Source organism: Paenibacillus sp. PCH8, assembly GCF_002968835.1.
In the GTDB taxonomy this organism is placed as follows: domain Bacteria; phylum Bacillota; class Bacilli; order Paenibacillales; family Paenibacillaceae; genus Paenibacillus.
The window spans coordinates 288,358-749,730 of sequence record NZ_PKQK01000003.1 but is presented as its reverse complement, the minus strand read 5'-3'; the positions used below and the strand labels follow the sequence as shown (position 1 = coordinate 749,730).

The 461,373-nt window shown below is 45.6% G+C and carries 410 protein-coding genes, 16 pseudogenes, 3 riboswitches and 2 other annotated features (2 of these 431 cut by a window edge); of the genes and pseudogenes, 339 read left to right on the top strand and 87 right to left on the bottom strand.

All coding sequences use genetic code 11. The features are described from left to right. Positions 1 to 216, top strand: partial view of a collagen-like repeat preface domain-containing protein gene (locus C0Q44_RS30335; RefSeq protein ID WP_105409115.1) — the final stretch only. The gene continues 1,158 nt to the left of window position 1, outside the view; only the last 216 of its 1,374 coding nucleotides appear in the window; the start codon falls outside the window, past its left edge; its stop codon occupies positions 214 to 216. Beyond that, entirely contained in the window at positions 165 to 2,972 is a 2,808-nt protein-coding gene (locus C0Q44_RS31570; RefSeq protein ID WP_374955121.1) for a beta strand repeat-containing protein, read from the top strand. The genes C0Q44_RS30335 and C0Q44_RS31570 overlap by 52 nt, the downstream gene beginning before the upstream one ends. A 66-nt stretch (positions 2,973 to 3,038) precedes the next feature. On the opposite strand, the gene serA is transcribed toward C0Q44_RS31570, so the two are convergent. Further along, entirely contained in the window at positions 3,039 to 4,631 is a 1,593-nt protein-coding gene (gene serA, locus C0Q44_RS20670; protein WP_105409113.1) for a phosphoglycerate dehydrogenase, read from the bottom strand. A 199-nt stretch (positions 4,632 to 4,830) separates the two neighbouring features. After that, positions 4,831 to 5,061 (bottom strand) — a binding site (T-box leader). 335 nt (positions 5,062 to 5,396) lie between these two features. On the opposite strand from serA, the gene C0Q44_RS20665 reads away from it, so the two are divergent. The 4 genes from C0Q44_RS20665 (at position 5,397) to C0Q44_RS20645 (ending at position 8,940) form a co-directional block, all read left to right on the top strand. Continuing rightward, a complete protein-coding gene (locus tag C0Q44_RS20665; RefSeq protein WP_105409112.1) occupies positions 5,397 to 5,990 on the top strand; it encodes a CPBP family intramembrane glutamic endopeptidase in 594 nt (197 codons plus the stop codon). Continuing rightward, the gene (locus C0Q44_RS20660) at positions 5,987 to 6,394 is read left to right on the top strand and encodes a hypothetical protein (RefSeq protein WP_105409111.1); all 408 of its coding nucleotides are present in this window, start codon (positions 5,987 to 5,989) and stop codon (positions 6,392 to 6,394) included. The genes C0Q44_RS20665 and C0Q44_RS20660 overlap by 4 nt, the downstream gene beginning before the upstream one ends. 255 nt (positions 6,395 to 6,649) lie before the next feature. Next, positions 6,650 to 7,288 carry a metallophosphoesterase gene (locus tag C0Q44_RS20650; RefSeq protein ID WP_374955120.1) on the top strand — a complete coding sequence of 213 codons (639 nt, stop codon included), beginning with the start codon at positions 6,650 to 6,652 and terminating at the stop codon, positions 7,286 to 7,288. A gap of 92 nt (positions 7,289 to 7,380) precedes the next feature. Further along, entirely contained in the window at positions 7,381 to 8,940 is a 1,560-nt protein-coding gene (locus C0Q44_RS20645) for an IS1182 family transposase (protein WP_105407801.1), read from the top strand. Positions 8,941 to 9,050: 110 nt separating this feature from the next. On the opposite strand, the gene C0Q44_RS20640 is transcribed toward C0Q44_RS20645, so the two are convergent. Further along, the gene (locus C0Q44_RS20640) at positions 9,051 to 9,947 is read right to left on the bottom strand and encodes a polysaccharide deacetylase family protein (protein ID WP_105409323.1); all 897 of its coding nucleotides are present in this window, start codon (positions 9,945 to 9,947) and stop codon (positions 9,051 to 9,053) included. 94 nt (positions 9,948 to 10,041) lie between these two features. Here C0Q44_RS20640 and C0Q44_RS20635 point away from each other — a divergent pair, with 94 nt between their 5' ends. The 23 genes from C0Q44_RS20635 (at position 10,042) to C0Q44_RS20530 (ending at position 29,687) form a co-directional block, all read left to right on the top strand. Then, positions 10,042 to 10,395, top strand: a complete 354-nt coding sequence (locus tag C0Q44_RS20635; protein WP_105409108.1) for a hypothetical protein — start codon at positions 10,042 to 10,044, stop codon at positions 10,393 to 10,395. Between the two features lie 187 nt (positions 10,396 to 10,582). Further along, complete coding sequence (locus C0Q44_RS20630; protein WP_105409107.1) at positions 10,583 to 11,197, top strand: genetic competence negative regulator; 615 nt, start codon at positions 10,583 to 10,585, stop codon at positions 11,195 to 11,197. 43 nt (positions 11,198 to 11,240) lie between these two features. Beyond that, entirely contained in the window at positions 11,241 to 11,936 is a 696-nt protein-coding gene (gene prsW, locus C0Q44_RS20625; protein WP_105409106.1) for a glutamic-type intramembrane protease PrsW, read from the top strand. Positions 11,937 to 12,053: 117 nt separating this feature from the next. Beyond that, positions 12,054 to 12,224: a hypothetical protein gene (locus C0Q44_RS30330; RefSeq protein WP_181151099.1), complete on the top strand. Its 171-nt coding sequence runs from the start codon at positions 12,054 to 12,056 to the stop codon at positions 12,222 to 12,224. A 120-nt stretch (positions 12,225 to 12,344) separates the two neighbouring features. Next, entirely contained in the window at positions 12,345 to 13,691 is a 1,347-nt protein-coding gene (gene ypeB / locus C0Q44_RS20620) for a germination protein YpeB (protein ID WP_105409105.1), read from the top strand. Positions 13,692 to 13,838: 147 nt separating this feature from the next. Then, a complete protein-coding gene (locus tag C0Q44_RS20615) occupies positions 13,839 to 14,492 on the top strand; it encodes a flagellar brake protein (protein ID WP_105409104.1) in 654 nt (217 codons plus the stop codon). A 63-nt stretch (positions 14,493 to 14,555) separates the two neighbouring features. After that, the gene (locus tag C0Q44_RS20610) at positions 14,556 to 14,780 is read left to right on the top strand and encodes a hypothetical protein (RefSeq protein WP_105409103.1); all 225 of its coding nucleotides are present in this window, start codon (positions 14,556 to 14,558) and stop codon (positions 14,778 to 14,780) included. Positions 14,781 to 14,883: 103 nt separating this feature from the next. Then, positions 14,884 to 15,588, top strand: coding sequence for a (d)CMP kinase (gene cmk, locus C0Q44_RS20605; protein ID WP_105409102.1), 705 nt, complete (start codon positions 14,884 to 14,886; stop codon positions 15,586 to 15,588). Then, entirely contained in the window at positions 15,585 to 16,172 is a 588-nt protein-coding gene (locus C0Q44_RS20600; protein WP_105409101.1) for a lysophospholipid acyltransferase family protein, read from the top strand. Before cmk ends, C0Q44_RS20600 begins: the two co-directional genes overlap by 4 nt. 141 nt (positions 16,173 to 16,313) lie before the next feature. Next, positions 16,314 to 17,528 (top strand): 30S ribosomal protein S1, encoded by a 1,215-nt coding sequence (rpsA, locus tag C0Q44_RS20595; protein WP_105409100.1) that lies wholly within the window; start codon positions 16,314 to 16,316, stop codon positions 17,526 to 17,528. A 185-nt stretch (positions 17,529 to 17,713) separates the two neighbouring features. Next, positions 17,714 to 19,036: a ribosome biogenesis GTPase Der gene (gene der / locus C0Q44_RS20590; protein WP_105409099.1), complete on the top strand. Its 1,323-nt coding sequence runs from the start codon at positions 17,714 to 17,716 to the stop codon at positions 19,034 to 19,036. Positions 19,037 to 19,047: 11 nt separating this feature from the next. Next, complete coding sequence (gene plsY, locus C0Q44_RS20585; RefSeq protein ID WP_105409098.1) at positions 19,048 to 19,671, top strand: glycerol-3-phosphate 1-O-acyltransferase PlsY; 624 nt, start codon at positions 19,048 to 19,050, stop codon at positions 19,669 to 19,671. Further along, on the top strand, positions 19,664 to 20,704 hold the full coding sequence (locus tag C0Q44_RS20580) for an NAD(P)H-dependent glycerol-3-phosphate dehydrogenase (protein ID WP_105409097.1): 1,041 nt from the start codon (positions 19,664 to 19,666) through the stop codon (positions 20,702 to 20,704). The genes plsY and C0Q44_RS20580 overlap by 8 nt, the downstream gene beginning before the upstream one ends. Positions 20,705 to 20,808: 104 nt before the next feature. After that, positions 20,809 to 21,084, top strand: coding sequence for a stage VI sporulation protein F (locus C0Q44_RS20575; protein ID WP_105409096.1), 276 nt, complete (start codon positions 20,809 to 20,811; stop codon positions 21,082 to 21,084). Positions 21,085 to 21,257: 173 nt separating this feature from the next. Continuing rightward, entirely contained in the window at positions 21,258 to 21,437 is a 180-nt protein-coding gene (locus C0Q44_RS20570) for a DUF2768 family protein (protein WP_024630679.1), read from the top strand. Positions 21,438 to 21,520: 83 nt separating this feature from the next. Further along, positions 21,521 to 22,138 carry a hypothetical protein gene (locus tag C0Q44_RS20565; protein ID WP_105409095.1) on the top strand — a complete coding sequence of 206 codons (618 nt, stop codon included), beginning with the start codon at positions 21,521 to 21,523 and terminating at the stop codon, positions 22,136 to 22,138. A 17-nt stretch (positions 22,139 to 22,155) separates the two neighbouring features. Next, positions 22,156 to 22,506: a 2Fe-2S iron-sulfur cluster-binding protein gene (locus tag C0Q44_RS20560; protein ID WP_105409094.1), complete on the top strand. Its 351-nt coding sequence runs from the start codon at positions 22,156 to 22,158 to the stop codon at positions 22,504 to 22,506. 46 nt (positions 22,507 to 22,552) lie between these two features. After that, on the top strand, positions 22,553 to 23,332 hold the full coding sequence (locus C0Q44_RS20555; protein WP_105409093.1) for a hypothetical protein: 780 nt from the start codon (positions 22,553 to 22,555) through the stop codon (positions 23,330 to 23,332). 450 nt (positions 23,333 to 23,782) lie between these two features. Then, positions 23,783 to 25,261: a stage IV sporulation protein A gene (gene spoIVA, locus C0Q44_RS20550; RefSeq protein WP_105409092.1), complete on the top strand. Its 1,479-nt coding sequence runs from the start codon at positions 23,783 to 23,785 to the stop codon at positions 25,259 to 25,261. 220 nt (positions 25,262 to 25,481) lie between these two features. Then, a complete protein-coding gene (locus tag C0Q44_RS20545; protein WP_105409091.1) occupies positions 25,482 to 26,579 on the top strand; it encodes a sugar ABC transporter substrate-binding protein in 1,098 nt (365 codons plus the stop codon). Between the two features lie 116 nt (positions 26,580 to 26,695). Then, the gene (locus tag C0Q44_RS20540; protein WP_105409090.1) at positions 26,696 to 28,213 is read left to right on the top strand and encodes a sugar ABC transporter ATP-binding protein; all 1,518 of its coding nucleotides are present in this window, start codon (positions 26,696 to 26,698) and stop codon (positions 28,211 to 28,213) included. Continuing rightward, the gene (locus tag C0Q44_RS20535; RefSeq protein ID WP_105409089.1) at positions 28,210 to 29,196 is read left to right on the top strand and encodes an ABC transporter permease; all 987 of its coding nucleotides are present in this window, start codon (positions 28,210 to 28,212) and stop codon (positions 29,194 to 29,196) included. Before C0Q44_RS20540 ends, C0Q44_RS20535 begins: the two co-directional genes overlap by 4 nt. Positions 29,197 to 29,414: 218 nt before the next feature. Next, complete coding sequence (locus C0Q44_RS20530) at positions 29,415 to 29,687, top strand: HU family DNA-binding protein (protein ID WP_105409322.1); 273 nt, start codon at positions 29,415 to 29,417, stop codon at positions 29,685 to 29,687. A gap of 66 nt (positions 29,688 to 29,753) precedes the next feature. Here the strand turns inward: C0Q44_RS20530 and C0Q44_RS30325 are convergent, their stop codons facing one another. Further along, complete coding sequence (locus C0Q44_RS30325) at positions 29,754 to 29,915, bottom strand: hypothetical protein (RefSeq protein ID WP_181151098.1); 162 nt, start codon at positions 29,913 to 29,915, stop codon at positions 29,754 to 29,756. Positions 29,916 to 30,062: 147 nt separating this feature from the next. Between C0Q44_RS30325 and mtrB the strand changes: the two genes are divergently transcribed. The 32 genes and pseudogenes from mtrB (at position 30,063) to C0Q44_RS20370 (ending at position 58,043) form a co-directional block, all read left to right on the top strand. Beyond that, positions 30,063 to 30,284, top strand: coding sequence for a trp RNA-binding attenuation protein MtrB (mtrB, locus tag C0Q44_RS20525; protein ID WP_105409088.1), 222 nt, complete (start codon positions 30,063 to 30,065; stop codon positions 30,282 to 30,284). 121 nt (positions 30,285 to 30,405) lie between these two features. Continuing rightward, the gene (locus C0Q44_RS20520; protein WP_105409087.1) at positions 30,406 to 30,957 is read left to right on the top strand and encodes a hypothetical protein; all 552 of its coding nucleotides are present in this window, start codon (positions 30,406 to 30,408) and stop codon (positions 30,955 to 30,957) included. Between the two features lie 101 nt (positions 30,958 to 31,058). Next, on the top strand, positions 31,059 to 31,922 hold the full coding sequence (locus C0Q44_RS20515) for a heptaprenyl diphosphate synthase component 1 (RefSeq protein WP_105409086.1): 864 nt from the start codon (positions 31,059 to 31,061) through the stop codon (positions 31,920 to 31,922). A 15-nt stretch (positions 31,923 to 31,937) separates the two neighbouring features. Next, a complete protein-coding gene (locus tag C0Q44_RS20510; protein ID WP_105409085.1) occupies positions 31,938 to 32,666 on the top strand; it encodes a demethylmenaquinone methyltransferase in 729 nt (242 codons plus the stop codon). Beyond that, positions 32,659 to 33,525 (top strand): UbiA-like polyprenyltransferase, encoded by an 867-nt coding sequence (locus C0Q44_RS20505; RefSeq protein WP_105409084.1) that lies wholly within the window; start codon positions 32,659 to 32,661, stop codon positions 33,523 to 33,525. Before C0Q44_RS20510 ends, C0Q44_RS20505 begins: the two co-directional genes overlap by 8 nt. Then, complete coding sequence (locus C0Q44_RS20500; protein WP_105409083.1) at positions 33,525 to 34,145, top strand: UbiX family flavin prenyltransferase; 621 nt, start codon at positions 33,525 to 33,527, stop codon at positions 34,143 to 34,145. Before C0Q44_RS20505 ends, C0Q44_RS20500 begins: the two co-directional genes overlap by 1 nt. Positions 34,146 to 34,488: 343 nt before the next feature. Continuing rightward, complete coding sequence (locus tag C0Q44_RS20495; RefSeq protein ID WP_105409082.1) at positions 34,489 to 35,463, top strand: polyprenyl synthetase family protein; 975 nt, start codon at positions 34,489 to 34,491, stop codon at positions 35,461 to 35,463. Between the two features lie 189 nt (positions 35,464 to 35,652). Then, positions 35,653 to 36,096 (top strand): nucleoside-diphosphate kinase, encoded by a 444-nt coding sequence (gene ndk / locus C0Q44_RS20490; protein ID WP_105409081.1) that lies wholly within the window; start codon positions 35,653 to 35,655, stop codon positions 36,094 to 36,096. A gap of 24 nt (positions 36,097 to 36,120) precedes the next feature. Further along, positions 36,121 to 36,912 (top strand): CheR family methyltransferase, encoded by a 792-nt coding sequence (locus tag C0Q44_RS20485; RefSeq protein WP_105409080.1) that lies wholly within the window; start codon positions 36,121 to 36,123, stop codon positions 36,910 to 36,912. 188 nt (positions 36,913 to 37,100) lie between these two features. Further along, complete coding sequence (aroC, locus tag C0Q44_RS20480) at positions 37,101 to 38,270, top strand: chorismate synthase (protein WP_105409079.1); 1,170 nt, start codon at positions 37,101 to 37,103, stop codon at positions 38,268 to 38,270. Position 38,271: 1 nt separating this feature from the next. After that, the gene (gene aroB / locus C0Q44_RS20475; protein WP_105409078.1) at positions 38,272 to 39,366 is read left to right on the top strand and encodes a 3-dehydroquinate synthase; all 1,095 of its coding nucleotides are present in this window, start codon (positions 38,272 to 38,274) and stop codon (positions 39,364 to 39,366) included. Between the two features lie 5 nt (positions 39,367 to 39,371). Then, positions 39,372 to 39,749: a chorismate mutase gene (aroH, locus tag C0Q44_RS20470; RefSeq protein WP_105409077.1), complete on the top strand. Its 378-nt coding sequence runs from the start codon at positions 39,372 to 39,374 to the stop codon at positions 39,747 to 39,749. A gap of 494 nt (positions 39,750 to 40,243) precedes the next feature. After that, positions 40,244 to 41,812 (top strand): anthranilate synthase component I, encoded by a 1,569-nt coding sequence (trpE, locus tag C0Q44_RS20465; RefSeq protein ID WP_105409076.1) that lies wholly within the window; start codon positions 40,244 to 40,246, stop codon positions 41,810 to 41,812. A 35-nt stretch (positions 41,813 to 41,847) separates the two neighbouring features. Further along, a complete protein-coding gene (trpD, locus tag C0Q44_RS20460) occupies positions 41,848 to 42,921 on the top strand; it encodes an anthranilate phosphoribosyltransferase (RefSeq protein ID WP_374955132.1) in 1,074 nt (357 codons plus the stop codon). After that, positions 42,911 to 43,701 (top strand): annotated as a pseudogene (trpC, locus tag C0Q44_RS20455) (indole-3-glycerol phosphate synthase TrpC). The gene trpD and the pseudogene trpC overlap by 11 nt, the downstream one beginning before the upstream one ends. An 8-nt stretch (positions 43,702 to 43,709) precedes the next feature. Beyond that, positions 43,710 to 44,435 carry a phosphoribosylanthranilate isomerase gene (locus C0Q44_RS20450; RefSeq protein WP_258166482.1) on the top strand — a complete coding sequence of 242 codons (726 nt, stop codon included), beginning with the start codon at positions 43,710 to 43,712 and terminating at the stop codon, positions 44,433 to 44,435. Further along, positions 44,432 to 45,631, top strand: a complete 1,200-nt coding sequence (gene trpB, locus C0Q44_RS20445) for a tryptophan synthase subunit beta (RefSeq protein ID WP_105409074.1) — start codon at positions 44,432 to 44,434, stop codon at positions 45,629 to 45,631. Before C0Q44_RS20450 ends, trpB begins: the two co-directional genes overlap by 4 nt. Beyond that, positions 45,628 to 46,434: a tryptophan synthase subunit alpha gene (gene trpA, locus C0Q44_RS20440; protein ID WP_105409073.1), complete on the top strand. Its 807-nt coding sequence runs from the start codon at positions 45,628 to 45,630 to the stop codon at positions 46,432 to 46,434. The genes trpB and trpA overlap by 4 nt, the downstream gene beginning before the upstream one ends. A gap of 83 nt (positions 46,435 to 46,517) precedes the next feature. Next, entirely contained in the window at positions 46,518 to 47,618 is a 1,101-nt protein-coding gene (hisC, locus tag C0Q44_RS20435) for a histidinol-phosphate transaminase (protein ID WP_105409072.1), read from the top strand. Positions 47,619 to 47,644: 26 nt separating this feature from the next. Then, a pseudogene (locus tag C0Q44_RS20430) lies at positions 47,645 to 48,738 on the top strand (prephenate dehydrogenase). 711 nt (positions 48,739 to 49,449) lie between these two features. Next, a complete protein-coding gene (locus tag C0Q44_RS20425) occupies positions 49,450 to 50,043 on the top strand; it encodes an RNA polymerase sigma factor (protein WP_105409071.1) in 594 nt (197 codons plus the stop codon). Then, positions 50,040 to 50,675 carry an anti-sigma factor family protein gene (locus tag C0Q44_RS20420; RefSeq protein WP_105409070.1) on the top strand — a complete coding sequence of 212 codons (636 nt, stop codon included), beginning with the start codon at positions 50,040 to 50,042 and terminating at the stop codon, positions 50,673 to 50,675. Before C0Q44_RS20425 ends, C0Q44_RS20420 begins: the two co-directional genes overlap by 4 nt. 44 nt (positions 50,676 to 50,719) lie before the next feature. Beyond that, a pseudogene (locus tag C0Q44_RS20415) lies at positions 50,720 to 51,318 on the top strand (histidine phosphatase family protein). Positions 51,319 to 51,593: 275 nt separating this feature from the next. Continuing rightward, positions 51,594 to 52,712, top strand: a complete 1,119-nt coding sequence (locus C0Q44_RS20410; protein ID WP_105409069.1) for a hypothetical protein — start codon at positions 51,594 to 51,596, stop codon at positions 52,710 to 52,712. Positions 52,713 to 52,756: 44 nt separating this feature from the next. Then, positions 52,757 to 53,263: a gamma carbonic anhydrase family protein gene (locus C0Q44_RS20405; protein WP_105409068.1), complete on the top strand. Its 507-nt coding sequence runs from the start codon at positions 52,757 to 52,759 to the stop codon at positions 53,261 to 53,263. 24 nt (positions 53,264 to 53,287) lie between these two features. Beyond that, positions 53,288 to 53,467 (top strand): IDEAL domain-containing protein, encoded by a 180-nt coding sequence (locus C0Q44_RS20400; RefSeq protein ID WP_017687723.1) that lies wholly within the window; start codon positions 53,288 to 53,290, stop codon positions 53,465 to 53,467. A 151-nt stretch (positions 53,468 to 53,618) separates the two neighbouring features. After that, positions 53,619 to 54,041 carry a DUF2487 family protein gene (locus tag C0Q44_RS20395; RefSeq protein ID WP_105409067.1) on the top strand — a complete coding sequence of 141 codons (423 nt, stop codon included), beginning with the start codon at positions 53,619 to 53,621 and terminating at the stop codon, positions 54,039 to 54,041. A gap of 193 nt (positions 54,042 to 54,234) precedes the next feature. Then, the gene (locus C0Q44_RS20390) at positions 54,235 to 54,777 is read left to right on the top strand and encodes a QcrA and Rieske domain-containing protein (protein ID WP_105409066.1); all 543 of its coding nucleotides are present in this window, start codon (positions 54,235 to 54,237) and stop codon (positions 54,775 to 54,777) included. Positions 54,778 to 54,792: 15 nt separating this feature from the next. After that, entirely contained in the window at positions 54,793 to 55,464 is a 672-nt protein-coding gene (qcrB, locus tag C0Q44_RS20385; RefSeq protein ID WP_105409065.1) for a menaquinol-cytochrome c reductase cytochrome b subunit, read from the top strand. A gap of 21 nt (positions 55,465 to 55,485) precedes the next feature. Further along, positions 55,486 to 56,370 carry a menaquinol-cytochrome c reductase cytochrome b/c subunit gene (locus tag C0Q44_RS20380; RefSeq protein WP_105409064.1) on the top strand — a complete coding sequence of 295 codons (885 nt, stop codon included), beginning with the start codon at positions 55,486 to 55,488 and terminating at the stop codon, positions 56,368 to 56,370. Between the two features lie 110 nt (positions 56,371 to 56,480). Beyond that, entirely contained in the window at positions 56,481 to 57,107 is a 627-nt protein-coding gene (locus tag C0Q44_RS20375; RefSeq protein WP_105409320.1) for a DUF1405 domain-containing protein, read from the top strand. 66 nt (positions 57,108 to 57,173) lie between these two features. Then, positions 57,174 to 58,043, top strand: a complete 870-nt coding sequence (locus tag C0Q44_RS20370; protein WP_181151097.1) for a sporulation protein YpjB — start codon at positions 57,174 to 57,176, stop codon at positions 58,041 to 58,043. A gap of 113 nt (positions 58,044 to 58,156) precedes the next feature. On the opposite strand, the gene C0Q44_RS20365 is transcribed toward C0Q44_RS20370, so the two are convergent. Beyond that, complete coding sequence (locus C0Q44_RS20365) at positions 58,157 to 59,026, bottom strand: YitT family protein (protein ID WP_105409062.1); 870 nt, start codon at positions 59,024 to 59,026, stop codon at positions 58,157 to 58,159. A gap of 171 nt (positions 59,027 to 59,197) precedes the next feature. On the opposite strand from C0Q44_RS20365, the gene C0Q44_RS20360 reads away from it, so the two are divergent. From C0Q44_RS20360 to C0Q44_RS20235, 26 genes and pseudogenes are all read left to right on the top strand, one after another. Continuing rightward, positions 59,198 to 59,527 carry a nucleotide pyrophosphohydrolase gene (locus C0Q44_RS20360; protein ID WP_105409061.1) on the top strand — a complete coding sequence of 110 codons (330 nt, stop codon included), beginning with the start codon at positions 59,198 to 59,200 and terminating at the stop codon, positions 59,525 to 59,527. A gap of 50 nt (positions 59,528 to 59,577) precedes the next feature. After that, positions 59,578 to 60,102: a tetratricopeptide repeat protein gene (locus tag C0Q44_RS20355; RefSeq protein WP_105409060.1), complete on the top strand. Its 525-nt coding sequence runs from the start codon at positions 59,578 to 59,580 to the stop codon at positions 60,100 to 60,102. An 80-nt stretch (positions 60,103 to 60,182) separates the two neighbouring features. Continuing rightward, positions 60,183 to 60,986 (top strand): 4-hydroxy-tetrahydrodipicolinate reductase, encoded by an 804-nt coding sequence (dapB, locus tag C0Q44_RS20350; protein ID WP_105409059.1) that lies wholly within the window; start codon positions 60,183 to 60,185, stop codon positions 60,984 to 60,986. 11 nt (positions 60,987 to 60,997) lie between these two features. Then, positions 60,998 to 61,438 (top strand): methylglyoxal synthase, encoded by a 441-nt coding sequence (gene mgsA / locus C0Q44_RS20345; protein ID WP_105409058.1) that lies wholly within the window; start codon positions 60,998 to 61,000, stop codon positions 61,436 to 61,438. Further along, the gene (gene bshB1, locus C0Q44_RS20340; RefSeq protein ID WP_105409057.1) at positions 61,435 to 62,133 is read left to right on the top strand and encodes a bacillithiol biosynthesis deacetylase BshB1; all 699 of its coding nucleotides are present in this window, start codon (positions 61,435 to 61,437) and stop codon (positions 62,131 to 62,133) included. Before mgsA ends, bshB1 begins: the two co-directional genes overlap by 4 nt. A gap of 104 nt (positions 62,134 to 62,237) precedes the next feature. Further along, positions 62,238 to 63,398 carry an N-acetyl-alpha-D-glucosaminyl L-malate synthase BshA gene (bshA, locus tag C0Q44_RS20335; RefSeq protein ID WP_105409056.1) on the top strand — a complete coding sequence of 387 codons (1,161 nt, stop codon included), beginning with the start codon at positions 62,238 to 62,240 and terminating at the stop codon, positions 63,396 to 63,398. A gap of 78 nt (positions 63,399 to 63,476) precedes the next feature. Continuing rightward, positions 63,477 to 64,781 carry a CCA tRNA nucleotidyltransferase gene (locus C0Q44_RS20330; RefSeq protein ID WP_258166459.1) on the top strand — a complete coding sequence of 435 codons (1,305 nt, stop codon included), beginning with the start codon at positions 63,477 to 63,479 and terminating at the stop codon, positions 64,779 to 64,781. After that, positions 64,768 to 65,745, top strand: a complete 978-nt coding sequence (locus C0Q44_RS20325) for a biotin--[acetyl-CoA-carboxylase] ligase (protein WP_105409055.1) — start codon at positions 64,768 to 64,770, stop codon at positions 65,743 to 65,745. The genes C0Q44_RS20330 and C0Q44_RS20325 overlap by 14 nt, the downstream gene beginning before the upstream one ends. Before the next feature lie 344 nt (positions 65,746 to 66,089). Then, positions 66,090 to 66,965: a 3-methyl-2-oxobutanoate hydroxymethyltransferase gene (gene panB, locus C0Q44_RS20320; protein ID WP_105409054.1), complete on the top strand. Its 876-nt coding sequence runs from the start codon at positions 66,090 to 66,092 to the stop codon at positions 66,963 to 66,965. After that, positions 66,962 to 67,858, top strand: a complete 897-nt coding sequence (gene panC / locus C0Q44_RS20315) for a pantoate--beta-alanine ligase (protein ID WP_105409053.1) — start codon at positions 66,962 to 66,964, stop codon at positions 67,856 to 67,858. The genes panB and panC overlap by 4 nt, the downstream gene beginning before the upstream one ends. Further along, the gene (panD, locus tag C0Q44_RS20310; RefSeq protein ID WP_024630626.1) at positions 67,851 to 68,234 is read left to right on the top strand and encodes an aspartate 1-decarboxylase; all 384 of its coding nucleotides are present in this window, start codon (positions 67,851 to 67,853) and stop codon (positions 68,232 to 68,234) included. The genes panC and panD overlap by 8 nt, the downstream gene beginning before the upstream one ends. Before the next feature lie 117 nt (positions 68,235 to 68,351). Continuing rightward, positions 68,352 to 68,975 (top strand): tetratricopeptide repeat protein, encoded by a 624-nt coding sequence (locus C0Q44_RS20305; RefSeq protein WP_308737446.1) that lies wholly within the window; start codon positions 68,352 to 68,354, stop codon positions 68,973 to 68,975. A 142-nt stretch (positions 68,976 to 69,117) separates the two neighbouring features. Further along, positions 69,118 to 71,972, top strand: a pseudogene (gene dinG / locus C0Q44_RS20300) (ATP-dependent DNA helicase DinG). Between the two features lie 216 nt (positions 71,973 to 72,188). Beyond that, entirely contained in the window at positions 72,189 to 72,842 is a 654-nt protein-coding gene (locus C0Q44_RS20295; RefSeq protein ID WP_105409051.1) for a redox-sensing transcriptional repressor Rex, read from the top strand. Then, positions 72,829 to 74,133, top strand: coding sequence for an amidohydrolase (locus tag C0Q44_RS20290; protein WP_105409050.1), 1,305 nt, complete (start codon positions 72,829 to 72,831; stop codon positions 74,131 to 74,133). The genes C0Q44_RS20295 and C0Q44_RS20290 overlap by 14 nt, the downstream gene beginning before the upstream one ends. A 38-nt stretch (positions 74,134 to 74,171) precedes the next feature. Beyond that, positions 74,172 to 74,393, top strand: coding sequence for a hypothetical protein (locus C0Q44_RS20285; RefSeq protein WP_105409049.1), 222 nt, complete (start codon positions 74,172 to 74,174; stop codon positions 74,391 to 74,393). A gap of 26 nt (positions 74,394 to 74,419) precedes the next feature. Continuing rightward, on the top strand, positions 74,420 to 74,701 hold the full coding sequence (locus tag C0Q44_RS20280; RefSeq protein WP_146113487.1) for a hypothetical protein: 282 nt from the start codon (positions 74,420 to 74,422) through the stop codon (positions 74,699 to 74,701). Between the two features lie 303 nt (positions 74,702 to 75,004). Continuing rightward, positions 75,005 to 75,531 (top strand): annotated as a pseudogene (locus tag C0Q44_RS20275) (hypothetical protein). Further along, entirely contained in the window at positions 75,524 to 77,026 is a 1,503-nt protein-coding gene (locus C0Q44_RS20270; RefSeq protein WP_105409047.1) for an AAA family ATPase, read from the top strand. Before C0Q44_RS20275 ends, C0Q44_RS20270 begins: the two are co-directional and overlap by 8 nt. Before the next feature lie 133 nt (positions 77,027 to 77,159). Beyond that, the gene (locus C0Q44_RS20265) at positions 77,160 to 78,032 is read left to right on the top strand and encodes a 3-hydroxyacyl-CoA dehydrogenase family protein (protein ID WP_105409046.1); all 873 of its coding nucleotides are present in this window, start codon (positions 77,160 to 77,162) and stop codon (positions 78,030 to 78,032) included. Beyond that, entirely contained in the window at positions 78,029 to 79,234 is a 1,206-nt protein-coding gene (locus C0Q44_RS20260; protein WP_105409045.1) for an acetate kinase, read from the top strand. The genes C0Q44_RS20265 and C0Q44_RS20260 overlap by 4 nt, the downstream gene beginning before the upstream one ends. A 100-nt stretch (positions 79,235 to 79,334) precedes the next feature. Then, positions 79,335 to 80,630: an asparagine--tRNA ligase gene (gene asnS, locus C0Q44_RS20255; RefSeq protein ID WP_105409044.1), complete on the top strand. Its 1,296-nt coding sequence runs from the start codon at positions 79,335 to 79,337 to the stop codon at positions 80,628 to 80,630. 20 nt (positions 80,631 to 80,650) lie between these two features. Beyond that, the gene (locus tag C0Q44_RS20250) at positions 80,651 to 81,355 is read left to right on the top strand and encodes a DnaD domain-containing protein (protein ID WP_105409043.1); all 705 of its coding nucleotides are present in this window, start codon (positions 80,651 to 80,653) and stop codon (positions 81,353 to 81,355) included. 112 nt (positions 81,356 to 81,467) lie between these two features. Further along, positions 81,468 to 82,082: an RNA polymerase sigma factor gene (locus tag C0Q44_RS20245; protein WP_105409042.1), complete on the top strand. Its 615-nt coding sequence runs from the start codon at positions 81,468 to 81,470 to the stop codon at positions 82,080 to 82,082. Further along, positions 82,075 to 82,527: a hypothetical protein gene (locus C0Q44_RS20240; protein WP_105409041.1), complete on the top strand. Its 453-nt coding sequence runs from the start codon at positions 82,075 to 82,077 to the stop codon at positions 82,525 to 82,527. The genes C0Q44_RS20245 and C0Q44_RS20240 overlap by 8 nt, the downstream gene beginning before the upstream one ends. A 37-nt stretch (positions 82,528 to 82,564) precedes the next feature. Next, positions 82,565 to 83,860, top strand: coding sequence for a multi-tm2 domain protein (locus C0Q44_RS20235; RefSeq protein ID WP_258166458.1), 1,296 nt, complete (start codon positions 82,565 to 82,567; stop codon positions 83,858 to 83,860). A gap of 195 nt (positions 83,861 to 84,055) precedes the next feature. On the opposite strand, the gene C0Q44_RS20230 is transcribed toward C0Q44_RS20235, so the two are convergent. From C0Q44_RS20230 to C0Q44_RS20200, 7 genes are all read right to left on the bottom strand, one after another. Beyond that, the gene (locus C0Q44_RS20230) at positions 84,056 to 84,709 is read right to left on the bottom strand and encodes a methylthioribulose 1-phosphate dehydratase (protein ID WP_105409039.1); all 654 of its coding nucleotides are present in this window, start codon (positions 84,707 to 84,709) and stop codon (positions 84,056 to 84,058) included. Between the two features lie 3 nt (positions 84,710 to 84,712). After that, positions 84,713 to 85,390 carry a 2-hydroxy-3-keto-5-methylthiopentenyl-1-phosphate phosphatase gene (locus C0Q44_RS20225; protein ID WP_105409038.1) on the bottom strand — a complete coding sequence of 226 codons (678 nt, stop codon included), beginning with the start codon at positions 85,388 to 85,390 and terminating at the stop codon, positions 84,713 to 84,715. Then, the gene (locus tag C0Q44_RS20220) at positions 85,387 to 86,616 is read right to left on the bottom strand and encodes a 2,3-diketo-5-methylthiopentyl-1-phosphate enolase (RefSeq protein WP_181151096.1); all 1,230 of its coding nucleotides are present in this window, start codon (positions 86,614 to 86,616) and stop codon (positions 85,387 to 85,389) included. Before C0Q44_RS20220 ends, C0Q44_RS20225 begins: the two co-directional genes overlap by 4 nt. Further along, positions 86,613 to 87,473 carry a pyrroline-5-carboxylate reductase gene (proC, locus tag C0Q44_RS20215; protein WP_181151095.1) on the bottom strand — a complete coding sequence of 287 codons (861 nt, stop codon included), beginning with the start codon at positions 87,471 to 87,473 and terminating at the stop codon, positions 86,613 to 86,615. The genes C0Q44_RS20220 and proC overlap by 4 nt, the downstream gene beginning before the upstream one ends. A 36-nt stretch (positions 87,474 to 87,509) precedes the next feature. Next, positions 87,510 to 88,757 (bottom strand): glutamate-5-semialdehyde dehydrogenase, encoded by a 1,248-nt coding sequence (locus C0Q44_RS20210; RefSeq protein ID WP_105409036.1) that lies wholly within the window; start codon positions 88,755 to 88,757, stop codon positions 87,510 to 87,512. 57 nt (positions 88,758 to 88,814) lie between these two features. Beyond that, positions 88,815 to 89,918, bottom strand: coding sequence for a glutamate 5-kinase (gene proB, locus C0Q44_RS20205; protein ID WP_105409035.1), 1,104 nt, complete (start codon positions 89,916 to 89,918; stop codon positions 88,815 to 88,817). 360 nt (positions 89,919 to 90,278) lie between these two features. After that, positions 90,279 to 91,487, bottom strand: coding sequence for a pyridoxal phosphate-dependent aminotransferase (locus C0Q44_RS20200; RefSeq protein ID WP_105409034.1), 1,209 nt, complete (start codon positions 91,485 to 91,487; stop codon positions 90,279 to 90,281). A gap of 258 nt (positions 91,488 to 91,745) precedes the next feature. Here C0Q44_RS20200 and C0Q44_RS20195 point away from each other — a divergent pair, with 258 nt between their 5' ends. The 4 genes from C0Q44_RS20195 (at position 91,746) to C0Q44_RS20180 (ending at position 95,705) form a co-directional block, all read left to right on the top strand. Further along, the gene (locus C0Q44_RS20195) at positions 91,746 to 92,762 is read left to right on the top strand and encodes an ABC transporter substrate-binding protein (protein WP_105409033.1); all 1,017 of its coding nucleotides are present in this window, start codon (positions 91,746 to 91,748) and stop codon (positions 92,760 to 92,762) included. 159 nt (positions 92,763 to 92,921) lie between these two features. After that, the gene (locus tag C0Q44_RS20190; protein ID WP_105409032.1) at positions 92,922 to 94,544 is read left to right on the top strand and encodes an AraC family transcriptional regulator; all 1,623 of its coding nucleotides are present in this window, start codon (positions 92,922 to 92,924) and stop codon (positions 94,542 to 94,544) included. A 72-nt stretch (positions 94,545 to 94,616) separates the two neighbouring features. Then, positions 94,617 to 95,435, top strand: a complete 819-nt coding sequence (locus tag C0Q44_RS20185; protein ID WP_105409031.1) for a carbon-nitrogen family hydrolase — start codon at positions 94,617 to 94,619, stop codon at positions 95,433 to 95,435. 84 nt (positions 95,436 to 95,519) lie between these two features. Then, a complete protein-coding gene (locus tag C0Q44_RS20180; RefSeq protein ID WP_105409030.1) occupies positions 95,520 to 95,705 on the top strand; it encodes a hypothetical protein in 186 nt (61 codons plus the stop codon). 256 nt (positions 95,706 to 95,961) lie between these two features. Here the strand turns inward: C0Q44_RS20180 and C0Q44_RS20175 are convergent, their stop codons facing one another. Next, positions 95,962 to 96,882: a LysR family transcriptional regulator gene (locus C0Q44_RS20175; RefSeq protein WP_105409029.1), complete on the bottom strand. Its 921-nt coding sequence runs from the start codon at positions 96,880 to 96,882 to the stop codon at positions 95,962 to 95,964. A gap of 367 nt (positions 96,883 to 97,249) precedes the next feature. On the opposite strand from C0Q44_RS20175, the gene C0Q44_RS20170 reads away from it, so the two are divergent. The 5 genes from C0Q44_RS20170 to leuD all read left to right on the top strand — a co-directional run bounded on the left by C0Q44_RS20170 (position 97,250) and on the right by leuD (position 103,948). Further along, complete coding sequence (locus C0Q44_RS20170) at positions 97,250 to 99,148, top strand: beta-glucoside-specific PTS transporter subunit IIABC (protein WP_105409028.1); 1,899 nt, start codon at positions 97,250 to 97,252, stop codon at positions 99,146 to 99,148. A 35-nt stretch (positions 99,149 to 99,183) separates the two neighbouring features. Next, positions 99,184 to 100,023, top strand: coding sequence for a BglG family transcription antiterminator LicT (gene licT, locus C0Q44_RS20165; RefSeq protein ID WP_105409027.1), 840 nt, complete (start codon positions 99,184 to 99,186; stop codon positions 100,021 to 100,023). A 45-nt stretch (positions 100,024 to 100,068) separates the two neighbouring features. Continuing rightward, a complete protein-coding gene (locus C0Q44_RS20160) occupies positions 100,069 to 101,526 on the top strand; it encodes a glycoside hydrolase family 1 protein (RefSeq protein WP_105409026.1) in 1,458 nt (485 codons plus the stop codon). Positions 101,527 to 101,893: 367 nt separating this feature from the next. Continuing rightward, positions 101,894 to 103,315, top strand: coding sequence for a 3-isopropylmalate dehydratase large subunit (leuC, locus tag C0Q44_RS20155; protein ID WP_105409025.1), 1,422 nt, complete (start codon positions 101,894 to 101,896; stop codon positions 103,313 to 103,315). Between the two features lie 30 nt (positions 103,316 to 103,345). Next, a complete protein-coding gene (leuD, locus tag C0Q44_RS20150) occupies positions 103,346 to 103,948 on the top strand; it encodes a 3-isopropylmalate dehydratase small subunit (protein WP_105409024.1) in 603 nt (200 codons plus the stop codon). Positions 103,949 to 104,060: 112 nt separating this feature from the next. Here the strand turns inward: leuD and C0Q44_RS20145 are convergent, their stop codons facing one another. After that, on the bottom strand, positions 104,061 to 104,630 hold the full coding sequence (locus tag C0Q44_RS20145; RefSeq protein WP_105409023.1) for a hypothetical protein: 570 nt from the start codon (positions 104,628 to 104,630) through the stop codon (positions 104,061 to 104,063). 345 nt (positions 104,631 to 104,975) lie between these two features. Here C0Q44_RS20145 and C0Q44_RS20140 point away from each other — a divergent pair, with 345 nt between their 5' ends. From C0Q44_RS20140 to C0Q44_RS20020, 24 genes are all read left to right on the top strand, one after another. Further along, positions 104,976 to 106,382: an N-acetylmuramoyl-L-alanine amidase family protein gene (locus C0Q44_RS20140; RefSeq protein WP_105409022.1), complete on the top strand. Its 1,407-nt coding sequence runs from the start codon at positions 104,976 to 104,978 to the stop codon at positions 106,380 to 106,382. A gap of 256 nt (positions 106,383 to 106,638) precedes the next feature. Then, positions 106,639 to 108,048 carry an N-acetylmuramoyl-L-alanine amidase family protein gene (locus C0Q44_RS20135; protein WP_105409021.1) on the top strand — a complete coding sequence of 470 codons (1,410 nt, stop codon included), beginning with the start codon at positions 106,639 to 106,641 and terminating at the stop codon, positions 108,046 to 108,048. Positions 108,049 to 108,083: 35 nt separating this feature from the next. Beyond that, positions 108,084 to 108,758 carry a GerMN domain-containing protein gene (locus C0Q44_RS20130; RefSeq protein WP_105409020.1) on the top strand — a complete coding sequence of 225 codons (675 nt, stop codon included), beginning with the start codon at positions 108,084 to 108,086 and terminating at the stop codon, positions 108,756 to 108,758. 70 nt (positions 108,759 to 108,828) lie between these two features. After that, positions 108,829 to 111,567, top strand: a complete 2,739-nt coding sequence (locus C0Q44_RS20125; protein ID WP_105409019.1) for an S-layer homology domain-containing protein — start codon at positions 108,829 to 108,831, stop codon at positions 111,565 to 111,567. 162 nt (positions 111,568 to 111,729) lie between these two features. Continuing rightward, the gene (gene nth, locus C0Q44_RS20120; RefSeq protein WP_105409018.1) at positions 111,730 to 112,425 is read left to right on the top strand and encodes an endonuclease III; all 696 of its coding nucleotides are present in this window, start codon (positions 111,730 to 111,732) and stop codon (positions 112,423 to 112,425) included. A gap of 23 nt (positions 112,426 to 112,448) precedes the next feature. Continuing rightward, positions 112,449 to 112,721, top strand: a complete 273-nt coding sequence (locus tag C0Q44_RS20115; RefSeq protein WP_105409017.1) for an NAD/NADP transhydrogenase alpha subunit — start codon at positions 112,449 to 112,451, stop codon at positions 112,719 to 112,721. Between the two features lie 387 nt (positions 112,722 to 113,108). Then, entirely contained in the window at positions 113,109 to 116,792 is a 3,684-nt protein-coding gene (locus tag C0Q44_RS20110; protein ID WP_181151094.1) for a dynamin family protein, read from the top strand. A 323-nt stretch (positions 116,793 to 117,115) separates the two neighbouring features. Next, positions 117,116 to 118,888 carry an ABC transporter ATP-binding protein gene (locus C0Q44_RS20105; RefSeq protein WP_105409015.1) on the top strand — a complete coding sequence of 591 codons (1,773 nt, stop codon included), beginning with the start codon at positions 117,116 to 117,118 and terminating at the stop codon, positions 118,886 to 118,888. After that, the gene (locus C0Q44_RS20100) at positions 118,885 to 120,735 is read left to right on the top strand and encodes an ABC transporter ATP-binding protein (RefSeq protein WP_105409014.1); all 1,851 of its coding nucleotides are present in this window, start codon (positions 118,885 to 118,887) and stop codon (positions 120,733 to 120,735) included. The genes C0Q44_RS20105 and C0Q44_RS20100 overlap by 4 nt, the downstream gene beginning before the upstream one ends. Positions 120,736 to 121,027: 292 nt before the next feature. Beyond that, complete coding sequence (locus C0Q44_RS20095) at positions 121,028 to 122,182, top strand: helix-turn-helix domain-containing protein (RefSeq protein ID WP_181151093.1); 1,155 nt, start codon at positions 121,028 to 121,030, stop codon at positions 122,180 to 122,182. Between the two features lie 17 nt (positions 122,183 to 122,199). Beyond that, positions 122,200 to 122,667 carry a substrate-binding domain-containing protein gene (locus C0Q44_RS20090; RefSeq protein WP_105409012.1) on the top strand — a complete coding sequence of 156 codons (468 nt, stop codon included), beginning with the start codon at positions 122,200 to 122,202 and terminating at the stop codon, positions 122,665 to 122,667. Positions 122,668 to 122,798: 131 nt separating this feature from the next. Next, on the top strand, positions 122,799 to 123,806 hold the full coding sequence (locus C0Q44_RS20085; RefSeq protein ID WP_105409011.1) for an ABC transporter substrate-binding protein: 1,008 nt from the start codon (positions 122,799 to 122,801) through the stop codon (positions 123,804 to 123,806). Between the two features lie 62 nt (positions 123,807 to 123,868). After that, a complete protein-coding gene (locus C0Q44_RS20080; RefSeq protein ID WP_105409010.1) occupies positions 123,869 to 124,891 on the top strand; it encodes an NAD(P)/FAD-dependent oxidoreductase in 1,023 nt (340 codons plus the stop codon). 251 nt (positions 124,892 to 125,142) lie between these two features. After that, entirely contained in the window at positions 125,143 to 126,330 is a 1,188-nt protein-coding gene (gene purT, locus C0Q44_RS20070; RefSeq protein WP_105409008.1) for a formate-dependent phosphoribosylglycinamide formyltransferase, read from the top strand. Further along, complete coding sequence (locus tag C0Q44_RS20065; RefSeq protein WP_105409007.1) at positions 126,320 to 126,778, top strand: GNAT family N-acetyltransferase; 459 nt, start codon at positions 126,320 to 126,322, stop codon at positions 126,776 to 126,778. The genes purT and C0Q44_RS20065 overlap by 11 nt, the downstream gene beginning before the upstream one ends. A 213-nt stretch (positions 126,779 to 126,991) precedes the next feature. Beyond that, positions 126,992 to 127,762, top strand: a complete 771-nt coding sequence (locus tag C0Q44_RS20060; protein ID WP_105409317.1) for a CAP domain-containing protein — start codon at positions 126,992 to 126,994, stop codon at positions 127,760 to 127,762. Positions 127,763 to 128,011: 249 nt separating this feature from the next. Then, the gene (locus tag C0Q44_RS20055; RefSeq protein ID WP_105409006.1) at positions 128,012 to 128,881 is read left to right on the top strand and encodes a GDSL-type esterase/lipase family protein; all 870 of its coding nucleotides are present in this window, start codon (positions 128,012 to 128,014) and stop codon (positions 128,879 to 128,881) included. A 1-nt stretch (position 128,882) separates the two neighbouring features. Next, positions 128,883 to 129,848: an ABC transporter ATP-binding protein gene (locus tag C0Q44_RS20050; RefSeq protein WP_105409005.1), complete on the top strand. Its 966-nt coding sequence runs from the start codon at positions 128,883 to 128,885 to the stop codon at positions 129,846 to 129,848. Beyond that, entirely contained in the window at positions 129,841 to 130,830 is a 990-nt protein-coding gene (locus C0Q44_RS20045; protein WP_105409004.1) for an ABC transporter permease, read from the top strand. Before C0Q44_RS20050 ends, C0Q44_RS20045 begins: the two co-directional genes overlap by 8 nt. Before the next feature lie 76 nt (positions 130,831 to 130,906). Further along, positions 130,907 to 132,886 carry a DNA topoisomerase IV subunit B gene (parE, locus tag C0Q44_RS20040; RefSeq protein ID WP_105409003.1) on the top strand — a complete coding sequence of 660 codons (1,980 nt, stop codon included), beginning with the start codon at positions 130,907 to 130,909 and terminating at the stop codon, positions 132,884 to 132,886. Between the two features lie 12 nt (positions 132,887 to 132,898). Further along, complete coding sequence (gene gyrA / locus C0Q44_RS20035) at positions 132,899 to 135,361, top strand: DNA gyrase subunit A (RefSeq protein ID WP_105409002.1); 2,463 nt, start codon at positions 132,899 to 132,901, stop codon at positions 135,359 to 135,361. A 230-nt stretch (positions 135,362 to 135,591) separates the two neighbouring features. After that, entirely contained in the window at positions 135,592 to 136,032 is a 441-nt protein-coding gene (locus C0Q44_RS20030; RefSeq protein ID WP_105409001.1) for a MarR family winged helix-turn-helix transcriptional regulator, read from the top strand. A gap of 271 nt (positions 136,033 to 136,303) precedes the next feature. Further along, positions 136,304 to 136,750 carry a MarR family winged helix-turn-helix transcriptional regulator gene (locus C0Q44_RS20025; protein ID WP_105409000.1) on the top strand — a complete coding sequence of 149 codons (447 nt, stop codon included), beginning with the start codon at positions 136,304 to 136,306 and terminating at the stop codon, positions 136,748 to 136,750. Beyond that, entirely contained in the window at positions 136,747 to 138,258 is a 1,512-nt protein-coding gene (locus C0Q44_RS20020; RefSeq protein ID WP_105408999.1) for a DHA2 family efflux MFS transporter permease subunit, read from the top strand. Before C0Q44_RS20025 ends, C0Q44_RS20020 begins: the two co-directional genes overlap by 4 nt. Before the next feature lie 112 nt (positions 138,259 to 138,370). Here C0Q44_RS20020 and C0Q44_RS20015 read toward each other — a convergent pair whose 3' ends face one another. The 3 genes from C0Q44_RS20015 to C0Q44_RS20005 form a co-directional block, all read right to left on the bottom strand. Then, positions 138,371 to 138,715: an MGMT family protein gene (locus C0Q44_RS20015; RefSeq protein WP_105408998.1), complete on the bottom strand. Its 345-nt coding sequence runs from the start codon at positions 138,713 to 138,715 to the stop codon at positions 138,371 to 138,373. Between the two features lie 105 nt (positions 138,716 to 138,820). Beyond that, on the bottom strand, positions 138,821 to 139,564 hold the full coding sequence (locus C0Q44_RS20010; RefSeq protein ID WP_105408997.1) for an RluA family pseudouridine synthase: 744 nt from the start codon (positions 139,562 to 139,564) through the stop codon (positions 138,821 to 138,823). Positions 139,565 to 139,566: 2 nt separating this feature from the next. Beyond that, positions 139,567 to 140,430, bottom strand: a complete 864-nt coding sequence (locus C0Q44_RS20005) for a class I SAM-dependent methyltransferase (protein ID WP_105408996.1) — start codon at positions 140,428 to 140,430, stop codon at positions 139,567 to 139,569. 292 nt (positions 140,431 to 140,722) lie between these two features. Here C0Q44_RS20005 and C0Q44_RS20000 point away from each other — a divergent pair, with 292 nt between their 5' ends. The 3 genes from C0Q44_RS20000 to C0Q44_RS19990 are packed head-to-tail and all read left to right on the top strand — an operon-like array spanning position 140,723 to position 142,608. Beyond that, positions 140,723 to 141,175 (top strand): flavodoxin, encoded by a 453-nt coding sequence (locus C0Q44_RS20000; protein WP_105408995.1) that lies wholly within the window; start codon positions 140,723 to 140,725, stop codon positions 141,173 to 141,175. 5 nt (positions 141,176 to 141,180) lie between these two features. Beyond that, complete coding sequence (locus tag C0Q44_RS19995) at positions 141,181 to 141,990, top strand: hypothetical protein (protein WP_105408994.1); 810 nt, start codon at positions 141,181 to 141,183, stop codon at positions 141,988 to 141,990. A gap of 51 nt (positions 141,991 to 142,041) precedes the next feature. Next, entirely contained in the window at positions 142,042 to 142,608 is a 567-nt protein-coding gene (locus C0Q44_RS19990; RefSeq protein WP_105408993.1) for a nitroreductase family protein, read from the top strand. Positions 142,609 to 142,636: 28 nt separating this feature from the next. On the opposite strand, the gene C0Q44_RS19985 is transcribed toward C0Q44_RS19990, so the two are convergent. From C0Q44_RS19985 to C0Q44_RS19970, 5 genes are all read right to left on the bottom strand, one after another. After that, positions 142,637 to 144,094: a 4-hydroxyphenylacetate 3-hydroxylase family protein gene (locus C0Q44_RS19985; RefSeq protein WP_105408992.1), complete on the bottom strand. Its 1,458-nt coding sequence runs from the start codon at positions 144,092 to 144,094 to the stop codon at positions 142,637 to 142,639. Between the two features lie 203 nt (positions 144,095 to 144,297). After that, complete coding sequence (locus C0Q44_RS19980; protein ID WP_105408991.1) at positions 144,298 to 144,453, bottom strand: DUF1540 domain-containing protein; 156 nt, start codon at positions 144,451 to 144,453, stop codon at positions 144,298 to 144,300. Positions 144,454 to 144,940: 487 nt separating this feature from the next. After that, positions 144,941 to 145,789, bottom strand: a complete 849-nt coding sequence (locus tag C0Q44_RS31140) for a sensor histidine kinase (RefSeq protein WP_258166481.1) — start codon at positions 145,787 to 145,789, stop codon at positions 144,941 to 144,943. Next, complete coding sequence (locus C0Q44_RS31135; RefSeq protein ID WP_258166457.1) at positions 145,765 to 146,406, bottom strand: hypothetical protein; 642 nt, start codon at positions 146,404 to 146,406, stop codon at positions 145,765 to 145,767. Before C0Q44_RS31135 ends, C0Q44_RS31140 begins: the two co-directional genes overlap by 25 nt. After that, positions 146,391 to 147,077, bottom strand: a complete 687-nt coding sequence (locus C0Q44_RS19970) for a response regulator transcription factor (protein ID WP_105408990.1) — start codon at positions 147,075 to 147,077, stop codon at positions 146,391 to 146,393. Before C0Q44_RS19970 ends, C0Q44_RS31135 begins: the two co-directional genes overlap by 16 nt. 194 nt (positions 147,078 to 147,271) lie before the next feature. Here C0Q44_RS19970 and C0Q44_RS19965 point away from each other — a divergent pair, with 194 nt between their 5' ends. The 6 genes from C0Q44_RS19965 (at position 147,272) to C0Q44_RS19940 (ending at position 155,746) form a co-directional block, all read left to right on the top strand. Continuing rightward, positions 147,272 to 147,988, top strand: a complete 717-nt coding sequence (locus C0Q44_RS19965) for a YceI family protein (RefSeq protein ID WP_105408989.1) — start codon at positions 147,272 to 147,274, stop codon at positions 147,986 to 147,988. Positions 147,989 to 148,246: 258 nt separating this feature from the next. After that, a complete protein-coding gene (locus C0Q44_RS19960) occupies positions 148,247 to 152,617 on the top strand; it encodes a glycosyl hydrolase 53 family protein (protein WP_146113485.1) in 4,371 nt (1,456 codons plus the stop codon). Between the two features lie 259 nt (positions 152,618 to 152,876). Continuing rightward, positions 152,877 to 153,920, top strand: a complete 1,044-nt coding sequence (locus C0Q44_RS19955; protein WP_105408987.1) for an SPFH domain-containing protein — start codon at positions 152,877 to 152,879, stop codon at positions 153,918 to 153,920. Positions 153,921 to 153,991: 71 nt separating this feature from the next. Next, the gene (locus C0Q44_RS19950) at positions 153,992 to 154,966 is read left to right on the top strand and encodes a diacylglycerol kinase catalytic domain-containing protein (protein WP_374955131.1); all 975 of its coding nucleotides are present in this window, start codon (positions 153,992 to 153,994) and stop codon (positions 154,964 to 154,966) included. Between the two features lie 83 nt (positions 154,967 to 155,049). Next, positions 155,050 to 155,217 (top strand): response regulator, encoded by a 168-nt coding sequence (locus tag C0Q44_RS30320; RefSeq protein WP_181151092.1) that lies wholly within the window; start codon positions 155,050 to 155,052, stop codon positions 155,215 to 155,217. Positions 155,218 to 155,404: 187 nt separating this feature from the next. Continuing rightward, complete coding sequence (locus C0Q44_RS19940) at positions 155,405 to 155,746, top strand: cupin domain-containing protein (RefSeq protein ID WP_105408986.1); 342 nt, start codon at positions 155,405 to 155,407, stop codon at positions 155,744 to 155,746. 296 nt (positions 155,747 to 156,042) lie between these two features. On the opposite strand, the gene C0Q44_RS19935 is transcribed toward C0Q44_RS19940, so the two are convergent. Genes C0Q44_RS19935 through C0Q44_RS19915 form a run of 5 tightly spaced genes read right to left on the bottom strand, consistent with a single transcriptional unit; the run spans position 156,043 to position 158,837 of the window. Then, the gene (locus C0Q44_RS19935) at positions 156,043 to 156,342 is read right to left on the bottom strand and encodes a metal-sulfur cluster assembly factor (protein WP_105408985.1); all 300 of its coding nucleotides are present in this window, start codon (positions 156,340 to 156,342) and stop codon (positions 156,043 to 156,045) included. Between the two features lie 25 nt (positions 156,343 to 156,367). Further along, positions 156,368 to 157,600 (bottom strand): hypothetical protein, encoded by a 1,233-nt coding sequence (locus tag C0Q44_RS19930; RefSeq protein WP_105408984.1) that lies wholly within the window; start codon positions 157,598 to 157,600, stop codon positions 156,368 to 156,370. A 13-nt stretch (positions 157,601 to 157,613) separates the two neighbouring features. Next, a complete protein-coding gene (locus C0Q44_RS19925; protein WP_105408983.1) occupies positions 157,614 to 158,225 on the bottom strand; it encodes a DUF2249 domain-containing protein in 612 nt (203 codons plus the stop codon). After that, positions 158,212 to 158,586: a hypothetical protein gene (locus C0Q44_RS19920; RefSeq protein ID WP_105408982.1), complete on the bottom strand. Its 375-nt coding sequence runs from the start codon at positions 158,584 to 158,586 to the stop codon at positions 158,212 to 158,214. The genes C0Q44_RS19925 and C0Q44_RS19920 overlap by 14 nt, the downstream gene beginning before the upstream one ends. A gap of 17 nt (positions 158,587 to 158,603) precedes the next feature. Next, a complete protein-coding gene (locus C0Q44_RS19915) occupies positions 158,604 to 158,837 on the bottom strand; it encodes a DUF2249 domain-containing protein (protein WP_105408981.1) in 234 nt (77 codons plus the stop codon). A gap of 140 nt (positions 158,838 to 158,977) precedes the next feature. On the opposite strand from C0Q44_RS19915, the pseudogene C0Q44_RS31130 reads away from it, so the two are divergent. Then, positions 158,978 to 159,122: pseudogene (locus tag C0Q44_RS31130) on the top strand (NarK/NasA family nitrate transporter); the annotation flags it as partial. Between the two features lie 103 nt (positions 159,123 to 159,225). On the opposite strand, the gene C0Q44_RS19905 reads toward C0Q44_RS31130, so the two are convergent. Further along, positions 159,226 to 159,927: a Crp/Fnr family transcriptional regulator gene (locus C0Q44_RS19905; protein WP_105408980.1), complete on the bottom strand. Its 702-nt coding sequence runs from the start codon at positions 159,925 to 159,927 to the stop codon at positions 159,226 to 159,228. A gap of 233 nt (positions 159,928 to 160,160) precedes the next feature. On the opposite strand from C0Q44_RS19905, the gene C0Q44_RS19900 reads away from it, so the two are divergent. Continuing rightward, positions 160,161 to 160,886, top strand: coding sequence for a ZIP family metal transporter (locus tag C0Q44_RS19900; RefSeq protein WP_105408979.1), 726 nt, complete (start codon positions 160,161 to 160,163; stop codon positions 160,884 to 160,886). Between the two features lie 119 nt (positions 160,887 to 161,005). Here the strand turns inward: C0Q44_RS19900 and C0Q44_RS19895 are convergent, their stop codons facing one another. The 3 genes from C0Q44_RS19895 to C0Q44_RS19885 are packed head-to-tail and all read right to left on the bottom strand — an operon-like array spanning position 161,006 to position 163,041. Further along, on the bottom strand, positions 161,006 to 161,335 hold the full coding sequence (locus tag C0Q44_RS19895; RefSeq protein ID WP_181151091.1) for a YlbF/YmcA family competence regulator: 330 nt from the start codon (positions 161,333 to 161,335) through the stop codon (positions 161,006 to 161,008). Further along, a complete protein-coding gene (locus tag C0Q44_RS19890) occupies positions 161,329 to 162,015 on the bottom strand; it encodes a Crp/Fnr family transcriptional regulator (RefSeq protein WP_105408977.1) in 687 nt (228 codons plus the stop codon). Before C0Q44_RS19890 ends, C0Q44_RS19895 begins: the two co-directional genes overlap by 7 nt. Positions 162,016 to 162,063: 48 nt before the next feature. Continuing rightward, complete coding sequence (locus C0Q44_RS19885; protein ID WP_258166456.1) at positions 162,064 to 163,041, bottom strand: multicopper oxidase domain-containing protein; 978 nt, start codon at positions 163,039 to 163,041, stop codon at positions 162,064 to 162,066. A gap of 326 nt (positions 163,042 to 163,367) precedes the next feature. Between C0Q44_RS19885 and C0Q44_RS19880 the strand changes: the two genes are divergently transcribed. The 4 genes from C0Q44_RS19880 to C0Q44_RS19865 all read left to right on the top strand — a co-directional run bounded on the left by C0Q44_RS19880 (position 163,368) and on the right by C0Q44_RS19865 (position 165,843). After that, on the top strand, positions 163,368 to 163,925 hold the full coding sequence (locus tag C0Q44_RS19880; protein WP_105408975.1) for a hypothetical protein: 558 nt from the start codon (positions 163,368 to 163,370) through the stop codon (positions 163,923 to 163,925). Between the two features lie 85 nt (positions 163,926 to 164,010). After that, the gene (locus C0Q44_RS19875) at positions 164,011 to 164,751 is read left to right on the top strand and encodes an SMI1/KNR4 family protein (RefSeq protein ID WP_105408974.1); all 741 of its coding nucleotides are present in this window, start codon (positions 164,011 to 164,013) and stop codon (positions 164,749 to 164,751) included. Then, positions 164,744 to 165,235: a hypothetical protein gene (locus C0Q44_RS19870; RefSeq protein ID WP_181151090.1), complete on the top strand. Its 492-nt coding sequence runs from the start codon at positions 164,744 to 164,746 to the stop codon at positions 165,233 to 165,235. Before C0Q44_RS19875 ends, C0Q44_RS19870 begins: the two co-directional genes overlap by 8 nt. Then, positions 165,232 to 165,843, top strand: coding sequence for an SMI1/KNR4 family protein (locus C0Q44_RS19865; RefSeq protein WP_105408973.1), 612 nt, complete (start codon positions 165,232 to 165,234; stop codon positions 165,841 to 165,843). Before C0Q44_RS19870 ends, C0Q44_RS19865 begins: the two co-directional genes overlap by 4 nt. Before the next feature lie 8 nt (positions 165,844 to 165,851). Here C0Q44_RS19865 and C0Q44_RS30315 read toward each other — a convergent pair whose 3' ends face one another. After that, the gene (locus tag C0Q44_RS30315) at positions 165,852 to 166,055 is read right to left on the bottom strand and encodes a hypothetical protein (RefSeq protein WP_181151089.1); all 204 of its coding nucleotides are present in this window, start codon (positions 166,053 to 166,055) and stop codon (positions 165,852 to 165,854) included. 63 nt (positions 166,056 to 166,118) lie between these two features. Here C0Q44_RS30315 and C0Q44_RS30310 point away from each other — a divergent pair, with 63 nt between their 5' ends. Together C0Q44_RS30310 and C0Q44_RS19855 are read left to right on the top strand one after the other, a co-directional pair. Further along, on the top strand, positions 166,119 to 166,307 hold the full coding sequence (locus C0Q44_RS30310) for a hypothetical protein (RefSeq protein ID WP_181151088.1): 189 nt from the start codon (positions 166,119 to 166,121) through the stop codon (positions 166,305 to 166,307). A 225-nt stretch (positions 166,308 to 166,532) separates the two neighbouring features. Continuing rightward, positions 166,533 to 167,300 carry a cupin domain-containing protein gene (locus C0Q44_RS19855; protein ID WP_105408971.1) on the top strand — a complete coding sequence of 256 codons (768 nt, stop codon included), beginning with the start codon at positions 166,533 to 166,535 and terminating at the stop codon, positions 167,298 to 167,300. A 167-nt stretch (positions 167,301 to 167,467) separates the two neighbouring features. Here the strand turns inward: C0Q44_RS19855 and C0Q44_RS19850 are convergent, their stop codons facing one another. Continuing rightward, positions 167,468 to 168,514, bottom strand: coding sequence for an aromatic ring-hydroxylating oxygenase subunit alpha (locus tag C0Q44_RS19850; protein ID WP_105408970.1), 1,047 nt, complete (start codon positions 168,512 to 168,514; stop codon positions 167,468 to 167,470). Positions 168,515 to 168,781: 267 nt separating this feature from the next. Between C0Q44_RS19850 and C0Q44_RS19845 the strand changes: the two genes are divergently transcribed. Both C0Q44_RS19845 and C0Q44_RS19840 read left to right on the top strand, forming a co-directional pair. After that, on the top strand, positions 168,782 to 169,228 hold the full coding sequence (locus tag C0Q44_RS19845) for a carboxymuconolactone decarboxylase family protein (protein WP_105408969.1): 447 nt from the start codon (positions 168,782 to 168,784) through the stop codon (positions 169,226 to 169,228). Between the two features lie 36 nt (positions 169,229 to 169,264). After that, the gene (locus C0Q44_RS19840) at positions 169,265 to 170,200 is read left to right on the top strand and encodes a sigma-70 family RNA polymerase sigma factor (protein ID WP_105408968.1); all 936 of its coding nucleotides are present in this window, start codon (positions 169,265 to 169,267) and stop codon (positions 170,198 to 170,200) included. A gap of 93 nt (positions 170,201 to 170,293) precedes the next feature. Here the strand turns inward: C0Q44_RS19840 and C0Q44_RS19835 are convergent, their stop codons facing one another. Both C0Q44_RS19835 and C0Q44_RS19830 read right to left on the bottom strand, forming a co-directional pair. Further along, the gene (locus C0Q44_RS19835; protein WP_105408967.1) at positions 170,294 to 171,247 is read right to left on the bottom strand and encodes a hypothetical protein; all 954 of its coding nucleotides are present in this window, start codon (positions 171,245 to 171,247) and stop codon (positions 170,294 to 170,296) included. Between the two features lie 244 nt (positions 171,248 to 171,491). After that, entirely contained in the window at positions 171,492 to 172,142 is a 651-nt protein-coding gene (locus C0Q44_RS19830; protein ID WP_105408966.1) for a spore coat protein, read from the bottom strand. 182 nt (positions 172,143 to 172,324) lie between these two features. On the opposite strand from C0Q44_RS19830, the gene C0Q44_RS19825 reads away from it, so the two are divergent. Then, entirely contained in the window at positions 172,325 to 172,795 is a 471-nt protein-coding gene (locus tag C0Q44_RS19825) for a hypothetical protein (protein ID WP_146113484.1), read from the top strand. A 73-nt stretch (positions 172,796 to 172,868) separates the two neighbouring features. Next, complete coding sequence (locus C0Q44_RS19820; protein WP_258166455.1) at positions 172,869 to 173,555, top strand: DUF1361 domain-containing protein; 687 nt, start codon at positions 172,869 to 172,871, stop codon at positions 173,553 to 173,555. Between the two features lie 141 nt (positions 173,556 to 173,696). Here C0Q44_RS19820 and C0Q44_RS19815 read toward each other — a convergent pair whose 3' ends face one another. Next, a complete protein-coding gene (locus tag C0Q44_RS19815) occupies positions 173,697 to 174,710 on the bottom strand; it encodes an alpha/beta fold hydrolase (RefSeq protein WP_374955119.1) in 1,014 nt (337 codons plus the stop codon). Positions 174,711 to 174,817: 107 nt separating this feature from the next. Between C0Q44_RS19815 and C0Q44_RS19810 the strand changes: the two genes are divergently transcribed. Further along, entirely contained in the window at positions 174,818 to 175,411 is a 594-nt protein-coding gene (locus tag C0Q44_RS19810) for a TetR/AcrR family transcriptional regulator (protein ID WP_181151087.1), read from the top strand. Between the two features lie 143 nt (positions 175,412 to 175,554). After that, positions 175,555 to 176,577, top strand: coding sequence for a serine hydrolase domain-containing protein (locus C0Q44_RS19805; RefSeq protein WP_105408962.1), 1,023 nt, complete (start codon positions 175,555 to 175,557; stop codon positions 176,575 to 176,577). Here the strand turns inward: C0Q44_RS19805 and C0Q44_RS19800 are convergent. Continuing rightward, positions 176,523 to 177,641 (bottom strand): serine hydrolase domain-containing protein, encoded by a 1,119-nt coding sequence (locus C0Q44_RS19800; RefSeq protein ID WP_258166454.1) that lies wholly within the window; start codon positions 177,639 to 177,641, stop codon positions 176,523 to 176,525. The genes C0Q44_RS19805 and C0Q44_RS19800 overlap by 55 nt on opposite strands. Positions 177,642 to 177,895: 254 nt before the next feature. On the opposite strand from C0Q44_RS19800, the gene C0Q44_RS19795 reads away from it, so the two are divergent. From C0Q44_RS19795 to C0Q44_RS19785, 3 genes are read left to right on the top strand one after another with little or no spacing between them, the layout of a single operon-like run. Then, positions 177,896 to 178,168 carry a DUF6809 family protein gene (locus C0Q44_RS19795; RefSeq protein WP_105408961.1) on the top strand — a complete coding sequence of 91 codons (273 nt, stop codon included), beginning with the start codon at positions 177,896 to 177,898 and terminating at the stop codon, positions 178,166 to 178,168. A 29-nt stretch (positions 178,169 to 178,197) separates the two neighbouring features. Beyond that, complete coding sequence (locus tag C0Q44_RS19790; RefSeq protein ID WP_105408960.1) at positions 178,198 to 178,983, top strand: hypothetical protein; 786 nt, start codon at positions 178,198 to 178,200, stop codon at positions 178,981 to 178,983. 32 nt (positions 178,984 to 179,015) lie between these two features. Next, a complete protein-coding gene (locus C0Q44_RS19785; RefSeq protein ID WP_105408959.1) occupies positions 179,016 to 179,267 on the top strand; it encodes an ankyrin repeat domain-containing protein in 252 nt (83 codons plus the stop codon). Positions 179,268 to 179,642: 375 nt separating this feature from the next. On the opposite strand, the gene C0Q44_RS19780 is transcribed toward C0Q44_RS19785, so the two are convergent. Next, positions 179,643 to 181,181, bottom strand: coding sequence for a hypothetical protein (locus C0Q44_RS19780; protein ID WP_105408958.1), 1,539 nt, complete (start codon positions 181,179 to 181,181; stop codon positions 179,643 to 179,645). A 162-nt stretch (positions 181,182 to 181,343) separates the two neighbouring features. Here C0Q44_RS19780 and C0Q44_RS19775 point away from each other — a divergent pair, with 162 nt between their 5' ends. From C0Q44_RS19775 to C0Q44_RS19745, 7 genes are all read left to right on the top strand, one after another. Beyond that, entirely contained in the window at positions 181,344 to 182,150 is an 807-nt protein-coding gene (locus C0Q44_RS19775) for a helix-turn-helix transcriptional regulator (protein WP_105408957.1), read from the top strand. A 138-nt stretch (positions 182,151 to 182,288) separates the two neighbouring features. Beyond that, entirely contained in the window at positions 182,289 to 183,242 is a 954-nt protein-coding gene (locus C0Q44_RS19770; RefSeq protein ID WP_105409314.1) for an aldo/keto reductase, read from the top strand. A 138-nt stretch (positions 183,243 to 183,380) separates the two neighbouring features. After that, the gene (locus C0Q44_RS19765) at positions 183,381 to 183,974 is read left to right on the top strand and encodes a cupin domain-containing protein (RefSeq protein ID WP_105408956.1); all 594 of its coding nucleotides are present in this window, start codon (positions 183,381 to 183,383) and stop codon (positions 183,972 to 183,974) included. 142 nt (positions 183,975 to 184,116) lie between these two features. After that, a complete protein-coding gene (locus C0Q44_RS19760; RefSeq protein WP_105408955.1) occupies positions 184,117 to 184,797 on the top strand; it encodes a hypothetical protein in 681 nt (226 codons plus the stop codon). A gap of 541 nt (positions 184,798 to 185,338) precedes the next feature. Then, on the top strand, positions 185,339 to 186,928 hold the full coding sequence (locus C0Q44_RS19755) for a methyl-accepting chemotaxis protein (protein WP_105408954.1): 1,590 nt from the start codon (positions 185,339 to 185,341) through the stop codon (positions 186,926 to 186,928). Positions 186,929 to 186,952: 24 nt separating this feature from the next. Next, on the top strand, positions 186,953 to 187,378 hold the full coding sequence (locus C0Q44_RS19750; RefSeq protein WP_105408953.1) for a chemotaxis protein CheW: 426 nt from the start codon (positions 186,953 to 186,955) through the stop codon (positions 187,376 to 187,378). 14 nt (positions 187,379 to 187,392) lie between these two features. Further along, a complete protein-coding gene (locus tag C0Q44_RS19745; RefSeq protein WP_105408952.1) occupies positions 187,393 to 189,399 on the top strand; it encodes a chemotaxis protein CheA in 2,007 nt (668 codons plus the stop codon). A 91-nt stretch (positions 189,400 to 189,490) separates the two neighbouring features. Here C0Q44_RS19745 and C0Q44_RS19740 read toward each other — a convergent pair whose 3' ends face one another. After that, a complete protein-coding gene (locus C0Q44_RS19740) occupies positions 189,491 to 190,375 on the bottom strand; it encodes a LysR family transcriptional regulator (protein WP_105408951.1) in 885 nt (294 codons plus the stop codon). A 112-nt stretch (positions 190,376 to 190,487) separates the two neighbouring features. Here C0Q44_RS19740 and zwf point away from each other — a divergent pair, with 112 nt between their 5' ends. The 4 genes from zwf (at position 190,488) to C0Q44_RS19720 (ending at position 195,552) form a co-directional block, all read left to right on the top strand. Continuing rightward, on the top strand, positions 190,488 to 192,011 hold the full coding sequence (gene zwf, locus C0Q44_RS19735; RefSeq protein ID WP_105408950.1) for a glucose-6-phosphate dehydrogenase: 1,524 nt from the start codon (positions 190,488 to 190,490) through the stop codon (positions 192,009 to 192,011). A 33-nt stretch (positions 192,012 to 192,044) separates the two neighbouring features. Continuing rightward, positions 192,045 to 192,710: a fructose-6-phosphate aldolase gene (gene fsa / locus C0Q44_RS19730; protein WP_105408949.1), complete on the top strand. Its 666-nt coding sequence runs from the start codon at positions 192,045 to 192,047 to the stop codon at positions 192,708 to 192,710. Positions 192,711 to 192,775: 65 nt separating this feature from the next. After that, a complete protein-coding gene (gndA, locus tag C0Q44_RS19725; protein ID WP_105408948.1) occupies positions 192,776 to 194,194 on the top strand; it encodes an NADP-dependent phosphogluconate dehydrogenase in 1,419 nt (472 codons plus the stop codon). 257 nt (positions 194,195 to 194,451) lie between these two features. Continuing rightward, positions 194,452 to 195,552, top strand: coding sequence for a metallophosphoesterase (locus tag C0Q44_RS19720; RefSeq protein ID WP_105408947.1), 1,101 nt, complete (start codon positions 194,452 to 194,454; stop codon positions 195,550 to 195,552). Positions 195,553 to 195,589: 37 nt separating this feature from the next. Here the strand turns inward: C0Q44_RS19720 and C0Q44_RS19715 are convergent, their stop codons facing one another. Next, complete coding sequence (locus tag C0Q44_RS19715; RefSeq protein ID WP_105408946.1) at positions 195,590 to 196,087, bottom strand: stalk domain-containing protein; 498 nt, start codon at positions 196,085 to 196,087, stop codon at positions 195,590 to 195,592. Between the two features lie 392 nt (positions 196,088 to 196,479). On the opposite strand from C0Q44_RS19715, the gene licT (C0Q44_RS19710) reads away from it, so the two are divergent. The 4 genes from licT (C0Q44_RS19710) (at position 196,480) to C0Q44_RS19695 (ending at position 201,651) form a co-directional block, all read left to right on the top strand. Further along, the gene (gene licT, locus C0Q44_RS19710) at positions 196,480 to 197,322 is read left to right on the top strand and encodes a BglG family transcription antiterminator LicT (RefSeq protein ID WP_105408945.1); all 843 of its coding nucleotides are present in this window, start codon (positions 196,480 to 196,482) and stop codon (positions 197,320 to 197,322) included. Positions 197,323 to 197,475: 153 nt separating this feature from the next. Further along, positions 197,476 to 199,404, top strand: coding sequence for a beta-glucoside-specific PTS transporter subunit IIABC (locus C0Q44_RS19705; protein ID WP_105408944.1), 1,929 nt, complete (start codon positions 197,476 to 197,478; stop codon positions 199,402 to 199,404). A 47-nt stretch (positions 199,405 to 199,451) separates the two neighbouring features. Continuing rightward, positions 199,452 to 200,915 (top strand): glycoside hydrolase family 1 protein, encoded by a 1,464-nt coding sequence (locus tag C0Q44_RS19700; protein WP_105408943.1) that lies wholly within the window; start codon positions 199,452 to 199,454, stop codon positions 200,913 to 200,915. Positions 200,916 to 201,084: 169 nt separating this feature from the next. Continuing rightward, the gene (locus C0Q44_RS19695; RefSeq protein ID WP_105408942.1) at positions 201,085 to 201,651 is read left to right on the top strand and encodes a 5' nucleotidase, NT5C type; all 567 of its coding nucleotides are present in this window, start codon (positions 201,085 to 201,087) and stop codon (positions 201,649 to 201,651) included. Between the two features lie 51 nt (positions 201,652 to 201,702). Here C0Q44_RS19695 and C0Q44_RS19690 read toward each other — a convergent pair whose 3' ends face one another. Further along, positions 201,703 to 202,587, bottom strand: coding sequence for an AraC family transcriptional regulator (locus C0Q44_RS19690; RefSeq protein WP_105408941.1), 885 nt, complete (start codon positions 202,585 to 202,587; stop codon positions 201,703 to 201,705). A gap of 19 nt (positions 202,588 to 202,606) precedes the next feature. Here C0Q44_RS19690 and C0Q44_RS19685 point away from each other — a divergent pair. The 8 genes and pseudogenes from C0Q44_RS19685 to C0Q44_RS19660 all read left to right on the top strand — a co-directional run. Further along, positions 202,607 to 204,987 (top strand): annotated as a pseudogene (locus C0Q44_RS19685) (family 78 glycoside hydrolase catalytic domain); the annotation flags it as partial. Further along, positions 204,988 to 205,443 (top strand): alpha-L-rhamnosidase C-terminal domain-containing protein, encoded by a 456-nt coding sequence (locus C0Q44_RS31565; protein WP_308737451.1) that lies wholly within the window; start codon positions 204,988 to 204,990, stop codon positions 205,441 to 205,443. It begins immediately after the preceding pseudogene. A 377-nt stretch (positions 205,444 to 205,820) separates the two neighbouring features. Then, positions 205,821 to 206,909, top strand: coding sequence for an acyltransferase (locus tag C0Q44_RS19680; protein ID WP_181151086.1), 1,089 nt, complete (start codon positions 205,821 to 205,823; stop codon positions 206,907 to 206,909). Positions 206,910 to 207,076: 167 nt separating this feature from the next. Further along, positions 207,077 to 207,637, top strand: coding sequence for a DEAD/DEAH box helicase family protein (locus C0Q44_RS19675; RefSeq protein ID WP_105408939.1), 561 nt, complete (start codon positions 207,077 to 207,079; stop codon positions 207,635 to 207,637). Between the two features lie 259 nt (positions 207,638 to 207,896). Beyond that, positions 207,897 to 208,037 (top strand): hypothetical protein, encoded by a 141-nt coding sequence (locus tag C0Q44_RS30305; RefSeq protein WP_181151085.1) that lies wholly within the window; start codon positions 207,897 to 207,899, stop codon positions 208,035 to 208,037. 157 nt (positions 208,038 to 208,194) lie between these two features. Beyond that, positions 208,195 to 209,034: a BglG family transcription antiterminator LicT gene (gene licT, locus C0Q44_RS19670; protein WP_105408938.1), complete on the top strand. Its 840-nt coding sequence runs from the start codon at positions 208,195 to 208,197 to the stop codon at positions 209,032 to 209,034. A 476-nt stretch (positions 209,035 to 209,510) separates the two neighbouring features. Next, positions 209,511 to 211,424, top strand: coding sequence for a beta-glucoside-specific PTS transporter subunit IIABC (locus tag C0Q44_RS19665; protein ID WP_105408937.1), 1,914 nt, complete (start codon positions 209,511 to 209,513; stop codon positions 211,422 to 211,424). Positions 211,425 to 211,457: 33 nt separating this feature from the next. Continuing rightward, on the top strand, positions 211,458 to 212,900 hold the full coding sequence (locus tag C0Q44_RS19660; RefSeq protein WP_105408936.1) for a 6-phospho-beta-glucosidase: 1,443 nt from the start codon (positions 211,458 to 211,460) through the stop codon (positions 212,898 to 212,900). A 319-nt stretch (positions 212,901 to 213,219) separates the two neighbouring features. On the opposite strand, the gene C0Q44_RS19655 is transcribed toward C0Q44_RS19660, so the two are convergent. Beyond that, complete coding sequence (locus tag C0Q44_RS19655; RefSeq protein WP_105408935.1) at positions 213,220 to 214,377, bottom strand: S8 family peptidase; 1,158 nt, start codon at positions 214,375 to 214,377, stop codon at positions 213,220 to 213,222. Between the two features lie 221 nt (positions 214,378 to 214,598). Here C0Q44_RS19655 and C0Q44_RS19650 point away from each other — a divergent pair, with 221 nt between their 5' ends. The 9 genes and pseudogenes from C0Q44_RS19650 (at position 214,599) to C0Q44_RS19610 (ending at position 240,046) form a co-directional block, all read left to right on the top strand. Next, positions 214,599 to 215,120, top strand: coding sequence for a GNAT family N-acetyltransferase (locus tag C0Q44_RS19650; protein WP_258166453.1), 522 nt, complete (start codon positions 214,599 to 214,601; stop codon positions 215,118 to 215,120). Between the two features lie 144 nt (positions 215,121 to 215,264). Then, positions 215,265 to 216,125: a Cof-type HAD-IIB family hydrolase gene (locus tag C0Q44_RS19645; RefSeq protein WP_105408934.1), complete on the top strand. Its 861-nt coding sequence runs from the start codon at positions 215,265 to 215,267 to the stop codon at positions 216,123 to 216,125. A gap of 343 nt (positions 216,126 to 216,468) precedes the next feature. Then, the gene (fabD, locus tag C0Q44_RS19640; protein ID WP_105408933.1) at positions 216,469 to 217,659 is read left to right on the top strand and encodes an ACP S-malonyltransferase; all 1,191 of its coding nucleotides are present in this window, start codon (positions 216,469 to 216,471) and stop codon (positions 217,657 to 217,659) included. A gap of 231 nt (positions 217,660 to 217,890) precedes the next feature. Next, positions 217,891 to 229,773: a non-ribosomal peptide synthetase gene (locus C0Q44_RS19635; RefSeq protein ID WP_105408932.1), complete on the top strand. Its 11,883-nt coding sequence runs from the start codon at positions 217,891 to 217,893 to the stop codon at positions 229,771 to 229,773. 36 nt (positions 229,774 to 229,809) lie between these two features. Beyond that, positions 229,810 to 232,293, top strand: a pseudogene (locus C0Q44_RS31885) (condensation domain-containing protein). A gap of 26 nt (positions 232,294 to 232,319) precedes the next feature. After that, a complete protein-coding gene (locus C0Q44_RS19625; protein ID WP_374955130.1) occupies positions 232,320 to 237,968 on the top strand; it encodes an amino acid adenylation domain-containing protein in 5,649 nt (1,882 codons plus the stop codon). Next, positions 237,965 to 239,455 carry a condensation domain-containing protein gene (locus C0Q44_RS19620; RefSeq protein WP_181151084.1) on the top strand — a complete coding sequence of 497 codons (1,491 nt, stop codon included), beginning with the start codon at positions 237,965 to 237,967 and terminating at the stop codon, positions 239,453 to 239,455. The genes C0Q44_RS19625 and C0Q44_RS19620 overlap by 4 nt, the downstream gene beginning before the upstream one ends. Before the next feature lie 20 nt (positions 239,456 to 239,475). Beyond that, on the top strand, positions 239,476 to 239,628 hold the full coding sequence (locus tag C0Q44_RS19615; RefSeq protein ID WP_258166452.1) for a condensation domain-containing protein: 153 nt from the start codon (positions 239,476 to 239,478) through the stop codon (positions 239,626 to 239,628). Positions 239,629 to 239,863: 235 nt separating this feature from the next. Continuing rightward, complete coding sequence (locus C0Q44_RS19610; RefSeq protein WP_105408927.1) at positions 239,864 to 240,046, top strand: YjfB family protein; 183 nt, start codon at positions 239,864 to 239,866, stop codon at positions 240,044 to 240,046. Positions 240,047 to 240,163: 117 nt separating this feature from the next. On the opposite strand, the gene C0Q44_RS19605 is transcribed toward C0Q44_RS19610, so the two are convergent. From C0Q44_RS19605 to C0Q44_RS19590, 4 genes are all read right to left on the bottom strand, one after another. After that, positions 240,164 to 240,904 (bottom strand): HAD family hydrolase, encoded by a 741-nt coding sequence (locus C0Q44_RS19605; protein ID WP_105408926.1) that lies wholly within the window; start codon positions 240,902 to 240,904, stop codon positions 240,164 to 240,166. Between the two features lie 91 nt (positions 240,905 to 240,995). Next, positions 240,996 to 242,045, bottom strand: a complete 1,050-nt coding sequence (locus C0Q44_RS19600) for a zinc-dependent alcohol dehydrogenase (RefSeq protein ID WP_105408925.1) — start codon at positions 242,043 to 242,045, stop codon at positions 240,996 to 240,998. A gap of 127 nt (positions 242,046 to 242,172) precedes the next feature. Further along, positions 242,173 to 243,411 (bottom strand): aspartate aminotransferase family protein, encoded by a 1,239-nt coding sequence (locus tag C0Q44_RS19595; protein ID WP_105408924.1) that lies wholly within the window; start codon positions 243,409 to 243,411, stop codon positions 242,173 to 242,175. Between the two features lie 96 nt (positions 243,412 to 243,507). Beyond that, positions 243,508 to 244,716: an MFS transporter gene (locus C0Q44_RS19590; protein ID WP_105408923.1), complete on the bottom strand. Its 1,209-nt coding sequence runs from the start codon at positions 244,714 to 244,716 to the stop codon at positions 243,508 to 243,510. A gap of 316 nt (positions 244,717 to 245,032) precedes the next feature. Here C0Q44_RS19590 and C0Q44_RS19585 point away from each other — a divergent pair, with 316 nt between their 5' ends. Next, positions 245,033 to 245,725: a pseudouridine synthase gene (locus tag C0Q44_RS19585; RefSeq protein ID WP_105408922.1), complete on the top strand. Its 693-nt coding sequence runs from the start codon at positions 245,033 to 245,035 to the stop codon at positions 245,723 to 245,725. A gap of 61 nt (positions 245,726 to 245,786) precedes the next feature. Here C0Q44_RS19585 and C0Q44_RS19580 read toward each other — a convergent pair whose 3' ends face one another. The 3 genes from C0Q44_RS19580 to C0Q44_RS19570 all read right to left on the bottom strand — a co-directional run bounded on the left by C0Q44_RS19580 (position 245,787) and on the right by C0Q44_RS19570 (position 248,864). Then, positions 245,787 to 246,680, bottom strand: a complete 894-nt coding sequence (locus C0Q44_RS19580) for a DMT family transporter (protein WP_105408921.1) — start codon at positions 246,678 to 246,680, stop codon at positions 245,787 to 245,789. Beyond that, on the bottom strand, positions 246,677 to 247,528 hold the full coding sequence (locus tag C0Q44_RS19575; protein WP_105408920.1) for an AraC family ligand binding domain-containing protein: 852 nt from the start codon (positions 247,526 to 247,528) through the stop codon (positions 246,677 to 246,679). The genes C0Q44_RS19580 and C0Q44_RS19575 overlap by 4 nt, the downstream gene beginning before the upstream one ends. 226 nt (positions 247,529 to 247,754) lie before the next feature. Continuing rightward, the gene (locus tag C0Q44_RS19570; protein WP_105409312.1) at positions 247,755 to 248,864 is read right to left on the bottom strand and encodes an NADH:flavin oxidoreductase; all 1,110 of its coding nucleotides are present in this window, start codon (positions 248,862 to 248,864) and stop codon (positions 247,755 to 247,757) included. Between the two features lie 223 nt (positions 248,865 to 249,087). Between C0Q44_RS19570 and C0Q44_RS19565 the strand changes: the two genes are divergently transcribed. The 4 genes from C0Q44_RS19565 (at position 249,088) to tyrS (ending at position 253,410) form a co-directional block, all read left to right on the top strand. After that, complete coding sequence (locus tag C0Q44_RS19565) at positions 249,088 to 249,669, top strand: TetR/AcrR family transcriptional regulator (RefSeq protein WP_105408919.1); 582 nt, start codon at positions 249,088 to 249,090, stop codon at positions 249,667 to 249,669. A 69-nt stretch (positions 249,670 to 249,738) separates the two neighbouring features. Continuing rightward, entirely contained in the window at positions 249,739 to 250,044 is a 306-nt protein-coding gene (locus tag C0Q44_RS19560; RefSeq protein ID WP_105408918.1) for a Dabb family protein, read from the top strand. A gap of 99 nt (positions 250,045 to 250,143) precedes the next feature. Then, the gene (locus C0Q44_RS19555) at positions 250,144 to 251,613 is read left to right on the top strand and encodes a protein adenylyltransferase SelO (protein ID WP_105408917.1); all 1,470 of its coding nucleotides are present in this window, start codon (positions 250,144 to 250,146) and stop codon (positions 251,611 to 251,613) included. 178 nt (positions 251,614 to 251,791) lie between these two features. Then, positions 251,792 to 252,034, top strand: a binding site (T-box leader). 113 nt (positions 252,035 to 252,147) lie between these two features. Next, the gene (gene tyrS, locus C0Q44_RS19550; protein ID WP_105408916.1) at positions 252,148 to 253,410 is read left to right on the top strand and encodes a tyrosine--tRNA ligase; all 1,263 of its coding nucleotides are present in this window, start codon (positions 252,148 to 252,150) and stop codon (positions 253,408 to 253,410) included. 129 nt (positions 253,411 to 253,539) lie between these two features. On the opposite strand, the gene C0Q44_RS19545 is transcribed toward tyrS, so the two are convergent. The 4 genes from C0Q44_RS19545 to C0Q44_RS19530 form a co-directional block, all read right to left on the bottom strand. After that, positions 253,540 to 253,818 (bottom strand): YxcD family protein, encoded by a 279-nt coding sequence (locus C0Q44_RS19545; RefSeq protein WP_105408915.1) that lies wholly within the window; start codon positions 253,816 to 253,818, stop codon positions 253,540 to 253,542. Between the two features lie 5 nt (positions 253,819 to 253,823). Next, positions 253,824 to 254,321, bottom strand: a complete 498-nt coding sequence (locus tag C0Q44_RS19540; RefSeq protein ID WP_105408914.1) for a hypothetical protein — start codon at positions 254,319 to 254,321, stop codon at positions 253,824 to 253,826. A gap of 98 nt (positions 254,322 to 254,419) precedes the next feature. Beyond that, complete coding sequence (locus C0Q44_RS19535) at positions 254,420 to 254,986, bottom strand: PadR family transcriptional regulator (RefSeq protein ID WP_105408913.1); 567 nt, start codon at positions 254,984 to 254,986, stop codon at positions 254,420 to 254,422. A gap of 183 nt (positions 254,987 to 255,169) precedes the next feature. Then, positions 255,170 to 255,745 (bottom strand): beta-class carbonic anhydrase, encoded by a 576-nt coding sequence (locus tag C0Q44_RS19530; RefSeq protein WP_105408912.1) that lies wholly within the window; start codon positions 255,743 to 255,745, stop codon positions 255,170 to 255,172. Between the two features lie 225 nt (positions 255,746 to 255,970). Here C0Q44_RS19530 and C0Q44_RS19525 point away from each other — a divergent pair, with 225 nt between their 5' ends. The 19 genes and pseudogenes from C0Q44_RS19525 (at position 255,971) to glnA (ending at position 280,855) form a co-directional block, all read left to right on the top strand. After that, a complete protein-coding gene (locus C0Q44_RS19525) occupies positions 255,971 to 257,485 on the top strand; it encodes a carboxypeptidase M32 (protein WP_105408911.1) in 1,515 nt (504 codons plus the stop codon). A gap of 159 nt (positions 257,486 to 257,644) precedes the next feature. Beyond that, positions 257,645 to 258,649, top strand: coding sequence for an ABC transporter substrate-binding protein (locus tag C0Q44_RS19520; RefSeq protein ID WP_105408910.1), 1,005 nt, complete (start codon positions 257,645 to 257,647; stop codon positions 258,647 to 258,649). A gap of 30 nt (positions 258,650 to 258,679) precedes the next feature. After that, positions 258,680 to 259,474 carry an ABC transporter ATP-binding protein gene (locus C0Q44_RS19515; RefSeq protein ID WP_105408909.1) on the top strand — a complete coding sequence of 265 codons (795 nt, stop codon included), beginning with the start codon at positions 258,680 to 258,682 and terminating at the stop codon, positions 259,472 to 259,474. A 38-nt stretch (positions 259,475 to 259,512) separates the two neighbouring features. Further along, positions 259,513 to 260,304 (top strand): ABC transporter permease, encoded by a 792-nt coding sequence (locus C0Q44_RS19510; RefSeq protein ID WP_105409311.1) that lies wholly within the window; start codon positions 259,513 to 259,515, stop codon positions 260,302 to 260,304. Positions 260,305 to 260,631: 327 nt separating this feature from the next. After that, positions 260,632 to 261,609, top strand: coding sequence for an aromatic acid exporter family protein (locus C0Q44_RS19505; RefSeq protein WP_105408908.1), 978 nt, complete (start codon positions 260,632 to 260,634; stop codon positions 261,607 to 261,609). Between the two features lie 75 nt (positions 261,610 to 261,684). Further along, positions 261,685 to 262,245, top strand: coding sequence for an outer spore coat protein CotE (locus C0Q44_RS19500; protein ID WP_062835006.1), 561 nt, complete (start codon positions 261,685 to 261,687; stop codon positions 262,243 to 262,245). Positions 262,246 to 262,446: 201 nt separating this feature from the next. Then, positions 262,447 to 263,697 (top strand): putative amidoligase domain-containing protein, encoded by a 1,251-nt coding sequence (locus tag C0Q44_RS19495; protein ID WP_258166451.1) that lies wholly within the window; start codon positions 262,447 to 262,449, stop codon positions 263,695 to 263,697. Between the two features lie 204 nt (positions 263,698 to 263,901). Next, the gene (mutS, locus tag C0Q44_RS19490; RefSeq protein WP_105408907.1) at positions 263,902 to 266,703 is read left to right on the top strand and encodes a DNA mismatch repair protein MutS; all 2,802 of its coding nucleotides are present in this window, start codon (positions 263,902 to 263,904) and stop codon (positions 266,701 to 266,703) included. Positions 266,704 to 266,723: 20 nt separating this feature from the next. Continuing rightward, a complete protein-coding gene (gene mutL / locus C0Q44_RS19485; protein ID WP_105408906.1) occupies positions 266,724 to 268,952 on the top strand; it encodes a DNA mismatch repair endonuclease MutL in 2,229 nt (742 codons plus the stop codon). Positions 268,953 to 268,969: 17 nt separating this feature from the next. Continuing rightward, entirely contained in the window at positions 268,970 to 269,755 is a 786-nt protein-coding gene (locus tag C0Q44_RS19480; protein WP_105408905.1) for a class I SAM-dependent methyltransferase, read from the top strand. Then, complete coding sequence (gene miaA / locus C0Q44_RS19475; protein ID WP_105408904.1) at positions 269,736 to 270,692, top strand: tRNA (adenosine(37)-N6)-dimethylallyltransferase MiaA; 957 nt, start codon at positions 269,736 to 269,738, stop codon at positions 270,690 to 270,692. Before C0Q44_RS19480 ends, miaA begins: the two co-directional genes overlap by 20 nt. A 461-nt stretch (positions 270,693 to 271,153) precedes the next feature. Then, positions 271,154 to 271,396, top strand: a complete 243-nt coding sequence (gene hfq / locus C0Q44_RS19470) for an RNA chaperone Hfq (RefSeq protein ID WP_105408903.1) — start codon at positions 271,154 to 271,156, stop codon at positions 271,394 to 271,396. Positions 271,397 to 271,566: 170 nt separating this feature from the next. Then, positions 271,567 to 274,226, top strand: a pseudogene (locus C0Q44_RS19465) (PBP1A family penicillin-binding protein). A gap of 286 nt (positions 274,227 to 274,512) precedes the next feature. Further along, positions 274,513 to 275,076 (top strand): ribonuclease FAU-1 family protein, encoded by a 564-nt coding sequence (locus C0Q44_RS19460; RefSeq protein ID WP_105408902.1) that lies wholly within the window; start codon positions 274,513 to 274,515, stop codon positions 275,074 to 275,076. Positions 275,077 to 275,186: 110 nt separating this feature from the next. After that, a complete protein-coding gene (locus C0Q44_RS19455; RefSeq protein WP_105408901.1) occupies positions 275,187 to 276,158 on the top strand; it encodes an AAA family ATPase in 972 nt (323 codons plus the stop codon). Positions 276,159 to 276,277: 119 nt separating this feature from the next. Beyond that, positions 276,278 to 277,564 carry a GTPase HflX gene (gene hflX, locus C0Q44_RS19450; RefSeq protein ID WP_105408900.1) on the top strand — a complete coding sequence of 429 codons (1,287 nt, stop codon included), beginning with the start codon at positions 276,278 to 276,280 and terminating at the stop codon, positions 277,562 to 277,564. Between the two features lie 84 nt (positions 277,565 to 277,648). Further along, a pseudogene (locus tag C0Q44_RS19445) lies at positions 277,649 to 278,901 on the top strand (methionine gamma-lyase family protein). Positions 278,902 to 278,983: 82 nt separating this feature from the next. Further along, positions 278,984 to 279,397 carry a MerR family transcriptional regulator gene (locus C0Q44_RS19440; protein ID WP_056689944.1) on the top strand — a complete coding sequence of 138 codons (414 nt, stop codon included), beginning with the start codon at positions 278,984 to 278,986 and terminating at the stop codon, positions 279,395 to 279,397. A gap of 129 nt (positions 279,398 to 279,526) precedes the next feature. After that, positions 279,527 to 280,855, top strand: coding sequence for a type I glutamate--ammonia ligase (gene glnA, locus C0Q44_RS19435; protein WP_105408899.1), 1,329 nt, complete (start codon positions 279,527 to 279,529; stop codon positions 280,853 to 280,855). A 195-nt stretch (positions 280,856 to 281,050) separates the two neighbouring features. On the opposite strand, the gene C0Q44_RS31880 is transcribed toward glnA, so the two are convergent. The 6 genes from C0Q44_RS31880 to C0Q44_RS19405 all read right to left on the bottom strand — a co-directional run bounded on the left by C0Q44_RS31880 (position 281,051) and on the right by C0Q44_RS19405 (position 285,486). Beyond that, positions 281,051 to 281,230 (bottom strand): tyrosine-type recombinase/integrase, encoded by a 180-nt coding sequence (locus C0Q44_RS31880; RefSeq protein ID WP_374955118.1) that lies wholly within the window; start codon positions 281,228 to 281,230, stop codon positions 281,051 to 281,053. A 222-nt stretch (positions 281,231 to 281,452) separates the two neighbouring features. Beyond that, entirely contained in the window at positions 281,453 to 281,512 is a 60-nt protein-coding gene (locus tag C0Q44_RS31875; RefSeq protein WP_374955129.1) for a hypothetical protein, read from the bottom strand. Between the two features lie 381 nt (positions 281,513 to 281,893). Next, entirely contained in the window at positions 281,894 to 283,453 is a 1,560-nt protein-coding gene (locus tag C0Q44_RS19425) for an IS1182 family transposase (RefSeq protein ID WP_105408898.1), read from the bottom strand. Positions 283,454 to 283,586: 133 nt separating this feature from the next. Continuing rightward, positions 283,587 to 284,141 carry a hypothetical protein gene (locus C0Q44_RS19420; protein WP_105408897.1) on the bottom strand — a complete coding sequence of 185 codons (555 nt, stop codon included), beginning with the start codon at positions 284,139 to 284,141 and terminating at the stop codon, positions 283,587 to 283,589. Between the two features lie 25 nt (positions 284,142 to 284,166). Continuing rightward, positions 284,167 to 284,757, bottom strand: coding sequence for a hypothetical protein (locus tag C0Q44_RS19415; RefSeq protein ID WP_105408896.1), 591 nt, complete (start codon positions 284,755 to 284,757; stop codon positions 284,167 to 284,169). A gap of 384 nt (positions 284,758 to 285,141) precedes the next feature. Further along, positions 285,142 to 285,486 (bottom strand): zinc ribbon domain-containing protein, encoded by a 345-nt coding sequence (locus C0Q44_RS19405; RefSeq protein ID WP_105408894.1) that lies wholly within the window; start codon positions 285,484 to 285,486, stop codon positions 285,142 to 285,144. Between the two features lie 111 nt (positions 285,487 to 285,597). Here C0Q44_RS19405 and C0Q44_RS19400 point away from each other — a divergent pair. The 6 genes and pseudogenes from C0Q44_RS19400 to C0Q44_RS19360 form a co-directional block, all read left to right on the top strand. Further along, positions 285,598 to 285,768 (top strand): annotated as a pseudogene (locus tag C0Q44_RS19400) (Kelch repeat-containing protein); the annotation flags it as partial. A gap of 1,072 nt (positions 285,769 to 286,840) precedes the next feature. Next, the gene (locus C0Q44_RS19385) at positions 286,841 to 287,080 is read left to right on the top strand and encodes an HNH endonuclease (RefSeq protein WP_105408891.1); all 240 of its coding nucleotides are present in this window, start codon (positions 286,841 to 286,843) and stop codon (positions 287,078 to 287,080) included. A 530-nt stretch (positions 287,081 to 287,610) separates the two neighbouring features. After that, entirely contained in the window at positions 287,611 to 288,108 is a 498-nt protein-coding gene (locus C0Q44_RS19380) for a hypothetical protein (protein ID WP_105408890.1), read from the top strand. Between the two features lie 73 nt (positions 288,109 to 288,181). Continuing rightward, a complete protein-coding gene (locus C0Q44_RS19375; RefSeq protein ID WP_105408889.1) occupies positions 288,182 to 288,877 on the top strand; it encodes a hypothetical protein in 696 nt (231 codons plus the stop codon). Between the two features lie 446 nt (positions 288,878 to 289,323). After that, the gene (locus C0Q44_RS19365) at positions 289,324 to 289,584 is read left to right on the top strand and encodes a YolD-like family protein (protein ID WP_181151083.1); all 261 of its coding nucleotides are present in this window, start codon (positions 289,324 to 289,326) and stop codon (positions 289,582 to 289,584) included. Between the two features lie 712 nt (positions 289,585 to 290,296). Then, positions 290,297 to 291,598, top strand: coding sequence for an aldehyde dehydrogenase (locus tag C0Q44_RS19360; protein WP_105408886.1), 1,302 nt, complete (start codon positions 290,297 to 290,299; stop codon positions 291,596 to 291,598). A gap of 109 nt (positions 291,599 to 291,707) precedes the next feature. Here C0Q44_RS19360 and lexA read toward each other — a convergent pair whose 3' ends face one another. Further along, complete coding sequence (gene lexA, locus C0Q44_RS19355) at positions 291,708 to 292,334, bottom strand: transcriptional repressor LexA (protein ID WP_105408885.1); 627 nt, start codon at positions 292,332 to 292,334, stop codon at positions 291,708 to 291,710. Positions 292,335 to 292,629: 295 nt separating this feature from the next. On the opposite strand from lexA, the gene C0Q44_RS19350 reads away from it, so the two are divergent. From C0Q44_RS19350 to C0Q44_RS19320, 8 genes are all read left to right on the top strand, one after another. Continuing rightward, positions 292,630 to 293,007 carry a LysM peptidoglycan-binding domain-containing protein gene (locus C0Q44_RS19350; RefSeq protein WP_105408884.1) on the top strand — a complete coding sequence of 126 codons (378 nt, stop codon included), beginning with the start codon at positions 292,630 to 292,632 and terminating at the stop codon, positions 293,005 to 293,007. Positions 293,008 to 293,102: 95 nt separating this feature from the next. Continuing rightward, positions 293,103 to 293,312: a DUF896 domain-containing protein gene (locus tag C0Q44_RS19345; protein ID WP_105408883.1), complete on the top strand. Its 210-nt coding sequence runs from the start codon at positions 293,103 to 293,105 to the stop codon at positions 293,310 to 293,312. A 123-nt stretch (positions 293,313 to 293,435) separates the two neighbouring features. Beyond that, positions 293,436 to 293,945: a hypothetical protein gene (locus C0Q44_RS19340; protein ID WP_105408882.1), complete on the top strand. Its 510-nt coding sequence runs from the start codon at positions 293,436 to 293,438 to the stop codon at positions 293,943 to 293,945. Positions 293,946 to 293,973: 28 nt separating this feature from the next. Then, positions 293,974 to 294,765 carry an HAD family hydrolase gene (locus C0Q44_RS19335; RefSeq protein WP_105408881.1) on the top strand — a complete coding sequence of 264 codons (792 nt, stop codon included), beginning with the start codon at positions 293,974 to 293,976 and terminating at the stop codon, positions 294,763 to 294,765. A gap of 508 nt (positions 294,766 to 295,273) precedes the next feature. After that, a complete protein-coding gene (locus tag C0Q44_RS19330) occupies positions 295,274 to 295,609 on the top strand; it encodes a hypothetical protein (RefSeq protein ID WP_374955117.1) in 336 nt (111 codons plus the stop codon). A gap of 5 nt (positions 295,610 to 295,614) precedes the next feature. Then, on the top strand, positions 295,615 to 295,818 hold the full coding sequence (locus tag C0Q44_RS31125; RefSeq protein WP_258166449.1) for a hypothetical protein: 204 nt from the start codon (positions 295,615 to 295,617) through the stop codon (positions 295,816 to 295,818). 27 nt (positions 295,819 to 295,845) lie between these two features. After that, entirely contained in the window at positions 295,846 to 297,246 is a 1,401-nt protein-coding gene (locus tag C0Q44_RS19325) for an ABC transporter substrate-binding protein (protein ID WP_258166448.1), read from the top strand. Positions 297,247 to 297,353: 107 nt separating this feature from the next. Next, positions 297,354 to 298,028, top strand: a complete 675-nt coding sequence (locus C0Q44_RS19320; RefSeq protein ID WP_105408880.1) for a GntR family transcriptional regulator — start codon at positions 297,354 to 297,356, stop codon at positions 298,026 to 298,028. A 90-nt stretch (positions 298,029 to 298,118) separates the two neighbouring features. Here the strand turns inward: C0Q44_RS19320 and C0Q44_RS19315 are convergent, their stop codons facing one another. Next, a complete protein-coding gene (locus C0Q44_RS19315; RefSeq protein WP_105408879.1) occupies positions 298,119 to 298,664 on the bottom strand; it encodes a cupin domain-containing protein in 546 nt (181 codons plus the stop codon). A gap of 180 nt (positions 298,665 to 298,844) precedes the next feature. On the opposite strand from C0Q44_RS19315, the gene metH reads away from it, so the two are divergent. From metH to C0Q44_RS19180, 27 genes are all read left to right on the top strand, one after another. Then, positions 298,845 to 302,285, top strand: coding sequence for a methionine synthase (metH, locus tag C0Q44_RS19310; protein ID WP_105408878.1), 3,441 nt, complete (start codon positions 298,845 to 298,847; stop codon positions 302,283 to 302,285). Positions 302,286 to 302,361: 76 nt separating this feature from the next. Beyond that, positions 302,362 to 303,300: a ribonuclease Z gene (gene rnz / locus C0Q44_RS19305; protein ID WP_105408877.1), complete on the top strand. Its 939-nt coding sequence runs from the start codon at positions 302,362 to 302,364 to the stop codon at positions 303,298 to 303,300. Positions 303,301 to 303,653: 353 nt separating this feature from the next. Then, positions 303,654 to 304,463, top strand: coding sequence for a TIGR01457 family HAD-type hydrolase (locus C0Q44_RS19300; RefSeq protein ID WP_105408876.1), 810 nt, complete (start codon positions 303,654 to 303,656; stop codon positions 304,461 to 304,463). 6 nt (positions 304,464 to 304,469) lie between these two features. Continuing rightward, the gene (locus tag C0Q44_RS19295; protein ID WP_105408875.1) at positions 304,470 to 305,291 is read left to right on the top strand and encodes an Fpg/Nei family DNA glycosylase; all 822 of its coding nucleotides are present in this window, start codon (positions 304,470 to 304,472) and stop codon (positions 305,289 to 305,291) included. After that, positions 305,281 to 306,129, top strand: a complete 849-nt coding sequence (locus C0Q44_RS19290) for a deoxyribonuclease IV (protein WP_105408874.1) — start codon at positions 305,281 to 305,283, stop codon at positions 306,127 to 306,129. Before C0Q44_RS19295 ends, C0Q44_RS19290 begins: the two co-directional genes overlap by 11 nt. A gap of 20 nt (positions 306,130 to 306,149) precedes the next feature. Then, positions 306,150 to 306,491 (top strand): cyclic-phosphate processing receiver domain-containing protein, encoded by a 342-nt coding sequence (locus tag C0Q44_RS19285; RefSeq protein WP_105408873.1) that lies wholly within the window; start codon positions 306,150 to 306,152, stop codon positions 306,489 to 306,491. Then, complete coding sequence (locus C0Q44_RS19280) at positions 306,488 to 306,805, top strand: thioredoxin family protein (protein WP_105408872.1); 318 nt, start codon at positions 306,488 to 306,490, stop codon at positions 306,803 to 306,805. Before C0Q44_RS19285 ends, C0Q44_RS19280 begins: the two co-directional genes overlap by 4 nt. A 2-nt stretch (positions 306,806 to 306,807) precedes the next feature. Next, positions 306,808 to 307,581: an ABC transporter ATP-binding protein gene (locus tag C0Q44_RS19275; RefSeq protein ID WP_105409309.1), complete on the top strand. Its 774-nt coding sequence runs from the start codon at positions 306,808 to 306,810 to the stop codon at positions 307,579 to 307,581. A 6-nt stretch (positions 307,582 to 307,587) separates the two neighbouring features. After that, positions 307,588 to 308,637, top strand: a complete 1,050-nt coding sequence (locus C0Q44_RS19270) for a 23S rRNA (cytidine(2498)-2'-O)-methyltransferase RlmM (protein ID WP_105408871.1) — start codon at positions 307,588 to 307,590, stop codon at positions 308,635 to 308,637. 180 nt (positions 308,638 to 308,817) lie between these two features. Beyond that, positions 308,818 to 310,296 (top strand): serine/threonine protein kinase, encoded by a 1,479-nt coding sequence (locus C0Q44_RS19265; protein ID WP_105408870.1) that lies wholly within the window; start codon positions 308,818 to 308,820, stop codon positions 310,294 to 310,296. Between the two features lie 26 nt (positions 310,297 to 310,322). Continuing rightward, on the top strand, positions 310,323 to 311,345 hold the full coding sequence (locus C0Q44_RS19260) for an SAF domain-containing protein (RefSeq protein WP_105408869.1): 1,023 nt from the start codon (positions 310,323 to 310,325) through the stop codon (positions 311,343 to 311,345). A gap of 67 nt (positions 311,346 to 311,412) precedes the next feature. Further along, positions 311,413 to 312,135 carry a hypothetical protein gene (locus tag C0Q44_RS19255; protein ID WP_146113481.1) on the top strand — a complete coding sequence of 241 codons (723 nt, stop codon included), beginning with the start codon at positions 311,413 to 311,415 and terminating at the stop codon, positions 312,133 to 312,135. Beyond that, positions 312,132 to 312,962 (top strand): CpaE/TadZ family protein, encoded by an 831-nt coding sequence (locus C0Q44_RS19250; protein WP_105408867.1) that lies wholly within the window; start codon positions 312,132 to 312,134, stop codon positions 312,960 to 312,962. The genes C0Q44_RS19255 and C0Q44_RS19250 overlap by 4 nt, the downstream gene beginning before the upstream one ends. Before the next feature lie 7 nt (positions 312,963 to 312,969). Beyond that, positions 312,970 to 314,796 carry a P-loop NTPase family protein gene (locus C0Q44_RS19245; protein WP_105408866.1) on the top strand — a complete coding sequence of 609 codons (1,827 nt, stop codon included), beginning with the start codon at positions 312,970 to 312,972 and terminating at the stop codon, positions 314,794 to 314,796. A 67-nt stretch (positions 314,797 to 314,863) separates the two neighbouring features. Beyond that, positions 314,864 to 316,852 carry a hypothetical protein gene (locus C0Q44_RS19240; RefSeq protein WP_258166446.1) on the top strand — a complete coding sequence of 663 codons (1,989 nt, stop codon included), beginning with the start codon at positions 314,864 to 314,866 and terminating at the stop codon, positions 316,850 to 316,852. A gap of 62 nt (positions 316,853 to 316,914) precedes the next feature. Then, positions 316,915 to 317,400 carry a hypothetical protein gene (locus tag C0Q44_RS19235; protein ID WP_017688056.1) on the top strand — a complete coding sequence of 162 codons (486 nt, stop codon included), beginning with the start codon at positions 316,915 to 316,917 and terminating at the stop codon, positions 317,398 to 317,400. Between the two features lie 16 nt (positions 317,401 to 317,416). Beyond that, complete coding sequence (locus C0Q44_RS19230) at positions 317,417 to 317,815, top strand: hypothetical protein (protein ID WP_105408864.1); 399 nt, start codon at positions 317,417 to 317,419, stop codon at positions 317,813 to 317,815. Next, positions 317,812 to 318,363, top strand: coding sequence for a hypothetical protein (locus C0Q44_RS19225; protein ID WP_105408863.1), 552 nt, complete (start codon positions 317,812 to 317,814; stop codon positions 318,361 to 318,363). Before C0Q44_RS19230 ends, C0Q44_RS19225 begins: the two co-directional genes overlap by 4 nt. Beyond that, positions 318,350 to 319,333 (top strand): hypothetical protein, encoded by a 984-nt coding sequence (locus tag C0Q44_RS19220; protein WP_105408862.1) that lies wholly within the window; start codon positions 318,350 to 318,352, stop codon positions 319,331 to 319,333. The genes C0Q44_RS19225 and C0Q44_RS19220 overlap by 14 nt, the downstream gene beginning before the upstream one ends. Positions 319,334 to 319,470: 137 nt before the next feature. Continuing rightward, the gene (locus C0Q44_RS19215) at positions 319,471 to 321,021 is read left to right on the top strand and encodes an ABC-F family ATP-binding cassette domain-containing protein (RefSeq protein ID WP_105408861.1); all 1,551 of its coding nucleotides are present in this window, start codon (positions 319,471 to 319,473) and stop codon (positions 321,019 to 321,021) included. 105 nt (positions 321,022 to 321,126) lie between these two features. Then, positions 321,127 to 321,236: riboswitch (TPP riboswitch) on the top strand. Between the two features lie 215 nt (positions 321,237 to 321,451). Beyond that, a complete protein-coding gene (locus C0Q44_RS19210) occupies positions 321,452 to 322,126 on the top strand; it encodes a thiamine phosphate synthase (RefSeq protein ID WP_105408860.1) in 675 nt (224 codons plus the stop codon). Positions 322,127 to 322,173: 47 nt separating this feature from the next. Further along, positions 322,174 to 322,377: an FAD-dependent oxidoreductase gene (locus C0Q44_RS19205; protein WP_105408859.1), complete on the top strand. Its 204-nt coding sequence runs from the start codon at positions 322,174 to 322,176 to the stop codon at positions 322,375 to 322,377. Next, positions 322,359 to 323,402 (top strand): NAD(P)/FAD-dependent oxidoreductase, encoded by a 1,044-nt coding sequence (locus C0Q44_RS19200; protein ID WP_181151082.1) that lies wholly within the window; start codon positions 322,359 to 322,361, stop codon positions 323,400 to 323,402. Before C0Q44_RS19205 ends, C0Q44_RS19200 begins: the two co-directional genes overlap by 19 nt. Continuing rightward, positions 323,399 to 323,602, top strand: coding sequence for a sulfur carrier protein ThiS (gene thiS / locus C0Q44_RS19195; protein ID WP_105408857.1), 204 nt, complete (start codon positions 323,399 to 323,401; stop codon positions 323,600 to 323,602). Before C0Q44_RS19200 ends, thiS begins: the two co-directional genes overlap by 4 nt. Before the next feature lie 2 nt (positions 323,603 to 323,604). Beyond that, on the top strand, positions 323,605 to 324,372 hold the full coding sequence (locus C0Q44_RS19190; RefSeq protein ID WP_105409308.1) for a thiazole synthase: 768 nt from the start codon (positions 323,605 to 323,607) through the stop codon (positions 324,370 to 324,372). Then, complete coding sequence (locus tag C0Q44_RS19185) at positions 324,369 to 325,421, top strand: ThiF family adenylyltransferase (RefSeq protein WP_105408856.1); 1,053 nt, start codon at positions 324,369 to 324,371, stop codon at positions 325,419 to 325,421. Before C0Q44_RS19190 ends, C0Q44_RS19185 begins: the two co-directional genes overlap by 4 nt. Before the next feature lie 118 nt (positions 325,422 to 325,539). Beyond that, positions 325,540 to 326,244: a winged helix-turn-helix domain-containing protein gene (locus C0Q44_RS19180; RefSeq protein ID WP_105408855.1), complete on the top strand. Its 705-nt coding sequence runs from the start codon at positions 325,540 to 325,542 to the stop codon at positions 326,242 to 326,244. A gap of 119 nt (positions 326,245 to 326,363) precedes the next feature. Here C0Q44_RS19180 and C0Q44_RS19175 read toward each other — a convergent pair whose 3' ends face one another. After that, the gene (locus C0Q44_RS19175) at positions 326,364 to 326,864 is read right to left on the bottom strand and encodes a C40 family peptidase (protein ID WP_105408854.1); all 501 of its coding nucleotides are present in this window, start codon (positions 326,862 to 326,864) and stop codon (positions 326,364 to 326,366) included. A 295-nt stretch (positions 326,865 to 327,159) separates the two neighbouring features. After that, the gene (locus C0Q44_RS19170; protein WP_105408853.1) at positions 327,160 to 327,801 is read right to left on the bottom strand and encodes a thiamine diphosphokinase; all 642 of its coding nucleotides are present in this window, start codon (positions 327,799 to 327,801) and stop codon (positions 327,160 to 327,162) included. A gap of 237 nt (positions 327,802 to 328,038) precedes the next feature. On the opposite strand from C0Q44_RS19170, the pseudogene C0Q44_RS19165 reads away from it, so the two are divergent. Further along, positions 328,039 to 328,679 (top strand): annotated as a pseudogene (locus tag C0Q44_RS19165) (trimeric intracellular cation channel family protein). A gap of 1 nt (position 328,680) precedes the next feature. Beyond that, the gene (locus C0Q44_RS19160) at positions 328,681 to 329,151 is read left to right on the top strand and encodes a low molecular weight protein-tyrosine-phosphatase (protein WP_105408852.1); all 471 of its coding nucleotides are present in this window, start codon (positions 328,681 to 328,683) and stop codon (positions 329,149 to 329,151) included. A gap of 166 nt (positions 329,152 to 329,317) precedes the next feature. On the opposite strand, the gene C0Q44_RS19155 is transcribed toward C0Q44_RS19160, so the two are convergent. Then, positions 329,318 to 330,052, bottom strand: a complete 735-nt coding sequence (locus C0Q44_RS19155; RefSeq protein ID WP_105408851.1) for an alpha/beta hydrolase — start codon at positions 330,050 to 330,052, stop codon at positions 329,318 to 329,320. 255 nt (positions 330,053 to 330,307) lie between these two features. Here C0Q44_RS19155 and pdhA point away from each other — a divergent pair, with 255 nt between their 5' ends. The 9 genes from pdhA (at position 330,308) to C0Q44_RS19110 (ending at position 342,333) form a co-directional block, all read left to right on the top strand. After that, a complete protein-coding gene (pdhA, locus tag C0Q44_RS19150; protein ID WP_105408850.1) occupies positions 330,308 to 331,375 on the top strand; it encodes a pyruvate dehydrogenase (acetyl-transferring) E1 component subunit alpha in 1,068 nt (355 codons plus the stop codon). A gap of 101 nt (positions 331,376 to 331,476) precedes the next feature. Continuing rightward, positions 331,477 to 332,454: an alpha-ketoacid dehydrogenase subunit beta gene (locus tag C0Q44_RS19145; RefSeq protein WP_105408849.1), complete on the top strand. Its 978-nt coding sequence runs from the start codon at positions 331,477 to 331,479 to the stop codon at positions 332,452 to 332,454. A 176-nt stretch (positions 332,455 to 332,630) separates the two neighbouring features. After that, the gene (locus C0Q44_RS19140; RefSeq protein ID WP_105408848.1) at positions 332,631 to 333,953 is read left to right on the top strand and encodes a dihydrolipoamide acetyltransferase family protein; all 1,323 of its coding nucleotides are present in this window, start codon (positions 332,631 to 332,633) and stop codon (positions 333,951 to 333,953) included. A 3-nt stretch (positions 333,954 to 333,956) separates the two neighbouring features. Then, a complete protein-coding gene (gene lpdA / locus C0Q44_RS19135; protein WP_105408847.1) occupies positions 333,957 to 335,372 on the top strand; it encodes a dihydrolipoyl dehydrogenase in 1,416 nt (471 codons plus the stop codon). 281 nt (positions 335,373 to 335,653) lie between these two features. Continuing rightward, complete coding sequence (gene thyA, locus C0Q44_RS19130) at positions 335,654 to 336,448, top strand: thymidylate synthase (RefSeq protein WP_105408846.1); 795 nt, start codon at positions 335,654 to 335,656, stop codon at positions 336,446 to 336,448. Positions 336,449 to 336,493: 45 nt separating this feature from the next. Beyond that, positions 336,494 to 336,982, top strand: a complete 489-nt coding sequence (locus C0Q44_RS19125; RefSeq protein WP_105408845.1) for a dihydrofolate reductase — start codon at positions 336,494 to 336,496, stop codon at positions 336,980 to 336,982. Positions 336,983 to 337,607: 625 nt separating this feature from the next. Next, positions 337,608 to 339,095, top strand: coding sequence for a glutamate synthase subunit beta (locus tag C0Q44_RS19120; RefSeq protein ID WP_105408844.1), 1,488 nt, complete (start codon positions 337,608 to 337,610; stop codon positions 339,093 to 339,095). Positions 339,096 to 339,367: 272 nt separating this feature from the next. Then, positions 339,368 to 339,859 carry a ferric iron uptake transcriptional regulator gene (gene fur / locus C0Q44_RS19115; RefSeq protein WP_308737444.1) on the top strand — a complete coding sequence of 164 codons (492 nt, stop codon included), beginning with the start codon at positions 339,368 to 339,370 and terminating at the stop codon, positions 339,857 to 339,859. 125 nt (positions 339,860 to 339,984) lie between these two features. Further along, positions 339,985 to 342,333, top strand: coding sequence for a type IA DNA topoisomerase (locus tag C0Q44_RS19110; protein WP_105408843.1), 2,349 nt, complete (start codon positions 339,985 to 339,987; stop codon positions 342,331 to 342,333). Between the two features lie 17 nt (positions 342,334 to 342,350). Here C0Q44_RS19110 and C0Q44_RS19105 read toward each other — a convergent pair. Then, positions 342,351 to 343,114 (bottom strand): annotated as a pseudogene (locus C0Q44_RS19105) (HAD family hydrolase). Between the two features lie 50 nt (positions 343,115 to 343,164). Next, positions 343,165 to 344,085, bottom strand: coding sequence for an ArsR/SmtB family transcription factor (locus C0Q44_RS19100; protein ID WP_105408842.1), 921 nt, complete (start codon positions 344,083 to 344,085; stop codon positions 343,165 to 343,167). A gap of 306 nt (positions 344,086 to 344,391) precedes the next feature. Between C0Q44_RS19100 and C0Q44_RS19095 the strand changes: the two genes are divergently transcribed. The 5 genes from C0Q44_RS19095 (at position 344,392) to C0Q44_RS19075 (ending at position 349,923) form a co-directional block, all read left to right on the top strand. After that, on the top strand, positions 344,392 to 345,585 hold the full coding sequence (locus tag C0Q44_RS19095) for an MFS transporter (RefSeq protein WP_258166445.1): 1,194 nt from the start codon (positions 344,392 to 344,394) through the stop codon (positions 345,583 to 345,585). A gap of 83 nt (positions 345,586 to 345,668) precedes the next feature. Next, positions 345,669 to 346,394, top strand: coding sequence for a phosphonate ABC transporter ATP-binding protein (locus C0Q44_RS19090; RefSeq protein ID WP_105408841.1), 726 nt, complete (start codon positions 345,669 to 345,671; stop codon positions 346,392 to 346,394). A 4-nt stretch (positions 346,395 to 346,398) separates the two neighbouring features. After that, entirely contained in the window at positions 346,399 to 347,736 is a 1,338-nt protein-coding gene (locus C0Q44_RS19085) for a hypothetical protein (RefSeq protein WP_181151081.1), read from the top strand. After that, positions 347,729 to 348,427: a response regulator transcription factor gene (locus C0Q44_RS19080; protein WP_017688086.1), complete on the top strand. Its 699-nt coding sequence runs from the start codon at positions 347,729 to 347,731 to the stop codon at positions 348,425 to 348,427. Before C0Q44_RS19085 ends, C0Q44_RS19080 begins: the two co-directional genes overlap by 8 nt. Then, the gene (locus tag C0Q44_RS19075; RefSeq protein WP_105408839.1) at positions 348,424 to 349,923 is read left to right on the top strand and encodes a sensor histidine kinase; all 1,500 of its coding nucleotides are present in this window, start codon (positions 348,424 to 348,426) and stop codon (positions 349,921 to 349,923) included. The genes C0Q44_RS19080 and C0Q44_RS19075 overlap by 4 nt, the downstream gene beginning before the upstream one ends. Before the next feature lie 110 nt (positions 349,924 to 350,033). Here the strand turns inward: C0Q44_RS19075 and C0Q44_RS19070 are convergent, their stop codons facing one another. Beyond that, positions 350,034 to 351,260, bottom strand: a complete 1,227-nt coding sequence (locus tag C0Q44_RS19070) for a glucose-1-phosphate adenylyltransferase (RefSeq protein ID WP_105408838.1) — start codon at positions 351,258 to 351,260, stop codon at positions 350,034 to 350,036. Between the two features lie 193 nt (positions 351,261 to 351,453). Between C0Q44_RS19070 and glgB the strand changes: the two genes are divergently transcribed. Both glgB and glgA read left to right on the top strand, forming a co-directional pair. After that, the gene (gene glgB / locus C0Q44_RS19065; protein ID WP_105408837.1) at positions 351,454 to 353,460 is read left to right on the top strand and encodes a 1,4-alpha-glucan branching protein GlgB; all 2,007 of its coding nucleotides are present in this window, start codon (positions 351,454 to 351,456) and stop codon (positions 353,458 to 353,460) included. Next, positions 353,457 to 354,899, top strand: a complete 1,443-nt coding sequence (glgA, locus tag C0Q44_RS19060; protein ID WP_105408836.1) for a glycogen synthase GlgA — start codon at positions 353,457 to 353,459, stop codon at positions 354,897 to 354,899. Before glgB ends, glgA begins: the two co-directional genes overlap by 4 nt. A gap of 64 nt (positions 354,900 to 354,963) precedes the next feature. Here the strand turns inward: glgA and C0Q44_RS19055 are convergent, their stop codons facing one another. Beyond that, a complete protein-coding gene (locus tag C0Q44_RS19055) occupies positions 354,964 to 356,139 on the bottom strand; it encodes a M20 family metallopeptidase (RefSeq protein ID WP_105408835.1) in 1,176 nt (391 codons plus the stop codon). Between the two features lie 182 nt (positions 356,140 to 356,321). On the opposite strand from C0Q44_RS19055, the gene C0Q44_RS19050 reads away from it, so the two are divergent. The 3 genes from C0Q44_RS19050 to C0Q44_RS19040 all read left to right on the top strand — a co-directional run bounded on the left by C0Q44_RS19050 (position 356,322) and on the right by C0Q44_RS19040 (position 359,582). Then, a complete protein-coding gene (locus C0Q44_RS19050; protein ID WP_105408834.1) occupies positions 356,322 to 357,785 on the top strand; it encodes an ABC transporter substrate-binding protein/permease in 1,464 nt (487 codons plus the stop codon). Further along, positions 357,772 to 358,494: an amino acid ABC transporter ATP-binding protein gene (locus C0Q44_RS19045; RefSeq protein WP_105408833.1), complete on the top strand. Its 723-nt coding sequence runs from the start codon at positions 357,772 to 357,774 to the stop codon at positions 358,492 to 358,494. Before C0Q44_RS19050 ends, C0Q44_RS19045 begins: the two co-directional genes overlap by 14 nt. Positions 358,495 to 358,712: 218 nt before the next feature. Continuing rightward, positions 358,713 to 358,908, top strand: a riboswitch (cyclic di-AMP (ydaO/yuaA leader). Between the two features lie 2 nt (positions 358,909 to 358,910). Further along, a complete protein-coding gene (locus C0Q44_RS19040; RefSeq protein ID WP_105408832.1) occupies positions 358,911 to 359,582 on the top strand; it encodes a 3D domain-containing protein in 672 nt (223 codons plus the stop codon). A gap of 122 nt (positions 359,583 to 359,704) precedes the next feature. On the opposite strand, the gene C0Q44_RS19035 is transcribed toward C0Q44_RS19040, so the two are convergent. Continuing rightward, positions 359,705 to 360,496 carry a polysaccharide deacetylase family protein gene (locus C0Q44_RS19035; protein ID WP_105408831.1) on the bottom strand — a complete coding sequence of 264 codons (792 nt, stop codon included), beginning with the start codon at positions 360,494 to 360,496 and terminating at the stop codon, positions 359,705 to 359,707. A gap of 154 nt (positions 360,497 to 360,650) precedes the next feature. On the opposite strand from C0Q44_RS19035, the gene lpdD reads away from it, so the two are divergent. From lpdD to C0Q44_RS19010, 5 genes are all read left to right on the top strand, one after another. Continuing rightward, positions 360,651 to 360,992: a prenylated flavin chaperone LpdD gene (gene lpdD, locus C0Q44_RS19030; RefSeq protein ID WP_105408830.1), complete on the top strand. Its 342-nt coding sequence runs from the start codon at positions 360,651 to 360,653 to the stop codon at positions 360,990 to 360,992. A 107-nt stretch (positions 360,993 to 361,099) separates the two neighbouring features. Beyond that, complete coding sequence (locus C0Q44_RS19025; protein ID WP_105408829.1) at positions 361,100 to 361,771, top strand: PspA/IM30 family protein; 672 nt, start codon at positions 361,100 to 361,102, stop codon at positions 361,769 to 361,771. 96 nt (positions 361,772 to 361,867) lie between these two features. Next, positions 361,868 to 362,269 carry a DUF350 domain-containing protein gene (locus C0Q44_RS19020; RefSeq protein ID WP_105408828.1) on the top strand — a complete coding sequence of 134 codons (402 nt, stop codon included), beginning with the start codon at positions 361,868 to 361,870 and terminating at the stop codon, positions 362,267 to 362,269. A 22-nt stretch (positions 362,270 to 362,291) separates the two neighbouring features. Next, on the top strand, positions 362,292 to 362,798 hold the full coding sequence (locus tag C0Q44_RS19015) for a DUF4178 domain-containing protein (protein WP_105408827.1): 507 nt from the start codon (positions 362,292 to 362,294) through the stop codon (positions 362,796 to 362,798). A gap of 11 nt (positions 362,799 to 362,809) precedes the next feature. Next, positions 362,810 to 363,556, top strand: a complete 747-nt coding sequence (locus C0Q44_RS19010; protein ID WP_105408826.1) for a DUF4247 domain-containing protein — start codon at positions 362,810 to 362,812, stop codon at positions 363,554 to 363,556. A 118-nt stretch (positions 363,557 to 363,674) separates the two neighbouring features. On the opposite strand, the gene C0Q44_RS19005 is transcribed toward C0Q44_RS19010, so the two are convergent. Then, positions 363,675 to 363,965, bottom strand: a complete 291-nt coding sequence (locus C0Q44_RS19005) for a restriction endonuclease (RefSeq protein ID WP_105408825.1) — start codon at positions 363,963 to 363,965, stop codon at positions 363,675 to 363,677. A 167-nt stretch (positions 363,966 to 364,132) separates the two neighbouring features. Between C0Q44_RS19005 and C0Q44_RS19000 the strand changes: the two genes are divergently transcribed. Together C0Q44_RS19000 and mobB are read left to right on the top strand one after the other, a co-directional pair. After that, positions 364,133 to 365,401 carry a molybdopterin molybdotransferase MoeA gene (locus C0Q44_RS19000; protein ID WP_105409305.1) on the top strand — a complete coding sequence of 423 codons (1,269 nt, stop codon included), beginning with the start codon at positions 364,133 to 364,135 and terminating at the stop codon, positions 365,399 to 365,401. A gap of 7 nt (positions 365,402 to 365,408) precedes the next feature. Further along, complete coding sequence (mobB, locus tag C0Q44_RS18995) at positions 365,409 to 365,948, top strand: molybdopterin-guanine dinucleotide biosynthesis protein B (RefSeq protein WP_105408824.1); 540 nt, start codon at positions 365,409 to 365,411, stop codon at positions 365,946 to 365,948. Positions 365,949 to 366,114: 166 nt separating this feature from the next. Here the strand turns inward: mobB and xerS are convergent, their stop codons facing one another. After that, positions 366,115 to 367,206 carry a tyrosine recombinase XerS gene (gene xerS / locus C0Q44_RS18990; RefSeq protein WP_105408823.1) on the bottom strand — a complete coding sequence of 364 codons (1,092 nt, stop codon included), beginning with the start codon at positions 367,204 to 367,206 and terminating at the stop codon, positions 366,115 to 366,117. A gap of 203 nt (positions 367,207 to 367,409) precedes the next feature. On the opposite strand from xerS, the gene C0Q44_RS18985 reads away from it, so the two are divergent. From C0Q44_RS18985 to C0Q44_RS18970, 4 genes are all read left to right on the top strand, one after another. Then, positions 367,410 to 367,898 (top strand): GNAT family N-acetyltransferase, encoded by a 489-nt coding sequence (locus tag C0Q44_RS18985; protein WP_105408822.1) that lies wholly within the window; start codon positions 367,410 to 367,412, stop codon positions 367,896 to 367,898. Positions 367,899 to 367,950: 52 nt separating this feature from the next. Further along, a complete protein-coding gene (locus tag C0Q44_RS18980) occupies positions 367,951 to 368,724 on the top strand; it encodes an SDR family NAD(P)-dependent oxidoreductase (RefSeq protein ID WP_105408821.1) in 774 nt (257 codons plus the stop codon). 122 nt (positions 368,725 to 368,846) lie between these two features. Beyond that, entirely contained in the window at positions 368,847 to 369,737 is an 891-nt protein-coding gene (locus C0Q44_RS18975; protein WP_105408820.1) for an aldo/keto reductase, read from the top strand. Positions 369,738 to 370,249: 512 nt separating this feature from the next. Beyond that, positions 370,250 to 371,593: an amino acid permease gene (locus C0Q44_RS18970; protein WP_105408819.1), complete on the top strand. Its 1,344-nt coding sequence runs from the start codon at positions 370,250 to 370,252 to the stop codon at positions 371,591 to 371,593. Positions 371,594 to 371,637: 44 nt separating this feature from the next. On the opposite strand, the gene C0Q44_RS18965 is transcribed toward C0Q44_RS18970, so the two are convergent. The 6 genes and pseudogenes from C0Q44_RS18965 to C0Q44_RS18940 all read right to left on the bottom strand — a co-directional run bounded on the left by C0Q44_RS18965 (position 371,638) and on the right by C0Q44_RS18940 (position 377,432). Continuing rightward, on the bottom strand, positions 371,638 to 372,402 hold the full coding sequence (locus C0Q44_RS18965; RefSeq protein WP_105408818.1) for a YqcI/YcgG family protein: 765 nt from the start codon (positions 372,400 to 372,402) through the stop codon (positions 371,638 to 371,640). 83 nt (positions 372,403 to 372,485) lie between these two features. Next, entirely contained in the window at positions 372,486 to 373,112 is a 627-nt protein-coding gene (locus C0Q44_RS18960) for a LysE family transporter (protein ID WP_105408817.1), read from the bottom strand. A 129-nt stretch (positions 373,113 to 373,241) separates the two neighbouring features. Continuing rightward, positions 373,242 to 373,859, bottom strand: coding sequence for a DUF1989 domain-containing protein (locus C0Q44_RS18955; protein ID WP_105408816.1), 618 nt, complete (start codon positions 373,857 to 373,859; stop codon positions 373,242 to 373,244). 81 nt (positions 373,860 to 373,940) lie between these two features. Then, positions 373,941 to 375,437, bottom strand: a complete 1,497-nt coding sequence (locus tag C0Q44_RS18950; RefSeq protein WP_105408815.1) for an amidase — start codon at positions 375,435 to 375,437, stop codon at positions 373,941 to 373,943. Positions 375,438 to 375,649: 212 nt separating this feature from the next. Then, positions 375,650 to 376,629, bottom strand: a pseudogene (locus tag C0Q44_RS18945) (DMT family transporter). A gap of 144 nt (positions 376,630 to 376,773) precedes the next feature. After that, positions 376,774 to 376,926, bottom strand: a riboswitch (FMN riboswitch). An 83-nt stretch (positions 376,927 to 377,009) separates the two neighbouring features. Continuing rightward, complete coding sequence (locus C0Q44_RS18940; protein WP_258166438.1) at positions 377,010 to 377,432, bottom strand: DinB family protein; 423 nt, start codon at positions 377,430 to 377,432, stop codon at positions 377,010 to 377,012. Between the two features lie 219 nt (positions 377,433 to 377,651). Between C0Q44_RS18940 and C0Q44_RS18935 the strand changes: the two genes are divergently transcribed. The 5 genes from C0Q44_RS18935 (at position 377,652) to C0Q44_RS18915 (ending at position 384,048) form a co-directional block, all read left to right on the top strand. Then, positions 377,652 to 378,209: a CGNR zinc finger domain-containing protein gene (locus C0Q44_RS18935; RefSeq protein ID WP_105408813.1), complete on the top strand. Its 558-nt coding sequence runs from the start codon at positions 377,652 to 377,654 to the stop codon at positions 378,207 to 378,209. A gap of 191 nt (positions 378,210 to 378,400) precedes the next feature. Further along, positions 378,401 to 379,768 carry an amidohydrolase family protein gene (locus C0Q44_RS18930; protein ID WP_105408812.1) on the top strand — a complete coding sequence of 456 codons (1,368 nt, stop codon included), beginning with the start codon at positions 378,401 to 378,403 and terminating at the stop codon, positions 379,766 to 379,768. A 505-nt stretch (positions 379,769 to 380,273) separates the two neighbouring features. Further along, positions 380,274 to 381,710, top strand: coding sequence for a branched-chain amino acid transporter BcaP (gene bcaP, locus C0Q44_RS18925; protein ID WP_105408811.1), 1,437 nt, complete (start codon positions 380,274 to 380,276; stop codon positions 381,708 to 381,710). Positions 381,711 to 381,968: 258 nt separating this feature from the next. Beyond that, the gene (locus C0Q44_RS18920; RefSeq protein ID WP_105408810.1) at positions 381,969 to 383,063 is read left to right on the top strand and encodes a hypothetical protein; all 1,095 of its coding nucleotides are present in this window, start codon (positions 381,969 to 381,971) and stop codon (positions 383,061 to 383,063) included. Positions 383,064 to 383,124: 61 nt separating this feature from the next. Next, complete coding sequence (locus tag C0Q44_RS18915; RefSeq protein WP_105409304.1) at positions 383,125 to 384,048, top strand: tyrosine-type recombinase/integrase; 924 nt, start codon at positions 383,125 to 383,127, stop codon at positions 384,046 to 384,048. Between the two features lie 304 nt (positions 384,049 to 384,352). Here the strand turns inward: C0Q44_RS18915 and C0Q44_RS18910 are convergent, their stop codons facing one another. Further along, positions 384,353 to 385,282: an L-lactate dehydrogenase gene (locus C0Q44_RS18910; RefSeq protein ID WP_105408809.1), complete on the bottom strand. Its 930-nt coding sequence runs from the start codon at positions 385,280 to 385,282 to the stop codon at positions 384,353 to 384,355. A 311-nt stretch (positions 385,283 to 385,593) separates the two neighbouring features. On the opposite strand from C0Q44_RS18910, the gene C0Q44_RS18905 reads away from it, so the two are divergent. The 19 genes from C0Q44_RS18905 (at position 385,594) to C0Q44_RS18815 (ending at position 402,254) form a co-directional block, all read left to right on the top strand. Next, positions 385,594 to 386,871, top strand: coding sequence for a WD40/YVTN/BNR-like repeat-containing protein (locus C0Q44_RS18905; protein ID WP_105408808.1), 1,278 nt, complete (start codon positions 385,594 to 385,596; stop codon positions 386,869 to 386,871). Positions 386,872 to 387,004: 133 nt separating this feature from the next. Further along, positions 387,005 to 387,214: a hypothetical protein gene (locus tag C0Q44_RS18900; protein ID WP_105408807.1), complete on the top strand. Its 210-nt coding sequence runs from the start codon at positions 387,005 to 387,007 to the stop codon at positions 387,212 to 387,214. Between the two features lie 326 nt (positions 387,215 to 387,540). Continuing rightward, on the top strand, positions 387,541 to 388,014 hold the full coding sequence (locus tag C0Q44_RS18895) for a hypothetical protein (RefSeq protein WP_105408806.1): 474 nt from the start codon (positions 387,541 to 387,543) through the stop codon (positions 388,012 to 388,014). Continuing rightward, on the top strand, positions 388,007 to 388,576 hold the full coding sequence (locus C0Q44_RS18890) for a hypothetical protein (protein ID WP_105408805.1): 570 nt from the start codon (positions 388,007 to 388,009) through the stop codon (positions 388,574 to 388,576). The genes C0Q44_RS18895 and C0Q44_RS18890 overlap by 8 nt, the downstream gene beginning before the upstream one ends. Positions 388,577 to 388,657: 81 nt before the next feature. Beyond that, positions 388,658 to 389,176, top strand: a complete 519-nt coding sequence (locus C0Q44_RS18885; RefSeq protein ID WP_105408804.1) for a phosphotransferase-like protein — start codon at positions 388,658 to 388,660, stop codon at positions 389,174 to 389,176. A 346-nt stretch (positions 389,177 to 389,522) separates the two neighbouring features. Beyond that, positions 389,523 to 390,404, top strand: a complete 882-nt coding sequence (locus C0Q44_RS18880; protein WP_105408803.1) for a GNAT family N-acetyltransferase — start codon at positions 389,523 to 389,525, stop codon at positions 390,402 to 390,404. A 128-nt stretch (positions 390,405 to 390,532) separates the two neighbouring features. Continuing rightward, positions 390,533 to 391,000 carry a GNAT family N-acetyltransferase gene (locus C0Q44_RS18875; protein WP_105408802.1) on the top strand — a complete coding sequence of 156 codons (468 nt, stop codon included), beginning with the start codon at positions 390,533 to 390,535 and terminating at the stop codon, positions 390,998 to 391,000. A 6-nt stretch (positions 391,001 to 391,006) separates the two neighbouring features. Further along, positions 391,007 to 392,008, top strand: coding sequence for a phosphotransferase enzyme family protein (locus tag C0Q44_RS18870; protein ID WP_258166436.1), 1,002 nt, complete (start codon positions 391,007 to 391,009; stop codon positions 392,006 to 392,008). A 150-nt stretch (positions 392,009 to 392,158) separates the two neighbouring features. Continuing rightward, positions 392,159 to 392,758 (top strand): hypothetical protein, encoded by a 600-nt coding sequence (locus tag C0Q44_RS30300; RefSeq protein ID WP_181151080.1) that lies wholly within the window; start codon positions 392,159 to 392,161, stop codon positions 392,756 to 392,758. A gap of 77 nt (positions 392,759 to 392,835) precedes the next feature. Beyond that, complete coding sequence (locus C0Q44_RS18860; RefSeq protein WP_105408800.1) at positions 392,836 to 393,429, top strand: C39 family peptidase; 594 nt, start codon at positions 392,836 to 392,838, stop codon at positions 393,427 to 393,429. Positions 393,430 to 393,678: 249 nt separating this feature from the next. Then, positions 393,679 to 393,984: a hypothetical protein gene (locus C0Q44_RS18855; protein ID WP_181151079.1), complete on the top strand. Its 306-nt coding sequence runs from the start codon at positions 393,679 to 393,681 to the stop codon at positions 393,982 to 393,984. 32 nt (positions 393,985 to 394,016) lie between these two features. Further along, positions 394,017 to 394,934, top strand: a complete 918-nt coding sequence (locus tag C0Q44_RS18850) for a collagen-like domain-containing protein (protein WP_258166435.1) — start codon at positions 394,017 to 394,019, stop codon at positions 394,932 to 394,934. 454 nt (positions 394,935 to 395,388) lie between these two features. Continuing rightward, positions 395,389 to 395,958, top strand: coding sequence for a hypothetical protein (locus C0Q44_RS18845; protein WP_105408799.1), 570 nt, complete (start codon positions 395,389 to 395,391; stop codon positions 395,956 to 395,958). Positions 395,959 to 396,169: 211 nt separating this feature from the next. Next, on the top strand, positions 396,170 to 396,562 hold the full coding sequence (locus tag C0Q44_RS18840) for a DUF2500 domain-containing protein (RefSeq protein WP_105408798.1): 393 nt from the start codon (positions 396,170 to 396,172) through the stop codon (positions 396,560 to 396,562). A gap of 148 nt (positions 396,563 to 396,710) precedes the next feature. Beyond that, positions 396,711 to 397,460, top strand: coding sequence for an SDR family NAD(P)-dependent oxidoreductase (locus C0Q44_RS18835; protein ID WP_105408797.1), 750 nt, complete (start codon positions 396,711 to 396,713; stop codon positions 397,458 to 397,460). A 204-nt stretch (positions 397,461 to 397,664) separates the two neighbouring features. Continuing rightward, positions 397,665 to 399,350, top strand: coding sequence for a hypothetical protein (locus C0Q44_RS18830; RefSeq protein ID WP_146113477.1), 1,686 nt, complete (start codon positions 397,665 to 397,667; stop codon positions 399,348 to 399,350). 160 nt (positions 399,351 to 399,510) lie between these two features. Next, positions 399,511 to 399,933 carry a cell wall hydrolase gene (locus C0Q44_RS18825; protein WP_105409303.1) on the top strand — a complete coding sequence of 141 codons (423 nt, stop codon included), beginning with the start codon at positions 399,511 to 399,513 and terminating at the stop codon, positions 399,931 to 399,933. 18 nt (positions 399,934 to 399,951) lie between these two features. Beyond that, positions 399,952 to 400,473: a spore coat protein GerQ gene (gerQ, locus tag C0Q44_RS18820; protein WP_105408795.1), complete on the top strand. Its 522-nt coding sequence runs from the start codon at positions 399,952 to 399,954 to the stop codon at positions 400,471 to 400,473. A gap of 200 nt (positions 400,474 to 400,673) precedes the next feature. After that, complete coding sequence (locus C0Q44_RS18815; protein ID WP_105408794.1) at positions 400,674 to 402,254, top strand: sigma-70 family RNA polymerase sigma factor; 1,581 nt, start codon at positions 400,674 to 400,676, stop codon at positions 402,252 to 402,254. 142 nt (positions 402,255 to 402,396) lie between these two features. Here C0Q44_RS18815 and C0Q44_RS18810 read toward each other — a convergent pair whose 3' ends face one another. Together C0Q44_RS18810 and C0Q44_RS18805 are read right to left on the bottom strand one after the other, a co-directional pair. Further along, positions 402,397 to 402,618: an alkaline phosphatase gene (locus C0Q44_RS18810; RefSeq protein ID WP_105408793.1), complete on the bottom strand. Its 222-nt coding sequence runs from the start codon at positions 402,616 to 402,618 to the stop codon at positions 402,397 to 402,399. A gap of 9 nt (positions 402,619 to 402,627) precedes the next feature. Further along, positions 402,628 to 403,167, bottom strand: coding sequence for an alkaline phosphatase (locus C0Q44_RS18805; RefSeq protein WP_181151078.1), 540 nt, complete (start codon positions 403,165 to 403,167; stop codon positions 402,628 to 402,630). A 297-nt stretch (positions 403,168 to 403,464) separates the two neighbouring features. Between C0Q44_RS18805 and C0Q44_RS18800 the strand changes: the two genes are divergently transcribed. Both C0Q44_RS18800 and C0Q44_RS18795 read left to right on the top strand, forming a co-directional pair. After that, a complete protein-coding gene (locus C0Q44_RS18800; RefSeq protein ID WP_105408791.1) occupies positions 403,465 to 404,781 on the top strand; it encodes a hemolysin family protein in 1,317 nt (438 codons plus the stop codon). A 355-nt stretch (positions 404,782 to 405,136) separates the two neighbouring features. Continuing rightward, positions 405,137 to 405,643, top strand: coding sequence for a hypothetical protein (locus tag C0Q44_RS18795; RefSeq protein ID WP_105408790.1), 507 nt, complete (start codon positions 405,137 to 405,139; stop codon positions 405,641 to 405,643). 2 nt (positions 405,644 to 405,645) lie between these two features. Here the strand turns inward: C0Q44_RS18795 and C0Q44_RS18790 are convergent, their stop codons facing one another. From C0Q44_RS18790 to C0Q44_RS18775, 4 genes are all read right to left on the bottom strand, one after another. Then, positions 405,646 to 406,593 carry a hypothetical protein gene (locus C0Q44_RS18790; RefSeq protein ID WP_105408789.1) on the bottom strand — a complete coding sequence of 316 codons (948 nt, stop codon included), beginning with the start codon at positions 406,591 to 406,593 and terminating at the stop codon, positions 405,646 to 405,648. After that, on the bottom strand, positions 406,571 to 407,161 hold the full coding sequence (locus tag C0Q44_RS18785; RefSeq protein WP_105408788.1) for an RNA polymerase sigma factor: 591 nt from the start codon (positions 407,159 to 407,161) through the stop codon (positions 406,571 to 406,573). The genes C0Q44_RS18790 and C0Q44_RS18785 overlap by 23 nt, the downstream gene beginning before the upstream one ends. Positions 407,162 to 407,409: 248 nt before the next feature. Continuing rightward, positions 407,410 to 408,642: an aminopeptidase gene (locus tag C0Q44_RS18780; RefSeq protein ID WP_105408787.1), complete on the bottom strand. Its 1,233-nt coding sequence runs from the start codon at positions 408,640 to 408,642 to the stop codon at positions 407,410 to 407,412. An 88-nt stretch (positions 408,643 to 408,730) separates the two neighbouring features. Next, positions 408,731 to 409,963: an aminopeptidase gene (locus tag C0Q44_RS18775; protein ID WP_105408786.1), complete on the bottom strand. Its 1,233-nt coding sequence runs from the start codon at positions 409,961 to 409,963 to the stop codon at positions 408,731 to 408,733. A gap of 430 nt (positions 409,964 to 410,393) precedes the next feature. Here C0Q44_RS18775 and C0Q44_RS18770 point away from each other — a divergent pair, with 430 nt between their 5' ends. The 26 genes and pseudogenes from C0Q44_RS18770 (at position 410,394) to C0Q44_RS18650 (ending at position 444,463) form a co-directional block, all read left to right on the top strand. Then, positions 410,394 to 410,666 (top strand): hypothetical protein, encoded by a 273-nt coding sequence (locus C0Q44_RS18770; RefSeq protein ID WP_374955116.1) that lies wholly within the window; start codon positions 410,394 to 410,396, stop codon positions 410,664 to 410,666. Positions 410,667 to 410,848: 182 nt separating this feature from the next. Continuing rightward, positions 410,849 to 411,658, top strand: a complete 810-nt coding sequence (locus tag C0Q44_RS18765; RefSeq protein WP_105408785.1) for an MBL fold metallo-hydrolase — start codon at positions 410,849 to 410,851, stop codon at positions 411,656 to 411,658. A gap of 168 nt (positions 411,659 to 411,826) precedes the next feature. Beyond that, positions 411,827 to 412,837, top strand: coding sequence for an aldose 1-epimerase (locus tag C0Q44_RS18760; RefSeq protein ID WP_105408784.1), 1,011 nt, complete (start codon positions 411,827 to 411,829; stop codon positions 412,835 to 412,837). Positions 412,838 to 412,970: 133 nt separating this feature from the next. After that, complete coding sequence (fumC, locus tag C0Q44_RS18755) at positions 412,971 to 414,359, top strand: class II fumarate hydratase (RefSeq protein ID WP_105408783.1); 1,389 nt, start codon at positions 412,971 to 412,973, stop codon at positions 414,357 to 414,359. 186 nt (positions 414,360 to 414,545) lie between these two features. After that, positions 414,546 to 417,290 carry a CHASE3 domain-containing protein gene (locus tag C0Q44_RS18750; RefSeq protein WP_258166434.1) on the top strand — a complete coding sequence of 915 codons (2,745 nt, stop codon included), beginning with the start codon at positions 414,546 to 414,548 and terminating at the stop codon, positions 417,288 to 417,290. A 224-nt stretch (positions 417,291 to 417,514) separates the two neighbouring features. Next, entirely contained in the window at positions 417,515 to 419,137 is a 1,623-nt protein-coding gene (locus tag C0Q44_RS18745; protein WP_105408781.1) for a PucR family transcriptional regulator, read from the top strand. Positions 419,138 to 419,370: 233 nt separating this feature from the next. After that, positions 419,371 to 420,876, top strand: a complete 1,506-nt coding sequence (pucL, locus tag C0Q44_RS18740) for a factor-independent urate hydroxylase (protein ID WP_105408780.1) — start codon at positions 419,371 to 419,373, stop codon at positions 420,874 to 420,876. Further along, entirely contained in the window at positions 420,876 to 421,253 is a 378-nt protein-coding gene (gene uraH / locus C0Q44_RS18735; RefSeq protein WP_105408779.1) for a hydroxyisourate hydrolase, read from the top strand. The genes pucL and uraH overlap by 1 nt, the downstream gene beginning before the upstream one ends. A 77-nt stretch (positions 421,254 to 421,330) precedes the next feature. Next, positions 421,331 to 422,704 carry an allantoinase AllB gene (allB, locus tag C0Q44_RS18730; RefSeq protein WP_258166433.1) on the top strand — a complete coding sequence of 458 codons (1,374 nt, stop codon included), beginning with the start codon at positions 421,331 to 421,333 and terminating at the stop codon, positions 422,702 to 422,704. Continuing rightward, the gene (locus C0Q44_RS18725) at positions 422,701 to 424,008 is read left to right on the top strand and encodes a Zn-dependent hydrolase (protein WP_105408778.1); all 1,308 of its coding nucleotides are present in this window, start codon (positions 422,701 to 422,703) and stop codon (positions 424,006 to 424,008) included. Before allB ends, C0Q44_RS18725 begins: the two co-directional genes overlap by 4 nt. 6 nt (positions 424,009 to 424,014) lie before the next feature. Next, a pseudogene (locus C0Q44_RS18720) lies at positions 424,015 to 425,255 on the top strand (pyridoxal-phosphate-dependent aminotransferase family protein). Then, entirely contained in the window at positions 425,249 to 426,844 is a 1,596-nt protein-coding gene (gene ggt / locus C0Q44_RS18715; protein ID WP_105408777.1) for a gamma-glutamyltransferase, read from the top strand. The pseudogene C0Q44_RS18720 and the gene ggt overlap by 7 nt, the downstream one beginning before the upstream one ends. A gap of 136 nt (positions 426,845 to 426,980) precedes the next feature. Then, positions 426,981 to 428,303: a 5'-deoxyadenosine deaminase gene (locus C0Q44_RS18710; RefSeq protein ID WP_105408776.1), complete on the top strand. Its 1,323-nt coding sequence runs from the start codon at positions 426,981 to 426,983 to the stop codon at positions 428,301 to 428,303. A gap of 45 nt (positions 428,304 to 428,348) precedes the next feature. After that, entirely contained in the window at positions 428,349 to 429,512 is a 1,164-nt protein-coding gene (locus tag C0Q44_RS18705) for an XdhC family protein (protein ID WP_181151077.1), read from the top strand. After that, a complete protein-coding gene (locus C0Q44_RS18700) occupies positions 429,478 to 430,125 on the top strand; it encodes a nucleotidyltransferase family protein (RefSeq protein ID WP_181151076.1) in 648 nt (215 codons plus the stop codon). Before C0Q44_RS18705 ends, C0Q44_RS18700 begins: the two co-directional genes overlap by 35 nt. Positions 430,126 to 430,255: 130 nt before the next feature. Continuing rightward, a complete protein-coding gene (locus C0Q44_RS31120) occupies positions 430,256 to 430,387 on the top strand; it encodes a hypothetical protein (protein WP_258166432.1) in 132 nt (43 codons plus the stop codon). 63 nt (positions 430,388 to 430,450) lie between these two features. After that, complete coding sequence (locus tag C0Q44_RS18695; RefSeq protein WP_105408773.1) at positions 430,451 to 431,365, top strand: FAD binding domain-containing protein; 915 nt, start codon at positions 430,451 to 430,453, stop codon at positions 431,363 to 431,365. Between the two features lie 31 nt (positions 431,366 to 431,396). Then, a complete protein-coding gene (locus C0Q44_RS18690; RefSeq protein WP_105408772.1) occupies positions 431,397 to 433,841 on the top strand; it encodes a molybdopterin cofactor-binding domain-containing protein in 2,445 nt (814 codons plus the stop codon). Beyond that, complete coding sequence (locus C0Q44_RS18685; RefSeq protein ID WP_105408771.1) at positions 433,838 to 434,356, top strand: (2Fe-2S)-binding protein; 519 nt, start codon at positions 433,838 to 433,840, stop codon at positions 434,354 to 434,356. Before C0Q44_RS18690 ends, C0Q44_RS18685 begins: the two co-directional genes overlap by 4 nt. Positions 434,357 to 434,760: 404 nt before the next feature. After that, entirely contained in the window at positions 434,761 to 437,340 is a 2,580-nt protein-coding gene (locus C0Q44_RS18680) for a glycosyl hydrolase (RefSeq protein ID WP_105408770.1), read from the top strand. A gap of 253 nt (positions 437,341 to 437,593) precedes the next feature. After that, entirely contained in the window at positions 437,594 to 438,118 is a 525-nt protein-coding gene (gene paiA, locus C0Q44_RS18675; protein ID WP_105408769.1) for a spermidine/spermine N(1)-acetyltransferase, read from the top strand. A 778-nt stretch (positions 438,119 to 438,896) separates the two neighbouring features. Continuing rightward, entirely contained in the window at positions 438,897 to 439,979 is a 1,083-nt protein-coding gene (gene glpX / locus C0Q44_RS18670) for a class II fructose-bisphosphatase (protein WP_105408768.1), read from the top strand. Positions 439,980 to 440,213: 234 nt separating this feature from the next. Next, positions 440,214 to 441,281 (top strand): LacI family DNA-binding transcriptional regulator, encoded by a 1,068-nt coding sequence (locus C0Q44_RS18665; protein ID WP_181151075.1) that lies wholly within the window; start codon positions 440,214 to 440,216, stop codon positions 441,279 to 441,281. Positions 441,282 to 441,334: 53 nt separating this feature from the next. Beyond that, the gene (locus tag C0Q44_RS18660; protein WP_105408766.1) at positions 441,335 to 442,507 is read left to right on the top strand and encodes a Gfo/Idh/MocA family protein; all 1,173 of its coding nucleotides are present in this window, start codon (positions 441,335 to 441,337) and stop codon (positions 442,505 to 442,507) included. Positions 442,508 to 442,540: 33 nt separating this feature from the next. After that, positions 442,541 to 443,266, top strand: coding sequence for a ThuA domain-containing protein (locus C0Q44_RS18655; protein ID WP_105408765.1), 726 nt, complete (start codon positions 442,541 to 442,543; stop codon positions 443,264 to 443,266). Between the two features lie 90 nt (positions 443,267 to 443,356). After that, a complete protein-coding gene (locus C0Q44_RS18650; RefSeq protein ID WP_105408764.1) occupies positions 443,357 to 444,463 on the top strand; it encodes a Gfo/Idh/MocA family protein in 1,107 nt (368 codons plus the stop codon). Positions 444,464 to 444,563: 100 nt separating this feature from the next. Here the strand turns inward: C0Q44_RS18650 and C0Q44_RS18645 are convergent, their stop codons facing one another. Both C0Q44_RS18645 and C0Q44_RS18640 read right to left on the bottom strand, forming a co-directional pair. Beyond that, positions 444,564 to 445,382, bottom strand: coding sequence for an SPL family radical SAM protein (locus tag C0Q44_RS18645; RefSeq protein ID WP_105408763.1), 819 nt, complete (start codon positions 445,380 to 445,382; stop codon positions 444,564 to 444,566). Further along, entirely contained in the window at positions 445,379 to 445,963 is a 585-nt protein-coding gene (locus tag C0Q44_RS18640) for a bifunctional transcriptional activator/DNA repair enzyme AdaA (protein WP_105408762.1), read from the bottom strand. Before C0Q44_RS18640 ends, C0Q44_RS18645 begins: the two co-directional genes overlap by 4 nt. Before the next feature lie 245 nt (positions 445,964 to 446,208). Here C0Q44_RS18640 and C0Q44_RS18635 point away from each other — a divergent pair, with 245 nt between their 5' ends. Further along, complete coding sequence (locus C0Q44_RS18635; RefSeq protein WP_105408761.1) at positions 446,209 to 447,189, top strand: Gfo/Idh/MocA family protein; 981 nt, start codon at positions 446,209 to 446,211, stop codon at positions 447,187 to 447,189. Positions 447,190 to 447,267: 78 nt separating this feature from the next. Then, positions 447,268 to 448,161 carry an NAD-dependent epimerase/dehydratase family protein gene (locus tag C0Q44_RS18630; protein ID WP_105408760.1) on the top strand — a complete coding sequence of 298 codons (894 nt, stop codon included), beginning with the start codon at positions 447,268 to 447,270 and terminating at the stop codon, positions 448,159 to 448,161. Positions 448,162 to 448,374: 213 nt separating this feature from the next. Here the strand turns inward: C0Q44_RS18630 and C0Q44_RS18625 are convergent, their stop codons facing one another. Then, entirely contained in the window at positions 448,375 to 449,397 is a 1,023-nt protein-coding gene (locus tag C0Q44_RS18625; RefSeq protein WP_105408759.1) for a LacI family DNA-binding transcriptional regulator, read from the bottom strand. A 386-nt stretch (positions 449,398 to 449,783) separates the two neighbouring features. Between C0Q44_RS18625 and C0Q44_RS18620 the strand changes: the two are divergent. The 4 genes and pseudogenes from C0Q44_RS18620 (at position 449,784) to C0Q44_RS18605 (ending at position 454,376) form a co-directional block, all read left to right on the top strand. Further along, positions 449,784 to 451,573, top strand: a pseudogene (locus C0Q44_RS18620) (L-fucose isomerase). 131 nt (positions 451,574 to 451,704) lie between these two features. Then, positions 451,705 to 453,198 carry a rhamnulokinase gene (locus C0Q44_RS18615; RefSeq protein ID WP_258166431.1) on the top strand — a complete coding sequence of 498 codons (1,494 nt, stop codon included), beginning with the start codon at positions 451,705 to 451,707 and terminating at the stop codon, positions 453,196 to 453,198. 41 nt (positions 453,199 to 453,239) lie between these two features. Then, the gene (locus C0Q44_RS18610) at positions 453,240 to 453,902 is read left to right on the top strand and encodes a class II aldolase/adducin family protein (protein WP_105408758.1); all 663 of its coding nucleotides are present in this window, start codon (positions 453,240 to 453,242) and stop codon (positions 453,900 to 453,902) included. Positions 453,903 to 454,028: 126 nt separating this feature from the next. Then, the gene (locus C0Q44_RS18605; RefSeq protein ID WP_105408757.1) at positions 454,029 to 454,376 is read left to right on the top strand and encodes a hypothetical protein; all 348 of its coding nucleotides are present in this window, start codon (positions 454,029 to 454,031) and stop codon (positions 454,374 to 454,376) included. Positions 454,377 to 454,559: 183 nt separating this feature from the next. Here C0Q44_RS18605 and C0Q44_RS18600 read toward each other — a convergent pair whose 3' ends face one another. Further along, positions 454,560 to 455,186 carry an FMN-dependent NADH-azoreductase gene (locus C0Q44_RS18600; protein WP_105408756.1) on the bottom strand — a complete coding sequence of 209 codons (627 nt, stop codon included), beginning with the start codon at positions 455,184 to 455,186 and terminating at the stop codon, positions 454,560 to 454,562. 269 nt (positions 455,187 to 455,455) lie between these two features. Between C0Q44_RS18600 and C0Q44_RS18595 the strand changes: the two genes are divergently transcribed. From C0Q44_RS18595 to C0Q44_RS18570, 6 genes are all read left to right on the top strand, one after another. Continuing rightward, positions 455,456 to 456,394: a DNA-binding transcriptional repressor DeoR gene (locus C0Q44_RS18595; RefSeq protein WP_105409301.1), complete on the top strand. Its 939-nt coding sequence runs from the start codon at positions 455,456 to 455,458 to the stop codon at positions 456,392 to 456,394. 230 nt (positions 456,395 to 456,624) lie between these two features. Beyond that, the gene (gene deoC / locus C0Q44_RS18590; RefSeq protein ID WP_105408755.1) at positions 456,625 to 457,299 is read left to right on the top strand and encodes a deoxyribose-phosphate aldolase; all 675 of its coding nucleotides are present in this window, start codon (positions 456,625 to 456,627) and stop codon (positions 457,297 to 457,299) included. A gap of 203 nt (positions 457,300 to 457,502) precedes the next feature. Beyond that, entirely contained in the window at positions 457,503 to 458,693 is a 1,191-nt protein-coding gene (locus C0Q44_RS18585; protein ID WP_105408754.1) for a NupC/NupG family nucleoside CNT transporter, read from the top strand. A 29-nt stretch (positions 458,694 to 458,722) separates the two neighbouring features. Beyond that, positions 458,723 to 459,901, top strand: a complete 1,179-nt coding sequence (gene deoB / locus C0Q44_RS18580) for a phosphopentomutase (protein ID WP_105408753.1) — start codon at positions 458,723 to 458,725, stop codon at positions 459,899 to 459,901. A gap of 134 nt (positions 459,902 to 460,035) precedes the next feature. Further along, positions 460,036 to 460,743 carry a purine-nucleoside phosphorylase gene (gene deoD / locus C0Q44_RS18575; protein ID WP_105408752.1) on the top strand — a complete coding sequence of 236 codons (708 nt, stop codon included), beginning with the start codon at positions 460,036 to 460,038 and terminating at the stop codon, positions 460,741 to 460,743. Between the two features lie 279 nt (positions 460,744 to 461,022). Continuing rightward, positions 461,023 to 461,373: the start of a pyrimidine-nucleoside phosphorylase gene (locus C0Q44_RS18570; RefSeq protein ID WP_105408751.1), read on the top strand. 951 nt of this gene lie beyond the right edge of the window; the window shows 351 of its 1,302 coding nt (coding positions 1-351); the start codon lies at positions 461,023 to 461,025; the stop codon falls past the right edge of the window.

Below are 461,373 nucleotides of genomic sequence, written 5' to 3'. Positions count from 1 at the left end.
TACACGCTAATTGCAGCAGCGGGTGCAACAGGTACGGGAACGACAGGGGCAACCGGAGCTACAGGCATAGGTTTGAGTGGCATTGTGCCGTTCGATCCGGCATTAGCACCAACATATCCCGTAGGTCAGATCGTCACATTCGGGGTAGTACCTATATTACGAATGTGGCATCACCAACAGGTACGCCAGGAAGTTCACCAGATTACACGTTGCTAGCAGGATCCGGAGTCACAGGTGCAACAGGAGCCACCGGCATCGGTCTTGATGGGGCAGTTCCGTTTGATCCGGCAGTAGCTCCAACGTATCCCGCAGGCCAGCTTGTCACCTTTAATGGCAGTACGTATATAACCAATGTAGCTTCACCTACAGGTACGCCGGGAACATCGCCAGACTATACATTGATTGCGGGAGCAGGACCTACGGGAGCAACGGGTGCGCCCGGAGCAACAGGAGCCACAGGAGCCACAGGCGTAGGTTTAAGTGGCATTGTGCCGTTTGATCCAGCTGTAGCGCCAACGTATCCGGCGGGTCAAGTCGTAACGTTTAACGGCAGTACGTATATTGCCAATGTAGCATCACCAACAGGAACACCTGGTACCTCACCGGACTACACCTTAATTGCGGGTGCAGGAGCTACGGGTGTGACAGGTGTAACCGGAGTTGGACTAACAGGTGCAACTGGAGGAACAGGAGCAACTGGTATCACTGGATTGGCCGGAGCGACGGGGATTACGGGAGCCACGGGAGTAAGCGTCACAGGAAGTACGGGGTTAACAGGTGCGACTGGAGGAACCGGAGCAACGGGTGTTACCGGGTTGACCGGGGCAACTGGAGTTACAGGAGCGACAGGCGCTAGCGTCACAGGAAGTACGGGATCAAACGGTGTAACTGGTGGAACAGGAGCGACTGGTGTAACGGGCTTGACTGGTGCGACTGGAGAAACCGGAGCAACGGGCGTCACCGGATTGGCTGGGGTAACAGGGATTACAGGAGCCACGGGAGTAAGCGTCACAGGAAGTACGGGATTAACAGGTGCGACTGGAGGAACCGGAGCAACGGGTGTTACCGGGTTGACCGGGGCAACTGGAGTTACGGGAGCTACTGGCGTCAGCGTAACCGGAAGTACGGGATCAACCGGTGCGACTGGAGGAACCGGAGCAACGGGTGTTACCGGGTTGACCGGGGCAACTGGAGTTGCAGGAGCGACAGGCGCTAGCGTCACAGGAAGTACGGGATCAAACGGTGTAACTGGTGGAACAGGAGCGACTGGTGTAACGGGCTTGACTGGTGCGACTGGAGAAACCGGAGCAACGGGTGTTACCGGGTTGACCGGGGCAACTGGAGTTACGGGAGCTACTGGCGTCAGCGTAACCGGAAGTACGGGATCAACCGGTGCGACTGGAGGAACCGGAGCAACGGGTGTTACCGGATTGGCCGGAACGACGGGGATTACGGGAGCCACGGGAATAGGCGTCACAGGAAGTACGGGATTAACAGGTGCGACTGGAGGAACCGGAGCAACGGGCGTCACCGGATTGGCTGGGGCAACAGGGATTACAGGAGCCACGGGAGTAGGCGTCACAGGAAATACGGGATTAACAGGTGCGACTGGAGGAACCGGAGCAACGGGTGTTACCGGGTTGACCGGGGCAACAGGTAGTACAGGAGCCACGGGAGTAAGCGTCACAGGAAGTACGGGATTAACAGGTGCGACTGGAGGAACCGGAGCAACGGGCGTCACCGGGTTGACTGGGGCAACTGGGAGTACAGGAGCCACAGGAGTAAGCGTCACAGGAAGTACAGGATCAACTGGTGTAACTGGTGAAACAGGAGCAACGGGTGTAACGGGCTTGACTGGTGCGACTGGAGTTACAGGAGCCACGGGTGTTAGCGTAACCGGAAGTACGGGATTAACAGGTGCGACTGGAGGAACCGGAGCAACGGGCGTCACCGGGTTGACTGGGGCAACTGGGAGTACAGGAGCCACAGGAGTAAGCGTAACCGGAAGTACGGGATTAACAGGTGCAACTGGTGGAACCGGAGCAACGGGCGTCACCGGATTGGCTGGGGCAACTGGAGTTACGGGAGCTACTGGCGTCAGCGTAACCGGAAGTACGGGGTTAACAGGTGCGACTGGAGGAACCGGAGCAACGGGTGTTACCGGGTTGACCGGGGCAACAGGGATTACAGGAGCCACGGGAGTAGGCGTCACAGGAAGTACGGGATCGACCGGTGTAACGGGCTTGACTGGTGCGACTGGAGTTACAGGAGCCACGGGAGTAAGCGTCACAGGAAGTACGGGATCGACCGGTGTAACGGGCTTGACTGGTGCGACTGGAGTTACAGGAGCCACGGGAGTAAGCGTCACAGGAAGTACGGGATCGACCGGTGTAACGGGCTTGACTGGGGCAACGGGAGTTACGGGAGCTACTGGCGTCAGCGTCACAGGAAGTACAGGATCAACCGGTGTAACTGGTGGAACAGGAGCGACAGGAGCAACAGGAGCAACAGGAATCACCGGGTTGACTGGGGCAACCGGTAGTACAGGAGCCACTGGTGTAACAGGAACTTCGGTTACAGCAGCTTCATCCTATGCAGAGAATACGAGTGGCACCATTATTATTGTGCTAGGTGGAACAGTCGTTTCTCTTCCTGATAACCAGAACATTGGAACTGGGATTACAGTGAATGGGTCTAATGATACCTTCACTTTGGCTACAGCAGGCAGATATTATATTAGCTACAAGTTTAGTGTGAGTGCAGCAGCATTGATACAGTCACGGATTTTACTTAACGGGGCTGTAGTCCCGCCGAGTGTAATCTCACCTGTTCTCACGGTAAGTCAATTGGCAACCGATTTTATTATCACTGCCACAGCGGGTTCGACCATTCAGCTTCAATTATTCGGCCTAATAGCAACAGCCGTGTTATCACCACCAGGGGCAACACTCAACATTATCCGCCTGAGCTAATTATGAAAAAAGAGACGGTCCCCAAAGGGATCGTCTCTTTTGACGCTTATATCTGATGAGTATCTACTAAAGAACAATTTCAACAGCTGTGTTAATTTCCGGCAGAGCAGCAAGTTGTACAAGCACATCTTTTGGTACAGCCTTATCCACAGTCAGGATCATGATTGCAGCACCACCAATAATTTTACGTCCCACTTGCATGGAGGCGATGTTGACATCATTTTGTCCAAGCAGTGTACCTACCCGTCCGATAATACCTGGCTTATCGTTATGGGAGATCAGGATTTGGTGACTTTCCGGTGCGATATCGACAGGGAATTTGTCCAGGCGAACAATACGTTCTCCATAACCTGCAAGCAATGTACCAGCTACACGGCGTTCCTCAGCATCCTGAGTTGTAACCAATGTTACAGTAATCAGATTAGTAAATCCTTTGGAAGTGGAAGTTTGGCTCACAACTACATTCAGATCACGGATTTTGGCCAAATGCATGGAATTGACAATGTTCGCTTCTCCACCCAGATGTCTTGCAAGAATACCTTTTACAATGTAACGAGTGAGGGGGGACGTATCTACTTCAGAAAGTTCCCCGGCGTAGTCGATCCGAATCTCTTGTACCGCATTTTGTGTAATCTGTGCCGCAAAGCTACCCAAAGTCTCACCAAGTTTAAAGTAAGGCTGCAATTTGTTCATAACCGTTGGAGCTACAGCCGGCATGTTAACTGCGTTCTTGAACGGTTCATTACGCAGAATATGAAGCACTTGCTCGGATACGTCAATCGCAACGTTCTCTTGTGCCTCTACAGTTGATGCACCAAGGTGAGGCGTAACAATAATGCTAGGATGATTCAGGAAAGGATGGTCCTGGGCAGGTGGCTCACTTTCAAATACATCAAATGCAGCCCCAGCAACGATACCTTGATCAATAGCTTCCACAAGAGCCATCTCATCGACTACACCACCACGGGCACAGTTGATAATACGCATCCCTTTTTTCATCACTTCAAATTGTGGACGTGAGATCATATGGCGTGTTTCCGGTGTCAATGGAGTGTGTACGGTCATGAAGTCTGCATTGCGAATAATATCATCCACACTGGCCAGCTTAACCTGCAGCTTCTCGGCACGCTCCTCCGTGAGGAACGGGTCGTATGCAAGAATGTCCATTCCAAAAGCTTTGGCGCGCTTGGCAACTTCACTACCGATCCGTCCCATTCCCAATACACCCAGCGTTTTATTTCTTAATTCCACACCCAGGAAGGTTTTGCGATCCCACGTACCTTGAATGGTCTTGGCATAAGCCTGAGGTATGTGCCGTGCCAGTGCCATCATCATGGCAAACGTATGCTCACAGGTAGTGATGGTGTTACCGTCAGGTGCGTTAATAACAATGATACCGCGCTGTGTAGCAGCTTCCAAATCAATGTTATCTACACCAACCCCTGCACGTCCGATCACTTTAAGGTTGGTACCAGCCGTCATAATACGATCTGTAACACGAGTCTGGCTGCGAACCAAGAGGGCGTCATAATCACCAATAATGGCAACAAGTTCATCTTCACTAAGACCGGTTTTCTTCTCAACAACAACATCATTTGCATCCACCAGTTGCTGGATCCCCAGATCACTGATTGGGTCCGACACTAACACTTTGTACATGGTTTCTTCCTCCTTAGGTATGTGTATCTATATCGTCAAGGTCTGACCTCAGCGAAGAGGTATTCCTTAAAACCAAGTTGATTCTTCCGTCCAACAACGCGGTGTCGCAGCAGAGGAGGAAGGTGAAGCAAATAGAGCGATCCCACAGATATCCTTTAAAATAAATTAAAAAACTCTCAATCCACATACTGCTTGCGCAATAAGGGACGAGAGTTGTCGTGGTACCACCCTAATTCACCGCCGTTTCGCAACGACAGTCTTAGCGGTCAATGAAGACCGAAGAGGATAACGGGTCTAAACCGATTGCACCTACTCCAATTTCAATGCAATAACTCAGGAGCGCTCAAGATCATCTGCCTGCCACCGATTTACACCCTCCACCGGCTCTCTGTAGGACGAAGCAACGTCTTTTTTCCATCATCGTGTTTAACGTAACTAATTTTTTCATAATGTATCATGGCTGACATGAGCATGTCAATAGGCTTAAATGTTTTAATATGAATTGAAGATCTCATTTGATTTAGATATAAACTAAGCCAATACGAGCTATACAATAGTTCCTGTACTTCGCGCGAAGGGCTCGAATACATATTGTTTGGTGAACTTGATTTTACTGCTTTAATGAGGTAATGGTGTTGACCTAAAATCGGGACTTCGGGCAGGTCTTGAACCTAATTCGTTTTTTGGCTATGATTTAGTATACTATCCGATTGGATAATGAAATTGTTATCCATCAAATATAACTCAAGAGGACAGACGCATCCGATGAAAAAATTCAAATTTCCCAAGTTTAAGATTCAGAAGGCTGAACCACAGCAGCTTACCGAGCGTTTGCTGTTAATCAATCTATACTTTACACAAGGTCTGACTCTGATTATTGGAGTTGTATGGATCTTACTACAGAAGAGAAATTTGTTAGATGTGCTTGCGTGGCCTGACAATTACCAATTTATATGGTGGGGTCTTGGTCTTGCAGGGGTCATGCTTGTTATGGACTTGGTTCTGTCATATGTCATACCTCAGGAAAGCATGGATGACGGGGGAATTAATGAGATGCTGTTCCGTCGGCGTCCGATCTGGCACATTATATGTATAGCGGCAATTGTCGCTGTGTGCGAAGAACTTTTATTCCGGGGAGCCATACAACACGCAATTGGTCCTTATTGGACGAGTATTTTATTTGCAGTGATCCACATTCGTTATTTGCGGCACTGGATTCCAACAGGATGGGTGTTTGTTTCAAGTTATGGATTGGGTTGGATTTATATGCAATCCGGCACATTATGGGCGCCTATACTGTGTCATTTTATTATTGATTTGGTGTCCGGATTAGCGATACGTTATCGGAGGGGATCATGAATCAGCCGTTAAGCAGAATGAAGACATATGGCAGTCAGCGCAATCGTCAATCGGATAAAAAAGAGACATCCGAGCGTCAGGTGGCTCCTCAAGTCAGCCTGGTTGCTGAGACGGTAGCAGCTGATGAGGTTGGCGGAATCACACCAATTACTTCCGTTTCTTTACCTAGATCACAGCGCAAGTCCTATAAAGAAAAACTGGAAAGTCCAGTACTTCCTCAAAGGGCACCATCACGCTCCAAAAAAACGCCGAATTCAACAGATGAATCGATCCCCGAAGCGGGTTCGCTTCCTACACGGACAGAATTACATCCTTCACGTCGGTTAAAATTGAGCAAGAGGTTTGTCAATTCACTCATATTTATTTTTGTCATGCTAACGATCAGCCTGGTTTGGTGGGGGTAAAAGGGGCACCCGCTCTGAGTACGTTCCTGCCCTTACCGTGGTAATGCTAATAATCGCAGGTTCAATCATTTTGATAGGAATCATATTAATTCTTCATATGTGGCGCGAAGCCCATACTCATCAAATAATTGAAGAAGAGGTTGAAGTTCCCCATCTGCCATCATCCTTTGACGGGACTGTGATTCTGTATATATCAGACACGCACAAGCGCAAGCTGAAGCAGACGGATCTGGAAAACTTTAAAAACAAGGTGGATTGGGTTCTTATTGGGGGGACGTTGCCGAAAAAGGGATCTCATGGTCTCTGGTTAGACATAATATGAAACTCTTATCGAACATTGCTCCTTCTTTTACAGTGTATGGCAACCATGACAAGCGGGCTGGTACCGCTCAACTTGCTCGAATCCTTCGGGAATCGGGCGTTCAGCTCCTGCAGGATAATGTGGAATATCTAAAAAGCGGCAACGACAGATTGAGCCTGATCGGTATGGATTATCGGTCCAAACAGGGAGATGTTTTGCTAGAACAGATCGGCGACAGTTTTTGCAAAATTGCTATCGTTCATGATCCTTTGCAGGCCCTTCGCTTGGAGCAAAATGCAGATCTTATTTTAAGCGGTCATACCCATGGCGGACAATTGGTATTACCATTTTTCGGACCTGTGTTCCTGAGCAAAGCATATCGTCCCATATCGAATGGATGGTACTCCCTGAAGCACAATCCGGAGGACATTGATCAAGAAGGCAAAATGCTTGTTAGCAGAGGATACGGTACGAATCATCTTCCTCTCCGACTAGGTTGTCCTGCGGAGATGCACATCATTACGTTAAGAGTGCCTACAGAAAAAGTGCTCACAGAGAAACGGGGCTGTCCCATAAGTCAGAAAAATGGCTAGGGACAGCCCTGTTTTCTAAATTGTAAAACAAAAAGAAACCGCTCCTTGGTAAAATGGAAGTACGACCCACCATTTGAAAGGAGACGGTTTCTTTGTACATTCAATATACCATGGATCAACTTTTCTTGCCAATGGATTTGGAGACAGATATCCCCGAAAATCACATCGTTCGTGTCGTGAATGACGCAGTCAACCGCCTGAGCGATTCCATTTTTAATGCGGCGTATCCTGGCGGGGGCCGCCATAGTTACCACCCCAAAATGCTCACTAAAATCATCATCTACGCCTACACCCAGCGAATCTATTCTTCCCGACAAATCGCCAAGGCGGCTCGGGAAAACATCATGTTTATGTGGCTCGCCGGGCGACAACAGCCGGATTTTCGGACCATTAATCGCTTCCGTTCCGAGCGGATGAAAGAAGTGCTGGAAACCGTGTTTACCCATATACTGGAGTTGCTTGTTCAGGAGCAATACGTATCCTTGGAACACTACTTTCTGGACGGAACCAAGCTTGAAGCGAATGCGAATCGGTACACCTTCGTCTGGAAAAAGGCTGTCGTCAAGTACCAGGCCAAGCTGCAAGAAAAAGTACATACCCTGTTCCAAGCCATCGAAGCGGCCGAAAGTGAAGAAGATGCGCTCCACGCGGGTACAGACCTCCCTGAGCTCGGGGAAGCTTCCGCACTCACGGCAGAAAAGGTGGAAAAAGCGGTTCAGCAACTGGAGGAATCTTTACAAGAAAAACCGAAAAACAAAATCGTAAAGAAAGCCGTGCGCCAGTTACGCAAAGACTTGCTACCGCGGCTGCAAAAGTATGAGCACCAGATCCAAACCGCAGGGGAGCGGAATAGCTATAGCAAAACCGATCCGGACGCAACGTTCATGCGAATGAAAGAAGATCATATGCGAAATGGTCAATTGAAGCCCGGGTACAATGTGCAGATTGGAACGGAAAACCAATTTATTTTGGGTTACACGGTGCACCAGCGACCGACAGACACGAAATGTCTGAAGCCCCATCTCGATCATTTAGAAGAAACGCTCGGCAAAAAACCGAAGACTGTCATTGCCGATGCAGGATATGGAAGCGAAGAAAATTACAGCTATTTCGAAGAGAACAACATCCAAGCGATCGTCAAATACGGGACGTACCATAAGGAGAAAACGAGGGCCTTTCAGCAAGCGATTGGCAAAGTGGATCACTGGAGCTACAACGAAACGGAAGATTCATGGAGCTGTGCGGCCGGGAAGACGTTACGTTTTCGGTACGAAAGCGAGACGGTCACGGAAAGTGGTTACACGATTCGTACCCGCCATTATCGAAGTGAAGATTGTAGTGCATGTCCTCTGAAAGCAACATGCACCAAAGCCAAAGGAAATCGGGAGATCGCGATCAGTCTGACCTATATGCGGCAAAAAAACGAGATGCGGGAACGACTGCGCAGCGAGGAAGGATACACCCTTTCCGTTCGGCGCATGACGGAGCCGGAGAGTGTGTTTGGACAAATCAAAAACAACCGGGGATTCCGAAGATTCCTGCTTCGCGGCTTGCAAAAAGTAAGCCTGGAGGTCGGGTGGCTTTGCCTTGCCCACAATCTGCTTAAAAAAGCCGCAATGACGGAAAAACACAAAAAGGACAAAGCAGGATAAACCTCTGCTTTGTCCTTTTTTGAACGTATGAGTGTTATTTCTTTTTGACATTACGCTTTTTAAGGGCTTTTGAGACAGCCCCGTTTCTCTGTGATGCGCAAAATTACAATTTAACGAGCTTCCAATTCAATTGCACGCGGATCGACAAAGGAATAGCCTTTCTTCTCAAGTTTGGTCAACAATTCATCCAGGGCTTCAATTGTCCATGGCAATTCGTGCATCAAAATATTGCTTCCGGGATTTAATTGATCCAGTACATTTTGAATTACTTTCTCTGGTTTGTCTTTGGTGCTTTTATCCCAATCGAGCGAACCATTGGACCATGTCATATACAACATGCCGTTCTTCTTCACAGTAGCCTTCAGTGCATCATTACCAGATCCAAAAGGTGGACGGAAGAACTGCGGTTCTTCACCGATGGTGTCTTTCACAATCTTCTGAACATCCGCAACTTGTTTGGCTGCTTCAGACGTGGTCATTTTTTTGAGATCCTCATGATCCCAGGCATGGTTGCCTACAATCTGACCTCGCTCATGTATGAACTTGAGCAGACCCGGATTGTTTTTCACCCGATATCCATTGACGAAAAATATCGCTTTTGCGTTGTGTTTATCTAAAGTGTCGATTAGTGAAGTAATCATTTTTTCTTCTTTGGGTCCATCATCAAAAGTTAACAAGACCACTTTGCTTGGGCTCTTCTCATCGTTCGGTTTAATATAATAATTTGCATTCATATGATACGTCTTTTGTAGTTCCTCTTCTGTCGCAACCTGCTCGGAGCTTGCATGCTCTGCCTCTGTCGCCGTTGTTTCGTTCGTTATAGGCTCGGATACAGCAGTCCCCGTTTCTCCTGTTTCACCTTGGTTAGAATTACTCGGCTCTTCTGGAGTTGTGGTACTGGGTTCGCCAACGGGGGTGGCACTTTCTGTCACTTTTTTGTCCTCTGCCCCACAAGCCGACAGCAGCAAACTTGCAACAATAATTAATGCAGCGGTATATCTGAACATCATTTCAACTCGCTTTCCTGTATTTATTCGGAATGAGATTGCTCGCTCCCGCAAACACTACATGTGATTTTAACACTTAAAGGAGGTTGGTGTAATGAAGGCGTCATCCTTTTTCTGGGGAATTGTAATTGGTGTTGCAGCCAGTTCGTGGCTGTCCAAAGGCAGATTGCCCATGCTGTCTTCGGGTTCATCGCGAAACATGATGGATCAGGCGAAACATAAAATGATGGAGATGACTTTTCCGGGTATGGATGGGTTCAGCAGCAAGCAAGATCAACATGGTGAAACCCACAAGAACCCAGCCGCAAAGAGCGTAAGAACAATCACTCCGCAGGAAAAAGAAGCGAATATGAGCATGCTCAAGGATTTTATTCGTACGAATCCGGATGTTAAGCACGAAGTTGAGCAGATTTTGACCCAAACAAACACAACAGTACCGGGTTTATAAACCAAAACCTCCAATTAGAATCATCCACAGTCTTGATTTGCTGTGGAATGATTCTTTTTTTGTCGATTTTACTTCGTGCATTTACAGGTATAAAATGATAACATAACTACATAGATTTATTTTCAGCACATATTGTTTTGTGCTTCATAATCTGTTATAAGACTTGCTTATAAAGGGGAGATCCTGTATGAAAATAGAACGACTAAGTCACGATAAGATACGGATTTTCCTGACCTTTGACGATCTGAGCGAGCGCGGAATACAAAAAGATGATATGTGGCAGGAAATACCTAAAGTTCATGAACTGTTCACTGAAATGATGGATCAGGCTTATTCCGAACTTGGATTTGATGCTACAGGTCCACTTGCTGTCGAAGTATTCGCCCTACCCGCTCAAGGGATGGTTGTCATTGTCACCCGTGGAAAATATGATCCGCAACAATATGGTTCAGGTCATGAAGATGATCTTCCTGAAGAAGTATACGAAATGGAAGTTACACTCGAGCAAAGCGATTCGATCGTTTATGCATTCAAGGACTTTGAAGTGCTTATTGAAGCTGCACATATGTTGCGTCAGCATGTTACGGGTGCTGGGAGACTTTATTCTTATAAAGACAAGTGGTTTTTGCATTTGGAACCAGATGAGGTGGATTCCACCAAACATGCGGCATTGATCGCATTGCTTGCTGAATTTGGTGAAGGTTCTTCTGTTACACCAGCGGTTATGGAAGAGTATGGTAAGATTGTTATTCCTGAACAAGCGATTGATGTTATCTGCACCCACTTCAAACGTCAGGATTAATCTCTAGTTGTAATCGCGTCTATAGTCAGAGGAGGGAATTTCGGTGCTTTTGTTTTCGGTCTTAGCGGCAGCAGTTGCTCCGGGTCTCGCCTTGTTAACATACTTTTACCTGAAAGACCGTTATGATTATGAGCCACTTCATATGGTACTGCGAGTTTTCCTCATGGGAATTCTGATTGTATTGCCTGTGATGATTATTCAGCGTGGCATGATGATGTGGCTCGGGGATAATCCTTATCTTGAGGCCATTCTGATCTCAGGTGGTGTGGAAGAATTCGTCAAATGGTTCGTGATTTATCATATCATCTATAATCACACTGAATTTGATGAGCCTTATGACGGAATCTTATATGCAGTTGCAGTTTCACTCGGATTTGCCACGGTCGAGAACGTGTTGTATGCCTTTGCGGGGAATGCATCCGTTTCAGCCATGTTTCTCCGGGCACTACTTCCTGTTTCGGGGCATGCTATGTTCGCAGTAATCATGGGGTATTACATGGGTAAGGCCAAGTTTATCGGTGGCAAGAAAAAGCGATGGTATCTGGCTCTTTCACTCGTGTTACCTTTTTTCTGGCACGCATTGTACGATGTCATCATGAACACGATGAATAATCATTGGTTGTGGTTTATAGCTCCCTTAATGGCCGGACTGTGGTATGGGGCGATGGGTAAGATTACACGAGCCAATAACCGTTCTCCTTTTCGTTTTGTGAAGCGGGAGGAAGAGATTAAATTATAAAAATACGGACACACTGGTGGACATGAAGCGCATATTGCGCCCGCGGCCCCGGTGTGTTTTTATTTTGCAGATAAACAACTCCCGGGCAATGACTAACAGAAACGGGGATCGACTGTGATGAGAATTAAAATCAAAATCAGATGCAAACAATGCGGCGAACGATTCACATTAAGAGGGAAGAAAGAACGGGGCCGGATTGAAACGGGATTCAAGCAGTGTCTCTGTGACAACAGAGATCAATTTGAGATCGAAGAAGAGGGCATGGTAAGCGGGATTCAGCTGAATTAAGTAGAGGATGCCGAGCAGTAAGTAGGGTCAGCCTGTGTAAGGACTGGAAATCGCATGCATAAGAGATCTTTCTTCGATCCACAATAGAGGTAGTGGTTTAGAAGAAAGGAGAGTCTACCGATGTATAAACGTTTAAGTTCAGTTATGTTTCCGATATTTGCGGTTCTGCTGGTCGGTGCGCTCGTATGGGGCTATCAGGAGAATCAAGAGAAGAATGCAATTCTGATCAAGGCAGAGAATCAATATCAGCGTGCCTTTCACGATTTATCTTTTCATATGGACAAATTGCACTCGGAGATTGGCAATACACTGGCAGTGCACTCCAGTTCACAGGGGATGCATCGCAAAGGTTTGATGAATGTATGGCGACTCACCAGTGAAGCTCAGAATGAGATTAATCAACTCCCACTCACTATGCTGCCATTTAATGAGACAGAGGATTTTCTCTCGCGTATTTCCAACTTTGCTTATCGCGCGTCGATGCGTGATCTGACGAACGAACCACTTAGTGAGAAGGAAATGGGTAACCTGAAAAAGCTTTATCAGAATTCATCGGAGATTACCAAAAATCTGCAGGATGTACAACAGAAAGTCATTTCGGATCGCTTGCGCTGGATGGATGCGGAGTTAGCCATGGCAACTGAAGAGCAAACGATGGACAATACAATTGTAGATGGCTTTCGTACCGTAAATAAAAAGGTGCAAGAGTACCCTGAGCTTGATTGGGGCCCTTCCGTATCGAATATCTATGCTAAACGCTCAGTTAAGAAACTGGACGGCTTACCGATGACCAAAGAGCAGATTCAGAGCAAGGCTGCGAAATTCTCAGATGCGGACAGTAGCAAAATTCAAGTGCAGGAAAACGGTAAAGGAACAGACTGGGAATCTTACACTGCAACGATTGATCATGCACACAGTGGTAAAATGATGATGGATTTCACCCGTAATGGCGGGATGCTCATCTCTTATAGCGATACGCGTCCAATCGGAACCAAAAAAGTTTCCCGTCAGGACGCCATGGCTAAAGCAGATCAATTCCTGGTTAACAAAGGTTATAAGGAAATGAAAGCCGTTAATTATGATGAGTATGGTAATCTGGGTAACCTTACTTATGTGCGTAAGCAAGGAGACACCTTGATCTATCCTGAAAAAATGTCAGTCCGAGTTGGATTGGATACAGGAGAAGTAACCGGTTTTCAGGCGAGTGACTTTGTCTATGAACATAATGACAAGCGCAAAATTCCGAAAGTGGGGCTTTCGGAGCAACAGGCGCGTCAGAAACTCAATTCCGAGTTTGAAGAAAATTATGTTCGCAAATCTCTGATTGAAAATGATTACAGCAAAGAGGTATTGTGTTATGAATTCGGGGGGAGAATTAACGGTTCTCGTTACCGGATATACATTAATGCGAATACTGGAATGGAAGAAGCAGTGGAGGAGATTAAGCCGGTCAATCAACCTTCTTGAACTGATGAGTATCAGAACTTTCATACGCATAAACAACCAAGGCAGACCACGATGTGGTCTGTTTTTTTCTTGTTCAATGTGAGAAAGGTCATGGTATAATACTCCTTGTACATACGAAGATAAATACATAAAGTGGCGGTGAACCAATTGTTTCCTAAAATAAATGAAATTTTATACATCCAGATTGCTTCTGTAGATGAAAAAGAGGAACACAAAGAATACAAATCACGCATTGCAGATATGGATGATACGAGTTTTTTGATTGAGGTTCCGATGCAACAAGGAAGCAGTCGGTTAAAAAGACTTTTTTTTGGCGAGGAATTGTCCATTTCATATATCACTGAGGAAGGAGTCCGGCATTATTTTAATACCTATGTTTCCGGATTTGAAGAAGATGTGGTCCGACTTGTGCGTATCCGGAAACCGCTCCCAGGTGATATATCCAAAATTCAACGTCGCAGCTTTCTTCGTGTTCAAGCCAACATTGAAATGGCCATTCAGGGTGAAGATCTGACCCGTGCCGTGGGTTTGACTGAAGATATCGGAGGAGGCGGACTGTCCATCTATGGAGAAATTGATTTTTCATTAAAAGAAGGACAGAAGTTGAAGTGCTGGTTGCTTGTCCCTTTTCGCAATTCGACGATTGAACACGTGAATTTCGAGGCAGAAGTGGTGCGAATCAAAACGTTGGAGACTGGCAGGTTGCTCTGCATGCTGAAATTCGTGCAGATTGCAGATTCGGAACGCCAAAAAATTATCAAGTTCTGTTTTGAACGGCAATTGGACTATCGAGTTAAATAGTCATATTGTGGTATAAAAAGATATAGCGGCGGGTACCGTAATGAAAAAAACGGAGGCTTTGTCGTGAATCAACGTCATGCAAACCGCAGATATGAACGACTATATTATGTTTTCTCCAAGCGAATGGAACGCAGGGGCATGATTCTGATCATATCCCTTCTGATTCTGCTTACGGTGTACCAAGTGCTGTTGTTGATACCTGGCTTCAAAAAAAATATAACCACCATTGATCGCTTGGAAGGTACGCCAATTCATGTGCAAATGATGAATGATTTTGAACATCGTTAATTTGTCTGTTTTTGCATCCATGTGTAGAGTGTGGTATAATTTTCACGATGCAGGCAATGCCTGTTTTTTTATTGAGGCTTATCGTTTGAGGAGGAATGCCCCGTTGGCAAGCCAGAACACATCAGAGAACGGGAAAATGAACGTTGCAATTGACGGACCTGCCGGTGCCGGGAAAAGCACAGTGGCCCGATTGGTTGCAGAGGCGCTCGCGTATGTATACGTCGATACAGGCGCTATGTACCGCGCGGTAACCTTGCATATGCTTCGGAAAGAGATTACACCGGAAGATGTGACACAGGTGCTTCAGGAAACCCAAGTGCTGGTCATTGATTTACAACCGGATCCCGACGGACAGAAAGTGTTCTGTAATGGGGAAGATGTAACCTCGGAAATCCGCTCCCGTGAAGTGACGGGAATCGTGTCCCGATATGCGCAAATCGAGGGGCTGCGTACGCAATTAGTGGATACTCAGCGGCAAATGGCTTTGCGCAAGGGCGTCGTCATGGATGGACGCGATATCGGAACGACAGTACTGCCCGATGCGGAAGTGAAAATCTTCATGACTGCCAGTGTGGAAGAGCGTGCGCTTCGCCGCTTCAAAGAACTGGACCCCTCTGAAGGACTGACGTTGCAACAACTGGAGCGAGACATTGCCACCCGCGACAAATTGGATGAGAACAGGGAAATATCCCCGCTTCGTTGTGCTGAGGATGCTATCGTTCTTGATACAACTGAGATGAACATCCATGAAGTGGTTGACAAAATCGTATCTTACTGCACAATGGTCAGAGGAGAGAGCGGTCTATGATTTACACATTTTGCAGCACATTACTGCGGATCATTTACACCATTCTTTTCCGCTTGGAGGCCGTTGGACGGGAGAATATTCCGAAAGATGGCGGCGTACTTTTATGTTCCAATCATATCAGTAACTTCGATCCTCCAACCGTTGGTATCAAACTTCGCCGTCAGGTACGTTTTATGGCCAAAAGTGAGTTGTTTGATATTCCGGTACTCGGCCGAATCATCAAAGCCGTGGGCGCTTACCCCGTTAAACGTGGTGGTGTCAGCAAGGAATCCATCAAGACTTCACTCCATATTTTGCGTGATGGTCAAGTGCTTGGGATCTTCCCCTCGGGAAGCCGTCACAATGATGGAGGCATCGGTAAAAAAGGAGCAGCGAGTTTTGCTCTCCGCAGTGGCGCTACAGTTATTCCTACTGCTATTATCGGTAACTACAAAGTTTTTCGTAAGATGAAAGTTGTATATGGAGCACCGGTAAGTTTGGACGAGTTCAAGGAAGACCCATCCGGAGAAGCTCTGGAGAAAGCGACTGAGAAGATTATGTCCAAGATTAATGAAATGGTGCAAACGGGCGTGCCAAGCAAGTAGTGGCATCGTCGAAAGCTGAGTGCATGTTTCCATATTTTTGAGGGAGACTATGCGTAAGTACTCAGTGATGAAAGTGTTTTGAACTCTGCTATAGGCAGGTTTGAATATAATGGGGTTTTTGAATTGAGGAGGGTATTTGACATGTCGGAAGAAATGAAAAATCAAGAAGCAACCCAAGATGAGTTGGATCAATTCGTTTCCTTGAAAAAAGGAGATACCGTAAAAGGAACCATCGTCAAATTGGAAGATAACCAAGCCTATGTGAGCATTGGATATAAATATGACGGTGTCATTCCAATTCGTGAATTGTCTTCTTTGCATGTAGACAGCGCGTCTGATGCAGTTGAAGTTGGACAAGAAGTTGAAGCTAAAGTTCTTAGCATCGACGACGAGAAAGAAAAACTCGTTCTGTCCAAACGTGCAATCGACAGCGAAAACGCTTGGGATCAATTGCAAAAGCATTTTGAAGACCAAGATGTATTCGAAGTTGTTGTAGGTGACGTTGTTAAAGGCGGTCTGGTTGCAGACGTGGGCGTACGTGGATTTATCCCGGCTTCCATGGTTGAGCGCCATTTCGTTGAAAACTTCAGCGACTACAAAGGACGCACATTGCGTGTTAAAGTGAAAGAGATCGACCGTGAGAACAACAAAGTGATCCTTTCCCAAAAAGACGTACTGGAGCAAGAATTCGAAGCAAACAAAGTTGAAGTTATGGCTGGTTTGCAAGAAGGTCAAGTCATTGAAGGTACAGTACAACGTTTGACTCAATTCGGCGCATTCGTTGATGTGGGCGGAGTTGACGGTTTGGTTCACGTATCCGAGCTGGCTTGGACACATGTTGAAAAACCATCCGATGTTCTGTCTGAGGGCGATAAAGTTAGTGTGAAAGTGCTGAAAGTTGACCCTGAAAAAGGCAAAATCAGCCTGAGCATGAAAGCTGTTCAACCAGGTCCTTGGGAAACAGCAAGCGAGAAATTCAATTCCAGCGATATCGTAACAGGTGTTGTAAAACGTCTGGTAGACTTCGGTGCATTTGTTGAAATCGCTCCTGGTGTTGAGGGACTTGTGCATATCTCGCAAATCTCCCACAAACACATCGGCACTCCTCATGAAGTGCTGAAAGAAGGACAGGAAGTTCAAGTTAAAATCTTGGACATGAATCCTTCTGAGCAACGTGTAAGCTTGAGCATCAAAGAAACTGAAGAAGCTCCTGCTCAACCACAAAGATCAGAGCGTCCAGCAAGAAACAACGCTCCACGTGAAGAAATCAACAATCCTAACGTTTCCTTGAACAATCAAGGGATGAGCACTACGCTTGGCGAACTGTTTGGTGACAAACTCAGCAAATTCAAATAAGTTAACAATGCATGGTTCTTAGTTATATACTGCATATTTTGCTGAATAATAAAAGCAAGATCGGCGAGCCCCAGGCGGGTTCGCCGATTGTTTTTATTACGACTATAATGGCATGAAACGTTAGCCAAGACATATCTTTTTTGCTATGATGAGTATCGTAAGTATGGACAGGAGGAGTGGAATGTATGGCAAGACCCGTTGTGGCAATTGTCGGACGACCGAACGTGGGGAAGTCAACCATCTTTAATCGGATTATCGGCGACAGACTGGCCATTGTGGAAGACAAGCCGGGCATTACCCGTGACCGGATCTACGGAATCGGCGAATGGAACGGTAAACCATTCAGTATTATTGATACAGGTGGTATCGAAATTGATGGTGAGGATGTCATCTTAAAATCCATCCGGATGCAGGCAGAGCTTGCCATTGAAGAAGCGGATGTTATTGTATTCATGTGTGATGCAAAAGCAGGCATTACGCAATCGGATGAAGAGGTTGCGGAGATGTTATACCGCTCAGGCAAACCTATTGTTGTAGCCGTTAACAAAGTGGATAATATCGGACGAAGTGAGCTCATTTATGAGTTCTATGGTTTTGGCTTCGGTGATCCAATTGGTGTATCAGGAAGTCATGGTACAGGCGTAGGTGATTTGCTTGATGCGATCGTGGAGAAACTGCCAGACCTTGAGGAAGAGATCTACGATGAAGATGTCATTCGTGTAGCTCTGATTGGACGTCCAAATGTTGGTAAATCTTCACTAGTTAACGCTATACTCGGCGAAGAGCGTGTCATTGTAAGTGATGTTGCTGGAACGACCCGGGATGCGATTGATACTCCTTTTGAAAAAGACGGCCAACGTTACGTGCTGATTGATACAGCAGGTATGCGTAAGCGTGGTAAAGTATATGAAACAACCGAGAAATACAGTGTTATGCGTGCCATGCGTGCTATTGAGCGTGCGGATGTCGTTCTGATTGTCATTAATGGTGAAGAAGGCATTATTGAACAGGACAAGCACATTGCAGGATATGCATTCGAAGCGGGCAAAGCGTCTTTGTTTGTCGTGAACAAATGGGATGTCGTGGAGAAGCATGACAAAACGATGAAAGAGTTTGAGAAGAACATTCGGGATCACTTCCTGTTTATGACTTATGCTCCGGTCGTATTTTTGTCAGCCCTGACAAAACAACGCTTACAAAAATTGTTACCTGTTGTGAAACGTGTAGCGGAGCAACACTCGTTACGTGTTCAGACGCATCTGCTTAACGATGTCGTATCGGATGCGGTTGCTATTAACCCTCCGCCAACGGATAAAGGACGTAGAATGAGAATTAACTATGTGACTCAGGTTGCAGTTAAACCGCCGACCATGGTTGTTTTTGTGAACGATCCGGAACTGATGCACTTCTCATACGAGCGCTATCTGGAGAACAAAATCCGTGCAGCGTTTGACTTTGAAGGTACACCAATTCGTATATTTACTCGGAGGAAGTCCGACGAAGGTTAGGGGAGAAGTGTGTGATTTTACAAATCGCAGCGATTGTACTGAGTTATTTACTCGGTTCGGTCAGCTTTAGTGTCCTCCTTGCAAAAGCGATTCGGGGGATCGATATTCGTCAGCACGGAAGTGGAAATGCAGGTGCTACCAATACGTTGCGTATTTTGGGTAAAGGGCCGGCAATTGCTGTTCTGTTGCTTGATGTACTCAAGGGTGTTGCAGCTGTGTGGATTGGGATTTGGCTGGGCGACGGTTCTGCCTGGGTTCCAGCACTCAGTGGTATAGCTGCCATTGCAGGACATAACTGGCCGCTTTACTTCCATTTTCGCGGAGGAAAAGGGGTTGCCACGGCCATTGGTGTGCTGGTGAGCCTTGCTCTCCTACCTGCGTTATGTGCTGGAGTGATCGCCATTTTATCCATTGTATTGACACGATACGTTTCATTGGGGTCCCTGATTTTTGTGGCATTGACACCGATCTTCATTCTGGTACTACCCGGATATTCCATGAGTCTCTTCTGGGGGAGTCTAATTATTTGTCTGTTTGCGTTCTGGAGACATCGTACCAATATTGCGAAGCTCGCCAAAGGACAGGAAAATAAATTGGGATCGAAAAACCCTGGAGGGGGTAAACGAGTTGTCTAAAAAAGTTGCTGTTCTGGTCGCTGGTAGCTGGGGAACAGCTCTGGCCAGTGTACTCGCCGCTAATCAGTTAGATGTGATGATGTGGACACGTGGTGAAAATCAGGCTATAGAAATCAATAGCAAGCATACCAATACTCGCTATCTTCCGGATGCGGAACTTTCACCTCAGATTCAGGCAACCAATGATATGGAAGCAGCGGTTGAAGGCGCTATAGCTGTATTAATTGTTGCGCCTTCTTCAGCCATGCGTTCAGTTACGAACCAGCTAAAGGCTTATTATAAGCCTGACATGTTAATCATTCATGCAACCAAAGGTTTTGAGACAGAAAGTCTAAAACGAATGTCCACAGTCATTTCAGAAGAACTTGAATGTGAAGAAGGACGTGTTGTTGTACTTTCTGGCCCAAGCCATGCGGAAGAAGTGGTGAAGCGTTGCCCAACGACAGTTGTTGTGGCTTCACTTGATAAGGGATCTGCCGAGGCGGCCCAAGCTTTGTTTATGAATGCCTATTTCCGTGTATACACGAATCGGGACATGCTCGGTGTTGAACTGGCAGGTGCTTTCAAAAATATTATTGCTCTTGGTGCAGGAATGTCCGATGGTCTTCAATTCGGTGATAATGCCAAAGCAGCATTGTTGACTCGCGGTCTTGCAGAAATTACACGTATTGGTGTGGAGATGGGCGCGAATCCGCTAACGTTTTCCGGACTTGCCGGAATCGGAGATCTCGTTGTAACGGCTACAAGTCAGCACAGTCGTAACTGGAGAGCAGGTTCCATGCTGGGCCAGGGACAGAAGCTGGATGATGTCCTGAAGTCCATGGGGATGGTCGTAGAAGGTATTCGAACCACGCAGGCGGCGTACTTCATCTCTAAGAAATACGGTGTGCAAATGCCGATTGCGGATCAGTTGTATCACGTTCTATTTCAGGAGAGACAGCCGCGCGATGCAGTTGAAGCCTTGATGGGACGTGACCCGAAGACTGAAATGGAAGTCATGAAGCTTGAAACTTGGGAACAGTGGCATTCCTGATTGTAAGCAGTCTTGAATGTGCTTTGTGAAATAAGAAGCTTATTCACCTTTTCTGTTGCAGACTCATACTATACACATGAGTATTGCCGGAGGAGGGGAGACGAATGGGTAACAACATTTCCAAAGATGCGCTGAATGCAATCAATAAAAAAACGGGTAAAACGATAACTGAAGGTGCCGTCAAGAAATTGGCAAGCACCGTGAAACCAACGACGATCCAGAATGAAGCTCAGTTGCGCCAATTGATCAAGCAAGTATCCGCTATGGCGAAAGTTCCGGTATCTGAGGATACGGTTCAGGATATTGTGAGTGCAGTCAAGAAGAGCGGATTGAATCCAAACAGTATGGAATCGTTAATGAAAATGATGATGAAAAAATAATAGATCACGCCTGTCTGTACAGGTGATCAAGTAAGACAAAAAGACGAGTCGGCTTCTGCCGGCTTGCTTTTTTGTCTTTTTTTTGGAAAGTTGCGCCGAATTTCGTGTTATAATGGTTGCAATTGTCACGGTGTCAGTGATGAATATCGGACTGAAGGGGAGACTGCTGGATTATGAACGCAATGGATAAGATGTGGCTGTCATTGGTCGCAATCCTCATTATGGGACTATCTGTATTCCTGATTACGTTTGCTCGTGCCAAAACCAAAGGCATTGTTCGGGGGATTCTTTCCTTAATTGCATTTTTGATTATGCTGATTGGCTTTTTCGGCGGGATTGCTTCTCTGACCTGATCACCTATGCCTGAAGGATAACATCCGCATACGCACATCATAAGAACTGACACAATGAACACGGATGAGGGGAGTGGGAGCCTGTGGGGTCGCATGATACGGTGGGTCAGACAGAGCGTTATCCGCAATTACACGCGGCTTTGCTGGAAACGGCAAAAACCTGGAACACACAGCCACATACATGGTTGCTTGGAGGAAGTTGCGGGTTGCTGCTTCAGGGGGTTGAGTTGCAACAGGCTCCCAGAGATATCGATATCTATGCGGATGTTGCTGCAGCTAAGGAACTTCACCGAACGGCTCCGGGAAGGATGCTTGACGAGCCTGTAGTCGATAAGACGGGACCGTATGCTTCTTTGCTAAGTCATTATCAGGTCGGGGAATGTGCGTTGGAACTGGTTGGTGGTTTCGAAGTATGGGCGCGCAAAAGTTGGTACCGCATTGATATTGAGCACGTACTTGCTCCGCATGCGCCAGTAGCTCAAGTGGGCATGTATACGCTGCAACTGATGCCACTTGCGCACGAGCTGTTGTTTAATCTGCTGAGAGGTCGTGAAGATCGTTACCAACCCATTGCGAGACGGATGCGTCAGCAACCACATATACATCAACCTCTGATGACACGGTTAAGTCAACAGAATGTATGGACAAGCCGCTTCAGAACAGAAGTGGAAGAACTTGTTGGCTTTGCATGGACCCAGTAGGTTGAGGGAGGAAAATGATGGATTACAAGATTACTTTTATACCCATGAACAAATCAATCCAACTTAAACCAGGGGCAACTCTTCTTCATGCGGCGCGCCGTGCCGGAGTCAAGATTACGACTCGATGTGATGGTAAAGCCGCTTGCCTGATGTGCAAGGTTAACGTGGACGAGGATTATCGAGCGGCTCTGTATCCACCAACGGATGCAGAAAAACGCAAACTGGGTTCACTGTTGGAAACCGGTACACGACTGTCTTGTCAGGCTAAGGTATGCGGAACTCTATCCGTTCACGTCCCTGAGGACCCGTTGAAGGCAGCCATTCGGAAACAATTGGAACGTCAGCAACAGGAAGATGACTGGTTCTAAGACCCATGAAATTGATTCTCGCATGAGTTATTCAAGGAGGATACGGATGATTAGGAACAAGCCCAAGTCTACAGATGGAAGTGGACGGCAGCACCTTTTGCAACAGACGGGCTGTCTGCTGTTATTTCTTTTGTTTGCTTTGACAACAAGTGGTTGCATGTATCCATCCCAGAGCAATACGGATCCCAAAATAGCATATAGGGAAAGTGTGAGCCGTATTCAAAATGCGGTAGAGACATTCCAGCAAGATGAGGGGATTTTGCCAATCATCAATGCCGATATGGAAACGCCCAAATATGAAAAGTTCAGAGCGGATCTGCCCAAGTTGAAGCAACTGGGGTATCTGGATGAAATACCGGCAACGGCTTTTGAGAGTGGTGGTGGCGCTTACTTTCTTATTCAGGATGAAGAAGTGAATCCCACTGTTAAAGTTATGGACCTTCTGACTGTACAGAAAGTAAACGATGTGCAGCGAATGGTTAATCAATATAAGTCCTTACATAACAACAAGCTGCCACGCGGGGAAGAACTGTATCCTGGGCTATACGCTGTGGATATGGAACTGGCTGCGCAGGCAGGTACGCCTTCCGTTACGTTAAATAGTGTATATTCGGGGCAGGAGCTGCCTTTTATGATGGATGACGAAGGCGAGGTCTATGTGGATTATGCTTTTGACATTATGCAGGCTATTGAAAAGTCTGATCATCCTTCAACGGAAGTACAAGACCTGCGTCAATTTCTGTTGGAGCATTCCTTCTTCGTACCTGTTAAATCAGTTCCCTACGTTTGGCAAAATAACATACCTGTAGCACAACCGATAAATTAAGCAGGCGCACAAGTCAGTGGTGCAAGAGTAAGTTTCCTTTGCTCCGATGGCTCATTAAGAGATATTCCGTATTACGGGATATCTCTTTTTTTCTGCAGCATGAGAGGAACAGTCATAAACGCTTCACGGTTCACATAAATTAGATTGAAATAAAGACGCGCAGTCCGAGATCGGGGGATTCTTTTCATGTCATCACCATGAGATAAAAAAAACAAAATTACGCGTCATATTGCTGCATACGGATACATAAGATGATACTAGTCCAATTGCATGTACGAGTTAACGCCGCTCTCGCCGGTTTCATCAGAATGCAACGTTCGGCGGCGGACGACTTCCGGGCACTCACAAAGGCGGCTCTACCGTTGCAGGGATTTCAGTCTTCTGATTGAAAAAACGAAGCGGATGCTCTTTAGCATTTTTCCTTCGGAGTAATTTAGGGAGGGGATTTCATTGGAGAAAGTGGACATTTTTAAGGACATAGCTGAGCGGACCGGAGGGGATATCTATCTCGGGGTTGTCGGCGCAGTCCGGACAGGAAAATCAACATTTATCAAACGATTCATGGAAACCATTGTGTTACCAAACATCACAAACGAGGCAGACCGTGCTCGGGCAGTGGATGAACTTCCACAGAGTGCTGCAGGTAAGACCATCATGACCACGGAACCCAAATTCGTACCGAATAACGCGGTTCAAATTAAGGTGGCCGAAGGACTCGATGTCAATGTGCGCCTTGTGGATTGTGTAGGTTACGCGGTGGAAGGAGCCAAGGGATACGAGGATGAGAATGGTCCACGCATGATCTCCACGCCTTGGTTCGAGGAGCCGATTCCGTTCCAGGAAGCTGCCGAGATTGGTACTCGTAAAGTCATTCAGGAGCACTCCACACTGGGTGTTGTGGTCACAACTGACGGTACAATTGCAGAGATTGCCCGCAGTTCCTATGTGGAATCAGAAGAACGGGTTATTGCGGAACTGAAAGAAGTGGGAAAACCATTCGTCCTGGTCATTAACTCTACTCGTCCTCGCAGTGAAGAAGCTCTACAATTGCGCAGTGAGCTTGCAGCCAAATATGACATTCCGGTCATGACACTCAGTGCAGCTACCATGACGGAAGATGATGTGACGGGTGTTCTTCGTGAAGTGCTGTATGAGTTCCCGGTACATGAAGTGAATGTGAACTTGCCGAGCTGGGTTATGGTACTGAACGAGACTCACTGGCTGCGCAGCAACTACGAGAATTCTGTACGGGATACCGTTAAGGATATTCGCAGACTTCGCGATGTGGATCGGGTTGTGGCTCAGTTCATGGAATATGAATTCATTGATCGAGCGGGTCTGAGTGGTATGAATATGGGGCAGGGTGTAGCTGAGATTGATCTGTATGCACCGGATGAACTCTATGACCAGATCCTGGTGGAAGTGGTCGGGATTGAAATTCGGGGCAAGGATCATCTGTTGCAATTGATGCAGGAATTCTCGCATGCGAAGAGAGAGTATGACCGCTTCGCAGAAGCGCTAGAGATGGTTAAAACGACTGGATACGGCATAGCTGCTCCATCTCTTGCCGAGATGGCTCTAGATGAACCTGAACTCATTCGTCAGGGCACCAAGTTCGGTGTGCGCTTGAAAGCAACAGCACCTTCCATTCACATGATCCGGGTTGATGTGGAATCGGAGTTTGCTCCAATTATTGGAACGGAGAAACAAAGTGAGGAACTGGTGAGGTACCTGATGCAGGACTTCGAGAACGATCCGATCAAGGTATGGGATTCAGACATGTTCGGTCGTTCCCTTCACTCCATCGTGCGAGAAGGAATTCAAGGCAAGATTGCCATGATGCCGGATAACGCAAGGTACAAATTGCAAGAGACGCTGGGAAGAATCATTAACGAAGGTTCGGGTGGCTTGATCGCCATTATTCTGTAAGACATCAAAAGACCGTCAGGGGGCAACCCCTCGCGGTCTTTTTTTAGTTTCTTTTCTTAATTCTGGATGAATTGGAATAGGAGATGATTTCTTTTGAGAAAACTTAGTGGTTTATAGCTTTAAATTACTAAAACCTATTTACATACTGGGGATTAGCCGTTATATTAATATTCAACTATTGTGATCGAGATCACAGAGAGTGCGACAGGGGGAAACAGAGATGAATAGAAAAGATACGAAATGGCTATGGTTGAGTGTGTTGTTAGTATTTACATTGGCACTGTCCGCTTGCGGAATCAAAAAAGAACCAGCAGCGACTCCGGCCTCGGGTGCAACAGGTGAAACTCCCAAAACGGAAGCAGTCACAGGTCCACTAAGCGGCAAACGAATTGCACTTATTATGGAATTTAATACGGGTACTTTCTCGCAGCAATATGTACAAGGTGTCAAAGAGGAAATTGAAAAATTCGGTGGTGAACTGACTACGTTTGTGGCCGATAATGATAAAGCAAAGATGGTATCCTTGCTGGACAGCGCAATCAACCAGAAGTTCGATGCGATACTTACGGATCATGGGGATTCTCTACTGGAGCCTGGTGTGAAAAAGGCAGTAGAACAGAACATACCCGTAGTTGTGTTTGATGCAGCTATCAGTGTTCCTGGAGCGACAGTCCTGTCACAGGATGATCAAAAGATGGCTGATCTTACGCTGGAGCAAATGAAAAAAGATATCAATGGACAAGGCAACATCGTCAAAGTATGGGTTGCAGGCTTCGCACCGATGGAACGCCGTCAGATTGCATACGGCGAGTTCATGAAAGAGAATCCTGACATTAAGGAAATCGCTACATTCGGTTCTGCACAGAATCCAGCGTTGGATACACAAGCGAAAATGGAAGCTATTCTCAAGCAATATCCAAAAGGTGAGATTACTGCCGTATGGACAGCATGGGATGAGTTTGCGAAAGGTGCAGCACGTGCCATTCAGCAAGCTGGACGTGATGAGATCAAAGTATATGGTATTGATATGAGCGACGAGGATCTGCAAATGATTCAGGACCCGAAAAATCCTTGGGTTGCTTCCGCTGCTGTTGATCCAACGGACATTGGCCGTGTTCAGGTACGCTATGCTTATCAGAAGTTGAACGGCGAAGAGACGGAAGATGCCGTTGTTCTTAACCCGGTGTATGTCCAACGTGAAGCTTTACCCGATAAACAAATCTCTACTTCGGAGCTATCGGAGTACGTCGAAGGTTGGGGAGGCAGCACACAAGGGATCAAGGACTGGATGAGTGAATACGGAATTACTGCGAAGTAAGCAGCGTAAGGGAAGCGCGCCGCAAGGCGCGCTTTTTCCAACGATGATGATGGCATGTGAGATATGAGTGTGAAAAGGGATACTCCCGGAAGGGAAGAATTTTGGAGGTTAACATCATGAGCACTGCACCGATTCTGCTTCAAATGCAACATATCCACAAGCAGTTTTCAGGCATTCCTGCACTGAAGGATGTGGGGTTCTCGGTAAAAGGCGGAGAGATTCATGCTTTGCTTGGTGCCAATGGTGCCGGCAAGAGTACACTAATGAAAATTCTGTCGGGTGCCTATCAGCTGGATCAGGGTACGATTCTGTTGAGCGGACAAGCGCTTCACTTGAGTTCTCCGGGGGACGCAAAGGCGAGTGGTATTCACTGTGTCTATCAGGAGGTGGATGCAGCACTGGTGCCACAGTTGACGGCTGCGGAGAACATCATGCTGGATCAGTTGGCCTCCTCTGCTGGAGGCTGGTGGAAAAGTCCGCGGAAGCTGCAACTGCGTGCTGTTGCAGCATTGAAGCAATTAGGAGCAGACATATCCGTTCACTCCAAAGTGGCCGATCTGACGCTCGCAGAGAAACAGATGATTTTGCTGGCACGGATTCTGATTCAGGATGCCAAAGTTATCATTTTTGATGAACCAACTGCACCCCTTAGCCAGGAAGAAACGGATGCATTTTTCCGTATTGTGCACCTGTTGAAAGAACGGGGAGTAGCCTGCATTTTCATCACCCATCGCCTTGCAGAAGTGACGGGTCACTGTGATCGAGTTACCGTCATGAGAGATGGACAACATGTATTTACCGGTGAAGCCAAGGGACTGACGATCAATGAATTGGTGACTCAGATGTTAGGCAAACCATTCGAAGAAGAATTTCCGAAGATCGAAGCACCCTTGGGGGACCTGCTGCTGGAGGCGCGGGGACTTCGTCGTGGCGTGAAGGTCAAAGGGGTGGACCTCTCTGTACATCGAGGCGAAGTCCTCGCTGTGGTGGGTCTGGTGGGCGCTGGCAAAACAGAATGCTCCCGTTTGCTGATCGGTGCAGATCGGCTGGAGGGAGGCGAGATTCGGCTTAACAAACGTAATCTTCGCCTGTCTCAGCCCGCGGATGCAGCGGCTCTGGGGATTGTGTCTGTACCGGAGGAGCGACGTAAGCAAGGAATACTGATCGAGGAGAACGTGGAACGGAATTTAAGTCTACCTTTGCTCGGTCGTCTCAGTACATTAGGTTTCGTAAGCCGGAAGCGGGAGCGGCAGAATGCGGAGTCTCTGGTGTGGCAGCTCGGAATCAAGACATCGTCCGTGAAACAGGAAGTAAAATACTTGAGCGGTGGTAATCAGCAGAAAGTAGCCATAGGTAAATGGCTGAATGCGGATGCGGATGTATTTATATTTGATGAGCCAACCAAGGGCGTCGACATCGGAGCCAAAAGTGATATTTTTCGTATCATCAATGAACTTGCTTTGGCGGGCAAGGCCGTAATCTATTTCACCTGTGAATTGGATGAAGGTATGGGGATTGGCGACCGGATTGCTGTCATGTGTGAAGGTGTTATCGTAAAAGAGTTCAAACGGGGCGAGACTAACCAAGAACAGCTGCTATACTATGCAAGCGGTGGACAAGAGGTGCAATTATGAAGGATAAATCACTGGATTTTGCGTTCCGTTACGGGGCGATTATTGTCATTATAGGTGTTATTGCATTTTTCGGCATTAAATTACCTTATTTCTTTACGTACAGTAATTTGACCGATATTTTGGGCTCTATTTCGATCGTTACTTTCGTAGCAATCGGTGTTACGTTATCTCTCATAGTCAATGGATTTGATCTCTCGGTAGGGGCGACCGTCTCGTTGACCACCGTCGTTACCGCTTCATTAATGATATGGTATCAACAACCGCTGGCCGTCGTGATTATCGTGCCCTTGGTCATTGGAGCTGTTATTGGTTTACTGAACGCTTTGCTGATCGTAAAACTGCGTATTCCGGATCTTTTAGCGACACTTGCAACGATGTACATCATTGGGGGAATTCACAAAACATATGCGCAGGGGTACACCATCTACAATCATATGCAGTTCCCGGATGGAAGCAAAGCAGCGGGAGAGATGGACCCAACATTCCTGCTGATCGGACAGGGGAAGTGGCTGGGAATGCCAATCTCGGTTATCTTGCTGCTTATTGCTGTCATCGGTGTGCATATCTTTTTGACGTATACGAAATACGGGCGCCAAATGTATATTACAGGTGGTAATGAGGAAGCAGCGCGTCTGTCCGGAATCAAGGTGAAAAAGGTTCGTACACTCGCGTATGTAGCCGCTGGAGTGTTTGCAGCAATCGGGGGTATCATCTATGCATCCAAAGTAGGGTCTGGGCAGATTGATGCAGGATCACCGTTGTTAATGGAATCCGTGGCGGCTGTGTTTGTCGGTTTCTCTGTGTTTGGCGCGGGTAAACCGAATGTCATCGGAACCTTCATCGGTTCGGTTCTAATTGGTGTACTTGTGAACGGTTTGACCATGATGAACGTACAGTATTTCACACATGATATTGTAAAAGGCGGGGTCCTTGTGCTCGCCCTGGCGGTTACATTTTACGTCTTAAACCGCAACCGGACTTGAAATTGTGTGCTGTCTGTATTAGTATGAAATTTGTTCGGCGTCTGGAACGCCCTTGGGTTTCAGGCGAGATTCTGCCAGAAATGACTGTTGACCGCAGGCGGAGATTGGTGTTCATCGCTCAAGATGTACGTAGATTTTTTGCGTATGAACGTATATTTCGCTATAAAACGGAAACACAGTATAACATTCAGGACATTGATTCAGGAGGTGAAAAACAAATGAACAAATCAGACTTGATTACAAACGTATCTGAAGCGACTGAATTGTCCAAGAAAGATGTAACGAAAGCGGTTGATGCCGTGTTCGAAGCAATCGCTGAGGCTCTTCAAAGCGGAGATAAAGTACAATTGGTTGGTTTTGGGAACTTCGAAGTTCGCGAGCGCTCTGCACGTAAAGGACGCAACCCGCAAACAGGTGAAGAAATCGAAATTCCTGCGAGCAAAATTCCTGCATTCAAACCAGGTAAAGCGCTCAAAGACGGAATTAAATAAGATTTCTACATATTCCATATGTCGACGAAAAGACCGTGACTTGTTCACGGCCTTTTCTTTTGCCCTTTAACGATGATTTTTCTGGTGCTCTGGCTGTTCAGGATCATCAGGTTGCTCGGCATAAGCAACGAGAATCAGTTCTTTGCCAGCAGTGACAGACAGATGCTGTTCAATTTCTTTTAACTGATGAATATGCTCGTCTGTAAGCAAGGCAGGGGTGTACTTCATGCAGATTCTCCTTTCTGTGGATATTCAACTGTAGTATGACCCGAGCGTAGATGATTCTTGCGGTTCATTTGGATAAGGCATTGGTTGACAAATGCAACAATCTTAATCATCATTAACGCTATCGAACTAGAGAAGGGGACGTGCGTGATGGATCAACCAACCGGCAATGATTATATCGTAATTAAGGCAGAGGAAAATGGTGTCCAGGTGATCGGATTAACCCGAGGTCAGGATACACGTTTTCACCACACCGAGAAATTGGATAAGGGTGAAGTCATGTTCGCCCAGTTTACCACCCATACTTCAGCTATCAAAATTCGGGGCAAAGCCACGCTGATTACCAAGCATGGACAGATTGAATCGGAGTAAATGATGGATTGAATACGTTCAAATGAAGATTGCAGGCATAGCCTGCTTTTTTTCATTGTACAATGAGGTATGAGCTTTTACCGGACAGACTACACTAACAGGTAAAGGCAGGGAGGCGTATATGAAACCGCGGATGATTGTGACTGTTTCAGTGCTGGCAACGGTAGCAGCGGTCTTTCTGCTTGTTGCGATACAAACTTTACATATGCGTACATGGGGTGGGGAAAACGTACAGCCTGTCACAGCATCACATCATCCCGTGCAGCTAACGAATGACAATCTGGTGGATGTGTTGAGTTCTATGCAACTATCCACACCCATTGCCAGAGTGGAATGGAAACAATCTATTTTGAAACTGGACCTCAAGGTTAAAGGTATGGGTACAAGTTACACTGAGATTTATGAGAACATGGCAGCTGTGGCGGATCTGGGCTTTCGGAGCCTGGACAACGTGGATCAAGTGCTGCTTCGTGTGATGGCAGAGGATGAATGGATGCATAAACGACATCTGTTGCTTGCTGCTGATATTCGTCGTGGAGAGTGGCCCCTGTATGCGATTGAAACATTACGGAACTGGAAAAGCGCCACCTTTTCAGACGAATTGAAGGACTGGTTTCATTTGATGGAGACCGAACTCTGGAAGAAGCAATTCGAAATGACAAGTCAAGGGTAATAGAATAGCAGGATTCAGTGCGTGCCCGATCAACATATGCTATAATATATAAGATTGTATTGCAGAAATGGTATAACAATGTTAAGGCTCGGAGGCTGAGAATGAATTCATATCGCGTACCCCAACTAGCAAAGAAATATACGGATTACGACATGATTCGACAACATACGGAAATCCCATCATTTCCGGATAGCCGGGCACGTCTGCTGCAGGTATTTGTGGGCCGCACAGACGAAAAGGTGCATCATGAGCTGTACGCTCTCGCAACTTCGCTCGTTCAGTTGGCCATGGATACGCATGATCGAATCGATACGATTTCCGGAGAGCGGAGAGAGCAGGAGATGCGTTCACGCCAGCTGAATGTGCTTGCCGGAGATTATTTAAGTAGCCGCTTCTATCAATTGCTTGCCCATGCGGGCAGAATTGAAATGATTGGCAAACTCAGTGGTGCTGTATCCGAAGTGAACGCACGCAAGATGACGCTGTATGAACGGATGAAGAAGCTTCTCGTTTCGGCTGACGAATACTTGCGTGAAACGGTACAGCTGAGGATGCAGCTGTTTCTTTCATTTACAGGCTTGATTCAGAATAACGAAGAGTCGTTATGGAACAGCTTGTTGACCGAGTTCAGCTCCTGCGAGACGATTGTGGAAGAACTGAAACGGATGAATGACAAACAACAATTTCTTCATAGCTATGCATTCTGGCATATATACGAGCATGGCAACGACGATGAGCGAAATGTGCTGCGTCAGTCTGAGCTGGATGCACGGGCATGTAACGCCATGGTGTTGAAACACAGGGTGGGCGAGGTCTTGCTGGACAAGCTTCGCAATTGCACACACCGCATTCAGATGTTGTTGCGAGACGAGGAAGGCCGGATGGACTTGCATGAGTTGAATGCAATCCTGGAGCCTTACCTGATATATTTGCAGCCTTCACATGCGGCAGTAAGGGAAGATTGAGGGGGAGACAGACGAATGGGGAGCGGAGAGACCAAACCGAAAGAAGAATTTGTCCATTCGGTTTTTCAGAGTATAGCCGGTAAATATGACGTCATGAATGATATTCTGAGTTTCCGCAGACACAAGGCTTGGCGCAAATTCACCATGAAAAAGATGAATATGTCTAAAGGTGATACTGGTCTTGACTTGTGTTGTGGCACATGCGACTGGACGCTAGCTATGGCAGAAGCAAGTGAAACGGGGCACATGCATGGACTTGATTTCAGCAGCAACATGCTGGAGGTCGGCCAGACGAAGATCGATGCAGTGCAGCGTCAGAAGCAGATTACCCTGACACAGGGAAATGCCATGTCGCTTCCTTTTGAAGACAACTCATTTGATTATGTGACCATTGGATTTGGGCTTCGTAATGTACCGGATCTTAGACAAGTGTTATCCGAAATGAAGCGTGTGGTGAAACCAGGCGGTATGGTGGTTTGTTTGGAATTGTCCAAGCCAACCTGGCAGCCATTCAAAGGCATTTATTATTTTTATTTTGAACAGGTGTTACCGAATATTGCCAAATTGTTCGCTAAAAGTTTTGAGCAATACAAATGGCTGCCAGACTCTCTGGCACTTTTTCCTGGGAGAAAGGAATTGGCAGACATTTTTGCGGAAACCGGATTGCAGCAAGTGCAGGCCTACCCTCTGACCGGAGGCATCGCGGCACTGCATATTGGAACCAAGGAGAATCAGCATGTTTAGGAAAATTCGCATCTTTTTAGAAATGATCAAGATTGAACATACGCTTTTTGCTTTACCGTTCGCATTTATGGGAGCCATCCTCGGTTCCATGGTAGTGAATGATACCTTCCCAAGCTGGATGCAGATCATGTGGGTATTGCTTGCAATGGTTGGTGCACGCAGTGCAGCATTCGGTTTGAATCGGATTATTGACCAGGCGATTGATAGCAAAAATCCGCGTACCGCGATGAGAGCGATCCCTGCGGGGTTGTTGAAGAATGGGGAAGTCGTTATTTTCGTGATTGTCTCATTTATATTGTTATTCTGGGCCTCTTCCAATCTTAATGTATTATCCATGCAGTTATTGCCTATTGCTGTGTTCATGTTGGTGCTGTATTCATACACCAAACGGTTCACATGGTTGTGCCACGTTGTTCTTGGAATGACGATTGGTTTAGCTCCACTTGGCGGTTGGGTAGCCGTAACAGGTACAATGGATTGGACAGCGATTGTGCTGTACGTTACGATTGTGTTCTGGACAGCAGGCTTTGATATTATCTATGCTTGTCAAGATCTCGAATTTGACCAGGGTGAGGGTCTACACTCCATACCTTCCCGTTTTGGCTTAGCCAAATCATTGCAGATCGCTAAGTTCTTCCATGTGGTTACTGCGGTTGGTTTTCTTGCGTTATTGTTGATGACAGATCTGAGCTGGTGGTATGGCGCAGGTATGATGGTTACGTATGGAATTCTTTTCTATCAACACTATATTGTATCGCCTAACAATATGAGCCGTGTTCAAACGGCATTCTTTACGATGAACAGTTTACTTAGTTTAATTGTATTTACGTTTACTTTGATTGATCTGGCGGTGAAGTAATGGTACAGCAGCCGGACAATAAACGACTAGTTGTCGGAATTACCGGAGCGAGTGGCAGTATATATGGCATTCGATTCATTGAAACGCTGCTTGATCTGGATTATACCGTTCATCTGGTCATATCCAATGCAGGGTGGCGTGTACTGAAAGAAGAAATGGACTGGGATGTGACGAATCGAGACGCGGTGCTGGAAGAAAAATTCGGCAACCGTGCCGGTTCTCTGATCTATCATCCTGTGAGTGATATAGGGGCCTCCATTGCAAGTGGTTCTTATTTGGCAGAAGGCATGATTATCATGCCTTGTTCCATGGGAACTCTCTCCTCCATCGCGCAAGGATCTTCGGATAATCTGATGTCCCGTGCAGCGGATGTCATGATGAAAGAGGGTAGAACATTGATCCTCGTACCACGTGAGACGCCTCTTCATGCGATCCATCTGGAAAACATGCTGAAGCTCTCGCGTCTTGGTGTACGAATGATTCCGGCCATGCCTGCTTTTTATTACAAGCCTCAGAGTATGGATGAGTTGATTATGTTTTTGGTGGGGAAAGTGCTGGATAGTTTGCGCATCCCGCATCAACTGTTCACAAGGTGGGGAGAACCGGATGAACGGGGATGATAACTGAGCCCGACAAACGGTCTTTTTGACAGGGTGTTGCTCGGTTTATTTGTCCCCCGAATCCCGGGTATTGGTGAGTGCTGATGGTGAGTCTTCATGAACCACAGTCTTGACCCATGCGCCGGCAACTTCTGTACTTTTGTTTCAGAACAAGTCGCAGAGTTTAATTCCCGGGTGTCGGCCTTGACATTCGAAGAAGAGAATACGTTAAGATTACCTTATAGAAGTTCAGAAGCAAGAACGGCAAGCCCCGGGTTTAATGTAATGCCTGCAGGCCCGACTTGCTGGAGGGGAAGGTAAATATGGATTTAGGGACTGACAATACGCTGATACGGGTGAACGAATGAAACTATTGGATATTTTCGGGTTGTTAAAAAAGGACATGGATTACATTGAGAAAGAATTGTATCGCAGTGTTCAAGGAGAACAGAAGCTGCTAAGTGAAACTTCACTTCATCTGCTCAAAGCAGGAGGAAAACGGTTGCGGCCCGTTTTTGTGTTACTAGGCGGGAAATTTGGTACATATGACATTGAACGTCTGAAGTTGGTTGCGGTTCCGCTGGAACTCATTCATTCCGCTTCTCTTGTTCATGATGATGTTATTGATAATGCGGAGACACGCCGAGGCAAACCCACGGTGAAGTCAAAATGGGATAATCGGATCGCCATGTACACTGGAGACTATATCTACGGTAAGGCACTTGAAATGACTGCGGGATTATCCGATCCAGCGATTCATCGTATACTTGCCAAAGCCATGGTACAGATGTCAATCGGTGAAATGGAGCAAATTCGAGACTTTTTCAATACGGGACAAAGTGTGCGTAACTATCTGCTGCGAATTCGTCGCAAAACAGCACTGCTGATTGCGGTTAGCTGTCAGTTAGGGGCTTTGGCCACACGTGCGCCTGAGCAGGAGTCTTCCCTGCTGTATACGTACGGATACAATGTGGGTATGGCTTTCCAGATTCAAGATGATGTACTTGATCTGGTAGGTACCGAGAAACAACTTGGCAAGCCACCTGGCAGTGACATGAAGCAGGGGAATATTACTCTTCCAGTGTTGTATGCGCTGCAAGAATCCGATCTGCGTGAACCTCTGTTGAAGGAAATTTCCCGTGTCCAGCATGAAGAAGGACGGGCAAGTGCATCGGATGCCATTGGAATGATTCGCCAAAGTCAAGGAATTGCTAAAGCAGAAGCCCTTGCTGACCGATATATGAAGAAAGCGCTCGATGCTCTGGATCAGCTACCTAACATCAAGACGACCAAGAACCTGCGTGATATCGCTCATTTTGTGGTTAAACGTACGCACTAAACTTCGTATGAACCACAACTCCTTAATAGACTGGACAACGTATAGTTGATTAGGTCTGATACAGGTACTCACACCCGAAGATAACAGACTGTGACATTCCTCATTGGGAGGATTTGGACATGTATGTTACAATCAGGGGGATTGCGTTTACATAGTGACTAACTTTGAACCGTGAGTAGGAGTGAGCTGATGGATCGTACATTTTTGATGGTGAAGCCGGATGGTGTGCAGCGTGGTTTGATCGGTCGTATTATTAGCCGTCTGGAAGACAAAGGATTTAAGTTGGTGGCAGGCAAATTGGTGCATATGTCTGAGGATCAGGCGAAACGCCATTATGCTGAACATGAGGGCAAACCGTTTTTCGATGATTTGGTTCGTTTTATCACATCTGGGCCTGTATTTGCCATGGTGTGGGAAGGGGACGATATTGTGACGCTTGCGCGCATTGTCATCGGAAAAACCAATGTGAAGGAAGCCGCGCCGGGAACGATTCGCGGAGACTTCGCCAGCCATACACCACATAATCTGATTCATGGGGCAGATTCACCAGAAAGTGCTTCCCGTGAAGCAGCCAATTTCTTTGCTTCGGATGAACTGGTGGTATACGACAAGAGCATCGCAGCCTGGTTGTAATTATTAGCCAAAGGGTGATAAACGATGCTGGAGCAAGAACAACTAGACCCGGATTATACCGGATTCATTCGTCATATCAAAGAGAGCACAGGCATTGATCTTGCTCAATACAAGGAAGGCCAGATGAAAAGAAGGCTGACCACACTTCGCAACAAAAACGGGTTTCATACATTCTCTATTTTTTTTGATGCCATGCAAAAAGACAAATCATTGTTCTACGAGTTCCTTGATCGTATGACGATTAACGTTTCGGAATTCTGGCGTAATCCCAATCGTTGGGAAGTGCTGCGCGATGAGATTCTGCCTGAGTTGCTGGGGTCCAAGCGTCGTGTTAAAGTCTGGAGTGCAGCCTGTTCAACAGGAGAGGAACCTTACACGCTCGCCATGATTCTGGACACAATGGGGATTCTGAAAGACAGCTCGATTACAGCAAGCGACCTGGATGAAGGGGCATTGGCCAAAGCCAAGGATGGGCGTTATATGGAACGCTCACTCAAGGATGTGCCAAAGGAAACGGCGAATCGCTACTTCAAGCAGGATGGTTTGGTCTATCGAATTGATGAGCAACTCAAAAGTTCGATCAAGTTCATGAAACAAAATTTGCTGGTTGACCGTTTTGACGATGGATATGATCTGATTGTATGCCGGAATGTCATGATCTATTTTACCGAGGAAGCCAAAAACCTGTTGTATCACAAATTTGCAGCAAGTTTGCGTCCGGGCGGTATTTTGTTTGTGGGCAGTACGGAACAGATCTTCTCCCCGGGTCAATATGGGTTGGAGACAGCTGAAACATTTTTCTACCGGAAAAAATAATGAACATGAACACCAACCGTCTGAAGCACATGTACATGTGTTCAGGCGGTTGTTTGCATATTCCATCAACGGGATGTTGAAGAAACGGCTGAGTTTCTTGTCAAAGCCGGTCAGCTATACTATAATAAGCAAAGAAATTATGGGATTTTAGCAATGTGAAGTTTAACAGTTTAAAGGGGGAACGTATTATGAGTTTACGTTATTTAACCGCAGGGGAAACGCACGGACCCCAATTGACCGCAATTATTGAAGGATTGCCAAGTAATCTGACGATTGACTTTGAAGAACTGAATTTCCAGCTTCACCGCCGCCAAAAGGGATATGGCCGTGGACGCCGGATGCAGATCGAGAAGGATCAGGCCAATTTTGTTGGTGGTATCCGTCACGGATATACAACAGGTGCTCCGGTAGCGCTGGTTGTTCAAAATAATGACTGGAAACATTGGCAGAATATTATGAATATTGAGCCGATTGAAGGTAGTGACGAAGAGAAACGTCGCGTTCATCGTCCGCGTCCCGGACACGCCGATCTGAACGGTGGACTCAAGTATAATCTCAAAGACTTGCGTAACGTACTGGAGCGCTCCAGTGCGCGTGAGACAACGGTACGTGTAGCATGTGGTGCCATTGCACGTCAGTTCTTGGCTGAATTCGGAATCAAGGTAGCTGGGCGTGTACTTCGCATTGGAGAGATTGAAGCTCCTTATCAGGACCTTCCGATTGATGAACTGATCGCAGTAACAGAAGCTTCCTCTGTACGTGTCACGGATGCTGAGACAGAGAAGAAGATGGAAGCCTACATCGACCAAATTAAACAAGAAGGCGATTCCATCGGAGGCATCGTGGAATGTATCGTTGAAGGCGTGCCTGTTGGCCTGGGAAGCTATGTTCAATACGATCGCAAACTGGATGCACGAATCGCTCAAGGCGTAATGTCCATTAATGCATTCAAAGGTGTAGAGATTGGAATCGGATTCGAAGCCGGAGTCATTCGTGGATCACAGGTACATGATGAAATCATGCATACGGATGAGCGCGGCTACCACCGGGCAACCAACCGTCTCGGTGGATTTGAAGGTGGGATGACGAACGGTATGCCAGTGGTTGTACGTGGTGTGATGAAGCCGATCCCAACGTTGTATAAGCCGCTGCAAAGTGTGGACATTGATACCAAAGAAGCATTTACGGCTCAGGTTGAGCGTTCAGACGCTTGTGCTGTACCCGCAGCGAGCGTGGTTATGGAGCATGTCGTCGCGTGGGAGATTGCCAAAGCGTTCCTGGAGAAATTCGGCGGGGATTCGATGGAAGAGATCCGTGCAAACGTTGCGAGCTATAATGCTCAAGTGGAGAATTATTAATATGCGTCAGCTGACAGTACAGTTGGAGGAACGCTCATATCCGATTCTGATTGGCAGTGGTCTGCTTGCTCAAGCCTCTCAATATTTTGAACAATATGGCTTGACCAAAAAAAGTCCGTTACTTATTATTACAGACGAAAATGTGGCTCCGAAATACTTGTCAGGTTTGGAACAAACGCTGCGTACGGCTGGTTATACAGTCGTATCGGCAATTGTCCCCTCTGGTGAAACATCGAAGTCTCTTTCGGTGTATCAGGATATGATGACAGTCGCCATCGAAGGAAAATTGGATCGGAGTTCGGCGATTCTGGCCCTAGGCGGTGGTGTCGTAGGTGATCTGGCTGGCTTTGTTGCCGCTACATATATGCGTGGAATCAAGTTTGTACAAGTACCCACGACAATTTTGGCGCATGACAGCAGTGTGGGCGGTAAAGTAGCTGTCAATCATCCATTGGCCAAAAACATGATTGGTGCGTTCCACCAGCCTGAGCTTGTGCTCTATGATGTGGATACACTTCAATCCTTGCCGCCACGAGATGTTTCAGCAGGTTTGTCAGAGATGCTGAAGCACGGACTGATCCGTGATGAGGCTTTTGCACATTGGTGTGAGGAGCATGCGGAAGAGTTGCTTGCGCTCAATTCGGAAGCGCTAGGATACGGCTTGGAGCGCGGGTGTGGTATTAAGGCAGAGATTGTATCCAGAGACGAACGTGAAAATGGAGAACGTGCGCTTCTGAATCTTGGACATACGATTGGTCATGCGATTGAAGCGATTGCCGGTTACGGAGAATTCCTGCATGGAGAAGCGATCTCGATTGGTATGGCTGGATCAGCACTACTTGGCGAGAAGCTTGGTGCGCCAGCAGGGCTCTACCAAGATACAGTTCGCATGTTGCGTTCACTACGCCTTCCTACAGTGATGCCTGCCCATCTGGATACGGATGCATTAATGGAAGCCATGATGCATGACAAAAAGTTCCGTGAAGGTCATATGGTCTTCATCATTCCTGATCGAATTGGAGCAGCAAGAATTGTGAAGGACGTACCTGTGTCGGCAGTACGGGAAGTCATTGAAATGCTCAGGAAGGGAGAATAACAGCAATGGTCACACGAGGAATTCGCGGGGCTACAACAGTCACGCACAACAACGAAGAACAGATTTTGAAGGAAACGGCTGTATTGTTGCAGGAGATCGTGGATCGTAATGAGATTAAACCGGATGATATCTGCAGTGTGTGGATTACGATGACTGGAGATCTGGATACTGCTTTTCCCGCCAAGGTCATTCGTCAACTGGACGGCTGGGAGTTAGTGCCACTGATGTGTGCACTGGAAGTTCCGGTCAAAGGTGCCTTGGCACAGTGCATCCGTTTCATGGTGCATGTCAATACAACCAAAGGTCAGAACGAAATCAACCATGTGTATCTGAACGGTGCACAGGCATTACGTCCGGATCTGGCAGCCCCTTCAGGATCTTAAATCAGTGGGTTGTCAAACGGATCATTATGATGTATAGTAAGACCCAGTTGAGTAGAGTAGAGATTGAGCTGAGAGCAGCTGAGCATAGTGGAGTATATAGCAGAGTCCAGTGGGTGGTAATCGGGGCAACAGAAACCGGTCAACTGATTCACGGTACGTCGTGCTAAGGAATGATACAGGAACAGGGGAATGAGCGTGTCTGAGGACATCGTTTATTTGGTATAACACGATTAGTATTCTTCCCATATTTCAGGATATACTGAAATGAACGGGCGAAGTGTTATCGGAGATATATTTCCTGATATGAATGGATGCGATAAGCATTGGTTCAATAACCTGTGATTCATCCGGCGGCGAAGTATAGGGACTTGTTATTTATGAATTATCACATTGCCTGGATACAGCTTATAACCAAACCTCTACCTGATGGTAGAGGTTTTTTCGTCGTAAAATAGAAACTTTTCTTCTACCTAAATCTGAAAGGACGTGATCTGATGATAACGCCAAACGTTAATCAAGTGTTGAAAATGTCAAATGAGTATAATCTGATTCCGGTCGTTAAACGGATATTGGCAGATATGGAGACGCCAATTCGAATCTTCCGCCGTTATGCGGACAATGATCGTGCATTTCTGTTGGAAAGTGTAGAAGGTGGTATTCAATGGGCGAGATACTCCTTCATTGGTACAGATCCGTTCCTGATGATTTCGGCGAAGAAAGGCCGGATCGTTGTGGAAGAAGCGGGGCGGACCCGCGAACTGCCAGGCAAACCGATTGAAGAACTCAAAGCATTATTACGCAAGTATCGTAGCCCCAAGGATGACGAACTGCCGCCATTTACAGGTGGAGCCATTGGTTTCTTTGGATACGATCTACTACAATATTATGAGAAACTTCCAGCACACACGCTGGATGATCTGAATATGGACGACATTCGCTTTATGTTTTGTGATCAGATTATCGTGTTTGACCATGTGAAGCAGCAAATGTTGCTTGTTGGTAATGTACACATCCAGGACGGAGCAACCGATGCGGAGATTCGTAAGGCGTATACAGAGACTTCGGAGAAGCTGGAGCAGGCCGCAGAACGGTTGCAGCAGCAAGGACCAGGGGAAAATCTGAATCCTCGCTCGATCCCGGGTGACGTGGATTTGGGAGACATTCGTTCCAATCTCACGAAAGAGCAGTTTATCGACAATGTGCATAAAGCCAAAGATTACATCAGCGCAGGTGATATTTTTCAAGTGGTTTTATCCCAGCGTTTTCACATCGATACGGAAGTTTCTCCACTGCATGTGTATCGCGTGCTTCGGACGCTGAATCCATCACCTTATATGTACTATCTCAAGATGGATGATGAGATTATTGTAGGCACCTCGCCGGAGGCATTGGTGAAAGTGGATGGAAATCGTGTAGGAACGCGTCCGATTGCGGGTACACGCCCAAGGGGAGCAACCGAAGCGGAAGACCGTGCACTTGCCGCGGATCTGTTACAGGATGAGAAAGAGCGTGCAGAACATCTGATGCTGGTTGATTTGGGCCGGAACGACTTGGGCCGGGTATCCAGTTTCGGCAGTGTAAAGTGTGACATGCTCATGGAGATTGAACGGTATTCCCACGTGATGCACATGGTATCGAATGTCACTGGCGAGCTTAGAGAAGACAAGGACTTCTTCGATGCATTTCTCTCCTGCCTGCCAGCAGGGACCGTATCTGGTGCGCCAAAACTGCGTGCGATGGAAATTATCGCAGAATTGGAGAATGAGGCACGAGGTGCCTATGCAGGAGCCATCGGCTATCTTGGTTTCTCTGGAAACATGGATTCCTGTATTACAATTCGTACGATTATTTTCAAAAAAGGAAAAGCATACGTACAGGCTGGAGCAGGGATTGTATGGGATTCCGTGCCTGAGAACGAATATGAAGAAACAGTTAACAAAGCCAAGGCACTGCTTAAGGCGATTCGAACAGCAGAAGCAATGTTTCCTGTAAAAGCGGCGGATAGCAACTTGAGACTTGCGAATGCAGACTATTTTGTCACCCCAGCGAACGCTACGAACTGAGAGAGGAGAGACCGGAGATGAACATGAACCCGATTATGAATGATAGCCCCGAAACACCTGTAGCTGAGATAGTCCGTGAGGAAGGCATGAAGATTGGTTTGGCGAAAGTTCTGGAGGGTAGTCACCTGGAACAATCCGAAGCACGAGAATTGATGTACACGATCATGAGAGGAGAGGCAACGCCGGCTCAAATCGGAGGTTTGCTGATGGCGCTGCGGATGAAGGGGGAAACCGTGGATGAGATCACCGGCTTTGCCGAAGCCATGCGCGGTCAGGGCGGACGAATTCTTACCGACGGAAGCGGATTGCTGGACACATGCGGAACAGGTGGTTCTGGTATTCATAAATTCAACATTTCCACAGCATCTGCTATTATTGCTTCGGCTGTATCGGTTCGGGTCGCCAAACATGGCAATCGTTCAGCTTCTGGCAAAGCGGGCAGTGCGGATGTATTAGAGGCACTTGGTGTCAATATTCATCTGAATGGAGAGCAGGCAAGACAGTGTCTGGATGACATCGGAATCTGCTTCTGTTTTGCCCAGGTCTATCACCCTTCCATGAGACATGCCGCAGGACCAAGAAAAGAGTTGGGTGTGCGTACCATCTTCAACATGCTTGGACCTTTAACGAATCCTGCTGGAGCGGATCGCCAATTGCTTGGTCTGTATGATCGCTCCCGGACACCGATGATTGCTGAAGTGCTGAACCGTCTTGGTCTCAAAAGAGCGCTGGTCGTTGCCAGTCATGATGGTCTGGATGAAATCAGCATCTCGGCACCAACGCAGGTATCTGAACTGCGGAGCGGTGAAGTGCACACCTATGATATTGATCCACGGGACATGGGCTTGTCTCTGCATCCCCTTGAAGCGGTACTTGGAGGAGATGCGGCACAGAATGCCGAAATTATTAAAAGGATCTTTCAGGGTGAACGCAGTGCATACCGTGACGTCGTTCTGCTGAATGCCGGAGCGTGCATCTATGTATCCGGTCTTGCGGATACCATTGCTGAAGGAGTAACCCTTGCGGCTGAAGCGGTAGATTCGGGCAAAGCTGCCGGGAAGCTTGAACAGTTAATTCATACAACGGAGGCGTACAGTCATGTATCTTGATCGAATCGTTGCAACCAAACATAAAGAAGTAGAAGTTCTGGCACAGACATTTCGCATGGAAGAGGCTATTCAAAAAATTGAACAGTTACCTGCAACCCGGGGGTTTGAAAAAGCATTGTCGAGCGAACGCAATCGCAAACTCGGTCTTATCGCTGAAGTGAAGAAGGCTTCCCCATCCAAAGGGTTGATTCGTCCGGATTTCCATCCGGTAGAGATTGCTTCTGCTTATGAACGGGCGGGTGCAGACTGCATCTCGGTATTAACGGATGTTTCGTATTTTCAGGGAGCAACGCGTATTTGCAGGCGATCCACCAGGCAGTGAACATTCCGCTGTTACGCAAGGATTTTATTATAGATGAACGACAAATTGTCGAGGCCAGATTGCTGGGTGCGGACGCGATTCTTCTGATTGCCAGCATTCTAACACCGGAACAGATTCGTCAATATCTGGAGTTTGCGAAAAGTATGGGACTCGATGCCTTAATCGAAGTTCACGATCGGACGGAGCTGGAACATGTATTAGAGATTCCGCAGGCCACACTTGTGGGCATCAACAATCGGAATTTGAAAACATTCGAAACCAGTCTGAACACGACGCTGGATCTGATGGAATTGATTCCTGCGGGTGTCACGTTGATCAGCGAAAGTGGAATTGATGGTCCAGAATCAACGGTACCGCTTATAGAAGCTGGTGTACACGGTATCCTCGTAGGAGAGCACCTCATGCGCAAGGATGATGTCGAAGCAGCCGTATACGATCTGATGGGACCCAAAGGATGAATACATCTATGCATGATGGCACAAGCGGCAGATCCTCGGAGCTGCCGAACTCGCTGCCAGTGACCGTAAAAATATGTGGACTTCAGGACGTTGAAGTGCTAAAATCGATGATAAACTTGCCTGTGGATTACATTGGTGTTGTCTTTGCCAAATCACGCCGCAGGATTGAACCGGAGCAGGCTGTTGCGTTAAGAACGGTGCTATTCGAATGGTCGACCTATGACCGGCCAAAGCTTGCAGGGGTATTTATGAATCCCACACTCGAAGAGTTGCAAGACATAATGCAAGTAGTACACCTGGATGTTATCCAGTTACATGGACAAGAGACAGCGGAGTTCTGCAAGCAGGTGAAGCAACGATGGGATGTCGAGGTATTCAAGGCGTTTTCTTTTCCCAAAGATGAAACGGGCCCGGAAGCGGACAATGCAGCATTAAAGACTCTAGATGCCTACGAAAATGTCGTGGATGCGATATTGCTTGATACCTATGATCCTCTATATGGAGGGGGCTCTGGGAAAACCTTTGCCTGGGAGCGCATTCCTGCCTATGCCGAATGGGCGAACAGCCACGGAATTGCGATGTTCGTTGCAGGAGGTTTGCAGCCGGAAAATGTACAACAACTGATACAGACCTATGCACCTTACGGTGTCGATGTTTCTAGCGGCGTGGAGACGGATGGTGTGAAAGATATGGACAAAATTACAGCATTTGTAGAAAGGGTGAAGCAGGCATGACATATCAATTGCCGGATCAATACGGGCGTTTCGGTCCCTTCGGAGGCCGCTTTGTACCCGAGACACTAATGAACGCACTTATAGAATTGGAGGAAGCGTACAGTCGCTTCTCGGAAGACGAGGAATTTAACAAGGAACTGAACTATCTGCTGAGCGAATATTCAGGACGTGAAACCCCGTTGTACCATGCAGAACATTTATCCCGACGGTTGGGTGGACCAAAAATCTATCTGAAACGTGAGGATTTGAACCATACCGGTGCACACAAAATCAATAACGCCATTGGACAAGGTTTGCTTGCCAAACGTATGGGCAAAAAGAAAGTCATTGCTGAAACAGGTGCGGGCCAGCATGGCGTTGCAACAGCAACGGTTGCTGCTTTGCTTGGGCTGGAATGCAAAGTGTTTATGGGTGAAGAAGATACACAGCGCCAACAGCTCAACGTATTTCGGATGAAACTGCTCGGAGCAGAAGTCATTCCGGTGACGTCTGGAACACGGACACTGAAGGATGCAGGTAATGAAGCACTTCGTAATTGGGTCAGCAATGTAGACGATACGTTCTATGTGCTCGGATCGGTCGTGGGTCCTCATCCATATCCGATGATGGTGCGGAATTTCCAGCGTGTAATCGGGGATGAGACTCGTCGTCAGATTCAGGAGATCGAAGGACGGTTGCCGGATGTGATTGTCGCGGCAGTTGGTGGCGGAAGTAATGCAATTGGTATGTTCTATCCGTTTATCGGTGACAAGGATGTGAAGCTTGTTGGCGTTGAAGCAGCAGGCAAAGGGGTGGACACCGAGTATCACGCGGCAACGATGAGCAAAGGAACACATGGAGTATTCCAGGGCTCCATGAGTTACTTGTTGCAGGATGAGTATGGACAGGTTCAGCCCGCACATTCCATCTCGGCCGGACTTGATTATCCAGGCGTTGGTCCCGAGCACTCCTATCTGAAGGATATTGAACGGGCAAAATATGTACCGATCACGGACCAGGAAGCATTGGATGCCCTGCAACTGTTAAGTCGCACGGAAGGCATCATTCCTGCGCTGGAGTCAGCTCATGCGGTTGCACAAGTCGTCAAGATTGCAACTGAACTCACAGCAGACGATATTGTGGTCATCTGTCTGTCTGGACGTGGAGACAAGGATGTTGAATCGATTATGAAATATACGGGAGGCGACTTGACATGAACTTGATGGACCAGACCTTTCGGCAGTTGAAGGAACAGAATCGAACGGCACTTATTCCGTTTCTAACCGTTGGAGACCCGGATTTAGACACAACAATCGACATTATCAAGGAGCTTGAACAGGCCGGAGCGGATATTCTGGAACTGGGTGTTCCCTATTCCGATCCGCTTGCGGATGGCCCAGTCATTCAGCGTGCTTCCGAACGTGCGCTGAAAAGCCAGATTACCATTCGTACCGTTATGGAAACAGCTGCAAAAGCTCGTGAGGCAGGTGTGAAACTGCCTTTCGTGCTGTTCACCTATTATAATCCGGTGTTGCAGACTGGATTGGATGTGTTCTTCGAAGAATTGGTTAAACACGATATTAGTGGCATGATTATTCCGGATCTGCCGATTGAGGAAGCAGAAGAGATGCGTAGCCGTGCAGGTCGTGCAGGTGTGCATTTGGTTCCACTCGTTGCACCTACGTCTAATGCTCGAATTGAGCGCATTGTAACGGGAGCAAGTGGCTTTATCTATTGTGTTTCATCTCTTGGAGTGACCGGTGAGAGAGCTTCATTTTTTGATGGCGTAGAAAGCTTCATTGAGACGGTGAAAAGTCTGACAGACCTCCCTGTAGCGGTAGGGTTTGGTATCTCCAGTCATGAGCAAGTGGCACATTTTTCCCGTATCTGTGACGGTGTAGTGGTTGGCAGTGCCATCGTTCGTCAGGTGGAAGAAGCAATTCCGTTGCTTGCAAATCCCGAAACTCGTGAGGCTGGACTGTTGCAAATTCGCAACTTTGTGGCACAATTAAAGGGATAGGGATGTCATGAAAGTGCATTCGGGACACGTAAGGTTACGCTGATTCGTGCCCAACATAATTTCATTAACAGGAGGCGGTCGGATTGAAACCGAAATCCCAGATTGTCAATCTGCCTGTGTATCAGCCGGGCAAACCGATTGAAGAAGTGAAACGTGAACTGGGGCTTGAACAAGTCATCAAGTTGGCCTCCAACGAAAATCCGTATGGCAGTTCTCCTGCCGCTCTGGAAGCCATTACAAGAGAAATGGCTAATGTAAGTATATACCCTGATGGTAGCTCAGCTGAGCTCACGGGGGTTCTTGCCAATCACCTTGGAGTGGAACGGAATAATCTGATATTCGGATGCGGATCTGATGAGATCATTGCTTTGATTACACGGGCTTTCTTCCTGCCGGGAGACGAAACCATCATGGCTGATCAGACATTCTCCGTATATAAAAGCAATGCAGATATCGAGGGTGCCGTCACCATCGAAGTACCATTGAAGGATGGGACGCATGATCTGACGGCCATGCTCGCTAAAATCAGCGATAAGACCAAAGCCGTATGGGTATGCAATCCGAATAACCCTACCGGAACGATTATCTCTGCACAGGAACTAACCGCATTTATGGATCGCGTACCTTCTCATGTGATGGTTGTGCTGGACGAGGCGTATTATGAATTCGTAACGGATGAGGCCTATCCGCAAAGTATCTCATTGATCGAGCGTTATCCGAATCTCGTGATTTTGCGGACTTTCTCCAAAATATATGGTTTGGCTTCACTCCGCATTGGATACGGTATTGCACGTCCGGAAGTCATTAATCTGATTAACCGTGTACGGGAGCCGTTTAATACTTCCCGTTTCGCACAGGTAGCGGCTATGGCTGCACTTCAAGATCAGACTTTCGTCCAAGAATGCTCAAAGCGGAATGCGACGGATCGGGATTTCCTGCAAAATGAATTTACACGGTTGGGGCTGTCCTATTTCCCTTCACAGGGTAACTTTATTATGGTTGATCTGAACATGCCTTCGGCGGTAGCATTCCAATCCTTGCTGAAACAAGGCATTATCGTTCGCCCAGGATTCCACGTATACCCAACCTACATTCGTGTGTCCGTAGGAACATCAGAACAGAACCGTACATTTGTCACGGCACTGGAGAACACGCTGGCTGAGAAGGCGGTAGTACGCCCTTAATTCTGGCGATGAAAGAGTGAGGACCCATGAAACTAAAAATTGCAATGATCGGAGTAGGGCTCATCGGCGGCTCACTTGCGCTTTGCTTCAAAGGCAAACCTGGTGTAACCGTGATGGGCTACGCCCACTTGGCTGAACTGAAAGACAAGTACATAGCGAGTGGTGTGGTGGATGATGCTACACTCTCTCTGGAGGAAGCGGTACAGGGTGCCGACTTTATTTTTTTGTGTGTGCCCGTAGGGCTGCTTGAATCTTATTTCGAACAGCTTTCCAAGCTTCCATTAAAAAAAGGGTGCATTATTACGGACGTGGGAAGTACCAAGGCTTCCATTGCCGCTTGTGCCGAGCATGTGCGGTTGACCGATGCTTACTTTATTGGCGGTCATCCCATGGCAGGATCGGAGCGTGCAGGCGTAGACGCGGCTTCAGCCGTGTTGTTTGAGAATGCATACTACGTCTTGACTCCTTCAGAACATGTGCCTGAGGAAGCGTACAGCAGGTTGTCTGAGCTGCTTGCGTATACCCGTGCCCAGATCGTTCGTGTAGAGCCACTGCTGCACGATGACATTGTGGGGCGATAAGTCATCTGCCACATGTTATTGCTGTAGCGCTGGTAAACCAGGTGCGTGAATATAATGAGTCGAATCCACTATACAAAATGCTGGCCGCAGGTGGGTTCCGAGATATTACCCGGATTGCGTCCAGTGACGCCATTGTGTGGAGAGACATCCTGCTTAGCAACCGTAATGTACTCCTTGGCTTGCTCAAGGACTGGAATAGCCAAATGACGGCCTTCACGGATATGCTGGAGCATAAGAATGGTGAGGGCATTGAGGAAGCATTCCGTCAGGCACGTGAGTTCCGCAGTATATTGCCAGAGCGACGAAAAGGTATGATCTCACCCTTGTTTGATCTGTATACCGATGTCCAGGATGCACCTGGTATGATCGGCAAGATCGCAACGGAGCTTGGAGCAAATGATATCAACCTGAGCAACCTGGAGATTATTGAGAACCGGGTGGATGTGCCGGGCATTATGCGCCTGTCCTTCCGCCAGGAAGAAGATATGGAACGGGCCAAGACGTTATTGGATTCCTTAGGCTATCAAGTGTGGATCTAGGAAGAAGAGGGCGAAAGCCCTCTTTTTTGAACATAATTTTAGTTAGTTAAAACGATTGAATAGGATGACGGAAAAAAGGATGAATTACCCTGGATTTCCGTTAGATCTAATTTTTTCAAATAAATTCACTTAAAGTGTTGACAAAATGAAAACGTATACATATAATAAGGGTACAGTATGGTTTCTCTCCACTCCTATCCAATAACTGTATTGCTCCACGTGAGCAATGGCCGCTTATGTAAGCGGTCTTTTTTTTGCGTTAAAATATAATTTTGTTATGATACTCACACCCCCACACCCCCATAACGATTCTTCTCATCTGTTTTAATAGCCCTTGATAGAAAGTAGATTAAAAAATCACATTTTTGTAACCTTTTTAGCTTCTCTTTCGTTTATTAAGAAAGGCGTTCCAAAAAGCTTCAAAACAAAGTCATGAAGGCGAAAATGACCGCATATGAATGACAGGTCGGGTTTCTCTGTATCGCAATGGATTTGCCAGGATGATGCAGACCGTTGTACAATAAATACTGTTAATGTAGAAACGTTGGGGAAATTGCCATTACATAGGGGAATTTGGCGGGAAGGCCAGTTATGGCACTGAACGCTGTTTTATGCGGTGAGAACCGCAACTTTTTTGCGCCTGTTCGGTAATACATGGGTAGAGTCGAACGGGGAGAAGCACATGGATGGGCGAGGAGGGGTCGCACTCAAATGACGGATTCCCAGTTGATTCGAGAGATCAAGGAAGGTAACTTGGAGTTATATTCCGAGCTGATGGGTCGTTATCAGCGTAAAATACTGGCTTTCGTATATCATATGTTGAAAAGTTCCAATATGGAGCTGCTTGCGGAAGATCTCTGTTCTGAGACTTTCTATAAAGCGTTCCGCAGTCTGCACTCTTTCCGTGAGGTGGATGCCTCATTCTCAACCTGGTTATATACCATTGCGAGAAATACGGTGCTGAGTGAGCTTCGCAAACAGCGTAGTGGAAATATTCCACTTGAAGAGAGCGGGATTGTCCCCGTTGCTCCTTCGGAGAATGGGCCGGAGTATGCTGTACTAAGAGGCGAGCGGGTCATGCTGGTTAGAGATGCGATTAACAATTTGCCGGAGAAGCAGCGTTCTGCGATTATACTCCGCGAGTATGATCAACTAGACTACCAAGAGATTGCGAATATTCTTGGGCAGAGCGTCAGTTCTGTGAAATCGCTATTATTCAGAGCAAGATCGAGCGTAAAAACTCAGCTGGAGCCTTATTTCTTCGAACCGGTGTACGAGCCATATGAAGGGATGAAGAACCAATGAATTGCAATGAAGCCCAGGAACTGTTTGCACTGGTCTGGGACTTGCCGGAAGCTCATTCTCAGCGGATTGCATTTCATGCTCATCTTGCTGGTTGTGAAGAGTGCTCGGAGCAGTTTGAGGTCTGGGAAGAAGCACAGATCTTACTGCACAGTATTCCGGTCCCAGTGACAGAACAACAGGCAGAGAGAGTGAACCGAAACGTTATGGACCGAATCTACGCGGAGTCTCCATGGCTATTGCCGGAAGAGGCAAAGGTTAATCGTTTCTCTGCTGCGATTCGCAAGCATATGTCTTTGTGGATTGCTGCGTTCCTGGCTATATTTTTATGCAGCTTTCTGTACATGGCGATGTTTAAGCCAAACGTATCAGAAGCTGAGAAATCCAGTGTTGTAACTACGGGTATACTGGAGACGGGTGTTGCAGGAAGCGCATCGTCGTCCTCTGGGTTGTATCAGTACAACATTTCGGAAGCGGACAGAGGAAGCATTATTGAACCATTCGTTGTGAGCGTGGGACCTGCTTATCCTCAGTATTGGATGGCACTGTCTTTACTCGCAATAGGAATGGCTTTATTTTCTCTTGGACGTATGCATCGAACAACGAATAAACGTAAACAAGGTGCACGTGCATAGGTAATTAACCTTTCGTTCACCGTGTGGAGAAATGAGGGATGAAGGTGCGAATTGGGCTTATTCGTCACGGTCTTACAGACTGGAATGCGGCGGGCCGTATTCAGGGCCAGACCGATATACCTCTAAATGGAGAGGGTCGTGAACAGGCAGAACGCCTGGGAAGACGTTTGTTGACCGAAGAATACCAATGGGATTATATCATCACAAGTGGATTATCGCGGGCACAGGAAACAGGGGAGATTATCTCCAAACTGTTGAATGTACCTATGCTTGAGCCGGACGCACGGTTGAAAGAAAGGGCTTTTGGTCAGATTGAAGGTCTGACTTCAGAAGAACGGGTTGCTCGCTGGGGGAATCCTGGGAGGCTCTGGATTTGGGTCAGGAACAGATTGCTGATATCCAGGTTCGTGCACTGACGTTTCTGGAAGATTTATGGTCTGCCTACCCGGACCAAAACGTGCTTATTATATCTCATGGAGCATTTCTGGCCAACCTGTTAACTGTTTTGTATAAAGATCGGTATACGGAACGAATTGGAAATCTGTCCCTGACGATCCTGGAAAAGGGACATGACGACTGGATTCCACTTTTATATAATTGCATACGACATTTGTCTCTGGATACAGCGAAACAACCTAAGTAATCCAACTTGGGTTGTTTTTTTGCGTTTTATGGGCAAGTAAGTTCTATATGATTACAAACCTCTCATTTTTCTTCTGATTGTCCAACATGGGGCATAGTATGGTTAACGAATCAACTTCATAATTCACTAAGGGTATTATGAAATTGATTCCAACATAAAAGATTTCCAAAAACAGGTTTAGATTATGGGGATTCCGTCAACGATATTTACAAAACCAAACTATTTCAGGCCCCGAATCAGCAGCCGAAGTAGTAAACGGGCGAGGCGATGGACCCATGAATCTAGCGGATATGCTAACTTTTGCCGATATTGGCCAGCTTAATCGAATAGCAGACTATTACCAATGTGAATGCAAGCCTAACTCCAAACACGAACTCATCCAGAGTATTCTCACTACATTGGGTAGCAGACCTTTTTTTGAGGAGCAGGTACGTCAACTGAATCAAGCAGATCAGCGCTTTTTGAACAATGTATTGTTTGATCCTCGGAAGTACTATGGTATGGAAGAACTCGTTGCCATAGCCCGTCAATCGATGGACAAAAAGGAGAGTGAGGCTGGCGTCAGTCCACGTGATCTCATCGTACGCTTTAATAAGAGTGGATGGTTGTTCAATGGGACCACGCAGCAGACCCGATATCTGTATCAGGTGCCACAGGATCTGAAATTGAGATTCAGGGATGTGTTATCCACACATTTGCGGGCAGGTATTACCAAAACGACGGAACCGCCTATGTATCGGGATGAGTACCATCTGTTAGCGGATGATCTCAAGTTGTTCCTGCAGTTTGTCCAGCAGTATGAAATTGCCCTTAACGCCGAAGGCATGATGTACCGTCGCTCTCAACAACAAATTATGGATCATCTGCATATTAGTGAAGAATTGGTAGGCAAAGCTGGATGGAGATTCGGATATGGACGTTCATTTAAGGATTACCCGGATCGTTTCGCTCTGGTATACGACTATGCGTTTCATCATCGTCTGGTCCGTGAGGAGCAAGGCATGCTGAAGTTATCATCATCTGGAGAAGAGAAGCTGGGGGCTGAGAAAACAGCCGAAATGATACAGCTATTCAGGTTTTGGTTAAGATTGTATAAAGGTGCTATTCCGAATCTGTCTTCTATTGTGTACTGGACAGGTGAATGTGCCTCTGAATGGTCAACCGTCGAGTCGCTGTTTCGTCAGATCGGCCCATTCATTCAGCCGTTTTATTATGATACGGCAGAAGCCATTTATGATAACCGAATCATTAAAATGATGTTGCACCTTGGTATGGTTCGCATAGGGGAGCATGAAGAAGGCCGGACAGTACAAATGACAGCTTGGGGTTCGCGTCTTGCTGCATCCTGTCGTTCGATCTCAGGAGAAATTAAACCTATTATGTTTGACAAGTAAAGGACAAGTTGCTAAAATCACTCCCAAATTAAGGAGTGATATGAATGATAATTCCGTACAAAGGTCTACAACCACAGCTACACCCTTCGGTATATATGGCTGAGGGAGCAAAATTGATTGGTGATCTGAGAATGGGAGAAGACTCTTCCGTCTGGTTCAATGCTGTATTACGAGGCGATTTGGCACCTATTATTATTGGACAACGCTGTAATATCCAAGACAATGCTGTTGGGCATGTCAATACAGACCAACCATTAATTATGGGAGACGATGTTTCAGTAGGGCATTCAGCGATCATTCATGGTTGTCGTATTGGAACAGGTTCATTAATCGGAATGGGAGCCATCCTGCTTAATGGAGCCGACATTGGCGAATATACGCTGATCGGGGCCGGTTCCGTAGTTACTGAAAATAGCAAAATTCCGCCCTATACTCTGGCTTTGGGGACACCTGCCAAAGTGATTCGTGAGCTGACAGATGCCGATCTGGATCGGATGTCCAGAACTTCACTGGGTTATGTTACCAAAGGAAAAGAATATAGGAGCTCTTAAATCCGTTTTTGGAGGTGCATCCTATTGGATAAAATGAAAGTTACGTATGAAGTCATGTTGGGGCTGGCAGCTGAGATGGTGTGGGACGAAGCGCTTCGCAAACAGCGCAGCGAGAAACTCTATTTGGAAATCGATAAAGCGTTAGCTACCGGAGACGAAGTAGCTTTCCGGAGTCTGACGGATGAACTGAGGACCATAAACTGATGGGTACTAAACTTCTTTTCTAAGATAAAAGGGAATGCGCTGATGCGTGTTTCCTTTTTGATATGCGTGATTTTGAAATGAATGTCTAGCTTTATAACATATGCTCATATATAATATGGGAATAAAATGGATAGAAAGGGGATATAGGGAATTGAAATTCAGTGAGATGAATCAAGACAGCTGGGCTGAACTGCAACTCTATCTGGATACATGCCTTATACCATATACGGCTCTTAGCGGTAATCAGTCGCCAGTTGAAGCTACCGAGGCACTGGAGCGGCTGAGAGATTTTCTGGATCTGGTCGAAATACCTTTCAAAGGAAGAATCATGACGTATCCAGCCTTTCATTATGCTCATTCAGAAATGTCAATGACATTAAATTCCTTGTCCGAACAGCTCAAATCCTCTGGTTTCAAATATGTGGTTATTATGTCATCTGATGGTGAATTCGGCGGAGCGAAAATTTCATCTGCTGATCTGGTGTTGAGTCGATCAGCGTTAACCCGTGAGATCGGAGAAGAAGGACTTGCGAGATATGTCGGGGAGAAAATACGAGAGTTGTGGAAAAAATGAGGTTTTTGATCTAAATGTGACAAAATTACAACACTTTTTTAATAACGCTTACAATTGAACCTTAAAAATGTGTGACAAATTCTTGACGGTGTTCTAGGGCTACTATATGATTATGTATGTTCTAGTAAGTCGTGGAATTTCTGATAATGAAAACGATTGAGAGAGTTGGCTGAAAAAGGGGGGTGGAGACAGTATGAGCAGTGAGCATGACCAGCACGAAGCCTCGATTAAATTGCCAAGCAGGATGGAAATGTCACGCAGGCAGTTTTTGACTTACACGCTTGGTGGAGCTACAGCCTATATGGCCGCCGGTGCGATTCTACCCATGGTCCGTTTTGCGGTGGACCCGATTTTGCAGCACAAGGGAGAAGGCACCTCTGTCAAAGTAGCTGAGATCAGTAAAATTACGAATGAACCTCAAGAATTCACCTTTGAACTTCAACAACAGGATGGTTGGTATCTGAGTAATGCATCGTTGGTAGCATGGATTCGCAAAGACGAGCAGGGGAAAATTTATGCGCTCTCACCTATCTGTAAGCATTTAGGGTGTACAGTAGGCTGGAATAGCGATAAACAATACCCTAACGAGTATCATTGTCCCTGCCACGGCGCGCACTATGACAAGGAAGGGAAAAATCTTGCCGTAGCCCCCAAACCGCTGGATGAGTACGTAGTTAAGGAAGAGCAGGGTTGGGTATATCTGGGCGACATTGTTCCGAACACCCGAGTGAATTAGGAGGCGTGAACGCAGATGTTTAAAAATGTCTATGACTGGATTGACGAGCGTCTCGATATCACGCCAATCTGGAGGGACGTTGCGGATCATGAAGTACCAGAGCATGTAAATCCGGCTCATCACTTTTCCGCATTCGTGTACTGCTTTGGTGGATTGACGTTCTTTATCACTGTTATTCAGATTCTGTCAGGCATGTTCCTGACCATGTATTATGTACCTGATATTATCAATGCATACGCGAGTGTGGAGTATCTGCAGACCAAAGTAGCTTTCGGTCAAATTGTGCGTGGTATGCACCACTGGGGAGCCAGTCTGGTTATCGTAATGATGTTCTTACATACGATGCGTGTGTTCTTTACAGGCTCTTACAAAGCACCGCGCGAAATGAACTGGGTTGTGGGCATGCTTATCTTTTTCGTTATGCTAGGTCTGGGGCTGACAGGGTACTTGCTGCCATGGGATAACAAAGCCTATTTTGCAACAAAAGTTACACTGGAAATCGCCAATACGGTCCCTTGGCTCGGACCCATTATCAAAGAATTCCTGCAAGGCGGTACCATCGTTGGTGCACAGACACTAACCCGATTCTTTGCCCTGCATGTATTCTTCCTCCCCGCGGTGCTTCTGGTGCTTCTGGTCGGACACTTCATCATGATCCGCAAACAGGGCATTTCGGGACCACTATAAACTGAGAAGGGAGGAATCGCAATGGCTCATGGACACAAGAAGGATGATGAGGAAAAGGTTATCTTTGTCGGTGATTCACGCGTTCGTAAAGGGGCGGGATTTATTACTCCGCCTGATTACACGGCGTATCCTGGCAAGTCAGAAGCTTTTATTCCCAACTTCCTGCTGAAAGAATGGATGGTTGGTGTCGTTGTATTGGTGGGGATCCTGGTGCTAACGATCTCAGAACCTGCACCCTTGGGTTATCCGGCCAATCCGAGCGCATCCGTTATTCCCATGCCGGACTGGTACTTCCTTTTTCTGTATCAGTATCTGAAGTATCCTTACGCATCAGGTGATTACGTCCTGCTGGGGGTGCTCGGGGTCAGCGGGATTGCCTTTGGCGCTTTGCTGTTGGCACCATTTCTGGACACGGGCAAGGAGAGGCGTTTCTACAAACGTCCGATTGCTTCATCCCTGATGCTTCTGTCGGTCATTTCTGTTATTTATCTGACAAATGTAGCTTGGACGCACTACGAGCATGAGTTGGAAGCAAGTGGTCAGAAGCCTGAACATATTCAACGTGAAGAAGAGGCGTTGGAGAGGCGTGAACAGGGGCTTCCACCAGTTTCCAATGCGCCAGGGCAAAAGCAAGAAGTTGCAATCGTGGAAAAGGATGACCCTGCAATGGAAACGTACAAGAAGGCCGGTTGTATTGGTTGCCATGCGGCTGATATGAAGGGAGCAAGTGGACCTTCACTTCGAGGCGTAGGTGACAAACACAGCCAGGAAGAGATTCTGACCATTATTAAAGAGGGTTACAACGTAATGCCTCCTCAGTACGATAATGCTATTGCCAAAGGCGTCACGGATGAAGAGATTAATCATCTGGCCGAATGGCTTGCGAAACAGAAGGTAGAACAGTAAAATCGAAATAGCCAATGAAACCTGATCGTTTATGCGGTCAGGTTTTTTGAAGTGTTTTTTGGACAACACAGTAATATGCATAACATGTGATGAAGGAAGGGGCGGGCATGGTGGCTTTATCGTTTTTCTGGAGTAGGGAATTTCTGACCAATCGGTATTTCCTGTGGCTTTTGTTTTGGTGTAATGCGGTAGGAACCGTATACGGTTACATCTGGTACGGAGATCAAATGAAGATGACGCTAGCTGAGCAGCCCGTTTGGCAGATCGTATTTGTGCCAGATAGTCCAACGGCAAGTTTGTTTTTTACGTTAGCATTGTTATGGGTGTTATACCCACCACGATCTATCATTATTAAACGGATTGGACATGTGATTCAGGCACTTGCAGTGGTCACATCTGTGAAATACGGTGTGTGGGCCGTATCCATTATTTTCGCTGGCTGGATGCAAGGCGGTGCACAGCACTGGCAAGACTGGATGTTGATTGCCTCGCATAGTGCGATGGCGATTGAAGCTCTAATCTATGTGCGGTTCTTCGGCTTCCGTTGGGCTAGTCTTGCAGTTGCAGGTCTTTGGACGCTGTTGAATGATACGATGGATTATACATATGGTATCTACCCCTGGTTACCCGGTTCCCTATATAGTCATATCAATGGTGTGCGTAATTTCACATTCGGGCTTACGCTGGTGAGTATTCTGTGTGCATGGCTTACATTGAGACAAGCAAAAAGGAACTAATATCATATCTTGAGCTTGTTCTAAGGGACTTCACTCTGCCATACATTGATGGTGGGAGGGATGTCCATGAAGAGAACGTTTAGGATCAAGACCAGATTATTAGTGGTATTGTTCATGGCTCTGCTGCTTTGGACGAACTTATCATATCGTGTATCCGCGCAAAGTGAAGGATTGAATTCGAATACAGACCAGCACGTGTCTACAAGCAATTCAATTGCACAATTGAATGAAGAAGCAGCCTTGCTGTATCGTCAGGCGCTTGAGAACGATATGGAGGAAGTGCGAGGAAGCATTCTGCGCATAAGTAAGAGTCTGGAGCACATCTCCTTTCAGGGACAAACGACAGTCGAGGGCATTCATGCCTTGTCCGAAACCGTAGTTGAAGTGAAAGAAGCAGTTGTTAAGGTGAAACATGACGATGACTCACTCCAGCAAGCTACTGCCAAACTCAGACTTGCAGCAGATAGTCTCGCGAATCCGACCAAGCCTTTATGGCTTCAGTATTATAAAATCGTAAAAAACGATCTGGATGCTTTATCCGCTGCTACAAATCAGGGGCAAACTGCAACCATACTGGTGAACCGCTACGCTGTTCTTGAAGAGCATTATGAGACGATTCGCCCTGCTGCAATGATTCGCCATGAGCCATATGTGATTGCGCAGGTGGACGCTTGGTTATCTCATACCAAGGGGCTTACAACGGCCAAGAAGCCTGATCTCGTTCAATTAAAGAGCATGGTGGGCCATGGGGAGGAATTGGTGAATCAGTTGTTTGGTCGCGAGAAGGACGAGAGTGCTTTTGTACCGTTTGTGCAGGGGCCTGATCGAAGGGCAGCCGGGTTGCTCATCAGTTCGGCCATTGTGGCCACACTGGGTTATGCCGGGTATCGTAAATATCGTGCGCAGCAGCATGGCGTTTTTCCTTTTCGACGGTAATGCATTATGAACCTGATCGTATATAAAAAGACCTCTACCCACACATAGAGCCTGTATACCGGCTATTTATGTGGAAAGAGGTTTTTTTATAATCTGTGTTCAGTGTACATGCGTTAACTCTCTTTGAAACCTTCTCCATGCACATCGTGAACATCACTTATGATGACAAAAGCCCTCGGATCAATGGAACGTACAATGGTTTGCAATCGCCTGAACTCTTGCCTGGAGATCACGCAGTAGGCCATATGCTTGGCCTGCTTGGAATAGGCTCCAATGGCTGGAATGAGGGTAACGCCGCGATCCATATCCCTTGTAATCTGCTCTGCAATCTCGGGTGCATGGTCACTGATAATCATGAATGCTCGTGCAGAATATGCACCTTCCTGAATAAAGTCGATGACTTTGGAGGCAATAAATACAGCCACCAGTGTATACAGGATTTTCTCTTTGGGGATGTAGATGAGAGAGAGACCAATAATAATGAAATCGATGCCCAGCAAAACTCGGCCCATACTCCAACCATACTTGCGATTGAGAATACGAGCAATAATGTCCGATCCGCCCGTCGTTCCACCCCAGCGAAATACGATACCAAGGCCAGCACCCAAGGTAACACCTGCATATAGTGCTGCAAGCAATAGATCATTCTCGGTATGTAAGGGTTTAATCCATCCCAGATGAATCCATTTTTCGAACAACCACAGAAACACGGTTAATGCTCCAATACCGATCCCGGTGTAGATCATCTGTCTGCTGCCCAAAATTTTGAGTCCAATCAGAAAAAGGGGAATGTTAAGAATCAGGGTGGTGAGTGAAGGTGAGATCCCGAATGCATAATTAATCAACAACGTAACCCCGGTGAGGCCACCTTCCATAAGCTGGTTGGGGATAATGAAATACAGGAGCCCGAAGGCATATAAGGCAGTACCCAACAAGATGGGCAGAACCAGTTTGACTTGAACCCAGGTTTTGGAAGTGCTCATAAGATCCCTCTCTGTACTTAATTTAGAATGAGGAAGCAATCATTCCATCCTAGTATACCTGTTTATCCATTCTTTAAAAATGATTTGTGGCTAATGATGGTGGAAGTGAATCTAAATAACTGATATATTAGGAACAAATACGACATCATTTCAAAAGGAGAATCCGTTCTCATGGAGAAAAGCATCGCAGAAATGCAGCGTGAGGTTGACCTTTATATTTCCCAGTTCAAGGAGGGATACTTCAGTCCTCTGGCCATGCTCGCCCGGATGTCAGAAGAGGTTGGAGAGCTTGCCAGGGAAGTGAATCACGAGTTCGGTGAGAAACCGAAGAAGTCTTCCGAAGCTGCCAATTCCATTGAACTTGAGCTCGGAGACATTTTATTTATCACGATTTGTTTTGCCAACTCGCTGGGAATTGATCTGGCTGAGGCGCATGACAAAGTCATGCATAAATTTAATACTCGCGATGCCAATCGGTGGACTCCAAAAAACACCGATTAGGCGTAGATTACATATGCTGTACCATCACCCAATCGGGGAGGTCAGCTTTGATGATGAAACCGGAAGATTATATGCAGCAGGCATACCACTGTATATTGAAAAATGATTTTGAGCAGGCCATTCGTTGGTTCGAGTCAGCCATTCATGCTCATCCAAAACATGCGGAGTTATATTATCGCTGTTCGATTACGCATGCCCGTAGCAAGCATCTGATTCCTGCGCTTGAATACGCACGCAAGGCGGTTGAATTGTCCAATGGAACAGAAGAGTATATTCTGCATCTGCAGACATTGGAAGCGAAACAATTGACCTTCAAAGCCAAACTGCTGCTGGAACAGGCTGGTATGGAAACACAAGAACGTTATGTGGAAGCGTCTACGCTTCTGAAGGAAGCGGTCAGACTTGATCCGCTTTTCGTCGAAGCACATGTTATGCTTGCACTGGCCTACAGTGACCTGAATGAATTTGAATGTGCCATGCAGGCGCTACGTGAGGCCATTTTACTGGACCCGCAGAACGGGCAATTGCATCAGATGTTACAGGAAATCAAGCAACGTATGAAATCCATTCAGTAAGATTTCATTTCACAGGGATATCCCTGTGAAGTTGAAATGGATTCAACGATATATTCCAACATAGCGAGGAGATGCAGCCAATGAGTGAAGTAATAAGAGTTGCCGTGATCGGAGCGGCTGGTCGAATGGGCCGTGAAGTCGTGAAATTGGTACTTCAGGACCCGGAACTGGAGCTTGCAGCTGCAGTCAACCGCTCCGGAGCAGGCACGGATGCCGGAACACTGGTTGGTTTGCCAGAGTGTGGAGTACTGGTAACCGATGACATTGAAATGGCTTTTGCCGAAACGAAGCCACAGGTTATGGTTGATTTTACAGTGCCGCAATATGCATTTGCTCATACCGAGATTGCGATCCGTCATGGAGTCAGACCTGTCATGGGTGTTACTGGCTTCACGCCGGAGCAGATTGAACAGTTGGACAAGCAGTGTCAGGACAAAGGGATTGGTGGGCTTATTGCCCCTAACTTCTCGATCGGTGCCATTCTAATGATGCGATTTGCAGCACAGGCTGCCAAACATATGCCTAATGTGGAAATCATTGAATATCACGGAGATCAGAAGCTGGATGCCCCTTCAGGGACAGCAATCAAAACAGCCGAGCTGATTGCTGCCAATCGTGAAGAACATCGTCAGGGTAATCCCAATGAAGAAGAAACGATTGAAGGATCACGAGGCGGTTATTACAATGGTTTCCGAATTCACAGTGTACGATTGCCCGGCGTTTTTGCGCAGCAGGAAGTTGTTTTTGGAGACTACGGACAGTCGCTTAAAATTCGGCATGACTCTTATGAACGTGCAGGTTATATGCCTGGTGTTAAGATCGGTGTACAGAAGGTTATGGAATATACAGGACTTATCTACGGATTTGATCACTTTATTGACTAAAGGAGATTGTCATGTTGAAAATAGCATTTATCGCCCATGATCGCAAAAAAGAAGAGATGGTTAACTTCGTAACAGCATATGAACCTGTTTTTACAGACCATCAATTGTACTCCACCGGAACAACAGGGCTTCGCATTATGGAAGGAACTTCTCTGCAGATTCATCGATTTGAATCGGGCCCATTGGGCGGAGATCAGCAGATTGGAGCCTTGGTTGCACAAAATGAGATGGATCTGATTATTTTTCTGCGTGACCCACTGATGGCACAACCACACGAGCCGGATATTAATGCGCTGCTGCGTCTCTGTGATGTACAGGGAATTCCACTTGCCACGAATATCGCAACAGCCGAAATTCTGGTAAAGGCTCTGGATCGTGGCGATTTTGCCTGGAGAGAGCTTGTACATAAATACAAGCCGGAGGCAGGATTGAATTCAGGTGATTCTGAATGAGTCTGGATATTCTCATCTTTGGAGCACATGCGGACGATGCGGAGATTGGTATGGGTGGCACCATTGCCAAACATACCGCTGCCGGCTTGAAAGTAGGCGTGTGTGATCTGACGCGGGCTGAGATGTCATCCAACGGAACAGTAGAGCGCAGAACCGAGGAAGCGGAGCAAGCCTCCAGCATCCTCGGTCTTTCGTGTCGAACCAATCTCGCTCTTCCTGATCGGGGATTATATATTACTCCCGAACATGTACAGGCTGTAACCGCTGAGATTCGGCGTCATGCCCCTCGCATGGTATTTGCCCCTTACTGGGAAGATCGTCATCCGGATCATGTCCATTGCAGCAAACTTGTGCAGGAAGCCGTATTTAATGCCAAGCTTCGGAACTACATGCCGGACATGCCTGCCGTACAAGTGAAGGAACTGTATTTTTACTTTATTAACGATATTGGACCTACGGATTTGATTGTGGATATTTCGGAACACTATGAGCAAAAAGAAAATTCATTGCTCAGTTATCGTTCCCAATTCGAACGGGGAGACGGAGTGGTCTCCACGCCACTCAACCAAGGGTATATTGAACGTGTAAAGGCTCGTGATTCCTTGCTTGGACAACGTAGCCTCATAGCGTTTGCAGAAGGTTTTGCTACAATTACACCTTACGTGGTGAATCAATTTGGCACAGCTGCTCAATAAACGATTTTACATTTTACGTGTTAATGAATGAATCGTTTCATTTCATTATTCCGTTGTATTATATCAACCCGCTGTATGCGGGAGATTAAAGGAGCGTCCACCGGATGGATCAAAAGCTAAAAATTGGAATCACCTGTTATCCGTCCCTCGGAGGGTCTGGCGTTGTCGCAACGGAGCTGGGCAAATTGCTTGCCGAACAGGGGCATCAGGTTCACTTTATCGCCAACAGTATCCCGTTCAGACTGGGCACGTTCCAGAAAAATATTTTTTATCATGAAGTAGAAGTAAACGACTATTACGTTTTCCGTTATCCTCCATATGACCTTTCACTCGCTACAAAGATGGCTCAAGTAGCCAAGTCCCAGCAGCTGGATCTGTTGCATGTTCATTATGCCGTGCCACACGCAGTATGTGCCTTTCTCGCGAAACAGATGGTAGGGGATGGTCTCAAAGTCGTTACCACTTTGCATGGAACGGATATTACCGTTCTGGCTCAGGATGAAACTCTAAAGGATTTGATTCGTCTTGCGATTAATGAAAGTGACGCGGTCACTGCAGTATCGAAAGATTTGATCCGAGAAACGGTGGATCTGCTGGATATTCAGCGTCCCATTGACCTGACCTACAATTTTATTGACAAACGAATATATTATCCGCGGGATGCTGCCAGTCTGCGAAGAGATTTCGCTGCGCCTGAGGAAAAAATATTAATGCATATTTCCAATTTCCGTCCTGTGAAGAGAACTCAAGATGTTGTAGAGGTCTTCCGTCAGGTGCAGGAGCAGGTTCCATCCAAACTGTTATTTGTTGGTGAGGGGCCTGATTTGCCTAAGATACAATCGAAGATTAATGAGCTCGGTTTGAGTGATAAGGTTCATTTCCTTGGCAAACAGGATGACATTGCTCAGGTGATTTCCATGGCTGACGTATTGATGCTTCCATCGGAGAAAGAAAGTTTTGGACTCGTGGCGCTTGAAGCGATGGCTTGTGGTGTACCAACTGTCGGTTCTCAGGCTGGAGGAATTCCGGAACTGGTTTTACATGGCAAGACAGGCTTCCTGTCCTCAATCGGAGATACGCAATCCATGGCCGAGAACACGATCCGTTTATTGACGGATGATCGTTTGGCTGCGGAGTTCAGGGATGCTTGTCTCCAGCGCGCACATCATGATTTTTGCAATGATGCAATTCGGCATGAATATGAACAGATTTACTACCGAGTGCTGGGTAGAGAAGTTCCGAATCTGAATCCGGTTTGCGGTTAAGGAATTTGCCGAGCGAAATGATACTGTGCAGACCACAACAGGGCAGACCACAACAGGTATGAGAAGAGGTGATATGTGGTGGTTCAATGGACACAGGTAGAACGTGAGATGGCAAAACAAAGTGAGAACGTACTCACGAAATTAAATGAACGAGGTTATCAAGCCTACTGGGTCGGCGGTTGTGTGCGCGACGAATTGCTGGGACGTGTTGTAGATGATATGGATATCACGACATCTGCTTCTCCACAGCAAGTCATGGAATTGTTCGATGACTGCATACCTACTGGCCTGCAACATGGAACGGTTACAGTTCGTTCAGGGGGTTATTACTTTGAAGTTACGACGTTTCGAACAGAATCGGAATATCAGGATAATCGAAGACCTGCTACGGTTCAATTTGTCCAGGATATCAAGGAAGATCTGGAGCGGCGTGACTTCACGATGAATGCTCTTGCCATGGACGTTACGGGGACAATGGTTGACCCATTTGGGGGACAGACCGATATTAAGGAAGAACGAGTCAGATGTGTTGGTTCTGCGATGGAGCGATTTGGTGAAGATGCACTGCGGATGCTCCGTTGTGTTCGGTTTGCTTCGGTGTTTAATTTCAAGATCGTCCATAATACGTGGAAGGGTCTTGTAAGGCAGGGAGACTTGCTTCAGCATATAGCGATGGAACGTGTGCGTACCGAGATGGTGAAAATGATGTCTGGCCCACATCCCCTAAGAGGATTGGGGTTGTTAGATCGAAGTAAAGCACTTGCACATATCAAAGCTCCGGTCAGCTCAGCCCGATTTAACAAGACTCTCTTATCCAATCTGGAGCAATTGTCTGGTGAGCATGTGTTGCTTCGCTGGTCACTCCTTCTAATTGCAGGTGGTTATAGTAAGGATGAGGCCGATGTTTTGTTGCGTCAGTGGACATTCTCCAATGAACATCGCTCACGTATAACAGGGGTTCTTCAGGTGGAGCAGCTGGTTCAGGCCTCCATTCAGGAACTGGAACAGAAGGATATAACCAGCCTGCGAACAGACTGGATTGTTACCGTACTGACTTGCGGAGTTCAGGCTGCGGACGATTGGCTTCGCCTACAGTCGCTGCTGCCAGCGGGTTGGCGTGATCAGCTCGATCAGGCAGAGTCGCAATTGGTTTTGGTTCAGGAGCATGCAGCCGAATGGAGCCAATCCATCCCGGTACATGACTTGAAAGAGCTGGATATCACAGGTGAACAAGTGTTGCAGATGGTGCAGCGCAAAGGCGGACCGTGGCTAGGACAACTGATGAAACATTTGCTAAAAGAAACGGCTATTGGAAATATTGCGAATCAACATGAGGCGCTGAGCGCAGAAGTGAAGCGGGTGGTTGCAGATGACCAAGCATGAAGAACTGTTACATATGTTATTGAATGCTGACGGCCAATTTGTATCGGGTGAAGAGATCAGCCGTAATCTGTCCATCAGTCGGACGGCCGTATGGAAACATGTGAATAAGTTACGCGAGATGGGTTATGAGTTCGAAGCTGTATCCCGCAAAGGGTATCGACTGGTGACGAAACCGGACAGTATTGACGCCACAGCTCTCCAATTGGCGTTGAATACAACCGTCTTTGGCCGTAAGGCTGTTCTGTTGGCATCCACCTCGTCTACGCAAGGAGATGTCCTGAAGCTCGCTGAGCAAGGTCAGGGAGAGGGTGCCGTGGTCATTGCGGAAGAGCAAACCGTAGGAAGAGGACGTTTTGGTCGGAAATGGTTCTCTCCTGCGGGTAAAGGGATCTGGATGAGCGTACTCTTGCGCCCTGATTTACCGCTGCAAAATACGCCTCAGTTAACCTTATTAACAGGAGTAGCTGTATGTCGTGCCGTTCGAGCCTGTACTGGAGCCGACGCGGGTATCAAATGGCCGAATGATCTATTGATTGATGGGCGCAAGGTGTGTGGCATACTGCTCGAATCAACGGTGGAAGACCATCAAGTCAGATACTGTATTGCAGGTATAGGCGTGGACGTGAACTTTGATCCGGGTGATTATCCGGAAGAGTTAAGCACCATTGCCACTTCGCTTAAAATGGAGACGGGACAGACCGTTGATCGGACCAAACTTGCCGCAGCCATTTTGACGGAGCTGGAGCAGTTGTATTATTTGTATCAAAATGAAGGATTCGGTGTCATCTCAGCACTCTGGGAGGCTCTGTCCGTATCGATAAATCGAGAGATCACAGTGACTAATCATCAAGGTACCATTGAAGGCTTGGCAATCGGTCTGGATCCTTCCGGAGCGCTTGTGGTGGAGAAGCATAGTGGAGAATATGTGCTAGTTATCTCTGGTGAGATTTCATGGAAATCGTAAACAATTTGTCGAATTTCCACGGGTAAAATGAACATAAGACGTGAAGTTTGAGCAGAACTTTGGTATACTGTGTTCGTGAGGTGATATCGGCTAATGGTTGCCGAATTGCACTCCGACAAGAGGTACCTTTGTTCTGCTTTGATGTGTTTCATAGTATCAGTCAGCAGTTCAAAAATGAAATATGTTCAAGTGAGTTGTTGGATTCTGCTCTGAGCCGAAGAGGACCGAGACAGAAGGGACGATCGCAAGTGACTCTTTTTTGACTTTTCGGGACTTTTTAGTGGAAAACTAAAAGGTTTTTTTGTTGCGTCTAATTGAAAAGGAGAAAGGAGCCATGAGAGAAAATGGCTAACAAACAAGCGTTGAATATTGTGAAAATGAAAAAATATAAGCAGGATGGCGTGCCGCTAAGCATGATAACGGCCTACGATTATCCAACAGCTCTCCTCGCAGAGGAAGCGGGAATCGATCTGATTCTGGTGGGTGATTCACTTGGTAATGTGGTACTCGGTTATAACTCCACCCTTCCGGTGACAATAGACGACATGGTGTACCACACACGTTCGGTGGTGCGCGGAGCCGAGAACACGTTTATAGTGGCTGATATGCCGTTTATGACGTACCATGGCAGCGTAGATGAGACGCTGAAAGGTGTGCGTCGCCTGATGCAGGAAGGTCATGCTCATGCTGTCAAAATGGAGGGCGGAGTTGAAATTGCGGATACTGTCAAGGCAATTGTGCAAGCAGGCGTACCTGTTCTTGGACATATTGGATTGACACCCCAATCGGTCAATCAGATTGGTGGGTACCGGATTCAGGGCAAGGATGCAGCGGACGCGAAACGTTTAATGGACGAAGCCAAAGCGCTTGAAGCGGCAGGTGCGTTCGGTATCGTGCTCGAACTGGTCACGGAAGAAGTTGCTCGGGCGATCTCGGAGGAATTGTCTATCCCAACCATCGGTATTGGTGCTGGACGAGGCTGTGATGGTCAGGTTCTGGTATTCCATGATGTAGTTCAGTATGCTTCCCCTTATATGCCCAAACGTTTTGTCAAAACGTTTGGTGATGTTGGTGCATTGATCAGAACCAGTATTGAAGCTTATGCGAAAGAAGTTAAAGATCGGTCATTCCCGGCGGAAGAGCATGTGTTCAATGCAGCGGATGGCGTTCTGGATCAATTGTATGGACAACGCAAAAAAAAGGTGGAGAGTAACTCATGATAGTACTTCGGACGATCGCAGAGTTAAGACAGGAACTAATTGTGAAGCGTCAAGCGATTCGATCCAGAGAGTCCATAGTAGGTCTGGTGCCGACAATGGGCTATCTTCATCCAGGTCATGCAAGCTTGATGCAAGCTGCCAAACAACAAAGTGATATTGTGGTATTGAGCATATTCGTTAATCCGATTCAATTTGGTCCCAATGAAGATTTTGACAGTTATCCGCGCGATGAAGACAGGGATGTGGAAACAGCACGCTCACAAGGTGTAGATATCGTATTTATTCCCTCTGTTGAAGAGATGTATCCACAGGCAACACAAACGACGGTATCTGTCTCACAACTTACAGAACGCTTATGTGGTGCTTCCCGTCCAGGACATTTTGACGGGGTAACGACGGTGGTCTCCAAGTTGTTTAACATCGTACAGCCACAGCGTGCATTTTTTGGGATGAAAGATGCCCAACAGGTAGCCGTCATTCAACAGATGGTTAATGATCTGAATATACCTGTAGAGATTGTAGCGTGTCCGATCGTCCGTGAAGAGGATGGTCTGGCTCTGAGTTCGCGAAATGTCTACCTTAGTGCTGAGCAGCGTAGTGAGGCGCTGGTTCTGTCCAGAGCGCTACGTGCGGCGCAAGAAGCAGCAGATTCAGGTAGCGTGACCACGGCGGCAGACATTCGTCTTATGCTACGTAAGCACATTGGAAGCTCGCCGCTGGCCGTCATTGATTATGCTGAGATTCAGGCTTTTCCAAGTCTGGAGCCGCTCGCAGATCAGGAAGAAGTTCAAGGACGTGACGATCTGCTCATTGCACTTGCCGTAAAATTCGGGAAAACCAGATTGATTGACAATATAAGGCTACAAAAATCGGAGGTGCTGTCCCATGTTTAGAACACTCATGAAATCCAAAATTCACCGGGCTACGGTTACGGAAGCCAACCTGAACTATGTGGGTAGCATTACCATAGATGAAGATCTGATGGAAACATCCGATCTGATGGAGAACGAGAAAGTTCAGATTGTAAACAATAACAATGGTGCGCGTTTGGAAACTTATGTGATTCCAGGCCCACGCGGGAGCGGCGTCATATGCCTTAACGGTGCGGCTGCACGTCTCGTACAGCCGGGAGATACCGTCATTATTATTTCTTACGCCATGATGTCTCAAGAAGAGGCAAATAATCACAAACCAACGGTCGTATTTGTAGATGGACAGAATAAACCTGTGCAAACGATGAAACACGAAGTCCACGCCACGATTATGTAATCGACTGGTAAGGAGAATGAAATCGGCCCTTCAAGCAAAAAATGAGTACAGGTTACTGCACTAATCCATTTTTTCAAGGGTGGGGATGCATCGATGTTCCAGCATGTTTTCGCAGAAATGAACGACATGTTAGATGAAATTATCAAGAGCTATCCTTCCGCTGAAGGTCTGAACAAACAGGAATTGCTGCAAAAATGGAACCTGCTCAAGCGAATGAGTGACGGAATGCTGGATGAATGGCTGATGTTTGAAGAAAAGATGAGTCAGGTACGGGAGCGGGAACTGGATAAGCCTGCTTCCCTTGAGCCGGAACAAGAAGCTGTCACCGCGCTGCCGGAACTCCATCTGGAATGTTTCAGTCGGGGTCAGGGATATTTCAAATTACAGATGTATCCACAAGCAATTATGCAGTTCTCCCGGGTTGTGACCGATCATCCGGAGAGTGCATTAACCCGTTTTTACTTGGCGCTCGCTCATCTGAATCTGGAACAAACTGCAGAGGCAGGAGCACATTTGCAACAGATCATGTTTCTTAACGGGTCACCGCGTCTAAAAGGGCTCGTATGTAACGCCCTGGGCTGTATTCAGGCCAAGCATGCAAATCCGGAAGCAGCATGTTCACTTTTTGCACAGGCACTTCAGCATGACCCAACAATGACCGAGCCACTGTACAACATGGAAGCTTGCAGGTTGAACAGGGGAAAATTGCAATATGCAAATCAGCTGACGGCCCTCCATTAAGCGGGAATTCAGCGACAAGAAAACGGTGTTCCCTCCTTTGGCATAGCGGCGGGGACACCGCTTTTTTGTCAGTTAATTTTCAAATCCCCTTTTTTTTGCTATGCTGTAACATAGACTGGAATGGAAGGGATCGTACATTGCAATGAAATTTGCCGTATTGGATTTCGAAACAACCGGCACGCAGTCCGACGGTGAGATTATACAGGCCGGACTTGCCATCATAGATCATGACTACAGCATAACTCAAATATATAGTTCTTATGTGAACCCGGGTGTACCGATTCCCCCGTTTATTTCGGGTTAACGGGTATTACCGATGCAGATGTGGCGGACGCTCCTTCACTCGAAGAGATGATGATGGAGATGGTTCCGCTGCTTAACGATGTGGTTCTTGTTGGACACAACGTTGCTTTTGATTTTCACTTTTTGCAGAATGCACTTGACCGTTGCGGTTATTTACCGTTCACCGGTCGCATTCTGGACACGATTGATTTTCTGAAAATTACGTTCCCATCACTTGGATCTTATCAACTCGGTTATGTATCTTCTGAATTTGGATTTCAGCATGATCGCCCTCATCAGGCAGACAGTGATGCACTGGCGACAGCTTACGTGCTGCTCAAGTGTCTGGATGAGTTGAAGGAATTACCGCTCATCACGATTCAGCGGCTCAGTGACCTGTTCGCACCAGAAGACAGTGACTTGGGTTGGTTCCTGGACGGGATGCGTAGTGAGAAGGAAGCAGAGCCGATTCAGGATCTGGACGGACATACCTATTATCGACAGCTTGCTCTTAATGTGAGTGATTGGACTGATATTGGTGCACCGCGTGACGAACGGGAGGGTAATCCTCTTCATGGTGTCGGCTTCGATCAGTTTATGGACCAGGTTCGGGAGATCTTGAAGGATACGCTGGATCATTATGAAGAGCGCGAAGCGCAGACTCAGATGTTCGGCAGTGTGAGGCAGGCTCTGGATGAAGAGAAGCACCTCTTGATCGAGGCTGGAACAGGCACGGGTAAATCTCTGGGTTACCTGTTGCCGGCTATTTACGAAAGTGTGAAGCAAGAACAGAAAGTCATGGTCAGCACGCATACGATCAACTTGCAGGAGCAATTGAGAGAGCGGGATATTCCGATGCTGACCAAAGTGATTCCATTTCCGTTTAAGGCTGCTGTGTTCAAAGGACGAGGACATTACCTGTGCCTGCGCAAATTCGAACACAAAATCAATAAACGCGAATTCTCCACCCCGAAAGAGGATTATTTCACGGCGGCTCAGATGATTGTCTGGCTTACGCAGACTGAAACCGGAGACGATGAGGAACTTAACCTTAGCGGACGCGGTGGAGACTTCTGGGAGACGGTACAGAGCGAATCAGAGTCCTGTCTGGGAAGATCTTGTCCATGGTTCCGCAAATGTTTCTATCATCGCGCCAAACATGAGGCTGGTTTGTCCGATATTATTATTACGAATCACTCCAAATTATTCACGGATGTAAAAGCGGCGCATCAGTTGCTGCCGGCATATGAGAGTCTTGTCATTGATGAGGCGCATCATCTGGAGGATGTGGCTGGTAAACATCTTGGCTTGCATATGAAATATTTCACCTTGGTTCATACACTGACCCGTCTGTTTAAAGACAGTCGCAATGGTCAGCTCCCCATGCTGCGTTCGCAGTTATCCGGACATGAAAAGTCGGTGCAATGGGGCTTCATGGTGGATCAGATGTTCCCGCTCGCAGTTGAGGTCAAGGAGTTGTGGGATCGATTGAGTGATGCTCTGTTCGGTCTGCTACCTGAACGAAGCGATGCTTCACCGGGAGAGACAGGGCAATTCACCTTACGACTGAAAGCATCCCAGAAACCGGCCAAATGGCAGGAGCTGCAAGACGTCGAGAACCAGATCTATGTGACGTTGGGCGATTTGATTCGTAAAGGGGATAAATTACTGCTTGAGGTGAAAGAGGATCAGGATGACTATCAATCGGATAGCCTGATTACGGACATTACAGGACTGCTGAAAGATCTGACAACATTGAAGGAGAATTTACGCTTCTTCATGCGAATGGATGATGCCAAAACGGTGTACTGGATGGAAGCTAGCGGCCAGTTCCGCAGCAAGTCATTGCAGCTGTATGCTGTACCTGTAGATGTTAGTGCACAGCTTAAAGATTTGTTTTTTGATAAAAAGAAAAGCGTTGTGCTTACCTCGGCCACGCTCTCTGTAGATAAGTCATTCCAGTTTATGATCGAGCAGCTTGGTTTGCAGGAAGCATCCGATAATAATCGGCTATTAACATCCATGTTGCCATCACCTTTTAATTATCGTGACCAGGCACTGCTTGTTATTCCGCGTGATTTTCCAAGTGTGAAGGGCAGTGTGGGTGATGCACACTTTGTCAATATGCTCGTGGAATCCCTTGCGGAAACCGCGATCGCAACGCGTGGACGTATGATGGTTTTGTTTACTTCATACAAGATGCTGCGTCAGGTCTATGATCCGCTGAAGGAGGCTCTGTCTGGTAATGACATCTCGTTGCTTGGGCAAGGTGTGGACAGTGGAAGCCGTTCCAAGCTCACTCGCAGGTTCCAAGAGGCCAAAGCAACAGTACTTTTGGGCACAAGCAGCTTCTGGGAGGGCGTAGATATCCCAGGTGAAGCGCTGACTTGTCTCGCTATTGTGCGATTGCCTTTCCAGCCGCCGAATCATCCTTTGGTAGAAGCCAAGAGTGAGTTGCTTCAGGAGCAGAAGAAAAATCCGTTCATGAAACTGTCCGTGCCTCAAGCGGTCATTCGTTTCAAGCAGGGATTTGGCCGATTAGTACGTACCTCGAAGGACAGAGGTATTGTGATTGTTTATGATACACGAGTCATTGAAGCGTATTACGGAAAATTCTTTTTATATTCATTACCCGGTCCCAAAATGGAGCATATGCTCACAGAACAGATGGTTCCACGGATTACCGAATGGTTGGAAAAACCCGCTAAAGATTAGTAGTAACTGTCAATTTAGTTGTTATATCATTGCATGATGCTACATTATGGCGTTAAACTTTATGAGTCTTTCAATTCAATGCAGTTGCACCTAAGAACTTATAACCTAATTAAAAAGAGCATTCTGTATATAAAGTCACATCTGTTCTTGAATATATACAGGATGCTTATCTTAATATCTATTCTTATATCGTGGCTTTGGTAAGGGGGAGCAAGAATGAAATCGGATAAAATTTCAGAAGCGGTAGTCCGGCGTCTGCCTGTATACTTGCGTTATTTGAGCGAGTTGCATCAACGTGAGGTGACTACAGTTTCTTCTCAAGAGCTTGGACAAAGGCTGGATCTGAATCCGGCACAAATTCGAAAAGACCTGGCTTACTTCGGTGATTTTGGTCGTAAAGGAATTGGATATGATGTATCCTATTTGATTGAGAAAATTCGCCACATCCTCAAGATTGATCAGCAAATTAATGTGGCTCTGGTAGGAGCCGGTAATCTAGGACAAGCGTTGTCCAACTACAATGCATATCTGAAAGATAACATGAAGATTGTTGCCATATTTGATGCATTCGGACCGAAGATTGGCACTCAAATCAACAGTTTGACCGTAAAACCGATGAACGAATTAACGGAAGTGGTTAAAACCGATAACATCCGCATTGGAATTATTACGGTTCCGGATACCGAAGCTCAGAATGTAGCCAATCAGCTTATTGAATCGGGAATTGAAGCGATCCTTAATTTTGCACCAACGATTCTGAAGACACCACCGCATATCCGTATTCATCATGCGGACTTTACAACGGATCTGCTGAGCTTGGCCTATTACTTGGAGAACGGAAAGGACGACGAGGAAGATGACAACAAATAGATGGGTGATTCACAACGGTAAATTTGCCGTGAACGAAGGCGCAACATGGAATGTGGTCCATGGATATATGGTTGTTGAGAATGACAAGATTGTGCATATTGGTGAGACATTGCCGGATGAAGACGAACATTGTACCAAAGTAGATGGAAAAGGGCTATTCTTCCTGCCGGGTCTGATCAATACGCATGGTCATGCAGCGATGTCACTGCTTAGAGGTCATGGAGATGATCTTGCGCTGCAAGTGTGGTTGCAGGAGAAAATGTGGCCAATGGAAGCCAAAATGACTTCGGAAGATGTATATTGGGGGACTTCGCTCTCCGTTCTTGAAATGTTGAAAGGCGGAACTACGGCTTTCCTGGACATGTATGATCACATGGATCAGGTTGCCAAAGTTGTGGAACAATCGGGCGTTCGAGCAGCACTCGCGCGCGGTGTAATTGGTCTGTGCTCGGAAGAAGAACAACTGCGTAAGCTGGAGGAGTCGGCTGCTTTCGCTAGGGAGTGGAATGGACAGGCGGATGGACGCATTACAACCGTCATCTCTCCACACGCACCGTATACATGCCCTCCTGACTACATAGAGAAGCTTGTACAGGTAGCTAACGACTTAAACCTCCCGCTGCATACACATATGTCGGAAACACTTCGTGAAGTGGAGCAGAACGTAACAGACTACGGACTGCGTCCTGTCGCACACTTGGAGAAATTGGGCTTTTTCTCCCGTCCATCTCTGGTTGCGCATGCGGTGCATCTAAATGACGAAGAGATTGAGATTCTGGCCCGTCATGATGTGGCTGTATCCCATAATCCAGGAAGTAACCTGAAACTCGCTTCCGGTGTTGCGCGTGTACCTGATCTACTCAAAGCAGGAGTCACCGTGTCTCTGGGAACAGATGGACCAGCAAGCAACAACAATCTGGATATGTTCGAAGAAATGAGACTGGCTGCATTAATCCATAAAGGCGTATCCGGTGATCCGACCGCAGTACCTGCTGGCGAAGCATTATTGCTAGGAACGTCATATGGTGCCAAATCCATATTTTTGAATAATACTGGAGCGCTTCAGGCAGGTATGAAGGCTGACTTTATCGCCCTGGACATTGAGCAGGCACACTTCTATCCACATACAGACCTGATCTCTCATACGATCTACTCGGCTTCTGCCAAAGATGTAGAACATGTATGGGTAGATGGGAAACAAGTGGTTAAACACGGCGAATGTCTGACGCTGGATGAAGAGCGTATTTTGCGTGAGTCTCAATTGGCATTTGATGGTTTGCTGGCTTGTTAATCGCGGACAGAGCATCATAGGGAAAGGAAGTTCGGCTTTTGAAGAAAAAAAAGAAGTGGATATGGATCTCGCTGCTTGCTCTGGTTCTGATCCTGTTTGGACTTCAACGTTATTATGTTTATGTCACTCAGGACCAGCGTAAGGAAGAAGCGTTTGCGATACAGGCAGCACAAGAACAGTTGGGCATTACATCCCCTGATGAGCTGCGAAAGTACGTCTGGGGGGGAAGGAAGGCTCTGACAACATCTACTGGACCCTGATCGGCAAAAACAAGGATAATCAGGATGTGATGGTCTGGGTTAAATTCGACGTAAACAATCAACCTGCTACGGGTGCAAATGTAATACACAGTGAACTGATGCAGAACGGCATGTCCGAAACACAGATACGCAATCGATTCAGTTCCGAAGTTCCCGCCGGGGAGATCAAGAGAATCATGCCGGGTGTGGTTAACGGTATATACGTATGGCAAGTGTATTATAACGATGATACGCATAACTACTATCGCTTCTATCGATTTAGCAATGGAGAACAGGTAGACCTGGTCTACACTGTCCCGAACAGCTAGAACAAATGGAATGATTTTCTTTAACTGCATATATACGCTGGAAGAACCGGCAGACGGATATCCGACTGAACCGGTTCTTTGTATTGTCTGCAAACCGTTTTGATTTAAATAGTTAAAATTATTAATTTATTCATATTTTCGCCTTCGAAATTGTATATACGATGTGATATACTCAGATATGTACTCAAAGTTACATCAAAAACAAATAATCCTGTACGAAATTGTCGCAGGAGTCCATGTTCACATATTCATATTTTGCCTATAAGCCATTGAATGGGCCAAACTCTGGGAGGGGTAATTCACTTGAAGCTAAAAGTATTGCCTATTGCTTTAACTGCCGTCATTTCAGCCGTTGTATTGTTTGGAGGTTGGTTTGTGTATCGTCAGGTGGCCGTGCAGAATCCGATTGAAAAGATGGTTACCCAGTACGATGGAGTCAATGACGTTCAATTAACTATTAACCGCAATGATGTGCAATTGAAACTGGATCTGCAACCGGATGTTGATCTGGGCAGGTTGGTACAATATATTCACAAAGAAGGACAGACCCTGATTGGTGCTCGCTCCCTAAAGCTGGACGTTGTGGATCATTCCAACGAGGAGCTTGAGAGTTGGTGGGGGATGCTATGTTTACCGTGGCTCAGGCAATGGAGAGCAAACAGTATACTGAGATTACACCTACGTTGTCGAAAATGGCGACGAATGGGATTAAAGTAAATACAGCTATGGATGATAACAATGTTTATGTCAGTCTCAGAGACGGAGATGCCAGCAAGTTTATTATTCTGCCGCGTGTACCCGGTCAGATAGGAGTGTGGCCTAATGCCTAAATGGACGAAAGAAGTTGCCATTGGATTTGTTCCCGTGTTCATTATCTTCCTTGCTTTTACTGGTGTTAATATTGTTCCGATTCTTATTGCTGCTGCAGTTGTCGGAGGTCTGCTGTTCATGATGCAAATGCGCGGTGGAATTACGGTGGGCGCTGCACAGGAACGTAAACGGAAGAAAAAAGGACCTTCCAAACTTACGTTTGAAGAAATTGGAGGTCAGGACAGTGCCAAGCAGGAGTTGCGTGAAGCACTTGACTTTCTTATCAAACATGAGGAAATTCAAAAATTCGGTATTCGCCCACTCAAAGGGATCTTGCTAACCGGTCCTCCGGGGACAGGTAAAACGTTAATGGCCAAGGCTGCTGCACATTACACCGATTCTATCTTTGTAGCCGCATCGGGTAGCGAGTTCGTGGAAATGTATGTTGGTGTGGGTGCCAGCAGAATTCGGGATCTGTTCAAGGATGCAAGAACGCGTGCCGCCAATGAAAATAAGGAAAATGCGATTATATTTATCGATGAGATTGATGTCATCGGTGGGAAACGTGAAGGTGGGCAGCAGCGGGAGTATGATCAGACATTAAACCAGCTTTTGACGGAGATGGATGGAATATATACATCGGACACACCGCGAATTTTGGTTATTGCAGCAACGAACCGCAAGGAAATGCTGGATAGTGCTTTGACACGTCCGGGTCGGTTTGACCGTCACATTCAAGTAGACTTGCCTGACAAGAAGGGCAGAAAGCATATACTGGAATTGCATGCGGTAAACAAACCTCTGATGGAGGAAGTTAACCTAGAGAAAACAGCGGAAGAATCTTATGGTTTCTCAGGTGCGCAACTGGAAAGTGTAATGAACGAAGCGGCAATCTACGCCATGCGTGATGGGTTGTTAAATATTGAACAACGACACTTGTCTCTCGCGATTGATAAAGTCATGATGGGTGAGAAGACAGACCGTGAGTCCAGTGTGGAAGAGAAGAAAAGGGTCGCAATTCATGAATTGGGACATGCCATTATGGCCGAACTGGTTCGTCCAGGCAGTGTAAGTCAGGTGGCTCTCAGCCCGCGTGGACAGGCACTGGGATATGTACGTCATAATCCGCAACAGGAACAGTTCCTCTATACGAAACGGTTTCTGGAAGAGCAGATCATGATTGCCCTCGCAGGAGCGGCTGCGGAGGAGATGTACTATGGCGGACGTTCCACAGGTTCGCGTAATGACTTTGATCAAGCGACCAATGTGGTACAGACCATGATGGCTTCCGGTTTAACTTCATTGGGCATTGTGAACATGGATATGGTCACTACCGAGGAATTGATGCGAGAGAATAAAGTGATTCTGCAAGAACTGATGGAACAGACCAAACGATTGCTTGAAGAACAACGGACAATTTTCGACAATTCACTCGACATCTTGATTCGAGAAGAAGTATTGTCTGGCGACCAATTTCGTTGTCAATTTCGTGACAGTGCCCTATTACCAGCATAATTTATGTATGCTGGTTATTTTTTTTTACATTTCACTCGTGCTAAGATATTATTATATGTTGGGTCGAAATTTGTAATTTTCGGCGAACAGGGTACAATAGAGAAATAGAGAACCGAAAGGATGGAGCAGAACCATGTTTTTCAAAAAAATAGGCGTTGTCGGCGGCGGTACGATGGGACAAGGTATTTCCCAAATGCTCGCAGCCAAAGGACTTGATGTGCTTCTGGTGGAACACACAACACAGAAGCTTGATCATGCATACGACATGATTGAAACAAACCTGGATAAACAACTGGAGAAATGGGCGATTACTAAAGCGGAGAAGAAATTGATTCTTTCCCGGATTACCAAAGTTGCTCATTTGGCTGAGCTCGGAACTTGCGACATGGTGATTGAGACGATCACCGAAGATCTGGACGCAAAAAAAGCGGTATTCAGTCAACTGGACCAGGTTTGCCCAAGCAATGTCATTCTGGCAAGTAATACATCCACGCTGAGTTTGACCGAGCTTGCAAGCTCGACCAAATATCCAGAGCGTGTTATTGGCATGCACTTTATTCACCCGGTATCCCGGGTTGATCTTGTAGAGATTATTCGTGGACTGAAAACTTCGGATTCGACATTCGAAGAGACCAGACGTTTTGTAGAAGAAGTAGCGGACAAAAAAGGGGTAATGATCTACGAATCACCTGGATTCGTAACTTCCCGACTGATCTGCCTGCTGATTAATGAAGCATTGCATGTATTGCAAGAAGGTGTTGCATCTGCCGAAGATATTGATGATGCGATGCGTATCGGATACAACTTCCAACATGGACCGCTTGAGATGGCTGACCGTTTCGGGCTGGATTCGGTTGAAGCTGCGCTGGAAAGAATGTTCCGTGAATTCGGAGAATTGAAATATCGTCCTTCCACAGTCCTGAAGAAAATGGTACGTGCAGGACACCTGGGTGTTAAAACAGGCGAAGGATTCTTCAAGTACGACAAGGATGGTGACCGGCTGTGAAAGTACTCGTAATTAATGCGGGGAGTTCCTCGCTCAAATATCAATTGTATAATATGACGGATGAATCTGTACTGGCGAAAGGTCTGGTGGAGCGGATCGGAATGGACTCCTCCATTCTGACACACAAACCAATGGGCCGTGAGGAAGTTACAGAAGTTAGCGAAATTCTGGAACATACCACAGCGATCCGTAAAGTCATCGATATTCTGACTGACAAAGAAAACGGTGTGCTTGGTTCCGTAAGTGAAATTCAGGCTGTTGGACATCGTGTGGTTCATGGCGGTGAAGCATTTAAAGAATCTGCACTTGTGGATGATGCAGCCAAAAAAGAAATTCGTCGTTTATTCGATCTGGCTCCACTTCATAACCCGGCTGCAATGATGGGTATTCGTGCGGCAGAATTAAATATGCCAGGTGTTCCGCAAGTCATGGTGTTCGACACTGCTTTCCATCAAACGATGCCTGAAAAAGCATATCTCTACGCGATTCCGCGTGTATTGTACAAAAAATATAAAGTACGTCGCTACGGTGCACACGGCACTTCTCATGACTATGTCAGCAAAGCCGCTGCGCAATACTTGGATCGTCCATTGGAAGATCTGAAGATCATCACTTGTCACGTCGGTAACGGCGGTAGTGTTACTGCTATTAAAGGTGGCGTCTCCGTGGATACATCCATGGGCATGACTCCACTTGAAGGTCTGATGATGGGAACACGTAGTGGTGACCTTGATCCGGCGATCGTACCTTATGTGATGAACAAGGAAGAACTGAGCGTAAGCGAAGTGAATTCCATGTTGAACAAACACAGTGGATTACTTGCTATTTCCGGAATCAGCAGCGACATGCGTGAGATTACGGAAGGTATGGAGAATGGAGATGCCAACTCCACGCTTGCTTTTGAAATGTACGAATATCGTCTGCGTAAGTACATCGGTTCCTATGCAGCTGCAATGAACGGTGTAGACGCAATCGTATTTACCGCAGGTGTGGGTGAGAACTCGGTTGTTCTTCGTCAAAAAGTATGTGAACAGCTCACATACCTAGGTGTTGAACTGGATGAAGCGCTGAATGCCATTCGTTCCGGGGAACCACGCCGGATTACAACAGCGAATTCCAAGGTGGAAGTTCTCGTTGTGCCAACAAACGAAGAATTGGTCATTGCACGTGATACACACCGAATCGTATTGAATTCTCAGTAATCTAACGGTAAAGTAAACATAGAATGACATGGAAGTGCAGAGGACAGGCATAAGCCTGCCCGCTGCATTTTCAAATTCAGGAACCAAGGGGAGATATGGCATGAATACGAATTGTGTAATTCGTAATGTGAACGAGCATGTGGGCGAAACCGTGACGATCGGTGCCTGGATTAACAACAAACGTTCCAGCGGCAAAATTCAGTTTTTGCAGTTGCGTGATGGAACCGGATATATTCAAGGGGTTGTTGTGAAAAGTGAAGTAAGTGAAGAGATCTGGAACAATGCCAAGAGCCTGACACAAGAAAGTTCTTTGTATGTTACAGGTATTATTCGTGAGGAACCTCGCAGTGCGTCCGGTTATGAGATGACTGTTACAGGAGTCGAAATCATTCATCTGACTGAAAACTATCCAATTACGCCTAAAGAGCACGGTGTTGATTTCTTGATGGATCATCGGCATCTATGGCTTCGTTCTACGAAGCAACGTGCTGTTATGGTGATTCGTGCAGAGATTATCCGCGCAGTTCAGCAGTTTTTTGATGGTAACGGATTCACACAAGTTGACCCACCGATTCTGACACCATCGTCTGCGGAAGGTACGACTAACCTGTTCCATATCAAATACTTTGACGAAGATGCTTATCTGACACAAAGTGGTCAATTGTATATGGAAGCAGCAGCCATGGCGCTGGGCAAAGTATATTCTTTCGGTCCAACTTTCCGTGCCGAGAAATCCAAAACACGTCGCCACTTGATTGAGTTCTGGATGATTGAGCCGGAAATGGCGTTTGTTGATCACGAGGAAAGTCTGCGCGTGCAAGAGAAATTTATTGCTCATGTCGTGCAATCTGTAGTGAAAAACTGCCGCGCTGAGTTGGAATCCATCGGTCGTGATGTATCCAAACTCGAAGGGATCGTCGCTCCGTTCCCTCGAATCACGTATGACGAAGCAATTGAGTTCCTCCATGGACAAGACTTCGACATTTCTTGGGGCGAAGACTTCGGTGCACCGCACGAGACAGCGATTGCTGAAAAGTATAATACACCCGTCTTTATCACACATTACCCTGCTGGAATTAAAGCTTTCTATATGAAACCAGATCCGAATCGTCCAGAGGTTGTTCTCTGTGCCGACATGATCGCACCAGAAGGCTACGGAGAGATTATTGGTGGTTCGCAGCGTATTGATGACCCGGAACTGATGCAACAGCGCTTTGAAGAGCACAACCTCTCGAATGAAGCGTACCAGTGGTACCTGGATCTTCGTAAATACGGATCGGTTCCTCATTCCGGTTTTGGTCTGGGATTGGAGCGGACGGTAGCATGGATCTGTGGATTGGATCATGTTCGTGAGACGATTGCATTCCCACGTATGCTCTATCGTCTGTACCCTTAATGCTTAATCGGGGAGAATCGATGGAAGACACCACCTCCAAAGCCTGGTTGAGTGGAGCGGCACATGGTATGGCTTCCGGTACAGCCCAATTACCTTATGCGTTGTTACGTTATTATCACCAGCTTGGTTTATCCGATGCAGAAGTACTTCTTCTGATTCAGTTGCTGGGGTTCCGTCAGGCAGAATTTAATGAGTTTCCAATGCTTGAAGAACTGGCTGGACGCATGGGACTTGCGCCTGAAGGCATTGCCAGAATGTTGCAACGTCTGATGAAGGACGGATATATCTCTATTGACGAACATCGGGATGAAGAACGTGACATCCAGTATGAGCGTTATGACTTGCATGGTTTATATACGAAACTTGCGACGTGCACTGCCGAAGAATTAGCTACCTCCCGTGCGGAGCAACGGAGCAACAATTCTACACGTTCAGATTCGAACAGTGTTCAAAAAGAAGAGGAAGAGCGTAATATGTTCTCCATTTTTGAAAAAGAATTTGGTCGCCCGCTCTCTCCCATGGAATGTGAGACGATATCCGGCTGGCTGGATCAGGACCGTTATCAGGAGGAACTGATTCTTATGGCTCTGAAAGAAGCGGTTTTTGCAGGTAAAGTACATTTCCGATATATCGATCGAATACTGCTTGAGTGGAGCCGAAATCGGGTCAAGAATGTGCAAGACGCGAAGGCGTACACCCAGCGGTTTCGTAGTGGAGGACGTTAATTCCAGCGTAAGCGGGAATCAGAAACAGGCCAGAAGTCATTCTGCGCCTGTTTTTTTTGGATTACAGATCGGATGAGCTGAAAACTTATAAATTCTATTATCTAAAAATTTGATGGATCACGCAGGGGTAAACACACAAGCTGTCGTCTATTGTAATGGAGAGGAGGGGAGAGTTATTGATGAAGCGCGCGTAATCGAACAAATCCGTCAAGGAGACACATCCAGAATGCGTGACCTGATTGATAAGTACAGCCAGCATGTATACCATGTGGCCTACTCCGTATTACGCAGCGATCAGGAAGCGCAGGATGCCGCTCAGGAGGCGTTCATTCAGATGTATAAATCTCTCCCCGACTACCGATCCGAAGGCTTCAAAACGTGGTTAACCCGAATTGCCTTTCACAAAGCGATTGATGCTAAACGCAGGCTGGGCAGACGAAGTGGCGAGGATCTGGGCGGAGAAGAAAAAATAATAAACTTGCCCGGACGGGATGAAGACGTTCTTGCCCGTCTCGTTCGTGAAGAACGTCAGAAGAAACTTCGCGAACGAATCGATCAGCTGCCTGCTCAGCACCGTGACATTATCACTGCGTATTATTTAAGCGAAAAAAATTACGAGCAGATCGCCGACGATGCACAGGTAGCTGTGAAAACCGTGGAATCCCGTTTGTACCGTGCCCGGCAGTGGATTCGAAATCATTGGAAGGAGGATGAGTGGCGTGAGTAAACAGGAGATATATACCGCTGCGCAATGGACTGATTATATTGAAGGCCATGTGAGTGAACATCAAGCGAGCAGAATGGAACAGCTTCTGATAGAAGACCCGGACGCAATGGAGATCTATCTGGACGCGCTGGACATCCAGCGTGAAATGCCTTCGTTACATGACCCGAAAGGATTTACAGATTCCGTCATGCACCGGATTGAGGGCATGCAAACATCCAAGACACAACGCAAATCCCGTTCTGGGCGAAACCGGCGTTGGCTCGAACACAAAGTGTTTCATTATGCGGTAGCGGCCTGTTTGACGGTGATCTTTCTCTCTTCAGGCCTCTTTGACAAGGTGGCTCCTTATCATAAGTTCCAGGATGGCGATCACAGGGGATCTTTCACGGAAAAATGGACGGAGACAGCCACTTCATGGCTGGATAACTTCAAGCCTAAACCATAAATGCTTTCGCATTGCCTGAAAAGAAAGGATGAAGACTGTGCAATCAGATCGTAACAAATTACTTGCATTTCTATTAAACCTGATACCGGGTCTTGGTTTTATGTATTGGGGTCGAGCCGCAAGGGCTGTGATTTATCCATTGCTCTTTTTTGGAACAGCTGTCGGCTCATTCATGCTAGCAATGGTCTTTAGTGAACAAAATCTAATGATTCTCGGTGCACTTTGCGCCGCTCTCTTCTGGGGGATCAGCATGCTGGACATCGTGATTGTGCTTCTCCGTGCGCCTTCTGCCCGAGAAGCTCATTACAGAGGATATGGTGCACATTATGGAGATCCTCATCAAGGAGCAGCGTACCAGGGAGCTTACATGGGTCAGCAAGGGCCTATGGATCAGATGAATGAAGATGAGCTGCATCAGCCTCAGCATCCCGGTAGTGAATATGCTCACCATGAAGGTGTCCATGGTCAACCCATGTATCGCAAAGGCAGCGAGGGCGAACGATTCTTCACCATTTTGCTCTCATTTGTTCCGGGATTGGGACATCTTCATCTGGGATTGTTACATCGCGGGTTGTCGTTCCTCATGGCGTTCTTTGGTTCATTTGCCATGATGGTTTTTGTGGCTTCCATTACAAATGAATCGGTATTTCTGATGTTCTTGCTCATTCTGCCCGTAATCTGGGTATATTGCATGTTTGATGCAGTTCAGCACGTCCATCGCAAGCAGGCTGGTGAGGTGTTGCAGGATCGGACATTATTCGAAGAATTGGAGATGGGCAGAGTAGCCGGACGACGTAGCAAAGTGCTTGCAACGCTGCTATCCGCTTTTCCAGGTGCAGGTCATCTATATCTGGGTATGCAAAAGAGGGGCATGCAACTGATGTTTCTGTTCCTTGGAAGCATCTATGTTCTGGACCTGCTTCGCTTATCGGTATTCCTGTTCATGATTCCGCTGATCTGGTTCTACAGTTTTTTTGACGGGTTACAGTGCTCCAGCCGTTATGGACGTGAGCCGTTGACGGATCAGCCGATCTTCAAGGATTGGGCCCGCCATCAGCGTTTGATTGGATTCGGTATTGCTGCGCTGGGTCTATATTATCTGACCATCCGACTCGTCATTCCACAACTGAATGAATGGTTCCCAGACGCATTTATGACCTACGAGATCCGTTCTTATGTGAACACGGTCATTGTATCGTTACTGCTCATTTTTGGTGGCTTGAAGCTGCTGTTTGGCAAGCAACGGGCAGCAGCCACGAATCATGCGGTTCATCGGAATGAGGAGGAAGCAGACAGCCTCTTTTTATTCAAGGATCGGGATGATCGACTGTAGTATGAAGACAGAACAACCTTCCAATCGCTGTTATCCCCAGATTTTATCGATTCCTTATATGTGTAGCTGGCTGGATCTTTATAAAAGCAATCTTGGGAATCTAGTATTCTCACAACCTAAAAACACGCCAAGGCTATGTATACCAGCCTTTGGCGTGTTTTCTGTTAAGCATCTCTCATTTTGAATAAATGAGTGCTATTTCGTAGCGCCCTTCAGGAGAAGTTGACGGTACATGACTTCGAACAAAAATTCGAAAGCTTCGAGATGACGTTTCGCTTCAAAAGCATCCTTGCCCCACGCATAGATACCGTGGTTACGAAGCAAGATCCCTGGCACTTTGGCATCCAGAGCATCCGGGACCAATTCAGCAATGGACGGAATGTCGGCATAGTTAGGCAGAACCGGTACCTTTATCTCCGCATTTTCTTCCCAGATGTTAAATGCTTTGATCAATTCAATGCCTTGGATTGGTACGTAACCCTCTGCTCCAAAGAACTCACTAATCAGGTTGTTAAACACGGTATGCACGTGGAATACAGCGCCACAACCCGTCAAGCGATAGATTTCACAATGAATTAACGTTTCGGCGCTTGGTTTCAGCGTTGTTGCTTCAATGGCTTTGCCATGCTTGTCCACAAAAAGAAAATCTTCCGGTGTGCGAAGAGACTTGTCTTTGCCTGAGGCAGTAACTGCAAAATAAAATTGTTCCGGGTCAAAGTCGCCTACACGCATCGACAGGTTGCCACTTGTACCGGGGAACCAGTTACGGCTGGCGAACAGTGCTTTAATATCAGCCAGTTCTTCAAGAACCTGGCGTTTATGTTCCAATGTGATCTTTTCAAAGCCCATCTTCTACAGCACCCCTTGTGTTTGCTTCTGTTTCATATCTTCCATGATATCGTAAAAGGTGGCGAACGGCACATGGTCTACACCGAGTTCAATGCATTTGTCCGTCAGAATGGAACGGGAGTAGACCAGATCTGCAATTTTGGCACCTTCAAAATCCGTCAGGCTGTCCCCGATGAGAATTCGATTATATTGTTCTTCCGGGAACGTACGGATCACGGTCGTTTTGCACATGCCGCAGCCGCTCTCACAAGGAGGCTGACAGGGATGCGACCATTCAATGCGAATGAATTCACCCGAGAAGTCAGCTCCGTTGCAATAGACATGATCCTGTGGAATATCAAATGGTGCCAGTAACGGTTCAATGAAAAAGTCCATGCCGCCACTGGTCACATTGAACTCGATGCCTTCACCGCGAACGTATTCAAGAAATTCACTGAACCCCTCACGGATGCCCGCTTGTCCAAGTACAAATTCCACAATTTCGTCTTTTTGCGAAGCAGGCAGGAGAGCGAACATCGCTCCAACACCCTCGCGTAGCGAAATTTTCTGGTCAATCGTATCTTGCATAATAGCTTCAATGCCTTCAGGTTTGAAATGTTTCATGATAGCCACAATGTTGTCCGAGAGCGTAATCGTTCCATCAAAGTCGCAGAAAATGGCTGTTTTCTTATCGCTTCTCATCGTTCGCCACCCCACAGGTCCAGTGCGCTTTGCAGCTCCGGATGTTCAACTGCATATTCAGCGAGTGGAATGGAACGCCCGGCTGCCTCAATGGCTTGCAGGAATGCACGTCCACCAGCTTCGGTTCCCATTGGATGTCCATGGATACCGCCACCGGCGTTCACAATCACATCGTTGCCAAAATCACGCAGGATCATCGGTACAAGCCCTGGATGGATACCCGCTGAAGGTACTGGCATGCTGGTTCTCATTGGCAGATCAGATGATAGCAATTGCTCTGTGATCGCCATATTTTCTTCCTTCGGCATCGTTACCGATCCATAAGGAGAGGGGAAGAGCACCAGATCTGCTCCAGCCAAACGCATCAACTGACCGAGCACCACTGAAGCGGAAATACCGTAATGTGGTGACGGATATAGCGCACCTGCAAGAGCAGGGTGAGCCATGATCGGTACATTAATATCGGGATCACTGCTAAGTTCATGCAGGACGTCATAGCCGTAGGACAGTACGTTGAACAACAAGGCATTGGCTCCTGCGCCGATGGCGTGTTCAGCCTGTTGCTTCAGACGAGATGTAGGGCCTGTCAGATTGGTTGCATACAGAAGTTTCTTACCTGTCTCCTGACGTGCCTGTTCAGCAGCTTTCATGCAGACCTCGACTCTTTTTTCGATGGGAGTCAGTTTATTCTCGAACAGAATTTCGTCGTCCTTGATCAGATCAACGCCCCCAAGGGCTTGACGGATAAACTGTTCACGCAGTTCATCTGCGTCCAGCCCAATCACGGATTTAAAGATACTCATTAACAATGGACGGTCATGAACTTCAAGCAGATCACGAACACCATTCAATCCAAACTTGGGACCCGGGAATGCACTGAGGAAGCCATCTGAGAAACCAAGCTTTGTCAATTTGATTCGGCCATCCATTGAGATTTTGCCAAAGACCGTCACGAGCAGGGCAGGGATATCACGGCTAAAGTTCACATCGGGATATCCGATGGTAATATCGGCGTAACGCTCACCCGCACCCACTCCCACTCCCTCAGCTTCATATACTTCTACGTTTATCACTTCACCCAGATGCTTCTGCATCGCTTCACGCTGGGCTTGTGGCAGTTCAGTCCAGCTGCCAACGGTCATGCCGATCGCGATAGATTGTGCCTTCTTACGAAAGTCTGCATGATCATCATGCAGACGATATGTGGCTGTGCACATGTTATTCATTTTAGATCCCCTTCCAAAGCAGCTCCCATCTCCCGTGAGCGCTCTGCACAGCGGTTAACGGCTGCGATTACATTTTCGAAGAAATCTCCTTCGTCTAGCGTTTTCAGTGCCGCTTGGGTTGCCCCTCCCGGGGATGTCACATCACTGCGAAGCTTCATCGGCTCCAAACCCGTTTGCTGCACCATTCGTGATGCACCCAGTACGGTCTGAACAGTCAGATCACGAGATTGCTGGCTGGATAAGCCACCACGAATACCTGCGGCAATCATAGCCTCCATTAAATAGTATACATAAGCCGGGCCGCTTCCGGAAATACCTGTGAGCACTTCGAGCTTATCTTCAGGCACGATAGTCACGATGCCAACTGCTTCAAACATGGTCATAACCGTACTACGCTGTTCATCCGTAATTTCCGCAGAGAAGGCAAGCCCGGTTGCACCGAGTCCGATAGTACTAGATGTATTAGGCATCGTTCTGGCAATGGGTTGTTTACGACCGAGTAGGGTCTGCATCGTGCGGATCGATAATCCGGCAATGACAGACACGATCAGTTGATCGTGTGATAGTAACGGACCCAGTTCGCGCAACGCAGCAGCAGCATCTTTGGGTTTCATACAGAGTACAATGACCGGAGATGAGGCAAGATGATCATGGGATTGTGAGGCAGTTCCGGTATGAACTGCATAACGGGTGCTGAGCTCTTCCTGACGTTTCTGGTTGCTGCGGTTCAGCATCGTAATATCCTGAGGACGAACGACTAGGCGGGAGATCAGTCCGCGCACGATGGCTTCTGCCATCGCGCCTGCTCCGTGGAATGTTATCTTCTGTTGTAGTAACGTCTGTTGCTCTTGACTCATAGTAATCGTTCCTCCTATATAACTGATGCTGGGATATTATTGACGAATCTGTCCGTTGCCTGTAATGCGATACTTGGTTGACGTTAGTGCTGGCAGTCCCATAGGTCCACGTGCATGCAATTTCTGGGTACTGATCCCGATTTCGGCTCCATAACCGAATTCGAACCCGTCGGTGAAACGAGTGGATGCATTGTGATATACAGCAGCTGCATCTACGTCGTGCATGAAGCGCTCCGCATGGGCCGCATCCCGGGTGACGATACACTCCGAATGTTTGGTACCATAACGTGCGATGTGTTGCATCGCTTCGTCCAGGTTCTCGACCACACGGATGTTCAAAATATAATCATTGTACTCGGTCGCGTAGTCTTCCTCGGTTGCCTCCAGTGCAGAGGGAACAAGTCGGCGCACGGTGTCACAGCCCTTCAAGACCACATTGGCTTCACGGAATTGTTCAGCGAGAGCAGGCAGATGTTTCTCCGCGTATGTTGCATGGAGTAACAAGGTTTCCATGGAGTTACATACGGATGGACGTTGTGCCTTCGCGTTGATGGCAATTTCCGCTGCCATGACCGGATCGGCAGATTCATCCACATAGGTATGACAGATGCCTGCTCCAGTTTCGATTACAGGTACCGTTGCATTGGCAACCACATTACGAATGAGTGAGGCTCCGCCACGTGGAATAATGACGTCCAGCAGTCCGTTCAACTTGAGCATTTCATCCACGGAAGCACGATCGGCATCTTCAACCAGTTGCAGTGCATCAGCAGGCATATCTGTCGTTGCGAGTGCCTGATGAAGTACCTCCACAATTTTGCGGTTGGAAGACAGGGCAGCGGAGCCGCCGCGCAGAAGCACTGCATTACTTGTTTTGAGACATAATCCGGCGGCGTCAACGGTCACATTAGGACGAGCTTCATAGATGATACCGATCAGACCAATAGGCACTCTCAATTTCTCAACATGTAACCCGTTCGGACGATTGAATGTCTCCAGCACTTCGCCCACAGGGTCAGGAAGAACTGCAATCTGGCGCAAACCTTCTGCTATACCAGTAATCCGTTCCTTATTAAGTGCAAGTCGGTCGAGCATGGATTCCGGCGTGCCTTGTTCTCTGCCACGTACCAGATCTTCCGCATTGGCTGTAATAATGGAATCGGCTTCGGCAATCAATGCATCTGCCATAACACGCAGGGCAGTATTCTTCTGATCCGTATTCAATCGATTCAACTGTGGAACGGCGGCCTGAGCCTTGATTGCTTTATCTCTCACTTCACTCATCATAATTCCTCCTCATATATGAAGTTCAGTATTCGTTCAATACTCGATATCATCTATTTATTTTAACGTAATCCATTCATCTCTATGAATAACCTCAAGTCTGTGGATGCTGCCAAGCTGCTTCATGACTTCGCCACTGGACAGTCCGGCGATATGTCGAAGCTGATCATCATCATAGTTGACGATACCGCGGCCGAGTAAGGTCTCATCCAGACCAATGACCTCTACGACGTCCCCGGCATGGAACGTTCCAAGTACCCGCTTGACTCCAACTGGCAGAAGACTGTGGCCCCCATGGACCAGTGCTTCTTCCGCACCATTATCCACAACGACGGTACCTAACGGAGTAGACATGAAGCCGAGCCACTGCTTTTTACGAGATAGGGAAGCGAGTCGTGTTTCAAAGTAAGTTCCTTTACCCGTTCCATCAACCGCCTTTTGCATATCTCCAGGTTCTTTCACACTGCCCACAAATACAGGTACACCTCCACGCGTAGCCACCTTGGCTGCATCGACTTTGGAGCGCATTCCACCTGTTCCAACCGATGAACCCGAACCACCAGCATAAGCGTAGATCTCGGCTGTAATTTCGGGGATGCGATCATAACGCATGGCAGAAGGATCTTTACGCGGATCTGCTGTGTACAGTCCATTGGTATCGGTAAGAATGATCAGATGCTGTGCCTTCACGAGGTTCGCAACCAGCGCGGACAACAGATCGTTATCACCGAACTTCAATTCGTCCACCGATACCGTATCATTCTCATTAAAAATCGGAATCACTCGCTGTTTGAGCAGTTCTTCCACGGTCATGCCTGCATTGCCCATGCGTTTACGACTGTGAAAGTCGGTACGGGTGAGCAGGATTTGCGCCGTAGTAACGCGGTGCGCTGCAAAAGCCTGTTGATATGCCTGCATCAATAATGCCTGCCCAACGGCCGCTGCGGCTTGTTTCTCATGCAGCTGTTTGGGGCGTTGGGGGTAGCCGATCTCCCGAAATCCGGCCGCTACCGCTCCAGAGGTGACCAGAAGAACTTCATGGCCCTGATCTGCCAATGCTGCAATTTCTCCCGCAAAAAAAGTGATTGAACTGCGATCCAGACCGCCTTCTTCCGTTGTAAGCGAGCTGCTTCCAATCTTAACTACAATACGTGAAGTCATGGTTTCACTTCCTTAAACATGATTAATAAGTGGTTCTGGAGCAGGCTTTTGCGGTACAAAAAAAACTCCCGCCCTTTAGTTAAAAAGGACGAAAGTTCGTTACTTCCGCGGTACCACCTTTATTGATGATTAGATCATCCGGCTTCATGCCCTGTAACAGAAGGCACTGTCCTGTACGTAACAGGCCGCTCAGGGGTAGGTTTCGGAGAAGAGCCGCGGTAAATTCTTTCAGCAGGGTGGAATTTACTCTCTGGGCGCGACTGATATTCTCTTACTGGTCCCGTCATCACGTTTCGTTCAATATTTCTTATAACATACCATGGAAACTTGGCATATGCAAAGGGGTTATGCTCCTGAACATTACTTAAATAAATTCAGATTGCCAATCCGCTCCACCGCTTCGCGTAATCGATTTTCGTCACTTAGTAGTCCAGCACGCACATAGCCTTCACCATGCGAACCAAAGCCAATACCTGGCGCGACTGCTACCTTGGCTTCACGCAGCAGCAAGTCTGCCAATGAAGCTGAGGTATAACCTGCAGGTACAGGTAACCAGCTGAAGAATGAACCTGCCGGTTTCGCAGCCTGCCAGCCAATTGAGGAAAGGGTATCATGAAACGCATTGCGGCGGGACTCATAACGAGCAACCAGCGCAGAGACACATTCCTGTGAGCCAGTAAGAGCCTCCGTCGCCGCAGCCTGGATACCACCGAAAAGACTGACATAGATATGATCCTGAAGAAGATTAATTTTGGAAACAATCTCTGCATTGCCAAGCGCGAAGCCAACACGCCACCCAGCCATATTGTACGTTTTGGATAAGGTATAGAACTCAATGCCCACTTCCTTGGCTCCAGGGGCCTGCAGAAAGCTTACTGGACGATGACCGTCGAATCCAATCGCCCCATATGCGAAGTCACTGGCGACCACAATTTGATTTTGAATGGCGAATTCAACCGTATCTTCGTAGAATGAAAGAGGAGCCGTTGCTGACGTTGGATTATTGGGATAGTTCAGGAACATCAGCTTGGCCTTCTCCCGATCTTCAGCTGTAATGGCTTCATAGTCAGGCAGGAATGAATTGCATTCCAACAAAGGCATGAATGACATGTTCGCTTTGGCGAGAGCAACACCAGACCAGTAATCGGGATAGCCTGGGTCAGGAACTAGACAGGTGTCCCCTGGGTTAAGCAATACCTGAGGTAACTGGACCAGTCCTGTTTTACCCCCAAATAGAATCGCAACTTCGGTCTCTGGATCAAGGTCCACATGATAGTCTTCCTTATAACGCTTCGCGACAGCTTCCTTCAGGAAGCCATATCCCCGAAACGGTGAATATTTGTGATAGAGCGGATTCTCGGCAGACTCTTGTAATGTTTTGACGATGTGAGGCGGTGTAGGTGTATCCGGGTTGCCCTGGCCCAGATTGATGACGTCATGTCCATTGGCAATTTCACGACCCACACTTTGAACAAGGGTAGCAAAAAACTGTGTGGGCAACTGTGTCATCATATTTGATGTCGGTATCGTAAACGCTGAACGAGCAGCTGTATTCTCTGAATTCGTCATTAGTTTCATCACTCCGGTTATTAAAAATGGCAAATAGTACTCATTAATTTATCACGTCAATCCCGAGCTGTATAGGGGGAAAAGGACTTTGTTACTTGTGGAAAGAAGCAACGAAGAGTTTTTGTACAAAACTGAAAAGGCGATTTCGTTTTGTCCATTGAGCTGGAAGGTAGCCTGATTTATGATAATATTCGATAATGATAATCAATATCATTAAATGACTGGAAATCATGTACATGATTCAGGGGAGAAATAGGAATGAAAAAGGGAATACGAAATACGGCAGTATTATTAACAGTGACATGGTTATCTATCCTTCTGCTGGCGTGTGGGAATCAAAGCTCAACACCAGCTGCGGGCACCGAAGACTCCAGTGCAACTGCGGAAACCCAAGCTAATGGAGCGACGACCGATCAGGAAAAGACTGCGTCGGATGACAGTCAAGATGGTGAAACCCGAATGTTCAAAGATTGGACGGGCCATGACGTTAAGGTCCCTGTAACACCGAAACGTGTCATCTATCATGGGGAAGTTACCGGAGATCTGCTCGCGCTTGGCGTAGTTCCCGTGGGCTTATTGCGTCAGGAAGGGACTGTATATGAAGATCAGGTGGCTCAGGCGGAAGATGTAGGATTCCCTTTAAATGTTGAAAAAGCACTTGCATTGAACCCAGATCTAATCATTTTCTCCAATAGTGACGAAGCACAATACGATCAGATCTCGAAGGTAGCGCCGACGGTGACGTTTGATTCATTTGCAACCGTGGAAGATCGTATGCGAATCCTTGGCGATTTGTTGAATAAAAAGCAAGAGGCTGAGACGTGGATCACAGCTTACACTAAAGCGACCCAAGAGATGTGGCAGCAGCTTCATGAGAACGGGTTGAGAGAAGGAGAAACGGCTTCGGTATTCACCATGTATCCGGGGAATCGCTTGTTTGTCATGGCGGGTGCAGGATTGCCACAGTTTTTGTATGGAAAAGACGGGCTGAAGCCAACCGCAGAAATCCAGAAAGTATTGGATGAAGGGATGGGTTTTGCCGAGATTGCAGCTGAAAAAATGACAGAAGTCGCAGGTGATCGGATATTCATCCTCGACCCTGAAACGGATGATGCCAAGCAGTCCACCAAGGACTTGCTGGATAGTACAATCTGGAAGAACCTTCCTGCAGTAAAAGAAGGAAAAGTGTATCATTTTGATATTGTAAAAGCTTCGGGTGATGCCCTCTCCAGGGAATGGTTGTTGCAGGAGTTGCCAAAACAGATGATGCAGTAAGAAATGCCGATCTTAACGAAGAAGAGCTTACAACTTGTTGTTGAAGCTCTTCTTTTTGCTGATTGCAAGTCGATCTGGATTATTAATCAAGGCTCACTTATAATCAGAGCATACCGAATAATGATAATTATTCTCAACATAGTTACGAGGTGAACCAATATGCATTCGTTAGATGCAGATCGGGGAGCGTTGTTCTTTTCAGCATTTATGTTTCGGCTGAATGATCTGGAACAACGAATGGAGCAACCAGATCAGGTCATGCTGGAGGTGGAATGTAAGAAGCACACGTTTTTGATCTGTGAGGAAGGGGAAGGTCACTTATATATTGGACATGAGCGGTTGGCGTTTAGTGCCGGTTGTGTATATCCGCTTTCTCCTGGTGAAGCGTACCAGATTGAACATGGACATTCGCCGGAATTGAGATACATGGTCATGACGTTTGATGTAATACATGTGCTCGTTGATGATCCAGAGCAATATACACGGTCTGTATTTGAAAAGAGAGATCAATTGTACGGCTACCCGTATGCTCCATTAAGTGGAGTGCTGGAACAGTTATACGCCATACGGATATATAAAACGGATGCCGAATACAGTCATCGAAATACACTGTTTCAGAAATGGATGGAGATCATCATCTCCCGGTACACTTCACCCCAAACGGAGCAAAGTATGGAAGATAGAATATTCAGTACGATCCAGTATGTAGATGAGCATTATGCTGAGGAAATCACAGTACAGAAACTGGCGCGGCTCGCCGATATTCGACCCGCACAATACACAACGTTGTTCAGACAACGAACCGGGCATAAACCTCTTGATTATGTCAATGATGTACGAATACAGCATGCCAAGGACTGGCTGCGCAAATCGGATGAACCGCTTCGAGATATAGCAAGCCGTGTGGGATTTAAGGATGAGTATTATTTCAGCAGACGATTTCGACAAATGACTGGATTGTCCCCTCGGCAGTATGATAGGTCCATCCAGCAGAAGACTTTAGTGCAGGATTGGTTGGGGCATGACGTCATTATTCCTGCGAGTCCAGAGCGAATTATGTATTATGGAGATTCCGCTGGAGACCTGCTTATGCTGGGGGTACGGTTACTTGGAGATCAAGTATACGATGCCGTTGCCCCGGTAAATGTGGAAGAGGCGGTCAAGATGAAGCCGGACCTGATTATTTTTGATAGTAGCAACGAACAACAATATGAACAATTCGCTCGCATAGCGCCAACGCTGGCTTATAACTCTCATGCAACGCTCGCAGACCGGATTCGCAGAGTAGGGAGTTGGTTTGGCAAATTACCTGAGGCTGAGCAATGGCTGGCTTCCTATGAGGAGCGCACGAAACAGATGTGGGAGAAGATCCGTATATCGGTCAAGCCTGGGGAAACGGCATCTGTATTTGCATACCACCGAGGTGCACGATTGTTTGTTATGGGCAATATCGGTCTGGCTCCGCTATTATACCACCCGATGGGATTCAAGCCTGTGGGCAAAGTGAAGGAGGCACTCGCAGCGGGCAGAGCTTACAAGGAAATCTCTGCTGATGCGGTCAGGCACTATGCGGGAGATCACATATTTGTCATGCTGCCTGAAGAAGTTGTTGCCAGACAAGCCACGGAGAGACTGATGCAGACTCATGCATGGACAGAACTACCCGCTGTGAAGGATGGACAGGTGTATCCAGTGGAGGAGATGGTCTGGAATTTGAGTGATGCGCTGACAAGCAACCAACTATTAACGCTTCTGCCTGAATTATTGTGCGGTACTTCGTAGCGAAAACAAGTTGCAGTCCTTCGGATGATCAAGCTATGATAGCAGATATTACGGTTCAGAGGAGTGCTTGGTATGACAGAACAACAAGGGGAAATGCGTGTAGCCCTGATTCAGGGCAATATTCAGCTCGGAGACCCTGAAGCTAACCATAATCATATGCAAATGTTGCTTGAACGAGCAGTAGAGCAATACCCGGATCTGAAGCTGGCGGTGCTTCCAGAGATGTGGAATACAGGCTATGCTTTGTCGCAAATTCATGAACTCGCTGATCCAGACGGTCAGAAATCAAGAGAGTGGTTGTCTGCTTTTGCCCGAAAACATCAAATTTCTATTGTTGGCGGCTCGATTGCTGAGAAGCGCGACGGACAAATTTTCAATACAATGTATGCGTATAATAGCGAAGGAAAACAAGTTACAAGATACGATAAATTACATCTGTTTCGACTGATGGATGAGGAAAAATATTTACAGCCTGGCGCGGAACCAGAAATTTTCGAATTGGAGAACGGGCTTACCGCGGGTGCATCCATCTGTTACGACATCCGATTTCCGGAACTCGCTCGTACTTTAGCTCTTAATGGAGCTAAGGCGTTAATTGTACCTGCGGAATGGCCCAATCCGCGTTTGCATCACTGGCGTACCTTGCTTACGGCACGAGCGATTGAGAATCAGATGTACGTGATCGCATGTAACCGTGTGGGTAAAGGGGGAGAGACCGAATTTTTCGGTCATTCGCTCATTATTGATCCATGGGGCGAGATTGTGGCCGAGGGCGGCGAAGAGGAAGAGATCGTGACCGGATTCATCCGACCTGCCCTTGTAGACGAGGTTCGTGGACGTATTCCGGTATTTGAAGACCGCAGACCCGGTGTTTATTTTGGCGGTAATTAAATAAGAGAATGGTTAGGGAAGTGTTTATTCTTCCAGGAGGCGGGTAATGATAACTATCCCGTCACCAAGGAGGATGATCAATCAATGGACAACCATGTGAAAGATACACTCAGGAGATTGGAACAGGATAATACAAGGGAAGATCACTTTAGAGCATTCTTAGAGAACGGGGCAGGAGGGCTATCACCCCCTGATTCAACCGTTCAGGACGAAGGCCGAGTAATGAATCAGCAAAACAGGCTGACGAGTGATCGTAATTTGCGAAAATAAATATTTGTGATTAGACATGAAGTTCTCTTATGTACGTTGTCTACGTTAACATATAAAATAAGCAAGCTCGTAAGAAAGTAAAGTATTCCAGCAACACTGTAATGGAACGAGTTACTGTGATTGCGTGAGGCATCATGTGAGACGTTGTCTTGCGTACGCAGGAGTAGAGTGCACAACAAAGGCTTGGCCCATAGGGGTCAAGCCTTTGTTGTGGTTCAGTAGTATAGCTGCACTCGTATAAAGGAGCCTTCTTCACTTAATCTCCCTGCGAGAGTTCAGCGACAGTCTGCTGGAACGTATGGATGAAGGCCTCGGCTGCTTTTGACAGCACTCTTCCTTGACGATAAGCGACGACCAGTGTCCGGCTTGGTGTTGGCTCGGCAAGCGGCACATAGACGGGCACGAATTCACTGCGAGGTGCGCGGGCAATAAAGCGTGGAACCAGCGTAATTCCCATACCTGTGGCAACCAGCGACTGAACGGTCTCAATGTTCGTACTCTCAAACACCACTTTAGGATCAAAACCGGCCTGCTCACAGAGGTCAAATGTAAGTTTGCGGAAGCCCTGCCCTTTCTTCAATACAACAAAGGGTTCGTCACGAAGCTCGTCGATTCGCACAGGCTGCAAATGTTCGGGATGTCCCCGATGTGCCAGAGGGTGATTCGGGGGAACGGCCAGATCAATCCGTTCTTCTCCAATCGTTACATAAGACAAGCTGGGCTCCTGTAAAGGGAGGGAGAGCAGGCTCAAGTCGGCTTTGCCGCTTGCCGTCAATTTTTCGAGTGTAAGCCCGGAGTCTTCCAGTAAGGTTACTTCAATCTCTGGATAGGCTTTTTGAAACGCAGGGAGAACGTGCGGAAGTAAATGCGAGCCAGTGATGGGCATGCTGCCAACGACGACTTTACCTTTGCGCAACTGAGAAATGTCTGACATTTCCTGTCTCAATAACTCCACCGCATCCACAATCTTCTGTGCCTGTTCTACAAAAGTTACTCCTGCATGTGTCAGCTCCACAGCACTGGTGTTCCGTTGGAATAGCAGTACGCCCAATTCCCTTTCAAGCTTCGATAGCTGTTGACTCAGGGAAGGCTGGGCAATGTGCAGCTTCTCTGCTGCTCGGGAGAAATTCCGTTCGGCTGCGATTTGCAGCGTATACTGAAGTTGTCTGAATTCCATATCAACATGTCATTCCTTTCGTTATGCGACCATTATATCATTACAGATGAAGAAATCATTATTTTGCTAAAGCGGTTGCACTGCTTGGTCAGAGCTGGTATACTATTCTTGAAAACGCTTAATGATATAATCTTACCCGGGTATAAGCAAATGATCGTTTTCAAAAAAACGCAGTTGTACAGTTTCTGTCTATGTTCCTATTTTAAATGCACTTATTCTTTTTCGTTTATATAATTGAATATCCATTCATCCAACGATGGCGTGTTACTGTTCGGCAGGCAAGACCTAGATTGGGTGGGAAAGATTTTTTTCCTACCCTTTTTAGGTCTTTTTTTGTTCCCAGTATATCAGAAGGCGGAGGTACACCATGAATCATAAACAATTAGCCCAGTCGATTACGGAGCTGGTTGGTGGCAATGATAATATCAACACGGCCATTCATTGCTCCACAAGGCTGAGACTTACACTGAAGAATTCGGATGTGGCAAAAACCGAAGAAATCAAAAAACTGGATGGTGTCATCGGTGCAGTAAACAGTGGCGGACAATACCAGGTGATTATCGGTAATGATGTCGGATACGTATACAATGAACTTATTAAGATTGTGGATACCAAGCAATCCGATGGAGTTCAGGAAAAGCAAAAAACGGATTACAGTCCCAAGGGTCTGTTTAACATCTTTGCCAGTGTGATCGCAGGCATATTCCAGCCGATTATCCCGGCTATCGCAGCTTCAGGAATGTTGAAGGCGCTGTTGCTGTTGGCAACGGTCACGGGAGTGATGTCCAAAGAGAGTCAGACCTACACTGTACTGAGTGTAATGGCGGATGCGGCGTTCTATTTCCTGCCCGTTCTGCTGGCCTATTCCAGTGCTAATAAATTTAAGACCAATCCTTTTGTAGCTGTCCTGTTCGCGGGGATTATGTTACACCCCAACATGATCGGATTACTTGGAGGGGAAGATCCGGTGTCCTTCATCGGACTACCTGTGGCTTCCGTTCAATATGCAACATCCGTTGTACCGATTATTTTAACGGTCTGGTTCATGTCTTATATTGAACGTTTCGCGGACAAGATCTCACCAGGGCCCGTTAAGATTTTTCTAAAGCCGTTAATCGTTATTCTTATCGTGGCTCCGATCGCCCTCATTGTACTTGGCCCTCTGGGTATGTATCTTGGAACAGGCATGTCCAACCTGATTTACTGGATTCAGGACAAGATCGGCTGGTTAACTGTCGTAATTATGGCGATATTGATGCCGCTTATTGTCATGTTCGGTATGCATAAAGTGTTCTATCCTATTATTTTCGCGGCACTGGCTTCACCTGGATACGAGACACTGGTACTGGTCGCCATGCTGGCGTCCAATATGGCACAGGGAGCCGGGGCACTGGCGGTATCGTTCAAAACCAAGGATGCCAAGCTCAAACAAGTTGCCTTGTCTGCCGGGATCTCTGGCGTGTTTGGTATCACCGAACCGGCGCTATACGGGGTGCATTTAAGACTCAAGAAAACGCTGTTTGCTTGTATGATCGGTGCCGGAATCGGGGGGTTGTTCGCAGGTATTGTGAGCCTCAAGGCTTATGCTGCTGTGGGGCCGGGGATTGCATCGATGCCGATGTTTATCAGTGAAGACAACATGAACATCGTCTATGCCATTATTACCATGCTAATCTCATCCATTGTCGCGTTTATCGCGGTATATATTATTGGATTTCAGGATGTTACCCCAGCGGCAGCTTCAGTAGCGGGCCCAACGGTTGACCAAGTGGAAGATAAATCTGTAATCAAGCCAGCAGTCCAGATCAAATCGAAAAAAGTGGTATTTGCTCCACTGGAAGGCACAGCAATCCCATTACGAGAAGTGAAGGATGAGGCTTTCTCACAGGAAGCTATGGGACAAGGTATGGCCATTCATCCAAGTGTTGGCAAGGTGTTTGCCCCGTTTGATGGGACCGTTGAGACGGTGTTCCGTACCAAACATTCCATCGGTCTGAGATCGGTGGAGGGGGTTGAACTTCTGATTCATGTAGGATTGGATACGGTGAAACTGAAAGGCCAGCATTTTGATGTGAAGGTTACCGAAGGAGAACAGATTTCCCATGGTCAACTCCTGATGGAGTTCGACCTTGCAGCAATACAGGCCGCAGGATATGACACCACGACCCCTGTCATCGTGACTAATTCATCAGATTATCTGGAGGTATTAGGCAACGAATCAACACAAGTGACGGGACCGGAGAAACCACTGATTACGGTGTTATAACCGCTGAAATATGAAGGAGAGGCAGGCAACCGGATATGGAAGTCATAAAAGTACTGAACTCAAGTGTTGTTCTCGCCAGACGTGGCGAGGATGACAAGGAAATTATTGTGATGGGAAAGGGCATCGGCTACAAGAGTAAACCGGGAGATGTCGTGAGTGAGGATGAGATCGAGAAGATCTATGTCCTCGAAAATGAAACGATCTCTTCAGATCTCACTGCCCTGATGAAGGAAACGCCAAAAGAATATCTGATTCTGGCTGATGAAATCATCTCTCATGCCAAGCATACATTGTCCCGACATTTGAGTGATCATCTTTATGTCTCATTAACGGATCACCTCTATATGGCAATGAAGCGATTCAAGGACAACATGACGATCCAGAACCGAATGCTGTGGGAAGTGAAAAAGTTCTATCCGCAGGAGTTCAGTATCGGGTTGCATGGGCTGTCTCTCATTCAAAAACAGCTTGGTCTCTCCCTGCCTGAAGAGGAAGCGGCCAATATCGCCTTTCATCTCGTTAATGCACAGCAGAATGATGACAATATGAATCAGGTCATGCTGATGACCAATACAGTCAAGGATGTACTCAATATTATAAAAATTCACTATCAAGTGGAGCTGGATACACACAGTATCAACTATTCACGCTTTTTGACCCATTTGCAGTTCTTCATTCAGCGGCTCTTTGAACATAAAACATTAAATACGCAGGATCATGAACTGTTTGAGCAGATTGCTAACAAATATCCGCTGGAAGAAGCGTGCGTACTGTTAATCAAGGATTATATCGAAGCCCGGTTTGAACATACGATCTCCAATGAGGAGATGATGTATTTGATTATTCATATCAATCGGGTCATGAGTCGCAATTAAGCAAGAATTCAAAAGTTAAAGAATTAATCCAAGGAGGAGTACACAATGACCAATACAACCAGGACGTTTCCAGAAGATTTTCTATGGGGAGGGGCAATCGCTGCCAATCAGGCCGAAGGAGCCTGGGATGTGGACGGCAAAGGTCTATCTACAGCCGACATTGCGATCTATCGAAAAGGTGTTGCAAAGAGTGAGTATAAGAAACACAATGCGATAACTGAAGAACAGATCAAGGCTGCGATGGAGTCAACCTCGGATAGAGAATATCCGAAACGCAGAGGCATTGATTTTTACCACCGTTATGAGGAGGATCTGGCCCTGTTCGGGGAAATGGGTCTCAAAACGTTACGCTTATCTATTGCATGGACCCGAATTTTCCCTAATGGCAATGAAACAGAGCCGAATGAAGCCGGTTTGCAGTTCTATGACCGAGTTATTGATGGCATGCTGAAACAAGGAATTGAACCATTGATTACGTTGTCCCATTATGAAATGCCGATGTATCTGGTGAATCATCACGGGGGATGGACGGATCGCAAAGTCGTAGATTATTTTGTTCACTTTTGCAAAACCGTGTTTACTCGCTATAAGGACAAAGTGAAGTATTGGATTACATTTAATGAAATTGACAGCATTGTTCGTCATCCGTTTACCAGTGGTGGTATTGTTCCGGAGCGTTTTGCGAATGTGGAGCAGGCTGTATATCAGGGGTTACATCATCAATTTGTAGCGAGTGCGCTCGCAGTGAAATACTGTCATGAGATCATTCCAGGCTCCCAGATCGGATGTATGCTTACCAAACTCACGACATATGCACATACATGTAATCCAGAGGATGTATTGGCGGCTTCACGGGACAACCAGTTCAATCTCATGTTCACGGATGTTCAGGTTCGTGGGGCATATCCCTACTTTATGAAAAGATTGTTCGCTGAAAAAGGAATCGTGCTGGATATGCACGAAGGGGATGAAGAGATTCTGAAAGTGCACACCGTGGACTTTATTTCTTTCAGTTATTATATGTCCCTGGTATCGAGTGTGGATGGTGACCGATTGGAGCAGGTGAGTGGTAATACTACTGGAGGGGTGAAGAATCCATACCTCCAAACCAATGATTGGGGCTGGCAGATTGATCCGGTAGGTCTGCGAATCTCACTGAATGAACTATATAGCCGGTATGAGGTACCCTTATTTATCGTCGAAAATGGGATTGGAGCGGTAGATACGATTGAAGCTGATGGTAGCATCCAGGATGATTACCGGATTGATTATTTCCATGCCCATCTGGAACAGATGCATGAAGCGATTCTTGACGGGGTCGAGTTGTTGGGTTATACGAGTTGGGGGGTTATTGATCTGATCAGTTATTCTTCTTCAGAGATGGAGAAAAGGTATGGTTTTATCTATGTAGATCAGGATAATGACGGCAATGGAACACTGGAGAGAAAACGCAAGAAGAGTTTCTATTGGTACAAAGATGTGATTGCGAATAACGGCTTGTAATACGTTAGTAGGACAAGTCCTCTCATAAGTCATCATTGAACGTGATGTTCATCTAATGAGAAAGTAGGAAAACAGCTCTGAATTCAGGGCTGTTTTTTGTGTTCTAGATAAAAGCATTGACAGAGAAGAAGCGGAAACGTAGTATAAGACTTATATGATAATGATAATTGTTATCAATTAAAACCTATGCATGCAGCAGTGGTTTATTTGTCTTTCCCTCATTATAGGTTAAACCTATTACATCTATAGATATTATATCTTGGAACAATGAAGGACAGGGTGATATATTTATGTCATTCAAGAGCTTCACTTTTAGAGGAAAACAAGAGGCTCTTCCAAGGAACGAACTTATAATGAGGTGAAAATGATGAGTAAAAAAACGATGTTTGAGAAAATTTGGGAAAATCACGTAATTCATCAAGAAGAAGGTAAACCAAGCATTCTGTATATCGATCTGCATCTGGTACACGAAGTCACTTCTCCGCAGGCATTTGAAGGACTTCGTCTGAGTGGACGTAAAGTTCGTCGCCCTGAGCTGACATTTGCGACAATGGATCACAACGTTCCAACGAAAGACCGTTTCAACATTACAGATCCAATCTCGAAACAACAAATCGATACACTTTCGCAAAACTGTCGTGATTTCGGCGTTAAATTGTACGATCTGGATACAATCGACCAAGGCGTTGTACACGTTATGGGACCTGAGCTTGGTCTCACTCACCCGGGCAAAACGATTGTATGTGGTGACAGCCATACATCCACACACGGTGCGTTTGGCGCATTGGCATTCGGGATTGGAACAAGTGAAGTAGAGCACGTTATGGCAACCCAATGTTTGCAGCAAGCGAAAGCCAAAACGATGGAAGTTCGTTTTGTGGGCAAACGTAATCGGGGAGTAACGGCGAAGGACATGATTCTTGCAGTAATTGCGAAATACGGTACAGACTTTGCAACAGGGTATGTTATCGAGTACACAGGCGAATCCATCCGTGAGTTGAGCATGGAAGAGCGTATGACGGTCTGCAACATGTCCATCGAAGGTGGAGCAAGAGCAGGCTTGATCGCTCCGGATGAGACGACATTCGAATATCTGCGTGGACGTGAGTACGTACCTACAGATGCCAAGTTTGATGAAGCTGTAGCAGGTTGGAAACAGCTTGTAACAGACGAAGGTGCTACATTCGACCATGTGGTTGAAATCGATGTAGAAACATTGATTCCGCAAGTCACTTGGGGAACAAGCCCTGGCATGGGAACCGACATTTCTTCGAAAGTTCCTGTTCCGGCTGAACTGCCTACAGAAAACGAACGTAAAGCGGCTGAAAAAGCGCTTGAATATATGGGTCTTGAACCGGGAACACCAATCGCCGAGATTCCAATTGATTATGTATTTATCGGTTCTTGCACCAATGGACGGATCGAAGATCTGCGTGCAGCAGCACAAGTAGCCAAAGGTCACACCGTATCCAGTCAGGTTACAGCGATTGTTGTACCGGGCTCGGGACGTGTTAAAATCCAGGCAGAACAAGAAGGTTTGGATAAAATCTTTACGGAAGCCGGATTTGAATGGCGCGATGCGGGATGCAGCATGTGTCTGGCGATGAACCCGGATGTATTGAAGCCAGGACAACGTTGTGCTTCGACTTCCAACCGTAACTTTGAAGGACGTCAAGGACGCGGAGGACGTACGCATCTGGTATCTCCAGCAATGGCAGCAGCAGCAGCGGTTAAAGGTCACTTTGTAGATGTACGGGACTGGAATTTCAAAACAGAAACAGCGATCTAATAAGTAACAACAGAAGGGAGAACGGATCATATGGAAGAATTCAAAACACTGCAAGGCATCGTTGCACCGGTAGACCGGGTCAATGTAGATACAGATGCAATCATTCCTAAACAATTTTTGAAACGCATCGAACGGACGGGATTTGGACAATTTTTGTTCTACGAATGGCGTTTCGACGAAGAGGGTAACAACATTCCTTCCTTCGAATTGAATAAACCCCGGTATGAAGGGGCATCCATCCTGATCTCTCGTGCCAACTTTGGTTGTGGGTCTTCTCGTGAGCATGCACCATGGGCAATTATGGACTATGGATTCCGCTGCGTGATTGCACCATCGTATGCAGACATCTTCTATAATAACTGCTTCAAGAACGGGATCTTGCCGATCAAGCTGTCAGAAGAGCAAGTTGAAGACTTGTTCCAGCGTACAGCGACACATGAAGGTTATGAGATGAATGTGAATCTGGAGAACAAAACGATCACGGATGCTTACGGTCTGCATATTGATTTTGATCTGGATGAACATCGTCGCCAATTCCTTTTGCAAGGATTGGACGATATCGGGCTTACCCTTCAACATAATGATGAAATTGATGCTTATGAACAACGCCACGCGGCAAAACTGTTTGGTTAGACGGTAAAGTATCGGACAGTAAAAAGCTTCTGCCTCCCCAATAGGAACAACGTTCCTATGGGGGGCAGAAGCTTTTTGTAATTTCAGAAGCTAAATTATATGAATGAGTCATCTATACATAGAACTCCTGATCCTTTTTGGCCGAATACTTCAACACATACTCCTTGTCATTGTTCAATTCTCTGGATGCAATTTTGATTCGGGTGTAGTCGAGTCGCGTCTCTTTAAGCACACGCTTAATCGCTTGAATTCCAAGTTTTTCATCCACAACATAGCAGTATATATTCAAAGCGAACTCCGTAATCGGATTAGCCGTCTTGCCCATATCGTGCCCATCTACAACGCCCAGCCCTTTCCAGCCAAGCTCACCTATCAGTGCTTCACTGGCCTTATCTTTGAGCCATAGATCACGTTTGCTTCCTGATATACTCTTCATGGGATATTGGACGAGCAATATGTAAGCGTACTGATTGGAAGCTTGTTCATAGCCCTGGTCTATGAAGCGCTTCAGAAAGTCACTTTTGAATTCGTCCTCATTGCAATACGCAACTGGAAAGTCTGATTTAGTTGTTGTCCCATAAGTTCCAACTGTACCGGTATGTTCCACAACCTGTCCTTCTTCCATCCAGTATTCCGCATAAAGTACCTTGCCATTGGGTTCGTTCTTATATAAGGTGAGCATTCATTTCCCTCCTGTAAGAATTTTTTATCTACTGATCTCTTTCTTATACCAGCACTTCCTGTGCCAGGATATGTATACTTTAAGTTACATTAGTAATTGTGAAAGCGTCAATCTATGACATCATTGAAACGATATACCGTCATAGAAAGAGGAGGTTATGCTCTTGAGTATGATCGCCTGTTACCATCTTATTTCCGACTAAATATGACAACGTTGTAACCGGATGAAGCGACAATATCTGATAGACTGGTTAGTAGATTATGGAAGGTTACATAGAGTCAGAAATGTTGCACTGAAGAGAATAGGGTCGGATTTTAAAATGACAAACAGAATGGTGGATGAGCTATGAAGAAATGGTCGGCAGCAGTCATTTTGTTTCTTTTCCTATGTATATTTCCTGTTATGGCATATGCTGACACGACTCCCTCGATTGTACTCGACGGTGTGACCATTAACCAGCAGACGGGAGCTCCTGCCGAAAATATCGGAAAGACGGTTATGGTTCCGATCCGGATCGTATCCGAAAATCTTGGTTATCAGGTGAAGTGGGAGAAGAGCACCAAGACAGTCAATGTTCAAAAAGGAAACAGCACGATTCTAATGACAGCGGGTAAAGATGCAGCTACAGTAAATGGAAACGTAGTGAATCTGGATTCGCCCCCACTGATCAAACAGGGAACTACGCTTGTTCCACTTCGCTTTGTCGGGGAAGGCATGGGGTTACGTGTTGGCTGGGACAATGGAACCAAGACAGTAAGCCTATTTAGTATTCCTCCTGTGGTTGGAACGGAAGGTGACAGTGACCCCGTCGAGGCGCCTGTACCGGATGGCCTGGCAGAACTTCAAGGCATCAGCTTCAGTGGAGATCGATTAATTGTAGCCACAAATGGTAATATTAGCCCCAAAGTTTCCAGTCTTGGTGGGCCAGACCGGATTATTGTTGATCTGCCTGCAGCGACTTTTTCTCAGGAATTCATTCAGGGACAAGCCTCTAATGCAGATGGAAGTGGGCAAATTCTAGTTACCGATTCATCCCTGGTTTCCAAAGTTCGGTATGCCATGTTCAGCAAGACACCTTCCACCGTTCGTGTCGTTCTGGATCTGACTCAGACGGCTACAGCCAAATGGTCTGTTGGAGATAACAACGTTTTGCTCGTTGACCTGACAGCCACAAGTGGAGAACCCACAAGCCAACCGGCAGTGCCTGCGAATGATGGCAAAACGATTGTGGTCATTGATCCGGGACATGGTGGTCGTCAATCTGGTGCAGTGAGTTTGTCAGGAGCTTATGAGAAGGATTTCAATCTGGCTGTAGGTCTGAAAGTTCAGGCAATCCTTCAACAATACAGAGATATTCAGACTGTGATTACACGTCAGGATGATACAGAGCTTTCACTCAAACAGCGCGTAGATATTGCAGAATTGAATCAGGCTGATATTTTTGTATCCATTCATGCAAACAAATTCACGACCCCCGTACCCAACGGCATTGAAACGCTCTATAGCCGAAAGGAAAGCAAGGTTCTCGCCGATACTCTTCACAAATATGTATTGCCGATTACAGGACTTAAAGACCGGGGAGTCAAAACGGCCAGTCTGCATGTGACCCGGGAAACAACGATGCCTGCCGTTTTAATTGAACTTGGATTTTTAAGTAATCCTGCAGATGAAGCAATCATGCTCACTGAAGCATATCAGGACCAATGTGCACAGGCTATTGTAGATGGAATCGTGGATTATTTGGGTCTGTAGGCCAGATGTTCGCAAATACGAAGATCAGGACAGTTCGTTGTTTAGAGATGCATACTTGATAATTCAGGGAAACTCAAGACATAAAAATGTAAAAAAAGCTTGATCTGACAACGTTTTTTTTCTGTTATGTTGGAATATATTCGCAACTTTTGGGATTGTGAGGCGTCTAATAGGTGTCTGGTAATGCCAAGTGGTCAGTCGGAGTTGAAGTATGACAACATGCGGCAAAAAAAAATGAGAATGGTAGGGGTGAAGGATGAAGAAGTTCGGTTTTTTGGTACTGTTATTTGTCTTTGGGCTCGTTTTCCCGGGCTATAGTCATGCAGCAACAGACACGAAAATTATTCTGGATGGAAAAGAGATCGTACAGCCATCGGATGCCAAAGCGGAGAATATCAACAGCACAGTGATGGTTCCGATCCGGGTGGTGTCCGAAAATCTTGGATATACCGTGGACTGGAAGCAGCAAACACAAACGGTGACTATTAGCAAAGACAACACTGCCATGCAGATGATTGTTGGACAGAAGACGGCAACGGTGAACGGCAGTAACGTAAACCTGGATGTCCCGCCACTCGTGAAAAACGGTACCACACTCGTTCCTCTCCGTTTCATTGGTGAGCAAATGGGTATTAAGGTGGGTTGGAACAATACCACGAAGACGGTAACATTAGTTACCCAGAATTCAGGTTCCGGAAACGGGACAACTACTCCTCCGAATGCTGGCAATAATGGTGGAGGATCGGACGAGGAAGGTCTTGTACTGGTGAACGGCATCAGCTTTAGTGACAACCGTCTTATGATCGCAACAAGCGGAAGTACGAAGCCGAACGTCTTCACGATGACAGGACCGGATCGAGTTGTTGTTGACTTGCCGAATACCGCATTTGCTGATTCGTTCAGTGAAGGACAGGCTTTAGACAGCAACCAGAATGGACAACTTGTCGTTAGCGGTTATCCGGATGTGTCAAAGATTCGTTACTCATTATACAGTAACAGTCCATCCACGCTTCGTTTTGTGATTGATCTATCCAGCTCCAAAGGATACAGTGTGCAAAATGATTCCGGACTGATTATGATTGACCTTAACAATCAAGGTGGCACTCCAGCTCCTCCTGTCGGTGACAATGGCAAAAAAGTTGTCGTTATTGACGCGGGTCACGGAGATCAAGATCCGGGAGCAATCGGTGTAACAGGCAAACGTGAAAAAGACTTCAATCTGGCGATGGCTCTGAAAGTGGATGCATTGCTGAAAAAAGAGTCCAAAATTGACGTTGTGCTCACGCGCAGCGATGATACATTCCTAGCATTGAAAGAACGTGTGAAGATTGCACAAGACATAAAAGCAGATATTTTCATCTCCATTCATGCGAATAGCGGCCCGGTTGCCGCGAACGGTGTAGAGACATTCTATACACGTTCCAACAGCAAAGCACTTGCTACGGTGATGCATAAGTATCTTTTACAGTCTTCCGGACTGAAGGACCGCGGAGTGAAAACGGCAAGTCTCCATGTAACCCGTGAAACGACAATGCCAGCAGTTCTGCTAGAAGGAGGGTTCCTTAGTAACAAGAGCGATGAAGCGGCACTGTTCACTGAAAGTTTCCAGAACGGCGTAGCCAAAGGGATTGTTGCAGGAATCAAGGAGTATCTGGGAATTAAATAAGGGACGAGCCCTTATGCCAAGGAGGCGGAGTTAGAATGAACAAGAAAATATGGATTGCAGCCTTGCTGGTGACGGTCATGGCAGTTGCTGCTGGATGTGGAAGTAAGCCAACAGCTGCTCCAAATCAGACTCAAGGCGCAGGAACCGAGAACAATGTGACTGAGGTTGAAGGCGAAACGGTAATCACTGAACCGGCAACTGCTGATCCTGATGAAACCACAACTCCTTCAGGTTCAACCGAAGGTAGCTCGGAGGGAACAACAGCTCCGTCTGGTGGTACTTCTACCGAGAAGCCTGCGACTACCGAAAGTAATGAAAAAAAATCAATCGATGTATTTTATACCGATCCGGAAGAACTGGAACTGCACAAAGCTACGGCTGAGATTTCATTTGCTTCGAATGATGCCAAATATAAAGCCGCCTTTGAGTCGCTGCAACAGAGTAAGGACGATAAGCTCGTTCCGCTTTGGGCGAAAGAAATTGAATTGAAGTCTGTTCAGTTCAAAGACGGCGCACTTACGCTGGATATTCATATGCCAGATACAGCACGACTTGGTGCAGGTGGAGAAGTATTTGCACTGGATGCGCTGAAACAAACGTTCTTCCAGTTCGATGAAGTTAAATCACTTGATTTACTGGTAGATGGTCAGCAGTCCGAGAGTTTAATGGGGCACGTGGATCTTGATCATCCAATGACTAGATCCGAATAATTTGGCAGCATGCTGTTGTACCGTGAATCCACGGATAATGGTCGTTTTACATGAGAGAGGGGAATCATAGGTGACTTTTAAATATAACCATTCATCACACTCTAAAAAAGTAGTATCAGCCGTTCTTGCAGGCATGATGGCCCTTAGCGCCGGCGGAGCTGCCATGGCAGCAGAATCAACAGAAACGGGGCAGGGCCAGACTGCGGCAGTAACGAACGCGGCTGCACCAACCGGTATGTTCAGTGATATCAAGGTCGGATACTGGGCTGAAAAACATGTGTATAAACTGGCATACCAAGGTATTCTTCTCGGTAATAACGGCCTGTTCCGTCCCGGAGACGCGGTAACGCAGCAAGAAGCAGTAACGATGGCAATCCGTTTTATGAATCAAGAAGACCAGTTGAATACCGACAAGGCTACGGCATTACCGACAAACATGGAAGTGGGAAACTATTTCAAGCCATATGTCGCGCTGGCACTTCAACTGGGACTGATTGACAAGACGGAAGAATCAACTGTGGATGTATCCAAGACATCCTGGGGCCAAAAGCCTGCATCGCGGGAATGGATTACGAAATTGTTAATCCGTTCACTGGACAAGGATGCTGAAGCCAAGGCGCAAAATAATCAATCTACCGGATTTGCTGATAATGCAAGCATCTCGGATGGTGCTAAAGGTTACGTCAATCTGGCTGTTAATCTGGATCTGGCCAAAGGTGTGGAAGGCAACAAATTCAATCCAACTGGTTCCGTAACCCGTGCTCAACTTGCGACATTCTTCAGCCGTGGCGAATCGTTGACAGATACGAAGTATCCAAACACTTCGACGGGTTATGTGACTGGATTGAAAGATGGGCAGATCACGCTGGTTGTGGACGGTAAAGCCGTTAACTTCGCAGTGAACAGCAGTACGCCATATTTTACAAAAGACAGTGAAACCCGTGTATCGGCTACTGATGTGAAACTGTATACAAAAGTCATGGTTGTCGGTTCTGTTGGCGGGGCTTCCTATGTGGAGGTTGTAGATGCTAGACCTCAGGTAGAGAGCGTCGAAGGTACTTTTGCGCGTTCACTATCAGGGAACAAAATTGGCATCTTTGTGGGCGAGAACTATGAAACATACAGTTATGATGAGGCAACTGCATTTGTCGACCAGAATGGAAATGCAATCAAACTTTCCGATATTACTGTAGATAGTATGATCGAAGTGCAGCGGGAAACATTCTCAACTGACAAAAAAACGGTCGTAATCCGGGTGAAGTCAGGCATTGTAAACAAGAGTGACAATGGTGTAGTTGCAGAAGTCTCAGCTTCTGGCAAAACGATCAAGCTTGTTAATACAGCTGGTAATACAGAGCAATTCACCTATAGTGATAATCTGATTATCACATATCAAAATCGTATTCTGTCCGTGGCTGATCTCAAAGCCGGCAGTACCGTGAAATACACCGTAAAAGACAGCGTACTGCAAACGATCGCATTGTCTCAAGGTGTGGAGCAGTCTGTGCGTGGCACACTGGTTGAGATCGGGGGTAACCAATCCACGTTGACATTCAAACGTGAAGGGGGTTCCCTTGAAGCGAAATTGTTGACTGAGAAACCGGAAGTCATTATTAATGGAATTCAGGATGCAACGCTGAATGACCTGATCACAGATGCAACCAATGGGGATAAGGTAGAACTGACGCTGAACTCCGAAGACCAAGTAACGCGTATTCAGGTCATTGGACGTCAGATGGAACCTATGAATGGGGTAACGGTAGTTTCTTACAATAGTAAAACAAAGGTGCTTACTGTGCTGGATAGCAACAAAAAGCCATTTGTATTTACATTGGATGAGAAAACCAAGCTGGACTACAATACATCCAAACCTACACTGGCAGGTCTGGAGTCACTGTTAAATGACGGGCGCAAATTGGATTTAACCTATGTCGGAACCCGTGCATTGTCTCTTAAAGTGATTTATAAGTACGAAGGCACAATCAGCAGCATTGATACTTCTGGTAGAAAGATCAGCCTATTGTCCGGGAATCAGACCATCACAGTACCTTACTCCACTGTTCCTACAGTTGAGATGTACAACAAGTCCGGAGCAAGTCTGGGAGATTTGAAGATTGGTGATAAGGTTACGGTTACGCTTGGAGCGAACCAGGATGTTGTACAGAAGGTTTCCCTGAACACGGTGGCCCAATTCGAAGTGGTTGCTGTGGAAACGAATGGTCGTATTCGTGTGAAATCGGATCTGCTGACAAGTCAGTTCTACGTGGATCAAGCGGTACTCACAGGAGAGAACGGTCAGACGATCACGCCTGCACAACTGACAATAGGGAACCTTATTAATGTAACATTTGAAGGTGCTACGCCAAAAGCGGTTCTAGTTGTTAAGCGTACACTTGCTGAAGTTACATCGGTTGATGCTTCATCAGTAACGCTTAAAATGTTTAACGGTCAGAGTGAGACGGTCCCGGTTAGTGGTTCTGTTAAAGTTGTAAAATCAGGATCTACGCTAACTTCACTGAACAGCCTTACCGTGGGAGACCGTGTGGAAATGACGAAGGATACGGATAATTCCACACGTTTCAGAGTGCTTACCGTCATGAGCAAACAATTCTGGTCTTATGATGGCGTGGGTAACCAAATTCTGGTTAAACGGGAATCAACATCAGATACCAACTATCGTTTTGCACTCGCTTCTGGTGTATTTGTTCACCAGGCTGACAACACTTTAAGCGTGCAATCTCTCAAAGATAATGATAATATTGTATTATATCTACTGAACAATGTGGTCATGGAGATTCAAAAACAGTAATCTTTTCTTTTCGAGGATCAAAAGAATGACCGTCTTGATACGGGATCTTTCCCGCATCAAGACGTTTTTTTTGCAAGATTTTTGAGATCCCCGCAAAGTACTTGGATCCAGCTTCGAAGTAAGGCTCCACGCGTGGAGTCATTTTGTGGGAGGTAGCTCTTCATGAATGCAGCGACGGTTAGGCATATACTCGATACAATGGAAGCCATGTTTCCTGACGCACATTGCGAATTAAATCACAGCAATGCGTTTGAATTGACGGTAGCTGTCCTTTTGTCTGCCCAGTGCACCGACGAAACAGTGAATAAGGTAACCGCGGATTTGTTCAAAAAGTACACCTGCCCTGCCGATTATCTGACCGTTCCTCTCGAAGAACTGGAACAGGATATCAGGCGGATCGGTTTATACCGGAACAAGGCCAAGCATATTCAGAACATGTGCCGAATTTTAATAGAGCAGTATGGCGGAGATGTACCGCAGGAACATGATCAGCTTGTGACGCTACCAGGTGTCGGGCGGAAGACCGCGAATGTAGTTGTATCCAATGCGTTTGGAGTACCGGCAATTGCGGTGGATACTCACGTTGAACGAGTATCCAAACGGCTGGCGCTTGCAGGTTGGGATGACTCCGTACTTGAAGTCGAGAAGAAACTGATGAAGCGCGTACCCCGGGAGGAGTGGACCCTAACTCACCACCGGATTATATTTTTTGGACGCTACCATTGCAAGGCACAGAACCCTCAATGTCATATCTGTCCGTTGCTGGACATATGCAGAGAAGGGAAAAAGCGTATGAAAACGTCCCAAATCAGGAAAGATAAGGAACGTGTCACCACCCGAAAGCGAAAAATAAATTAATGAGTAGAAAAGGATGAATAATCATGAAATGCATTTCCGTGTATACTGACAATTTTGAGGCCTTCTCCGATATTTTCGAACAAATCGTTGAACAGGAAATGGCTGAAAATGAAGAAAAAGAAATAGAAGGTATCACTGTGAGCCATTCTGGCGATGTGCCTGAACATTACCTGGAGCGTATGTCCACGAAGCTTGAAGTCGTTGTAATGAGAGACAAAGGCAGAGACATCACGATTCTGCAACATGGACAAGTATTCGAAATTTTGCTGCCTTCCATGGAGAATGCCGTTTCTTAAAGAAGTCATTACACAAGAGGCCATGTTGCATCCATATCATTCAAACCATCCTGATTAAGGTGACCTGACTGACATGAATTGCAACTGGCCCTTGCGTAAGCCTTTTTTTATAAATGCTAATTATAGAACGTATTGCAGATAAAACCGACTTGATCGGTTTTATTTTTTTATATCAGGATATAAGCATCCATTCAAAGAGTGTTTTTCAATCAAGAGACATCTAAATTAAATGGTGTAAAATAATTGTATTTATATGTTTAATGTAGTGTCATGTATATTCAGTTCGAACCGTTCAAATTCAAACTTGATAATGTTAATATAAATGATGTATAAGATATAGGCGCCGAGATGGATGCCAAATTAGAGGAGCCAGGGGGAAGGCCAGTCATGTCCAGAATAGATTACCCAAAAGAAATGGCCAAACCTCTGCTTCCGTTGCGTGAAGTGATGGAGCAGACAGGAGACCATACGGCTGTACAGGCTTTAACGGATTTAATCAGCAAGGCGGAAATGAAGCATCTGACGATTGCGTTCTGCGGTCACTTCTCTGCAGGCAAATCGAGTCTGATCAACAGTTTGTGCGGTAAGCGCGTGTTGCCTTCAAGCCCCGTACCAACAAGTGCAAATGTAGTATCTATACGAAATGGTGAACCGAAAGCAATTATTCATACAACTTCAAACGTAAGCGCTGACAATGGACCGGAAACACTTGAAGTTTCTCCTGAGGAATTGGAGGTGTATTGCAAAAATGGCGGAGCTTACAGCTCGATTGAAGTATGGGATGATATTCCGCTTCTGAAAGATGACGCTGTCCTGCTGGATACACCAGGTGTGGATTCAACAGATCGCGGGCATAGTCTCGCCACTCATTCAGCGCTCCATCTGGCGGATGTGGTGTTCTATGTCATGGACTATAATCATGTTCAGTCTGAGACGAACCTTTCATTTGCCAAGAGTTTATCGGATTGGGGGAAACCGTTGTTTCTGATCGTGAACCAGATCGACAAATATCGGGAGCGGGAGCTTTCTTTTGACCAGTATGTTGAAGGTGTAGAAGCTATCTTCACAGCATGGGAAGTTAGATATGACGGATTGCTCTTCACTTCATTGCGCGACAAGGAGCATCGATACAACCAGTGGGCACTACTTCCTGAACTTATTGGTCAGATGATGGAAGAGAAGGAGGGCTTGATTAAGCACAGTTTGGCAAGTTCAGCCAGTCATATAACGGAGCAACATCTGGCAAGACAAGCAGAGAAACGCGAAGAAGAAGAAAACTCTCTGCTGGAAGAGATCGGCGGTAAGGAAGGCATCGAACGTCTGGAACGGGAGCTTGCGCTTATCGATCAGCAAGCAGCAGATCTTCGATCCTTGCCTTCACGAGCACGTGAGAAATTCCGGGCTGAACTGGAACCGCTGCTGTCCAATGCAAACCTTACACCTGCGGATATTCGCACGTCAGCAGCTGCTTATTTGGAGAGCCGCAAACCGGGTTTCAGAGTTGGCTTACTATTCTCAGGAGGCAAAACCGAACAGGAGAAACAGCGACGTGTTTCAGAGTTGGCTAGGTTATTACAGGATCAGACTTCGGGACAGGTGGAAGTACATATTCGCACAATGCTCAGGCAACTGGGTGAATCTCATCAACTGTGGGGCACACAGTGGGAGCAGGCGCTCAATATGGAACTGCCTGCTGTAGATGAAGCATTATTGGAGATGAAGCGGAGTGCCAGTGCTGAGGTGTCACCCGAGTATGTTCTTCAATACAGCAAAGATCTCCGGGGCGAGATTGAGACCCGGTATCGCAGGTCGGCCATGATGCTGGCCGACCGCATCTTGGAAGCGCTGGGCTCGCAAGGCGAAGCCGCGCTTCAGGCGCTAGACGCCAGCCGCGCAGCGCTGCTGGCGCAATCCGCGGCGGCGGCGCGCTACACGGCGCTCCAGCGCAGCGCCGCCGCAGAGGCAGCAGGGCTGCGCAGCCTGCTGCCCCATGCGGGCCCCCTCCCCTCCGGGCTATTGCCGGAGGTGCAGGGCCCGCACGTGCCCGCGCATGGACCGGGCGAAGCTCCCGGTCCGCATGCGGGCACGTCCGCGTCTGTGGCGGCGCAGCCACAGACGCCAGAGGCACAGCCGCCGCAGCGCATAGCCGCGGCGGTAGTGCCTGGGCCATCGGCGGCAGCTGGCGCCGAGCGTCGCCGACGCCTGGACGCAGCAGCGGCACGGCTGGAAGCCGCTGCTGCGTTGGTGGAGCCGTACCCCGCCATGGGGTCGGCGGTACGTGATCTGCGTGCACGCGCGGCTTCGCTCGCGGGCGGCACGTTCACTCTGGCGCTGTTCGGAGCATTCAGCGCCGGCAAATCTTCCTTCGCCAACGCATTGCTGGGCGAAGATGTACTACCTGTCTCGCCGCATCCAACGACAGCGGCGATTAATCGGATCATGGCTCCTGCCGGTGGCGCGGAGCATGGAACAGCCCGGGTCCGCATGAAGACCCGGGACGCCTTCCAGGAAGACCTTGCCTATTCCTTCCGATTGCTCGGCTTGGGGGAACCTGAGACAGAGTGGCAGAAGCGAGTTCAATCTCTCTCGCCACAGGATGTACATCCGGCGGGGCGTCCGCATTACAGCTTTTTACAGGCAGCAGCGGCTGGCTGGGAAGAGACAGCGGACCAACTGGGTCAGGATGTGCTGGTAGATCTGAACGGATATCGCAATTTTGTAGCGAATGAGAAGAAGTCCTGTTTTGTAGATAGTATCGACCTGTACTATAGCTGTGATGTGACAGAACAGGGGATCGTGCTGGTGGACACGCCGGGTGCGGACTCCGTGAACGCCCGTCATACAGGCGTGACCTTCAATTATATGAAGAATGCAGATGCGCTCATTTTTGTAACCTATTACAACCATGCTTTCTCCCAAGGGGACCGACAGTTCCTGAATCAACTGGGACGAGTGAAGGACAGTTCTGCCATGGATCAGATGTTCTTTGTCGTTAACGCGAGTGATCTGTCATCCTCCGAGGAGGAGTTGGAGCAGGTTCTTGATCATGTTAGTACTCAACTGCGGAGTAATGGAATTCGGGCACCACGACTCTTCCCGGTATCCAGCTTACAGGCGATGGAAGGCAAGATGAGCGGAGATACGAATATGCTGGAACAATCCGGATTTATCCGTTTTGAGGAAGAATTCAATCGTTTTGCAGGCAAAGAGCTGGCCGATCTTGCCGTAGGTGGAGCATCCGAAGAGATGGCTCGTGTCATTCAGCGGCTGAAGAAGCGTGCGGAGGATGCAGCTCAGGGTGAAGAATCGTTGCAGCGTCGCCGGGATGAATTGGAAACCATTCAGGGTCAGTCACGCCAGCGAATTCAGCGACTCGCAGATCGATCCATGAAGGAAGAACTTTCACAGGAGACGGCAGAACTGCTCTTCCATGTAAGACAGCGACTTGCCTATCGACTGGGCCTGTTTATGGCAGAAGCGTTCCATCCGTCGGTACTTCGAGAGGATCGGGGCAACTTGAAGACGGTTTTTGCTGCCTGTGGACGTGAGTTGCTACGCATGATTGCCATTGAACTGGAGCAGGAACTGCTCGCAACAACCCTCAGACTCGAACAGGCAGGACAGACCTGGTTGATGAAACAAGTGACAGAATGTATAGACGAGGTAAGGCAGTTGTCCGGAGGCGTGGATGTCTCACTGCCACTGAACCAGCGCTGGAGCACACCTGTTCTGGAAGAAGTTCGTTTGGAAGAACCATCAGGATGGAAAAGCTATTGGAGTTACTTCCGTAATCCGAAACAGTTCTTCGAAGGAGATGGGCGTCAACGTCTACAGGAGGCACTTGATCCTGTACTCAAACAGATGATCATTGAAGTTCTTCCTGCTGCACAGAACAAGTTGATACAGTTTTATGACAACCAGCTTGAGCAGTCGCTACTGCATCAATCCCGTCAACTGGAAGAGCGACTGGACGAGGCAGTAAGTGGTCTGCATGACATGCTGACAAGTGGAATTCCTGTAGGAGAATGGGAGAGTTTGGCTGTGCAACTGGAACAGATTGAACGTGGTTAGCATTCTGCCGAGAGTAGCATACTCTGGAAAGCTTTGTAAAAATAAATGATCAATACAGCAATACATTGAAAATGTTGCGAAAATCATCTCAAAAAGGCTCCCGCCCAAAAGGCATATAGGGAGCCTTTTTTGGGTACGAACAACCTGAAATAAAGAGAATATTCAAACATTTGATTGAAAGGTGGGCATTAACCTCCGTTAATGCGTCAATAAGCTGAAAGCAGGCAGAATATGGTCTGTTATTCGCTTTGCCGCGAATGGGGGACGGTGATAAACTTCATAAATGTTCATACTATTTTGAACGACATAAGAGGAGGAGAAACATGGATGTTCTTAGGCAACTGCAAATCTTTTTTTGGGAAAAGCGAACATATTTATTTGTTTCAATCTTGTTCCTCGCCATAGCGACCGCGCTCGGATTGGTATATCCGTACCTGCTGAGGATATTGATTGACGATATTATTGTTCCGCGAACTTTTGAAGACGTTCCCATACTTGCTTTGACTGTGTTAGGTGTAGTTATTGTGAAAGCGGGAATGCAATTCTTACACGGTTTTTATGGAGGACGCCTTGGTAACTTCCTGGCGTACAAACTTCGTAACGCTTGTTACGAAAAGCTTCAATTTTTATCCTTCCGTTATTACGATACGGCCAAGACAGGTGATCTGATGTCCCGCCTCACGGGAGATTTGGAAGCCATCCGTAACTTTATCGGCTTTGGTTTCGCCCAGATTCTTAACATGGTTTTCATGGTCGTATTCGGCGCAATCATGATGATGACCATGAGTTGGCAGCTTACGCTGTTCACGCTCATATGCATCCCGCTGCTCGCCTACGTTGCGCTAAGGTTCGAATCCAAAATCCATCCCGCGTTTCAGGAGATGCGACTGGCGCTCAGTTCACTGACGACAGCGGTACAGGAGAATATCACGGGTGTACGTACGGTAAAGTCCTTTGCGCGTGAGCCTTATGAAGTGGAGAAATTCTCCACACGAAATGAGCGTTACAAGACCAATCAGATTCATGCTGCAACATTGTGGAGTCGCTATTTTCCGATTATGGAGATCCTTGCTTCGGTGAGCATCGTGTTGTTGCTGGTAATCGGAGGAAGAATGGTTATACAGAAAACGTTGACCCTCGGTGAACTCGTTGCCTTCTTCAGTTTGATCTGGTACATAATCGGTCCAATGTGGAACCTTGGTTTCCATATCAATAACTATACGCAATCTAAAGCTTCAGGTGAACGGGTGCTCGAACTGTTGAATACGCCAGTGGATGTGGAAGAGACGGAAGATCCGGTCATTGTGGAGGCAGATCAAGTGAACGGTCATGTGACGTTTGAATCCGTTACCTTTGCCTACGGCAACAAAATGCCAGCCGTAACGGATATTAATTTTGATGCTCCACCCGGTTCTGTAATCGGTTTCCTTGGGGGGACAGGGTCGGGTAAATCAACCATTATCCAGCTACTGATGCGTGCATATAACGTGAACTCGGGAACGATTAAGCTGGATGGCAAAAACATTAAGGATATAGGTATTCGTAGTCTACGGAGTCAGATCGCTTCTGTTTTCCAGGAAACGTTCCTGTTCTCATCCAGCATTCGCAACAATATTTCCTATGGACTCAAGAACGTCACCATGGATGAAATTATCCGCGCAGCCAAGCTGGCCAAGGCCCATGACTTCATTATGGAGTTTCCTGGCGGATATGACACAGTGGTTGGTGAACGCGGCATGGGATTATCGGGAGGACAGAAGCAACGGATTGCCATTGCAAGAGCTTTACTGAAAAATCCCAAAATTCTGGTGCTTGATGATGCAACCAGCGCCGTTGATATGGAGACGGAACATGAGATTCAATCCGGTTTCCAGGAAGTTATGCGGGGAAGAACTACATTTATTATTGCACACCGTATCTCTTCACTACGACATGCAGATGAGATTCTGGTACTTGATGAAGGTCGCGTGGTACAACGCGGTAAACATACAGAACTCATTGAAGTGCCTGGACCTTACCAGGATGTTTACAAAATTCAATATGCAGACTATATTGCCCGCGGTAAGCGGGAGGCTGGGGAGCAGGTGAATTCATGAGTGCCGAGACGATAGCTGACAGGCGCGAGGCCAAAGGGGCCTCGGAGAAGAAACTGAATGAACGATTTGTGTATCAGGACGATGAAATTATTGAAAAACCGTTTAACTGGAAAGAATTCGGACGTTTGTTTGCATATATGAAACCTTATGCAAGACAACTCTTACCACTCGTTATTCTGATGATGATTCTGGGTACCATTACGAAACTGTCCGTACCATTTCTGATCAGTCTCGCGATTGACAGAGCGATTGCACCGGAAACGGGATTGACAAGTATGACCATGCTATATATCATAGCGGGTTCGATACTCTTGCTGTATCTCATTCAATGGGCTGCCAATACGTACCGGATCAAACTGACGAATATTATTGGACAGCGTGTCATCTATGATCTTCGCTCGGATCTGTTCAAGCATATCCAGAAGCTGTCCTTTAACTTTTTTGACAAAAGACCGGCGGGCTCCGTACTGGTTCGTGTTACCAATGATATTAACTCCCTTCAGGATCTGTTCACGAACGGTGCCGTTAACGTCATGATTGACTGTGTGCAGCTGCTTGGGATCATTGTGATCTTGCTGCTCATTAACTGGAAGTTGGGTCTTGCCGTAATCATTACGGTGCCCATCATGTTTATCATCTCGACCAAACTGCGGGTTCATATCCGTCGTGCCTGGCAGGATGTACGCATGAAGAACTCTCGCATTAACTCCCACTTGAATGAATCCATTCAGGGGATTCGGGTGACTCAGGCTTATACACAGGAAAAAGAGAATATGAAATACTTTGACAACATGAATCTGTCCAGCAAAAAATCATGGGATAAAGCATCAGCCATGAACCAGGGCTTTGGCCCGCTGATTGAGATTACCGGTGGTTTCGGTACATTAATCCTCTTCTGGTTTGGTGCCTACCTCATTCAAGACGGTCAGTTAACTGTAGGATTGCTTGTGGCATTTGCCAACTATGTCGGCAACTTCTGGGACCCGATTAACCGTCTGGGACAGATGTACAATCAGCTACTGGTTGCCATGGCGTCATCGGAACGTATCTTCGAATTCATGGATGAAAAGCCAAGTATCGCAGATAAACCAGGTGCCAAGCCGCTTCCTTCTATTAAGGGAGATATCGCATTCGACAATGTTGTGTTTGAATACGAGAAAGGCAGACAGGCGCTGAAGGGAATCAGCTTCTCCGCGGTTGCAGGACAGTCGATTGCGCTTGTGGGTCATACGGGATCAGGTAAAAGTACGATCATCAATCTGATCAGTCGTTTCTATGATATATCTGGTGGGCGTCTTACGATTGACGGACAGGATGTTCGGGATGTAACGGTAGAAAGTCTGCGCAAACAGATCAGCATTGTATTGCAGGATACCTTCATTTTCTCCGGTACGATCCGTGACAATATTCGTTTTGGACGACTGGACGCAACGAATGAAGAGGTGGAAGACGCTGCCAAAGCAGTCAATGCGCATGAGTTCATCATGAAGCTGCCGGGTGGATACGATACCGAAGTTGAGGAACGTGGGAACGTATTATCTATGGGACAGCGGCAATTGTTATCCTTTGCCCGTGCGCTCCTGGCTGATCCGCGCATCTTGATTCTGGATGAGGCTACAGCCAGTATTGATACGGAAACCGAGCTTAAAATTCAGGAAGCGTTGAAGGTGCTGTTGCAGGGAAGAACGTCCTTTATGGTTGCTCACCGTCTCTCAACCATCCGGAATGCAGATCACATTATTGTCCTGGATCATGGCGAGATTAAGGAAGAAGGAAACCACGAACAGCTTATTCAAAAGCAAGGCGTTTATAATGGTCTCATCGAAGCCCAATACAGATTTTTGTAATGAAGCCTTTGGACGCCTGTGAAGCGTCTGATAGTATATGATATGAACGTATAACACTCTGGCGTTCTTTAGCCTGGTCCTTCAAGAATAAGTACGTATTATTCATTGAAGACAGGCATAAAGAATAGCCGGAGTTTTTACTTTACTATCAGCTTGATAAGCAAAACTTATTTTAGTACATACACATGCACTCTTTCTTTTCCCTCATCAGGTTCGGGAGATAGATATGTGGTATGTTATATTCTTAAACGTAAGCAAGATGATTACGATCACGACTGTTGGAGGAAGATCAATGCAGATGGACAATAACGAAATAAGATCAGAGCATTTCGATCACCTGGACCATATGAACTTTAGACTTAACGATGTGAACCATACGAGTAAACATGCAACGGAGTGGCTTTTAAGAAAACACTTCATTGAAACATACATGTTATTATTTGTGGCCAGTGGTCAAGGCTGGTTAAAGATTGATGGGAGTTTTATCGAATTGAAGGCGGGCGGACTGTATATATGCCTCCCGGGGCAGTTGGTTGAAGCGGCTGTTCATTCATTAGATGAGCGAGGCGTGTATCACATGAGTTTTGATGTAATGTATGCATTGGAACAGGAGGGACGAACAACCCTTGAGGTTATGAAGCAACTTCTGCGTAATGATGTTAATGGCGAGGTTATCTCAGCTTCACCCGTTGCTGTGGGCGTAATTTGTCAGATGATTTACCACCACATACACATGAAGGATGGCTTGCAACGGTACTATGGTCAGATTCGTTTTCAGGAACTGTTGTATACGATGTTTTATGATGGAGCCAGTGTAGAAGAGACAGAACTTGCCTCCCCGATTGAACATGTGAAAGTCTTTTTGGAGCAGAATTACGCGAAGAGATTAAACATAGAGCAATTGGCAAACGTTGCACAAATGAGCCCCAGACATTTCATGCGCTTATTCAAAAAAAGATATGGGTACAGTCCAGTGGACTATTTAACTTTTTATCGAATTAAACAAGCCCAGATCTTGATGAGAAATGATCACAGTCATCGACTCAAGGATGTTGCTTCGTACGTGGGTTACCAGGATGAAACGTATTTCCGGCGTAAATTCAGGCAGATCTCTGGCATTCCACCAGCAGCGTTCATACGTAATAGCAAACAAAAAATTGCTGCGGTTGACTCTTTGAGCATTGGTACACTGCTTGCATTACAGATCATTCCCTGTGCCGCGCGGGCAAGTCATCCGTGGACGTATTATTATAGACGCAAGTATGAAACTGACAAAGTAATTCCGCTAGCCGAGGTAGAGCCCATCTTGCTCGAAGAGCTTCGTCTGGTTAAACCGGATTATATTATTACCGTCGGCACGGAGTCTGAGGCTTTGCATAGTCAACTTGATTGCATCGCACCCGTATGTAACATCCCGTGGAGAAAAGGGATTGGAGGGAACATCTGAGATATGTTGCAAGCTTTTTGAACAGATCGGAGATTGCAGAGGTGTGGCTTCAAAGATATGAAGAGAAGGCAAAGATCGTGAAAAATCAGCTTGCGGATATCATCCGACAAGACAGGTTAATTGTACTGAAAGTTTATGGTGAAGAGTTACAGATGTTAGGGCCAAGGAGCATTGCTTCCGTTTTTTACGTTGATATGCAGATGGAGGGTCCAGAAGGAATTGAGACTTTTTGGGATAGCGGCACAGTGGCCATTAAGGAGCTTTCATCTCTGGATTTTGAAAGAATATTGCTCATCGTAGGTGAGGATGAGATATCGAAACAGACTTGGTCTGCTGTACGAAAGTCCGAAGACTGGAATGAGTTGTTAGCGGTACAAAATGGCCGAATGGATATTCTTATGTCAAGCGTCCTGCTCGACTATACGGCGTTTACACATGAGCTTATGCTGGATGAGATGTTAAAGTTATGGCAAGATCGTCCATAGCAAAAAGTCTGAATAGTCAATATCATACCTGAACATATTTTAATATACTTACTCCTATATCAAATGATAATGATAATTATTATTAATTAGACGTTGTCATAACTAAATGCCATATAGGGGGTACATAAAGAATGAGATTCAGATGGTTAACGGTACTATGCACCATGATGTTGGTGCTCATTATTTCGGCTTGTGGTGCAGGGGGGCAAGATGAGGCTACGAGCGAAGGTCAAAAGACTGGTTCTGCCAATACATCCACAACAGAAACAACAGAAACAACAGAAACAAGTCAGGTAAAAAAAGTGACTACCAAGATGGGAGACATTGAAATCCCGGTTGAACCACAAAGAGTAGTGGGTCTGTCCCTTGTATATCCGGAGTTTTTGTATGCACTTGGCATCGTACCTGTTGCTGTGCAGAACTATCACGAGGATCATCCTTCTTATTTGGAAGAGCCATTCGCGAATACCATGAAAATGGGCATCGCACGAACGCCGAATTTTGAAGCGGTTATGGAGACAATGCCTGATTTGATTATAGCTCCTGACTGGTGGTCCGAAAAGGATTATGATCAGCTTTCTCTGATTGCACCCACTGTACTTCTTCCACAACGTGATGATTGGCGGGACGAATTGCGTGATATTGCCAAAGTTCTGGACAGAGAAGAACAGGCAGAAAAGGTTATTGAAGATTTGGTAGCGAAGGAAAAAGTTGCAGCCGACAAATTAAACGAGATGATCGGAGAAGAAACAGTTCTCTATATTCGAGTCATGGAAAAAGAAATCGTCCTTCACGGGGAGAACCTTGACCGTGGAAACTTCGTGCACAAGCGTCTCGGTATGAATCCACTCCCGAATTTCCCGAAAGATCAAGTTGCCATGTCCGTATCCATGGAAGTATTGCCTGAATACGATGCAGATCACTTGATCGTTCAACTGGATGACGATAAGAATCCTGAAATTAAGAAGAAATTCGAAGAGATGTTGGCAACTTCACTATGGAAAAATCTGAAAGCAGTCAAAAATGATCATGTGTACATGGTTGGTGGTAAGGAATGGCTCAATCTGGGGATGTCTCCACTGGCTGACGAGTATGTTATTGATGACATTGTAGCTGTTTTTGAAGAGAAAAATAAATAAGGCAAACGGTGCATGTTACACATATCTCTAAATTCACTACTAAATAACAGGATGTGTCCAAAATGAATAAGGAAGATATCTATGACTTGACCATCATCGGAGGCGGACCGGCCGGATTATATGCGGCATTTTATGCCGGGATGCGTGATATGAGAGTTAAGATCATTGAAGGCAAAGACCAACTTGGTGGTTTTCTGCATACCTATTCCGAAAAAACCATTTGGGATGTGGGTGGCCTGCCACCAATGAAGTGTTCAAAGTTGATTGAGTATCTGGTTCAGCAGGCGAATACCTTTAATCCAACGGTTGAATTGAATTGCAAAGTAGATCGGTTCGCTCGACTGGACAACGAGATTTTGGCTCTGTATACTGCTGAAGGCGACATACACTATACGCGTACAATCATTGTCGCAGTAGGCCGTGGTATCGCAGAAATTCAGAAATTGGAGCTTCAGGAGCCGATTCAATATGAGCATGTGAATCTTCATTACACCGTGCAAAATCCAGAACATTTTTCCGGGAAGCGCGTACTCATTTCAGGTGGAGGCAACAGTGCTGTAGACTGGGCAATTGAACTTGCTAAACTTGCACGGAGCGTAGTGGTCGTCCACCGAAAAAATGAGTTTCGTGCAATGGAACGCAATGTTAGCGAGATGAACAATGTAACGGATGTCAGAACTCCATATAGCATCACACGGCTTCATAATCATGGTGAACGTATCCATCAGGTTGTAATTACGCATATGGAGAGTCAGGACAATGTATTGTTAGATGTGGATGAAGTCGTAGTTAGTCATGGGTATAAAAGCAATTTGAGTAACCTTGCCAGTTGTGGACTGACTATGGATGACGGAATGGTTCTAATGAGCCAACATGCGCAGACGAACCTCCAAGGTATTTTTGCTGCAGGGGATTGTGCAACTCACGATAGCAAAGTCAGACTTATTGCCGGAGCCTTCAACGATGCGATTTTAGCTGTAAATAGTGCGAAAAAATACTTGACTCCAAATGCTCCCATGATGGCGTACGTCTCCTCCCATAATGAAATTTTCAGAGAAAAAAACAAACAAATCCCAAGGTTCTAAACTTGGGGTTTGTTTGCTGATTCATGTTCACTGGAATATTAAAATCTGCTGTTTCAACATATCCTTATTTCTGGGAAGAATGGAAAGGTTGACGAATCTGTAAGCGATAATTGTAAAATTTGATCGAAAAAACACAAAAAATCTTGTAAAATTCACAAGAAAAATAGGGAGCACTCTTGCATTCTTTAACCAAAACCCCGAAAATAGAGAGATAGATATAGAAGATTTCTCTTTGGAGGATTGGAAAGAACATGTGGGGTGCTCCTTTTACGGCTCAAGCCAAAAAAATGCTGCTTCTGGGCAGCGGGGAATTGGGAAAAGAGGTCGTTATTGAGGCCCAACGACTCGGAGTTGAAACGATTGCTGTAGATCGTTACGACAATGCGCCTGCTATGCAGGTTGCTCATCGGTCATACTGCATCGACATGCTGGATGCGGAAGCTTTGAAACAATTGATCCGTAAAGAAAAACCTCATTACATCGTACCTGAGATTGAAGCTATTGCAACAGAAGCTTTACTGGAGCTAGAGGAAGAGGGATTTTGCGTAGTACCTACTGCCCGAGCTGCACGTCTAACGATGGATCGCGAAGGCATACGTCGTCTTGCAGCCGAACAATTGAAACTTCCGACAGCAGCCTACCTTTTTGCGGACAACCTGGAACAACTTCAGGAAGCCGTACGTGAGCTTGGCACACCTTGTGTCATTAAACCCTTGATGAGTTCTTCCGGTAAAGGGCAGAGTGTATGCCGAACACCGGGTGACGTGAAGGATTGCTGGAACATTGCTCTTTCGGGGGCTCGTGGCAAATCCGCTCGTGTCATTGTGGAGAGCTTTGTGCAATTTGACAGTGAGATTACATTACTCACCGTTAGATCTATATCAGGCACCATTTTTTGTCCTCCGATTGGCCATATTCAGAAGGATGGGGATTATGTCGAATCCTGGCAGCCTCATGCAATGACTCCTGAGCAATGGGAGCAGGCCTGTCATATCGCCAAATCCGTCACAGATGAACTTGGCGGTTATGGACTGTTCGGAGTGGAGTTGTTCCTGACCCCGGATGGTGTTGTGTTCAGCGAGGTATCTCCTCGTCCACATGATACAGGTATGGTTACAATGGTGACGCAAGACAGTTCCGAGTTTGCGCTGCATGTACGTGCAATTCTTGGTTTTCCGGTCACAGATGTACATCTGTTGACACCGGGAGCTTCAGCAACGCTGAAGGCTAATGATGAAACATCTGACTTTACTGTAGGCGGGATTGAAGAAGCACTGGCTCTTCCTCGTACTCAGGTTCGTGTATTTGGCAAACCTGAGACCAAAGTAGGACGCCGTATGGCTGTAGCGCTTAGTGCTGGCCAAGATGTGGAAGAAGCTCGTAAAACAGCGGTGCAAGCCGCTAATATGCTGAAAGTGGAGGTAAATCATGTCCAATAATGTTGAGGCCCCTGTACTGATGATCCGAGAGTGTGAACTGCGAGATGCTGAAGCGGTAACGGGACTGATGCGTGAGGTCAACTATCCGACAACAGCCAATGTCATGAAAGAACGCATTGAATGTTTGGAGACCAATCCAAACGCATGCATGCTTGTTGCCGAAGTGGATGAACAAATTATTGGTGTGATTGGCTTGCAATGTGTGCAAAATCATGCCTATCCGGAACCTGCCGCACAAATCACTTCCCTGATCGTAGGTCAGGAACATCGTGGTGGTGGGATTGGCCGACGTCTGATGGCTCGTGCCGAAGATTGGGGTAGACAGCAAGGTGGTAAACAACTGTTTGTCACCGGTGCAAACCGTGAAGTGACTTCAACAACCTACGCCTTCTATGAACACATTGGTTTCCAAAAGAGAGGCTATCGTTTCAGTAAAGTTCTTCTATAGTATAGATGAAGTGGCATTCGGCGAGTAATAATCGTCCGAGTGCCTTTTTTCTGTCTTTTGGTGAGTAGAGAAGACGTACTTGAAGTGTTTTTAAAATGACAAAAAAGTTACTTTTCCATATTTTACGGGTTCACAATCTCCTTTTGAATTGATATACTGCTAGAGTATTCATTACAAAGTTGTAATAATTAATCTTGAGGAGATGAAATGAATTTGAAGAAGAATTGGATGAAAATCGTCGTAACGAGCAGTTTGACAGCGGTACTGGCTGTAGGGGTTATGCTCCCTGCCTCTGCGTCTGCTGCAGATTCAACATATAAGTCTACAACGACGTACAAGATTACGAGTACAGATAGCCTGAAAGCTTATATTGAACAGTGGCTGAAGCAGAATGGATATACAGTAGCTGAGGAGCAAACTGCTGAGAAACCAGCAGTACAACCGACTCAACCAGTGAAACCTGCTCAACCAACAACAAAGCCTGTGCAACCAACCAAACCAGCGCAACCAACGCAAGAAGAGAAACCGGCAACAACACCAGCCAAAGATCCTTCGAATACTGGCAGCACGGGTAATAGTGGCAAACCAAGTAACACTGGAACTGAAAGCACGCAATCAGATTTCGCAGCTCAAGTTGTCAAACTGGTCAATGCAGAACGTGCAAAAGCAGGTCTGGGCGCACTGGCTTCCGATGCTCTTCTGGACAAAGTGGCTGTAGCCAAAGTAAAAGATATGAGCAACAACAATTATTTTGATCACCAGTCACCAACGTATGGTTCTCCATTTGATATGATGAAACAATTCGGAGTAACTTACAGCTATGCAGGTGAGAACATTGCCAAAGGACAAAAAACACCTCAGGAAGTCGTTACCGCCTGGATGAATAGTGAAGGTCACCGTGCTAATATCCTGGGCAAAAACTTCACCAAAATCGGTGTAGGCTACTACAACGGATATTGGGCACAAGAGTTCATCGGTCAATAAGCTTTTATAATGAAGAAGATTTGCATTTGTTTACCCAAAGGGTTATGCCAACACAGTTGAGAACTGTGTATGGTATAACCTTTTTTCCGTAAAATGACATATGGAAAATGAATTCCACGAATACAGCGGCAAAATTTGCAAATTAACGACAGAACACTTATGTTATTTAGGAAAACGTCATCTTAATGTAAAACGATTAGATTAAATTTGAAGCACCAGGATCGGTGTATACGAGCGGAGATGTGATGAATGAACAAGAAAAAGAACCTCGATTCAGCACCATGGATCTGGAGAACCGTCAGTACAGTATCCATTTTGGCAACACTTCTGCTCTTGTTTGGTTTCGGATACGCTATTAAAGACGTAATTTTCCCTAAGGGAGATTCCGCGTTAACTACAGGCCAGGAGACTACCGCAATACCTAAGGAAAACGAGGGGAAAACGGCTGTAGTAGAGGATGGCAAGATTCGGATGGCAGTCATCGGCGATTCCCTGGCAAGAGGTACGGGGGATGACGAAGGACTTGGCTTCGTGAGACGTGCAGGAAATCTGCTCAAAGAAGAAGGATATGACGTTCAGGTTCTTAATAATCTGGGGGTTAACGGTCTTAGAACAGATGCATTATTGGAAAAACTGGATGAGCAAGGTGTGCGTTACGTACTTCAGCAGTCCAATTTTATTTTGCTCTCGATTGGCGCCAATGATCTGTTCCAGGGAGGACAGGTTTTGCAAGGAGAAGATCCGCCAACAGCGGAGCAATTGGCAGCAGCTTTGCCGGAAACGTCAAAACGCCTTCAAGAGATCCTGAAGAAAGTGAAAGAGATCAATCCCGATGCACAGATTGCGTACATAGGGTTATATAATCCATTTGGTGATGTGAAGGAACTGGAGAAACCAGGCAACGCTGTTGTTGCTGCATGGAACGAAGCTGCCCTTGCTACTCTGAACAATGAGGACAAGATGACACTCGTGCCTACATTTGATTTATTTGAAAATCATCTGGGAGAATATCTGTCTTCCGATCATTTTCATCCCAACGGACTAGGTTATGAGCAAATTGCAGTTCGGATTGCACAGGAATTTCAGGCAGAGACACCGACAGGAAGGAGTGGAAAATAAAATGGCAGAGCAGCAGTATGATTCCGTCCTGTCCGTACAGAATCTGAAGAAGAGGATCGGGCGCAAATGGATTATTAAGGACGTTACCTTTGACGTTAAACCTGGTGAAATTTTCGGATTTCTTGGCCCGAACGGTGCCGGAAAAACAACAACGATTCGGATGCTTGTGGATCTAATCAAACCGACAGAGGGCAAAATTAAAGTCTGCGGATATGATGTGAATCGGGACCCTGAGCGTGCTTTAAAATATGTAGGGTCCATTGTTGAGAATCCGGAGGTATATACCTATCTGACCGGTTGGGAGAACTTGGAGCATTTTGCCCGTATGCAGCCCGGTGTGGATAACGATCGAATACAGGAAGTCGTGGATATTGTCCGTCTGGATCAACGCATTCACGATAAAGTCAGAACATATTCACTGGGTATGCGTCAACGGCTCGGTATTGCGCAAGCGTTGCTTGGACGTCCGCGTCTGCTCATTCTGGATGAACCGACGAATGGACTTGATCCGAAAGGCATTAAGGAACTGCGTGTCTTTATTAAGCAACTTGCCAGTGAAGGTATGGCCGTATTTGTCAGCAGTCATCTGTTAAGTGAGATACAGCTTCTCTGCAACAGGGTAGCCATTATCAGTGCAGGACGTGTGCTTGCTGTTGGGGGCGTTAGCGAACTGATTGAGGATCATTCCAAGTTGGCGATCTGGCATGTTTCACCACTGGAGCAAGGCAAAAAAATGTTGATGGATGCAGGTATTGCCTTGGTAGCCCGTCCTGCGGATGTTATGGATGATACCATTGTTGCAGGCCTTGGTCCAAACGCTGTTGTTGCCGAGATGCACGAAGATCGTATTTCTGATATGGTACAACAGATGGTTCAAGCTGGTGTGCATGTTGAAGGAGTACAGCGAATTCAGCCTACACTCGAACAACTATTCTTGAAAATGACAGAAGGTGAATCCATTGAATAATATCATGCCGCTGATCCGGAATGAAACGATTAAGATGGTGAAGAAAAAACGTCTTTATATTATTTTTATTGTTCTGGCAATTCTGGTACCGATGTTTACGTATGCTCAGATGAAATCTTCACAAAATAACCAGGACAAGTTTAACGGCGATTGGCGGCTTGAATTGCAGCAAGCTATCACAGACAATCAAAACTCGCTCGGTAGCGATCGGGTACCCGAAGAATATAAAAAGTATAGAACGGTATACATCCAGCAGATGCAGTATTATCTTGAGAATGACATCAATCCGAAAGAGCCGGGTGGTGTTACCTTTACGCGAGAGTTCATGAACAACGCGGTTGGGTTATTCATTCCACTGTTAATTATGGCGATTGCATCGGATCTGGTGTCAGGTGAACGCACGACGGGTACCATTAAGATGTTACTAACTCGTCCGGTCAAGCGCTGGAAAGTGCTTCTGAGTAAACTGATTACGCTGATTATGTTTGTTTCAATTATAGTGGTATCAGCCTACGTGATCTGTTATGTCATATCTGGTGCCGTCTTTGGTTACAAAGGGTTCAACATGCCGATCTTCACAGGGTTCAAGGTGGTGGGAACGGATGTCGATATGTCGGCAGTGCATGCTGTAGACCAGTGGCTGTATATGCTTATGCAGGCTGGACTGATTTGGTTTGTGAGTGTAATTGTGGCTATGCTTGCATTTATGGTATCTGTGCTTGTCCGCAGTACTGCTGCAAGTATCGTCATCATGATGGCCGCTCTGATTGCAGGAACGATCTTGACGAGTATGGCAGCATCTTGGCAGACAGCTAAATATCTCTTCATGGTTAACTTAGAACTTCCTGATTATTTGTCCGGGGGACTGCCACCAATTGAAGGAATGAATTTGGGTTTTTCCCTTATTGTGCTTAGTGTTTGGGGCATTGCTTCACTCATTGTGTCATTCCTTGTCTTTACGAAACGGGATATCTTGAATTAAAATGGACAAGGATAAGAAAACATCTGTTTGCATTTTAGGCATTTTTTTAGTTACGAGTTAAGAAGGGGGAGCATGAATGGTCGAGCAAATCGATATGTCGGCAGGTTCGACAGGCGGAGGACAGGGGTCTTCAGGCTACGACGCGGACGACATTCAAGTACTTGAAGGGTTGGTTGCAGTACGTAAACGGCCGGGGATGTACATCGGCAGTACCAGCACTTCGGGTCTACATCATTTGGTATGGGAAATTGTGGACAACGCTGTCGACGAACATCTCGCCAAATTCTGCTCCAAAATCGATATCACACTGCATAAGGACGGTTCTATTACGGTTCAGGATAACGGAAGGGGAATTCCGACAGCTATACATAAAACAGGGATTCCTACTCCCCAGGTCGTGTTTACGATTTTGCACGCAGGCGGAAAGTTCGGTGGATCAGGATATAAGAAATCAGGCGGTCTTCATGGCGTAGGTGCTTCGGTTACCAACGCTTTGTCGGAGTGGCTTGAAGTCGAGATCTTCCGTGATGGCAAGATTCATCGTCAACGTTTTGAATATTGGCAGGACAAAAAAGGTGTTGAACATGTCGGAGAATCGGTGTCTGGCCTCGAAGTGCTGGGCAATACCAATCGGACAGGTACGAAAGTTACATTTAAACCGGATATTCGGGTATTCCAGAGCGGCATTCAATTTAATTATGATACACTTGCAGAACGTCTACAGGAGATTGCTTTCCTGAACTCGGGTCTGAGAATTGTGCTCAAGGACGAACGTTCAGGCAATCAGGATGAATATATGTACGAAGGCGGAGCAAGCCAGTTTGTTGCTTTTCTGAACGAAAATAAAGATGTGCTGCATGATGTCATTCACTTCTATGCGGAGAAGGATGACACTGAGGTCGAAGTAGCAATCCAGTATAACGCGGGTTATACCGAAACGCTTGCTTCGTTCGTGAACTCGATCCCTACCCGGGGTGGAGGTACTCATGAGACCGGATTCAGGGCGGCGTATACACGTGTAATGAATGATTATGCGCGGCGTACCAGCATGATTAAGGAAAAAGATAAGAACCTTGAAGGTAACGATTTACGTGAAGGCATGATGGCTGTCATTAGTGTCAAGATGTCTGAGGTTGAATTCGTAGGGCAAACGAAGGATCAGCTCGGTAGCGCTTCCGCTCGAAGTGCGGTGGATTCGGTCGTGTCCGAAAATATTCAGCGGTTCCTGGAAGAAAACCCACAGGTCGCGCAAACGTTAATTCGCAAAGCGGTTCAAGCCTCCAGGGCTAGAGAAGCAGCGCGAAAAGCACGTGATGATATGCGTACAGGCAGAAAACGCAGTGAGAGTTCTAACCTGAACGGAAAGCTTACACCGGCGCAATCGAAGGATTTTACCCGTAATGAGTTATTTATTGTCGAAGGTGATTCCGCAGGTGGTTCTGCCAAACAGGGACGCGACTCGAAGATTCAGGCCATTCTGCCGCTCAAGGGGAAACCGCTCAATCCGGAAAAATCAAAGCTGGCCGATATTCTCAAAAATGAAGAATACCGTGCAATTACAGCGGCGATCGGGGCGGGTATCGGAACCGAATTTGCAGTTGAAGACAGCAATTATTCCAAAATCATAATTATGACCGATGCAGATACGGATGGTGCACATATTCAAGTGCTGTTGCTAACATTCTTTTATCGCTACATGAAGCCATTAATTGATGCAGGTAAAATATATATTGCTCAGCCGCCACTGTACAAACTTACTCGTAAGTCCGGAAAGCTTGCGAGCGTTCGATATGCGTGGACAGATGAAGAACTGGCGAATTATATGAAGGAATTCGGCAATAATGTCGAGCTTCAACGTTATAAAGGACTGGGCGAGATGAATCCGGATCAACTGTGGGAGACAACGATGAATCCGGAAACGCGTGCGATGCTTAGGGTCCAAATTGTTGATGCAGCGAAAGCAGAACGTCGTGTATCTACGCTCATGGGCGATAAAGTTGATCCGCGTAAACGCTGGATTGTAGAGAACGTCGACTTTACAGAGTACGAAGAATAGAAGGTGCTTGGAATGAGTCCATCAGAACAATTTTTGCCGGCCTTTCTCGAAGAGGTCGTAGGGGACCGTTTCGGTCGCTACTCCAAATACATTATTCAGGATCGAGCCATTCCCGACGTGCGGGATGGATTGAAGCCTGTACAGCGGCGTATTCTGTACGCCATGTACGATTCAGGTAATACGCCTGATAAGACGTACCGTAAATCTGCCAAAACCGTTGGGGACGTAATGGGTAATTATCATCCTCATGGTGACTCCTCTATCTATGAGGGGATGGTGCGGATGGCACAGCCATGGAAAATGGGCCATATGCTCGTGGACGGTCATGGTAACTGGGGATCACAGGATGATGACCCGGCAGCGGCGATGCGGTATACAGAGGCCCGTTTGTCGCCAATTGCGATGGAGATGCTTCGCGATATCGAGAAACGGACTGTTCTGTTTAAGGATAATTTTGATAATACAGCCAAAGAACCGGTTGTATTACCATCCCGTTATCCGAACTTGCTGGTTAATGGTGTAAGCGGAATTTCCTCGGGGTTTGCGACGGAGATTCCGCCACATAACTTGCGTGAAGTCATTGATGCTTCCATTGCGGTAATGGAGAAGCCGTCTATTGAACTGGACGAGATCATGATGTTCATGAAGGGTCCTGACTTTCCGACAGGCGGATTGATTATGGGCGGCGACGGTATTCTGGATGCCTACCGTACAGGTAAAGGACGGATCTATGTCCGGTCCAAAACCGAGATTGAAAACATGCGCGGTGGCAAACAGCAAATTGTCATTACCGAGATCCCTTATCAAGTAGTGAAGTCTCGTCTGGTTACAGCGATGGAGAACATTCGACTTGAGAAAAAGGTTGAGGGTATTGCCGAAGTGCGTGATGAGAGTGGACGCGAAGGTCTGCGAATCGTGGTTGAGCTGAAAAAAGAAGCGGACGCACAAGGTATTTTGGCTTATTTGCTGAAGAAAACCGACCTGCAAGTCACCTATAACTTCAATATGGTTGCGATTGTGAATAAAGCACCTCAGCAATTGGGATTGAAACCAATTCTGGAGGCTTATATTGCCCATCAGCGTGAAGTTGTGACATTCCGTACCCGGTTTGAGCTGGAGAAGGCGGAGGACCGTGCTCATGTGCTCGAGGGCCTGGTTAAAGCTCTTAACATCCTCGACGAGGTCATTGCAGCGATCAAAGCGTCGAAGAATCGTCAGGATGCTCAAAATAACCTGATGTGGATGTTTGGGTTCACGGAACGACAGGCGGATTCCATCCTAACATTGCAATTGTATCGTCTGACCAATCTGGAGATTAATTCTCTGGAGAAGGAACTTGGAGAGCTGAGAAAAAAGATTGCGCAATTGCAATCCATTCTGGACAGTGATCGCAAGCTGATTGGGGTTATCCGCAAGGAATTGATGGAGATTCGAGAGAAATACGGTATAGATCGTCGCTCTGCAATCCAGGGTGAGGTGGAAGAACTCAAGGTTAATCTGGAAGTGCTTGTCAATGCAGAGGATGTATTTGTCACGTTATCCAAAGAGGGATACGTAAAGCGTACGGGCATGCAGTCCTTCACACGTTCTGGTGGTGAACGGAGTGGAAGTGGTGTAAAAGATGGCGATTATATCACTCGGGTTCTGGAAGTGAATACGCTGGAGAACCTGCTTGTCTTTACGAAAAAAGGTCAGTATTTCCTGTTGCCTGTTCATCAGGTGCCTGAATTTAAGTGGAAAGACCCGGGAACAGCGATCGTGAATGTGATTCCTCTTGCCAAAGATGATCGTATTGCCAGTGTAATTCCGATCAAATCGTTTGAGGAACCGGATCGCAGTCTGGTCTTCGTTACACGTAAGGGACAGGTAAAACGAACGGAACTGAAGGACTATGTTACTAAACGTTCCGGGGCCGTTGCGGCATGCAAAGTGGGCCAGGACGATGAAGTGTTATCTGTACATCTGAGTACAGGTGGCAAAGATATTATGTTGATCACGAAAGAAGCTATGGCAATCCGGTTCCGGGAGGATGAAGTAAACCCGATGGGGCGTGTATCCGGGGGCGTTCGTGGTATTCAGTTAAGAGATACAGATGAAGTGGTATCAGCCCTGTGGGTTGACGATGACGAAGGTGAGGTTGCTGTATTGTCTGACCTCGGATATGGTAAACGGTCATTACTTCTGGACTACGCTTTGCAAAGTCGCGGAGGCAAGGGACTGGCTACATTCGAGTTCAAGGAAGGCAAGCGAGTGAAACCAAACGGTAGCCGCATTGCTGGAGCATTCTATTGCAGAGAGAAACGAAATTTAACTGTAATGACCAAAGAAGGCCAATCACATCCGATTTCTTCTGAAGGTATTCCGATGACCGAGCGCAAACATATAGGTAAACTGCTCATTCATGTGGACAAACAGGACGAAATCGTTGAACTTCTAAGGGATCTTAACGAGAATCAGCCAGGGTCATCTTCATAAAAACCAAGTAATCGAGACTCTTCGCAAAGCAGATAATCCTGTCATGCGAAGAGTCTTTTTTTGTTGTTCAAAGGCGGATTAGAAGAGAGCAATCATGCAAAGTTTAACAACCTTCGTCGATTACGGTCGATCGCTGGGAAATTGAAAAAATGCAGCAGGAATGCGGCTTTGGAGCGCGAAAACTTAAGCAGGTGAAGTGATAACCGGTTGCTGAGAGGAGCGATGCAAAGATGTATAATTCCGATTTTGCCAAGTGCTGGTCAAGACTAACCAAAGACTATAAGCTTCATATGGATCAGGAATTGTCACCCTCATTAACAGAGGCTCAGCTGGCTGTTCTGGAGGTGCTAGAGGATCATCCGAAGATGAAGCCTTCCGATCTGATCCCGTTTCTGTCAACCACGCCGGCAGCTGTAACCATGCTGCTGGACCGTATGGAGAAGAACGGTCTGATTCGCCGGGATCGAGATGATCAGGACCGACGAATTGTATGGATATCACTGTCAGAAAAAGGGAGAACGGAGACAGAACGGGGCATTACAATTCGTAATGAGTTCATGAATTCAGTTCTCAGTAACATTTCGATGCACAACCAGCAACTGCTCGTATATTTGTTAGGTAAAATGACAACCCCCAAGACCAAAGAGCACGCATTATCCACTTCCGGGTGATGGAAGGTCTATCTTATTAACCATAGGCGTTCCTGCTCGTTTCATGCAGGAATCCTGTGGTTATTTTATTTGAAAAATACATATGCTACTCACTGTATCCAGGTTGATTGGACCCGGGTCATGATGTAATGAGAATTAGTATGGTTGAATATTAATTTGCGAAATTTATATGTAAAGAGTTGACTATGTAAATATTTTTGCTATAATAAGTAATTGTTCCCCTGATATTTCGTGTACGAAATATTATATTCCAAAGTAAAAGGGTGAATCAATGACTGATACGCATGAAGTATTCTATATTATCAATTCGTTCCGGCAAGTGAATCAAATGCTTTTTCGAGCATTCTGGAATGAGAACAAGGAGATCGAGCTGACTTCGATCCAGTTTATGGTGTTATCCATTCTAAGGGAGCGTCCTTCCATTGGTATTAACGAGGTTGCTGAATTATCCCATATGGGCAGTAGTTCCATGAGCGCTGTTGTGGAACGTCTGGTTAAAGGAGAGTACATCATTCGTACGCGTTCCGATGCTGATCGCCGATCCGTCAAGCTTCAGATTACGGATAAAGGGGAAAAGGCCCAGCAGGAAACACATCAACTCTGGATGGAAAGAGTATCACCCATTCTGGATATTTCGAAGGAAGATCTTGAACACCTACTTAGAATTCATAGCCTTATGATTAAAAAGTTAGAAGGAAGAGAGATGAACAACGTATGAGTACGACTACTGCTGGAGCTCCATCCTCCGCGATGGACAACATCAAGAAAGGGCCGATTGTAGCGGCATTACTGATTGGCGCCTTTGTAGCATTCCTGAACCAAACCCTGATGAACGTAGCTCTTCCTAAAATTATGGAAGACCTCGCTATTAATGCAAACAAAGCTCAGTGGCTAACTACGGGGTATATGCTCGTCAACGGTGTACTGATTCCGGTTACGGCATATCTGATTGCGAAATTTTCTACACGTCAAATTTTCATTACAGCCATGACCCTCTTTACGATAGGGACGTTGGTCTGTGGACTTAGTCCGAACTTCACCATTCTGATGGTGGGTCGTGTCATTCAGGCGGCTGGTGCAGGTATCCTGATGCCTCTGATGACCGTTGTGTTCCTGACCATCTTCCCGATAGAGAAACGCGGTCAGGCGATGGGTACGATGGGGATCGCGATGATCCTGGCTCCTGCGATTGGGCCTACATTATCAGGTTATGTCGTAGAACACTATTCATGGAGATTGTTGTTCTACATCATTTTGCCATTTTCCATTATTGCAACATCAATCGGTATTGCTTTTGTCAAAAATGTAACACGTCAGTCCAAACCTAAACTGGATTATCCAGGCGTTATTTTATCTACACTCGGTTTTGGTAGCTTGTTATATGGATTCAGTGATGCAGGTACGGATGGATGGGGTAGTGCAATTGTTATCGGATGCCTGGTCGTAGGCGCGCTATCACTGATTCTGTTCGTTATTCGTCAACTGACAACAGATCATCCACTTCTTGAGTTCCGTATTTTCAAATACAATATGTTTACATTAACAACAATCATCAATATGTTGGTGACCATGGCGATGTTTGCAGGTATGATTTTACTTCCGATTTTCCTGCAAACCATTCGTGGATTCTCACCAATAGAATCGGGACTACTGATGATGCCTGGTGCGATATTAATGGGGATCATGTCTCCGATCACAGGCCGTATATTTGATAAAGTAGGTGCCCGCTGGCTTTCAGTTGCAGGACTTGCGATTACGGCAATTACGACTTGGGGACTAAGTCGTTTATCTATTGATACGACTTATGGCTACATGATGTTTATCTATACGGCTCGTATGTTCGGTATGTCGATGTTAATGATGCCAATTCAGACAGCGGGTCTGAATCAATTGCCACAACGTCTCAATGCTCATGGTACAGCGATGTCCAATACGCTCCGTACCGTTGCGGGAGCAATTGGTACAGCGATTCTCGTGACTATCATGAGTAGCAAGCTCAAAACTCATCTGGCCGAGACCTTGGCTGCGGGTCAGGTTAATCCGGATGATCAGGCGGCGATGGTGCGTGCTACGGCAGATGCAACGATCTATGGTGTAAACTATGCGTTCATCGTGGCTACTGGAATGACTGTGGTTGCGTTGATCATGGCGTTCTTTATCCGTAAAACAAAACCAGCTATTGAACCAGTAACCGTGGAACAGGAAAAAGTGAACGCTACAGCCTAAACGGGAAAAAATATAAAAAGAGAACTTCGACAGTTGGAAAGGAATCATCCCTTAAACTGTCGGAGTTCTCTTTTTGTGTCTGGAATAGGAGGGGTGACCATTTAATCATACATTAGTCAGACTGGACCGAGGGATCGAGGAGAAATTCAGGCTCGGGATCATGTCCGAACAGCTTGAGGTTAATGGTTCCATTCATCTGAAACTCCACACCCTCGCTAACAAGTTCCGTTTCCTGCATCATGCGTGAATGTTCGTCCGGTATGGAGATTTCTCCTTTGGCATTGACAACACGGTGCCAGGGAAGGCGTTCCTTGCGACTCATGGAGTGAAGAATGCGAACAACCTGTCTCGCAGCTCTTGGACTTCCGGCGTGGGCTGCAATCTGGCCATATGTCATCACTTTACCTTCGGGTATAGCTGCGATAATTGCAATGACTTTTTTGGTGAACGGGGTCATATCAGGGCTCCTCTCTTTGGTATATAAAACACAAAAAAACGTGTCGTTACAGATACAGAATCTGAACGACACGTGATATGGACAGATGTGACCTGATCTGTGCATTTATTCAAATGACGAATGACTCGCTGAGAAAGCTTTTTGGTAGACATCAGCTGGCCATTCTGCCCAAGGGAATTCTCTTGCGGGCAAAGATTGCAGAATAACTTCTTCCTTGGTAACCGGATGGGGAAAAGCTGCAATGACAGACCAAAGAGCAATTTGTTGCCCGGGCTTATTCACACTTGCACCGTATTTCTGATCTCCATACAGAGGGCAACCCATCTCTTTCATTTGCACCCGTATCTGATGAGATCTCCCTGTGTGTAATTCAATATGAACCAGGCTGTAGCGGTCTGTCTCACCAATGACCCGGTAATCCAGAACGGCATCCTTACCACCGGTTGTACCCTTGGGTACAGCCGTTACGGTATTCGTGCGCGCATCTTTCAGCAACGTGTGCTGTAAGGTTCCCTGCTGTGCAGGCAACCTGCCATGTACAACAGCCGCATATATTTTACGGAAATCCCGTCCCCGCACAGTCTCGGACAATCTCGAAGCTGCTTTGGATGTTTTGGCAAAAATCATGGCCCCACCAACAGGTCGATCAAGCCGGTGCACTAACCCGAGATAGACATTCCCCGGTTTGTTATACCGTTCTTTGAGGTCCTGCTTTAACAAGGTAAGCAGGTCCGGATCACCTGATGCATCTTCCTGAGTAGGCACATTGACAGGCTTGGTTATACCTAACAAATGATTATCTTCGAACAGGATCGGAATTACTCCGGTTTCACGCTGATGCTCAGACATGATCAGGACTCCCAACGGCCCAGAATACCACATGGCAGATCAAGACCACTGCGTGTAATCGGCAGACCGATTTCACCAGCTGTAATTTCACCACCGTACTCGGCAGACATCGTCATGGTCAACATATTGCGCAGAACCGTGGACGAGATGCCCGTGGTGTAGGAATTAACCAGCATGAATAGTGGATTATCCGACAGAATCGTCATACATGACTTCAAGAAAGGATAGAGGTTCTCTTCCAGCTTCCATGTCTCTCCATTAGGACCTCGACCATACGAAGGGGGGTCCATGATAATGGCGTCATACCGATTGCCACGGCGCTGTTCACGCTGTACGAATTTGAATACATCATCTGTGATGAAACGAACAGGGCGATCAGCGAGTCCAGATAATTGTACATTCTCCTTGGCCCATTGAACCATGCCTTTGGCCGCATCCACATGAACAACAGAAGCACCTGCATAAGCAGCAGCTACCGTTGCACCACCTGTGTATGCAAAGAGGTTCAGAACGGAGATCGGGCGACCTGCGCCAGCAATTTTATCCATCATCCAACTCCAGTTGGCTGCTTGTTCCGGGAACAGGCCGGTATGCTTGAAACTGGTTGGTTTAATGTGAAATTTCAGGTTTTCGTACCCGATGGTCCAACGTTCCGGAATGGGTTTTTTCATGTCCCAGCTACCGCCGCCAGCAGAGCTGCGATGATAGTGGCCATGCACTTGGCGCCATTCATTGGTTTCTTGTTCAAGGGGCCAGATAATCTGTGGATCGGGTCTGCGCAAAATAACATCACCCCAACGCTCCAGCTTCTCGCCACCTCCCGTATCGATTACTTCATAGTCCTTCCAATTCTTAGCTAAGTACATAGTGATTTATCCATCCTTCAAAATTCATTTGGATACTATTGTACAACAAAAAAGGGCTTGTACGCCAGTTGGGGTGCGGGAACAGGGAAGACAACAAGCACATTTCGACGGAAAGTGCAGCGTATTTTTGGTGGTGTTGGATTTTGACGTTCACCATATACTTAAAAACAAAGATAATCAAAAATTTAATTTGACAATGATAATCATTATCACATATGATTTTGATAATTCAAATACACTCTTTCTCCTGAAAGAGAATTAATGTGATCAAACTAAAGTGAGGGAAACATAGATGGCTAAATTGTTAGTGGCTTATGCGAGTATGACGGGAAATACAGAAGAAATAGCGGAACTGATTGTGGAAGGAATTTTGCAGGGAGCACATGAGGTGGACCTGAAATCCGTAATGGATTGTAATGCGTCTGATGTGTTGGACTATGACGGATTCATCATTGGTGTCTATACTTGGGGAGACGGAGAGTTGCCGGATGAGTTCCTGGATTTCTATGAAGAGCTGGATGAACTTGACCTGACTGGAAAGCGGGCTGCGGTGTTTGGTAGTGGCGACACGTCGTATGAACAGTTCTGCGGGGCTGTTGATCTCGCGGCTGCCAAGCTGCAGGAGCGTGGGGCGGAGGTATCTCCAGAGATGTTAAAGATTGAATATAGTCCGCTTGAGCAGGAGAAGGAAACATGCCGTGACTTTGGCAAACGCTTCGCTGCTGCTGGACTACAGGTGTCCTAGCGATCATGTTAAGACATAATGTTCAGGCAGCGATGTCGCTTGGAGAGAATGGCCTTCCTGGCCGCCTGCTTGAAGATTACAGACTTGAAGAGATGCTACGCAGCCCGCATCGGTTCATCCGCCCTGAACCGGCGACTGAACAGCGCTCTCCGTTGCAATGGAGACACCGTGTACAATATGCGGTCAGCCACGCAGTGAATGCTTTTTACAGTCTCGACCCTAATGTTCGCAAAGAGATTCCATTACAATATTTACTTGAGAAGTGGTGGCCCAAGAAGACAACCGGTTTCGAATCGGTACTTCATTACTGGGATGTGAAGAGCAAGATTACGGATGAATTATCACTCGCCATTGCGATGAACGATGATCTGAAGCATCCTGCGATTCTGTTTGAACAGTGGAGAACGGAATTGCCTACATTGTCGATGCATATATCAATGATATTCCATGCAGCCTGGCAACCAGAGGGATGGGATTCATTGCTTATCCAGAAATATATGGTTGTCCATGATCCAAACGTTGTAGAGGCCTTTCAGCATATGGTCAGCGTATTTTGCTGGGAAGCCTTCGGCCAGTTACCGGGCATGATCGAAATCTACTGCCTGCTGGAAGGACGCAAGATCAGATACATTCCTGGGCGCCAATCCTTGGTTCGTTCCATGGATTATATCCGCTTGATACGTGATAGTATGCCGCAAGAAGAATCGGTGGTTGAGTCTGAGCAGTTTACAACGCGTGATAAAGCACGGATACACGAAGAGGTAGATCGCTGGAGAACGGATGCCGCGGAAACGAAGAAGACGTGGTTGATGTGAGTTCAGTCAGGAGATGATCATATTTCGCGCAGATAGAGGAGGGGAAGTTGTATGTCTACCGGTCTAAGACAAGACATCATTCGTGGCAAGAAACGTACAGGAGCTTGCGAATTCAGTCCATTGCCCGTACCACAGTCGGTCATAAGAAAGCTGCTTGATGAAGCTGATCCGTCCTTGTATGTCATGAGTTCGGAACCCTGGCGATTTATGTTGTTCTCAGGTGAAGGACGACAGTTGTATCTGCAAGCGGTTAGACAGAGTTATCCACCCCATCTGGCCGATCGCTACGGGGAGTGGGCTACCTATCAATACACTGAAGCGATCCCTGCACATCTGGTTGTTGTGGCACCCACGAATGCTCACGAAGATCATCTTCATCCTGCCAAAGCCTGGAGCAAACGCTTCTGCATTCTGGCCGCGGAACAGGGCTTGAATGCTGTCTGGAAAATCAACGATTATCAACAACATCCTGTGTTTATGAATTTGATGGGTTTGACTAGTGAAGAAAAGGTGCTGGGGGTATTTCATATTGGTTACGGAGACCAGCCTGCATTCCGGGATATGGATGCAAGCAGACCGGCCTCCGAACTGATGACGGTATATGACCATCTTGTGTGATTGGTAATCCTTTTATTCTGTAGTAGGCTTACTTGCTGGAGTTTCCAAGAAAATCCCGAACGAGTTGACGCTGTGTCTGATCCTTGTTGCAGGCTGAGAACAATCGGCTAGATACGGTAATTGTGTTTCCAAAAAAGAAACGTTCGAACTGGGTTTGTCTGCCTCCGAATGATCCTGCCCCAAGCTCCCAGATCAGGCGGAACAGAGCGTTGCGATCGCGCGAAGCCATTTCGTTACCTCTAAGATATATATTCAGAGAAGGAGCAATGTCGGAGTGAAACTCTTCTTCCTGAGGAATCATAATGACCCCGCTTGAACCCAAGAGCTGCAGAATCTCAATCATCTCAGGATAGAGTTTGGGAAAAAGCAGATTGGCTGCCATTAAAGGTTTGGGGGCAGGTAACACAAATCCCCGTCCGTCCGGTATAGCGCCTGACTCGGCGGCCAATGCCAATGCTTTTAACGATTCAAGACCCACGAGCACACGTGCGGTTTTCTCTACAACATGGGCTTCCGTATTCAAATCAAGGGTGTCCGTGAGCAGTTGGAGTGTACCGAGCACAAATTCCGTCTTGGCAATGTAACGACACAATACCTGATGACCTGCATGGATGTGAAAATTACTACCACTGAAGAGACGGGATGACATTTCCTCACTACCTACAAAAAATATCCGTTCATGCGGAACTAGCACCTGATCAAAGATGACGATGTTGTCCATTTCTTCATATCTGGAACTCAGGGGATAGTTGTAGTGGGACTCAGCTGCGTAAGTATCTCTGCACACCAGGCTGATCCCTGGCAGATCATTGGGCACAGCAAAGGAGAATGCAAATGGATTCTCATCATCGAAGGGTGCAGGAGAAGGTGAAGGATAGACAAAAATCTCATCCGAAGTAGCCGCTTGTGTAGCCATCATAAATGCTCCACTAATAATAAGACCTTCCTCGGTGCGATCAATGACCTTTGCGGCAATGGCATCCTCTGTAGCATCCATCTGCCCCGATATTTTGCTGGCATGTGGCTGAATGAAAGCATGTGACAATGTGATATCATGATCACGGCAGTAGGCATAATAATTCTTCAGATTCTCGGCGTATTGGGGAGATAAATCATTGAGAAGCTCCGCACCTGTGTAGAAGGCCATGATCGCCGTATTCATGTAATCGGGTGAGCGACCGAGAAAACCATGATGAGCATGAGCCCAGATGTTCATTCCTTCCCGTCGTTTACGGAGGTCTTCGGCACTGGTGGGGGGTAGAAAGGAAATGCCTACAGGCTTCCCGTCTGTGGGGGAGGCATATGTCATCGTGTTCGCCAATTGCGGATCTGATTGCAGATCGTACATCAATTTCTGGGTCTCCATCAGTCCGGCAAATGCCATATGTTCAGAGCGTTTTCCGGTAACAAGCTTACCTTTGTACCAGCAAGGGACGGTTTGGGCATTGATCTGTTCAATATACTGTGCGCCAGTTTTAACGGGCATTGTTATTCACCTCTTGGTTCTAATCGTTCATGGGCAGATTAACTTCCTCCGTAGTGTACGTAAGTGTTCTGTCCAATGTGCATCGAAGAGATGAGTTGGATTTTTTGAAGATTAGGGCTTGATAATAATTATCATTCTTGTTACAATAGACAAAGAAAAAAGGAACCGGTAAGGGCTCCTTTAACTAAAGAATATGAAATTCCTTATTTCACTTCAAACGTTTTGCAGTCTGTTTCAGCAGACTGGCGTACTTCATCTTTTGAAGTGTGACTTACAATGTAGATCGATGAAGCGCTACATTTGTTCTCTTGAGCCCAGTGACGACAGGAATTAACTTCACACAATACGTCTTTTGCCATGATTATTAACCTCACTTTGAATTGGATTACAGTCGTTGGTATAAAGAATCCGGAATCAGCAAGTTGCCGCTTGCGAATCTGGAAATTTTTGATGCTCTCAAGAAAGTAGAGGGCTTTTTTGCGTTATACACAACGATGCACTTTTAGAATAGCAAATTTTGATGAGCCTTGCAACCAAATGACCTCTTTCTATGGCAAAATAGTGGACGTGCAGTAGTCTTCTTTGCAAATAGTGGACAGTGTGTTATTATTTAATAGTAATAATTACGAATAAAATGCAATTCAAGACGTATGATTCTAGTTAGAATGAATCAACGATAGATACGTTAGAACGAAGGAGCACACAACACATATGAGCAAACTCACTCTGATGCATATGACGAATACAGGCCACGTGTAGTGGAAGCCTGATTTTCTACAGAAATAGCCCAGTCTCCTGAAAAGGAGTTCTGGGCTATTTCCGTGTGTTGTATGGGTTAAGGTCAAATTAAGCTTTGACGGCTACACCATAAGCCTTTTCGGATACAACAGTGTCCTGGGTTGCAACCCAGCGCGGGAGACTTAGGCTGAATTTGCTTCCCTGCGGACTACTGGAGACAAGACATAGCTCCCCGCCCTGTTCTTGGGCCAGTAGTCGACTGTAGGTCAATCCAAGACCGAGGCCGCGATTACGACGTTTCTTGATTTCTCCACGATAGAATCGTTCGAAGATCTTGGGCTGATCTTCTGCCGGGATGCCTGTACCGTAATCCTGAACATCAACGAACAGCATCTGACCTTCTGCACGCAGATAGATATCAAAGACTACTTTTTGCTCAGGAGCTGTAGCATGTAGTGCATTATTAAGCAGATTGACAATAATCTGTTGGATGCGAAGAGCGTCCCCCATGGTAAAGAACGAGCCTGGAGGTGAGTGGAGCTGAACCTCTGGCATCTTGTCCTCATAGGCAATCTCCCACTGATAGATAATCTCACCTACTAACAGTTTCAAATCCGTTCGTTCTCTGCAGACAGCAACGCTGCCTGCACACATCGCATTGTAATCGAGCAGATCCGCGACCATGCGCTCCATGCGTTCGGATTCCTTCAAAGCGATATCCAGAAACTCTTTGCCTTCCTCTGGACTGACCACATCGTCACGTACCGCCATGATGAGTCCCTTAATAGAAGTTACCGGCGTTTTGAGTTCATGGCTTACCCCTGCCAACGAAAGTGTACGCCATTCTTCGAGTTGTTGTAGACGAGTAGCCATATCGCGAAATGAATTCACAAGTTCGTTGATCTCACGCTCTCGTGTATTCAAATCAAGACTCACTTCGTAATTACCACCTCGAATCTGCTCTGCGGCATAGGCAACCTGACGAATAGGTCGGGATAACTTTTTGGACAGAAGATAGATCGTGAACCATCCACAGAGGATGAGCCCCCGAGAATGAGAGCAACGAGCCATAGGGTCTCCGGGCCAAAGGTAATGGATTGTTTGGACTGCATGACCCACACTTTGCCCAGGGTCTGATCCCCATCCGATATATTGACAGTTACGCCGGCATACTTGTTGTTTCGTGGTTCTAGAAAATCGTCGGATAGCCGGTAATACACATCTTCCTGTGCCATTTTAGGCTGGGAAAAGAGTAATTGATTGTTGTTATCCAGTACCATGACACAAAAGTAATGATCTGTATTGAACAGCTTTTCCCGTTTGCTTACCAGCTTGTCAAGGTTCTGTGGAACTTGAAGCATATGATTTTCACTGGTTACTCTGTCTGCAATTTCGAGTCCAAGCAGTTCTGCCGTTTTGAGGCTTTTCTCAATAGAAGTTGTTCGAATCCAGTAGAGCGCACCTGCCGCAATAATGGTGAATCCGATACATAGAATCAGGAAATATCGCAGTGTCCAGTGTGACAGAATGGATATCGTTCGTTTGGGCTTTTTATGTTTCAGTTGGCGATCCAAAATTGATACCCCATTCCTCGTAACGTCCGAATTTCGCCTGTCTCCGGCAACCAGTGGGAGAGCGCCTGACGCAGTCGTTTAATCGATAAATCCACAGCGCGATCACTTCCGTCATAATCGATGCCCCATACCTGTTCAATGAGATGATCTCTGGTAAATGTGCGGTTCGGATAATCGGACAGGAACAGGAGCAGCGACAGGTCTCGTGGCGTGAGTGCAACCTCGGCCCCATTTAATAACACCTGCTTGGCAGCAAGATCGATGACGAGATTACCAAAGGAACGCTTATCTTCGCCCCCTGAGGTTAAGTGTGGATTCCGGCGTAACACGGCATTAACTCTAGCGACCACTTCTTCGGGTACAAAAGGTTTGCTCATATAATCGTCAGCACCGGCATTCAAGCCGTTCAGACGATCTCGAATTTCATCCAGTGCGGTTAGCATAATCACGGGACAAGCACTTTTTTCACGAATAATTCGCAGCAGATCCCATCCATCCATTCCTGGCAACATCACATCAAGTAATACGAGGGAAGGTATTATGGAATTAAAGAGGGTAAGTGCAGTCGGTCCATCTGCTGCATGATGAACTTCAAATTCTGCTTTTCTCAGATAAGCAGCCAATACGCGTGCAATGGCTTGCTCATCCTCGACGATGAGTATGGATTTCAAAAAAAGTGGTCTCCTTTCGCTTCATAAGCTTGTGTTCTGATTCTACATGAGCAAGAGCATAAAGCCAATCCTGTATTACGGATTTTAGAAAAATATGAAACTTGTCTTATCTTGACTTCTTCCTGACACATTCGACTGATAAGATCCATATCAACAAGCAATTTAAACAAACATGTACTGGAGGAAAAATAGAGATGAACAAGAAAGCAAAAGCATGGCTTATTACAGGTGTGGCGGCGGTTGCCGTAATCGGTGGCGGTGGTTATTATCTGGCGAATAGTTTCTTGGGGAACAATGTTGAAATTGAGCAGGTGCTTCCTGCTAGTACGGCGACTTCCACAACAGCGGTAGATAGTACAGGAACGGCTGTAGCCAATAAAACGGCAGGAGCAGAGCAACTGAATGGAGACTGGAACATCAGCAAAGGTTCCAAAGTATACTTCTCGGTAACGACATCGCAAGAGACGGTTAATTTTGTGGATGAGCAGGTTACTGGAACATGGTCGATTAATGTGGATGATGCTTCCCAGATGAAAGCCAAGGGACAGATCGAATTGAATGGCATTGATTCGGGTAATGGTCAACGGGATGATCACGTGAAAGGAGCCGATTTCTTCGATATTGCTACATACCCACAAGCAACATTTACAGCGACTTCGGTTGAAGGAATGCCAGCGGAATTGCCTGTTGGACAGACGGCTGATCTGAAGTTGAACGGTACTCTTACGGTAAGAGGTGTTGAGAAAGAAGTGACATTTGATGCGAAAGCCGCTTATGAGAATAACCAAGTGTTGTTGTCCGCGACATCCATGGTAACGTTCGAAGATTTTGGAATGAAGAATCCGCACTCGGTAGTACTCTCGACAGAAAATGATATTAAAGTGCAACTTGAATTGAAGCTTGCTAAGTAAGTAAAAAATAAACGCGTACCAGCTGGAAATCTGTTCTGTTCTGCCTGAAGGCAAGACGGACAGTTTTTTTGCTTTGTTCGGAGAAAAGTGTGGAAACAAGCCCAACTTGTAACTGTCACAAGATCATGTTGTTAAAATAACTGCTGTTTCCTTTGGATAATACCGTGTCTTGCATTGGCATGAAGCGCTTACAATGAGAAGGATTCATGACATTCATTGATCCATGCACAATCAAACACAAAAAGGGGGAGATCAAGGGTGAACAAAAGGTACATAAGTGGGTGTCTCGTTTTGCTGATGCTGTTCTGTGATCTGGGCTTGATGGTTCGTCCGGCGGCTGCAGAAGATGCGAAAGTGAATGTGGCCCTTAATAAGGTAGTAAAGGTAAGCTCGGAGGATCTGCTGTATAAAGGAGAGAAAGAAAATGCGGTGGATGGCAAAATAGACACGCATTGGAGTGCAAATACACCTGCAACTGACAGTCAGCCCCACTGGTTGATGGTGGACCTTAATGGACAATACCAGTTATCCGGTACGGAATTGACGTGGAAAGATGAAAATCAGGTTGTAAAATATCAGGTTGAAGTGTCAGCTGATGGTGACAATTGGACAACTGTCGTGGACAAAACTAACAATGATAAATCTGCGACCACGGACAGTCAGGAATTTCAAAAAAGTATACCTGTTCAGTATGTGAAAATTACAATTCCATTTTATGCTGGCAGTGATTGGTGGCCGGGTATATCCGAGATCAAGATCTGGGGAGAAGAGGAAGCTACTGATCCAGCAACGATCACAGGGTACGACGCAGTACAGGTCAAAACAGTGACGGGGAGTGCTCCTGTTTTGCCGACGGAAGTTAAGGCGAAATATGGGAACGAAAAATCTCGTTCGGTTCCAGTGGAATGGGAGAGTATCGCTCCTTCACAATATGACGCTGCGGGCAGTTTTACGGTGAAGGGTACAGTAGATGGTGCGCCTATTCAACCAGAGGCAAGTGTGACGGTTGAGGGATATCGGGCTGATTACGTCAGAGGGGTGGATATTTCCACGTTAACCGCCATTGAAGATAATGGAGGAAAATATCTGGACAGTAATGGCACAGAAAGGGACTTGCTCGATATTCTCAAGGATCGCGGTGTCAATTATGTACGTCTGCGCCTGTGGAATGATCCGCAGAAATCCGGTGGCTATAATGACAAAGAGGATGTCATTCGTTTAGCCAAACGGGTGAAGGAAAAAGGCATGAAGATTTTGCTTGATTTCCATTATTCGGATGAGTGGGCACATCCTGGTCAACAACTTCGACCGAAGGCATGGGAAGGTCTCTCCTTTGAAGAGCTGAAGCAGGCTGTATACAATTATACCGTTGAAGTCGTGGGCGAGATGAAGGATGCTGGCGCCATGCCGGATATGGTTCAGATCGGTAACGAGATTAACAGTGGAGTTCTGAATGGCTTGAACAGCAATGTGAATTTTGACGAGAATGTAGCCTTGCTGAAGAGTGGGGTCGATGGTGTTCGTAAAGTTCAAGGTGACAGCGCCGAGAAGGTTCAGATCATGATTCATCTGGCTGAAGGTGGCAAAGCAGATACATTCAAATGGTACTTCGGTGAATTGGAAAAACAAGAACTGGAGTACGACATAATCGGACTGTCGTATTATCCATTCTGGCATGGGACCTTTGCCGATGTGAAGAAGACCATGAATGAAGTGTCAGCGAAGTTTGGCAAAGATGTCATTATTGCCGAAACATCCTATCCGTTTTCCTATAAAAACGGGGATGCCCACGGTAATATCATTGGATCGGATGAAGCACTTCATGTAGGTGGAGCAACATTCCCTGCAACGGTTCAAGGTCAATATGATGCTATCGCGGGCATCATGGACATGATTGCTGACGTGCCGGATAATCACGGAGCAGGATTCTTCTACTGGGAGCCGGCATGGATTGCAGCTAATGTAGGCTGGATTGCTTCGGAAGGCGATGCGTGGGAGAATCATGCCATGTTCGATTATGATGAGTATCCAAGCAACGGAGGATATTCCTACGAAGGACGAGCTTTACCATCCCTTGATGTGTACAAACGCGGACTGGGGCTTCTGCCAGCGAATCGACAGCATTTGGATGCGGCTCTTACACGAGCCAAATCGCTAGTTTCCACTGATTTTACGCCGGGTAGCTGGGAGAGTCTTGCTCCTGCACTAACCGCAGCAGAGAACGTATACCGTCAAGCTTACACAACGGATGGGGTAACCCAACAGGATACAGATGCTGCAACAACAGCATTGCAAGATGTCATGCAGCAGCTCGGGGTTATTGCTCCGCAGCTTGACGAGCTCAGATCAACAATAGAGAAAGCGCGCACGTACCAGCAGGCGGATTGGTCTGCGGCAACATGGGCTGTGTTGACCAAAGCCCTGGAACGTGCCGAACAGGTCTTGACTGATCCAAGAGCGACTCAGACCGATGCGAACACGGCTGTCGAACGTTTGAATGATGCTATTCAGGGGCTGTCGAATGTAGACAAAACGGAATTGCACCAGTCCATTCAGGAAATGCAGCAGCAGAAGGAGTCATCCTACACGCGTAGAAGCTGGTCCGTACTCAAGGATGCATTGCAGACGGCCATTCTGGTCAGAGATCATGCGGGTGCTGTACAGTCTGAAGTCAATGCAGCACTCAGTGGTTTGAAGCAAGCCTTCAACGATCTGGTATCGCTGGAAGCGTTAACGACAGGCAAAACCGCAACAGCCTCGACCAGTGCAGGTACAGGCGGTGGGGAAGCCAATTCTCCAGGTGGAGCCATTGACAGTAATCCCAATACATCATGGGGTACCGATCAGAGAGACGGCAGCTGGTGGCAGGTAGATCTGGGACAAGTCGCCAACTTGCGTAAGATTGAGATGTCTATGTGGAGCGGCGGAATCAAATATAAGATTGAAGTGTCCAATGATAACGAACATTTTGAAAAAGTCGTAGACACCACAAGTGACGTTGTCGTTTCGACAGCACCAAGTCATGTTCTGCCTGAAGGTACAGAGGGGCGTTATATTCGTGTAAAAATCACAGCAGGTTCGACGTGGGTCGGATTCATGGATTTTGAAGCATATGGTACATTCCCTGCGGAGAAATCAGAATTGCAATCCACCGTAGAGAATGCTGAGAAATTAAAACAATCCGACTACACTGTTCCAAGCTGGAATGTGTTTAGCATAGCACTTGCTCAAGCGAAGGCATACGTCCAGGATGCAGAATCTTCAGCACAAGATATCAACAAGGTGAATCGTATATTGAAAGATGCAGTTAGCCAGCTTGTACGTCAGGATTCATCACCTGGCACAGGCCAGCCGTCACAACCGAATGGGCCTTCGCAACCGTCCAACCCGGTGCCGACTCCATCACCGGAGAGCCCGAATGTGACACCACCGGTTGGATCGGGTAATACACCAGCGAAAGGAACGATCACATTAAAAGGAACGACAAACGGGGATGACCAGTATTCCATTCGTCCGAGTGTATCCGAACTTGCGCGTGCCTTGCAATCCATGGACGCGGGCAACCGGACGTTGAAGCTGATTGCAGATGTGCCTGATCGTTCCAAGGCGGTCACGTTCCAGCTTGCGGCAAGCCAGCTCTCGGCATGGGTTCGTTCAGACGAAGTGAAATTTCTGGATGTCGTGGCAGGCGAGACAACGGTCCGTGTATCTCTGAACTCGCTCCCTCTAACTATTGCGGAGACTGCCGGAACATTCGACATTGTGGTGGCAAAAGGAGCAACGGACATGTTGTCAGCATCACAACAAGCATCCATAGGTGACCACTCGGTTATTCAAGTGGATCTGTTATTGAACAATAAGCCACTCCAATGGGTGGACAGAGCGGTTGAAGTTGTTTTGTCCAAAATAGATCCAGTGAAAAGTAATAAATTGGTTATGGTTGTGAACTCCATTGCGTCAAGTGGAGAGATGACGCCAGTAACGTATTCCCAATACGATGAATCTGCGGCAACGATGGCTTTCAAGCCACTTCAATCCGGCAGTTATGTCATTACGGAAATTGAAGTACCGTTAACAGATATGCAAAATCATAACTGGGCGATCCAAGAGGTGCAGAATCTCTATGGCAAAGGCGTTATCTCAGGAATGAGTGCAACCCGTTTTGTTCCCCAGGGTGAACTGACACGGGCGCAATTTTTGCAAATGATCATTAAAGGCATGGGTGAGGTGCGCCAGCCTGATCCGTCTATTGCTTCTCCGTCAGATGTGGAGGAAGGGCAGTGGTATGCCGATTCGGTACGCATTGGCCTCGCAATGAATATTGTCCATGGTCGGGCAGATGGGACGTTTGGAGCGAATGAGAGTATCTCGCGGGAAGATATGGCTGTCATGCTGAATCGAGCTTTGCAGGCGGCAACTCGGCAGAAGAACACGATTCCTTCTACAGCAGGTCATCTTGCGTTTAAAGATCAATCCGATATTGCTGAATATGCGAAAGAGGCCGTAGCCTCCATGATGCAGCTCGACGTGCTGAATGGTATGCCTGACGGCACGTTTGCTCCAAAACAAACAGCGAATCGTGCACAAGGGGCGGTAGCGGTAGCAAGACTGCTGAAACAGCTTTATTAAGAATCGTAACAAAGCAACACCACACCGTAACAAAGTTGCTTCAATAAGCAAGAGATCGAAAAGAGATCGAATCCTGGATTCGATCTCTTTTTTTGCGTAGGAGAAGATTTACTTGAATGGGTTGCTCCTCGTGTAAATGACCCAATAACCAAACTCAACCTGCAAAATAAATCGTTAATGTCGTATTGACAATATCAATTTCATTTGTTATCATTTCGATAATATCATAACGACATTATTAAGAAATGGGGAATGAACCATGTTTGGATTCCGATTCGTGAAGTTTCAACCCAGTGAATATGTGATGAAAGTGAAGAATGGTGAAGTGCAGCGTCAAGGTGTGGGTTTGTCATTTTATTACTATGAGCCGACTACATCGGTAGTCGTTCTGCCCGTATCATCGGTCGATGTACCGTTTATGTTCGAAGAGATCACGGCGGACTATCAGACCGTTACTGTGCAGGGCCAGTTAAGCTATCGGATTGTGGATTATATGAAAATAACGCAGAGTCTGAATTACACGTATAATTTACGCAAAAACAGATATATCTCCGACGACCCCGGCAAGCTGGATCAACGTGTAATCACGACAGCCAAAGTGCTCACCAAGAAACATCTGGAGCAAATGCCGCTAAGAGAAGCCATTCAATCCAGTGAACGGTTAGCCAGCAGCATGAAGCGTGAAGTCGTGCAAAGTGAAGAGTTGGAGAAATGGGGTGTTGAGCTGATGAGTATATCGATCCTCGCCATTTTGCCTAACAAGGAGACCATGCGTGCCTTGGAAGCTCAAGCTCGGGAAGAAATTTTGCGTCAGGCAGACGAAGCGTTGTATGTCCGTCGTAATGCATCCATTGAACATGAGCGAGGGGTGAAAGAAAATGAACTGAATACCGAAATTGCCGTGGAGACCAAAAAGCAGCAGATTCGCGAGACTCAATTACAGACGGAACGTTCGGTGAAACAGAAGCAGAACGAAATGGAGCAGGAGCAACTTCAGTTCAACACAACAATGGAGGAACGCAAGCAGCAACTCATCGAATGGACCATTGCCAACCACAATGCAGAAGCGGATGCAAAAGCTTATGAGATTGCTGCTGTAATGAATGCATTGCAGAACGTACAACCGAATGTACTGCAAGCGATGGCCAATATGGGCATGAATTCGGATAAACTGATTGCACTCGCATTCCAGGAATTGGCCGAGAATGCAGGCAAGATCGGACAGCTTAACATCTCGCCGGATCTGTTGCAGGGACTGATGACTCCCCCACCGGGCAGAGAGCAGGGAGGTCGAGCAAGATGAGATTAGGGAAAAGAGATCAGACGGAGCGAACAAGAAAGTCAGCTCGTCAGCAGGTTACTGTGGACGATGGAATGAGTGAGCACAAGCTGATTCTGGTTAAACGTCGCACAAGACTGGAAGAGTTGGTGGTTCGATATAACACGGTGCAACAGGCTCAGTTCTATATTGAACGTCTCGGCTCAGACTTCAGTGATTATCTGGAAGAAGACCGACGTTACAGGCAATCCGTGCAGCTGGCACAGCAGCAATTGAGTCAACTGGGCCGGGTTCAGACAATTGATCGGGAACATGTACCCAACTTTATTTTTGGAAAGCAGGATATTGTAGTCGTCGTCGGTCAGGATGGACTAGTAGCGAATACTCTCAAATACGTAACTGAGCAGCCGCTCATTGGGGTTAACCCGGACCCACTGCGTTGGGATGGGGTGCTGTTACCTTTTACCGTGGAAGACCTGAGCTTCATTATTCCGGATGTGATTCGCAAGCAGCGGACGCTCAAGGAAGTCACTCTCGCCAAGGTGGAACTGAATGATGGACAATATTTATATGGTGTCAACGATCTGTTCATTGGTCGCAAGACGCATGTCTCAGCCCGATATGAAGTACGTTTGGGCTCATCTACAGAGCAGCAATCCTCCAGTGGCGTGATCGTATCAACGGGCATGGGATCGACAGGCTGGTTCAAAAGCGTGCTGGCCGGAGCCGCCGGCATTGTGGGGTCGGCTGCATGGCAGAACATGAATTCTGAAGGTGAGGCTGCTGCTTCATCAGCTTTGAATCATGGAAATAGGGAGAATACTGACCAGTTTGGGTGGGATTCGCCTTACTTATATTTCACAGTACGTGAGCCTTTTCCGAGCCGAACCACAGCGACCAATCTGGTGTTTGGACAGATCCATTCGCAGCAACCCTTACACATCGTATCCCAGATGCCGGAAGACGGTGTTATTTTCAGCGATGGTGTAGAACAGGACTTTCTGGAGTTTAACTCAGGGGTGGAAGCTGTTATTGGATTGGCCGAGAAAAGAGGACGCCTAGTCGTCTAAATCTTTATTTCCTAACCGTTTCCGACTAGAATGGGTAACTAGATGTCATACAGTGATGTCAGGAAACGGAAAGAGGGTAAACGATGCAATCGATATTGTTGGTTGAAGATGACGCCAAGCTGGCTGGATTGCTGGCGGAATATCGAAGCGGCAATCAGCAAACGGATCTGGAATATTTCGGGTCCGATGCGGATCAGAGTGCTGTCTCGGTCATGCCGCTTAGTCATTATAACCAATACAATGCTATATAAGGGAGAAAGACGTTCGAATTGGATACTGGATCAGATAGATTAATCATCCAGGTAATGAATGATTACGAGTGATGGAACATGATTCGCTCACGGTCCGCATTTTCTTGATTCAGATCAAGGAAATGCGGGCTATTCTGCGTTAAGATGAATGTATTCACAAGATATATTATGGAGGAGGACGATGAACATGAGTATCACTTCATTGCAGGAAGTCAAAACATTCAGCGCAGATCGCTTTACCAAACGGGTTATATTTCAACAGGGGGGCGGTGTTACCTTTGCTCTTCATTTTCTGCCAGGACAGCAGCTTCCGGTTCACAAACATCCAGGGGCAGAGGTCATCCTGCTGGTCGTTGAAGGTACGGGCACACTGATTCTGGATGGTCAAGAACATATAGTAAAAGAAGAGGATGTGATCTCTTGCGGCGGTGAGACGGAATTTGCATTCCATAACACAGGAGATCAGGAGGTTCGTTTGTTCGTGGTATTGAATAAAGTGCCTGAAGCTTCGTATGCGAAGGACATCTAATCGCAAGGAATTCACAACATGCACCATCGATTGGAAGATTAACATAAGGGAAACTCTTTATTGGAGTTTCCTTTTTCGTTTGTTCTTTTGAAAATGGAATGTTCTTCTCGGACAAGTGTCCCAATAGCAATCTATAGGGTTTAGAAGTGAGTGTATAGGAGTGAGAAGTGAGTCATGTGTGTATTACCATCTCATAACAAAAAAGCGTACCTGGGTCTGAGAACATCAGAGTTTAAGTACACTTCTTCGTATTCTGCCGACAACGGGTTCATTCATCCGGTCTATAATCATTTTGTTTAGAAATATCCCAGCAATTCTTTGGCTTCATTTGACATCAACTGTGGGGACCACTGCGGCTCCCATACCACTTGGACATCAATATCGGTCTTCTTCGTATGCTCTTGCAGAACCCACTTCACCGCACCTACGATGGTATCGTGTAAGGGACAACCCGGCGTAGTCAACGTCATATGTACATGTATCCGTTCGGGCTCCTCTTTGACTTCATAGACCAGACCCAAATCAACGATATTCACACCCAGTTCAGGGTCATATACTTCTTTCAGACACTCCAGCAAATCCGTTGTTTGTTCCATCCTCATCATCCTCCAGTCAATCTTGTTAACGTCTGAACACCAAAGCGATATTTGCGATATAAGCAATTGAAACAAGAGACAACAACGTACCTCCAACCATCATGACCTCTGCCAGATTAATGATCATGCCACTTACAAGCAGCAGACTGGCGGCAATCATGGCAAGTAATCCCCCATTTACTTTCTTTTCGCTCAGCATGCCGGCCATCAGCGGTGTTCCGGGTCGGCCGGCTAACTTACCATATTTGTGTGTCCACCATAGAAAAGGCACGATTTTGGAAGCATAGCCCAGTACGGTGAGGGACACCCATCCTCCGAGATATACCCAACCACTCAGAAGAACAACACGCGGATGAAGCAGCAATTCGGTACCTTGTGCAGCATAGATCAGCAGGGCAACGGCATACACGGCAAAGGCTCGGCTTATATAGACAGTCCAGCGAATACCCGGGCCTGGGTTACTTTTATGCCGTTTCTCCTGAATCTGCTCCAGATGGTACACATAGCAGATTAACGCTGTGGTCAGGAGCAAAAGCGCAAACCAGAGCAGTCCTCCCTTTATCCCTGTCAGAAAAGCGACAACACCTGTAATTACAGCCGCATTCCATAGAAGTAAAACAACTTTCTGCAACCGAATTGAAAAATCGTGAGACAAGTAGAACATGGGCAGCATTTTGTAACTGAATCCAGTAATTAACATCCCGAACCAGCCGAGAGTTCCCATCCAGATATGTGCTCCGAACAAGCGATCATGCAGACCATCCCAGTAACCAAAAGCAAAATTCAGCCCCATCAGCATGCCGGACAATCCGGTTAACACCAGATACAGACAGGCGCAGGCGGCACTAATCGTCACAGGGTTCCACTGGGAAGCACGGGAGAGGGTTACAGCCATATTCCACCCGAATGATAGTATACCTAACAGTGCAAATGTGGCGGAACCGGCAATCCAGCTGACATCTGCACGAATGAAGCCGTACAGCATGCCTGTAATTCCAATCGTGAACAAAAAGTAATGACAATATCCAAGAAACACACTATAGATATTGGACTGTAAAATGACATGTATCAACTGATAAACAGCACCCATGGCCAACATGGTTGCCCACCCAAGCACAAACAGATGGGCATGAAACCAGCCTTCGGGACCTCTTAATTCATCACCAAGCCAGCCTGTCAGCGAGAGCAGGGAGAAGGCGTGATACATTACAAATCCAAAGATGCCCGTGAGGATAAAAAGAAATGGCAACCTGGACATGGCTTTCGCCTCCCTACCCTTTTTCAATTCTCACTTTGGCCGTACCATCCGCCTGATCCTCAACCGTGTAGAGACATCCCAGATTGTTGAGTTCCTCAATCAAAAATACAGGCACACGGTCATTGTGAATCAGTACGACTTCCCCAGGCTTGCAACGCTCCAGCGCGGCAAGGGTGCGCATCATCGGCTGCGGCGGTTCCAATCCGCGATTATCCAGAACAACGGTTGGAGTCCGTGGTGATTCGTCTTGCCGAGCTTCGAGGGTAACTCCTACGGGGTGGCCCGCGCAGGAAGTGGATTCGTCACCCGAAACCGAATCACGTTCAGTTTCAGGTGTCGTACCGGATAAAACTGCTGCAGATATGGACTCTGTACTGGTTTTATTTTTTTTGTGTACAAAAGTGGTGACCCAGTGATCTGAACCCATTCGTTCAGATGTACTGGAGTACCCTTTCATCTTGAGAATGCCGAGCAGAGGCGTTGGTTTAAATGGTGCATGCAGTACGAACACATCGGAAGGCTGAAGTCCTTTGACCGTATCCATAATTAATTGGAAAGGCTCCAGCTTTTTATTCAGATGAGAACGCACATCCAGTTCAACAATGTGTACGTCAGTTGGAGACATGTGCGTTCACATCCGATCCTGTGCCAACTGCATCGGCTTGCTCTACCAACTTCAGGGATGATTCGTATAACGCGGCCATACCACCGTACAAGGCATAGAAGAATGACTCCGGTGCATCGAGGGAGAAGGACAGATAAGTTTTGGGGTCCATCCCGAGCACACGCTCAAAGAGTCTTGCACTGTCATAGGCATAAAAACAGAAATGAGAATATTCGAACACTGGCATTTTCTCGTAAATGGTGATGATTTCTTGCGCATATTCCACTTGCTCACGCTGTGCCATTTGAATCATAGTTGTTGCATCTTCCAGCCGTAGCGTGATGCGAAGTGTAGTGGCATCAATGAATTCAACGTGTGCCATAGCGGTTCAGCTCCAATCTATAATTTGCTGATTTTGACCTGGAAGGTTGTAGGACCCTGTTCAATATACTCCCAGTTGAAGCCATCCGGATGTGTGGACTGGAACTGGAATCGTAGCGGCTTGGGATCGTGATCATTAATAAGTAGCATGGATTCCTGAGGCTGTAACTGCTCAAAAGTTTCGAAAATTACTTTATGTTTCAAATGCGGTGGATACTCCGTGGCATTAATAGTTGCTGCATATGTGTTCATGTGTCATTCCTCCAAATTGGGATAGTGTGTGTTGCAATTTAATTATAGAAAACATGACGAGGGAGCCGTGTGAGCCTGCTCACACATTTACTTTTGTCATAATCTTGACTTATTTCATGCTGAATCCTGTTTGGAATAGGGTTGCATTGCCGAACTTCCTGGTCACGAACTTTCAGATGGACAAAGTCGAAGCAGGTATTCGTACAGCAGGCTTCATTCTCGTATGCTACCATCATGAGACCCATTGGAGGATGGCTCGTAGATCGCTTTAATCCGTATCAGGTAACAGGATAAGCGTTTCGATAACCAATTATGGCTGGAATTACGTGAAAAAGGGTATTGTCAGGGCGAGATCTGGAACCGGAAGAAAAACGGAGAAGGGCTGGGATCACATGTCCCTTTGTTGCTTCAATGCGTACAAGTCAAGAATGATAATCCGGCTGCGATCCACTTCAAGCAGATGTTCTTTGGTGAGCTGGTTCAGCAGTCGATTCGCTGTTTCCCTCGTTGTTCCAATGGAATTGGCGAACTCCTGATGTGTCATGGGCAGGTTGATGATGATTTGGTCTCCGTTCGTCTGTCCATGCTGCTCTGCGAGCATAAGGAGGAAAGAAAGCACACGGTTGCGTACATCCTGACCGGAGAGAACCTGTAATTTATCCTGTAATTCCCGTATTTTATCGCCAAGTACACGCATGATTTTGATCGCAATGGCGGGTGTGCTCAGCATTAATCGTTCGAACTGCCTTACGGGTATAGCCAGTAGTTCGGTAGGTGTTATTGCTTCGGCGGTAGCCGGGTATGGATGCGCGTTAAAAAAGCCGGTGTGTGGGAACATATCTCCTGTTTTGAGGAAAGAGACAATCTGTTCATGTCCGTTCTCATCGGTTTTGTAAGCTTTCACGATGCCGGTACGAATGAAGAAGACAGCTTCTTTTTCGCTACCTTCGCTGAAAATGACCGTTTTCTTGTGAATGCTTCTGGAAATGGCGATATCTTCGACCTGCTTCAATTCCTCCGGGCTAAGGTCCTGGAAGATGGGGAATTGTTGCAGAAATTCTGCTGCTGAATCTTTATTTTCCCTGTTCATGCGAATTCATCCTCCATTCTGCTGTAATTTGCATTATTTCATCATAGCGTGATTTATTAACACAACAGGTGATATAGGTCACAATGTTACAGGATTGCAGATGATTAAGTAGCTGTGGTCACAATATCACCGATGAAATAACATTTAACCAATTCAAAATAACTGTTTGTAATGTGTTAACCAGGGTTAATGGAATGATAGAATATCAATGATCATGAGAGGGGTCGGCCCGGATGTGGACTGCGTTCATGTGGGGCGGCATCTCTGCCTCAGCGGTTGTGATTGGTGCCCTTGCAGCACTGTTCCTCAAGATACCCAAACGAGTAATCGGCTGGATCATGGCTTTCGGAACAGGAACACTGATTGGTGCAGCTACGTTTGAACTCCTTGGAGATGCGCTGAATGATGGAGGGATTGTACCTACGGCTATTGGTTTTACGGCAGGAGCTGTTGTATATACCCTGTTTGATCTGCTCATTTCAGCAAAGGGAGGTGCAGGCCGCAAACGTTCGGGGAAGAAAGAGGGCTCGAACCAAAGTGGGCTGGGGATTTTTGCTGGTACGGTCATGGATGCTATTCCGGAATCCATTATGCTTGGTGCCAGCTTGCTGGCTGGTAACGGTGTTAGTGTCGTATTAGTCGTATCGATCTTTGTCAGCAACATTCCTGAAGGATTGTCGAGTACGGTTGGACTGCAGGGCAGCAAGTACAGCAAAGGGAAAATCCTGTTCATGTGGCTCGGTGTGCTGCTGATATCTGCGCTTGCGGCTCTGGGTGGCTATCTGTTTCTGGAGCAGCTTCCCGAAGAGATGGGCGCGGCAATTGGTGCGTTTGCCGGCGGTGGGATCATTGCTATGATCTGCTCAACGATGATGCCCGAGGCCTTTGAAGAAGGCGGGCCTGTTGTGGGATTGATTGCATCCATGGGATTGCTCGTTTCCCTGTTGCTGGATTTGTGAAGGTTATAGATGATATGAATATTAGATACCTGTTGCATTTCTTCAAAAAAAGAGTATCCGCTCAGATTAGTTCTGATGCATGGATACTCTTTTTGCTTGTTTAATTCTAACCATAGGGATTAATGATTGCCGGAACAGCTTCCTCCGCAACCACAGGCTTCCTTGCCGAGTTCAGTGGATTCGGGCAGGCGATTCAACTCCAAGGATTTCGTGAAATAGTGGCTGATCTGTTGACGCAATTGACTGAACTCCCGCTGTGCGTAGATGAATCGACGAATAAGGGGATGATCGTAAAGAGCACGTTCCTCTTCTTCATATACCTGGATCTCAGATGCCAGCAATTCGATAGTTTGCCGTTCCTTCTCTTCAATGGCCTGATGTTTCTCCATAAAACGCTCATACTGGGTAGTCGCTTCTTCATCTGCGGCAACCTCATTTCGCTTTAGCACGCAATTATTTCTTTGAGTTCTTCCAATTGAAGAATGAGAATAGAGTTTCCCGTAACCTGCAGCAATCCTTGAGTTTGCAACATGGCAAGTTTGCGACTAAGCGTTTCGGGTGTAATGCCGAGTAATAGTGCCATATCTTTTTTGAAAACAGGTAAACGGAGCTCTTGTCCAGCATGATTTCGGGTGTGGAAATACAGTAACAGCTTGGCAATTTTCTGCTCTGTTGTCATTGCACTGAGCGAGCTATTCCATGCATCGGTCTCGCGGAGCAGGTCGGAAACGGCGAGCAGGAAATGATAAGCCAGCTTAGGATCATGTTCAAGTAACTGGTCAAAGTCATGCTTGCTAATCGAGCAGATGGCAGAAGACTCCAGCACCTCAGCGTTCGCGGCATGCGGTGTTTGATGTAACAACGAGTCTTGGCCGAAGAAATCTCCCGGAAACAGGAAGCGGGTGATATGTTCCTTGCCGTTCTCGGTATATTTGGATAACTTCACACATCCCTGATGAACGACATAGATCATATCAGAGCGTTCCCCCTCCTGAACGACATAGTCTCCTTTGTGATATTGACGGGTATGTAGAAGGGAGGTCAGTAATACAGATTCGGCCTGATCCAGATGCTGGAACAGAGATACTTTGGAGAAACAGGCATCGTTCGCTTCATGCGTACAAATCATCTTTCAATCACCTCGAATGGTTCAGGATAGGATGGACTTGGTCATCACTCAGTGGGACATCGCTGGCCCACCATGATCTGTACCATCCTTGGTCACACGTAGAACAGCTGAAGCTCCTTTGGCTACATGTTTAAATTGGTGGGTCACAATCGGATAATCACCTTCCTCGGTTACTGTGAACTCCACGACGGCTCCGCCACTTGCAGGAAGCATAACGGTCTGTATTCCATACTGGATGTTTCGTGGATTACCGTCGGTGTACACACGGTCCATCATCGTACCCACGATGTGGAAGGAGGAAACTTCGTTAGGTCCAGCATTGCTGACATAGATCCGCACCGTATCTCCAACTTTAGCCAGCAGAGGATGTTGGGTTAATCCATAATCATTGCCGTTAAAGACAACATAATCTGGCTCCCCATTCAAAAAGGCATCGTAGTCATGCTCTTTATACCACTCACTCTGAACCAGAGTATACTCACGATCAACGAGATGATCAGAAGGGTATCCTGCCTTGGGCTCAACAATGATCATGCCATACATACCGTTGGCGATATGTGCAAGGACCGGTTTGGTTCCACAATGATACATAAACACGCCGGGGGAGGAGGTTGGATAGGTGAACGTACCTTCTTCGCCAGGCATGACATCAATGAATTTGCTGCTGGGAGCAGCATGTACAGCGTGAAAATCCATGGAATGGTTCATTTTGGCATCTTTATTCTTCAACGTAAAAACCAGGGTATCCCCTTCGGTTACGCGCAGAACAGGTCCAGGAACCGTGCCATTAAACGTCCAGGCATTGTAGATCACACCTTTGGAGATTTCAATATCTGTTACCTGAGCCGTCATTTCAATATATACCGTAGTACCTTCTCTGCGGATGATCGGGTCAATGGGAGCCTGACTAACTGCGGAAGTCGAGACTTCATTGTGGTGAGGAGACTTCGCGGTATCGGAAGAACTGCAGTGCGAAAGAGTTGCCGTGAACACCGTGAAGATAAGGGACCATTTATATACGTTCATTAATGAAAACATAGGGACACAACCTTTGCTCAAGTGATATTTTTCACAATGTGACTGACATCATTTTTATTTACCTAGGTATAGATTACGTTATTGAACCAAGCTGGGGTGTGATGAGGCACACACTTGTTCAGGTCTTGTCGCAGCAGTTCACAATCGATCCATAGCAATTGTTGTGCTACGTAACAGAGTTTCATATAATTTTAGAAGGACACATTGGTAAATATTGAGTCAAGCACGTTGTCCGTACACTGGAGAAGCTTCAATAGAATACTGAATGAACATGAAGAGGTTACGATTCAAATGAACCAATCGGAGGCGAGATAATGAATGCGTATGGTGTACAACACGGACCTGCATATCTGGAAGGCTTAACCACGAAGGGATCAGATTCCGAGACCCATGAAGTGGAGTGGGCGGGCAAACTTCAAATAAGTGATGGTCATGATCAATTCCATATTTTTTATTATGGTGACTTAACGGAAGATGATCTGATTGCCTGGCATGATACGACACCGCTTCTCGTATATGCCGAGCATACAGTTACAGGTGAACGTTATCTCCTTATTGATGCAGCGAGACACGGGTATGATGCCCTGTTGTGTGAGACGTATCCTGAGGAAGAACTGAATAATAGGCCGCTTCGTCCTTATCTAGACATTGAGGGAGAGGACATTTTTGAAGTACAACTGACTGCATTCTACAATGTGCCATGGGATGAGGAATTTGGCGAGGATGTAGGTGAAGATGGAACATATGAATTGATCACGGGTCAGCGTATGGATTTCAATCAGGTCAAACGTAATGGCTATGATGCTTTTGCGATCAGCATCTTGAACCGCAAAGGGGTACGAACGGACATTGTACAGGAAGAACTGGCTTGAAGTGAGTCATAACGTAGTTAGCTTTTGTATCCAATGTTGAATGCCTTGCAACGAGGCAATATGCAGAAATAGGAGGTGTCGCCTAATGTATATGGTTACCCGTGCGTTAAAGCCAGTGTCTGGGCAAGAGTTGGATCATGTTGAACAAGAGCATCATATCAAACTGCCTTCATCATACCGAAGCTGGATGGAACGATACGGAGAAGGAACTTATTCGGGCTGGATGAATGTGCAGCGACCTGATCCGGAAGTGTTGAAACCTTTTGTCGAATATGATTTCTGGGTACATACAGACGCAACCTTGATTAGTCAGCGTCAATTGGAGGAGTGTATTACCATCGGAAGTTCGGTCGATGGGGATTTTCTGGCAGTTCATCCGGATGTCGAAGGATTGCTATGGCTTCCACGCCATGATGAGCAGATCACGCTGTGGCCGTGTAACGATAACGGTGCTTCTTTTGTTGAGATCCTGGACCGAATCTATTGCGGATATTACCACAGGGACAAGCCCGTTGCTCCAGCCTATTATGAACCATGGAATGAGCAGCGTCATCACGCCTTCTATAATTTTACGGGTAAGGAGAAAGGGCTCTCCATGAAAGCATTGGCCGATCTGTGCAAATCCCGTTTTTCATGGGGTGTTATCATTGAAAATGAGTATACATGCAAGCTGTTCAGTGTTTCCATGGGAGGTTATATGCGTTTTAATTATGCGTATGAGAGAGAAATTGCACTATTCTATGAAACCGAAGATGCTGCGGCAGGAACAGAGGTGGAGGAATTACGCCAGTTTTTGCAGGCACATCACTGCACGGTTCATGAATAGAAGAGAAATGAAGGCAAAGCACTACTTATTCATTCCCAATCTGGCAGAGATTGAAGAATATGAGTTAGAAGACACACAGCTGGACATGGGACATACTGCGGTCTCTTGGGATGGTCGTTGGATTGCCTATGGCAGTCTGCGCCCCTTTCGCGGACAACTTCATGAAGAGAATTTTCATGAGTTAATGGAGATATTGCGAGTCCTGGCTCCGGAACTTGCGCGTCCTTCACTGGATCGGGAAGTAATGGCTTGTATGTGGAGTATTACCCATCTTACAAGGGCTTGGGCGATTGAACCGGAGGGCATGCTTCGCAGTAATCATCTGATCTCGGATGAACAGGTGGTTATGATGGAAGAGTGGCTGAATCTTTTCTCGTACGCGGTAATGATCCTGATTGAGGGTGGTGGAGAGGAAGAGGCGTTCTGGGAATATCAGCAATATGTGCATGAGAGAAGATATAAGGAAGGAGGAGGGAAGGGATGAAGTCAAAGCCGGATGTCATAGTAGAAGCACTGAGAGAAGAGTTAGATCAGTTATTGGACGACAAAATACAGGATGAAGAGATTCGTTCATTGTATGATGAATATCTGCTAATGAAAGAGGCATCAGACGATGACCTGAACCAGTTCGAGAAGGTATATGGCATTCGCTTGCCGAGTGATTTTCGTACCTTTTACCGCAGCAAAGATGGCAGTGGCTATGGCCTTCATATTCTGTATCCAGGGGATGCGGAAAAGGGTCGCTGCACTCCCTTTTATCTGATGTCTTTGGAAGAGATTCGGGAGACCAAACTATATTTCTGTGAAGTGGATGAGAAGCTGGAAGAGCACTATTCTGCCGAAGACATTAGCCATTTGGACCCGGAGATAAAACCATTTCTGTTCCATACGTCATGGATTCCTTTTGCAACGATTGCTGGAGGTTCTCTGTATCTGATGCTCGATTTCGATCCAACTGAGAAAGGGACATATGGTCAGATTATCATGTACGTACACGATCCTGACTTTGTCCATTATCTAGCGGATACCTTCACGGACCTGCTTCAGATGTCGAACCGGAATTTGAAGATGATGGGTGAAATCACATATTAAGCGATGAATTAGTCGAAATAGTGTTGGATGGAATGATAAAGAAGCTGCCGAAGCAGCTTCTTTACCTGATCTGAACTTGGACTTGGATAAGTCCAGTGTTCACCACTGAAAGAAACGATGTCCGTGAAATCCTCCACCTGGATGACCGCCTGGACCACCTGGACCACCTCCATGAGGACCTCCGGGATAACCGCCTCCAGGAAATGGACCATGGTGGCCGCCTGGGTAACCACCTCCGGGATAACCACCATGCCACCAAGGACCGCCGATCGGAAATGGCAATGGAAGAGGAACGATGGGCGGGTATGGATAGGGATAAGGGTAAGGATAAGGTGGGGGTGGCGGTGGGTAATAAGGATAAGGATAACCCGCAGGTTGCGGGGATGACGCTGAACCAGGAACGTATGCCATATCACAAGCCTCCAATGACTGGATTGATGATATCAGCCTATGCCAGCGTATAATCAGATGATACAGCTGGATGAACATTCCCTTTGGCACCTCATGGGAAGAAGTCTGGGAGATGAAAAAGAATACATAACGAATGAGCCCTGCTCGTGATGCTCGTGTCAGGGTTATTTGTCATGTGATGAAAACCTTTCGGAAATGGGCTCACGCATCTGGGCGCGGGGCATAAGCTGGCGTATAGGTTATCACCTAAACCGAGAGCGAAGGGCAGGCGTTTTATTTTGGCAACTTCTTACATGGATTTTACCTTACCAAGCACCCAGTTCACTTACGATTTGAACAGAAATCCGTTATTCAAAAAGGATGAGAACAATTATATTAACTTCCTTTCCATCGAACAGTTAAATACATTGGGCAATGTCTCATTGCTGGATATTTTTTTAAGCACGGGTAATGTGGTCGAACCTCACATTCACCAGAATGCAACGGAACTGGTATACTGCATCAGTGGTGCAGCGGTTGTGTCTTTGATTAATCCGTTCACCAAGGAGTTGCTTCATTTCCCCATCACTCCAGGTCAGGTAGCTAATGTGCCTCAGGGCTGGTGGCACTATGAAGTTGCGACAGCTGATCAAACACACTTACTCGCGATCTTTGATGCGCCTGTTCCTGAAGCGGTTTTTGGCTCAGACATCTTGCGTCTCACACCTGCAAATGTACTGGCCCATACGTATTGTCTGGATGAGAGCAAAGTGGAGGAAGCACTGTCTCCTATTCAAAAAACGGTTATTATTGGCCCGCCGACAGATTGCGCGACTTCGGTGGCACCCGCCTCTAACAGCGCTCCAATTGTTAACATTCAGCCTAACGTCATGCCTAATGAACAACTCAATGTACAGCCAAACATGCAACCAAACATGCAACCAAATATACAGCCTTATGTGAATCGTCTTCCATATTGGGGCACTTGGGTAGACCCACGTATTATTCATGAACCGAGTTGTCCGTATTACAGGGAACTTCCCGTAAATACGATTAACCAAGGATAAATAAAAAAGTGAATGTGATCTAAACATAGGATTAACACGAAGTGAACCACTGTCTAATACATGTATTGGGTAACAGAAGAAAGAGATGTCCCAACGTCATTAACATGGCGGAGGACATCCTTTTTTTGTTCAAGTGCATTTCGATTGGTTTAAGCATGCATTTCGATTTATGACGTGTAATTTCGCCCCAGACCAAGCTCCGTTAATAATTGGCGATAAGCAATCGAAGTACGGTCAGCGGGAATATGGGCTTCTGCATGTAGATCTAACGGCAAATCTTCTGGTTTCTGCGATTCAACCATCTCACGATCTTCCTCAAACACCTGCAAGTTAAACTTGATTGTGTCTTCAATTGGAGCTTCCTTGTCAAAGTTGCGTGTAATTGGACAGAATAGTCGTGTATAACGTGCAGAGATGGGCGAAGCACAATTCAGAATATTTAACTTGTCGTCTCCAGGGAAATGTACCGTAAGTGATGCCGCAAAGGGTGGGAACACCCGGAACTCTCGCAACCACTGAAAACCTTCAGGCGCAACGATATCTTGTCCCTTGCCATAGTTGCTGACTGTACTCCAATACTCAGCTAGAAGTTCATTACCTTCGCGTTTAACTTTGTATTGGGGTACTTCGGTGTTGTTCCGGTCACCAAACGTTTCTGTATGCACATAGGCAAAATGGGAAACATCCAGGAATCCTTCCATTTGTCGTCCAGATGAACCTGCAATATCAAAGTGGGGTGGCAGTATATTAATGTAATCTGGATCGTCCCATTCAGGAAAGGAAGGAATCTGTTCTTCGGTTCCGGCAAGTGTTGTCCAGATTAAGCCATAGCGTTCGACTGCGGGGTATACGATGAGTTTGAGCTTTGGAGAGATTTTGGAGCTTGGGTGCGCAGGAACTGTGGTACATGTCCCTTCGCAGTTATAACGGAATCCGTGATAAGGGCACACGATCTCGCCATTTTCTACCCAACCTTTACTAAGAGGAGCCCCGCGGTGAAAACAAAGATCTTTGGCCACTACAACCCGATCATTACTGCGATAAAGAACTATTCTGACATCAAGCAATTGAGCAGCCAATGGCTGGTCGGTTACTTCGCTTGCTTGGGCTATCGGGTACCAATATTGAGATAATACATGCCAGTCTTCGGCTGAAAAAGTACAGCCACGAGGCAGTTCGGATGTTAGAGGACGGTTTGAGTTGAAAGTTATCATATTTAATCACTCCTTGCCGAGATGAGAAAACATATCTGTTGCATTATCGTGTGAGGAAAGTTAACTTATTAGCTATATTTTACTACTATTATGTTCGTGGTATCAATATACATAACAAAAATTTGGTTGAAATCACAAATAAATCGTAGGAATCCTGACATGAACACGGATTCTTCCAGTTACAAATATTATTTTAAGAATTATGTCACAGATCTCAGCCGTCATTTGTCTTCAGTATGTAAACCAAATAACGGAGGCGAATGAGAGATGAGTCTAAGAATGAACTACAGAGCAGCCAGTTCGGGTGCTTATAAAGCGATGATGGCAATGGAGCAATATGTATCCGGGCAATTTGAAGATAAAGTATTGTACGAACTGCTGAAAATCCGTGTGTCCCAGATCAATGGCTGTGCCTTCTGTCTCGATATGCATGCCAAAGACCTGATGAAATTGGGAGATTACGCGGATCATATCCTGTTGCTGAGTGTGTGGCGCGAGGTACCTTTCTTCACCGATGAAGAACGTGTTATGCTGGAACTGGCTGAAGCCGTAACCCACATCTCGGAACATGGCGTACCCCTTGAACTGTATAATAAGGTTCGTGAACATTTCAGTGAATCTGAACTGGTGGACCTGATTATGGCCATAAACACCATTAACAACTGGAACCGAATTGCGATTACAACAGGGATGTATCCGGGTTGCTTTAATTAAACACATATACGATCCATGCTAGAGGAGGCCATTCTCATGAAGTCCAATCCCCATGCCAAAGAGCCAGAATTGTCTTCTCTGGATGTTGGTGAACTGTATATTCGTTATAAAAATTATGCCTTCTCGATCGCTTACCGTATGCTGGGCAGTGTGATGGAAGCTGAAGATATCGTGCAAGAGTGTTTTGCGGGGCTGCAGAGCAAACCTGCTCAGGAAATTCGTCATCCCAAGCCCTATATAGCCAGGCTCGTTGTGAACCGTAGCTTGAATCTGCTGAATTCCGCCCGCAACCAAAGGGAAAGTTATGTTGGTGAATGGCTGCCAGAGCCGATCGGTGATCGTGAAATGGGAAATACACCTGAGGAAACGATACAGAAGAAAGAGATGATTTCCTACGCCTATCTGGTCATGTTGGAGCGTCTTTCGCCCATGGAACGTGCTGTCTTTGTACTCCGTGAAGCGTTCCAGTATGATTATTCCGAAATAGCGGATTGGTTGGGCAAAACGGAGAGTAATTGTCGTCAGATCTTTAGTCGTGCCAGACGTAATCTGCCTGATCGGCTTCCAGCCATTGAGCAGAGTGATGCTGATCTGAAGACCAAAGAGGAACTACTAAGTCGTTTTACAACGGCTTTCCTGCGTTATGATGTCTCTGCCATGCTGGAGTTACTAGCGGAGCAGCCTGTATTTACAGCGGATGGCGGAGGTGTCGTACACACCGTTATGAGAACGATGGGGGTGCACAAAGGGGTGCTTGCACTCCTGACCTCACGCCGAGTACTTATCCAATTGCGGACGAGAGAATGGGTACCCACGCTGATCAATGGTGAGCTTCAACTCGCGTTGATGAAAGAGGGGCAGTTATCCGAAGTGCTTTGTTTGGAGCTTGATCCTTCCGGTGAACGAATTGAAGGAGTGTATCTCGTTGTGAATCCGAACAAACTTACATCGGTTCAACCTTCGTTTCATTGATTCAACCATCTGGTAAGAAACGGATATACAAAAGTAAAGCGGCATTTCCTTTGATGAGGACGGCCGCTTTTTTTTGTATTTAGGCAGGATGAATCACTCCACGGCATAGTGTTGCTGAACAGGCTCAATGATTTTTCTGATTTCAGGTGTCAGCTCATTCTTGTTCTGATTAAGCACCTGCAATAATTGCTCCAGTGTATCCAGAATCAGACTTTTGGTGTCGGGCTCCCGTTTGGATAAAGCTTTCTCGTATGCCTGTTTCACATCAGGAACCAGTGTACGGGTCTCATCGTCTGTGTACCAATCGTAAGCAGGTGTGTTATCACTTCCATAAAAAACATATTCGACAAACAATAAATGCTTCACCATCGTGGTTCGATTCGAATTGGGAAATTTGTTCAAAAATGCTTCTTTATCCAGTGTACGCTGAATTAACTCGCTCCACGGGATGACAATGCCTGCATCTGAAGTGGTCATCTGATTGGACTCGGCAGCCATAATATCAATGTATGAGGCAATGTCTGCTTGTACGAAGGGCTTGAACTTTTTGTATATCTCATAGTTAATAATAGGGTAATATATTCCTTCACTGGTTTCCAGTTTGAACCCGAGATCAGAGGCTTCCTGCAAGAGCTTACGCACGGCCGGATCTTTAATCTCTTTAAGCAAATTACTGTAGGTAAGATTCTGTTCATACTCTATCTTCTCATGGGCATGAGACAGGGCTTGTTGAAAGTGCTCTGTGTACATTTTTTGATCCATATCAGCGAGTTTCACGTTCTGCATGTTCTCCAGTTGCAGAGTCATTAGTGTAGCCTGCCAAGGACCGACTTTATCGATATGATTCATCAGGTACTTACGTGCCTTTACCAGACTCTCTGTGGACTTCGCTGCTTCTGTTCGATAGGTTTGGAATTGATGATATACCGCTTTGGAAGCGGGAACAGGCGCAGCCAGTGTTGTCTGGGGTGCAAATGTTGTACCGATGACAGTAGCGATTACAGTTACTGCGCAAATACGAGTTATAGCCGTGTATTTCAATCGCATGTATAAACCTCCTAATAATAGTCCATAGACCATTTGTACTCACTTACAATTTGTTACACATATATCATAGTAGGATCAAGGGGTTACTCTGTACAGGTTTGTTTTGATTAAACCAGTTTTTGGCAAGCGAATCAAGGATCTTCCGCAGATAATGATTAAACGCAAAAAACAGCCTCTCACAACCTGATTGGGTTGAAGAGACTGTTCTTGGAAGATCAGGCCTATGTTTAATTTCTTTGGCTAATTAATGAAGAGATTTATTGTTCACCGGCATCTGAGGTGTTGAAGTTGCCGGAGTATATGCCTGAAGCATCTGTTGTGTATCCATTGGACTGAGTTGTGGAACTTGATAATAAGCATTTTTATTTTGGAACATGAAAATCTCATAAGCCATCTCAATAAAGTGTTGTATCTGTGAAGCGATGACTCGGCGCACAGTCCCATTTGTTATTTCATTAGCGGACATGGCTAGGAGAGCGGTATGTGATTTGATCAGTCCCAACATATGACTGCTGATCCCGGCATCTTTGACATCAGACAAGCTTTGGTTCGGCTTTTTTGGTGCTGCTGGCTTAAGACCATACATCGTTGGTACAATGTTAGGTATCATGTAGGTTGCAGTCTCCTGATGGGGCTTCAGTCCCGAGGCGAAACATTCTGCGGTCAGATTGTACTGGGACAATATGAAGTTGTACTGACGATCCAGAATATCAATTAGCTCTTGAGATTGTACGAATGTACGGAAAATCATGTACTGATCCAGTACATTAATGGTTCCTGCCAAAATCTCATGTACATCAAATACTTCATGACCGCCATGATTAGCGATGGGTGTGAAACCAGGGTTGGTATTTATTTGTGGCTGAACTCGGTTCTGGGGGTTTATCGGATTCATTGTGAATTTGATTCTCCTTTGGTAAATGGTATGATTCTAGTATGCTTGCTCATCAGTAAATTTATGTAATATGTTGTGGGGACAAGTACAAATAGAGACAGGGTATGGTGGTGGATGTGACAGATACCGAATGGGATGTACCAAAAAAATGGTTTGTCAAATATTATGGGAGCGCTATACAAATGCACCGAGAAGGTATATATGCTGACTACAAGCGCTGGGAAGTACCTCAGGAGTTAGAAGAACTATGGATGAAGGAAAGAATGGATCAATTATCTTCTGAACTGTCCATCATGAATTGGAATGCAGTGGATGAGCTTGCGCTGATCGCCAAACATCGGACAGAACCGACCATTATTACGGCGATTACAGCATTTGCTTCAAGACAACTCAAGAGTGCGGACAGTATGGTTCGACTTGTGTATGCTGAACGTCTCATTGAACTGATCAAACGGTATGAATCATTTATCTCGATGGACAAGTTACGGGAAGCCTACCAATTGACGATGGATTTGTTGGTCGATGTGGCAACCAAACCGTTGGTGCTTGATCCAGGCCATGAATTGCAGCAGTATGGGATAAAGGATAAACGAGGATTGAATCTGCGTGTCGAAAAGAATAAGGAAGAAATCATCCGATATTTTCGGAATTAATTAAGAATTTAATCAAGTGAGGTCAGAATCATTGAGAAAACTGAATTATATTCGCATATTTATTTTCCTTAGTGTGGTCACAATAGTAACGCTTGGCTTGTACTACGTAGCCGCAGATTGGCTGGATCAGCGTTATTTCCGCTTCTTGATCTGGAATCTGTTCTTGGGCTGGATTCCTTTTGTGTTCTCTTATGCAGCTTATCTTCTGAGTGATGTGAAGTGGAAAGGTGCTTCATGGCTTGCAGTGGCAAGTGGGCTGCTGTGGTTGTTATTTTACCCGAATTCTTCCTACATTGTTACGGATCTAATTCATCTGACGGCTAGAAGTTCCCGCTATTATGGTGGGAATGGGGTGGACTACACCTATTGGTATGATTTGAGCGTTGTATTAATGTTTGTCTGGACTGGACTCCTGCTTGGCTTCCTGTCAATGTATCAGCTTCAGGAAGTGATCTATCACCGAATTGGACGTTGGGCATCCTGGATTTTTGTACTGGCAGGCTGTGCTTTGGGGAGTTATGGAGTCTTGCTTGGACGTGTATATCGACTGAATAGCTGGGATGCACTGACGAATCGCGAGACCCTGATTGAGCTGATGCACGAAAGTGTGAGTCGACCTTCTCTGGCGTTTTGCCTGTTTTTTGGCACGTTTATCACTACAATCTATGCCGCATTGTATTATCTGATCAATACGAGGACTCCCCGTGAAATGAAGAAGAGTGCAGGAAGTCCCGAGTCGGACCTGCAAGCGTTACGCTAACATTTGTTTTCTTAAACCCGAACTTATTAGATCTAATCTTAATGTTCATTGCTTGAAGGGCTGTTCCAAGTCATACACATGGCTATCGGAACAGCCCTTTAACATTGGATCGAGCGCAGGATGTTCTGAAGAAAAATATCTCTACTTATCAGAGATTAGCTCAAGGATTGTTTTCACAACCAGTTCAGGTTCATCGTGAATAATCATATGCCCGCTGCGGGTGGCCACAATGAGCTGACTATCCTTCGATATATTCAACATGTTCCGTTGCCCCGATTGCCATATGGATTCGAGCTTCTGCCCAATGTCAACCGGAATCCCTGCACTAGCATAGTCTTGAGGACGTCCGCGTGCAATGATACGTACAGGGATTGATCCAAGACGTTGGCCACGAATGGCATCTTCTGTTGAATGGGCGTGGAGGGCTTCTTCTTCTTTGGCGTGAAAATAGGAAGGGGTAGCAATCACATTAACAAAAGTATCCCGATCTTGCTTGGCAACCAGACCATCAAGCATAAAGTCTGGGAATAATCTGAAAGCTCCAGATACCTTCAGTAAAGATAACAAGGAGGCAGGCGGGTTTCCCTGAAACTGAGCCTGTTCCAACAAAGCCTTTGTGTTCCGTTCATCATCCTCAGGTCGCGCATCAATGAGGACAAGGCTCTGAACCTCACTTGTATACGACTGTGCGAAGAGTCTGGCATACATACCACCAAGGGAATGCCCTACCAGAATGTAAGGGCCACGGATATTTTCCTTCTCCAGAGCTGTATGTAAGTCCTGAACGATATTCGCACCTGTACGTTCTGTGGATGCAGATTCACTCCAGGCGTATCCTGCGCGATCATACGTGACCACCGTTGCATGTTGGGCTAGTTCGGCAGGGATGTCTCTCCACGACAAACTGGTCTCACCACTTCCAGCCTCCATAAGGACGGTTGGCGAACCACTGCCTTGTTTATTGATGTGTAATTGGTAACCGCTGACTTGAACTAACTTTCCGGGAGGTGGGAAATCCTCTTTGGCTTGCGATGAGGCAAACCACTCATAAAGGAATGACGCTCCAATCAGTAATAAGATTGTGCATAATATCCTGATTATGAAGGTGAAAACTCCGAATTTTTTGCGTTTTGAGGTGGGGATGGTCGTATGCATGATCTTATGAATTCCTCTCCTACAGCTTTTTTTTATTTAATACAAAGTATTAAAAAGATTATAGCACAGTGTATTACAAAAAGAGAAGCTTGGTGTATAATGTTGTCATGCCAAAAATCGTAGATCATGAAGCTCAAAGGATAATCGTTGCTGATGCAGCAATCCGGGTCATACAAGAGCACGGACTGGAGCATGCTACAGTTCGGAATATAGCGAAGGAAGCGGGACTATCTGTAGGTTCCATGCGTCATTATTTTGCCACACAGGCCGAATTGTTCACCTTTTGTATGAACCTTTTTGCAGAACGGGTACAGAAAAGGGTGGAGGCGTTACAGATGAGTGAATCTGTACTGCAGGATATGAAGAATCTGCTCTTGCAATTTCTCCCGTTGGACGAAGATAGAATGATGGAAATGGAGGTCTGGTTTTCGTTTACAGCCAAATTATTGGTGTACCCCGAATTAAAAAAGTTAAGTGATCAGATGCATCAAGGGATGTATCGATCGGTTCAATGGGTGATACTGGAGTTGCAGAAGCAGGGGATGACACATCCTGAACTGGATGCCGAGATGGAAACAGAGAAGTTATATGCTCTTGTGGATGGACTCGCCATTCATATGTTAATGCAGCCAGATAGACTTACAGTAAAACGAGTGGAACAAGTGATTGAACAGCATTTGAGCATGCTTTGTCAAACTTAATCTTACGTTGTCTGAAGAAGGGTTATTTCCTTTTATAAGGGATTAATCCTTCTTTTTATGGAAATTTGGCAGGTATGCAGGATATGACGAAGAATTAAGAATGAGAATGTAATGAATACATAGACAAGTAGGTGAGCAACAAAATGTTGAATGCAGTAGAGTTGACAACAAAAGTAGAAGAAGTCATGGAACGTGTGAATTTTTCGGGTGTTGTATTACTCCAGCAAGCCGGGAAAACCCTTTTGAATATGAAACGAGGTTATGCGAATCGCAGTGAAGAACTTGCCAATCAGGTGGATACACGCTTCGGAATTGCATCAGGATGTAAGATCTTCACGGCAGTGAGTATATGCCATCTAATTGAAGCAGGCAAGTTGTCTGCTGATTCCAAGCTGAACGATGTGTTGGATGTGGAGTTTCCACTATGGGACGAAGGAATTACCATCCATCAGTTGTTAACACACACGTCAGGTATTCCAGATTATTTCGATGAAGAAGTGATGGAAGACTTTTCAGAATTGTGGAAAGACAGACCGGTTTACGTGATGCGGCAATTGAGTGACTTTCTGCCCATGTTTCAGCATCTGCCGATGAAGTCTGCTCCGGGGCAGCAATTCCACTATAACAATGCGGCTTTTATTGTGCTGGGGCTTATCGTGGAACAACATTCAGGACTGTCGTTTACAGATTATGTGGGAGAGCACATTTTCAAACGGTGTAGCATGAAGGACTCCGGTTATTTCTTAACAGATCAGCTCCCGCGTAACACAGCTTTAGGGTATATCGATCATGAAGATGGCTCCTGGAACACCAATATGTTCTCCATTCCTGTCAAAGGTGGATCAGATGGTGGGGCATATGGTACAGCACCGGATATGATCCGATTTTGGGATGCTTTGCTGGGACACCAATTGTTGAATGAAGAGACGACGCGGCAGTTATTAACTCCACATGCTCATCAAGAAGACGAAGAGTACTATGGGCAAGGGATCTGGATTGACCGCAAGGCGGAAGATATTTTCAAATTTCATGTCATGGGGTTCGATCCAGGTGTGTCGTTCATGTCTTCCGTGTATCCGGACTATGATCTACAACTGGTTGTGATCTCTAATCAAGAGTCTGGTCCGTATCCAATAACGATTGCAATCGAAGAAGCTTTGGCATGACGAAAACCCCAGCCTATGGGCTGGTTAATGCCTACATAAGGTTGGGGGTTCATTGGTCGGACAGGATAGAAGGACTGCCTGCGTTTATAACATTTTCCATAGCTCGGGGCGATTAATCGAGGGAAAACATCCAGCGGAGGTTTCTCTTTCTTTCGTTTATCATTGGTTAACACCGTAACGAGTTCCAGCTGAGGGACAATGTATACATACTGCCCACCAAACCCTCGCGCGTAATAATAATGGAGATTGGGTTTGTCGTCTTCAGCAGCAATATCTTCGGCGGAAGACCTTTCGTTCGGATAGACATCCACCCACCAATGCCAAGCATAACTGCCGTGATTTGGTGGACTGACTGTAATGAAAGGCTGCGTTGAACGGGAGACGAGATGATTTAAAATGAGAGACTGCCCCTCCCATATACCTTGCTGTAGAAACAGCTGACCGAATTTCAACAGATCTACGGGCAACAACTTTAGACCAAACCCACCTGTATGAACACCTTGAGGGTCGCTTTCCCATTCATAATGCTTAATTTCCAGAGGGTCAAAAAGATAACGTTCTGCGAACTCGGCTACGTTCATGCCTACATTTTGCATCAGGATGGCGGATAGAATCTGTGATACTCCTGAATTGTATTCCATGTATGTACCCGGTTCATGACTTAGGCGTTGTTCCAACGCAAAATCCACCCAATGATCGGTGCGGGTCATGCGAGGGAATGAATTCTGCCCGCCGAATTCGTCCCAGTTGAATCCGGCTGTCATGGTGAGCAGTTGTTCCAGCGTAATCGCTGGTTTGCGAGGATCAGGATCGGATGTCAACTGTGGAAAAAAGGTGGAGATTGGGGTAGATGCCTCTGGCAACAAGCCTTTATCCATCGCTATACAGATGAGCGCGGACAGCACACTCTTGGTACATGAATTGATTTTTGCAATATCTGTCGCAGCCTCGTGGTTGCGGTAGTGTTCGTACATGATCTCACCGCGTACGCTGACCAGACAGCTTCGCAGATCCAGCGGTGGAATGATATGTTGTAACTTGGATGACAGTGATGAAGGATTCATAGTGTCCTTTCTGTACTGTTGATTTGTAATAGGATCTTGTGGAAATAGGTGTCCATTATCTTAGCATATTCCCGAGGTAGGGCTCAACAAGCATTGCATTATTATGTCAAAGAAAGCATGTAAAATGCGATTTTCTATGAAGGCTATAAGAATTACATGCGAATATTGCATAAAACCCCATCATTTTCTCTGAATCTTATATAATTGTCATGAGATGAGTACTAGGCATTTATTAGAGAAAGGAGGGCTGTGATGTGGGAAATATAATAGAAGAATTATATTACGGTAATCTCAGACCAGAAGAGAATATTGTTCCTCAAGATGCGGAGTACCGAGAGTTGAATAAGAAAGTTACCATGTACATAGAGAGGTTCCAAAGCAAATTATCAAAACAGGATTTTCAAGACCTTGAACAAATGATGGATCTTATAGATCAAGTGCATTCATCGTACTCAGCTGCTTGTTTTGTCAAGGGTTTTAAGACAGGCGCTATGGTTATGGTAGAGGTAGGTACAAAAGTTGAATAAGTATTTTTAATATAAAGGTGTGGTGTATTGTGCTTCAAGAACTATTAAATTATTTCAAAATGAACCCTGAGATATCGCTGATTTCAACCATTGTGTGTACAGTCATCATATGGTTATACAAAGAATTCAAAGTAATGATCGAAACGGATAACAAGAATCAATTAGCTCAAATTCAAAAGAAGATGGAGTCATACACTAGAGTTGAGGCCGCAATAGCTAGTGTGTTGGCACAACATAATCATGCAGGAGCAGTTCAAAATTTATACGACAAATTTGGCGAGTGCAGTTCTTACTTTTCTGAAGATATGCGAGAATTAATAAGAGGTTTTTATTCCCAGCGGGATACATCCATCCTTTCAACGATAATGAGTTTCATAAAAGTTGAAATGAAGAAACTTGAGAAACAAAAAAATAAAATAGATTCGCAGGATAGCTCGGGAGAAGCTTCTGCTTCCATTCTTCGTTTGTATAAGCCGTTGAAACCTATTCTAATTATTTTCATTATGTTCTTTGTTACGGCATGGTTCGTTGTACTTGCATTGGTAGAAAGTAGTGCATGGAATAGATTTTATTTAGGTGCTTGTTTTGTTACAGTTTCACTGGGAGTTATGTTTTTGGCTACAGTTATTTCAGTCTGGGTCGAGGGTGAGTTATATATTAGAGGTAAATTAGATTCATTTCTTAAACTGAGTATGATTTTCTCGCCACTTTGGGTATTGATAGACTGGAAATTATCAATTTTATCATTACTTATCCAATTTGTAGTGGGTGCAATATTAGCAAAGAGTATGAAAAAAAGACTGGTAGTCGTGTAGCCAATAAGTGCAAACGCAAGGCGGTTATAAATTTGTTCAAAATCGGAAATCAAGGATCATTTGAAACGCTTCCTGATCACGCTAGGGCAATATATGAGGGAGACATGGGTGCTTTAGAAAAATCCATTAAACAGGGCATGGATCTCGAAGAAGAGATCGTACTCAGCAAATACATAGCATTGACGCCACTCGACCTTGCCTTAATCTGCAATCAACCGGAAGTAGTTAAGTTGTTGGTGGAGTATGGGGTTAACCTGAATGTCAAAATAATCCGGAAATCCTAAAGGTAGTTAGATATTGTGAAGAAGAGATTGTCCGATATCTATACCCGAGTTGAAAAATGATTGGATATGCAGACATTGAACATCAAGAACATGGAACGATAGCTACATTTGAAAATTTCATGGTAGATCCAGCGATATGAATTGCAGATTTTTTTGATGAAATGTAGCAAGTTCCGAGAACATATAATGGAGTCTGGGTGTTTCAATGAGCTTCATTTATAGATATATACTATTGTTAAATGTGAACCTGCTATATACGTAATTGTACTCACACAAAAGAGGGTCCCACCATGTTCACGACAGACCCTCTTTACATAAATAGTTTTCTGGCACAATATTGCCGTTCTAGCGAATAGACGAATCGTAACATGCAACCTAGAAATCCCTCAAACGATCAAATACCTCATATAATTCCTCGTGATTAACCTTAACCGAATCATCTTGCCGCAATTCCAACTCCTGTACCAACTGATCCATCAATCCCTCTAGTACAACGTAAATCTCCTCACGCTCTATCGTTTCAATAAAGCCGGTCTTGGCATCCATCTTGTTGAAGGTCTGGGTGTAGTTTTCAACCATGGAGACGAGCTGCTTGTGTATAGACTCCTGATCCATGGGACCTTGACTTAATTGACGGATTTCCTTCAAGCACTGCTTGTACAATTGAGCTGCTTTTTTCGCGTGTGCTGCCTTGATGTGGTCCCGTCCATCCCAATCCCGAAACGGATTGTTCAGGTTCTCGGCAAGCCATTCCGGTTTGCGTGCTTTGGTGATCTCCACATCAAGTCCGGCAGTAGCAAATTTTTTATATTTTGTTTTGATCGACTTGGCTGCATCGGCAGGCAGGCTCGTTAGCCACAGCGTAGTCAATTCGGGAAGCAGCTCTGGATCAGGGAATTGATCACCGTCGAAGCCGAACACGTCATATGTAGTGAAGGTTTGCAAAGTCACCAAATGCTGAATCGTTTCTATATGGGATACATTGCCGGGTTTACCCCACAATCGTAATTCTGAAAGCTCAGGATAGTACTGCACAATTGGCTCCAGATTGAGTTCTGTGATATCTCTGATATACAGACCTTCAAGTCGCGAAATACCAGTAACCTGTGACAAGTCCACTGGGACATTCAGAGTGATGCGTTTACCATCTTCATGAGCTACGATACAAAGACTAGGGGACAGCTCTCCTGTGAAGTTCAGACTCGTCATCTTCGTGTTCAAAATCAACCGCTCCAACCCGCTGACATCCACAATGAGTTTGGTCAGGTGACTCTTGCTGATATCCAGCATCGTTTGACCATGATGTATGATATGAAGCTCTTTGATGAACGGATTGTCCTCTATAAATGGAAAGATGGATTCCATATATCCATCCATTTCAATATGTGTCAGACAAGGTAGCTTGGCAAGTTCGGTTACATCTTCCGCAGATGTAGGGCTGAAATCTCGGAGGGTACTCGTACTGCGCCGTATTACACGATCGCCAATCATGACTTCTTCGTCATCATCCGCAGCTTGTTTGAACTGTGCTCTTCGGATCGCATCAATACTTTCCCATTCACGCTGGAGGTGAAGTCTTTCTCCGATCGGCCAGCCTCCGCCATACGAATTCGTTTCCTCGGTGTAGAGAGGAGGGAGGTTACCTGCAAGCACATACTGTGAAGGAACATTAGCACTCACGTAACTATGGTCAACTCGATTGTTCCAGAAATAGAAATTACAGATTAGAGGTTGCATCTGATGAAGCTGCATTTCATCAGGTAGTTGATCACCAGTCCAATCTAACTGAAGAACTGAGGCAAGCGTGTCGGAAGGTTTACCTTCCGTTTCTTTCAGCCCGATTACCTGGCAGGCGGTATATTGTTGTAATTTTTCGACGTACACGCAGTACACATCTCCAACCTTAGGGATCATGCTCTGCTCCTTTCGTTCTACACCAGTCAATGCTAAGCTAATTGATATCTAGCATTCTGTAGAAATATGAATAAATGAATTATATCAAAGCCATTCAGAGACTTCCATTTCTGGATAGAGTCTGACTCGCTTCAATTCACTTTATATAAAAGGAACGATGTTATGGACACAGGAACGAGTCGTAATAAAATACTGGGTGAGTTTTTGAAATCACGGAGAAGCCGCATTCAGCCGGAACAAGTCGGATTGTCGGGATCTTATGGACAGCGAAGAACGCCGGGTCTAAGAAGGGAAGAAGTAGCCGTATTGGCTGGTGTCAGTGCAACGTACTACACGTGGCTGGAACAGGGTAGGGAATTGGCGGCTTCACGAGAAGTGATGGAGAGCATAGCGAACGCGCTCCAGTTAACGCTGGAAGAGAAGAGCCATCTGTTTGACATATGGGACCCCAATACGGAACATGAATTCCTTGCTTCGTATTCTCAGCTGGAGCCAGGGTGGCAGAGCATTATTGGGCAGTTGACTCACCCCGCCTTCATTACCAATGAACGTTCTGAGGTACTTGCCTGGAATGAAGCTGCAGACACGAACCTCTTCCACTTTTCCTCGATGCATGTGAATGAGCGTTTAATGATGCGGATTTTATTTCTGGATATAACGCTCAGGGAGCGTATGCACAACTGGGATGAATTCGCACGGCATTCAGTAGCTGTTTTCCGTACGTACTATGACAAGTATCCGAGTGACCCCGAGTTTGCAAGGATAGTGAGTCGGTTGAGTGAAGAAAATGTGGATTTCCAAACGATCTGGAACCTGCACCAAGTCGAAATGAAACAAGTCAATCGCGTCCTGCTTGAAACGACGGATCGGGCAGATGGTGTTGTGCATGCGTACGATATCTTTTCCATGAATAATCTGAACAGTCAATCAGGTATTCATTGTTGTATTTACGTCCCTGTTGCCGTATAGAAAGTCGATCACCCTGGTAGTTTCATTACTAGCATAAACAGAGTGTGGTTGGGATCTCTGGAGTGAAATAGAATGAACTCAAGTTCAAACGTATCTATTTCACGTTTCTATTTTAACAAGAAAAGAGGGAACCACATGATCAAGACAAGAACGCTGGGAAATGATCAATTACGAATATCCGGGCTCGGCCTGGGTGTGATGATGATGCCGGATAATGACGAATCGGTACTTACCATTCAGGGTGCGTTGGATGCAGGAGTCACTATGTTTGATACGGCGGATCTGTACGGAGAGTATGAAAAACAGCGATTTGGAGGGAATGAAAAGCTGCTTGGACGTGCGCTTCAAGGTCGAAGATCCGAGGTTATCGTTGCCACCAAATTCGGTATAACACACACGCAGGGCCCCAAAGGAGACCCAGCTTACATCAAAAAGTCAGTAGATGCGAGTCTCTACAACCTGGGGATGGATTATATCGATCTGTATTATCAACATCGTCCTGATCCCAATACACCCATTGAAGAGACGGTGGGCACGCTTGCCGATCTGGTTCAACAGGGGAAGATTCGATATATTGGGTTGTCTGAAGCGCCAGTAGAGATCATTCGGCATGCGCATGCTGTTCACCCGATTACGGCGCTACAGACCGAATACTCATTGTGGAGTCGTGAGCTTGAGGATGAAATTATGCCGGTCCTGCATGAGCTAAACATTGGTTTGGTTCCATACAGCCCATTGGGACGTGGTTTCCTGACAGGTCAGATCCGATCTTTGGAGGATTTGCCGAAAGATGATTATCGTCGTCACTATCCACGTTTTCAAGGTGAGAACTTTCAGAAAAATCTGGAGGTTGTTGGATTAATTCAAGAAATCTCTATGCAAAAAGAATGCACGGTCTCACAACTTGCCTTGGCTTGGTTGCTTGCAAAGGGAGAACATATCGTTCCGATCCCGGGGACTCGCAACCTGGAAAGAGTTCACGAGAATTTAGGAGCGCTACAGGTTTCGCTTACAGATGATGAGATGAACCAGATTGATCGTATATCACCCCAAGGCATTGCAGCCGGAGCAAGATTCCCTGGTCAAGTCTAGTTCCTAAGAAATGATGCAAGAAACTTGTAGTTTCGGATTAAAAAGAGTTCATAACATGTGTCAAAATGGTATTATCTTTCTATTCTCCGGCATACAGTACAACAATGAGATGTATGCCCAAGGAGGAGAAATAATCGCATGATTAATCCGATTCTGCAATCCCCGAACGTGCAGTTGGCGGCTGATTCTAATGCTGTTGTTAATTATCAAAGAGACCCGCGTAATTATGTGACCCAGCTATTTGGAGCGCAACTGCCAACGATTGAAAATGGTTTCTTCAATGTATATCTGAGCAAAGGCATTATTGTACAGCCTCATTGGCACACCAATGTGACTGAGATGGTCATCGTCATCCGTGGTGAAGTTACAACATCAGTGTTCAACCCGTTCACACGTGAGCGAATAACGTATCATTTGAAACCGGGGCAGGTTTCCGTGTTCCCTAAAGGCTGGTTTCACTGGTTTGTAGCCGAAACAGATGATGTACACGTATTAACTATTTTTGATCAACCGACCCCTGATATTGTATTCGGAGCTGATTTTCTAGCGGCAACACCACCCGAAGTGGCACATCGAGCCTATTGTCTGGATGAGGAGGCTTATGCCAGAGCCGTTGCGTCTATACAAAATGATGCTATTTTGGGTCCACCTATAGGGTGTGATACTGCTGTTTCTGACCTGTCTACCCAACCATCCAATGCACCTAAACCAACTAAAGGATCTAGAGATTAGGGGCAATTCCTCTCTAATAAAATAGAATCATCTAAGCCTGCAACTGGAACTTATCTGGTTGCGGGCTTATTCTATACGTTAACACCTATAGAAATCTCTGCTAAAATGGTTGTAACATCGATGAAAATGGGGGATACCATCCATGACCATGTCAGAAATGGAAATGCTTCAAACCGCAATGAGTTATGCACCTGTATTGATGTTTGATCGGAACGAACCTTTCTATCCGGATTTGGTGGGCGTTTCTGTGTTGCATCGTTCAGGGCCTTCCCCTTCGTTCAGGAGGGATATTGAGTTTCCAGTCGAGGTAGTACAATATGTGATTGAATTTGCGATCTGGTGGGATTATGAGATTGGACATCTGTATGAAATGGAGCATGTGTGGATCTATGTGGGTCATGACGGAGAGGTTGTGGACTGTGAAGCCAGCTTTCATGGCAAAGTGCTGCGCGGATTGTTGAAAGATCGGGTCAATATGATAGGACGTCATGTATGTCTGTATTCACAGCCTGGCAAACATGCTTTTTCACCACTTCCAGTTGTATTCGAGTTATTGCCAAACTTGTACATCGCAGCAGGTGCTAAAGCGGGATGTGATGGGCTACTTGTGAATGAATTGTTCCACGGTTATTTTGAAACGAATGAACAGATCGATGCTCAGGTGATGCGATATCTACAGACCAAGGCATTCGTGCCAGCTATGGAGTTCCAAGAATATTTGTTGCAGCCGGAGATGTTCATGACTTGGGACAACTTGTTTGGTATTATTCCTCAGCGAATTGAGAATCGATTAATGGAACTGGAACAGCTGTACGGTGTGTAAATTTATCCATATGAATGGATAGAATTATATTATAATAATCAAACTCTCTTTAAGAGGGTTTGGTTATTTGTGTGTGACCATAGAATTAGTTAAAGTTTCTCCATAGTTAGACTTTAGTCATGGGGGGGGACGGTATTAAAGCTTAATTAAACAATTAATTTTGATAATTGACATCGGTTGTTAGACCCAAGAACTATATATTAATATCTTGAAAATGTAAAAAAGGAAGTTTACATATTTCGAAATTGTTATGTCTGATAACTCATGTATAAAAACAATAAAATAATATATGGTTTTCGTATATATGAATTATAATATTTTATTAATCAGGTACTTAGTATATTACATTCTATATTACTAGAATCTTAATATCTAAAATATAAATTCGTAATAGTGCAAATTAATAGAAATGAAAATACGCTATTCAGTTTTGATATAAATCTGTCGAAATAGATCGTATGCTGTCTGGAGTGCAACCTCGGAGAAGGGTTAGCAAGGTAAATTACATAACTGGACACGATAATGCATAGGGGGAGTTTAGATGGTATGGTTCAGTAATATGAAAACAGCAACAAAGATTATTTCAGCGTTTTTAGTTGTGTCAATGATTCTGGCAGCACTAGGAATTTATTCAGTAGTCACGTTGAGAAGCACCAATGAAAGAATGCAAGATATGTATAACAACAATCTGAATTCAGTGAAAGAATTATCTTCAGCTCAGGTTGATTATCAGAGAATGCGGGTTAACATACGTGATCTGAACTTTGAGGAAGTAGCAGCAGAGCAGACCAGAGTTACAGAAAGTATAGCCATAATTCGTCAATCCCTTGAGGATCGAATTGCTACATATCGTCCTCTGGCGACCACAACGGGAGAAGTGGAGTTACTTCGTAAATTAGATACCCAGTACGACAGCTATATGAAACTGTACGATGAAGGTGTCACGCTGGCATTAGCAGAAGATGATGCAGGTTTTATTAATTTCCTGAAAGCAACATTGAAACCTCCGGGTGACCAGGTAGTACAAACGTTGACGGATTTGGTGGACTTAAATGTATCTTTGGCTGAACAGGCCAATACGAAATCGGAAGAAGCCTACACATCTGCCTTTACAGTAACCATTGTTATGGTTGTTGTATCTGTACTCTTCAGTATTCTGATCGGTTACATCATTTCTCGTTCCATCTCGAAGCCACTCATGGCCATGCTGGGTCTGGCAACGGAAGTCGCGAACGGAAATCTGACCCTCAAGTCAGACATCTCCAGCAAAGATGAAGTGGGTCAATTGTCCGCGGCTTTGAATCGGATGGTAGACAATCTGAAAGAGTTAATCAACAATATTGTGATGAACTCCCAAAGTGTAGCTGCTTCTTCACAACAAATCTCAGCAAGTACACAAGAAATTGCAAGTACCAGCACAAGCCAATCCCATGAGGCAAGTAACATCTCTGAATTGTTCAAAGAGTTGTCACTGGCAATTAACTCTGTAGCTGCAAGTGCAGAAGAAGCAGCTGAATTGTCCAATGATACCGTGAAGACTGCTCGTGAAGGTGGACAAGTTGTACAGACTTCATTGGAAGGTATGCAAGCGGTAAATATGAAAATGTCCAAACTTGAAGATGATTCTCGTAAAATTGGTGACATCATCGAAGTGATTGACGATATCGCTGAGCAGACCAATCTGCTTGCACTTAATGCTGCAATCGAAGCAGCGCGTGCAGGTGAGCAAGGGCGAGGATTCGCTGTTGTGGCAGACGAAGTCCGGAAGCTTGCGGAGCGAAGCGGTGAGGCAACCAAAGAAATTACAGTCATCATCAAAGCCATGCAGGAAAATACAAGACAAAGCGTACAGGCTGTTGCCGCTAGTGTTGATCAGTCTTCCATGACTGGACAGGCTTTTGATCAGATCATTGATATGGTCAATAACTCTTCACAAAAAGTAAACGAAATTGCAGCTGCATGCGAAGAAGAGGCAGCTCAAGCGGCAGAGGTCATGAGTTCTGTTGAATCCATCTCGGCTTCCAGTGAGGAATCCGCTGCTGCGTCGGAAGAGACAGCAGCGACATGCCAGTCACTGGCTCATCTGGCGGAAGAACTATCTAATTCCGCAGCAGCCTTCAAAACCCAATAATTATATCGAATTGAGGGTGAATCGATGTCTTCACTTCAGAAGGAACAATATATAGAATTGTCTGTCGGTGCAGAGACTTGCGCCATTCGAATTGAAGAAATTCACGAAATTATTAAAGTGCTCAGCATTACGGATATTCCATTCAGCCGTCCGGAGATTAAAGGGGTAGTTAATCTGCGTGGCAAGGTTGTATGTGTCATGAGTTTGCGGAATCTGCTGGGGATGCCGGATGAACCGGATACCCGGGCAACTCGAATTATTGTGGTTCGATATCAGGATGAATTTATAGGATTGATCGTGGATCGAGTGAACAAAGTAACAACCTACTCGGAAATACATCCACCTGCCGGAGGTCACAGTCGTAACCGTGAAGCATTCTTTCAAGCCGTGGGCCAGCAGGGTGATGAACTGGTTGGTATTTTAAAACTGGACGAAATATTGGGCGGTTAGGGAGGAATACACGAATGATGGATTTATCTGCCTACCGTGACATCTTTATCGAAGAACTGAATGATCAACTGGAACGGATGGATCAATCTTTGCTGGCACTGGAGCTTTCGCCTTCGGTAGAACTGATTCAGACGTTGTTTCGGGCAGCTCATACCATCAAGGGATCCGCATCCACAATGGATTTCCGTGAATTAAGTGACCTTACTCATGAAGTGGAGTTCGCTCTGGAATGGGTCCGGGAGAAAAAACCTGAAATGACCTCGGAATTGATTGATACCTTATTTCGCTCTCTGGACGCCATGAAGGTACTTCGTGATCAGTATATCCGTGGGGAAGCTTATGCAGACTTTCGAGAGGTAGTACGTGAAATAAAGGCATTGATTCAGACGCCGGCAGTAGTCGGGAAAATAAAAGCACCTCAATTGCAATCAGCCGAATCGATCATGGCGCAGGTAGCCATCGTGTCAGGCAAGCAGCTACTGTCTATTCAGATCGTGCTGGAGCAGACCTGCATGATGAAAGCAGCCAGATATCATATTTTGCGACAACGCATTGAGGATATATGTGGCACGGTTGTTGCTACTTCTCTTATGGAGAGCCAGCCAGGCGCAGAGAATGAGGACCATCATTATGGTCAGTTTATCATCATCGTGGCTACTTCGAAGGACCAGCAACAACTCAAGGCAGAGTTGTCTGCCGACTCGGATATCCATATGCTGGAGATTGGTCCGTATATGCTGGAATCCAATGAGGTTGCAGCGACTTCTGCACCACTGGAATTAACCTCTGAAACAGAGCGGACGACTCCAAACGTGACCATGCCTGTCTCGGAAGAGAAAGTGAAGGCTGCTCAGCCTACGGTTCGCGTGAATGTTGAACGTCTGGATCACTTGATGAATCTGGTTGGAGAGTTGCTAATTGATCAGACATCCCTTGCAGATCTTAGTGGTTCGGGCGCACGTAAGGAGCCTTCTGCACTCATGCAGAATATTGGCGGGGTATCCGACCATATGGGCCGAGTGATCAAGGAGCTCCAGGAAGGTGTTATGAAGACACGTATGTTACCCATTGATCAACTATTCACCCGCTTTCCGCGACTGGTTCGCGACCTTTCGCAGAGACTGGGCAAAGATCTGGAACTGGTTATCCAGGGTGGAGAGACTGAACTTGACCGGATGATTATTGAGGAATTGAGTGACCCATTGATTCATCTGATCCGGAACAGTGCAGATCATGGCATTGAAAGCGCGGAGATTCGAGCGGAGCACGGGAAGCCGTCCAAAGGACGCATTACCTTGACTTCGTTTCATGAAGAGAACCATGTCGTGATTCGTTTTTCGGATGATGGCAAAGGTATTGATGGTGAAAAGATTAAGGCTTCTGCTTTGGATAAAGGCATAATAAGTGAAGAACAGGCAGCACGCTTGACTACACAGGAATCTGTACATCTCATATTTGAACCTGGATTTTCGACAGCTTCTTCTGTCAGTGATGTGTCAGGCCGGGGCGTGGGAATGGATATTGTACGCAGTCAGATTGGACGTCTCAACGGAATTATTGATATAGATACAGAGGTTGGAGTGGGGACCACATTTACCATTCGTCTTCCGCTTACATTGGCTATTATCAAAGGTCTGTTAGTCAAAGTATCAGGACGTGTCCTGATCTTGCCGATGTACAACGTTGCTGAGATTGTTCGGATATCCCCTGAGGATATTCAGATGATTCAAGGGCAACAGGCGATTCTGAATCATGGACGAATTGTACCCTTCCACAGACTGTGTGACAAACTCAACTATTCACGATCGGATCGCAATTCCAAAACCATTCCACTGGTTATTGTGCGTTCCGTTGACAAAATTGCAGCCTACGCAGTCGATGAGATCATCGGGAATCAGGAAGTCGTTATTAAGACGCTAGGTACTTATCTGGGTGCCATGAACCATCTGTCTGGCGCAACAATTCTGGGTAACGGAAGGGTGGCCCTCATTTTGGATGCTTCCTATCTGGTCAGTCATTAGTCGTTAACTAAACATTATTCAATCCAAAGAGCCTCACTTTCCATAAAGGATAGTGAAGCTCTTTGTCGTACCTGTTGTCATCTCTGACAACTCAGGCTTTGAAAATAAGATCCATAAAACGGTTGGCTGCCAGAGATATTGGCATATTGCGTTTGCTCATTATCCCTACATGTGAAGGAGGCAGCGGGACATCAAGTTGTATTTCAAACAGAGAACCTTCCTCCAACTCTTTGGAGATGAATTCACGTGTTACATAGGAAATACCCAATCCTCGACGTGCAAATTCAATCAGCAGATCCACACTGCCGACCTCGATCTCAGGCTTCAATGTGTAATTATAACTGTTAAACAATTCGGTTATCGCCATCCGAACCCGACTGTTCCGGGAGAAGAGGATCAGTTGATGCTCCAGGAGCATCTCAAGTGTCATCACTTTACCTTTGAGCTGGGAATAGCGTTCTCCCGCCACAAAACAGTCTTTCAGCTGAATGCTTTCCCTGACTTCAAGCTGTGGATCAACAATGGGCATCCGGACAACTCCAAGGTCAATCTTACCTTCCTTGAGGAACGTAATGACTTCAGGCGTAGTTCCATGACTCAGATGTAACTTGATATTAGGGTACAGCGTATGGAATTCCTCCAGATACGCCAGCATGTAATGCTTGAACAGGGAGTCACTGCCACCGATCCTCAATTCACCATTGTCAAGACTCTTCAATGCTGCCATTTTCTCTTCGGCAAGCGATATCAGAATTTGGGACTGCTCAATATAGGAATACAGACTGGTACCTTCCTGTGTCAACGATACACCTTTGGAATTTCGATAGAACAAGGTAAGACCAAAGCTCTCTTCCAACTGTTTGATGGCATGACTGACACTGGGTTGAGTGATATACAGTACTTTGGCTGCCTGGGTCAAACTTCCCGTTTTGGCGGCCCAGTAAAAGACTTTATATAGTTCATAATTTGTTGTCATAGATATTGTCTATAGCTCCTGTGAAATATATTAATTACTTGTATGGCTATGAAACGTATTATAGTGTAACTACAACAAAGAAACCAGAGTTACTTGGAAGGAGAACGGCGAGATGGAACCAACTACCATTGTTTTATTTGGAGCTACTGGCGATTTAGCCAAAAGAAAAATATATCCTGCCTTATATAACTTATATCTTGAGCAGAAGCTTCCGGAAACCTTCTCATTATTTGGTCTGGGACGCAGAGAGTGGTCTGATGAATTCTTTCAGGCACAAGTGGAAAAATCATTAAACGAATTTTCCAGACGCCAGGCTGATCCTGAAAAGGTGAAATCATTTGTGAAAGCTTTCCGCTACAGTGTATTGAATATAAGCCATAAGGAAGATTATATAAAGCTGTTGCAATTAGTTGAACAAAGAGAGGCCGAGCTTGGCATTCCGTCCAACCGCCTATTTTACCTATCCGTCGGACCGGAATTCTTCGAACCCATTGCGGAGAACATTCAGGAAAGTGGGTTGGGTTCCACGGAGGGCTGGAAGCGTCTCGTTATTGAGAAGCCATTCGGTCACGATCTGCAATCCGCCAGAGACCTTAACCGCAAGTTAAGCGAATCGTTCACGGAGGAAGAGATTTATCGGATTGATCATTACTTGGGCAAACCGATGGTACAGCGGCTTGAGACGTTACATCAGAGTAATCCGATCATGAAGGCACTATGGAACAACCGTTACATCTCCAACGTGCAAATTACGGCAAATGAGACTGTAGGTGTCGAAGAACGTGCATCCTATTATGATCATGTAGGCGCTGTGCGAGACATGTTCCAGAATCATATGTTGCAATTGCTCATGATGATGGCGATTCAGCTTCCATATAACAGCACATCGGAAAAAGTCGGCTTGAAGAAGAAACACATCATGGAATCTATCCAGCCATTGCAAAAGCAGACCGTTGGCGCAAGCATCATTCGCGGACAGTATGCTGAAGGAAACATTCAAGGCAAGTCGGTAAGCGCTTATGCTGCTGAACCCGGTGTAGCGGAGAACACGATGAATGACACATTCATTGCTGCCAAATTGCAAATTGATGATTTCTTCTGGCGGGGTGTTCCGTTTTACATTCGTACGGGTAAAAGAATGAAGGAGAAATCAACACGAATCGTGATTGAATTCAAAGAACCTTCAGGACAGGCGAATGTAACGAAAGACAATGGTTCCAAGCCGAACCTGCTCGTTATTGAGATGAGTCCTGACCAGAGTATGACTTTGCAGCTGAATGCGAGTGATCCTGAGAATAAAGGTGAATTCAAACCGGTTCATATTGACCTGTCTCCGGATAACGGCGATCTTGCAGAAGCTTATGAGAACCTGATTCGTGATGCTTTGCATGGAGATCCAACATTCTTTGCCCATTGGGATGAAGTAGAACTGTCCTGGGCTTGGGTGCAACCGATTCTGGATGCATTCCAGGAAAACCTGTTGCCACTTCACCTGTATCCTGCAGGAAGTTATGGTCCGGCTGAATCGGATGCTATGCTTGAAGAGGAAGGTCACCATTGGTGGTTTGATGAGCCAGCGAATCAGCAGTTGGAAGTTGAAAGTGACGTGCCCTTGGCAGTTAATGCCAATCTGTAAACCATACTAAAGTATATCTGGAGGTAATGAATCATGAAATTCTTTATCGATACAGCTAACGTGGATGATATTCAAAAAGCTTATAAAATCGGCGTATTGTCCGGTGTAACAACGAACCCTTCTTTGGTAGCCAAAGAAGGCGTGAAATTCGAAGATCGTATCGAAGAAATCCTGCGTTTGGTACCTGAAGTTGAGTCCGTATCTGCGGAAGTAACACCAGATGCTCTTACTGCTGAAGAGATGATTGCCCAAGCAGACGAATTGATCAAAATTAATAACAGCGACAAAAACATTACCATCAAACTGCCAATGACACTTGCAGGTCTTGAAGCTTGTCGTTACTTGACCAAAAAAGGTGTGAAAACCAACGTAACGTTGATCTTCACGGTCAATCAGGCGCTTCTGGCTGCACGTGCGGGTGCAACATATGTATCCCCATTCCTAGGACGTCTCGATGATATCTCCGAAGATGGCGTACAATTGGTTTCCAAAATTGCTGAATTGTTCCGTACACATAGCCTGGATGCTCAGATTATTGCGGCTTCCGTAAGACATCCGGATCACGTTACACGTGTAGCGATGGCTGGAGCGCATATTGCTACGGTTCCATTCTCCGTTATTGAACAGATCTCCAAACACCCGCTGACCGATCAGGGTATGGACAAATTTGCAGCTGACTGGAAAAAAACAGTACAGTAATATGTAATAATTCATCCGTTTTAACAACATAAAATATATAAATAATGGAGTATTGGGAGGACATAATGAGTAAACAGCAGATTGGTGTTATTGGATTGGCAGTAATGGGTAAAAACCTGGCTTTCAACATTGAAAGTAAAGGTTTCTCGGTAGCGGTATTTAACCGTTCCCCGGAGAAAACTCATGATCTTCTGAAAGAAGCAGAAGGTAAAAACCTGATAGGTGCATTCTCCATCGAAGAATTTGTGGCGTCCTTGGAGTCGCCGCGTAAGATTCTGATCATGGTACAAGCGGGTAAAGCGACGGATGCAACCATTGAGCAGCTGCTTCCTCATCTGGATCAAGGCGACATTATTATCGATGGAGGTAATGCTTACTTCCCCGACACGCAACGTCGTAGCAAAGAGCTGGAAGGCAAAGGTTTCCGCTTCATTGGTGCAGGTGTTTCCGGCGGGGAAGAAGGCGCTCTGAAAGGCCCTGCAATCATGCCGGGTGGACAAGAGAGTGCTTATCAGTTGGTTGAACCGATTCTGACGGCGATCTCGGCCAAAGTTGGCGATGATGCTTGCAGCACGTACATCGGACCTGACGGTGCCGGACACTATGTGAAAATGGTGCATAACGGTATCGAGTACGGAGACATGCAGTTGATTGGTGAGGCTTACCATTTGCTCAAATCCGTATTGAACGTTTCCGTAGAAGAGCTGCATGAGATCTTTACGGAATGGAATCAAGGAGAGCTGGACAGTTACCTGATCGAGATCACAGCAGATATCTTCTCCAAATACGATCCAGAAACCGGTAAACCTATGGTTGACGTGATTTTGGACGCTGCTGGACAAAAAGGAACAGGTAAATGGACAAGCCAAAGTGCGCTGGACCTCGGCATACCCTTGTCCATGATTACGGAATCCGTATTCTCCCGGTTCTTGTCTGCGATGAAGGATGAGCGTGTAGCAGCAAGCAAGATCTTGAATGGACCAGCGACGGAAGCATTCTCTGGCGACAAAAAAGCATTCATCGAGAATGTGCGTAAAGCACTGTTTGCAAGTAAAATCGTATCCTACGCACAAGGATTTGCACAGATGCGTGCAGCATCCGATGAGTACGGCTGGGATCTGAAATACGGCAACATTGCTATGATCTTCCGTGGCGGCTGTATCATCCGTTCGCAGTTCCTGCAAAACATCAAAGAAGCGTATGACAAAGACGCAGAACTCAAAAACCTGCTGCTTGATCCATACTTCCAAAATATCGTTGAGTCTTATCAAGGTGCTTGGCGTGAAGTTGTAGCGGCTGCTGTAAAACAAGGTGTTCCGGTACCTGGCTTCTCCAGCGCACTGTCTTACTACGACAGCTACCGTACGGAGCGTCTGCCAGCCAACTTGCTGCAAGCACAACGTGACTACTTCGGTGCTCACACATTCCAACGTGTGGATAAAGAAGGTTCATTCCACTTCCAGTGGATGGACACGAACGAGTAAGATTCTAGTACGAAGAAGGGCATTCCCGCGGTCGTTCATGACGACTGTGGGAATGTCTTTTTAGTTCTAGCAATGATATTGGGCTAGGTGAGTTAGATATCTAGAAATTAAGTATCACCAAATTGTAATAAAATGTACCTATCTAAAGATAGCAAACCGGTGTTTGAACTCCTGCTTTTACGTTATACTTGTTCAGACGGACTTGTTCGTTATCAGAGTTCAGCATACAACTTATTGACGTGGAGGTTAGGCCAGGCATGTTCGTATTAGTAGGTATATTATTTGTGGTAGTATATGGTTTATTAGTATTCTACATAGGCAGGAGCGGCTGGAGTTGGATGAAACCTGTCGTGTCAGCCAGATTTCGATGGTTGTATATTATAGCGCTTGTATTTCTTGCTTTTTCTTTCATTTTGGCACGATTGTTTGGCAGCATCTCTTTTCTCAGTATCATCGGTTCCTACTGGCTTGCGATTTTCTCGTTATTATTGCTAATTCTGCCTGTAGTTCATTTGACACTGTGGTTACTGAGATTAACCCGAATTCCTAGACATCATGCACACAAGTGGGCAGGTGTTGCTACCCTCGTATTGTTAATTTCAACACTGGGTTATGGCATTTTTAACGCCTACAGCCCGGTAGTGAGAACATATAACATTCAGATTGATAAAAAAGTAGAAGGTGTAGACAAGCTCAACATTGTCATGGCTGCCGATATGCACTTCGGGCTTCTATCTGGTCCTGCACATGCCAAACGCATGGTGGAGGAGATCAATGCACTGAAGCCAGATCTGGTGCTGTATCCTGGAGATATCATTGATGACAATCTGGAAGTGTATCTTAATAGCGGAATTGCTGACATTATCAGTGATATTCAGGCTCCGTACGGCGTCTATGCTTCGCTCGGGAATCACGACAAGTTCGATGGTCCGATTGAAGATCTGATTGCTGCGCTGGAGAAGAGCAACATGCAAGTTCTGTACGATGACAAGATCGTTCTGGATGACAAAATCACCCTGATTGGACGGAAAGACCGGACAGAGAAGGATCGGGCAGAAGTAGCTACATTAATACAAGATACGGACTTAACCCAACCGGTACTTATGATGGATCACCAGCCGTATGATCTGGATATTGCGGAGCAAAACAATGTAGATCTGGTCGTATCCGGTCATACCCATCGTGGTCAGATTGCGCCGGCTCAGTTCATCACACAGGCTATTTACGAGAATGATTGGGGTTATCTGCAAAAAGGTTCTATGCACTCCATCGTAACCTCCGGATTTGGCTTCTGGGGACCTCCGATTCGCACAAGCAGTCGTTCGGAGATTGTACAGATTAATGTAACGTTTCAGTAAGGACAAAAGGCCCTTCGAGAGAAGGGCCTTTTAATAACTATAGTTTTACCATTTTCTTGGATTTGAAGTTCCATTCGTAGACTTCTCCTGTGTACATGTGTATGTAATAAAGGCCATAAGTTACTTCATGTGTTTCTCTGTCAGAGTATGAACGCATTACATAATAATCTCCGTCTTTTGGTTCCTCACCAACAGTTAAACTATACATATCGATTTCTTTTTTTATTTTTTTATATAACAGTTCAAACGCTTGATTTCCTGTTAATTTAATTTGTGGTTGTTTGCCGATGTACAGATTGTTTGACTTTAAAGCTACGTTCTCACCGAGTGCAGCACTTATACTTCTAACGGGTACATATGTAGTGTTGTTAAAGGTTATTGCATTAGCTGTCGACTTCTTTGTTCCGTCTACATAAATATTTACTTTCTGTAGTAAAGCTTTTATTGGCGTTCCTGATGCTGCATAAGCTGTAACTCCTGTAAGCATTGATCCAATTGTGATACCAATGAGTAATCCTTTTACTTTGTCCCTCACGAATAAATCCCCTTTATTCTAAAATTATTTACTACAATGTAAATCATTTCTCTATTTAAGGTGAAAATTCCTTCAAAACATTTACTTTAGTTATAATCTCATTCGATTCAACCGATGAGTCGCTGGGAATATTTCGTTTGAATCTGTATCAATATGTGAATATTAAAACATATGTGCCCTTAAACACGGAACATAGGGAAATGACTCAAGTAAGGGAAGAAAGTTGAATATCAATGGCAGTATTTGTGGTTGACACCGTTTTCAGGTTATGATAGATTAGATCCGAGGCTTGTTACCGGTAATGCGGGCAAAACCACTATGGAAATGATTCTATTATTTCTGTTTTGGTTTTGCCCTTTTTTATTCCTCAAAAAAAACCAGGTGGGTCCATAATGATTATTAAACAGATATTTAATAACAATATTGTCAGTACCGTGGATGACAAAAATCAGGAACTGCTGATCCTCGGCCGGGGTATCGGATTTAAGTTCAAGGCAGGCGATGTAATTGATGAAGAGCGGATCGAGAAGGTCTTCCGTCTTCAGGATGCATCGATCTATGAAAAATTCAAATCCATCGTAGCTGAAGTGCCTATTGAAATTCTGCAGGCAACAGATGATATTGTGACACTGGCACGAACGCAACTGAACAAAACCATCAGTGACGGGATCTATGTCTCGTTGTCTGATCACATTCACTTTGCCGTTCAACGCTTGGAAAAAGGAATGATTACTCGAAATCCACTCTCCTGGGAAGTTCAGCATTTCTATAAGGCGGAGTATGATGTGGCCAGAGAAGCACTGACCTTGCTGAAGGAAAGACTGGATATTGAGTTCCCCAAAGATGAAATCTGCAATATTGCTTTGCATTTCATCAATGCGGAAGTGAATGATTCCATGAACGATGTCACCCATCTAATGCAGCTGTTGCAGGAGATTATGAATATCGTCAAATATCACTTTAACATCGAATTGGACGAAGATAGTGTCAACTATTTCCGCTTCATCACCCATTTGAAATATTTCTGCCAGCGTGTCATTACACATTCTTCACATGACGATGCCGAGGAGTATTTGTATGAAGTGGTTCGGAAAAACTATCCGGAGACTTTCAAATGTATTGGCAAGATCGAGACTTTTATCCATAAAAACTATCAGTATGACATGACCCACTCCGAGCAGTTATATCTTACGCTCCATCTGGAGCGTCTGATGAAACCTAAGCGGGACATCTAACATGTTGAACCTTAGTCAGTATGGAGAGTCATACACAACATCATATCTATGGGCTTGTTACTGTTCAATCAGGCAATACCCGAATGAAAAGGCGTGATGATCTGCGCTATTCGTTCGGGTATTTTTTATTGGAAAAATAAGGAGGGAATCAACATGAAACATCAGGAAACGGCACAGGAAATCATTAAAGCCGTTGGGGGAACCAACAATATTAACTCGGTGTATCACTGCGTCACTCGACTACGTTTTGATCTGAAAAGTAATGACAAGGTCGATAACGGCTCACTCAAGAAATTGGATATGGTCATGGGAACCAATATTTCCGGCGATCAATTCCAGGTCATTATCGGTAATGATGTGGCAAAAGTATTCGATGCTATGGTGAAGGAACATCCGGCAATCCAGCAAAGTACAGAAAATAAAGAGCCAAAGTCGGATAAAAAACAAAATGTAGTGCTGAATATTTTTGAAACAATCGCAGGCGTCTTTGCTCCGATGCTTCCAGCGATTACTGCGGCAGGTATGCTCAAGGGATTACTTGCCCTATTCGTGTCCGTAGGTTGGATGTCTGCTGGAACGGATACGTATCGTATTCTTTCAGCCATTGGTGACGGCGTATTCCACTATCTGCCTTTACTGATTGCAGTCAGCGCTGCTCGTAAATTCGGCAGTAACCCGTTTGTCGCGATTGCGCTAGGTACCGCACTGATGTACCCGGATATGGGTGCGCTACTGTCTAGCGGTGAATCAGTTGCGTTTCTCGGCATTCCGGTTACAGCAGTAAGTTACGCTTCATCGGTCATCCCGATTTTACTCGCGGTATGGTTGATGTCCTATGTTGAGAAGTGGGTTGACCGCGTTATTCCTGCTGCACTCAAGCTATTGCTTGTGCCACTGATTACATTGCTTGTTATGGTTCCAGTGACGCTGATCGCGATTGGTCCGTTGGGTACATTTGTAGGTAGCGGATTGTCTGGTGGTATCAACTGGCTCCTGAATGAAGGCGGATTGATTGCAGGTATTGTTCTTGGCGGCGCGATGGCGCTCATTATTATGACAGGAATGCACTATGCACTCGTGCCAATCATCCTGAGCAATATTGCTACACTGGGCTTCGATAAATTCTTGCCATTGACCTTTATCTCCAATATGGGTCAGGCTGGTGCAACACTCGGCGTATTCTTCCGGGCAAAAGATAAAAAACTTAAAACCGTCGCATTGTCCACGAGCTTTACAGCTCTGATGGGTGTGACAGAGCCTGCCATGTACGGGGTTAACATGAAGTATAAAAAACCGTTTGCCGCAGCCATGATCGGTAGTGCTGTAGGTGGCGGATTCGCTCTTGCCTTTGGAGCAAAAGCTTATGTACTTGCGGGTAACGGTGGTCTCCCAGGTCTGCCTTCTCTGATCGGGCAAACCTTCTGGTATTCCTTTGGTGGCATGATTTTGGCCTTTGTCGTGGGTACGATTATGTCTACGATATTCGGCATTAAGGAAGAGGAAGGCGACGCTGAGGCATTGGCTAAATTCTCGCCTGGAGCTTCTACAGCGCCAGCGGCAGTAGCTTCCAAGGGTACTACGACAACTATGAATGTAGATGTAGATAATATGGGTACTCCCACGCCGACGAGTAATGCGATTGCATCTGCGCCGATGACAGGACGAGCAATTCCGCTTCGTGAAGTAAATGACCCGACATTTGGCGATGAATTGATGGGCAAAGGGGTAGCTTTTGTACCCACGTTGGGCGAACTGGTATCTCCGGTCTCAGGGACGGTTATGAACGTGTTCAAAACCAAACATGCTATTGTTGTTCGCAGTGATAACGGTATGGAATTGTTGATTCATGTGGGAATTAACACGGTGAAGCTACGCGGACAGTATTTCGAGGCACATGTCACTTCAGGTACACGGGTACAAGCTGGTGACCTTTTGCTGACATTTGAACTCGATCAGATTGCCAAAGAATATGACATTACAACTGCAATGGTTGTAACCAACACAGCGGATTATCAAGAGATCGAACCTGTTCAATTGGGCGACATCAAGATGGGTCAAGATGTGCTGAAGGCTAATATGTAATAAATAAGACATCGTCAAACGAATGAACAAAAGAAGGAGAGATAGACATGATGAATCGACAAGGATTTCCCGAAGGATTTCTATGGGGCGGTGCTATTGCCGCCAATCAGGCTGAAGGTGGATTCGACGCTGGCGGCAAAGGATGGTCCACGGCGGACATGGTTCCTTATTTTGAGAAAAAGGATTACACCAACCTTAGAGAATTGATGCATGTCACCAGTGCAACCGTTGAGAAAGCCATGGCACATCATAGTGCGGAGGGTTATCCGAAGCGTTACGGAATTGATTTTTACCATCGTTTTAAAGAGGATATTGCGTTGTTTGCCGAGCTGGGCTTCAAGACTTTCCGTCTGTCCATCAACTGGCCGCGCATTTTCCCGAATGGTTATGATGCTGAGCCGAATGAAGAAGGGTTACGCTTCTATGACGAAGTGTTCGATGAACTCCGCAAATATGGTATCGAACCCCTCGTAACACTCTCGCATTATGAGATGCCGATGTCACTTGTGTTGAAATATAACGGCTGGGCAGGTCGCGAAGTCATTGGACATTTTGTGAGATATGCTGAGACGGTGATGACCCGCTACAAGGACAAGGTTAAATACTGGTTGACATTTAATGAGATTAACACAACCATTATTGAGCCGTTCACCGGCGGAGGTATCATTGAAGATCGGGTCGATAACACGATGCAGGCTTCTTATCAGGCACTTCATCATCAATTCGTAGCCAGCAGCCTAGTGACAGAGAAGGCGCGTCAGATTAACCCGAACTTCCAGATCGGATGTATGCTCGCCCGCATGATTCATTATCCGGCAACCTCGAAGCCAGAGGATGTGCTGCAAGCTCAAATCGACAATCAATTGAACCTGCTGCATACGGATGTACAAGTTCGCGGCAGTTACCCAACGTTCATGGCGCGGTATTGGGCAGAGAACGGGATTACCATTGCCATGGAACCGGGAGATGAGCAGATCCTGCGTGAGCATACGGTTGATTTCATCTCATTCAGTTATTACACATCCCTGGTATCCGCAGTTAATCCAGAGGAATATGGAGTAACTGGAGGCAACCTGTACAGTACGATTAAGAACCCGAACCTTGAGCGTACGGAATGGGGATGGCAGCTTGATCCGATCGGTCTGCGCATTGCATTGAAAGAGCTCTATGACCGTTATCAATTGCCATTGTTTGTAGTGGAGAACGGGCTTGGAGCGAAAGATACGGTTGAGGCAGACGGTTCCATCAACGATGATTACCGTATTGATTATCTCAGAAAACATATTACACAGATGAAAGAAGCCGTAATGGATGGTGTTGATCTGATGGGTTATACCAACTGGGGAGCCATTGATATCATTAGTGCATCCACCTCGGAAATGTCGAAACGTTATGGCGTCATCTACGTTGATCAGGACGACAACGGTGAGGGCACATTGAATCGGTATAAGAAAAAGAGCTTTGGCTGGTACCAAAAAGTCATTGCCTCGAATGGTGAGAATTTGGAATAGTCCATTTAATAAGGCGCACTCCGGTCGCAGCTATTGCGGCGCAGGGGCGTCTTTTGGTATAAAGGAACATGTTTGGACTCCTTCATTGCATGGGAACTCCAACGTAAAAATGATGACTTCATGACACTCAGGGTGATATACTGTGTTCGTATTGGGGGAGGGGATAACGATGAAAAAACCGATTATCGCTGTGGATATGGATGACACGATATGTCAACTGGTTAAGCGAGCCATTTATCACAACAACCTCAACTTCCCGACCCATCTGCTTCGCTATGAGGATATGATTCATTGGGATACATCCCACTTGCGTCATCCGGAAAGCACTCATGATGTATTTTACGGTCGGCCGGGTCTGTTCGAGGAATTGGAATTATACGATGAGTATGTTGTCGATGAGATGCGGAAGCTGAACGATGCTTATGATGTCATTGTTGTGACGGCAGCAGAACCAAGAACCGTTGTTGAGAAATGGAACTGGCTCCAGCACCATATGCCTTTTATAACAGCAGAACAGTTTATCACATGCAAAAGAAAAAATCTGCTTGGTTTCGATCTGCTGATCGATGATGGAGCACATAATCTGATTCCTGCGTATGAGGATGGCAAAAAAGTCATCTGTATTCCGCATCCGTGGAATATACAGGAGCGAGAGCAATACAACTTTCCGTTGATGACTTCATGGAAAGATGCCAAGGTATACATAGATGAAGTATTGCAGGTTGTGAATGTCTAATGGTTTAAAAGTACGAATGTTCTAATATCTTAATGTTTGAAAATTGCTTGTTCAAAATCCAGAGTGCTGTGCTCTGGATTTTTTGCGATATAGAAGCGGTGTCTCACCCGTTATTTTTTTGAACACAGCGTAAAATGAATCCATGTCCCGGTAACCGACAAGCTCTGCAATCAGACTTACTTTGTGCTGTGAGCTCTTGAGCAACTCACAACTTTTTTGGACGCGAAGATGTTGCAGATGATTGCTAAAGGTCTGTCCGGTATGACGTAGAAACATTCGTGCAATCTGTTTTTCACTCCAGCCCGATACCCGTACAAGATCAGACATCTGAACACGATTGCTTACGTGTTGCTTGAGATAGCGAAGGATAAACTCAAAATCCGTGGAATGACTTTGTTTATCTTGGACATCTTGATAAAGATGTCTATAGGTCGTCAATACCAACTGGGTTGCCAGCATGTATAACATGGTTGACGAACCGATCCCGGGAACGGAGAATTCACGGTACAGCTTCAGCATCAATTCTTCAATCTGGTTGTTGTGATCCACAACGGAGATGTAAGGAACCTGATTTTGCTCCAGATTCATCAGATGTTGTATAATTTCTTTTTCCTGAATGGTGGCTGTCAACCTGTTGATCAAAACAGTATCAAAAAGACAATTATATATAATTAACGGATTTTCATTCGTGTTAGTACTCGCAGGACGGAACACATGAGGAACACCGACAGGAATGACAAATAACATACCTTTAGTTACCGGAATCACATCTTCGGCTACGTGATGAAAGCCCTTACCTTCCGCTACATAACTGTACTCGACGAAATCATGTGTGTGAAACGGTAGCACAAAATCTTCAGAGCAACGATTGACGAAAAGCTGTAGATGATTATTCAGAAAGGTTTCACTCTTCATTCGTTGAACAGACGGATTCATAAGTAACCTCCTCCCACAGATGGCTGAATCACCGGATAAAACAGTCTGGATTACCGGGTATTTACTGCAACGGAATCGATATAATTATATCATAACCCGATGGGGAAGCCACCATGGAAAGGACGAGTTGCTGATGATGTTCAACGTTAATCACCTTCGCTGTGAGTACAGAATTAATCCGATTGGCCTGGATGTAGAATCACCGAGATTAAGCTGGCAATTGCAATCCGATCGTCGAAACTGCATACAATCCGCTTACAGAATCCAACTGTCCCTGACAGAAGAGTTCGATGAAACGGTATGGGATTCAGGCGTGCAAAACACGGATCAATCCATACATGTGGAATTAAACCATTTTCAACCTTTACCACGAACGCGATATTACTACCGGATTAGGGCTCTTGATGATGCCGGAAATGATACGGGCTGGTCCGAGATCGCTTACTTCGAGATGGGACGTATGGATAGACATAACAAGTGGGAAGCAGAATGGATCACAGCATGCCATAAGGAGGATGAGAATACTTCTTGCCCACGTATGCGCAAAACATTCGAAGTGAGGCAGCCAGTAGCATCCGCCAGAATATATGTGACCGCACTTGGTTTATATGAGCTGCATCTGAACAACACAAGAGTAGGAGAAGATTTTTTTACACCAGGCTGGACTTCATATCGTAAGCGGTTACAATATCAAACCTATGATGTTACACCCTTGCTTCAGGATGGACAGAATATATTAGGTTCGTATTTGGCTGATGGCTGGTATCGAGGCTATCTGGGTTGGAACAAAGAACGGGAGGTATTCGGATCAACATCCGCATTGCTGCTGGAACTTCATATGAAATATGCGGACGGATCAGAGGAATGTATTATATCCAATGGGGATTGGTCGGCTACTTCAAGTGCCATTCGTATGTCGGACATCTATATGGGCGAAATCTACGATGCGCGAATGGAGTCTGATTGGTCGGATTCATCTCAAGCGAGCTGGTCACCCGTGAAAGTGTTGGAGTATTCCAAAGATATGATCGTTGCACAGGAAAATGTACCTGTCACCAAGGTAGAACAGTTACAACCGATCGCCTTGCTGACAACACCCCAGGGAGAATGTGTAATCGATATGGGTCAGAATATGGTGGGGTGGGTGAGATTCAGCATTCAAGGTGAGGCAGGTCAGATGGTCGAGCTGCACCATGCTGAAATATTGGATCATGAGGGCAATTTCTACACCGATAATCTTCGCGACGCCAAGCAGTGCATCCGTTACACGCTAAAGGGAGGTGGAGTGGAAACATTTGAACCCCATTTTACGTTTCAGGGATTTCGCTATGTGAAGCTGATCGGTTTCCCCGAACAACTTCTTCTGGAGCAATTCACCGGAATCGTGCTGCACTCGAATATGGAGAGAACAGGTCATTTCTCATGCTCAAGTCCGCTCGTGAATCAATTGCATCACAATATATTATGGGGGCAAAAGGGTAATTTCCTTGATGTTCCGACAGACTGTCCGCAGAGGGATGAACGGCTCGGTTGGACCGGCGATGCACAGATGTTTGTCCGGACCTCTTCCTATCTGATGAACACGGCTCCTTTCTTCACCAAATGGTTGCGGGATTTGAAGGCAGATCAGGGAGAGGATGGGGCATCCCTTTTTTCGTTCCTGATCTGAGAAGTTCCACGTCAGAGGGGTGGGGAGACACGAATCATTCTTCCGCCGCTTGGGGTGATGCAGCAGTTATCTGTCCATGGACCATCTATGAGATGTATGGGGATGCCAGATTACTGGCCGAGCAATATGAGAGTATGAAACGGTGGATCGAGTACATTCATGTGCAGGGTGACGATCCGTATCTGTGGAACACGGGATTCCACTTTGGCGATTGGCTGGGGCTCGACTCCAAGCCCGATAGTTATGTTGGTGCAACGGACACGGATTATGTGGCGACTGCATTCTATGCCTATTCGGTTTCGTTAACTGCTAAAGCAGCCAAGGTACTTGGGAAGACAGACGACACAGAATATTACAATCAGTTGCATAGTCATATTTTGGATGCATTTCGAAATGAGTTCGTGACTCCAGCTGGCAAAATTGCAGTCCCAACGCAAACTGCGCATGTTCTTGCTCTTCAATTTGATCTGCTGGATGAAACTTCGCGGATGCGTGCAGTTGAACAATTGGGCAAACTTGTGAAAGAGGCGGAGAACCATCTTACTACGGGCTTTGTAGGCACGCCTTATCTAAATCCGGTGCTGAGTGACGCGGGTCTTCACGATCTGGCGTATACATTACTTTTTCAAGAGGACTATCCGTCCTGGCTATATCAGGTAACTCAAGGTGCAACAACAGTCTGGGAACACTGGGATGGGATCAAAGAGGATGGCAGTCTCTGGAGTTCGGACATGAATTCATTCAATCACTATGCCTACGGCGCGATTGGGGAATGGCTGTACCGCTATGTTGCTGGAATCCGCTCGGATGAACATCAGCCAGGATTCCATGTTGTGCATATTGAGCCACAACCAGGGCCAGGACTGGATTGGGTAGAAGCAAGCATGGAGACGATGTATGGTCAAGTCACTTCGAGCTGGCATCGGTTGGCGGACAACGAAATGGAGATACGGGTGCATTTTCCTGCTAATACGAAAGGTACCGTTCGTCTTCCTGGGGCAGGTACACAGATCGTTCTGGAGCATGGGGAACCTTTGGATCAGGTAAGTGAAGTTCAGGGTATTCGGAGCATTAAGAACGATGTCCAAATCACACTGGGATCTGGAAGTTACCAATTCACATACAAGTATTCTACTACGAAGAAAGAACGGAACGTGCAGGAGCCTACATTGACAGAGTCCGTATAATAATAGAATAAGCGGAAAGCTGCACTTAAAGAGGATCTGCCTACACGCAGGTCCTTTTTCGAACTTGTTTAAAAGTTGAACAACAAAAGGAGCATAACCATGGTAAAACTTACAATCATAGATGCACCTTGAGCCTTCCAAGAGAGTTATTCTTCGAAATGGTGGCATCCGTGATGAAGACTATGTGGATCAGATGGTAACGTTGTCGAACGATTTTGGGTTAATAATGTCGAATAATGCAGAAAAATGATGTAATATAGCAAAAATAATATAGATTATGATTGTAAAACCCTCGCGTGCTGATTAAAATGAAGCTTAGAATCTGGATTGCGGCCGGAAACTATCATCCCATATCAGTCACAAGTGAGGTTATCTTTATGAATCAACCGGTTAATCGGCCCCGGCGTATTGAGTATCTGGATCTCTATCGTGCTTTTGCCATTATGGCAGTGGTAGCCATTCATGCGACTTCAACAGCAGTTGCGCATTACCCCAAGCATACGCTCGATCATGATGTGTATTACTTCTGGAATACATTTCTGCAATTCGCTGTCCCAGCGTTTCTGTTCCTTTCTTCTCTGGTCTTGTTTTACAACTACAGTTCCAAGGTGAACGAGAAGGGTTGGATGCTTGCTTTTTATAAAAAGCGTCTACTCTATGTTTTTGTGCCCTATTTGGTATGGTCCCTCATCTATTTTGTCATTAAACAGCTGCTTGCGGGCAAGGAACCCTGGACACATGGAATTCAGTTTGCCAAACAACTAGTGATGGGAACGGCTCATACACACTTGTACTTTTTTCTGATTATCCTTCAGTTTTATGCCGTTTTTCCATTGCTTCTGTCGCTTACACGCCATCATCTGTTTCATAGGTACTTGCCATTATTCTTTATTGCTGCCCAGGCCATATTCTATGCATTGCATTTGCAGTTTCACTTCGAACGAACAGGTAGTTTGCTACCCAGTTATTTGATTGTGATCGGATTTGGCGCATGGATTGGGCTAAACTTTGAGTTGGCATTGAAGAAACTGTATACCTTCCGTTATGCGCTTATAGCTGCATTGTTGTGTGGAGGTGCCATTTTTATATATGGTAATGCGTATATCAAAACCGCTTTCGCTTCATACCCGGTGGTGACCTATACGGTGCTGTTCCTTTTCCGAAATCTGTTTACTCTCTCAGCCTGCTTGCTCCTGTTGATCTTATGTGAGCGAATGGGAACAAGAAAGCATACCGAGGTTCGTAAAGCGACTCGTGTTCTGGATTCTCTGGGTGCAGTTGCGTTCGGTGTATTTTTAATGCATCCACTCGTGTTGCTCTTCTGGAGACGTGAACTCACAGATGAACTGGCCAGGCATTTCAGTCTTGGTATTATTTTATCTTATGTTGTGGCGCTCCTGATCTCATGGATCTGCACGATTGGATTGCGACGGATGAAGTGGGGATGGGTACTGATTGGACGTTAAGTCAGGATAAATATATATAATTTAAGGTAAGAGGTTTCAAGTGTTCCATCTAACATGGAGGGGAACACTTGAGACCTCTTTTTTATTTGTTCTAAAGAAGGTATCCTAGTTAAATGTCCATAAAATTCAAATAATGGAATGAACACTACCCTGACAGGAGTGATGAAATGAAATTAGTTATTATTTTTGGTCCGCAGGCTGTGGGCAAAATGACGGTTGGGCAAGAACTGGAGAAGATAACGAATCTGAAATTATTTCATAATCATATGACGATTGAACTGGTGTCACCTTTTTTCAATTATGGTACGCCTCAAGGTAAAAGACTGGTGAGATTGTTTCGTGAAGAGATTTTTCAAGAGGTCGCCAAAAGTAACCTGCCGGGTCTGATTTTTACGTTTGTATGGGCCTTTGATCTGGAAGAGGACGGAGAGTATATTCGCCAGATCAGCGAAATGTTTGCATCAAACGGAGCTCAGGTCTGCTATGTGGAACTGGAAGCTGATTCATCGGAGAGACTGGAACGCAATAAGAGTCCGCATCGCTTGCTACATAAGCCAACGAAGCGTGACACGGAGTGGTCTGAACAAGATCTGCTCGATAGTATGAAGCAATATCGATTGAATTCCGAACCGGGAGAAGTTACGCATGAGCACTATATTCGGATTAATAACACACACAAGAGCCCGGAAGAAGTATCACATCTGATCCTGGAACGATTCGACTTATAGCCAAGCATTTGGAAGATCAATTAGCGGAATCTTTGAGAGATACCTATGAGAAAAGGTTGTAGTCAATCTGAGTTCAAAAGGGGGAGAATGATCGTTGTACTTTTTTTTACTGTTGATTGTAGGCGTTATACTATGTTTTTTGTTTCCGTTTGGCACGGTTTTGGTAGGGGGTATCATATTTGCACTCGTTGCGGACAATTACCGGCAGACGTTGAACATGCGTGAGGATATCTGAGCAATCAAGAATCATCTGAGACTAATGAATAAGGATGAGATGGAAAAGTACGAGATGGATAAAGAGTACACTCAAGTTAATCGTTTGAATTCAGAAAAGATGGATATCATTAACCGCAGAATTGAAGCGGAGCTGGAGAAAGACAGCAAAATCAATAAACCATGAGTTCCTGTAAAATGCTTTGTGTTGCACTATGTAGAATTATGTAATATTATGAAGGCAACACGTACAACATATCGGGTCGTAACTGTAGAATTAGGCAAAGCCGTTTACCTTGAGAAAAGGGATTGGTTTGTCTTTTTCTGTATATTGGAGTGATGAAGTGAAAATCGAGAAGGTCCTGAACAACAATGCTGTAGTTGCGATTAAGGATGAACGGGAAGTCATTGTCATCGGCCGGGGAATTGCTTATCAGAAGCGGGCGGGTGATACAGTTTCGGAACAGCTTATCGATAAAATATTTACTTTACAGAATGAAGATATTCAGGAAAATTTCAAGGCATTAATCTCAAGCATTCCGCTGGAATACATGAAAGTGTCCGAAGAAATTATTGCTTATGCTAAACTGAAACTTGGCAAAAATCTGAATGACAGCATATACTTGCATCTCACAGATCATATCCACTTTGCCATTGAGCGGTATCGCAACAATCTACCCATCCGCAATGGTTTAATCTGGGAGACGAAGCAGCTGTACAAAGAGGAGTACGAAGTTGGACTAGAAGCACTCAACATGATCTGTGATCAGTTTGGTGTCATCTTGCCTGAGGATGAAGCCGGTTTTATGGCGCTCCATTTTGTGAATGCAGCCCTGAACGAGGATATGCCCAGCATCAAGAGTATGACCCAGGTCATGCAGGAAATTCTGACGATCATTAAGTATCATTTCAAAATGGACTTTGATGAGAACTCCTTGACATTCTATCGCTTTGTGACACATTTGAAGTTTTTCGCTCAACGATTGGTCAAAGGAAAACATTACAAGAGCAATAACGACGATGAACTGTTCTTGATGATCCAGAAAAAGTATCCTGTAGCACATAAGTGCTCGGAGAAAATCAAGAAGTTCATTGAAAGTAACTACACATATCAACTAACTGACGAAGAAATGATGTACTTAACAATTCATATTGAAAGAGTAGTGAATGCAACTTCTGAATAATTCCATAGATCAGCTCGCAGAGTTCCAGTCACAAGGGCAAAACCTGGACGAATAAATGACAGAACATGACCAACAACCGGATGTTCCGTTATATTTGGTGTTCAGGTTTTTCTGTATTCAGGATCACTTCGATCATTTCCTTGTTTTTCATAAAAATAAGTGTTGCAAATGTAGTTCAGATGTACTATTATGAATTCAAGAAGTAAGCGCATACATCAATCGGGTTGTAACTGTTCAATCAGGCAATTCCGACCATCCTCAGTTCAGAGGATATGGAATGCAACTTACTTTCGTTATCAAAATAATTAAATACCAAGTGTACAGCCTTACAGGGTTGCAACCGTTAAGGGCAAAACCTGAATTGCTGAATAACACGACTGATTTCCGGATGATCCGGTATGTTGTGTATGTTCAGTAGTTCAGGTTTTATTTGTTTCAAAAGTCATGGGGAGTCTACTTAGAGAGGGAGAATTACAATGAGCAACTACGATCAATTAGCTAAGGACATTCTATCAGGTGTAGGTGGTCGCGAGAATGTGAACAGCGTATTCCATTGTGTAACAAGACTGCGGTTTAAACTGAAAAATGAAAGCGTGGCCAAAACGGAAGAACTTAAAAATCTGCCAGGTGTTATTACCGTCATGCAAAGTGGTGGACAATATCAAGTCGTGATCGGCAACGAAGTGCCGGATGTATATAAAGCAGTTGTTAAAGCGGGTAATTTCCCGAGTGAAGGTCAGTTTGAGGAGGAAGCAGACAACTCAGGCAAGAAAGTTGGATTGTTCAGTCGATTTATCGATATGATCTCTGGTGTTTTCACACCACTACTCGGTTTGCTGGCTGCAACAGGTATGATTAAAGGTTTCACAGCCATGTTTTTATCCTTTGGATGGATTACAGACACTTCCGGAACGTACCAACTATTGAATGCTACGGGTGACTGTCTGTTCTACTTCTTCCCAATCTTCCTTGGTTACACGGCAATCAAGAAATTTGGCGGTTCACCGTTCCTGGGTATGGCGATAGGTGCTTCGTTAGTTTATCCTACGCTGTCCGGTTTGACTGCTGGAGATCCATTGTACACCCTGTTTACAGGTACGTTAATTGAATCACCGATTCACATTACGTTCTTGGGAATTCCGGTTATTTTGATGAGCTATTCCACATCGGTTATTCCAATCATTATTGCTACATTCTTCGCTGTTAAGATCGAAAGATTCTTTAAAAATATTATTCCTAAAGTCGTTAGCACATTCCTTGTTCCATTCTTTACTTTGCTCGTTATCGTTCCAGCAACATTCATTCTGATTGGTCCAGTATCCACTTGGGCAGGCCAATTGATTGGTGCAGGAGCAACAGGCATCTACGAGTTAAGCCCAGTTGCAACAGGTTTGATTATCGGTGGTTTGTGGCAAGTGTTTGTACTCTTTGGGCTCCACTGGGGACTTGTGCCAGTCATGCTGCTTAACTTGAGTACTTCTGGAGCTGATCCGGTAATTGCAATGTCTTTCGCTGCATCCTTTGCTCAAATCGGTGCTGTACTTGCCGTCATCCTGAAAACCAAAAATACGAAATTGAAATCTTTAGGTATTCCGGCATTCATCTCTGGGATCTTCGGTGTAACTGAGCCAGCGATCTACGGTTTGACACTTCCACTGAAAAAACCATTTATCATGAGCTGTATTGCTGGTGGTATCGGTGGTGGTATCTTGGGATTGGCCGGTTCGAAATTATACATCTTTGGCGGACTGGGTGTGTTCGGTTTCCCAAGTTTCATCAATAAAGCAACAGGCGTTGATTCCGGGTTCTATATGGCCCTGGTAGCATGTGGTATTGCATTCATCCTTGGTTTCATTCTGACGTACGTAGTTGGATTCAAAGACAAAGTAGAAGCTACACCAGCTCCAGCACCTGTACTTGATCCAAATCCGAATCAAAAATACGAAATCGTAAGCCCAATGGCTGGTGAAGTCGTTGCACTGAAAGAAATCAATGACGTAACATTTGCAGGAGAGCACATGGGTAAAGGGATTGCGATTCGTCCAACCAGTGGTAGAGTGGTATCACCAATCACAGGTGTTGTTCAGACCGTATATCGTACCAAACATGCCATTGGTCTTGTAAGCGATGATGGGGTAGAGATGCTGATCCATATTGGACAGGATACAGTTAAACTGAAAGGTCAACATTTTACAACCCATGTGAAAGACGGAGACCGTGTTAATGCAGGTGACCTGATTGTTGAGTTTGATCTGCAAGCGATTAAGGATGCAGGGTATGAAACGGTTACACCGATCATTGTCACGAATACTTCAAAATATCTGGATGTTGTAGGTACCAAAGATGCATCCGTTCATGAGAAAGATAAGTTGATCACGGTATTAAGCTAATCGAAATTACTGATGGTTAGGAGGAACTCCTCAATGAATGAAAAGTTTACAGTCTTCCCAGAGAATTTTCTCTGGGGAGGAGCAACCGCAGCGAATCAATTGGAAGGCGCCTATCTGGAAGGTGGCAAAGGTTTAACGACCGTAGATCTGATTCCGATTGGTGCCAATCGATGGAATATAGCTCTGGGCAACCTGGATTCTTATCAACCCAAAGAAGGTGAATTCTATCCTTCCCATGAAGCTATTGACTTCTATCATCGGTATAAGGAAGATATTGCGTTATTTGCAGAAATGGGATTCAAGTGCCTCAGGCTTTCGATTGCCTGGGCACGGATTTTCCCTAATGGCGATGAAGCGGAGCCGAATGAAGCAGGTTTGCAATTTTATGATGATGTCTTCGATGAGTTATTGAAATATAATATTGAACCTGTCGTGACAATCTGTCATTTTGATGTACCTGTACATCTTGTCGAGACTTACGGCGGATGGAAGAATCGCAAGATGATCGGTTTCTTTGAGAAATATGCGACGACGCTATTCGATCGATATAAGGATAAAGTGAAGTACTGGATGACGTTTAATGAGATCAATATGTTGCTTCATCTTCCGTATATCGGAGCGGGCATTGTTCTACAGGATGGTGAAGATAAGGAACAAGTGTTGTATCAGGCAGCACACCATGAATTGGTAGCGAGTGCACTTGCTGTTAAGGCTTGTCATGAGATCATTCCTGGTGCACAGATCGGGTGTATGTTAGCAGCTGGAATGGTCTATCCATACAGCTCTAACCCGGATGACGTGTGGAAGGCTATGGAGAAAGATCGCGAGTCATTCTTCTTCATTGACGTGCAGTCGAAGGGAGCATATCCAGGATATACGAAAAGATTTTTCAGGGAAAATGACATTCGAATTGAAATGCAACCACAAGATGCAGATATCTTGATGCAGAACACGGTCGACTATATCGGTTTTAGCTACTATGCAAGCCGGTGTACAAGTACGGACCCTGAGATTTTGAAGGATTCGACAGAAGGCAATGTATTTGGTTCAGTGAAGAACCCGTATCTGCAAGCATCCGAGTGGGGATGGACCATTGATCCTAAGGGACTCCGAATTACATGTAATCAGCTACATGACCGTTATGGCAAACCTTTGTTTATTGTGGAAAATGGTCTCGGAGCAACGGATGTATTGCTGGACAATGATACCGTTGAAGATGACCATCGGATCGAGTATTTGAATAGTCATTTTACCGAGATGGCTGAAGCGATTCAAGACGGAGTAGAACTCCTTGGTTATACAAGCTGGGGACCGATAGATCTGGTCAGCGCAGGTACCGGAGAGATGAAGAAACGTTATGGCTATATCTATGTTGACAAAAACAATGATGGAACAGGAACACTACGTAGAGTGAAGAAGAAGAGTTTCCATTGGTACAAAGGTGTTATCGCAAGTAATGGTGCACAATACTTCTGATTGGGTGTCTCAAAAGGCTTCAGATCTTACACGCTTTATTTTAGTGATTTTGGAGAGGTGAGAAACGTAACGAATCTCAGCGACGCTATTTCATCCGAAAACGGCGATAAACGGCGAATACACGCATAAAACATGAAAATAGCGCGCCTCCGATTCGTTACATTTTCAAATGGACTGAAATGCACCCCATAGTGTCACCTCAGTTCGTTAGCCAAAGTGCTCTAAACATCTGATGGAGTTCATGTGGAGCTAGAATAAAAGGGACAAGGCAGAATGAATCTCTGCTTCGTCCCTTCTTCATGCGTTGATGTTGAGGGCATTAGGGTACTTGCAGACTCTGATAAGCATTCAGTCGCCCATACGTCCAGTAGACCCCAGATCCTGAAACGGGATCGGAAGCGAAGCACAATGCATCCCGAATCTGGGCATTTGTTTTGCCTTGTGCAGCAAGTAAAGCCGCCACTCCTGCCACATGTGGTGCAGCCATGGAAGTTCCGCTAAGATAAGCATAGGAACCACCCAGGTATGTGGAGAGAATGGTATCCCCTGGTGCAGCCATATCGACCCATGAACCGTAATTGGAGAAATTGGATTTGAGATCGGAAGGGTTAGTTGAAGCGACGGCAATGACGTTGGGATAAGATGCGGGTACAATCGGAAACGAAGTGTTGTCGTTACCCGCTGCAGCGACAATCACGGCACCTCGATCCCATGCATATTGAACGGCAGCCTGGAGGAAGGCATCACCTATCGGTCCTCCCAGACTCAGATTGACCACCTGAACACCGTTATTCGCAGCAAAGACAAGCCCGTTACCAACATTGCCTACCGTTCCCTGTCCGTTGTTATCCAGTACGCGGAGCGGAACAATAGAGGCCAGTGGAGCCACGCCTGCGATACCCACACCATTGTTCGTAACGGAGGCGGCGATTCCAGCGACATGGGTACCATGACCGTTTCCGTCTTCGGGGATATTATCATAATCAACATAATCGTATCCGGGCAGGAGTTTGGCAGCCAGCTCAGGGTGGTTTAGTTGAACCCCTGTATCGATGATTGCAATTTTGACAGAGCTGTTGCTCTGGGTAATATCCCACGCAGCAGGTGCATTGATTTTTGGCAGGTTATATTGGTAAGGGAAGAATGGATCATTAGGAATATAAGATGCTTCAACGAGGTAATTGGGCTCTGCATGTTCGATAAGCTCATGATTCTTGTAATGCTTCAGCATCCGGTGCATTTGTTTGCGGGATTCTATGCGGTACCAGCCCAAATCTTCGTAGGTCTCAGCGACATGGCACCTCCCTTTTTTGTGAAGAGTATGCATTTCATCAGGGGTTGTACCTTCCTTGAATTTAACCAGAAGCTGCTTGGGAGCGTGAGGATGGAACTTGCTCTTTACCTGATGGCCCAGATAGCGATACATGATCCCGATGAGTAGAAAAATGATAGTAAATATACCTATCCATAACCACATGAGCATTTCCCCCCTTTAAGCTGGATTGTGACACGCCTTATCGTATGCGAACTCTATCAGACTGTGCGGGCTTTCTTCCATTTTGGTTAGATATGTAGATAGATTGATAGGACAGGATAAATTCGGTAAGATGAGATGAGAGAGATGACCTGTCATGGGAATGAGGGTTCATATCAGGGCAGTAATCAGGCTCCAATTCAGAGGTGAGGAATGTGAATGCTTTGAGACATCTTCATGATGCACCAACAGTTATACCTGTCGAGGAACACCAGATTCATGATGCAATCGATTTTGCCATGCGTGTACGCAGAGAAGTATTTCCCATGTTGGACCATACCACATTGCCCGTGGACTTCCAGCAGTTCAGGGAATATTATCTGGATTCACCCGAAGCGATCTTTCTTGTCGCAGTCATGGGTGATGCGGGCATCGTTGGTTCAATCGGGATTGTGCCATACGATGGACGTATCGCTGTGGTACAAGGTCGATATCCTGACCAATCGGCTGCCGAAATAGTTAAATGTTATGTAGATCCTGCCTATCGCAGATACGGCATCGGGTCGATGTTGGTTAAGGAGCTGGAAAGTCTGGTTGGGGACATGCAGTATACAACGTTATATTTACATACACATCGTTTTTTGTCCGGCGCCGTAGATTTCTGGAAACGTCAGGGATATGAGGTTGTTGCGGAGCAGAATGATGAGTGGCAGACGGTTCATATGGACAAGTTGGCAAGAAAATGACTTTGGAATAATTAAAGCATGTAAAGCGGTAGTACTACTTTGATACGCGAACGGTGGATGACCTTGGGGAGTACAAGGTGATGCGCCTGAATTACCAATGGTATGATATAACATAAGCAAGCTACACGATGGGAGCAAACACAGATGAATACAACGAATAGAAAGATTATTTTTATTGATATTGATGGAACACTGGTAGATGATGATGGAAATATTCCATTGTCTGCTCAGAAGGCATGTATACAGGCCCGGGAGAATGGTCATCTGCTATATCTATGTACCGGACGCTCCAAGGCTGAGATCTACGATTCCATCTGGGATGTAGGGTTCGATGGTCTGATTGGTGCCGGTGGCGGTTATGTGGAATTCGGTAAGGATGTACTTTATCACAAAAGGGTAACCGCAGATGATGTACGCCATATGGTCGATTTCTTCAATGAACACCAGATTGACTTCTACCTCGAATCCAATTCGGCATTGTATGCAAGCAGCAATCTTCAAGCTCATCTGGAACGTCGAATCTATGGCGATGTGCATAATGATCCGGTAGCCCGGGAGAAGAAAGAATTGAAGCCGCATCCATTTATTGCCGGATTGACGTATGGAGAAGCTGATCTGTATAAGGATGACGTGAACAAGGTATGTTTTCTGGAGAGCGCTGTTGTTTCGTTTGAACGGATTAAGCAGGAGTTTGAAGGCAGGTTCGAAGTGATTCAGTGCACTGTGCCGATCTTTGGTGAGGGAAGTGGTGAGCTGATGATTCCGGGTATTCACAAAGCCATTGCGATTGCCGACCTGCTGGAACATCTGGGTATGTCGCGTGAAGACACGTTTGCTATCGGGGATGGCATGAATGATGCCGAAATGCTGGAGTTTTGTGCTGTAGGAATTGCCATGGGCAATGCCAAGCCAGGCCTGAAAGCCATTGCCGATGACATAACTGGTTCAGTGGAGGAAGATGGTTTGTACTACAGTTTTGTGAAATATGGGCTGATTGAAGGGTGAGGTACTCTGTATTAAAGCATATCGGATAATGAGTACAGATTGATCTTGTATAATTGAATATTAATAAAACAGGCATCTCCGCATGGGAGATGTCTATTTTGCATGTTTAGACTCCATCCAATATCCAGTAAATAACAACAGTAAATGCCCGACGCAGATGCCAACAAGTAATGCAAAAAGAGTCACGATTTTTTTCCATTCTTGCTAACCGATACTCTTTTCGATTTTATAATTGCATAACTGACCATACAGGTTTAATATAAATTTTGCAAAGAAGTCATTTATTGGTTTATACATGGTTTGAATATATGAAATTTAAAGTTGAATACATGGAGGATGCTGAATGAGTAATATAGCGCTGTTGTTTCCGGGACAAGGCTCTCAGATGATCGGGATGGGTAAGGGCTTTTGGAATCACTTCGATATGGCTAGGAAGATATTTGAAGAAGCGAGTGATGCTATTTCTTTCGATTTAAGAAAGTTATGTTTTGAAGGCAGCATGGATGATTTAACAATGACGATAAACGCTCAGCCTGCACTTTTAACCGTTAGTGTCATAGCTTATCAGGTGTATATGCAAGAAATGGGTGTGGAGCCTCGTTATTTAGCGGGTCATAGTTTAGGTGAATACTCGGCTCTTGTATGTGCAGGTGTTCTTTCTTTTCATGACGCCATTAAACTTGTAAGACAGAGAGGCATCATTATGCAGAATGCAGACCCCGATCAGCAAGGTACCATGGTGGCTTGTTCGAATATTAGATTAGAAACACTTCAAACCATATGCGAAGAAGTATCAACGTTAGAATATCCTGTCTGTGTTGCTTGTATAAACGCGGATCAGCAATTTGTCATCTCAGGACATCGTCGATCCATACAAAAAATGATAGCAAGGACAGAATTCAGGGGCATTAAACATTCTTTTTTAAATGTCAGTGGTCCCTATCATTCGCCTATGATGCAAATTGCAGCGAAACAATTCAAAGCAGAATTGGAGCAAATAAAATATAATCCAGCAATAATCCCTATTATTTCTAATGTTACGGCAGAACCCTATCAGCCTGATCGTTCCGTCATAGATTACTTAAATATGCAAATGACAATGCCTGTAAGATGGTTAGAATCCATGCACTATTTGATTGGAAATGGGATCACAGAAGTGATAGAGTTGGGGTCCAAACATGTTTTAGCAGGTCTAATGAGCAAAATAACAAAGAGCATTATGCCCTATTCTTTAAGTCAGCCTTCGGATTTACTCATACTAAAGAATATACATGGAAGAAAAAATAAGTTGATGACTATTCGTAAAAATATGTTATCTAAACTGGTGGTAACCGCACACATTACACGGAATTATAATCCTGATTCCATATCTTATGCTGACAGAGTTGAGCCCTTATTTCTAAAGTTGCAGCAGGTAAAAGAGCTGCTAGACAACCCTGGATATGAACTTAGTGAAGAAGAGATCAATAGCTATATACAGATGTGCCATTCAATCCTTTCAGCTAAGCGAATTCCGATGATGAGATCCTGTTAATTGATGCTTTTAGTGCCAAATTTTCTCCTTAACATTTCAGGCTACCTTATGCAGAGGGTGGCCTGTTTGTCATTGATATGTAAAAAGTTTGTTATTTTATTTACAAAAGTTTACTTATAATTACACAAATATACTTGAAATTACATAAATTACTATGGTAGAATTTTGCTTGGAATCAGATGGGATATATAAACAGAGCATGATAGAGATGATCCATTTGGAGGAGAGCTTATGTATACTAACCAATTTCGAACATTAGTGGATGTCATTCACGACCGAAGTAAAATAACTGACCGTGGTATTCGTTTTATTGATGCTGATAAAATCGAAACGTTTATATCATACAGTCAATTATTCAATGAAGCGTTAGGATATTTGGGTTATCTACAAGAAATCGGAATTAAACCGAAGCAAGAGATTATTTTTCAGATACAAGAAAACAAACGTTTTTTAGTCGCATTCTGGGCTTGTATACTTGGGGGAATGATCCCTGTACCTGTAAGTATTGGTGAAGATGAAGAACAAAACCTGAAAGTATGCCGTATTTGGGAATTGCTAAATAACCCTTTCATGATTGCATCTGAGAAGGTACTGGATAAACTAAAGAGATTTGCTTTGGAACATGACATGCTGGATTTCCATCGTCAATTGGAAGTTAGAACGGATACAATCCAAGACTCCATCTACAACTATAAATCTGTGAAAAATGATGAACCTCAGGCAGAAGACCTGGCATTTATTCAATTCTCTTCCGGATCAACCGGTGACCCCAAAGGCGTGATGCTCACACATCGAAACCTGATCTATAATACTTGTGCTGCGATTAATGGTACAACAATCAGTTCGAACGATAGTTTCCTCTCCTGGATGCCACTCACTCATGATATGGGTTTAATTGGATTTCATCTCGTTCCACTCGTGGCAGGTATCCACCAGTACTTGATCCCAACGGAATTATTTATTCGAAAACCGATTCTATGGATGAAAAAAGTAAATGAGCACAAAGCAACCATTCTGTCCTCTCCTAACTTTGGTTATAAGTATTTCTTGAACTTTTTTCGGGACGACAAAGCGGAGGGTTGGGATTTATCATGTGTCAGGGTTATCTATAATGGTGCCGAACCTATATTGCCCGAAGTGTGTCATGAGTTCTTGAATGTAATGTCCAAATATCACTTGAAGAATACGGCGATGTTTACCGTTTATGGATTAGCAGAGGCCTCGGTTGCCGTCTCCTTTCCTAAAGCAGAAGAAAAATTTACTGCCGTTTACGTTCACCGGGATCATCTGAACTTTGGAAAGCGCGTCATTGAAGTCGAGAAGGATGCCGACCATGTGGCATCGTTTGTTGCTGTTGGTCAGGCTGTTGATTATTGCCATATCCGAATATGCGATGAGGAAATGAACAGTGTTCCCGATTATGTTATCGGAAAAATTCAAATCAAGGGAGATAATGTCACCCAAGGTTACTATAATAATTTACTCGCAACGAAGAAGCTGTTAACACACGACGGATGGGTGAATACAGGGGATTTGGGTTTTATCATGAACGGCGCCCTTGTTGTAACAGGGCGAGAAAAAGACATTATTTTTATCAATGGTAAAAATGTATACCCCCATGACATTGAACGTGTCGCAACACAACTAGATGATATTGAACTCGGAAGAGTTGCCGCTTGTGGTGTGTACGATTCGAATAGTCAAAGTGAAGAAATTATGGTGTTTGTCGTTTACAAAAAAAAGATCGAACACTTTCTGCCGCTTGTTAAAGAAATTAAAAAACACCTATATGTGCATGGAGGATGGAGTGTCAAAGAGGTACTGCCCATCAAAAAATTACCAAAAACAACAAGTGGGAAAATCCAGCGATATCAGTTAGCCAAGCAGTATGAAGCAGGTAAATTCTCTACAGAGTCTGCATTTATCCAAGACTGGATCATGAATGACAATCATAAGGCGAAAGAAAAGGCTGTTGTTTCGGTTCGAGTTATAGAGCATGAATTAATTTCACTATTTTCTGAAGTGCTGGTCGGGAAGACGATTGAACTTGAGGATAGCTATTTTGATATGGGTGCAACTTCATTACAGCTGGCCCAAATCGCTGAACGTATCGAACAAAAGTATGGAGAAGAGCTTGCTGTTACAGATCTCTTTACCTATCCCTCGATAACTGAATTGGCAGGATATCTGGCTAGAGGCTCCAGCGAAACTCTGCAAGTTAACAAAACTCAAGAGGATCATACGCCATCCAAAGATATTGCTATTATCGGGTTGTCTTTGAAATTCCCTGGAGCTTCGAATGCGAGTGAGTTTTGGCATGTTCTGGAGAGTGGATCACATCACATTCAGGATTATCCTGAAAATCGGATAAAAGATGCAGCGGATTATTTACAATCCATCCGAAGTGAAATGGATGAAATTCAATGGATCAAGGGTGGCTATTTAGATCAAATTGATCAATTCGATTATTCTTTCTTTGGCATAACCCCAAAAACCGCACAGTTTATGGACCCGAATCAAAGAATGTTTTTGCAAACTGCATGGCATACGATTGAAGACGCAGGCTATGCAGGGGAAGGAATCAATGGAAGAAATGTGGGCGTGTACGTGGGGTATTCCAAAGTTGGCTATGATTACGAACGGCTCGTGACGGCGAATTACCCCGCAGAACTCAAAAATTATATCATTGGAAATTTACCATCTGTACTGGCGAGCAGAATTGCATATTTCTTGAATTTAAAAGGCCCAGCCTTAACGATGGATACCGCCTGTTCATCCTCACTTGTTGCTGTTCATATGGCATGTAAAGGATTGCTTGCTGGAGATTGTGAAATGGCAATCGCAGGCGGCATTCGAACGGCATTATTACCGATAAGTATTGGACTGGATATGGAATCTCCAGATGCATTGACAAGAACGTTTAGCGAAGATGCCAACGGTACGGGATTTGGCGAAGGTGTTGGAGCGGTAATGTTGAAGCCAATGCAGCAAGCGATGAAGGATGGGGATCATATCTATGGTGTAATTAAGGGAAGTGCGATTAATCAGGATGGCAAGACGGTAGGAATCACAGCACCGAACCCGGAGTCACAGACCAATGTGATCGAACAGGCATGGAAAGAAGCTGGCATTTCTCCTGATACGCTTAACTTTATTGAAGCACATGGAACAGGGACAAAATTAGGTGATCCTGTTGAGTTCAATGCTTTGCGTAAAGCTTTTGAGAAATATACGGATCGGAAACAATTTTGTGCAATTGGATCTGCAAAAGCAAACATTGGACATGGCTTTGAGGCAGCGGGTATCGCTGGATTAATTAAATCCATCCTTATGTTTCAACATAGAAAGATTCCACCATTGGTTCACTTTGATAAGCCTAATCCTATGCTTAAATTTGAAGCTTCACCTTTTTATGTGAATCAGGATGTAATGGCTTTTGGTCAAGAAGAGAGTCCATTACGATGTGGGGTTAGTTCTTTTGGTTTCAGTGGTACGAATGCGCATGTGGTTCTCGAAGAATATGTTCCTTCCAAAACAGTAGATAGAAGAATGTCCCAGGAGCCAAATCTATTTGTTCTATCTGCTGCTACGGAACGGGCGCTGGATGAACTGGTCAGAACGTATCATCAATATCTAACCGATCACACGGATGTTTCCATTCAACAAATCTGTTATACAGCCAGTACGGGAAGGGCTAATCTGGATTATCGACTTGCCATCGTAATCACGAGTACACAAGCATTACATGAAAAATTGCAACAAATTGCAAGCGGAGAGGGCAAGCTGCCAAATGTTTATTTTGGTTATGCCAAAAAAGACAAGACACTTGTTACCGATCATCTATATACACGGGGTAAGGCAGAAGCTATAAATGAACTCGGTCAGTTATTTACACTTGGGGCAGTGATTGATTGGGAGAGGTTTTATAACCATGATGTCATTCCCAAAATTCCATTACCTTTATACCCATTTGAACAGAAGCGATGCTGGATTGAAGTCAAACATCCGATATCAGCGGAACATAGGTCAGAGAGGAATGAGGTTCAAATGGAGATGAATACAAACGCTATTGAATTAAAGATTAAAACAAGCATCAGTCGTGCATCCGGGTTGAAGTTGGAAGAGCTAGATCATCAAGCACATTTTCTCCAGATGGGATTGGATTCTATTATTCTGGTGCAAATTCAGAAGGAGATATCAGAGCTGTTCCGTTTGCATATCCCGATGGAGATGTTCTTCGAAACCCTTACAAATATTAATTCCTTAGTTAAATATGTGTCAGAGAATACAAAGCATAATAATGTATCTGAACATATCAACAATCAAACGGATCATAAGCAGGCTGGAGATCAAAATCTTGCATCTGTGAACAATACGATTACGGCAAAATCAACAGGAAATGTTTCGGAGCAAATTGTGATGTCAGCCATTCAGCTCATGGAATCCCAATTAAAAAGTTTGAATCTGCTGTTAGGCGATCAGATGAATGCTGTTCAACCGCCTCATTTGGAAATGGAACAACATGAAATTAAAGAAGTCCGAGCAGCGCCGAAAATGAAAGAAACCAATGAAGTTAAACCCTTTATACCGTATCAATCGTTGAAGATTCATGAAGAGAGCGGATTATCACCGCTTCAGAACCAGTATGTTGAACAATTTATAACAAAGTATACTGCCAAAACCAAAGGCTCCAAGTTAAAAACAGGGGAAACTCGTTTGATTCATGCGAATAATCGCAATGTAGCCGGATTTCGTTCGTATTGGAAGGAAATGGTGTATCCGATTATTTCAACTCGTGCAGAGGGATCTAAGATATGGGATACGGATGGCAATGAGTATTTGGATCTGACGATGGGATTTGGTGTGAATTTATTTGGTCATAATCCAGCCTTTATTCAAAATGTAATGGTAGAAAGCATACAAGAACAAATGCCCCCACTAGGTCCGATGTCAGACTTGGCAGGAGATGTCGCAGCAAAAATTTCCGAGTTGACGGGTGTTGAACGTGTTACATTTTATAATTCAGGAACAGAAGCTGTCATGGTTGCGCTTCGTTTAGCGAGGGCAGCAACGGGGCGTTCTAAAGTTGTATTATTTTCAGGATCTTACCACGGTACACATGACGGAGTGTTGGGTGTAGCGAATCCAGGGGATGCGTTAGCCTCTGCACTGCCTATGGCTCCAGGTATTGTACAAAGCGCTATGGATGATTTGATTATTCTTAATTATAACCATCCACAATCATTGGATATCATTCAGAGCCTGGGTGATGAACTGGCTGCTGTACTTGTAGAACCGGTACAAAGTCGAAGACCTGATGTGCAGCCAACACAATTCTTACGGGAACTTAGAGAAATAACAAATCAATTTGGAATTGCACTTATTTTCGATGAGGTCATCACTGGATTTAGAATTGGTTTGGGTGGAGCGCAGGATTGGTTTGGCGTTCAAGCAGATTTGGTTACGTATGGGAAAGTGGTTGGTGGCGGTTTGCCTATTGGCATAGTCGCGGGTAAAGCTGAATTTATGAATGCGGTAGATGGAGGAACCTGGAACTTTGGTGACCATTCCTATCCTTCCGATGCAGATAAGAAAACGTTTGTTGGTGGAACCTTCTGTACACACCCTCTTACGATGAGAGTGACGTTAAAGGTATTACAGCATCTCCAATCCGAAGCAGGAACATTATATAAGGAATTAAATGAAAAAACAGATTATCTTGTGAATGAGTTAAATGCGTTTTTCAAAACATCGAATGTACCTATACAAATGGTGAACTATGGATCTTTATTTAGATTTATATCATTTGGGGATATGGAATTATTCTTCTACCATTTAATTCATAAAGGTTTATATATTTGGGAAGGCCGTAACTGTTTTATATCGACTGTGCATTCTATGGATGACATGGATACGATTATCAAAATTGTAAAAGAGACGATCCATGAACTCCGTGAGTTGGGGTTTATCCCTGGTGACTCGCCTGTTTCGGAATATTCTCTCTCTTTAGAGCAGAAACAATTGTTATTAACTTCATTACATGGGGAAGATGCAAATGCTGCATTAAATCAGAGTGTTATTTTAAAAATGACAGGCGACATAAAACCTTCCACACTGGACAAGGCCATAAATCAGATCGCACAACGTCATGAAGCCCTGAGAACAGTGATCCATGCCGATCGTGAAACACAACAAATTCGATCCGTAATGGAATTTCAGAGCACATGGTTGGATTTCTCAGCATATGTGGGTGAGGATCAGGAACAGGAAATTTCCAATTGGTTATCTGCCGATGCGAGTGAAGCCTTTGATTTACAGTCTGGGGAACCGCTATTTAGAATCACCTTGCTGAAACAGACGGCGAATCAATACCTTATGGTGCTGACATTTCATCATATTGTTGTAGATGGTTGGTCGATTGCTGTATTCATTCAAGAGTTGGAACATACCTATTCTGCTCTTGTCCGAGGGGTTCCGGTTCAATTACCTGAAGCCACGCCATTCCGTCAGTTTTTAAGCTGGCAACGACTGGAACATGAAAAAGGGTCATTTACCCAAGGGGTCCAGTTCTGGAAAGAGCAATTTTCCTTATCCTATCCCAACGTTACACTTCCAACGGCACAGTCCGATGATGTGCAAAAGGGGTATTCCGGTGAACGATATTCCATGAAGCTGGATCATCGATTAACAGAATCCTTGCGAACGTTAAGTATTAATAATAAGAGCAGTTTGTTTGTAACGATGTTTGCAGCGTTTCATTTATATTTGCATCAACTAACAGGGCAGTCTCAACTTGTCATTGGCGTGCCTACGGCGGGGCAGTCTCATATGCGAAAAAATGCGCTGATTGGCAACTGTGTCAACATTGTACCTGTTCATCATGCCGTGTTGACGGAGCAGTCCATTGTAGACCATGTCCTTCAGCTCAAGGAAACGCTGGCTCTTGTCATGAAGCATCAGCATGTTCCATTGGCCCTTGTATCCGAACAGCTTGCTCATATGACTGCACCGGATACCCGCATTTTATTTAATATGGACAGAACGATTCACCATCTTCAATTTGAAAATATAGAGACTGAATTCATGTCGTATCCCATCAAACATATTTCTTACGATTTATTTCTTAATATTACGGATGTTAGCCATGAATTGTATTTGGATTTTGATTACAATACCGATCTTATTGGACCTGAGATGATGAAACTGTGGTCCGAAGGATTTAAAGGTTTACTGCAAAATATGGTGAGTCATCCAGAGGTTGAAATTTCTTCTTTGACGTTGTTCTCATCCGAGCAACAGGACCAATTACAGGAAATGTACAATCGGTTTGTAACGGAGCGACTTCCTCACGTTCATCATGCAGCCATGTTTGAGCCTCCAGTCAATGATGTGGAGAAAAAGCTGGCTTTGATCTGGGAGGACGTATTATCCCTGCATCAAGTGGGGAGAAATGATCACTTTTTTGATCTCGGAGGAAACTCGCTCAAGGCGACAGTAATGCTCTCCAAGGTACATGAGCAGTTTCAACACAAAATTTCAATCGTTCAATTTTTCCAAAACCAACGTCTGAAGCAGCTTGCCAGTCTAATTACAGGCGAGAACGAGGAAACATTCATTCCGATTAAGGCATTGGACGTAAAGGAGTTCTATGAGACGTCATCTGCACAACAACGAATCTACTTTCTGGATCAATTTGAGCCGAATAGTGTGTTTCAGAACATGTGCGGGCATATCACGGTCACAGGAGATATCGATGAAGCTAAATTAATCTCGTCATTGGAACATATCGTGCACCGTCACGAAGCTTTTCGCACCAGTTTCCATATGGTTGATGGAGAGCTTTACCAGCGTATTGCCCGAGCGATTGATTTTGAAGTGAAACGATCTCAGGAAAGCCCTGATTCATTCGAACAACATGTTAAGGCGTTTGCCAAACCATTTGATTGTTCCAAGGCGCCATTAATACGTGCCGAATTCATTCGTGTAAACGATGATCATGCAGAGATTCTCATCGAGATGCATCATATTATATCGGACGGATATTCTGTTGGCATTCTTGCGAATGAACTGATCGATGCGTATGACGGAAGAAGCATGCCGGAGATTGAGGTTGAATACAAAGACTTTGCAGCTTGGCAGAAAGAATTTCTGGCGGGGGAGTCTTATAAGCAGCAAGAAAAATATTGGCTGGATCAATTCAGAGGGGAGATTCCTAACCTTAATCTGCCTACTGATTTTGTTCGGACACCTCATTTGACTTCGGCAGGTTCAAGACTGTCATTTGTGCTCGATCAACATTTGAAGCAGTCGCTGGAGAAGTTTGCGAAACAAACGGGAACCACGATGTTTATGGTGTTATTGGCAGCGTACAATGTGCTGCTTCATCAATATACGGCTCAAGAAGACATGATTGTAGGTACGCCAACATCAGGAAGAAACCATCCGGATGTCGAGAGTATGATAGGTGTCTTTATTCAGACGGTAGCAATTCGATCACAGCCAGCCGGGAATAAGTCGTTTCGATCCTATCTCGAAGAAATTAAAAAACAATCCCTGGATGCGTTGGATAACCAAGATTATCTTTTTGACAACCTTGTAGAGAAATTAAACACACATCGCGATACAACCGGGACAGTACTTTTCAATACCATGTATATCTTTTTGAATACCGCGCTGAACCAAAGGCAAGAAAAGGATTGCAGCTTTAAAGTCAAAGAATTAAATGTCGGTGTATCGTTGTATGATCTGATGTTCATTGTTGAGGATGATAACGAGTGCCTGGAAATGCACTTTAATTACAAGACGGAGCTGTTTAAACGGGAAACCATCGACAGGATGAAAACCCATCTGTTCAACATTCTCAGAGACATGGTGATTGAACCGAATGCTGCCTTGTCCGATATTCAAATGCTGTCTGAACATGAGCAGAACGTTCTTTTATATGACTTTAATGATACCAACATAGAATATTCCCGGGAGCAGACCATTCAGGAATGTTTCGAAGCACAGGTGGAACGGACACCCGATCAAGTTGCCATTGGTTTTGGAGATCAGCGATGGACGTATCGTCAATTGAATGAACGGGCGAATCAATTGGCACATACGCTTAGAGCTCAGGGAGTGCATCAGGATCAATTGGTAGGCATCATGACAGATCGTTCGATTGACATGATCGTTGGCATCTTTGGCATTCTAAAAGCAGGCGGGGCATATGTACCGATTGATCCGGATTCTCCTGGAGAGCGTATCTGCTATATCCTGCATGATTCGGGGGCAACGCTGTTAGTCACGCAAAGTCATCTCAAGCAGTTAGTATCGTTCAATGGCCAAATCATTGATATGAACGATGAAAAAGTCTATGCAGCTAATCTGTCAAATCTCGAACCAGTAGGGGACTCCGGGCAGTTGGCTTATGCGATCTATACTTCGGGTACAACAGGCATGCCAAAAGGTGTGATGATCGAACACCGTCAGGTTCATCATTTGGTTAAAGCGTTGTATAGCCAAGTTATAGACGATCAACATAAAAGTTTGCATGTCGCTTTACTTGCGCCTTATTATTTCGATGCATCTGTTAAGCAAATTTTTGGCGCACTGTTATCAGGTCATGCCTTGTTTATTGTAGACAAGGAAACGGTATTGGATGGACAAGATTTAATGAACTATTATCAGCAACACCAAATTGATTTGACAGACGGTACACCTGCGCACCTGAAATTACTTTCCAAAGCAAAAAACGTTCAAGGAATATCGTTGAAATATATGCTCATTGGCGGTGAGGCTCTTTCTCAGCAAAGTGTGGCTGAATTAACCTCCTTATTTTCTCTCAACCACATCACGCCGCCAACCATAATTAACGTCTACGGTCCGACCGAATGTTGTGTGGATGTTGCGACGTACAGGGTAACTCCAGAGCAACTGGATACTGCAAATAGACAAGCTTACCTACCGATTGGACGAACATTAGGAAATAACCGGCTGTATGTATTAAATAAACATGGAAAAGCTCAGCCTGTGGGCGTCGCGGGAGAATTATGTATTTCTGGCGATGGGGTAGGTAGGGGGTACTTGAATTTACCTGAGCTAACAGCCGAGAAATTTGTTCGTGATCCGTTTGTCCAGGGAGCAAAAATGTACAAAACAGGAGATTTGGTGAAATGGCTTCCAGATGGCAATATCGAGTACTTGGGACGAATGGATCACCAAGTTAAAATTCGTGGATATCGGATCGAAGTAGGGGAAGTCGAAGCAGCACTGTTAAAAATAGAGTGTGTGAATGAAGTCATCGTCATTGCACAAGAGGATGACAACGGGGACAAATCGTTATGTGCTTACTTTACAGCGAATTCCACGCTGACCGTTGGAGAGATGAAACAAAGCTTGTCAAATGTATTGCCGAATTACATGGTTCCGGCCTACTTTGTGCAGTTGGATCATATGCCTCTGACCTCAAACGGGAAAATCAATCGCAAATCACTTCCGAGTCCAGAAGAAAACATACAAACGGGAAGTGAATATATAGAACCCCGAACTGGGGTGGAAAAACAGTTACTTCCTATTTGGCAAGATGTGCTTGCCGTGAGAAAAATCAGTGTAAAAGATCGTTTTTTTGATGTAGGAGGCAACTCTTTACGTGCAACCAAGCTGGTGTCCAAAATCAATCAAAAGCTGAATATCCGTATTTCGGTAAGAAACGTCTTTGAATGGCAGACCATGGAACAGATGGCTCAAAGTATTGAACAAATGGAGCAGGATGTATTAGTGTCCATTCCTCAAGTGGAGGACAAAGAATATTATCCTATTTCTTCGGCGCAAATGAGAATGTACATCATGAGCATCAAAGCCGGCAAGGAACTCATGTACAACGTGTCTGGTATGTTTAGGCTGGAAGGAGCGCTCGATCAGGTTAGATTGGAAGAAGCATTCCAACAATTGATTCATCGTCATGAATCGCTTCGGACCGCGTTTAAAGTTATATACGGGGAACCCAAACAAATCGTATATGCTGAAGTGAATTTTGGGATTGAATCGATCAAGTCAACGGAAGAAGAGATCGAGGATCAAATTGAAGAGTTTGTTCGATCATTTGATCTCAGACAAGCACCTCTGATGAGAGTGAGGCTGATTGAACTTCAGCAGGAGCGTCATGTGTTGCTGGTAGATCTGCATCATATCATTGCAGACGGGTTATCCGTGCAAATTCTGATGACCGAACTTAGCCAGTTCTATAAGGGAGAGGAGCTGCCTCCTCTTCGAATTCAATACAAAGACTATGCTGAATGGCAGCAAATACAACTTCATAGTGAACGGATGAAAAAGCAGGAGAAGTATTGGCTCAGTGTGTTTGGTGAAAATATCCCGTTATTGGATTTGCCAACAGACTATGAAAGACCTGAAACCCTAAGCTATGAGGGAGATGTGTTGGACATTGTTTTGGAGGAAGACATCCTGCCAGGTTTAAGAAAAATGGAAGCTCTGACAGGAACAACGCTATACATGATTCTATTAGCCGCCTATACCATTCTGTTGTCTAAATACAGCGGACAAAAAGATGTCATCGTGGGTACACCGATTGCAGGAAGGACGCATGCTGAGCTGGAGCCGGTGATGGGGATGTTTGTGAATACACTGGCTATTCGAAATTATCCTGCGATGGATAAAACATTTACGGAGTATCTGCTGGAAGTGAAAGAAAATATGTTGAACGCATATGAGAATCAGGATTACCCGTTTGAGGAATTGATTGAGAAAGTCCATCTAACCAAAGATGCTCGGCGGAATCCGTTGTTTGACACCATGTTTGTATTGCAAAATACAGATGCCTCAGAGATTCAGATGGATGGAGTAACTAGTAAGCCTTATGCTCCAAATACTAGAGTATCCAAATTCGATTTAACGCTGTATGTTACCGAATTGCATCACAAGTTAGAAGCCGCTTTTGAATACAGTACGGTTTTATTTGAGAAAACAACGATTGAAGCAATGTCACAAAATTTATTGCTCATATTAACAACCATTGCCAACGACCCTCATATCGAAATCAACAAGATTCAATTGGTTGAAGAACTCATGAATGAGGATACGCTGACTGATCTAATTGAAATAGATTTCTAAACTAACCTTAAAAAATAAATGTGATCGGGGTGCCGTATGTCTATTTTTAAGAAACAGGAATCATATTGGGCAAGCCGATTTGAAGATGATGATGTTCTTGTTCATTTGCCTTATTGCAAGACAACTTCCAAGCACTCAGACGATACTCAGCACCAAAATTATATATATAAGCCCTTGTCAGCCGATGTTTCACATAAAATCAAAACCATGTCAAGAAACACTCCTATGGCGATTTATACGATACTATTAACCGGAGTTCAGTGTCTGTTATATAAATATACAAATGAAAACAAGATGATAATTGGCATACCGACGATGGAAGAAAGGAAGAATGATCTGTCGCTTTCGAATAAGGTACTCATCTTGAAAAATAATATCGATCATGCGATATCATTTAAATCCTTATTTAATCAAGTGAAGACCCGTTTAACCGAAGCCATTCAGCATCAACGAATACCTTTCCGAAAAATGGTTGAACATTTAAATGTCCAATATGATTCGAACCATTCACCTCTGATTCATACCTTGGTTTCGTTGAATGAAATTCATCCAATTCTTGATGAAAAGAGCGTTAAAGCAGCAACTGTTTTTCATTTTGATCTGGAGAACGACTTTGTTCATTTAAAATTACTTTATGATGAAGATCGTTATGATCGCGATTATATGGTTCAAGTGGCAGAACATTTGGACCAACTGTTATCCGTTGTTTTAAACCAACCTGATCTGGAATTAAGCCAAGTCGATATGTTATCAGAGTTGCATCGAAACAAGCTCTTATTTGACTTTAACGATACAACGGTGGGGTATCCACAAAACAAAACGTTGCATCAATTATTTGAAGAACAGGTGGAACAAACACCGGACCATCCAGCAGTAATATTTGAGAACAAACAACTAACGTACAGAGAGTTAAATCAACAATCCAACCAATTGGCCCGAACACTTCAAGCTCAGGGGGTTCAGGCGGGTCAATTTGTTGGTATTATGGCAGAGCGCTCACTTGAGATGATCGTAGGTTTATTCGGTATTTTAAAAGCAGGGGAGCTTATGTTCCAATCGATCCAGAATATCCGGCAGATCGTATTCACTATATCCTTGAGGATTCAAAAGTAGCTTGGTTGCTTCATCAAAGTCATATACAGAAGCCGGAACATTTTGCAGGGACATGTGTCATTCTGGATTCTGAAATAAATCACCATGATCATCATTTAAATTTGAAAGATGGAGCGATTTCCAGTGATATGGCATACATGATCTACACCTCTGGAACAACAGGAAATCCAAAAGGCGTGATGATTGAACATGCCAGCATTACGAATTCCCTGCAATGGAAATCCGATTTTTATAATTTTACCGGAGATGATCGGGTATTAATGCTGAATCCCTTCGTTTTTGATTCGTTTATTACCCACTTCTTTGGTCCGTTAATATCTGGATCAACGGTGTATTTGTTAAACCAGCAACAGTGTAAAGATGCTATAGCTATCAATACAATGATCAAAAAACAGGAAATCACGCACATCCAAAGTCCACCCAGTTTCTTGATGACTCTATTGGAACAGGTGAACGCTGAAGATTGGGCTTCCATGAAAAATGTGGTTGCTGCGGGCGAGAAGATTGTTCCTGCCTTAATTCACAAATTGCAACGCATCAATTCACGTATTGAAGTATGTAATGAGTACGGGCCAACCGAAAACAGTGTTGTATCCACAGTTCTGTCGATCAACTCCACTGATCAAAATATCTCAATCGGGAAGCCAATTGCGAACGTTCGAGTCTACATTTTAGGGGAACAGAATGAATTGCTGCCGATTGGAGTTCAGGGAGAATTATGTGTAGCCGGGGCAGGACTATCCAGAGGTTACTTGAACCGTCCAGATCTGACGGCGGAGAAATTCGTAGGTGATCCATTTGTTTCGGGAGCGAAAATGTACAAGACGGGTGACTTTGCAAGATGGCTGCCGGATGGGAATATTGAATATATTGGCAGGGTGGATCATCAAGAGAAAATTCGTGGATACCGGATTGAACTTGGCGAAGTGGAGACGGCCCTTTTGAACATTGCCCACATCCAGGAAGTCATCGTTCTAGCCAGAGAAGATGAAACGGGCACCAAGCAATTATGTGCATACCTGGTAGGAGAGGAAGCCATCACAATTGGGGAATTGCGGGAGGAGCTGTCCCAGCAACTACCAAACTACATGATTCCGTCCTATGTTGTACAACTGGATCAGATGCCGCTTACATCCAACGGGAAAATTGATCGCAAAGCGCTGCCTGCTCCCAAAGAACATATGTTGAAGGGGTCAGAGTATGAAGCACCGCAAACGATGGTGGAACAACACCTCGCATCCATCTGGGAAGAGGTACTTGGCGTAGAGAACATCGGGGTATTGGATAATTTCTTCGAGCTAGGTGGAGATTCGATTAAATCCATTCAAGTTTCTTCAAGGTTATATCAAGCAGGTTATCAGATACAGATGGATCATCTGTTTAAACACCCAACCATTGCAAGCTTGATTCCCTATGTTCAACCCATAAGTTCAATGTCAGAACAGGGAGTCATCACTGGAAAAGTGTTGCTGACTCCAATCCAGCATTGGTTTTTTGAGCAATACAAAGTGGACACCCATCATTATAACCAGTCCGTGATGTTGTATCGAAAAGAAGGCTTTCACGAAGCCACACTTCGTCGTGTATTCGATAAACTAAGTGAGCATCATGATGCACTTCGTATGATATATCGCCTTACGGAACAGGGTTATGAAGGGTGGAATGAAGGGCAGGATAAGGAACCCTTATATACACTTGAAATGATGGACTTTAAGTCATTAGCAGATCCGTCTCAACAGATCGAGAAAAAAACAAACGAAATTCAACGTGCGTTCACCTTGGAACGGGGACCCTTGATGAAGCTCGGCGTGTTTCAATGTGCAGACGGAGATCATCTATTAATCGTTATTCATCATCTAGTCATCGACGGGGTTTCATGGCGAATTTTGATCGAAGACCTTTCCATAGGCTATGAACAATTATGTCATGGAGAACCGATTCAATTACCGCAAAAAACGGCTTCATTCCAATTATGGGCAGAACAGCTCAAGTTGTATGCGGACAGTGAAGCGGTAACACAAGAGCTTGCATTCTGGAATGAAATTGAACAGACATCCTATAAGCCGTTACCTACTGATTTCCAAGCAGATCATGCATTGGAAAAAGACAGTGAAGAAATCACGGTGGAATGGACAGCAGCAGAAACGGAGCAGTTATTAAAACAAGCGAATCGTGCCTATAAAACGGAGATTACCGATTTGCTGCTCCATGCATTAGGTATGTCTATTCACCAATGGACGGGCATGGAACAGGTGTTGGTCAATCTGGAAGGACATGGAAGAGAATCGATTATACCGGATCTCGATATTACACGAACGATTGGATGGTTTACGAGCCAGTATCCGGTTGTACTTGATATGGAAGCAAGTTCAAATATGTCTCTTCTCATCAAGACAAACAAAGAAATGATTCGTCAAATCCCTAAAAAAGGGATTGGTTATGGTATTTTAAGATATTTAAGTGCACATCAACAAGAAACTCCATTTACCTTGAATCCTGAAATTAGTTTTAACTATTTGGGACAATTCGATCAGGATCTTCAGAATAGCGGGATGCAGATCTCCCCCTACCCAGGCGGAGCAACAGCAAGCGACAATCACAGAAGAAATGTTCTTATGGATATGAATGCCTTAATTGTAGAAGGCAAATTGACGTTGTCACTTCGGTATAGTCGCACACAATATCGAAAAGAAACGATGGAGCAAGTGGCGACATATTTTAGAGATTATCTGCAAGAAATAGTGATGCATTGTGTGACAAAAGAGAAGCCGGAATGTACACTAAGTGATTTAACGTTAAAAGGAATTACCATTAAAGAATTAGAAGGGTTTGTTCAAGAATCGGAACACATTGGTGAAATCGAAGATATATATGCGTTGTCACCGATGCAAAATGGGATGTTCTTCCATAACTTGCTTCATTCAAAATCTGAAGCGTATTTCCTTCAAACCGCACTGGATCTGCATGGTTCGTTAGACGTGGAAGCTTTTACGAAGAGTCTGGATCAGTTGATAGAGCGAAATTCAATTCTCAGAACCAATTTCCACAGCAAATGGAAGAATGGGCCCCTGCAAGTGGTATACCGTCATAAACGGAATGGGCTTATATACGAAGATTTGCGTGAGATGAATGAAGAAGATCGTGAAGCATACGTGGCAGACTATACGAGAGCAGATAAAATAAAAGGTTTTGATCTATCTCAGGATGTGTTAATGCGTATCTCGATCTTGCAAACTCAGGATCAAACCTATCGTTTCATTTGGAATTATCATCATATTTTGATGGATGGCTGGTGCCTATCTCTTGTAATCCAGGAACTGTTCGATGGATACTTTGCGATTCAGGAGCAACGAAAGCTGGAGGAAAAGGGTACGATTCCATACAAACACTATATCGAATGGCTGGAGAACCAAGATCATGAAGCATCCCTGAAATACTGGAGTGACTATTTGCAAGGTTATGATGAGCAAACCACTTTGCCCAAAGAACATACCATTACGAAAAGTGATGAATATCATTCAGAGCATATGATATGTACACTTAGTCAGGAATTAACCGGACAAATCGCACAAGTCGCCAGTCAGAATCAGGTGACGCTGAATACGTTCATGCAGACCGCATGGGGAATGTTACTACAGAAATATAATGGCAGTGAGGATGTTGTATTCGGAAGCGTGGTATCAGGCAGACCTGCGGCGATAGTCGGAGTTGAACGCATTATTGGCTTATTTATCAATACTATCCCTGTACGAATTCAGACTCAAGGAAACGAGACTTTTGCAGCGATCATGAAACGGAATCAGGAGCAAGCTGTTGCTTCGCATCCGCATGAGACGTATCCATTATATGAGATTCAAGCGGAAACTTCGCAAAAGCAAAATTTGATTGATCATATCCTGATATTCGAAAATTATCCCGTACAAGGCATTATGGAACAGTTTGGGGATCAGGAGGAGACAGCTCTTCGAATTACGAATGTAGAAGCAGATGAACAAACGAATTACGACTTTAACTTGATTATCAAACCAGGCCAATCCATGAAATGCATGTTCTATTACAATGCTAACGTCTATGATCGGGCAAGTGTAGAACGAATTCAAGGTCACTTGATTCAGATGTTAGAACAGGTGGTCAACAATCCGCATATTCCTATCCATGACATTGACTTGACCACAACACAGGAGAAAACACAAATTTTGGAACAGTTTAATGATTCCATGGCTGATTATCCAAAGGACAAAACGATTCATGGGCTCTTTGAGGAGCAAGCGGCAAGAACTCCTGAACACGTTGCGGTTGTATTTGAGACTCAACAGTTGAGCTATCGGGAGCTGAACGAAAAAGCTAATCAATTGGCAAGAACGCTCCACGCTAAAGGCATTCAGAATGATCAGTTAATCGGAATCATCGCTGATCGTTCGCTAGATATGGTCATAGGAATCCTGGCGATTTTGAAAGCGGGTGGCGCATACGTACCGATTGATCCCGAATATCCAGAGGATCGTGTAAGCTACATGCTTGAGGATTCGGGGGTACATGTATTATTAATGCAAAGTCATTTGCAAGAACGCATCTCTTATGCAGGAGAGGTCGTTTGCCTGGATCAAGCTGAGTCCTATCATGAAAATCATTCCAACTTGGGAGTTACTGCTGCACCAACAGGCCTGGCATATATTATTTATACTTCGGGAACGACAGGTAAACCAAAAGGGACGTGTATTGAACATAAAAATGTGGTTCGATTGTTGTTTAACAGTAAAAATTGTTTTGATTTTAATGCATCAGATACATGGACGTTATTCCATTCCTTTTGTTTTGATTTTTCGGTGTGGGAAATGTACGGGGCATTACTCTATGGCGGAAAACTGGTTATTGTACCCCCAATGACGGCCAAAAGTCCGGAGCAATTCTTACAATTGTTAAAAGACGAGCAAGTGACGATATTGAACCAAACACCGACGTACTTCTATCATCTTCTTCAGGAAGAACTGGCAGGTCATGCAGCAGATCTGAAATTAAGAAAAGTGATTTTTGGAGGAGAAGCCCTCAATCCAATATTATTGAAGGATTGGAAGCTGAAATATCCATTTATCCAGTTAATTAATATGTATGGGATAACTGAAACAACGGTTCATGTAACTTATAAGGAAATAACCGACATCGAAATACAGGCTGGAAAGAGCAATATTGGAAAACCAATCCCGACGTTGCAGACCTATATTTTGGATAAACATCAACGCATTCAACCGATCGGTGTTCAGGGAGAATTGTATGTAGCGGGTGAGGGTCTTGCCAGAGGTTACCTGAACCGGCCTGCTTTAACAGCGGAGAAATTTGTAGATCATCCCTGGATTGCAGCAGGAAAAATGTACCGAACAGGAGATGCCGCAAGATGGCTGCCGGATGGAAATATTGAATATTTGGGACGAATCGATCATCAAGTGAAAATTCGCGGTTACCGAATTGAGCTTGGCGAAGTAGAAACCGCGCTTTTGAAAATAGACTGTATTCAGGAAGCAGTCGTTATTGCCCGTGAGAATGAGGATGGTTCGAAGCAGTTGTGTGCGTATTGGAAAGGCGATAGCTCACTGACAACGAAGAAAATCAGAATGGCATTATCTCATGAAATTCCAGATTATATGATCCCGTCTTATTTTGTTCAATTAGAGCATATACCGTTAACATCTAATGGAAAGATTGACCGAAAGGCCTTGCCATCTCCACAAGAACGTATGCAAACAGGTGCCGCGTATATGGCGCCGCAAAACGCTGTAGAACAAACAATGGTCTCTGCTTGGGAAGCTGTGCTTGGCGTTCAAAAGGTTAGCATATCAGATCATTTCTTTGAACTTGGGGGCGATTCGATAAAATGTATTCAAGTTTCCTCACGACTGCTTCAAGCAGGGTATAAAGTGGAAATGAAACATTTCTTCACCTATCCGACAGTAGCAGAGTTGAGTGAGCACGTTACATCCGTAAGTACTATTTCTGACCAAGGGGAAGTTACGGGACAAGTGATGCTGACACCTGTTCAGCGCTGGTTCTTTGATCAAAATATGGTGGAGGCACATCATTACAATCAGGAAATGATGTTTTTTCGTGAAAAAGGGTTTGATGTCCGTTTTATTCACAGCATCATGAACAAGATCGTTAAGCAGCATGATGCTCTCCGCATCCTTTATCGTCAAACGCCTGAAGGCGGATATGAAGCGTGGAACCGTGGGGCAGACGAAGGTGGATTATACAGCCTTGAAATCGTTGACCTCAAAACAGAAGCAGATCCTGCACCGTGCATTGAAAACAAAGCGAAAGAAATTCAGAGTGGTATGGATCTGTCTAACGGGCCTTTGATTAAACTTGGGTTGTTCCAATGTGCTGAAGGGGATCACCTGCTTATTGTCATCCATCATCTGTTGGTAGACGGGGTTTCGTGGCGTATTTTATATGAAGATATTCAGACAGGGCAAGACCAGTTTTTAAGAGGTCAAGAAATCCAGCTTCCCCCAAAAACGACCTCGTTTAAACAATGGGCAGAACAATTGTCTGCGTTTGCAGACAGTGCGGCGATGAAGCAAGAGAATCCATACTGGAGTCGTGTTGAGCAGGCCAAGCTAAGCTCGCTGCCTAAAGATATGGATTGGGATGAGACGATTGGCAAAGATAGTGAAACAATCACCATCCAGTGGACGGCAGCGGAAACCGAGCAATTATTAAAGCAGACACATCATGCGTACAATACGGAAATTAATGATATATTGCTAACGGCATTGGGAATGGCTGTTCATGATTGGACGGGCATGGGAGAAATCCTCATCAATCTGGAAGGGCACGGTAGAGAAGACATCCTGCCAGAGCTGGATGTTACGCGTACAGTGGGGTGGTTTACGAGCATGTACCCCGTCATGATTACGATAGAGTCCGGGGCTGACATTTCAAGGAGAATGAAGTCCGTCAAAGAAGGGCTGCGCCAGATCCCAAACAAAGGCATTGGTTACGGGATTTCAAGGTATTTATCACATGGACATGAAGGATTCAAGTTAGAGAAAACCCCGAGATTAGTTTCAATTATATGGGACAGGTGAATCAGGATTCGGTCCAAGATGGCATTAAATTCTCGCCTTATTTCAGCGGACCATCCGTAAGTGAAAACAATAAGAGACCATTTGTACTTAATATCAATGGCATCGTTACAGAGGGGCGGTTGTCGCTGTCCATTAACTATAGTCCAAAACAATATCACCGGGAAACGATGGAGCAACTGGCGAGTCTCTATAAGGATTGTCTTAATAGAGTCGTTGAGCATTGTGTAACGAAGGAACAAACCGAACTTACACCGAGTGATATTTCATGCAAATCATTAACCATTGAGCAATTGGATCAAATCGTGGAACAAACGGGGCACATCGGTCGAATCGAGAATGTGTACCCACTAACACCTTTGCAGAAGGAAATGCTGTATGAAAGTGAACGAAACCCAATTTCGGGCGCTTACTTTGTACAAATCATGTTTGACATGCGTGGAGATTTTGATGTTGACTCTTTTGCGCAAAGCTTGGATCAATTAATGCAAAGGCATGCGATATTAAGAACTAATTTTTATAGTGATTTCGTGGACATCCCTCTTCAAATCGTGTATAAAGAGAAAAAATTTGAATTTAACTATGAAGATGTAACAGGCACAAGTGAACTGCAACGTGAAACGTATGTTGATGAGTATATGGAGCAGGACAAGGCAAGAGGATTTGACTTACAACGAGATTCGCTAATACGTATGTCTGTTTTACGAACAAAGCCTGAGGAATACCGCGTCATATGGAGTTTTCACCATATTTTGATGGATGGCTGGTGTATGTCTTTAGTAAGTAAGGAAATATTCGAGAATTACTTTGCGATTCGGGAGAATAGAAAACCTCAAGTGACTCTACTAACACCTTATAGTCAATTCATTGAATGGCTGGAACAGCAAGATCATCAAGGTGCAATAACCTATTGGAGTCATTACCTGGAAGGTTATGAAGGGCAAACGAAATTGCCTGGAGAAAAAATCAAACCGAAACATGAAAGACAGAATTCCAGAACGTTAAACTGTTATTTGGATGATGTACTGGTCGAGCAAATGAAACAGATTGCGGAACAGCAGCATGTAACGCTCCATACGTTAGTGCAGACTGCTTGGGGTGTATTGTTGCAGCAATACAATGATAGCAATGATGTTGTATTCGGAAGTGTTGTATCGGGCAGACCACCTGTCATTCCTGGGATCGAAAGCATGATTGGATTATTTATTAATGCAATTCCCGTTCGTATCCAGGCTCAGGGCGGTGAGTCATTCACATCCTTAATGAAAAGGAATCAGTCACAAGCTGTGGAGTCACATGCATATGATACGTATTCGTTATATGATATTCAAAATCTGACCAAGCAAAAACAATCTCTGATTAACCATGTGGTTGTATATCAGAACTTCCCGGTAGATCATCGAATGGAGAGTTTGGGTCAAAAAGGCGAAATACCACTTGAGATTATGAATGTTGGGGTACAGAACATAATAGTTTTGATTTTACGCTGATCGTCAAGCCACATGAGAACATGAAGATCATATTGATGTACAATGCTAATGTGTATGACCTGTCCACCGTTGAACAGATTCAAAAACACTTTATTTCCATGATCCAACAAGTGGCCACGAACCCGGAAGTTAACATAAACGAACTTGCATTGATTACATCAAGAAGTAAGTAGTTTAGTAGTAAGGATATTTCGGTATATTAAGCCAACAAACCCAAATAGCTTCAATTCTAATGGATTGAAGACGTTTGGGTTGTTTGTGCTCATTTTGATTTTTTTATAAGTTCCTCCTTCGCAGGAATGAGCAACATCATGCGGCTATTCCCGTCTATACGTTGTAACAATTGTTTTATTTTGACCGATATATAATAGGAACATCTAAGTGACAGACCGTGAAAGGAGTGCTTATATGGATATTGCAGCATTATCAATGGCAATGAGCCAAGCCTCAGTAAAGCAATCAGCCAGCTTGCAAGTAATGTCGGTAACCAAAGATATGGCTCAGCAGCAAGGTCAGCAGTTGGCAGAAATGTTAAAGTCAGCTTTTGCTCCTCACCCTAATCTGGGTGGTAGTCTGGATATCTCGGTGTAATTTAAGATTTGCAGTATGTTTCCTCGTATAAATGATGCAGCAAGCAAAACCGAAACCACTCCAATTCGGATGAATTGAAGTGGTTTCGGTTTTTTTAATTATATTCATTCAGATTGCTTATCTTCTCAGCTCCGACAAGATTGGCGATTTGTCTTCAAAAGGTAGTGTCTCCTTTAATGTCCATAATTCATCATAGCTGGAGATCTGGAGATCGGCTTTGGACAAGTCCTGATTGCCTGATCCCGGATTGCGATATCCGATACAGCGCATGCCTGCACTCTTAGCGGCTTGTACGCCGTTGCGAGAGTCTTCAATTACCAGGCAATTTGAAGGGGACGCGCCAATCATTTCAGCGGTGACCAGAAAAATATCGGGAGCCGGCTTCCCTAAGGCAACCTCTTCACCTGTCATTCGCAACTCAAAGTATCTTCCCAGCCCCGTCTTGTCCATGATCAGATCGATCAGCGCGCGCGGAGAGGAGGATGCAACGGCAATTGGAATGTGCTGCTCATGTAGCCAACTGAGCCAGCGTTCTACGTGAGGCATTGCCTTCAAGTTCGGATGGGCCAGCATCGTTTTCATGACGTTATGCTGATGATAAGCAAGGATATCTTCCATTGACGTTGTCAACTGATGTTTGTCCAACACTTGCTGCCACATGGATTCGAGCGTAACTCCAACATAGGAGTGATGTTCTTCATCGGTCATCATCGCACCAAAATGAGCAAAAGAACTGCGCTCGATCTCAAAATAAATCGGTTCACTGTCAATCAGTACGCCATCCATATCAAAAATGACCGCTTGAATGGGGTGATCGTGAGTTACTCCCAACCCGCCAAACTTTTGGTTTGCTGCCACGTTGTATTCCTCCTCGGGGTTTTGTATCTATCTTTAAGGTTGTTATGATTTATGGTTAATTGACCTTAATCTTCATGTCTAACATTCCAGATTAGACACGGGAACCGCTGGATTGTAACACGACTTTAATGGCATGTGAAGAGGCTTGAAGGGTTCGACCTTGAATATCACAACCTAGTGTACGAAAAGCCTCTTCGTAATCTTCCAACGGGAAGGAGTGAGTGATAATTTTTTTGGCGGGAATAATCTGCTGCTCAATCATGTAATGTGCTGTCGCAAATGTTCCCAGGGAATCGATAGAACCAATAATTTTCAGACTACGGTCCACGACTTCCTTGGGATTAAATGATGTACTCCCATCTCTCAGACCAACGAGCATCAGATAACCCCCGCTGGCAAGCTGAGAAAGCACTTGTGTGCCGACAACGCCTGTTGTATCTACGATCATATCGACCTGCTGAGTGGAAGGGGCCAACGCCTCTAAAGCATGTTCGAAGGAAGAATGAACTTGCCAACGATCCGGTGCAATTGATCCGGCAATGGCCAAACGTTCTTCGGAGATGTCGACCAGACACCCGGTGACGCCCTTGGCAGCGAGTGCGTAACTGTACAGAATGCCAATCGGTCCTGCGCCGAGGATAATTGTTCTGAAATTCGGCAGTAGCTGGATCTGATTAATACCCGTAAGCATACAGCTAAGTGGTTCGGTCAGGGTTGCTTCCTCATAGCTAACATGATCCTTTAATTTGTACAAAAAGCGATCCTCGGTTACATAATAATCCGTAAATGTCCCGTCTGCACTCACGCCTGTCTCCGTGACAGATTTATGAGTACAGTGATTCTGTCTACCTGTTCTGCACATGTCACATTGTCCACAATAATAGGTAGGATCAATAACCACACGGTCTCCCGGTTGAAGCGTCGTTACGGCAGAGCCTACAGCAATGACTTCGCCAGCCGATTCATGACCAAGGATGACGGAAGGAACTGCATGATATTTACCACTGACAATTCCGAGGTCGGTACCGCATACTCCAGTTGCCCGAATTCGAACCAGTACTTGAGTATCTCTTGTGATTTCCGGAACAGGCCGTTCTTCCAATGCGACATCCCAAGCGGATTTGTATACTAATGCAAGCATGATAAAATCCTCCTTATAATAATAAAATTATAAATATAGCGATTCATCTTAAAACAGTTTTTGACAAAATACGAACGTAGTGAAGGGGACGACGGATCGACCACTTTAAACAGTTACATTGAAATGTTTAATGAACGCTGGCAAGCACCGAATCAAGCCGTTCTACGATTTCAATCAGCTCGTCTTCCGTTGTGGTAAGGGAAGGTCGCACCTTAACGACATTGCCGAAGCCATATCTTGAACTTCTCAAGATCAGATGCTCATCTGTAAAAGCTCGATCAACAATGGCATTGGTTTTGAGCGTATCCGGTTCATTCTCATCTCCCACAATTTCAATGCCCCACATCAGTCCGACCCCGCGAGCTTCCCCGATACTTGGGTATTTCATAGCCAAATTATGCAGTAACTCGCCAAGTATTTCACCTTTGCGTTGTACGGCATCCAGAAATCCAGGTTCGGATACTACCTCCAGGGTAGATTTGGCAGCGGTGACCGATATCAGATTACTTCCGGATGTGAAGGAATGTTCATGTTTCTCCAGTACGTTCAATCGGGACTGCATTAAAACGGCAGCAACAGGTACACCAATTCCGCCAAGCCCCTTTGCCAGAGTAATCATGTCAGGCTGGATATCGAACAACTCGCTGGCGAACATCGCTCCGGTACGTCCGACTCCCGTCTGGACTTCGTCAGCAATAAGAATAATATGATACTCATCACATAGTTTACGAAGACGTTTGAAATATCCGGCAGGAGGAATGATATTGCCGCCATTACCAAGAATGGGTTCTATAATCATGCAGGCGATCGAACCTGAACTACCATATTCTATAGCATCAGATATAGCTTCAACGCACTGATAGTTGCAGTTTTCCTTTGATGAATTGAAGGGGCAGCGATAGCAGTATGGGGCAGGTACATGAACGGAGTTAGGTGCAACCGAATTGGGGAACCGTTTCCGCCTAAAGGCATTTCCCGAAATCCCAGTCGCAAATTGGGTCTGTCCATGATGAGAGAGGTACAGGCTGATAATATCTGTTGACTCGGTATACTTCTGTGCAATCTTGGTTGCACATTCGTTTGCAGTTGAACCTGTGATATCCCGCATCCATCCGGCATTGATGTCGTTTGGAGCATATTCGATCAGATGATCAAGTACTTCATTGACGTACGGTTCTGTGAAGGAGGAAGACATATGCGTCAGATTACCGATCTGTTCCTGAAGTTTGCTAACTACATGTGGATGATTATAACCCAGTGACAGATTGAACGTGCCCGAAACGCCGTCCAGATATTCAACGCCTGAATCGTCAATCAACTTAATCCCTTTTCCGACTGTAAAGCGGTTATTGGTTAAAGTTTGCATGCGCGATTTCCTCCAATATAATGGTGTACTAGCTCGACGAACAAAATGGTTCCAAACCGGATGATGCGGGGCATCACCTCCTTCAATAATTGCGGACTATACTTCTTTGGTCTGTTGTGCGATTGGAGCACTTACTGCATGATTTTTCATATTCCACAGGTGAGAGAGTATCAAGGTGAACAGCAGGATGAGACAGAAGCCGGCTAGAATCCAGATTGTGTTCACGATCGGTCCTGTACTCATGCTCCATCCGGTCACATATTGCAATATGGCACCACCAATGCCGCCTGATGCGATCAGGATGCTGGTTGTCCGTTCGGTCATGCCAGGAATGAGCACGTTGGCATAGACCAGTGCGATACAGAACAGACCTGACATGAACAGGCCAGTTCCGAAGATTAGTACATACGTTGCCAACTGTCCGGTTACGAACACCATTGCCACTGCAAACAAGAGTGTGCCGATGGTACTCCAGATCAGGAAAGGCATATAATTCACAGCTTCCGCTATTTTACCTGAAAACAAACGACCGATGATCATCGCAATCCACAGGATGGAGACACTTAGTGAAGCGACAGATTCCTGAAGCCCTAATCGTTCTACGAGGATGGATGGCAGGAAGTTCATCAGTCCAAGTTCCAGCCCCATGTAGATAAAGAAAAATATAACGAAGATCGTCAGTATTCCCAGTTGCTTTCTTGAATATCGTGATTTGCCTGCTGCATGTGTGACGGTATTCTCACCAGCCTGTTCCAGATAAAGTGCAGCAGGACGTGGCATGGTGATCCATAACAGCATGAGAATGAATGACAACACCGCCACCGTATAAAAAGTTAGATGCCACTGATTCATCCAGATGAACAGAGCTGCAATAGCCGGAATGAGAAGTGCACCTAGAGCGAAGAAGACATCAAGTTTGGACATGGCGACCGCTTTTTGATTTTCGGTGAATTCAATCGTGAATGCACCAACAGAGGGTTCGATGATCCCTGACCCAAAGCCTACAATGATTGTAAGTAGCAGAATGACGTTCCAGGACGGCAAGAATCCGAGCAGAATATAGGCAATCACAATACAGCTCAGGGCAATGGTCAACATGGCTTTTCGACCGATACGTGCGGTCATGGATGGGGAGATGAGAACACCGACAAGAAATCCGATGAACTGCAAAAACAATAAAAATCCACCATCACTGTAACCACGCCCATAATGCGGCAGTAAAACAGGGAGAAGTGCACCGAGTACAACGCTGGTTATGCCGATTAATAGATAAAAACCGCAGCTTAAAGCGAATATTCTTCTCAAATGGCCACCTCCTTGAATGGGTATAAATTTTATATTATGTAAATAATGTTTATTACTCATCTAACTTATACCAAAAATATGCAAATGTACATGCTTTTTATTGTAAAATAATGTTAAGTTTTGACGAATGAAGAAATTTTATTGCTTGAGAATTAACCTAAATCGATTTCGTGTCGAAATGGTAGATCGACTGAAATCGATTCACAATGAAAGTTTCGGCCTCTCGATCCATGCCGTTGCTTCGTCCCCATATACATGAGAAGATATGAAGTGACTAAGGGCAAGCAGCTATATTACAGATGAGAAGCGGTGAAACATGTTAATTAACAAATACATAAGTGTGACAGGATTCTGCTCCCGCAGGGAAACGAACCGATTCATTGCAGCTGGACGTATCACGATTAATGGCCAAGTATGTACAAAAGGGGCCAACGTTGAACCAGGGGATGTTGTGCTAATTGACAGGAAGGAGATTCCTCACCATGATCGCGAACCTGTCTACATTGCCCTGAATAAACCCATCGGTATTGTCTGCACAGCAGCAGAACAGGTAGAAGGTAACATCATTCAGTATATGAATTATCCTTCTCGAATCTTTGCCATAGGCAGGCTGGATAAGGCATCAGAGGGGTTGATTTTGCTTACGAATGACGGAGGGATTGTGAACCATATGATGCGTTCGGAGCATAATCATGATAAAGAATATGTAGTAACCGTGGACAAGCGAGTGACGGACGAATTCATACAGTCGATGTCAGAAGGCGTTGAAATTATGGACGTGGTGACCAAGCCGTGTGAAGTATACAGGCTAAGTGAGAATGTATTTCGTATTATTTTGACCCAGGGACTTAACCTGCAGATTCGCAGAATGTGCAAAGCCTTGGGATACAGAGTGCTCAAGCTGGAGCGCATTCGAATTATGAATATTACGCTGGATCAACTGGAACGGGGGCAATGGCGTCATCTGGAGAAAGAGGAACTTGAGATTCTTCTGTCTCAATTGAATTAGGTATAGGCAGACACGAATCCGCGGGGGACTCGTGTCTTTGGTGTTAAGCTTGTTTTCTTTTTTATTTTCTTTTTTGTTCTGAAATAATTGATCCGAATAAGGTTAAGAATGCTCCGAGGATGATTACCCAGGTTATCCGTTCATGAAGAATTAGTGCAGATGATATGACAGTAATAACAGGTACCAGATAAATGTACACACTCGTTTTGATCGCTCCGAGAAGACTTACGGCTCGGTTCCAGGTTACAAAACACAAGGCAGATGCTCCCAAACTGAGGTAGAGAAAATGGGAAAGGTTGATCATGTTCGTAAAGCGAGCGAGATCCCAATTAAATTCCAACAGGAACAGAGCTGGCAGCATGAAGATCAATCCATAGAAGAACACTTTGCGCGTAGCGCCAATAGTGTGATAGGCAAGCATGCCTATTTTGCGCATAAGAACAGAGTAAATCGCCCATATTGCCGGAGCTATGAAAGCAAGCAGATCACCTACCGGATTCAGTTTTAGAATGAAACTTCCATTCCATGCGATAAGCACGATGCCGCTCAAGGCAATCCCGAATCCAACGATAAAACGGCGAGTCAACTTCTCGCCATCGAGGAAGAAGTGTGCAAGTAGAGCTGTGAAAAAGGGCGCAATAGATACGATAACGCCTACGTTCGAAGCTGTTGTGTACACCAGTGCTATATTTTCAATGAGAAAATATAAAGTCACTCCGCATAGTCCGGCTCCGATAAATAATAATTCTTCTCTGAATGATACCATCCGCAGCGAACGTGGATAGATCAGTAAAAGTACGAAATACCCGATCAGGAAGCGGAAAAACAAAATTTCTACAGGGGTAAATTCAATCAGCAGAACCTTGGTCGAGACGAATGTGGTTCCCCAGATCAATATGGTGAATAAGGCAAGCGAATGGCCGGTAGAGACCTTGGTGCTAGGATGACTTGTCATAAGGTGCTATTGGTGGAGCGTTTCGACTCTGTGTCATGATTGAAGATACGTCTATATTGTTTGGGTGTCAGGCCGATCAATTTTTTGAAAAAGTTCGTAAAGTGGCTCTGATCACTGAATCCTGTCTGAGCGGCGACTTCAATCGGAAGGTGGCCTTGTTCCAATAGCCGTTTGGCTTGATTAATGCGAATCGTTTCCAGATAGCGGTAGGGTGATATGCCTTTTTGGCGGGTGAATAGACGCAGCAAGTGATATTTGCTCATCTCTGTTAAGTCGACTAATTGGTTCAGCGTGATGCTCTCCATGTAATGCGATTCTATGTAATCACATATGCGCCGAATCTCGATGGTCACATCCTGGTTGGAAACAGGCAATTCGGCGTCCGAATAATCTCTCATCAATTGATCCAGTAGTAAGAGTAACAATTCTTCCTTGTAGAAATCGGATTGCTCCTCCAGAATCATCTGATGCAGTTCACACAGGGAGCCAACAAGTTCGCTTTGATAGAGAACAGGTGTTGTGAATCGGGGCAAGTAGTCTTGTCCGGTAATATCCCGTGTATACATTCGCATGACCTCAGGTTGAACATTGATGCAGCGATAATCAAGGGTTCTTCCGTCAACCTGTTCGCACGCATGGGGATCCTGTGGATTAAAGAGAATCATGTCTCCACTATTCAGAATGTACTCTTCGTTATTACAGACGAGGTGTCGCTTGCCTTGCTCAATAAATCCAATGACGTAATAGTCATGAAAATGATTGGGAAACTTCTGCATAATGCCTTCGAATTGATAAGCTTCCAGCTGTAAATCGGTATCAAATACCACAGTCCGCACTTCCCGAGTCATGGTGCACCTTCTTTCTGGTATGTTAAAGTCATTATATAATGCAAAGAAGGAATTTTCTTGAACGATATTGCTATTGCTCGACGTGCTTTGACAGGTGTTTATACTAAACAAAATACCCGCAATCCCAGAGGAAGTGCGAGCCCTTTGCTTAGTATAGTTGATTCATGATATCAAACATACCTATATATATGGGACAAAATATGTTAGGAACATTAAGCAATTGTTGTTAGTGTAATGTAGCTAGTGCTTCAGGTGTAAATGCCTGGATCTCCGATAGACGTCCTTCGCGCATTTTGGCAACCCATGCCGGATCACCTAGAAGGGCACGTCCCACAGCCACCAGATCAAATTCTTGTTGATCATAACGCTTCATAAGTTCATCCATACCTGGATGCTGTGCTCCATCAGCTTCTGGCTCATTGGACATCCCCACAGAACCGACTGTAATTGTGGTTCGGCCACTCAGCTTTTTCACCCATCCGGCGAACCCTAGATCAGATCCTTCAAACTCAGGCTCCCAGAAGCGCCTTGTCGAGCAATGGAAGATGTCGACCCCTGCGTTAACAAGTGAGTGCAGGAAGGGTTCCAATTGTTCTGGTGTGTCAAACAGTCTGGCTTGATAATCATTCATCTTCCATTGGGAAATCCGCATAGCAATGGGGAAATCAGGACCTACCGCAGCACGAACTGCTTCAACAAGTTCAACCGCGAATTGAGTTCGTTTCTGAAGGTCACCACCGTAGCGGTCCGTTCTCATATTCGTTGTTTTCCAGAAAAACTGATCAATTAGAAAACCATGTGCACCGTGAAGTTCGATTCCATCAAAACCAATTCGTTGTGCATTCGCTGCTGCATCGGCATAAGCTTGAATAACTGTTGTTATCTCCGCCTCCGTCATAGGCACGCTTACCTGATTGCCTTCCATATCGAGTCCAGATGGACTAAGTGACTCTGCTTCCGGGTGAGGTTGAGATCCGGATGGACGGACAATTCCCATATGTAAAATTTGCGGAAAAATCTTGCCGCCAGCGTCATGCACTTGTTGAACCACCTCGGACCAGCCCTGGAGTGCTGCTTTCCCGTACAAATGTGGGATATTTGGCTCACTTGATGCAGCAGGGTGGTCAATCGTTGCACCTTCAGTAATAATTAATCCAACACCATGTTCGGCACGGCGCCGATAATATAAGGCTACATCAGCTCCTGGAACTCCATTCGGCGAAAAGGCACGAGCCATGGGTGACATAACAATTCGTGAGTTCAGAGCCAGCTTTTGGTCCATGTATGGTTGAAACAGACGCTCTGTGGATATAACGCTATGTTGTTGATTATTCAAAATGAACACCTCCATTATTCTGCACCTTCAAGCGGGTACGAGTGCAATCTTATCAAGCTCTATAGGCGTACTCAACCAACAATTTGAACGTTTTGTCGTTTAAGCGAAAGACTCCCAACAATGTACGGTGAATTAGGGAATTGCTTCACTTGTTGATCCAATAGCAATTATCTATAATGGAGGAACCTGTTCAAATACCTTGAGCACAAAGGAGGATGAGGGAATGGCCGATGCATTGTCTCCAAACTCAAACGATCCGCGTGTGATTCGCACTCGTCAATTAATATTGGATGCTTTTTTATATCAGCTACATCTTAAAAATTTCAGCAGTATTACGATTCAAAATATTACTGAACAAGCTACGATTAACAGGGCAACTTTTTATGCCCATTTTCAGGACAAATATGCGCTGCTTGAAGCATTATTATCTGACGCTTTTATGGAATATGTAACGAAGAGAGTAGACCCGGAAGCGCAATTGTCCAGCGAGATGATGCAACAGCTCATTTTTTCACTGTGTGATTATCACGTTTCGAGCAATGAATGCATCAAAAAATATGAGACGGTTGCACCGATTATCGAAGAAAATATAAAGACACAGTTAGAGTCGTTTCTTCTTCAAATCATGCTCAAGAGATCGGCAGATGCTGATCTCAAAACACTGAAAATGACGGCAATTATGTTGAGCTGGTCTATCTATGGAATAACGTATAGATGGAATATAGAAGGTAGACAAGAGTCTCCAGCTGACTTGGCTAAACGAGTAGTGCCATACATGATGGGCGGATTGGGGCTTTTGAGGTAATAGATCGTATTTGGAGAGTGCTTTGTGTAGGTAAGTTTCAAAATACTGAAATAAGGGAGATGTAATATCATGTTCGAACATTTGGTTATCTTTAAATTCAACGACAAAATTACACCTGACAAGCAGCAGGAATTTGTTGCTCAATTACTCGCCTTACAGGAACAGATTCCAGGAATCATCGATCTAACAGCAGGAGAGAATGTAACGGAAGAAACGGACCGGATTCAGGGTTATACAATTGGACTAAGAGTGACGTTTGAAGATCAGGAAGCATTGCGTGCCTATGGTCCTCACCCTGCTCACCAGGCCTTTGTTGCCTCCCTGGACGGATGGATCGAGAATGTCATTGTGGTGGATTACCCGATTCACTCATGATGAATTGAATTTCCATGCGGCTACATAAATGAGAATTGGTTCACAAGGTTAACATATCAACAAGGGAAGTCCCTTAGTCAAAAAGGAGTTGTGATCCGTATGCAACAAGCAAAGCTCGAAACCGGTTGGAATTTGGATAACAGTTATGCGCGTCTGCCGCAGATATTCTTCACCAGTCAAGGAGCTGTACCTGTCGAATCACCGAAACTGCTGATCTTTAACACTTTACTTGCAACAAGCCTTGGACTGAATGCTGAAGTGCTGAACAGTGAAAAAGGCGCAGCCGTATATGGAGGTAACTTGACTCCTGAAGGAGCAGAGCCCTTGGCGCAGGCGTATGCAGGTCATCAATTTGGCAATTTCAACATGCTTGGTGATGGGCGGGCCTTGCTGCTGGGTGAGCAGATTACCCCACAAGGTGAGCGCGTAGATATCCAGTTGAAAGGTTCGGGAAGAACACCTTATTCCCGGGGAGGTGATGGACGTGCCGCCGTTGGGCCAATGCTGCGTGAATATATCATAAGTGAAGCGATGCATGCATTGGGTATTCCCACTACACGGAGTTTGGCCGTGGTATCCACAGGGGAGAACATTGTCCGTGAAACCCAACGACCTGGGGCGATATTGACGCGAGTTGCTGCCAGCCACATCCGCGTTGCGACGTTCCAATATGCAGCCAGATGGGGTGCGATAGAGGATCTGCGGGCTTTAGCAGATTACACATTACAACGACACTTTCCACAGATTCAAGGAGATGAGGATCGTTACCTTCGCTTGCTTCAGGAAGTGATCAAGCTGCAGGCAGCGCTTATTGCCCAGTGGCAGCGTGTTGGCTTCATACATGGGGTTATGAATACAGACAATATGGCCATCAGTGGAGAAACCATAGATTATGGTCCATGCGCCTTTATGGATGCTTACAATCCAGGTACAGTGTTTAGCTCTATCGATACCCAAGGTCGGTATGCCTACGGCAATCAACCGTATATTGCTGGATGGAATCTGGCTCGTTTGGCTGAGACACTCCTGCCTCTGCTCCATGAAGATGAGGAACAGGCGGTGCAAATTGCCCAGGATGCCATTGCCCAATTTTCAGAGTTGTATCATTATCACTGGTTATCAGGTATGCGAGCCAAAATAGGATTATTCAATGAAGAAGCGGAAGATGATACTCTGATTAAGGAACTGTTAGAGCTTATGGAGAAGCATTCCGCAGACTATACGAATACGTTCGTTGCTCTGACTCTTGGCGCGCTGGAAGGTTCCGACCTGAACGGAGAGCCTGACTTCACGGAATGGCATGTACGTTGGCAAGCGAGATTAGGTAGACAGTCCGAATCGAAGGATGAAGTTATACAACATATGAAGAGAAACAACCCCGCAGTGATTCCCCGGAATGACAGGGTGGAAGAAGCACTGGAACGAGCAGAGAATCATGGGGACTATAGCGTGATGCATCAACTTCTTGCTATTCTTCAAGACCCTTATGCGTACACGCCTGAACAGGCTGAAAATGCGATATTACCCGTTTCATGTGATCCATCCTATCGTACATTCTGCGGAACCTGATCACTGATCGTAGATTGCAACGAGTCAGAAAATGTGGAAACAAATAGGTATTCTTAGGTTGTGAAGAAGCTGCCATAGGCGGCTTTTTCATTACCATGTCAAGTAGACTACACATCCGTTTATTACTACTTCTTGCATTGACTTGGTTGTTCCGCTATACTGGCTATAATTGAATACATGAAATACGTTGATGGAGCGCAGTAGCGGCTTTGTCCCTGTTACAGAAAGTCAGGGGTTGATGGAACCTGATACATACAAGGGCTGCGAATTACACTCTGGAGTACTTGGGTAATGCCAAGCGGAAAGGCAAACGATATATTGCCGAAAGTGGTATGGACCACTTTATTGGAGCATAAGAAACGTTCGAATGAGTTGTCCGTGCAATCTGGGTGGTACCACGGTTATGATAATCGTCCCTATGTCTAATGAAGACAAGGAGGCGATTTTTTTGTGTCCAAAAATGCCACTGCACTTATTATTCGCAATTGAACGTAATCATGAATGAATCTTAACGATAGAAAAGGGGTTATACGAATGAATATTATTGATGAACTACAGTGGCGTGACGCCATTAACCAGCAAACGGATGCAGAGGGACTGCGTGAGTTAACTGAAACGAAGTCGATTTCCTTGTACTGCGGCGTTGACCCTACGGGGGATAGTATGCATATCGGACATCTGATTCCCTTCATGATGCTGAAACGTTTTCAACAGGCAGGACACCGCCCAGTCATTCTGATTGGTGGAGCTACAGGCACGATTGGTGATCCAAGTGGGCGTCAGGCAGAGCGTTCTTTACAAACGATGGAGCAGGTGCAGGATAATGTGGATGCACTAACTGCACAGATGAAGAAGTTGTTTGTTACGGACGGGGATAATCAGGTTCGTATGGTGAACAACTATGATTGGACACACAAAATCAATATCATTGAATTTCTGCGTGACTACGGCAAAAACTTCAACCTCAACACTATGCTTGCGAAGGATGTAGTTGCGAGCAGACTGGAAGGCGGAATTTCGTTCACCGAATTTTCCTACCAGATTCTTCAGTCACTCGACTACCTGCACCTGTTCCAGCACGAAGATGTGCAGCTGCAAATCGGTGGTTCTGATCAATGGGGGAATATCACAAGCGGTCTCGATCTGATTCGTAAGAAAGAAGGATCTGAAGCGAAAGCGTATGGTCTGACCATTCCGCTGATGCTCAAGTCCGATGGAACCAAATTTGGCAAAACAGCTGGAGGTGCAATCTGGCTTGATCCGAACAAAACGACACCATTTGAGTTCTATCAGTTCTGGGCGAATACAGATGACCGAGATGTCATCAAATATCTCAAATACTTCACTTTCCTGAGCAAAGAAGAAGTTGAGGCCTTGGCTGAAAAGGTAGAGACCGAGCCGCACAAACGTGAAGCGCAGAAGGCACTCGCAGAAGAAATGACGAGATTCGTCCATAGTGAGGATATGTTGGAGCAGGCTAAGCGTATTACGGCCGCGTTATTTAGTGGAGATATCCGTTCCCTGACAGCGGATGAAATCGAGCAAGGCTTTAAGGAAATGCCAACATTTGAAACGGATGGCGAAGCCAAAAACATCGTGGATTGGCTGGTGGATCTTGGTCTGGAGCCATCCAAACGCCAGGCGCGTGAGGATATCACCAAAGGTGCCATTTCCATGAATGGTGAGAAAATCACAGAGCTTGAATTCACGGTTTCAGCAGAGCATGCGATTGGTGGTACATTCATCATTATCCGCAAAGGTAAAAAGAACTACAGTCTGGTTAAACTTCAATCCTAGGTTTTTAGCCAGCACTGTCATCGTCATGCATGTATAAACGAATCAAAAGGAACGTATTCCTATCTGTCGGATGGCAGAAGGGATACGTTCCTTTCATGTAAAAAAGCCCCCATATGGGGGCTTTATGCTTTATTGATTGACAATCGCAGTGATCTCTTCATCGAGATCCAGTCTTACATCTTCTCGATATGCTCGGACATTATATTCACTGTGCAGGTAGCGAAGAATGGCTTCAATCATATTGGATTCGACCAGGTATTGACTACGACCTTGAACCCAGACTTCTGCGGAATAACCTGTATCTTCTTCCCAGCTCAGTTCTACGTTTACATCGGTTGGACGTACACCTTTACGTTCTGCCGTGTGAATACAGATCGCATTCACAATTTCATCCATGCTCAGAACCATAGAGATTAGTACCGTCCGTTTCTGTTGTTATCATCATCCCGATTATCACGGCGGTTATAACGACCATCTGCTGCCGGTTTACGACGATTTGTAATGGCTCTGAAGAGTGCCATAGCCAACATAACGATCAACATAATAGCTGCAACGTTTACAAGCAATCCAAGAATGTTACCCAGAGCGCCCATGCCACCAAACAATCCGCCGAACATCATACCAGCAAGACCACCAAGCATCATGCCTTTCATGAATCCGCCGCCACCGCCGAAGAATCCACCACGATTCGTTGCAGCTGCACCGTTATTGGAATTGTTACGTGAATTGGATTGGCTCACATTATTGTCAGACTTCTTAGGTGTATTGTTATAACTTTTCGTACCGGATTTGAATCCGCCACCACGTCTTGCATCTGCAGAATCCGGATTGGTTACTCCGACTGTTGCGAACAATAATGTAAAGGCCATAAATACCATCATTAAATGTTTAACTCCAAATTTTTTCTTCATTGTAAAGATCGTACCCCCCGATTAATTTGTTTGAATCGCCCCAAAATGGGCCTTACTCATGTAATACGATCAACTTGCAGGAACGTTTCAAATTTTGGTTAAATTTCTGAAACGCTTGGACTCGGGTCTTGAATTGCAGCTTGGCCATCAAGAAGTTGGGTAACCCAGTTACACCATTCGAGGCCTGTTTGTGCATGCATTAACCCTTTTTGAACCAGGATGTAGCTTCCAAACTCTCGGTTGCCTACACGAAGATTATCCTGAGGTATTCGTGATTTCAAACCCTCGAAATAACGTATGCGTTCCATAAACCAGCTTTTACGCTCATTCAGAATGCGTCTCATGCTTCCGTCTTCCGCTATGCCAACACACAAAATACGTAAATTAAACTCATCACGTGTAACCGGTGCGGTAACGGGAGTGATCATCCATCCCAAGAGCTTTTCAATGCCTTTTTCCGTAACTGCGTACATTTTTTTGTCCGGTTTGTCAGACTGTTGTACCCAGCGGGAGGCCAATAACTCATCGTTTTCCATCTTGGACAGGAGTGGGTAGATCTGGCTGTGTTTGGCCTGCCAATGAGGCTGTATCTTCAGCATCAGATCATAGCCCGATGACTCCTCGCGGGTAAGCAGCCCGAGCAAACCATAGGAAAGTATGTTCATGCACATGTCTCCTTAATATTAGGGCTGGGCCAGAGAAAACAATCAGATAACAATCGATTTCGCTTTCTTTGACCGCTTTCATAAAAGTGTACACTGAAACTGTATGGTTTGACAACCTGATAGCATAACTGCCTTAATTTAGACAAAAAGAGTGCGAACCATAAGGTCCGCACTCCAAACGATTTAGAGAGATGCCTGTTGTCCATACCCCTCAGCAACAAGATCAAGCTCACCTGTGTGAGAATCAATGACCATGCCGTGGACGGGTACATTGGGCGGAAGTAATGGATGTTTCTTGATCACTTCCACAGTATGTTTTACCCCTTCTTCGACGCTGTCAAACCCGCGCAACCACTTTTGCAAACGGATGCCAGAGTTCTCTAGGGTTGTCATGACTTCTTCAGATACACCACGCTCGACCATATGTCCGATCATCGTCTCTGCATGAAGGGAAGCCATACCACATTCCGTGTGTCCCACAACCAGAACTTCATCTGCTCCCAGTTCATAGATGGCGACAAGCACACTACGCATTACACTGCCGAAAGGCTGAGAGATAATCGCGCCTGCGTTTTTGATGATTTTCACATCACCGTTCTTCAGATTCATGGCCTTGGGCAGCATTTCTACCAGACGGGTATCCATACAGGTGATGATGACCATCTTTCTGGTTGGAAACTTGCCTGCCGTATACTTTTCGTATTCTTTGGTCTCGACAAATGATTTGTTGTAAGCCAGAATCTCTTGAATGTTGTTCATGTCCATTGCCTCCTGTTATCCAATACGACGAGCACGGCCACTTGCATTTGATGCAGCTTGTCCTACGCGCCCTTGCTTGATTAGTATGTCACGGTCAGCATATGGCATTACTCCGATCTTTGAGAAGAATAATGCCAATTGCCTCTGTTAAAAGTTGATTATACGCAATGCAAAAAGTATCATCAATAGGGTGTCCAAACTTTTTTGAAGAGGTGAACGTTAACAATGGATAAACAAACACAGGAATATTTGGAATCCTTCCGCAATTTGGCTCGTAAAATTAAAAGTTATCATGAAGCTATTGGTTTGCTTCACTGGGATCTGCGCACAGGTGCGCCGAAAAAAGGTGTTCCGACCCGTTCGGAGACCCTAGGCATGTTATCGACCGAAGCTTTCAAACTGCAAACTTCAGCGGACATGAAACTCTACCTCGATACACTAACAACTCCGGTAGTACTGGAACAACTTGCGGATACAGACCGTCGTCTGATTGAAGATTGCAAGAAAGAATATGACCGAAGTCAGTCTGTACCGCCCGAAAAAGTACAAGCGTACACTATTCTCACGGCCAAGTCGGAGACCGCTTGGGAAGATGCAAAACATAACAGTGATTATGCCGGATTCTCCCCGTATCTGACAGAGATCGTTAAACTCAAACAGGAGTTTATCGACTATTGGGGTGTCAAAGACACACGTTATGATACGTTGCTTGATATGTATGAGCCGAATCTGACCGTTGAGAAAGTAGATGCAGTATTTGCACGCCTCAAGGCACGTCTAGTTCCTCTGCAAGAGAAGATTAATGCTTCGGACAATAAACCGAACACGGAGTTCCTGAATCAGCTGTTCGACAAGAAAGAACAGGAAAAGTTCAGCCTGTTCATCCTGGAACAGATGGGATATGACTTCGAGGCGGGGCGACTGGATGAGAGTGTTCATCCTTTTGCAACGGGCCTTAACCCGGGTGATGTGCGGATCACAACGAACTATTTACAGGATGATGTGACAAGCGCAGTCTTCAGTTCTCTGCATGAGGGTGGACATGCCCTGTATGAGCAGAATATCGATGAGAGTCTCGCGGGTACGCTTCTCGCTGAAGGAACGTCCATGGGTATTCACGAGTCACAGTCCCGTCTATGGGAAAATATGATTGGTCGCAGCCTGCCATTTTGGACACGTTATTATAAGGATTTGCAGCAGCATTTCCCGCAATTGAATGAGGTTGAACTGGAAGATTTCTATCGTGCAATCAATCGGGTGGAGAGTTCTTTAATTCGGATTGAAGCAGACGAACTGACGTACAATCTTCACATTATTATCCGATATGAGATTGAGAAAATGTTGTTCAATGATGGCCTTGAAGTGAAAGACCTGCCAGAGACCTGGAATGCAAAGTACAAGGAATACCTAGGTATTATGCCAACGAATGATGGCGAGGGTGTTCTTCAGGATGTCCACTGGTCCGGTGGCGACTTTGGTTATTTTGCTTCGTATTCACTGGGTAACATGTATGCAGCTCAAATTCTACATACATTGCGCAAGGAAATGCCGGAGTTTGATAGCCATATTACCGAAGGTAATCTTATTCCAATCAAGGAATGGCTTACAGAAAAGATCTATCGATATGGCAAAAGTCGCACGCCTTCCGAATTGATAGTTGCCGTAACGGGTGAAGAATTGAACCCGGACTATCTGGCTGACTATCTGGAAGCCAAATATGCCGAGATCTATAAGCTGTAGGTATCCTTGAAACGGGATATCAATACTACGAATGGAAGAGCTGAAGAGTGGGGCACATTGCCCGACTCTTTTTTGCATCCAAGTTCTTAACCTTTTGCTGGGCATCAGCATATCCATAATAGAGAGAAACTGCTGTAACCAGTGAAGGAGGGAAACAACATGAAATACACGCCATGGTTCGTCCGGGGCATCGTTATTCTGCTGATTATCATTGTGGCACTCACCAGTTGTAACAAGGAAGAGAATGAAGGCAAGATCACAATTGGCGAAGTGACACGTTCGGTATTTTATGCACCGGAATATGTGGCCGTGGCCCAGGGTTTTTTTGAGGAACAGGGACTTGAGGTGGACATTCAGACGACTGCTGGTGGGGACAAAACAATGGCGGCATTGCTCGCTGGTTCAGTGGATATTGCGCTGGTAGGAGCGGAGACGTCCATCTATGTCTACCAGCAGGGAGCGGAAGATCCGGTCATTAACTTTGCCCAGCTCACTCAGACGGATGGTACTTTTCTATTCGCTCGTAACCCGGAAGGCAGCTTCGATTGGGAGCAACTGAGGGATTCCACATTTCTTGGACAGCGTAAGGGCGGAATGCCGCAAATGTCAGGGGAGTTCACTTTGAACAAACATGACATTGATCCGCAAACTGATCTGGAGCTGATTCAGAATGTGGACTTTGCAAATATTGCGTCCGCTTTCGCGTCGGGCACGGGAGATTATGTACAGTTGTTTGAACCCCAGGCATCCATCTTCGAGCAAGAAGGTCGGGGCAAGGTGGTTGCATCCTTCGGAGCGGAAGGCGGTCATCTGCCTTATACCGTCTTTATGACGAAACAAAGCTATCTTAACGAAAATAAAGATATCGTTCAGAAGTTTACGAATGGTCTGCACAAAGCGCAAGTCTGGGTAGATTCTCATACGGCTGAAGAGATTGCCGAGGTCATTACTCCCTTTTTCAAAGACATCGATCCGGCCATTCTAATCAGCAGTGTGAACCGTTATAAGGAACAGGGCACGTATGCAACGGACCCCATCATTGATGAAGAAGAGTGGAACAATCTGCTTGATGTGATGAGTGCTGCCGGAGAATTGGAACAACGTGTGGATTTAAATGTAATTGTGGACAATACCTATGCGGAAGAAGCTGCGGTATCGAAGTAATGGGGTATTCAGGAAAGGAAGTGAGCAGGAATGCCTGAATCCGAAAGTGTGATCCGACTGGAAGGGATATCTCAAGTCTACGTTAGCGAGCGGGAAGCTACGTTGGTGATCGAAGACTTGAGTCTTGAGATCCAAAAAGGGGAGTTCGTCAGTCTCGTTGGTCCGAGCGGCTGTGGTAAAACGACATTGTTGTCCATTATCGCTGGACTGCTCACACCCACCCGAGGAGAGGTCAAGGTTAAAGGCAAGCTTGTTGACGGTCCCTCTGCACAGATTGGTTATATGCTTCAACAAGATTATCTGTTTCCTTGGCGGACCATTCTGGATAACGCACTGATTGGACTCGAACTGACAGGCAGACTGGATGCAAGAAGCCGTGAGCGTGCACGTGAACTGTTGGTAAGTATGGGGCTCGCAGGGACAGAAGAGCAGTATCCTTCGGAGCTTTCGGGAGGTATGCGACAACGGGTGGCGTTGGTGCGAACGCTGGCGACTGACCCAGGAATTCTCTTGCTGGATGAGCCTTTCTCAGCACTGGATTATCAGACCAAGCTGCAATTGGAAGATCTGGTCTCGGATACGTTAAAAGAGTTTGGCAAAACTTCTGTACTCGTTACACATGACTTGTCTGAAGCCATTGCGGTCAGTGATCGGGTCATTGTGCTTAATCGTAGTCCGGGCCGCATCCGGCGTGAGTTCATTATTCCTGATGGAATTCGAAATGCTCAGCCGTTCCACGCAAGGGAGCAAGCAGGATTTAATGATTTGTTTCAAGCGTTATGGAGTGAACTGGATCAGTCCGGGGGAGGTGAGAAAGACGCGTGAATCAGACGAATCCTAAGCAGGAACAGCGGGACGAATGGATGGGACAGCTGCATCGGAACCATATTCAGCAGGTGGCCAGATGGCGACATCAAGTGCTTGCTGTACAGTTATCTATGCTGGTATGTATGTTTTTGTTGTGGGAACTGGCAGGCAGACTTCGCTGGATTGATGTATTGTTGTTCAGTTATCCGAGCAAAATTTTTGCTCAGATTGGGAAGGATATCGCAAGTGGCGAGCTGTGGGCACATGTCGGGGTAACCGTAGGGGAGACGGCGGTTGGTTTTTTGCTGGGAACACTTGTCGGAACCCTGCTTGCCGTTCTGATTTGGTGGTCTCCTTTTCTATCCAAGGTGCTCGACCCCTATATGGTTGTGTTCAACAGCATGCCCAAGGTAGCACTCGGCCCCATCTTCATTGTCATGTTTGGTGCGGGTTTTACAGCCATTGTCATGACCACATTGTCCATCACGGTTATTATCACAACCCTTGTGGTGTATAACAGCTTCAATGAAGTCGACCCTAATTATATTAAAGTCATTCGTACGTTTGGTGGAGACCGTTCCGAGATTTTCACAAAAGTGGTATTACCAGCTTCTTTTCCGGCTATTGTATCTACCCTGAAAGTCAACGTGGGCATGGCTTGGGTCGGTGTCATTGTGGGTGAGTTTCTGGTTGCTAAACAGGGACTTGGGTATCTGATTATTTACGGGTTTCAGGTGTTTAACTTCACACTGGTATTATCGAGCTTGTTAATCATTGCTGCAGTTGCCACAGCCATGTATCAACTTGTCGTCTATGCAGAGCGCAAATTACTTGCAGGGCGCAGATAACTCGGCAGAGTTTACTCGTATGTTGATTGGATATCATATGTAACCAATTTCACAAGGGGTGTCACGTTGCCCGATACCGTAAAATCAAGTACCATAATTAGTATGAATATTCCGCGCAGATCCGGAATGAATGCGATGATTGGAGAAGAGGGCCTTGAGGTTCTGTCGCAACGATCTAACTTGCCAGCGTCCCTCATTCGGGGCGCGTTGCTGTGACCGGCATGCGTGCGCATGTCGGTTGATGTCGTCTAATTAGCAGTTGGATGAGTCATACTAGTCATTAGGGTTCCAAACACTTTTTACAGCTTAGAGGAGATGGAATGTTAAATGGGTTTTAGGGTAATTAAAACTGCAATCGCTGCGCTAATGGCCGTGCTGATTGCAGACTGGTGCGGCTTGCCAGGACCAACATCAGCGGGGTTGCTGGCTATTCTTGGCGTTGATGTGACGAGGAAAAGAAGTATTCGCACCATATCGGCGAGATTCTTCGCCTCGGTAGTCGGACTTTTATTTGCAAGTGTACTTTTTCACTTTCTGGGCTTCCACTATTGGGTGCTGGCCGTATACATATTAATTGCATTTCCGGTTATTGTCCGGGTCGGTTTCAAGGAAGGTATTGTAACAGGTTCGGTCGTCGTGTTTCGGGTATTCGGTGGTGGGGAGATGGACATCCATGTCATCCTCGTGCAAGTGGCTTTACTGCTGATTGGTCTCGGTTCGGCCATGGTGGTCAATCTGGCCTATATGCCTGCAGCAGATCCACAGATGTTACGTATTCGCAAACGAATCGATGAACTTTTCTCCAAGATTTTCAAAGAATTCTCGGCAACGCTACGCAATCCCAATGAAGTGTGGGCGGGGAGAGAACTGATTGAAGCAGATAAAGCGATTCTGGGCGGTATTGAAGCAGCCAAACGTTCGCTGGAGAATCAGGTGATCCATCCGAATGAGGAATGGAGTGTCTACTTCTATATGCGCAAAACACAGCTCGATTCCATTCAGCACATGATGCATCTGGTATCCCAGATCTATCAGAAGATGCCACATGCGGAGATGGTATCGGAGCTGTTCGATCAGCTTAGTCAGGATGTACTTACTGAATCCTACACTGGACGAACTGAAAAACTTCTAGCAGATGTGCAGGAAGAATTCAAACGAATGGAATTGCCAGATACAAGGGAAGAATTCGAGATTCGTTCCGCAATTCTCCAGTTGTGCCGGGAACTCGCGTTGTATCTGAAGATTGCAAAGAAGGACAAAGCGCCGTCCCCGATTTCAGAGCGATCCCAATCTACACAAGAATAATAGAAAATAGTTGTCACCCTAGACGGATGCCCTGCATACACTTGTAGTGAATGATTGTATGGAGGAGGTTTAAAGATGTCATTGAGTCATAAACATCAATGTAGAGAGATTATCACGAAGGCGATCTGCGGCAAAGGTCGTAAGTTCTCTACCGTAACACATACCGTGACTCCGCCGAATGGACCGACAAGTATTTTGGGGGCTTGGATTATCAACCACCAATATGAAGCCGTATCAGCGGGTGACGGAATTGAAGTTATTGGTACTTACGATATCAACATTTGGTATTCCTATGACAAAAATTCGCAGACGGATGTAGCGAAAGAAACGGTGTCGTATGTAGAACATGTACCTTTGTCCTATCTGGACCCGAAACACCGGACTTCCACAGTAGAAGTATCTGCGGATGCAACGCAGGAACCTAGCTGTGTGGAAGCCACTGTATCTGCAGGTGGAAGCAGCGTAATTATCCGGGTAGAACGGGAATTCGCTGTGGAACTCGTTGCCGAAACCAAAGTTTGTGTGAAGGTCTGCACAGATGGTTGCGGTGATTACGAAGACAAGGATTATGACTTTGGCAGTGGCGATGGAGATTATGACGATCTCGATCCCGATCTGCTCGACGATGAGCTGTAAGTTTGATGCCTGTGTTCAATAAGTTAAGGTATCATATGCGCCGGGAGGTGCGTTGAAGAGGGCGTAAGCCCTCTTTCTTCTTAATTAACTAAAAATGGGTGATAATGAGCCTCGCCAAGTGCCTGGAATACCTTTCATGAGAAGGCTCCGCATTGCGGGGTTATTTTTATTTGAGTGGCCTGAATAGGAAGGAGGGGTGAGATGAATGTACTGGAACAAACCGAGGAAGCGTTGCGGCGATATCAAAACATGACTTCTGGTGAACGAACAGAGCGATTAAAACAGGCGGGTATCGAAGTATTGGCACTTCGAGACCTGCGAAAGCGTGAACCGGGCCTTCGTGTACGTTACGATGTGGAGATCAGTTGTCTGCAGGCTATCCGAATTAAACGCAAGGATACAAGTGGTATGGGAGGGGCGCAGGAAAGTCTACTGGAGCGCGAAGCGGCATCGACCTTGTACAGGCGTGTTGAACGACTTGCGATCAAAACATTGTATACGCTGGGACTGGATCATGGAGCTGTTCGAATGGAAGCCTCCGGGAACGGTGGCTGTGCGGTGATTTCGATTGATCCCCGTCCCTGGAAAGGTGTGACCAACCTCGCTGTAGCCTACAGGGAAAGCTGGAAACGGCATCAGGAACTGCTTGATGAGGAGCGGAATCACAGTCCTGTTCCGGTACTTGGTATGGACCCGGAGTTCCTTCTGGTACAGATGCCGGAATCCAAAATTGTACCTGCCTCCAGATTTCTCGAACGCACTGGAATGGCAGGTTGTGATTCCGTGACCATTGGTGGTCGGCGCATATATCCGGTTGCCGAATTGAGACCCGCTCCCAGCTCCGAGCCACGCGAGCTACTGGCTCACCTGATGAAGGCATTCGCAGCAGCCTCTCGTAGCATCAGCGATCATTCGCTCATCTGGCAGGCGGGAGGCATGCCGCAACGCGGGCTACCTCTGGGCGGTCATATTCATTTTAGCGGCGTGAATATGACCGGAGAACTGCTTCGCTCACTGGACAATTATCTGGCATTGCCACTGGCATTTCTTCAGGATCCTCGTGGATCGGGCAGACGGCCCCGTTACGGAGCACTCGGTGATTTTCGACTGAAATCCTACGGTGGTTTTGAGTATCGCACATTACCGAGCTTTCTTGTGTCCCCTCTTGTAGCCAAAGGGGTTGTGGCCTTGTCAGGTCTGATTGCAGGCGGGTATACTCAATTACGGCAGCGCCCATTGGCTGAAGCTGCAATTCACACCGCGTTTTATGAAGGAAAGCGCGATGTAATGCAGAGATATATTCCAGCTTTGTTAGATGATCTGAAGAATGTGGACGGATACGCCCGTTATGAACGGTATGCATCTCCGTTCATTCGTCAATTAGAGCTGGGAAGAACCTGGGATGAAAGCCGGGATATTCGTAAACTCTGGAATATTCGGGCAGGTTCATGAAGTATGGACATTTTTTTGATATAATAAGAAACAAGTCTTTTATAAGTTTTAGCTACGGAAGAGTTGAAGCAGCAACCCGTGAAGGAAGTGGCTTACAGCCAAACACATAAGACGGAGGCGCGAACGGAGTGCCTGACCGTCTTATTGTCCTTCCACGACGCGTTTCTTCCTGACATTATAGGAACGGGATGGAGGATATTGATCATGGCTCAGTACACGCCAATGATTCAACAATATTTGCAAGTGAAGGCCGAAGCGCAGGATGCTTTTCTATTTTTTAGATTGGGTGACTTCTATGAACTGTTCTTCGAGGATGCGATTCATGCTTCCCGTGAACTTGAAATCACGCTGACCGCACGTAACGGGGGCACGGATGACAAAATTCCGATGTGCGGTGTACCTTATCATTCGGCTGACAATTACATACAGCGTCTGATTGAAAAAGGATATAAAGTGGCCATTTGCGAACAGATGGAAGATGCAAGTGTAACCAAAGGCATGGTACGACGTGAAATTGTACGTGTGGTCACACCTGGTACGGTAATGGAAGGCAAGAACCTGGGGGACAAGTCCAACAACTACATGGTCTGCCTCACGGGGAATCAGAATACGCTGGCGCTGGCAGCCTGTGATCTGTCAACGGGTGAGTTGTACGTGACATCGGTGCCCTATTCTAAGGAATGGCTCAAAGATGAGATCGGCATCTATGAACCATCGGAGCTGGTGGGGGATGCAGCGCTGCTTGAAACAGTGGAAGCCGAGGCCTCCCCAATCGGTCGCCCAGTGGTCTACACGACATGGACGAAGAGTAAGGAAGATCTGGTTCGTCAGCAGTTTGGTGAGGCCGTATGGGCCAGACTGGAACCTGAACGTCAAGCGTGTATTGCACGTCTTTTCTCCTATCTAAGTGAAACTCAGAAACGTTCTCTTGGGCAATTAACACAAATTTCAACGTATGAGCCGAATCATTATATGATCCTGGACCCGTTTACCCGCCGCAACCTGGAACTAGTGGAAACGGTACGTGAGCGCTCGAAGAAAGGTTCATTGCTCTGGTTGCTTGACCGGACAGAGACGTCCATGGGCGCGAGAATGTTACGCCGCTGGGTCGATAAGCCGTTGCTGCAAAAAGGGAAGATTAATGAGCGTCTGGAAGCAGTGGACACGCTATATAACCAGTTTATATTACGTGAGGATCTGCGGGCAGAACTCAAAGATATCTATGATCTGGAACGTCTGGTAGGCCGAATTGCTTTTGGTAATGCCAATGGTCGTGACCTGAATGCACTCAAGTCATCATTGGACAAAATTCCAGGGCTTCGTCAGCATTGCGCGGGATCATCTTCCATAACGCTGCAACATATTGCCGAAACAATGGATGATTGCCATGATCTGCGGGAGTCTATCGGGCAAGCCATTGTGGACGAGCCGCCTGTATCGGTGAAGGATGGAGGCTTGATTCGTGAAGGGTATCATGAACGTCTGGATGAACTTCGGGAGGCGTCGGTCAACGGAAAACAGTGGATCGCTGAGCTTGAAGCAAGAGAGCGTGAAGCGACGGGCATTCGATCTCTGAAAATTGGATATAACAAAGTGTTTGGTTATTATATTGAGATCACCAAATCCAATCTGTCTTCGTTGCCAGAGGGGCGTTATGAACGCAAACAGACACTTGCCAATGCAGAGCGTTACATTACGCCGGAGTTGAAGGAGAAAGAGACGCTGATCCTCGAAGCCCAGGATAAAATGGTTGATATTGAGTATGGCTTGTTCGCAGAACTGCGGGAGCGACTGAACAAAGAGATCGCAAGATTGCAGAAGCTGGCTGAACAGGTTGCAGAGATTGATGTGTATCAATCTTTTGCCGTGATAAGTGCGGAACGTAACTTTGTACGCCCTACGCTGACAGACGGTTATGATCTGGTTGTGCAACAAGGACGTCATCCGGTCGTAGAGGCAGTTATGCGTGATGGAGCATTTATTGCCAATCACACCGCAATGACGAAGGATGAGGCGCGTATTCTGCTGATTACCGGTCCGAATATGGCTGGTAAGAGTACGTATATGCGACAGGTCGCTTTAATCTCCATTCTGGCGCAAGTGGGTTGTTTTGTGCCTGCGGGTCAGGCGGAAGTGCCGATCATGGACCGTATTTTCACACGGATTGGTGCCGCGGATGATCTCATAGGTGGGCAAAGTACATTCATGGTGGAGATGGCGGACATCCAGGTCATGACAGACAAAGCGACGCCGCGCAGTCTGATTATTATCGATGAATTGGGCCGGGGAACATCCACCAGTGAAGGCATGGCGATTGCTCAATCTGTTATTGAATACGTCCATGATATTATTGGTTGCAAGGCTCTCGTATCTACTCATTTCCATGAGCTTGCTCATCTGGAGGAAAGTCTGGATAAGCTGGCGAACTACTCCATGGCGGTACAGGAGAGTGGTGATAAGGTTAACTTCTTGCGCAAATTGATAGCCGGAGCAGCCAGCAGCAGTTATGGTATCTATTGCGCACGCCTTGCAGGCCTGCCTGACAGCATTATTGAGCGGGCGAATGGACTTTTGCATGGGTTCGAACATGCGGCCGCGCAGGTAGCCGTTGGGAGCGAATATAACGGGAACGAGAAGCGGGAAACAGGTCTGAATGTACAAAGTGTAGAATTTGAACACACGGATTCCGTACCATTGATCCGGGAGCAGGAGACTGTGGAAAGTTTGGATCACACCTCTTCTACTGAAGATTTGGTTGTGGAGCAGTCTAGCAAGAAATCAAACAGAAAGGGACAGTCAGGTGCAAGTCAATCGGACGTGGTTCAACTGTCCATCTTTGGGGATGATGAGCCGAGAGTGGCAACGAAACCGGATGTAGTTGTGGTGGATAAACCAGCACGGGAATTCATCCGTTCGATGAAAGATATTGATGTCATGAATATGACGCCTTTACAGGCGATGCAGATATTGAATGATCTCAAATTAAAGGCACAGCAATTATCCTGAGGATATGGGAGGGAAAACCTGTGGCGAAAATACATGTACTGGATGAACATATTGCCAACCAGATCGCGGCGGGTGAGGTGGTCGAACGGCCAGCTTCAGTCGTCAAGGAGTTGCTCGAAAACGCAGTGGATGCAGGCGCCACCAAAATTGAGGTAACGGTGGAGGAAGGTGGCCTCCTGAGTATTCGTGTCAAAGACAATGGATCAGGTATCGAACCAGAGGATATGGAAACCGCCTTTTATCGTCATGCGACCAGCAAAATAGCTCATGGCCGAGATCTGTTCCAGATTACGAGTCTTGGATTCCGCGGAGAAGCCCTGGCGAGTATTGCCGCAGTATCCAAGGTAGAGGTGTTATCAGCAAGTGGAAATGACGGGCGAGGGCGTCGCATCGTGATTGAAGGCGGGAACCTTCGCTCACACGAAGATGCAACTTCACCCCAAGGTACCGATTTTGCAGTGAAAGAACTATTTTACAATACGCCAGCCAGACTCAAATATATGAAAACCATCCAGACCGAGCTGGGACATATATCAGATGTCCTCTATCGGATGGCGATGTCTCATCCAAATATTTCGTTCAGGCTGCGTCATAATGAGAATGTGTTGCTTCAGACGCTCGGAAATGGAGATCTGCTGCAAGTAGTTGCCGCGATCTATGGCACAAGTGCGGCGAAAGCGATGCTGCCCATTCAGGGAGAAAATCTGGATTACCGAGTAAGCGGGTTAATCAGCCTACCAGAATGGACACGTGCGAATCGGGGTGGCATGTCCACCATCGTAAATGGTAGATATATTCGTAATTATGGGCTGAATCAGGCCATTCTAAAGGCCTATCATACGCTACTGCCAATTAATCGCTTCCCGCTACTCGTTGTTCAACTGGAGATGCATCCATCCCTTGTCGATGTGAACGTGCATCCGGCCAAATTGGAAGTTCGGTTCAGTAAAGAAGCGGAGCTGTATGAATTTGTGGAGTCAACGATGCGAGGGATATTGCGGCAGGAGGTACTGATCCCGCAGGTCAAGAAGCAACAGATTCGGCGTGGGGACGATAGTTCCTTTATTCAGGAACAATTTCTCTTTCCCCGAGGCCCTCTGAAAGATGCGACAGAACCAGAAGGATATGGGCAACAAGGACCGCTGGGAAAACACGCACCTGCTACACCTGCCGTATCTGCGAAAATGACTGCGGAAGATGATGACCTGGATTTGGATGCTCCCGCAGATGTGCCAGCAGGACACACGGGGCCTGAGCAGGCTCAGACAATGCCGTTACCCGAAGCGCCACCCGAGATGAACCCACCTTCTGAAGCATTAGGAAATGGGAGCGGGGATATCCTTATTGGAGATACGCTCCATAGTAAAGATACTGATAACGAGAAGGGGAACTCTGTTCACCTTCCAGCTTCTTCAGAGGGCGGCAAAACCAGCTCCATAGAAAGTAATACACAGGTTGCCGTGTCTTCTCAAGAGCATGGAGCAGCCGCAGACCGGCAAGGTGACCCTGCTGCTTATCGCTCCAACTCGGTAAATTCTCCGGTGAGGGAAAGTCGTTCAACATATAATCCGTCTGCGGTTTCCAGAAATGAACGGACGTGGAAAACTTCAAGTTTACCTGATGCGACAAGACTTGCAGCTGCAATTAAATCGGATGTATCGATGCCCGCATTTCCCGAGCTGAGTCTGATCGGACAGCATCATGGCACGTATCTGATCGCGCAAAATGACGAAGGTTTGTATCTAATCGATCAGCATGCCGCCCATGAACGTGTGAATTACGAGTACTATTACGAGCAATTTGGTAACCCTGCTCAGGCTTCACAAGAGTTACTGCTGCCCATTACGTTGGAGTTCACACCCTCCGAGACGGAAAAGCTTAAAACAAGGCTGGCTTGGTTCGAGCAGGCAGGTGTATATCTGGAACATTTTGGTGGACAAACATTCCGTGTACGCTCCCATCCGTTCTGGTTTCCCCAAGGGGACGAGAAAGATATTATTGAAGAAATGTCAGAATGGGTGCTCAGCGAACGAAGCATTGATATTGCAAAAATGCGGGAAGCAGCTTCGATCATGTGCTCGTGCAAAGCATCAATCAAAGCCAATCAGAAGTTGACGGATCAGGAGGCAGAAGTGCTGATTCAGCGTCTGGGCTCGTGTCGACAACCTTACACTTGTCCGCATGGGCGACCGATTGTGATCTCATTTTCAACTTATGATCTGGAGAAATTATTTAAACGGGTCATGTAGCTATTTAGGAGGACAATATGTATATTACAACCGGTGAAAAGGAAGCAACTTCACTTGTGGAGCGTGCCCGAAACCTTGCTGAAACAACAGGGGGTACTTACGTACGGCGTAATAAAATGTCTCTGCCCATGATGATTGAACATTATGGGGCGGAGGAGGTTCTGGTTGTACTCCAGGGTAAAGTACGATTGTTTAGGAAGGATTCACCGTTGCTGGAGTTCCACCCCAGTATGGGATTTGTTCGTGCCAAACGTATATTAAGAGGAGAACCTGATCCGCTACTGGAGGCGGGGGCAGTGAATGAAGGGGATACCATCATCGATTGTACAGCCGGACTAGGCACGGATGCACTTGTATTCTCGGTTGCAGTGGGCAAAAGTGGACGGGTAATTGCATGTGAGAGCTCTCTTCCGCTATATACACTATTAGTGGAGGGCATGTCTCAATATGAGACGATCAAGCCGGCGGTAAATGAAGCTTTCCGGCGCATTGAGCTGCATCATGCGAATCATCTCGATTTGCTTCGATCCTTGCCCAATCAAAGCTGTGACACGGTATATTTTGACCCGATGTTCCGTGAACCAATGTTGGATTCAAGTTCCATACAGCCTTTGCGAGATTATGCGAATGCTCATGCATTGGATGAACAGAGCATTATAGAAGCGAGACGGGTTGCCCGTAAACGGGTAGTTATGAAAGAAAAGCGCGGCAGCATGGAGTTTGACAAGCTGGGATTTGAAATACTTGATCGGGCGAATGCAAAAACCCTGTACGGAGTGATTAATGTTGAAAGCGGAAGTTAAACCAAAGCCTAAACTGCTTGTGCTGGTTGGACCAACAGCAGTAGGCAAAACGAGAATGAGCATCGAGCTTGCCCAAGCCTTCAATTGTGAGATCATCTCAGGGGATTCGATGCAGGTATATCGTGAAATGGATATTGGCACAGCCAAAATTACAATTGAAGAAATGAAGGGTGTACCCCATCATCTCATAGACATCCATGAACCGGAGTACCCGTATTCCGTAGCTGAATTCCAGGAGAGCTGTACACGCCTGATTGGTCAAATCCATGAACGTGGCAATATGCCTTTTATTGTTGGTGGAACCGGTCTGTATGTGGAGTCGGTATGTTATGGCTTCCAGTTTTCAGATAGCGGTTCGGATGAAGCGTTCAGGGAAGAACAATTCAGCTATGCGGAGCTACATGGAGCACAAGCTCTTCATGATCGATTGAGGGATGTGGACCCGGTTAGCGCGGATCGTCTGCATCCCAATGATCAGCGGCGAATTGTACGGGCGCTTGAGATCAATCATCTCACAGGTGAGAAGTGGTCCGACCAGTTGGCAGCACAGAAGAAAGAGTCGCCTTATGATCTCCTTATTGTGGGCTTGACGATGGATCGCCAGAAGTTGTATGCCCGGGTGGAGGAACGGATAGATCTCATGATCGAACAAGGTCTGGTGGATGAAGTGAAATCCTTGATGGAGCGCGGGGTTGCCAGAGGTCATATATCCATGCAAGGGCTGGGGTATAAGGAAATTGCAGCGTTTTTGCAAGGAGAAGTGAGCTGGGAAGCTGCTGTTGAGTGGTTGAAAAGGGATACACGTCGTTTTGCGAAACGTCAATTGTCCTGGTTCCGTCATATGAAGGATATTGAATGGGTGGATATGACGGACACTGAAGATTTTGAAGGCAATTATAAGCAGGTATGTGAGTTGATTAAACGGAAGTTTCAGTGATTTTGAGCTGGATTAAAGCATTGGATCAGAAATGTTGAACCTCTATCTTTTGAAAATTTAAAAGGATAGAGGTTTTTTGTTATCATAGAAAGATGGGATTTATGTTAACAAAAGGTGATTTGAGTGATATTCGAACGGGTAAATGGGAAAATCATAGATCGAAAAAAACAGTAGTATAACCTCTAGAACAAGCTCAATATATTCCCATCACCGAGATGTGAATCTGCATGAATTACACCGAGAAATCGAAGGGTTTATCCCTCTTTTGCAAAACCAGTAAGCGGTGTATAATGGATAAGTCTTCTAGTTATTCAGCATGCCAAGACTGGGGTGTAAAATAGTAGACAAGGGGTTTTTGTGGATTATATGAAACTGTTCATGATATAATAGCACGAAAGCTACTCAGCGATATTGAATAGTACTTGAACACGAATTCAAATGAACCAATGGGGGTACGGCTAATGAACAAGTCCATCAACATCCAAGATACGTTCTTGAACCAACTGCGGAAAGAAAATATTCCGGCTACGGTCTATTTGACCAATGGCTTCCAGATCCGCGGGACGATCAAGGCATTTGACAATTTTACGATCGTCATTGACAGCGACGGACGCCAGCAAATGGTCTACAAGCATGCCATCTCCACGTTCACGCCGCAACGCAGCGTATCGCTGATGCAGCAAGATAACAACAGCGAAGCATAAAAATGTCGAAACCTTTTCACCAACCATTTCGTTTACAAGTATAGGCACTGAAACAGAGCAACCTGAATAAAAGGGTTGTTCTTTTCATTCCGGGCAAAATATGTTCAATATAAGCCTGCGCCAAATAAACGAATAGAAATTATGCAACCGAAAGGGAGTCAGGAGGTAACATGCCAAACGATCCGTTGTCGAGGTCTAACAATCGCAACAACAATAACAAGTCAACCAAAAAAGCGAAGCCAAAGACCTCTAAAAAGAAAAAAATTACGGGTAAACGCGTTGGATGGACACTATTTTTCACAATGGCAATCGCCATATTCTGTGCACTTGGCGGATATTTATTTATTATGGTGAGTGGTGAGAATCTGCTCAAAGCTAACATGGATAAAACAACAATAAATGAAACTTCAAAAGTATATGATCGCAATGGACAATTAATGGGTGAGTTATCCATTCAGAAACTCGAACCAGTAGTGGGCGATGATATTCCCAAACTGGTGAAGGAAGCATTCGTTGCAACCGAGGATAAACGGTTCTACGATCACCAGGGTGTGGATATCTGGTCCATCGGTCGTGCAGCAGTAAAGGACGTTATGGCACGTTCGATGGTGGAGGGTGGCAGTACGCTGACCCAGCAACTCGCCAAGAATATGTTCTTGTCTCGTGACAAGACGTTCTTCCGGAAAGCAACGGAAGTGTCGATCGCCATGGCCTTGGAGCGCAAGTACACAAAAGACGAGATCCTGACGATGTATCTAAACCGGATTTTCTTCGGACATCAGCGTTACGGAATCAAGGCTGCATCTGAATTTTATTTTGGCGAAAAAGATCTGAATAGACTTGAATTGTGGGAAATTGCGACACTGGCTGCGATGCCTAAAGGGCCTTCTGCGTATAACCCATTAAGTAATCCGAATGATTCCAAGGCACGCCGGGGTGTGGTTCTACAGTTAATGTACGAACAAGGCTATATCACCGAGGCTGAGATGGTTAAAGCTAAAGCAGTGGATTACAAACACACCCCGCCAGTGAAAGACAAGAAATATCAAGCTTTTATCGATTACGTGCTACGTGAAGCTGAGCGTGTAACTGGTAAGACGGAAGATGATCTGAATATCGGCGGATACAAAATCTATACGACGATGGATGCTCAGGCTCAAACAGCTATGGAAAGTGCCTTCACGGATGATAGTCTGTTCGAGGCAAGCAAAGATGATCAACAGGTTCAAGGCTCCATGGTGATCATGAACCATGAGAATGGTAGCCTCGTTGCCCTCCTTGGTGGACGGGATTATCAGACTAAAGGATATAGCCGTGTAACGCAGAGTCGAAGACAACCAGGTTCAGCTTTTAAACCGATTGTGTCTTATGCACCGGCTCTTGAATCAGGGAATTACAGTGCTAATTCGTCTCTTAGTAATGCGAAGCAATGTTTTGGTAACTACTGTCCTGGTAACTTGCATGGTTATTCTTCAACGATCAGTATGACGGAAGCCATTACGAAGTCGGAAAATATTCCGGCGGTGTGGCTACTCGATAAAATAGGGGTTAACACAGGCATTAATTTTGCCAAGAGTGTAGGTATACAGCTTACGGATGAAGACAAAAACCTGGCGATTGCCCTCGGTGGTTTGAGCAAAGGTACTAATACACTGGAAATGGCGCAAGCCTACAGTTCATTTGCCAACCTCGGGGAATATCGACAAGCCTATTCCATTAAGGAAATTAAGGATAGCGCAGGAAAATCAACGTTCAAACACGATAACTCGGACACTACGCGTGTCATGAGTGAGCAAAATGCGTATCAGCTTACACAGATGTTGCAAAACGTGGTGAATGACGGTACGGGACGTTCAGCACGTCTGGATCGTCCGGTTGCAGGTAAAACAGGTACGGTCCAAAGTGGTATCTCTGGCAATAGTTCCAACCGTGATGTATGGTTTGTTGGATATACGCCAGAATGGACTGCCGCAGTGTGGATGGGATATGACAAGCCAGATGCGAATCATATGCTCAAGAACAGCAGTAAGCTGTCGGCGTCCTTCTTTGCCAAAGTCATGGGAGATGCATTAAAAGGAGTTCCGGTGAAGGAGTTTAAAGCACCTGCTGGTGGGCAAACACCTCCGCCAAAACAGGAACCGCAGCAACCGACATTGTCTGTTGGCGGCCTAAGTGGGTCTTACGATCCGTCTGCACAGACCGTATCCCTGAGTTGGACTGGAACGGGTGACGCGAGCACGCAATATCGTGTGTATCGTAAGGAAACATCTGAAGCCCAGTTCACCCATCTCATTGATGCGATAGGAGCGACCAATGCACAGGATCTAAGCGCAATGCCTGGTCTGACTTATGAGTACTATGTCACGGCTTATGACCTGGCTTCTGGACTTGAAACGGATCCTTCCAATACCATATCATTGATGATTGAAGCACAGGAAATGGAACCGGAGCAGCCTGATCCGGGCATTGACCCAGGAACAGAGGGGGAACCGGAGCAGCCAGGAACAGAGAATCCGGATAATGGTTCGATCGACAATGGCAATTCGAACGGGAATAACGGCAATGGTAACGAAAATGGCAACAACGGAAATGGAAATGGTAACAACGGGAACAATGGTAACAACGGCGGAGCCGGTCAGGGAAGTGGCCAACCTGGGGAGGAAACACATCGCCTGGTCAGGGAACCACAGATCCAGGTGGCACAGGTGAGGGCCCCAATGATGGATCGGTAACGACGCCGGGCGAAGTTGTAACACCAGACAACGGAACGAGCGGCGATACTGGAGAAACAGAGGCACCAGCAGACCCTCAAGCTGGAGCCGGTGGTTAGAAAACTGATTCCTTGAATAGTTAGATTGAAATAAAACTGCTTCCCGGAATACCGGTGAAGCAGTTTTTTTGTGTTCTATAGATCATCTGAGATAGCAGCATATTGGACGAATAGTTGGGACAAAGCTTGATTTTGAGTGTATAACTTAAATATGGTAAGCTGTAACTATTCGTAATACGTTGTGCAAAACAGATCCAGAGCGCTGGAATCTGTCATGCGGACGTTATACATTGTTCACCAATATCAGAGCAGGTCACGGACCTGTAGTCGGCAAAGAGGGGTTCGTATGAAACGGAAATTCGGGGATCGCGCGAACTGGCGCCGGATTACGAACCGACAATTTACATGCCGGTTCGTTCAATCCAACATGTTCACAGGTTATATTACGCTGTACACCATACAAGATCTGAAAGAACCTCTGTGGAAAACGTATGGAGGCAGTACCTTCTGTATCGCAGATAAAGGTTATTCCTGGCTGCAATACTATCCGAAGGGAGAACACTTTGTGGTTACGGCGATGTTTGACGATCAGCAACGGATTGTGGAGTGGTATATTGATACATGCCGTAGTCAGGGCATAACGGATCAGGGTGTCCCTTGGTTTGATGATCTGTATCTGGATGTCGTTGTCCTGAAAGATGGAGAAGTATTTTTGCTGGATGAGGATGAACTCGAAGATGCACTGTCACGGAAACATATTACGGCGGGCGACTATGACCTCGCGAACAAGACAGCAAAGGAACTGCTGCATGCCATCGATGCACATGTATTTCCGTACTTCCAGTTATCACTGAAGCATAGACTGAGTTTGTTTGAGAACGGAGAGTTTCGAAAAAATATTCAGATTTGATACCAATAATTTGCTGTAGAAATCTTCATCATCCTTCTAATATTGGAGCACTTGATAGAATACATTAATAATCAGGAGAGTTCAGCCCGATAAAATAGAGGTGATGGCGTATGAACGGACGGGTCATGGCTGCAGGAGGGCAACCGGGAGGCAGACCATCCAGGCAAATTAATGTTGTGTTACGTAATCAGGAACCTCAGATGTTGGTCAAAGACGAAGCAGCAGCAGTACAGGCAGCTAAGAGTATAACCAAACATGCACACTTCCAAGAGATACAGAGTGAATTGGAGCAACTGGTTGGACTCGAAAATATCAAGGACTTGGTATTTGAAATCTATGCTTTCCTACAGATAGCTCAAATGCGTACTGAAGCAGGCTTACACAGTGGTGCGCACGTGTATCATATGGTTTTCAAAGGAAATCCAGGGACGGGTAAGACAACCGTGGCCAGGATCGTCGCCAAACTGTTTCAGAAGATGGGTGTGTTGAGTAAAGGGCATCTGATTGAAGTGGAGCGTGCAGATCTGGTAGGAGAGTACATTGGTCACACGGCGCAGAAAACAAGAGATCTGGTCAAGAAGGCGCTCGGTGGAATCTTGTTTATTGATGAGGCGTATAGTCTTGCTCGCGGTGGTGAAAAGGATTTTGGCAAGGAAGCTATTGATACGCTTGTAAAGTCCATGGAGGATAATAAAAATCAGTTTATTCTGATTCTAGCCGGATACTCGGAAGAGATTGATTTTTTCCTTCAGACGAACCCGGGTCTGCCTTCCCGTTTTCCGATCCAAGTGGAGTTTCCAGACTACAGCATTGATCAGTTGATTCAAATCTCCGAAATCATGGCCAAAGAGCGTGATTATATCTTGATGCCACAGACCATACTCAAATTAAAGCAGCAGCTGCTTCAAGAGAAAAATGATTCGCTCCATGCATTCAGTAACGCACGATATGTTCGTAATGCTATTGAGCGTTCGATTAGGCATCAAGCGGTTCGATTGTTGGAACAATATACAGAAGGCAGTCCAGGTAAACTGGAGCTGATGACAATCCGTACTGAGGATTTGAACTTTGAGCGAAAGTAAGCGATAATATAGTTTTTACACCAGCCGGCCGGGCCAACCGGTTCGGCTTAAGGCATGCCATGGCATATTCATGGCGATGAATATCAACGGATAAGCAATTAGAGGGAGTGAACATATACATGACAAATGGTACACATGATACAGATATGGTCAAAAAAGACCGCGCCGTCTTGGTGAGTCTGGTTACGGACGATGTAAAACGTACAGGCATTAATCCTGAGTACTCTCTGGAGGAACTGGTGAAACTTGCCGAGACAGCTGGAGTGGAAGTGCTGAGTGTACTCTCACAGAACAGGGAAAAACGTGATACCAAATGGTTCATTGGTAAAGGGAAGGTAGAAGAGCTTCGTGCGATTGCGGAGGAACTGGGAGCAACCACAGCTATTTTTGATCAGGAGTTGTCAGGAGCTCAGGTTCGTAATCTGGAAGAGACCTTGGATCTCAAGATTATTGATCGTACCCAATTAATTTTGGACATCTTCGCACAACGTGCTAATACAAGAGAAGGTATCATTCAAGTAGAATTGGCTCAACATAGCTACTTGCTGCCGCGCTTATCGGGTCATGGCAAGAACCTGTCCAGACTCGGTGGAGGAATCGGAACAAGAGGTCCGGGGGAAAGTAAGCTGGAGACGGACCGTCGTCATATCCGTGGTCGCATCGATGATCTGAAACGACATCTGGAAGAATTGACACGTCATCGTAAGTTACATCGTGAACGTCGCAAAAAGACCGGGATTGTTCAAGTGGCTCTTGTCGGTTATACGAACGCTGGTAAATCAACCCTGCTCAAGCAGTTGACTGCCGCGGATGTCTACATTCAAGATCAGCTTTTTGCTACACTTGATCCAACATCACGTACAATGGAACTTCCAAGTGGCAAAGAGATTGTGCTTACCGACACGGTTGGTTTTATTCAAAATCTACCTCATGATCTGATCGCAGCTTTCCGGGCAACGCTGGAGGAAGTAAATGAAGCAGATCTGATCCTGCATGTTGTGGATGCCTCATCTGCTATGCGGGAAGATCAGATGCGAACCGTTAACACGATTCTGCAACAGTTGGGTTCAGGAGATAAGGCACAGTTAGTGTTGTATAACAAAAAAGATGCATGCACACCAGAGCAACTTGAGATGCTTCCACTGGATAAGGACCATATCAAAGTAAGCGCATTGGATTCAGAAGATTTGCTTAAAATCCGTGAATTGATCCAGGCAGAGCTGACAGGTGACACGAAACGCTTCCGTATTCCGGCAGAACGTGGTGATCTTACATCTGTACTCTATAAGATTGGTGATGTAGTTGAGACGAACTTTGAAGAAAATGATGTAATCTATGAAGTGGAATTGCAAACAGGTGAATATGAGAAATATGGGTATTTACTTGAAGAATTTATTGAACTGTAATATTCGTGACATATTTGTGTGATAAGTTCACACGATGATGAATAATCAACGTCAGATTAGTGCTATGAAGGGGAATGAAGCAAGATGGCAAGCTTTGATTCAGAAATATCTGATCTACAACATCAAGTGGAGCGTCAGATTGAAGGGCAACTACAGCAGATTGATCGGATCACGGATCACAACCAATGGAAGGTTATAAATGCCTTCCAACAGCGAAAAGTAAGTGATTTCCACTTTGCAGGATCAACAGGTTATGCGTATAACGATCGTGGGCGAGAAGTGCTTGATGAAGTATATGCTGATGTTTTCGGCGCGGAAGCCGCACTGGTACGTCCTCATTTTGCTTCAGGTACACATACGATTAGTACAGCTCTATTCGGAGTATTACGTCCAGGTGACGAGTTGTTGTACATCACGGGTAAGCCTTATGACACATTGCATAAAGTTATTGGCAAACCCGGCGATGGTACTGGTTCGTTGTGTGACTTCGGCATCGGTTACCAGGAGACTGCCTTAACTGCCGATGGCGGAGTGGACTGGACCGCAGTAGAGAGAAGTATTACACCGGCTACGAAAGTAATCGGAATCCAACGTTCACGTGGTTATGACTGGCGCTCATCCTTCTGCATTGCTGAGATTGCTGAAATGGTTACGCGTGTTAAAGCGATGAAGGAAGATGTTATCGTGTTCGTGGATAATTGTTACGGTGAATTCACGGAGGAGCGTGAACCGACAGAAGTCGGGGTTGATCTAATGGCCGGATCGCTGATTAAGAATCCGGGTGGAGGGATTGCGGAAACCGGAGGATACATATGTGGGAAGGAAGAGTATGTCCAACTGGCAGCATATCGTCTGACAGCCCCTGGCATTGGGGGGAGGTTGGAGCCATGCTGGGAACAACACGTGGTATCTACCAAGGACTTTACATGGCTCCGACAATTGTTGGACAAGCTATCAAAGGAAGTACGTTCGCTGCCGCGGTGTTTGCGGAATCTGGATTTGTGACTAAACCCGCCTGGAACGAATCTCGTACAGATCTGATCCAAGCTGTTCAGTTTAGCTCTGCAGAGCATCTGATTGCCTTCGTACAAGGTATTCAACGTGCAGCGGCTGTAGATAGCCATGTGGTTCCTGAACCGTGGGACATGCCTGGTTATGAGCATCCTGTCATTATGGCGGCAGGTACGTTCATTCAGGGCGGAAGTCTGGAATTATCAGCTGATGCGCCTATTCGGGAGCCGTATATCGGGTATATGCAAGGTGGACTAACATACTCTCATGTTAAATATGGCGTTTTAATGGCATTACAGACCATGAAAGATCGCAAATTATTGTGAGTTTATCTAACATGTCATTGACACTTGGTAATAACTAAATGTACAATAGGGTCAAGAATAGATGACTGGAAGGTTGATGAACATGGGTGATGAAATCCGCAGAAATATGGCCTTATTCCCAATTGGTATTGTAATGAAACTTACAGATCTGTCCGCACGGCAGATTCGTTATTATGAACAGCACAGCTTGATTGTTCCTGCGAGAACGTCAGGTAATCAGCGTTTGTTTTCTTTTAATGACGTAGAGAGACTGCTGGAGATCAAGGCTTTGATTGAAAAAGGAGTAAACATTGCGGGTATCAAACAAGTGATGAATCCTGTTTCAAAAGAATCCGAGGAAGCTACAGTCATCACGCCGGATACTGAAGTCAAACGCAGAGAGTTGTCCGATACGCAGTTGCACCGCTTGCTGAAGCAACAGCTTGTGTCAGGTAAGAGACCTGGACAAGTATCTCTCATTCAGGGAGAGCTCTCTCGATTTTTTAATAAAAAGTAAGTTCATATAACTTGGCGAGTGAGCAAAAATCATGCACTTGTGATGTCAGACTCCTTGACCCGTGGAACTTTCTAATGTACAAATATAACAGGCAAGCCAAATACGCAGATAAGAAAGGGAGAGGGAATCATGAGTTATACAAAAGAAGATATTCTCCGCATCTCAAAAGAAGAAAACGTACGATTCATTCGATTGCAATTTACCGATTTGCTTGGAGCTATCAAAAACGTTGAGATTCCTGTAAGCCAGTTGACTAAAGCGCTGGATAACAAAATGATGTTTGATGGTTCTTCCATTGAAGGTTATGTTCGTATTGAAGAATCCGACATGTACCTCTATCCAGATCTCGATTCTTGGCTTATTTTCCCATGGGTCGCAGAGAATCGTGTTGCTCGTCTGATCTGTGATGTATATCTTCCAGATGGAAATCCATTCCCAGGAGATCCGCGCCGCGTGTTGAAACGTGTCCTGAAGGAAGCCGAAGAAATGGGATTCACTTCCTTCAACGTTGGTCCTGAACCCGAGTTCTTCTTGTTCAAAACAGACGAAAAAGGAAACCCGACTAACGAACTGAATGACCAAGGTGGTTATTTCGACCTTGCGCCTACGGATCTTGGTGAAAACTGTCGTCGTGACATCGTTATCACACTTGAAGAAATGGGATTTGAAATCGAAGCTTCCCATCATGAGGTAGCTCCAGGTCAGCATGAGATCGACTTTAAATATGCTGATGCTCTGAAAGCAGCAGACCAGATCCAAACGTTCAAACTCGTTGTTAAAACGATTGCACGTCAGCATGGTTTACATGCTACCTTTATGCCAAAACCACTGTTTGGGATGAACGGATCCGGTATGCACTGCAACCAATCCTTGTTCAAAGGCAATGTGAACGCATTCGTTGACGAGTCGGACGAGTTGGGTCTGAGCAAAACGGCACGTCACTTCATGGCTGGAACTCTGAAGCATGCGCGTGCGTTTGCAGCAATTACTAACCCAACTGTGAACTCATACAAACGTCTTGTACCAGGTTATGAAGCCCCTTGCTATGTAGCATGGTCTGCTAGTAACCGTAGCCCAATGATCCGTATTCCAGCTTCCCGTGGTCTCAGTACACGTGTTGAGGTTCGTAACCCGGATCCGGCTGCTAACCCTTACCTTGCTTTGGCTGTATTGCTGAAAGCAGGTCTGGATGGAATCAAACGTGAGCTTTCCTTACCAGCTCCAATTGACCGTAACATCTACATCATGTCAGAAGAAGAGCGTGTGGAAGAAGGCATTCCAAGCTTACCGGCTGACCTGAAAGAAGCGTTGAATGAATTGATACGCAGCGAAGTTATCTGTGACGCTCTCGGCGACCATGCCCTGGCTCACTTCTACGAGCTGAAAGAAATTGAGTGGGATATGTACCGCACACAAGTCCACCAATGGGAACGCGATCAATATATCACGTTGTACTAATTGAATAAACCTTATACCTACGGGGTTTTTTGAGGATCTGAATGGGGGACGTTTGAATAGGGATTTCACTTCTATTGAGGAGTGTCCCCCAAACGTCCCCCATTTTGATTTTTTGAACCAAGAATGTTGGCAGTATACTGTTCATACTTATCAATATTGTGTTGCTCTAACTTTTTGGAGATGTGAGCATATATATCAGGAGGTGATCTGCACACTTCCATGACCAAGCTGTTCTTGAACAAATTTTATGTCTGCACCGGCTTCAAGCATGAGTACAGCATATGTGTGTCTAAGAGAATGGATTCGAAGATCTTCACTTAACTCTGCACGCTTTATAATCCTCTGGAAAGCATTGAAGAGGGTAGACTTTGGCATGTGGTTTCCGTCGTTTCGACACAACACTAAATTTAGATCATGCCTGTACATGGATTCTCCCAGGTTAATTTTATTTTGGTTTTGCCAAGTGGCGTGATATCTCAAATCATTGATTAAGCTAGCGCTTACAGTAATTGTGCACGTAGATCTGAAGGTTTTTGTATCTCCAAATAGCTCATCATCATTTTCTGCCTGAAAGTCAAGCGTTTCATCAATGTGTATCTATTTTTCCTTGAAGTTAATATCAGACCATTTTAAAGCTGCTGCTTCACCTTTTCTCATACCTGTTTCAAGAAGAAGCTTAAAGAAAATCCAATAGATATATCCATATCCTCTTAGACTAGATGAGCCTCTTTTTATAAGTTTGAATACAATCTATAGAAAAACTCAAGTATTGCAATCTATGGATATCGAAGATATATCATCAGAAGTCTCAATTGAAAATATTCAAAGGTTAAAATATCAATTTGATGACTGTATCAGAAAATTAAACGCATTTGTGGAAGAGAATTCCTAATTGAGTCACTTTGCCTTGTTGGTATTTTAAGCGTAATGATGGACATTCATAAATATAGAACAAAGGGGCTGTCTCAAAAGCCCTTAAAAAGCGTAATGTCAAAAAGAAATAACACTCATACGTTAAAAAAAGGACAAAGCAGAGGTTTATCCTGCTTTGTCCTTTTTGCGTTTTTCCGTCATTGCGGCTTTTTTAAGCAGATTGTGGGCAAGGCAAAGCCACCCGACCTCCAGGCTTACTTTTTGCAAGCCGCGAAGCAGGAATCTTCGGAATCCCCGGTTGTTTTTGATTTGTCCAAACACACTCTCCGGCTCCGTCATGCGCCGAACGGAAAGGGTGTATCCTTCCTCGCTGCGCAGTCGTTCCCGCATCTCGTTTTTTTGCCGCATATAGGTCAGACTGATCGCGATCTCCCGATTTCCTTTGGCTTTGGTGCATGTTGCTTTCAGAGGACATGCACTACAATCTTCACTTCGATAATGTCGGGTACGAATCGTGTAACCACTTTCCGTGACCGTCTCGCTTTCGTACCGAAAACGTAACGTCTTCCCGGCCGCACAGCTCCATGAATCTTCCGTTTCGTTGTAGCTCCAGTGATCCACTTTTCCAATCGCTTGCTGAAAGGCCCTCGTTTTCTCCTTATGGTACGTCCCATATTTGACGATCGCTTGGATGTTGTTCTCTTCGAAATAGCTGTAATTTTCTTCGCTTCCATATCCTGCATCGGCAATGACAGTCTTCGGTTTTTTGCCGAGCGTTTCTTCTAAATGATCGAGATGGGGCTTCAGACATTTCGTGTCTGTCGGTCGCTGGTGCACCGTGTAACCCAAAATAAATTGGTTTTCCGTTCCAATCTGCACATTGTACCCGGGCTTCAATTGACCATTACGCATATGATCTTCTTTCATTCGCATGAACGTTGCGTCCGGATCGGTTTTGCTATAGCTATTCCGCTCCCCTGCGGTTTGGATCTGGTGCTCATACTTTTGCAGCCGCGGTAGCAAGTCTTTGCGTAACTGGCGCACGGCTTTCTTTACGATTTTGTTTTTCGGTTTTTCTTGTAAAGATTCCTCCAGTTGCTGAACCGCTTTTTCCACCTTTTCTGCCGTGAGTGCGGAAGCTTCCCCGAGCTCAGGGAGGTCTGTACCCGCGTGGAGCGCATCTTCTTCACTTTCGGCCGCTTCGATGGCTTGGAACAGGGTATGTACTTTTTCTTGCAGCTTGGCCTGGTACTTGACGACAGCCTTTTTCCAGACGAAGGTGTACCGATTCGCATTCGCTTCAAGCTTGGTTCCGTCCAGAAAGTAGTGTTCCAAGGATACGTATTGCTCCTGAACAAGCAACTCCAGTATATGGGTAAACACGGTTTCCAGCACTTCTTTCATCCGCTCGGAACGGAAGCGATTAATGGTCCGAAAATCCGGCTGTTGTCGCCCGGCGTGCCACATAAACATGATGTTTTCCCGAGCCGCCTTGGCGATTTGTCGGGAAGAATAGATTCGCTGGGTGTAGGCGTAGATGATGATTTTAGTGAGCATTTTGGGGTGGTAACTATGGCGGCCCCCGCCAGGATACGCCGCATTAAAAATGGAATCGCTCAGGCGGTTGACTGCGTCATTCACGACACGAACGATGTGATTTTCGGGGATATCTGTCTCCAAATCCATTGGCAAGAAAAGTTGATCCATGGTATATTGAATGTACAAAGAAACCGTCTCCTTCAAATGGTGGGTCGTACTTCCATTTTACCAAGGAGCGGTTTCTTTTTGTTTTACAATTTAGAAAACAGGGCTGTCCCTAGCCATTTTTATGACTTATGGGACAGCCCCTTATATGAGTTTAGCGTGATAATTCACCTGAACCTACATATTTATCTTTCTTACTATTCCACTTATGGTAAGCCACAGCAGTATCCCATCCTCCTTCAGGGAAAAAATTCTTCCACGCTTGTCTGATTTCGCCTGATTTTGATATTCTAATACTGACATCGCCAATAATAGAGAGTTTATTTTTAAGGGTTCCATCCTGGTACTTAAAAACAAACAGTTGAGTATTTGAAGGTGGATAGTCTAACGTTATAGCAACATGTTTCTCTTTTGAGGAAACATTAAGAAAATGGAAAGTAGGATCTTCTTCGTTGTAATAATTTGTATCTATAAGTACGATAACACCTTTAGAGTTGATGAGGTAAAAGTTGCCTGAGTCAGTGATCAATAAATGTTCCTTCTTATTGTCTCCGTTTAGGTCTACTGATTTACTGACTGTTACACGCTCCCTAGGGAATTTCTTCTCTAACAATGTCTTCGGATTTACGGTTGCAGCATCAACAGTGTTAGTTGGTAGTAATCCAAAAAAAATTGATAATGAACATATTAATAAGAAGACTTTCTTCATTTCGGTTCTCCTTTTTTCATCGATTTCATTTCACTTGTACAAATTCGTCAACAAACTTTTGTCGATCATTTTTATTAAAGTACTTACTACTTAATTCTGATTTCCAAGCTTCAGGATCTGCATTAAGAGCATTGAAATCTACATTGAAATAAGTTTCGGCCACGGATTTCTTCAAATCAACAGAGTGTGTCTTTCCTTCAAATGGAACGGTTATTACAATGTTATCTGCATCGATGAACTGTTTTAACAGACGTACTGACTCTTCCATAAGAATCTTATTGGTTTCGTCACCAGAAGCGAAATATTGGACATAATCTTCTTCTGAAACTCCAGATTCAGGATTAGCAGACTTATAGTTTTCGAATGTATCATGAAATACTACATTTATGTTATGATCACCGACTAGAACTTCTTTTACAAAGGCACGTCCTCTAATATTTGCTGTATAAGTTAGTACAGCTTCTTTATCCAAAACTTGAGCCTTTTCAGTTTCTTTTCTTATTTCTTTATCCCCTTTATCAACTTGTTCGTTAGCCGAAACTGCTTTACTATCTTGTGCTGGTTCTTCTGGTTCAGGCTTATTGTTCGTATTACCGAGGGCTATAACAACCAACACGATGATGAGCCAAAACCACCATTTTTAAAAAATAGGCTTTTTCAATCTTCTTCCTCCTGATATAGTAATAATTAACAACAAAACATAGTCTATCAGACCTAGGTATAATTTTCTATAAAAATGTATGGATGTGGGAGAATGAATACATATAGAGTACTATATACAGATATGGATTACCTCGTGGCAGCCTTAAAGCAGGTTTGGGTATCCGTCTGGCATGTTTTAGACGATCGAGAGCATATCATAGATTATGGCGGTCCGGTGGAGTCTTATAGCGCAGTATCCATTAAGATCATGGGGAAGAGATACTTTCGTGATACATTTGAGTTTGGGGTAGAAAAATAGGAGCCTTATTTTAGCGGCTCCATCATTTAATATGTATAGTTATCTCAAAAAGCTAAATCCTTCAAACATTTCAAGGAATTCTGACAAGCTATTGAATGCTAGACCTATCAAACCAAATCCCAGTAAAAAGCAAAAAAATATTGAATCTGCATACCCATTAATTTTTCCGAAATTTTCGCCGCAATTAGGACAAATGATTGCTGATCTAGAAATTGGATGTCCACATGACCTACATGACTCCATTTTTCTGATTCTTATACCAATTAATTTCCTATAGATATTAAGAAACATCCTGCCTATAAGCATAACACCTAAAACTAACATCACCAAGATGAAGACTGCAAAGAATAACATACCAAAGGTCTCACTGATATTATCAATCATAACATACCTCCAACTGTATAAGTAACCCTGAATAGTCTATCAGACCTATGTATAATTTTCTATAAAAATGTTTGGATGTTAGAAAATGAATACATATCGAGTAATAGATTTAGTATGCAAGAAGTTAACAGCTTTATCGATTGGTACGAAGCAAAACAAGCTGGAAGCGGAAAAGCATCTTATGCAATTAACAAGCACGATAATAACAAGGGACCATTCAAAAGTCGCAAGGATTACATCCTATTTGATCGTGTCTTGACGTTTGAAGTAAGCGAATACTAATAATTTGTTACAAAGGCTACCGCGATGGTATTGCGGCAGCCTTTGTTGGTTCTTTTATATTAAACTGAAATACCTTTTCATTTTTCTTTATCCTGGTATAGTAATAATAAACAACATGAAATAGTCCATCAGACCTAGGTGCAATTTTCTATAAAAATGTATGAATCTTAGAAAATGAATACATATAGAGTACTACAAACAGATATGGATTTCCTCGTGGCAGCCGTAACACAGGTTAGGGTATCCGTCTGGCATATTTTTGATAATTGTGAGCACATCATTGACTATGGCGGACCAGTAGAAGGATATAGCGAGTCATCTATTAAGATTATGGGTGGCAGATACTTCCGAAAGCAGTACGAATTTAGAGCACAAAAAAAGGAGCCCAATTCTGGCTCCTTTTTCTTAGTATTGCGATTAATTAAAGTATCTTTTGAAGAAATCCAAACTAATGATACCCTCTTCGAAGCAGAGTTCAAGTCCATACAACGAAGCAAGCAAGAATCCGCATCCGGCCAATAAACAGTAAAATATAGAATTCCCAGCTCTTGATCTCCCGTAATGATGTCCGCAATGTGGACACATGAAAGCATCTCCAGATATTGCACTTCTGCAAGATACACAGTTAATAAAGTTACTAGAAGGTGGTTTGAATCTTTTTATTATATTTCTAAACATTGCTTTAAAGGCTAGTACCGAAAGTACAAACATTGCGATAATGATCCCAATACCGAATAAATTACCCACGATATTGTTTATGTGCTCTAACATGACGTTCCTCCAGCTATGTAATCAATCCAGAACAGTCTATCAGACCGAGGTACAATTTTCTATAAAAAAATGTATGGATGTGGGAGAATGAATACATACCGAGTATTTGCATACAGACACAGAATTCCTAGTAGCAGCATTAACCCAGATACGTGTATCAGTCTGGTTCGTTCTACCTGATCGCGAACGAATTATGGACTATGGTGGAGTTTTGGAAGCGTACAGTGATGTATCAGTGAAAATAGCTGGGAATAGATTCTTTAGAGACGAGTTTGAATTTAGAGCGGAGAGAGGTAGGTAAATGGTTAACCTTAAAGGTATTATTGATGAGGAATTAAGAATGAGGTTTAGTGCAGCAAAAGCAGCCGGTAACGACTACCTGGATGTTATTTCAGGGGATATACATAAGCAACTTGGTTTTAAACACCGTATGCCTTCTTGTTGTCATGCTATGAGGGAGATAATGAGAACTGGAGATATAATCTTAGATGCGCCACCTAAAGGGAATGGCTCAAAACTGAGAATACGATACTTTTTATAAAAACTCAGCCACTATATTGGTTGAGCCCTAGTTTGTTTAATCTTCAAGCCTAAGTAATTCATTGAACTTTTTGTATCGCTACTTCATTAGTCCGTTCATACTCCACTCTGACTTGTGGACTGCCGGTTTGTTATTCGGAAGAATTAGGTTCAGCGTCCTGACTCTCAAGGTAAGCTTTCTTGCTGTTCCAAAACTCATGAGTGTGCTTGTACATCTGAGAAAAGCGAAAAATCTACTCTGACAAATACCTTACCTTCATCTTCCTTAATAATCGGTTTTATTGACCACGAATCATTAATGTGAATTTTTAGTTTATCAGACCTAAAATGTTGTTTAAATTCCTTTTTTTTGAAACAGAAAGATGATGATATTGAACCTTAGGTATAGACGAGAATAGGATAATTTAAATTTAAAAAGGTATACAACTGTAAGGCTAATTACTTATGTTAAAAATAGTACATCCGTATCATTCCTCTTAATCCAGTATATTACTATAATTACAATATACAAAAAGAGAGGATGATTTTAAAATGCGTAAATCTTTATTGGTAGTCTTTACTTTAATATTGGTACTTGTTTTCCCTGCTTCTTCGTTTGCAGCTGAGTCTAACGAAGCATTGCCAGACCAATTCACATCAGAATTTTTACTTGTTGAAAAGGAACAAAACAATCCTGATGTAGTCTCTACGCAAGCAACGCCTAAACCAGCTGGATATGGAACTATCCTTTGTAAAGCCATAGGAAGCGGAAAAATGGAATGCAACTGGACAATCAAAATAACTAAGTCCGGTGAAGCGATCCAAAAAGCAGCATTGGTATTTGTAATTGATAACTTTGATGGAAAAGAAGTAGGTAGAAGAAACACGACAGTTGAGCCGCTTGGTACCAATTACAATACATTGCGTGGGCAAGAGACGTTTAACCCAGGTAAAGGTAAATTTAAAGTTTATAAATATGGTGCCGTTGAGGGAAGAAAAGCTATATATGAAATTGTAGCTGTAACTGCAGATGTTATTGAAGTAAAATAGTTATTAAACAGAATTGCGAATGAACACTGTCCTACTACAAGGCAGTGTTCATTTCATTAGGAGAGATGAAACAATGTTGTTGAATGTTTTTAAGGTTATAGATAGCATAGAAAGAAATGATGTTGAAGAGAGTTTTGATGAACCAACATTTGAAATAAAAAGATTGAATGAAGAACAGAGAACAGATTTGTCTTATGAATTTAAAGACAACGCACTTTTGCAATGGGTAATTATTCCTTTTTTGAAAGCTGGAAAGGGAGCGATAATGCAAATTCAGATCCATTCACAAGAAACTGAACTCTTTATCACTGAACATATAATTCCTCATTTCGAAAAAGTTGAGGCTATTTATCTCAACGGAGAATTAAAAGAAATTCAAATAGGAGAGATGAAAGACTCTTCTAAAAAAAGATTCCAAGATCGTGCTAACTCGGCTGCTGATGTTAGCGATGTAATCAAAGATTTTTATTTAAAAGAACAAATTATCAGAACGGAGTCAATTCAATGCGTTGATTATATAATGGACATTAAACAATTCCGTTCTTGTGTAAAATTAGAGAATATTGAGGGGGATCTATCTTTAGCAAAATATTTAAAAGAATCAATTAGATTAAACAATGGAAGTTTGTTTTTATCTCCATTAAATTGGAGGTTTGACGATGAACTTTTAACATCATCTGCCCTTGAATATTTTTCTCGATTTGCTGATAGAATCTACGTTACTGTTAATGAAACTAATGGTCACATTAGATCCGTTGAACTAATGTAATGAAGTCGGATAAAGATAAACCTTGCAGCCCGAATAAAGCTGAAGGTTTTTTTGTTGTTGATAAAAGAACGTATGTTCTCATATAATGATGAAGAGGTGATTTACATGTTAACGGATTATCAAAGGAAGGTCCTTCGGATCTTATATAACTACAAAGGTGGCGGGCGAAGGTTTCCAACTATCTACGAACCTACAGTCAAAACGGGTAAGCATAAGCCTGATGTTATGGCGGCCTTGGATGCTCTTATAGAGGCTGAGTACATACATTGGGAAGACAGGTCTGACACGGCTAACATAGTGATCTTGGAAGGCTGGGTACGTGAGGGAGAACGTCCTAAGGTAGAACACACAGCACCGTCTGGAAACATCGACTATTGGACTCGATATTAAGGGGGGGCTTGTCGTGCATGGCAGACTGAAGGATAACGGGTTGTATGACATCTAGGATGATTATGCCTGAACACAGAGAGGTATGGTTGGCCCAGTGTGAACAACAAAAAAGACGCGGTAAGCCGGAACCGACTGATCAGGAAATGCAAAAGATCAGTGAAGTACTTGTTGACTCTTATAATAGAAGTAGTACGGTTGATTTGATATTATTTAACCCTTTCTTCGAAGAGCAGATATCAGAAGTAGTTGTGGGATTAAACTCTGCACGGTGTGAAATAAAATTGATGTTAGAGGATGAGTTTCGCTGGTTTTTTTAGCCGAAATTGTCTCTGTTAATTAATGAGATTGTATCGCTTTGATAAGAAAAAAGGGCGCCCACAAAATGCCCACAAAAGTCTGAATGATTATGATTAGTTTTGAAAAGCTGATCACTGATAATACTTGTTTTAAGCGGGTTACATTTGTTGAATGATACACTTTGAAAGCATGGAACATAAACCGCACACAAGTCCACCAATGGGAACGCGATCAATATATCACGTTGTACTAATAGCTCAATCCCTTGGAACTCTAGCGCTGAGGGGTTTTTCTTTTTTTGGCAAGTCCCTACATACTTAATGAAAAAACCAAAGTGCCCACAAAATTTCTCTATTTGAAAATTGTATCAATAAGCTTTCAATAATCCGACGCACATAGCTCTATGAATTATATTAGAGTAGGAAATCATCAAAATAGATGTGCGATTTAATCAACTATGTTCTGCCAAAAACTACCTTTCCCAAGACGAAGGGTAGTTTTTCTTTCTCATTTTGTGATTTGGAACGGATGAACAGTTTCCTCAACCTGTTTACTGTAACCCTGTAGCTTTGTAACTTCATTACAGTAATCTATATTAAAGACTACTCCATTCTTAATAGGATTTTTCAAGAAAAATGTTTCATTTTTATGTTGAAAGTTTCATATAGAAGAGGTATACTTTAATTAAATTTTGAGCAATTTAATTTTTAATAATTAATTGGAGATGTTAATATGATTCAAGCAAAACAATTGGTGACAGAACAACGTACATTTTTTTATACAGGTCAGACCAAGAATATTGAATATCGGATTAATGCTCTGCAACAGCTAAGAAAAAGAATTGAAAAGTATCAGCCGCGAATTCTCGATGCGCTCCGTACTGATTTGAATAAATCCGAGGCAGAAGCTTACGGTTCCGAGATTCGCATTGTGCTGGGGGAATTGGATTTTGCATTGGAACACCTCCAGGAGTGGGCTTCACCAAGACAAGTCCCAACGAGTACGGCTATGCCGGATGGGGTGAGCACTATTTACCCTGAACCATACGGAGTGGTACTTATTATTGCACCTTGGAACTATCCTTTCCAACTGGCTTTCGGTCCGCTGATTGGAGCCATTGCAGCTGGTAACTGTGCAGTGATCAAACCTTCGGAGTTAACACCAGCGGTATCTCGTCTGACGTATGATCTCATTCAGGAGATCTTCCCTCAGGAGTACATTGCAGTTATGGAGGGAGAAGTCGAGACCAGCACAGCATTACTGAAAGAGAAATTTGATTATATTTTCTTCACAGGCAGTACGGGAGTCGGTCGTATTGTCATGAGAGCAGCAGCAGAGTACTTGACTCCTGTAACGCTGGAGTTAGGTGGAAAAAGTCCTGCTATTGTTCATAGTGATGCCGATCTGAAGCTGGTAGCCCAGCGCATTGTTCGCGGTAAGTTCCTGAATGCAGGGCAGACTTGCGTTGCACCGGATTACTTGCTTGTGCATGAACAAGTTCATGATGAACTGATCGATCTTATTGGCGCAGAGATCAAAGTTAAATTTGGGGATGATGTGCTACAAAACGCTGATTTTCCGCATATCGTCAACGCGCGTAACTTTGATCGGTTGTCGGGATTCCTCACAAATGGCAAAACGCTGATTGGTGGACGTTCTGTGCGTGAGCAGTTACTGATTGAACCGACTGTACTTGGAAATGTGAACTGGGAATCAGCGGTTATGCAAGAAGAGATCTTTGGGCCGATACTTCCTGTTATTACGTACACGGACTTGAACCCGATGCTGGATGAGATTGTCCGTCGTCCTAAACCGTTGGCAGTATATCTTTTCACGCAAAATGAGCAACTGCAGAATCAGATTCTGAATGAAGTGTCCTTCGGTGGGGGATGTATTAATGACACGCTTTCTCATATGACTTCACACTATCTCCCGTTTGGTGGTGTAGGAGAGAGTGGTATGGGCTCATATCATGGACAACAGAGCTTTGAAGTGTTCTCTCACCATAAGAGTGTTCTGAAACGCAGCGAATAATTGTTTGCATAATCTATATAATATGAAAAAAGAGGTTGTCCTGTTCATCAGGACAACCTCTTTGTGTATTCCAGTGCAGTGCATTTAGTTCTGTCAATCATATTAACTATTAATGAATATCACGGAATAGTCCAATGACTTTACCCAGAATACTAACGTGTTTCAAGCGTAAAGGTTCAAAGGTCGCATTCTCCGGTTGAAGGCGAATATGATCTTTCTCTTTATAGAACGTTTTCACTGTAGCTTCATCGTCTTCGGTCATAGCAACTACGATATCCCCGTTATCAGCAGTTTGCTGTTGACGGACAATAACATAATCTCCATTAACGATACCAGCTTCTACCATACTGTCACCAACTACCGAAAGCATGAACACTTTCTGTTCGCCCACGTATTGGGTAGGGAGAGGGAAGTAATCTTCAATATTCTCTGTTGCAGTGATTGGAATCCCGGCAGTAACCTTACCCACGATAGGAATTCGTGCGACGCTATGCGCAAACTGATGTGAATGTTCAGACTCTTCCTGACTCAAAAGCTCAATAGCTCTTGGTTTGGTTGGGTCGCGTCTGATTAAACCTTTCTTCTCCAAACGATCCAAATGTCCATGTACTGTTGAGCTGGAAGCAAGTCCAACAGCTTCGCCAATTTCCCGTACGGAAGGAGGATACCCCTTCAACCGGACTTCATTTCGTATAAACTCCAGAATAGCCTGCTGCCTGCTGGATATCTTCGACATACCGTATCAACCCCATTTTAGTAACGTTTGGGAAAATTATAACATAGAACCTCCGTTCGTACAAACGTAAGTTCTAAATAAAACGGCATTAAATCAGTGTTTTTTAACTTTTAGATCCGAATTTGTCCAAAAGTCAGAGTAGCATACTGCAAATGCTTCGCAAAATGCCATAATTAAGACATTTCTCTCATGAAAATAAAAGCGAACAATTGTTCTAAAATTCTATTGAACAAAACAAGTGTTCGTGTTATATTGATTCCAACAGATAGGAACAAACGTTTGGAGGCGGTATTTAATGAGATATTCTACTTATCAAAGCATCTATGAACCGATGAATTCGGAACTGGTTAAGTCTAACATAGGGAACTACAAGAAGGTTTTGGCACGTTTCAAGGTTTCGTCATGGATGTTAAAGCTGGCTATTACCTCTTTAATTATATGTATTGGATGCAGCACCGTTTTAACTGTGTTCGCAGGAAATGAAAGTGATGTTCTTCCAGGAGGAAAGATCGCAGTCTCGCAAGGGGAGACGTTATGGAGTATTTCGTTAGAGCATAAACCCACGAATATGGATACACGTATTTATATAGAAGCAATTAAGAAAGTGAATCAAATGTACACGACTTCGATTCAAGTAGGCCAAGTATTGATTTTACCGCAATTTACAGAATAAATTGCACATCGCCGAGTGTTAATGCGTGTCAGCTTGACAAGCTGCCTTTATCATGTCAAAGTTAATATGACTTTGTATTTTTGGAGGGGACAATCTTGGATATAGATAGCCTGGTAGCACGTATTAACGAATTGGCCCGTAAGCAAAAGTCCACTGGATTGTCAGAGGAAGAACTTGCTGAACGTGCCGAACTTAGAGAGATTTATTTAAGTAATATTCGCAGCAATTTCAGACAGCAACTGGATACAATTGAAATTGTTGATGATGAGAATGATCAGGGCCACCAAGGCAAACTTAAACACTAAGGAAACCTAATGATATCATTTATGATATTTAGGTTTCTTCTGTTATTTTGAGTATGCAATTATAGGGGAAATGTTGGTTTACAGTTATGTAAGCCGATACAAAGACACATAAGGGGGATTCTCATGTCGCGTTCGTTCGAGAGAACGGTTAGAAAAAATTCAAAGCAGCTAAATCAGCAACGTAAAAAAAGTGGTCAACCGATCACAGGTACACCAGGTGAAGAAGTCTTTAAAGGGCGCAGCTTGTTGTTCCCTATATTTCTGATTGGTCTTGCCTTGTTGTATCTGTTTATGAGCACGTTCCTTGTACAAGCTCCGATGACAACCTGGGATTGGGTAACTATGTTGCTTTACGTATTCTTGGCAGTCATTTTTATGCTTCGTCGTCCCTACATCAAGATTAGCAGTAATCGGATTATTACAACAAAGGGAAATCGCGAACGTTCAATCGGGGTTGATGATATAATCAAGTTCCGATTTGAACCAGGTACAGTCGTTATTGAACATAACAGTCGTGGCAAAAGATGGGTGTTTACCAAGTTATTAAATCGCTACGACACAGATGCGATTACCGAACGGTTACTGAAATTCGCTAAAGCACACCAGATCACCGTGGAAACCGTGGAAAAGTAATTATTGCATAAAGGGGTAGATGATCGGAATGGCGTTAAAAGCGATTTTGTTCGACCTGGATGATACTTTGTTATGGGATGAGCGCAGTGTTCGAGAGGCTTTTCATGAGACATGTCTAATCGCAGCGCAAGAGACTGGGGTTAAACCTGAAGAACTTGAAGAAGCCGTTCGTAACGAGGCACGTGGACTTTATGAATCATATGAAACTTTTCCTTTTACCAAAATGATTGGAATCAATCCGTTTGAAGGCCTATGGGCTAACTTTACTGGCGGGGATCAACCTGAGTTTCGTCAGTTGGAGCAACTTGCTCCTGTGTACCGTAAGGAATCCTGGCGTCGTGGTTTGTTGAAATTGGGTGTAGATCGAGAAGATCTGGCCGAACAACTTGCCTCGCATTTTGGAGTAGAGCGGAGATCCAGACCCCATGTGTATGAAGAGACGATGGATACCTTGCGTCACTTACAAGGGAATTTCAAACTCTTGCTGTTAACCAACGGTTGCCCGGCTTTGCAACAAGAGAAGTTAGACGGTGTACCTGAATTGACTCCTTTCTTTGATGAGATTATTATTTCGGGTAACTTCGGAAAAGGAAAACCAGATCCATCGATTTTTGAACATGCTTTGAGCAAACTGGGTGTTGCACCCGAAGAGAGCATGATGGTTGGAGATAAGTTGACAACGGACATTCGTGGTGCTTTATCAGCTGGCATTCGGTCCGTATGGATTAACCGAGAGAATAAAATCAACAATGAAACGTATGCACCTGATCATCAAATTACGCATTTATCGGAATTAGATCATCTCATTGCTAATTTCTGAGCAGATCAGCTAACAGCATCTTTCTCAGCACCCTTAAACATGGGTAACTTCAATAAACGATGATGTCGTTTATGAAGTTACCCATGTTTTTTTAGTTGAATACGTGGACTCGTATTCCTTTTTAAAGAGTATAAGTATTTTTTGCTAAAGTTATTAAATTATGGAACAGATGGATTAGAATATAACTAACATACTAGTATGACTAGCATTTAAATATTTCAAAGCAATTTCTTTTGGCTTAATCACTTTTGAATTACTTCATTGAATGGGAATAAGATTTATTTATACTTATTTCTCACATATTGCAAGCATTTTACATACCTTAATAACCTTTTTCCAATTTATAAATCACACCAGCTTATGAAGTGCTCTAAACGAAGTGAAGCACCTGAACTTGTGTGATTCTAAATAATGCGCCAAAATGATATCGCTTACATTTTGTTGTTGTCTATTTCGTAGTGGGGGTGAAGTTATAAGGAGTGGTTGTCTTCTATAAAAAGAAGAGAAGATGGGAGTTGTACATGAACTAGCCTTTACTTATCAAGTCCAGGATCGGAGTGAACAACACATGGAGTCGGAAACCGCTAAAACCACGTCAACCATGACATCTTTACGTAAAGAAAGCCGATTAAGAACGGCAGCAACCTTGTTCCGCAAAGACTGGCAGCTGTATTCACTATTGATTCTACCGATCATCTATCTCCTTATTTTCAAATATGGTCCGATGATCGGTAATGTGATTGCGTTCAGTCGTTTTGTTCCCGGTGGAAGTATATTTGGAGAAAAATGGGTTGGATTAAGGTACTTCAAAATGTTCATCGATGACCCTACTTTCTGGGGATAACCGAAATGAATCAAAAACCACGCAAGTTTGTCGGTAAAATGGTTTTGGCAACGATGATGACTGTCGTTCTAGCAGCTTGTAGCAGCGGCACTGGAACGGGAGATGACGTTACCGAAGTTCAGACGAAATCAGCCATGGAGACATACAATGTAGGGGACACATTCAAGGCGACTGAGCCGTTTAATCTATCGATACTGTATAGCGATTAACCTACTTATCCTTACAAAAAAGACTGGTTGCTTTTTAATAAAATCACTGAAATGACGGGTGTTACACTTGAGCCCACTATTGTTCCCATGAGTGACTATTCTCAGAAGAGATCTCTTCTAATCAGTTCGGGCGATGCACCGTTGGTTATTCCAAAGACCTATCCTGGTGAAGAGTCTGCTTTTGTATCTTCCGGTGCGATTTTGCCCGTTAGTGATTACATTGATTTGATGCCCAACTTCAAGGGAAAAGTGGAGAAATGGGGATTGGAAGAAGAAATCGAAGGACTTCGACAGGAAGATGGCAAGTATTATGTACTCCCGGGTCTGCATGAAGAAGTATGGCCAGATTATACATTAATCGTAAGAACGGATGTCTTTGAAGATAATAATATTGCTATCCCTACCACATGGGACGAATTATACGATGCCGCCAAAAAGCTAAAAGAGATCTATCCGGATTCCATTCCATTCTCTGACCGCTTTCAATTCAACAGTACGATGAGTATCGCCGGGGTTGGATTTGGCACCAAGGCTGGATGGGGTTTCGGTAATGGACTCACGTATAAAGAAGATCAGGATCAGTTTGTGTACACAGCTACAACACCAGAATATAAAGAAATGCTCACCTACTTTAACAAGTTGGTATCCGAAGGACTGCTCGACAAAGAGAGTTTCACACAGGATGATGATCAGGCGATACAGAAGTATGTATCCGGCAAATCATTCATGATTAACGGTAATTCCCAAACTGTGGTTCTGCACCGCAATGATATGAACAAAACACTGGGTGAGGGGAAATACGCTGTTGCGAAGATTACGGTACCTGGTGGTCCGAAAGGACAGTTGATGTCCGGCTCCAGACTGGAGAATGGGGTCATGATCTCCGGGAAAATTCAAAAAAGTGAAAACTTCAAAGCCACTATGCAATTCGTTGATTGGCTGTATTATAGCGATGAAGGTCAAGAGTTTGCCAAGTGGGGTGTAGATGGTGAAACATTTACCAAAGAGGGAGGAACACGCAAGCTGGTAGAAGATGTGAACTACAATGGTTTGAATCCAAAAGGAACGAAAGATTTGCGCATTGACTTTGGCTTCTCAGGTGGCGTATTTGCGTATGGGGGTACCACCGATCTACTGCAATCCATGTTCAGTGAAGAAGAGTTGAAATTTCAGCAAAATATGAAGGATACCAAGAAAGTGATTCCCGCAGAACCACCGATTCCTTACTCTTCGGAGGACCGTGAACGGGTGACACTTCTGAGTACACCATTGAAAGATTATTCTGATCAGAATACACTCAAATTCATATTGGGTGAACGTGATCTGTCTGAGTTCGATACTTTTGCCAAAGAACTAGACAGTCAGGGCTTACCTAATTATCTGAAGCTTGCAAATGATACGTATAAAGCCTATAAGGAAAACAAGTAATAAGCATAGAAAATGTTGGCCCGATTACCGTTTCACTGAGGATATTTAAGTGGAACGGTAATTTGTGCTAAGATGAAGAAATACGGCTGAGAGAAAGAGGTCAAGGAATGATACTTAATCAAAAAATTAGAGGCTCGACTCGGGCATATTCATATAATCTATTAAAGGAACGAATTCTTCATCTGGAACTGGAGCCTGGTACCAAGATTTCGGAAAAGGAGATTGCAGACGAGTTGCAGGTGAGCAGAACACCAGTGCGAGAAGCATTTATGAAGCTCGCTGAAGAAGAGCTGCTAGACATCATTCCACAGAGTGGAACCATCGTTTCTCATATTAACCTTGAGCATGTGGAAGAAGGCAGATTTATGCGTGAGAAGATGGAGAAGGAAATCGTAACGCTGGCTTGCGCTTCATTTCCGGAAGAATTCAAATTCAGACTTGAAACCAATATTGCAATGCAAGAAGTATGTATTGGTAAAAACAATTTCTATCGACTTTTTGAACTAGATGAAGAGTTTCATCAGATTCTGTTTCAAGGTACGGGTAAGCTGAGAACGTGGAAAATGCTGCAACAACTGAATATGCCGTTTAACCGTCTGCGTTTATTACGTCTGGCGGAGGACTCCAACCTGGAAGTGATAATCTCGCAGCACAAAGAAATTTATCGGCTTATTACAGAGCGCCAGACGGAACAAGCGGTTCAGGTGATGGAAGCTCATCTCAGGCTAGTTGTTGTTGAGCAGGAATCAATAAAAGCGAAGTACCCGCATTATTTTATATGATGAACGAATGTTGTATAATATGCTCAACATGCCAAACCCCCTGTTCAATTAAACAGGGGGTTTGGTTGAGCAAGTCCTAATCCAGCAGTGTTAGGCTTGTTTGATAAAGGTTGGATCAGGATACGGATCTGCAATCCAGCCATCTTTTTCGATAAAAAGACGCACAGCTATAATTTGTTTGTTCTCCATTAATGTGAAGAAGTGCGGTGTATTCTCAGGTACGGAAATCACGTCTCCAGGAGACAATTCTACATTAAAATAGCCTACCTCATCAGGAGCTTTAATAACAAAGATTCCTTTACCAGCGACAATCGCACGGATCTCATCTTCAGCGTGGGTGTGAATCTCTTCGAACTTAGCCAGCTTTTCTTCGATATCTGGTGTTTGTTCGGACAAAGTGATTACATCCCAGATTTGATAACCGCGACGTGCGGCCAAATCCCTGATTTCATAATCGTACGTTTCCAAAACCTCATTCTTCTGATCCTCAGTCAATCCAAAGTTGTTTTGCAGATCAGTGTTAAGTTTCGATGCATCCCACTTCTCATATATTACTTCGTATTTGTTCAAGAAATTTCGAACGTTTTCGTCACCAGTGATACGTTCGTTCGTATTTCGGATTACAATTTCAGCCATATTCTTTCCCTCTTTTCCACTTGGTTTAATTGATATTATATCGGATTCCTCTGTTTTTGTCGATTCACAAATTCCGTTTTCATTCGTGTAAACCCGCCATCCTACGGGAATAAAACCGATCTTTCACATTAAGTTAGTTTCTGTTAAACTAAGATTTAACGTTTTGCGGGGGTGAAGATATTGGATAAACTTAGTCTACACGATGCATTAAAACAACGAATATTAATCCTCGACGGTGCAATGGGGACCATGATTCAACAAGTTGATTTGACTGGCGCAGATTTTGGCGGAGAAGATCTGGATGGATGTAATGAAATGTTAGTACTTACGCGTCCAGAGCTCATCCAGCGCATTCATGAAGAATATCTTGAAGCCGGTGCTGATTTGATTGAAACCAATACATTTGGTGCGACATCTGTCGTACTTGCAGAATACGATATTCAGGATCGTGCACGTGAGATCAATCTGGAAGCAGCCAGAATTGCGAAAGCTGCGGTTGATCGATTCTCTACACCTGAATCTCCACGTTATGTGGTGGGAGCCATGGGTCCTACAACCAAAACGCTGTCTGTAACTGGAGGAGTAACGTTCCAGGAACTTATTGACAGCTATTTTGAGCAAGCGCTTGCTTTAATAGAGGGAGGCGTTGATGCGCTACTGCTTGAAACCTCACAGGATACCCTCAATGTAAAAGCAGGCAGCATTGGAATTCAGCAGGCGTTCGAACAGAGTGGCATTACACTGCCACTGATGATCTCAGGCACAATTGAACCGATGGGAACAACCCTTGCGGGCCAGAACATCGAATCCTTTTATATATCCTTAGAACACCTTAACCCAATTTCCATAGGACTAAACTGTGCTACAGGTCCGGAGTTCATGCGTGATCACATTCGCTCGCTATCCGGAATAGCATCCGTTGCAGTGAGTTGTTACCCGAATGCAGGTCTTCCGGATGAGAACGGTAATTATCATGAGTCACCAGATTCTCTTGCTCATAAGATTGGTGCTTTTGCCGAACAAGGCTGGTTGAATATTGCTGGTGGGTGTTGCGGGACAACTCCTGCACATATTCGAGCCATGCGCGATACACTTGCCAAGTACCCTCCAAGAGAATTAAACGGAACGCATCCACCTGCATTGTCTGGTATAGAACCGGTCTATGTAGAACAGGATAATCGTCCATACATGGTCGGTGAGCGTACCAACGTGCTGGGATCAAGAAAATTCAAGCGTCTGATCGTAGAAGGCAAGTATGAAGAGGCTTCGGAAATTGCACGTGCTCAAGTGAAGAATGGAGCGCACATTGTCGACGTTTGTGTACAAGATCCGGACCGTGAAGAAGCTGAAGACATGGAGAAGTTCCTTGAACTTGTTGTCAAAAAAGTAAAGGTTCCGCTCATGATTGATACGACAAATGCTTCAGTTATTGATTTGGCTCTCCAGTACTCTCAAGGTAAAGCGATCATTAACTCCATTAACCTTGAAGACGGCGAAGAGAAATTCGAACAGGTCACACCGTTACTGCATAGATACGGCGGTGCAGTTGTTGTCGGAACAATTGATGAACGTGGTCAGGCCATCAGTCGGGAGGACAAGCTGGACGTAGCCAAACGTTCCTATGATCTACTGGTGAACAAATACGGGCTTAAACCGGAAGATCTGATTTTTGATACGTTGGTGTTCCCGGTAGGTACAGGGGATGAACAGTACATTGGTTCAGCCAAGGAAACCATTGAAGGTATAAGAGTTATTAAGGAAGCCATGCCTGAATGTCATACGATCCTGGGGATCAGTAACATTTCATTCGGACTGCCTGAAGCAGGCCGCGAAGTACTGAACTCTGTATTTTTGTATGAATGTACCAAAGCAGGTCTTGACTATGCAATCGTGAACACAGAGAAACTGGAGCGTTATGCATCCATACCGGAAGTAGAGCGCAGACTCTCGGAAGAGCTCTTATATAATACGAATGATGAAACACTGGCGGCTTTCGTAGCGGCATTCCGCAACAAAAAGGTGGAGAAGAAGGAGAAAATCTCGAACCTTTCATTAGAAGAGCGCCTCGCTTCATATGTAGTGGAAGGAAGCAAAGAGGGATTGCTGCCCGATTTGGAACTGGCACGAGCCAAATACACAGCACTTCAAGTCATAAATGGTCCACTCATGCGCGGTATGGAAGAAGTAGGTCGTCTCTTTAACAACAATGAGTTAATTGTAGCTGAGGTGTTACAGAGTGCGGAAGTCATGAAGGCTTCTGTAGCGTACCTGGAGCAGTTCATGGAGAAGAACGAAACTTCTGTTAAAGGCAAAATCATTCTGGCCACAGTCAAGGGCGATGTGCATGACATCGGTAAGAACCTGGTGGAGATCATCCTGTCCAATAACGGTTACCGAATCATTAATTTGGGTATAAAAGTACCACCAGAACGTATCATTGAGGCATACCGGGGAGAAAAAGTTGACGCGATCGGGCTCTCGGGTCTATTGGTAAAATCAGCGCAGCAGATGATTCTTACCGCTCAGGATCTACGAACAGCAGGTATTGATGTACCTATTATGGTTGGCGGAGCGGCGTTGACACGTAAATTCACCAAAAATCGTATTCGTCCTGAATACAACGGGATGGTTGTATATGCGAAAGATGCGATGGATGGTCTGGATCTGGCGAACAAATTGATGAATCCCGTTACACGTGAAGTGATGCAAATGGAGATGGATGCCGAAAAAGAAGCTGACGCTTCAGGTGCGGTAGCCGTTCAGGCTTTACCAGAGCTTACCCGAGTGGAACGTTCGGACATTGCTATAGATAATCCGGTTCTTGTACCACCGGATCTGGAGCGGCATACGATGCGTAACTACCCGCTATCGCACATCCTGCCCTATGTAAACATGCAGATGTTGCTGGGTCACCATCTGGGACTTCGCGGTTCGGTAGAACAGCTGTTAGCCTCGGGTGATCAGAAAGCCACGGATCTGAAGGCAGTCGTGGATGAAATTATGCAGGAGGCTGTTCGTGACGGGATTATTCAGGCACATGCCATGTATCGTTTCTTCCCGGCTCAGTCCAGTGGGAACAGCGTCATCATCTATGATCCTGAGAACACGAGCAATATCTTGCATACCTTTACGTTCCCACGTCAAAAAGTAGAGCCGTTCCTGTGCCTGTCCGATTTCCTGAAGCCTGTAGAATCCGGACAAATGGATTACGTAGGTTTCATGGTTGTCACTGCCGGACACGGTGTACGTGAACTCTCAACTGCATGGAAAGATCAAGGCGATTATCTTCGCTCACACGCTCTGCAATCCGTAGCGCTTGAAGTAGCAGAGGGATTAGCGGAACGTGTGCATCATATGATGAGAGATATCTGGGGATTCCCGGACTCCGCCCAGATGACCATGAAGCAACGTCACGGTGCGCGCTATCAGGGAATCAGAGTGTCCTTTGGATATCCGGCGTGTCCGGATCTGGAAGACCAAGGGCCGCTATTCAAGTTGTTGCAGCCTGAAGATATCGGTGTGGAATTGACTGAAGGTTTCATGATGGAGCCTGAAGCATCCGTATCAGCGATGGTATTCAGCCATCCGCAAGCCAAGTATTTTAACGTAGAAAAGGCATAAATCAGTAGAGTGTCAGGCAAAGCCCTCCGCATTGTCGGAGGTTTTTTGCTGGCAGCAGAAAGAGGTGCGATCCAGAATGGAACTATATTTCCTGGGAACTAATGCTGGTGTACCTACGCTACAGCGTAATGTAACTTCCATTGGGCTGCGCATGTTGGATGAGCGCAGAGCATTGTGGTTGTTTGACTGCGGGGAAGGAACACAGCACCAGATTTTAAGTTCACCGCTTAAATTAAGCAAGTTGGAGAAAATATTCATTACCCATCTTCATGGAGATCATGTCTTTGGGCTTCCGGGACTCATTTCGAGCAGAGCTTATCAGGGTGGCACAACACCTTTAACTGTATATGGTCCCCCAGGTACCGAACGAATGATTAGTACAACAATGGAGCTTAGCCAATCCCGTGTTAACTATGATTTGAAAATCGTGGAACATACGGGCGGGGTACTATTTGAAGATGACAGTTTTATCGTGGAATCTGCTTTGCTGGAGCATCGGATTGATAGTTATGGTTACCGGATCACGGAAAAGGATCGCCCAGGCAGCTTGGACCCAGCCAAACTGGCTGAATATGGTTTGAAACCGGGTCCGTTGTTCGGACGACTGAAACGTGGAGAGACCATCATGCTGGATAACGGTGATTCGCTCCGTCCCGAAGATGTGTTGGGAGCGCCAAAAAGAGGGATGGTGATCACTATATTAGGTGATACACGTCCATGTGACAATGTGCAGCCTCTTGCCACGGGTGCAGATGTACTTGTACATGAAGCTACATTTATGCATGATCTGGCAGATACAGCACATGAATACTATCATAGTACTTCAAAACAAGCGGCAGAAGCGGCTAGAGCAGCGAATGTAGGGCAATTGATCATGACTCACTTCAGCTCACGGTATAAGGATGAAGATCAACTTCAGCCGCTTCTGGAAGAAGCACAGTCCATATTCCCAAATACAAGACTTGCGAATGAACATCAGCTTATTCCTGTCGTTCACCGTAAGCAAGAATCTTAACCATGAATGCGAACCTGTGCACGGCTAAATACGTCATATGAAGAACCGGGTAATTGCACGGGACTGAGGGAGAGGACTCCCGCGGTCCCTTTTGCAATCTGGTCAAAAAGCGTGTAGGATGGGCAATATGAACAGGAAATGATTCGAATTATTTTCCGGGAAAGCGCAGGAAATGACATGCTTGTACAGAAGACGCGCAAGTTAAACCGTCTGTGTTCGATCCGGTTCGACGAGTTGTGTGCATATGCGAGCAGACCATTATTTTTGCCTGATTACATAGGTTCGCGTTAAAGTTCGAGGGAAATGATTAAGGACATGAAACGTTAATGGACTAAAGAAAGGAAGTGCTATGTGTGATTAAGGCCTATCTGATTGACCTGGATGGTACGCTCTATCATGGCAGACATCGGATCGAAGGAGCAGATCAGCTTATTCGGACGCTCCAAGAGTTAGGAACCCCGTACTTATTCGTGACTAATAATTCTTCCCGCACACCCCAAGGCGTGGCAGATCATCTGAATGGAATGGGCATACCTGCGGATGCGTCACAAGTATGTACCTCTGCAGTGGCAGCTGCTGAATACGTTGCTGAAGAGTCCCCGGGTGCAAAGGTGGCTTGTATCGGAGAAGCAGGACTGTTGCAAGCCATAGAAGAAGCGGGACTACAACTGACAGACGAGGCACCTGATTACGTGATTCAGGGAATTGATCGTGAATTTTCCTATCATAAACTGACCAAGGCACTGCGATGGATCAATGGAGGTTCGCAATTCATTATGACCAACCCTGATCTGCAGCTCCCTTCGGATGATGGACTGACGCCGGGGGCTGGAACTATTGGAGCGGCAATCGAAGCAGCAACGGGAGTTCATCCTACCGTTATTGGCAAGCCATCGAGTGTTATAATGAAGTCAGCCATCAGTCGGCTGAAGCTGGAGCCTCATGAAGTTGCAGTGATTGGAGACAATATGCGTACTGATATTGCAGCGGGAGTGGCAGCAGGGTGTGAGACGGTGCTGGTTCTTACCGGTGTTACAACAAGGGATAATATGGATGGGCACATTCAAGCAGCCAAGGCTCGTCCTGATCATGTGTTTGAAGATTTGCATAAATTGAATGAGTGGCTGTCGCAAAAGACAGACCTCGCTTCCAAAAAGGGGTAATGTATGATGCCGGAACTGCCGGAAATGGAAAACTACCGGACTTTACTGTCCGAGAAAATACTTGATTTACTGATTACAGGTGTAGTGGTTAACCGTGATAAAACGATAAATACAGCGACTGATGTGTTTATTAGCGAACTTACAGGCAATCACATCATATTTGTGGAGCGCCGAGCGAAGCATCTAATTTTCCACTTGGCCAATGGCAAACGTCTGGTGCTGCACCTCATGCTGGGCGGTATGATTTTCTGGGGAACAGAAGAGGAACGCCCTGATCGTTCCACTCAGGTGGAAATTCAGTTTGGAGATCACATTTTATTCTTTATTGGACTGCGTCTCGGATATTTGCATCTGCTTACATCAAAGGAAACCGAAGAGGCCATGTCCGACCTTGGACCTGAACCTCTGGATCGACGGATGAATGTGAAACGTTTTGCTTCTTTGTTAAAAGGCCGTCGGGGTACACTTAAAACGACATTGGTGAACCAGCATATTATTGCAGGGATTGGCAACTGTTATTCGGATGAGATTGCCTTTGCTGCTGGGCTAAGACCAAGTTCCAAGACGCAGAATATTGCAACTTCACCAGAACTGACGGAGCGTTTATTCCATTCCATGCAGTCTGTGTTGCGGGAAGCAGCTTCTGAGGGTGGTTATATGGAAATGCCGTTGATGCAAGGGGATACCAAAACAGGAAGTTTTGATGAGCAATGTCGGGTGTATGACCGTGAGGGCGAGACTTGTCCACGTTGCGGGGGAACGATTGAACGAGTGGAAATTACGGGCAAGAAGGCATTCTTCTGTCCGCAATGCCAGCATGAGGCCTAAAACCGGAATCGGGGCACATGTTAGTACCAGAGGCGGATTCATTCAGGCTGCCAAGAGAGCATATGAGATGGGGGCATCGGCATTTCAATATTTTCCGAAGAACCCGCGTAGTCTCGGCCTGAAGGAATTGGATCTCAAGGATGCTGAACTGTGTCGGGATTGGTGTGAACAGCAGGGGATTTCTTCCATTGCACATTCACCCTATCCCACAAATCCGGCTTTGGGTATGACCCGTGGAGAGGCGGGATTTCATGCTACCATCGCTTCTATTCGTAATGATCTGGAAATTTCGAATGCCTGTGGTTCTGTTGGGACGGTGGTCCATTTTGGTCATATCAAGACGAGCAACCCGCTTGAAGGGTATCAGAATCTCATACTTTGTCTGGATACCGCTTTGGAGAAATGGGAAGGTGAGTCGAAGATATTGCTTGAGAATCAGGCCGGTGATCACGGTCCCATGGGCACGACAATGGAGGAACTGATACAGATTCGCAAATTAAGCCGATTTCCGGAGCATATTGCCTTTTGTTTTGACACATGCCACGCTTTTGCCTCCGGGATGTGGTCAGCAGGAAACGAAGCAGTAATGCTCGATAAGGGCACGCTACTTGGATATTGGGATAATGTTGCTGCTGTACATTTTAATGATTCGAAATACGCGTCCGGTTCGTTCAAGGACAGACATGCGAGAATCGGACAGGGTTATGTAGGATATGAATCGATGCAGCAATTGTTAAGTTCGCCTGAGTTTCAAAAAGCAGTCGTTGTGCTGGAAACAGAAACGGGCGAAGATGGAACGCACCGTGATGATATAGCACTCATGCGTTCGTGGCTATAATTGGGGAGAGGAGCGATTGTATGCATGTTTTTTTGGATGACTATCGCGCGTGTCCGAAAGGATTTGTTCTGGCAATGAATGCTGAAGAGTGCCTGATGCTGCTAAGAGAAGGTGACGTGGATATTTTGTCGCTTGATTATGAACTTGGTCCGGATTCACCGAGCGGCGGTGAGGTAGCGGCATCCATAGTACGGGAAGGGTTGTTCCCGCGCGAGATCTATTTGCATACGTCCAGTATGTTTGGTAAACGTCAGATGTACGAGATGTTATACAGTAATAAACCGGATTCAGTCATCATTCACAATGGACCAATGACGGGCGAGGTCATGCTTCGTGTTGCCGCTGGAGACGGAAGTCGATGAAGCCGATCACATCCAAAATGCTAATGCGTGGCGTATGGGAAGGCATGCCGCAAGCTGTATTTATATATACCCCTTTATGTGGGACATGTGTGGCAGCCCGACGTATGTTGGATGTAGCTGAGCACATGCTGCCAGAAGGGATCTTGTCCGAAATGAACATCCACGACATTCCGGAACTTGTGCAACAATTTCAAATTTCAAGCGTACCCGCAGTGATGTTGTTTGATGGCCAGCAAGATGTGCCGAAAATGGTATATCGGATGAGCTCTGTGGAGCATCTGCTCAGTGAGATCCGGAAGGCGGTGCTGAAATGAGTATAATTACGATGGAGCATATCTCGCTCAGACGGGAAGAGAATCAAATCCTGGATAACGTTCATTTGCGCATCGAGCAAGGCGAGCATTGGGTTATTCTGGGGCGTAATGGTTCAGGTAAAACAACGTTGCTGGAAATGATGAACGGTTATATGTTCCCAAGCGAAGGGCGTATTGAAGTACTGGGTAATCTGTATGGACAATGTGATGTCAGGGAAGTGCGTAAGGAAATCGGGTATATCAGCCAAACGCTGATCGAGAAACTAACCCTCAGAGATCCGGTGTGGGAGGTCGTCGCTACAGGAGCTTATGCTTTTTTGCGTTTTTATCAGACGATCCCCGATGAAGTGAAAGCCAAGGCACTGAATTTGCTGGATGAGATGGGTTTCGCTAAACTATCCAATCACCCACTGGGAACGTTGTCCCAGGGAGAACGCAAAAAAGTCATGCTCGCACGGTCTCTAATGGCTGATCCTAAATTACTCATTATGGACGAGCCTTGTGCAGGGTTGGACTTGTATGAACGCGAGAAAATGTTGGCTGAGATTGATCGTCTGCGCAAGCGTAACATTACAGTTGTGTATGTAACACATCACGTTGAAGAGATCGTACCTTTATTTACACATGTGGCCTTGATCCGCGATGGACGTATTGCTGCGGCAGGCCCTAAGCGTGAAGTTTTAACACAAGATACAATTAAGCATACGTACGATGTTCCGGTCGATATTCGGTGGGATGAAGGCCGTCCGTGGATACGCGTACGTTCTGGAGGATAACACATTTTGAGTACACAATCGTCTTGGAGAGAAGGAGACTTCTCCCGTTTTATCTGCACTGCCAATCACGGCTTTGCCCCTTATGCTCAGGAAGAATTGCGCCGTACGTTTGGTGCAGTCAAGAGCACTGTACTTGTACCTGGTGAAATATTGCTTGCTAGTCTGCCGGTTGCAGAGGAAGAAGTAGCAAGCAAACTACTGGAAGAGTCGCCGACGTTTTTGCGTCATATTCAACCTGTTCAATTTCAGGAGAATACGGAAGACTCCGAACAGTCCATGGAGAAATTGCTTGCATTTGTATTGAACCACAAGCAACTTTTCGGTACTCGTGTCGTACTGCAGGTACGAAAAACGGAAGGTTCCTTTTGGCAGGAAAATGCGGCTTCATTGAAGCAATTGCTCACAGAGAAGCTGGATGAATTAGGTTGTGAATGGGTCGTTCGTGATGCTGAATATGTCATTTCCGTATTTGTTACGGATGATATGTTATATGCTGGCGTGTCCAGACCTGATCAGAATCTTTCTGACTGGAGCGGAGGAGCCGTTCGTTTTCAGAAAGAGGACGGACAGATCTCACGAGCCAAGTTCAAATTGCTTGAAGCCGAGCAAACGTTTGGCATTGACTTCACCTCTTTTCACAAAGCACTCGATATTGGTGCAGCACCCGGTGGATGGACCTCCTTCCTGCTTGAACGCGGGCTTGAAGTAACGGCCGTAGATCCCGCGAAGATGGATGCGACCCTGCTGGCATCGCCAAAACTGACTTTCTTGAAAAAGAATGCAGGTGATGTGCGTTTTCGTGAAGGAGAATTCGATCTGCTTGTATGTGATATGAGCTGGAGCCCCAAGCTGATGAGTCGACTTGTATCGGATCTTCTGTATAGTCTTCAGCACGGAGGAACAGCGATTGTTACGGTGAAGTTATTGCATAAAAAACCACTGGCGCTCATTAAAGACGTCATTGATACGTTTGAGCGTTCGCGGATGCAGATTCAACGTTCCAAACAGCTGTTTCACAATCGGGAAGAAATCACGTTGTATATGATCAAATATTAAGAGATTAAGCACATTAAATTTTGTGCTTTACAATCTATTCCTGCGTGTACTATAATGATACCAATATTAACCATAACAAACCTAAGGGAAAGCATCCCGAAGGGAATGAACCGGACATCCGGTCTGTTCCTCTTCGGTGAAGCTTTCCCTTTTTTGTTGTGTATGGAAGGAGGAATTGACATGAGACATCCGGCCAGGCTGGAACGCGGAAGCCTGCTGGGAGGGAGATATCGTATCGTATCCATTCTGGGTGCAGGTGGAATGAGTCATGTATACGAGGCGGAGGATCTGAAGTTGCCGGGCAAAATTTGGGCCATTAAAGAAAGTGTAACAGCGATGCCGTATGAAGGCAGTATGGAGACTGAGGCGGCCCTTCTGACATCACTTCGCCATCCGAGATTGCCACAGATCGTTGATTTTTTTGTCCCGGATGAAGATGGGTACACCTATTTGGTAATGGAATTCATCGAAGGGTTAACGTTGAGTGATTATTTCAAGCAGTGCCGCGGTAAGATCCCGATGGAGCAGTTGACAGCGTTGGTGCTTCAATTGCTGGATGTATTGAGTTATCTGCATAATCTGAATCCGCCGGTAATATATAGGGATCTGAAGCCATCAAACATTATGATCACTCCGGAATATGAAGTGCGATTAATTGATTTTGGTATCGCCAGAAGTTACAAAGCGCAAAGCGCTGAAGATACAGTCAAGTTGGGAACGGCCGGTTTTGCTGCACCTGAACAATATGGTTCAGGACAGACCGATGCACGTTCGGATCTCTATGGTCTTGGGGCTTTACTGCTCTATCTCATGACAAGTGGGGCATATACGGAATGGATTCAAGGTGTGGAAAGTTCCATCCGTAGTGATGTTCCGCGTACATATATTCCTGTTGTGAGAAGGTTGTTAAGGTATAATGCCGAAGAGCGATTCCAGTCTGCGGATGAGGTACGGAAGGAACTGTTGCGAATACCCGGGATGTCAACATCCGGTGGGGATGCAACAATGAACCTGAACGGGGGGACAAGAGTTATTGCTTTAACAGGTGCTTCATCTGGTGTGGGGGTTACTCATACAGCCATAGCTATTAGCCATTATCTCGAAAGGCAGAACTTCAAAGTAGCAGTCATTGAAATGTCGCCTCGCTCCCAATCATTTGCACGTATTCAACAAGTCGCTCAAGCGGGCAAACCCGTACCTGCTGGCAGACAGTTTGCAGTGGATGGTGTGCATTATTGGAAACAATCCGGACGAGCAGATATACTGTCTTTGCTTGGAGGAAGCTATCAATTCATCGTTATGGATCTCGGTAGTGGTCAGGATCAGAATCGATTGGAAGAATTCCTGCGTGCGGATCTGCCCATCGTTATAGGTTCAGGTGCAGAGTGGAAACAGGCTGAGATCAGTGCTTTTGTTCGTGCACATCATCGATATCCACGAGAAAAATGGATATATTGTCTACCCTTGGCGGCGACAGAAGCTGTTCTGCGGATTCGTAAAGCACTGGACACATCAAGTGTATATGGCCTGCCCTTACATATGGACCCTTTTGACAAAGACGTACATATGGATAAAGTGTTTTCTCATATTTTAACGCATATGATGGCACAGCAGCCCAAGAAACGTTCATTTTTTTCACGAAGAAAAGTACATGATTAGAGGAGATTACGAAAGGAGAGCCTCTTTTGTCTAAATTAAGAAAACAAAGTCGTCAACTAATCTATGCCGGGCTTATCGGAGCAGGAGCAATAGGGTTGGTGTTCGGAGGATATGTGATTTACAATGTCAAAACCATGGGTGATGTCAGGTCGGAAGTGGAGGCCCGTTATTTATCGGTATATGAGGAAAAGGAAGCTGAGTTGAAGCAGCAGTGGAACTCCGGAGCACAAGGATGGGTTACGATTAGGGATGTTGAAGCAGGGGAACCGATATTACCTGAGGATCTAAAACTTATTGCAGTTCCCGACGCTCAAGCTCCACGAAATCTATGGTCCAGTACCAAGCAGATGGAAGGCCAAGTCGCCAAAATAGAATTGAAAAAAGGTACAGCCATTACAACTGAAATGGTGTATGAGGATATACCGGCTCCACCGGATTTAAGAAACCGAGAGTTGCAAGTTGTGCTACTTCCGTCCTCACTGGTTAAGGGAGATATTATTGATGTTCGTATTCAGTTTCCCACAGGACAGGACTATGTACTTCTATCGAAGAAGAAAGTGGAACGATTAAATGCAGCTACATTATGGATTACGATGACGGAGGAAGAGATACTGTCACTGTCAAGTGCAATTGTAGATGCCTATTTACATAAAGCTTCAATCTATGCCTTAACCTATGTAGAACCACAGTTTCAGACACCTGCAATCCCGACGTACCCTGCCAATACAGAAGTGTTAAAGCTGCTGGAGAGTGATCCCAATATTGTTCGGCGAGCTGAACAGGAATTATCCAAACAGGTGCGAAGTTCGCTTGAAAGTTCTCTGGCTGCCTCCATGTCAGCACCATCCAAAGGGGTTGAACAGGATGTAGCGCAATCCTCTGTTACCTATAATAGTCGTCCCTCAGCAAATCAATCTTCATCATCGGATGGAGTGATCTGGAATGATGGTTCAGAAAACGGAGGAGGAGCTAATCCTGGAAGCATGAATAATTCTGTGGAAGCTTCACAAACGGATGAACAACAGAGCCTGATAACGGGTGGAGAATAAAGTGGATGCGAAGGTTACATTTAGATTTAATTCAGATAACAAAGGTAATGAGAACCAGGAGGGAGTTATGACATTTATGCATACATGGATCTTTGCGGGTTTGTGTGAAAAGAATGATCTGATGCTGTATCTGTGTAAAATATTGGCCTCTTCAGGCAAACGGGTTTTGCTCGTAGATGGAACCTTACAACAGAAGTATGGGCATGGAGTGGGTGACAGTCAGCAATCTTTGCGGATTGCGGAATTTGAAGGATTTGATATCGCTTGTCATTTTGTCACTTCAGCAGCTGTAGAGAATCATCTTGAAGTGAACGGTGAGCATTTGGACAGTTATGACTATGTATTATATGACGTGGAGACCTCACACTTTGCTTCGCGTAATCTTTGGCTGACTGCGGATATTCGTGTCTGGGTGAGTGATTATGAGCGTTACAATCTGGAACGTGGAAAAGGTTGGCTGGAGCGGTTACTTGAAGAACAATCATTGCCTGGTGAGCTGTCATTTCAACGAATTTTGATCAACGGGGTAGACTGCAAGCTTGAGGCACGTTATCTGTGGGCATACCTGGAAGGCAGTCCGTTTGTATGGACAGGAGAGTCCTTAATACTCCCATGGGATGAGTTGACAGCCGCCGTTAAGCTTGAGAATGAGCATCATCGCAGAGTTCAACTCAGGCCTCTATCACGCAATTACAAAAAATCATTGTGTCGTGTGGTGGAACAGTTAACAGGATGGGAAAGTGTCCGAAGTCGCCGTGCGATGAAAGATGCAGAAAGGATGAGAGCATGAGCACCATTACGTTTTGGAGCCCGTATTCAGGAACAGGTTGCACCTCAAGCGCATTGATAAGTGCCTATGCGATGGCGCTTCACTACAGGACAAGAATATTACTTGTTAATACAGGCCTTGCCGGAAGCGGCACAGAAGCTACTTTACCACTCAATGAAACAGATTCTGCGGATTCCGTGTTCTCCTTCGAAGAAGGCAGCTGGGATGCTGTTGAACGCCTGAATTCCAGCGGGAGTTTGAACAAGCATAATCTGAGGGATTATACCAAGCCGCTTCTGAAGGAAAGACTTGATTTCCTGACCGGAAGAATGAATGAGATGGAACGTTCGTCGCAAGAACATAGTGAGACCGTGAAAAAACTGCTGCATGTCGCTAACGAGTACTATGATCTGGTTCTTCTGGATGCGGATCATGTCGGTGCGGATTCTCAGCTTATGCTGCAACAGGCGGATTACGTTGTAGTTAATCTCGATCAAAATATGCGGAAACTGGAGTTGTTTTTTGAAGAGATTTTGCCAGAGAGAATGAATCATCAGAATATGCATGTTGTAATTAACAAGTACGATCCGGATTCCCGTGCAACGATCTCCAATATTCGGCGCCGGTTTAGATACAAGGGGACAATCTCTGCAATACCGTATACGACTGGATATATGGATGCCATGAATCGGCGAGATGTCGCCAAGTACTTGCAGTTGGAGAGTTTGAGTAGGAATAAGGATATTCGTAAAGGGAGCTTTGCTGCAAGCATGGGCGAACTCGCTCGCCTGATTATGGACGGCGCAGGAATGCGCACTGTTCTGAAGAGGCTGGAAAGGGGAGCCTGAAACTCCGATGCTCTGGAATACCATATGGATAAGTTCAATATTGATTCTGTGTCTGACTTATATCGGGTTCAAGTATAGAACGTTTCTTCGTGATAAAAATGCACGTGTGCCTGAACCGGAATCATTCACGATTGACATGTTGATTGAGAAAGTGAAGAACTCTCTTCATGAGCTCAGCCATAGTCAACTCGCGGACGCAGGTCTGCATGAAGAAGAATATCGACGAAGAATTAATCAACGTGCCGAGATGAGGAAGGCCCTGAAGGGCTGTGTCTCGGGCAGTATCAGCGACAAAACGTATGTCAAAAACCTAATAGGGGATCTGCTAACTCGAAGTATAGGCTTGAACAAATCGAATGTAGATGAAGTTATTTTGTTTGCGGAACCTGATTTGTTGACGATCCAGGACCGATTCGAAATTGTGTTTTATCTGTACCGACAGCAATTTGGTGCAGATGCCCTCTCACGAATGATTGATACCTACGATCTGGGCAGGCTGAGAATGGAAGAAGGATCAGAGGATGGAGGAAGTTATTATATTTCCGAGGAAGATATTCAGTATGTTTTTGAATGCGAATATAGAGAGCTTGGATTTAGAGAAAAGACGGATATTATCGTGCAGCGCGTCTATCAGCATTACAAAGGCTTTTCGGTTGTTGACGAAATAAGGGACCAACGTATTGACGGTGTCAGTGGTGGTGTCAGTGGTATGCTCGATACTGTTCATAATACGGGCTTTCAAAAACCGGCATCATGGAATGATTTGCTGGAGCAAGGACTTGAGGATGATGCACATGAAGAACCGTTTAGCGGAATGGAAAGTGTCTGGATTTTCTATAAAGGTAAGTCCATTCATCTGTCCTTTCTGTCATTCGGCAGCATCCGTGAACTGAAAAGGGTATGCCAGAACATATACAAATACAATTATCCGGGTCAGTTGTCGGAAGCGAGTGGGTATAAGGTTAACGAGATGAAGGACGGTTCCCGTGTCGTTGTTGTTCGTCCTCCGTTCTCGGAATCTTGGGCCTTCTTCGTCCGTAAGTTCGATATTCCGAATGCTTCACTTGAACAGTTGATTACAGGTAACAACGCTGATTTGCCAATTACACTACTGCAATATCTGATGAAAGGAAGTCGGATTACTGCTGTAACCGGGGCGCAGGGATCTGGTAAAACGACGTTGCTTATGGCTATGGTCAAACATATCTATGCTTCGTATACCCTTAGGGTACAGGAGATGGCTTTTGAACTTCAATTAAGACGGATCTATAGTCGACGTAACATCTTGAGTTTCCGAGAGACTGAACATATTTCCGGTCAACAAGGGCTTGATTTACAGAAAAAAACGGATGGTACCGTAAATATTCTGGGTGAGGTCGCGAGTGATGAAGTGGCTGCATGGATGATTCAAATGTCTCAAGTGGCCAGCTTGTTCACCCTGTTTACACACCATGCTAAAACCTTTCGTGATCTGGTTTTCTCTCTCCGTAATTCATTGCTCAAGACAGGTATGTTCCAGCATGAACATATTGCTGAAGAGCAGGTGGTGAGTGTCATTAATTTCGATGTTCATATGAAGAAAGATGCTGAGGGACGCAGATATATTGAACGGATTACGGAATGTCTTCCTCGGGCGAATAAAGGTGACAACGTGGAAGAGAGGGCAGGTTTTTCATTTCGTAATGTAGTGGAGTACAGGGGGGGAGCGTATGTTGCTACTGCTCCAATCTCTTCGGGAAGTATGAACGATATGTGTGATCAGATGACATTACAGGATGCCGAGAAGTTTAAACGGTTTATAGAGGAACACTGGGGTGATCCGCATGACGATTAAATGGATTCTGCTCCTCATATTAAGCATTTGCGCAGGGGGGCTGCTGATCACGCTCCTGGTTTTAGGTTTGTTACGTCGTAGAGGAGGTGGTTCGACAAGTCAATCCGGCGAGATTCTTACGCTGAATGGTAATGGGTTAAAGGGATTGGGATCACTCTTGTTGCAGTCCTACCGCTTTGGAATGAAAGTACCACTGCTTTCGGCCTATATTCTACAGGTGCAGAAACGTATTTCGTTCCGCCATGTTGGGGATGAGCCTTCACTTCGAAGGCTTACGATGACAGTGGTTCTGATTATCCTGGGAGGTTATGGAGGCATAAGTGTCATTCTGTTTCTTCTGCAGCCAGGTATAGCTTTTGTCATATTGTCCGTGCTCTGTGCTGTGGTGTTGAACAGTCTTGTGCTGGATATGTGCCTCAGTCGTATGGAGAAGAGATTGCTTGTACAGATGCTGGATCTGTTTGCAGATGTAAGGCATCGGTACCATCAGCATGGCATGGTTGAGGAAGCGCTCTATGAAGCTGCTGAGGCAGGCACAGGAGAAGCAGCAGAGCAGGTAAGACTGATCTACGAAGCGTTAACTTCTCCAGATCCGAATGAAGCACTTGAACGTTATTACGAAGTGGCTCCCAACCGTTTTCTCAAAGGTTTTGCTGGCGTATCTTATATGGTTATGGAGTTCGGAGACAAGGACAGGGAGCATGGGTCCATCTATCTTAAAGGACTGGGTAACCTGACTCAGGAGATTCATCTGGAAATTTTGCGACGTGATAAATTGGACTATCTGCTCAAAGGACTTAATGTCATAGCGCTTGCTCCAGTATTGTTTACTGCTCCGATCGAACGCTGGGCCAGAGTCAGTTTTCCAACGATGGATGAATTTTATCGCAGCAAAATCGGTTTTGTTACCAAAATATCCATCTATGTCATCATCATTCTTGCTTATTTGCTTCTGCAAAGGCTCCAGCAAAACGATGAGAGTCGTTATCGGTCAGGGCATAAGCATTCATGGTTGGATCAGTTTCTATACAAGCAGATTTTCTTACGGAAAATGGCGATGTTGTTCGCAGCTAAACCTGGCAGTACACAATACAGCCAAACGATAAGGCTAATGAGGGAGAGCAGTTCGGAGTTGAAATACGAATGGCTCGCCATTCGTCGAGTGATGTTATTTGCAACTTGTATTGTGCTTTCAATGGGGTGCATTTTGCTCTTGCACCAGGTTGAACGTAATCACATCTTGCATGATCCGATCAGGGATGATCGAATGTTTGGCGCAATGGCTGAAGCGGACCTCAGGAAGGCTGAGGAAAAAACAGCGTTGGATCAATCCGTGTTGGAGAGTGTAGAAATGAACCGTGGGGCTACATACGAAGAGATCTCCATAGTGTTGCAGCAACTATCTCCCGTTCAATTAGATCATGATACACAGACTGAGACAATCGCGCGCGTTATGCAGAAATTAGAGGTGTATAACAAGCAATATGTACGCTGGTGGGAAATAATTATAGCACTTGTTATGGGTGTGGCAGGTTACTACATGCCCATATGGCTGATGTTATTCCAGCGGAAAATGCGAAGGTTGGATATGCGACATGAAATCTATCAATTTCAGACGGTGATTTCCATTTTACGTGAGATGGACCGCATGTCAGTAGAAGAAATATTGGAATGGCTTAATCGGTTTGCTGTCATTTTCAAGCGTCCTTTGCAGAAATGTTTGTTACATTTTGAACATGGGCCCGAGCATGCACTTGAACAATTAAAGGAAGAGGCCGGTTTGCCTGAGTTCCAGCGACTCGTTGATAAATTGCAGCTTGCTCTAGGCAAAATTACAATACGTGAAGCCTTTGATGATCTTGAGAGCATGATGGCATTTTATTTTGAACAACGCAAACAGGAGTACAGCAAAATGATTGATGTAAAAGCATCGTGGGGAAGAACGATCGGATTTACACCGATGTATGCCCTTATTTTTCTATACCTGGTTATTCCATTGGTCGGCATGAGCTTTTTGCAAATGAACATTTATTATGATCAGATTCAGAAATTGTAAAACAGTTCATCTGTGTGACGGTTTGAAATGTATGAATAACATATAACTTGGGAGGATTTATTATGAATAATGCATCAAGCGCTTTAAAGGTGGCAGCAGGGATATTCTTGACGATCGCTCTGATCACTATCGTAGTTCTATTGTTTATTTCGGCTCAAGAGGCAACCAAGACGGCTCAGAACAATTTTGCCGATATCCAGACCGAGTTGTCCCAGGCCGCATTTACGGTGTATGACGGAACAACAATCAGTGGATCACAGGTAACCAATGCACTGCGTAAATACGCGGACAAGGAACAGTTTGGTATTAAAGTCATTACGGGTAAAAATGTAGCTGGTCAATGGTATGGCAATCAGTTGAATATTTCTCAGGATCTTAATAATGCGGATTATGGCTCTGTCATTGGACCTGAAGATAAGGTAGGTATTATTAATCAGACCATGAGTGAAAAAGACAACCAGTATGTCAATCCAAGTGGTAAATTCAAAGCCATTATTGTGAAAGACCGATCGAACGTGGTAAGAGGGCTGATCTTCCAGCAATCCTGACAGGAGTTGGTTTAACATGTCCCGGAATACCCAGCATCTGATGTTGTTCTGTACGGCGGCTGTCCTGTTTGTGACAGCCTGCCTTTACGGGCAACACCAGATCAGGATTTTATCGGCAGCTTTGAATGACAGAATACAGACAATGGCAGGGTTGGAGGGGCGCCTGATTACAACATTGCATACAACCAATCCAGATCAATATAGTGGTGCGGAAGTGGTGCATACTGTAAGGCAGATGACTGGAACGGGCATTCGTGTCGAGGTGGATGGTAACGCATATGTTATTGATCCACTCCTTAACAAAGCAGCGACGATTCCTGTCCAGCTCACTTCAAGGTACAGACCAGAATTCTACCGGAGCGAAACCGGAGAATTGCTCAAGATCGCTTTTTGGAAGGAGGCCAGCATGAAATGATTAATGCCGCATCCAAGCTGCTTGCCGTATTGCTAGCAGTCCTTCTGCTCTATGTGTATCCAGCTGCTGAAACCGCTGATCGGCAAGATGATATAGCGCGTATGACAGCTACTCAGAATGTAACACGTTTTGTAGATAGTGTACGAACGAAAGGCTATATTTCACCACGAATGTTCGCTGAGTTTGAGGAGCAGTTAGCCCAGACAGGCAATGTATACGAGGTCTCGATGGAGCATTTACATAAAAAATATGTGCCTCACTATACCGACCCGATTGTCACAAACAGTTTCGCCGGGACGTATGAGGTCGTACAGGATGGATATTATTCAGCTCAGATTCGGGAGAGACTGTTTCCGTCTTCGGGTGCGGCATCCGTTGATGATCTTGTCCGAAGATACAAGTTGACAACGGGAGATTTTTTCACTGTAACTCTCAAAAATTCGAATCGAACACCTTCCATGCTCATTCGTGAATGGTTGAGTGGAACAGCTCAGGCTTCAGCGGTATTTATCGCATATGGAGGTATGGTCCTCAATGAAGATTACTGAGCTATCCATTGTATTCATACTTATCTTCTTCCCACTCTTCTGGATCATTTCACTCCATAGCCAAGATGCCGAAGAGGCTCAATATCTGGGCCACCGATACAGATTGGCGCTTCAAAATGCAGTAATGGATGCTGGTGCAGTGATGCATCAGAATGAGAAACAAAATGATGAAGCGGGTTATGATTCAACCAAGTTTGTTAAAGCGGACAAGGAGCTTGCGCTCGCAACGTTCACCCAGACGATGGCTCTTAATATGGGAATTCAGGATGATCCGGCAGCTATTCAGAACATGTTTAATTATATTCCGGCTGTGATTCTTCTGGATTATGACGGCTACTATATGTTGTCCAAAGAAACAGAGATGACGGGGAACAGCGAGAGTTCTTTCCGGCAAGTGTGGAGTCCGAAGAAACCTTATACATATTCAGATTCAAATGGTAGCAGTATCAACTTCACGCTGGATGGCTATGTATATGCTTACGATGCAATCGCAGGGAGATGGATTGAAGGGTTCCAAAAAGAACTTGCTTCTAACACAGAGATTCCTTTGCTTCAGGATGCTGACATATTTGAGCAGGTTAGACGAAGCCGGATTGTGACCACTGTGCAGGATGATCTGGCGCATGTAATTAATCGTCATAATGAATTTTCCAGAAAAAATGGAGTGTCCTATACGTTTACTATGCCTCTGATTTCTCAAGAAGAATGGTATAACTCCATCAATGACTCAGGGATTATGGCATTTATTCAAGGAATTGCTGTAGGTGATCAGAAGATCAATAATTACGCGATTGGCGGAGGCAGACTTGTCAAAAAAAAAGCCATCGTGGGCGGGGTCGACCCGTTAACGGGAATCAAATACTACTATCCCTCCACTTGTGGTAATGGATACCGTGCTGAAGAAGTGTTTACAGATGCCAAACAAGCAGCCGCACAGGGTTATTTCGAATATAACTGTTCTATTCATTAGGTTGTCTACATGGGGAATTCATGGAAGAGGTTCCTGTTATGTTTACATTACTTTCAGAAAAGACGGAACCTGTGCTAGAATAGGGTTTCAGAACTATAAGCAAAGTAATGTCTAATAGATAGGAGCAACCTCATCTTATGAGTTTATTGTCAGTAGAGAATGTGAGTCACAATTTTGGAGATCGCACGTTATTTAAAAATGTATCGTTTCGCTTACTCGCCGGAGAGCGTGTAGGACTTGTTGGTGCAAACGGTGTGGGTAAATCCACACTTATGAACATCCTTACCGGCAAATTGCTTAAAGACAGTGGGAAAGTAGAATGGACACCTAGAGTCCGTTATGGATATCTGGATCAGCACACGAAGCTCACACCAGGCAAAACCATCCGTGATGTGCTAAAGGATGCTTTCCTGCCGTTGCTTGAATTGGAAAAAGAAATGATGAATATTACAGATCAGATGGCAGATGCAGATCCGGAGAAGCTGGAGCAGCTGCTGGAAGAGATGGGCGAAATTCAGGAACAATTGGAGCAAGGCGACTTTTATCTGATTGACGTGAAAGTGGAAGAGATGGCCAATGGTCTTGGTTTGTCTGCAATTGGTCTTGATCGGGATGTCGCATCTCTAAGTGGTGGACAACGTACCAAGGTACTTCTTGCCAAGCTACTGCTCGAGAAACCTACAGCTCTTTTGCTGGATGAGCCGACCAACTATCTGGATGTAGAGCATATCGAATGGCTGTCGCGTTATTTGAAAGATTATCCGCACGCATTCCTTCTAATCTCCCATGATACAGAGTTCATGAATGAAGTCGTTAATGTCATTTATCATTTGGAGTTTGCCAAATTAACGAGATATGCAGCGAACTATAACAAGTTCCTGGAGATGGCGGATATGAATAAAGCCCAGCATATTGATGCGTATGAGAAGCAGCAAGAGTACATCAAGAAGCAGGAAGATTTCATTCAGCGTAACAAGGCACGTGCTTCCACTTCAGGTCGAGCGAAGAGTCGCGAGAAGCAGTTGGATAAGATTGATCGAATTGATCGTCCGGATGAAGCAGCCAAACCAACGTTCAAATTCAAGGATGCACGTGCGAGCAGTAAAACGGTCTTTGAGGGTATTGATTTTGAAATCGGATATACGTATCCTTTACTGCCCAAGATGACAATGACAATTGAACGCGGTGAGAAAATTGCCATCGTAGGTTATAATGGTGTGGGTAAATCGACACTGCTGAAAACCATCCTGGGAAAAATATCTCCGCTCAGTGGAAAGACTTTCTTGGGAGACTATCTCGAAACAGCCTATTTTGAGCAGGAAGTTCGTGCTGGGAATATCACGCCGATTGAGGATGTGTGGAATGAGTTTTCACATTTGACCCAGAATGAGGTCCGGGGTCATCTCGCTCGCTGTGGGTTGAAAAATGAGCACATTACTCGCCCGCTTAACATGCTGAGTGGTGGAGAACAAGCGAAGGTCCGTTTATGCAAGCTTCTGATGCGTGAAAGCAACTGGATTCTATTCGATGAGCCGACGAACCATCTGGATGTCACAGCCAAAGCGGAGTTACAACGTGCCTTGCAAGAATTCAAGGGAACGGTGGTACTAGTATCTCATGAACCTGAGTTCTACGAGGGTTGGGTCACCAAAACATGGAATGTCGAAGAGTGGTCCGAGAAAAACTAGATTTTCGAGCAGCGTTATAGGGCAGTAAGTCGTCTTGAATCCCGTTATAATAGAAATGAACGGTGACAAAAAAATCCGTCTATGGTAACATAAGCTACAACTTCATATGAACACTAGGGGGGCCGCACGATGTGGCTGAGATGGAAGAATGCGATTCCGGACCCTTTGCACCTGATCTGGATCATACCAGCGTAGGGAAGTGGCGCGCACGTTTCAGTGAATGACGCGAACAAACGGAAATTCGAAAGAATTTTAATCGTTTGCATAGCGAATTGAAACATGCAGTTCCGTGTAACATTACGGCTATTCATTCTATAGCAGTTTGCACACGCAATGAACTGTATGCATCATTCAATCATCTGTTCCAGCAATATACGCAGCCACTCCCCTACGGGAGTGGCTTTTTTGTGTTTTTCTTGATATCACTCACATGCGGAAGGAGATGGACAACGCGTCAATCGCTCATGAACACGTGAATGGCTCATTTGAGCTACATGTTATATCTACAGGAGATGGAGATAGAGTATCTTTTGTTCAGGCAGCCAAGGTTGTCTGGCCATGGGTGGATTATATCCACATTCGGGAGAAGCATCTCTCGTGGCAGAATCGGATCTATTGGGCTGAAAGTTTGCGGAGTGTTGGGGTTCAAGCTTGTCGCATTGTGATCAACGGCTGCGAACTGCCTTCGCAGTCTCGCACCTATGGTGGTGTACATTGGGGACAAGAGGCTATGCGTGATTACAACATGGAAGCCGTAAACAATATCCAACAACAACGTCTGGGTGTTTCTGTTCATTCCATGGATGAAGCGAGAGTTGCCGAAGATCGGGGAGCGCATTACCTTTTTTACGGGCATGTTTTTGCCACAGGCAGCAAGCCAGATGCGGAACCAAGAGGATTAGATGCGCTGGCTGAAGTGTGCTCCGGCGTCTCCATTCCAGTAATCGCGATCGGTGGTATCCAACCAGAAAATATATGTGCAATCCGTTCGTCGGGAGCGAAAGGAGCCGCCGTAATCTCAAACGTGTGGACTGCCGATAGCCCGGAACAGGCTGCTGCGTCATTAAGAAAGGCCATTATCGATTCGGTGAGATGGAGAGGTTAGAACTGAACATAGCCGCAATAAAGCTGCTTAATCAAGGAGATGAGACGATGGGAGAAGAAGAAACGGATTGGAACAGGAACCGTTCCAGATTTCACTCGGGCTCGGAATTAAGAAGCAGGAGCGTGGCTGAGAAGCGGGATAAGCTTCTTGCAGAAACAATTATTGTAGGTGGCGGCGTGATTGGCTGTGCCATTGCATATGAACTTGCTTCCCGGGGCGTGATGTACTGCTGTTGGAGCGATCAGCGATAGCGAGCGGAACTTCATGCGCAGCGGCCGGGATGCTCGCGGTAGACAGTGAGGACTTTGCTCACCCGCTAATCTCGAAGCTTGCCCGACAGAGTAGAAAGTTGCTTCATGAACAACAGGAGCAGATGGCTACACGCTACGGGGTGGAGATTGGTCTCCAACGTCATGGATTCCTAACCCCGTTTCGTTCATACAGTGAAATAAGCAGTTATAAGAACAAACGGAATTCTACTTGGTCTACAGAACCAGTTTGGTGGGATCGTTACGCTGTGCAACAGGAAGCACCTTGGCTAAACAGGGATACGTATGGAGCCTATTATAGACCTTTCGAAAGTGAGGTTCTTCCTGTTCATCTGACCCAGGCATATGCTGAATCCGCTCAAGCGATGGGAGCGAGGGTGATGGAAGGGATAAGGGATATACGCGTGAAAACCAATGAACACGGCGTGCAGGGGATCACCACTTCTATCGGGGAGATGCGATGCAAACATGTCATCATTGCGGCGGGGTTACAGGGTGAAGAACTGATGAGACATGTCGATCTAAGCTTGCCTGTTTGGTCGGTAAAAGGAGAAATAGCTGCCGTTCAGTTCTCAGCCGAACATGCAGGCTACAGACCTGACAGAACCGTGTATGCAGAAGACATCTACATTGTTCCCAAAGCCAATGGGGAAGTCTGGCTCGGAGCAACCAGTCTGCCCGGCAGATCGGATCAGAACGTTTCTGTTCAAGGGGTTCAGAAGCTATTAGCGGCGGCCACCCATTGGGTTCCTGGGATGAAAGAAGCACAATTTCTGCGAGCTTGGGCAGGTGTAAGACCGGCAACTCCAGATGGGCTGCCTTATATAGGAGCTTGCAAAAGTATTCATGGGCTATACGCTGCTTTTGGACATTATCGTAATGGAATCTTGCTCAGCGCCATTACAGGCAGACTAATCGCTGAATTGCTCGAGGGCAGAAGTTCAGAAGAACTGGGAATTGAGGAATTGTGCCCTGAGCGATTAAACAGAAAGGGAGTTGTACAGTGAATATCATCGTTAATGGTCAACGGATGGAGATTGAAGACCGTTTAAACCGTGTAGACCAATTGCTTCAATCATTTGACTTGCAAGTCAAGACGGTCGTTGTTGAGCTAAACAAGCATATCTTAACACGAGAATATCATGAGACGACGGCATTAAAAGACGGCGATCGAATCGAAATTGTTCATTTTGTGGGAGGCGGTTGATGATGTTGAAGATTGGGAAATACACATTTGAGTCCAGATTGTTGCTGGGAACAGGCAAATACCCGGATCTGAAAGTGCAAAGCCAGGCTGTGGAAGCATCGGGTACAGAAGTTTTGACATTTGCGGTTCGGCGTCTGAATCTGGAAGAACGAAGCAAACAGCATTTTCTGGATATGTTGGATCTGGAGAGGTACACTCTCCTACCCAATACGGCTGGGGCTTCTAATGCGGAAGAGGCTGTGCGAATCGCAGAGCTTGCGCGGGCTTCGGGACTTTGTGATATGATAAAAGTCGAAGTCATCGGAGATGGAATTACATTACTTCCAGATCCGATTGAAACGTACAAGGCTTGCGAAATTTTGCTTGAAAAGGGCTTCACGGTACTGCCTTATATTTCGGATGATGTGATTCTGGCCAAAAGGTTGCAATTGCTCGGCGTACATGCTGTAATGCCAGGAGCCTCTCCAATCGGAGCAGGCAGAGGTATCATCAATCCTTATAATCTGGAAATTATCATTGAGCAGGCCGTTGTGCCTGTAATTGTGGATGCGGGATTACGCTCTCCCAAAGATGCTGCCCATGCCATGGAACTTGGTGCAGATGGCGTATTGTTGAATACAGCTGTATCCGGATCAGGAGATCCTGTGAGCATGGCGAAAGCTATGCGAATGGGGGTAGAGGCAGGCAGAATGGCATATGAGGCAGGAATGATCCCCATGAAGCGTTATGCAACAGGCAGCAGTCCGGTGGAAGGAATGATTCATACATGACAGATCATCAATTAACATCTTCCGAGCAGGCCGATCGTTATTCCAGACAGGAGCGGTACGCGCCGCTTGGCAAAGAAGGTCAGGCCAGATTGAGGGACAGTAAGGTGTTAATCGTAGGTGCTGGTGCACTTGGTACAGGAATCGCAGAGACATTGGTTCGTTCGGGTGTCGGGTGCATTACCATTGTGGATCGGGACTATGTGGAGTGGAGTAACCTGCAACGGCAGCAATTATATGTAGAAGAGGATGCGATTCAACGTATGCCCAAGGCGATGGCAGCGGAAAAACGCTTGTCGGCCATTAATTCTACTGTTCATGTACAAGGCAAAGTAATGGATGTCAGAGTGGACGAACTGGAAGAACTCGTACAGCATGCAGACTTGATCATGGATGCAACGGATAATTTTGATACCAGACTACTCATTAATGATATGGCGCAGAAGTACCGTATTCCGTGGATATATGGTGGATGCGTGGGTAGTTACGGAATTACGTATACGTTTATGCCTGGGGAAACCCCTTGTTTAAACTGCTTGTTGGGTGAGGTCCCGCTTGGGGGAGATACCTGTGATACTTCTGGCATTATTCCTCAAGCGGTACAGATGGTCACTGCGAATCAGACAGCAGAGGCGATGAAATGGCTTAGTGGTAATGCGGATGCGCTCAGACGTAAGTTACTGTCATTTGACGTATGGAGGAACGAATACATATCCATCAATGTGGATGGTGCGAAAAAGCTAGACTGTCCTTCTTGCGGGGATTCGGCAACGTATCCATACCTTTCGGCATCCAATCTTCAGAAAACGGATGTATTGTGTGGCAGAGATACCGTTCAGATCCGACCTTCACGGCGCATGAATCTGGATCTTCAACACACAGCGGAGCGTCTGGATCGACTCCAGGAAGGGAAAGTAGAATCCAATCCTTTTTTGGTTTCTTTTACGACAGGAGACCATAGGATGGTCATTTTCCAGGATGGACGGGTCCTTGTTCACGGTACCAAAGATACAGCTGAAGCACGTACGCTTGTTGATCGATATTTTGGCTGAATCAAAATTAATGCAAAGTCTGTTCCCACCGAGGGAATGGACTTTTTTGTTTTACGGCATGATAACTGTACCAACCCTGCTGTGAGCAGCGGGATAGAGACAGGCCGGGTGAAGAACAGTGAAAACAGCCATACTGTTAATTGGAGTAGAGGAGCAGGTCAGCCTTATTCAGGGCGTATTATGTGCCGAAGGGTATGAGGTACAACGAAAGGAATGGTCTGAACTACATATATCGGTTGAATCTGCGTTGTCACACATCAATCTCATCATCGTGGTTGACAGGGAAGAGGAAGAATCTAATCAGAGGGAAGAGCAGAAGTCTGTGCTCAAACAATTCATTAACAAGAGCCCAAGCACACCTTTACTGATTATTATCTCCAAAGCATCTCCTCAATTCATTGTAGAATGGCTGGATTACGGAGCTAATGATGTGCTGGAGCAACCCATTCACTGGAAAGTGATGCTGGCAAGAATACGAAATTTATTACGTGTTTTCGCTAATGTAACCCAAGAGAGTGAAGAAGTTATTGTAGTTCATGATCTTAGAATGAATTTACGTTCAAGGCGGGTAAATCGGTCGGGTGAATACTTGACACTAACACCAAAAGAGTATGAATTATTGGAATTTTTGGCTTTGCATGTGAATGAAGCGTGCACTCGGAGTGATATTTTGCGGAAAGTCTGGGGGTATGAGTTTGCAATGGATACCAACGTAGTGGACGTGTATATCAAACATTTGAGGGATAAGGTGGACAAGGGAAGAAATGTGAAATTGATTCATACTGTACGGGGGATTGGTTATATGCTTCATGACAAAAATTAAACGTCCTCCCGGTTCCATGGAAATCCAGTTTGGAGTGTGGGGAAAAGAGGGTGAAAATAAAAAAGACCGGATTATAGGCTCCGGCCTTTGCATACTAGTTATCTCGTATAAATGCTTCTCTAAAGAACGCGACGAGCTTTAACATACGTTCTCTTCCAAGTACCGGAGTCCAGATCCGAGAGGGTCACACCGGGAGATCCATAGGTATGCAGAATTTGCCCATTTCCTGCGTACACACCGACATGTGTCACGTTAGAGCCGGTAGAACGGCTGCCGCTGGAGAAGAATACAAGGTCACCAACACGCAGATTTGCTTTGGACACAGCCGAACCTTCTTTGGATTGATTAACGGACGTGCGCGGCAAGTCTACACCATACTTCTCGAAAATATATTTCATGAAAGAAGAGCAGTCAAAAACTTTGGTTGTATTTGTTGAAGCACCAAACTCATAGGGTACACCCGTAAATTTCTTACCATAGTTAACAATTTGTTGACCTGTAGATACAGAAGCGGTTGCTGCCTGTGCAACAGGTGCGTTAGTCATTAATACAGCTCCAAAACCTAGTGTAGCGCACAACCCGACGGTTACGGCCTTTTGGACAAAGATGTTTGTTTTCATAATAGTTAGTACCTCCAAAATTCGTTTTCGTTAAGTTGCTAGAGCGAGTATAACAGGTTTGTAACAGCCTAGAAATTGGATAGGTATGTGGAATCCCTTATGCGACAGTCGTTTGGGTATGTTTATTAAAATACAATTAAAAATGTCAAAAAATTAATCATTGACGAATGACAATCCTAGACTAAATAGCAAAGACCCTTGGTAATCAAGGGTCTTAGTGATGTTTCAATCTATTTACTTCTTCAAATCATTGGTTACAAAAACGTAATAAATAAGAATGAACTTGCAAATAAGTTTAATCTTTGCTCTGAATAATCAATAGCATGCCGCTATCAATCGTGATTGTACCTGTGGTACCTAATAGTTTATTACTTACGCCCAGAGATTGTCCCATGCGAATGGTAGCATGATCCAGTGGATACATGAAACCTTCCAAACTTATTCCTGTAACCTCGTGAGTCAGGGGTAGCAAAGAAACATATGTATAATCACGGTGTTCAACCACAGTTCTGGATGTAGTCAATGTCATGTAGTTATGCTTATCCTGAATGGCACAAGAAATTTGGTGCTGCATGGCGCGAACCATAATATGTACATTGGCGAGTGTGTGATCCATGCGTGTGCCTGTTGCTCCTAACATAAGGATGTGAGAAGGTTCATGATCAAGTGCCGTCTCAAAAGCCATCTCCGTATCTGTAAGATCCTTATGAACAGGGTCACAAGCAATGAACTGAATGCTATTGTTACGAACAATCGTTTGTTCCGCTTCAGTAATAGAGTCAAAGTCTCCAACAGCAATGTGGGGCTGTACACCATGTTGAATCAAAAATAATGCCCCGCGATCAGCCGCGATAATCATATCATCTTCCCGTAGTTCCTCCATTAATTCAGCCGAGAGGTTTCCGCCAGTAAAAATAACAATTCGTTTCATCGTCATTTTAATTCATCCTTCCTAAATTCCGAGAAAAAATAATTTATTATAAGAATATGGTTCTGAACTTGTACAAATATAATCACCAAACCAGTATAATCCACAAATTGTGGTTGCACAATTTCAGTTCTCGCGGATACAATGGTTAGAGCGACACGGAGATGACTTGAAAAGTGAGGTTTGAACAGGTTGGACTTACACATTTTTGAAGTATTCAGCATTATAGGTACCATCGCGTTTGCAATGTCAGGTGCTTTCGTGGCCATGGAAGAGGAATACGACATTTTGGGCGTACTGGTGCTGGGACTTGTGACTGCATTCGGAGGGGCATAATCCGTAACGTACTCATAGGTATACCTGTAACAACATTATGGAGTCAGGGATCACTTATTATGCTGGCCTTGGTATCTGTGGCAATTGCGTTTATACTACCGCTCAAGTGGATTGGTCACTGGAAGCGAACAGAAGCATTGTTCGATGCAATTGGTCTAGCAGCATTTGCGATTCAGGGAGCCTTATACGCGGCGAACATGGGACATCCCATTAGTGCGGTTATTGTGGCGGCAGTGATGACCGGTATAGGTGGCGGCGTGATTCGTGATCTGCTTGCTGGACGTAAACCGCTTGTATTACGGGATGAAATTTATGCTGTATGGGCAATGACAGCCGGTTTTGCCATAGGTATGGGGTGGTTATCTACCAATGCGAGTCTATTACTTTGTTTTGCGGCCGTTGTGTTTTTCCGGATGTGTTCTGTACATTATAAATGGAAACTGCCTCGTCGTTCACTGGTGCAATCGGGGAACGTCAACCCACAGCCAGAGATTGTTATAGCACAGTCAACACCACCGGTGCTACAAGGCACGTTAAGCAAGGGGGATTAATATGATTCACGTTTTATTTGTATGTCTGGGTAATATATGCCGTTCACCAATGGCTGAAGCAGTACTGCGTCACAAGGTCCTGAAGAAGGGGCTTGAACATCAGATTCGTGTTGACTCAGCGGGAACAGGCAACTGGCACGTTGGCAAACCTCCACATGAAGGAACTCGGGATTTGCTGGATTCCTACCAGATTTCATATGCCAATATGGCAGCAAGACAATTCGCCAGCGAAGACTTCACGCAGTTTGATTACATTGTATGCATGGATGATTCCAATGCGGATAACGTGCGCAGCATTCCTGGTGGAGCTGAGGCGGAAATCATTAAGTTGATGGACTTGCTCCCGAATGAGAAGCTCAGGGAAGTACCTGACCCATATCACACAGGGAATTTTGAAGAAGTATATGAACTGGTGAATGCAGGTTGTGATGTTTTGTTGAAACAGATTGAAGAGCAACATTCATTAATCTAGGAAATAAATACGATCTTATACTTACCTTGTAAACGGACAAAGGAGCAGGAGCGAACAAGCGTGGTTTCCTGCTTCTTTTTCAGATTATAATTGTAAGCGGTATCATATGTTAAGGAAACAATGGCGGTCTTTCGACCGCCTGTTGGAATGGATCATATTCATTTATTTATCTTTCCTGAAGAAAATAAAGCAATGCATCAGGCAGTTCATTCTGCCAAAAGCCCCACTGGTGATTCCCGTCTTTCTCCTGGTAGGATACGAGAGCCCCACGCTTTTCAAGCAAATCCCGGGTATCCCGGTTTAATTGCACGAAATTATACGTACCTGTGTCTGCTGCAAAAGCAGTCTCCTGCAGACCCACGATCATCCAGATCGAAAGCCAGGACAGGTCTTCAGCTGCGGCGTAGATTTCCTGAGAAGCAGAATAGAAGGCACCGGACATGCTGATAACACGTGTAAACAGTTCCGGATATAACAGAGCGAGATGAAGCGAAACACTTCCACCGAGCGAGTCCCCGGCTAGTATCCGTTCTTGCGGAGAACGGCGCACAGGATATTTCTCTTCTATATAGGGAATAATCTCTTCAGCGAAGCAAGTGGTATATGCCTTGAACCGATCTCCAAAAGGAGCATATTCCTGAGTTCTTACAGATACATCCACCTGAACCCCTACAATAATGAAAGGTTCGGCTCCTTCGTCCAAAATAATACGGTTAGCTGTTGTAGCAATTCGTCCAAAATTAAAAAATTCTTCGCCATCCTGACAATAAACGACAGGGTAGCTAAGCAGTTCGTTATATCCCGGAGGAAGATAAATGCGGAGAGTGCGTTTCTCTCCAAGATATTGACTCTCGATCTCTTCCTTCACAATCGTGCGTTTCAAATAGCGGGAATCCGTCATAAAACGTCACCTTTCTCGGTTGATTTTTGCATTCGACCGCGCAATACGGTAAGATTACCCTTGTGCGGGGATAGGTCAAACAAGCAGACATGTATTATGCTGTTATACCAATATTAAACCCCTGTTATACATACAATCCGACAGGAAACATAAAATAATTACGGATTTCTTTGACGTATGCAGTGAAACAGGTGTATAATAATATTATAACAGCGGAACTTGATATTCAAATTTTTTGTTGAGGTGAAGAAAAAAATGAGCAAGGTTCCTTATGAAGTGTATACAGAGGATGTAGAAGCTCTGTCCGTGCTGTCTCCTGACGGCGAAATTGTCAATAAAGACATGATGCCTAAACTTTCCGATGATCAATTAAAAGAAATTATGTACCGCATGGTATTTACCCGTACTTGGGATGACCGTGCAGTGAACTTGGGCCGTCAAGGTCGTCTTGGTTTCTATGCTCCAGTATCTGGTCAAGAAGCTACAATGGTTGGTAGTGAATTTGCAATTGAAAAAGAAGACTTTGTATGTCCTGGCTATCGTGACATTCCGCAACTCGTATGGCATGGACTTCCTCTTTATCAAGCATTCTTGTATTCCCGTGGACACCAACATGGTGGACAAATCCCGGATGGCGTTAATGTTTTGATGCCACAAATCATCATTGGTGCACAAATCCTGCACGCAATGGGTATCGCTATGGGTTACAAATTAAAAAAACAAAAACAAGTTGTTATTGCTTACACAGGTGATGGCGGTTCTTCTGAAGGTGACTTCTATGAAGGTCTGAACTACGCTGGTGTGTATAAACTGCCTGTGATTTTCTTTGTACAAAACAATGGTTATGCCATCACAACTCCTTTTGCTAAACAAACAGCAGCTCTGTCCATCGCTCACAAAGCGGTAGCAGCAGGTATCAAAGGTGTTAAAATTGATGGTATGGACATCTTCGCTGTTATCAAAGCGGTTCAGGAAGCTGCTGAACGTGGACGTAACGGAGAAGGCGCGACTTTGATCGAAGCAGTAACTTACCGTTTCCGTCCTCACTCCCTTTCGGATGATGCTTCCAAGTATCGTACAAAAGAAGAAGAGGTAGAATGGAATGCTAAAGATCCTATCGCACGTTTTGCTAAATATCTGGAGAAAAAAGGTCTTTGGACTGAAGAAGATACAGCACGTGTGAAAGAAGAAGCAAAAGCGAAAGTAAATGAAGAGATCAAAAAAGCGGAAAAAACCGAGAAAATGACGATTTCAGGCTTGATCGACAGCATGTTCGAACAAACGCCTAAGCACTTGGAAGAGCAAAAAGCTGACTTCCAATAAGTTTTTTCCGATAAAGCATAAACATCCGCGACACCGATGTCCCGGTATACATGTATGAATTCAAATGTGAACTGTCAATGTTTAAGGAGGAAATGAAGCAAATGGCACAAATGAACATGAAAGAAGCAATCCGTGATGCGCTTCGCGTGGAGCTGAAACGTGATCCTAACGTTCTGCTTTTCGGTGAAGACGTAGGTAATGTAGGCGGCGTTTTCCGTGTAACGGAAGGTCTGCAAAAAGAGTTTGGCGAAGAGCGTGTATTTGATACTCCACTGGCTGAATCCGCTATCGGTGGTCTGGCTGTAGGTTTGGGTGTACAAGGCTTCCGTCCGGTTGCTGAGATCCAATTCGTTGGTTTTATCTTCGAAGCCCTTGACCAAATGGTAGTGCAAGCTGCTCGTATGCGTTTCCGCTCCGGTGGTAAGTACCATTCTCCAATCGTATTCCGTACACCTTTCGGTGGTGGAGTAAAAGCGGCAGAATTGCACACAGATTCCCTGGAAGGTCTGCTTACGCAAACGCCAGGTATCAAAGTGGTTATTCCTTCTAACCCTTACGATGCAAAAGGTCTGATGATCGCTTCCATTCGCGATAACGACCCTGTATTCTTCATGGAGCACTTGAACCTGTACCATGCTTTCCGTGCAGAAGTGCCCGAAGAAGATTACGTTGTTGAATTGGGTAAAGCGAACGTTGTCCGTGAAGGTTCTGATGTTACGATCATTACTTACGGTATGATGGTTCACACTTCTGTGAAAGCTGCAGATGAACTCGAAAAACAAGGAATCAAAGTTGAGGTTATCGACCTTCGTACGGTTAGCCCGATCGACATCGATACCATCGTTGCTTCCATTAAGAAAACAAACCGTGCAATTGTTGTACAAGAAGCTCAAAAGAGCGCAGGTGTTGCAGCTGAAGTCATTGCCCAAATCAATGAAAAAGCAATCCTGCACCTGGAAGCACCGGTTCTGCGTGTAGCTGGTCCGGATACTGTATATCCTTTTGCACAAATCGAAGATTCATGGCTGCCTAACCCGGCACGTATCGTTGCTGCGGTTAACAAAGTCCTTAATTTCTAATTTAATCATCTGACATGCCGCAAGGCGCAGTATGGTGATTCACACCGCAGCGCAAGCTGCACTGTAAACAGCCATTAGCCCCTTGAGTAACAGTTATTTGCATTAGCAGTAACAGTTGTTTCTTGGAGTTAAGGGTTGTTTTCAGGATTGAGCACATAATCAAGGAGGTTTTTCAGTTGGCTAAATTTGAATATAAATTCCCTGAACTAGGCGAAGGCCTACACGAAGGCGAAATCATCAAGATGCACATCAAAGTCGGTGATAAAGTAACTGACGACGATATCATTATGGAAGTACAGAACGACAAAGCGGTTGTTGAAGTACCTTGTCCGGTAAATGGAACAATCACAGAAGTATTTGCTAAAGACGGTCAAGTCTGCCACGTTGGCGAAGTTGTAGCCATCATCGATGCAGAAGGCGAACTTCCTGAGCAAGACGACGCTCCTGCTGGCGATCAAGGCGAGCAAGAGAAAGACGCAGCTCAAGGCGGAGCTGATACAAGTGGTTCTTCTTCTGCAGCTTCCAGCTCGGATGCAGCTAAAGAAGGCGGCAATAACAGCGTTCCGGCAGTATCTGCCCAAGACGTTCTGGCAACACCAAGCGTGCGCAAGTTTGCTCGCGAACAAGGTGTAGACATCACACAGGTTAACGGTACTGGCAACAACGGTAAAGTAACCAAAGAGGATGTTGAATCCTTCAAAAATGGTGGCGGTCAATCCGCAGCGGCAACTTCTTCCGAAGCTTCGGCTCAAGAAGAGAAAAAATCAGCAGCACCAGCAGCTGCAGCTGCTCAACACCTTGAAGAAGAGCGCGTAGCATTCAAAGGTATCCGTAAAGCGATCTCTAATGCAATGGTTAAATCGGCTTACACAGCACCACACGTTACCATCATGGACGAAGTAGACGTGACTGAGTTGGTTGCTTTCCGTACTCGTATGAAACCAATTGCAGAGAAAAAAGGAACAAAAGTTACTTATCTGCCATTCATCGTTAAAGCACTGGTTGCGGCTTCCCGCCAATTCCCGGCTCTGAACGCTATGATTGATGAAGAAGCGAACGAAATTGTTTACAAAAAATACTACAACATCGGTATCGCTACAGATACAGACAACGGCCTGATCGTTCCTGTTATCAAAGATGCGGATCGTAAATCCATCTGGATGATCGCTGATTCCATCCGTGATCTGGCAGCTCGTGGCCGTGAAGGTAAATTGAGCGCTAACGAAATGAGAGGAAGTACAATCTCCATCAGTAACATCGGTTCTGCTGGCGGTATGTTCTTCACTCCAATCATCAACTTCCCTGAAGTTGCTATTCTAGGAACAGGACGCATCAGCGAAAAAGCAGTGGTTAAAAACGGCGAAATCGTTGCAGCACCTGTAATGGCTCTTTCCCTGAGCTTTGACCACCGTATCATCGATGGCGCAACAGCACAAAACTTTATGAATTACATTAAACAGTTGCTCGCTAACCCTGAGCTGCTTGTTATGGAGGTGTAAGATATGGTAGTAGGCGACGCTTCTCTAGATATCGACACATTAGTAATTGGTGCAGGACCTGGTGGCTATGTAGCTGCCATCCGCGCTGCTCAATTGGGCCAAAGCGTATTGATCGTAGACAAATCCGAACTGGGCGGCGTTTGTTTGAACCGCGGATGTATCCCATCCAAAGCCCTGATCTCGGCTGCGCACCAATATGAGTCTGCACTTCACGGTGAGGCTTTTGGTATCTCTGCTGAGAACGTAAAAGTAGACTTTAGCAAAACTCAAGAATTCAAAAACGGCGTTGTTAAGAAAATGACTGGCGGCGTAGCTGGTCTGCTCAAAGGCAACAAAGTAGAAGTTTTCAATGGTGAGTGCATGTTCATTAACGAAAACGAAGCGCGTGTATTCAATGATCACGAATCTCCGCGTTACCGTTTCAAAAATGCCATCATCGCAACAGGTTCCCGTCCAATCGAACTGAAACCTTTCCCGTTTGGCGGACGTATTCTGTCTTCGACAGAAGCTTTGAACTTGCCTGAAGTACCAAAAAGCATGATCGTTATCGGTGGCGGTTATATTGGTGCCGAGCTTGGTCAAATGTACTCCAAATTCGGTGCAAAAGTAACAATCATTGAAGGTTTGGATACAGTATTGCCAGGTTTTGATAAAGACATGACTAGCCTTGTGGCTAAAAACATGAAGAAAACAGGCATCGAAATCGTAACGGGTGCAAAAGCTGAAAGTGCTGAGCAAACGGATAAAGATGTAACTGTGAAATATTCCGTAAACGGTGAATCCAAAGAAGTAACTGCAGATTACCTGCTTGTTACTGTAGGACGTCGCCCAAATACGGATGGTGAGCTTGGTCTGGACATGATCGGTGTAGACGTTGACGAGCGTGGATTCGTTAAAGTTGACAACCAAGGCCGTACTAGCATCCCGCAAATCTTTGCAATCGGTGATATCGTATCTGGTCTGGCTCTGGCACACAAAGCTTCTTATGAAGGCAAAGTGGCTGCTGAAGCAATCGCAGGACAACCATCTGTAGTTGACTACAAATGTATGCCAGCTGTTGTGTTCACAGATCCAGAATGTTCCAGCGTAGGTTACACTGAAAAAGAAGCTAAAGAAAAAGGTTACAAAGTAAAAGCAGGCAAATTCCCTTATGCGGGTAACGGCCGTGCTGTATCTTTGAACCACGCTGAAGGCTTCGTGAAAATCGTAGCTGACGAAGAAAGCGGCCTCGTATTGGGTTGCCAAATTGTAGGTATTGAAGCTTCCAACCTGATTGCTGAGCTTGGTCTTGCAATTGAGATGGGTGCTACTTTGGAAGATCTGGCTCTCACTATTCACGCTCACCCAACTTTGGGCGAAATCGTGATGGAAGCTGCGGAATTGGTTATGGGTCACCCGATCCACATCATCTCCCGTTAAGATCGTCTAAGCTTCGGATTTATCCGGCATTATACGTACATGAGAAAGAGACGGACAGCGCTAACGCGTTATTCGTCTCTTTTTTGAATGGAAATTTAAAAAATGATGATACAGTTTACAGGATTGGGGCTTACGTTTCGCCTCGTAAAGGGTTTAACGAATTACGTTTTAAGCAAGTGCTCAATTGTGTTACACTGTTATAATGATTGCCGAGATATGACTTCAAGCGTATCGTGATGCAAGTAGGTAAGCTATTAAGAAGTGCGAGGAGATACCCATAAATGAAAAACTATCTTGATTTATTAGAGGATATTCTGGACAATGGTGTGCATAAAGGAGACCGTACTGGAACCGGCACACAATCCGTATTCGGCAGACAGCTCCGTTATGATTTGTCCGAAGGATTTCCGCTGGTAACAACGAAACGCATTCATCTCAAATCCGTTATTCATGAACTGTTATGGTTTTTGAGTGGTGATACCAATATATCGTACCTGAAAGAAAACGGTGTTAAGATCTGGGACGATTGGGCAGACGAAAATGGGGATCTCGGACCAGTATATGGTTCGCAGTGGCGCACATGGGAAGCGCCAAATGGAGAAAAAATTGACCAGATTGCTGCGGTGATTGATTCGATTAAAAATAATCCGGATTCACGCCGTCATCTCGTGAGTGCATGGAACGTGGCTGAGATTAACCGTATGAAACTTCCGCCTTGCCATTTTGCGTTTCAGTTCTACGTCGCAGAGGGTAAGTTATCGTGTATGCTTACTATGCGTTCCGTGGATACGTTCCTTGGATTACCGTTTAACATTGCGAGTTATGCACTCTTGACTCATATGATTGCGCAGCAATGTGATCTTGAGGTGGGCGACTTCGTCTGGTCTGGAGGGGATGTTCACATCTATTCTAACCACGTGGACCAGGTCAAAACGCAGCTGGAGCGTGAGCCATTTGCGTTGCCCAAATTGGTGATCAAGCGTAAGCCAGATTCTATTTTTGACTATACTTTTGAAGATTTTGAGTTTGAGAACTACCAGCATCATCCGGGCATCAAAGCTCCGATAGCAGTATAAGGGCAAACCTCTATAAGAAACTTCGATTGAAGGAGTGTATAACCGTTGAGTATTGAACTTGTATGGGCAATGGGGGAGAACGGTGTGATCGGATTGAATAATTCACTCCCTTGGCGTTTACCCAAAGATATGGCCTTTTTCAAAAAACAAACACTAAACAAAACGATTATTATGGGGCGTAACACGTGGGAATCTTTTGGTGGTAAGCCGCTTCCTCAGCGCCGTAATATTGTCGTGACGAGAGATCTGAATTACAAAGTGGAACAGGCTGAGATCGTGCATACAATTGAAGAAGGCCTGAGTATAACCAAAGGTGAGGAGCTGTGCGTCATTGGGGGTTCCCAAGTGTATCGTGAGTTCCTGCCATTTGCAGATCGACTTGTAGTGACTAGAATTCATGCGGAGTTTGAGGGAGATACTTTTTTCCCTGAAGTGGACTGGTCTGAATGGGAACTGAAAGAACAGATCGAGGGCGAGCAAGATGAGAAAAATATGCACCCGTTCACATTTGAGTTCTATCAACGTAAGCGGTAAATTCAGCATAATACCTATACGAAAGAGGTAAAACTGAGTTTGTACTTGTGTGAGAAGGGCGCTGATTACGAAATATTCGTAAACAGCGTCTTTTTTTTGAAGAAAAATAAGTCGCTTATTTGAAGTGATATACATATTACATTAATATAACATTAAATAACTGAATTTATGTATAATATACATATGAATAGAGAGTTGGTATTTTGAAAAGTGTAAAAGATATGGGATTTCAGCGTTGTAAAGCCCTAAAATCACTCTAGTATTCGGAAATCAGAGAGATTCTTATCATAATCCGTTCTTCATGATGACAAATTATCTGACATTCACATGACACTTCGACTTTTAATGCATGTAATACACGCCTAATTTCGCATTGCAGAATCACATTTAAGACCAAAATAAGGGTGTTGACCGTGGGCAGACATGAACGCTATGATGTATAAAATACAAATAATTATGCGGATAATCCATTTAATATTCATTAGAATACATGCTACTATAATTGAAATATCTTTGAGAAGATTTTGTGATACAATAGACAAAAACTCAACAATGAGTAATCCATTTCATATAGAACCATGCAGATGAAGGGATTAAGACAAGAACGGATGGGGGAAAACGTAAGATGTCTACACCTACTGGATTTATGGAATACAAACGGCAATTGCCTACGGATCGAGAGCCGGCTGAGCGTGTTAAGGATTGGGAAGAGTTTCATAAACATATGGCTGAAGAAGAGCTCAGAACACAAGGTGCACGATGCATGGATTGTGGTACCCCGTATTGCCATACAGGTATAGATATGACTGGCGGTACATCAGGCTGCCCTGTGCATAACCTGATTCCGGAGTGGAATAATCTTGTATATCGCGGACTGTGGAGAGAAGCGCTTGAGCGCCTTCACAAAACGAATAATTTCCCGGAGTTTACAGGTCGCGTCTGTCCTGCTCCATGTGAAGGATCATGTACAGTGGGGTTGATTGGTCAACCAGTTACGATCAAAACCATTGAAGAAGCGATCATCGAAAAAGGTTTTGAAGAAGGATGGGTCGTTCCGCAACCTCCTGAAAAACGTACGGGTAAACGTGTAGCTGTTGTAGGCTCAGGTCCAGCGGGACTGGCTACTGCGGCTCAATTGAATAAAGCAGGACATACGGTAACCGTATATGAGCGTTCAGATCGTGTCGGCGGTTTGTTGATGTATGGTATCCCAACGATGAAATTGGATAAGAAAGTGGTTCAGCGTCGTGTTGATCTGCTTGAAGCGGAAGGCATTCAATTCGTGACGAACACCGAGATTGGTAAAGATATTGCAGCACAGCAATTGGTTGACGATTATGACGCTGTGGTGCTGTGCGGCGGTGCAACCAAACCACGTGAGTTCAACATTGAAGGTAGCGATTTAAAAGGCGTTCATTATGCCATGGATTTCTTGAACGGAAGCATTAAGAGTTATCTGGACTCCAATCTGGAGGATGGTAATTATCTTTCTGCTCAGGACAAGGATATTATCGTAATCGGTGGTGGGGACACAGGCTCTGACTGTATGGCTACTTCGCTGCGTCACGGTTGTCGGACTATTACGCAATTTGGTACACATACGCAAGCGCCTATGGAACGTGATCGCATGAACAACCCTTGGCCGCAATTCCCTAACGTGTACACACTTGATTATGCACAAGAGGAAGCCAAAGCGTTGTTTGGTGCAGACCCGCGTGAATTCTCCATTATGACAACCAAATTTGTTGGAGACGAAGAGGGTAACCTCAAAGAATTGCATACAGTGCAAATTGAGCGTATTGTGGATGAGACAGGTCGTAAGATCTATCAGCCCATTCCAGGTACAGAGGGCGTATTCCCAGCTCAAATGGCCATGATTGCGATTGGTTTTGATGGACCGGAACAAACGCTGGTTGAACAACTTGGACTTGCAACAGATCGTCGAACAAACGTTAAGGCGCGTTACGGTAAATACAATACCAATGTGGATAAAGTATTTGCAGCAGGTGACATGCGTCGTGGTCAAAGTTTGGTTGTATGGGCGATTAATGAAGGCCGTGAAGCTGCTCGTGAAGTGGACAAATACTTGATGGGCGCTACGGTTCTAGTGTAAAAAGGCACTTTACGAACGGATTTTTACGAATGCTAAAACTTATAAAAGTATAGTCCAGCATTTCAATCGCAACCCTCACGTTTAGTGGGGGTTGTTTGCTGTGTTTACATGGATTTAAATAAGATAATTCACGCAAGTGTGAGCTATAGCATTGCTTTTTAAGTGATAAAGATTTATTATTACATTATAATAATTATAAATAAGACGATAACTGAAACTAAGAATCAGTACCAACAAAGCAAAATTAATCTAATCCGGAGGTGCGACCAACTATGGCAAGTAACCGGGACAAGTCCATTTCAGAACAGATATATGACATCAAAAAACAATTGGTTGAAAAAGGATATAAATTGACCCAGCAACGTGAAGTTACTGTACGTGTATTGCTTGAACATGAGAAAGATCATTTTAGCGCGGAGGAAGTATTTCTTCTGGTTAAAGAGCAGTTTCCCGAAATTGGACTGGCTACCGTATACCGAACGCTTGAACTGTTGAGTGATCTTCAAGTCGTTGAAAAGATTAACTTTGGGGACGGTGCAGCTCGCTTCGACCTCCGTAGTACGGATGGGTCCCATCATCACCATCACCTGATCTGTACAGAGTGTGGCAGTGTGGAAGAGATTATGGAAGATGGTCTGCTTCGTTTGGAACAACAAATTGAGCGCCAGTACGGCTTCGCAGTGACAGACCACCGTTTGGACTTCCAGGGTGTATGCAAAGAGTGCAGACAAAAGCATGTCCTGAAAGAACAGGCAGCAGGATAATTCAATTCAGGAGGGTGCTCTTGAATTGGAAATCTGATATAATAAGTTTCAGAAGCAAGGGGCTTCCGTCGGCGGAAGGCCCCTTTTTGCCGTCATGCGGGCGGTGAAGGAGGAGAGATGGACGGATGAAGACACTGGTTATAGCGGAAAAACCCGATATGGGTCGAACCATTGCCGCCGTCATAGAACCAAAGGCCAAGAACAATCGCACGTATTTGGAGGGTGAGCATTACATCATCACCTGGGCGATTGGGCATTTGCTTGGACTGGCTGAACCGGATGCCTATGATACGAAGTATAAGCGTTGGAATATAGCGGACCTGCCGATTATACCCGATCAGTTCAAGATTGTACCCAATCCAAGAACAAAAGATCAGCTTAAAATGATTGGAGAACTAGCTAAACGGGCTTCGGCGATCGTAAATGCATGTGATGCAGGGAGAGAGGGGCAATATATCTTCGCTCTTATTCAACAGCAATTAAAGCTGCGTCAGCCGGTAAAGCGTCTATGGATATCAGATCTGACAGCGGAGAGTATTCGACGTGGATTCGATGGTTTGAAGGACGCCTCTGAATTTGAGAACCTGACCCATGCAGCCCGGGCTCGAAGTGAAGCTGATTGGCTCATTGGAATGAATGCCTCAAGGGCGTTTACCACACGCCATAATGCATTACTATCTGTAGGCCGAGTGCAAACACCGGTACTGGCGCTAATCTATGATCGGGAAATGGAAATTGAAGCGTTCCAGTCACAGACCTTTTATGAAGTGGCCGCCTGGTTTCGTCAGGAAGGTGTCGAGTACCGGGGGTTGCGTCAGGGAGATAAGCTGAGGGATGCCGAGGCAGCAGAGGCGATTGCAGCCAGCGTGAAGGGCAAGTCAGGTCAGATTGCCAAATACGAAGTGAAGCAAACCAAAGAGTACCCGTACCGTTTGTATGACTTGACCCTTTTACAGCGTGAAGCGAATGCCAAGTTCGGATATGGAGCCAAAAAAACATTGGATATTGCACAGGCCTTGTATGAAAAGCACAAGGTGATTTCGTATCCACGGACCAATTCTAACTATGTTACTGAACAGAATATTGAAGGTATGCACAAGACACTGAACTTGCTCAAAAACGGGACGTACAGTGAACTTGCACTAGGCGCCAAGCCGGAGCTTGTTCATAAAAATAACAAATCGGTATGTAATCCGAGCAGGGTCGAGGATCACCATGCGATCTTGCCTACATTGAAACGACCGGGTACCTTATCCAAGGATGAGCAGAACGTCTATGATCTGATTGTAAGACGTTTCTTGTCTCATTTCTACCCTCCGGCAGAGTATAAGCAGCATACGGTGCTCACCGAAGTGGAAAAGCATTCGTTTAAAACATCTGTCAAAGAATTGTTGTTTCTTGGGTGGAAAGTAGTCCTGGGGTCTGGGGATCAGGATGAGGGAGCAAGCAAGAAGAAAACCAAGAAGAACAGCAATGAAGAAGAGGAAGCAGAGGAGTGGACGGACAAGGCTTTTGCCGTGCAACCTGAGTTACCTGTTCATTGTACGAAAAGTGAGTTCAAGGAGAAGGCGACCCAACCTCCCAAAAGTTATACCGAGGGAACGTTGCTGAAAGCCATGGAAAGTGCAGGTAAGCAAATCGAGAATGAAGAGCTGCGAGATGCGATGAAAGATAGTGGCTTGGGTACTCCTGCCACCCGTGCTGCAACGATTGAGCGTCTTAAAAATGTGGGTTACATTACGATGCAGGGGAAAAAAATGCAGTTAACCCTCAAAGGCAGAACAGCTATCGAATTGATACGCCGGGCAGGTGTAGATCTGTTGACCTCCCCGGAGATGACTGGTCAGTGGGAACGGAGACTGGTTCAGATCTCCAAAGGTGAGGCGGAACAGGACAAGTTTATGGAGAACGTCAAAAAATTCACCTTGTCCATCATTGAAAAAGTGCGTGTGCAAGCCCCTGCGGCGGCAGATGCTTTTGGAGAAGATTCGCGTGGGAGCAGGGGGAAAGGCAAGGGAGCCAGAACTCAGAATAGCAATACAAAGACATCTGCCAAGGCAGCCTCCACATCCAGTGCGAGTTCAGCTGTAAAAACCTCACGCCAGGTTTCGGCATCTTCGCCCAGAACGGGTGGGACAAGCTCGGTAGCCAAGGCGCCAGTCTCTACTGCAACCCAATCGGGTGTGCGGGAGACACTCGCAGCCTGTCCTGCTCCAGGTTGTGCAGGTCAAATTATAGAAGGCAAGAAGGGCTACGGATGCTCACGGTTCAAGGAAGGTTGTACATTCGTGGTCTGGAAAGAGTATGCAGGTAAGAAAATCACCAGTACGATGTTGAAATCGCTGATTGAGAAGGGGAGTACGCAGGTACTATCTTTCAAGCGGAAAGACGGGAGTACAGTGAAGGCACGTATTATTCTGCAAGATGTAGTAACGGGCAAGTTATCGGGCGAGAAACAGGATGCCTCATCCTGATCATAACAAAAGGACCCTTATCCAAGGGTCCTTTTTTGTTGTTGCTGTTGTATATTTTCGTGTATGACCTTAGGTACCTCTTCCAGTGCTGTGATGGTATACATCGACGTTTCGGGATTAGGCTGAAGCTCTACGATGTTGTATTGCCATTCGTTGGGCTGTTTAATATATATGCTGTGGATTCCAGCTTTAACTGCAGGCATGATATCTGTCCGAAGGGAGTTGCCGATCATCCATGTTGCACGACGATCAAACGGACCATTAGCCAGAATGCCCTCCAACGCCTCAATGTTTTTGTGTTGACGGATATATATGCGATTATCGAAATAAGCCGATAGCTTCATCTGATCTATCTTTCGTTGTTGAATGACCGTTTCGCCGCCCGTATATAAATAGAGGGAATGCCCGGCTGACTTGAGATTCTCAAGTGTTTCAACCATATGCGGGTAAGGCTCGACCTCCTGGTCATATACACTCATACCCAGCTTGCTCAGATAAGATTCTTCTCTGGGGAAGTCGATCTGGCGAACTTTCCGGAGAAGTAACGATAGGTATCAATAAGGGACTGCGGAAAATGGTGACTCGCGAATCCAAGCTTGTTCACACCTGTTACATCAATCTCCAGCTGTTTCTCACGAATCTCCCCCGTTGTCAGGGAATGCCCATCGAACCACTCCTGCATGTTCTCGAAGAACTCTCCGAGAATCAGGTTAAAATATTTGTTGCAATATACGAGAGTATCATCAAGGTCAAACAAAATATGTTGCTTCATTAATTTCATTAGTCAATTCACTCCTTGTAGCCAGCAACTCCACAAATAGTTCACATCAATTATATGCGAATATAGGATTCCAGGAACATATTCAATTCAGATACGCCATCCGGCCGAATACTGTATTTCTCTTTGCGATTACTTCCAAGCAGATGGGTCCTTAGCAGACCTGCGATGCGCAGCGCCATAACCTGATCTTTCACCGTATCTTCGTCCTTACCCAATTCCTCACACATCTCAGCAAGAGATTTGGGTTCATCAGATACGTAACGGAGCAGGCGAAGTCTTTCGGGATCAGCCAGAGCATGGGTGAACCGTAAAAGGCATGTTGGAGGTTGGTCCTCATTTTCTTCAGGTGCATCCACAGGATACTGCATAATCATCATGCCTTCATAGAAACAGTACATATTAATGGGACGATTGTGTACTGTTGGAAACAGGATGACTTCGTTCAGTCCAGGCATAGGTTCAACAAGGACTCCGGCTGTAGCATATTCGATAAGCAGCTCTGGTCCCATTTTATCAAGCAAAGTACGTTTTTCATCGGCATCTTCTTCAAGCCACACGCGTTGATCTTCGCTCATATTCTGACAGTAGTGCTGGTCCCATAGTCGCAATAATGGGACATAGCTATTCCGAATGCGCGTAGATTCTTCTATTGTAAGAGAGGGCAGTAAAGGAGACACACGTGCATACAGATCATCCGTTGTCATTTCGGCCAACATGTCCAGAAAATCACGATTCTCTATCGTATCATTTTGATACGCTGCCCACGCGAACAAGACATCAAAATCATCAAAAGGCCAAGTGGCAGCAGGTGCGAGCGCAGCTCGTACATTGGAACTTAGTTTGCCTTCCACTTCCAGAATCCATTCAGGACCAATATCCAGATGCTGAATCCATTTTTTCGTAACATAGACAAGAAAACTATTGAGCATTTCATATATCGGTGAAACATCAATTTTAACTTGATAAGCCATAATGTTGCAGAATCCTCCCGTCACATCTAAATGTACGCAGCGACTTAAAAGTACGATTAGTGCGCGTTCAAAAAGTCTGGTTTTCATCTTCGAAGCTGATGATGCCGCTAGGCATGATTCGTAATCAAAAGTAAACTTTTTGAACAACCTCTATTATGGCTTGTTTTGCAGGGCGTTGTCCACTATAATGTTCAAGTCCGGGCAAAGTCCCGATGCTTGAACGGTGGTTCAAAACTATATTTATAACATATGAAAGTCGTCAGAGATGACGATTTTTCTTTGTGTGCTCGCAGGAGGAATGAATTCGTGTCATCGTCGATTACTAGTCCCCAAACCTCTCACTCGACATCCAACTATCTAATTCTGATTACGGTTATCGTCGTAGCAGGGATCAGCCAGGGGCTCTTGTTGCCTGTACTCTCGATTTTTTTGGAGCAAAAAGGGGTTTCACCAGGTTTAAACGGGTTGAATGCGGCGGCGTTGTACGTTGGCTCTTTTGCGATGACATTGGTCGCAGAACGACTACTCGGAGCATTTGGATTCAAAAAGCTGATTATGGGCGGCCTGTTATTGGTCATGATTCCTTTGATTCTGTTTCCGTATTTCCCGGATATTAAAATATGGTTTATCTTGCGCCTGGTCGTTGGAATCGGGGACAGTGCACTTCATTATGCGGCGCAGCTCTGGGTGTTGCTCGTTACTGCGCCTGAAAAACGGGGAAGGTACATATCGCTATATGGTATGTCTTATGGTCTGGGATTCAGCATTGGTCCCTTGGGGATCAAGTTGCTTGGATTCGGTGCTGCCGTTCCTTTCTGGGTATTATTCGTGTGTATCGCTGCAGTACTTATCCTGGTATTAATGAAGCTTCCGGATACGAAGCCTGAAAAAGCAGAACATGGCCAACTGCCAGAACGCCGCTTTCGTCGTAGTCTGGCATGGGCTTGGTATGCACTTTTACCTGCACTCTTATACGGATATATGGAGGCCGGGATGAATAGTAATTTCCCTGTATACGGTCTGCGTATTGGATTTGACGCCAATCAGATTTCATCTTTGCTTCCTTTTATCGGAATTGGAGGTCTGTTCCTTCAACTACCTTTGGGTATGCTCAGTGACCGATATGGAAGAAAGAAGATATTAATGTTTGCGGGCATCAGCGGGGGAATCATCTTCATGCTGGTTCCGGTCGCAGGTACACATTTTTGGTGGACACTTGTATTATTGACGATAGCTGGTGGGCTGGTTGGTTCCTTTTTCTCACTGGGCCTTGCCTATGCCGCTGATATTCTGCCTAAAGTATTGTTGCCTGCAGCCAATGTCGTGGCGTCCTTTCATTTTACCATTGGAAGCATGATCGGACCCAATCTGGGGGGGCAAATGATTAACTGGATTTCACCCGGAAGCATGTTTAGCTTGCTGGGAATCATGTACCTTCTTTTCGGGGCGGCAGGCGTATTATTTCGTCGTAAACCTGAATTCGAATCTGTGTTAAAATAGAAGCTGGTGTTCGCATGGAAATTGATGTCCATTTCCGAGTACACTAGTGGTAGGGAAAAACATGGACAAGAGGAGACATCGCGATGATCAGAGTGGAGAACTTGAGCAAATCCGTTGGAGTGGACCGTATTCCGGTTCTGCGGGATATTCGATTTGATATGCAACAAGGTGAGATGATTGCAATTGTTGGCTCAAGCGGGAGCGGGAAAAGCATGTTGCTCAAATGCCTGGCCATGATGGAGAAATGGGATACGGGCCGCTTTACCGTGGATGGTGCCGAGATTATGAAAGAAGGCTGGTCCGGGAAAAGGAAAATCAAACGGGAATGGGCATACTTGGAGCAGAATCCGGAATTGTATCCCCGTCGTACAGCTCTTAAAAATGTATTAATCGGACGATCTGGACAGACTCCATTATGGAGAATGGTAACCGGAATGGTACGTTCCGATGATTATATGGGTGCCATGGATTATCTCGAAGGATTGGGATTATTGGATAAAGCACACCAAACTGCAGAGAAGCTGAGTGGCGGTGAGAAACAGCGTGTTGCGATTGCAAGAGCGCTTGCTCATGGTGCCAAAGTGGTCTTGGCTGATGAACCTGTCATTGGTCTTGACCCTCATACAGCAGATTCAGTGATGGAAACGCTGCGTAAATTATGTGAGGAAGAGCGTGCAACAGTCATTGCAGTACTGCCTATTGAACTTGCTGAGAAACATGCCACACGGATCTGGGGATTGGCAGACGGCAAGATTGCTTTTGATATTCGTGGACGGAGACTGACACAACAGGAAAAAAACCAGATTTAAACTAGTGAAAAGAGTGATGAGATTGTTTAATTCACGTTGGGGACGCTTCATGGCAGCAGGAACAATGGCAATTATGCTTGGTTCTGTTCTGAGCGGATGTACAGTCATAAGCGACCCTAAAGGTTTGATGAGAAAACCAATGATGTCTACAGATAAGGAAAAACTGTACAACGTGGTTCAGCTTAAATTGCCGCCAGAGAGTACATTAATTCGTCCCAAGGACATGAATAATACCAGTATGATTCGAGTGGAAGACCTGAATGGGGATGGTACTCGGGAAGCCATCGTCTTTTATGAGACACCTAATGAGAATGTACGAATCCATGGCATGATTTTGGAAGAACAGGGAGGCGCATGGGTTAAAAAGCTCACATTCGATGTACCAGGTAATGAATTGCAATCCTTTAAAGTACTTGATATTACGAATGACGGAAATCCGGATATTGTTCTTGGCGTCAGTTTGCAGGAACAGAAAGCTCTGACTGCATATTCGTACAAAGGTGGAGCACTGGAGCAGGTTCTAGGTGGAGTCCCATATAACCAGTACATCATTGACGATGCGCAGGGGAATACACTTGATTTGAGTGGGGATGGCAAAAGCGATTTTGTTATCGTTTCGCTGAACAACAGCGGGTTTGCAACGATTGCATTATATCAGTACGAAGATGGCAGCTTCAAGGAAGTGGATCGGGTGCAGACCGATTATACCGTTAAAGAGGTTTATAGTGCGCTTGGCGGAGAAATTTCCGAAGGGAAAATGGGGATTGTACTGGATGCTGAACTCGATGATCGAAGTTCTTTCTCGCAAATGATGTACGTTAAGGATAACAAGTTAGTGAATGCTTTCAAATCACCGGACCAAACATATAGAGATGACAAAATTTTAAGCGGTGATGTCAACAATGATGGTATTATTGAGTTTGGACTTAGAGAAACGCCAAAAGATTGGGAGCATTACGTTTTTGACTCTCGGTTGTGGTTCTATACCTATTATCAGTGGGATGGCAAAGACGGTAAGACATTTGTGTCATTTCAATTTCGAGATGATGCGGATTTATTTCATTTAAACCTCAAGCCAGAATGGTATGGCAAAATCACCATTGACACGAAATCGGAGAAGGATAAGTATATTCGATTTAAAATGATTGATACGGACGAAACCGTGGCAGAGATCAAATATTTCACCCTTTCACAGTGGGAACAGGAAAAGGGTAAAAGCTGGAAGGAAATTACACGAACCAAAGATCGGGTTATTGCTTCACGAGTAGCTCAATCAGAGGCGGGTAAAGATGCACTGAGCAATACTTCTCAGCTGAATAGAAAGGGAGAACTTAATGAGTAAAGTACTTATTCTTGAGGATGAAGAATCCATCCGCAGTTTTATAGTGATTAATTTAAAGAGAAACGGATTCGAAGTGCTTGAAGCGGGTGATGGCCACGAAGCGCTTCGCATATTGCAAACAGTACCGGACATTGATCTGGCTCTGCTGGATGTCATGGTACCTGGTATTGATGGATTTGAGGTATGTCGTCGGATCCGTGAAACCAACGAACGTCTGGGTATCATCTTCTTGACGGCCAAAGTTCAGGAACAGGATAAAGTATACGCTCTCTCTGTCGGTGCAGATGATCACGTAAGCAAGCCTTTCAGTCCTACAGAGCTGATTGCGCGTATCCAGTCATTGTTACGTCGAGTGAACGTGCACCGGGAAACTGCGGCGAAGGTCACGTTCCAGTCCGGGCCATTTTCACTGGATCTGATCTCGAAGCAATTCAAGAAACAGAATGAAGCGATCGAGTTAACCCCAACAGAATTTTCCTTGATTCAGTTTTTCCTGGAAAAAGAAAATACTCCGCTCAGCCGTGATGTGTTGTTAGATCACGTATGGGGCAAAGAGTATATGGGTGATCCCAAAATTGTGGATGTCAACATTCGTCGTCTACGTCAGAAAATTGAGAACAACCCTTCCGAGCCTGAATACCTGCAGACTGTGTGGGGTCACGGGTACAAATGGAAGGGCCGGGAGCAATGATTAAAAAAGGCATTACACGGCAGATCGTACTACATTATTTCTTTGTAGTTTTCCTTGCTCTGCTGTTGGTCGAATTCGTATTTATGTTGGCTGTACAAAGGTATTATTATGAAAGTATCTACAATACGATTAGTACCCATATTTCCAATTCAAAAGACTTTTTCGAGCCGATTGCCCGTGAGAATAACACCGAAGATGGCAATAATCTGTCCAGACTCATTGTTAATTTGGCTTTGTCCAACACTGAATTGGAGATTTTGGATCTGAACGGGCGCGTATTGGCAAGTTCGACGGCTTTTGAATCTGACCGAGCTGTGCTGCAAACAAGTGATATCATGCAGGCTTTGAACGGGGATATGGGGCGTTGGATTGGAAGACAACCAGGTACGGGAGAATCCGTAATGGCCGTCTCACACAAGTTTGACCTGGGCGGCGAAAATACCTATGTTATTCGATATCTGACATCACTGGAAAATGTGAATTCCAAGCTGCTGAATATGGGAATGCTTGCGATTGCGGTCGGTGTTGCCGTGCTTGCGATTGTGTTGATCATCAGTATTGGAATGGCGAATTCCATTGTACGTCCAATCAACAACATCACTGCAGTATCTGCTCAAATGGCCAGAGGACGGCTGGATGTCCGGGTTAAGGGGAACTATAAGCACGAACTCGGCGAATTGGCATCGACGCTTAATTTCATGGCACATGAAATCGTACGCAGTAACCAGATCAAGGATGATTTTATCTCTTCGATTTCACATGAATTAAGAACACCTCTGACTAGTATTAAGGGCTGGAGCGAGACACTGGACTCGGGCGGTTATGATCCAGACGAAACCCGAATCGGAATGGGGATCATTGCCAAGGAAACCGAACGACTGATTGGACTGGTTGAGGAGATGCTCGATTTCTCCAAATTGCAGCAGAATCAGATGAAGCTAGTGAAAGGCACAGTTAATATTCGTGAAATTGTGCAGGAAACGATGTTGAATGTCTGGGCTAAAGCGGAACAAAAACAGGTTCATCTCAAGTTGGAAACGGATGAGACTCGTTCTTATAACGTGCATGGAGATGGCAACCGACTGAAACAAGTGTTCTTGAATGTTGTGGATAATGCGATCAAATTTTCACATGAAAATTCCTGGATCTTCTTGTCCCTGAAGGAAGAGAATGGCCAGATTATTGCTGCTGTTCAGGACACGGGTATCGGAATCAGTGAAGAACACCTGATTAAGGTCAGGGACCGCTTCTTCCAGGTGAATCATCAAAATGGGGGAACGGGATTGGGACTTGCGATTACACAGGAACTGGTGGAGCTACATGAGGGAACCATTACGATGCAAAGTGAACTGGGATCAGGGACAACGGTTACGGTTACATTACCGGCTGTGGCTGAGGAGATGGGTATAGAGGAATCTGTAACCACGTCTGCTAATCCAGAAGATACAAAAGAGCGAACAGTAACCGATGTTAAATCGGATTTAGAAAAGTCTTAAATATGTAAAAGAAACTTTTCTACAATGATGATTGAACATTCACATTCAAACAATTATATCAACATAAAAAAAGGCGAGCCATCCAAGGCTCGCCTTTTTCTCTGTATATATTATGAAGAAAGTTCACCAGCACGCAGACGACCTGTCTTCTCATAGACATCTTTCAACATACGTACAGGCTGTGTCCGTACAGCTGGCTTGGCAGAGACGATCTCGTTAGGCCCAACGACGACAATCTCATCCCCTGTACCCTTAACAATCGCACCGTCTTTGATAATTGCGCCTTCACCAATGATGGCGCGTTCGATGTGAACTCCACGGCCTATGCGGGCGTTCGGCATAACGACGCTGTCTTTCACATCAGAACCCTTACCCACTTCAGCACCGCAGAAGATCACGGAACGCTCTGCACGGCCTTCAATAGCGCAAGAGTCGTGGATCATGGAAGTCACATGTTCAATTTTCGTATGTCTAGCTTTGTAAGAACTTGGTTTGGAGCGCCAGTCGCGTGTAAACATCGGCCAGTTCTCTTTTTGCAGACTCCAGTCTTGCTCGTTATGCAATAGATCCATGTGTGCGTCCCACAGACTTTTAACTGTACCCACATCTTTCCAATAACCATTAAAGTTATAGACAAAGAGGGGGCTATTCTCATTCAACATTTGGGGGATAACATCTTTACCGAAGTCATGGCTGGATGCCGGGTTAGCGGCATCTTCCATTAGATGTCGTTTCAGGTAATCCCATTTGAACATGTATATGCCCATGGAAGCCAGATTACTTTTCGGTTCAGCTGGCTTCTCGGCAAACTCGGTTACACGCAGATCCGCATCTGCAGCCATGATGCCAAAGCGATGTGCTTCATCCCAAGGCACTTCCATAACCGAAATAGTTGCTGCTGCATCGTTGGTCTGGTGAGCGTCCAGCATTTCACGATAATTCATGTGATAAATATGGTCACCCGACAAAATTAGAACATTTTCGGGGTTTTGTTGATCAATATAGTCAATATTTTTATAAATAGCATCCGCCGTTCCCAAGTATTCGTCATTTCCTGTATGATAAGATGGAAGCAAGGAGATTCCCGCCTCATTCGAGTTGCCATATCCCCAAGGTTCTCCTCCACCAATGTGATCGTGCAATGACTCCGCTTGATACTGCGTTAATACACCTACAGTGTCAATCCCTGAGTTAACGCAGTTACTGAGAGGAAAATCGATGATCCGGTAATGCCCGCCAAACGGTACAGCGGGTTTTGCGATACTTGAGGTTAAAGGAGCTAATCGCTTCCCTTCTCCTCCCGCCAACAGCATAGCGATGCAATCTTTATTAAACATAATCGTTCCCTCCCAAAATATTGTGCAGTGTAGTACATACATAAACGTATAGTGGAGCATGTGAAACGATGTTTACTGTAAAAATTCTGAAAAAATACAACATTTTTTTAAACACAGCATTTTTCTTTTCAACTTGGCTAGAATGGGGTAATGATAACTGTTATATCTATTTTCTTGAGAAGAAGGTGATTTCTTGGCTATTCAACCATTGGCACACCCGGACATTTTGTCGGAGCATATTTATTTATTTCACGAAGGTAACCTTCATCACAGTTATCGAATGTTGGGCGCACAGCCTGAGACTTACGATCACCGTCAGGGCTACCGTTTTACCGTGTGGGCACCAAATGCCGCAGAAGTAGGACTGGCTCTGGACCGTAATGGATGGAAAGGCGAAAAGGAACCTTTATATAAGATACCCGATTCAGGATTTTGGAGTCGTTTTTTTCCGGAAATCAGTGAAGGAACTTTATACAAGTTCCGTATATTAACGGAAGATGGAACAGAGTTGCTTAAAGCGGACCCATACGCGTTTCAAGCGGAGGTTCGCCCTCAAACAGCCTCTGTCACCAGTTCAATCGAAGGGTACAAATGGAATGATGGGGCTTGGAGACGTAAACAACGAGCCTTATATAACAAGCCATTACATATTTACGAAATGCATATGGGAACCTGGAAGCGCAAAGAAGATGGCAGCCTCTATAGTTACCGCGAGATGGCTGATTTGATCGTTCCTTACTTATTAGAAATGAAATATACTCATGTTGAGATGATGCCCCTTAGTGAGCATCCCTATGACCTTTCGTGGGGATACCAGAATACAGGGTTTTACGCGCCAACGAGTCGTTACGGGCATCCGAAAGATCTGATGTATCTGGTGGATACACTGCATCAGGCTGGAATTGGCGTACTGCTCGATTGGGTACCTGCACATTTTGCCAAAGATGCTCATGGTTTGCGTATGTTTGATGGGACCCCCCTTTATGAATACGCAGACCCGATGTTAGCCGAGAAACCAGGCTGGGGTACACTTAGCTTTGACTACTCAAAACCTGAGATTCGTTCATTTTTGATCTCCAATGCATTGTATTGGATGGAGATGTATCATTTTGACGGACTTCGTGTTGATGCGGTTACGAGCATGCTTCGGCTTGATTTTGAGAAAAAGCCAGGACAATACCAAACCAATGATGAAGGCGGTCTTGAGAACAAAGAAGCTGTAGCCTTTTTGCAGCAACTGAATGAGACAGTGTTCAAGTATTATCCTTATGCATTGATGATGGCTGAAGAATCCAGTGCATGGCCAATGGTAACTTTGCCTGTAGATGAAGGCGGTCTGGGTTTCAACTACAAATGGAACATGGGCTGGATGAACGATACGCTTGATTATATGGAGACTGATTTTCACGAGCGTCCTTCCAAACATCATTTGCTGACTTTCCCGGTCGTATACTCCTTTGCTGAAAATTATGTGCTTCCTCTGTCTCATGACGAGGTTGTTCATGGCAAAAAATCGCTTCTCGATAAGATGCCAGGAACATATGAGCAGAAGTTTGCTGGTATGCGTGCTTTTCTGGGCTATTTTATGACTTTCCCAGGGAAAAAGCTGCTGTTTATGGGTGGAGATTTTGGCCAGTTCATCGAATGGAAAGACGAAGATCAACTGGACTGGTTCTTGCTGGACTATGACAGTCACCGCAACTTGCATAAGTTTGAGCGTGAACTGTCGAACCTCTACTTGGGCGAAAAAGCTTTGTGGGAGCTTGATCATTCCTTGGACGGTTATGAATGGATCACTCCGGATGATCAGGATCAGAGTGTCATTTCATATGTACGCAAAGGAAAAAAACCTGCGGATACACTCCTTGTGCTTATTAACTTTCAGCCGGTCAAGCGGGAGCGTTACCGGATTGGTGTCATGCGTCCCGGTATGTATACCGAAATTCTGAACAGTGATCATTCCGATTACGGTGGATCAGGCACAATTAATGATATGCAGCTACCTACCGAAAAAATTCCTTTTCATGGGCATCCGCATAGTCTCGAATTGGATTTGCCCCCGCTAAGCATCGTAATCCTAAAAAAGAACACGCGCCGGAAAACGGATGAGTCACCTGCAAGTGTCGCTTCCGTCAGTTCAAAATCGAGTACCAAAAAAGAGAGTAATACGCTTAAACCGAAGGGGAGGACAAAGGCATGAATATTCTATTTGCTGCTGCTGAAGTACATCCATTTATCAAAACAGGAGGCCTGGCTGACGTAATCGGTGCGTTGCCACTGGCATTGAAGAAGAACGGGGCAGATGTTAGGGTTATTATGCCAAAATACAAGGGGATTCCCGAGGAATATAAAGATGCCATGGAAACAGTTATTACAACGGATGTTCCCCTTGGCTGGCGCAGACCTTATTGTGGAATAGAAATGCTGGTTCATGATGGAATTCCAGTCTACTTTGTGGATAATGAATATTATTTTGAGCGTGACGGGGTGTACGGTTATATGGATGATGGCGAGCGCTTCGCCTTCTTCAACCGTGCGGTTCTTGAAGTATTGCCACAGATTGATTTCAAACCGGATGTGTTGCATAGTCACGACTGGCATGCGGGAATGACCCCTTTGTTGCTCGAAGCTCATTATAGACACGATTCATTCTACAGTGAGATACGTACGGTATTCACCATACATAACTTGTTGTACCAAGGGGTATTTCCACATCAGTTATTCAGTGAAATCCTTGAGCTGGACGATCGATATTTCACAGTCGATGGAGCCGAATATTACGGTAATGTCAATTTCCTGAAATCAGGAATTGTGTTCGCTGACCATGTGACAACCGTGAGTCCTACGTACGCCCAGGAAGTGCAGACATCCTATTATGGATACGGATTGGATGGATTGCTCAGCTCACTTGGAGATCGATTCAGCGGAATAGTGAACGGGATTGATACCAAGAGTTACAACCCGGCAACGGACGCCAAGATTCCGGTAAAATACAGAACGAGTCTGTCCAAGAAAACGGAGAACAAAATTGAGTTGCAAAAAGAACTTGGACTTCCTGTTCGGCCGGATGTACCTCTCATGGTGATGGTCACAAGACTTGTGGATTCCAAGGGGTTAGATCTGGTCTGCCGCATTCTGGATGAATTGTTGTACTATGATGACATTCAATTTGCATTACTTGGAACAGGTGAACAGGCATATGAACACTGGTTCCGTGAAGTCGCGAATCGGTATCCGCTCAAAATGTCTGCCCAGATTACATTTAACGATGGGTTATCCCGCCGTTTCTATGCAGGCAGTGATCTCTTCCTGATGCCGTCCAGGTTCGAGCCATGTGGTATTAGTCAGTTACTGGCTTTGCGTTATGGCAGTGTGCCTTTGGTAAGGGAAACAGGTGGTCTGAACGATACAGTGCAGGCATACAATGAGTTTACTGGGGAAGGGAATGGTTTCTCATTTGAAAGCTTCAACGCACATGACATGATGAATACCATTCGGCGTGCGGAGGAGATCTACAAACAGCCTGAACATTGGAAGAAGATTGTGAAGAATGCAATGAGCGGAGAATACAGCTGGAACGTCTCAGCCGATGAATATATGGATATCTATCGCCGGATTACGCTTGAGCCTGTGAACTGAAAATTGCAAACGGATAAGTATATAATAAGCCACAGCATTCGTGCTGTGGCTTGTTAATTGTGTATTAGCGTGTAGCTTGCTCAAACTCTTTACGGATGGATTGGAGCAGATCCGGCCGGCTGAGGACGTCATAGGCTGTTGTAGCAAGTGCCTTCGCTCCAAGAATCATCCCATCCAACGCCCGTTCTTGAAGTGCAAGGTCACGGAAACCTATCGAGTGCAGTGTATGCACCTCATCTACAACACGAATATAAGGATGAATGGCAGGACATCTCAGGGAAACGTTGCCGATGTCCATGGAGCCGTGATCGTTGCCACTGACAATCTCTTCTTGCGGGATGCCGAGTTCCATGAGATTTTGACTGAAAACAGCAGAAAAGGCTTCATTAGTGACCATCTCATCATAGGACGTTTCGTAATTGGATGTCACCAGCTTGCAACCTGTTTGGAGGGCTGAACCTTTAGCAATCTGAATCACGCGCTCCGAGAGAATATTCAGTTCTTTTCGGGTTGCTGCACGTACATAAAATTGGGCGGAAGCATAGTCAGGAATGATGTTTGCTGCCTGACCGCCATTGTTGATCACACCATGGATTCGAACGCTGCTTTTCACTTGTTGCCGGAATGCGTTGATCCCGTTGAACGTTTGAATCACGGCATCCAGTGCATTAATGCCTTCATGCGGGCTTGCTGCAGCATGTGAAGATCTGCCATGGAATTCGAACTGAACAGCATCAATAGCAAGGGAACTGCCTGACTTTTCATAGGCATAATAAGGATGGGCCATAAGAGCAACATCACAGTCATCGAACAAGCCTGCTTCTGCCATCGGCACTTTGGCACCCCGAGTCTCTTCAGCGGGTGTACCAAATACTTTAATGGTTCCGCCGATTTCATCCAGAATGGATTTCAGACCTACAGCAGCCCCAAGGCTCATCATGCAGATCAGATGGTGACCGCAAGCGTGACCGATTTCCGGTAAGGCGTCATATTCACAGAGCAATGCAATCGTTGGACCGGGTTTGGCGGCTGAATAGGTTCCTATAAAGGCTGTGTCAAGTCCAAGGACCGGAGCTTCGACAGTGAAGCCGTGATACACCAGTTCTTCTTTGAGACGTGCAGAAGCAAGGTACTCTTCATTCCCCAGTTCGGGGTTGGCACCGATGTATGATGAAATGGCTTTGAAACGGGAAGCATATTGATCAATAACCGTCAGAATCTGTGATTTATTAGATGTCATATTAAGCTCCTTCTGCAAAAATGAAAATAATTCATTGATTATATCATGTTTGCTTCATTTTTTCAGAAACAAGTCAACATTTGTAATGTCAAAATGCATTGCATAATCATGCATTGTACTTTATAATGACTCAGTCATCAACATGTGAAGCATACAACGTATTGTAAGGGGAGAGAAAAGGGTTGAAATTGATAAGTCGTTACACTATGATGCTGTTGACCTTTGTCGTTCTGCTGACAACTGCCGTTCCTGTGGCACTTGCAAGTGGAACTACAGGCAATTCAGGCAGTAAAAAGCTGGTGCTCGGTACAAGTGCCGATTTTGCACCATATGAATTCCATAAAGTGATCAATGGCAAAGATGAAATCGTTGGTTTTGATATTGAAATTGCCAAAGAAATTGCCAAAGATCTGGGCGCTGAGCTTGTGATTGAAGATATGGGTTTCGACGGTCTTCTGCCTGCATTGCAGAGCGGTCGTGTCGATCTGGTCGTTTCGGGCATGACACCGACTGATGAACGGAAGAAAAGCATTGATTTTTCCGACACCTACTATAAATCCAAACAAGTAATTATGGTTCGCAATGTGGATAAAGACAAATATCCAACCATGGCAGAACTTGAAAACGCGAAGATTGGCGTGCAGAAAGGCTCCATTCAGGAAACGATCGGACAGAGTATTCCAGGAGCGAAGCTAACTGCGCTTGATAAAATCTCGGATATTGTGCTTCAACTGCAAACGAAACGCGTTGACGCGGCAATCGTTGAGGATACCGTAGCGGCCGGTTATTTGGATGATATTATTGGACTTGCTGCGGCTGTCCCGGACGAAGAGCAAGCAGAAGCTGCAATAGGGATTCGCAAAGGCAACACGGAACTGCTAAGTGTAGTCAATGGAACACTGGAGCGGTTGAAAAGTGAAGATAAAATCAACCAGATGGTGACGGATGCGAGTCTCCTGATGGCTGATAAAGCGAACACATCACAAAATATTTTTGAAGTGTTCTGGCAGTTCAAAAGTTTCTACGCAACAGGTGTAGGCTACACCCTCTTGTTATCCGCACTGGGTGTTATTTTCGGAGTAATTATCGGTTTAATCATCTGTTTGTTCCGTCTGCATGACGTTGCGATTCTGCGCTGGATCGGTACAGCTTACGTTGAAGTGATCCGTGGCACACCGATGCTGGTACAATTGATGATTATCTACTATGGTTTTTCCCTGAGCTTTGGCATTAACTTCACTGCACTTCAGGCAGGTATCATTACACTTTCGATTAATAGTGGTGCCTATCTGGCGGAGATTTTCCGTGCAGGTATTCAAGGTGTGGATCGTGGTCAGTTGGAGGCAGCTCGTTCTCTGGGTATGGGGAGAGGCGCGGCGATGCGCTATATCATATTGCCACAGGCCTTCAAAGCTGTATTACCAGCGATCGGCAATGAATTCATAACCATCATCAAGGAATCCTCTATTATCTCGGTTATCGGTATGGTGGATATTATGTATCAGGCAAGTGTGGTCAAAAACATTACGTATCAAGGCTTGAGTCCATTTTTGATTGCAGCAGCCATCTACTTTGTATTGACGTTCATTTTGTCCAAGTTGCTGGGACGACTGGAAAGGAAGTTGAGTGCAAGTGATAGACGTTAGACAATTATACAAATCTTATGGAAATAACGATGTACTTAGGGGTATCAACGTGACGATAGGCAAGGGTGAAGTTGTCGTTGTGATCGGTCCTTCCGGTTCCGGGAAAAGTACGTTCTTACGTTGTTTGAATCTGCTGGAACAGCCTACATCCGGTGAGATTGATTTTGAAGGTGTATCGATCACGGACCCTAAGCACAATATTAATGCCACTCGTGAAAAAATGGGGATGGTGTTCCAGCACTTTAATCTATTCCCGCACAAAACAGTGCAACAGAACATCACGATTGCTCCGATCAAAGTGAAGAAACAATCGTCACAGGAAGCGGATCAGATTGCAGCAGATCTGCTGAAAACCGTTGGCTTGTCTGATAAAAAAGATACATTCCCGAATCAGCTGTCCGGTGGACAAAAGCAGCGGATCGCCATTGCAAGAGCATTAGCCATGCAGCCGCATGTGATGCTGTTTGACGAGCCTACTTCAGCACTCGACCCTGAGATGGTCGGTGAAGTGTTAGATGTCATGAAGCGCCTTGCAGAAGGCGGCATGACAATGGTCATCGTAACCCATGAGATGGGCTTTGCACGTGAAGTGGGAGACCGAATTTTGTTCATGGATGGTGGGGTAATTATGGAAGAGGGAACACCTGATGAGGTGTTTGGAGCACCCAAACATTCACGTACGCGTGATTTTCTCGCCAAAGTACTCTAAATTAGTACACTGAAATAGCGTTACTGACTTTAAGTCGGTAACGCTATTTTTTGATGCGGATTAACCACATAGAGGTTCGAAAAGTAACTTTTCTGTCACCTGTTATAAATGAATGACCGAGTTGTTTGTTCTGTAATTTCCACTATTCGCTCACATAAAGACATGCCACAAAGCATTTGGTAAGAATTACTACAGGTTCAGGTTACAAAATTGTGATATATTGAACTCTGCCGAAACTTCCGGACAGGAAGTGTGGGGGATGTAACAATGCAGACTGTGTAAGGGGAAGATCGACGCACACTGCTTGGGGTGAATTAGGGGTACATAATGTTTCGAATGTAACAAAGAACCTATAGGGTGGGCTCCTCATCCGAATCCGACAACTAACTTCGCAGGCACAATAAGGGAGGAAGACCATGATTAACAAGAAACGTATAGCCAAGACAGCAATAGCATTAATGACAACAGCAATGCTCATTCAAGCCGTTCCGGCTCACGCAGATTCAGTTCATGTGGCCAAAGAGGGGGATACCTTCTACACCTTATCGAAACAATATGGAGTAGCTCTTAATACACTGGTTAAAGCAAACAACGACATCTCTTCTTACAATATTTATGGTGGCTTGAAAATTACGATTCCCGGCAAAAAAAACACTGTAGCTGCTGCGGCTGCTGAGACCAAAACTCAGGCCAAAATGGTTACAACAGCAAGTCTGGATGTTAAGGCAGATGATAAAGTGGTTTCTGCTTGGGGGAAAACATTCGATTACAGTAAAGCTGTGAACGTAAAAGCAACGGCTTACTCCGCAGATCCGTCTGAAAATGGTGGATGGGGTGCTGTGGATTATTTCGGTAATGATCTTGAATTGGGCACGATCGCAGTTGACCCAAGTATCATTCCACTCGGAACCAAAGTGCTGGTAACAGGACACAGCCATCCTGGATTGCCAAAACAGGCTTTTGTAGCTACAGCTCGTGATGTGGGCGGTGCGATCAAAGGTCACCGGATTGATATCTTTATCCCTGGTAGCAAACAGTCCGTGAGCACCTTTGGGTTTCAGGATATCGAGCTGTACATTCTGAAATAGAAAATGAAATACATCTAACGATTAATTCAAATAGGGTGTCTGTCAGTCGCTAATTGCGATTAACAGGCACCCTTTTAATATTCATCCATAAACTCACGCACCATTGGTCCAATGGATACTTCCTAATCTTTGGCCTTAGGCAACCCCAACATTTCGTCCAAAGTGACCAGTTCATACCCCCGGTTACGCAGTTCCACGATAATTTCGGGCAAAGCCTCAACCGTACCGTTCAGATTCGATCCAACACCGCCTCCTGCGTGTTGCAGAACAATGGAACCCGGTTTCACAGCGGACAAGATGTTATCTTTTACCTTATCCTTGGAAAGGCCTTTCCAATCCAGTGAATCGACATTCCAGTTCACAATACTATAATGTTGTTTGGCAGCCCATTGCAGCTGTTCTTCATTAATATCTCCATAAGGTGGTCGAATCATCTTGGGCGTATATCCCGCCAGATGGCGAATGATATCCCCGGTATGTAAAATTTGTTTGCGAAAGGCATTCATCGACAGCTTACTGAATTCCGGATGATTGTAGCTGTGGTTGCCAACGATATGTCCTTCCTTAACCATGCGTTTCACCAGATCCGGGTGTTTCTCAGCACGACTACCCACAATGAAGAATGTAGCTCTGACTTTATATTTCTTCAGCACATCCAGCACCTGAGGAGTAAACCTTGGATCGGGCACATCATCAAAAGTCAGCGCAACCTGCTTGGTTGAAGGACCATTCGTTTTGAACGTATCGGCATATTTTTGTCGTAGCTGACCCAATGTCAACTGTTCTTCCTCTACGGTATCCGAACTGGATACCGATTCACTTGGCGGGCTTGAGGTATCCCGCGATGAAGCAGGAGAATGGTGTCCTCCGAGAAAAATAACAATTACGAATAACATGATGAGGCGTACACGCATAATAACGGCCTCCTTTTCCCAAAATTACGTTCTCTTTGGTATGCCCGAGGCATCTGGATTTTATGCGTAATGTGAGAAGTTTCATTGCTAATTGATCTCATCACAGCCATAATTCCTCCATATATCACATATAAAAAAGGATAGGTGGATGGCAATGAGTACATACAATTTGAAATCAATATGTTTACAGGTTATTGAAGCAGGAGAGGACAAGGTTTTTTTGGTTACCGGAGGTAAGGCGCATATTGGCGCTGTAGCTACGTTCTATGTGGATCATGAGCGGGTTAGCGGGACAACAGTACATATTCCGGGCCACAAGGAACAAGAGCTATGTGAGCGACTTGCCCGTAAGGCAGCACTCCAGTTGAAAGTAACCGTCACGGTAATTATGGGTATTCATTTTGATGCCATTACACGGATGCAGATCGACGAAATCGTGCAGACTGCAGAGAGGTTGATGGAGGATCATCTCAATAAGGATAAACAATCTTCCTGACCAGATGAAGCGAAAGCTGATTTTATTTGCTAAAATTGAAACGAGTTGTAGAGTATTACGTATGTATAATTATATACGATGTACTATCGACTAGGAGGAATACCATAATGTCCATTTTCAAACGTTTGCGCGATTTAACCATGTCTAATGTTAACGCCATTATTGACAAGGCGGAAGATCCGATCAAGATGACGGACCAATATATCCGTGACATGCAGGAAGATCTGGAAGATGCGGAGAAAGCAGTTGCTGCACAGATCGCCATTGAGAAGAAATTCAAGCAGCTGTTCGAAGAGCAGGAAGCTCTTGTGAAGAAACGTGAAGAGCAAGCTCATACAGCTGCACGTGCACAGAATATGGATCTGGCTCGCCGCGCTTTGGAAGAGAAGAAGGTTGCTGAAGAGAAGATGGCTGAGTACAAAACCAGCTATGATCAGAACAAGGCATCCGCAGATAACCTGCGAGGCAAGCTTGATGAGATGCGTAAGCAATTGACGCAAATGAAGAACAAACGTGAGACATTGGTCGCACGATACAATGCAGCGAAGGCCCAAACCGAAATCAACAAAGCGTTGAATGGTTTTGGTTCGGATACAGCAAGTGCAGGCATGAAGCGTATGGAAGAGAAAATGATGCAGATGGAAGCTCAAGCTGAAGCAAGTAACGAGATGTCATCCAAAGGCAAGTCGCTCGATGAAGAGTTCGAGAAGTTGGGTAAAGATCAGGCTGTTGAGGACGAACTCGCAGCATTGATGAAACAGTACGATAATAAGAACTAACACCTTGGTTGTCAGCAGGGGTTAACCAGCGGAGGAGAAGAGTGTTTCTCCTTCGCTTTTAAATGCGGTTCATGTTGATATGTGGGGGCTGTGTAAATGGATTTGAATATTTTGGCGATGCTGGTCTGGACCGTATCCGGTTCGGTCTTGCTGTTTGTCTTGATGTATGTGGATTCCCTGTTCACGAAGTATAAGGATTTTGCTGAAGTGAAGGCTGGCAATATGGCTGTGACTACACGTATGGTCATGAAATTATTTGCACAAGGGTATGTATTGGCTACATCCATTTCTACGGCTGGTCATCTTGGAGAAGCGTTGTTGGTCTCCGTTGTATCGTTTATCATATTGTTGATTCTGGAAAGTGTCGTACATTTTATGATTCGTAGATGGGCCAATCTGGATCTGGATACGGGAATTCAACAAGGGAAATCAGGATATGGGCTGTTCTCAGGCGCTTTACATATCGTAGGCGCGCTAATTATTGCAGCTTGTTTATAAGATAAGAACAGGAGTAATTCGCATGAGTGTATGGAAACGGATTAAAGGAATACTAACGAAGCCCGAACCACCGCAAGTCGAGAAAACGATGCTTCAGCTCGCACCTGGTGACATCTGCGAGGTTTCTCTGGTAACGTATGAAGTCGTTGGTCGGGTACAAAATCGTGCTCGAAATGCAGTTGTGCTTACGCTGCAGGATGGTACCGCATTTCGATATTTGCATATTGAAGAGCGGGAGATCACCCGTTACGCCCTATATACACCCATTGATGGCAGGCTCGATGCACCTGATGAAGTTCCTACATTACTTGATCTGGATGGGCGTGCATATCATCTCGAGGAAGAGTATGATGGCGTGGTATCCACAGTCGGCAGAACGCCGTATGGTCAGGCAGGGGAGCAATTGGTATGGCAGTATCAGTCGGATGATAACATGCTTCTTCGTGTGGAGTGGCAAGACAGAAGATTTACACTGTATGAGGGTGAGTCCATTCTTACTGCGGATATCAAAGTGATTCGTTCGAGCTAGGAGAGGTTCCAATGAAAAAACGCTTGGCGCATGGATTAAAATTAATGCTGGTCCTCAGCCTTGTGATGTCTCTGTTGTCCGCGTGCGGAGCACCATCTGTTCAAGACACATATCCGCTTGAATCGGTTAGTGGCAGCGGTAACTCGACTTCCTATGTGTACCGAGCTTCGGAACGAACAGTTCCCGAGGTGGCTCAGGAATTGTCGGAGCAAAGGCAACCGGATCAGATCTCGGCCGAGAACACGGAGCGAATGTTCCTTGTGTATCAGGACGAGTATTATCATCTGCAACAAGATCCGAACAAATTGGAGGACACCTTGGTTGAGGTGGACTCGAAGGAATATGTTCGGCAGAACTATGATTCATCCTTTCTGCAAGGTTACCTGACCGCCACACTAATTGGTAATCTGTTCGACTCTTTTGGCGGACGGGGCTATGGGAACTATAGGGGATATACCCATAAGGAAACCTATAAGCCGAGTGCGGGATCTTATCGTGCGCCAACAAGCAATGACAAGAAAGTAGCTCCGCCGCTTACCGTGAACCGCAAAGGTTCGGTTACGAGGCGTGGAAGTGACAAAGATTCGAGTGTAGGCTCCGGTGGAGGATTATTTAACCGCAATAAGGATCAGAGTAAGGGAACCATTGATCGCAACAAGAGCAGTGGTGGCCTTGGCGGGTTGTTTGATTCACCAAAGAAATCCTACAAAAAGCCGAAAACACGTGTGGGCGGCGGTCGGATTATGAGGCGCAGGTAAGCAGGAATAGTTGAAAGAGGCTGAACAGCCCGTTTAATACGTTAAATGCAAGAACAGTGAAAAGGTAAGGCGGGTCCATCTCTGCCAGCGAAATTACCTTGGAGCTGTTCTTTTTGGTTTATGATTTGCGAACATGATTGGATTTGCGTACTCGGGGAATGGTTGATGCAGGCTGTTTGCGAATCCACCGGATAAATGGAATCATTCGTTCATCCTGTCTCAAGGATTGCAGGTCTGTAAGACCAAAGGTTATGATATCGCGATTGGTATATAGCGAATGAATTTGTTTGTGACAGGGGATGCACAGATGGGCCGTTGGCAGAAATGTGCCGCCCATCTCCCTGGGTGTCAGATGATGAATGGTGGTGTTCACAGGTTCTCTTCCGCATAATTCACATCGATCACTCATCTTTTCCCCTCCTTTTGTCCATTGTATTATAGGCAGATCAGCGGACTTTCATGTTGGATATAGCTATGCACTTGTCATCGTGCGGCATTCGGGCTACACTTTCTTAAACGATGATATGTCATTAGGAGGTAAGAGCACCGGTGAAACTGAACTCACATGCATATGATATGACAACTGCCAAATTCAACCGCACAGCGGTTCAAGTGCCGGAAGCCCAAGCCAGAATAGCAGCACGGGTTACTTCTGGCTACATAGAGAAAGTAGACCTTGCATCCGCGCATGGGCGCACACTTGCAGAGACCATCCATGCACCACATCCGTATCCGTTCTTCCGAAGATCAGGTATGGATGGTTTCGCCATTATTAGTACAGATACCATAGATGCTTCAAGTGAACAACAGGTATGGTTTCGTGTAGTCGACGAGATTCCTTGCGGTTATACCTCGGACCATACCATTGTTTCAGGTACAACTGCTCGCATCATGACGGGTGCACAGGTTCCAGAAGGTGCGGATGCGGTGGTCATGATGGAGATGACCGAGAGCAAGGAAGAGAACGGAGAACAGTGGATTGCATTGAAACGGCACATATTGTCTGGTGCTAACATCACACCAATCGGACTGGAAGTTCAGGAGGGTCAGCAACTGCTTGAAGCAGGAACGATCATCAGGGCAGGAGAGCAGTCTGTGTTAGCGACTTTTGGCATTGCAGAAGTCCCCGTATTTCAACGTCCGAAGGTAGCGATCTTTGCAACAGGTACGGAATTGCTTGATGTAGATGAACCATTACAACCTGGACGGATTCGTAACAGTAACAGTTATATGCTGCGTTCTTTGGTCGTTGAGGCTGGTGGAGAGCCAGTGATGTATGGTTTCATTGCGGATGATGTGAATACGGCACGTGCCAAGTTGGAAGAGGCCATTCACGATAATGATATTGTGGTAACAACAGGCGGTGTATCGGTCGGGGATTATGATATTATGGGTGAGCTGGTACTGGAAGAACATATGGAGATGCTGTTTAACAAAGTGACGATGCGACCCGGCAGTGTAACAACAGCTGCTGTATACAAAGACAAATTGCTTTTTGCGCTTTCCGGTAACCCGGGTGCATGTTTTGTGGGTTTTGGACTGTTTGTTCGTCCAACGATTCGTTCCATGCAAGCGGATGCTCATCCCTATTTGGAAGAGTGGACTGCGATTCTGGAAGATGGATACACCAAAGTGAACAATTTCACCCGATTCGTACGTGGGCGCACAGAAATCCGTAACGGAATGGTATACGCAATACCTGCCGCTTCCCGTGTAGATGAATCCAGCGTGATGATCACGATTAAGGATAGTGATTGTCTAATCGTTATACCACCTGAGATAAAAGGCATTCCTGCGGGTGAGCAGGTACGCATTCTCAAACTTCCTTCAGGTCATGTGAGGTAGTTGCAATATGATTAAAATAAGTGGAACCAAACCACATGTTATACAGGTTGTTGGTTATAAAAATACGGGCAAAACCACGATGACGGCTGCGCTGATCGCGTATCTGTCTAATACAGGGCTGAAGGTAGCCGCAATTAAACATGACGGACACGACCATTTCGAGATGGATCACGAGGGAACAGACTCGTATCACTTTGGAGAAGCAGGGGCTTCGGCGGTTGTTATCATGTCCGAGAAGCGGACTGCGATGATAGAGTGGCATGCAACCCGATTGGAAGAGATGCTGAGCCGTCTGACAGGATATGATTGGGTTGTTATTGAGGGATTTAAAGAGGCTTTATATCCCAAGCTCGTAATGGTTAGGGAAAAGAATGATCTGGCCTTAATTGATAAGCTTCAAGCCATAGTAGGGATCATCTCCTGGTTACCCCAAGATTCAGTTCTGGAGCCAGGCACAGTAAGCAGTAACATAGCGTGGTACTCGGTTCATGAGCCGGAATATATAGCTAAATCGTTGTTACAGATGATGAAAGGGAGTAAGTATTAGGGGTTGGTATAGCATTACGAGAAGTTTATAACATAATATATATTATGTAAACTAAACAAAAATAATTTACTACTTAGATAGTAATAAAGAATCAACTAAAAAGCAGCAAATCTTTCTCGGATCGAAATCCTTGACAAGACTTGCTGCTTTTTGTTCATTCAGGATGCTATATGCTCTCTTCCGAACGGCGCTCAATAGCTTGAGACATTGTTTTATCGGTCAGGTGAGCGTAGATCTCGGTCGTCTCGGTAGAAGCGTGTCCAAGCTGCTCCTTGGTTTTGTAAATATCGTTCTGCAGATAATAGTCGGTTGCGAATGAATGGCGTAGCTTGTGCACAGTCAGATAGGGTTTACCGAAGCGTTTGGCGTATTTCATAATCATGGCCTGGATCGCTCGTTTGGTCATTCTACTGCCTTCCGAATCCCCGTTACGAAGTGCAATGAACAGACCTTTCTCCCGCTTAGGTGTACGGTAACGTGATTGCCGCAGATTCGTATAGGTTGCGAGTTCGTCCTTGGCCTGTTCCCTGAAATAAACGGGTGTTTTGTACGTCTCATCATTGTTACCTTTGCGATAAACATACAGAAGTTTGTTATTCAGATCCAGATCATCCACATTCAGATTCACAACTTCAGACACTCGTAAGCCCGAATTCAGAATCAGGCTTGCAATACAGGCATCCCGCTCTTTGTTGAGTTCATGAGAGTATAACGCCTGTTTGTTCTTCTCCATATCGACAGCGTAGCCTTCAAGGATATATCCGATAAATTCCAGTAGTTCGTCTTCCTCCAGAATTTTACCTTTGAGCTTGGCAGCTGTATCCTTGGGTTTATGTGTACGCTTGATCTCGATTTTGGCCATGATGTTCCGTTTCAGCAAAGGATAAAAGTCTTCATCTTCCGCAATCTGGCTCAGGTAGTGAAACAGGGAGCGCAGGGAAGAGAGCTTGCGAGAAACGGTAATTCTGGAATTGGCCCCCTCACGCTTGGTTGTGAGATACAACCGATAGGCAGTAACCGAATCCATACGAAGTACTTCCAGTTCAGTTAAAGTAACTTCCTTAATGGAACTTGCCTCGGACAATCCTTCTGCTCGCAACCAACCGAAGAAAGCTTCGTAATCTCTCAGATATTCGAGCAGGGTGGAGGGGGACAGGTCAGGCAGCTTATAGTCCATGAATTGCTGAACGAACCAAGGCATAGAAGGTAGTTTTTCATCCAGCTTACGTCGATCAATCTCTTTTTGCACGTTGGTCAAGTTCGGCACCTCCTTGTGAAAATGTATGATAAACGTATGAAAGTAATATTCAAGGCTCTAGCATTCTATGCTCTAGTGTACCATAATTTACATGATCACAGCTTGTGCACTGATGCGAGCAACAGGTATGGGATGCATCCTTGCCCTTCTCCGTGTAAACCATTAAAGTAATCAGTATACGTAGAGCAGAGGAGGTGAACCGGATGAATATGCAAATCGAACTGGTTCCCCGGGAACGCAGTCAGGTGATACGGCATTTAATGCAATTTTATCTATATGATTTTACCAAATATCTGAATATTGATGTAGACAGCAATGGCGTTTTTCCGGATTATCCCGGTCTGGAAGCATTCTGGACAGAAGAGGGTCGCAAATTTCCTTTTTTGATCACAAGTGATGGAGCGCCTGCAGGGTTTGCTCTGGTGGAGAAAACGGAGTCTGGGAGTAAGGATAATGACTACTATTTGACTGAGTTTTTTGTATTGCAAAAATATCGGCGCAGTGGAGTGGGCACTCAGGCAGCCTATGAATTGTTCAAACGTTTTCCGGGAAGATGGAAAGTAACTCAGGTTCGGAACAATGTCATTGCGCAGGCATTCTGGCGTAAAATTATAGGGGATTACACAGGTGGCCGTTTTCGGGAGAAGTTCCACCCGGAACTTGGCAATCCAAGCCAGTATTTTGTAACCTGATCTGAATCGGGCTTCACTTACATATAAGCAATCTGAAGAAGGAGTGAATGACATGAATGAACCCACATTCCATCTCGATGGACAGACGGCACTGGTGACAGGTGCAGGAAGAGGGATCGGAAAAGCGATTGCGATCGGACTTGCCCAATCAGGCAGTGACGTGGTGCTTGTATCCCGAACGATGAGAGAAATTGAGGAGACAGCTGCCTATATCTATGAACAGACAGGTCGGAAGGCACTGGCTCTGACGGCAGACGTGACATCAAGAGAACAACTGGAAGAGACATTTCGAGAGGCCATCTCTGAGATGGGTAGTCTGGACATTCTGGTGAATAACGCCGGTATGAACATTCGGACAGCGGCACTTGAAGTGACAGATGAGCAGTGGGAGACCATCATGCAGACGAATCTGAAATCGGCATTCTTCGCTTCCCAATTGGCGGGACAACATATGAAGGAACGAGGAAGTGGGAAGATCATTAACATCTCTTCGGTGGGTGGTCATACGGCTCTGCGGACAGGTGTGGTCTATGGTGCGACAAAAGCGGCTTTGATTCATATGACCAAAGTGCTCGCACTGGAATGGGGGAAGTATGGAATTCGTGTCAATGCAGTTGGACCGTGGTATTTCCGGACACCTTTGACCGAAAAACTGTTGGATGATCCTCAGTATTTGCAGGAGATTGTAAGTCGTACACCGCTTCAGCGAGTGGGAGAAATGCAAGAGGTGGTAGGGCCAGTAGTATTCCTGGCATCGGATGCAGCGGGGTACATAACCGGGCAAACGTTATTAGTAGACGGTGGGATGTCCATCTATGGTTTCTAGATAATTCGGTAACAGTCCGAAAAAATGGGTGGGACTACCAACTCACGGGTAATAACATACGGTAGCTAATCTGTACTTCTATTTATCTATACCCAATTCATTGAATATGGAGGAAGATAACGATGGAACTGCGTAATTACGGAAATACAGGCATGAAAGTCAGTACACTTGGATTCGGTGGGTCGGAGATTCGAGATTCATCCAAAGCAGATGTTGAAAAGTTGCTGAATCGTGCCTTGGATGCAGGGTTGAACGTAATTGATACGGCTGAATGTTACGGTGACAGCGAGGAATTCATTGGTGAGGTGTTGTCACATCGGCGTGATGATTACTATTTGTTCACCAAATGTGGACATACAGCCGGTGTAGACGGCCCAGACTGGGATGCCAAGGTACTGGAGCAAACCATCGATCGTAGTCTGAAGCGCTTGAAAACAGACTATGTGGATGTGATCCACTTGCATAGTTGTTCTGAAGAAGTGCTGAGGCAAGGGGCAGTTATTGAAGTTCTCCAGCGTGCCAAAGAGGCAGGGAAAACCAGGTTTATCGGTTACAGCGGGGATACGACGGATGCATTATATGCGATTCAGACAGGGATATTTGACAGTCTGGAGACCTCATTAAATATCGCTGATCAGGAAGCGATTGAACTTACTTTGCCTGAGGCGAGAAAGAGAAATATGGGTGTTATCGCCAAAAGACCCATAGCTAATGTGGCCTGGACGTATGAGACACTTTCGGAAGAAGAATATCCATATGTATATTGGAAACGTTTAAGAGAGCTTAACTATGATTTTCTGGACGAAGATGCCCAGGTAGCTGTAGAAACTGCACTGCGGTTTACACTGAGTACTGAAGGCGTAGACACGGCTATTGTAGGTACAGCGAAGCCAAACCGCTGGCAACAAAATGCCAACCTTGTGGCCAAAGGTGCGCTTCCACAGGAGCTGTATGATGAGATCAGAGCACGGTGGAAGGAAATTGCCGGGGCAGACTGGACGGGTCGAACCTGACATGATTTTATGGATGAGAAATAGTACGCAACTTTGCGAAGTCGCCTATGGCGGCTTTTTTTATATCTATAACCTTATTATTTCAATACATGAAAAATTCATAATAGTTATTTTACAACGAAAATAAACAAATATGGCCACCATTGGCATGCAATGAGGCATCGCGCACGGCGTGAAAACTTCTTTAACAAGTCTTTTTTTAAATATTTCAACATATGAAAAATTCACAGTAGTTGAATCATATACTCACCTTTGATACTTTATCACATTGAATTACTCATACACTCCCGCAACGTAAAAAGAACTACTTGAATCAGCGATTGAAGTCAATCATTATTTCGGAAAATGGAGTAAGTGAATGAACATAAGAACAATCAATCAAATCTTATTTTTCAGAAATAAGTATACATCCTTATTATTATGTTAACCAACAACCATTTCTTTTCATTACATAGACATAAAACCTCCATAACCTGTAAACCGTAAGGGGATAAGGCAGAAGGAGGAGCTTCATGAAAAGTCAGCTGGATGGTAAAAATGACGGTAAACTAAGTTGGATAAGCTTAACTTTGTTTGGAGCGGGATGTACACTCGGTACGGGATTCTTTCTGGGAACCAGTCTCGCGATACATTGGGCAGGAATATCAGTACTTGTTCTGCTCATCCTCGCAGCGGCAGGTACTTACTTTGTATTTGGTGCACTGGCTCAGATGACGGCAGAAGATCCCAAAGAAGGCGCTTTTCGTACTTATGCAGGCGAAGCCTTTGGGCGCTGGGCCGGTTTTGGAAGTGGGTGGATGTACTGGTCCTCCGAGATGCTCATTATGGGAAGTTCTCTAACGGCACTTGGACTCTTCTCTCAATTTTGGTTTCCTACGTTTCCGTTATGGGCATTTGTAGCGATCTATGCCTGTATCGGTTTGTTTATCGCTGCGCTAGGGGCCAAGGGGTTAACCCAAACGGAGAACGTACTTGCTGTGATCAAACTTGCTGCAACGATTGCATTTATTGCTATTGCGGGAGCAGCTTGTCTAGGATGGCTGAATGTAAAAGTTACTCCAGAACTGTTGAAGAACGAATGGTTTCCTCGTGGAGGAAAAGGGGTCTGGACGGGACTCATTTATGCATTTTTTGCTTTTGCGGGGATCGAGGTGATGGGTTTGATGGCGGCCAAACTGAAAGAACCCAAAGATGCAGTGAAGTCAGGTCGAGTGATGTTATTATCTGTGAGTACACTGTATGTTGTTGCGATTGCATTGATCTTGCTGCTCGTGCCCTCGAATCAATTAACGGCAGATGAAAGCCCACTCGTCAAGGCGATGTCATCGATCGGATTCACGGTAGTCGTGCACATCCTCAACGGAGTCCTGATTATTGCTGGATTCTCCACGATGGTTGCGTCCTTGTACGCGATTACGTCCATGTTGGTGAAGCTGGCAGAGGATGGAGATGCGCCGAAGCGCTTTACGAAGACGTGGGGTAAAAAGGAGATGCCCCTTCAGGCACTGGTTTGCACTGCGGGTGGATTAATCCTGTCTACGCTTCTGGCATTATGGATGCCCAAAAGTCTGTTCGAATACATCACGACAGCAGGCAGTCTGGTGTTAATGTATACTTGGCTTCTTATCTGCTTGACATATATCAAGAAAATGAAACCTGTGAAGTGGAATCGCATTAAAGTGTGGATTGCCATGGTGCTTATTGTTGCAGCGGTAGCTGGAACATCTATGGAGAAAGCCAGCAGAACGGGTCTGCTGGCAAGTATTGGACTCGTGGTGGTCATTGGGATTATCACGTACATTGTTCATAAGGTACGTGACTCCAGACCCACTAAGTCTGCACTGTCGAAACCTTAAACAATTTTGGGGTGAGTAAGGTACACCACTGCATTCATGAGTTTTCATGACTTTGTCAGATTGCCAATGGCTTGCTTCATTCGCATAAATGGACATTTGGAGGGTGTCTGCTCATCATCTGGCAGGAAATATTGTTTCCATTCCAGATTATCTTGTTGCCCGTACCACATGAGTGAAGGGTGAGCAGGTACAGCATCATATTCAGCGAGACGTTTGCGGATTAAGGTTTTCATTTTACGGCCAAGAGGGGTATTGTCATTAATGGATTCGAACACCCACCGTGGTTGAAAAGCAAACATGAGATAGGGAAAATGCCTGCTGGCTCTGAGTTCATGCGCGGGAGTTGCACAGAAGCAGAAGTAAGGCTCTCCGCCAAAGCAAAACTCCCACGTTGAATCATGCGGGTCTGTTGAAATGTGTTCCGGCCAAGGAGCAGCATCGTGGGAACTAACCCGATTAAGCATTTGCCAGAATAAGGACTGATACTCCTCGACCGTGGTGTGATCTTTCAGATCGTTCGGTGTCTCACAGATCACGACCATGGAAGCGTACTGGCCCGTATCTCTGGATATAGGGCCGTACTGTCGAAGGAGGTCTGCCATATCTTCGGCAGCCGCTTCGGATCGGGGGTCACATGTGAAGCCATACCTCAGATGTCCGGATAAAAAACCCATTCGTCCAGGCACACACGGATAAGTATTCTCCTCATCTGCTATCATATTGGCAAATTGCGAATAAGCGTCCCGTTGCCATAACGGAAGACGCTCAAACACAGTGTTTATTTCATCGGCACTGTACAGTTCCGCCATTGATCTCCCAACTCCAATCCACATGATACCCTTACAGTATTAATGTGGAGGAAATTGGGTGACTGTCCAGAGTGATTTTTCTGTCAGAAAAAAATAGAACGAACAGCCTCGAACCCGAAATACAAACCAAACCCAATCAGACAGATGCCAGAAAGTACTGAAATCCATCGTAAAACGGCTTCGCTGCTATGCTTGTGGAATCGGCTGGCCATTCCAGCCATAATGACATCCCACACCAGAATGCCAATGAATATGCCGGAGCTGTAGAACAGCAAATGTGCCATATCGGTATGTCGCACAGTGGTTGCGAGTATTGAGCCATATATGCCGAGCCAAAATAAAATATTAAGTGGATTGGATAGGGCCATTAAAAATCCCGAAATAAAGGATTTTTGAATCGTCGCCGCTTCAGTAGATGTTCCTTGAATCCCCTGTTTTAACTTCGAGAACGTTTCCACACCTGTATAAACTAGGATGAAACTGCCAAAGGACCATAGAAAAGAGCGCATAAAAGGTGTATCCAGAAAATGTGCAACTCCAAAATAGATCAATAGCATGTACACCAAATCGGCAAACATGGCTCCAAGTCCCAAGATCCAGGCATGCATGAAGCCATGGCGAGCTCCCCGATCCAATTGAGCGGCATTAATCGGACCAATTGGAGCTGACAGAGATATTCCCAGAATAATATAACTGAACAGTACAGACATAAACACGTTCACTCCTTAACGGGTTCGATGAATTGTACCAGTCGTCACAGAAAAAGGGTACAAGTCATCGTATTCCCGCAAGGAGTGAAATAGAACGAACTACTTTTATAATATGGACTTATGGTCGTGTCATTCTGTTGCAGATTCCACATCCAATTGAACAGGGGTGCAGTGATAGCCGTTGCAAGAACTTTCTTCGCAAGGGCAGGCAGAAAGTCCGATAATAAGGTCCGTTAACGCCTCCATCTCCACATAATCACCTACACGAGAGTCAGGAGCCACAACATCAATCTTGCCTTGACTGTCTACAACGGACTTCATAAACAGGTTAAAAGGATAATGCTGATCTGGTGGTATAATCCCGAAAGGTGACAAAGCCATATTTAAATTATGATAACAACTGGCATGATCCTTTTTGTCATATAACACCTCATACATCTCAGGACGACAAGCAGAATTGAAAAAATCATGTACGCCCACGGTATCACGTACGATTTTCAGCAAGGGCTGATAATGGTTGGAATATATAGCTTGTCCGGGTTTGATCCGATAAGAACGCAATATATCCAGGGTTACGCCGGGGTCCAGTCGGTTGTTAGCATCCAGTGCATCATAGGCAACAAAATCAACCACTTGCTGTCCCTCCAGATCGGTGATGCGAATCAAAGAACCCTTGTTTACTTTCAGGGCATACCCTGTCTTGGCAGGAATACGAAAAGACTGTTTATGGCGTTGCTTGGTATTCATCCGTCACATTCCTCCGCGTTTTTGCTTTCAGTATGCGGAGCAGAGGGTGCTTTCATGCATTATGGAAACGTATGGTTAAGTTTAGGCTGGAAACAGTGGATTCCCATTCATCCCGATCCAAAGGTCGGATTTCTCAAGCTGTCCAGCCAAGTGTAATAACCAATCTTCGCGTCCTTTGGTTGCCATGACTTGAACGCCTACCGGTAAACCTTCAGGTGTCATATGCAGTGGTACACTCATCGCCGGCTGTCCTGTCAGATTTGCAAGCTGAGTGAAAGGTGTATACGTGAGGCTTGGCTCAAACATCTCATAAATCAATTGTTGCTGCTGGATCTTGTCCAACTCGCTAACACGCATCAGGTGCTGGATCTGTTCTTCATGCGGCGTCAATTCTCCAATCTTTGGTGCAGGAAAAGCATTGACAGGTGTGATATAGAAGTCATACCGCTCAAATAACGTAGACATCTGGGCTGCAGCAATGTCCCATTCTGCCAGACTATGCACGAATTCCGCAGCAGACACCTTTTTACCGGCTTCCGCCAGAACCCAGGATTCAATCTCCATATCATCGGACGTCATCACTCGGCCCATAGAATGTTCCATGGAAGAGATCATGGCAGCCATCTCGCCACTGTTCATCATATAATAGTTCTCCATCAGTTTGACACCGTTGACTGGACTTAACTTCTCTTCAACATGATGACCTTGTTCTTCCAACCAGCGAACCAGCTTGTATACGGCTTCTTTGGCTTCTGCACTGACGGGTGTGCCTACAGGTGAATCCGTTGTATACGCGATCTTCAGGTTGCGTTGATGGGGATAGTTCATGTCCGCGAGATAACTTCCCGGAAAGAGCGGAGCATGAAATGCAGCTTCAGCTTGAACCACTTGCAGCGTATCCAACAGCGCAGCACTGTCCCGAACAGAACGAGATAGTGCGAAGTCGATTGATGCCCCTTGCCATTGACGACCTACACCAGGTCCTACAGGTGTACGCCCACGGGTTGGTTTGAGTCCAAATAATCCGCTGAAGGAAGCAGGGATGCGGATCGAACCACCTCCATCACTGGCTCCAGCAAGGGGAACAATCCCTGAAGCTACAGCTGCGGCGGCACCCCCACTTGAACCACCTGGCGAGTGATTGATATTCCAGGGATTGCGGCTCGGCCCGTGAAGACGAGGCTCAGTAATATTTTTCAAGCCAAACTCTGGTGTATTGGTATGCCCAATGATTATAAATCCTGCATCAAGGAGACGTGATACAAAATTGGAATTCCGCACTGAGCGATGCTTGCTGAACAGACGAGAGCCTGAAGTCAGGATTTCACTCTCCAGGGATTGGGAAATGTCTTTCAAGAGCAGCGGCACGCCAGCAAAAGGTTGTTCACCCGGACGAACCAGGCCAGCTTCCTGTCTTGCCCGGGTTTCATATGTACGAATGACCGCATTAAGCTGCGGGTTTATTTCTTCAAGTCGTGCAAACGCGGCTTCCAGCAATTCAACCGGAGATACTTCCCGGGATCGAATCAGTTCAGCCAAGCCTACGGCATCGTAGGAAGTATATGAAAATGAAGACATGATGATCATTCCTCTCTGAATATCATTCGTTTAAAGATCCATATGTCATCGTACCACCGGAATAGATAAAAGACAAAAGGCTAGGCCCGATAGATAAAAAGGAGAGTAATTAATCATTGGATAAATGGATATAAGATCAGGGTATACAAAAAGCACTGCTCATCTATTATAATGTGCAGTGCTTTTCGTTATATTAAATTCTGAACTAACCCTTAATCTGTTCGAAGCTTAGGTGCTGCATCAGCTGCGGTTGTTGATCGTTCCTGCTGTTTGGAGATCGCGAACAGGGCAACCCAGATCAGGATGAACCCGAGCAACTGCTCCCATGTAATCAGAGAGCGGAAGGCAATCCAGTTGACCAATACCCCAGCCATTGGGAAGCTAAGTTCCGCGAGGGTGGCAACAGACGCTTTGGTAGATGACAGACCTTTGTAATATAACAGCAAACTGAGTAATCCCGGCAATAATGCCTGACCCAGAACGTTGAGAGCAACAGCGGCCTGTTCACCTGTTCCGGATGGGAATGTCCATGCAGCACCTTCGTTCCACGTCATGAAGAACAATAGTGGGAGAGCAACAACGAAGCGGAGGGCAGTAACGGTTTCGTAACGTGTCTGTCCCAGCATCAGTCGGCCCATAACGGTTGAGCCTCCCACAAAGCAGCAGCACCAAGCGATAACAAGCTGCCTGCATGGATCCAGTTGTCCCAGTTACTCATGGGAAGCGTGAAACCGAACGTTAGCAGATAAGTACCTGCCAGTGCAATGAAAAACAATCCACCGAAGCGGCGTGGCAATGTTTCTTTCAATAACAATTTAGCCAGAACAATAGCGAAGAGAGGCTGCATTTTTTGCAGCAACAATACGGTGTTCGGATCGTTATGTGTAAGTGCCAATGTGAATAATACCGTTGCGAGCGCCGACCCTCCCCATGAGATAAAGATCACGGCAATCCAATGGCGTGCACGCAGGTTTTTCAGATCTGCCCGAAATTTCCACAGTACGGGAATGGCCACAAGGCTGACAATGATATGTTCTACCAGCACAATCTGAGTGGATGTCATCGTTTTTAGCAAGATAATGCGGAATAGTGGATCTACACCCCAAAGGGCTGCGCCAAGAACTACAAGCCAAAATCCAGTATTACTTCGCTCCTTACGGTAAACCGTTGGTGCAGATGATGTCTTTTCCATATTCAGGACTCCTTCGTCAGAACACGGAATCTTCAGTTGGCAAAATCGACAAAATCCCCCGTTTTGGTATAAACCAAATAAACGGGGGACCATCCAAGGACATGCGTCAGGAAAGAGGCCTTCCCGTGAACGGCATGTCAATGTGTTGATCTTCTCTCATCCGGACTGTACCGTCGGCCTTGGATTCTCACCAAGTCAGTCGCCGAATGCACTACGCAAGTACATTCGGCGAGTCGCGGGCTGGTTCCGTAGAACATCACCGCCGGTTGGGAATTGCACCCTACCCCGAAGATCCTATTCAATTATTTAGTATGTTGAACAAGCTGTAACATTAATAAGTTCATCTTATTCCTGTAAGCGCTAGCAGTTCAAGTGTTTTTTTAGAAAACAATAGTCCAGCTTCCCTGCTGCCTGCGGAGAAGAACAATCTGACCCGCATGATAAGCATCATGCAGCATCCAGCGGGCAAGTGCTTGTGCCCATTTATCTTCGGAGTCCATATAAGTAGCTTCAAGCTCTGACTCCTCTAGTACCTCCAAGTGATTACGCAATTGCTGTGCCAGCAGAGCTGTATCCTCCATAAGTTTACTCCAGCTCACTGTATTGGAAGGATCTCCGGAATCTCCAAAAGTGGATTCGTTGGAGTCAGCAGAGGGTATTGAAGATGCAGTTCCTTGGATACGATGTAACAAGCGCTGATTGTAATAGTACATATGGTTAACCAACTGCCAGATGCTTAGTCCTCCTGAAGGTGGAACCCAGGCTGCCTGTTCTGCTGTAAGTCCTTCCAGTGCTTTCGACAATGGAACTATCCAATTACATTGATCCCATATGTCATCTTTCTGTATCAATAGCACATCTAATGCTGTTGTCCTCGTCATTGTTTCATTCCTCTCCTTGAATACAATTGGTGTGTAACTAGCTAAAATGGCTCAATAAGGTTACACTCAATATAACATAACAAAGGCATGATGTAACCTTCTTTTATAATATAAGATGGTTACATCAAAACGGAGGCTTATATGGATAGATTATGGACTGATTTTGTGAACAGTGATTATCATGATTGGCGTGGTGGGGATCGATCGGAGGACAGATTGGGGAATCTGAACTGGCAGCAAGGTTTTCTGAATCGTTGGCAACTAAGTGCCTTAATACCAGCTTCCTCTGAAGACGAGTTAACGATGAGGCATTTCAGAAATGAACTGCTCGCTCTGGGAAGCGAATTATCTCTTGGGAATGTATTAACCGATAAAGAACTGGATTGGCTGAACTCTGTCATGGAAGCGGGAAGGGTAAGTAGAAGATTGATCTCAATGGATCAAAAACTGAAACTTCAACTTGTTCCGGCGGAAGCGAATTGGACGCAGGTCATGGCAGAGGTAGCCGCTGATTTTGCAATGACTTTAGTGGAAGGGGAAGGAAAGAGGATACGAATCTGTGACAATTCCGATTGCCGCTGGATGTTCTATGACGATACACGGAGCAGAACACAAAAATATTGTGATGACAAGATGTGTGGTAACTTGATAAAAGTCAGAAGATTTCGGGCCAAACGAAAAGTGGGATCTAAAGAATAATAGAAGATGAGTCCAGGCTTGTTCAACCTCTCATCTTACATTCCTCATATATTGAACGTATTCCAAAATTGACCATATTTAATAACTGCTATATAATGTATATATACTAGCGAAAAAATAGTCAGAAGCAGTAACGATTCGTATGCAAGGTGGTATCGTCTTTCAAACTAACAAGATTGGAGATGTGTCTTATGCAGACAAGTTATCTGCTAAAAAATGGTTGTGTTATATCGATGGATGCCCAAGTAGGGCAGTATAACAGGGCGGATGTTCTAATTGAGGATTCACTGATCACAGCGATCCAGCCCGATCTGGATATTCCCGATGTAGAAATTATTGATGCTTCCGGGATGATTATCCTACCGGGGCTGGTGGATACACATCGGCATATGTGGGAGTCGCTTGTCAAAACAGCGGGAACCAATTGGTCTTTGCCTGTTTATTTGCAAAATCTCTATTATGGGGCATTAGGGAGCAAACTGCGGCCGCAGGATAGTTATATCGGGAATCTTTTGGGTTCTTTGGAAGCGCTTAATGCAGGAGTGACGACCGTACTCGATTGGAGCATGCCTTATTCCCCCGAGCATGCCGATGAGCTGATTCGTGGGCTTCAGGATGCCGGGATTCGGGCAGTATATGCTCATGGGATACCAGGTGAGACTAATTACTGGAACCGGGATAGTCAGTTGACGTATTCGAACGATGTGAGAAGAGTGAAAGAGCAGTATTTTTCGTCCAGGGATCAATTGCTCACTTTCGGTCTTGCCATACGTGGTCCTGAGTTTAGCCACTGGGATACAACGGTGAAGGAAATACAGCTGGCACAAGAACTGGATGCCATCTGTTCCATGCATGCCGGGTTTGGCAGTTGGGGATCGGTAGATCGCTCGATTAGTCGTTTGTATGAAGCAGGTCTCTTGAGTCCCCGGGTGAATGTGGTTCATGGGAACACAATGGGTCTTGATGAATATAAAATGTTGGCGGACAGCGGTGCCTCCCTATCGGTTACACCTGAGGTTGAGATGATGATGGGGCATGGATATCCGGCTACGGGTTACTTTCTTGAGCATGGAGGAACGCCTACACTTGGTGTGGATGTTGTGACATCTACAGGTGGAGACATGTTCTCCCAGATGAAGTTTGCACTTCAGGCTGAACGATCCAGAGTGAATGAACAGCTACTGCAACAGGGTGATATGCCAGGTGAGCTGAACCTGAAATCCAGTCAGGTATTGAGATTTGCAACTTCAGCGGGGGCACAAGCACTGGGGCTGGAACAGAAAATTGGATCGCTGACTCCTGGAAAAGAAGCAGACCTGATCATGATTCGTACCACAGATCTCAATATGTTCCCTGTTCATGATCCCATTGGTGCTGTGGTTCAATTCGCGAATCCTTCCAACGTCGATACCGTGTTTGTGGCAGGCAAGCCCGTGAAGCGGGGAGGCAAGCTGCTACATGTCGATTTGGACGCTGTTCGTCATGCGGCGATGCAGAGTAAAGAATATTTGTTAACTCAATACCAGATGTCCGATGCGGAGAGAATTACATTTTCATAATAAAGTAGAGTGAACTAGAGTAGTATCTCTTCACGTAACTCTTACAACAATCCATATCAAAGGGCCGCAGATCGCTGTGCGGCTCTTTGACGTGCTTGCGTATAGATACATAAGACAGATTGAGTTAGGAAAAGACAGCGGAAAAAGACGAAAAGAGTCCTCTTTCTCTGATATTCATATAACAACGATATAGAGAGTGTTTGGACGAATAATAAGGTTCTGAAAAACTGCGCATAATATAAATTATACGCAGTTTTGTTTTAAATCCATTTTCATAATCCACCACGTGCAACAGATCATGATAATATTCGTGGAAAAAGAACAAAATAAGTCGTATTCAAAAATAAATTTAACCAAGCAACGCGATAACGTGTAGAATTCGATAGTTTTTTATAGATGACCGATAAGATAGAACAAATGACTTTTTCATAGAACAGATGAAAAGCCATCCAATCTCGACTTCATTCAGAGCACATTCAAGATTCATGACGAGAGGAACATGACCATGCGTGAGAACGAACAACGATCTTCATTATTTCGTAAAAAACCAATTGCCTCTGGAGGCGATGACAACGGTGTATTGAAAAGGGCGCTGGGTCCGCTTGATTTAACCACACTCGGGGTGGGCGCTATTATTGGTACAGGGGTTTTCGTACTGACGGGTGTAGCTGCTGCAACGTATGCGGGCCCGGGACTTGTATTGTCCTTTCTGCTGGCAGGTATCATCTGTGCGTTCGCCGCATTGTGTTACTCGGAATTTGCATCAAGCATACCTGCATCGGGTAGTGCGTACACGTACAGCTATACAGCTTTTGGTGAAGTGATTGCCTGGATACTGGGCTGGGATTTGATATTGGAATATGGTTTCGCGAGTGCGGCAGTAGCCAGCGGATGGTCGGGATATTTCCAAACGTTATTGTCCGGGTTCGGATTGGAATTGCCTCATGCACTGACGAGTGCGTTCAGTCCGGAGAAGGGAACGTATTTTGACATCACGGCTGCAGTTATTACGCTGATGATTACCTTCCTGCTCACACGTGGGGTGAAGGAAGCGGCTCGTGCGAGCGGGATCATGGTCGCGATTAAACTGATCGTGGTGCTGATCTTCATCGGGGTGGGTGTGTTCTATGTCGAGCCAGATAACTGGCAGCCTTTCCTGCCGTTTGGGATCTCGGGTGTAACCGCAGGAGCGGCGACGGTATTCTTTGCCTACATCGGATTCGATGCGGTCTCTACTGCGGCAGAAGAGGTGAAGCGACCTCAACGGGATTTGCCGATTGGTATTATTGCGTCACTTGCGATCTGTACCGTTCTCTACATTGTAGTATCGTTGATTCTTACGGGCATCGTGCCGTATAACCTGCTGAATGTGAGTGATCCGGTTGCTTTTGCATTTGAATATGTACAATTAAAGGGGCTATCCTGGATTGTGTCACTTGGAGCAATTACCGGGATTACGACAGTGTTGCTCGTTATGATGTATGGTCAGACACGTCTGCTCTATTCCATGTCCCGTGATGGACTGCTGTCGCCTGTTTTCTCCAAGATCAGTGGCAAAAGTCAGACACCGGCTGTTGGAACGTGGGTTGCGGGGATTATCGTCGCTTTATTCTCCGGGTTCATCTCGCTCGGACATCTGGCGGAGCTTACAAACATCGGAACGCTATTTGCTTTTGCAGTGGTAAGTCTGGGCATTATCGTATTGCGTAAAAATAACCCGGATCTCAAACGCGGCTTCCGCGTACCTCTTGTGCCATTGATTCCGATTCTGAGCGCTCTGGGTTGTATGTACTTGATGACTCGTCTTGCGGCTCTGACTTGGATTACGTTCTTCGTCTGGTTGTTCATCGGACTGATCATCTACTTTGCGTATGGACGACATTACAGTCATCTGAATCCGGCACGACGCATATCTGGTGCTTTCAGATCAAAGGGTAAATAGACAAGAGTCAATTACACTGTCTCCTTCGATTCCTCATTTCGTATCGCCAAGGCGAAGCGGGATGGGGATTCTTTTTGAAATAGGAAGAAAAGAAAACGGGTTGCTAAAAGAAATGAAACGTTGGATTTTCCAACAATTGTGGGTAAGTAATAAGGGGTATGGCTAACGTGATCACGGGAATCGGGGTTGCGGCCAAGCCGAATATGAAATATATTGGGGGATGTGACATGCCATCAGACAGAAAAGAGGGGATGAATCATGAATACACTATTACATACGAATTCAAATCACCAGAACTCAGTTTTTGGATTTGCACTTGCTGACTCAGCCGTACTCGCCGAGGCGCAGCTAATCATCTCGCAATCAGGGGATACAGACGGTGTGCTGCTGGATATAGATCCACAACGCCGATTGAAAGATGGGCGCAAAGTATCGGTAGTTGCACAACAGCTGGAATCACCCATCGATCGTCAAGGTGCTAATATCATCTATGGTGAAGAGCTTGCATATGTGCAATATGCTATTCACCTGAAACCGGATAGCACGATTTCAATTGCTTCTATTGAAGGGGTTGAACAAGCTATTCAACTGGGGTGGTCTGCATTCATGGAAGGAGAGTACGAACTTCGAATCTCCCTGCACATGAAGACACCTCGCATCGCTGAAGGTACACTCGAACCTGAACAGCTTGCGATGGTAAAGTACGCGCAGGTTATCACCGTATATATATCGCTTTTCCCCGCAGAAGCGTCGTTGAGTTCACCATCTCAAGCTGTGTGGAGCAGAAACCATCATGTATTTGACTCCTACGGTAGAGGGGGGTTCATTCTTGCTGATCTGCCTCGGCTGGCTAGACGTGTGGAGGAACTGGTCGGACCGGGTAGCCATAATCTGATTGAACAATTTGCAGAGGGTGAGCTGTCGGACACACTGCTGGAAGAAGGTCTTATGGCCATTGCCTGGGGTGTTACTCCATGGTGTTACTCGATCTATTCTGCACCAGACGAGCAGTCTGCACAGCTGTTGGGCGTGGACAAGCTTGACGATGAGCCTGAACGGAAAGGGATCTACCCTATTGATCCTGCCATTCAGCAATTAAGTATTGTACCGGCTAACGAACTGGCACACTGGCCTGCGTGCATTCAGCAAGATTGGCCTGTTATTAATGTGTCTGGTAAAGGTGAGACGTTGCATATGGACCTGTATGTTCAGATCTGTGAGTCTGTGAATGGTCTGCACGAGAATCCATTGCCATCCTTTGTACTTACCCGCAGAGAGGGTAAGCCAGAGGCGATCCGTCCAATCATAGATGTAGTTATTGTAGATGAAGCACAGGATCTTGGCTTAACCTGAATCATAGCCTGAATAACAGACTGTCAATACATGCGAATGGAATGGGAGGTGATGAATGCAGATGATGACCGAGGAGATTCAGGAACAGTATGCTGATGAGCTTGAAGCTTTTCACATCTGGATGAAAGATGCCGGTTATACAGGGCATACAGTAAAATCGTACACGGGTGACGTGGTGGAATTCCTCATTTCCATTCAAGGCAAGTCACTGGAGCAGGTCAAGAAGTTGCATGTGTTGTCTTATCTGTCTCGCGCCCGTGATCGCGGGGTTAGTGATGCCACGCGGAATCGTAAACATGCGGCGGTTAACTGCTTCTATAAGTCCCTTATTGAACTCGAAGTATTGGCAAATAATCCGGCATTCGGGATTAAGAAGTCCAAAACCGAGAAAAATCGTGCCCCCGTTTTCCTGGACGAAAGTGGTTTGACACGGTTTTTGAAATCGGTGGAGGGGAAGTATCGGACACGGAATATGGCTGTTTTTCTGCTCATGGGATATATGGGATTGCGGGTTGGGGAAGTGAACGCCTTGAATTGCAAAGACTACAATGCGGAGCGGCGTACATTGGATGTATTCGGTAAAGGCCGGAAATGGCGTACACTCCCTGTACCAGAGACCGTGGCCGAGGTGTTGTCACAAGCGCTGAGTGAGCGGCTGGACCCGTGGCGTGGAGACAAGGAAGAAGCGCTGTTTGTCTCGCAGAAAGGAAAAAGGCTGTCCATTCGGAGTATTCAGCTCCTCTCGACGGAAACGTTTGAACGCTTCCAGCAGGATTCGCCTTCCAATCAGCGTCAGAGTTACTCCAGTCATAAGCTGCGGCACTCCTTCGCCACGATGATGTTACGGCGCGGAGCGGACTTGCGTACGGTGCAGGAGCTGCTTGGTCACGCTTCAATTCAAACGACCACTGTATACACTCATGTAACGAGCCGAGAGAAGGAAGAAGCTATGGCTTTGCTGGAAGTTAAACTTCCGACCTACTAAGATGCGAATAACATTGAAATAAATCAAGTGAAATGAATCAGAAGAAAATCCTGTCCAGGTGACAGGATTTTTTTGTTTTCGTTTGGAATGTAATAAAGGATATAGAATAATAAAACATAATTAATATTATGTAAACTAATCAACAGATTTGTGTATCAACTAATCATTGAGGTTCAAACCAAAGAACCATTCGAATCTTCTCTGCGGAAGAAACGAATGGTCGTTTTGGCTAAAGATCAGCATTTCATTATATTAACTTTCAACGTACTGTATCTTTCACCACATAAATGATGGTGTGGCTAGATTATTCCAGTCCGGCGATTTGTTCTTTTAATTTGTTAGCAGATGCCTGGAAGGCGATTTTCTCTGTTTCGTTCAATGGGAGAGGGAGAATCTCACGTACGCCGTTGCGATCTACAACACAAGGCACACCAAGATAGACATCCGATACGCCATTATAATCCTCCAGGAACGTGGATACATTCAGAACAGAGCCCTCGTTGCCGAGAATTGCAGCTACAATGCGATCCAGTGCAAGTGCGATTGCATAGGAAGTCGCGCCCTTGGCATTAATAATCTCATACGCTGCATTTTTGGTACGGTCGAAGATATCTTGCTGTGTTTCTTCATCCAGTTCCAGATCTGTTCCTGCAACGTTAGCCAGGCTCCATACCGGAACTTCGGAATCGCCATGCTCACCAATAATGTGGGCGTGAATGCTACGTGGATCGATTCCTTTATTTTTACCAATCAGGTAACGGAAACGTGCGCTATCGAGCAATGTGCCTGAACCGATGACACGGGAAGCAGGCCATCCGCTTTGTTTCCATGAAGTATAGGACAGAATATCTACAGGGTTGGTTGCAATCAGCAAAATACCATGAGAATTCACTTCAGTGATACGTTCGATAATATCTTTGAAAATGCTTGCATTTTTCTTCAGAAGATCAATGCGGGTTTCGCCAGGCTTCTGAGAAGCACCAGCTGTAATAATGATGATATCTGCGTCTTTGCAGTCGGAATAATCACCAGCCCATACTTTTACGCCACCTGTAAATGGAAGACCGTGATTCATATCGAGCATTTCGCCGGTTGCCTTATCATGATTCACATCCACAAATACCAACTCGGACGAACGCTGTCTCAACATTAGCGTGTATCCCGTTGTTGTTCCTACCGCGCCCATGCCTACAATCACGACACGACTTGGTTTCAATGCTGCACTATTTGTCATGTTCATATCCTCTCCTTTTTGGGGTATACTCCCATCCATATTAAGGGATACGAAGGCATAAAGCGAGTCCTGTCTATAAAATACTTCACATTTCATGTCTTTTTGCGAAATATTATGTCGAAATAACAATATACCGATGAGATGATAAGCTAATCAACAAAATGGTGACGAAATGCGAGCATGGGGTGAGTGTGAGCCTTTAGGGAAGGGTTTGTGGTAGAATAGGAGCAGTGGATTCTGATGAATCGTAAATAAAACTTCATAGGACAGGCATGCGCGCCTGCATATTGAATGAGAGAGGTGGAACCCACTTGCGCTTGCAATGGATCAAAATCGCGCAGACAGCATTGCTGTCTATAGGTATAGTATTCGTACTGGCGGCCTGCACCGACTCAGATCAGCCCCCGGAAGCAGAACCTCCGCAACAGCAAGATGACATCGGGAACACAGGGCAGACGTTAACCGTCGTTCCTCCTGTGAACAGTACTGAATCGGCAGAGATGGCGAAGTATCAGATTCAGACCCGATTGACCGATTTTCAGTTGCTTAATAGCAACGGAGGATTGGCATGGGGAGTGACGCGGAATGCGCTGCGACTGTACTACACTCAGGACCAGGGAAAGACTTGGACCAATATTTCCCCTTCGGAAAATGTGCAGTTTCCGGCTAACCCCAAATATGGACAAAGTATTTATTTTGTAGATCGTACTCATGGTTGGATTGTTCGTGAAGGTATGGGCGGAACAGACACCATGGTGCTTCGGACCAACAATGGTGGTGTAAGTTGGAGTCTGTCCTCGTTGTCCAAAACGGATAAAGTGACCGCGATCTCATTTGTATCTCCTGAAAAAGGCTGGATTCTTACCACGCTGGATACTGCGATTGGCAAACAGGACAAGAAATTGTACTTCACCGAAGATGGTGGTATTACCTGGAATCGAATGTCGTCCAGTGATGAAGATGGTAAAGAGGAATCTGATGAGATATCGAGACGCGGATATACAACAGGTATGACCTTCTCCGATCCGAAGCATGGTTTCCTAACCGCGATTGAGTTCGGTACCCCGAAGTTGTATGTGACGTCAGACGGCGGAGTGAACTGGGATACGGGGCCATCCTTCTTTGATCGAAACAAGTTCAAGGGATGTGGTAATTTTAGTATCAGTTCACCGGAATTCTTCGGACGCGAAGCACAGTCAGCCTGGATGTCAATGTCATGCTCTCAAGGGGAGAGTACAACATTCAATGGTTTCTTCACATCAGATGGTGGAGAGAGCTGGAAACTATCCACGTTCAGTTTAAACAAACAAATGGGTACGAATCGCAATCTTTCACCGGTATTTCTGAATGCTTCAGAAGGCTGGGCTATGCAAAAGGGCATAACCTATTACACCAAGGATGCGGGGAGAACGTGGAAAGCCCTTCCTGTAAGCAGTGTGCTGGAGAAGATATTCAAAGACTACCCGGAGATCGTAAAGCTTCAGATGGCTAATTCAGAACTAGGCTGGCTTTTGGTTGAAAATACGGATACCAAAAGGTCATTGTTACTGCAAACGCTTGACGGTGGTGTACATTGGAAAGTGTTGTAACTGGAAGTGTTTTCGGATGGGAAAGAAAAGGGACCAGAGTGTTCCTTTTTTTCTCCTTAGTTTGTGAAAAAAATCACAAATAAATTATGGATAAGATGATATATTTAATTCAACAAGAGAAGGAGTGATGAAGATGAGAACCAACGGTCAAACTCAATCCACGCAGGCGGATGAATTAACCAGATATATGCTTCACTTATGCTACACATGTGACGATGCCAATCGTTGCACAACGGAGGAAGCGGTGAAGGCATGCATGGCAGAACATGCACAGGCAGATCAGCCGGAGCCAGCCAAAGGTGAAGATGTTACTCGCGGGTTTATGGACATGATGTACGCTTAGGTGGGTGATACACAGAGTATACAGTTACAAATGCTAGACACTAATAGTTGACGAAGAGCACTCTTAAAAGAGGGCTCTTTTTGATGCGGAGATATGTAATTGTAACCTCCGTATAATCGGAAGGTTTGAAATATATAAGTGGATTAGACTATTTGTATGCGCTCTTAATTTCACTTCGCAATTACAGCAGATTGGGTTATTATATAAGTAATTCAGGTATTTTAATTAAAATGTGGTATTTATGAAGTGCATAAATTAGATGTTATATGATGTATTGAAGTAGATATCATCTAGGCGTGCTGATTATTATAAAAAGGAGAGTTTACTTGCAAAGATTATATTCAGAAGATTCCGGACTTATCGTTTCTGCTCAATTTAATACATTACCTGCGTTAAATTCATTTTATTTGGATTTTGAGGATAGGGAAACAACCAATGTAGAAGATGGTTACGCTACTAAAGAAGAACGCTTATTTAGAGTTCACCACAAAGATGTGGATCACATGATCTCACAATTAGGTGAGAGTAATTATTTTTCATTACATCGTGTATTTCTTAGCTATTATGAAGCGCACTGGAAATTATCACTCCTTTGGAGTCATCAGATTATTAAAGAAATTCGACAAATGGGGGAGCATATTAATATAAGCGACATAGAGAACCTGCTAAAAACAAAAGAAATTCAAATAGCTGATTCGAAAGCTTTAAAGTATGCAAATTCATATTCTGAACCAAGGAAGAAAACAATATATAGAAGCAAACCCATTCCAAGAGTATCTATGGGCGATTCAGATGAATGAGCTACTTGAAACGTATAAGGTGTCCCCTTTTGAGAAATATAAAATTGATAGTAAAGACGTATTCAATAGTTCTTATCTGTTTAAGGGTGCAATAGTCAAAAAAGAAATTAGTGTAGTATTGTACGAATGGGCTAACTTATATAGTTACACACAATCTGATTTTATTAAAAGGCTAAGCAATATTTTGGAGACCATAAACAAGGATATAATTCGAAACAAAGTCTTATATGATGAAAAGTCTAACATACCTGAAGTAAACCGATTGGTGTATTGGCTAGATAAACAAATTCATGATAATTTTCATTTTAAGGGATGCTTCCTTGGAGTATTTAATGCTTCAGATTTATTTGGCCCTTATTCTCGTCACGGCAGTCTCCCAATTAGAAGTATTAATGGAATAAACACACAAGAAAATGTCAGTTGTAAAGATATGATTAAAAATTGGAGAGATCATGGCATATTGCCGACCGACCAGCAGTTTACTAAGCTATTTCAGCTTTGGTACGTATCTATCTCTTACTTGGTAATCAATTGGTTGAGACTTCCTCATTTCACCCCATAATTGATAGCTGTCAAAACCATAGAACTAACTTATAGTTCAATAATCGTATTAAGTAAACTTATTCAAAGGAAGCTGATAAATATGGGAAAAGGGAAAATTATATTTCTAAATGGCGTAACAAGCTCAGGTAAAACTTCCATTGTAGAAGCGATGCAAACAAACTCTGATCCATTTTTCTATGTTGTTGCCAATGATCTTTTTGAAAATACGATCGGAGATACACATCTCCAGACAGATTACTGGAAGTATTTAAGTGAAGCCATCATTATCATGTATCAAACGGCAAGGCTATTTTCGGATCGTGGAAATAATGTCATCATCGATGGGATTCTCGTGGAAAGACCAGAGTTAAAACCACATTATGAACTCGTTAAAGACATATTTGACGGATATCCACTGGATATTGTTGAGGTGTATTGCCCTTTGGATCTTTGTCGTCAGCGAAATATTGAACGTGGAGATCGAAGAGAAGATCAATCCGATGAGCAAAGTGAAATGATGGCAAAAAACATTCGCTATAGATCTTTCGTTGATACGAGTTTAAATACACCAGAAGAATGTGCTGAAATGATTATTACAGCATTATTCAAACATGAATAAATGGAGATTATACTTGTTCCAGTTATTATTGAGGATAAAGAAACGCTATCGAATTTATATCCATTTTACGAATATGACTTCAGTCAATATACCAATCAAGAGATACATAAAGACGGAAGATATGAAGTGTTTATTGATTATTTTTGGGAAGGTGACAATAGGTGGAACCCTTACTTTATTCTTTCATCAGGGGCAATCGTAGGTTTGTGGTAGTATTATTTGAGAATATGGATACTGATCCAGATCCGACACATGTCATCTATGATTTTGCAGAAGCATTCTAGTACAAAGGAATAGACGCTCTTGAGATAGCTTTAAAAGCAGACTATTTATGGGGGATTTTAAAATGAAAATCGATTTTAGAAATTTTGATGATTCTTATTATGATCAAGTGTGTGATTTTTTGATTGAATTATCTAAGGACGATCGTACTCATATTAATTGGAATTGGGCAAGATGGGAGTGGATGTTTTTCCATCCCGATTTTAACCATGACCTGATGGACAAGATTGGCTTGTGGTATTGTAATGACGAGTTAGTTGGTTTAGCAACCTTTGATCACTATTTCGGTGAAGCCTTCTTTGCAGCTAAACCAGGATATGAAGAATTACAAAATGATATATTAGAGTATACCACTGCGAATTTTAGTAATGAACATGGTTTGGGGATTGCAGTGAACGACAAGGATACGCATATGTTAGATTTATTGCACAGTAAGAAATATGCAGCGAACGACATGACTGAAAACATACTTGAACTCACACTATCGAGTGTTAGTCTGGACTATACAATCCCTGAAGACATAACCGTAAAGAATATGGATATAGAAAATGACTTATATAAGCTCCATCATATGTTATGGAAAGCATTTGACAACGAAGGATCTGTACCAGTGGACGATGCTACTATGAGTAAGCAAAAAACAATGATGTCCGCAAGAAATATGAATCCTTTCCTACATATCGTTGCTGAAAATGAAGAGGGGGAATATGTTGCTTACTGCGGCTTATGGTACAGTCCAAAAACAGATTATGTTTACGTTGAACCTGTATGTACCCTTCCAGAGTATCGGAAAAAGGGACTCGGTAAAGCAGTGATTTTGGAAGCCTTGAAGAGAGGCCGCTCCTTAGGTGCTGAAAAAGCGTATGTTATTTCGGACAGTCCATTTTACAAGTCGTTAGGCTTCCAACAGCATTCACACTATACTTTTTATTGGCATAAGGATTAGAAGAAAGAATCATGATGAAGCAGATTGAAAGTCACTTTAATTTGAGCGACTAAATAAATATGTAAGCGTATTAATTGGCGGTTCTTACTGAGCCGTATTCTAATTGATAGGTTTTGAGGAGACGAGTTATGCCACACACGATTAGAATAGCTAATAAAAATGATATTGATGGACTATGCTCCATAAGGAATAACAAGGATTTATTTATGTTGTATCTGACTCAGCAAGAGAATAAAGAAACAATATTGGTAGTAGCTGAGAAGGAGAATCTCTTACTGGGGTTCGGCGTTCTACGTTTAAAAGGGGCACGGTTTCCCAAGTTAAGCGATTTGTATGTTAAAGAAGTGTACCGTGGTAAAGGTATAGGGTCAGCATTGATTCATTATAGAGAACGTCTTGCTTTAGAGTTAAGTTTCACTGAAATGTACGTTAGTGTTGATCCTGTTGAAAACCCCAAAATGATTAAGCTTATCTCTAAGCATGGTTATTCTGCTATTTCAGAACCGTATTCAAAAGATGCTATATATTACAATGAAGATGGCTCAGGTTATGAGAAGACCTATACAAGGATTGATTTTAAAAAGATACTGAGTTAGGCAGGGATGAATGCTATGGAGCAATATGTAAAAGAGCTTATGAATGACCAAATACTTGCGGATGCAGCGAAATCTTATGGACTGGGCTTACTTGATTTAAAATATATCGGTGGTTTTCAAAACTTCGTTTATGAATATGAAAGAAATGGTACAACATATATACTGAGAATCACTCATAGCTCTCACCGTTCTTCAGATCGCGTAAAAGGGGAGCTGGAGTGGGTTCAGTATCTTTATACTAATGGAGTGTCTGTCAGTAAACCAATCGTGTCCAAGCATGACAGATTTGTGGAAACGTTAGAACTGGATAACTCTTACATGATAATCACTTCATTTGAAAAAGCTTCAGGAAATAAGATTTTTTATCCCGAGTGTATGAATAACGATTCTCTCTCAGAAATGTGCGGGGAAATAACGGGTCAGATTCATACATTATCAAGAACCTATGTCCCAAGTAAAAAAGAAATCACACGCCATAATTGGACTGAAAACGCTTATTTGAAAGGTATGAAGAAATTCATCCCCTCGAATCAGATCCTGGTGTTCGCAAGTTTCGAGCAGGTCACTAGCCAAATTAATGGTTCAAAAAAAGATGATACATACGGGCTTATTCATGGGGATATCAATGTAGGAAACTTCTTTATCGATGATGTTAAAATGACGCTTTTTGATTTTGATGAATGCCAATATAGTTGGTACGAAGAAGATATCGCCATTCAGATTTTTTATATGGTTTATGTGGTGCTTAATGATTCAAAAGCTGAGCGAAATGCCCAAGCCAGAAGATTTTTGAAGTGTTTTCTAAGAGGATATGAACGATACAATAGAATGGATCATCAATCATTAAATAACTTGGTTTTATTTCTCAGATTAAGGGAGCTTATCGTTTATATCGGGATGTACCGGAGCTTTGACTTTTCCAATTTGAATGATTGGACAAGAACTTACCTTTCAGAAAGTCAGGAAAGGCTTGAAAATGGAGTGCCGATCGTAGAAGGACTCTTTTGAATACAGGGGAGCAAACTATTCAGTCGTGAGTCCCAAAAGCTAATTCTAGTATTGGTTATACAAGAAGCTATACTAGCGTACCACAGGGAGGTTAAAGTTTGAATTTGGCTAGGGAATTCAAGCGGCTTGAAACTGTTCGTAGTCTTGTTCATGAAATGCTTCTTGAGAATATTCCCAACAATCAGGGTGCGTGGGTCTATCTTTTTGGTGTTTCTAACTTTGCTTCCATACTTGCTGCGATCTATTTTTTATCAAGAAGATATACATCTGAACCATGGCTCATACGAAGAAATTATAAAAGATGCCATTCTCATGCAGTTGTATTTCCAGAATCCAGGCGACAGCTTAACCAGGATAGAGTTCATTGATATGGATATCATCAATAATGTAGATTGGCAGATTGCCAAAGAGAATTGGTTACGGATTGCTTATAGCATATCGTTAAGCGGCCGAGGGACGATTTTATGTGGAACAATGGTGCCGGAAAACATTGCATCGTCCGAGTATAAAGATCAGTTTGATCGAATTCTATACGTTAACTTGCATTGTGATGATGTTACCAGAGAGTCGCGTTTAAGAGCCAGGGGGTGGGATGAGAACCTGATTGAAGATCACAAAAATTTTGCCAACTGGTTAATTCAGAACTCAGAAACTGCATTTGATCCGGCCATGTCAACAATCCATTCCACGGAACTTTCAGCAGAAGAAGCCGCCGAGCAGATTAAAGAATGGGTTTGGAAGAACTGGTGATGGGGTCGCTGTTCTATTTCGAGAATAGATAAAGTAGTACAATATCAATTAGGAACATACAAAGGGGAAGTTATAAAATGATATCCAATGTCGTGCTGTGGTTGATCATTCTTGGGGTAATCGCCCTTTATTTTAGTTTTCCCAAGAAAGATTACATGTACAGTGTCCAGGTGCCAACTACATATCATATTCAATCTCCCAATCGAATGGATATTCAGAATAACTATGAATGCGCTGCGTTCTCCAGTGCGTATGTTTTGAGACATTTTGGTATCGAGTCAGACGGTCCGAGGCTCTACGAAAGATATCCCCGCAAATTACTGGATGGGACGGTATATCCCAAGGCGGTCGTTGTATTTTTTAGGAAGCTTGGATATCAGGCAACGTACTTGCGTGGCAATGTGAATTCATTGAAGAAGCGTATAAGCCAAGGGGTACCTGTTATTATTTTTATCAAAGTACATCCCAAACAACGTTATTTACATTTTGTTCCTGTTGTTGGTTATGATGAAACGCATCTCTACTTGGCTGATTCGTTGAGCCATACCATCAACTGTGATGAAGAACATTACAATCGAAAAATGAGCATAAGTGAACTGGAACCGCTTTGGAAGACGTGGTTACCTTTTTCCAAAAACTCGTATATCGTTGTAGACGCGAAGCAGATTTAAGATGGCTCTCTTTCATGGGAACATGATATTTGCTTTTAACGAACTAATCGGCTTTATTCGGAACGTCTGCGTGGTTAAATCATGCAACTCATGCCCAAATGGCATGAGTTTTTTTTTTGGCAGTTGCTACAGATTTTATTGTTTTCACTGAAAATCAGCGGAGTTTTTTAATTAAATTGGTTGTTCGTCCACGCATCTATTCATCTACATACGTACGTTAAACTATGTCTATAGGGAGGTGTCCACACTGTGAGTCATTCAGAAGTGAAGAAGCATATGAAGAGAAAAAAGGCAACAGTATGTCCGTGCAAAGTTAAAAGAAAAGAACGCCGATTGAAAGTGGTTAAAAAGTTCGTTCAAGTAAAATGTCCGCCTCCAGAAGTGAATATATCTACCCCTACTGTTGTTGGGCCAACAGGACCACAAGGTATACAAGGCGTACAGGGTATACAAGGTAAACAAGGAGTGGAAGGGCCACCCGGAGCTCAAGGACCAGCGGGGGGCCACCTGGACCACAAGGACCTCAGGGACAGCCTGGTCCCGCTGGAGCAGTAGGCTCTCAAGGACCGGTGGGGCCTGCTGGACCGGTGGGAGCTCAGGGGATTCCGGGAGAAGCAGGTGCTGTAGGGCCACAAGGTGCGCAAGGTAACCCAGGACCTGCCGGAGCCATCGGACCACAAGGTTTCCCAGGCCCCGCTGGGACGACAGGCGCGACAGGAGCAGCAGGTCCAGCAGGAGCGGTAGGTCCCGCTGGAGCAGTAGGCCCGGCAGGTGCAATAGGAGCGGTAGGTCCAGCAGGTCCAGCAGGTGCAACAGGAGCGGTAGGTCCCGCTGGAGCAGTAGGCCCGGCAGGTCCAGCAGGTGCAACAGGAGCGGTAGGTCCCGCTGGAGCAGTAGGCCCAGCAGGTCCAGCAGGTGCAACAGGAGCGGTAGGTCCCGCTGGAGCAGTAGGCCCGGCAGGTCCAGCAGGTGCAACAGGAGCGGTAGGTCCCGCTGGAGCAGCAGGCCTGGCAGGTGCGACAGGAGTAGCTGGTCCCGCTGGAGCCACAGGAGCTACAGGTGCGACAGGAGCAGCCGGAAGCGTACTGGGATTCGCTGACTTTTTCGCACTGATGCCACCTGATAATGCTGCAACGGTTGCTCCCGGTACTGATGTAAGCTTTCCTCAGGATGGGCCGACAAGTGGAACAACTATCGCACGCACGGGGCCTAGTTCATTCAATCTGGCAGCCATTGGTACGTATCAGATTTTGTTCCAGGTGAGCATCAATGAAGCGGGTCAATTAATCTTAACTCTCAATGGGGCAGATCTGGCTCCCACAGTAGTTGGGCGAGCAACGGGAACGTCTCAGATTGTTGGTATGGCTTTGGTGCAGACAACCGTGATTAATTCTATTCTGACCGTTCGGAACCCGGCTGGTAATGCTACTGCATTAACAATCACGCCACTTGCGGGCGGAACAAGACCTGTATCGGCACATCTTGTGATCACACAATTAGCATAAGTTCGTTAACAGCCTAGGCTAATTGTCCTTTGTTTATTAAATATACATCCACAATGGGTTTGCTTGAACTGAGATAACAGTCTTTCCTTGAAGCTGTTATCTCAGTTGGAGCGGATAATGCTACAGGAATAACACGACTGAACCGTTCACAATCGTTTGATGTGTGGGAAAAGGTGTCCACGAATCCAGAAATGATGAAAATGAGAAAGTATGACATTGCTACATATCGGACTCCATTTGGTCTGTTGATTTTGTTGCTCAAATATTTAATTGGATAACTGGTCAGCTTGTATGGGGAATGGAGCCGTAAGAAGGTAAGAATAGGGGGTGGACCGGGGATTACACCCTAAGCCAGCCCTTTTTGTTTTGTGAGGCATGGCAAAAACGTCACCACTAATTATTTTTTTTATTAAAAAATATGATAAAATATTGGAGAAACATCAGAGGTGAGTACATGAAGAATGGACACTGGAGTAAAATAACATGGGTTATTGCGGCATTATTATTAATCATGATCACGGCTTGCAGCAATAGCAAATTCAATCCAAACGAATTTTCAGAACAGGATATGGCTGTGACGAAGACCGACAGTGAGGATAAGATTACGTATGGAATGAGTCAGGAAGAGGCGGAGAAAATCCTCGGTGAGGGAACATCAACCGGTGTGGGTCAATCATATCAATACAATAACGGGATCACGATTGGCTATAGGGATGCCAAAGTCGTTAGTATCATCTTGAATAAGGACTCGAAAGAGTACTTCAAGACGGCTCGCGGGACTGAGGCGGGGATGACACATCAAGAGATTCTCAATCTGTATGGCAAAGAACATGTTTTAGTCGAATCTGAACGTAATATCGATTATGCCTATCATATTCAGAAGGAAACATTCCTGGATGAAAAGTCGCTGCAAGCGGAAAAAGATGATTTGGCTATCTATCGTGCATCGTTCATACTGACAAAAGAAGGACAGGTCAATCAGGTTATATTGTTGGATCATCGATTTGCAACAACCTTTAAGTAAAAACATGGCTGCTAGGTATATAGGGTATTAGATAATGAAATAGTATTTATTTTCGTATGAAGCAACCCTTCGGTATTCTGCCGGAGGGTTTTTCCCTTCACACCGTTCGATTTCAATCCGGATAACAAGTTCCTTGTTTACGTGCATATACATTTACAGGAGACGGGTCAAGACTCCGGCTGTCCTAAGTTGTATGAACGGAGGGAGAGACATGGGCATTGAATCATCCTGGATGTTTGATTTGTTTGGAACCGTCTTTCCGGTTGTATTTGTTCTGATTATAGGTATAGTCCTTCTGTCGATGGGAAAAGAGGTATGGAGGTGGGGACGCAACAACTCGGAGCCGCTATTGACCGTACCTTCACGAATCACCAGCAGACGGATGAAGATGAGCCAGTCGCAATCTGAACCAGGCAGTACAGCACGAACCTTATATTACGTCACCTTTGAAGTAGAAAGTGGAGATCGGCTCGAATTCAAAGTCAATGGCGAAGAGTATGGTTTGTGCGCGGAGGGGGACGAAGGACGGCTCTCGTTCAAGGGAACGCGTTACATAGGCTTCGAGCGATATAATCGCTTATATTCCGAACGCCTACGCGGTTAAACCGAACAGCTTGCGCCAGGATGGCGTGAGTTTTTTTTGATTATTTGCTGGACAAGCGTTTCTTAATGGCCCTAACGTGTTTTTATATAAGAAGAGGCTCAATTGAGATTAGAATTGAAGGATCATTACCATAGAGGAGGTAATCTATATGTCATTTACAGATCAGGTCGTTGTTGTAACCGGTGCTGCTCAAGGGATAGGACGAAGTGTAGCCGAGGCTTATGCGGTCGCCGGGGCCAAGGTTGTACTTGCCGATTACAAAGAAGCAGAGGGTGCGGCAGCCGCAGCTTCCATTCGCAATGAAGGCGGAGAAGCCATCTTTGTTCAATGTGATGTTCGCAACGAGCAGGATATTACGAACCTTTTTCGTACCACCATGGAGGAATTTAAGCAAATCGATGTACTGGTGAATAACGCAGGGCTTGCGAAATGGAAATCGCCCTATGAGTTAACGCTGGAAGAATGGGACGATGTGCTCAATACCAATGTGAGAAGTTGCTTTTTGGCGAGTCGGGAAGCAGCCAAACATATGAAAAACAATGAACATGGGGGTGCCATTGTGAATATGGCTTCTACCCGTGCGCTGATGTCTGAGCCGGATACTGAAGCCTATGCCGCATCCAAAGGTGCGATCGTTGCTCTGACACATGCGATGGCAGTCTCACTTGGTAAGGATCAAATTCGGGTCAATTGTATCAGTCCGGGATGGATTGAGACTGGAGATGTGTCCAAACTGAAAACGGAGGACCATGAACAACATCCATCGGGCCGGGTTGGGATTCCTTCGGATATCTCCCGTGCTTGTCTGTATTTATCCGATCCAGCCAATACCTTTGTCACGGGGACTAACCTCGTAATTGATGGAGGCATGACCCGAAAAATGATATATGAGGACTAGAACCGGGATCAATCCGAGCGAGTCCCGTCGCAACTCCATTTAAGAGCAATAAGCCCAAGTTAAGCACTTGGGCTTATTTGTTTTTGATAACTCGGTTGCTATAATGAATGAGATTTTACAACAGAACAGGAATGGAGGGAGTATATGTTCGGGAAACCAACCCGGAAGGTGTTTTGGCTGTTACTGCTGATTGGAGGGATGATAATGATTGGGTCCAAGTCACCTGCTGAAGCAGACGGCGCGGATATACGGGCGGCCTGGGTATGGCAGGCGCAGTCGATTAGCAACGGAGACGAGCTGCTGAATAACGCAGCTAAACATAAGATAAACAGACTGTATGTGAATGTAGATATGACACTCTCCAAGGAGGTGTACCAGACGTTTATCGCCAAAGCCAGCCGTGTGGGTATTGCGGTTGAAGCGCTTGGCGGAGATCCATCCTGGGCGGTTAGTGGCCGCGAAGGACCAATGCTTCGTATGGCCTCATGGGTGAATGACTACAATCAGGCTGCTGAGCCTAATGAGCGATTCGATGCTCTTCATTTGGATATCAAGCCCTATGTTCTGCCAGCCTGGGCTAAGGATGCCAGAGCGCTGGTTCAATCTTGGACAACCAATATGAACCTGTTGTTAGAGCAAGTGGAACAGAATGGTGGTATGAACGTTAATGTGGATTTGCCCTTTTGGCTGGATTCGTACACCGTAACAGGGAATAGAACTTCGGAGGATACAGATAACGAATCATTGTCACGTTGGTTTATGGATCGGGTAGATCATGTCACTTTACTGGCTTACCGTGATAGTGCACAAGGCAACAATGGCATCATCCGTTTAATTGAACAGGAAATGGAATGGGCGGATGCCAGTGATGCAAGTGTCACAGTTGGAGTGAACACCAAACCCATGCCTGGCGAAGAGTTCACGACCTTTGCCGGTAAAGGGACAACGCAGCTGGAAAGTGTTATTGAAGAGGTTGCTTCCGCATTCAGTGACCACAGTTCCTACGCGGGCATTGCTGTACACGACATCGTATACTGGGGACAACTGGAGCCGGCAGAAGTGCCATTACCGGAGAATCCATCCAAGCAACCAGAGATCCGGGGAACGTATATATGGGAAGCCTCACAAGTGACCAATGACGGAGGAGAGCACATTCTGGAGTTTGCCAGAGAGCAGGATATCAACTGGTTATATGTTAGGTTGGATCTGGATCAGCCGTATTCCAGTTATCGCAGTTTTGTGAAACGGGCTACAGCTCAAGGCATTGAAATCCATGCGATGGGTGGACACCCGATCTGGGGCAAGGAGGAGAATCGTCCACGGATACAGCGCCTGATTGATTATGTGAAAAATTATAATGCTGAATCCGAGCCTGACGAGCAATTTGAAGGGATCCATCTGGATATTGAACCATATACTTTGCCGGAATGGGAGAGTAATCGGGATACATTATTGACTGAATGGGCTGCCAACATTGCTTATTTCCAGGAAGAGACGAAGAAGGACAGCCATCTGGAAACGAGTGCAGATCTTGCTGTATGGCTGGATAGCTTCGCGTTGCCAGGAAAAGATACATCGGTAGCAGAGTATATGATTAAGACGCTCGATCATGTATCTCTGATGGCTTTTCGTAACATGGCCGAAGGTTCCAATGGTATTGCTGCTGTCGTGAGTCAGGAGATGGAAATTGCTGATCGACTGGGAAAACGACTGTTGATTTCGGTAGAGATGAAGGAGAATCACGAAGGCCATCATATCTCATTTTACCAAAAGGGTGCAGCAGAGATGGAAACTCAACTGGCCAAGTTGCCTGACCTGCTGGCTGATTATCAGGCTTACCAAGGCAACATTGTTCATGCCTATGATTATTGGATCGAAGCCAAGCCTTGAACAGGCGGATATTATTAGAAAGGAATTGCTTCGGAACCTCCCTTTGGGAAAGGTTCCGGGCTTTTTTTTATGGAAAAAAGATGGAATCGTGTCACCGAATGGGCTCCTGCACAATACGATGTACGGAGATGAACAGCTGAAACAAGGGAGGAAACAGACTATGGCTGTTATTAAAGCCAACTCAGAGGACGTCAAGCTATTGGCTAGGCTGATGAGGGCGGAGGCTGAAGGTGACGGCGAACAGGGCATGCTGCTGGTGGGCAATGTAAGTGTGAACCGAGTGCTTGTAGATTGTCTGGACTTTAAGGATATTCGCGACATCAACAGTATGGTTTTCCAGAATCCAGGAGGCTACGAGTCAACACAGAAGGGTTACTTCTACCAACGGGCAAGACAGTCCGAGATTCGTCTAGCACAGCGGGTGATCAATGGAGAGCGTTTCTGGCCAGCCAGCAATTCATTGTGGTTCTTCCGACCTGTGGGTGAGTGTCCGGAAACGTGGTATAACCAGCAAAATACAGGACGTTTCAAAGCGCATTGTTTCTTCAGTCCTTCAGGCGAAGACTGTCCGGAAGTATATTAAATTTGGGGAGGAATCACTATGATTAATCAGCCTTATCAACCTACGACTCAAACGTTGGGTCAACAAGCTAATTCTCAGGTTCTAGGTCAACAAGCCAATTCTCAGGTTCAAGGTACGTCTTACAAAATCGGTAACGGAATGCCTACTATGTCACCGACGCCAGGTATGGTATCTCCAAGTTCAACAAGTGTGCCCCCGCTCGTATCCAGTGGAAGCCCAATGACACCAACGGGTGCAGTGATCACAACCACGGCTCCGCAATTCGAACAATCCTACATTGAGAATATTTTGCGTCTGAACCTCGGGAAATTCGGTACGTTCTACATGACATACGAAGGTAACAAGGAGTGGAATGCTCGCATTTTCCAAGGGATTATCGAAGCGGCCGGACGTGACCATATTATCATCAGTGACCCGAAGACAGGTAGACGGATCATGCTGTTGATGGTTAACTTCGACTATGCTACGTTTGATGAGCCATTGTTATATCAATATCCGGGTGTCGTAGGCAACTATCCGCAAGCGCCAAGCAGACGTTAATCGATACATTACGGAATTGGCTTGAACATGGATGGGATTAACACATAATGAAATACTGGCTGTCCTGAATGTGGAGATGCTCCGCATTCAGGACAGCTTTTACATATATAATTAGAGTCAGACGTAACCTTTTGTTGATAACGTGGCACTTATAGATGAGCAGAACAAGCAACATGCATATACGAAAGGAGTCCATTGCATTGAAGTCATGGATTGAAGGAGCAATGAAGGGTGAACCGGAAGCTTACGCACAACTGGTAGGCCAGTATCGCGGCATGGCTCTGGCAGTAGCCTTTCACCGATTGGGAGATCTGTTTTTGGCAGAAGATGTCGTACAGGAAGCGTTTACCGAGGCCTTTGGCAATCTGTCCAAGCTTGAGGACGCCGAAGCTTTTCCCGGATGGTTCAAGGTCATTGTGGAGAGGCAATGTTACCGCTGGCTAAGGCGCAAGCAACATGCCATGATTCCAGTTCAAAAGCTGGAGCATGTATTTCAGGAAGACGACCAGGCGCATAATCCAGAAGCGCAAGCCATGCGAAACGAGATGTATCGTACACTGCGTGACTCCGTAGCAACGCTGCCCGCATCAATGCGGATGGCTGTTGAACTATTTTATTTGGAAGGATACTCACTCAAAGAAATGTCGGATTTCCTCGGAGTTAATGTTCCTGCGTTAAAGAAACGACTGTTCGATGCCCGATCCAAACTCAAGCGTTCGATACCTGTAAGGAATCTGGCAACGATGTTCAATGACCTGTATGAAGGAGGAAAAGATATGCTTCACATTATGAATGGGGATCACGCCGCTAATCGTCTCAGAGAGAGTGGAATTCAGGGAGACATCCTGGTATGGAGAGAATTGTATACATTCGGTCCGGTAACCAGGGATATGAAGGAGGCGAAGGTGCGGAAGAATCGCGCAGCCATACTGGAGCAGCAGTTGGGCATTCCACAGACGGAATATTTGCAGATTAATGAGCTTGAACGCAAGCTACACTCGTTTCACCAATACAAGGAGATTGTCTTATGGTTCGAATACGATCTCTATGATCAGACGATGCTATCGTATCTGTTACATTATTTCAGAGGACAAGCGCTCCAGCATACGAATCTGAATCTGCTCTGTATTGACTCGTATCCAGAAATTGAGCAATTTCGGGGGCTAGGTCAACTGACCTCTGTGCAGATCGAAAGTCTGTCCGGAAGTTGGCATGTAATTAACCAAACGGAGCTACAAGCAGGTGCACAGTTCTGGGAAGCCTATACATCGCCGGAACTCCGACATCATCTGGGGTATTTGCAGGCAGAGGCTGCGGTCCTTCCCTTTGCGAACGCTGCGTTCAAGGCTCACTTATCCCGTCTGCCATCGGTATCGAACGGCCTGGGTGTTATTGAACAAACGACGCTGGAATCCATTAAAGCGGGTGTGGGGAGTCCGTATCCCTTGTTTCGCGAGGTAGGGGACAAGCTTCATGTTCTCGGGATAGGTGATCTGGAATACTGGGCACATCTGAAAAGGATGACTGAAGGGCCTCATGCGCTGCTTCAGATGACGGGAGCAACTGCTTTTCCCAATTTCGTGCGGCAAGATGAAGATTTCCGTGACGCAGTCATGTCTCTGACAGAACTTGGTACTCAGGTGCTCCAGGGAGAGGTCGATTGGGCTCTACTGAAGCAGGATGAATTCTGGATTGGCGGGTTGCATAACGAAAGCGGGAAACAGGCAAGGTGGCGCTGGAACCCGGCTTCTGAGACGGCAGTGGAGTTGGAGTCGATCTAGGAATAGTTGGTAAGAGAGCAAGGTTGGAGTTAGAGCTAGAAGCTACAGATAGAGCCTGAATTATAATAGTAAAAGAGAGTATCCAGCTATGCTGAGGCATAGCTGGATACTCTCTTTAGTTGGGTTGGAGGATGTGGCTACATTACTTCGATGCATCCAGTTTTAATGCGGTTACCATTTTACGGAAAACATCCGTATTATCCAGATAGCCTGAGAACAGATGGGACCCCGGTCCTGATGCATTAATGGGTACATCGTCAAAGGTATGAACTTCCTGACCTTCATCATGGGGCAAGTTGCCTGTGTAATGCACACCGTCCGGGTCTTTGTTCGGGTTGGCGATATACCAGGGCTTGTCCTTCACGTTAGGGTCCTAAATGGTTGGACTGATCGGCACCGGATTAGCGAGATAATTCTCATTGTTATCTGGCATGTAGCCCCAACCTACAGCAATCTTCCACTCGGAATCCGGATTGTCCGGAAAACCATCTCCGTCTTCATCCACATATGTCGGGAACTTTGAGTCGGCGTACTTGCCGATTAATTCTCGTAATTCATCCCCCGTTTTTCCTTTGGCAGCTTCGGTATTATACGTCCCGTTAAGGGTAAGGGAATGCCCATGGTCGGATGTGACAATGACGAGAGTGTCGGGGTGTTCCTTGGCGTAGGCTTTAACCCGTCCAACTGTTTGATCAAATTCAATGGCATCCCATACGGAACGTTCAAAATCCATAGAGTGGGCCTGTTTATCAATGGATGCCCCTTCGACCATCAGGAAAAAGCCATTTTTATTCTGACTCAGAACTTGAAGGGCTGTATCCGTCATCTCCATGAGTGTAGGTTGATCTGTATCCTTGCCCACGATATCTGTGTTGTTGGGTTTGGTGTATTCCCTATCATAATATACGCTCATATTTCCTTTACGGAATAATCCAAGCATTGTTGGTAAATCGTTAAAAAAACAGCGTAATCGCTACTTCTGTTAAAGAATTAAGCCATTTGTACCATTTTGTTGTCATAGGACACGGATTGACTGTGTAGTGTAGAATTATATAATAAAAGAAGCATATCATTGTTATCGACCAAACATAGTGGAGGTGGGAACATTGGGAAGTTGAAATTGCATATGAACGGCATAATGGCTAATATCCTACATTTTCGAAGGAGGTGGACCTATTTGCCGAAGAATGACGGCGAATAGGATGAACATTTGAGTGACCCCTTACCGAGTATATTAAATTTAGTAATAATTGGTTTACTTGTATTGATGAATGGTTTCTTTGTGTCGGCGGAATTCGCAATGGTGAAAGTTCGTGGAAGTCGGATTGAGGCTTTGGTGGAAACTGGAAACAAAAATGCAATATATGCTTCCAATATCGTACGCAATATGGACGCATATCTGTCGGCTTGCCAATTAGGTATAACCTTGGCTTCACTGGGACTCGGGTGGCTGGGAGAACCGGCAATTGCACACCTGTTAGAGCCCATGTTTACCGCATTTGGTCTGGGACCAGTCTACGTTCATGGAATTTCTATTGCCATTGCATTTGTAATCATTACGATCCTGCATATTGTACTGGGGGAACTTGCTCCTAAGACAATGGCAATTCGAAAGTCTGAGACGATCACGCTGTGGTCTGCAGCTCTGCTAACGTTCTTCTACAAGTTAATGTATCCATTCATATGGGCACTGAACGGTATGGCTAACGGCTTGTTGAGACTGTTCCGAATGGCACCCGCGTCTGAGATGGACGACGCGCATAGTGAAGATGAATTACGTATTCTGATGAAAGAAAGCAATAAGAGCGGTTTAATTAATAACACTGAATTAGCACTTGTTGATAATATATTTGATTTTACGGATACAACCGCCCGTGAAATTATGATTCCGCGGACGGAAATGATCTGTCTGAATGCTAATCAGTCCATGCTGGAAAATCTCGAAATTGCCAGTGATAGCATGCGAACAAGGTATCCAGTATATAACGGAGATAAGGATCATATTATCGGCTTTATTCATATCAAGGATCTGATGCGATCCCAACTTACGGATACCATCTCCGTGATTCGTCCTATCCTGGCTGTGCCAGATACCACACTGATCAGTGATCTGCTCAAGCGTATGCAGCGTAGCAAGACACAGATTGCTATCCTAATTGATGAATACGGAGGAACCTCCGGCCTTGTCACGCTTGAAGATATTATGGAAGAGATCGTCGGTGAGATTCAGGATGAATTCGATCATGAGCGTCCGGTCATTGAGCAAGTGGATGAGATGGAATACTCCATTGATGGATTGATGCTGATTGAAGAAGTCAGTGAACGATTCGGACTTGAGATGGATCGTGCCGATTACGATACCATTGGAGGCTGGCTCTATTCTAGAGTAGACTCCATACCACCACAGATTGGTCAGTCGGTAGCGTATGGGGGTTATGTCTTTGTCATTCAAGAGACAGAACAGAAGCGGATTTCCCGTGTGAATGTGATTAAGCTGGACCTGATGGTTGAAGGAGAAGGCGCTTAGCCAGTCGAAACAGTAATGAACGAGCTGTATTGTGACGTAATGGTCATCATACAGCTTCTTTGCATGGTCATACATCTTTAGATATAGGATTGACACGATTGGAGTCTAACGGTTATCTTTCACAGTTGCCTGGTTTTTCCTGAACTTGTGAAGACTCAAAGCGTATTTCGTATAGACATTACTCATTCATACGGAGAGAAACAAGTTAAGTTTCAGGTATTCTGGAGATGCAGGGCAAAAATAAAAGACGCCACCGACAAAAATCGGTGCGTCTATTTTTTTTGAAACCTGTTAGCCGTTCCATCCGTTTATACCATTACACAAAATCAAGTATGGAAGTGGAGGATGAATAAATATGCGAAAAATGAATACATGGGGCACATCATCTATACTCAAAATCACCTTGGCTACCCTCTTATCGGTGTCCACATTTCTGACTTTACCTAATGTCGGGTCAGCCCTTGCAAGTCCAATAATCAATGTGACTTCAGGTGCTCGTACAGCTCCACCTCCGCCGGAACCCTCGAATCATATGATGGTTGCTGATTCGAAACATATCTATCAAGCGATCGGTGCAGTGACCCCTGGGGGCGGGCTGTCCGCCATCATCAATACATCGACCACGACATTTAAGGAAATGAAGATACTCTCAGTGAATTATCGACTGGAGCGCTGGACAGGAACAGCATGGGTGACATATAAAAGTGAATCCAAGACCGCGAGCAAAGCACGCTCGCTTAACGCTGAATCAGACTGCACGGTGATTCCAGGATATTATTATCGCGTAATTAGCGTTCATACGGCGAATGATGGAACTGTATCCGAGACAAAAACACATACTTCCAATAACGTGTTATTCTGACATCATCGGGTACTACCGGGAAACTTCTGTACTTGAAAATCGTTGGCAATCGCAATCATCTCTTCTTCCGAGATGGTGCTGAACAGACTCATATTGACGGAACCCATCATCCATTGAATGGAGTTAAAGGGCGGCCCGATGTATATCAGAGCTTCCGTGCCGTCCTCCAGCTTCACCGTGCCGGTTTCGCGCAGCATGAGACCTTCAATAACTTGTCCCGGCATGACATAGGCATAATCGAATTGAATAATCGCTTCATCTTCGCTCTTGCCTTCGCTGGTATAACGAATTCTCATGCGTTTGGATTCGTAATAATTGTCCGGGTTCACCGGATTTTCCGTATCCAGCATAAGTTCGAATGTGACCTCGTTAAACTGCTCGGGAATGACTCTGGATAACAGAAAATCACCCATGAATCCCTGACGTGCAATGTCTTCCGATACAACAACAGGGCGAAGAAGATGATCAGACAGCTCAAATGTAGGCATGTTAAGATCGGGGTCTTCTGTGTAAGAAACCTCATTGGCCCCCGGTTCAGGAGGAGGAGGAGTTTTGGCTGTAGACGGATCAGCCCCCAGCTGAGTCGTGCGATCTTCTATGATAATGGATTTCATGCCGTTGCCCAGATCCTTAATGGATTGAACAAAAGGAGAGACGGCTTGTGTCCCAGAGGGCAGGCTGAATATAACGGCGCCGATGGTAACAGAGGCAGCTACAACAACAGACAGCCGCAAGGTGCGCATTCTTTTTCTGCGTACGCCAATTCTATTAATTTCTTTTTGTACCTTCTGCCAGGATTGTTGCATGGATTCGGTATTGGAAGCGGAGGGGGTAGAGACGGCCTGATGGAAAGCCTCATCAAAAGCCAGATCAAACGCGGCGTCGAAATAGTCGTCTTCCAGCTCTAATTTGAATAGCTCAACGTGATTATCGGACTTGCCTTTGCTCAATGCTTCCACCCCATTCCTTATGTAATTTCTTCTTAATACTGCCACGGGCTCTGAACAAGCGCTGTTTCACAATCTCTTCGGTGGTATCCAGCAACTCAGCCATTTCCCTGTAGGAAAGACCTTCTTTCCAGCGTAGCTCCACCAGAACACGATATTCAGGTTTGAGTTGTCCGAGATAATACTCAATGGATTCTTGCATCATCTGTGTCTCTACCATGCTTTCTACGGAAGCGGACGTCTGATTCCTTGTCTCCATATCTATAAAAACACTGTCCGTATCCAGTTGGTTACGGTTATTTTTATTTTTTCTCAGATAATTAATAGCTGTGTTGCGCGTGACGACCTTGAGCCAGGCTTTCAGTTTGACTTCGTCTTCAAAAACGGGTTTGTTTTTAATGATTTTGATAAAAGCTTCCTGAATGATATCTTCTGCAGCAGCACGTTCCTTAATAATATAAACGATAAGACCATGCACCATATTATAGTATTCGTAATACACTTCTTCCTGAAGTGCAGACCCTAAATTATGGAAATCTGAAGCGAGTAGTAATTGAAGCCGATTGGCCATGATGTTCTCCTTTCTGGTGAACAATCCACAAACATTGGTATCATTACATTTTACAACATAATATGGAAACGATACAATGGGAGGTTGGTCCGAGATAAACCAGATGAGGTGAGCGTGTTCAGCCTCCAGGACAGTTTGCTGAAAATTAATAAAAAGGCTGTCTTGCAACCATGAACATATGGTCGCAAGACAGCCTGAATGACTAATTCAGTGAAAATATATTACGGGGAGAGCTCAACCGTTATCCGTTAGAATGCCCAGTCTCCCTTGAGGAAAATGGCCTCTCGTTCACCGTTTGCCGTAATACCGTAGATGTCCGTCTCAGGAGAGCCCATCATGAAATCCACATGAGTAATGCTGGAGTTCATGCCGCGAGCGGCAAGTTCTTCGGGAGACATCGTCTTGCCACCTTGGATATTAGATGCGTAGGAACTGCCGAACGCAAGGTGACAGGACGCATTTTCATCATACAACGTGGTGTAATACAAGATACCGCTCTCAGAAATCAGAGAATGGAAGGGAACCAGAGCCACTTCGCCAAGGTAATGTGAACCTTCATCCATGGAGATGAGTCTTTCGAGCGTATCCTGACCTTCCTCCGCATGAAAATCAATAATGCGTCCATTCTCGAAGGTGAGTGAGAAACGATCAATGATGCTTCCGCCATAACTGAGCGGTTTGGTGCTGGATACGGTACCGTTGACACCAAGTTTGGCTGGAGCTGTGTATACTTCCTCTGTAGGGATATTCGCTACAAAAGGTGTACCTTGCTCATTCACGCTGCCAGCTTGCGCCCAGATATGTCCCTCAGGAAGTTCAACGGTCAGATCCGTTCCCGGGGAGAGGAAGTGAAGAGCTTGATATTTTTTGTTATTCAATGCAACGGCCTTGGTCTCCAGTCGTTCAATATGCTGTTCCCAAGCCGCCACAGGGTCCTCCAGATCTGCTCTCACCGCAGCAAAAATGGCTTCCCACAGCTGGCTAACCTGCTCGGCTACCGGAAGATCCGGGAATACTTTGGCAGCCCAATCTGGTGAAGGACAAGCTACACCGGTCCAGCTCATTTTGTCTGCCTGTTGATACTGACGGTATTTGGCCATCGCCTGACCGTATGTACGCTGATGGGTCGAGATCCGTTCCGGGTCAATGCCTTTCATCAGGTCTGGACTGGATGACAATACCGTCAGGAAGGCTGCGTTATTGGCTGCCAGTTCTTCAAGCTCCGCTGCATGCCATTTCGGGGGCTCTTGGAAAGATTCCTCAGGAGCCATTTCAAACCGCAATCGATTGACGGTTTCATCACCGTATTTTACAATAACCTGCTTGGCGCCAGCTTCGTATCCCTTGCGCACCAGCAAGCGTACAAATTCAGCGGTATCAATCATCGCACTAATGACAAACACTTGCCCTGGTTGCACGTTTGCGCCTACTCTTACAGCAAGTTCGGCATAACAATCCAGTTTTTGTTCAAAACTTAACATATGCGTTCCCTCCAATGATTGAATTTTGATCTGTTGACACAGGAAAAGAGAGGAGTAATCTCCTCTCTCCTGATCACATCAAACCGTATTAGAACGCCCAGTTACCTTGCAAGAAGATGGCTTCTTCCGTGCCTTCAGACGTAATGCCATGGATGTTCATTTCTCCAGACCCAATCATGAAATCGACGTGAGTAAGGCTGGAATTCATGCCACGCTCAATCAACTCATCTTTGGACATCGTTTTACCACCTTCCAGACAGAAGGCATAGGCATTACCGATCGCCAAGTGATTGGATGCATTTTCATCAAACAGGGTATTGTAGAACAAAATATTCGTATCCGAAATGGGGGACTGATGTGGAACGAGAGCGACTTCACCCAGATAGTGTGAGCCTTCATCCATTTCGATCAGGTTTTTGAGTGCATCGAGACCTTGATCCGCGGTATAGTCAACAATTCGACCGTTCTCGAATGTCAGAGAGAATCCGTCAATCAGGTTGCCGCCATAACTCAGTGGCTTCGTGCTGCGTACTGTGCCGTTAACACCTGTTTTCAGTGGAGCTGTGAATACTTCTTCCGTAGGCATATTGGCAATAAAGACATGCCCTTGCTCGTTCACACTTCCACCGGATACCCAGATATGGCCTTCGGGAAGTTCGATCGTCAAGTCTGTGCCTGGAGCTGTATAGTGGAGCTTTTTGTATTTCTTGTTGTTCAGGAGATCCGCGCGGGAATCGAGGTTCTGCAAATGGATTTTCCATTCGGCCACAGCATCCTGTTCGCCGATCCGCACCGTTTTGAAAATGACATCCCACAGGCGATCCACTTGCTGTGCTTCTGGAAGATCGGGGAATACTTTGGCTGCCCATTCAGGAGAAGGAACGGCTACAATAGACCAGCTGAATTTGTCAGCCATTTGATAAGAACGATATTTCTCCAGCGCTTTGCCGCGCACTTTCTGACTGGTGATGATCCGTTCCTGAGCGACACCGTTCAGCAGATCCGGGTTCTCGGCAATAACGTGCAGTACTGCAGCGCCTTCTTCCACGAGTTCAGTCATTTCAGCTGCCAACCATTTCGGTTCAATGGAGAAGGCCTCATCTGGCGCAAGATCATAATGAAGACGGGTAACGGCTTCATCGCTCCAGTTTACTTTGACCAGTTGGGCACCTTTGCCGTAAGCTGCTTTGACAATCAGTCGTACAAAGTGAGCCGCCGAGATTGGGGCATTAACTACGAGTTTTTGCCCAGGATGCACGTTGACACCAACTTGAACAGCGAGTTCGGCATATTGCTGCAGATTCGTTTCAAAAGTATTCATGCTATTTTTTCCTCCAATGTGATAATAATATTGTAGCATGTTGGCTATTATAGATGTTGTTCAAAAAGTCCGCTTTTGATTACGAAGGATGCCTAGGGCATCATCGACGTCGAATATGGAATTCAGCCGAAATAAGTGGGGGCTTACGAAGGTTGTTTCCTTCGGAAACATTGCGGTTGCTCACATCGTTTATCCTACGCTCCGCTACTCCATTTCTAGCTTCATCCCATCTTCTCGGTACTGAAAACCGACCTTTTTGAACACGCTATTATAATCCTCATTACAGTATGTAAGGACTCAGAATGATTCCTTCATTGAATAAGGTATACGTTGCTACGATATATATTGTACAATTAACCAATAATAATTACCAAACTAGGTTTACCAGAAATATTGTGACCTAGCTGCAGAAGTGAGATTAAAGGAGAGAATGATTGTGAATATTGAAATTATACGTACTGAAATGCGCCGTGAAGGTGAAAAAGGTTATGTGGGTAATACCATTTTCAGCATGGAAGGCGAAAAGTCAGTGTATGAGATTACGTTTATGAGTAAGAACGGGAAAGACTGGGACTACAGTCTGCATTTTACCGAGCAATCCGGTGACGAAGATGAGTTGCTACGTATGGACGAGCTGCTTGTGAATGATGATGATCTTTACAACCAATTACTCGATGCTGCGCTGGAATCATTTCCGGCTTAACTCGCCCGAGATGTTTTGGTTCTATTGTGTCATGTCGAAGATTATACTAGACGGTGTATGCCCGAAACAGGGTGTATGCCGTCTATTTTATTGGAAAATTAGGAATAGATGATCCAGAAAAGGGAAGTCTACGAGATGAACGGAACCAGAGAGACAATCCGCCTAATGGGAGGTAACCGTGAATGGCATCTGACAATCTGATTACAGAAGGGTTGACGGGACTTGAAGAAGTCGCGCCCGATATTCTCAGTCTGCGTACACTATTCGTTAATGTCGTGTTCATCGGAGAGCCAGGAAGCAGGAATTGGGTCCTCGTGGACACTGGAATGGCGAGATTTACAGATCATATTGTTCAGGTTGCAGCAGAACGCTTTCAAGGTCCGCCTTCTGCAATCATTCTGACCCATGGTCACTTCGACCATGTCGGAACGGTAATTGAACTGGAACAATTCTGGGGTGTGCCTGTCTATGCTCATCCGCTTGAGATTCCTTATTTGACGGGATTAAAAGATTATCCGCCGGCAGACCCCTCTGTGGGTGGAGGTCTGATGGCCAGGTTGTCATTCGCCTATCCGAATGAAGCCATTAATCTGGATGATCGGATATTCAGTCTGCCAAATGATCATACCGTTCCAGGCGCATCAGGATGGGAGTGGGTGCACACGCCCGGTCATACCCCGGGACATGTGTCATTGTTTCGGGAAGAGGATCGTTTGCTGATTGCAGGGGACGCCATCATCACGGTGAAGCAGGAATCGCTGTGGAGTGTGTTACTTCAGGACAAACAGTTGCATGGCCCGCCGTCCTATTTCACAACGGATTGGCAGGCAGCCCATCAATCGGTTCAGCAAATAAGGCATCTGGAGCCGAAATTAGCGATTACCGGGCATGGGCATGCCTTGAGCGGAGATATGCTGAGTGAATCCCTGAAACAGCTTGATTTAGAGTTTGAAGAGAGCACTGTACCGGATCACGGCAAATATGTAGATTAATTGAAGCATGATATGAATGGCGACAGAGACAGCCGCATCCGTTTGCAGCTGTCTTTTTTGTGGAATGAACATGAATCTGTTCTCTATCACAGATTGGTATTTTGTGCTCTGACATGATATAGTCGAGCCGTATAATATAACCTTAGTACGCAGGAGGTACATATAACGATGACACAGCAAAATGTAGCATTTGAAGAACAATTTGGAGGCGTACCCGCCGTTTGGCTTCGCTTCAATCAATTTGAAGCGGCAGTTATTCCAAGCGTGGGTGCTAACCTCGTCGCTTTCCGTGATACAGAACAGGGATATCGTTACTTGAGAGAGCCGGATCAGGATAACATGGATGACTTTATGGCTGCGCCTGCAGTCTATGGTATTCCAATTCTATCACCACCAAACCGTTATGAAGATGGTCGTTTCCCTTGGAATGGCAAAGTGTATCAACTGCCAGTGAACGAACCCGCTACAGGCAACCATTTGCATGGATTCTTACATGATGCGGAGTGGAAGGTAGAAGGTTATGGATCTGACGAGCTGGAGAGCTATGTGCTGCTTAGCCAGGATGTGAAAGAAGGACATACATTCCACAAGTACCTGCCTTTTACATTCACGGTAACGCTTCGTTACTCACTCAGCAGTCTGGGACTGCAACAACAATTGATTGTTCGTAATAACGGGAAGGAATATATGCCTAACCTGTTTGCTTTCCACACGGCGATCAAAGTACCGTTTGCACCGGATAGTCAAGCCTCCGATTACACGGCAAAAATTACGATCGGACAACGTCGTGAATTAAATGAACGTTCTCTGCCAACAGGACAATTTCAACCGCTTACACCAGAGGAAGAGCAATTAAAGAAAGACGGTGTTAATCCGTTCTTCGAAGCCATGGATAATCATTACACCGCAGAGCCTCAGAACGGACGTAACTATATGGAACTTACGGATCAACGTACCGGAGACAAACTTGTGTATGATGTGGGTACATCCTACAAACATTGGATGATCTGGAACAATGACATGGGAGGCGAATTCTTCTGTCCTGAACCTCAGATGAATCTGGTTAACGCTCCGAATGTGCAAGGCATCCCGGCGGAGGAAATGGGATTGATCGGTTTGCAGCCAGGTGAATTATTCGAACAGACTAGCCGACTGTATCCAATTGCGGCACAAAAATAAACTTATGCTCGTTTTGCGTTGCGCTTACAATTTTGTCGAAAAGGTGAAAACCTGCTCGTAAATCATGTATAATATGACGAGATAGACACGCTTTGTAGAGACCCAAACCATCTTTTTGGAGGAGGACAAGCAAGTGGAATACCGCATTGAGAGAGATACGTTAGGCGAAATGAAAGTACCAGCCGACAGGCTGTGGGGAGCTCAGACGCAGCGCAGCAAGGAGAACTTTCCGATTGGCCGCGAACATATGCCGATGGAAGTTGTTCGTGCCCTTGCCATTTTGAAAAAAAGTGCTGCGGCCAGCAACCATAAATTAGGCAAATTATCTGCGGCCAAGTCAGATGCCATCGCTTATGCGGCAGATGAGATTATTGCAGGACGAATTGATGACCATTTCCCGCTGGTCGTGTGGCAGACTGGAAGCGGAACGCAATCGAATATGAATGTGAACGAAGTGATCGCCAATCTGGGTAACCAGCTGCTGGAGCAGAAGGGCAAGGAGGAGCGCTTGCATCCGAATGATGATGTGAACATGTCGCAGAGCTCTAATGATACTTTCCCAACCGCTCTGCATGTAGCCGGTGTACTGGCTGTTGAGGACCAACTCTTACCAGCCATTGCGGTATTAAAAGCTACTTTTGCTGACAAGTCGGACACGTTTAAGGATATCATCAAAATCGGACGTACTCACCTTCAGGATGCAACGCCCATCACGCTTGGGCAGGAAATCAGTGGTTGGGAAGCCATGCTGGACAAGAGTGAGCGCATGATTCGAGACAGTGTTCAATATATGAAGGAACTTGCCATTGGCGGTACAGCCGTGGGAACTGGCATTAACGCGCATCCTGACTTTGGAGATTTCACAGCCAAAGAGATTGGTAAGCATACAGGTAAAGATTTTGTGTCTGCACCGAACAAATTCCACGCGCTTACAAGTCATGATGAAGTCGTGTATACACACGGTGCAGTTAAAGCGCTTGCAGCTGACTTAATGAAAATCGCCAACGATGTTCGCTGGTTAGCCAGCGGCCCACGCAGTGGACTCGGCGAGATTCGGATTCCGGAGAATGAGCCGGGCAGCTCCATTATGCCTGGTAAAGTCAATCCAACTCAGAGCGAGGCGATCACCATGGTGGTGACCCAAGTGATGGGTAATGATGCAGCAATTGGCTTTGCAGCGAGTCAAGGTAATTTTGAGCTAAATGTATTCAAACCAGTGATCATCTATAACTTCCTGCAATCCGTGAAACTGCTCGCAGACTCCATTATTGCGTTTAATGACAAGTGTGCTGTAGGCATCGAGCCTAACCTGGAACAGATTAAACATAATCTGGACAATTCGCTGATGCTGGTTACAGCACTGAATCCGTACATTGGATATGAGAATGCAGCCAAAATCGCGAAGCTTGCGCATAAAGAAGGCTTGTCTTTGAAGCAGGCGACGTTACAAACGGGCTTGCTTACCGAGGAACAATTTGATCAATATGTCGATCCGGCCAAAATGATTGCGCCAAAGGCTTAAATCCAGCCTATCTGAGGAGTATGGATGAAGAAGACGACCTGTACAAGCAGGTCGTTTTTCTAATGAGAATTAATGAACTTAACGATGAACTTAAAGCTTGTCAGACTATACGTATACATATAAAATACATATGCAACAGTTTTAATGAACGTGAATGGGATTCGTATATATTTGGAGGTTTCCGCGTTGTCAAAAACGAGAAGATTTACGATACGCTCCAAAATTCTAATGGGCTATCTTGTGGTTGTGCTTTTATTTGGTGCTTTCTTGCTGGTTCTTACGGCCCAAATTAATGTGTTACAGAAGGAAAATGATTTTATTAGCCATCATGATCTGGAAGTGCATAATCTGACTAACGCGATTGAAAAAAATGTCTTGAATATGGAAACGGGACAGCGTGGATTCATGCTTACAGGCAATGAAAGTTACCTGGAACCTTATTCTCAAGGGCTCTCTCAGTGGAGTTCCAACTATGATCAGTTGATTGCTCTCATTCGTGACAATCCTTCACAGCAGCAGAGTCTGCAGAACATCAAGGCACATATTATACGCTGGATTGAGATCGCCGGGGAACCGTCCGTGGACTTGAAAAAGCAAGGGGATCAAGCGAAAGTTATTGAGTTCTTCCAATCTGATCCGGGTAAAACGGAAATTGATCTGCTGAGGTCCCAACTCACAACCTTCCGTAACACCGAAATTACTCTGACTGAAGCAAGGGTAACGGACCTTGCCAGACGCAGCTCCGCACTGCTGACAATTATGTATACGCTGTGGGGCATTATTGCTGCACTATCCGTCACCGCTGCGTTCGTCATTTCAGGGAATATTGTCAAAACGTTGCGAGATGTTATGCAAACGATCAGCGATATCTCTAGAGGTGGAAACCTGAAGCAGAGAATTCAGGTGCGATCACGCGACGAAGTGGGTGATCTGGGGCATGAAACGAACAAGTTGCTGGATGAAGTGCAGGAACAGAATCGGATCAAAGATCAGATCACAGGGACTGCCACACTCTTGCAGAACCCGACCAACCTGGAAGGATTATCACGCTTGTTCTTGAACGAGCTTGCCATTCTGTTGGAGGTTCCATATAGCGTCTTATATTATTGGAAAGATAATCGACTTCTGCGTGTAGCAGCATACGCTGCCGATGGGGAGAAAGAACGTTCACTTGGTAAAGTGTCGCTTGCTCCAGGTGAGGGACTTGTAGGTCAAAGTGCTGTTGAGAAGCGAGTTTTGCGCATGAATGATTTGCCTCAAAATTATATCCGAATCTCTTCGGGCCTTGGGCATGCATCTGCCACATCCCTTACGGTAGTACCGGTCTTATTTGAAGGTAGAACCATCGCAGTAATCGAGCTCGCTTCGATGAAGCCGCTGCAAGAGAAGGATATGAAACTGATTCATGAACTGACTGACATTTTCGGTGTTTCACTTCACTCGACAGTTACTCGTATGGAATTACAGCACTTGTATGATGAGTCTCAAGTCCTGAATGAAGAATTACAGGCACAGTCGGAGAAACTTCAGGCTCAGACGGAAGAAATGCTGTCCCAGACGGAGGAACTGCAAATGCAGACTGAAGAGCTTCATATGCTGAACGATCGTCTGGAAATACAGAAGAGCACGGCAGAGACATCAGCCAATGAACTTGCGGTTGTGGCAGATCAGTTACGAACTAGCTCGGGATACAAATCCGAATTCTTGGCTAACATGTCTCATGAACTGCGGACACCGCTCAACAGCATGTTGATTTTATCCGAGATATTGTCTGAAAATAAAAATCATCACTTAAATAGTGAAGAGCAGAACTATGCTTCAGTCATTCACAAATCAGGTAAGGACCTGCTGAATCTGATCAATGATATTCTGGATCTGTCCAAGGTGGAAGCCGGGCAGATGAAAGTAGATTTCGACGATGTCTATCTGGGCAGTCTGCCTGAAGTCATGAATCAGAATTTCCTGAAAGCAGCGGAGCAGAAAAAAATAGATTTCCGGATTCAGCTCCAAAGTCCTTTGCCGGAAACGATCGTGACCGATGAGATGAGATTGCATCAGATTCTCAGGAACCTGCTCTCGAATGCATTCAAGTTCACCAGTGAGGGTGAAGTTGCCCTAACCATCTCCAGAATGAGTCTGGCTCATCCTGAAGTAAAAGGCCAAGAGACAGACGTGATTGCTTTCTCCGTCAGTGATACAGGTATCGGGATTCCGGATAACAAACTCGTGCAAATCTTCGATGCATTCAAGCAGGCAGATGGGGCTACGGCACGAAAATACGGGGGAACGGGACTTGGGTTATCCATCTCTCAATCGCTTGCGACCCTGCTAGGGGGTTCGATCTCGGCAACAAGCCGTGAAGGACATGGCAGTGTGTTCACACTGTTCCTGCCACTAAGAAAAGATGAACCTGAGACGATGCAAGCTTCACGGTTGTTCCTGAATGAGGCAGCCAGCACAACACCTGAGATCAACAAGCTTCCTACATTAAGCCCAGGACAATCTGATGTTTTATTGACACCTCTGGAAGAATCGTTGCTCCGCGGTCGTCTGGTCCTTGTCGTTGATGATGATATACGTAATGTATATGCACTAGCTAACGCGCTTGAGCAATATGGCATGAATGTCATATCAGCTCAGAACGGGAATGAATGTCTGGAATTACTGGAGCATGGAGGCCTCAAGCCAGATATCATCATGATGGATATCATGATGCCGGAACTGGATGGCTATGAGACGACTCGTCAGATTCGGGAACGACTGGGCTTGACTCAGCTTCCGATTATTGCGCTGACAGCCAAGGCCATGAAAGAGGATCGCGAGAAATGTATTGTGGCAGGCGCTTCGGACTATCTCAGCAAACCGCTGAATATCAAAGAAGTATTATCCCGCATGAAATTATGGATGAATCACGAAACAGTAGAGATCTGATCGAAACAAAACCTATGCCAATTACAGGAGTATGTGCTGAATTGGGTCATAGGTTTTATTTTTTTGTCGTGTGAGCTTTGTTTTGAAATTAGATGTTATAATACTTAACAACAAATACAAGTTCAAATTGTTTATTTAGACTTAATTTGGAAATTGTCTTTGGAATTAAGCCGAGAAAACGATAATGACACTTAATTGTGTTATATATATGGGAGGTAGTGTCCATGCAGCTTACGGTTAAAGAGGCTTTACAGGTATACCCGCTCTCAGAAGCCAAACTGATTGCGGGCGGAGAAGGGACTTCGCGGATAATGAAATCCGTTAACGTCATGGACGCTCCTGATATTGCGGATTGGATTAAATCCGGTGAGATGCTGTTCACCACCGCCTTCATTATGAAAGACAGTGAGACGGATGCAATGCGTTTGATGCGACGCTTGAATGAACGTGGTTGTGCGGGACTCGGGATCAAGCTGGGACGCTTCTGGCAGTCTATTCCCCAAGGCATTGTGGAAGAAGCAGATCGGCTTCAGTTGCCGCTGCTGGAACTTCCATTCCAATTCACCTTTTCCGACCAGATGAATGCTTTGTTCAAGGCTGAACATGAACGCAGTAACCGATTGCTGCATGAAGTTGTGCAGAAGCAGAAGAAATTAATGCAGTTTGCACTGCAACAGCAGCAACATCGCAATGTATTTGCCGAACTTGCGACTGTGCTCAATCATCCGCTTGCAGTCGTTGGTTCTCGTGGGCATGTGCTCTATGGCAGTGAAGGGATTGCAGGCAATGCTGTAACACAGGGCTGGCCTTGGAAATCCGTCATGCACCGGGTGAAATGGAATCAGGGGAGCTGTCATCGCGTACCCATTAAGCAAAATGATGAAGAATACGGGTCCTTGCTTGTGTTTACCGATTCCGCCTTGTCACTTCGAGCAGAGGAGGAGCTATTCCAACAGGCAGCCGATGTACTGGCATTCTATATGGATATGACGTACCGTGAGCATATTAATCCGACGGTGCAAGATGAGATGCGAACACTGCTTGCACAGTATTTGGATAACAAAATGACTATTGAGGAATTGACCACTTTAAGTGAAAATAAAGGTGTACATCTGTTTCAAGGAACCTATCAATGTGTGTTGATCACGCTTGAGCCGACGTTGTTTGCCGAGGGAAAACTGCTTAAACAGATTCATCGTGAGTTACAATACAATCCACTGATGCAATATACGGCCTCACAGCATTTTCAGATCGAGGACGGGATTCTGTCCATCTACACCTGTCCAACCGGGCGAGATTACGGAGAGGAGCTATCGGCTTTTCTGTTGAACCGTTTTGGTGATGTTCTGGCTGCGCAAGAAGTGAAAGGTGAACCGGCTCCGCGTTTCTGGATCAGCAAAATGAAGCATGAGCCCAAATCGCTCCGTGAAGCTTACCAGGAGTGCCTGGATACACGACAACTGGCTCGTCGATTCGGCATGAAAGATCGGGCACTGCAATTTGAAATGCTTGAATTCGCCTATGTGTTTCAACATGTACCGGATAACATTATGGAGAACTATTGCAATAAAGTGCTGGAACCGTTACTTGCCAGGGATGGCGACCCCAATCAGGTTCTGATGAATACATTGGAATCCTTTATTGAAAATGACGGACTGATCAATGAAGCGGCCAAGCAGCTGTTCGTGCATCGCAATACGGTCACCTATCGTATGGAGAAAGTGGGCAGTTTGCTGCAAATGGATTTTAAAAAGACGAATGATCTGCTCAAGTTAAAGCTGGTATTCACATTCCGCAAGTTTGTTCGAGACAAAGCAGCTGTAAGGTCGCAAAATTATCAACGCTAGACCGGACGTTGTGCCATATTACTCTGTTGCTGGGCAACACGAAAGAACCGCATTTCCTTGATGGAGTGCGGTTCTTTCGTGTTCAAAGACAACCAAAGCTCATCTTCTCGTGCATAGCAAACAAATCACCTCCCCGATGTTATGTTATATTACAAAATTGCGTAAATATTATTGTCGCAGTAATGAACGGCACTTAGAATGAAGAACAATAATCACAGACCGGAGGTTCTAACATGAGCGACTTCATTAAACTCGTTAACAACTGGTCTATCACGCAGTTCGTGCATACGTTTGGCGTATTATTCGAAGAATCACCGTGGGTAGCCGAGCGTGCCGCAGCTTCACGACCTTTCGATTCATATGAACAGATGATGAATGTGATGAGGAACGTGGTGTGGACGTCGGAGCATCAAGTAAAATTACAACTGCTTCGGAATCACCCGGATCTTGGCGCACGGATCAGCATGAGCAGTAACTCCGTGAAGGAGCAAGTGGGTGCGGGACTTGATTCACTTTCACAAGAGCAATACAACGAACTTCGTCAATTAAACCAAGTCTATACTAGCCAATTCGGCTTTCCTTTTATACTGGCCGTGAAAGGGCATACCGCAGGGTCAATTCTGGAGTCGATGCGGCAGCGTTGTCGTAGAGGCAGGGAAGAAGAATTCGAGACTGCCCTGAAGGAAGTATTCAAGATTGCTGCTATTCGCTTGCAGCAATGGCTGGCGCAGGTTGGTCATGAACATGAGCTGGTGAAGAAGTCAGAGGTACTGCAACAGCGGACCATGTATTACGGTAAAGGGGATGTGTGGATGTACCGTTCCTACGTCAAGCCGCTGATTGGTGTACAGCCGATCCCGGAATCTCCGTTTACGGGACGCAGCAATATTCTGTTCGGTTTGAACATCAAGATCGCTGTGCAAGGCGATGAATTTTTGCCTTCTTTTATAGAAGGAGATAATTCGTTGGTGGTAGCAACTGATTCCATGAAGAATTTCATTCTCAAACATGCAGCGGATTACACAGGGGCTACGGTTGAAGGATTTCTTGCGCTGGTAAGTCGGCGTTTCCTGGAGACGTATCCGCAGATGATCAAGGTTCAGATGACAGCGGACCAGATTTCATTTGAGGATATACCAATTAGATTGGAAGACCGTTATCGACCAAGTACGCTCGTATTCCGTTGTTCACAGAATGACCGCGCCACGGCAGCCGTGGAGGCGGAACGAACAGGTGGCTCGATTGAACTTGGCAACCATTTCAGTGGTGTAGCCGATCTGAGGTTGATCAAGGTCAGGGGAAGTGCGTTTGCCGAATTTGTGCAGGATGAATATACAACCCTAGCAGAGACGCAGGATTGTCCGCTTTTTATTGTCCTGAATATCAACTGGCGTTACGAGGCACCGGAAGATGGCATGGATGATCAGCGTGGACGTTATGTAGCGGCGGAACAGGTCAGAGATTTGGCTGCGGCGGTATTTCATGAGTGTCGCTCTGCATCCATTCAACATCTGATCTATCAGATTGGACGAAGACTGTTAGGTCGATTCGAGCAGCTCAGTGAGGTTTCATTTGAATCCAATAATCGGACTTGGGAAACGGTGCTGGAGAAAGTAAAAGAGGGAGAAGGCAAAGTATATACCGAGCCGAGGCCGCCATATGGATTCCAGGGTTTCTCCATGACAAGGAGCGATCTCGGAACAGATGAGCGTGAATCTGTGATAGAGGGTGACGTCTAATGTCGATGTCTGGTGGACGAATTACAACACATGTGCTGGATACTTCCAAAGGTGTGCCTGCTGCGGGTGTTCGGATAGAGCTATATATCCTGAAGAGGGATGCAGAACAGGAAAACAAGACAAAAGTTGCTGAGTCGGTGACGAATGCGGATGGACGTCTGGATGAACCTCTGCTGGAGAGCGGTGAGCTGGAGCAAGCGATATATGAGCTTCAATTCCATGTCGATCGTTATTACGCACAGCGTTTGTTAGAAGAGCTAGGGCAGGTACTATGGACGGTTGTCCCAATTCGTTTTGCGGTATCGGATGCTTCAAGCCATTACCATATTCCGTTATTGATTGCTCCAGGAGGCTACAGTACATACCGGGGAAGCTGAACATGTACACATCCGGTTCTGATTCAGGGGAGGGTCATCCACATGACAACATTTGATACCATCATTAGGGGGCTCGGGTGGTACTGAAAGATCGGGTAGAAGAGCTGGATATTGGCATCACGGGTGAGAAGATTACGGCGATGTCCTTGCGTTTAGCGGGGGATGAAGAGACTCGAATCGTAGAAGCAGAGGGCCTTGCGGTCATGCCAGGTGTAGTGGACATTCATGTACATTTCAATGAACCTGGACTTGCGAGCTGGGAGGGATTCAAGTCGGGATCAGCATCTCTTGCCGCAGGGGGAATTACGACCTATGTCGACATGCCCCTCAATGGTGTACCTCCAACCACAAGGCAGGAAGCATGGGAATTGAAAAAGAAAGCAGCTGCAGATCAATCGTATGTCGATTATGCGTTCTGGGGAGGGCTCGTTCCCGGCAATCGTGCTGAACTCGCTCCACTTGCAGAGCTCGGTGCAGCGGGGTTCAAGGCATTTATGTCCGAACCAGGCGGAGAAGGCGATGACATCTTCGCCAGAGCGGATAACGTTACTCTGCTGGATGGCATGGTCGAAATCGCAAGATTACACCGTGTGCTGGCCCTGCATGCAGAGGATGAAGGTATGGTTGCCGAACTCTCGGCCAAAAGTGTGGCGGAGGGGAAGACTGAACCAATGGACTATGTCCGGTCTCGACCGGTTGAAGCAGAGGTTCTGGCTGTTACCCGGGCGTTAGAATATGGACAACTGACCGGATGTGCCTTACATTTTGTACATATCAGTACCCGGGAGGCACTGGATCTGATTGCGGAGGCGAAGCTGCGTGGACAGGACGTAACTTCGGAGACATGCCCCCATTATCTGACGCTGACGGATCAGGATGTTGTCCGACTGGGTGCTGTAGCGAAATGTGCACCACCTCTTCGCAGTTCTTCGGAACAGGAGAAGTTATGGGACGCACTGAAGTCAGGGTTGATTGATGTAATTGCCTCAGACCATTCTCCATGTCCGCCTTCGATGAAACAATCCGATAACTTTTTTGAGATCTGGGGCGGGATTTCCGGAGCTCAAAGTACACTGCTAATCATGCTGGAGGATGGGCATCTCCGGCGCAGTATCGACCTTCCGTTACTCGGAAGAGTGCTCTCCCTGCAACCTGCCAGAAGGCTTGGTCTGGAGAGCAAAGGAGAAATTGCGATTGGCAAAGATGCAGATCTGGTGCTGATCGATTGGGAGAAGAGCACGACCTTGAATACGGATGATCTTCTCTATAGACATCAACAGAGCCCTTATGTGGGACGTGCATTTTCCTGCCGTATTACAAACGTATTCTGCCGAGGAAAGCGTGTATATAACTCGGAATCCGGGTTATCTCCAGAACCTATGGGGCAGCACATTGCGGCGCACGCCTACTCTTATAGTCCCATCAAAACAGGAACGGAGGAGACGCCATGACGGAGTCTGGAGTGTACAGGTCATCGGGCACGAACCATTCGTCTCTTCCTCTACCGAATGTGGAACAGGTGGAGCTTCAATCCATGCTCGACTGGCTGGCGACATATGGAACCGATGCACGGGGTGGCGTGACACGCCTATTGTATGACCAAGCATGGTGTGAAGCACAGCATGCTCTCGCAGCCAAGATGCAGGAGAAAGGGCTGTCTCCCGAATTCGACCAGTCTGGTAATCTGTATGGCACATTGAAGGGCGAGGGTCATGAATCACCAACTGGTGCTGAACCATTGCCGATTGTGACCGGATCACATATTGATTCTGTGGTACATGGCGGCAAGTATGATGGCGCCTATGGTGTAGTGGCGGGAGTCCTTGCCCTGGAATATTTACAGCATCATTTCGGAGCACCTAAGCGCACTCTTCAAGTGGTATCACTGTGTGAAGAAGAGGGAAGTCGATTCCCCTTCGCGTATTGGGGTTCACGAAGCGTAACGGGTGTAACGGCGCTGGAAGACGTGGAGCACTTAAAGGATGCAGAGGGAACTACCTTTGCACAAGCGATTCGTGATGCGGGCTTTGGTCCTGATCGTGAGTATAGACCCGCTATGAAAAAATACGGTGCTTTTATTGAACTTCATATCGAGCAAGGTCAGGTTCTTGAACGGCTAAGGCATTCCATCGGAGTCGTATACGATATCGTGGGTCAGAAGCGATTCAGTATTACCGTAAGTGGGGAAGCGAACCACGCGGGAACGACTCCGATGTGCTGGCGCAAGGACGCACTTGCTGGAGCAGCCGAGATGATTACAGCAGTAAGGAACATCGCGTTGCAAGCAGGGGAACCGTTCGTAGCCACAGTTGGGCGAATCATAGCTGATCCGGGTGTTGGGAATGTGGTTGCTGCCCGAGCCGTATTTTCACTGGATATTCGTCATATCCGGCAGGAGATCATGGATGGCTGCTGGCAGGAGATGTTACAGGCGTTTAGTCAGATTGCAGCCGAGCAGCAGCTCGGGCTGGACTGGGAAGAACATCTCTCCGTGGCACCCATTCCCATGAATGCGCAGATGATCTCAGATATTCAAAACATCTGCGAGCAGGAGCAATTATCCTATTGGTCAATGCCAAGTGGTGCAGGACATGATTCGCAGATCTTCCAGCCCGCTTGTCCGACAGCGATGATCTTCGTGCCGAGTCAGGATGGCATCAGTCATAATCCACTTGAACATACAGCCGAAGCAGACTTGGTGCGCGGATTCCGGGTTTTGGTTCAGCTACTCTATAAATACGGTTATGGGAGTTGAGAGAAGATGTCCACCTATAAAGAGCTATCTCCATCCTTGCGGACCATTATGACCCCGGACCCGTTGAGGTTGATCCACGCGTACTACGAGCATTATCCTTCCCCATTCTGGGGCAGTTCGACCCGGAATTCACCTCCTTGATGAACGAGACGATGGCGATGCTGCGTGAGCTATATATGACCGATAACGAGTGGTGTTATCCAGTAGATGGTACATCCCGTTCGGGGATTGAGGCGGTGTTGGTCAGTCTAATCCAGCCTGGTGACAAAGTGCTCGTCCCGATCTACGGGCGATTCGGACATCTGCTGGTTGAAATCTCGGAACGATGTGGTGCCGAAGTTGTCTTTATGGAAACGGAATGGGGAACAGTATTTGACCCGGAAGAGGTGATCAAGGCGATCCATGCCCATAAGCCGAGTCTGGTTGCCATGGTTCATGGAGAGACTTCAACCGGACAGATGCAGCCCCTTGCCGAGATTGGCAAAGCCTGCCGCGAACTCGATATTTTACTCGTTGTGGATGCTGTGGCGACCATAGGCGGGACTCCCGTGGAGACGGATGCCTGGCATCTGGATGCGGTGATGGGCGGTACGCAGAAATGCCTGTCTGTTCCATCCGGGATGGCGCCTCTCACGTACAACAGTCGGGTGGAGCAGAAACTGATGAGTCGCAAAACGATTGAACGCGGACTGCGGGATGCAACCAGTGCACGGGCAGAAGGCCGCACCATTGCTAGTAATTATTTGGATCTGAGCCAATTGCAGGATTACTGGGGTCCGGCGCGGTTGAACCACCATACGGAAGCGACTTCCATGCTCTACGGTCTTCATGAAGGGTTGCGCATTCTGCTGCAAGAGGGATTGGAGGCTCGTTTTCAGCGACATCGGGTCAATGAACGTGCGTTGGTCGCTGGAATTCAGGGGATGGGACTGCAATTGTATGGCGATCTGTCCAGTAAACTTCCGGTGGTCACTTGTATTCACATTCCTGAAGGGATCGATGGTGAATCGGTGCGGAGTATGCTGCTGAACGACTTTAGCATTGAAATCGCGAGTTCATTCGGACCATTGAAGGGGAAAATATGGCGCATCGGTACGATGGGATTCAGTTGCCAGCGCAGAAATGTACTACATGTGCTCGGAGCGCTGGAAGCTGTTTTGCTTCGCCATCGACATAGCTTGCCTGCCGGTGAACCGGTGCAGGCAGCACTGGACGTGTACGCAGGGAAGGAGGGAGCCTTATGCTAAACCAGATGCCGATCTCCAGGGAGGTCATGGTCACCTCTCCACATTATCTGGCAAGCGCAGTGGGAAGCTCCATCCTCCAGCAAGGCGGAAATGCTTATGATGCCGCTGTTGCGGTTAGTGCAGCACTGGGTGTGGTATATCCGCACATGACTGGACTTGGCGGGGATGCGTTCTTCCTGATTCATGATGGAGCGAGCGGTGAGATTACCGCCTTTAACGGAAGTGGCCGATCTGCAGCAGGCATTCATGCCGATACGTTCAAAGCGATGGGCATGAATACGATCCCTCAGCGCGGTGTACTCAGCGCTATTACGGTTCCGGGCATGGTGGATGCATGGTGGGAAGTCTGGTCCCGATACGGCAAGCTATCGTGGGAGCAGTTGTTGGAACCCGCTGCGCAGTATGCCGAAAAAGGATGCCCAGTATCCCGGAATCTGCGATTGTGGATAGAAAGGGATGAGGATTTCATTAAGGGGCATACGCCGCTGCGCGCGGTATTTGCCCCTTCAGGTATTCTTTTACAGGAAGGCGAGTTACTAATTCAGCCTGATCTTGCTGCTTCCATTCGTCGGATTCAGAAAGGGGGGCGAGATGCTTTTTACACTGGAGAGCTTGCGAGACGCCTGACTTCGGCTATTCGTGAGGATGGGGGTATGCTTGCACCGGCGGATTTTGCGGGTCACCACGGAGAGTGGGTGAAGCCGATCAGTACGGGTTATCGAGGATATGAAGTTCATCAGATGCCGCCCAACTCGCAAGGATTCTCGATGTTGATGATGTTAAACATGCTGGAGCATATTGATCTGTCCTCGATTGCACGCACGTCACCCGAGTTCTATCATCTGATGGCGGAAGTGGTGAAAAAGGCGTTTCGTGATCGTGACCGTTATCTGACAGACCCCGATTTCAGGGACATTCCGTTGGATCATCTGTTATCCAAGGGTTACGGTGACCAATTGTGGGATGAGATCCAGTCTGCTGCGCCAGTGGCACAACCGTATTTGTCCAAAACGATGGGTCAGGACACTGCTTATGCGGCGGTTGTTGATAGCGAAGGCAACGCAGTGTCATTCATACAAAGCCTGTATTTTGACTTCGGTGCAGCCTATGTTCCAGGGGATACGGGGATTATCATGCAGAATAGAGGGTCCTTTTTCTCTTTGGATACGAAAGATGCCAACGTATTGGAACCAAACAAACGCTCATTCCACACCCTCATGCCGGGCCTCGTCACACGAGATGGCAAACCTTATATGCTCGTGGGTACGCAGGGAGGAGAGGGCCAGCCACAGACACAATTATCGGTTCTTACCGGTGTACTTGATTACGGTCTCAACATTCAGGAAGCGATCAGCTTGCCACGTTGGGTGTACGGACGTACCTGGGGCGAAGAAGGCGATTCGATGCGTGTGGAGAACCGATATCATGATGACGTATGTGCAACCCTTGCCCAGTGGGGACATAACGTTGAAGCGAGAGCATCGTGGGATGGTATTATGGGACAGTCGCAAGGTATTGTTATTCGTGAGGACGGCATGATTAGCGGCGCGGCAGACCCTAGGGGCGATGGAATGGCTATTGGATGGTAACAGCTACATGAACACTTATAAGTTCAACTAGATATTTACACAATAACAGCGATGGGAGGTTAGTCTGTCATCGGAGTGCAAGTGTATATATGTATGCGTTGAACGATATAGACAGACACAGATAGGGGAGATTGGCATGGGAACGATCCTGCTGAAAGGCGCACAGCTTGTGACGATGAATGCGGAAGAGGACGTATTCATCGGAGATCTGTTGATCGAGGATAACAAAATTAAGGAGATTGCAGCGCATATTGATGTTCAGGCTGATCAGGTTATTGATGCTCGTGGCAAAGTACTTCTGCCAGGCTTTATTCAGACGCATATTCATCTGTGTCAGACCTTGTTCCGAGGACGTGCGGACGATCTGGAACTGATGGATTGGCTCCGTCAGCGCATCTGGCCGCTGGAGGCAGCGCATGATGAGGAGTCCGTCTATTACTCGGCGATGCTTGGACTCGGCGAATTGATCTCCAGCGGTACCACAACCATACTGGATATGGAGACGGTGCATCATACGGATTCGGCATTTCAGGCGATGGCGCAGAGCGGCATCCGGGTTATCTCTGGCAAGGTGATGATGGATCATGGAGATGAGGTTCCTGAACCTCTGCGTGAGAACACAGCGACATCACTGCAACAGAGTGTGGATCTGCTGGAGAAATGGAACGGATTCGGCAGAGGTCGCATTCAATATGCCTTCTGCCCGAGATTTGTTGTCTCGTGTACGGAGGAACTGCTGATTGAGGTACGTGATCTGTCGAATAAATATCATGTCAAAGTCCACACCCATGCCTCTGAGAATCGCGGTGAGATCGAACTTGTGGAACATGAACGCGGTATGCGTAACATCGTGTATCTCGATCATATCGGTTTGGCTACCCCGCGACTGGTGCTTGCTCACTGTGTATGGCTGAGTGAGGAAGAGAAGGAAATCATTCGCAAGCGCGGTGTCAAAGTCACTCACTGTCCGGGGTCCAATATGAAGCTTTCCTCCGGAATTGCGGATATTCCTGATCTGCTGAATCGTCAGATTGCTGTTGGAATCGGAGCTGATGGTGCGGCGTGCAACAACAATCTGGATATGTTTCAGGAGATGCGTCTGACAGCTCTGATGCATAAGATCCCTCATGGCCCGACGGTGATGGATGGCCGGACGGTATTGCGTATGGCTACCATGGGTGGTGCAGAAGTACTTGGCATGTCGAAAGAAATCGGGAGTCTGGAAGTGGGCAAAAAGGCAGATATGCTACTGCTGGATCTGAATGATTTTCATACGTATCCTTCCTACGAGACCGATGTATATTCTCGCGTGGTCTACTCTGCAACACGTAGCTGTGTGGACACCGTGATTATTGATGGCAGCATCGTACTCCAGAATCGCAAGATTCAGACGATTGATCGTGGTATCGTGCTGCGTGAGTCGGATAAAAGCATTGCCAGATTGATGAGTCGTATCTAACTAGAAGCACTTGTGCAGCAAGTTTTAGAAAGGATGGAGACCCGTATGGAAATGCATGATCTGTGTGCAATCGCGGCCCGTGAAAGACGATGCGTGCTCGCAACAGCAATCAAGGTTGAGGGTCATGCTTACCGTAAGCAGGGAGTCTCTATGCTGTTGACCGAGGATGGCACGATGTATGGAAGTATCAGTCCCGGATGCCTTGAGAGTGACATTCAGGCCCGGGTGAGTCGTGTGCTGGATACAAAACAGATGGAATTCGCGGAATACGATATGCGACCCGAGGATGATCTGTCTTGGGGCGAGACGATCGGCTGCGGCGGACTTATTATTGTACTTCTTGAACCCGTATGTGGTGAATTTCGATCGATTTTGCAGAAGATGCATGAGTGTCTACAATCTGGTGCGGAGACCATGTTAATTCGTACGTTTCGAGATCATTACACAAGGATTGAATACGACTGGAAACGGATCGAATCAGACGAAGTAGATGAGAATCCCTTGATCGCCAAACACCAGTCTAACTGGTGTCCCTCACGCGTCCTCCCTTATGATCATGTGGAAAATCGTAGTCGATCGCCAGTGCTGTCTGATGAACAGCATAGCCAATATACGTCCAATGCTATAATAGCGAAGAACGATTCAGCTTCAGTTCACCCTTGGGGCATCCCGGAGCAATTCACCTCGAAATACACCCCTACCCCTCGTCTGATTATCATCGGAGCCGGTAATGATGTTGTTCCTGTAGTCAGACTGGCCCGCGCGGCAGGATTTCGAGTTGTTGTGGCTGATTGGCGCGAGTCTTTATGTACCTCAGAACGGTTCTCTGGAGCCGAACTTGTGCCAGGTTTCCCGCGTGAGGTGATGCCTCTGCTGAACGTGAACAACAGAGACTATATCATTTTGATGAGTCATCAATTCCCGCGTGAACGAGAACTGTTGGAGATATTAGTGCACTGTGAATATGCGTATCTCGGCGTCATGGGTTCCAAAACACGAACAGCGCGTCTGTTGGATGGCTTACCACGATTGAAACATGTACATTCTCCTGTGGGATTGAGCATTGGGGCAGATGGCCCGGAAGAGATCGCCATTAGCATTGTGGCTGAATTGATTGCTTGTATACACAAGATTTCTTTCGAGAGTTATGGGGTGCAGAGGGGGAACGTTGTACATGCGAATGACGGGCATTGTTCTGGCGGCAGGTAAGAGTCAACGGCTGGGACGAGATAAACTCTCGGTTGTTATGCCTGATCGGAGGTCACTTGCAGCATGGTCACTGGAAGCTGCGCTGAATTCGGATCTGGAACAGGTGGTCTGTGTGGTGAAACCGGAGGATTCGCTGGCCTGGTTGCCTGTACATTGGCTTGATTCAGCGACGTATGCCTATAACCCTAATGTTAGACTCCGAATTGCAGTCTGTGCTGACTATGCTTGCGGCATGGCTAACTCTCTTCATTGTGGCATACTGTCGGCTATGGAGTACAAACCGCAAGGAATCCTCATGCTACTGGGAGATCAGCCTTTATTGAAAGCACAGGATATCAATCAGGTGGCCGCAGCATTAGATACCCATAAGCTGAGTGATTATGCAGCAGCTACGGACGGAGAAGGGGGGAAACCTCCTGTCGCCTTTCGCTCCCATATGTTTGGACCTTTACTGTCCCTACATGGAGATGAGGGAGCGCGCAAGATTATGCGAAGTGCCAACTATTCAGGTGTACATGTGCCTTTGCCTGAACGCAGTTTCTGGGATGCGGATACTGAACCGGAATTGGAACGGATTATGAAATATGTATCTGAATCAGATCAGACAGATTGACTAAAGGGAGAAGATTATTGCTAATGTATAATTTCATAACATGAGACAGGTCAGCCAGGTACTTTGGTTGGCTTGTTTGTCTTCTTTAATAGTGGATTGAATCAGAATCTGTGTTAGCTTCTGGTAGATCATGATGCATCAGGCACAAATGAAACAACGGTTTTATACATTTATCCAAAACGATGTGAAGGTAATTGACGTTATTTCTGAACTCCAATATGATTTGAAGAATTATCTGGATCAGACGGTTGAATCAGCATGATGAAGAGACGCATAAGTCCGATCAACATCCTGTCCATCGAAGAGAGAGAAAGGGGATGTAGCGATGGTAACACTGGCATACGGTTCTGGAGCACTGCCAACGGTATGGCAGCCTGAGAATATGCAAGAACTCCAAACGTTAAGAAATAGACTAAAAGGGATGTTGTGTTATGCAGCAGGCGGGACATGGCTGCGAACCCAGTGGGAAGGTGGCTTGGTTCCTTCGCCTGAACACATGATTAGCCTGGCTCGTATTCCTGAAATGAGAGGTATATATGTTCTCGGAGATGAGTTGGTCATCGGGGCGATGACCCGATTGAAGGAATGTGCTACGGACGCGTTGCTACATCAACTACCGATCTTGCAAGAAGCCGTGAATGCAATCGCTGCACCATCGATTCGTAATGTGGCAACCATTGGTGGAAACATTGTATCCGGGGTAGGGGATACCATACCGGCTTTGCTTGTACATCACGCAGAGCTGCACTGGTTAACTGACAGCGGAATCGAGATCCGCAGTGTGTCTTCCTGGTTAAGAGGTGCACGTGACGGAAGTCAGAATCCGCGTGACGTGTTAATTTCCATTCATATCCCGATGAGTTCGGTATGTGTAACTGATATGCAAGACGAACACAGATCTGCTGTACGAAAGGTTTCCTTTTACCGCAAGCTGGGTCGACGGGAGACGTTCAGTGCATCGCTGGTGACGATTGCATTCTATGGAGAGATCAGCACGGATGACCGCTGGACAACGATTTCGATCGCTGCGGGTGGGGGATCAGGCATGGCGATGAGACTCCGAGAGTCTGAACAACTGCTTCGCAGCAACACGGTCTCTGTTATGCAAATTACGGCTCTTGCGACCGCTGTAGCTGCTGAATTCAAGACTTATGGGGATGCTTTTGCTACGGAACACTATCGCAAGCAGACTGCGGGCAATCTGATTGGCGCCGGTCTGTGGGAGGTGCTTAACGGATAGAAGAATCTGGTCAAGCAAAGGGAGTGAGCGCATGCTGCTGAATCGGGAAAAGAGTGGAAAACGCTGGCACCTGCGGCCGGATGGAGCACCGAAAGTAACAGGTCAGCTTCAATATCTGACGGACATGACACTGCCTGACATGATCCATGGAAGAGTATTGCGGAGCGCATATCCCTATGCTCACATTTTGTCTATAGATATTGCTGAAGCAGAGGGAATGGAAGGTGTATACGCGGTTCTGACCTCAAAAGATGTGCCTGGACTGAACCGTTTTGGCATTGCCATCCCGGATCAGCCTGTGTTCTGCGAGGATGTTGTTCGCTATGTGGGTGACGCCATTGCCGCAGTGGCTGCAGATTCACCTGAACGTGCGGCGCTGGCGCTGGATGCGATCTATGTAGTATACGAGGAACTTATGCCACTACATAGTACCGGTGCTGCTCTGGCTCCGGGTGCTCCCGAATTGCATGAACATGGTCCGGGCAATGTGCTGCATCGTACAGAGATCAAACGAGGAGATGCCGAGCAAGCCTTTGTAACATGTGATCATATCGTGACGGAGACGTACTATACACCTCGTCAGATGCACGCTTATATGGAGACAGAAGGTGGTCTTTTTGTCCCGGATGAAGAAGGGAGACTGAATGTATATGCGGCAACACAACATGGCTACAAGGATCGGATGCAGCTTGCGCGCATTATTGGCTGCCCTGAAGAAGATATTCGGGTAGTGTCTTCACCTATTGGGGGTTCGTTTGGCGGTAAAGATGAATTGAACGTACAGCCTTACGGTGCACTACTTGCCTTGAAATGCGGTCGGCCTGTGAAGATGCACAATTCACGGAAAGAATCCGTGCGTGCAGGGCTGAAACGGCATCCGATGAAGATTGAAATGCAGACTGGCATGAGTCGTGAAGGCATCATACAGGCTCACCGTGTCCGTATTACGGCAGATACCGGAGCGTACGCCACACTTGGTGCACCGGTGCTGAACTTCTGCACCGAGCATTGCCTCGGCCCTTACGCCATTCCTAATGTGGATGTTGAAGGCGTATCTGTATATACGAATAATGGACTGTCGGGAGAGTTTCGCGGATTTGGCGGTAATCAGGCGATTTTTGCTATGGAAGGACAGATGGATCGACTAGCGGATATCATGAACATGAACCCTTGGGAGTTTCGCAGACGCAATATGCGGGAGAAGAATGACCCCGGACCACTGAATCAACGGATTCTGGTTACGGATGGATTATCCCAGGTATGGGAAGCTCTGGATCGGACGGAATTATGGCAAAAACATCTGCATCCACCGGCAGATCATTCCCGGCCTCCTTGGATTAAACGTGGTGTCGGTGCAGCGATCGCCATGCATGGTGCTGGACTGGGTTACGGCATTCCGGATCCGGCTGGAGGCCGGCTGTCCCTAAACGGCGATGGCAAAATTGAGGTGGCGTTCAGCTACGAGGAATTCGGTCAGGGCCTGATTGCAACGCTGGAAATTATGCTCTGTGACCTGTTCCAATGCAGCACAGCAGATCTGAATATTATCATAGGGGACACAGATCGTGTGCCGCACAGCGGGTCGAGTACAGCTTCACGTTCAACGACCATGGCTTGGATGGCCCTTCAGCGCTTGCAAACGCCATTTCGTTCCCGTCTTCTCACGGTTGCGTCAGATCTGTCGGGCATTCCGGCTGATGAACTTGTGACAGGTCCTGATGGTGTATGGCGTAAAGGCCAGCTTCCTGCCGAAACTTCGGATTCAACAACAGCTGCACATGGGGGAGGAGAGAAGGACGTAACGCTGGCGTTGGATGGAGCCGAAGGAAGGGATGTAGCGGAGATCAGTGTTGAAAGTGTATCTTCTCCCTCGACGGAAGTGCCTATCCCTTCAGGCGTTGTGGTTTCCTATGCGGATCTTGTGAAACAAGGAGAAGCCAATGAATGGATCTTTGATACAAAATTTGATTATCCTACTACACCTGACAACGTGGTAGGCGGTCATTTTTTATATACGTATGCAGCGGTTGCAGCAGAGGTGGAGGTGAACACCTTAACCGGGGAAACCAAACTGCTCGACACACGCCATGTTGTGGCGGCAGGACCTGTCATTAATCCGATGGGTTACATCGGACAGATTGAAGGTGGTAGTGTAATGGCACTCGGATTTACGTTAACTGAGGATGCAGTTATGCAAGATAGTCGGTATGTAACAACCAATCTCGACACCTACCTGATTCCAACCATTAAGGATATTCACACCAACTTGGAGGTTGAAGCTATTGAGGACCTGCCGGAAGGCGACGCATTCGGGCCAAGAGGGATCGGTGAGGTTGGGTCCGTAGCCCTTGCTCCGGCCATAACTGCTGCTATTCATCAGGCTACAGGTGTATGGGTTAACCGTCTTCCTGTACCGCGGGAGCAGCTGGTCAAGCCGCTGAATGTATCTTTGCAGGAAGGAGTTAGTCCACTATGAGTAAGCCCATTGGAGACGACTGGATTGCCGTTGTGAACGGGGAGCAGAAGCAACTACAGGTCGCCCAAACGACTCGACTTGTTGATGTACTGCGGACTCATTTGCATCTGACGGGTACGAAGGTATCCTGCGAAGTGGGTCGTTGCGGCGCATGTATGGTCTTGATCAATGGAGAGCCTGTTAATTCCTGTTTGATCATGGCTTATCAATGTGAAGGCAGTGACATTACGACGATCGAAGGTCTACACGGCGAGGCGAAAGGTGACTTGCATCCCATTCAACAGGCTTTTGTAGAGGAAGGTGGCTTCCAGTGCGGTTATTGTACACCAGGCATGGTGATTTCAACCAAGGCTTTACTGGATATCCACCCCATGCCTACGCAAGAACAGATTGAAACAGGGCTGTGCGGGAATCTGTGTCGTTGTACCGGGTACGGTGGTATTATTCGGGCGGTACGTAAGGCAGGGGAACATTGTAAAGTAACGGAAACATCAACCGAAGAAACTGCAAGTTGAGCTCGATACATCTGTTAAAATTAACAATGAATGCTACATGTGAGAATAAGCACATGAAACAGAACATGAAACACCAGATGAAAAGCGGATAAAAAATCATTCGATATGGAATGATTTTTTATCCGCTTTTTTTATCGAGTGACACTGTCCGATACATATCCAATTGCAAGGTAAAATGCAGGAAATAAATCGATCAAAAATAAACCGTTTTCGGTTAAGAGTTATAGCGGTGAGACAATAGGAGGAATAATCTGAAAAGGTAGTGATATAAGAGGTTTTTGAATTTAGGTTGTCCATATATTTACAAATATTGGTGAACATGCTATGTTTTATTTTGAAAGCGCCATCATGAATGGGTTCATTGATATTTCATTATCATATTTCATGTGGAAAGGGAGATGAAAATGAAGAATTTGTTTCAAAGATCAATCGCAATGATGCTGGCATTGATTCTACTGCTTGGATTGATGACAGCGCCCGTTCATGCGAACGCCCCACTATTCACGCTTGAAAGTGAGAACGCTCAGTTAACCTCCGATCTGCAAGTGGTTACTGAAATTTACGGACAGCCCAAGCCAGGATACTCGGGAAGCGGATTTGTCTGGATGCAGAATTCGGGTACGATTACGTTTGACGTAACGGTCCCGGAAACCGGAATGTATGCCATTTCTACCCGTTATATGCAGGAACTTAGTGCAGATGGCAGAATTCAATATATAACGGTTAATGGGGTTAACAAAGGGTCGTATATGCTGCCATACACAACGACGTGGTCCAATTTCAATTTTGGCTTCCATAAGTTGAACAAGGGCAGCAACACGATTCAATTGAAAGCTGGTTGGGGATTCTCTTATTTTGACTCCTTCACAGTGGATTATGCCGATCTTGATCCTTTGGATGTACAGCCGGTTCTTACCGATCCTCAAGCTACACCGGAAACTCAAATTTTGATGAATTACTTAACGGAGGTATACGGAAATAACATCATTTCGGGTCAACAGGAGATATATGGAGGAGGGAATGACGGAGATTCTGAGCTGGAGTTCGAGTGGATCCATGATCTTACCGGAAAGTATCCGGCGATTCGCGGTTTTGATCTTATGAACTATAATCCACTATATGGTTGGGAAGACGGCACGACCGACCGTATGATCGATTGGGTGAATCATCGCGGCGGAATCGCAACAGCTTCGTGGCACATCAATGTACCACGCGATTTTGACACGTATGAACTCGGAGATTTTGTGGATTGGAAAAAAGCCACCTACAAGCCGACAGAGACCAATTTTAATACAGCGAATGCAGTGGTTCCAGGCACCAAAGAATATCAATATGTAATGAAGACCATTGAGGATTTGGCGGAGCAGTTGCAGATTCTGCAGGAAAACGATGTACCCGTCCTATTCCGCCCGTATCATGAAGCCGAAGGCAATGGTGGGCTGAATGGGGAAGGTGCCTGGTTCTGGTGGGCTTCAGCAGGTGCGGAAGTGTACAAAGAGCTGTGGGATCTGATCTATACCGAGCTGACCGAAACGTACGATTTGCACAATCTGATCTGGACGTACAACAGCTATGTCTACAGCACTTCTCCCGCATGGTACCCGGGCGATGATCAGGTGGATCTTGTTGGTTATGATAAGTATAATACGATCTACAACCGCTATGACGGTTTGTCAGGTGTACCTAATGAGGATGCGATTACCTCGATCTTCTATCAGTTGGTTGATCTGACGGACGGTACGAAAATGGTAGCCATGACGGAGAATGATACCATTCCAAGCGTACAGAATCTGAAAGAGGAAAAAGCGGGATGGCTCTACTTCTGCCCTTGGTATGGGGAGCATCTCATGAGTAATGCATTTAATTACCCGTCCACACTGAAAGCGCTCTATAAGAGTGATTATGTCATCACGCTGGATGAGCTGCCGGATCTGAAGGTTAACAACCCCAACCCCAATGCGTCCATCACACCTGCAACTGTTGAATTTGATAAATACACACCGAACCAGAATGATAAATCCGTGACCGTGAATGCGAATGGCAATACGTTAACTGCGCTCCGTGCAGGCAACACTGCGTTGATTGCAACTACGGACTATACGTTGAACGGACATACATTACTTTTGAAAAAAGCTTATCTGGCGACACTGCCGGTTGGTGAACACCAGATTATTTTGGATTTTAATCAGGGTCAGGACCCGATATTAAAAATCAAGATCGTAGACTCAACACCGAGTCCAAATGCTGCAATTTCTCCTGTAAATGCAACATTGGATAAAGCGACGAATCCGTCCCAGGATCTTATTGTCTCCCTGACCTTGAACGGTCGTCAGCTTACGAGCATAACAAAGGGAAGTACGGAGCTTGTATCCGGCCAGGATTATACAGCTTCGAATACCGCTGTCGTTCTGAGACAATCGTATCTTGCTACGTTGCTACTGGGCCAGAACGTGTTAACGTTTCATTTCAATGGTGGAAATAACGCTGTGCTTACAGTGAATGTCGTAGATAGCACGGTTATTGAACCGACCGGGGACTTGACGATTCAGGCATTTAACGGCAATACAAGTACATCGACGAGCGGAATCTCACCCAAGTTTAAAGTGGTTAACTCTGGTGTATCGCCGATCCAGTTAAGTGATGTAAAACTTAGGTATTACTATACCATCGACGGCGAGGAAGCACAGACATTCTGGTCCGATTGGGCGAGTGTCGGGAGTGCAAATGTAACGAGTACATTCGTCAAACTGGCAACTCCGGTTGCCGGGGCTGATTATTATCTTGAATTTGGCTTCACAAGTGCGGCTGGAACGCTGAATACAGGCCAGAGTGCAGAGATTCAAGCGAGGTTCTCCAAAAATAACTGGAGCAACTACAACCAGTCCAACGATTATTCCTTCAGGGCATCCAGTACCCAGTTCACAAATCATGATAAGGTTACAGGGTATATAAACAGTCAATTGGTATGGGGAATAGAGCCTTAAAGAAGAAAGAAGCTGAAAGAGCTGGGTCGTGGAATGATGGGAGCACATTAGAATGACACTGATCCAGCTCTTTCTATTCGTATCATGTACATAGTATAATTCATTTTTTGTTGCAATTGCAACAAAATTAGGTTAAATTCAATGTAACCTTGTACTGTATGTTGCAATAAATATGATCAAGCGCAAACAGGCATACAAAGAGTGAGAGATCGGTTGAACAAATAATGAAGCTATAAAGGAAAGTGATGTATAGATGACGATTCGTATTGAGATGTGCGCTGTTGAGCATGTCCATGAACTGCAAGAGATTAGCTATGAGACATTTAATGAGACGTTCAAAGAACAAAACTCACCCGAAAATATGAAAGCCTACTTAGAGAAGGCATTTCATTCTGAACAATTAGAGCACGAGCTGTCCAATGTAGATTCACAGTTCTTTTTGGTTTATTTGGATGCTACAGTTGCAGGATACCTGAAAGTGAACATTCATGATGCACAGTCGGAGAAGATGGGGCTTGAATTCCTAGAGATCGAGCGAGTGTACATCAGGAAAGAGTTCCAGAACCATGGACTCGGCAAGGTGCTGCTCCATAAAGCTATCGACATTGCAAAAGATTATGGCAAAAAGAAAATCTGGTTAGGGGTTTGGGAGAAAAATGAAAAGGCGATCGCTTTTTATGAAAAAATGGGTTTTGTTCAGATGAGTACCCATGCTTTTTATATGGGGGATGAAGAGCAGATCGATCTGATCATGACCAAAGCAATTTCTCAGGATTAATGATTGGGCTTCGGCCAAATCATGTTATTGCGGAGAAGTATATGAGCCTTTAGGGTTTGTCAAAATGAGTGAAGAAGTAGTAGATGGTGAAATGATATACGTCTACTTCAAATAGGTTAACCCATTTCAGTGACTGTCGGCACACGCCGGCAGTTTTTTTGTGTGGTAATATTTTAATTACATGTAGAATATTTCAATTTAAATAACATAATAATTATTATGTAAACTTACAATTTTCGATAACCTCCATAAGCTACATCTATAGCAGTATGAAATGCTAAAGTCCTGATTAATATATATATTGCGTTAGATCTCAACGCGAAATCAATGAATAACATTACATAAAATTCAAGCGATGAATTCCAATATATGTGTTCAACCGGAAGACTGCATCCCGGAAAGAAAATCGTTTTCGTACATGATCTAATACACAACGAAATTCTCTTGTTATCCATCGTAAAAGGTTTATCCAGTTATGTTAAACGAACCTAGAAGTTATAAAGTCAGGGTCACAGCAACTCCACGTTATACCCTGTAATTTCATAAGATAAAAATGGTAATTTTATTAAACTTCACAAGAGAAATTAAGAGCAAATGACCTGGAAAAACGAGTTGGTAAAAGGAGGTGAAACCGTCCGTTATTGATTTGGTCAATTATTACAATTTATATCAAACCAGCGCCACTGCGCCAATTATAGATCGATTTCATATGGATTTGCGATGGATATTGTACTGCTCTCATTGTATGCTGTGGGAAACTGGAAAGGAAGTGGGGAATATGGAACGCGAACTGGCGTTGGAAATTGTCAGAGTAACAGAATTGGCTGCGTTAGCTTCAGCCCCGTGGATGGGAAGAGGCGACAAGAACAGTGCAGATGAAGCGGCTACTTTGGCCATGCGCGCCATGTTCGATTCCGTGTCTATTCGCGGCACGGTGGTAATCGGTGAAGGAGAAATGGACGAAGCACCCATGCTGTACATCGGCGAGGAAGTGGGCAACGCAGAAGGGCCTGAAGTCGATGTGGCTGTAGATCCGCTGGAAGGTACAGATATTGTGGCTAAAGGACTAAACAACGCTCTATCGGTTATTGCCGTGGCGGGAAAAGGCAACCTGCTCCACGCACCGGACATGTATATGGAGAAATTGGCCGTAGGCCCAGCCCTTGTCGGCAAGGTCAGTATTGAAGATCCAGTTGAAGTTACACTGGAAAAGGCTGCTGCCGCATTAAACAAGAACATCTCGGATCTAACTGTCATGATTCTGGATCGTGTGCGACATGAGAACACAATCAAAACACTACGCAAGGTTGGTGTACGAATCAAGTTCCTCAGTGACGGTGATGTTGCTGGTGCGATGGCACCAGCCTTCCCGGAGGCGGGCATTGATCTGTATGTTGGTTCAGGAGGAGCGCCAGAAGGTGTGCTGGCTGCTGCTGCCCTGTCTTGCCTCGGGGGTGAAATTCAAGGTCGTTTAATGCCTGCCAATGCGGATGAATTCCAGCGCTGCTTGCAGATGGGGATTGATAATCCATACAAAGTATTAACGATGCAGGATATGATCGGTACAGAGGACGTTATTTTTGCCGCAACGGGTGTAACACCTGGAGAAATCCTTGGCGGTGTTCGCTATCTAGCTGATGATCGGGCCGAGACCGATTCAATCGTCATGCGTGCCAAAACCAAAACGATCCGATTTATTCGTTCCCAACATTTCCTGCCTAACAAAGAAGTACTGCACAAAGTAAGACAGCTCCAATCCACGCCAGAGCCTCCGGATCGCATTCCGAGTCAAGTGAAAACGATGGAACAGGCGGAGTACAGTCAATCCTCAGCAGAACGTAGTATACCAACAATGTTATGAACGAGGAGTGAGGCTTCACGTACGAATAGGAGTAACCTCACCGAATTAAACAGATAACAGCTGCACTATAAATAATAAGGAAAGAATGAGGACGGGTCCAACCTGTTCCTCATCTTTTTTTTGTGTCAAAGCATTGACAACGGTTACATGGCATGAGAAAATGTACGCGCGTACATAAATATTATTTTTTAACTACTACAGCATTGAAGGATGCGCTAGAAGGGAGTGACATCCATGGCATCTCGCAGAGAAGTGGCTGATCTTGCGGGTGTTTCCGAAGCAACCGTGTCTCGGGTACTTAATGGGGTAGGACCTATTAAAGAAGAGACCCGACGCAAGGTCCTGGAAGCTTCCGAACAGTTGGGGTATGTGCCCAGCGCACTTGCTCGCAGTTTTGCCAGAAGTAAAAGCGGGAATCTGGGCGTGGTCTTACCCTATGTTCCGAAGGCGCATCTGTTCTCGGCCTATTTGTTCTCGGAAATGCTGAGCGGTATTGGAAGCAAAGCCAGAGACAATGGCATGGACCTGCTGGTCATGTTCAGAACACCGGATGAAGCGATGAATTATACGGATCTCTTCCGGCGGCAGAAAGTGGATGCCTGTATCATCCTGGGCGCCAGACATGATCACGGAGAACTGGCGGCGATGCAGCAGCTGTATCAGGAAGGGCACCCGTTCTGTGTAATGAATCAGCACTTTGAAGGAGAATCGTTCACGGAAGTGGATGCCGATCATGTAGAAGGAAGCAGACTTGCCATACGCCATTTTACCGATCAGGGGTATCGCAAGATCGCCTTTGTCAATGGACCGGACAGCTATTCCAACAGCCAGGAGCGAATGGAAGGTGTCCGTCTGGGCCTGCAAGAAGCGGGCATGGAACTGGACCCTGGCCTGTTGCTTGAGGGGAATTACAGCAGGCGAAGCGGGATTGAGGCGTCAGCAATTATAGCGGAACGATTGCATGAGATTGATGCGGTATTTGCGGCCAATGACCGGATGGCGATTGGAGTCATGCATGGTTTGCGCGAGCGGGGCATTCGTGTTGAGGATTTTCCGGCTTTTGTCGGGTATGACGATTCCGATGCCGCCGAGATGGCGGTCCCGCCGCTGAGCAGCGTCAGGGTTCCTTTTTTTGAAATGGGTGAACTCGCTGTATCGAAGCTGATGCATGGGTCAGTTGATGGGGCGGATACAGCAGATACAACAGACGAAGCCAGTGACTCCAAAGTAATCCGATCCGAATCTATAAGAGCCTTGTTACCTACCGAACTAATCATTCGTGCTTCTTCTACCCGTCAATAGTTAAATGGTGCACATATTGAAAAGCTATTTATATTCCAAAGGAGGAAATGACCATGTCAAATCGTCTTCGTGTCGGAATGGTTGGATACAAGTTTATGGGGAAGGCCCACAGTAACGCCTATCGCAGTCTGCCGATGTTTTTCCCGTCTGCTCCGCTACAGCCGGAGATGTCCGTAATCTGCGGAAGGAATGAGCAGGGCGTTCAGGAGGCGGCTAACCAGTTCGGTTGGTCCGAAAGTGTAACCGATTGGCGCGAGCTGGTGAAGCGGGATGATATTGATCTGATTGATATTAATGCGCCGAGTAATGCTCATAAGGAAATTGCGCTGGAGGCAGCCCGTCAGGGCAAACATCTGTTCTGTGAGAAACCACTCGCCTTGTCACTTGCGGATTCACGCGAGATGCTTCAGGCAGCAGAAGAAGCCGGCGTTGCCCATATGGTCGGGTTCAATTATCGCTTCTCTCCTGCAGTGCAGTTAGCCAAGGAATTGGTGGAAAGCGGACGATTGGGTAAAATCTATCATTTCCGCGCGTTCTTCCTGCAGGACTGGATTATGGACCCATCGTTTCCACTCGTATGGCGTTTGCAAAAAGAAGTGGCTGGTTCCGGTTCTCATGGCGACCTGGGCGCACACTTGATTGATCTGGCTCGTTTCCTCGTTGGAGAGTTCCAGGAAGTGATTGGCATGAGCGAAACGTTCATCAAAGAACGCCCGCTTGCTTCCGAGATGACCGGACTGAGTGCAAAAGGCAGTTCCCATGCGGATGCACCCAAAGGGGAAGTCACCGTCGATGATGCCACGCTGTTCCTGGCCCGATTCGCAGGAGGTGCACTGGGCAGCTTCGAGGCAACACGTTTTGCAGCCGGACACCGCAGTACGAACTCGTTTGAGATTAACGGTAGTCTCGGCAGTGTACGTTTTGATTTTGAACGGATGAATGAACTGGAAGTGTATTTCACCAAGGATGAAGAGGATGTGCAGGGTTTCCGCCGTGTACTGGCAACTGATCCGGCGCACAAATATGCAGAGGCCTGGTGGCCAGCCGGACATACGATTGGGTTCGAGCATACGTTCACCCATGAAATGCTGGAGCTGATGACAGCCATCTCCGAAGGAAGACAGCCGTCACCAAGTTTCCATGACGGGGTTGAATGTCAGGCTGTGCTTGAAGCCGTGGAACGTTCGGTAACGGAGCGGCGCTGGGTATCAATCGAAGAGATGTAACATCACTATAACTTGAGAGCGAGTGATTAAACGATGAGTAAAGCACTAATTGTATGGGGTGGCTGGGATGGACATGAACCGGAGCAGGTAGCAGCGATTTTTGAGCGTATTTTGAAGGAAGAACAGTTCGAAGTTGAAGTCTCCAATACGTTGGAATCCTATGCGGATGCTGAGAAGCTGCTGGATTTGGATCTGATCGTTCCACTATGGACGATGGGGCAGATTGAACAGGAACTGGTCAATAACGTGTCGGCTGCCGTTCAGAGCGGCGTAGGTCTGGCAGGTATTCATGGCGGCATGTGTGATGCCTTCCGTAACAATGTTGACTGGCAGTTTATGACGGGTGGACAATGGGTTGCGCATCCAGGTAACGATGGAGTGGAGTATATGGTGAACATGAAACGTGGTTCAAGTCCGTTACTCGATCATATTGAGGATTTTCAGGTGAAAAGTGAACAGTACTACTTGCACGTAGACCCTGCCGTGGAAGTACTGGCAACGACTCGTTTTCCGGTAGTGTCAGGTCCGCATGCAGCGAATGGTCCCGTAGATATGCCTGTGGTCTGGACGAAGCGCTGGGGTGCTGGACGGGTATTCTACAACTCGCTGGGGCACCATGCAGACATCGTGGATATGAAGCCGGTAACTGAAATGATGCGCAGTGGCTTCAAATGGACAGCAGCAGGCAAACAGCTGGCGAAGAGCCGCGCTGGTGCGGTAACCGAGGTATACACAGGCATGGCAGATAACCAGAATTAATGGTTTTGCAGACGCAAACCATATGTATATCATGTCAGTTTCATTATTAATCCAAATTACACTTTGATTTACGGCGAAGGGAGCCCAGGCATGAAAACAATGAAAGTAGGTATTATTGGCTGCGGTAAGATCAGTGGCATATATATGGAGAACTGTCATCGCTTCGAGGTGCTGGAGCTTGTTGCTGTTGCAGATCTCGACCGGAAACGTGCAGAGGAGCAGGCCGCGGCCTATAACGTGCCTAACGTATATAGTGTCGACGAAATCTTGGCCGATCCCGAAATTGAGCTGATCATCAATCTGACGATTCCTTCCGTTCATGCGGATGTATGCTTGCGGGCACTTGAATCGGGCAAACATGTCTATGTGGAAAAACCTCTCGCTGTTACGCGTGAGGAAGGGCAGGCTGTGCTCGAAACAGCAAAGCGTAAAGGACTGCTTGTGGGCTGCGCGCCAGAAACATTCTTCGGCTCAGGCATTCAGACGTCACTTAAACTCGTTGAAGATGGTGTAATCGGTAAACCGGTGGCAGCTACTGCTTTTATGATGAGCCGTGGTCATGAGCACTGGCATCCCGATCCAGAATTTTATTATGCCTCTGGCGGCGGGCCTATGTTTGACATGGGTCCATATTACCTCACGGCACTGGTCCAACTGATGGGACCGATTAAGTCTATTGCAGGTATGACAGGTAAAGCTATGGAAGAGCGAACCATCACCAGTGAGAAAAAGAGAGGACAGACAGTTTCTGTCGATATTCCAACGCATGTAACGGGTCTGTTGCAGTTTGAACAGGGAGCGATTGGTACGCTGATTATGAGCTTTGATGTCTTTGGCGGAAGTGCTCTGCCACCCATTGAGATCTATGGCACACACGGCACATTACAGGTGCCTGATCCGAATACCTTCGGCGGTCCGGTTCGCTACCGTTTGCTGGGTGAACATGAATGGACAGAAGTTCCGCTGCTCCCGGGGTATCAGGAGAATACACGTGGTATCGGTGTGGCAGATATGGCCTATGCAGCCCACAGCGGACGTGCACATCGGGCAAGTGGCGAACTGGCTTATCATGTACTTGAGGCGATGTGGGCATTCCACGATTCTTCGGATGAACAGACATTCTATCCCATGAAAAGTACTTGTCAGCGTCCAACTGCCTTGCCGGCGGATCTGCCATTATACACACTTGATCAATAATAGCTTACGGATATCTTATGGTATGACGAATAGCCCCTCTTCCTTCAGACAAGGAAAAGGGGCTGTTTTTATTATTCATGATCGATCACCAGAATGTGATTCAAGGTTCAAATCCTTCCTGACTGATCCAGATCTCATTATCGGCAAAATAGTCTTTCATCCGCTCTACCACCATCTGATGTGCATCTGGATGATACCAGTGATCCATCTCCACTTGCTGATAGAGCGACTCCATTCCCAGCCGCCGGGTTCGCTTGCCTTCGCTGCCATCGCCCATGAAGTAATCGTCAATGCATACACGCTGAACCAACGGTCTTAACGTGGCTGCGAACTGTTCACTGCTGGGTAACACGGGAGCAATGGCTACTTGTGTGGGAATTCCGGCATCCCGCAATTGTTCGAGTGCTCGTAGACGCGCGGCAATGGGAGGAGCAGAAGGCGTGAAATGCTTGCGCATATCGTCCAGATCGGTCTCCACCGTCATGCTGACCCGGACCCGATCCCCTAACTGCTGTAACAGATCCATATCCCGTGTCACAAGTGGACTGCGGGTTTGGACCAATACGAAATCCGGTGGATATTGCAGCATGGTCTCCAGTAATGAACGCGTGATACGCTCTTTATATTCGGCGGGTTGATACGGATCGGTACTCGATGACATGAACAGGGTGACCTTGCCTTTCAACCGGGCGCGCTGCATTTCTTTGGCAAAGACGGTAGACGCCTGCTGTTTCACATCAACCCAGCTTCCCCAATCCTCCTTGCGAAAGAGGGAGACGGGCATCTGCCTAACGTAACAATAAGAGCAACCGAAGGCGCAACCAGTGTACGGATTCAGCGTATGGGTATATCCATTAAGGAACCCCGTTCCTTTGTTCAATAACATTTTGGGTACTTTGTAAGCAAGATTGATCTTCATGAATTGTCATGCCTTTCACGGTAATGTGCAGGTGTGAGACCTGTGTGTTTGCGAAATACAGTAATGAAATACGCCGGATTGGGTATTCCAACTCCACGACCTATCTCGGTGACGGTAAGTGTGGTATTTTCGAGCAACTTTCGAGCTTCGGTGATTCGTTTATCCTGAATATATTGAACAGGCGTGCGGCCTGTAATCCGCTTGAACACCCGATGAAGATGATAAGGGCTACCATGACTCGCCGTGGCAAGAACTTCCAGGGTGAGCGACTCGGCATAATGATGTTCAATGTAATCTGTGATCCCGTGAATCCACTCCTGATCTGGAACCCGTTCGCCTGTTGGTTTGCACCGTTTACATGGTCTGAATTGTCGGGCTAACGCTTCTTCAACCTGTTGAAATATCAGAACATTCTCGTATTTGGGTACTCTGGACTTGCAGGAAGGTCGGCAAAAGATACTCGTTGTCTGCACGCCGTAATAGAATTTCCCATCATAAGAACTATCGTTGTGGACAATGGCTTGCCAGTGTTGTTCCTCTATTGCTCCGGGCAGTTTACGCTCTTGATCTGGATGTTCCATGGTGATCACCTCATCTCTAATTATACCCCTGATTGCAAGTGATGGACGATATTTCAGATTAAAAAGCAAGATACCAATACCTCGGATGAAGCACTTTCCTTCAATCTGAATGAAATATGAGCTACAATGTACTAGGGCGTGTCTTAAATCTCAATAAAGGGCATCTTTCACCGCCTTTTCGCCCCCTGCTGTTGAATAATAGACAGATGTCCCATGAAATTTATTAGATGAAAGAGGTAGGTAGCATGGTTCGTTTTGGCGTAGTGGGTACCAACTGGATTACAGAAAGGCTTCTTGAATCCGCAACACAGGTTGAAGGATTTGATTTGACGGCAGTGTTTTCAAGAACTGAAGATAAAGCTAACGCATTTGCAGATAAATATAATGTGGAACATCGGTTCACTGATCTGAAAGGTATGGCGACAAGTGATGCGATTGATGCAGTGTACATTGCGACACCGAATACGATTCATGCGGAACAGGCAGAACTTTTTCTGAAAAATGGTAAACATGTTCTATGCGAGAAGCCTCTGGCTGCGAATAGCGTGGAAGTGCGGAGCATGATCGACACAGCACAGGAACATCAGGTTCTGCTCATGGAAGCGATGAAGTCCACCCTTGTTCCCCAGTTCAAAATGGTGCAAGCAAATCTGCACAAAATTGGTCCTGTCCGTAAATATGTTGCGGGATACTCCCAATACTCTTCACGTTACGACAAGTACAAGGAAGGGATTGTCTTGAATGCGTTCAAGCCTGAACTTGCCAATGGTGCGTTAATGGATCTCGGCGTGTATTGTCTCTATCCTCTGATCACACTCTTTGGTGCACCGAACCGGGTTCAGTCCCAAGCGATGATGCTGGAATCAGGCGTGGATGGACAAGGCAGCGTGCTCCTGGATTATGATGAGATGGATGCGGTCGTTACATATTCCAAAATCTCCAACTCTCATGTCCCTAGCGAAATTATGGGGGAGCGCGGAAGTATCATCATTGACAAGATTGGTTCACCTGAACATGCAGAGATACGATACAATGACGGTACAGTGGAACAACTTGCAGTCGAGCAGATGCATCCGTCGATGTATTATGAAGTAGAGGAATTCGTGAATCTGGTTCAGCAGGGTAAACTGGAATCTGACACGAACACGTATGAACGCTCCTATGTTACCATGCAGGTCATGGATCAGATCCGCAAACAGATAGGGCTTGTGTTCCCTAACGATTAATTACAGGAATAGTAAACATCTCAATATTATGTTTGAATAGGAAGAATGAACACCAGAAACAGGGTAGGAGGTTTTTCGATGAATAAAGTGCTTATACTTGGGGGTACGCGTTTCTTCGGCAAACGTCTGGTTGATCACTTGCTGTGGGAAGGGAAGTCAGAGATCACAGTCGCTACGCGCGGTAAAACGGAAGCTGATTTCGGACCCGAAGTGAATCGAATCAAGATGGATCGTGAAGATCCGGAATCTCTGGCAGAGGTTGCCCGGACAGACATGTGGGATGTCGTGTACGATAACATCTGTTATTCGCCGGATGCGGCGAAAGCGGCATGTGAAGCTTTTGCAGGGCGAACCAAAAGATACGTTCTGACATCTACACTCTCTGTGTACGGTGATCCCCAACCTGGATTTGCGGAAGGCGACTTCGATCCGTATACCTATCCTTTGCAATACGGAAGTCATGAGGATTTCTCGTATGGAGAAGGTAAACGGCTTGCGGAGGCTGTATTTTTCCAGGAAGCCAATTTCCCGGTTGTGGCGATGCGGATTCCAATTGTACTCGGGATGGATGACTATACGAGAAGACTTCACTTTCATATTGAACATGTGCAAAAAGGTAAACCGATCGGCATGCCGAATCCGGATGCGGAGATTGGATTTATTAATTCCACCGAAGCTGCGAGATTTCTCGCTTGGCTGGGGCATTCGTCCATTACGGGTCCGGTGAATGCTGCTTCCAAAGGTGCGATTACGTTGTCTGCCATGATGCATCTGATCGAGACCGTCACGGGCATGCAATCCCAGATCCTCACCGAAACTGTCAAAGAGGACATGTCACCCTTCGGGATTGAACAATCCTGGACGATGAACACGTCCAAGGCAGAACAAGCGGGATATACGTTTGAGGCTCTGATGGACTGGTTCCCGGGCCTCGTTCGTGAGGTGGCTCTTGCATTACAGTCGGAGCGCTAGAAGGATCAGATCGAATATGAAACGAAATGTACGGAATGTACGAAATGTATGAAATGCACGAATCAACCGATCGATCATTTCAGCGAATGAACATCAAACAGGGTGCAACCAGAGAGTTATCTCCGGTGCATCCTGTTTATGTTGTTCATGTTCATTTTAGGAATCTCAACGGGTACCTAATCCACTCTAGTCAAGTCTAAACTAATCTGGAACTTAACTCTTTTCTTGCTCCCGTGGAGCAGAGGCAGAGGCACGTATGCGAAGTTCTGACGGCAGAATGACCGTTTGGGCTTCGGGTGATGCCTTGCCTTCAATGCGGTCAATCAGCATGTGCACCCCCCGATGTCCAAAGTCATATGCGGGCTGTGCAGCAACAGTCAGGAAAGGATCAAAGGCAGAAGCCAGATCCAGGTCGTCGAAACAAACGACAGAGATGTCTTCAGGCACACGCAACCCCCGTTTACGCAAAAGCCGAATGACTCCGATGGCCAGCATATTGTTGGCTGCAAAAATGGCTGTGGGTTGCTCCGATTGAGAGAGAAGTCGATCCAGTCCCTCTTCATCGCTGAAATCCCGGTACCCGGTTCGAAGTACAAGTTCGGGATCGGCACTCAATTCAGCTTCATGCAAAGCATCCATATAACCTTCCTCTCGCAGTCTGGCGGTAGAGACCTCCGAAGAACCATTGACCAGTGCAATCCGGCGGTGTCCCAGCTTCACCAGATATCGGATGAGTTCAATCGCACCTTCACGGCTATCTCCGGCAATAACATCAGACGTGATGCCAGGCACGGTCCGGTCCAGAAATACAAACGGAATGTGGCGTTCCTGTAACTGTTGCAGATGATGGAGAGAACGGTCTCCTGCAGGGGCAAAGAGTACACCATCCACGCGTGTAGACAGGATCGCATCCACGTAGTCTTTCTCCTTGTTATAATTCTCGTCACTGTTGCCGAATAAGAGACGGTAGCCGCGAAGATGGGCTGCATCTTCAGCGCCACGGGCCAGTGTGGTATAGAAGGGGTTGGTAATATCCGTAATGAGCAAAGACAACATCTGCGTTCGCTGGAGCACAAGGCTTCGTGCATTGGAGTTCGGAATGTAGCCGAGTTCGTCAATGACCTGCTGTACACGTTCCCGAGTGGCTAAACTTATGCGGCCTGTGTGATTAATAACCTTGGAGACGGTCATAGCGGAGACGTTAGCTTTTTTGGCAATATCATAAATGGTAATCAATGGAATCTAACCTTTCCGCAACATAGTCTTACCATTCTATAGGATAATGCCAATTGACAGCAAGATAGGCTCGTGATATGTTAGGGTTACCGATAACCCTAATGTTGTTAACGTTTAAATTATTTAAACCATTGCGCTCCATTCGCTTATTACATGGTCGATGAATGAAATGGTTTATTGACATTTCTTTATTTGTAAACGCATTCAATACTACAGAGTACTCTCTCAGGACACTCCGTAATCTGTTTAATGGATAACATGTCTTGCCCGCCACACCTTGGGTATCGGCCATATTGCTGTCATTAACTCATTCCCATCTTTGCTCACGGATCAGACAGAAGTTCATATCTAATTCCATGAAACAAATTAAAGGAGGACGCGCTAGTATGACACATCAGGATTACCGATATAAGCAGGCTTTCCCCAAGATTGGTATTCGTCCCACAATTGACGGAAGACGTAAAGGCGTTCGGGAGTCCCTGGAAGAGCAAACGATGCGGATGGCGACATCTGTTGCTGAACTGCTCGCATCCGAACTTCGTTATCCTGACGGATCTGCCGTAGAGTGTGTTGTTGCTGAGACCTGTATTGGCGGAGTAGCCGAAGCGGCAGCCGCAGCAGAACTATTCAGTCGTTCCAATGTGGGCGTATCGATCACCGTTACTCCATGCTGGTGTTACGGTACGGAAACGATGGACATGTCACCATCCATGCCTACGGCGATCTGGGGTTTTAACGGGACTGAACGTCCGGGTGCCGTATATCTGGCAGCTGTACTCTCTGCACATGCACAGAAGGGAATTCCGGCCTTTGGAATTTATGGCGAGGATGTGCAGGATGGTGGCGATACAACGATTCCGGAAGATGTACGTGAGAAATTACTTCGGTTCAGTCGTGCTGGTCTTGCCGCTGCAACGATGAAGGGCCGGGCCTATCTATCCATCGGTTCGGTATCCATGGGTATTGCCGGCTCAATCGTGAACGACTCTTTTTTCCAAGAGTATCTGGGCATGCGAAATGAATATGTGGATATGAGCGAATTGACTCGCCGGATCGAAGAAGAAATCTATGATCCCGAGGAATACAAGCTGGCGCTGGCCTGGGTTAAGGAGAATTGTAGTCAAGGCCCGGATAATAATCCAACCCATTTACAGACAGACCGCAAACGAAAAGATTATGAATGGGAAACGGTAGTGAAAATGACCCAGATCGTACGTGACCTGATGGCAGGCAATCCAAAGCTCGCGCAGCTCGGATTCGAGGAAGAGTCGATGGGTCATCATGCGATTGTATCTGGATTTCAGGGACAACGGCAATGGACGGATCATGCACCGAACGGAGATTTTCTGGAATCGATGCTGAATTCCTCGTTTGACTGGAATGGCAAACGCGCGCCTTATCTCGTGGCAACCGAGAATGATAGCCTGAATGGCGTATCCATGTTGTTCGGTTCTCTCCTGACGCATACCGCGCAGATCTTCGCTGATGTACGGACGTATTGGAGCCCGGGTTCTGTCCAGCGGGTTACAGGTCATTCGTTGGAGGGGCATGCGAAAGACGGCATCTTACATCTGATCAACTCCGGTTCTGCGGCATTGGATGGAACAGGACAGCAGTCAAGGGATGGAGAACCTGTACTCAAACCATTCTGGGAGATCTCTGATGAGGAAGTGCAGGAGTGTCTGAAAGGAACTTCATGGAGACCGGCATCCGTAGAATATTTCCGTGGGGAGGGTACTCGGCCGATTTCCTCACCAAAGGCGGCATGCCTGTCACGATGACTCGACTGAATCTGGTCAAGGGGCTGGGTCCAGTTCTGCAAATAGCTCAAGGTTACACCGTAGATCTGCCTGAACAAGTGCATGATACGTTGGATCAACGGACCGATCCGACGTGGCCTTCCACCTGGTTTGCCCCTGTACTTACGGGAACGGGTGCATTCACTTCGGTCTACGAGGTCATGAATCAATGGGGAGCGAATCATGGCTCGATCTCTTATGGACATATCGGTGCTGATCTGATCACGCTGGCATCCATGCTTCGTATCCCTGTGAATATGCATAATGTACCTGGTACTGAGATTTTCCGTCCGCGTGCATGGGGATTATTCGGCACAAGTGAGCCAGAGAGTGCAGACTACCGTGCTTGCAGCGTGTTAGGCCCGTTGTATCGTTAAACCTAAGCTAATATCCATTCCTGTCAAACGCCATGTGCCTTGTGAAATGAGGTAACATGGCGTTCTCTTGAAAGCTGTGTTCAGAACTTGAATATGGCTTATCGCGCAGAGTTAAGGAGGCTTGAAAGAATGTGCAATTTGGCAACACATGTGCTGGCTGCCGATTACGGTGCCGGAAGCGGCCGGGTCGTTCGGGGGCTTTTGACGGGAACAGGCTTGATTTGCAGGAAATCCATCGGTTCGCTAATGATCCCGTACAGTTGGGAGACGGACTGTATTGGGATTTTCTGCGTCTGTTCCATGAACTTAAACAGGGAATTGTGAAAGGAACTCAGGGCAACTCGTATACGATCCGTTCCATTGCAATAGATACGTGGGGAGTGGACTATGGACTTGTGGATGGTGAGGGTAGATTATGTCGTAACCCGCACCATTATCGGGATTCACGCCATGCGAGGTACATGGAAGAAGCCCTTCATATGGTGAATGAAACCGAATTATATTCCATGTCCGGTGTTCTGCCACAGCAGATTAATACCGTATTTCAACTGCTGGGCAGTGTGCGAGAAAGCGCAGAGATGATTAAATCGGATACACGTATGTTATTCATGCCTGACTTGTTTCATTATTATCTGTCCGGTCAGCAGGCTTGCGAATACACGATTGCGAGTACCAGCGGACTGTTACATGCCGGAAAGCCTCAATGGAATGAGCAATTAATCAGCCGACTTGGCATACCCGAAACGTTGTTTCCCCCAATCGTACAATCGGGTACTGTACTGGGGCAGTTCAGTGACGCTATAGTCACGGAGCTGCGAACCGGCCCCATGCAGGTCGTATCGGTCGGTTCGCATGATACAGCATCGGCGCTCGCGGCTATTCCGGTAACGGATCCCGATTTTGCTTTTATCAGCTGCGGTACATGGTCCCTTATGGGGGTTGAACGGGAATTCCCTGTATTGAACGACCGAAGCCGTGAGCTGGGGTTCACGAATGAAGGAACGGTCAGTGGTCACATACGAACGTTGAAAAATCGTTCAGGTCTGTGGCTGCTACAGGAATGCAAGCGACAATGGGAAAGGGAGAATCAACCCTTCTCCCATGAAGAATTGGTACGGTTGGCTGACGCGGCAACGTCGCATCAATGTTTCGTCATGCCCGGTGATGAGGTGTACTTGCCACCAGGGAATATGCCTGAACGAATCCGTCAGCAGTGTAAAACCAGCGGACAGAATGTGCCAGATACCAACGGAGCGGTTGTGCGTTGCATTCTGGAAAGTTTGGCACTGGAGTTTCGGCAGACATTGGATGAACTTGAATGGATAACAGGTGTAAGGCCACCTGTCATTCATATGGTCGGTGGCGGTGTGCACAATCGACTGCTCTGCCAATTTACAGCTAATGCAGCCGGAGTTCCAGTGATTGCAGGACCAGCCGAGGCAACTTCTGCTGGTAATTGCATGCTGCAATATATAGCGCATGGTGAAGTGAGCAATTTGTCCGAAGTGCGGGAGGTTATGGCGGCGTCCTTTGCCACCAAGAAGTATATGCCCGAAGATACAGATCAATGGCAGGAAGCCTATGGGACGTATCAACAGCTGAATCCAATGGTAGCAAAGCATTAAAGCACCTTAAACATAAAACGCAGTAAGGAGTGGTGAGGGACATGTCTGAACAGCAAGTAAGAGAAGAATTAACGAAATACGCTCGCAGAGCGGTTGCCCAAGGGCTTGTGGTGGGTCCTGGTGGTAATCTCAGCGCTCGCTCCGGGGGAACGATGCTGCTGTCTCCAAGTGGTTACGCACTGGAAGATCTGGAACCGGACGAGTGGATCGCTATTGATATTGAGACAGGGGAGACACGTGCAGGATCAACGCGGCCTTCTTCCGAAGTACTGATGCATCTGTATTGCTATCGAGTGAACCCTGACATTCAGGCCATTGTGCACACGCATCCGGCCTACACCATCGCACTTAGTCTTGTTTTTGATACGTTGCCACATCTGTTCCCGGATCAGTCAGCACTTGTAGGGGATATTGGATTCGTCCCATATGTTCTGCCCACAACGAAGCTTCTTGCGGATGCAGTGGCAGGCAAGGTAGAAGAACATACAGCACTCATTCTCGTTAATCACGGATTGGTCACGACAGGTAAGAATCTGCGTGAGGCCTATTACCGAACTCAAGTCGTAGAGGAAAGCGCCAAGGTATACATGATCGCGAAGGCAGCGGGAGAACCCAAAATCCTTACGGCAGAGGAATACAAGGGAATTCAGTCTCTTGAAAGTGAAGCTTATCGTGTGCAGTTATTGCAGCAACTCAAGTCTTGATCTACTTTTCGTCAAAACATGACATGAGACTCGAAAAAACACGATATTTTTCTCGACAACTATTGCATAACCTGAAATACCGAGTATAATACTGGGTAAATAGATAAAAAGGGGATGCAATAAACGATGAAAACACATGCTGAATTAAACTCACTTCTTGTTGACGATTATCTGGATCTCCTGAACATAGCTAAACAGCTGGGCGATGAGGATTGGAAAGAGGCTATCCTGCAGGCTTTGAAGGAAGAAGTCGATGCGAATCATCATCTGGATTCAACAGAGGTAAGACAGGATCTATGGAGTCAATTTGAAGGTATTAATGAACAGATGCACGATCTGTTAATGCAATTGAAGCATACCGACAATCCAGAGGCGAAAGAGCAGATTATTGAAATGATCTGGGGATTGAAAGTGGACCGTCATGCCATTACACGTAAACTTGAGACCATGAGCCGTGCCAGTGCAGGACATTAAATAACGGCTCAAAGGTTGACTATACAACGATAACCCGCATGTTCACCTGGGAAATAACCTGGGTCGCATGCGGGTTTTATTTATTTATATTTACAAATAAGTTGAACTAATCAATTACAGAACAACGTGGAGGACAAAAAGTAAAAAAAGAAGCGTTCGCCTAAAAGCTAATATATCCCTTTGTCAAAACTGCTCGGCAAAAGTACGTGCCTCTTCAATAGCTTGTTGCTTGATCTCATCCGCGCGATCTTTGTACTGGTTATGTCCTTCAACAAAAATACCTTCAAGCTTGGGTACACCAAGGAAAGACATAATAATGCCTAGATATCGGTGTCCCGATTCCATCTGAGCCGCAGGACCTTCGGAATATATGCCGCCACGAGCTTGAATGTGCAATGCCTTTTTGTCAGACAGTAGTCCGACAGGACCTTGCTCGGTATAACGGAATGTTTTGCCGGCTACGCAGATGGAGTCTATATATGCCTTCAGAATTGGGGGGAACGAGAAATTCCACATCGGTGTTACAAAGACATATTTATCGGCGGAGGCAAACTGATCGGATAGTTCATTCAAACGACTTACTTTGTTCTGTTCTTCAACAGTCAGATCACTGCCCGATTGCAGTTTGCCCCATCCACTGAAGACATCCGTATCAATATGAGGAATATCCGAGCGATACAGATCCAGGTGAACGATCTCATCGGAGGGATGATTTTCACGATAAGCATCAACAAAAGCTTTACCTGTAGCCATGCTATAGGAGGTTTCATGATCATGAGGATGGGCAGTAATATACAATAGGGTAGACATACATTTCTTCCTCTCTGGGTTAGTAATAGGGTAAAACGATGTTGGCAATAATGAAGCAACCGCGTTAGTATGTATCATTTCTCCTGTCTTATATACGCCAGCAGGTATCCAATTCAACAAAAGTGCAACAACGGATTTTAGTGGTATATAGTGAACAGATACGCAATCCATGTATAATATACAGGACGAGAATCGCCGCTAATGTAAGGGCTTAGAACGCATGTTATTATCCAACATAATAGGGATGAGTGAGATGAGCGCATATGAGTATGGACCTGGAGAAACAACGATTAAGTATTGAAGCAGCTAAATTGTATTATCAGTCCGATTACAGCCAGCAGGATATTGCCTCCCGATTGGGCGTTTCACGTCCAACGGTATCGCGATTACTTCAGTACGCCAAGGATCGTGGATATGTCCGAATTGAAATTATGGACCCGCTGGAGGATATCGATATCATTGCCGGAGAACTCAAATCCAAATATGATCTCGATACAGCACTTGTATGTTTTGCACCTCTGAAGAGTGATGAGGAAATACAGAAACATATTAGCAAAAGAGCAGCAGACTATCTGCAGGAAACGGTTCAGGATGCAGATATCATCGGGGTGACCTGGGGAACAACAATGCATGCCGTAGCACGTCAGCTTCGTCCCAAGCAAGTTAAAGGTGTCGAAGTCGTGCAATTGAAGGGGGGCGTAAGCCATTCCCATGTCAATACGTATGCGGCTGAGATTGTACATTTGTTCGCAGAAGCCTTCCATACGGTACCGAGGTATCTGCCGCTGCCCGTCATTTTCGACAATATTGAAGTGAAGAAGATGGTCGAAGCAGACCGACATATCGGAAGAATTGTGGAACTTGGCCGGCAGGCCAATATTGCTTTATTTACCGTTGGAACAGTGAAGGAAGATGCATTATTGTTCAGGTTGGGGTATTTTAATGAAGAAGAGCAACAATTACTGATGAAATCAGGTGCAGGGGACATCTGTTCACGTTTTTTTGATGCCGAAGGACAGCTGATCAGTGAAGAAATCAATAGTCGAACTGTTGGAATTGACCTTGCTGAATTGCGAAATAAGGAGAAATCCATTCTTGTCGCTGGTGGACAACGCAAAATTGAAGCGATACATGCTGCGCTCAAAGGACATTACGCGAATATTCTGGTGACGGACCAGTACACAGCACAGGCATTACTCCGTTTCTAACCTGGAATGAATGACAACATCTGCCACTAGAAAAGGGCGGATGTTTTGCTTTGTTAGGCAGAAAATATAACGAAGCAAAAACGACCAGTGGATCACTATTGTTCGGTTTTGAACACTTTCGAGGTAGTGAAGGCCACATTACGGCGTGAACAAAAGTTCAATTTGATTTTTACATATGTTCATGTTAGTCTATGGATATGAATTATAGATCAGATAAGGGAGAGATTTGAATGACTACACCACAATTAGCCAAAATGATTGATCATACGTTGCTTCGTGCGGATGCAACGCATAGTGAAATGACGAAACTGACTGAAGAAGCGAAGCAATATCAATTTGCTTCTGTCTGTGTTAACCCGGGTTGGGTTTCATATGCGGCAGAGCAGCTTCAAGGAAGCGGCGTTGATATCTGTACTGTCATTGGTTTTCCACTGGGTGCTTCCACTTCCGAAACAAAATCATTCGAGACCAAAGATGCAATCGCCAAAGGTGCAACTGAAGTCGATACGGTAATCAACATCAGTGCGCTCAAAGACGGTAATGATGATTTCGTGGAGCAGGACATTCGTGTTGTTGTTGAAGCGGCGGCAGGCAAAGCATTGGTGAAAGTTATTATCGAAACTTGTCTGCTTACGGATGATGAGAAGGTACGTGCATGTCAAGCAGCAGTGAGAGCTGGAGCTGATTTTGTTAAAACTTCTACAGGATTCTCCACTGGTGGAGCAACGCCGGAAGATATCGCTTTGATGCGCCGTACGGTAGGTCCGGATGTGGGTGTTAAAGCTTCCGGAGGCGTTCGTAGCCTGGAAGATATGGAGAAAATGATTGCAGCAGGTGCAACTCGGATTGGCGCAAGTTCCGGTGTGAAAATCATGCAGGGCGGACAGTCAACTTCTACTTACTAAGTTTGATTAAGCTATACAACCAGTTCTCTGAGTCCTGGCATCTAGCCGGGCTCAGAGAACCGGTTTAACAGTAATATATTTTAAAACCGGAATTTATTGTAAGCGCTTCATATGTTTTCTGAAAGATCATGTTTTTAGAATGCAGGAGCACCCTTTGAGCTGAATTCCACATCCGGCTTAACTACCTTCAAAGGAGAGATCAAATGAAATTTTTAATTGCCATTATCGGCTTACTCGTTGTTTTTGGACTGGCTTATATCGCAAGTAACGGTAAGAAGAAGATCCGTTATCGACCGCTTGCGGTCATGATTGTTCTACAGGTGATCCTGGCGTATGCCTTACTCAATACAGGGGTTGGGACATGGCTAATTGGTGGATTCGCGACTGTATTTAAAAGTTTGCTTGATTATGCGAATGAAGGGATTGCGTTTGTATTTGGTGATTTGACCACCGTAGGTGCAGATACCGTAGGGACACCGTTCTTCCTCAGCGTATTGATGCCGATTGTTGTCATCTCTGCCCTTATTGGGATATTGCAGTATATCCGAATCTTACCTTTTGTTATAAAATATATTGGTCTGGTATTAAGCAAAATCAACGGAATGGGCAAACTGGAATCATATAACGCGGTTGCTTCGGCTGTATTGGGGCAATCTGAAGTGTTCATTTCTGTAAAAAAACAAATTGGGTTGTTGCCAAAACATCGGCTGTACACTCTGTGTGCTTCGGCGATGTCCACGGTATCGATGTCGATTGTCGGTGCCTATATGTCCATGATTGATCCGAAATATGTGGTTACGGCACTCGTGCTGAATCTGTTTGGCGGTTTTATCATTGCTTCCATTGTGAACCCTTATGAGGTTACGGAGGAAGAAGATATATTGGAAGTGCAGGATGAGGACAAACAGTCCTTCTTCGAAATGCTGGGCGAGTACATTCTGGATGGATTCAAAGTTGCCATCATCGTGGCTGCGATGTTAATCGGTTTTGTGGCTTTGATCGCACTGGTTAACGGAATTTTCAGCTCGGTGCTTGGTATTTCGTTCCAGGAGCTGCTTGGTTATGTGTTTGCACCATTTGCCTTTATTATGGGTGTTCCTTGGAAGGAAGCGATTCAGGCGGGAAGTATTATGGCAACCAAAATGGTATCCAACGAATTCGTCGCCATGCTTGCTCTAGCGAAGGAGACAGCATTGTCTGCCAGAACAACAGGAATCGTATCCGTCTTCCTCGTATCGTTTGCGAACTTCTCCTCTATTGGTATTATTGCCGGTGCGGTGAAGGGTCTTCATGAGAAACAAGGTAATGTGGTGGCCCGCTTCGGTCTGAAGCTGCTTTACGGTGCATCGCTGGTCAGTGTATTGTCGGCGATCATCGCCGGACTGTTCTTGTAAACCGGATTATTGGAAGGAGTGCTTGGGTTATGTCAACATTTAAAAGAGTACATCTTGTCGTAATGGATTCTGTAGGGATCGGGGAAGCGCCTGATGCAGCAGAATTTGATGATTTTGATGTGGATACCTTTGGTCACATTGCACGTGAACGTGGAGGTCTAAACATGCCCCATATGGCGAGTCTTGGACTATCCAACATTAAAGAAATTGAGGGTATTCCTGTAGCTGATGCGCCTAAAGCTTATTACACCAAAATGCAGGAAGCATCCCGAGGCAAAGATACGATGACAGGCCACTGGGAAATCATGGGACTCTTCATCGATACACCTTTCCGTGTATTCGAGAACGGCTTCCCGGATGAGTTGATCCAACGTATCGAAGAGAAAACGGGTCGTAAAGTCATTGGTAACAAACCAGCGAGTGGCACGGAGATTCTCGATGAGCTGGGTGCAGAGCATGTCGAAACTGGCGCGCTGATTGTATACACGTCTGCTGATTCGGTTCTGCAAATTGCGGCCCATGAAGACGTGGTACCTTTGAAAGAACTGTATGAAATCTGTGAGTTCTGTCGCGAAATTACACTTGAAGATCCGTACATGCTGGGCCGCATTATTGCACGTCCATTTGTAGGTGAAGCGGGTGACTGGAAGCGTACTGCGAATCGTCATGACTATGCGCTCAAACCATTTGGACGTACCGTCATGAATGAACTTCAAGATGGTGGTTTTGATGTGATCGCCTTGGGTAAAATTGCAGATATCTACGATGGCGAAGGGGTAACGAAGTCTGTTCGTACCGTCTCCAACATGGATGGTATGGACAAGTTGTCCGAAACGATGGATGAAGAGTTCACGGGACTGAGCTTCCTGAACCTGGTTGATTTTGATGCCCTGTACGGTCACCGTCGTGATCCACAAGGTTATGCTCAGGCGCTTGAAGACTATGATGCACGTCTTCCGGAGATCTTTGCCAAAATGACCAATGATGATCTACTGCTGATTACCGCTGACCATGGTAATGATCCAACCTACCGCGGGACAGACCATACGCGTGAATATGTTCCACTGCTTGCCTACTCTCCGCGTTTCAGCGAGGGTAAACAGCTGGATCTGCGAAGCACATTTGCAGACCTTGGTGCAACGGTTGCTGAGAACTTCGGTGTGAAGATGCCGGAATACGGCACAAGCTTCCTGAAGGATTTGAAATAAGCTCTGGGTCGTTCACAGAACCCTGGAATTAAGCTTTCTTTTTAAAAAAATGGACGGGGATGTCGGAGTAGCTATGGCTGCTCCGTTGCCTGTCAATGCGAGATAAACAAACGGATAATTGGAGGAGAATAATCATGAGTACACATATTGGAGCTAAACCCGGAGATATCGCAGAAACGATCCTTTTGCCAGGAGACCCTTTGCGTGCGAAATATATTGCGGATACGTACCTTGAAGATGTTGTATGTTACAACGAGGTTCGCGGAATGCTCGGTTACACAGGTACATATCAAGGGCATCGGATTTCGGTGCAAGGTTCGGGCATGGGTATTCCATCCTTCGCCATCTATGCGAACGAGTTAATCAGCGAATATGGCGTGAAAAACCTGATTCGTGTAGGCACTTGCGGCGGTATGCAGGAGCATGTGCGTGTGCGTGATGTCATCCTTGCACAAGCAGCTTGTACGGATTCAAGCATGAACAAGCACATATTCGGTGGATATGACTTCTCGCCAATCGCTACGTTCTCTTTGCTGAAAGAAGCATATGACCGTGCTACAGCCAAAGGCATGAAAATTCATGTCGGTAACGTGTTCAGCTCTGACTCATTCTACCGCGATGACCGTTCCGTTACCGAGAAATTGATGCAGCACGGCGTACTTGGCGTAGAGATGGAAACAACAGCATTGTACACCATCGCTGCCAAGTTCGGTGTTAACGCCCTGACGATCCTGACAGTAAGTGACCACTTGCTGACAGGCGAAGAAACATCTGCTGAAGAACGCCAAAAAACGTTCAACGACATGATGGTAGTTGCCCTGGACACAGCAATCACACTGTAATTGTTACATTTTATATTCATAATCATTTGATTTTAATCGAAACTTTTGTTTTAAGCACGTAGTGAAGGAACCGGAATCGATTCTGAAGAAGCGAAGCGTTCGCCTAAAAGCTTTCTGAAAGAAAGCTGCTTCGGAAGGATACGCTGTCTCCGAGTTTTCTCCATTGCAAAATGGATCAAAAAAACTTGGAGACAACAGCGATCGAAAGAACGATCCGGAGCCGTAACGGTGTAACATCAAAGTGTTCTATACAATCAACTTACACAAGGAGAGATCATCATGAGAATGGTAGACATTATTGCCAAGAAACGCGACGGAAAAGAACTGACAACAGCCGAGATTGATTTTGTTGTTCAAGGGTACACACAAGGAGAGATCCCGGACTATCAAGTGAGTGCTTGGGCGATGGCCGTATTTTTCAAAGATATGTCGGATAAAGAACGCGCTGACTTAACGATGTCGATGGTGAATTCGGGGGATACGATCGATCTGTCCGCCATTGAAGGTATCAAAGTAGACAAGCACTCCACAGGAGGTGTGGGCGATACGACGACACTGGTACTCGCTCCGCTCGTTGCTGCTTTGGATGTCCCTGTTGCCAAAATGTCCGGACGTGGTCTAGGCCATACG

What these genes read in the sequence shown, in the direction of transcription:
- serA (WP_105409113.1), bottom strand. Translation starts at nt 4,631, where the DNA reads ATGTACAAAGTGTTAGTGTCGGACCCAATCAGTGATCTGGGGATCCAG.
- C0Q44_RS20665 (WP_105409112.1), top strand. Translation starts at nt 5,397, where the DNA reads ATGAAAAAATTCAAATTTCCCAAGTTTAAGATTCAGAAGGCTGAACCA.
- C0Q44_RS20660 (WP_105409111.1), top strand. Translation starts at nt 5,987, where the DNA reads ATGAATCAGCCGTTAAGCAGAATGAAGACATATGGCAGTCAGCGCAAT.
- C0Q44_RS20640 (WP_105409323.1), bottom strand. Translation starts at nt 9,947, where the DNA reads ATGTTCAGATATACCGCTGCATTAATTATTGTTGCAAGTTTGCTGCTG.
- C0Q44_RS20635 (WP_105409108.1), top strand. Translation starts at nt 10,042, where the DNA reads ATGAAGGCGTCATCCTTTTTCTGGGGAATTGTAATTGGTGTTGCAGCC.
- C0Q44_RS20630 (WP_105409107.1), top strand. Translation starts at nt 10,583, where the DNA reads ATGAAAATAGAACGACTAAGTCACGATAAGATACGGATTTTCCTGACC.
- C0Q44_RS30330 (WP_181151099.1), top strand. Translation starts at nt 12,054, where the DNA reads ATGAGAATTAAAATCAAAATCAGATGCAAACAATGCGGCGAACGATTC.
- ypeB (WP_105409105.1), top strand. Translation starts at nt 12,345, where the DNA reads ATGTATAAACGTTTAAGTTCAGTTATGTTTCCGATATTTGCGGTTCTG.
- C0Q44_RS20600 (WP_105409101.1), top strand. Translation starts at nt 15,585, where the DNA reads ATGATTTACACATTTTGCAGCACATTACTGCGGATCATTTACACCATT.
- rpsA (WP_105409100.1), top strand. Translation starts at nt 16,314, where the DNA reads ATGTCGGAAGAAATGAAAAATCAAGAAGCAACCCAAGATGAGTTGGAT.
- der (WP_105409099.1), top strand. Translation starts at nt 17,714, where the DNA reads ATGGCAAGACCCGTTGTGGCAATTGTCGGACGACCGAACGTGGGGAAG.
- C0Q44_RS20575 (WP_105409096.1), top strand. Translation starts at nt 20,809, where the DNA reads ATGGGTAACAACATTTCCAAAGATGCGCTGAATGCAATCAATAAAAAA.
- C0Q44_RS20570 (WP_024630679.1), top strand. Translation starts at nt 21,258, where the DNA reads ATGAACGCAATGGATAAGATGTGGCTGTCATTGGTCGCAATCCTCATT.
- C0Q44_RS20560 (WP_105409094.1), top strand. Translation starts at nt 22,156, where the DNA reads ATGGATTACAAGATTACTTTTATACCCATGAACAAATCAATCCAACTT.
- C0Q44_RS20555 (WP_105409093.1), top strand. Translation starts at nt 22,553, where the DNA reads ATGATTAGGAACAAGCCCAAGTCTACAGATGGAAGTGGACGGCAGCAC.
- C0Q44_RS20545 (WP_105409091.1), top strand. Translation starts at nt 25,482, where the DNA reads ATGAATAGAAAAGATACGAAATGGCTATGGTTGAGTGTGTTGTTAGTA.
- C0Q44_RS20540 (WP_105409090.1), top strand. Translation starts at nt 26,696, where the DNA reads ATGAGCACTGCACCGATTCTGCTTCAAATGCAACATATCCACAAGCAG.
- C0Q44_RS20535 (WP_105409089.1), top strand. Translation starts at nt 28,210, where the DNA reads ATGAAGGATAAATCACTGGATTTTGCGTTCCGTTACGGGGCGATTATT.
- C0Q44_RS20530 (WP_105409322.1), top strand. Translation starts at nt 29,415, where the DNA reads ATGAACAAATCAGACTTGATTACAAACGTATCTGAAGCGACTGAATTG.
- C0Q44_RS30325 (WP_181151098.1), bottom strand. Translation starts at nt 29,915, where the DNA reads ATGAAGTACACCCCTGCCTTGCTTACAGACGAGCATATTCATCAGTTA.
- mtrB (WP_105409088.1), top strand. Translation starts at nt 30,063, where the DNA reads ATGGATCAACCAACCGGCAATGATTATATCGTAATTAAGGCAGAGGAA.
- C0Q44_RS20520 (WP_105409087.1), top strand. Translation starts at nt 30,406, where the DNA reads ATGAAACCGCGGATGATTGTGACTGTTTCAGTGCTGGCAACGGTAGCA.
- C0Q44_RS20515 (WP_105409086.1), top strand. Translation starts at nt 31,059, where the DNA reads ATGAATTCATATCGCGTACCCCAACTAGCAAAGAAATATACGGATTAC.
- C0Q44_RS20510 (WP_105409085.1), top strand. Translation starts at nt 31,938, where the DNA reads ATGGGGAGCGGAGAGACCAAACCGAAAGAAGAATTTGTCCATTCGGTT.
- C0Q44_RS20505 (WP_105409084.1), top strand. Translation starts at nt 32,659, where the DNA reads ATGTTTAGGAAAATTCGCATCTTTTTAGAAATGATCAAGATTGAACAT.
- C0Q44_RS20500 (WP_105409083.1), top strand. Translation starts at nt 33,525, where the DNA reads ATGGTACAGCAGCCGGACAATAAACGACTAGTTGTCGGAATTACCGGA.
- C0Q44_RS20495 (WP_105409082.1), top strand. Translation starts at nt 34,489, where the DNA reads ATGAAACTATTGGATATTTTCGGGTTGTTAAAAAAGGACATGGATTAC.
- ndk (WP_105409081.1), top strand. Translation starts at nt 35,653, where the DNA reads ATGGATCGTACATTTTTGATGGTGAAGCCGGATGGTGTGCAGCGTGGT.
- C0Q44_RS20485 (WP_105409080.1), top strand. Translation starts at nt 36,121, where the DNA reads ATGCTGGAGCAAGAACAACTAGACCCGGATTATACCGGATTCATTCGT.
- aroC (WP_105409079.1), top strand. Translation starts at nt 37,101, where the DNA reads ATGAGTTTACGTTATTTAACCGCAGGGGAAACGCACGGACCCCAATTG.
- aroB (WP_105409078.1), top strand. Translation starts at nt 38,272, where the DNA reads ATGCGTCAGCTGACAGTACAGTTGGAGGAACGCTCATATCCGATTCTG.
- aroH (WP_105409077.1), top strand. Translation starts at nt 39,372, where the DNA reads ATGGTCACACGAGGAATTCGCGGGGCTACAACAGTCACGCACAACAAC.
- trpE (WP_105409076.1), top strand. Translation starts at nt 40,244, where the DNA reads ATGATAACGCCAAACGTTAATCAAGTGTTGAAAATGTCAAATGAGTAT.
- trpD (WP_374955132.1), top strand. Translation starts at nt 41,848, where the DNA reads ATGAATGATAGCCCCGAAACACCTGTAGCTGAGATAGTCCGTGAGGAA.
- C0Q44_RS20450 (WP_258166482.1), top strand. Translation starts at nt 43,710, where the DNA reads ATGCATGATGGCACAAGCGGCAGATCCTCGGAGCTGCCGAACTCGCTG.
- trpB (WP_105409074.1), top strand. Translation starts at nt 44,432, where the DNA reads ATGACATATCAATTGCCGGATCAATACGGGCGTTTCGGTCCCTTCGGA.
- trpA (WP_105409073.1), top strand. Translation starts at nt 45,628, where the DNA reads ATGAACTTGATGGACCAGACCTTTCGGCAGTTGAAGGAACAGAATCGA.
- C0Q44_RS20425 (WP_105409071.1), top strand. Translation starts at nt 49,450, where the DNA reads ATGACGGATTCCCAGTTGATTCGAGAGATCAAGGAAGGTAACTTGGAG.
- C0Q44_RS20420 (WP_105409070.1), top strand. Translation starts at nt 50,040, where the DNA reads ATGAATTGCAATGAAGCCCAGGAACTGTTTGCACTGGTCTGGGACTTG.
- C0Q44_RS20410 (WP_105409069.1), top strand. Translation starts at nt 51,594, where the DNA reads ATGAATCTAGCGGATATGCTAACTTTTGCCGATATTGGCCAGCTTAAT.
- C0Q44_RS20405 (WP_105409068.1), top strand. Translation starts at nt 52,757, where the DNA reads ATGATAATTCCGTACAAAGGTCTACAACCACAGCTACACCCTTCGGTA.
- C0Q44_RS20390 (WP_105409066.1), top strand. Translation starts at nt 54,235, where the DNA reads ATGAGCAGTGAGCATGACCAGCACGAAGCCTCGATTAAATTGCCAAGC.
- qcrB (WP_105409065.1), top strand. Translation starts at nt 54,793, where the DNA reads ATGTTTAAAAATGTCTATGACTGGATTGACGAGCGTCTCGATATCACG.
- C0Q44_RS20380 (WP_105409064.1), top strand. Translation starts at nt 55,486, where the DNA reads ATGGCTCATGGACACAAGAAGGATGATGAGGAAAAGGTTATCTTTGTC.
- C0Q44_RS20370 (WP_181151097.1), top strand. Translation starts at nt 57,174, where the DNA reads ATGAAGAGAACGTTTAGGATCAAGACCAGATTATTAGTGGTATTGTTC.
- C0Q44_RS20365 (WP_105409062.1), bottom strand. Translation starts at nt 59,026, where the DNA reads ATGAGCACTTCCAAAACCTGGGTTCAAGTCAAACTGGTTCTGCCCATC.
- C0Q44_RS20360 (WP_105409061.1), top strand. Translation starts at nt 59,198, where the DNA reads ATGGAGAAAAGCATCGCAGAAATGCAGCGTGAGGTTGACCTTTATATT.
- C0Q44_RS20355 (WP_105409060.1), top strand. Translation starts at nt 59,578, where the DNA reads ATGATGAAACCGGAAGATTATATGCAGCAGGCATACCACTGTATATTG.
- dapB (WP_105409059.1), top strand. Translation starts at nt 60,183, where the DNA reads ATGAGTGAAGTAATAAGAGTTGCCGTGATCGGAGCGGCTGGTCGAATG.
- mgsA (WP_105409058.1), top strand. Translation starts at nt 60,998, where the DNA reads ATGTTGAAAATAGCATTTATCGCCCATGATCGCAAAAAAGAAGAGATG.
- bshB1 (WP_105409057.1), top strand. Translation starts at nt 61,435, where the DNA reads ATGAGTCTGGATATTCTCATCTTTGGAGCACATGCGGACGATGCGGAG.
- bshA (WP_105409056.1), top strand. Translation starts at nt 62,238, where the DNA reads ATGGATCAAAAGCTAAAAATTGGAATCACCTGTTATCCGTCCCTCGGA.
- C0Q44_RS20325 (WP_105409055.1), top strand. Translation starts at nt 64,768, where the DNA reads ATGACCAAGCATGAAGAACTGTTACATATGTTATTGAATGCTGACGGC.
- panB (WP_105409054.1), top strand. Translation starts at nt 66,090, where the DNA reads ATGGCTAACAAACAAGCGTTGAATATTGTGAAAATGAAAAAATATAAG.
- panC (WP_105409053.1), top strand. Translation starts at nt 66,962, where the DNA reads ATGATAGTACTTCGGACGATCGCAGAGTTAAGACAGGAACTAATTGTG.
- panD (WP_024630626.1), top strand. Translation starts at nt 67,851, where the DNA reads ATGTTTAGAACACTCATGAAATCCAAAATTCACCGGGCTACGGTTACG.
- C0Q44_RS20305 (WP_308737446.1), top strand. Translation starts at nt 68,352, where the DNA reads ATGAACGACATGTTAGATGAAATTATCAAGAGCTATCCTTCCGCTGAA.
- C0Q44_RS20295 (WP_105409051.1), top strand. Translation starts at nt 72,189, where the DNA reads ATGAAATCGGATAAAATTTCAGAAGCGGTAGTCCGGCGTCTGCCTGTA.
- C0Q44_RS20290 (WP_105409050.1), top strand. Translation starts at nt 72,829, where the DNA reads ATGACAACAAATAGATGGGTGATTCACAACGGTAAATTTGCCGTGAAC.
- C0Q44_RS20270 (WP_105409047.1), top strand. Translation starts at nt 75,524, where the DNA reads ATGCCTAAATGGACGAAAGAAGTTGCCATTGGATTTGTTCCCGTGTTC.
- C0Q44_RS20265 (WP_105409046.1), top strand. Translation starts at nt 77,160, where the DNA reads ATGTTTTTCAAAAAAATAGGCGTTGTCGGCGGCGGTACGATGGGACAA.
- asnS (WP_105409044.1), top strand. Translation starts at nt 79,335, where the DNA reads ATGAATACGAATTGTGTAATTCGTAATGTGAACGAGCATGTGGGCGAA.
- C0Q44_RS20250 (WP_105409043.1), top strand. Translation starts at nt 80,651, where the DNA reads ATGGAAGACACCACCTCCAAAGCCTGGTTGAGTGGAGCGGCACATGGT.
- C0Q44_RS20245 (WP_105409042.1), top strand. Translation starts at nt 81,468, where the DNA reads ATGGATCACGCAGGGGTAAACACACAAGCTGTCGTCTATTGTAATGGA.
- C0Q44_RS20230 (WP_105409039.1), bottom strand. Translation starts at nt 84,709, where the DNA reads ATGGGCTTTGAAAAGATCACATTGGAACATAAACGCCAGGTTCTTGAA.
- C0Q44_RS20225 (WP_105409038.1), bottom strand. Translation starts at nt 85,390, where the DNA reads ATGAGAAGCGATAAGAAAACAGCCATTTTCTGCGACTTTGATGGAACG.
- C0Q44_RS20220 (WP_181151096.1), bottom strand. Translation starts at nt 86,616, where the DNA reads ATGAATAACATGTGCACAGCCACATATCGTCTGCATGATGATCATGCA.
- proC (WP_181151095.1), bottom strand. Translation starts at nt 87,473, where the DNA reads ATGAGTCAAGAGCAACAGACGTTACTACAACAGAAGATAACATTCCAC.
- C0Q44_RS20210 (WP_105409036.1), bottom strand. Translation starts at nt 88,757, where the DNA reads ATGAGTGAAGTGAGAGATAAAGCAATCAAGGCTCAGGCCGCCGTTCCA.
- proB (WP_105409035.1), bottom strand. Translation starts at nt 89,918, where the DNA reads ATGACTTCACGTATTGTAGTTAAGATTGGAAGCAGCTCGCTTACAACG.
- C0Q44_RS20200 (WP_105409034.1), bottom strand. Translation starts at nt 91,487, where the DNA reads ATGACGAATTCAGAGAATACAGCTGCTCGTTCAGCGTTTACGATACCG.
- C0Q44_RS20195 (WP_105409033.1), top strand. Translation starts at nt 91,746, where the DNA reads ATGAAAAAGGGAATACGAAATACGGCAGTATTATTAACAGTGACATGG.
- C0Q44_RS20190 (WP_105409032.1), top strand. Translation starts at nt 92,922, where the DNA reads ATGCATTCGTTAGATGCAGATCGGGGAGCGTTGTTCTTTTCAGCATTT.
- C0Q44_RS20185 (WP_105409031.1), top strand. Translation starts at nt 94,617, where the DNA reads ATGACAGAACAACAAGGGGAAATGCGTGTAGCCCTGATTCAGGGCAAT.
- C0Q44_RS20180 (WP_105409030.1), top strand. Translation starts at nt 95,520, where the DNA reads ATGGACAACCATGTGAAAGATACACTCAGGAGATTGGAACAGGATAAT.
- C0Q44_RS20175 (WP_105409029.1), bottom strand. Translation starts at nt 96,882, where the DNA reads ATGGAATTCAGACAACTTCAGTATACGCTGCAAATCGCAGCCGAACGG.
- C0Q44_RS20170 (WP_105409028.1), top strand. Translation starts at nt 97,250, where the DNA reads ATGAATCATAAACAATTAGCCCAGTCGATTACGGAGCTGGTTGGTGGC.
- licT (WP_105409027.1), top strand. Translation starts at nt 99,184, where the DNA reads ATGGAAGTCATAAAAGTACTGAACTCAAGTGTTGTTCTCGCCAGACGT.
- C0Q44_RS20160 (WP_105409026.1), top strand. Translation starts at nt 100,069, where the DNA reads ATGACCAATACAACCAGGACGTTTCCAGAAGATTTTCTATGGGGAGGG.
- leuC (WP_105409025.1), top strand. Translation starts at nt 101,894, where the DNA reads ATGAGTAAAAAAACGATGTTTGAGAAAATTTGGGAAAATCACGTAATT.
- leuD (WP_105409024.1), top strand. Translation starts at nt 103,346, where the DNA reads ATGGAAGAATTCAAAACACTGCAAGGCATCGTTGCACCGGTAGACCGG.
- C0Q44_RS20145 (WP_105409023.1), bottom strand. Translation starts at nt 104,630, where the DNA reads ATGCTCACCTTATATAAGAACGAACCCAATGGCAAGGTACTTTATGCG.
- C0Q44_RS20140 (WP_105409022.1), top strand. Translation starts at nt 104,976, where the DNA reads ATGAAGAAATGGTCGGCAGCAGTCATTTTGTTTCTTTTCCTATGTATA.
- C0Q44_RS20135 (WP_105409021.1), top strand. Translation starts at nt 106,639, where the DNA reads ATGAAGAAGTTCGGTTTTTTGGTACTGTTATTTGTCTTTGGGCTCGTT.
- C0Q44_RS20130 (WP_105409020.1), top strand. Translation starts at nt 108,084, where the DNA reads ATGAACAAGAAAATATGGATTGCAGCCTTGCTGGTGACGGTCATGGCA.
- nth (WP_105409018.1), top strand. Translation starts at nt 111,730, where the DNA reads ATGAATGCAGCGACGGTTAGGCATATACTCGATACAATGGAAGCCATG.
- C0Q44_RS20115 (WP_105409017.1), top strand. Translation starts at nt 112,449, where the DNA reads ATGAAATGCATTTCCGTGTATACTGACAATTTTGAGGCCTTCTCCGAT.
- C0Q44_RS20110 (WP_181151094.1), top strand. Translation starts at nt 113,109, where the DNA reads ATGTCCAGAATAGATTACCCAAAAGAAATGGCCAAACCTCTGCTTCCG.
- C0Q44_RS20105 (WP_105409015.1), top strand. Translation starts at nt 117,116, where the DNA reads ATGGATGTTCTTAGGCAACTGCAAATCTTTTTTTGGGAAAAGCGAACA.
- C0Q44_RS20100 (WP_105409014.1), top strand. Translation starts at nt 118,885, where the DNA reads ATGAGTGCCGAGACGATAGCTGACAGGCGCGAGGCCAAAGGGGCCTCG.
- C0Q44_RS20095 (WP_181151093.1), top strand. Translation starts at nt 121,028, where the DNA reads ATGCAGATGGACAATAACGAAATAAGATCAGAGCATTTCGATCACCTG.
- C0Q44_RS20085 (WP_105409011.1), top strand. Translation starts at nt 122,799, where the DNA reads ATGAGATTCAGATGGTTAACGGTACTATGCACCATGATGTTGGTGCTC.
- C0Q44_RS20080 (WP_105409010.1), top strand. Translation starts at nt 123,869, where the DNA reads ATGAATAAGGAAGATATCTATGACTTGACCATCATCGGAGGCGGACCG.
- purT (WP_105409008.1), top strand. Translation starts at nt 125,143, where the DNA reads ATGTGGGGTGCTCCTTTTACGGCTCAAGCCAAAAAAATGCTGCTTCTG.
- C0Q44_RS20065 (WP_105409007.1), top strand. Translation starts at nt 126,320, where the DNA reads ATGTCCAATAATGTTGAGGCCCCTGTACTGATGATCCGAGAGTGTGAA.
- C0Q44_RS20055 (WP_105409006.1), top strand. Translation starts at nt 128,012, where the DNA reads ATGAACAAGAAAAAGAACCTCGATTCAGCACCATGGATCTGGAGAACC.
- C0Q44_RS20050 (WP_105409005.1), top strand. Translation starts at nt 128,883, where the DNA reads ATGGCAGAGCAGCAGTATGATTCCGTCCTGTCCGTACAGAATCTGAAG.
- parE (WP_105409003.1), top strand. Translation starts at nt 130,907, where the DNA reads ATGGTCGAGCAAATCGATATGTCGGCAGGTTCGACAGGCGGAGGACAG.
- gyrA (WP_105409002.1), top strand. Translation starts at nt 132,899, where the DNA reads ATGAGTCCATCAGAACAATTTTTGCCGGCCTTTCTCGAAGAGGTCGTA.
- C0Q44_RS20030 (WP_105409001.1), top strand. Translation starts at nt 135,592, where the DNA reads ATGTATAATTCCGATTTTGCCAAGTGCTGGTCAAGACTAACCAAAGAC.
- C0Q44_RS20025 (WP_105409000.1), top strand. Translation starts at nt 136,304, where the DNA reads ATGACTGATACGCATGAAGTATTCTATATTATCAATTCGTTCCGGCAA.
- C0Q44_RS20020 (WP_105408999.1), top strand. Translation starts at nt 136,747, where the DNA reads ATGAGTACGACTACTGCTGGAGCTCCATCCTCCGCGATGGACAACATC.
- C0Q44_RS20015 (WP_105408998.1), bottom strand. Translation starts at nt 138,715, where the DNA reads ATGACCCCGTTCACCAAAAAAGTCATTGCAATTATCGCAGCTATACCC.
- C0Q44_RS20010 (WP_105408997.1), bottom strand. Translation starts at nt 139,564, where the DNA reads ATGTCTGAGCATCAGCGTGAAACCGGAGTAATTCCGATCCTGTTCGAA.
- C0Q44_RS20005 (WP_105408996.1), bottom strand. Translation starts at nt 140,430, where the DNA reads ATGTACTTAGCTAAGAATTGGAAGGACTATGAAGTAATCGATACGGGA.
- C0Q44_RS20000 (WP_105408995.1), top strand. Translation starts at nt 140,723, where the DNA reads ATGGCTAAATTGTTAGTGGCTTATGCGAGTATGACGGGAAATACAGAA.
- C0Q44_RS19995 (WP_105408994.1), top strand. Translation starts at nt 141,181, where the DNA reads ATGTTAAGACATAATGTTCAGGCAGCGATGTCGCTTGGAGAGAATGGC.
- C0Q44_RS19990 (WP_105408993.1), top strand. Translation starts at nt 142,042, where the DNA reads ATGTCTACCGGTCTAAGACAAGACATCATTCGTGGCAAGAAACGTACA.
- C0Q44_RS19985 (WP_105408992.1), bottom strand. Translation starts at nt 144,094, where the DNA reads ATGCCCGTTAAAACTGGCGCACAGTATATTGAACAGATCAATGCCCAA.
- C0Q44_RS19980 (WP_105408991.1), bottom strand. Translation starts at nt 144,453, where the DNA reads ATGGCAAAAGACGTATTGTGTGAAGTTAATTCCTGTCGTCACTGGGCT.
- C0Q44_RS19965 (WP_105408989.1), top strand. Translation starts at nt 147,272, where the DNA reads ATGAACAAGAAAGCAAAAGCATGGCTTATTACAGGTGTGGCGGCGGTT.
- C0Q44_RS19955 (WP_105408987.1), top strand. Translation starts at nt 152,877, where the DNA reads ATGTTTGGATTCCGATTCGTGAAGTTTCAACCCAGTGAATATGTGATG.
- C0Q44_RS19950 (WP_374955131.1), top strand. Translation starts at nt 153,992, where the DNA reads ATGAGTGAGCACAAGCTGATTCTGGTTAAACGTCGCACAAGACTGGAA.
- C0Q44_RS30320 (WP_181151092.1), top strand. Translation starts at nt 155,050, where the DNA reads ATGCAATCGATATTGTTGGTTGAAGATGACGCCAAGCTGGCTGGATTG.
- C0Q44_RS19940 (WP_105408986.1), top strand. Translation starts at nt 155,405, where the DNA reads ATGAGTATCACTTCATTGCAGGAAGTCAAAACATTCAGCGCAGATCGC.
- C0Q44_RS19935 (WP_105408985.1), bottom strand. Translation starts at nt 156,342, where the DNA reads ATGGAACAAACAACGGATTTGCTGGAGTGTCTGAAAGAAGTATATGAC.
- C0Q44_RS19930 (WP_105408984.1), bottom strand. Translation starts at nt 157,600, where the DNA reads ATGTCCAGGTTGCCATTTCTTTTTATCCTCACGGGCATCTTTGGATTT.
- C0Q44_RS19925 (WP_105408983.1), bottom strand. Translation starts at nt 158,225, where the DNA reads ATGTCTCCAACTGACGTACACATTGTTGAACTGGATGTGCGTTCTCAT.
- C0Q44_RS19920 (WP_105408982.1), bottom strand. Translation starts at nt 158,586, where the DNA reads ATGGCACACGTTGAATTCATTGATGCCACTACACTTCGCATCACGCTA.
- C0Q44_RS19915 (WP_105408981.1), bottom strand. Translation starts at nt 158,837, where the DNA reads ATGAACACATATGCAGCAACTATTAATGCCACGGAGTATCCACCGCAT.
- C0Q44_RS19905 (WP_105408980.1), bottom strand. Translation starts at nt 159,927, where the DNA reads ATGAACAGGGAAAATAAAGATTCAGCAGCAGAATTTCTGCAACAATTC.
- C0Q44_RS19900 (WP_105408979.1), top strand. Translation starts at nt 160,161, where the DNA reads ATGTGGACTGCGTTCATGTGGGGCGGCATCTCTGCCTCAGCGGTTGTG.
- C0Q44_RS19890 (WP_105408977.1), bottom strand. Translation starts at nt 162,015, where the DNA reads ATGATTTGTACGCATGAAGCGAACGATGCCTGTTTCTCCAAAGTATCT.
- C0Q44_RS19885 (WP_258166456.1), bottom strand. Translation starts at nt 163,041, where the DNA reads ATGAACGTATATAAATGGTCCCTTATCTTCACGGTGTTCACGGCAACT.
- C0Q44_RS19880 (WP_105408975.1), top strand. Translation starts at nt 163,368, where the DNA reads ATGAATGCGTATGGTGTACAACACGGACCTGCATATCTGGAAGGCTTA.
- C0Q44_RS19875 (WP_105408974.1), top strand. Translation starts at nt 164,011, where the DNA reads ATGTATATGGTTACCCGTGCGTTAAAGCCAGTGTCTGGGCAAGAGTTG.
- C0Q44_RS19870 (WP_181151090.1), top strand. Translation starts at nt 164,744, where the DNA reads ATGAATAGAAGAGAAATGAAGGCAAAGCACTACTTATTCATTCCCAAT.
- C0Q44_RS19865 (WP_105408973.1), top strand. Translation starts at nt 165,232, where the DNA reads ATGAAGTCAAAGCCGGATGTCATAGTAGAAGCACTGAGAGAAGAGTTA.
- C0Q44_RS30315 (WP_181151089.1), bottom strand. Translation starts at nt 166,055, where the DNA reads ATGGTCCATTTCCTGGAGGCGGTTATCCCGGAGGTCCTCATGGAGGTG.
- C0Q44_RS30310 (WP_181151088.1), top strand. Translation starts at nt 166,119, where the DNA reads ATGGCAATGGAAGAGGAACGATGGGCGGGTATGGATAGGGATAAGGGT.
- C0Q44_RS19850 (WP_105408970.1), bottom strand. Translation starts at nt 168,514, where the DNA reads ATGATAACTTTCAACTCAAACCGTCCTCTAACATCCGAACTGCCTCGT.
- C0Q44_RS19845 (WP_105408969.1), top strand. Translation starts at nt 168,782, where the DNA reads ATGAGTCTAAGAATGAACTACAGAGCAGCCAGTTCGGGTGCTTATAAA.
- C0Q44_RS19840 (WP_105408968.1), top strand. Translation starts at nt 169,265, where the DNA reads ATGAAGTCCAATCCCCATGCCAAAGAGCCAGAATTGTCTTCTCTGGAT.
- C0Q44_RS19835 (WP_105408967.1), bottom strand. Translation starts at nt 171,247, where the DNA reads ATGCGATTGAAATACACGGCTATAACTCGTATTTGCGCAGTAACTGTA.
- C0Q44_RS19830 (WP_105408966.1), bottom strand. Translation starts at nt 172,142, where the DNA reads ATGAATCCGATAAACCCCCAGAACCGAGTTCAGCCACAAATAAATACC.
- C0Q44_RS19825 (WP_146113484.1), top strand. Translation starts at nt 172,325, where the DNA reads ATGCACCGAGAAGGTATATATGCTGACTACAAGCGCTGGGAAGTACCT.
- C0Q44_RS19815 (WP_374955119.1), bottom strand. Translation starts at nt 174,710, where the DNA reads ATGCATACGACCATCCCCACCTCAAAACGCAAAAAATTCGGAGTTTTC.
- C0Q44_RS19810 (WP_181151087.1), top strand. Translation starts at nt 174,818, where the DNA reads ATGCCAAAAATCGTAGATCATGAAGCTCAAAGGATAATCGTTGCTGAT.
- C0Q44_RS19805 (WP_105408962.1), top strand. Translation starts at nt 175,555, where the DNA reads ATGTTGAATGCAGTAGAGTTGACAACAAAAGTAGAAGAAGTCATGGAA.
- C0Q44_RS19800 (WP_258166454.1), bottom strand. Translation starts at nt 177,641, where the DNA reads ATGAATCCTTCATCACTGTCATCCAAGTTACAACATATCATTCCACCG.
- C0Q44_RS19780 (WP_105408958.1), bottom strand. Translation starts at nt 181,181, where the DNA reads ATGATCCCTAAGGTTGGAGATGTGTACTGCGTGTACGTCGAAAAATTA.
- C0Q44_RS19775 (WP_105408957.1), top strand. Translation starts at nt 181,344, where the DNA reads ATGGACACAGGAACGAGTCGTAATAAAATACTGGGTGAGTTTTTGAAA.
- C0Q44_RS19765 (WP_105408956.1), top strand. Translation starts at nt 183,381, where the DNA reads ATGATTAATCCGATTCTGCAATCCCCGAACGTGCAGTTGGCGGCTGAT.
- C0Q44_RS19760 (WP_105408955.1), top strand. Translation starts at nt 184,117, where the DNA reads ATGACCATGTCAGAAATGGAAATGCTTCAAACCGCAATGAGTTATGCA.
- C0Q44_RS19755 (WP_105408954.1), top strand. Translation starts at nt 185,339, where the DNA reads ATGGTATGGTTCAGTAATATGAAAACAGCAACAAAGATTATTTCAGCG.
- C0Q44_RS19750 (WP_105408953.1), top strand. Translation starts at nt 186,953, where the DNA reads ATGTCTTCACTTCAGAAGGAACAATATATAGAATTGTCTGTCGGTGCA.
- C0Q44_RS19745 (WP_105408952.1), top strand. Translation starts at nt 187,393, where the DNA reads ATGATGGATTTATCTGCCTACCGTGACATCTTTATCGAAGAACTGAAT.
- C0Q44_RS19740 (WP_105408951.1), bottom strand. Translation starts at nt 190,375, where the DNA reads ATGACAACAAATTATGAACTATATAAAGTCTTTTACTGGGCCGCCAAA.
- zwf (WP_105408950.1), top strand. Translation starts at nt 190,488, where the DNA reads ATGGAACCAACTACCATTGTTTTATTTGGAGCTACTGGCGATTTAGCC.
- fsa (WP_105408949.1), top strand. Translation starts at nt 192,045, where the DNA reads ATGAAATTCTTTATCGATACAGCTAACGTGGATGATATTCAAAAAGCT.
- gndA (WP_105408948.1), top strand. Translation starts at nt 192,776, where the DNA reads ATGAGTAAACAGCAGATTGGTGTTATTGGATTGGCAGTAATGGGTAAA.
- C0Q44_RS19720 (WP_105408947.1), top strand. Translation starts at nt 194,452, where the DNA reads ATGTTCGTATTAGTAGGTATATTATTTGTGGTAGTATATGGTTTATTA.
- licT (WP_105408945.1), top strand. Translation starts at nt 196,480, where the DNA reads ATGATTATTAAACAGATATTTAATAACAATATTGTCAGTACCGTGGAT.
- C0Q44_RS19705 (WP_105408944.1), top strand. Translation starts at nt 197,476, where the DNA reads ATGAAACATCAGGAAACGGCACAGGAAATCATTAAAGCCGTTGGGGGA.
- C0Q44_RS19700 (WP_105408943.1), top strand. Translation starts at nt 199,452, where the DNA reads ATGATGAATCGACAAGGATTTCCCGAAGGATTTCTATGGGGCGGTGCT.
- C0Q44_RS19695 (WP_105408942.1), top strand. Translation starts at nt 201,085, where the DNA reads ATGAAAAAACCGATTATCGCTGTGGATATGGATGACACGATATGTCAA.
- C0Q44_RS19690 (WP_105408941.1), bottom strand. Translation starts at nt 202,587, where the DNA reads ATGAATCCGTCTGTTCAACGAATGAAGAGTGAAACCTTTCTGAATAAT.
- C0Q44_RS31565 (WP_308737451.1), top strand. Translation starts at nt 204,988, where the DNA reads ATGAATTCATTCAATCACTATGCCTACGGCGCGATTGGGGAATGGCTG.
- C0Q44_RS19680 (WP_181151086.1), top strand. Translation starts at nt 205,821, where the DNA reads ATGAATCAACCGGTTAATCGGCCCCGGCGTATTGAGTATCTGGATCTC.
- C0Q44_RS19675 (WP_105408939.1), top strand. Translation starts at nt 207,077, where the DNA reads ATGAAATTAGTTATTATTTTTGGTCCGCAGGCTGTGGGCAAAATGACG.
- C0Q44_RS30305 (WP_181151085.1), top strand. Translation starts at nt 207,897, where the DNA reads ATGAATAAGGATGAGATGGAAAAGTACGAGATGGATAAAGAGTACACT.
- C0Q44_RS19665 (WP_105408937.1), top strand. Translation starts at nt 209,511, where the DNA reads ATGAGCAACTACGATCAATTAGCTAAGGACATTCTATCAGGTGTAGGT.
- C0Q44_RS19660 (WP_105408936.1), top strand. Translation starts at nt 211,458, where the DNA reads ATGAATGAAAAGTTTACAGTCTTCCCAGAGAATTTTCTCTGGGGAGGA.
- C0Q44_RS19655 (WP_105408935.1), bottom strand. Translation starts at nt 214,377, where the DNA reads ATGTGGTTATGGATAGGTATATTTACTATCATTTTTCTACTCATCGGG.
- C0Q44_RS19645 (WP_105408934.1), top strand. Translation starts at nt 215,265, where the DNA reads ATGAATACAACGAATAGAAAGATTATTTTTATTGATATTGATGGAACA.
- fabD (WP_105408933.1), top strand. Translation starts at nt 216,469, where the DNA reads ATGAGTAATATAGCGCTGTTGTTTCCGGGACAAGGCTCTCAGATGATC.
- C0Q44_RS19635 (WP_105408932.1), top strand. Translation starts at nt 217,891, where the DNA reads ATGTATACTAACCAATTTCGAACATTAGTGGATGTCATTCACGACCGA.
- C0Q44_RS19625 (WP_374955130.1), top strand. Translation starts at nt 232,320, where the DNA reads ATGTCAGAACAGGGAGTCATCACTGGAAAAGTGTTGCTGACTCCAATC.
- C0Q44_RS19615 (WP_258166452.1), top strand. Translation starts at nt 239,476, where the DNA reads ATGAAGATCATATTGATGTACAATGCTAATGTGTATGACCTGTCCACC.
- C0Q44_RS19610 (WP_105408927.1), top strand. Translation starts at nt 239,864, where the DNA reads ATGGATATTGCAGCATTATCAATGGCAATGAGCCAAGCCTCAGTAAAG.
- C0Q44_RS19600 (WP_105408925.1), bottom strand. Translation starts at nt 242,045, where the DNA reads ATGCTTGCATTAGTATACAAATCCGCTTGGGATGTCGCATTGGAAGAA.
- C0Q44_RS19595 (WP_105408924.1), bottom strand. Translation starts at nt 243,411, where the DNA reads ATGCAAACTTTAACCAATAACCGCTTTACAGTCGGAAAAGGGATTAAG.
- C0Q44_RS19585 (WP_105408922.1), top strand. Translation starts at nt 245,033, where the DNA reads ATGTTAATTAACAAATACATAAGTGTGACAGGATTCTGCTCCCGCAGG.
- C0Q44_RS19580 (WP_105408921.1), bottom strand. Translation starts at nt 246,680, where the DNA reads ATGACAAGTCATCCTAGCACCAAGGTCTCTACCGGCCATTCGCTTGCC.
- C0Q44_RS19575 (WP_105408920.1), bottom strand. Translation starts at nt 247,528, where the DNA reads ATGACTCGGGAAGTGCGGACTGTGGTATTTGATACCGATTTACAGCTG.
- C0Q44_RS19565 (WP_105408919.1), top strand. Translation starts at nt 249,088, where the DNA reads ATGGCCGATGCATTGTCTCCAAACTCAAACGATCCGCGTGTGATTCGC.
- C0Q44_RS19560 (WP_105408918.1), top strand. Translation starts at nt 249,739, where the DNA reads ATGTTCGAACATTTGGTTATCTTTAAATTCAACGACAAAATTACACCT.
- C0Q44_RS19555 (WP_105408917.1), top strand. Translation starts at nt 250,144, where the DNA reads ATGCAACAAGCAAAGCTCGAAACCGGTTGGAATTTGGATAACAGTTAT.
- tyrS (WP_105408916.1), top strand. Translation starts at nt 252,148, where the DNA reads ATGAATATTATTGATGAACTACAGTGGCGTGACGCCATTAACCAGCAA.
- C0Q44_RS19545 (WP_105408915.1), bottom strand. Translation starts at nt 253,818, where the DNA reads ATGGTTCTGAGCATGGATGAAATTGTGAATGCGATCTGTATTCACACG.
- C0Q44_RS19540 (WP_105408914.1), bottom strand. Translation starts at nt 254,321, where the DNA reads ATGAAGAAAAAATTTGGAGTTAAACATTTAATGATGGTATTTATGGCC.
- C0Q44_RS19535 (WP_105408913.1), bottom strand. Translation starts at nt 254,986, where the DNA reads ATGAACATACTTTCCTATGGTTTGCTCGGGCTGCTTACCCGCGAGGAG.
- C0Q44_RS19530 (WP_105408912.1), bottom strand. Translation starts at nt 255,745, where the DNA reads ATGAACAACATTCAAGAGATTCTGGCTTACAACAAATCATTTGTCGAG.
- C0Q44_RS19525 (WP_105408911.1), top strand. Translation starts at nt 255,971, where the DNA reads ATGGATAAACAAACACAGGAATATTTGGAATCCTTCCGCAATTTGGCT.
- C0Q44_RS19520 (WP_105408910.1), top strand. Translation starts at nt 257,645, where the DNA reads ATGAAATACACGCCATGGTTCGTCCGGGGCATCGTTATTCTGCTGATT.
- C0Q44_RS19515 (WP_105408909.1), top strand. Translation starts at nt 258,680, where the DNA reads ATGCCTGAATCCGAAAGTGTGATCCGACTGGAAGGGATATCTCAAGTC.
- C0Q44_RS19510 (WP_105409311.1), top strand. Translation starts at nt 259,513, where the DNA reads ATGGGACAGCTGCATCGGAACCATATTCAGCAGGTGGCCAGATGGCGA.
- C0Q44_RS19505 (WP_105408908.1), top strand. Translation starts at nt 260,632, where the DNA reads ATGGGTTTTAGGGTAATTAAAACTGCAATCGCTGCGCTAATGGCCGTG.
- C0Q44_RS19500 (WP_062835006.1), top strand. Translation starts at nt 261,685, where the DNA reads ATGTCATTGAGTCATAAACATCAATGTAGAGAGATTATCACGAAGGCG.
- C0Q44_RS19495 (WP_258166451.1), top strand. Translation starts at nt 262,447, where the DNA reads ATGAATGTACTGGAACAAACCGAGGAAGCGTTGCGGCGATATCAAAAC.
- mutS (WP_105408907.1), top strand. Translation starts at nt 263,902, where the DNA reads ATGGCTCAGTACACGCCAATGATTCAACAATATTTGCAAGTGAAGGCC.
- C0Q44_RS19480 (WP_105408905.1), top strand. Translation starts at nt 268,970, where the DNA reads ATGTATATTACAACCGGTGAAAAGGAAGCAACTTCACTTGTGGAGCGT.
- miaA (WP_105408904.1), top strand. Translation starts at nt 269,736, where the DNA reads ATGTTGAAAGCGGAAGTTAAACCAAAGCCTAAACTGCTTGTGCTGGTT.
- hfq (WP_105408903.1), top strand. Translation starts at nt 271,154, where the DNA reads ATGAACAAGTCCATCAACATCCAAGATACGTTCTTGAACCAACTGCGG.
- C0Q44_RS19460 (WP_105408902.1), top strand. Translation starts at nt 274,513, where the DNA reads ATGAAACGGAAATTCGGGGATCGCGCGAACTGGCGCCGGATTACGAAC.
- C0Q44_RS19455 (WP_105408901.1), top strand. Translation starts at nt 275,187, where the DNA reads ATGAACGGACGGGTCATGGCTGCAGGAGGGCAACCGGGAGGCAGACCA.
- hflX (WP_105408900.1), top strand. Translation starts at nt 276,278, where the DNA reads ATGACAAATGGTACACATGATACAGATATGGTCAAAAAAGACCGCGCC.
- C0Q44_RS19440 (WP_056689944.1), top strand. Translation starts at nt 278,984, where the DNA reads ATGGGTGATGAAATCCGCAGAAATATGGCCTTATTCCCAATTGGTATT.
- glnA (WP_105408899.1), top strand. Translation starts at nt 279,527, where the DNA reads ATGAGTTATACAAAAGAAGATATTCTCCGCATCTCAAAAGAAGAAAAC.
- C0Q44_RS31880 (WP_374955118.1), bottom strand. Translation starts at nt 281,230, where the DNA reads ATGCCAAAGTCTACCCTCTTCAATGCTTTCCAGAGGATTATAAAGCGT.
- C0Q44_RS19420 (WP_105408897.1), bottom strand. Translation starts at nt 284,141, where the DNA reads ATGAAGAAAGTCTTCTTATTAATATGTTCATTATCAATTTTTTTTGGA.
- C0Q44_RS19405 (WP_105408894.1), bottom strand. Translation starts at nt 285,486, where the DNA reads ATGATTGATAATATCAGTGAGACCTTTGGTATGTTATTCTTTGCAGTC.
- C0Q44_RS19385 (WP_105408891.1), top strand. Translation starts at nt 286,841, where the DNA reads ATGGTTAACCTTAAAGGTATTATTGATGAGGAATTAAGAATGAGGTTT.
- C0Q44_RS19380 (WP_105408890.1), top strand. Translation starts at nt 287,611, where the DNA reads ATGCGTAAATCTTTATTGGTAGTCTTTACTTTAATATTGGTACTTGTT.
- C0Q44_RS19375 (WP_105408889.1), top strand. Translation starts at nt 288,182, where the DNA reads ATGTTGTTGAATGTTTTTAAGGTTATAGATAGCATAGAAAGAAATGAT.
- C0Q44_RS19365 (WP_181151083.1), top strand. Translation starts at nt 289,324, where the DNA reads ATGATTATGCCTGAACACAGAGAGGTATGGTTGGCCCAGTGTGAACAA.
- C0Q44_RS19360 (WP_105408886.1), top strand. Translation starts at nt 290,297, where the DNA reads ATGATTCAAGCAAAACAATTGGTGACAGAACAACGTACATTTTTTTAT.
- lexA (WP_105408885.1), bottom strand. Translation starts at nt 292,334, where the DNA reads ATGTCGAAGATATCCAGCAGGCAGCAGGCTATTCTGGAGTTTATACGA.
- C0Q44_RS19350 (WP_105408884.1), top strand. Translation starts at nt 292,630, where the DNA reads ATGAGATATTCTACTTATCAAAGCATCTATGAACCGATGAATTCGGAA.
- C0Q44_RS19340 (WP_105408882.1), top strand. Translation starts at nt 293,436, where the DNA reads ATGTCGCGTTCGTTCGAGAGAACGGTTAGAAAAAATTCAAAGCAGCTA.
- C0Q44_RS19335 (WP_105408881.1), top strand. Translation starts at nt 293,974, where the DNA reads ATGGCGTTAAAAGCGATTTTGTTCGACCTGGATGATACTTTGTTATGG.
- C0Q44_RS19330 (WP_374955117.1), top strand. Translation starts at nt 295,274, where the DNA reads ATGGGAGTTGTACATGAACTAGCCTTTACTTATCAAGTCCAGGATCGG.
- C0Q44_RS31125 (WP_258166449.1), top strand. Translation starts at nt 295,615, where the DNA reads ATGAATCAAAAACCACGCAAGTTTGTCGGTAAAATGGTTTTGGCAACG.
- C0Q44_RS19320 (WP_105408880.1), top strand. Translation starts at nt 297,354, where the DNA reads ATGATACTTAATCAAAAAATTAGAGGCTCGACTCGGGCATATTCATAT.
- C0Q44_RS19315 (WP_105408879.1), bottom strand. Translation starts at nt 298,664, where the DNA reads ATGGCTGAAATTGTAATCCGAAATACGAACGAACGTATCACTGGTGAC.
- rnz (WP_105408877.1), top strand. Translation starts at nt 302,362, where the DNA reads ATGGAACTATATTTCCTGGGAACTAATGCTGGTGTACCTACGCTACAG.
- C0Q44_RS19295 (WP_105408875.1), top strand. Translation starts at nt 304,470, where the DNA reads ATGCCGGAACTGCCGGAAATGGAAAACTACCGGACTTTACTGTCCGAG.
- C0Q44_RS19290 (WP_105408874.1), top strand. Translation starts at nt 305,281, where the DNA reads ATGAGGCCTAAAACCGGAATCGGGGCACATGTTAGTACCAGAGGCGGA.
- C0Q44_RS19285 (WP_105408873.1), top strand. Translation starts at nt 306,150, where the DNA reads ATGCATGTTTTTTTGGATGACTATCGCGCGTGTCCGAAAGGATTTGTT.
- C0Q44_RS19280 (WP_105408872.1), top strand. Translation starts at nt 306,488, where the DNA reads ATGAAGCCGATCACATCCAAAATGCTAATGCGTGGCGTATGGGAAGGC.
- C0Q44_RS19265 (WP_105408870.1), top strand. Translation starts at nt 308,818, where the DNA reads ATGAGACATCCGGCCAGGCTGGAACGCGGAAGCCTGCTGGGAGGGAGA.
- C0Q44_RS19255 (WP_146113481.1), top strand. Translation starts at nt 311,413, where the DNA reads ATGACATTTATGCATACATGGATCTTTGCGGGTTTGTGTGAAAAGAAT.
- C0Q44_RS19250 (WP_105408867.1), top strand. Translation starts at nt 312,132, where the DNA reads ATGAGCACCATTACGTTTTGGAGCCCGTATTCAGGAACAGGTTGCACC.
- C0Q44_RS19245 (WP_105408866.1), top strand. Translation starts at nt 312,970, where the DNA reads ATGCTCTGGAATACCATATGGATAAGTTCAATATTGATTCTGTGTCTG.
- C0Q44_RS19235 (WP_017688056.1), top strand. Translation starts at nt 316,915, where the DNA reads ATGAATAATGCATCAAGCGCTTTAAAGGTGGCAGCAGGGATATTCTTG.
- C0Q44_RS19230 (WP_105408864.1), top strand. Translation starts at nt 317,417, where the DNA reads ATGTCCCGGAATACCCAGCATCTGATGTTGTTCTGTACGGCGGCTGTC.
- C0Q44_RS19225 (WP_105408863.1), top strand. Translation starts at nt 317,812, where the DNA reads ATGATTAATGCCGCATCCAAGCTGCTTGCCGTATTGCTAGCAGTCCTT.
- C0Q44_RS19220 (WP_105408862.1), top strand. Translation starts at nt 318,350, where the DNA reads ATGAAGATTACTGAGCTATCCATTGTATTCATACTTATCTTCTTCCCA.
- C0Q44_RS19215 (WP_105408861.1), top strand. Translation starts at nt 319,471, where the DNA reads ATGAGTTTATTGTCAGTAGAGAATGTGAGTCACAATTTTGGAGATCGC.
- C0Q44_RS19210 (WP_105408860.1), top strand. Translation starts at nt 321,452, where the DNA reads ATGCGGAAGGAGATGGACAACGCGTCAATCGCTCATGAACACGTGAAT.
- C0Q44_RS19205 (WP_105408859.1), top strand. Translation starts at nt 322,174, where the DNA reads ATGGGAGAAGAAGAAACGGATTGGAACAGGAACCGTTCCAGATTTCAC.
- C0Q44_RS19190 (WP_105409308.1), top strand. Translation starts at nt 323,605, where the DNA reads ATGTTGAAGATTGGGAAATACACATTTGAGTCCAGATTGTTGCTGGGA.
- C0Q44_RS19185 (WP_105408856.1), top strand. Translation starts at nt 324,369, where the DNA reads ATGACAGATCATCAATTAACATCTTCCGAGCAGGCCGATCGTTATTCC.
- C0Q44_RS19175 (WP_105408854.1), bottom strand. Translation starts at nt 326,864, where the DNA reads ATGAAAACAAACATCTTTGTCCAAAAGGCCGTAACCGTCGGGTTGTGC.
- C0Q44_RS19170 (WP_105408853.1), bottom strand. Translation starts at nt 327,801, where the DNA reads ATGACGATGAAACGAATTGTTATTTTTACTGGCGGAAACCTCTCGGCT.
- C0Q44_RS19160 (WP_105408852.1), top strand. Translation starts at nt 328,681, where the DNA reads ATGATTCACGTTTTATTTGTATGTCTGGGTAATATATGCCGTTCACCA.
- C0Q44_RS19155 (WP_105408851.1), bottom strand. Translation starts at nt 330,052, where the DNA reads ATGACGGATTCCCGCTATTTGAAACGCACGATTGTGAAGGAAGAGATC.
- pdhA (WP_105408850.1), top strand. Translation starts at nt 330,308, where the DNA reads ATGAGCAAGGTTCCTTATGAAGTGTATACAGAGGATGTAGAAGCTCTG.
- C0Q44_RS19145 (WP_105408849.1), top strand. Translation starts at nt 331,477, where the DNA reads ATGGCACAAATGAACATGAAAGAAGCAATCCGTGATGCGCTTCGCGTG.
- lpdA (WP_105408847.1), top strand. Translation starts at nt 333,957, where the DNA reads ATGGTAGTAGGCGACGCTTCTCTAGATATCGACACATTAGTAATTGGT.
- thyA (WP_105408846.1), top strand. Translation starts at nt 335,654, where the DNA reads ATGAAAAACTATCTTGATTTATTAGAGGATATTCTGGACAATGGTGTG.
- C0Q44_RS19120 (WP_105408844.1), top strand. Translation starts at nt 337,608, where the DNA reads ATGTCTACACCTACTGGATTTATGGAATACAAACGGCAATTGCCTACG.
- fur (WP_308737444.1), top strand. Translation starts at nt 339,368, where the DNA reads ATGGCAAGTAACCGGGACAAGTCCATTTCAGAACAGATATATGACATC.
- C0Q44_RS19110 (WP_105408843.1), top strand. Translation starts at nt 339,985, where the DNA reads ATGAAGACACTGGTTATAGCGGAAAAACCCGATATGGGTCGAACCATT.
- C0Q44_RS19100 (WP_105408842.1), bottom strand. Translation starts at nt 344,085, where the DNA reads ATGGCTTATCAAGTTAAAATTGATGTTTCACCGATATATGAAATGCTC.
- C0Q44_RS19090 (WP_105408841.1), top strand. Translation starts at nt 345,669, where the DNA reads ATGATCAGAGTGGAGAACTTGAGCAAATCCGTTGGAGTGGACCGTATT.
- C0Q44_RS19080 (WP_017688086.1), top strand. Translation starts at nt 347,729, where the DNA reads ATGAGTAAAGTACTTATTCTTGAGGATGAAGAATCCATCCGCAGTTTT.
- C0Q44_RS19075 (WP_105408839.1), top strand. Translation starts at nt 348,424, where the DNA reads ATGATTAAAAAAGGCATTACACGGCAGATCGTACTACATTATTTCTTT.
- C0Q44_RS19070 (WP_105408838.1), bottom strand. Translation starts at nt 351,260, where the DNA reads ATGTTTAATAAAGATTGCATCGCTATGCTGTTGGCGGGAGGAGAAGGG.
- glgA (WP_105408836.1), top strand. Translation starts at nt 353,457, where the DNA reads ATGAATATTCTATTTGCTGCTGCTGAAGTACATCCATTTATCAAAACA.
- C0Q44_RS19055 (WP_105408835.1), bottom strand. Translation starts at nt 356,139, where the DNA reads ATGACATCTAATAAATCACAGATTCTGACGGTTATTGATCAATATGCT.
- C0Q44_RS19040 (WP_105408832.1), top strand. Translation starts at nt 358,911, where the DNA reads ATGATTAACAAGAAACGTATAGCCAAGACAGCAATAGCATTAATGACA.
- C0Q44_RS19035 (WP_105408831.1), bottom strand. Translation starts at nt 360,496, where the DNA reads ATGCGTGTACGCCTCATCATGTTATTCGTAATTGTTATTTTTCTCGGA.
- lpdD (WP_105408830.1), top strand. Translation starts at nt 360,651, where the DNA reads ATGAGTACATACAATTTGAAATCAATATGTTTACAGGTTATTGAAGCA.
- C0Q44_RS19025 (WP_105408829.1), top strand. Translation starts at nt 361,100, where the DNA reads ATGTCCATTTTCAAACGTTTGCGCGATTTAACCATGTCTAATGTTAAC.
- C0Q44_RS19020 (WP_105408828.1), top strand. Translation starts at nt 361,868, where the DNA reads ATGGATTTGAATATTTTGGCGATGCTGGTCTGGACCGTATCCGGTTCG.
- C0Q44_RS19015 (WP_105408827.1), top strand. Translation starts at nt 362,292, where the DNA reads ATGAGTGTATGGAAACGGATTAAAGGAATACTAACGAAGCCCGAACCA.
- C0Q44_RS19010 (WP_105408826.1), top strand. Translation starts at nt 362,810, where the DNA reads ATGAAAAAACGCTTGGCGCATGGATTAAAATTAATGCTGGTCCTCAGC.
- C0Q44_RS19005 (WP_105408825.1), bottom strand. Translation starts at nt 363,965, where the DNA reads ATGAGTGATCGATGTGAATTATGCGGAAGAGAACCTGTGAACACCACC.
- C0Q44_RS19000 (WP_105409305.1), top strand. Translation starts at nt 364,133, where the DNA reads ATGACAACTGCCAAATTCAACCGCACAGCGGTTCAAGTGCCGGAAGCC.
- mobB (WP_105408824.1), top strand. Translation starts at nt 365,409, where the DNA reads ATGATTAAAATAAGTGGAACCAAACCACATGTTATACAGGTTGTTGGT.
- C0Q44_RS18985 (WP_105408822.1), top strand. Translation starts at nt 367,410, where the DNA reads ATGAATATGCAAATCGAACTGGTTCCCCGGGAACGCAGTCAGGTGATA.
- C0Q44_RS18980 (WP_105408821.1), top strand. Translation starts at nt 367,951, where the DNA reads ATGAATGAACCCACATTCCATCTCGATGGACAGACGGCACTGGTGACA.
- C0Q44_RS18975 (WP_105408820.1), top strand. Translation starts at nt 368,847, where the DNA reads ATGGAACTGCGTAATTACGGAAATACAGGCATGAAAGTCAGTACACTT.
- C0Q44_RS18970 (WP_105408819.1), top strand. Translation starts at nt 370,250, where the DNA reads ATGAAAAGTCAGCTGGATGGTAAAAATGACGGTAAACTAAGTTGGATA.
- C0Q44_RS18965 (WP_105408818.1), bottom strand. Translation starts at nt 372,402, where the DNA reads ATGGCGGAACTGTACAGTGCCGATGAAATAAACACTGTGTTTGAGCGT.
- C0Q44_RS18960 (WP_105408817.1), bottom strand. Translation starts at nt 373,112, where the DNA reads ATGTCTGTACTGTTCAGTTATATTATTCTGGGAATATCTCTGTCAGCT.
- C0Q44_RS18955 (WP_105408816.1), bottom strand. Translation starts at nt 373,859, where the DNA reads ATGAATACCAAGCAACGCCATAAACAGTCTTTTCGTATTCCTGCCAAG.
- C0Q44_RS18950 (WP_105408815.1), bottom strand. Translation starts at nt 375,437, where the DNA reads ATGTCTTCATTTTCATATACTTCCTACGATGCCGTAGGCTTGGCTGAA.
- C0Q44_RS18935 (WP_105408813.1), top strand. Translation starts at nt 377,652, where the DNA reads ATGGATAGATTATGGACTGATTTTGTGAACAGTGATTATCATGATTGG.
- C0Q44_RS18930 (WP_105408812.1), top strand. Translation starts at nt 378,401, where the DNA reads ATGCAGACAAGTTATCTGCTAAAAAATGGTTGTGTTATATCGATGGAT.
- bcaP (WP_105408811.1), top strand. Translation starts at nt 380,274, where the DNA reads ATGCGTGAGAACGAACAACGATCTTCATTATTTCGTAAAAAACCAATT.
- C0Q44_RS18920 (WP_105408810.1), top strand. Translation starts at nt 381,969, where the DNA reads ATGAATACACTATTACATACGAATTCAAATCACCAGAACTCAGTTTTT.
- C0Q44_RS18915 (WP_105409304.1), top strand. Translation starts at nt 383,125, where the DNA reads ATGATGACCGAGGAGATTCAGGAACAGTATGCTGATGAGCTTGAAGCT.
- C0Q44_RS18910 (WP_105408809.1), bottom strand. Translation starts at nt 385,282, where the DNA reads ATGACAAATAGTGCAGCATTGAAACCAAGTCGTGTCGTGATTGTAGGC.
- C0Q44_RS18900 (WP_105408807.1), top strand. Translation starts at nt 387,005, where the DNA reads ATGAGAACCAACGGTCAAACTCAATCCACGCAGGCGGATGAATTAACC.
- C0Q44_RS18890 (WP_105408805.1), top strand. Translation starts at nt 388,007, where the DNA reads ATGAATGAGCTACTTGAAACGTATAAGGTGTCCCCTTTTGAGAAATAT.
- C0Q44_RS18885 (WP_105408804.1), top strand. Translation starts at nt 388,658, where the DNA reads ATGGGAAAAGGGAAAATTATATTTCTAAATGGCGTAACAAGCTCAGGT.
- C0Q44_RS18880 (WP_105408803.1), top strand. Translation starts at nt 389,523, where the DNA reads ATGAAAATCGATTTTAGAAATTTTGATGATTCTTATTATGATCAAGTG.
- C0Q44_RS18875 (WP_105408802.1), top strand. Translation starts at nt 390,533, where the DNA reads ATGCCACACACGATTAGAATAGCTAATAAAAATGATATTGATGGACTA.
- C0Q44_RS18870 (WP_258166436.1), top strand. Translation starts at nt 391,007, where the DNA reads ATGAATGCTATGGAGCAATATGTAAAAGAGCTTATGAATGACCAAATA.
- C0Q44_RS30300 (WP_181151080.1), top strand. Translation starts at nt 392,159, where the DNA reads ATGAAATGCTTCTTGAGAATATTCCCAACAATCAGGGTGCGTGGGTCT.
- C0Q44_RS18860 (WP_105408800.1), top strand. Translation starts at nt 392,836, where the DNA reads ATGATATCCAATGTCGTGCTGTGGTTGATCATTCTTGGGGTAATCGCC.
- C0Q44_RS18845 (WP_105408799.1), top strand. Translation starts at nt 395,389, where the DNA reads ATGAAGAATGGACACTGGAGTAAAATAACATGGGTTATTGCGGCATTA.
- C0Q44_RS18840 (WP_105408798.1), top strand. Translation starts at nt 396,170, where the DNA reads ATGGGCATTGAATCATCCTGGATGTTTGATTTGTTTGGAACCGTCTTT.
- C0Q44_RS18835 (WP_105408797.1), top strand. Translation starts at nt 396,711, where the DNA reads ATGTCATTTACAGATCAGGTCGTTGTTGTAACCGGTGCTGCTCAAGGG.
- C0Q44_RS18830 (WP_146113477.1), top strand. Translation starts at nt 397,665, where the DNA reads ATGATTGGGTCCAAGTCACCTGCTGAAGCAGACGGCGCGGATATACGG.
- C0Q44_RS18825 (WP_105409303.1), top strand. Translation starts at nt 399,511, where the DNA reads ATGGCTGTTATTAAAGCCAACTCAGAGGACGTCAAGCTATTGGCTAGG.
- gerQ (WP_105408795.1), top strand. Translation starts at nt 399,952, where the DNA reads ATGATTAATCAGCCTTATCAACCTACGACTCAAACGTTGGGTCAACAA.
- C0Q44_RS18805 (WP_181151078.1), bottom strand. Translation starts at nt 403,167, where the DNA reads ATGAGCGTATATTATGATAGGGAATACACCAAACCCAACAACACAGAT.
- C0Q44_RS18795 (WP_105408790.1), top strand. Translation starts at nt 405,137, where the DNA reads ATGCGAAAAATGAATACATGGGGCACATCATCTATACTCAAAATCACC.
- C0Q44_RS18785 (WP_105408788.1), bottom strand. Translation starts at nt 407,161, where the DNA reads ATGGCCAATCGGCTTCAATTACTACTCGCTTCAGATTTCCATAATTTA.
- C0Q44_RS18780 (WP_105408787.1), bottom strand. Translation starts at nt 408,642, where the DNA reads ATGTTAAGTTTTGAACAAAAACTGGATTGTTATGCCGAACTTGCTGTA.
- C0Q44_RS18775 (WP_105408786.1), bottom strand. Translation starts at nt 409,963, where the DNA reads ATGAATACTTTTGAAACGAATCTGCAGCAATATGCCGAACTCGCTGTT.
- C0Q44_RS18770 (WP_374955116.1), top strand. Translation starts at nt 410,394, where the DNA reads ATGATTGTGAATATTGAAATTATACGTACTGAAATGCGCCGTGAAGGT.
- C0Q44_RS18765 (WP_105408785.1), top strand. Translation starts at nt 410,849, where the DNA reads ATGGCATCTGACAATCTGATTACAGAAGGGTTGACGGGACTTGAAGAA.
- C0Q44_RS18760 (WP_105408784.1), top strand. Translation starts at nt 411,827, where the DNA reads ATGACACAGCAAAATGTAGCATTTGAAGAACAATTTGGAGGCGTACCC.
- C0Q44_RS18745 (WP_105408781.1), top strand. Translation starts at nt 417,515, where the DNA reads ATGCAGCTTACGGTTAAAGAGGCTTTACAGGTATACCCGCTCTCAGAA.
- pucL (WP_105408780.1), top strand. Translation starts at nt 419,371, where the DNA reads ATGAGCGACTTCATTAAACTCGTTAACAACTGGTCTATCACGCAGTTC.
- uraH (WP_105408779.1), top strand. Translation starts at nt 420,876, where the DNA reads ATGTCGATGTCTGGTGGACGAATTACAACACATGTGCTGGATACTTCC.
- C0Q44_RS18725 (WP_105408778.1), top strand. Translation starts at nt 422,701, where the DNA reads ATGACGGAGTCTGGAGTGTACAGGTCATCGGGCACGAACCATTCGTCT.
- ggt (WP_105408777.1), top strand. Translation starts at nt 425,249, where the DNA reads ATGCTAAACCAGATGCCGATCTCCAGGGAGGTCATGGTCACCTCTCCA.
- C0Q44_RS18710 (WP_105408776.1), top strand. Translation starts at nt 426,981, where the DNA reads ATGGGAACGATCCTGCTGAAAGGCGCACAGCTTGTGACGATGAATGCG.
- C0Q44_RS18705 (WP_181151077.1), top strand. Translation starts at nt 428,349, where the DNA reads ATGGAAATGCATGATCTGTGTGCAATCGCGGCCCGTGAAAGACGATGC.
- C0Q44_RS18700 (WP_181151076.1), top strand. Translation starts at nt 429,478, where the DNA reads ATGCGAATGACGGGCATTGTTCTGGCGGCAGGTAAGAGTCAACGGCTG.
- C0Q44_RS31120 (WP_258166432.1), top strand. Translation starts at nt 430,256, where the DNA reads ATGATGCATCAGGCACAAATGAAACAACGGTTTTATACATTTATCCAA.
- C0Q44_RS18695 (WP_105408773.1), top strand. Translation starts at nt 430,451, where the DNA reads ATGGTAACACTGGCATACGGTTCTGGAGCACTGCCAACGGTATGGCAG.
- C0Q44_RS18690 (WP_105408772.1), top strand. Translation starts at nt 431,397, where the DNA reads ATGCTGCTGAATCGGGAAAAGAGTGGAAAACGCTGGCACCTGCGGCCG.
- C0Q44_RS18685 (WP_105408771.1), top strand. Translation starts at nt 433,838, where the DNA reads ATGAGTAAGCCCATTGGAGACGACTGGATTGCCGTTGTGAACGGGGAG.
- C0Q44_RS18680 (WP_105408770.1), top strand. Translation starts at nt 434,761, where the DNA reads ATGAAGAATTTGTTTCAAAGATCAATCGCAATGATGCTGGCATTGATT.
- paiA (WP_105408769.1), top strand. Translation starts at nt 437,594, where the DNA reads ATGACGATTCGTATTGAGATGTGCGCTGTTGAGCATGTCCATGAACTG.
- glpX (WP_105408768.1), top strand. Translation starts at nt 438,897, where the DNA reads ATGGAACGCGAACTGGCGTTGGAAATTGTCAGAGTAACAGAATTGGCT.
- C0Q44_RS18665 (WP_181151075.1), top strand. Translation starts at nt 440,214, where the DNA reads ATGGCATCTCGCAGAGAAGTGGCTGATCTTGCGGGTGTTTCCGAAGCA.
- C0Q44_RS18660 (WP_105408766.1), top strand. Translation starts at nt 441,335, where the DNA reads ATGTCAAATCGTCTTCGTGTCGGAATGGTTGGATACAAGTTTATGGGG.
- C0Q44_RS18655 (WP_105408765.1), top strand. Translation starts at nt 442,541, where the DNA reads ATGAGTAAAGCACTAATTGTATGGGGTGGCTGGGATGGACATGAACCG.
- C0Q44_RS18650 (WP_105408764.1), top strand. Translation starts at nt 443,357, where the DNA reads ATGAAAACAATGAAAGTAGGTATTATTGGCTGCGGTAAGATCAGTGGC.
- C0Q44_RS18645 (WP_105408763.1), bottom strand. Translation starts at nt 445,382, where the DNA reads ATGAAGATCAATCTTGCTTACAAAGTACCCAAAATGTTATTGAACAAA.
- C0Q44_RS18640 (WP_105408762.1), bottom strand. Translation starts at nt 445,963, where the DNA reads ATGGAACATCCAGATCAAGAGCGTAAACTGCCCGGAGCAATAGAGGAA.
- C0Q44_RS18635 (WP_105408761.1), top strand. Translation starts at nt 446,209, where the DNA reads ATGGTTCGTTTTGGCGTAGTGGGTACCAACTGGATTACAGAAAGGCTT.
- C0Q44_RS18630 (WP_105408760.1), top strand. Translation starts at nt 447,268, where the DNA reads ATGAATAAAGTGCTTATACTTGGGGGTACGCGTTTCTTCGGCAAACGT.
- C0Q44_RS18610 (WP_105408758.1), top strand. Translation starts at nt 453,240, where the DNA reads ATGTCTGAACAGCAAGTAAGAGAAGAATTAACGAAATACGCTCGCAGA.
- C0Q44_RS18605 (WP_105408757.1), top strand. Translation starts at nt 454,029, where the DNA reads ATGAAAACACATGCTGAATTAAACTCACTTCTTGTTGACGATTATCTG.
- C0Q44_RS18600 (WP_105408756.1), bottom strand. Translation starts at nt 455,186, where the DNA reads ATGTCTACCCTATTGTATATTACTGCCCATCCTCATGATCATGAAACC.
- C0Q44_RS18595 (WP_105409301.1), top strand. Translation starts at nt 455,456, where the DNA reads ATGGACCTGGAGAAACAACGATTAAGTATTGAAGCAGCTAAATTGTAT.
- deoC (WP_105408755.1), top strand. Translation starts at nt 456,625, where the DNA reads ATGACTACACCACAATTAGCCAAAATGATTGATCATACGTTGCTTCGT.
- C0Q44_RS18585 (WP_105408754.1), top strand. Translation starts at nt 457,503, where the DNA reads ATGAAATTTTTAATTGCCATTATCGGCTTACTCGTTGTTTTTGGACTG.
- deoB (WP_105408753.1), top strand. Translation starts at nt 458,723, where the DNA reads ATGTCAACATTTAAAAGAGTACATCTTGTCGTAATGGATTCTGTAGGG.
- deoD (WP_105408752.1), top strand. Translation starts at nt 460,036, where the DNA reads ATGAGTACACATATTGGAGCTAAACCCGGAGATATCGCAGAAACGATC.